Source organism: Streptomyces sp. NPDC031445 (genome assembly GCF_055581365.1).
On the sequence record NZ_JBVIJO010000001.1, the window covers coordinates 731,464 to 1,185,657 of the forward strand.

387 protein-coding genes, 4 tRNA genes, 12 pseudogenes and 1 riboswitch (2 of these 404 cut by a window edge) are annotated in these 454,194 nt (G+C 73.3%); of the genes and pseudogenes, 225 read left to right on the forward strand and 178 right to left on the reverse strand.

Going from position 1 to position 454,194, the window contains the following annotated elements:
• Nucleotides 1–379 carry the 3' portion of a DUF6278 family protein gene (locus ACZ5DC_RS03000; RefSeq protein WP_366752576.1) on the forward strand. 41 nt of this gene lie to the left of the window's left edge, so the window shows 379 of its 420 coding nt (coding positions 42–420); its start codon lies off the left edge, out of view; its stop codon occupies nt 377–379.
• Between the two features lie 218 nt (nt 380–597).
• A pseudogene (locus ACZ5DC_RS03005) lies at nt 598–815 on the forward strand (amino acid ABC transporter permease); the annotation flags it as partial.
• A gap of 39 nt (nt 816–854) precedes the next feature.
• Here ACZ5DC_RS03005 and ACZ5DC_RS03010 read toward each other — a convergent pair.
• Both ACZ5DC_RS03010 and ACZ5DC_RS03015 read right to left on the reverse strand, forming a co-directional pair.
• Nucleotides 855–1,115, reverse strand: a pseudogene (locus tag ACZ5DC_RS03010) (CocE/NonD family hydrolase C-terminal non-catalytic domain-containing protein); the annotation flags it as partial.
• Nucleotides 1,116–1,163: 48 nt separating this feature from the next.
• Nucleotides 1,164–1,910, reverse strand: a complete 747-nt coding sequence (locus ACZ5DC_RS03015; RefSeq protein ID WP_468648783.1) for a hypothetical protein — start codon at nt 1,908–1,910, stop codon at nt 1,164–1,166.
• A 110-nt stretch (nt 1,911–2,020) separates the two neighbouring features.
• Here ACZ5DC_RS03015 and ggt point away from each other — a divergent pair, with 110 nt between their 5' ends.
• Nucleotides 2,021–3,823: a gamma-glutamyltransferase gene (gene ggt, locus ACZ5DC_RS03020; RefSeq protein WP_468648785.1), complete on the forward strand. Its 1,803-nt coding sequence runs from the start codon at nt 2,021–2,023 to the stop codon at nt 3,821–3,823.
• A gap of 58 nt (nt 3,824–3,881) precedes the next feature.
• Here ggt and ACZ5DC_RS03025 read toward each other — a convergent pair whose 3' ends face one another.
• Together ACZ5DC_RS03025 and map are read right to left on the reverse strand one after the other, a co-directional pair.
• Nucleotides 3,882–6,425, reverse strand: a complete 2,544-nt coding sequence (locus ACZ5DC_RS03025; protein WP_468649908.1) for an ATP-dependent Clp protease ATP-binding subunit — start codon at nt 6,423–6,425, stop codon at nt 3,882–3,884.
• A 200-nt stretch (nt 6,426–6,625) separates the two neighbouring features.
• Nucleotides 6,626–7,402 carry a type I methionyl aminopeptidase gene (gene map / locus ACZ5DC_RS03030; RefSeq protein ID WP_468648787.1) on the reverse strand — a complete coding sequence of 259 codons (777 nt, stop codon included), beginning with the start codon at nt 7,400–7,402 and terminating at the stop codon, nt 6,626–6,628.
• Between the two features lie 62 nt (nt 7,403–7,464).
• Here map and ACZ5DC_RS03035 point away from each other — a divergent pair, with 62 nt between their 5' ends.
• Nucleotides 7,465–7,716 carry a helix-turn-helix domain-containing protein gene (locus ACZ5DC_RS03035; RefSeq protein WP_366752572.1) on the forward strand — a complete coding sequence of 84 codons (252 nt, stop codon included), beginning with the start codon at nt 7,465–7,467 and terminating at the stop codon, nt 7,714–7,716.
• A gap of 5 nt (nt 7,717–7,721) precedes the next feature.
• Here ACZ5DC_RS03035 and ACZ5DC_RS03040 read toward each other — a convergent pair.
• Nucleotides 7,722–8,032 (reverse strand): annotated as a pseudogene (locus tag ACZ5DC_RS03040) (transcriptional regulator); the annotation flags it as partial.
• Nucleotides 8,033–8,208: 176 nt separating this feature from the next.
• Here ACZ5DC_RS03040 and ACZ5DC_RS03045 point away from each other — a divergent pair.
• The 7 genes from ACZ5DC_RS03045 to ACZ5DC_RS03075 all read left to right on the forward strand — a co-directional run bounded on the left by ACZ5DC_RS03045 (nt 8,209) and on the right by ACZ5DC_RS03075 (nt 17,004).
• Nucleotides 8,209–9,051, forward strand: coding sequence for a nitrilase-related carbon-nitrogen hydrolase (locus ACZ5DC_RS03045; RefSeq protein WP_366752571.1), 843 nt, complete (start codon nt 8,209–8,211; stop codon nt 9,049–9,051).
• Nucleotides 9,048–10,331 carry an aspartate aminotransferase family protein gene (locus tag ACZ5DC_RS03050; RefSeq protein WP_366752570.1) on the forward strand — a complete coding sequence of 428 codons (1,284 nt, stop codon included), beginning with the start codon at nt 9,048–9,050 and terminating at the stop codon, nt 10,329–10,331. Before ACZ5DC_RS03045 ends, ACZ5DC_RS03050 begins: the two co-directional genes overlap by 4 nt.
• A gap of 17 nt (nt 10,332–10,348) precedes the next feature.
• Nucleotides 10,349–11,914, forward strand: coding sequence for a PucR family transcriptional regulator (locus tag ACZ5DC_RS03055; protein WP_468648790.1), 1,566 nt, complete (start codon nt 10,349–10,351; stop codon nt 11,912–11,914).
• Nucleotides 11,915–12,069: 155 nt separating this feature from the next.
• On the forward strand, nt 12,070–12,912 hold the full coding sequence (locus ACZ5DC_RS03060; RefSeq protein WP_366752568.1) for a nitrilase-related carbon-nitrogen hydrolase: 843 nt from the start codon (nt 12,070–12,072) through the stop codon (nt 12,910–12,912).
• A 25-nt stretch (nt 12,913–12,937) separates the two neighbouring features.
• Entirely contained in the window at nt 12,938–14,332 is a 1,395-nt protein-coding gene (hydA, locus tag ACZ5DC_RS03065; protein WP_366752567.1) for a dihydropyrimidinase, read from the forward strand.
• A gap of 11 nt (nt 14,333–14,343) precedes the next feature.
• Nucleotides 14,344–15,363, forward strand: coding sequence for a TIGR03842 family LLM class F420-dependent oxidoreductase (locus tag ACZ5DC_RS03070; RefSeq protein ID WP_468648793.1), 1,020 nt, complete (start codon nt 14,344–14,346; stop codon nt 15,361–15,363).
• A 117-nt stretch (nt 15,364–15,480) separates the two neighbouring features.
• On the forward strand, nt 15,481–17,004 hold the full coding sequence (locus ACZ5DC_RS03075) for an NCS1 family nucleobase:cation symporter-1 (protein ID WP_468648794.1): 1,524 nt from the start codon (nt 15,481–15,483) through the stop codon (nt 17,002–17,004).
• A 14-nt stretch (nt 17,005–17,018) separates the two neighbouring features.
• Here the strand turns inward: ACZ5DC_RS03075 and ACZ5DC_RS03080 are convergent, their stop codons facing one another.
• Nucleotides 17,019–17,672, reverse strand: a complete 654-nt coding sequence (locus ACZ5DC_RS03080) for a hypothetical protein (RefSeq protein ID WP_468648796.1) — start codon at nt 17,670–17,672, stop codon at nt 17,019–17,021.
• Nucleotides 17,669–17,986 carry a hypothetical protein gene (locus ACZ5DC_RS03085; RefSeq protein WP_468648798.1) on the reverse strand — a complete coding sequence of 106 codons (318 nt, stop codon included), beginning with the start codon at nt 17,984–17,986 and terminating at the stop codon, nt 17,669–17,671. The genes ACZ5DC_RS03080 and ACZ5DC_RS03085 overlap by 4 nt, the downstream gene beginning before the upstream one ends.
• 200 nt (nt 17,987–18,186) lie before the next feature.
• Here ACZ5DC_RS03085 and ACZ5DC_RS03090 point away from each other — a divergent pair, with 200 nt between their 5' ends.
• Genes ACZ5DC_RS03090 through ACZ5DC_RS03100 form a run of 3 tightly spaced genes read left to right on the forward strand, consistent with a single transcriptional unit; the run spans nt 18,187 to nt 23,620 of the window.
• Entirely contained in the window at nt 18,187–22,293 is a 4,107-nt protein-coding gene (locus ACZ5DC_RS03090) for a CHAT domain-containing protein (RefSeq protein ID WP_468648800.1), read from the forward strand.
• Entirely contained in the window at nt 22,290–22,970 is a 681-nt protein-coding gene (locus ACZ5DC_RS03095) for a hypothetical protein (protein ID WP_468648802.1), read from the forward strand. The genes ACZ5DC_RS03090 and ACZ5DC_RS03095 overlap by 4 nt, the downstream gene beginning before the upstream one ends.
• The gene (locus tag ACZ5DC_RS03100) at nt 22,970–23,620 is read left to right on the forward strand and encodes an RES family NAD+ phosphorylase (protein WP_468648804.1); all 651 of its coding nucleotides are present in this window, start codon (nt 22,970–22,972) and stop codon (nt 23,618–23,620) included. The genes ACZ5DC_RS03095 and ACZ5DC_RS03100 overlap by 1 nt, the downstream gene beginning before the upstream one ends.
• 84 nt (nt 23,621–23,704) lie before the next feature.
• Here ACZ5DC_RS03100 and ACZ5DC_RS03105 read toward each other — a convergent pair whose 3' ends face one another.
• The 3 genes from ACZ5DC_RS03105 to ACZ5DC_RS03115 all read right to left on the reverse strand — a co-directional run bounded on the left by ACZ5DC_RS03105 (nt 23,705) and on the right by ACZ5DC_RS03115 (nt 26,831).
• Nucleotides 23,705–25,339, reverse strand: coding sequence for a hypothetical protein (locus ACZ5DC_RS03105; RefSeq protein ID WP_468648806.1), 1,635 nt, complete (start codon nt 25,337–25,339; stop codon nt 23,705–23,707).
• On the reverse strand, nt 25,314–26,078 hold the full coding sequence (locus tag ACZ5DC_RS03110; protein WP_468648808.1) for a hypothetical protein: 765 nt from the start codon (nt 26,076–26,078) through the stop codon (nt 25,314–25,316). Before ACZ5DC_RS03110 ends, ACZ5DC_RS03105 begins: the two co-directional genes overlap by 26 nt.
• Nucleotides 26,079–26,144: 66 nt before the next feature.
• Entirely contained in the window at nt 26,145–26,831 is a 687-nt protein-coding gene (locus tag ACZ5DC_RS03115) for a hypothetical protein (protein ID WP_468648810.1), read from the reverse strand.
• A 237-nt stretch (nt 26,832–27,068) separates the two neighbouring features.
• Here ACZ5DC_RS03115 and ACZ5DC_RS03120 point away from each other — a divergent pair, with 237 nt between their 5' ends.
• A complete protein-coding gene (locus ACZ5DC_RS03120; RefSeq protein ID WP_468648812.1) occupies nt 27,069–27,746 on the forward strand; it encodes a 4Fe-4S single cluster domain-containing protein in 678 nt (225 codons plus the stop codon).
• Here the strand turns inward: ACZ5DC_RS03120 and ACZ5DC_RS03125 are convergent.
• Nucleotides 27,721–28,905: a macro domain-containing protein gene (locus ACZ5DC_RS03125; RefSeq protein ID WP_468648815.1), complete on the reverse strand. Its 1,185-nt coding sequence runs from the start codon at nt 28,903–28,905 to the stop codon at nt 27,721–27,723. The genes ACZ5DC_RS03120 and ACZ5DC_RS03125 overlap by 26 nt on opposite strands.
• Nucleotides 28,906–29,072: 167 nt before the next feature.
• Here ACZ5DC_RS03125 and ACZ5DC_RS03130 point away from each other — a divergent pair, with 167 nt between their 5' ends.
• The 4 genes from ACZ5DC_RS03130 to ACZ5DC_RS03145 all read left to right on the forward strand — a co-directional run bounded on the left by ACZ5DC_RS03130 (nt 29,073) and on the right by ACZ5DC_RS03145 (nt 35,982).
• The gene (locus ACZ5DC_RS03130) at nt 29,073–31,721 is read left to right on the forward strand and encodes a protein kinase domain-containing protein (RefSeq protein WP_468648817.1); all 2,649 of its coding nucleotides are present in this window, start codon (nt 29,073–29,075) and stop codon (nt 31,719–31,721) included.
• Entirely contained in the window at nt 31,718–33,343 is a 1,626-nt protein-coding gene (locus tag ACZ5DC_RS03135; protein WP_468648819.1) for a hypothetical protein, read from the forward strand. The genes ACZ5DC_RS03130 and ACZ5DC_RS03135 overlap by 4 nt, the downstream gene beginning before the upstream one ends.
• 100 nt (nt 33,344–33,443) lie before the next feature.
• Nucleotides 33,444–35,456: an AAA family ATPase gene (locus ACZ5DC_RS03140; protein WP_468648821.1), complete on the forward strand. Its 2,013-nt coding sequence runs from the start codon at nt 33,444–33,446 to the stop codon at nt 35,454–35,456.
• On the forward strand, nt 35,431–35,982 hold the full coding sequence (locus tag ACZ5DC_RS03145) for an FHA domain-containing protein (protein WP_468648823.1): 552 nt from the start codon (nt 35,431–35,433) through the stop codon (nt 35,980–35,982). Before ACZ5DC_RS03140 ends, ACZ5DC_RS03145 begins: the two co-directional genes overlap by 26 nt.
• A gap of 44 nt (nt 35,983–36,026) precedes the next feature.
• Here ACZ5DC_RS03145 and ACZ5DC_RS03150 read toward each other — a convergent pair whose 3' ends face one another.
• Nucleotides 36,027–36,695: a hypothetical protein gene (locus ACZ5DC_RS03150; RefSeq protein WP_468648825.1), complete on the reverse strand. Its 669-nt coding sequence runs from the start codon at nt 36,693–36,695 to the stop codon at nt 36,027–36,029.
• A gap of 214 nt (nt 36,696–36,909) precedes the next feature.
• On the reverse strand, nt 36,910–37,974 hold the full coding sequence (locus ACZ5DC_RS03155) for a lipoate--protein ligase family protein (protein WP_468648827.1): 1,065 nt from the start codon (nt 37,972–37,974) through the stop codon (nt 36,910–36,912).
• Nucleotides 37,975–38,232: 258 nt separating this feature from the next.
• On the opposite strand from ACZ5DC_RS03155, the gene ACZ5DC_RS03160 reads away from it, so the two are divergent.
• The 5 genes from ACZ5DC_RS03160 to ACZ5DC_RS03180 all read left to right on the forward strand — a co-directional run bounded on the left by ACZ5DC_RS03160 (nt 38,233) and on the right by ACZ5DC_RS03180 (nt 43,678).
• Nucleotides 38,233–40,053, forward strand: coding sequence for a gamma-glutamyltransferase family protein (locus ACZ5DC_RS03160; RefSeq protein ID WP_468648829.1), 1,821 nt, complete (start codon nt 38,233–38,235; stop codon nt 40,051–40,053).
• Between the two features lie 112 nt (nt 40,054–40,165).
• Nucleotides 40,166–41,011, forward strand: coding sequence for an inositol monophosphatase family protein (locus tag ACZ5DC_RS03165; RefSeq protein ID WP_468648831.1), 846 nt, complete (start codon nt 40,166–40,168; stop codon nt 41,009–41,011).
• Nucleotides 41,012–41,100: 89 nt separating this feature from the next.
• Complete coding sequence (locus ACZ5DC_RS03170) at nt 41,101–42,519, forward strand: phytoene desaturase family protein (protein WP_468648833.1); 1,419 nt, start codon at nt 41,101–41,103, stop codon at nt 42,517–42,519.
• 21 nt (nt 42,520–42,540) lie between these two features.
• A complete protein-coding gene (locus tag ACZ5DC_RS03175; RefSeq protein ID WP_468648835.1) occupies nt 42,541–43,050 on the forward strand; it encodes an O-acetyl-ADP-ribose deacetylase in 510 nt (169 codons plus the stop codon).
• Between the two features lie 163 nt (nt 43,051–43,213).
• Nucleotides 43,214–43,678, forward strand: a complete 465-nt coding sequence (locus ACZ5DC_RS03180; protein ID WP_468648837.1) for a DUF7144 family membrane protein — start codon at nt 43,214–43,216, stop codon at nt 43,676–43,678.
• Between the two features lie 28 nt (nt 43,679–43,706).
• On the opposite strand, the gene ACZ5DC_RS03185 is transcribed toward ACZ5DC_RS03180, so the two are convergent.
• The gene (locus ACZ5DC_RS03185) at nt 43,707–45,383 is read right to left on the reverse strand and encodes an aminotransferase-like domain-containing protein (RefSeq protein ID WP_468649910.1); all 1,677 of its coding nucleotides are present in this window, start codon (nt 45,381–45,383) and stop codon (nt 43,707–43,709) included.
• 50 nt (nt 45,384–45,433) lie between these two features.
• Nucleotides 45,434–46,141 (reverse strand): B3/B4 domain-containing protein, encoded by a 708-nt coding sequence (locus tag ACZ5DC_RS03190; RefSeq protein ID WP_468648839.1) that lies wholly within the window; start codon nt 46,139–46,141, stop codon nt 45,434–45,436.
• A gap of 730 nt (nt 46,142–46,871) precedes the next feature.
• Between ACZ5DC_RS03190 and ACZ5DC_RS03195 the strand changes: the two genes are divergently transcribed.
• The 3 genes from ACZ5DC_RS03195 to ACZ5DC_RS03205 all read left to right on the forward strand — a co-directional run bounded on the left by ACZ5DC_RS03195 (nt 46,872) and on the right by ACZ5DC_RS03205 (nt 49,811).
• Complete coding sequence (locus ACZ5DC_RS03195; protein ID WP_468648841.1) at nt 46,872–47,744, forward strand: methylenetetrahydrofolate reductase; 873 nt, start codon at nt 46,872–46,874, stop codon at nt 47,742–47,744.
• A gap of 87 nt (nt 47,745–47,831) precedes the next feature.
• A complete protein-coding gene (locus ACZ5DC_RS03200) occupies nt 47,832–49,310 on the forward strand; it encodes an AlkA N-terminal domain-containing protein (RefSeq protein ID WP_366752541.1) in 1,479 nt (492 codons plus the stop codon).
• A 9-nt stretch (nt 49,311–49,319) separates the two neighbouring features.
• On the forward strand, nt 49,320–49,811 hold the full coding sequence (locus ACZ5DC_RS03205) for a methylated-DNA--[protein]-cysteine S-methyltransferase (protein ID WP_468648844.1): 492 nt from the start codon (nt 49,320–49,322) through the stop codon (nt 49,809–49,811).
• 38 nt (nt 49,812–49,849) lie between these two features.
• On the opposite strand, the gene ACZ5DC_RS03210 is transcribed toward ACZ5DC_RS03205, so the two are convergent.
• The 3 genes from ACZ5DC_RS03210 to ACZ5DC_RS03220 form a co-directional block, all read right to left on the reverse strand.
• Nucleotides 49,850–50,575: an SIR2 family NAD-dependent protein deacylase gene (locus ACZ5DC_RS03210; RefSeq protein ID WP_468648846.1), complete on the reverse strand. Its 726-nt coding sequence runs from the start codon at nt 50,573–50,575 to the stop codon at nt 49,850–49,852.
• A 125-nt stretch (nt 50,576–50,700) separates the two neighbouring features.
• Nucleotides 50,701–51,195, reverse strand: a complete 495-nt coding sequence (locus ACZ5DC_RS03215) for an NUDIX domain-containing protein (protein WP_468648848.1) — start codon at nt 51,193–51,195, stop codon at nt 50,701–50,703.
• Between the two features lie 28 nt (nt 51,196–51,223).
• Nucleotides 51,224–52,297: an ADP-ribosylglycohydrolase family protein gene (locus ACZ5DC_RS03220; protein WP_468648850.1), complete on the reverse strand. Its 1,074-nt coding sequence runs from the start codon at nt 52,295–52,297 to the stop codon at nt 51,224–51,226.
• Between the two features lie 166 nt (nt 52,298–52,463).
• On the opposite strand from ACZ5DC_RS03220, the gene ACZ5DC_RS03225 reads away from it, so the two are divergent.
• Nucleotides 52,464–53,600, forward strand: coding sequence for a glycerate kinase (locus ACZ5DC_RS03225; RefSeq protein WP_468648852.1), 1,137 nt, complete (start codon nt 52,464–52,466; stop codon nt 53,598–53,600).
• A 627-nt stretch (nt 53,601–54,227) separates the two neighbouring features.
• Here ACZ5DC_RS03225 and pssA read toward each other — a convergent pair.
• The 9 genes from pssA to ACZ5DC_RS03270 form a co-directional block, all read right to left on the reverse strand.
• Nucleotides 54,228–55,046, reverse strand: coding sequence for a CDP-diacylglycerol--serine O-phosphatidyltransferase (gene pssA / locus ACZ5DC_RS03230; RefSeq protein ID WP_365941804.1), 819 nt, complete (start codon nt 55,044–55,046; stop codon nt 54,228–54,230).
• A gap of 22 nt (nt 55,047–55,068) precedes the next feature.
• On the reverse strand, nt 55,069–55,725 hold the full coding sequence (locus ACZ5DC_RS03235) for a phosphatidylserine decarboxylase (protein ID WP_366752535.1): 657 nt from the start codon (nt 55,723–55,725) through the stop codon (nt 55,069–55,071).
• A 170-nt stretch (nt 55,726–55,895) separates the two neighbouring features.
• Nucleotides 55,896–57,101 (reverse strand): acyl-CoA dehydrogenase family protein, encoded by a 1,206-nt coding sequence (locus ACZ5DC_RS03240; RefSeq protein ID WP_468648855.1) that lies wholly within the window; start codon nt 57,099–57,101, stop codon nt 55,896–55,898.
• A gap of 2 nt (nt 57,102–57,103) precedes the next feature.
• Complete coding sequence (locus tag ACZ5DC_RS03245) at nt 57,104–57,616, reverse strand: MaoC family dehydratase (protein ID WP_366752533.1); 513 nt, start codon at nt 57,614–57,616, stop codon at nt 57,104–57,106.
• Between the two features lie 5 nt (nt 57,617–57,621).
• The gene (locus ACZ5DC_RS03250) at nt 57,622–58,587 is read right to left on the reverse strand and encodes an HpcH/HpaI aldolase/citrate lyase family protein (RefSeq protein ID WP_468648857.1); all 966 of its coding nucleotides are present in this window, start codon (nt 58,585–58,587) and stop codon (nt 57,622–57,624) included.
• Nucleotides 58,584–60,611, reverse strand: a complete 2,028-nt coding sequence (locus tag ACZ5DC_RS03255) for a protein meaA (protein ID WP_468648859.1) — start codon at nt 60,609–60,611, stop codon at nt 58,584–58,586. Before ACZ5DC_RS03255 ends, ACZ5DC_RS03250 begins: the two co-directional genes overlap by 4 nt.
• 17 nt (nt 60,612–60,628) lie before the next feature.
• Complete coding sequence (gene ccrA, locus ACZ5DC_RS03260) at nt 60,629–61,966, reverse strand: crotonyl-CoA carboxylase/reductase (protein ID WP_468649912.1); 1,338 nt, start codon at nt 61,964–61,966, stop codon at nt 60,629–60,631.
• Nucleotides 61,967–62,363: 397 nt separating this feature from the next.
• The gene (locus tag ACZ5DC_RS03265; protein WP_468648861.1) at nt 62,364–63,200 is read right to left on the reverse strand and encodes a TetR family transcriptional regulator; all 837 of its coding nucleotides are present in this window, start codon (nt 63,198–63,200) and stop codon (nt 62,364–62,366) included.
• A gap of 142 nt (nt 63,201–63,342) precedes the next feature.
• Entirely contained in the window at nt 63,343–65,148 is a 1,806-nt protein-coding gene (locus tag ACZ5DC_RS03270) for a 3-hydroxyacyl-CoA dehydrogenase family protein (RefSeq protein ID WP_468648863.1), read from the reverse strand.
• A 384-nt stretch (nt 65,149–65,532) separates the two neighbouring features.
• Between ACZ5DC_RS03270 and ACZ5DC_RS03275 the strand changes: the two genes are divergently transcribed.
• Nucleotides 65,533–66,114 (forward strand): adenylosuccinate lyase, encoded by a 582-nt coding sequence (locus tag ACZ5DC_RS03275; protein WP_366752529.1) that lies wholly within the window; start codon nt 65,533–65,535, stop codon nt 66,112–66,114.
• A gap of 5 nt (nt 66,115–66,119) precedes the next feature.
• On the opposite strand, the gene ACZ5DC_RS03280 is transcribed toward ACZ5DC_RS03275, so the two are convergent.
• The 3 genes from ACZ5DC_RS03280 to ACZ5DC_RS03290 all read right to left on the reverse strand — a co-directional run bounded on the left by ACZ5DC_RS03280 (nt 66,120) and on the right by ACZ5DC_RS03290 (nt 68,109).
• A complete protein-coding gene (locus tag ACZ5DC_RS03280) occupies nt 66,120–66,614 on the reverse strand; it encodes a GNAT family N-acetyltransferase (protein ID WP_468649914.1) in 495 nt (164 codons plus the stop codon).
• Between the two features lie 20 nt (nt 66,615–66,634).
• Complete coding sequence (locus ACZ5DC_RS03285) at nt 66,635–66,790, reverse strand: hypothetical protein (protein ID WP_468648866.1); 156 nt, start codon at nt 66,788–66,790, stop codon at nt 66,635–66,637.
• Between the two features lie 275 nt (nt 66,791–67,065).
• Nucleotides 67,066–68,109: an Rv2578c family radical SAM protein gene (locus ACZ5DC_RS03290; RefSeq protein WP_468648868.1), complete on the reverse strand. Its 1,044-nt coding sequence runs from the start codon at nt 68,107–68,109 to the stop codon at nt 67,066–67,068.
• Between the two features lie 134 nt (nt 68,110–68,243).
• Here ACZ5DC_RS03290 and ACZ5DC_RS03295 point away from each other — a divergent pair, with 134 nt between their 5' ends.
• The 9 genes from ACZ5DC_RS03295 to ACZ5DC_RS03335 all read left to right on the forward strand — a co-directional run bounded on the left by ACZ5DC_RS03295 (nt 68,244) and on the right by ACZ5DC_RS03335 (nt 80,519).
• A complete protein-coding gene (locus ACZ5DC_RS03295; protein WP_171151158.1) occupies nt 68,244–68,687 on the forward strand; it encodes an SRPBCC family protein in 444 nt (147 codons plus the stop codon).
• Between the two features lie 162 nt (nt 68,688–68,849).
• The gene (locus ACZ5DC_RS03300) at nt 68,850–71,249 is read left to right on the forward strand and encodes an MFS transporter (protein ID WP_468648871.1); all 2,400 of its coding nucleotides are present in this window, start codon (nt 68,850–68,852) and stop codon (nt 71,247–71,249) included.
• A 143-nt stretch (nt 71,250–71,392) separates the two neighbouring features.
• The gene (locus ACZ5DC_RS03305; protein ID WP_468648873.1) at nt 71,393–73,849 is read left to right on the forward strand and encodes an ATP-binding SpoIIE family protein phosphatase; all 2,457 of its coding nucleotides are present in this window, start codon (nt 71,393–71,395) and stop codon (nt 73,847–73,849) included.
• A gap of 135 nt (nt 73,850–73,984) precedes the next feature.
• Entirely contained in the window at nt 73,985–74,704 is a 720-nt protein-coding gene (locus ACZ5DC_RS03310) for a class I SAM-dependent methyltransferase (RefSeq protein WP_468648875.1), read from the forward strand.
• Between the two features lie 70 nt (nt 74,705–74,774).
• Nucleotides 74,775–75,608, forward strand: coding sequence for a M55 family metallopeptidase (locus ACZ5DC_RS03315; RefSeq protein WP_468648877.1), 834 nt, complete (start codon nt 74,775–74,777; stop codon nt 75,606–75,608).
• A complete protein-coding gene (locus ACZ5DC_RS03320) occupies nt 75,601–76,917 on the forward strand; it encodes a M20/M25/M40 family metallo-hydrolase (RefSeq protein WP_468648879.1) in 1,317 nt (438 codons plus the stop codon). Before ACZ5DC_RS03315 ends, ACZ5DC_RS03320 begins: the two co-directional genes overlap by 8 nt.
• A 15-nt stretch (nt 76,918–76,932) precedes the next feature.
• Nucleotides 76,933–78,888 (forward strand): S9 family peptidase, encoded by a 1,956-nt coding sequence (locus tag ACZ5DC_RS03325; protein ID WP_468648881.1) that lies wholly within the window; start codon nt 76,933–76,935, stop codon nt 78,886–78,888.
• Nucleotides 78,885–79,808, forward strand: a complete 924-nt coding sequence (locus ACZ5DC_RS03330; RefSeq protein WP_468648883.1) for a S66 peptidase family protein — start codon at nt 78,885–78,887, stop codon at nt 79,806–79,808. The genes ACZ5DC_RS03325 and ACZ5DC_RS03330 overlap by 4 nt, the downstream gene beginning before the upstream one ends.
• A gap of 165 nt (nt 79,809–79,973) precedes the next feature.
• Nucleotides 79,974–80,519, forward strand: coding sequence for a GNAT family N-acetyltransferase (locus ACZ5DC_RS03335; RefSeq protein ID WP_468648885.1), 546 nt, complete (start codon nt 79,974–79,976; stop codon nt 80,517–80,519).
• Nucleotides 80,520–80,525: 6 nt separating this feature from the next.
• On the opposite strand, the gene ACZ5DC_RS03340 is transcribed toward ACZ5DC_RS03335, so the two are convergent.
• On the reverse strand, nt 80,526–80,873 hold the full coding sequence (locus ACZ5DC_RS03340) for a VOC family protein (RefSeq protein ID WP_468648887.1): 348 nt from the start codon (nt 80,871–80,873) through the stop codon (nt 80,526–80,528).
• A gap of 80 nt (nt 80,874–80,953) precedes the next feature.
• On the opposite strand from ACZ5DC_RS03340, the gene ACZ5DC_RS03345 reads away from it, so the two are divergent.
• On the forward strand, nt 80,954–81,361 hold the full coding sequence (locus ACZ5DC_RS03345; RefSeq protein WP_468648889.1) for a phage holin family protein: 408 nt from the start codon (nt 80,954–80,956) through the stop codon (nt 81,359–81,361).
• Nucleotides 81,362–81,410: 49 nt separating this feature from the next.
• Here ACZ5DC_RS03345 and ACZ5DC_RS03350 read toward each other — a convergent pair whose 3' ends face one another.
• Nucleotides 81,411–82,364 carry an LLM class F420-dependent oxidoreductase gene (locus ACZ5DC_RS03350; protein WP_468648891.1) on the reverse strand — a complete coding sequence of 318 codons (954 nt, stop codon included), beginning with the start codon at nt 82,362–82,364 and terminating at the stop codon, nt 81,411–81,413.
• A gap of 220 nt (nt 82,365–82,584) precedes the next feature.
• On the opposite strand from ACZ5DC_RS03350, the gene ACZ5DC_RS03355 reads away from it, so the two are divergent.
• The 13 genes from ACZ5DC_RS03355 (at nt 82,585) to ACZ5DC_RS03415 (ending at nt 92,501) form a co-directional block, all read left to right on the forward strand.
• Nucleotides 82,585–84,156: an NAD(P)/FAD-dependent oxidoreductase gene (locus ACZ5DC_RS03355; RefSeq protein ID WP_468648893.1), complete on the forward strand. Its 1,572-nt coding sequence runs from the start codon at nt 82,585–82,587 to the stop codon at nt 84,154–84,156.
• 62 nt (nt 84,157–84,218) lie between these two features.
• Nucleotides 84,219–86,066 carry a transketolase gene (locus ACZ5DC_RS03360; protein ID WP_468648895.1) on the forward strand — a complete coding sequence of 616 codons (1,848 nt, stop codon included), beginning with the start codon at nt 84,219–84,221 and terminating at the stop codon, nt 86,064–86,066.
• Nucleotides 86,063–86,998 carry a non-homologous end-joining DNA ligase gene (gene ligD / locus ACZ5DC_RS03365; RefSeq protein WP_468648897.1) on the forward strand — a complete coding sequence of 312 codons (936 nt, stop codon included), beginning with the start codon at nt 86,063–86,065 and terminating at the stop codon, nt 86,996–86,998. The genes ACZ5DC_RS03360 and ligD (ACZ5DC_RS03365) overlap by 4 nt, the downstream gene beginning before the upstream one ends.
• A 45-nt stretch (nt 86,999–87,043) precedes the next feature.
• Nucleotides 87,044–87,427 (forward strand): gas vesicle protein GvpO, encoded by a 384-nt coding sequence (locus tag ACZ5DC_RS03370; RefSeq protein WP_468648899.1) that lies wholly within the window; start codon nt 87,044–87,046, stop codon nt 87,425–87,427.
• Nucleotides 87,428–87,506: 79 nt separating this feature from the next.
• Nucleotides 87,507–87,926, forward strand: coding sequence for a gas vesicle structural protein GvpA (locus ACZ5DC_RS03375; RefSeq protein WP_366752511.1), 420 nt, complete (start codon nt 87,507–87,509; stop codon nt 87,924–87,926).
• A complete protein-coding gene (locus tag ACZ5DC_RS03380) occupies nt 87,923–88,693 on the forward strand; it encodes a GvpL/GvpF family gas vesicle protein (protein WP_468648902.1) in 771 nt (256 codons plus the stop codon). The genes ACZ5DC_RS03375 and ACZ5DC_RS03380 overlap by 4 nt, the downstream gene beginning before the upstream one ends.
• A 31-nt stretch (nt 88,694–88,724) precedes the next feature.
• Entirely contained in the window at nt 88,725–88,982 is a 258-nt protein-coding gene (locus ACZ5DC_RS03385; protein ID WP_171151123.1) for a gas vesicle protein GvpG, read from the forward strand.
• Between the two features lie 2 nt (nt 88,983–88,984).
• Nucleotides 88,985–89,677 (forward strand): DNA primase, encoded by a 693-nt coding sequence (locus tag ACZ5DC_RS03390; RefSeq protein ID WP_468648905.1) that lies wholly within the window; start codon nt 88,985–88,987, stop codon nt 89,675–89,677.
• Nucleotides 89,674–90,885, forward strand: a complete 1,212-nt coding sequence (locus ACZ5DC_RS03395) for an SRPBCC family protein (RefSeq protein WP_468648907.1) — start codon at nt 89,674–89,676, stop codon at nt 90,883–90,885. Before ACZ5DC_RS03390 ends, ACZ5DC_RS03395 begins: the two co-directional genes overlap by 4 nt.
• Nucleotides 90,882–91,217 carry a gas vesicle protein gene (locus tag ACZ5DC_RS03400; RefSeq protein ID WP_366752506.1) on the forward strand — a complete coding sequence of 112 codons (336 nt, stop codon included), beginning with the start codon at nt 90,882–90,884 and terminating at the stop codon, nt 91,215–91,217. The genes ACZ5DC_RS03395 and ACZ5DC_RS03400 overlap by 4 nt, the downstream gene beginning before the upstream one ends.
• A complete protein-coding gene (locus tag ACZ5DC_RS03405; protein ID WP_468648909.1) occupies nt 91,214–92,023 on the forward strand; it encodes a GvpL/GvpF family gas vesicle protein in 810 nt (269 codons plus the stop codon). Before ACZ5DC_RS03400 ends, ACZ5DC_RS03405 begins: the two co-directional genes overlap by 4 nt.
• Nucleotides 92,020–92,208, forward strand: a complete 189-nt coding sequence (locus ACZ5DC_RS03410) for a gas vesicle protein (protein ID WP_030643599.1) — start codon at nt 92,020–92,022, stop codon at nt 92,206–92,208. The genes ACZ5DC_RS03405 and ACZ5DC_RS03410 overlap by 4 nt, the downstream gene beginning before the upstream one ends.
• The gene (locus ACZ5DC_RS03415) at nt 92,205–92,501 is read left to right on the forward strand and encodes a gas vesicle protein K (RefSeq protein ID WP_366764821.1); all 297 of its coding nucleotides are present in this window, start codon (nt 92,205–92,207) and stop codon (nt 92,499–92,501) included. Before ACZ5DC_RS03410 ends, ACZ5DC_RS03415 begins: the two co-directional genes overlap by 4 nt.
• A gap of 38 nt (nt 92,502–92,539) precedes the next feature.
• On the opposite strand, the gene ACZ5DC_RS03420 is transcribed toward ACZ5DC_RS03415, so the two are convergent.
• The 3 genes from ACZ5DC_RS03420 to ACZ5DC_RS03430 form a co-directional block, all read right to left on the reverse strand.
• The gene (locus ACZ5DC_RS03420; protein WP_366752503.1) at nt 92,540–92,710 is read right to left on the reverse strand and encodes a hydrophobic protein; all 171 of its coding nucleotides are present in this window, start codon (nt 92,708–92,710) and stop codon (nt 92,540–92,542) included.
• A 42-nt stretch (nt 92,711–92,752) separates the two neighbouring features.
• Nucleotides 92,753–93,574 carry a class I SAM-dependent methyltransferase gene (locus ACZ5DC_RS03425; RefSeq protein ID WP_468648913.1) on the reverse strand — a complete coding sequence of 274 codons (822 nt, stop codon included), beginning with the start codon at nt 93,572–93,574 and terminating at the stop codon, nt 92,753–92,755.
• A gap of 144 nt (nt 93,575–93,718) precedes the next feature.
• Nucleotides 93,719–95,215, reverse strand: a complete 1,497-nt coding sequence (locus ACZ5DC_RS03430) for a phosphatase PAP2 family protein (protein WP_468648915.1) — start codon at nt 95,213–95,215, stop codon at nt 93,719–93,721.
• 670 nt (nt 95,216–95,885) lie between these two features.
• Between ACZ5DC_RS03430 and ACZ5DC_RS03435 the strand changes: the two genes are divergently transcribed.
• Nucleotides 95,886–97,505 carry an ABC-F family ATP-binding cassette domain-containing protein gene (locus ACZ5DC_RS03435; protein ID WP_468648917.1) on the forward strand — a complete coding sequence of 540 codons (1,620 nt, stop codon included), beginning with the start codon at nt 95,886–95,888 and terminating at the stop codon, nt 97,503–97,505.
• Nucleotides 97,506–97,554: 49 nt separating this feature from the next.
• On the opposite strand, the gene ACZ5DC_RS03440 is transcribed toward ACZ5DC_RS03435, so the two are convergent.
• Nucleotides 97,555–98,673 carry a baeRF2 domain-containing protein gene (locus tag ACZ5DC_RS03440; RefSeq protein ID WP_468648919.1) on the reverse strand — a complete coding sequence of 373 codons (1,119 nt, stop codon included), beginning with the start codon at nt 98,671–98,673 and terminating at the stop codon, nt 97,555–97,557.
• 57 nt (nt 98,674–98,730) lie between these two features.
• On the opposite strand from ACZ5DC_RS03440, the gene ACZ5DC_RS03445 reads away from it, so the two are divergent.
• Entirely contained in the window at nt 98,731–99,018 is a 288-nt protein-coding gene (locus ACZ5DC_RS03445; protein WP_468648921.1) for a DUF6158 family protein, read from the forward strand.
• A gap of 76 nt (nt 99,019–99,094) precedes the next feature.
• Here the strand turns inward: ACZ5DC_RS03445 and ACZ5DC_RS03450 are convergent, their stop codons facing one another.
• From ACZ5DC_RS03450 to ACZ5DC_RS03465, 4 genes are all read right to left on the reverse strand, one after another.
• A complete protein-coding gene (locus ACZ5DC_RS03450) occupies nt 99,095–99,637 on the reverse strand; it encodes a type 1 glutamine amidotransferase domain-containing protein (RefSeq protein WP_468648923.1) in 543 nt (180 codons plus the stop codon).
• A gap of 5 nt (nt 99,638–99,642) precedes the next feature.
• Nucleotides 99,643–100,296, reverse strand: coding sequence for a diguanylate cyclase (locus ACZ5DC_RS03455; protein ID WP_468648925.1), 654 nt, complete (start codon nt 100,294–100,296; stop codon nt 99,643–99,645).
• Nucleotides 100,293–100,670: a DUF2795 domain-containing protein gene (locus ACZ5DC_RS03460; RefSeq protein ID WP_468648927.1), complete on the reverse strand. Its 378-nt coding sequence runs from the start codon at nt 100,668–100,670 to the stop codon at nt 100,293–100,295. Before ACZ5DC_RS03460 ends, ACZ5DC_RS03455 begins: the two co-directional genes overlap by 4 nt.
• A 115-nt stretch (nt 100,671–100,785) precedes the next feature.
• Nucleotides 100,786–102,582: a thiamine pyrophosphate-requiring protein gene (locus ACZ5DC_RS03465; protein ID WP_468648929.1), complete on the reverse strand. Its 1,797-nt coding sequence runs from the start codon at nt 102,580–102,582 to the stop codon at nt 100,786–100,788.
• Nucleotides 102,583–102,985: 403 nt separating this feature from the next.
• On the opposite strand from ACZ5DC_RS03465, the gene ACZ5DC_RS03470 reads away from it, so the two are divergent.
• The 3 genes from ACZ5DC_RS03470 to ACZ5DC_RS03480 all read left to right on the forward strand — a co-directional run bounded on the left by ACZ5DC_RS03470 (nt 102,986) and on the right by ACZ5DC_RS03480 (nt 106,561).
• Nucleotides 102,986–103,966: a hypothetical protein gene (locus ACZ5DC_RS03470; RefSeq protein ID WP_468648931.1), complete on the forward strand. Its 981-nt coding sequence runs from the start codon at nt 102,986–102,988 to the stop codon at nt 103,964–103,966.
• A gap of 268 nt (nt 103,967–104,234) precedes the next feature.
• Nucleotides 104,235–105,494: an aminotransferase class I/II-fold pyridoxal phosphate-dependent enzyme gene (locus ACZ5DC_RS03475; protein WP_468648933.1), complete on the forward strand. Its 1,260-nt coding sequence runs from the start codon at nt 104,235–104,237 to the stop codon at nt 105,492–105,494.
• The gene (locus tag ACZ5DC_RS03480) at nt 105,491–106,561 is read left to right on the forward strand and encodes an MBL fold metallo-hydrolase (protein WP_468648935.1); all 1,071 of its coding nucleotides are present in this window, start codon (nt 105,491–105,493) and stop codon (nt 106,559–106,561) included. Before ACZ5DC_RS03475 ends, ACZ5DC_RS03480 begins: the two co-directional genes overlap by 4 nt.
• Before the next feature lie 20 nt (nt 106,562–106,581).
• Here the strand turns inward: ACZ5DC_RS03480 and ACZ5DC_RS03485 are convergent, their stop codons facing one another.
• Together ACZ5DC_RS03485 and ACZ5DC_RS03490 are read right to left on the reverse strand one after the other, a co-directional pair.
• Nucleotides 106,582–107,145, reverse strand: a complete 564-nt coding sequence (locus ACZ5DC_RS03485) for a DedA family protein (RefSeq protein WP_468649916.1) — start codon at nt 107,143–107,145, stop codon at nt 106,582–106,584.
• 53 nt (nt 107,146–107,198) lie between these two features.
• On the reverse strand, nt 107,199–107,972 hold the full coding sequence (locus ACZ5DC_RS03490) for an MBL fold metallo-hydrolase (protein ID WP_468649918.1): 774 nt from the start codon (nt 107,970–107,972) through the stop codon (nt 107,199–107,201).
• Between the two features lie 84 nt (nt 107,973–108,056).
• On the opposite strand from ACZ5DC_RS03490, the gene ACZ5DC_RS03495 reads away from it, so the two are divergent.
• The 3 genes from ACZ5DC_RS03495 (at nt 108,057) to ACZ5DC_RS03505 (ending at nt 111,347) form a co-directional block, all read left to right on the forward strand.
• On the forward strand, nt 108,057–108,488 hold the full coding sequence (locus ACZ5DC_RS03495) for a hypothetical protein (protein ID WP_171151089.1): 432 nt from the start codon (nt 108,057–108,059) through the stop codon (nt 108,486–108,488).
• A gap of 148 nt (nt 108,489–108,636) precedes the next feature.
• Nucleotides 108,637–110,784 carry a phage holin family protein gene (locus tag ACZ5DC_RS03500; RefSeq protein WP_468648937.1) on the forward strand — a complete coding sequence of 716 codons (2,148 nt, stop codon included), beginning with the start codon at nt 108,637–108,639 and terminating at the stop codon, nt 110,782–110,784.
• Nucleotides 110,785–110,921: 137 nt separating this feature from the next.
• Nucleotides 110,922–111,347 carry an OsmC family protein gene (locus ACZ5DC_RS03505; protein WP_014676038.1) on the forward strand — a complete coding sequence of 142 codons (426 nt, stop codon included), beginning with the start codon at nt 110,922–110,924 and terminating at the stop codon, nt 111,345–111,347.
• Nucleotides 111,348–111,397: 50 nt separating this feature from the next.
• Here the strand turns inward: ACZ5DC_RS03505 and narJ are convergent, their stop codons facing one another.
• From narJ to ACZ5DC_RS03520, 3 genes are all read right to left on the reverse strand, one after another.
• The gene (gene narJ / locus ACZ5DC_RS03510; RefSeq protein ID WP_366752489.1) at nt 111,398–111,892 is read right to left on the reverse strand and encodes a nitrate reductase molybdenum cofactor assembly chaperone; all 495 of its coding nucleotides are present in this window, start codon (nt 111,890–111,892) and stop codon (nt 111,398–111,400) included.
• Nucleotides 111,893–112,064: 172 nt separating this feature from the next.
• Nucleotides 112,065–112,928 (reverse strand): helix-turn-helix domain-containing protein, encoded by an 864-nt coding sequence (locus ACZ5DC_RS03515; RefSeq protein WP_366752488.1) that lies wholly within the window; start codon nt 112,926–112,928, stop codon nt 112,065–112,067.
• An 88-nt stretch (nt 112,929–113,016) separates the two neighbouring features.
• Nucleotides 113,017–113,862, reverse strand: a complete 846-nt coding sequence (locus ACZ5DC_RS03520) for a helix-turn-helix domain-containing protein (RefSeq protein WP_468648940.1) — start codon at nt 113,860–113,862, stop codon at nt 113,017–113,019.
• 127 nt (nt 113,863–113,989) lie between these two features.
• Here ACZ5DC_RS03520 and ACZ5DC_RS03525 point away from each other — a divergent pair, with 127 nt between their 5' ends.
• From ACZ5DC_RS03525 to ACZ5DC_RS03535, 3 genes and pseudogenes are all read left to right on the forward strand, one after another.
• On the forward strand, nt 113,990–114,295 hold the full coding sequence (locus ACZ5DC_RS03525) for a 4a-hydroxytetrahydrobiopterin dehydratase (RefSeq protein ID WP_366752486.1): 306 nt from the start codon (nt 113,990–113,992) through the stop codon (nt 114,293–114,295).
• 5 nt (nt 114,296–114,300) lie between these two features.
• Complete coding sequence (locus ACZ5DC_RS03530) at nt 114,301–115,065, forward strand: class I SAM-dependent methyltransferase (protein ID WP_468648943.1); 765 nt, start codon at nt 114,301–114,303, stop codon at nt 115,063–115,065.
• A gap of 110 nt (nt 115,066–115,175) precedes the next feature.
• Nucleotides 115,176–115,580 (forward strand): annotated as a pseudogene (locus tag ACZ5DC_RS03535) (ATP-binding protein); the annotation flags it as partial.
• Here the strand turns inward: ACZ5DC_RS03535 and ACZ5DC_RS03540 are convergent.
• The 3 genes and pseudogenes from ACZ5DC_RS03540 to ACZ5DC_RS03550 all read right to left on the reverse strand — a co-directional run.
• Nucleotides 115,571–116,034 (reverse strand): annotated as a pseudogene (locus tag ACZ5DC_RS03540) (cyclic nucleotide-binding domain-containing protein); the annotation flags it as partial. The pseudogenes ACZ5DC_RS03535 and ACZ5DC_RS03540 overlap by 10 nt on opposite strands.
• Before the next feature lie 215 nt (nt 116,035–116,249).
• Complete coding sequence (locus ACZ5DC_RS03545; RefSeq protein WP_468648945.1) at nt 116,250–118,889, reverse strand: cellulose binding domain-containing protein; 2,640 nt, start codon at nt 118,887–118,889, stop codon at nt 116,250–116,252.
• Between the two features lie 68 nt (nt 118,890–118,957).
• Complete coding sequence (locus tag ACZ5DC_RS03550) at nt 118,958–121,870, reverse strand: glycoside hydrolase family 48 protein (protein WP_468648947.1); 2,913 nt, start codon at nt 121,868–121,870, stop codon at nt 118,958–118,960.
• 260 nt (nt 121,871–122,130) lie between these two features.
• On the opposite strand from ACZ5DC_RS03550, the gene ACZ5DC_RS03555 reads away from it, so the two are divergent.
• Nucleotides 122,131–123,591 (forward strand): cellulose binding domain-containing protein, encoded by a 1,461-nt coding sequence (locus ACZ5DC_RS03555; RefSeq protein ID WP_468648948.1) that lies wholly within the window; start codon nt 122,131–122,133, stop codon nt 123,589–123,591.
• 44 nt (nt 123,592–123,635) lie between these two features.
• Nucleotides 123,636–125,447 (forward strand): glycoside hydrolase family 6 protein, encoded by a 1,812-nt coding sequence (locus ACZ5DC_RS03560; RefSeq protein ID WP_468648950.1) that lies wholly within the window; start codon nt 123,636–123,638, stop codon nt 125,445–125,447.
• A gap of 36 nt (nt 125,448–125,483) precedes the next feature.
• On the opposite strand, the gene ACZ5DC_RS03565 is transcribed toward ACZ5DC_RS03560, so the two are convergent.
• Nucleotides 125,484–126,254: a phytanoyl-CoA dioxygenase family protein gene (locus tag ACZ5DC_RS03565; RefSeq protein WP_468648952.1), complete on the reverse strand. Its 771-nt coding sequence runs from the start codon at nt 126,252–126,254 to the stop codon at nt 125,484–125,486.
• Nucleotides 126,255–126,377: 123 nt separating this feature from the next.
• Between ACZ5DC_RS03565 and ACZ5DC_RS03570 the strand changes: the two genes are divergently transcribed.
• Both ACZ5DC_RS03570 and ACZ5DC_RS03575 read left to right on the forward strand, forming a co-directional pair.
• Complete coding sequence (locus ACZ5DC_RS03570) at nt 126,378–127,277, forward strand: class I SAM-dependent methyltransferase (protein ID WP_468648954.1); 900 nt, start codon at nt 126,378–126,380, stop codon at nt 127,275–127,277.
• A gap of 92 nt (nt 127,278–127,369) precedes the next feature.
• The gene (locus ACZ5DC_RS03575) at nt 127,370–128,071 is read left to right on the forward strand and encodes an SDR family oxidoreductase (protein WP_468648956.1); all 702 of its coding nucleotides are present in this window, start codon (nt 127,370–127,372) and stop codon (nt 128,069–128,071) included.
• A gap of 13 nt (nt 128,072–128,084) precedes the next feature.
• On the opposite strand, the gene ACZ5DC_RS03580 is transcribed toward ACZ5DC_RS03575, so the two are convergent.
• On the reverse strand, nt 128,085–128,780 hold the full coding sequence (locus tag ACZ5DC_RS03580; protein ID WP_468648958.1) for a glycoside hydrolase family 75 protein: 696 nt from the start codon (nt 128,778–128,780) through the stop codon (nt 128,085–128,087).
• A 207-nt stretch (nt 128,781–128,987) separates the two neighbouring features.
• Between ACZ5DC_RS03580 and ACZ5DC_RS03585 the strand changes: the two genes are divergently transcribed.
• On the forward strand, nt 128,988–129,599 hold the full coding sequence (locus ACZ5DC_RS03585) for a hypothetical protein (protein WP_468648960.1): 612 nt from the start codon (nt 128,988–128,990) through the stop codon (nt 129,597–129,599).
• 121 nt (nt 129,600–129,720) lie between these two features.
• On the opposite strand, the gene ACZ5DC_RS03590 is transcribed toward ACZ5DC_RS03585, so the two are convergent.
• The 3 genes from ACZ5DC_RS03590 to ACZ5DC_RS03600 all read right to left on the reverse strand — a co-directional run bounded on the left by ACZ5DC_RS03590 (nt 129,721) and on the right by ACZ5DC_RS03600 (nt 133,655).
• On the reverse strand, nt 129,721–130,557 hold the full coding sequence (locus tag ACZ5DC_RS03590) for an aldo/keto reductase (protein WP_468648962.1): 837 nt from the start codon (nt 130,555–130,557) through the stop codon (nt 129,721–129,723).
• A 153-nt stretch (nt 130,558–130,710) separates the two neighbouring features.
• The gene (locus tag ACZ5DC_RS03595) at nt 130,711–132,537 is read right to left on the reverse strand and encodes an AMP-dependent synthetase/ligase (RefSeq protein ID WP_468648964.1); all 1,827 of its coding nucleotides are present in this window, start codon (nt 132,535–132,537) and stop codon (nt 130,711–130,713) included.
• Between the two features lie 248 nt (nt 132,538–132,785).
• A complete protein-coding gene (locus ACZ5DC_RS03600) occupies nt 132,786–133,655 on the reverse strand; it encodes a LysR substrate-binding domain-containing protein (protein ID WP_468648966.1) in 870 nt (289 codons plus the stop codon).
• A 143-nt stretch (nt 133,656–133,798) separates the two neighbouring features.
• Between ACZ5DC_RS03600 and ACZ5DC_RS03605 the strand changes: the two genes are divergently transcribed.
• Entirely contained in the window at nt 133,799–134,839 is a 1,041-nt protein-coding gene (locus ACZ5DC_RS03605; protein ID WP_468648968.1) for a bile acid:sodium symporter family protein, read from the forward strand.
• On the opposite strand, the gene ACZ5DC_RS03610 is transcribed toward ACZ5DC_RS03605, so the two are convergent.
• A complete protein-coding gene (locus ACZ5DC_RS03610; RefSeq protein WP_468648970.1) occupies nt 134,789–136,654 on the reverse strand; it encodes an exo-alpha-sialidase in 1,866 nt (621 codons plus the stop codon). The two genes, ACZ5DC_RS03605 and ACZ5DC_RS03610, sit on opposite strands and share 51 nt — an antisense overlap.
• A gap of 113 nt (nt 136,655–136,767) precedes the next feature.
• On the reverse strand, nt 136,768–137,712 hold the full coding sequence (locus ACZ5DC_RS03615) for a quinone oxidoreductase family protein (RefSeq protein WP_468648972.1): 945 nt from the start codon (nt 137,710–137,712) through the stop codon (nt 136,768–136,770).
• A gap of 129 nt (nt 137,713–137,841) precedes the next feature.
• Here ACZ5DC_RS03615 and ACZ5DC_RS03620 point away from each other — a divergent pair, with 129 nt between their 5' ends.
• On the forward strand, nt 137,842–138,279 hold the full coding sequence (locus ACZ5DC_RS03620) for a MarR family winged helix-turn-helix transcriptional regulator (RefSeq protein WP_189886858.1): 438 nt from the start codon (nt 137,842–137,844) through the stop codon (nt 138,277–138,279).
• A 19-nt stretch (nt 138,280–138,298) separates the two neighbouring features.
• Nucleotides 138,299–138,820: an isochorismatase family protein gene (locus ACZ5DC_RS03625; RefSeq protein ID WP_468648975.1), complete on the forward strand. Its 522-nt coding sequence runs from the start codon at nt 138,299–138,301 to the stop codon at nt 138,818–138,820.
• A gap of 130 nt (nt 138,821–138,950) precedes the next feature.
• Here the strand turns inward: ACZ5DC_RS03625 and fdhD are convergent, their stop codons facing one another.
• From fdhD to ACZ5DC_RS03650, 5 genes are read right to left on the reverse strand one after another with little or no spacing between them, the layout of a single operon-like run.
• Nucleotides 138,951–139,811: a formate dehydrogenase accessory sulfurtransferase FdhD gene (fdhD, locus tag ACZ5DC_RS03630; RefSeq protein ID WP_468648977.1), complete on the reverse strand. Its 861-nt coding sequence runs from the start codon at nt 139,809–139,811 to the stop codon at nt 138,951–138,953.
• Between the two features lie 7 nt (nt 139,812–139,818).
• Complete coding sequence (locus ACZ5DC_RS03635) at nt 139,819–140,679, reverse strand: 2Fe-2S iron-sulfur cluster-binding protein (RefSeq protein WP_468648979.1); 861 nt, start codon at nt 140,677–140,679, stop codon at nt 139,819–139,821.
• Nucleotides 140,676–142,499, reverse strand: a complete 1,824-nt coding sequence (locus tag ACZ5DC_RS03640; protein ID WP_468649920.1) for an NADH-ubiquinone oxidoreductase-F iron-sulfur binding region domain-containing protein — start codon at nt 142,497–142,499, stop codon at nt 140,676–140,678. Before ACZ5DC_RS03640 ends, ACZ5DC_RS03635 begins: the two co-directional genes overlap by 4 nt.
• Nucleotides 142,500–142,504: 5 nt before the next feature.
• On the reverse strand, nt 142,505–144,424 hold the full coding sequence (locus tag ACZ5DC_RS03645; RefSeq protein WP_468648981.1) for a molybdopterin oxidoreductase family protein: 1,920 nt from the start codon (nt 144,422–144,424) through the stop codon (nt 142,505–142,507).
• On the reverse strand, nt 144,421–145,392 hold the full coding sequence (locus tag ACZ5DC_RS03650; RefSeq protein WP_468648983.1) for a 2-dehydropantoate 2-reductase: 972 nt from the start codon (nt 145,390–145,392) through the stop codon (nt 144,421–144,423). Before ACZ5DC_RS03650 ends, ACZ5DC_RS03645 begins: the two co-directional genes overlap by 4 nt.
• Nucleotides 145,393–145,638: 246 nt before the next feature.
• Between ACZ5DC_RS03650 and ACZ5DC_RS03655 the strand changes: the two genes are divergently transcribed.
• The 4 genes from ACZ5DC_RS03655 (at nt 145,639) to ACZ5DC_RS03670 (ending at nt 148,966) form a co-directional block, all read left to right on the forward strand.
• Nucleotides 145,639–146,967, forward strand: coding sequence for an OFA family MFS transporter (locus ACZ5DC_RS03655; RefSeq protein WP_468648985.1), 1,329 nt, complete (start codon nt 145,639–145,641; stop codon nt 146,965–146,967).
• Nucleotides 146,942–147,070, forward strand: a complete 129-nt coding sequence (locus tag ACZ5DC_RS03660) for an MFS transporter small subunit (protein ID WP_268744341.1) — start codon at nt 146,942–146,944, stop codon at nt 147,068–147,070. The genes ACZ5DC_RS03655 and ACZ5DC_RS03660 overlap by 26 nt, the downstream gene beginning before the upstream one ends.
• Nucleotides 147,071–147,205: 135 nt before the next feature.
• The gene (locus ACZ5DC_RS03665) at nt 147,206–148,153 is read left to right on the forward strand and encodes a beta-ketoacyl-ACP synthase III (RefSeq protein WP_468648988.1); all 948 of its coding nucleotides are present in this window, start codon (nt 147,206–147,208) and stop codon (nt 148,151–148,153) included.
• Between the two features lie 135 nt (nt 148,154–148,288).
• Nucleotides 148,289–148,966 (forward strand): GntR family transcriptional regulator, encoded by a 678-nt coding sequence (locus ACZ5DC_RS03670; RefSeq protein WP_468648990.1) that lies wholly within the window; start codon nt 148,289–148,291, stop codon nt 148,964–148,966.
• A 316-nt stretch (nt 148,967–149,282) separates the two neighbouring features.
• Here the strand turns inward: ACZ5DC_RS03670 and ACZ5DC_RS03675 are convergent, their stop codons facing one another.
• The 4 genes from ACZ5DC_RS03675 to ACZ5DC_RS03690 all read right to left on the reverse strand — a co-directional run bounded on the left by ACZ5DC_RS03675 (nt 149,283) and on the right by ACZ5DC_RS03690 (nt 155,974).
• On the reverse strand, nt 149,283–150,680 hold the full coding sequence (locus tag ACZ5DC_RS03675; RefSeq protein WP_468648992.1) for an OFA family MFS transporter: 1,398 nt from the start codon (nt 150,678–150,680) through the stop codon (nt 149,283–149,285).
• 210 nt (nt 150,681–150,890) lie between these two features.
• The gene (locus ACZ5DC_RS03680; RefSeq protein ID WP_468648994.1) at nt 150,891–153,035 is read right to left on the reverse strand and encodes an acetate--CoA ligase family protein; all 2,145 of its coding nucleotides are present in this window, start codon (nt 153,033–153,035) and stop codon (nt 150,891–150,893) included.
• A 4-nt stretch (nt 153,036–153,039) separates the two neighbouring features.
• Nucleotides 153,040–154,281, reverse strand: a complete 1,242-nt coding sequence (gene frc / locus ACZ5DC_RS03685; protein WP_468648996.1) for a formyl-CoA transferase — start codon at nt 154,279–154,281, stop codon at nt 153,040–153,042.
• A 10-nt stretch (nt 154,282–154,291) separates the two neighbouring features.
• The gene (locus ACZ5DC_RS03690) at nt 154,292–155,974 is read right to left on the reverse strand and encodes a thiamine pyrophosphate-binding protein (protein WP_468648998.1); all 1,683 of its coding nucleotides are present in this window, start codon (nt 155,972–155,974) and stop codon (nt 154,292–154,294) included.
• A gap of 277 nt (nt 155,975–156,251) precedes the next feature.
• Here ACZ5DC_RS03690 and sucC point away from each other — a divergent pair, with 277 nt between their 5' ends.
• The 4 genes from sucC to ACZ5DC_RS03710 all read left to right on the forward strand — a co-directional run bounded on the left by sucC (nt 156,252) and on the right by ACZ5DC_RS03710 (nt 160,233).
• A complete protein-coding gene (gene sucC / locus ACZ5DC_RS03695) occupies nt 156,252–157,382 on the forward strand; it encodes an ADP-forming succinate--CoA ligase subunit beta (RefSeq protein WP_468649000.1) in 1,131 nt (376 codons plus the stop codon).
• An 11-nt stretch (nt 157,383–157,393) separates the two neighbouring features.
• Nucleotides 157,394–158,275 carry a succinate--CoA ligase subunit alpha gene (gene sucD, locus ACZ5DC_RS03700; protein WP_468649002.1) on the forward strand — a complete coding sequence of 294 codons (882 nt, stop codon included), beginning with the start codon at nt 157,394–157,396 and terminating at the stop codon, nt 158,273–158,275.
• Nucleotides 158,276–158,409: 134 nt separating this feature from the next.
• A complete protein-coding gene (locus ACZ5DC_RS03705) occupies nt 158,410–159,984 on the forward strand; it encodes an aldehyde dehydrogenase family protein (protein ID WP_468649004.1) in 1,575 nt (524 codons plus the stop codon).
• Nucleotides 159,985–160,148: 164 nt separating this feature from the next.
• Nucleotides 160,149–160,233 (forward strand) — tRNA-Leu (locus ACZ5DC_RS03710).
• A 127-nt stretch (nt 160,234–160,360) separates the two neighbouring features.
• Here ACZ5DC_RS03710 and ACZ5DC_RS03715 read toward each other — a convergent pair.
• Nucleotides 160,361–161,554 carry a phospholipase D-like domain-containing protein gene (locus ACZ5DC_RS03715; protein WP_468649006.1) on the reverse strand — a complete coding sequence of 398 codons (1,194 nt, stop codon included), beginning with the start codon at nt 161,552–161,554 and terminating at the stop codon, nt 160,361–160,363.
• A 363-nt stretch (nt 161,555–161,917) separates the two neighbouring features.
• Here ACZ5DC_RS03715 and ACZ5DC_RS03720 point away from each other — a divergent pair, with 363 nt between their 5' ends.
• The 5 genes from ACZ5DC_RS03720 to ACZ5DC_RS03740 all read left to right on the forward strand — a co-directional run bounded on the left by ACZ5DC_RS03720 (nt 161,918) and on the right by ACZ5DC_RS03740 (nt 168,492).
• Nucleotides 161,918–163,234, forward strand: coding sequence for an ABC transporter substrate-binding protein (locus ACZ5DC_RS03720; protein WP_468649008.1), 1,317 nt, complete (start codon nt 161,918–161,920; stop codon nt 163,232–163,234).
• A gap of 5 nt (nt 163,235–163,239) precedes the next feature.
• Nucleotides 163,240–164,226 (forward strand): carbohydrate ABC transporter permease, encoded by a 987-nt coding sequence (locus tag ACZ5DC_RS03725; protein WP_468649010.1) that lies wholly within the window; start codon nt 163,240–163,242, stop codon nt 164,224–164,226.
• Between the two features lie 31 nt (nt 164,227–164,257).
• The gene (locus ACZ5DC_RS03730; protein ID WP_468649922.1) at nt 164,258–165,097 is read left to right on the forward strand and encodes a carbohydrate ABC transporter permease; all 840 of its coding nucleotides are present in this window, start codon (nt 164,258–164,260) and stop codon (nt 165,095–165,097) included.
• A 29-nt stretch (nt 165,098–165,126) separates the two neighbouring features.
• The gene (locus ACZ5DC_RS03735; RefSeq protein ID WP_468649012.1) at nt 165,127–166,491 is read left to right on the forward strand and encodes a GH1 family beta-glucosidase; all 1,365 of its coding nucleotides are present in this window, start codon (nt 165,127–165,129) and stop codon (nt 166,489–166,491) included.
• 126 nt (nt 166,492–166,617) lie between these two features.
• On the forward strand, nt 166,618–168,492 hold the full coding sequence (locus ACZ5DC_RS03740) for a discoidin domain-containing protein (protein ID WP_468649014.1): 1,875 nt from the start codon (nt 166,618–166,620) through the stop codon (nt 168,490–168,492).
• A gap of 196 nt (nt 168,493–168,688) precedes the next feature.
• On the opposite strand, the gene ACZ5DC_RS03745 is transcribed toward ACZ5DC_RS03740, so the two are convergent.
• From ACZ5DC_RS03745 to ACZ5DC_RS03755, 3 genes are all read right to left on the reverse strand, one after another.
• Nucleotides 168,689–170,839, reverse strand: coding sequence for a UvrD-helicase domain-containing protein (locus ACZ5DC_RS03745; protein WP_468649016.1), 2,151 nt, complete (start codon nt 170,837–170,839; stop codon nt 168,689–168,691).
• A 49-nt stretch (nt 170,840–170,888) separates the two neighbouring features.
• Nucleotides 170,889–172,493, reverse strand: coding sequence for a serine/threonine-protein kinase (locus ACZ5DC_RS03750; RefSeq protein WP_468649018.1), 1,605 nt, complete (start codon nt 172,491–172,493; stop codon nt 170,889–170,891).
• Nucleotides 172,494–172,612: 119 nt separating this feature from the next.
• Complete coding sequence (locus tag ACZ5DC_RS03755; RefSeq protein WP_468649020.1) at nt 172,613–173,065, reverse strand: ATP-binding protein; 453 nt, start codon at nt 173,063–173,065, stop codon at nt 172,613–172,615.
• A gap of 127 nt (nt 173,066–173,192) precedes the next feature.
• Between ACZ5DC_RS03755 and ACZ5DC_RS03760 the strand changes: the two genes are divergently transcribed.
• Nucleotides 173,193–174,041: a helix-turn-helix domain-containing protein gene (locus tag ACZ5DC_RS03760; RefSeq protein ID WP_468649022.1), complete on the forward strand. Its 849-nt coding sequence runs from the start codon at nt 173,193–173,195 to the stop codon at nt 174,039–174,041.
• Nucleotides 174,038–174,220 carry a DUF397 domain-containing protein gene (locus tag ACZ5DC_RS03765; protein ID WP_468649024.1) on the forward strand — a complete coding sequence of 61 codons (183 nt, stop codon included), beginning with the start codon at nt 174,038–174,040 and terminating at the stop codon, nt 174,218–174,220. The genes ACZ5DC_RS03760 and ACZ5DC_RS03765 overlap by 4 nt, the downstream gene beginning before the upstream one ends.
• A gap of 44 nt (nt 174,221–174,264) precedes the next feature.
• Here the strand turns inward: ACZ5DC_RS03765 and ACZ5DC_RS03770 are convergent, their stop codons facing one another.
• The 4 genes from ACZ5DC_RS03770 to ACZ5DC_RS03785 form a co-directional block, all read right to left on the reverse strand.
• Nucleotides 174,265–177,447 carry a type I restriction endonuclease subunit R gene (locus tag ACZ5DC_RS03770; RefSeq protein ID WP_468649026.1) on the reverse strand — a complete coding sequence of 1,061 codons (3,183 nt, stop codon included), beginning with the start codon at nt 177,445–177,447 and terminating at the stop codon, nt 174,265–174,267.
• Nucleotides 177,444–178,718 carry a restriction endonuclease subunit S gene (locus tag ACZ5DC_RS03775; RefSeq protein ID WP_468649028.1) on the reverse strand — a complete coding sequence of 425 codons (1,275 nt, stop codon included), beginning with the start codon at nt 178,716–178,718 and terminating at the stop codon, nt 177,444–177,446. Before ACZ5DC_RS03775 ends, ACZ5DC_RS03770 begins: the two co-directional genes overlap by 4 nt.
• Nucleotides 178,715–180,706, reverse strand: a complete 1,992-nt coding sequence (locus ACZ5DC_RS03780; RefSeq protein ID WP_468649031.1) for a type I restriction-modification system subunit M — start codon at nt 180,704–180,706, stop codon at nt 178,715–178,717. The genes ACZ5DC_RS03775 and ACZ5DC_RS03780 overlap by 4 nt, the downstream gene beginning before the upstream one ends.
• Before the next feature lie 105 nt (nt 180,707–180,811).
• Nucleotides 180,812–182,998: an N-6 DNA methylase gene (locus ACZ5DC_RS03785; RefSeq protein ID WP_468649033.1), complete on the reverse strand. Its 2,187-nt coding sequence runs from the start codon at nt 182,996–182,998 to the stop codon at nt 180,812–180,814.
• 265 nt (nt 182,999–183,263) lie between these two features.
• Between ACZ5DC_RS03785 and ACZ5DC_RS03790 the strand changes: the two genes are divergently transcribed.
• Together ACZ5DC_RS03790 and ACZ5DC_RS03795 are read left to right on the forward strand one after the other, a co-directional pair.
• Complete coding sequence (locus ACZ5DC_RS03790; RefSeq protein WP_468649035.1) at nt 183,264–184,490, forward strand: DNA sulfur modification protein DndB; 1,227 nt, start codon at nt 183,264–183,266, stop codon at nt 184,488–184,490.
• A gap of 32 nt (nt 184,491–184,522) precedes the next feature.
• Nucleotides 184,523–185,092 carry a hypothetical protein gene (locus ACZ5DC_RS03795; protein ID WP_468649037.1) on the forward strand — a complete coding sequence of 190 codons (570 nt, stop codon included), beginning with the start codon at nt 184,523–184,525 and terminating at the stop codon, nt 185,090–185,092.
• An 82-nt stretch (nt 185,093–185,174) separates the two neighbouring features.
• Here the strand turns inward: ACZ5DC_RS03795 and ACZ5DC_RS03800 are convergent, their stop codons facing one another.
• The 3 genes from ACZ5DC_RS03800 to ACZ5DC_RS03810 form a co-directional block, all read right to left on the reverse strand.
• Nucleotides 185,175–185,777 (reverse strand): HD domain-containing protein, encoded by a 603-nt coding sequence (locus tag ACZ5DC_RS03800; protein WP_468649039.1) that lies wholly within the window; start codon nt 185,775–185,777, stop codon nt 185,175–185,177.
• 64 nt (nt 185,778–185,841) lie between these two features.
• Complete coding sequence (locus ACZ5DC_RS03805) at nt 185,842–188,685, reverse strand: ABC transporter substrate-binding protein (RefSeq protein WP_468649041.1); 2,844 nt, start codon at nt 188,683–188,685, stop codon at nt 185,842–185,844.
• A 441-nt stretch (nt 188,686–189,126) separates the two neighbouring features.
• Complete coding sequence (locus ACZ5DC_RS03810) at nt 189,127–189,891, reverse strand: CDP-alcohol phosphatidyltransferase family protein (protein WP_468649043.1); 765 nt, start codon at nt 189,889–189,891, stop codon at nt 189,127–189,129.
• A 107-nt stretch (nt 189,892–189,998) separates the two neighbouring features.
• On the opposite strand from ACZ5DC_RS03810, the gene ACZ5DC_RS03815 reads away from it, so the two are divergent.
• From ACZ5DC_RS03815 to ACZ5DC_RS03835, 5 genes and pseudogenes are all read left to right on the forward strand, one after another.
• The gene (locus ACZ5DC_RS03815) at nt 189,999–190,982 is read left to right on the forward strand and encodes a zinc-dependent alcohol dehydrogenase (protein ID WP_468649045.1); all 984 of its coding nucleotides are present in this window, start codon (nt 189,999–190,001) and stop codon (nt 190,980–190,982) included.
• A gap of 113 nt (nt 190,983–191,095) precedes the next feature.
• Nucleotides 191,096–191,494 carry a 6-pyruvoyl trahydropterin synthase family protein gene (locus ACZ5DC_RS03820; RefSeq protein ID WP_468649047.1) on the forward strand — a complete coding sequence of 133 codons (399 nt, stop codon included), beginning with the start codon at nt 191,096–191,098 and terminating at the stop codon, nt 191,492–191,494.
• On the forward strand, nt 191,491–192,669 hold the full coding sequence (locus ACZ5DC_RS03825; protein WP_468649049.1) for a glycosyltransferase family 4 protein: 1,179 nt from the start codon (nt 191,491–191,493) through the stop codon (nt 192,667–192,669). Before ACZ5DC_RS03820 ends, ACZ5DC_RS03825 begins: the two co-directional genes overlap by 4 nt.
• A gap of 200 nt (nt 192,670–192,869) precedes the next feature.
• Nucleotides 192,870–193,829 carry a trans-aconitate methyltransferase gene (locus tag ACZ5DC_RS03830; protein WP_468649924.1) on the forward strand — a complete coding sequence of 320 codons (960 nt, stop codon included), beginning with the start codon at nt 192,870–192,872 and terminating at the stop codon, nt 193,827–193,829.
• A 323-nt stretch (nt 193,830–194,152) separates the two neighbouring features.
• Nucleotides 194,153–195,010, forward strand: a pseudogene (locus ACZ5DC_RS03835) (lysylphosphatidylglycerol synthase transmembrane domain-containing protein); the annotation flags it as partial.
• 200 nt (nt 195,011–195,210) lie between these two features.
• Here the strand turns inward: ACZ5DC_RS03835 and ACZ5DC_RS03840 are convergent.
• On the reverse strand, nt 195,211–195,987 hold the full coding sequence (locus ACZ5DC_RS03840; RefSeq protein WP_468649051.1) for a creatininase family protein: 777 nt from the start codon (nt 195,985–195,987) through the stop codon (nt 195,211–195,213).
• A 38-nt stretch (nt 195,988–196,025) separates the two neighbouring features.
• On the opposite strand from ACZ5DC_RS03840, the gene ribA reads away from it, so the two are divergent.
• From ribA to ACZ5DC_RS03860, 4 genes and pseudogenes are all read left to right on the forward strand, one after another.
• Nucleotides 196,026–196,697 carry a GTP cyclohydrolase II gene (gene ribA, locus ACZ5DC_RS03845; protein WP_468649053.1) on the forward strand — a complete coding sequence of 224 codons (672 nt, stop codon included), beginning with the start codon at nt 196,026–196,028 and terminating at the stop codon, nt 196,695–196,697.
• 120 nt (nt 196,698–196,817) lie between these two features.
• Nucleotides 196,818–197,920, forward strand: a pseudogene (locus ACZ5DC_RS03850) (NAD(P)/FAD-dependent oxidoreductase).
• Nucleotides 197,917–198,975 carry a saccharopine dehydrogenase gene (locus ACZ5DC_RS03855; protein WP_468649055.1) on the forward strand — a complete coding sequence of 353 codons (1,059 nt, stop codon included), beginning with the start codon at nt 197,917–197,919 and terminating at the stop codon, nt 198,973–198,975. Before ACZ5DC_RS03850 ends, ACZ5DC_RS03855 begins: the two are co-directional and overlap by 4 nt.
• Nucleotides 198,972–200,129, forward strand: coding sequence for a saccharopine dehydrogenase family protein (locus ACZ5DC_RS03860; RefSeq protein WP_468649057.1), 1,158 nt, complete (start codon nt 198,972–198,974; stop codon nt 200,127–200,129). The genes ACZ5DC_RS03855 and ACZ5DC_RS03860 overlap by 4 nt, the downstream gene beginning before the upstream one ends.
• Nucleotides 200,130–200,141: 12 nt before the next feature.
• On the opposite strand, the gene ACZ5DC_RS03865 is transcribed toward ACZ5DC_RS03860, so the two are convergent.
• Both ACZ5DC_RS03865 and ACZ5DC_RS03870 read right to left on the reverse strand, forming a co-directional pair.
• Nucleotides 200,142–201,365: a serine hydrolase domain-containing protein gene (locus ACZ5DC_RS03865; protein ID WP_468649059.1), complete on the reverse strand. Its 1,224-nt coding sequence runs from the start codon at nt 201,363–201,365 to the stop codon at nt 200,142–200,144.
• Between the two features lie 64 nt (nt 201,366–201,429).
• Nucleotides 201,430–201,780, reverse strand: coding sequence for a hypothetical protein (locus tag ACZ5DC_RS03870; RefSeq protein ID WP_468649061.1), 351 nt, complete (start codon nt 201,778–201,780; stop codon nt 201,430–201,432).
• A 91-nt stretch (nt 201,781–201,871) separates the two neighbouring features.
• Between ACZ5DC_RS03870 and ACZ5DC_RS03875 the strand changes: the two genes are divergently transcribed.
• Nucleotides 201,872–202,309 carry a PPOX class F420-dependent oxidoreductase gene (locus ACZ5DC_RS03875; protein ID WP_468649063.1) on the forward strand — a complete coding sequence of 146 codons (438 nt, stop codon included), beginning with the start codon at nt 201,872–201,874 and terminating at the stop codon, nt 202,307–202,309.
• A 29-nt stretch (nt 202,310–202,338) separates the two neighbouring features.
• Here the strand turns inward: ACZ5DC_RS03875 and ACZ5DC_RS03880 are convergent, their stop codons facing one another.
• A complete protein-coding gene (locus tag ACZ5DC_RS03880) occupies nt 202,339–203,217 on the reverse strand; it encodes an NAD(P)-dependent oxidoreductase (RefSeq protein WP_468649065.1) in 879 nt (292 codons plus the stop codon).
• A 102-nt stretch (nt 203,218–203,319) separates the two neighbouring features.
• Here ACZ5DC_RS03880 and ACZ5DC_RS03885 point away from each other — a divergent pair, with 102 nt between their 5' ends.
• Nucleotides 203,320–203,910, forward strand: a complete 591-nt coding sequence (locus ACZ5DC_RS03885) for a TetR/AcrR family transcriptional regulator (protein WP_468649067.1) — start codon at nt 203,320–203,322, stop codon at nt 203,908–203,910.
• 82 nt (nt 203,911–203,992) lie between these two features.
• On the opposite strand, the gene ACZ5DC_RS03890 is transcribed toward ACZ5DC_RS03885, so the two are convergent.
• The 9 genes from ACZ5DC_RS03890 to tkt form a co-directional block, all read right to left on the reverse strand.
• The gene (locus tag ACZ5DC_RS03890; protein WP_468649069.1) at nt 203,993–204,658 is read right to left on the reverse strand and encodes a TetR/AcrR family transcriptional regulator; all 666 of its coding nucleotides are present in this window, start codon (nt 204,656–204,658) and stop codon (nt 203,993–203,995) included.
• 106 nt (nt 204,659–204,764) lie between these two features.
• Nucleotides 204,765–206,228 carry a membrane-associated oxidoreductase gene (locus tag ACZ5DC_RS03895; RefSeq protein ID WP_468649071.1) on the reverse strand — a complete coding sequence of 488 codons (1,464 nt, stop codon included), beginning with the start codon at nt 206,226–206,228 and terminating at the stop codon, nt 204,765–204,767.
• A gap of 122 nt (nt 206,229–206,350) precedes the next feature.
• Nucleotides 206,351–206,938, reverse strand: a complete 588-nt coding sequence (locus tag ACZ5DC_RS03900; protein ID WP_468649073.1) for a histidine phosphatase family protein — start codon at nt 206,936–206,938, stop codon at nt 206,351–206,353.
• A 6-nt stretch (nt 206,939–206,944) separates the two neighbouring features.
• Nucleotides 206,945–207,823, reverse strand: coding sequence for a phosphogluconate dehydrogenase (NAD(+)-dependent, decarboxylating) (gene gnd, locus ACZ5DC_RS03905; RefSeq protein ID WP_468649075.1), 879 nt, complete (start codon nt 207,821–207,823; stop codon nt 206,945–206,947).
• 2 nt (nt 207,824–207,825) lie between these two features.
• Nucleotides 207,826–209,478, reverse strand: a complete 1,653-nt coding sequence (pgi, locus tag ACZ5DC_RS03910; protein WP_468649077.1) for a glucose-6-phosphate isomerase — start codon at nt 209,476–209,478, stop codon at nt 207,826–207,828.
• A gap of 1 nt (nt 209,479) precedes the next feature.
• Nucleotides 209,480–210,406 (reverse strand): glucose-6-phosphate dehydrogenase assembly protein OpcA, encoded by a 927-nt coding sequence (gene opcA / locus ACZ5DC_RS03915; RefSeq protein ID WP_468649079.1) that lies wholly within the window; start codon nt 210,404–210,406, stop codon nt 209,480–209,482.
• Complete coding sequence (gene zwf / locus ACZ5DC_RS03920; RefSeq protein WP_468649081.1) at nt 210,403–211,992, reverse strand: glucose-6-phosphate dehydrogenase; 1,590 nt, start codon at nt 211,990–211,992, stop codon at nt 210,403–210,405. The genes opcA and zwf overlap by 4 nt, the downstream gene beginning before the upstream one ends.
• On the reverse strand, nt 211,989–213,134 hold the full coding sequence (gene tal, locus ACZ5DC_RS03925) for a transaldolase (RefSeq protein WP_366752418.1): 1,146 nt from the start codon (nt 213,132–213,134) through the stop codon (nt 211,989–211,991). The genes zwf and tal overlap by 4 nt, the downstream gene beginning before the upstream one ends.
• A 60-nt stretch (nt 213,135–213,194) precedes the next feature.
• The gene (tkt, locus tag ACZ5DC_RS03930) at nt 213,195–215,270 is read right to left on the reverse strand and encodes a transketolase (protein ID WP_468649083.1); all 2,076 of its coding nucleotides are present in this window, start codon (nt 215,268–215,270) and stop codon (nt 213,195–213,197) included.
• Between the two features lie 146 nt (nt 215,271–215,416).
• Between tkt and ACZ5DC_RS03935 the strand changes: the two genes are divergently transcribed.
• Nucleotides 215,417–216,307, forward strand: a complete 891-nt coding sequence (locus tag ACZ5DC_RS03935; protein WP_468649085.1) for a helix-turn-helix domain-containing protein — start codon at nt 215,417–215,419, stop codon at nt 216,305–216,307.
• A 141-nt stretch (nt 216,308–216,448) separates the two neighbouring features.
• Here the strand turns inward: ACZ5DC_RS03935 and ACZ5DC_RS03940 are convergent, their stop codons facing one another.
• From ACZ5DC_RS03940 to ACZ5DC_RS03950, 3 genes are all read right to left on the reverse strand, one after another.
• Nucleotides 216,449–217,843 carry a glycoside hydrolase family 16 protein gene (locus tag ACZ5DC_RS03940; protein WP_468649087.1) on the reverse strand — a complete coding sequence of 465 codons (1,395 nt, stop codon included), beginning with the start codon at nt 217,841–217,843 and terminating at the stop codon, nt 216,449–216,451.
• A gap of 1,062 nt (nt 217,844–218,905) precedes the next feature.
• On the reverse strand, nt 218,906–220,591 hold the full coding sequence (locus ACZ5DC_RS03945) for a carbohydrate binding domain-containing protein (protein WP_468649089.1): 1,686 nt from the start codon (nt 220,589–220,591) through the stop codon (nt 218,906–218,908).
• 137 nt (nt 220,592–220,728) lie between these two features.
• Complete coding sequence (locus ACZ5DC_RS03950) at nt 220,729–221,847, reverse strand: ATP-grasp domain-containing protein (RefSeq protein WP_468649091.1); 1,119 nt, start codon at nt 221,845–221,847, stop codon at nt 220,729–220,731.
• 415 nt (nt 221,848–222,262) lie between these two features.
• On the opposite strand from ACZ5DC_RS03950, the gene ACZ5DC_RS03955 reads away from it, so the two are divergent.
• Together ACZ5DC_RS03955 and ACZ5DC_RS03960 are read left to right on the forward strand one after the other, a co-directional pair.
• Entirely contained in the window at nt 222,263–223,168 is a 906-nt protein-coding gene (locus ACZ5DC_RS03955; RefSeq protein WP_468649093.1) for a metallophosphoesterase family protein, read from the forward strand.
• Nucleotides 223,116–223,808, forward strand: a complete 693-nt coding sequence (locus tag ACZ5DC_RS03960) for a 4'-phosphopantetheinyl transferase family protein (protein WP_468649095.1) — start codon at nt 223,116–223,118, stop codon at nt 223,806–223,808. The genes ACZ5DC_RS03955 and ACZ5DC_RS03960 overlap by 53 nt, the downstream gene beginning before the upstream one ends.
• Nucleotides 223,809–223,906: 98 nt before the next feature.
• Here the strand turns inward: ACZ5DC_RS03960 and ACZ5DC_RS03965 are convergent, their stop codons facing one another.
• The 3 genes from ACZ5DC_RS03965 to ACZ5DC_RS03975 all read right to left on the reverse strand — a co-directional run bounded on the left by ACZ5DC_RS03965 (nt 223,907) and on the right by ACZ5DC_RS03975 (nt 225,694).
• Nucleotides 223,907–224,134 (reverse strand): hypothetical protein, encoded by a 228-nt coding sequence (locus ACZ5DC_RS03965; protein WP_468649097.1) that lies wholly within the window; start codon nt 224,132–224,134, stop codon nt 223,907–223,909.
• 331 nt (nt 224,135–224,465) lie between these two features.
• Nucleotides 224,466–225,023 (reverse strand): toxin-antitoxin system, toxin component, encoded by a 558-nt coding sequence (locus tag ACZ5DC_RS03970; protein ID WP_366752409.1) that lies wholly within the window; start codon nt 225,021–225,023, stop codon nt 224,466–224,468.
• A 14-nt stretch (nt 225,024–225,037) separates the two neighbouring features.
• On the reverse strand, nt 225,038–225,694 hold the full coding sequence (locus ACZ5DC_RS03975; RefSeq protein WP_366752408.1) for a helix-turn-helix domain-containing protein: 657 nt from the start codon (nt 225,692–225,694) through the stop codon (nt 225,038–225,040).
• Between the two features lie 241 nt (nt 225,695–225,935).
• On the opposite strand from ACZ5DC_RS03975, the gene ACZ5DC_RS03980 reads away from it, so the two are divergent.
• The 9 genes from ACZ5DC_RS03980 to ACZ5DC_RS04020 all read left to right on the forward strand — a co-directional run bounded on the left by ACZ5DC_RS03980 (nt 225,936) and on the right by ACZ5DC_RS04020 (nt 238,404).
• On the forward strand, nt 225,936–226,607 hold the full coding sequence (locus ACZ5DC_RS03980; RefSeq protein WP_171150932.1) for an MmyB family transcriptional regulator: 672 nt from the start codon (nt 225,936–225,938) through the stop codon (nt 226,605–226,607).
• A gap of 454 nt (nt 226,608–227,061) precedes the next feature.
• Nucleotides 227,062–228,060, forward strand: a complete 999-nt coding sequence (locus ACZ5DC_RS03985; protein ID WP_468649100.1) for a LacI family DNA-binding transcriptional regulator — start codon at nt 227,062–227,064, stop codon at nt 228,058–228,060.
• A gap of 128 nt (nt 228,061–228,188) precedes the next feature.
• The gene (locus ACZ5DC_RS03990; RefSeq protein ID WP_468649102.1) at nt 228,189–229,541 is read left to right on the forward strand and encodes an ABC transporter substrate-binding protein; all 1,353 of its coding nucleotides are present in this window, start codon (nt 228,189–228,191) and stop codon (nt 229,539–229,541) included.
• Nucleotides 229,542–229,546: 5 nt separating this feature from the next.
• Complete coding sequence (locus tag ACZ5DC_RS03995) at nt 229,547–230,500, forward strand: carbohydrate ABC transporter permease (RefSeq protein WP_468649104.1); 954 nt, start codon at nt 229,547–229,549, stop codon at nt 230,498–230,500.
• Nucleotides 230,497–231,378, forward strand: a complete 882-nt coding sequence (locus ACZ5DC_RS04000; RefSeq protein WP_468649106.1) for a carbohydrate ABC transporter permease — start codon at nt 230,497–230,499, stop codon at nt 231,376–231,378. The genes ACZ5DC_RS03995 and ACZ5DC_RS04000 overlap by 4 nt, the downstream gene beginning before the upstream one ends.
• A gap of 33 nt (nt 231,379–231,411) precedes the next feature.
• A complete protein-coding gene (locus tag ACZ5DC_RS04005; RefSeq protein WP_468649108.1) occupies nt 231,412–233,016 on the forward strand; it encodes a glycoside hydrolase family 13 protein in 1,605 nt (534 codons plus the stop codon).
• Nucleotides 233,017–233,073: 57 nt separating this feature from the next.
• A complete protein-coding gene (locus tag ACZ5DC_RS04010) occupies nt 233,074–235,251 on the forward strand; it encodes a discoidin domain-containing protein (RefSeq protein WP_468649110.1) in 2,178 nt (725 codons plus the stop codon).
• Nucleotides 235,252–235,455: 204 nt separating this feature from the next.
• Entirely contained in the window at nt 235,456–237,504 is a 2,049-nt protein-coding gene (locus ACZ5DC_RS04015) for a phosphocholine-specific phospholipase C (protein ID WP_468649112.1), read from the forward strand.
• 66 nt (nt 237,505–237,570) lie between these two features.
• Nucleotides 237,571–238,404, forward strand: a complete 834-nt coding sequence (locus ACZ5DC_RS04020) for an LURP-one-related family protein (protein WP_468649114.1) — start codon at nt 237,571–237,573, stop codon at nt 238,402–238,404.
• A 92-nt stretch (nt 238,405–238,496) separates the two neighbouring features.
• Here ACZ5DC_RS04020 and ACZ5DC_RS04025 read toward each other — a convergent pair whose 3' ends face one another.
• On the reverse strand, nt 238,497–239,456 hold the full coding sequence (locus tag ACZ5DC_RS04025) for a DMT family protein (protein WP_468649117.1): 960 nt from the start codon (nt 239,454–239,456) through the stop codon (nt 238,497–238,499).
• Nucleotides 239,453–240,253 carry a phosphatase PAP2 family protein gene (locus tag ACZ5DC_RS04030; RefSeq protein WP_468649119.1) on the reverse strand — a complete coding sequence of 267 codons (801 nt, stop codon included), beginning with the start codon at nt 240,251–240,253 and terminating at the stop codon, nt 239,453–239,455. The genes ACZ5DC_RS04025 and ACZ5DC_RS04030 overlap by 4 nt, the downstream gene beginning before the upstream one ends.
• Nucleotides 240,254–240,485: 232 nt before the next feature.
• On the opposite strand from ACZ5DC_RS04030, the gene ACZ5DC_RS04035 reads away from it, so the two are divergent.
• Complete coding sequence (locus ACZ5DC_RS04035) at nt 240,486–241,100, forward strand: TetR/AcrR family transcriptional regulator (protein WP_366752396.1); 615 nt, start codon at nt 240,486–240,488, stop codon at nt 241,098–241,100.
• 136 nt (nt 241,101–241,236) lie between these two features.
• Here ACZ5DC_RS04035 and ACZ5DC_RS04040 read toward each other — a convergent pair whose 3' ends face one another.
• Nucleotides 241,237–242,385, reverse strand: coding sequence for a DUF2510 domain-containing protein (locus tag ACZ5DC_RS04040; RefSeq protein ID WP_468649121.1), 1,149 nt, complete (start codon nt 242,383–242,385; stop codon nt 241,237–241,239).
• Between the two features lie 272 nt (nt 242,386–242,657).
• Between ACZ5DC_RS04040 and ACZ5DC_RS04045 the strand changes: the two genes are divergently transcribed.
• Entirely contained in the window at nt 242,658–245,573 is a 2,916-nt protein-coding gene (locus tag ACZ5DC_RS04045) for an ATP-binding protein (RefSeq protein WP_468649123.1), read from the forward strand.
• 19 nt (nt 245,574–245,592) lie between these two features.
• Here the strand turns inward: ACZ5DC_RS04045 and ACZ5DC_RS04050 are convergent.
• From ACZ5DC_RS04050 to pcaH, 5 genes and pseudogenes are all read right to left on the reverse strand, one after another.
• A pseudogene (locus tag ACZ5DC_RS04050) lies at nt 245,593–246,186 on the reverse strand (SDR family NAD(P)-dependent oxidoreductase); the annotation flags it as partial.
• A gap of 77 nt (nt 246,187–246,263) precedes the next feature.
• Nucleotides 246,264–247,385 carry a bifunctional 3-oxoadipate enol-lactonase/4-carboxymuconolactone decarboxylase PcaDC gene (pcaDC, locus tag ACZ5DC_RS04055; RefSeq protein WP_468649125.1) on the reverse strand — a complete coding sequence of 374 codons (1,122 nt, stop codon included), beginning with the start codon at nt 247,383–247,385 and terminating at the stop codon, nt 246,264–246,266.
• Nucleotides 247,382–248,722 (reverse strand): 3-carboxy-cis,cis-muconate cycloisomerase, encoded by a 1,341-nt coding sequence (pcaB, locus tag ACZ5DC_RS04060; protein WP_468649127.1) that lies wholly within the window; start codon nt 248,720–248,722, stop codon nt 247,382–247,384. Before pcaB ends, pcaDC begins: the two co-directional genes overlap by 4 nt.
• Nucleotides 248,719–249,321, reverse strand: a complete 603-nt coding sequence (gene pcaG, locus ACZ5DC_RS04065; RefSeq protein ID WP_468649129.1) for a protocatechuate 3,4-dioxygenase subunit alpha — start codon at nt 249,319–249,321, stop codon at nt 248,719–248,721. Before pcaG ends, pcaB begins: the two co-directional genes overlap by 4 nt.
• Before the next feature lie 5 nt (nt 249,322–249,326).
• Nucleotides 249,327–250,100: a protocatechuate 3,4-dioxygenase subunit beta gene (gene pcaH / locus ACZ5DC_RS04070; RefSeq protein ID WP_468649131.1), complete on the reverse strand. Its 774-nt coding sequence runs from the start codon at nt 250,098–250,100 to the stop codon at nt 249,327–249,329.
• Between the two features lie 232 nt (nt 250,101–250,332).
• Here pcaH and ACZ5DC_RS04075 point away from each other — a divergent pair, with 232 nt between their 5' ends.
• Nucleotides 250,333–250,797: a MarR family winged helix-turn-helix transcriptional regulator gene (locus ACZ5DC_RS04075; RefSeq protein ID WP_468649133.1), complete on the forward strand. Its 465-nt coding sequence runs from the start codon at nt 250,333–250,335 to the stop codon at nt 250,795–250,797.
• A 93-nt stretch (nt 250,798–250,890) separates the two neighbouring features.
• Here ACZ5DC_RS04075 and ACZ5DC_RS04080 read toward each other — a convergent pair whose 3' ends face one another.
• On the reverse strand, nt 250,891–251,967 hold the full coding sequence (locus ACZ5DC_RS04080; protein WP_468649135.1) for an ATP-dependent DNA ligase: 1,077 nt from the start codon (nt 251,965–251,967) through the stop codon (nt 250,891–250,893).
• Nucleotides 251,968–252,061: 94 nt separating this feature from the next.
• Here ACZ5DC_RS04080 and ligD (ACZ5DC_RS04085) point away from each other — a divergent pair, with 94 nt between their 5' ends.
• Together ligD (ACZ5DC_RS04085) and ACZ5DC_RS04090 are read left to right on the forward strand one after the other, a co-directional pair.
• Nucleotides 252,062–253,081, forward strand: coding sequence for a non-homologous end-joining DNA ligase (gene ligD, locus ACZ5DC_RS04085; RefSeq protein WP_468649137.1), 1,020 nt, complete (start codon nt 252,062–252,064; stop codon nt 253,079–253,081).
• Between the two features lie 91 nt (nt 253,082–253,172).
• Nucleotides 253,173–254,249: a LacI family DNA-binding transcriptional regulator gene (locus ACZ5DC_RS04090; protein WP_468649139.1), complete on the forward strand. Its 1,077-nt coding sequence runs from the start codon at nt 253,173–253,175 to the stop codon at nt 254,247–254,249.
• A gap of 41 nt (nt 254,250–254,290) precedes the next feature.
• On the opposite strand, the gene ACZ5DC_RS04095 is transcribed toward ACZ5DC_RS04090, so the two are convergent.
• Complete coding sequence (locus ACZ5DC_RS04095; protein ID WP_468649141.1) at nt 254,291–255,079, reverse strand: VOC family protein; 789 nt, start codon at nt 255,077–255,079, stop codon at nt 254,291–254,293.
• A gap of 269 nt (nt 255,080–255,348) precedes the next feature.
• Between ACZ5DC_RS04095 and ACZ5DC_RS04100 the strand changes: the two genes are divergently transcribed.
• Entirely contained in the window at nt 255,349–255,594 is a 246-nt protein-coding gene (locus tag ACZ5DC_RS04100) for a WhiB family transcriptional regulator (protein ID WP_468649143.1), read from the forward strand.
• A 52-nt stretch (nt 255,595–255,646) separates the two neighbouring features.
• On the opposite strand, the gene ACZ5DC_RS04105 is transcribed toward ACZ5DC_RS04100, so the two are convergent.
• From ACZ5DC_RS04105 to ssgD, 4 genes are all read right to left on the reverse strand, one after another.
• Nucleotides 255,647–256,621 (reverse strand): acyl-ACP desaturase, encoded by a 975-nt coding sequence (locus tag ACZ5DC_RS04105; protein ID WP_468649145.1) that lies wholly within the window; start codon nt 256,619–256,621, stop codon nt 255,647–255,649.
• 230 nt (nt 256,622–256,851) lie between these two features.
• Complete coding sequence (gene ddaH, locus ACZ5DC_RS04110; RefSeq protein ID WP_468649147.1) at nt 256,852–257,628, reverse strand: dimethylargininase; 777 nt, start codon at nt 257,626–257,628, stop codon at nt 256,852–256,854.
• A 162-nt stretch (nt 257,629–257,790) separates the two neighbouring features.
• Nucleotides 257,791–259,416, reverse strand: a complete 1,626-nt coding sequence (locus ACZ5DC_RS04115) for an ABC-F family ATP-binding cassette domain-containing protein (RefSeq protein WP_468649149.1) — start codon at nt 259,414–259,416, stop codon at nt 257,791–257,793.
• A gap of 311 nt (nt 259,417–259,727) precedes the next feature.
• Complete coding sequence (gene ssgD / locus ACZ5DC_RS04120) at nt 259,728–260,144, reverse strand: spore wall synthesis regulator SsgD (protein ID WP_468649151.1); 417 nt, start codon at nt 260,142–260,144, stop codon at nt 259,728–259,730.
• A gap of 235 nt (nt 260,145–260,379) precedes the next feature.
• On the opposite strand from ssgD, the gene ACZ5DC_RS04125 reads away from it, so the two are divergent.
• Both ACZ5DC_RS04125 and ACZ5DC_RS04130 read left to right on the forward strand, forming a co-directional pair.
• A complete protein-coding gene (locus ACZ5DC_RS04125; protein ID WP_468649153.1) occupies nt 260,380–261,618 on the forward strand; it encodes a WD40/YVTN/BNR-like repeat-containing protein in 1,239 nt (412 codons plus the stop codon).
• Between the two features lie 75 nt (nt 261,619–261,693).
• Nucleotides 261,694–262,032, forward strand: a complete 339-nt coding sequence (locus tag ACZ5DC_RS04130; RefSeq protein ID WP_366752375.1) for a plasmid stabilization protein — start codon at nt 261,694–261,696, stop codon at nt 262,030–262,032.
• 43 nt (nt 262,033–262,075) lie between these two features.
• Here the strand turns inward: ACZ5DC_RS04130 and ACZ5DC_RS04135 are convergent, their stop codons facing one another.
• Nucleotides 262,076–262,372: a YciI family protein gene (locus ACZ5DC_RS04135; RefSeq protein WP_468649155.1), complete on the reverse strand. Its 297-nt coding sequence runs from the start codon at nt 262,370–262,372 to the stop codon at nt 262,076–262,078.
• Nucleotides 262,373–262,431: 59 nt separating this feature from the next.
• On the opposite strand from ACZ5DC_RS04135, the gene ACZ5DC_RS04140 reads away from it, so the two are divergent.
• On the forward strand, nt 262,432–263,124 hold the full coding sequence (locus ACZ5DC_RS04140) for an endonuclease V (RefSeq protein WP_468649157.1): 693 nt from the start codon (nt 262,432–262,434) through the stop codon (nt 263,122–263,124).
• A gap of 159 nt (nt 263,125–263,283) precedes the next feature.
• On the opposite strand, the gene ACZ5DC_RS04145 is transcribed toward ACZ5DC_RS04140, so the two are convergent.
• Nucleotides 263,284–264,462, reverse strand: a complete 1,179-nt coding sequence (locus ACZ5DC_RS04145; RefSeq protein WP_468649159.1) for a saccharopine dehydrogenase family protein — start codon at nt 264,460–264,462, stop codon at nt 263,284–263,286.
• Nucleotides 264,463–264,831: 369 nt separating this feature from the next.
• Between ACZ5DC_RS04145 and ACZ5DC_RS04150 the strand changes: the two genes are divergently transcribed.
• The 3 genes from ACZ5DC_RS04150 (at nt 264,832) to ACZ5DC_RS04160 (ending at nt 269,533) form a co-directional block, all read left to right on the forward strand.
• Nucleotides 264,832–265,995, forward strand: a complete 1,164-nt coding sequence (locus tag ACZ5DC_RS04150) for a CaiB/BaiF CoA transferase family protein (protein ID WP_468649160.1) — start codon at nt 264,832–264,834, stop codon at nt 265,993–265,995.
• A 95-nt stretch (nt 265,996–266,090) separates the two neighbouring features.
• Nucleotides 266,091–267,305 (forward strand): acetyl-CoA C-acetyltransferase, encoded by a 1,215-nt coding sequence (locus ACZ5DC_RS04155; protein ID WP_468649161.1) that lies wholly within the window; start codon nt 266,091–266,093, stop codon nt 267,303–267,305.
• Nucleotides 267,306–267,355: 50 nt separating this feature from the next.
• Nucleotides 267,356–269,533, forward strand: a complete 2,178-nt coding sequence (locus ACZ5DC_RS04160; protein ID WP_468649163.1) for a 3-hydroxyacyl-CoA dehydrogenase NAD-binding domain-containing protein — start codon at nt 267,356–267,358, stop codon at nt 269,531–269,533.
• Between the two features lie 6 nt (nt 269,534–269,539).
• Here ACZ5DC_RS04160 and ACZ5DC_RS04165 read toward each other — a convergent pair whose 3' ends face one another.
• The gene (locus tag ACZ5DC_RS04165; RefSeq protein WP_468649165.1) at nt 269,540–270,304 is read right to left on the reverse strand and encodes a MerR family transcriptional regulator; all 765 of its coding nucleotides are present in this window, start codon (nt 270,302–270,304) and stop codon (nt 269,540–269,542) included.
• Between the two features lie 224 nt (nt 270,305–270,528).
• Here ACZ5DC_RS04165 and ACZ5DC_RS04170 point away from each other — a divergent pair, with 224 nt between their 5' ends.
• Both ACZ5DC_RS04170 and ACZ5DC_RS04175 read left to right on the forward strand, forming a co-directional pair.
• The gene (locus ACZ5DC_RS04170; protein WP_468649167.1) at nt 270,529–271,995 is read left to right on the forward strand and encodes an amino acid permease; all 1,467 of its coding nucleotides are present in this window, start codon (nt 270,529–270,531) and stop codon (nt 271,993–271,995) included.
• Between the two features lie 114 nt (nt 271,996–272,109).
• The gene (locus tag ACZ5DC_RS04175; RefSeq protein ID WP_468649169.1) at nt 272,110–273,027 is read left to right on the forward strand and encodes an adenosine kinase; all 918 of its coding nucleotides are present in this window, start codon (nt 272,110–272,112) and stop codon (nt 273,025–273,027) included.
• A 32-nt stretch (nt 273,028–273,059) separates the two neighbouring features.
• Here ACZ5DC_RS04175 and ACZ5DC_RS04180 read toward each other — a convergent pair whose 3' ends face one another.
• Nucleotides 273,060–274,547: a M1 family metallopeptidase gene (locus ACZ5DC_RS04180; protein WP_468649171.1), complete on the reverse strand. Its 1,488-nt coding sequence runs from the start codon at nt 274,545–274,547 to the stop codon at nt 273,060–273,062.
• Between the two features lie 175 nt (nt 274,548–274,722).
• Between ACZ5DC_RS04180 and ACZ5DC_RS04185 the strand changes: the two genes are divergently transcribed.
• Nucleotides 274,723–276,675, forward strand: coding sequence for a Xaa-Pro dipeptidyl-peptidase (locus ACZ5DC_RS04185; RefSeq protein WP_468649173.1), 1,953 nt, complete (start codon nt 274,723–274,725; stop codon nt 276,673–276,675).
• 93 nt (nt 276,676–276,768) lie between these two features.
• Here ACZ5DC_RS04185 and ACZ5DC_RS04190 read toward each other — a convergent pair whose 3' ends face one another.
• Nucleotides 276,769–277,683 carry an FAD-dependent oxidoreductase gene (locus ACZ5DC_RS04190; RefSeq protein WP_468649926.1) on the reverse strand — a complete coding sequence of 305 codons (915 nt, stop codon included), beginning with the start codon at nt 277,681–277,683 and terminating at the stop codon, nt 276,769–276,771.
• A 139-nt stretch (nt 277,684–277,822) separates the two neighbouring features.
• Between ACZ5DC_RS04190 and ACZ5DC_RS04195 the strand changes: the two genes are divergently transcribed.
• Nucleotides 277,823–279,463: an ABC-F family ATP-binding cassette domain-containing protein gene (locus ACZ5DC_RS04195; RefSeq protein WP_468649175.1), complete on the forward strand. Its 1,641-nt coding sequence runs from the start codon at nt 277,823–277,825 to the stop codon at nt 279,461–279,463.
• A gap of 64 nt (nt 279,464–279,527) precedes the next feature.
• Here ACZ5DC_RS04195 and ACZ5DC_RS04200 read toward each other — a convergent pair whose 3' ends face one another.
• Nucleotides 279,528–281,912, reverse strand: coding sequence for a Tex family protein (locus ACZ5DC_RS04200; protein ID WP_468649177.1), 2,385 nt, complete (start codon nt 281,910–281,912; stop codon nt 279,528–279,530).
• Nucleotides 281,913–282,138: 226 nt separating this feature from the next.
• Here ACZ5DC_RS04200 and ACZ5DC_RS04205 point away from each other — a divergent pair, with 226 nt between their 5' ends.
• Nucleotides 282,139–283,098: a GlxA family transcriptional regulator gene (locus tag ACZ5DC_RS04205; RefSeq protein ID WP_468649179.1), complete on the forward strand. Its 960-nt coding sequence runs from the start codon at nt 282,139–282,141 to the stop codon at nt 283,096–283,098.
• A 45-nt stretch (nt 283,099–283,143) separates the two neighbouring features.
• Entirely contained in the window at nt 283,144–283,794 is a 651-nt protein-coding gene (locus ACZ5DC_RS04210; protein WP_468649181.1) for a DJ-1/PfpI family protein, read from the forward strand.
• On the opposite strand, the gene ACZ5DC_RS04215 is transcribed toward ACZ5DC_RS04210, so the two are convergent.
• On the reverse strand, nt 283,766–284,521 hold the full coding sequence (locus ACZ5DC_RS04215; protein ID WP_468649183.1) for an enoyl-CoA hydratase/isomerase family protein: 756 nt from the start codon (nt 284,519–284,521) through the stop codon (nt 283,766–283,768). The genes ACZ5DC_RS04210 and ACZ5DC_RS04215 overlap by 29 nt on opposite strands.
• A gap of 212 nt (nt 284,522–284,733) precedes the next feature.
• Here ACZ5DC_RS04215 and ACZ5DC_RS04220 point away from each other — a divergent pair, with 212 nt between their 5' ends.
• Nucleotides 284,734–285,231: an ATP-binding protein gene (locus tag ACZ5DC_RS04220; RefSeq protein ID WP_366752606.1), complete on the forward strand. Its 498-nt coding sequence runs from the start codon at nt 284,734–284,736 to the stop codon at nt 285,229–285,231.
• Between the two features lie 51 nt (nt 285,232–285,282).
• Here the strand turns inward: ACZ5DC_RS04220 and idi are convergent, their stop codons facing one another.
• The 3 genes from idi to galE all read right to left on the reverse strand — a co-directional run bounded on the left by idi (nt 285,283) and on the right by galE (nt 288,105).
• Entirely contained in the window at nt 285,283–285,876 is a 594-nt protein-coding gene (gene idi / locus ACZ5DC_RS04225; protein WP_468649185.1) for an isopentenyl-diphosphate Delta-isomerase, read from the reverse strand.
• Between the two features lie 176 nt (nt 285,877–286,052).
• Nucleotides 286,053–286,994: a cation diffusion facilitator family transporter gene (locus ACZ5DC_RS04230; protein WP_468649187.1), complete on the reverse strand. Its 942-nt coding sequence runs from the start codon at nt 286,992–286,994 to the stop codon at nt 286,053–286,055.
• 139 nt (nt 286,995–287,133) lie between these two features.
• Entirely contained in the window at nt 287,134–288,105 is a 972-nt protein-coding gene (galE, locus tag ACZ5DC_RS04235; protein ID WP_468649189.1) for a UDP-glucose 4-epimerase GalE, read from the reverse strand.
• Between the two features lie 265 nt (nt 288,106–288,370).
• On the opposite strand from galE, the gene ACZ5DC_RS04240 reads away from it, so the two are divergent.
• The 20 genes from ACZ5DC_RS04240 (at nt 288,371) to ACZ5DC_RS04335 (ending at nt 309,578) form a co-directional block, all read left to right on the forward strand.
• Nucleotides 288,371–290,203: a DUF5941 domain-containing protein gene (locus tag ACZ5DC_RS04240; protein WP_468649191.1), complete on the forward strand. Its 1,833-nt coding sequence runs from the start codon at nt 288,371–288,373 to the stop codon at nt 290,201–290,203.
• A complete protein-coding gene (locus ACZ5DC_RS04245; protein WP_468649193.1) occupies nt 290,200–290,952 on the forward strand; it encodes a phosphocholine cytidylyltransferase family protein in 753 nt (250 codons plus the stop codon). The genes ACZ5DC_RS04240 and ACZ5DC_RS04245 overlap by 4 nt, the downstream gene beginning before the upstream one ends.
• Nucleotides 290,940–292,001 carry an iron-containing alcohol dehydrogenase family protein gene (locus ACZ5DC_RS04250; protein ID WP_468649195.1) on the forward strand — a complete coding sequence of 354 codons (1,062 nt, stop codon included), beginning with the start codon at nt 290,940–290,942 and terminating at the stop codon, nt 291,999–292,001. The genes ACZ5DC_RS04245 and ACZ5DC_RS04250 overlap by 13 nt, the downstream gene beginning before the upstream one ends.
• A complete protein-coding gene (locus ACZ5DC_RS04255) occupies nt 291,979–292,758 on the forward strand; it encodes a CDP-alcohol phosphatidyltransferase family protein (protein ID WP_468649197.1) in 780 nt (259 codons plus the stop codon). The genes ACZ5DC_RS04250 and ACZ5DC_RS04255 overlap by 23 nt, the downstream gene beginning before the upstream one ends.
• An 8-nt stretch (nt 292,759–292,766) precedes the next feature.
• Nucleotides 292,767–293,639 (forward strand): glycosyltransferase family 2 protein, encoded by an 873-nt coding sequence (locus ACZ5DC_RS04260; protein ID WP_468649199.1) that lies wholly within the window; start codon nt 292,767–292,769, stop codon nt 293,637–293,639.
• Nucleotides 293,640–293,729: 90 nt separating this feature from the next.
• The gene (locus tag ACZ5DC_RS04265; RefSeq protein ID WP_468649201.1) at nt 293,730–294,659 is read left to right on the forward strand and encodes an ABC transporter permease; all 930 of its coding nucleotides are present in this window, start codon (nt 293,730–293,732) and stop codon (nt 294,657–294,659) included.
• On the forward strand, nt 294,652–295,440 hold the full coding sequence (locus ACZ5DC_RS04270; protein ID WP_468649203.1) for an ABC transporter ATP-binding protein: 789 nt from the start codon (nt 294,652–294,654) through the stop codon (nt 295,438–295,440). The genes ACZ5DC_RS04265 and ACZ5DC_RS04270 overlap by 8 nt, the downstream gene beginning before the upstream one ends.
• Before the next feature lie 361 nt (nt 295,441–295,801).
• Nucleotides 295,802–296,698, forward strand: coding sequence for a squalene synthase HpnC (gene hpnC, locus ACZ5DC_RS04275; RefSeq protein ID WP_468649205.1), 897 nt, complete (start codon nt 295,802–295,804; stop codon nt 296,696–296,698).
• Entirely contained in the window at nt 296,695–297,657 is a 963-nt protein-coding gene (gene hpnD / locus ACZ5DC_RS04280; protein WP_468649207.1) for a presqualene diphosphate synthase HpnD, read from the forward strand. Before hpnC ends, hpnD begins: the two co-directional genes overlap by 4 nt.
• A gap of 38 nt (nt 297,658–297,695) precedes the next feature.
• A complete protein-coding gene (locus tag ACZ5DC_RS04285) occupies nt 297,696–297,920 on the forward strand; it encodes a DUF6380 family protein (protein ID WP_468649928.1) in 225 nt (74 codons plus the stop codon).
• Entirely contained in the window at nt 297,917–299,335 is a 1,419-nt protein-coding gene (gene hpnE / locus ACZ5DC_RS04290) for a hydroxysqualene dehydroxylase HpnE (RefSeq protein ID WP_468649209.1), read from the forward strand. Before ACZ5DC_RS04285 ends, hpnE begins: the two co-directional genes overlap by 4 nt.
• Complete coding sequence (locus ACZ5DC_RS04295; RefSeq protein ID WP_468649211.1) at nt 299,335–300,468, forward strand: polyprenyl synthetase family protein; 1,134 nt, start codon at nt 299,335–299,337, stop codon at nt 300,466–300,468. Before hpnE ends, ACZ5DC_RS04295 begins: the two co-directional genes overlap by 1 nt.
• Nucleotides 300,469–300,587: 119 nt before the next feature.
• Nucleotides 300,588–302,618, forward strand: a complete 2,031-nt coding sequence (gene shc / locus ACZ5DC_RS04300) for a squalene--hopene cyclase (RefSeq protein ID WP_468649213.1) — start codon at nt 300,588–300,590, stop codon at nt 302,616–302,618.
• Nucleotide 302,619: 1 nt separating this feature from the next.
• Nucleotides 302,620–303,261 carry a phosphorylase family protein gene (locus tag ACZ5DC_RS04305; protein WP_468649215.1) on the forward strand — a complete coding sequence of 214 codons (642 nt, stop codon included), beginning with the start codon at nt 302,620–302,622 and terminating at the stop codon, nt 303,259–303,261.
• A gap of 5 nt (nt 303,262–303,266) precedes the next feature.
• Complete coding sequence (gene hpnH / locus ACZ5DC_RS04310) at nt 303,267–304,289, forward strand: adenosyl-hopene transferase HpnH (RefSeq protein ID WP_014676208.1); 1,023 nt, start codon at nt 303,267–303,269, stop codon at nt 304,287–304,289.
• 4 nt (nt 304,290–304,293) lie between these two features.
• Entirely contained in the window at nt 304,294–305,427 is a 1,134-nt protein-coding gene (gene ispG / locus ACZ5DC_RS04315; RefSeq protein ID WP_468649217.1) for a flavodoxin-dependent (E)-4-hydroxy-3-methylbut-2-enyl-diphosphate synthase, read from the forward strand.
• Between the two features lie 31 nt (nt 305,428–305,458).
• Nucleotides 305,459–307,357, forward strand: a complete 1,899-nt coding sequence (dxs, locus tag ACZ5DC_RS04320) for a 1-deoxy-D-xylulose-5-phosphate synthase (RefSeq protein WP_468649219.1) — start codon at nt 305,459–305,461, stop codon at nt 307,355–307,357.
• Nucleotides 307,354–308,739, forward strand: a complete 1,386-nt coding sequence (locus tag ACZ5DC_RS04325) for an aspartate aminotransferase family protein (protein ID WP_468649221.1) — start codon at nt 307,354–307,356, stop codon at nt 308,737–308,739. The genes dxs and ACZ5DC_RS04325 overlap by 4 nt, the downstream gene beginning before the upstream one ends.
• 90 nt (nt 308,740–308,829) lie before the next feature.
• The gene (locus ACZ5DC_RS04330) at nt 308,830–309,459 is read left to right on the forward strand and encodes a helix-turn-helix domain-containing protein (protein WP_366749153.1); all 630 of its coding nucleotides are present in this window, start codon (nt 308,830–308,832) and stop codon (nt 309,457–309,459) included.
• The gene (locus ACZ5DC_RS04335) at nt 309,456–309,578 is read left to right on the forward strand and encodes a DUF6126 family protein (RefSeq protein ID WP_468649223.1); all 123 of its coding nucleotides are present in this window, start codon (nt 309,456–309,458) and stop codon (nt 309,576–309,578) included. Before ACZ5DC_RS04330 ends, ACZ5DC_RS04335 begins: the two co-directional genes overlap by 4 nt.
• A gap of 29 nt (nt 309,579–309,607) precedes the next feature.
• Here ACZ5DC_RS04335 and ACZ5DC_RS04340 read toward each other — a convergent pair whose 3' ends face one another.
• Nucleotides 309,608–310,405: a tyrosine-protein phosphatase gene (locus ACZ5DC_RS04340; protein ID WP_468649225.1), complete on the reverse strand. Its 798-nt coding sequence runs from the start codon at nt 310,403–310,405 to the stop codon at nt 309,608–309,610.
• Between the two features lie 172 nt (nt 310,406–310,577).
• Between ACZ5DC_RS04340 and ACZ5DC_RS04345 the strand changes: the two genes are divergently transcribed.
• Both ACZ5DC_RS04345 and ACZ5DC_RS04350 read left to right on the forward strand, forming a co-directional pair.
• Nucleotides 310,578–312,653 carry an alpha-galactosidase gene (locus tag ACZ5DC_RS04345; protein WP_468649930.1) on the forward strand — a complete coding sequence of 692 codons (2,076 nt, stop codon included), beginning with the start codon at nt 310,578–310,580 and terminating at the stop codon, nt 312,651–312,653.
• Nucleotides 312,654–312,877: 224 nt separating this feature from the next.
• The gene (locus tag ACZ5DC_RS04350; protein WP_468649932.1) at nt 312,878–313,663 is read left to right on the forward strand and encodes an SGNH/GDSL hydrolase family protein; all 786 of its coding nucleotides are present in this window, start codon (nt 312,878–312,880) and stop codon (nt 313,661–313,663) included.
• 446 nt (nt 313,664–314,109) lie between these two features.
• Here ACZ5DC_RS04350 and ACZ5DC_RS04355 read toward each other — a convergent pair whose 3' ends face one another.
• Both ACZ5DC_RS04355 and ACZ5DC_RS04360 read right to left on the reverse strand, forming a co-directional pair.
• Entirely contained in the window at nt 314,110–314,730 is a 621-nt protein-coding gene (locus ACZ5DC_RS04355; protein WP_468649227.1) for a TetR/AcrR family transcriptional regulator, read from the reverse strand.
• Nucleotides 314,731–314,786: 56 nt separating this feature from the next.
• Nucleotides 314,787–315,977, reverse strand: coding sequence for a glutamate dehydrogenase (locus tag ACZ5DC_RS04360; RefSeq protein ID WP_468649229.1), 1,191 nt, complete (start codon nt 315,975–315,977; stop codon nt 314,787–314,789).
• 149 nt (nt 315,978–316,126) lie between these two features.
• Here ACZ5DC_RS04360 and ACZ5DC_RS04365 point away from each other — a divergent pair, with 149 nt between their 5' ends.
• The 13 genes and pseudogenes from ACZ5DC_RS04365 (at nt 316,127) to ACZ5DC_RS04425 (ending at nt 328,360) form a co-directional block, all read left to right on the forward strand.
• Complete coding sequence (locus ACZ5DC_RS04365; protein ID WP_468649231.1) at nt 316,127–317,335, forward strand: MBL fold metallo-hydrolase; 1,209 nt, start codon at nt 316,127–316,129, stop codon at nt 317,333–317,335.
• 573 nt (nt 317,336–317,908) lie between these two features.
• Nucleotides 317,909–320,353 carry a sensor histidine kinase gene (locus tag ACZ5DC_RS04370; RefSeq protein ID WP_468649233.1) on the forward strand — a complete coding sequence of 815 codons (2,445 nt, stop codon included), beginning with the start codon at nt 317,909–317,911 and terminating at the stop codon, nt 320,351–320,353.
• 89 nt (nt 320,354–320,442) lie between these two features.
• A complete protein-coding gene (locus ACZ5DC_RS04375) occupies nt 320,443–320,877 on the forward strand; it encodes a roadblock/LC7 domain-containing protein (RefSeq protein WP_356341184.1) in 435 nt (144 codons plus the stop codon).
• 2 nt (nt 320,878–320,879) lie between these two features.
• Nucleotides 320,880–321,251: a DUF742 domain-containing protein gene (locus ACZ5DC_RS04380; protein WP_366749148.1), complete on the forward strand. Its 372-nt coding sequence runs from the start codon at nt 320,880–320,882 to the stop codon at nt 321,249–321,251.
• The gene (locus tag ACZ5DC_RS04385) at nt 321,229–321,828 is read left to right on the forward strand and encodes a GTP-binding protein (RefSeq protein ID WP_468649235.1); all 600 of its coding nucleotides are present in this window, start codon (nt 321,229–321,231) and stop codon (nt 321,826–321,828) included. Before ACZ5DC_RS04380 ends, ACZ5DC_RS04385 begins: the two co-directional genes overlap by 23 nt.
• A gap of 61 nt (nt 321,829–321,889) precedes the next feature.
• Nucleotides 321,890–322,465, forward strand: a complete 576-nt coding sequence (locus ACZ5DC_RS04390; protein WP_468649237.1) for a GAF domain-containing protein — start codon at nt 321,890–321,892, stop codon at nt 322,463–322,465.
• 198 nt (nt 322,466–322,663) lie between these two features.
• Entirely contained in the window at nt 322,664–323,692 is a 1,029-nt protein-coding gene (gene tdh, locus ACZ5DC_RS04395) for an L-threonine 3-dehydrogenase (RefSeq protein ID WP_468649239.1), read from the forward strand.
• A gap of 44 nt (nt 323,693–323,736) precedes the next feature.
• The gene (locus tag ACZ5DC_RS04400; RefSeq protein WP_366749144.1) at nt 323,737–324,930 is read left to right on the forward strand and encodes a glycine C-acetyltransferase; all 1,194 of its coding nucleotides are present in this window, start codon (nt 323,737–323,739) and stop codon (nt 324,928–324,930) included.
• Nucleotides 324,931–324,960: 30 nt separating this feature from the next.
• On the forward strand, nt 324,961–325,863 hold the full coding sequence (locus ACZ5DC_RS04405; protein WP_366749143.1) for a LysR family transcriptional regulator: 903 nt from the start codon (nt 324,961–324,963) through the stop codon (nt 325,861–325,863).
• A 30-nt stretch (nt 325,864–325,893) separates the two neighbouring features.
• Nucleotides 325,894–326,174: pseudogene (locus tag ACZ5DC_RS04410) on the forward strand (cupin domain-containing protein); the annotation flags it as partial.
• A gap of 12 nt (nt 326,175–326,186) precedes the next feature.
• A pseudogene (locus ACZ5DC_RS04415) lies at nt 326,187–326,512 on the forward strand (hypothetical protein).
• A 54-nt stretch (nt 326,513–326,566) separates the two neighbouring features.
• Nucleotides 326,567–326,926: an MmcQ/YjbR family DNA-binding protein gene (locus ACZ5DC_RS04420; RefSeq protein WP_468649241.1), complete on the forward strand. Its 360-nt coding sequence runs from the start codon at nt 326,567–326,569 to the stop codon at nt 326,924–326,926.
• Between the two features lie 141 nt (nt 326,927–327,067).
• The gene (locus ACZ5DC_RS04425; protein ID WP_468649243.1) at nt 327,068–328,360 is read left to right on the forward strand and encodes an MFS transporter; all 1,293 of its coding nucleotides are present in this window, start codon (nt 327,068–327,070) and stop codon (nt 328,358–328,360) included.
• A gap of 70 nt (nt 328,361–328,430) precedes the next feature.
• Here ACZ5DC_RS04425 and ACZ5DC_RS04430 read toward each other — a convergent pair whose 3' ends face one another.
• Together ACZ5DC_RS04430 and ACZ5DC_RS04435 are read right to left on the reverse strand one after the other, a co-directional pair.
• Complete coding sequence (locus tag ACZ5DC_RS04430; RefSeq protein ID WP_468649245.1) at nt 328,431–329,342, reverse strand: transketolase family protein; 912 nt, start codon at nt 329,340–329,342, stop codon at nt 328,431–328,433.
• 22 nt (nt 329,343–329,364) lie between these two features.
• Nucleotides 329,365–330,072, reverse strand: coding sequence for a transketolase (locus tag ACZ5DC_RS04435; RefSeq protein WP_468649247.1), 708 nt, complete (start codon nt 330,070–330,072; stop codon nt 329,365–329,367).
• 125 nt (nt 330,073–330,197) lie between these two features.
• Here ACZ5DC_RS04435 and ACZ5DC_RS04440 point away from each other — a divergent pair.
• A tRNA-Pro gene (locus tag ACZ5DC_RS04440) sits at nt 330,198–330,271 on the forward strand.
• 217 nt (nt 330,272–330,488) lie between these two features.
• Entirely contained in the window at nt 330,489–331,106 is a 618-nt protein-coding gene (locus ACZ5DC_RS04445) for a hypothetical protein (RefSeq protein ID WP_468649249.1), read from the forward strand.
• A gap of 39 nt (nt 331,107–331,145) precedes the next feature.
• On the opposite strand, the gene ACZ5DC_RS04450 is transcribed toward ACZ5DC_RS04445, so the two are convergent.
• Genes ACZ5DC_RS04450 through ACZ5DC_RS04465 form a run of 4 tightly spaced genes read right to left on the reverse strand, consistent with a single transcriptional unit; the run spans nt 331,146 to nt 335,123 of the window.
• Nucleotides 331,146–331,682 (reverse strand): NUDIX hydrolase family protein, encoded by a 537-nt coding sequence (locus ACZ5DC_RS04450; RefSeq protein WP_366749135.1) that lies wholly within the window; start codon nt 331,680–331,682, stop codon nt 331,146–331,148.
• Between the two features lie 7 nt (nt 331,683–331,689).
• Nucleotides 331,690–332,865: an amidohydrolase family protein gene (locus ACZ5DC_RS04455; protein ID WP_468649251.1), complete on the reverse strand. Its 1,176-nt coding sequence runs from the start codon at nt 332,863–332,865 to the stop codon at nt 331,690–331,692.
• 2 nt (nt 332,866–332,867) lie between these two features.
• The gene (locus tag ACZ5DC_RS04460; protein ID WP_468649253.1) at nt 332,868–334,271 is read right to left on the reverse strand and encodes a type I glutamate--ammonia ligase; all 1,404 of its coding nucleotides are present in this window, start codon (nt 334,269–334,271) and stop codon (nt 332,868–332,870) included.
• Between the two features lie 39 nt (nt 334,272–334,310).
• Nucleotides 334,311–335,123 (reverse strand): SAM-dependent methyltransferase, encoded by an 813-nt coding sequence (locus ACZ5DC_RS04465; protein ID WP_468649255.1) that lies wholly within the window; start codon nt 335,121–335,123, stop codon nt 334,311–334,313.
• Between the two features lie 1,167 nt (nt 335,124–336,290).
• Between ACZ5DC_RS04465 and ACZ5DC_RS04470 the strand changes: the two genes are divergently transcribed.
• Entirely contained in the window at nt 336,291–337,166 is an 876-nt protein-coding gene (locus ACZ5DC_RS04470; protein ID WP_468649257.1) for a Cof-type HAD-IIB family hydrolase, read from the forward strand.
• On the opposite strand, the gene ACZ5DC_RS04475 is transcribed toward ACZ5DC_RS04470, so the two are convergent.
• The 5 genes from ACZ5DC_RS04475 to ACZ5DC_RS04495 form a co-directional block, all read right to left on the reverse strand.
• Entirely contained in the window at nt 337,156–337,953 is a 798-nt protein-coding gene (locus ACZ5DC_RS04475; RefSeq protein WP_468649259.1) for an SAM-dependent methyltransferase, read from the reverse strand. The two genes, ACZ5DC_RS04470 and ACZ5DC_RS04475, sit on opposite strands and share 11 nt — an antisense overlap.
• Nucleotides 337,954–338,020: 67 nt before the next feature.
• Entirely contained in the window at nt 338,021–338,668 is a 648-nt protein-coding gene (locus tag ACZ5DC_RS04480; RefSeq protein WP_468649261.1) for an HhH-GDP family DNA glycosylase, read from the reverse strand.
• Nucleotides 338,669–338,681: 13 nt separating this feature from the next.
• Nucleotides 338,682–339,026 (reverse strand): DUF3140 domain-containing protein, encoded by a 345-nt coding sequence (locus tag ACZ5DC_RS04485; protein ID WP_468649262.1) that lies wholly within the window; start codon nt 339,024–339,026, stop codon nt 338,682–338,684.
• Nucleotides 339,027–339,054: 28 nt separating this feature from the next.
• Nucleotides 339,055–339,549: a Dps family protein gene (locus tag ACZ5DC_RS04490; RefSeq protein ID WP_468649264.1), complete on the reverse strand. Its 495-nt coding sequence runs from the start codon at nt 339,547–339,549 to the stop codon at nt 339,055–339,057.
• 84 nt (nt 339,550–339,633) lie between these two features.
• Nucleotides 339,634–340,443 carry an alpha/beta hydrolase gene (locus tag ACZ5DC_RS04495; RefSeq protein ID WP_468649266.1) on the reverse strand — a complete coding sequence of 270 codons (810 nt, stop codon included), beginning with the start codon at nt 340,441–340,443 and terminating at the stop codon, nt 339,634–339,636.
• 166 nt (nt 340,444–340,609) lie between these two features.
• Between ACZ5DC_RS04495 and ACZ5DC_RS04500 the strand changes: the two genes are divergently transcribed.
• The 4 genes from ACZ5DC_RS04500 to ACZ5DC_RS04515 all read left to right on the forward strand — a co-directional run bounded on the left by ACZ5DC_RS04500 (nt 340,610) and on the right by ACZ5DC_RS04515 (nt 345,118).
• Nucleotides 340,610–341,797 carry a thiolase family protein gene (locus tag ACZ5DC_RS04500; RefSeq protein ID WP_468649268.1) on the forward strand — a complete coding sequence of 396 codons (1,188 nt, stop codon included), beginning with the start codon at nt 340,610–340,612 and terminating at the stop codon, nt 341,795–341,797.
• 73 nt (nt 341,798–341,870) lie between these two features.
• Nucleotides 341,871–343,382, forward strand: coding sequence for a long-chain-fatty-acid--CoA ligase (locus tag ACZ5DC_RS04505; protein WP_468649270.1), 1,512 nt, complete (start codon nt 341,871–341,873; stop codon nt 343,380–343,382).
• Nucleotides 343,383–343,482: 100 nt separating this feature from the next.
• Nucleotides 343,483–344,256: a sulfite exporter TauE/SafE family protein gene (locus ACZ5DC_RS04510; protein WP_468649272.1), complete on the forward strand. Its 774-nt coding sequence runs from the start codon at nt 343,483–343,485 to the stop codon at nt 344,254–344,256.
• A gap of 115 nt (nt 344,257–344,371) precedes the next feature.
• Nucleotides 344,372–345,118 carry a cobalt-precorrin-6A reductase gene (locus ACZ5DC_RS04515; RefSeq protein ID WP_468649274.1) on the forward strand — a complete coding sequence of 249 codons (747 nt, stop codon included), beginning with the start codon at nt 344,372–344,374 and terminating at the stop codon, nt 345,116–345,118.
• A 76-nt stretch (nt 345,119–345,194) separates the two neighbouring features.
• Here ACZ5DC_RS04515 and cobF read toward each other — a convergent pair whose 3' ends face one another.
• Together cobF and ACZ5DC_RS04525 are read right to left on the reverse strand one after the other, a co-directional pair.
• Nucleotides 345,195–345,977, reverse strand: a complete 783-nt coding sequence (gene cobF, locus ACZ5DC_RS04520; RefSeq protein WP_468649276.1) for a precorrin-6A synthase (deacetylating) — start codon at nt 345,975–345,977, stop codon at nt 345,195–345,197.
• 147 nt (nt 345,978–346,124) lie between these two features.
• A complete protein-coding gene (locus tag ACZ5DC_RS04525) occupies nt 346,125–346,631 on the reverse strand; it encodes a DUF309 domain-containing protein (RefSeq protein ID WP_468649278.1) in 507 nt (168 codons plus the stop codon).
• A gap of 104 nt (nt 346,632–346,735) precedes the next feature.
• Here ACZ5DC_RS04525 and ACZ5DC_RS04530 point away from each other — a divergent pair.
• Nucleotides 346,736–346,809 (forward strand) — tRNA-Pro (locus ACZ5DC_RS04530).
• Between the two features lie 258 nt (nt 346,810–347,067).
• Nucleotides 347,068–348,084, forward strand: coding sequence for a zinc-dependent alcohol dehydrogenase family protein (locus tag ACZ5DC_RS04535; RefSeq protein ID WP_468649280.1), 1,017 nt, complete (start codon nt 347,068–347,070; stop codon nt 348,082–348,084).
• Nucleotides 348,085–348,175: 91 nt separating this feature from the next.
• On the opposite strand, the gene ACZ5DC_RS04540 is transcribed toward ACZ5DC_RS04535, so the two are convergent.
• The 3 genes and pseudogenes from ACZ5DC_RS04540 to ACZ5DC_RS04550 form a co-directional block, all read right to left on the reverse strand.
• Nucleotides 348,176–348,355, reverse strand: a complete 180-nt coding sequence (locus tag ACZ5DC_RS04540) for a hypothetical protein (RefSeq protein ID WP_468649282.1) — start codon at nt 348,353–348,355, stop codon at nt 348,176–348,178.
• Between the two features lie 223 nt (nt 348,356–348,578).
• Nucleotides 348,579–349,259 (reverse strand): annotated as a pseudogene (locus tag ACZ5DC_RS04545) (polysaccharide deacetylase family protein); the annotation flags it as partial.
• A 68-nt stretch (nt 349,260–349,327) separates the two neighbouring features.
• Nucleotides 349,328–350,023 (reverse strand): glycoside hydrolase family 11 protein, encoded by a 696-nt coding sequence (locus ACZ5DC_RS04550; RefSeq protein ID WP_468649284.1) that lies wholly within the window; start codon nt 350,021–350,023, stop codon nt 349,328–349,330.
• A 307-nt stretch (nt 350,024–350,330) separates the two neighbouring features.
• Here ACZ5DC_RS04550 and ACZ5DC_RS04555 point away from each other — a divergent pair, with 307 nt between their 5' ends.
• Complete coding sequence (locus tag ACZ5DC_RS04555; protein WP_468649286.1) at nt 350,331–351,416, forward strand: endo-1,4-beta-xylanase; 1,086 nt, start codon at nt 350,331–350,333, stop codon at nt 351,414–351,416.
• 166 nt (nt 351,417–351,582) lie between these two features.
• Here ACZ5DC_RS04555 and ACZ5DC_RS04560 read toward each other — a convergent pair whose 3' ends face one another.
• Nucleotides 351,583–352,605 carry a LacI family DNA-binding transcriptional regulator gene (locus ACZ5DC_RS04560; RefSeq protein WP_468649288.1) on the reverse strand — a complete coding sequence of 341 codons (1,023 nt, stop codon included), beginning with the start codon at nt 352,603–352,605 and terminating at the stop codon, nt 351,583–351,585.
• A 133-nt stretch (nt 352,606–352,738) separates the two neighbouring features.
• On the opposite strand from ACZ5DC_RS04560, the gene ACZ5DC_RS04565 reads away from it, so the two are divergent.
• The 4 genes from ACZ5DC_RS04565 to ACZ5DC_RS04580 are packed head-to-tail and all read left to right on the forward strand — an operon-like array spanning nt 352,739 to nt 358,203.
• A complete protein-coding gene (locus ACZ5DC_RS04565; protein WP_468649290.1) occupies nt 352,739–354,043 on the forward strand; it encodes an ABC transporter substrate-binding protein in 1,305 nt (434 codons plus the stop codon).
• 7 nt (nt 354,044–354,050) lie between these two features.
• Nucleotides 354,051–355,007: a carbohydrate ABC transporter permease gene (locus tag ACZ5DC_RS04570; RefSeq protein WP_366749113.1), complete on the forward strand. Its 957-nt coding sequence runs from the start codon at nt 354,051–354,053 to the stop codon at nt 355,005–355,007.
• The gene (locus ACZ5DC_RS04575; protein ID WP_366749112.1) at nt 355,004–355,822 is read left to right on the forward strand and encodes a carbohydrate ABC transporter permease; all 819 of its coding nucleotides are present in this window, start codon (nt 355,004–355,006) and stop codon (nt 355,820–355,822) included. The genes ACZ5DC_RS04570 and ACZ5DC_RS04575 overlap by 4 nt, the downstream gene beginning before the upstream one ends.
• The gene (locus tag ACZ5DC_RS04580; RefSeq protein ID WP_468649292.1) at nt 355,819–358,203 is read left to right on the forward strand and encodes a beta-xylosidase/alpha-l-arabinosidase; all 2,385 of its coding nucleotides are present in this window, start codon (nt 355,819–355,821) and stop codon (nt 358,201–358,203) included. Before ACZ5DC_RS04575 ends, ACZ5DC_RS04580 begins: the two co-directional genes overlap by 4 nt.
• A gap of 57 nt (nt 358,204–358,260) precedes the next feature.
• On the opposite strand, the gene ACZ5DC_RS04585 is transcribed toward ACZ5DC_RS04580, so the two are convergent.
• The 6 genes from ACZ5DC_RS04585 to ACZ5DC_RS04610 all read right to left on the reverse strand — a co-directional run bounded on the left by ACZ5DC_RS04585 (nt 358,261) and on the right by ACZ5DC_RS04610 (nt 364,780).
• Nucleotides 358,261–358,401: a hypothetical protein gene (locus ACZ5DC_RS04585; RefSeq protein ID WP_468649294.1), complete on the reverse strand. Its 141-nt coding sequence runs from the start codon at nt 358,399–358,401 to the stop codon at nt 358,261–358,263.
• Between the two features lie 87 nt (nt 358,402–358,488).
• A complete protein-coding gene (locus ACZ5DC_RS04590; protein WP_468649296.1) occupies nt 358,489–360,507 on the reverse strand; it encodes a beta-galactosidase in 2,019 nt (672 codons plus the stop codon).
• Nucleotides 360,508–360,533: 26 nt separating this feature from the next.
• Nucleotides 360,534–361,421, reverse strand: a complete 888-nt coding sequence (locus tag ACZ5DC_RS04595; RefSeq protein ID WP_366749108.1) for a carbohydrate ABC transporter permease — start codon at nt 361,419–361,421, stop codon at nt 360,534–360,536.
• A complete protein-coding gene (locus ACZ5DC_RS04600; RefSeq protein WP_468649298.1) occupies nt 361,418–362,398 on the reverse strand; it encodes a carbohydrate ABC transporter permease in 981 nt (326 codons plus the stop codon). The genes ACZ5DC_RS04595 and ACZ5DC_RS04600 overlap by 4 nt, the downstream gene beginning before the upstream one ends.
• A gap of 8 nt (nt 362,399–362,406) precedes the next feature.
• A complete protein-coding gene (locus ACZ5DC_RS04605; RefSeq protein ID WP_468649300.1) occupies nt 362,407–363,720 on the reverse strand; it encodes an ABC transporter substrate-binding protein in 1,314 nt (437 codons plus the stop codon).
• 268 nt (nt 363,721–363,988) lie between these two features.
• Nucleotides 363,989–364,780 carry a GntR family transcriptional regulator gene (locus tag ACZ5DC_RS04610; protein ID WP_468649302.1) on the reverse strand — a complete coding sequence of 264 codons (792 nt, stop codon included), beginning with the start codon at nt 364,778–364,780 and terminating at the stop codon, nt 363,989–363,991.
• Between the two features lie 176 nt (nt 364,781–364,956).
• On the opposite strand from ACZ5DC_RS04610, the gene ACZ5DC_RS04615 reads away from it, so the two are divergent.
• The 5 genes from ACZ5DC_RS04615 to ACZ5DC_RS04635 all read left to right on the forward strand — a co-directional run bounded on the left by ACZ5DC_RS04615 (nt 364,957) and on the right by ACZ5DC_RS04635 (nt 369,233).
• Entirely contained in the window at nt 364,957–365,976 is a 1,020-nt protein-coding gene (locus ACZ5DC_RS04615; protein ID WP_468649304.1) for a sugar ABC transporter substrate-binding protein, read from the forward strand.
• On the forward strand, nt 365,976–367,052 hold the full coding sequence (locus tag ACZ5DC_RS04620; protein ID WP_468649306.1) for an ABC transporter permease: 1,077 nt from the start codon (nt 365,976–365,978) through the stop codon (nt 367,050–367,052). The genes ACZ5DC_RS04615 and ACZ5DC_RS04620 overlap by 1 nt, the downstream gene beginning before the upstream one ends.
• A 3-nt stretch (nt 367,053–367,055) precedes the next feature.
• The gene (locus tag ACZ5DC_RS04625; RefSeq protein ID WP_468649308.1) at nt 367,056–367,967 is read left to right on the forward strand and encodes an ATP-binding cassette domain-containing protein; all 912 of its coding nucleotides are present in this window, start codon (nt 367,056–367,058) and stop codon (nt 367,965–367,967) included.
• Between the two features lie 2 nt (nt 367,968–367,969).
• Complete coding sequence (locus ACZ5DC_RS04630) at nt 367,970–368,878, forward strand: sugar phosphate isomerase/epimerase family protein (protein WP_468649310.1); 909 nt, start codon at nt 367,970–367,972, stop codon at nt 368,876–368,878.
• 160 nt (nt 368,879–369,038) lie between these two features.
• Nucleotides 369,039–369,233 (forward strand): hypothetical protein, encoded by a 195-nt coding sequence (locus ACZ5DC_RS04635; RefSeq protein ID WP_366749100.1) that lies wholly within the window; start codon nt 369,039–369,041, stop codon nt 369,231–369,233.
• Between the two features lie 48 nt (nt 369,234–369,281).
• Here ACZ5DC_RS04635 and ACZ5DC_RS04640 read toward each other — a convergent pair whose 3' ends face one another.
• The 3 genes from ACZ5DC_RS04640 to ACZ5DC_RS04650 are packed head-to-tail and all read right to left on the reverse strand — an operon-like array spanning nt 369,282 to nt 372,270.
• Nucleotides 369,282–370,286 (reverse strand): Gfo/Idh/MocA family protein, encoded by a 1,005-nt coding sequence (locus ACZ5DC_RS04640; RefSeq protein WP_468649312.1) that lies wholly within the window; start codon nt 370,284–370,286, stop codon nt 369,282–369,284.
• 32 nt (nt 370,287–370,318) lie between these two features.
• Complete coding sequence (locus ACZ5DC_RS04645) at nt 370,319–371,095, reverse strand: SDR family oxidoreductase (protein WP_468649314.1); 777 nt, start codon at nt 371,093–371,095, stop codon at nt 370,319–370,321.
• An 8-nt stretch (nt 371,096–371,103) separates the two neighbouring features.
• A complete protein-coding gene (locus tag ACZ5DC_RS04650; RefSeq protein ID WP_468649316.1) occupies nt 371,104–372,270 on the reverse strand; it encodes a phytanoyl-CoA dioxygenase family protein in 1,167 nt (388 codons plus the stop codon).
• Nucleotides 372,271–372,380: 110 nt separating this feature from the next.
• Here ACZ5DC_RS04650 and ACZ5DC_RS04655 point away from each other — a divergent pair, with 110 nt between their 5' ends.
• Complete coding sequence (locus tag ACZ5DC_RS04655) at nt 372,381–373,412, forward strand: LacI family DNA-binding transcriptional regulator (RefSeq protein WP_468649318.1); 1,032 nt, start codon at nt 372,381–372,383, stop codon at nt 373,410–373,412.
• On the opposite strand, the gene ACZ5DC_RS04660 is transcribed toward ACZ5DC_RS04655, so the two are convergent.
• Nucleotides 373,393–374,553: a Gfo/Idh/MocA family protein gene (locus ACZ5DC_RS04660; protein WP_468649321.1), complete on the reverse strand. Its 1,161-nt coding sequence runs from the start codon at nt 374,551–374,553 to the stop codon at nt 373,393–373,395. The two genes, ACZ5DC_RS04655 and ACZ5DC_RS04660, sit on opposite strands and share 20 nt — an antisense overlap.
• Nucleotides 374,554–374,680: 127 nt before the next feature.
• Here ACZ5DC_RS04660 and ACZ5DC_RS04665 point away from each other — a divergent pair, with 127 nt between their 5' ends.
• Nucleotides 374,681–375,688, forward strand: a complete 1,008-nt coding sequence (locus ACZ5DC_RS04665; protein WP_468649323.1) for a LacI family DNA-binding transcriptional regulator — start codon at nt 374,681–374,683, stop codon at nt 375,686–375,688.
• Nucleotides 375,689–375,713: 25 nt separating this feature from the next.
• On the opposite strand, the gene ACZ5DC_RS04670 is transcribed toward ACZ5DC_RS04665, so the two are convergent.
• Nucleotides 375,714–376,058: a cupin domain-containing protein gene (locus tag ACZ5DC_RS04670; protein ID WP_030646947.1), complete on the reverse strand. Its 345-nt coding sequence runs from the start codon at nt 376,056–376,058 to the stop codon at nt 375,714–375,716.
• A gap of 130 nt (nt 376,059–376,188) precedes the next feature.
• On the opposite strand from ACZ5DC_RS04670, the gene ACZ5DC_RS04675 reads away from it, so the two are divergent.
• Nucleotides 376,189–376,704: a hypothetical protein gene (locus ACZ5DC_RS04675; protein ID WP_468649325.1), complete on the forward strand. Its 516-nt coding sequence runs from the start codon at nt 376,189–376,191 to the stop codon at nt 376,702–376,704.
• 29 nt (nt 376,705–376,733) lie between these two features.
• Here ACZ5DC_RS04675 and ACZ5DC_RS04680 read toward each other — a convergent pair whose 3' ends face one another.
• Nucleotides 376,734–377,312 carry a TetR/AcrR family transcriptional regulator gene (locus ACZ5DC_RS04680; protein ID WP_468649327.1) on the reverse strand — a complete coding sequence of 193 codons (579 nt, stop codon included), beginning with the start codon at nt 377,310–377,312 and terminating at the stop codon, nt 376,734–376,736.
• A 240-nt stretch (nt 377,313–377,552) separates the two neighbouring features.
• Here ACZ5DC_RS04680 and ACZ5DC_RS04685 point away from each other — a divergent pair, with 240 nt between their 5' ends.
• From ACZ5DC_RS04685 to ACZ5DC_RS04710, 6 genes are all read left to right on the forward strand, one after another.
• Nucleotides 377,553–378,983, forward strand: coding sequence for an MFS transporter (locus ACZ5DC_RS04685; RefSeq protein ID WP_468649329.1), 1,431 nt, complete (start codon nt 377,553–377,555; stop codon nt 378,981–378,983).
• 45 nt (nt 378,984–379,028) lie between these two features.
• A tRNA-Pro gene (locus ACZ5DC_RS04690) sits at nt 379,029–379,102 on the forward strand.
• A 333-nt stretch (nt 379,103–379,435) separates the two neighbouring features.
• On the forward strand, nt 379,436–380,224 hold the full coding sequence (locus ACZ5DC_RS04695) for a LytR/AlgR family response regulator transcription factor (protein WP_468649331.1): 789 nt from the start codon (nt 379,436–379,438) through the stop codon (nt 380,222–380,224).
• A 76-nt stretch (nt 380,225–380,300) separates the two neighbouring features.
• A complete protein-coding gene (locus ACZ5DC_RS04700; protein WP_468649333.1) occupies nt 380,301–380,705 on the forward strand; it encodes a hypothetical protein in 405 nt (134 codons plus the stop codon).
• Between the two features lie 49 nt (nt 380,706–380,754).
• Nucleotides 380,755–382,509, forward strand: a complete 1,755-nt coding sequence (locus ACZ5DC_RS04705) for a sodium/solute symporter (protein WP_468649335.1) — start codon at nt 380,755–380,757, stop codon at nt 382,507–382,509.
• A gap of 34 nt (nt 382,510–382,543) precedes the next feature.
• Complete coding sequence (locus ACZ5DC_RS04710; RefSeq protein ID WP_468649337.1) at nt 382,544–383,761, forward strand: GAF domain-containing sensor histidine kinase; 1,218 nt, start codon at nt 382,544–382,546, stop codon at nt 383,759–383,761.
• An 18-nt stretch (nt 383,762–383,779) separates the two neighbouring features.
• Here ACZ5DC_RS04710 and ACZ5DC_RS04715 read toward each other — a convergent pair whose 3' ends face one another.
• The 7 genes from ACZ5DC_RS04715 to ACZ5DC_RS04745 form a co-directional block, all read right to left on the reverse strand.
• Nucleotides 383,780–385,201, reverse strand: a complete 1,422-nt coding sequence (locus ACZ5DC_RS04715; RefSeq protein ID WP_468649339.1) for an amino acid permease — start codon at nt 385,199–385,201, stop codon at nt 383,780–383,782.
• Nucleotides 385,202–385,378: 177 nt separating this feature from the next.
• Nucleotides 385,379–386,074, reverse strand: a complete 696-nt coding sequence (locus ACZ5DC_RS04720) for a GntR family transcriptional regulator (protein WP_468649340.1) — start codon at nt 386,072–386,074, stop codon at nt 385,379–385,381.
• Between the two features lie 23 nt (nt 386,075–386,097).
• Nucleotides 386,098–387,099, reverse strand: coding sequence for a proline racemase family protein (locus ACZ5DC_RS04725; RefSeq protein WP_468649342.1), 1,002 nt, complete (start codon nt 387,097–387,099; stop codon nt 386,098–386,100).
• Nucleotides 387,100–387,112: 13 nt separating this feature from the next.
• Nucleotides 387,113–388,012: a dihydrodipicolinate synthase family protein gene (locus ACZ5DC_RS04730; RefSeq protein WP_468649344.1), complete on the reverse strand. Its 900-nt coding sequence runs from the start codon at nt 388,010–388,012 to the stop codon at nt 387,113–387,115.
• A gap of 76 nt (nt 388,013–388,088) precedes the next feature.
• Nucleotides 388,089–389,486, reverse strand: coding sequence for an FAD-dependent oxidoreductase (locus ACZ5DC_RS04735; protein ID WP_468649346.1), 1,398 nt, complete (start codon nt 389,484–389,486; stop codon nt 388,089–388,091).
• Nucleotides 389,479–389,781 carry a (2Fe-2S)-binding protein gene (locus tag ACZ5DC_RS04740; protein ID WP_468649348.1) on the reverse strand — a complete coding sequence of 101 codons (303 nt, stop codon included), beginning with the start codon at nt 389,779–389,781 and terminating at the stop codon, nt 389,479–389,481. Before ACZ5DC_RS04740 ends, ACZ5DC_RS04735 begins: the two co-directional genes overlap by 8 nt.
• Nucleotides 389,778–390,938: an NAD(P)/FAD-dependent oxidoreductase gene (locus ACZ5DC_RS04745; RefSeq protein ID WP_468649350.1), complete on the reverse strand. Its 1,161-nt coding sequence runs from the start codon at nt 390,936–390,938 to the stop codon at nt 389,778–389,780. Before ACZ5DC_RS04745 ends, ACZ5DC_RS04740 begins: the two co-directional genes overlap by 4 nt.
• 140 nt (nt 390,939–391,078) lie before the next feature.
• On the opposite strand from ACZ5DC_RS04745, the gene ACZ5DC_RS04750 reads away from it, so the two are divergent.
• From ACZ5DC_RS04750 to ACZ5DC_RS04790, 9 genes are all read left to right on the forward strand, one after another.
• A complete protein-coding gene (locus ACZ5DC_RS04750; protein WP_263983426.1) occupies nt 391,079–391,201 on the forward strand; it encodes a putative leader peptide in 123 nt (40 codons plus the stop codon).
• An 82-nt stretch (nt 391,202–391,283) separates the two neighbouring features.
• On the forward strand, nt 391,284–392,171 hold the full coding sequence (locus ACZ5DC_RS04755; protein ID WP_468649352.1) for a glutathione S-transferase C-terminal domain-containing protein: 888 nt from the start codon (nt 391,284–391,286) through the stop codon (nt 392,169–392,171).
• A 77-nt stretch (nt 392,172–392,248) separates the two neighbouring features.
• Nucleotides 392,249–392,359: riboswitch (SAM riboswitch) on the forward strand.
• A 354-nt stretch (nt 392,360–392,713) separates the two neighbouring features.
• A complete protein-coding gene (locus tag ACZ5DC_RS04760; protein ID WP_468649354.1) occupies nt 392,714–393,697 on the forward strand; it encodes an amino acid ABC transporter permease in 984 nt (327 codons plus the stop codon).
• Complete coding sequence (locus ACZ5DC_RS04765) at nt 393,694–394,485, forward strand: amino acid ABC transporter ATP-binding protein (RefSeq protein WP_468649356.1); 792 nt, start codon at nt 393,694–393,696, stop codon at nt 394,483–394,485. Before ACZ5DC_RS04760 ends, ACZ5DC_RS04765 begins: the two co-directional genes overlap by 4 nt.
• Nucleotides 394,486–394,596: 111 nt before the next feature.
• Nucleotides 394,597–395,616, forward strand: a complete 1,020-nt coding sequence (locus tag ACZ5DC_RS04770; protein WP_468649358.1) for an ABC transporter substrate-binding protein — start codon at nt 394,597–394,599, stop codon at nt 395,614–395,616.
• A gap of 47 nt (nt 395,617–395,663) precedes the next feature.
• Nucleotides 395,664–396,473 (forward strand): GNAT family N-acetyltransferase, encoded by an 810-nt coding sequence (locus ACZ5DC_RS04775; protein ID WP_468649360.1) that lies wholly within the window; start codon nt 395,664–395,666, stop codon nt 396,471–396,473.
• A gap of 14 nt (nt 396,474–396,487) precedes the next feature.
• Entirely contained in the window at nt 396,488–396,601 is a 114-nt protein-coding gene (locus ACZ5DC_RS04780) for a putative leader peptide (protein WP_374938371.1), read from the forward strand.
• A 126-nt stretch (nt 396,602–396,727) separates the two neighbouring features.
• Nucleotides 396,728–397,930 (forward strand): LLM class flavin-dependent oxidoreductase, encoded by a 1,203-nt coding sequence (locus tag ACZ5DC_RS04785; protein ID WP_468649362.1) that lies wholly within the window; start codon nt 396,728–396,730, stop codon nt 397,928–397,930.
• Nucleotides 397,931–397,956: 26 nt separating this feature from the next.
• Nucleotides 397,957–399,351, forward strand: coding sequence for an NtaA/DmoA family FMN-dependent monooxygenase (locus tag ACZ5DC_RS04790; protein ID WP_468649364.1), 1,395 nt, complete (start codon nt 397,957–397,959; stop codon nt 399,349–399,351).
• Between the two features lie 338 nt (nt 399,352–399,689).
• Here ACZ5DC_RS04790 and absR1 read toward each other — a convergent pair whose 3' ends face one another.
• Complete coding sequence (gene absR1, locus ACZ5DC_RS04795; protein ID WP_468649366.1) at nt 399,690–400,775, reverse strand: beta-glucuronidase AbsR1; 1,086 nt, start codon at nt 400,773–400,775, stop codon at nt 399,690–399,692.
• Nucleotides 400,776–400,869: 94 nt separating this feature from the next.
• Here absR1 and ACZ5DC_RS04800 point away from each other — a divergent pair, with 94 nt between their 5' ends.
• Nucleotides 400,870–402,594 (forward strand): LuxR family transcriptional regulator AbsR2, encoded by a 1,725-nt coding sequence (locus ACZ5DC_RS04800; RefSeq protein WP_468649368.1) that lies wholly within the window; start codon nt 400,870–400,872, stop codon nt 402,592–402,594.
• A 437-nt stretch (nt 402,595–403,031) separates the two neighbouring features.
• Here ACZ5DC_RS04800 and ACZ5DC_RS04805 read toward each other — a convergent pair whose 3' ends face one another.
• On the reverse strand, nt 403,032–405,644 hold the full coding sequence (locus ACZ5DC_RS04805) for a CHAT domain-containing protein (RefSeq protein ID WP_468649370.1): 2,613 nt from the start codon (nt 405,642–405,644) through the stop codon (nt 403,032–403,034).
• Between the two features lie 76 nt (nt 405,645–405,720).
• Here ACZ5DC_RS04805 and ACZ5DC_RS04810 point away from each other — a divergent pair, with 76 nt between their 5' ends.
• From ACZ5DC_RS04810 to ACZ5DC_RS04820, 3 genes are read left to right on the forward strand one after another with little or no spacing between them, the layout of a single operon-like run.
• On the forward strand, nt 405,721–407,154 hold the full coding sequence (locus ACZ5DC_RS04810) for a S8/S53 family peptidase (RefSeq protein WP_468649372.1): 1,434 nt from the start codon (nt 405,721–405,723) through the stop codon (nt 407,152–407,154).
• The gene (locus ACZ5DC_RS04815; RefSeq protein WP_366749065.1) at nt 407,151–407,789 is read left to right on the forward strand and encodes an RNA polymerase sigma factor; all 639 of its coding nucleotides are present in this window, start codon (nt 407,151–407,153) and stop codon (nt 407,787–407,789) included. Before ACZ5DC_RS04810 ends, ACZ5DC_RS04815 begins: the two co-directional genes overlap by 4 nt.
• A gap of 14 nt (nt 407,790–407,803) precedes the next feature.
• Nucleotides 407,804–408,259: a hypothetical protein gene (locus ACZ5DC_RS04820; protein ID WP_468649935.1), complete on the forward strand. Its 456-nt coding sequence runs from the start codon at nt 407,804–407,806 to the stop codon at nt 408,257–408,259.
• Nucleotides 408,260–408,445: 186 nt separating this feature from the next.
• On the opposite strand, the gene ACZ5DC_RS04825 is transcribed toward ACZ5DC_RS04820, so the two are convergent.
• The 6 genes from ACZ5DC_RS04825 to ACZ5DC_RS04850 all read right to left on the reverse strand — a co-directional run bounded on the left by ACZ5DC_RS04825 (nt 408,446) and on the right by ACZ5DC_RS04850 (nt 416,058).
• Entirely contained in the window at nt 408,446–409,237 is a 792-nt protein-coding gene (locus tag ACZ5DC_RS04825; RefSeq protein WP_468649374.1) for an N-formylglutamate amidohydrolase, read from the reverse strand.
• A 136-nt stretch (nt 409,238–409,373) separates the two neighbouring features.
• Nucleotides 409,374–411,593 carry an NADP-dependent isocitrate dehydrogenase gene (locus ACZ5DC_RS04830; RefSeq protein WP_468649376.1) on the reverse strand — a complete coding sequence of 740 codons (2,220 nt, stop codon included), beginning with the start codon at nt 411,591–411,593 and terminating at the stop codon, nt 409,374–409,376.
• Between the two features lie 37 nt (nt 411,594–411,630).
• Nucleotides 411,631–412,062: a DUF4186 domain-containing protein gene (locus tag ACZ5DC_RS04835; protein WP_468649378.1), complete on the reverse strand. Its 432-nt coding sequence runs from the start codon at nt 412,060–412,062 to the stop codon at nt 411,631–411,633.
• Between the two features lie 42 nt (nt 412,063–412,104).
• Nucleotides 412,105–413,196: a mechanosensitive ion channel family protein gene (locus tag ACZ5DC_RS04840; RefSeq protein ID WP_468649380.1), complete on the reverse strand. Its 1,092-nt coding sequence runs from the start codon at nt 413,194–413,196 to the stop codon at nt 412,105–412,107.
• Nucleotides 413,197–413,385: 189 nt separating this feature from the next.
• The gene (locus ACZ5DC_RS04845; RefSeq protein WP_468649382.1) at nt 413,386–414,924 is read right to left on the reverse strand and encodes an amino acid permease; all 1,539 of its coding nucleotides are present in this window, start codon (nt 414,922–414,924) and stop codon (nt 413,386–413,388) included.
• A gap of 135 nt (nt 414,925–415,059) precedes the next feature.
• Complete coding sequence (locus ACZ5DC_RS04850) at nt 415,060–416,058, reverse strand: hypothetical protein (protein WP_468649384.1); 999 nt, start codon at nt 416,056–416,058, stop codon at nt 415,060–415,062.
• A gap of 299 nt (nt 416,059–416,357) precedes the next feature.
• On the opposite strand from ACZ5DC_RS04850, the gene ACZ5DC_RS04855 reads away from it, so the two are divergent.
• From ACZ5DC_RS04855 to ACZ5DC_RS04865, 3 genes are read left to right on the forward strand one after another with little or no spacing between them, the layout of a single operon-like run.
• A complete protein-coding gene (locus ACZ5DC_RS04855; RefSeq protein WP_468649386.1) occupies nt 416,358–417,788 on the forward strand; it encodes an FGGY family carbohydrate kinase in 1,431 nt (476 codons plus the stop codon).
• The gene (locus tag ACZ5DC_RS04860) at nt 417,785–419,188 is read left to right on the forward strand and encodes an FAD-dependent oxidoreductase (protein ID WP_468649388.1); all 1,404 of its coding nucleotides are present in this window, start codon (nt 417,785–417,787) and stop codon (nt 419,186–419,188) included. Before ACZ5DC_RS04855 ends, ACZ5DC_RS04860 begins: the two co-directional genes overlap by 4 nt.
• Entirely contained in the window at nt 419,185–420,438 is a 1,254-nt protein-coding gene (locus ACZ5DC_RS04865; RefSeq protein WP_468649390.1) for an NAD(P)/FAD-dependent oxidoreductase, read from the forward strand. The genes ACZ5DC_RS04860 and ACZ5DC_RS04865 overlap by 4 nt, the downstream gene beginning before the upstream one ends.
• Before the next feature lie 16 nt (nt 420,439–420,454).
• On the opposite strand, the gene ACZ5DC_RS04870 is transcribed toward ACZ5DC_RS04865, so the two are convergent.
• Nucleotides 420,455–421,219, reverse strand: a complete 765-nt coding sequence (locus tag ACZ5DC_RS04870; RefSeq protein WP_468649392.1) for a crotonase/enoyl-CoA hydratase family protein — start codon at nt 421,217–421,219, stop codon at nt 420,455–420,457.
• 47 nt (nt 421,220–421,266) lie between these two features.
• Complete coding sequence (locus ACZ5DC_RS04875) at nt 421,267–422,232, reverse strand: lysylphosphatidylglycerol synthase transmembrane domain-containing protein (protein WP_468649394.1); 966 nt, start codon at nt 422,230–422,232, stop codon at nt 421,267–421,269.
• A gap of 96 nt (nt 422,233–422,328) precedes the next feature.
• Here ACZ5DC_RS04875 and ACZ5DC_RS04880 point away from each other — a divergent pair, with 96 nt between their 5' ends.
• Nucleotides 422,329–424,233: an ABC transporter ATP-binding protein gene (locus ACZ5DC_RS04880; RefSeq protein ID WP_468649937.1), complete on the forward strand. Its 1,905-nt coding sequence runs from the start codon at nt 422,329–422,331 to the stop codon at nt 424,231–424,233.
• 1,003 nt (nt 424,234–425,236) lie between these two features.
• Here ACZ5DC_RS04880 and ACZ5DC_RS04885 read toward each other — a convergent pair.
• Nucleotides 425,237–425,668 (reverse strand): ASCH domain-containing protein, encoded by a 432-nt coding sequence (locus tag ACZ5DC_RS04885; protein ID WP_468649396.1) that lies wholly within the window; start codon nt 425,666–425,668, stop codon nt 425,237–425,239.
• 342 nt (nt 425,669–426,010) lie between these two features.
• On the opposite strand from ACZ5DC_RS04885, the gene ACZ5DC_RS04890 reads away from it, so the two are divergent.
• The 5 genes from ACZ5DC_RS04890 to ACZ5DC_RS04910 all read left to right on the forward strand — a co-directional run bounded on the left by ACZ5DC_RS04890 (nt 426,011) and on the right by ACZ5DC_RS04910 (nt 434,336).
• Nucleotides 426,011–428,194, forward strand: coding sequence for an RICIN domain-containing protein (locus ACZ5DC_RS04890; RefSeq protein WP_468649398.1), 2,184 nt, complete (start codon nt 426,011–426,013; stop codon nt 428,192–428,194).
• A 94-nt stretch (nt 428,195–428,288) separates the two neighbouring features.
• Nucleotides 428,289–428,816 (forward strand): 2Fe-2S iron-sulfur cluster-binding protein, encoded by a 528-nt coding sequence (locus ACZ5DC_RS04895; protein WP_468649400.1) that lies wholly within the window; start codon nt 428,289–428,291, stop codon nt 428,814–428,816.
• Complete coding sequence (locus tag ACZ5DC_RS04900; RefSeq protein ID WP_468649402.1) at nt 428,817–429,812, forward strand: FAD binding domain-containing protein; 996 nt, start codon at nt 428,817–428,819, stop codon at nt 429,810–429,812. It begins immediately after the preceding gene.
• Between the two features lie 22 nt (nt 429,813–429,834).
• A complete protein-coding gene (locus tag ACZ5DC_RS04905) occupies nt 429,835–431,928 on the forward strand; it encodes a xanthine dehydrogenase family protein molybdopterin-binding subunit (RefSeq protein ID WP_468649404.1) in 2,094 nt (697 codons plus the stop codon).
• The gene (locus tag ACZ5DC_RS04910; protein ID WP_468649406.1) at nt 431,925–434,336 is read left to right on the forward strand and encodes a glycoside hydrolase family 65 protein; all 2,412 of its coding nucleotides are present in this window, start codon (nt 431,925–431,927) and stop codon (nt 434,334–434,336) included. Before ACZ5DC_RS04905 ends, ACZ5DC_RS04910 begins: the two co-directional genes overlap by 4 nt.
• Nucleotides 434,337–434,447: 111 nt before the next feature.
• Here the strand turns inward: ACZ5DC_RS04910 and ACZ5DC_RS04915 are convergent, their stop codons facing one another.
• Nucleotides 434,448–435,491 carry a bifunctional class I SAM-dependent methyltransferase/NUDIX hydrolase gene (locus tag ACZ5DC_RS04915; RefSeq protein ID WP_468649408.1) on the reverse strand — a complete coding sequence of 348 codons (1,044 nt, stop codon included), beginning with the start codon at nt 435,489–435,491 and terminating at the stop codon, nt 434,448–434,450.
• Nucleotides 435,492–435,635: 144 nt separating this feature from the next.
• Between ACZ5DC_RS04915 and ACZ5DC_RS04920 the strand changes: the two genes are divergently transcribed.
• Complete coding sequence (locus ACZ5DC_RS04920) at nt 435,636–436,445, forward strand: LytR/AlgR family response regulator transcription factor (protein ID WP_468649410.1); 810 nt, start codon at nt 435,636–435,638, stop codon at nt 436,443–436,445.
• 57 nt (nt 436,446–436,502) lie between these two features.
• Nucleotides 436,503–437,003 (forward strand): SRPBCC domain-containing protein, encoded by a 501-nt coding sequence (locus ACZ5DC_RS04925; RefSeq protein ID WP_468649412.1) that lies wholly within the window; start codon nt 436,503–436,505, stop codon nt 437,001–437,003.
• A gap of 15 nt (nt 437,004–437,018) precedes the next feature.
• Here the strand turns inward: ACZ5DC_RS04925 and ACZ5DC_RS04930 are convergent, their stop codons facing one another.
• Complete coding sequence (locus tag ACZ5DC_RS04930; RefSeq protein ID WP_468649414.1) at nt 437,019–438,122, reverse strand: winged helix DNA-binding domain-containing protein; 1,104 nt, start codon at nt 438,120–438,122, stop codon at nt 437,019–437,021.
• A gap of 203 nt (nt 438,123–438,325) precedes the next feature.
• On the opposite strand from ACZ5DC_RS04930, the gene ACZ5DC_RS04935 reads away from it, so the two are divergent.
• From ACZ5DC_RS04935 to ACZ5DC_RS04950, 4 genes are all read left to right on the forward strand, one after another.
• On the forward strand, nt 438,326–439,027 hold the full coding sequence (locus tag ACZ5DC_RS04935) for a cysteine hydrolase family protein (protein ID WP_468649416.1): 702 nt from the start codon (nt 438,326–438,328) through the stop codon (nt 439,025–439,027).
• Entirely contained in the window at nt 439,024–439,800 is a 777-nt protein-coding gene (locus tag ACZ5DC_RS04940; protein WP_468649418.1) for an SDR family oxidoreductase, read from the forward strand. The genes ACZ5DC_RS04935 and ACZ5DC_RS04940 overlap by 4 nt, the downstream gene beginning before the upstream one ends.
• Before the next feature lie 24 nt (nt 439,801–439,824).
• The gene (locus ACZ5DC_RS04945) at nt 439,825–440,442 is read left to right on the forward strand and encodes a VOC family protein (RefSeq protein ID WP_468649420.1); all 618 of its coding nucleotides are present in this window, start codon (nt 439,825–439,827) and stop codon (nt 440,440–440,442) included.
• Nucleotides 440,443–440,607: 165 nt separating this feature from the next.
• The gene (locus tag ACZ5DC_RS04950) at nt 440,608–441,114 is read left to right on the forward strand and encodes a pyridoxamine 5'-phosphate oxidase family protein (RefSeq protein ID WP_468649422.1); all 507 of its coding nucleotides are present in this window, start codon (nt 440,608–440,610) and stop codon (nt 441,112–441,114) included.
• Here ACZ5DC_RS04950 and ACZ5DC_RS04955 read toward each other — a convergent pair.
• The 5 genes and pseudogenes from ACZ5DC_RS04955 to ACZ5DC_RS04975 all read right to left on the reverse strand — a co-directional run bounded on the left by ACZ5DC_RS04955 (nt 441,068) and on the right by ACZ5DC_RS04975 (nt 445,714).
• A complete protein-coding gene (locus tag ACZ5DC_RS04955) occupies nt 441,068–442,288 on the reverse strand; it encodes a metallophosphoesterase (RefSeq protein WP_468649424.1) in 1,221 nt (406 codons plus the stop codon). The genes ACZ5DC_RS04950 and ACZ5DC_RS04955 overlap by 47 nt on opposite strands.
• A gap of 244 nt (nt 442,289–442,532) precedes the next feature.
• Nucleotides 442,533–443,675, reverse strand: coding sequence for an enolase C-terminal domain-like protein (locus ACZ5DC_RS04960; protein WP_468649426.1), 1,143 nt, complete (start codon nt 443,673–443,675; stop codon nt 442,533–442,535).
• Between the two features lie 14 nt (nt 443,676–443,689).
• Nucleotides 443,690–443,992, reverse strand: a pseudogene (locus tag ACZ5DC_RS04965) (thiamine pyrophosphate-binding protein); the annotation flags it as partial.
• Nucleotides 443,993–444,109: 117 nt separating this feature from the next.
• Nucleotides 444,110–444,673 (reverse strand): sigma-70 family RNA polymerase sigma factor, encoded by a 564-nt coding sequence (locus ACZ5DC_RS04970; protein WP_468649428.1) that lies wholly within the window; start codon nt 444,671–444,673, stop codon nt 444,110–444,112.
• 744 nt (nt 444,674–445,417) lie between these two features.
• Nucleotides 445,418–445,714 carry a hypothetical protein gene (locus ACZ5DC_RS04975; RefSeq protein WP_468649430.1) on the reverse strand — a complete coding sequence of 99 codons (297 nt, stop codon included), beginning with the start codon at nt 445,712–445,714 and terminating at the stop codon, nt 445,418–445,420.
• A 92-nt stretch (nt 445,715–445,806) separates the two neighbouring features.
• Between ACZ5DC_RS04975 and ACZ5DC_RS04980 the strand changes: the two genes are divergently transcribed.
• The 3 genes from ACZ5DC_RS04980 to ACZ5DC_RS04990 all read left to right on the forward strand — a co-directional run bounded on the left by ACZ5DC_RS04980 (nt 445,807) and on the right by ACZ5DC_RS04990 (nt 448,117).
• A complete protein-coding gene (locus ACZ5DC_RS04980) occupies nt 445,807–446,472 on the forward strand; it encodes a hemerythrin domain-containing protein (RefSeq protein ID WP_468649432.1) in 666 nt (221 codons plus the stop codon).
• A gap of 126 nt (nt 446,473–446,598) precedes the next feature.
• The gene (locus ACZ5DC_RS04985; RefSeq protein WP_468649433.1) at nt 446,599–446,895 is read left to right on the forward strand and encodes a hypothetical protein; all 297 of its coding nucleotides are present in this window, start codon (nt 446,599–446,601) and stop codon (nt 446,893–446,895) included.
• 103 nt (nt 446,896–446,998) lie between these two features.
• Nucleotides 446,999–448,117 carry an amidinotransferase gene (locus ACZ5DC_RS04990; RefSeq protein ID WP_468649435.1) on the forward strand — a complete coding sequence of 373 codons (1,119 nt, stop codon included), beginning with the start codon at nt 446,999–447,001 and terminating at the stop codon, nt 448,115–448,117.
• 596 nt (nt 448,118–448,713) lie between these two features.
• Here the strand turns inward: ACZ5DC_RS04990 and ACZ5DC_RS04995 are convergent.
• Entirely contained in the window at nt 448,714–448,980 is a 267-nt protein-coding gene (locus ACZ5DC_RS04995; RefSeq protein WP_468649437.1) for a DUF6185 family protein, read from the reverse strand.
• 28 nt (nt 448,981–449,008) lie between these two features.
• A complete protein-coding gene (locus ACZ5DC_RS05000; protein WP_468649439.1) occupies nt 449,009–450,625 on the reverse strand; it encodes an alpha-L-arabinofuranosidase B in 1,617 nt (538 codons plus the stop codon).
• A gap of 666 nt (nt 450,626–451,291) precedes the next feature.
• Here ACZ5DC_RS05000 and uvrA point away from each other — a divergent pair.
• Nucleotides 451,292–453,760 carry an excinuclease ABC subunit UvrA gene (gene uvrA / locus ACZ5DC_RS05005; RefSeq protein WP_468649441.1) on the forward strand — a complete coding sequence of 823 codons (2,469 nt, stop codon included), beginning with the start codon at nt 451,292–451,294 and terminating at the stop codon, nt 453,758–453,760.
• 130 nt (nt 453,761–453,890) lie between these two features.
• Here the strand turns inward: uvrA and ACZ5DC_RS05010 are convergent, their stop codons facing one another.
• Nucleotides 453,891–454,194, reverse strand: partial view of a type 1 glutamine amidotransferase domain-containing protein gene (locus tag ACZ5DC_RS05010; protein WP_468649443.1) — the 3' portion only. 263 nt of this gene lie beyond the right edge of the window; only the last 304 of its 567 coding nucleotides appear in the window; the start codon falls outside the window, past its right edge — the gene reads right to left on this strand; its stop codon occupies nt 453,891–453,893.

Sequence of the window (454,194 nt, forward strand, 5' to 3'; positions counted from 1 at the left end):
CGGAGCGGCGCTCCGCGCCGACCCCGAGGCGGTCGCCGCGCTGCTGTCCGAGTGCGAGCTGCTGCGCTCGCAGGCGGCCCGGGCGGGCGTCCTCCTCGACGACACCCCGGCCTCCCTGGAGGCCCTGGACCAGATGGTCCCGCGCTGGCGGGACGACCCGGAGACCCTGCCCTGGCTGGGCCACGACGCCGGGCTGTACCTGGGCACGGTCGTCGTGCGTACCGTGCCCGGCGCCGCCTGGCGGATCCGGCCCGACGGCGAGCCCGTCGTACGCCTCGCCTCCGGCCGTGCGGTGGAGGTGGTGCCGGCCGGGGAGGAGTGGGCGGTGAGCGGGGTCCCCGAGCTGTCCCAGCTGTACGCGGAGATCGCCGAGACCTGACGCCCTGGCCGGCGCCGGTCGCCGCGCGCCGGTTCCCCTTCGCCGCGCGGGCCACCGTGCCGCGCGACGAGGGCGCCGCGTCCGGGCGTCAACACCGGGTCCCCGGTGATCCGTTCGCCGTCGGCGCACCGCCGCGGCGCGCCGACGGCAGCACCGGTGCCCCTCGAACGCGGCCGGGGCGGGGCCGCGTTCGCGCCCGGCACGCGGGAGCCCCCTGTGAGGAGTTCCTCCATGCGGGGAACCCATCGCCTCCAACCTCGACTACGATTTGCCGTTCATCCCTGTGGTGATGGTGATGTCGCCGATCCGCATCGGATGTGCGTGCTGCTCTTCCGGTTCGCCGACCGGGTGTCCCGGCGGGAGCGGCGCGGCCCCAGGACCGAGGGGGCGGTCGTCGCCGCTCCCGGGTCCGGGGGCGCTGCCGCCAGGGGGGCGGCAGTTCAACGGGCCAGGCTCGTCCGGCGGCAGCCGGAGATCACTGCTCGCCGAGCGGGACGGACACGTACGACGGGTCGTCCGGGGGCGAGGAGAAGGTCAGCTGCGCGCCGGACGGGTTGTGCTCGGCGTAGAGCGGGTCGACCGTGTCGGCCACCAGCGCGAGGCGGTGCCCGGCGGGGACGTCGCAGGCCGTGGAGTACAGGTCCACGTCGACGGCGAACGGCTCGCCGGGCGTCCGCCCGTGCCAGGTCCACGGTGCGTGCGTGACGGGCTTGCCGATGCCGGGCGGGCCCGTATCGCGGTGAGCGCGAGCTCGCGCCGGGTCGCGGAAAAGACTGTCGGCGCGTCACTCGACGGTGCTGGGAGCGGGCTCCGGCAGCGGTGCCCGCGCCGCCCGCGTCACGTCCGCCACCAGCTCCACCACGTCCGGGCCGTACGCCTGGGAGTTGACCACCTTCAGCAGCAACACGAAGGAACCGCCGCCGTACTTGCGGGCCAGCCGCTCGTGGTGGCGGGCGAGGTAGCGGGTCGCCGCCTGGTTGGTGATCGCCCGCTGGCCGCAGAAGAGGAACACCGGGCGGGTGTCCGGGCCGCCGTCCGCGGTGAGCCGGGCGAGCAGCACGTACTCGCTGCGCCCGCCGTCCATGCGGTACTCCTCACCGCCGATCCGGATGGCGCCGACGTCCGGGCCCGTCGCGGCCTCCGCGTTCATCCGCACGCCGGGCAGCAGTGAGGAGAGGTGGGCCTCCATCCGGCGGTTCGACGCGGGACCGCCGAGGCAGAACTCCGTGCGCTCGCCGAACCCCTGCTGGGCGGCGTCGTGCGCGACCACCCGCGCGTGGGCGTTGCAGTCCTTGATGAGGGCGGACAGTTCCAGCAGGGCGAACACGTCGTGCCGCATCACCGACAGCTCCGGCCCGCCCGCGTTGCGGTTGACCACCAGCAGCGACTCGGCGTGGTCGGGCAGCCCGAAGAAGGCCTGCTTGCGGCGCAGCCGGCGCTTCCACAGGTACGTCCGGGCGACCCAGCCCAGCGCGGCCGAGACGCCCGCGGCTATGACTCCGAGGACGATGTTGCGCACGTCGTCGTTCATGGCCGCGCATGGTAGCGGGCCCGGGCGACGGCCACGGTGCGGCAGGCGTACTGTCGGTAGTACCGGGCATCCGGTTACGCTGCGCGGACTTGTCCCGACGGGAGGTACGGATGGGTCGTCCAGGCACGCGGAAACTGGCGGTTCTGGCGGTCTCGGCCGCCGTGGTGTCGGTGGGGGCGGCGGCGCCGCCCGCCGCCACGGCGTACAGAACGCCGGCGAAGGTCCCGGTGGCCGTCGGCTACGGCGGCGCCGTGGCCAGCGTCGACGCCGACGCCTCCGCCGCCGGCATCGAAGTGCTCAAGCACGGCGGCAACGCGGTCGACGCGGCCGTCGCCACCGCCGCCGCGCTCGGCGTCACCGAGCCCTACTCGGCCGGCATCGGCGGAGGCGGCTACTTCGTCTACTACGACGCCAAGTCCCGCACGGTGCACACCGTCGACGGGCGCGAGACCGCGCCGCTGAGCGCCGACGCCGACCTGTTCACGGAGAACGGCAAGCCGCTCGCCTTCGCCGACGCCGTCAGCAGCGGCCTGAGCGTCGGCACCCCGGGCACGCCCGCCACCTGGCAGCAGGCGCTGGAGAAGTGGGGCAGCAAGCGGCTCGGCACCCTGCTGAAGCCCGCCGAGCGCATCGCCCGCGACGGCTTCACGGTGGACGACACCTTCCGGTCGCAGACCGCGTCCAACGAGACCCGGTTCCGCTACTTCCCGGACACCGCCAAGCTGTTCCTGCCGAACGGACAGCTGCCCGTCGTCGGTTCCACGTTCAAGAACCCCGAACTCGCCCGGACCTACGAGCAGCTGGGCCGGCAGGGCATCGGCGCCGTCTACCGCGGTGACATCGGCGACGACATCGTCAAGACGGTGGAACACCCGCCCGTGGACCCCGCCTCCGGCTGGAACGCCCGCCCCGGCAAGCTGGCCGAGAAGGACTTCGCCGTCTACCGCGCCAAGCTCCAGGCGCCCACCAGGACGTCGTACCGCGGCCTGAACGTGTACTCCATCGCGCCCTCGTCCTCCGGCGGCACCACCGTCGGCGAGGCGCTGAACATCCTGGAGAACACCGACCTGTCGAAGGCGAGCGAGGTGCAGTACCTGCACCACTTCATCGAGGCCAGCCGCATCGCCTTCGCGGACCGCGGGCGCTGGGTCGGCGACCCCGCCTTCGAGGACGTGCCGACGAAGGAGCTGCTGTCCCAGCGGTACGCCGACTCACGCGCCTGCCTGATCAAGGACGACGCGGTCCTCGGCAGCCCGCTCGCGCCCGGCGACCCCCGGCACCCGGCGACCTGCGGCCAGGGCGGCACGGCGGCCCCCACGACCTACGAGGGGGAGAACACCACCCACCTCACCGTGGCCGACAAGTGGGGCAACGTCGTCGCCTACACGCTCACCATCGAGCAGACCGGCGGCAGCGGCATCACCGTCCCGGGCCGGGGCTTCCTGCTCAACAACGAGCTGACCGACTTCTCCTTCGCCCCGGCCAACCCGGCCGTGCACGACCCGAACCTGCCGGGCCCGGGCAAGCGGCCGCGCTCCTCCATCTCCCCGACGATCGTCCTGGACCGGCACAACAGGCCGGTCGTGGCGCTCGGTTCACCCGGCGGCGCGACCATCATCACGACCGTGCTGCAGACGCTCACCGGATTCCTGGACCGGAAGCTGCCCCTGGTGGACGCGATCGCCGCACCGCGCGCCAGCCAGCGCAACGCCGCCCGGACCGAGCTGGAACCCGGGCTGTACGACAGCGGCCTGCGCAAGCGGCTGGAGGCCATCGGGCACTCCTTCAGCCTCAACCCGGAGATCGGGGCGGCCACGGGCGTGCAGCGGCTGCCGGACGGCAGGTGGCTGGCCGCGGCCGAGAAGGTACGGCGCGGCGGCGGCTCGGCGATGGTGGTCCGCCCGGAGCGCTGAAGCGGGCACCGGCCAGGCCGGCCGGGGCCGTGACGCGTCGGTGGCCCCGGCCGTCGGATCAGAGTTCGGGCGCGGGCGGCTGGGCGGCTTCCGTGCGGAAGTCCAGCCGCCCGTCCCGCGCGTCCACGGTCACCCGGCTGCCCTCGGAGATCGTGCCGTCAAGCAGCAGCCGCGACAGCTGGTTGTCCACCTCCCGCTGGATGGTGCGGCGCAGCGGCCGGGCGCCGTACTCGGGCTGGTAGCCGCGCTCGACGAGCCAGTCGACGGCCGCGCTCGTGAACTCCACCGAGACGCCCTGCCCGTCCAGCAGCCGCCGGGTCGTCTCCAGCAGCAGATCGGTGATCTGCCGCAGCTGCTCGCTCGTCAGCTGCCGGAAGACCACGATCTCGTCGATCCGGTTCAGGAACTCCGGCCGGAAGTGCTCGCGCAGCGGCCGCAGGATCTGCTCGCGCCGCGCCTCCTCGTCGGCCTCCGCGCCGCCCGGCCCGAACCCGATCCCGGCACCGCGTCGGGTGATCGCCTCCGAGCCCAGGTTGCTGGTCATCACGATGACCGTGTTGGTGAAGTCCACGGTCCGGCCCTGCGAGTCGGTGAGCCGGCCGTCGTCGAGCACCTGGAGCAGGATGTTGAAGACGTCCGGGTGCGCCTTCTCGACCTCGTCCAGCAGCAGCAGCGAGTACGGGTGCCGGCGCACCACCTCGGTGAGCTGGCCGGCCTCCTCGTGGCCGACGTACCCGGGCGGGGCGCCCACCAGCCGGGAGACGGTGTGCCGCTCCTGGTACTCGCTCATGTCCAGCCGGACCATCCGGTCCTCGCTGCCGAACAGCGCCTCCGCCAGCGCCCGTGCCAGCTCGGTCTTGCCGACGCCGGTCGGGCCGAGGAAGAGGAAGCTGCCGATGGGCCGGTTCGGGCTCGCCAGGCCGGCGCGGGAGCGCAGCACCGCCTCGGACACCACGGCCACCGCCTCCTCCTGGCCCACCACCCGCTGGTGCAGGTGCTGCTCCAGGCCGAGCAGCCGTTCCTTCTCCTCCTGGGTCAGCCGGCTGACCGGGATGCCGGTCTGCCGGGACACCACCTCGGCGATGGCCTCCGCCGTCACCTCCAGGTCCTGGCCCTCGTCGGCCTTGTCGCCGCCGGTCACCTGGGCGATGCGCTGCTTCAGCTCGCCGATCCGGTCGCGCAGCTGCTTCGCCTGCTCGTAGTCCTCGTCCGCGACCGCCTGGTCCTTGTCCCGGACCAGCTGCTCGACCTCGCGCTCCAGCGCGCGCACGTCCGTGCCCTTCGTCCGGGCACCGAGCCGGACCCGCGCGCCCGCCTGGTCGATCAGGTCGATCGCCTTGTCCGGCAGCCGCCGGTCGGTGAGGTACCGGTCCGACAGCTCGACGGCGGCGACCAGCGCCTCGTCGGAGTAGCGGACCTGGTGGTGGGCCTCGTACCGGTCCCGCAGTCCGCGCAGGATCTCGATCGTGTCCCCGGCCGTCGGCTCGGGCACCAGGACCGGCTGGAACCGGCGGGCCAGCGCCGCGTCCTTCTCGATCCGGCGGAACTCCTCCAGCGTGGTCGCGCCCACGATGTGCAGCTCGCCCCGGGCCAGCGCGGGCTTGAGGATGTTCCCGGCGTCCAGTGTGCCGCCCTCCCCGCCGGAGCCCGCGCCCACGACGGTGTGCAGCTCGTCGATGAACACGATCAGCCGGTCGGAGTGGGCGCGGATCTCCTCCACGATGTTGGTGAGGCGCTCCTCGAAGTCGCCACGGTAGCGGGTGCCGGCCACCACCCCGGTGAGGTCCAGGGCCACCACCCGGCGCCCCGCCAGGACGTCGGGGACCTCGCCGTCCGCGATGCGCTGGGCCAGGCCCTCCACGATCGCCGTCTTGCCGACGCCCGCGTCACCGATGAGCACCGGGTTGTTCTTGCCGCGCCGCGACAGCACCTCGATGGTCTGCTCGATCTCCGTCTCCCGGCCGATCACCGGGTCGATCCGGCCCTGCCGGGCCATGTCGGTCAGATCACGGCCGTACTTGTCCAGGGTCGGCGTGCCGGTGGGCCGCTGGCGCTGCCGCTCCGGGCGGGGCGGCGCCCCCTCCGCGGCCTCGGGCGGCATGCCGCCCGCCGAGAACCGGGCCGCGTGCAGGATGTGCCCGGCCGCCGAGTCCGGGTTCGCCGCCAGCGCGCTCAGCACGTGCTCCGGGCCGATGTACCCGGCGCCGCTGGCCCGCGCCATGTCGTGGGCGTCCAGCAGGGCGCGCTTGACCGCCGGGGTCAGCGACAGCGAGGTCGGCGGCGGCGCCTCGCCGGGCGGGTGCTGGACGGGGCCCGCCCGGTCGTCGATCTCCGTGGCGAGCGAGTCCGGGTCCGCGCCCGCCCGGCTCAGCAGGCTCCGGGTGGGCTCCGTCGACACGGCCGCGCGCAGCAGGTGCTGGGTGTCCAGATCCCGGCTGCCGTGCTCGGCCGCGTACTGGGCGGCCCCTCTGACCAGCTCCCGGGCCGGCTGGCTGAGCAGGCGGCCGATGTCGATGTGGCGGGGCCCGGGGGCTCCGCCCGAGCCGCCGAAGAAGCGGGCCAGGAATTCACCGAAGGGGTCAGGAGGGTAGCCGTTGGTCATCGCGTGGGTTCCTTCGCTGACGACATGCGGAGCGGCCGGGTAACCCGGAGGCGGGTTGCTCATGCCCACGATGACACGATCCGTGGGGGCGGGCATGTTCGCCCAGTGGGGTGCGGGACCGGTCCGGCACGGCGTCCGCGGGCGTGCCGTGGCGGCTCGACCCCGGGGGGCGGCCGCGTCCGTGGCACGCCCCGCGCCGCTCAGGGAACCTCGCGGGCCGTCAGGACCCGGGGGCCGTCCTCCGTGATCGCGACCGTGTGCTCGCAGTGGGCCGCGCGGGAGCCGTCGGAGGTGCGCAGGGTCCAGCCGTCGGCCGCCGGGTAGTAGGCGTCGCTGCCGCTCGCGACCACCATGGGTTCGATGGCGAGGACCATGCCCGGGCGCAGCGGGAGGCCGCGGCCGGGGCGGCCCTCGTTCGGGACGTCGGGCTCCTCGTGCATGCGGCGGCCGATGCCGTGGCCGCCGAAGCCGTCCGGGATGCCGTAACCGGCCGTACGGCAGACCCGGCCGACGGCGTGCGCGATGTCGCCGACGCGGTTGCCGGCCACCGCCGCCTCGATGCCCGCGGCCAGCGCCCGCTCGGCGGTCTCGATCAGCCGGAGGTCGGCGGGGCGCGGGCGGCCCACCGTGAAGCTGATCGCCGAGTCGCCGGCCCAGCCGTCCAGCAGCGCGCCGCAGTCGACGGAGAGCAGGTCGCCGTCGCGGAGCCGGTACCGGGTGGGGATGCCGTGGACGATCGCGTCGTTCACCGAGGCGCAGATCACCGCGGGGAAGGGGGTCGGGGCGAAAGAGGGGCGGTACCCGAGGAACGGCGAGGTCGCGCCCGCCTCGCGCAGTACCTCCCGGGCCACCTCGTCCAGCTCCAGCAGGGAGACGCCCACGCGCGCGGCCTCCCGTACGGCCGTCAGGGCGCGGCCGACGACCCGGCCCGCCGCGTGCATCGCGTCGATCGACGCGTCCGTCTTCAGTTCCACCATGGCAATTACTATACCGGTATTTGAATGGGCGCCAGACGCGGGGTGGTATTAGAATGGGCCGCATGGTGCGCACCCCCCTCACCCCCGAAGAGCGTGAACGCGGCGAGCGGCTCGGGCAGTTGCTCCGGGCGGCGCGTGGCGAGCGCAGCATGGTCGACGTCGCCGCCGAGGCGGGCGTCTCGGCCGAGACGCTGCGCAAGATCGAGACGGGGCGGGCGCCGACGCCGGCGTTCTTCACCGTGGCCGCGCTGGCGCGCGTGCTGGGCCTGTCGATGGACGACCTGGTCGCCCGGTGCGCCCTGGTGGCCGCCTGAAGGGACCCGTACGGCTCAAGCCGCCGCTCGACCGTCCCGTCCCCGCGCCGGCAGCCGGCGTCGACCCGCCGGTCGTCCCGCACCGCCTCGGCGATCACGGGCTCGCGGAACCAGGCCGGAGCGTATGGGTGGAAGCGCTGCGCGGCGGTGTCCGGCGCGTCCCGCGGCGAGGGGAGCGGCGCCGCCGGCACCTTCGGCCGGGCCGCCGAGGCCGCGTCCGGTACGCGCCGGCCAGCCGGTACCCGCCGGCCCGGCCCCGGTCGGCGTACACCGGGCGCGAGGCGGTCGAGGTGCCGCGACGAGCGGTCCGCGCGCTGCCGGAGAAACCTCGGCGTCCCGGCCGGCGGCTCACCCACAGGGGTGCCAATCGAGATCGACTCAGCGGGTTGACGGCGATGGTCTTGGCAAGGGCCGCGCGGAGGCTTACTTTCGTCCCTCTACGGCCTGCTCTACGGGCGTAGAGGCTCTGACGTCGTGTCGAAGGAGCAGCTCATGACCAACGTCGTCCGCGCCGCTCTGGTCCAGGCCACCTGGACCGGCGACACCGAGTCCATGGTCGCGAAGCACGAGGAACACGCCCGCGAGGCGGCCCGCCGGGGCGCGCGGATCATCGGGTTCCAGGAGGTCTTCAACGCCCCCTACTTCTGCCAGGTCCAGGAACCGGAGCACTACCGCTGGGCCGAGCCCGTGCCCGACGGGCCGACGGTGCGCCGGATGCGGGAACTGGCGCGCGAGACCGGCATGGTCGTCGTCGTGCCGGTCTTCGAGGTCGAGCGGTCCGGCTTCTACTACAACACCGCCGCCGTGATCGACGCCGACGGCACCTACCTCGGCAAGTACCGCAAGCACCACATCCCGCAGGTCAAGGGCTTCTGGGAGAAGTACTACTTCAAGCCCGGCAACCTCGGCTGGCCCGTCTTCGACACCGCCGTCGGCAAGGTCGGCGTCTACATCTGCTACGACCGCCACTTCCCGGAGGGCTGGCGGCAACTCGGCCTCAACGGCGCCCAGCTGGTCTACAACCCGTCCGCCACGCACCGGGGCCTGTCCGCCCACCTGTGGCAGCTGGAGCAGCCCGCGGCGGCCGTCGCCAACGAGTACTACGTGGCCGCCATCAACCGGGTCGGGCAGGAGGAGTACGGCGACAACGACTTCTACGGGACGTCGTACTTCGTCGATCCGCGGGGACGGTTCGTGGGGGAGGTCGCGAGCGACAAGAGCGAGGAACTCCTCGTGCGGGACCTGGACTTCGACCTCATCGAGGAAGTGCGGCGGCAGTGGGCCTTCTACCGCGACCGCCGCCCCGACGCCTACGAAGGGCTGGTGCAGCCGTGACCGACCTCTACTCCCGCCACCGCAGGGTCCTGCCCGACTGGCTCGCCCTCTACTACGACGACCCGATCGAGCTCAGCCACGGCGAGGGACGTCACGTCTGGGACACCGCCGGCCGGCGGTACCTGGACTTCTTCGGCGGCATCCTGACCACGCTGACCGCGCACGCCCTGCCCGAGGTGACCAAGGCGGTCAGCGAGCAGGCCGGCCGGATCATCCACTCCTCGACCCTCTACCTCAACCGTCCGATGGTCGAACTCGCCGAGCGGATCGCCCAGGTGAGCGGCATCCCGGACGCCCGGGTGTTCTTCACGACCTCCGGCACCGAGGCCAACGACACCGCCCTGCTGCTCGCCACCACCTACCGGCGCAGCAACACCGTCCTCGCCATGCGGAACAGCTACCACGGCCGGTCCTTCAGCGCGATCGGCGTCACCGGCAACCGCGGCTGGTCCCCGACCTCCCTCTCCCCGCTCCAGACCCTCTACGTCCACGGCGGCGTGCGGACCCGGGGGCCGTTCGCCCACCTCGACGACCGCGCCTTCATCGACGCCTGTGTCGCCGACCTGAAGGACGTCCTCGGCCACACCCGGCCGCCGGCCGCGCTGATCGCCGAACCCGTCCAGGGCGTCGGCGGGTTCACCTCCCCGCCGGACACCCTCTACGCCGCCTTCCGGGAGGTGCTGAAGGAGCGCGGCGTCCTGTGGATCGCCGACGAGGTGCAGACCGGCTGGGGCCGCACCGGCGACCACTTCTGGGGCTGGCAGGCGCACGCCCGCAGCGGCCCGCCGGACATCGTCACCTTCGCCAAGGGCATCGGCAACGGCATGTCCATCGGCGGGGTCATCGCCCGCTCCGAGATCATGAACTGCCTGGACGCCAACAGCATCTCCACCTTCGGCGGCACCCAGATCACCATGGCCGCCGGCCTCGCCAACCTCACCTACCTCCTCGAACACGACCTCCAGGGCAACGCCCGGCGCGTCGGCGGCCTGCTCCTGGAGCGGCTGCGGGCGGTCGGCGCGCAACTGCCCGGGGTGCGGGAGGTGCGCGGACGCGGGCTGATGATCGGCGTCGAGCTGGTCAGACCGGGCACGGACGAGGCCGACCCGCAGGCCGTCGCGGCGGTGCTGGAGGCGGCCCGGGAGGGCGGGCTGCTCCTCGGCAAGGGCGGCGGGCACGACACCAGCGCCCTGCGGATCAGCCCGCCGCTGTCGCTGACGGTCGCCGAGGCCGAGGAGGGCGCGGCGATCCTGGAAGAGGCGCTGAGGAGCACGTACTAGAGAACGGGTGCACGGCCATGAGCATCACCTCGGAATCCCCGTACGTGCTGGAACCCGCCCTCTCCGTGCGCCAGGTGCTGACCCTGGAGCGCGTGCTCGCCGGGGAGCCCGAGGTGGTGGCCGGCGCCGCGCAGCTCGACCGGCCGGTGCGCTGGGTGCACGTCGCCGAGGCCGCCGACGTCGGCGTCATGCTCAGCGGCGGGGAGATGGTCCTCACCACCGGTGTGCTGCTCGCCGGGGACGAGGCCCGGCAGGCCGAGTACGTCCGGTCCCTGCACCGGGCGGAGGCGGCGGCCGTCGTCCTCGGTCTCGGCCGGGCCTTCCCCGCGCCGCCCGAGGTGATGCGCCGGGCCGCCGAGCGGTGCGGGCTGCCCATGGTCGTCCTGCACCGGCCGTTCCCCTTCGCCCAGCTCACCGAGGAGGTGCAGTCCCGGCTCGTGCGGCGCAAGTTCGCCGCGATCAGCCTGTCGGAGAGCGTGCGCACCGCCCTCACCGGGCTGATCACGGCCGGGGCGCCGCTGCAACGGCTGCTCGACGAGGTCGCCCGGCACGCCGGCTGCCCGGTCGTCGTCACCAACCTCGCCCACCGCGTCCTCGGCACGGCGGGGGAGCGGTCCGCGGTCGACGACGTGCTGCGCGACTGGGAGCGGATCGCCCGGCAGGCCGGCGGCGACGCCGGCGACGGCTGGGTCCGCGCCGAGCTGGGCGGGCGCGGCGAGCGGTGGGGCCGGCTGCTGCTGTGCGGCTACCGGGGCGACGCGGCCACCGGGCGGCTGCTCGCGGACCGGGCCGCCGAGGCCCTGGTGCTGCACCGGATGCTCGGCGGCGCCTCCGCGCGCAGCTGGGAGGAGCAGTCCGCGCAGGGCCTGCTGACCGACCTGGTCTCCGGGGTCGTACCGGCCCGGCAGCTGCTGCCGCGGGCACGGGCCGCCGGGCTGCCCGTCAACCGCCGCACCTTCGTCCCGCTCGTCGTCCAGGGCCGCACGGCCGGACAGCTCGACCGGGTGCTGCGTCTGCTGGGGCTGCCCGGCCTCGTCGCCGAGCTCGCCGAGGGCGCCGCCACCGTGCTGCTCAGCCTCGCCCGCGACCAGGACGCCGAGGCCCTCACCGCGCACTTCGCGACCCGGCTGCGCGCCGCGTCCCCCGCCGTGGTCGCCGCCGCCGCTCCCCGCACCGCGTGGGACGACGTGCCCGCCGGGCTGCGCGAGGCCGGGCACGTCGCCGACGCCGTCGCCGGCTCCGCCGCCGCCCTCGACCTGCCGGCCGTCGTCCGCCTCAAGGACGTCCACCTGCGCGGGCTGATCCGTCTGCTGCGCGACGATCCGCAGGTGCAGTCCTTCGCCGAGCGCGAGCTGGACGGGCTGCTGTGCGACGCCGAACCGGAACTGCTGAACGTCCTGCGGACCTATCTGGCGACGGGCCGCAACAAGTCCCGCACCGCCCAGCTCCACCATGTCTCCCGGCCGGCCCTCTACCGCCGCCTGGAGGCGATACAGACCCGCCTCGGGATCGACCTGGACGACTTCGAACAGGCGGCCTCCGTGCACATCGCGCTTCTCGCGCACGACGCGCAACAGGGCTGAAACATGCGACGACCTGCGACAACGGTGGTGAAACATGGGACCGGGGACGCGTGACACGGTGGCACGCCGACCACCCGCGGACGTGACACGCTGCCCGTCGAACCGGCCGTCCGGGCTCCCTACGCTCGCCGCACACCGAGCTACCGGAGGTCCCGATGAGCCGAGTGATCCGTGCCGCCCTCTTCCAGACCGCGTGGACCGGCGACAAGGAGTCCATGATCCAGGTGCACGAGCAGGCGGCCCGCGACGCCGCCGCCCAGGGCGCGCAAGTGCTCTGCTTCCAGGAGCTGTTCTACGGCCCCTACTTCTGCCAGGTCCAGGACAAGGCGTTCTACGAGTACGCCGAACGGATCCCCGAGGGCCCGACCGTCCGGCGCTTCCAGGCCCTCGCCCGCGAGCTGGGCATCGTCCTGGTCCTGCCCATGTACGAGGAGGAGCAGCCGGGCGTCCTGTACAACACGGCCGCCGTGATCGACGCGGACGGCTCCTACCTCGGCAAGTACCGCAAGACCCACATCCCGCAGGTCCAGGGCTTCTGGGAGAAGTTCTACTTCCGCCCCGGCAACAGCGGCTGGCCCGTCTTCGACACCGCCGCCGGCCGGATCGGCGTCTACATCTGCTACGACCGCCACTTCCCCGAGGGCTGGCGGGCGCTGGGCCTCGCCGGCGCCGAGATCGTCTTCAACCCGTCGGCCACCTCGCGCGGCCTGTCCCGCTACCTGTGGCAGCTCGAGCAGCCGGCGGCGGCCGTCGCCAACGAGTACTTCGTCGGCGCGATCAACCGGGTCGGCGTGGAGGATCTGGGAGACAACGACTTCTACGGCACCACGTACTTCGTGGACCCGGAGGCCCGGTTCGTCGGCGAGGTCGCGAGCGACAAGGAGACCGAACTCGTCGTCCGCGACCTGGACCCGGCCAAGCTCCGCGAGGTCCGCGACCGCTGGCAGTTCTACCGGGACCGGGCGCCGGGGGCCTACGGACCGCTGACGGCGCCCTGACGGCAACGTTGACAGAGGGAGCACCATGAGCAGTCGTACCGTCATCCGCGGTGGCCTCGTCATCACCGCGTCCGACGAGATGCACGCCGACGTCCTCATCGAGGACTCCCGCGTCGTCGCCCTCGCCGCGCCCGGTTCACAGGACTGGCACGCGGACCGCACGATCGACGCCACCGGGAAGTACGTCATCCCCGGCGGCGTCGACGCCCACACCCACATGGAGCTGCCGTTCGGCGGCACCTTCGCCTCCGACACCTTCGAGACCGGCACCCGCGCCGCGGCCTGGGGCGGTACGACGACCATCGTGGACTTCGCGGTGCAGAGCGTCGGCCACACCCTGCGCGAGGGCCTGGACACCTGGCACGCCAAGGCCGAGGGCACCTGCGCGATCGACTACGCCTTCCACATGATCGTCTCCGATGTGAACCAGGAGACGCTCAAGGAGATGGACCTCCTGATCGAGGAGGGGGTCACCAGCTTCAAGCAGTTCATGGCCTACCCCGGGGTCTTCTACAGCGACGACGGGCAGATCCTGCGCGCCATGCAGCGCTCCGCCGAGAACGGCGGGCTGATCATGATGCACGCCGAGAACGGCATCGCCATCGACGTCCTGGTCGAGCAGGCGCTCGCCCGGGGCGAGACCGATCCCCGCTACCACGGCGAGGTGCGCAAGGCCCTGCTGGAGGCGGAGGCCACCCACCGGGCCATCAAGCTCGCCCAGGTGGCCGGCGCGCCCCTGTACGTCGTGCACGTCTCCGCGACGGAGGCCGTGGCCGAGCTGGCGCGGGCGCGCGACGAGGGGCTGAACGTCTTCGGCGAGACCTGCCCGCAGTACCTGTTCCTGTCCACCGACAACCTGGCCGAGCCCGGCTTCGAGGGCGCCAAGTACGTGTGCAGCACGCCCCTGCGGCCGAAGGAGCACCAGGCCAGGCTGTGGCGCGGCCTGCGGACCAACGACCTCCAGGTCGTCTCCACCGACCACTGCCCCTTCTGCTTCACCGGCCAGAAGGAACTCGGCCGCGGCGACTTCTCCAAGATCCCCAACGGGCTGCCGGGCGTGGAGAACCGCATGGACCTGCTCCACCAGGCGGTCGTGGACGGGCACATCTCCCGCCGTCGCTGGATCGAGATCGCCTGCGCCGCCCCGGCCCGGATGTTCGGCCTGTACCCGAAGAAGGGAACCATCGCCCCGGGCGCCGACGCGGACGTCGTCATCTACGACCCGCACGCGCAGCAGGTGATGTCCGCCGAGACCCACCACATGAACGTCGACTACTCGGCGTACGAGGGCAGGCGCGTCACCGGCCGCGTCGAGACGGTCCTCTCACGCGGCGAACTCGTCATCGACCAGCGGGAGTACACCGGACGCGCCGGGCACGGCGTCTTCACCCCGCGCTCCACCTGTCAGTACCTCAGCTAGGAGTGACGCCCATGGACTTCGGACTCGTCCTCCAGACCGACCCGCCCGCCTCCCGGGTCGTCAGCCTGATGAAACGGGCCGAGCGCAACGGCTTCCGCTACGGGTGGACCTTCGACTCCGCCGTGCTCTGGCAGGAACCGTTCGTGATCTACAGCCAGATCCTGGCGAACACGCAGAAGCTGAAGGTCGGGCCGATGGTCACCAACCCCGGCACCCGCACCTGGGAGGTCACCGCCTCCGCCTTCGCCACCCTCAACGACATGTTCGGCAACCGCACCGTCTGCGGCATCGGCCGCGGCGACTCCGCGATGCGCGTCGCGGGCCGCAAACCCAACACCCTCGCCCGGATCAGCGAGGCCATGAAGGTCATCCGCGCCCTCGGCCGGGGCGAGGAGGCCGACCTCGGCGGCACCAGGATCAGGTTCCCGTGGATCAAGGAGGGCGCCGAACTCCCGGTCTGGATGGCCGCGTACGGACCGAAGGCGCTGAAGATGGCCGGCGAGGAGGCCGACGGGTTCATCCTCCAGCTCGCCGACCTGTACCTGACCGAGTACATGGTGAGGGCCGTCAAGGACGCGGCGGCCGCGGCCGGGCGTGACCCGTCCGAGGTGACCGTCTGCGTCGCCGCCCCGGCGTACGTCACCGAGGACGACTCGCCCGAGGCCCTGGCGCACGCCCGCGACCAGTGCCGCTGGTTCGGCGGCATGGTCGGCAACCACGTCGCCGACCTCGTCGCCCGGTACGGCGAGCACTCCGCGCGGGTCCCCGGGGAACTCACCGACTACATCAAGGCCCGCCAGGGCTACGACTACGCCCACCACGGACGCAGCGGCAACCCGGACACCGCGTTCGTGCCCGACGAGATCGTGGACCGGTTCTGCGTCATCGGCCCGGTCGGGAAGCACATCGAGAAACTGACCGCGCTGCGCGCCCTGGGCGTCGACCAGTTCGCGGTGTACGACATGCACGACGCGCAGGAGGCCACCATCGAGGCCTACGGCCGCCACGTCATCCCCGCCGTCAACTCCTGACCCCCCACGCCTTCCGAGTCCCCCCACGCCCCTCTTGGTCTCCCCTCCCCGCCGCCTGGGGGAGGGGGCTGGTGCCCGCACGGCCATCCCGATCCGCCTCTCCCGATTGGCCAGCCCATGACCGACACCGCTCCCCCGGCCAGACCGATATCCGGCCAGGTCACCCTCCCCGACGGACGCGTGGAACTCGCCCCCGGCTCGCCGCCGCCCAGCGGCCCCCACGCCAACCAGGACCTGCTCCCGGTCCCCGTGGCCGGGCGCACCTGGACGACGTACAACTTCTCCGCCCTGTGGGTCGGCATGGCCCACAACACCGCCTCCTGGACCCTCGCCTCCGGGCTGATCGCGGTGGGCATGGACTGGAAGCAGGCGGTGTTCACCATCGCCCTCGCCAACCTGATCGTGCTGGTGCCGATGCTGCTGACCGGGCACGCGGGCCCCAAGTACGGCATCCCCTTCCCGGTCTTCGCCCGCGCCTCCTTCGGCGTGCGCGGCGCCAACCTGCCCGCCGTCGTCCGGGCGCTCGTGGCGTGCGGCTGGTTCGGCATCCAGACCTGGATCGGCGGGGAGGCGATCTACTTCCTCGCCGGGAAGCTGATCGGCGACAGCTGGAAGAACGCGGGGCACATCGGCGGCCACGCCTGGACCATGTGGCTGTCCTTCGCGGTCTTCTGGGCGATCCAGGTGGCCATCATCCACCGCGGCATGGAGACCATCCGCCGCTTCGAGAACTGGGCCGCGCCGTTCGTCCTGGTCGGCGCCTTCGTGATGCTGTGGTGGATGAGCGGCAAGGCCGGCGGCGTCGGGCCGCTCTTCGGCCAGCCGTCCAGGCTCGGCTGGGGCGGCGACTTCTGGAAGCTGTTCTGGCCCTCCCTCATGGGCATGATCGGCTTCTGGTCGACGCTGTCGCTGAACATCCCCGACTTCACCCGCTACGGCAGGAGCCAGCGCGCGCAGACCTGGGGCCAGGCACTCGGCCTGCCGACTACCATGACCCTGTTCGCGTTCCTGTCCGTGCTGGTCACCTCCGGCTCGCAGGCCGTGTACGGCGAACCGGTCTGGGACCCGGTGCAGCTGGCGGCCAAGACGGACAACGTGGCCGGACTGCTCTACGCGCTCGTGACCGTCCTGGTGGCCACCCTGTCGGTGAACATCGCCGCCAACCTGGTCTCCCCGGCCTTCGACTTCTCCAACGTCGCGCCCAGGAAGGTCAGTTTCCGCGCCGGCGCCCTGATCACCGCCGTCCTCGCCGTACTGATCTGCCCCTGGAAGCTGTACTCCGACCCGCAGGGCTACATCTTCACCTGGCTCGGCCTGGTCGGCGGCCTGCTCGGCACCGTCGCCGGCATCCTCGTCGCCGACTACTGGCTGCTGCGCCGCACCCGCCTGGACCTCGGCGACCTCTACCGCCCGGGCGGCCGGTACTGGTACGCGGGCGGCTGGAACTGGCGGGCGGTCGTCGCCTTCCTCGCGGGCGGTGTCCTCGCGCTCGGCGGCGCGAGCCTCAGACCCCTGACCGACGGCCGCCCCATCCCCGCGCTGGCACCCCTCGCGGACTACGGCTGGGCGGTGGGCCTCGGCACCTCCCTGGTGCTGTACCTGGCCCTCACCCTGGCCTCCGGGCGGCGCGCCGGCGACTGAACCGGCCGGCACCCTCAGGGGGGCGCGCCGCCCGGGCAGTCGTCGACCGCGGTCACGGCCTCGGCCCGGGCCAGGCGCACCGCGACCTCGCCGGTGTCCGTCCTGATCCACAGCACCCCGTCCCGCGTGCGCCCCGGCGTCCCGCACACCACCCCCGACGGGGTGCGCACCAGGACGCGGGGTCCGTCCTTCGCCGGGCCGTACCAGGTCAGCGCCACCGCCGTGACGAGCAGCGCCCCGCAGCAGATCGTCAGCGCCACCCCGCGGGTGAGGGCCCGTACCGTGCGGCGGGTCTCCATGTGATCGCCCAGGTGCAGCGCGGTGGCCGTGGCGGGCACGCCGGTGGGCAGCCGGACCCCGGTGGGCGCGCCGTGCGCCGCCCTCAGCAGCAGCAGCGCGCCCAGCGTGCCGCACACCAGGCACAGCAGCAGCGCGCCGCCCACCACGGCGTCGTACGGCCAGGCCAGTCCGCCCACGTCGGTACGGCCCTTGACCAGGCCGAAGCCGAACAGCCCGGCGAAGAGCGCCGCGAGCCCGTTGCGCCAGGCGAGCGCCGCCTCCCGGGCCCTGGACAGCTCACCGGCGAGCAACTCCCGGGTCTGCCGGGCCGCCTGACGGTCGGCGGGGGTCCCGGGCGGACCCGGCCGGACCCGGGGGCGCGGGGTCACCCCCGCTCCACGACGACGTTCCAGTAGGCGCCGCACCCCGTCTCGTCGGCCGGCCGGCCCGGATGCCCGGCCTCGCACGCGCAGAGCACCGGCACGTGCGCCGGGCGGGGCCCGCGGCGCGGCGAGCGGAACACCCGGTCCGTGTGCGTGTACGTGAACGCGCAGCCGCACCGGGGGCAGCGGCCGTACAGGACGACCACGCCGGCGTCGGCCGCCTCGACCCGCAGACCGGCCGTGTAGCGGGCCGCGTAGTCCCCGTGGGTCGTCTCCAGGTACGGCGTGAGGGGGCCCCGCCCCGGTCCGGAGTTCGTCACCGCGTTCCCCCTCGCTCACCCGTGCGGCCGTCCTCGGCCGGCAACCCCAGCATGCCCGTCCGGCCCCCGCCGGGCCACGGCGGATCGGGCGGAAACCGGCCGGGAGCCGGGCGTTGTCCGGCAGGATGCCGGTGAGGTCCGCCGGACCCGGCCACCGCGGCACGGGAACGGGGGACCATGGCGGCGGGAGGGGAGGACGCATGACCGAAGCCGGGACCGCACCCGTGACCGACCGCGCCGCCGCCGCGCTCACCCGCGCCGACGGATTCTCCGTACCGGCCGAACCGGAGGCGTACACAGGGACACGAGGGCCGCAGCTCGACGCCCTCACGGACGAACTGACGTCACTGCTGGCCGAGTTGCCGCCGGCCGAGGGTGACGGGACGGCCGCCGGGGTGGCTGCCCGGCTCGGCCGGTGCCACGCCGTGCGGTTCGTCCTGGAGGGCGCCCCGGCCGACCGTGAGCGGGCGCTGCCGCTGCTGGAGCAGGCCCTCGGCTCGCCCCTGCTCGCCGAGGCGGACCGGGACGCCGTGTACCGCGACCTCGTGGCTCTGGTCGGGTCACGGCTCGTGCGGCTCAGCCGCGAGGTCATGGCCATGCCCAACGGTGAGTGGACCGTCGACCGGCTCATGTCCCTGGCCGCGCTCGGCACCCCGCTCGCCAAGGGCGGCTCGGGGATGGTGGAGGACAGCGCGCTGCTCGTCCGGCTGCTGCTGGAACGCGAGCACCCGGCGATGGACCCCCAGCTCCGGGAGAACCTCCGCACCTTCGGCGAGATGACCGACGCGCTGCGGTCCGGTGACACCGCCGCGCTCGCCCGCGGGGGCCGGCGGATCGCCGGCACCATGCCGGGCGGATCGCTGCCGTCGTCACTGGGCACCATGATGTCGCTGTTACTCGACCAGTTGGAGCGGGGGCCGTCCGACGAGGCCGGCGGGGCGCCGGCCGACGACTCCTCCGGCTCGTCCGCCGAGACCCGGCACTTCCTGAGCCAGTTGCTGGCTTTCGCCGAGGTCATGTCGCCCGGACTCATGGCGCCGCAGCAGCTCTCCGCACTCCTCGCCGAACTCTCCGGGGACCCGGCCGCCACCGCGGCGCAGGACGGCCCCGCGCCCCTGCCGTCCCGGATGGTCGCCGCGCTCGCCCACGTCGCCCTCGCCACCCGCACCGGTGACATGGAGGGATTCCGTACGGCGCTCCGGCTGATGCACGAGGCCTCGGCCAACGGGGAACTCGACAGCCGCTCCCACGGCGAGTGGCTCCGTGCCGTCGTGCCCGGACTGCTCCTCGGCGCCGCCCTCACCGGCGGCAGCCTCCAGGACGAGGACATGGCCCGGGAACTGCTGGAGGCGCAGCGGTGGGAGGGCGCCCCCACGAGCGACCTCGTCGCCAGCCTGCGTCTGTGCGGGGAGGCCGTCCGGCTCCACGGGCGGGTGGCGTCGGCCGTGGACCGGGGTGACGTCGTGGAGGTCGAGGACGTCATCGACGAGCTGTGCGAACTGGAACTGGACGAGACCTACGACGGTGCCGAGGCATGGACCGGCGCGCTGACCGGTTTCGTCCTCGGCATGGCCTACCTCAGCCGCGTCGTGCTCGTGCCGTACGCGGAGGACCGCACCGCACATCTGCGCGCGGCCGTGCACCACCTCCAGCGGGCCGTGGAGACGTCCGTGGACGTGCCCGTGCTGCGCAGCTTCCTCGACACCGCGTGGGCCCCGCTGATCACCCTGACGGCGATCGTCGAGTCGGACCCGGGCCGCATCGCCGAGGGCGTCCAGCGCGCCCGGGCCGCCCTGGACGCCACCGGATTCACCTCCGACTTCCGCCCCCGCGCCCGCGGCGGCATCGCGCTCGCCCTGGACACCCTGCACCTGCTCACCGGGGACACCGGCGCGCTGGACGAGGCGATCGGGGAACTGACCCGGGCGGTGGCGGAACTCCCCGACGGCAGCCCGGGCAGCGCGGGCCTCACCTGGGACTTGGCGGCACTGCACGCGAAGCGGGCGGCCCTGCGGGCGGATGGTTCCGATGCCGACGCCGCCCTCCGGGCGGACGGGGGTGGTGGCGACGCTGCCCTCCGGGCGGGCGGGACTGGTGGCGACGCTGCCCTCCGGGCGGGCGGGGCTGGTGGCGACGCGGTTCCTGTGGTGGGGTCCGGTGGCGACGTGGCTTCTGCGGTGGGGGCGGCCGGTGGCGACGTGGCTTCTGCGGTGGGGGTGTCCGGTGTGGATGGCGGCTCGCGGGTGGGTGAAGCCGGTGCCGGCGCCGCTTCTCCGCCGGAGGCGGCCGGTGTGGGTGGCGATCTGCGTGCCGCCGTGGGGCTCGCCCGCAGGTCACTGCGGTTGTCCGCCGACGACGTTCTGCTCCAGCAGGGCGTCGGCCGCGGCCTGCGGATCGCGCGTGCCGCGGCCGACCGGGGCCGCCGAGCGGCGTTCTGGGCGCTGCGCGCGGGACTCGCCGAGGAGGCCATCGCGTGCCTGGAGGCGGGCCGCTCGCTGGTACTCGGCGCTGCGGCCGTCTCCGCGGGCGTGGCCGACCGGCTGACGGCCCTCGGAGAGACGGAACTGGCCGGCCGCTGGCGCGAGGCCGCGGCCGAGCCCTCCTGGGAGCGGGCCGACGACGACCGCTCCCTGCTGGAACTCTCGGCCGAGGTGGACGCCGGGGCCGGCGCGGTGCGGGAACGCTCCGCGGCGGAGGCGTCCGCTGACGCGACGGGGGACGCCGACGGCGGGACGCCGGGCCGCGACGCGCGGGAGAAGGATGCCGGCGGGGGGCCGGGTGCCCCCGGTGGGCCGCGGGAGCGCAGCCCGCTGGAGGTGCTCGCCGCGGTGGGAGCGGGCGTTCCCGGTCTCCCCGGTGACCTGCGGCGCCGCTCACTGGAGTTGCTGCGGGGCCGGGGCGGGGCCGACGTGGAGCCGGTGGTCGCCTCCGTGGACGACCTGCGCGCCGGGCTGCGGGCGACGGAGGCGGACGCGCTGCTGTACCTGATACCCGGCCTGGACGATGCCGACGGTGCGGTCCTGGTCGTACCCGCCGACGGCCCCGTCACCGCGCTGCCCCTCCCCGGCCTCACCCCCGGTGGCCGCGAACCCGTCGCGCGGTACCTGGCGGCCGGTGCCGACCGCCAGCGCCTGGAGGCCGCCGACGAGGACACCGTCAACCCGCGCGAGCGGGAGCGCGCCGAACGCCGCTGGCTGCGGGCCCTGGACGACCTGTGCGTCTGGGCCGGTGGCGTGCTCGGCCCCGCCCTGGACCACCTGGCACTGTGGGAACGGGCCCTTGCGGAGGCAGGGCTGACGGGGGCGGCGGCCGACGGCGCCGGTTCCCGGACGGCCGACGCCCCGCCGAGCGCCGTCGCCTCCGGGACCTTCGCCCACCGCCCCGCCCCGCCCCCCGCCGTACGGCTCGTCATCGTGCCCTGTGGGGAGCTGGGCGTCGTGCCCTGGCAGGCGGGGGTGCTGGAGGTGCCCGGCGTGGCGCGCGGGGTGCGGGTCTGCGAGGTCGGCGTGCTCACGTACGCCGCCTCGGGGCGGGAGTTCCTGCGGGCCGCGGCCCGCCGGCGTATGGCGCTCACCGAGCGGCCGGCCCTGGTGTTCCACGCCGTGGACGACCTGGAGTGGGCCGAGGAGGAGATCGAGACCCTGGCCGGCGTGCTCTATCCGGGCGCCCTGGTCCACCATCCCGACGACGACCCCGCCACCCCGGAGACCGTACTGGCCCTGCTGGGCGGCCGGGCCACGGCCCCCGCGTCCCTCGTGCACCTGGCCTGCCACGGGCTCGCCGGGCCGGACCCCACACGCTCGGCCCTGCACCTGGCGGCATCGAACGGGGCCGGGGAGGCGTCCGGGGAGCTCACGCTCAGCACGCTGCTGGAGACGCCCGCCGAAGGCGACGCCTTCCGCTCGGCCGGTCCCCTCGTCGTGTGCGGCGGCTGCGAGACCGACCTCACCACCCGCGACCACGACGAGGCCCTGACCGTGACCTCGGTCCTGGTGCACCGGCTGGCCGCCGACGCCATAGGTTCCCGCTGGAAGGTCGACGACATGCGGTCCGAACTGCTGATGCTCGTCCTGCACGACGCGCTCGCCCGGGGCATGGCCCCGCCGGACGCGCTGCGCGCCGCCCAGCGCTGGATGCTCACCCCGCCCGGCGAGCGCCCGCCCGTCCCGGCGCTGCGCGGCCTGTCCGCCCCTCGGCGGCTCGTGGAGGACTTCCGCGACCGGCCCGACACCTGGGCGGCCTTCGTCCACCACGGCAACCCGGCACCGGCGGCCCCCGCCCGGCGGCGGGAAGGAGAGCGCGCATGACGTCGGAGGAACTGCTCCGGCTCCTGGAGAGCCACTGGACCACCGTCATCACGGGGCTGGACGACGACGGCCTCGAAGAGGTCTCCGGCGCACTGCGGGAGATGCGCGAGGAGACCGCCGCCGGCCGTCCGGCGGCCGTCGCCCGCGTCGTGCGCCGGCTCAGGCGCACCCTGTCCGCGCTGCCGTCGGACCACCCCGTGGCGCGGGCGCTCGGCGGCCACCGCTACGCCACCGGCACCCGCGAACTCCCCAGCCTCACCACCATCGACGCGGTGATCGACGTCCTCGGCACCCCGCCGCCCGACCCGGCCGAACTGCTGCGGTCGGCCCGCCGCCGGCTCCTCGACGCCCCCGCGCTGAGCGAGGCCGAGCACACGGCCCTGACCGCCGCCCCGGCCGAGGGTCCCGACGACCGGCCCGCCGGGCTGATCCGGCTGCGCGACCCGGACCGCGGCATCCGCTACCCCCGCTTCCAGTTCAGGCCCGGCACCGCCGAACCGCTGCCGGTCGTCCGCCGGATCAACGTACTGCTCCGCGCGGACCGCGACCCCTGGGGAGCCGCCGACTGGTGGCTGGGCGGCAACCGGTGGCTGGGCGGCGTCCCGGCGGAACTGCTCGGCGTCCTGCCGGACGACGCGCTGGAACGCGCCGCGGCCGAGCTGGTGGGGGCGTACTGATGGCCCGTCAACTGCCGCCCGAGGGCGTCCCGATGCGGCCGGTGCGGCACACCCTCGCGGCGGGCACGGTGCTGTGGCGGTGCCACGAGGAGCGGTTCGGGCCCGGCGAGTTCAACCCGAACGTCGCCCACGAGTTCTTCAAGGGCAGCCGCTTCGACCCCACCGAGAAGGACCCCTACCCCTACCTCTACGCGGCCCTCGACCCGGTCACCGCGCTGTGCGAAGTCCTGCTCAGGTCGGTCGAGTTCGGTGACGACGGGGTGCGCCAGATCCCCTGGGCACAGGCCTCCCGGTACGTCCTGTCGGCGGTCCGCACCACGGCGGACCTCTGTCTGGTGGACCTCACGACCGCCGAGGGCCTGGCCGCCGTCTGGCAGGACGACTGGCTGATCGACACCGAGGAGTACGCCGGGACCCGGTACTGGGTGCGGGTGATCCGGGAACGCTGCGACGACGTCCAGGGGCTGTGGTGGACGTCCAAGCGCTGCCGGCCGCGCCCCGCCCTCCAGCTCTTCCAGGACCGCTGTCCGGACCCGTCCCTCGACCCCCGCCCGCGGGAGTGCCTGCGGCTGGCGTCGACGGACGACGTACGCAAGGTCAACCGGCTGCTGGCACCGCTGCACGCCGTCGTCTCCGCCCCGGAGGGCTGACCTCGAGGAACGCGCGACTGCCCCGGTCCCCTCGCGGGGGCCGGGGCAGTCGCGCGTGCGGTGCTCCGGGACGCCGGCCGTGCCTCACCGGTCCCGCAGCGGTGCCGGCAGCAGCGGCCAGTTCCGGGACAGGCGCATCGCCGACTCGGTGACGGCGGTGTCCCGGGAGGCCGTCATCACCCCGTCGAGGTACTCGTGGGCGGCGGCCTCGTACAGCTGGCGGGCCGCGGCGATCCGCTCGTTCGCGGCCTCCCTGCGGTGCCCCTGCCGGTCCTCGGCCGTCTGCTGCGCGGCCCGGGCCCGCTCGGTGGCGGCGGCGCTCCGCTCGCGCCGCCGCTGGAGCTCCGCACGCCGTTCGAGCGCCGTGCGGTAGGCGTCGAGGAACGGGTGTTCCCGGAACAGGCCGAGCAGGAAGCCGACCCCGCCGGAGAGCAGCAGCAGCGCGCAGAACAGCCAGGTCACCGTCTGGGTCGACAGGTGCAGCCGGTCCACCAGGGTCGAGGTCCCGGCGGACGAGCCGCCGAGTCCGCGGAAGCCCGCGCTCGTCCCGCCGGCGGGCGCCGGGGCGTCGTGCTGCATCACGAACTTGGCGCGCAGCGTGCCGAGCACCCAGGTCAGCCCGCCCCACACGCCGAGCAGCGACAGGGCGGGCACCCATCCGCCGCGCGGCGAGCCGGTGGCCGAACGCCACCGCAGCATGTTTCCCGCCAGGTGCGGCAGGATCAGCATGATGACGGCGGAGGAGACCGCGAGCGTGCCGGACAGCGCGTCCCCGCCGGTGCTGCCGACCCCGTGGAAGGGCTGGTAGGCGACCCAGTAGACCGGTACCTCGACGGCCATGATGACGACCAGCAGGGCCAGGGTCAGCCACCGGGGGAGACCGGGGCGGGTCTGGAGCCCCTCCCAGCCCTCGCCCGACCCGATGCCGGCCTCCCGCCGTGCCGCGCGGACCTCCTCGCGCAGCGCGGCGGGCGAGAGGCCGTCCGCGGGGGCGCCCGCCGTGGACACCGACTGCCAGTCGTCCCCCGGCTCCGCGCTCCCGTCCTTGCCGGTCGACGGCCCCGGCTCGTCCGTGGAGGCGTCCGGGTCCGTGGTGCGGGCGGACGGGAGCCCGTCGGCGTCCGGGTCCGTGCCGCGGGTGGCCGGGGGTCCGTCGGCGTCCGGGAAGCGGGCGCGCAGCCAGCGCTCCTCGACGCGTTCGCGCAACCGGTCCCGGAAGCGGAGCCAGCGCGAGGACCGCAGGGCGAGGAGGTCGAGCTGGCCGCGGGCCGCCTCGATGTCCCGGTCGGCCTCCCTCAGCCGTTCGTCCAGGAGCCGGGTCTCCTCCTCGCCCGCGGTGACGGCGGTGGCCGCCCGGGCGTCCTGGAGCCGCGCCTCCTCCTCCCACAGCCGCAGGTCCTCCTCGATCCGGTGGATCACGGTGTCCCGTACGGAGGCCAGTTCCGCGAAGTACGGCAACCGGTCGCCGCCGTTGAGCACCCACGGGTCCAGCGTCTGCTTCCGGCCGGCCTGCCTGCCCCGCTTGCGGGCGGTGCCGAGCAGGCCGCTCTCGGCCCTGTCGTCGAGGACCAGGGGCCGCCGCGCGGCGAACCCGCCGGGGCCGGGGCCGGGCCGGGGCCGGGTGGCCTGCTGTGTGCTCCGTCCCGGGAACGGCACATAGCGGGCGAGCCGCCGGCGGCGCGGCTCCGGGGGGTCAGCGCTTGTACTGGGTGTCGACATGGGCCTTGGCCCTCCCTTCGAGAGCTTCCACCCAGAAGGACTCGAAGTCGTCGGCCTCGCTGGGTTTCGCCGAGTACTGCATGCCGAGCCCGACCGGGAAGACGTCCATGCCCTCGATGCCGGGCAGGCCCCGCTGTTTGACGAGCGAGTCGATGACCTTGGCCCGCCGGGCCTTGGTGCTGAGGTCATGGCGGTACAGGGAGAACTCCGGGTCGGCCTGGGCGAAGTCGCTCACGACGAGCACCTTCGGTGCCTTGCCGTTGTCCGGAACGGTCTCCCCGATGCGGGCCAGCGCCCCCCATACGTCCGAACCGTTCTGCGTGCGGGCGCACTTGAGCTCGGCGAGGGCGGCGACGGCGGCGTCCCGCTGTGCGCCGGCCCGCTGGACCTTCTGGTCGGTGTTGGCGTCGTGCGGCGGGTCGAGGTCCACCTGGCCCTGCCGGCAGGAGGAGCTGCGCGAGGACCGGGTGATGGGCGCGAAGTCCACGGTGCCGCACTTCTGGTCGGTGAGGAACTCGATGAGGCTGTCCTTGAGCTTGGCCTCCGAGTCGAACCCCTGCTTGACCGCGGCGGCCGACCCCGAGCCGTCGACGACCACCCCGCACGGAGTGGTGAGGGCTTCCTCCTGCTTGGTGCAGGAGACGAGGGAGCCGAGCGCGCACACCAGCGGGACGACGACGGCGAGCCGGGCGGCGGCGCGAGCGGTGGACCGGTGAGCGGTCCGGGCCGAGTGATGCACGATGACGTTCCTTGGCCTTCCTGGGAGCGGGGGACGGGAAGCGGACGGCGGGCGGAAGAGGGGCGGTCATCGCCCGCGGACGCCGCTCGCGGCGTCGCCGCCGCGCGCCGCCTGGTGGTCGAGGATGTGCAGTGCCTGCGCGACGGCCGACGGATCGGTGCCGCGCCCGGCGCGTTCCGGGGCGTACCAGCGGTCGTTGAGCAGGCCGTCGTCCAGGTGGGACCAGGTGTGGTCCAGGGAGATCTCGCCGGGGAGCCAGCCCGTGGGCCGTGACCCGCTGACATGGCCTTCGCGTTGGCCGCGGATCCAGGCGCCGTCCCAGTAGCAGGCGATCAACTGGTTCGCCTCATCGGCGAGTTGCTGGGCCTGCTGGCGGCAGACGGAGGCGGCGGAGCGCCACTCGCCGACCATCCGCCCGAACCGGGCGAGCGCGGCGGGCGCCGGTTCCCCGCGCACCGTGTACTGGGTCACGACCCGCACCGACTCGGCCTGGATGCGGATGTGCAGCGCGCGGTGCGCCGCGAGGGTGCGGGTGCGCAGCCGTGCGGTGCCGCGCCGGACCTGGGCCCGCAGGCCCAGGATGTAGGGCGGCAGGCCGTCGTCGTCGGCCGGTGTGCGGCCGGCCGCGGCGTCCGTCAGGAATTCCCCGAGCCCGGCCGCGTCCCGGCGGCCGTGGAACCGGGCGCGTGCCGAGGAGAGGCGCCCCGCTTTCAGCCGTCGGACCCGGACATTTATTCGAGCTTTGTTGATCATTTCGAAGAGCCCCCATTCGTCGCGGGCGGTCCGGGTGGGAAGGCGCCGCGATGGGGAGAGAGTAGCGGAGCAAAACCCCTAACGGGACACGTGATTTAAGAGGAACCGATCATTCTTTGCGGTGCTCCGGAAAACAACCGGTTCCCGCCCGGCGGAGAGCCGGATCGAAGCCTTCCGGCAATTGCGGGCGCCCCTCGGCGCACTGGATACTCCAAGCCGGTGCGAGGAGGAGATGCCGTGGAATTGCGCCTCGAAGGGACGCACTACCCGCTGGAAACGCTGGGCCCCGGAAAGCGGCTCGGCATCTGGTTCCAGGGCTGCTCCCTGGCCTGCGCCGGATGCATGTCCCGGCACACCTGGGACCCGGGGGCGGGCACGCCGGCCACGGTCGGCGAGGTGCTCGCGCTGTGGCGGCGGGCCCTCGCCGACGGGGCCGACGGCCTCACGGTCAGCGGCGGCGAGCCCCTGCAGCAGGCGGCGGCCCTCGCGGAGCTCCTGGCCGGTGCGGTACGCCTGCGGGACGGTGCCCGGCGCCACGAGGGGAGCGCCGGGCACCGTCCCGCCGACGTGCTGGTGTACACGGGGTACGAGCGGGCGGAGCTGACACCCGAGCGGCGCGCCGCCCTGCGGGGCGCGGACGCCGTGATCACCGGCCGGTTCCGGGTGGCGGAGCCCACCCGGCTCGCCTGGCGGGGCTCGGCCAACCAGCGGATCGTCCCGCTGACCGCGCTCGGCGCCGCCCGCTACGGCCCGTACCTGGCCCGGCAGGCGCCGGGCCCGCGGCTGCAGGTGGTCTCGGGCGGGGACGGCGAGCTACGGCTCTACGGTGTCCCGCTGCGCGGTGAACTCACGGAGCTGGAGCGGCGGTTGGGGCAGGGCGGGGTGGGCTTCACGGAACGGAGCTGGCGGCCGTGAGCAGCCGGGCGTGGCTCTCCTCCGGCGTGACCAGCAGCACCGACCAGGACGGGTCCCGGCGCAGCTCCGCCCGGACCGCTGCGAGCAGCCGGCGGGCCACCGTCTCCACGGGCAGCCCGCCCCGGCCGGCGCCCAGCAGCGGGAAGCAGATCGAGGACATCGGCAGGGAGAGGAACTCGCTCTCGTGGCGCGCCAGTTCGAAGGACGTACGCACCGCCTCGGCGAGCACGGCCGGGGACACGTGATAGCGGTCGCCGTCGCCGACCGGGGTGGCGATCGCCGCGTGGTGGACGCGTCGTATGCCGTGCGCCGCCAGGGCGCCGGACGACGTGGCGACGACCGTGCCCGGCCGCACGGGCATGCCCGCCCGGCCGTGCGTGCGCTGCCACACGCGCAGTTCGCGGGAGAGGACGTCGTCCACGATCTCCCCCGAGGCGTCCCGCAGGGCGGCGGCCCGGCGCAGGGCGCCGGACACCGTGGGATGGAAGGTCTTGGACATCTCCAGGTACGTGTTCTCCGAGGAGACCAGGATGTCGACGTCCCGCACCTCCTGGATCGGGCACACCCGGACGGTGACGCTGCCCGCCCGGGCCACCGGTGCGACGGCTGCCGGCCGGGCACCCGGGCGCCGGGGCGGGAGCCCCGCGACCGACGGAGCCGCGTGCGCCGGCGGGGTGGCCGGTGCCGCGGTCGCCGCTTCCCCCGCCACGGCCACCTGCCGACCGGGCGTCTTCGCGGGGCCCGCCTCCCGGGCCACGGCCAGGACCGCCGCCGCGAGTTCGGCGATGACGTCGTGCTCCTGGCTCTTGCGGAACCGCTCGGTGGTCACGCCGTAGACGGCCGCCGCGGCCTTGCGCCGGTCGGTGCCGGGGACCCCGCGCCGCGCGGCGAAGATCCCGAAGGAGTGGGCGGCGGCCCGGGCGAGCGGATCGCAGGAGTCGTCGTCCCGCACGGGGTGCCCGCCGGCCAGCCGCCGTACCGCCGAGCCCAGCAGCTCCTCGATGCCGGTCTGCTCGTCGTCCGGCCCGGTGCACAGACCGGCCGCCACGGCGCTCACGCGCAGCGCGTCCCGGGCGCAGTGGCGCAACCCGGGCAGGCCGCGGCGTCTCAGTTCCCTGAGTTCGGCGACGACATTCTCGTGCGGGGGCAGGGGCTGCATGATGCGCATCGTAGCCCCGGCCGGGGATTCCCTGAAGATCCGGGAAAGTCGCCGCCGGCGCACGGGAATCGCGTTATCTTCATCGTCCCGCGGCCCGCGCGTCGGGCCGGTTCGCTCCGCATTGTGGCCCCCCGGTTCACCCCGCGCGTTTCCCGGAAGGCCGGAAGATGACGACCACCCCGCCCACCCGTTTCGTGGACCCCGCGGACGGGGGTTTCACCAATGCACGGATCATCGAGACACGTCCGGTCACCGCCGAAGTGCCGCCCGAACTGGCCGACCGGTTCCTGCTCGTCGCCCTGCTCTCCGAGGCGCTCGAACCCGCCGGGGCCGTCGTCCTGCGCGTACGCGACCTGACGGGCCGTCACGGAGCCTCGCAGATACCCCTGGTCCTCAAGTGGTACCACCGGCTGCACGCCCCCGACCCGGACGTCGCATCGGAGCTGCGGGACCTCGCCGAGCCCCCCACCCCCCACCTGGAACGGCTCCTGGAGACCGGCGAAGCGCACGGGCACCCCTGGCACCTGTACTGGTCGCACGGCGAGGAGACCCTGGAGAAGTACCACGAGGACCATCCCGACGGGCTGCCGCCCGAGGCCGTCCGCGCCGTGGTGGAGCAGCTCCACGGCGCCGTCACCGCCCTGCACGAACGGGGCGTCGTCCACCGGGACATCACCCCCGACAACATCATGGTGCAGACCCGCCGCGCCGGCACCGTCGACCTCGTCCTCGTCGACTTCGGCGCCGCCGCCCACCGGCCCGAGGAGGCGCTGGAACCCCGGACCGACTGGCGCGGCAAACCCCTCTACCTCGCGCCCGAGGCCGGACTGCTCCGGCAGACCGTCTCCGAGGCGGGCGACTGGTGGTCGCTCGGCATGGTCGTCGCCCAGCTCGCCCTCGGCAGGCACCCCATCGAGTTCCGCCGGGACGAGGACGTGCTCGCGGAGATCGCCACGCACGACCCCGACGTCGGCGGCATCACCGACCGCAGGACCCGGCTGCTCTGCGAGGGCCTGCTCACCCGGGCGCCCGAACAGCGCTGGCAGGCGGCCGAGGTGCGGGACTGGCTCGACGGCCGGGACCCCGGCGTCGCCCCGCGCACCGACGGGCGGATCTTCCCCGACGACCCCACCCGCCCCGCGATCGACCCCTTCCCGTTCATGGGCCAGGAGTTCACCGGGACCGAACACCTCGCCGTCCACCTGGACCAGAACCACGTCTCGGCGGCGCGCATGCTGGCCGACGACGGCGACCGGGCCCGGCTGGTCGCGTGGCTGGGGCAGTTCGAGACCGTCGGCGGCCGCAGCCCCGAGGAGCTGGGCCGGCTCGCCGACCTGCGGCGGGAACTGGCACAGCCCCCGTCCGTCGCGGGCGTCGTGCGGCTCCTGAACTGGCTCGGCCCCGGCCTCGACGCCACCTGGCACGGTGCCCCCCTGGACGCGCCGGGCACGCGCCGGCTGTGCCAGGGCGCCCGGGACGGACACGCCGGCGCGGTCGCGCTGCTGCGGCACCTGGCGCGGCACCCGGAGGTGCTGACCGGACTCGCCCAGCGGCCGGGCGGCGACGGCCTGGACGACACGGACCGCGCCTGGCGGGTCCTGCGCGCCCGCTGGGAGCCGACCGTCCGCGAACTGAGGCGCGACCGCCGGGACCGCGCGGCCCTCCAGCGCACCGTGGCCGTGGACGCCTGGCTGCTCCAGCTCGCGCGCGAACCGGAACGCACCAGGAGCCGGCTCACCGGCCGGCTCATGCGGCTGCGCGCCGAGTTCCCGGAACGGGTGGCGTGGTTCGACGCCCTGCTCTCCGCCCAGGACGACGACCTGCGCCTGCTCGTCGCCCTCCTGCTCACGGGCCGCGCCCAGGAGGACGCGCAGGAACTCAGACGCGCCCGTGTCGCCGAGGAGCACCTGCGGCTGCTCGCCGCCGACCAGGACGGCCTGCTCGCCGTACTGCGCCGGCTGGACCGGCTGCCCACCCTCGGCTGGGCGCTGCTCGGCGCCATCGTCGTCACCGCGCCCTGGAGCTTCGTCATCGGCCTCGCGGACGTGCTGGGCCGCGCCTCCCAGGAGGCGGTCGTCACGGCCTGGCTCGAGGCGCTGCCCGCCGCCGCGTTCGTCTTCGTGGTGGAACTGTGGACCGCCGTGTACATCGGCCCGCCCTTCTACCACCCCGGCCGCTCGCTCGCGGGCCTGCTGATCCGCAGCGCGGACCGCCCCGCCAGGCTGGCCCGCACCCGGGCCGGGCGCTACGCGGCGGCCCTGCTGCTCGTCCTCGCCGTCGTCGTCGCGTTCTACGCCATCGCCGTCGTGCCCTGGCTGTGGCCGCTCGCCTCGGCCGCCGCCGTCGCCGTGTGGAGCGTCCGCCGGGGCTGGGCGTGGCGCCGCCTGCGCCGCGACCACCTGGCCCGGCGCACGGCCCGCCGCCAGGGCCGCGACCGCCGCCCCGGCCGCCGATCCGGCGACCCGGGCGGCCGGACCTGGCGGGAGCTGCCGGGGAGGATGCGCCGGAGCGCGGGGGACGGGTGGCGCCGGGTGCGGCGGGCGGTCGGCCGGGTCGTGGGGGACCGGTGGCGCAGGATGATCCGCCGGGCCGCCGGGCTCCGCTCGTGGCAGGCGGTGCGCCGGATCGCCGGCGACGCGTCGCGGCGCGTGCGGCAAGGGGTGCGCCGGGGCGCCGGGGACCGGGGGCCCGGGACGCGGCAGGCGGTGGGCCCCGGCGCCGGCGGCCCGTGGCGGCGATGGCGCGAGAGCCGGGGACGGCGGCTGGCCCGCCGGCGGTCCGGGACGACGACCGACACGACAGGAGAGCAGGCATGAGTTCGGGTCTGGGCATCCCCATGATCCAGACGGTGGCACCCGCCGTGCACTTCGCACCGCCCCCGCCGCCCCTCGACCCGCAGGCGCTGCCGCACACCGGCATGCTGCACCTGCACGACGCGGCGGGACAGGCCTCCGCCCACCTCGCCGACGCGGCCGGGCACGCCGTCCACCAGGCCGCGGACGCCGCGCTCCAGGTGCTCGGCTCGCTCAGCGGCGTCCTGCTCGCCGGTCGGGCCGCCCTGCTCGGCACCCGGGCCCTCGCCGCCGCGGCGGTGCGGGCCGCGGAGGAACAGCGCTGCCTGGAGCGGCAGCAGCGACTCGCGGCCACGGCCGCCGAGCAGTGGGAGGCCGCCGCGTTCGCCGCCGTCCGCGTCAACGCCCGCAGGCGCGCCCTGCTGTCCCGGGTGGCGCGGGCCGCGGCGCACTCCGGCCCGCCCGGACCCCCGCCCCGACCCGACGTGCCACCGCCGCTGACACCCGTCGGGGAACGACTGGGCGAACTGCGGGCGGAACTGGCCCGCGCCGAGGACGCCCTGCGCCGCGCGGAGGACCAGCAGGCCGCATGGGAACAGCGACGGCTCGCCGCCCTGCTGCGGCTGGACGAGGACCGGGACGACGACTGGCAGCGCGCCCTGCGCGAGAGCCGGCAGCGCACCCTGCGGCGGTTCTCCGCCGAGCGCACCGCGGACGCCGAGGCACGGCAGCTGCCCCCGCAGGCCGCCGCCCGGCGCGGCCCCGCCGCGCTCGACCCCGGGGAGGTCCGCCGCACCGGGGCGGAGATCCTCGGCGAACTCGACCCGTACGCCGACGCCCAGGCCGCCGAACTCGCAGCGGGCGCCGTCCGGGACGCCGTACGCCGGGCCGCCGGCGACCCCCGCCGGGCCCGCATCCACCTCACGGAGGCACGCAAGTTCGTGCGGGACGCCAACAAGCGGGCGCGGGAGACGCGGGAGGCCCAGGAGGAGGCCGCCCTGCACCACGACTTCCTCGTGTACGAGACCCCGGAGGGCGCCGAGGACCTGGCCCCCGCGCCGGACGCCGTCGCGCTGCTCCGCCGGACCCTGAAGGACGGGACCGCGCTGACCCCGGCCGAACAGGAGCTGGTCCGGCGCCGGGTGGAGGAGCGGCTGCACGCCCTGGAGGCGATGTACGTCCGCGAGCAGTGCGCCGGCGCCGTCGCGGAGCTGGCCAGGAGGTTCGGCGGCCGGGCCGGGGCGGGCCGGCCCGAGGGGCAGGAGATCCGCCTCGACTGGACGCCGGACGGCTGGGAGCCCGGGCACTGGCTGAGGGCGACCCTCGTCGACGGCCGGCTGCGCGTGGCGACCATGTACCGGGGCGCGCCCGGGGAGCGCACGGCCGAGCAGCGCGCCCTGGACGACGCCCGCTGCGCCGAGGCCCGGGAGCGGTTCGCCGAGTTCGAGGAGATCACCGGCGCGCTCGGCCTGGACCTGGAGATCCGGGTCGAACGCACCGAAGGGGCCCTGCCGGGCGTGCTGGGGGAGGACGCCTGGGTGCTCGACGAACTGGTCGAGGACGTCCGCGGCGCGGCCGGCACGCAACGGGACGACCACCGGGACGGTCCCCGTTACCACACCGTCGACGGCGACCGCCGCCGCTGAGACCGAAGGGCGCCGCGCGCCGCCGGGAAGCCGGGCGCGCGCCGGCGGGACCACCTGAGGCGGGCGCGCGGCCCGCAACAGCGCGCATCGGGGAGGAACGATGGACCTGTCCAAGGAAGACCGGCTCCCGCCCTTCGTGGAGGAGCTGACCGGAACGCTCGGGGTGCACGCGCAGTACGTCCTGCACGGCAACATCCGTGACCTGCACCTGGTGCGCCGGCGCGGCCGGGACCGGTTCCACTCGCTGCACGACGTGCTCTGGAACCCGCTGCGGGAGAAGGGCTACGAGGCGCTGGTGCTGTGCGACCAGGTCAGCGGCTTCCGGGTGGCGCAGGTCGGTGAGGGCGAGGTCCGCGCGGCCGTGGAGGAACTGCTCCAGGGACCGCACGAGTTCCCCGGCCAGACGGCGGCGCAACGCCAGGCGGTGCTGGAGCAGTTGCGGAACATCACCAGCGGATGGGCGCGGCAGCGGGAGGAGATGGTGCGCGACGGGCGCCGGCTGCGGCCGCTGCGCGTCGCCCTGGTGATCGACCACGCCTCCCGCCTGCTCAGCGATCCCTCCCGGGTCACCCCCGAGGAGCGCGACTTCTTCCTCGCCTGTCTCAAACTCGCCGACGAGGTCAAGCCGTTGGAGCCCCGCGTCGGGGCCGGTGTCGTACCGAAGGGGCCGGGTCTGTTCAACCCGGTCGTCTGGCTGGCCGAGGGGGAGCGGGACGTCCCCGCGTGGCTGGTCTCCGGCAGCGAGCGGATCCGCGCGGTCGCCGTCCCCGAACCGGACGCGGACGAGCGCACCACGATGGCCGGCCTCCTGCACGAGCGCTACGAGCGCTACCCCGGGCACGGCGCACGCGACGGCGGTGCGAACGCGGGCGGTACGGACGCCGAGGAGGCGGCGCGGGCGGTCGGCGCGTTCGCCCGGGCGGCGGGCGGACTGAGCCTGCGGGCCATGGAGGAGAGCGTGAAGCTCGCCCGCTCCCGCGGCCTGCCGTTCGCCGCCATGCCGGACGCCGTACGGATCTACCGGCTCGGGGTGGAGAAGAACCCCTGGAGCCGCGACGAGATCCGCCGGCGCATCCAGCGCGGCGAGGACCCGCGCAACAAAGGGTCCATCCCCAGCCGCGTCCTGGGCCAGGAGGCCGCCGTGGCGATGACCCTGGACATCCTCAAACGCGCCGCGCTCGGACTGTCCGGGGCACAGGCCACCAACCCCGGACACCGGCCGCGCGGTGTGCTGTTCTTCGCCGGCCCGACCGGGACCGGCAAGACGGAACTGGCGAAGGCCGTCGCCTCCGTGCTCTTCGACAGCGACCAGGCGTATCTCCGCTTCGACATGAGCGAGTTCTCCGCCGCGCACTCCGCCGACCGGCTCGTCGGCGCGCCCCCGGGCTACGTCGGCTACGAGGCGGGCGGCGAACTGACCTCCGCCGTACGGGAGAACCCCTTCCGCGTCATCCTCTTCGACGAGATCGAGAAGGCCGACAAGGGCATCCTGGACAAGTTCCTCCAGGTGCTGGAGGACGGCAGGCTCACCGACGGGCAGGGCGTCACCACCTACTTCAGCGAGTGCGTGCTCATCTTCACCTCCAACCTCGGCGTGCAGCGCACGGACCCGGAGACCGGTGAACGCGAGTGGATCGTGAAACCCGGCACCCCGTACCAGAAGCTGAAGGCCACCGTCCGGGACAACGTCAAGAAGCATTTCGAACAGGTCATCGGACGCCCGGAGCTGATGAACCGGATCGGCGGCAACGTCGTCGTCTTCGACTTCATCTCCGACGAGGTCGCCGAGCGGATCTTCGACCTCCAGGTCGGCAACATCCAGCGCCAGCTGGCCCAGGGTCACGAACTCGTCCTGCGGATCGAGGACACGGCACGGCGCCAGCTCCTCGAACACTGCACCCGGGACAAGTGGAACGGCGGCCGTGGCATCGGCATGGTCCTGGAGACGCATCTCATCAACCCGCTCGCCCGGAAACTGTTCGCCGCCCCCGACCTCGGTCCGGGCACCACGGTCGTGGTGACGGACGTACGGGAGACCGACAGCGGACGGGTGGACACGACGGTCGTGCTCAAGGAGGGAGAAGCGGGTGGCGGAGGTGCACGACTGGGATGACGACGAGTGGGAGGTGGGCGCCGACATCGGCTCCCCGGCCGCCGTACCCCGCCCGTCCCCGCCGCCCGTCGGTGAGCGGTGCCCGGGATGCCGCAGGGTCGTTCCCGCCGGTACGGCCGTGTGCCCCGCGTGCCTGTCCCCAACCGGCGCGGGTCCGCGGCCGCAGCGGCTGCCCGGCGGTGTGCTCCGGCTCGTCTTCCGGGCCGGCGGCCGGCATCTCGACGTGCCGCGCGGCGGGGAGCTCCGGCTGGGACGCAGCAGCAGCTGGGCCCCCGAGGCGGCGGCGATCCTGGGCGACGAGCAGACGGTCTCGGCCCGGCACGCCACCGTCGTGCACACCGAGGACGGGGCGGCCTGGGTGACCGAGGTCGCGCAGGGCGCCACCAACGGCACGCGCGTCAACGACCGTGTCCTGGTGCCGGACCGGGCCGTTCGCCTGCGCAACGGCGACCGCGTCGAACTCGGCCCCCGGGTCGGCTTCGTGGTCCGCGGCATCGAGGACGACCCCACGGACGCCCCGGACTGACCACCGCGCGCGGGCACCGCCCGACCCGGGGCTCGGTGTGCGGCTCAGCCCCGGCTGCCGCCCAGCGCGGCCACCGCGGACTTCGCCGCCTTGATGGCCCCCTTGTTGATCTCGTCCGTGCCGGGGGCCTTCTTGTTCTCGAAGTCGCTGCCGTTGTAGGTGACGACGGCGAGGGCGTTGGCGGCACGGACCAGCACCACGCCCTCACGGGTCTGCTGGCCGTCCTCCGTGGTGAGGTTGACGACGGAGTAGGCGCTGTCGCCGAGCCCGGGGACGACCCCGCCGCCGCTCTTCTCGGCGACCCGCTGCTCGTACTCCTTCTTCGCCTGCTGGTCGGACTCGCTGATCTCGAAGGACACGTCGAGCCAGCGGTAGTCGTAACCCTGCAGCGCGTTCCAGGAGCAGGTGCGGCGCAGTGCGGTGTCCGTGGACGGTATCTCCTTGCCCGCCGTCTTCGCCCCGGGCACCAGGGACTTGACGGTGCCGGCGGGCACGGCGGAGCAGGGGGCGGGCGCGGAGCCGTACGTCTTCGCCGCCGTGGTGGACGACGGGGCGGCGCTGGAGGACCCGGCGGGCGTCTTCTGGGCCGTCGGGTGCCCGGCGGAGGCGGGCGGCGCCGCCGGACCGGACGTCAGCGCCCAGCCGGCACAGGCGAGCACCGCGACCGGCGTCAGACGCGCGGTGAGAGCGAGCGGCAGAGGAAGGGAACGCACGGCGCACTTCTCGTGGGGGAGGGGTGCGGAAGGAGTCCGCATGGTGGACGGGGACGACAGTCTCACACGACTCCCTGTGCGGCGGAAGAGCCAACTCGCTGCGTACCCACCCGGTCACGGCCACCCGTTCACCACGCACCGCTCTGCCCGTTATGCCCCGCCGCCCGGCCCCGAGCACCACCCGCCGACGGCGGCCGGCGCGGCGCGGGTACGGCTACGGCACCCTCGCCGTCCACTCCGGCGAGGAGAACTTGGTGCGGGCCAGCTCCTCGGCCCGGGCCAGCTCCTCGTCGGTGACCTTGCCCCGCTCCAGGCCGTACCGCGCGCGGAAGGACGCGATCATCCGGTCGATGACGGCCTCGCGGGGCAGCCCCGTCTGCCGCCGCAGCGGGTCCACCCGCTTCTTCGCGCTCCTGGTCCCCTTGTCGGACAGCTTCTCCCGCCCGATGCGCAGCACCTCGACCATCTTGTCCGCGTCGATGTCGTACGACATGGTCACGTGGTGCAGTACGGCACCCGGGCCGCCGCCGGGGCCGACGACCCGCTTCTGCGCGGCGCCCGCGATCTTGCCCTGGTCGGTCGCGATGTCGTTCAGCGGCTGGTACCAGGCCCGGATGCCCATGTCGCCGAGGGCGCCCAGCACCCAGTCGTCCAGATAGGCGTAGCTGTCCTGGAAGGACAGGCCCTGCACCAGGGACTCGGGCACCGAGAGGGAGTAGGTGATCGTGTTGCCGGGCTCCACGAACATCGCGCCGCCGCCGGAGATCCGCCGCACCACCTCGATGCCGTGCCGGGCGGCGCCCTGCGGGTCCACCTCGTTGCGCAGCGACTGGAAGCTGCCGATGATCACCGCCGGGGCGCCCCACTCCCACACCCGCAGCGTCGGCGGCCGGCGGCCCGCGGCGACCTCGGCGGTCAGCACCTCGTCCAGCGCCATGTGCAGGGCGGGCGACTGCGGGGCCTCGTGGATCAGCTGCCAGTCGTAGTCCGTCCAGTCCGTGGCGTGCGCGAGCGCGCGGCGCACCGCGGTGCCGACGCCCTCCGGCGTCAGCCCGTACATCACCGTCCCCGCCGGCAGCGCCGCCTCGATCCGCGCGGCCAGTCCCGCCGCGTCCGTGTCCGCCGGGGCGCCCTCCAGCGCGCGGTCCACCGCCTCCAGCGCCTCGTCCGGCTCCAGGAAGAAGTCCCCCGCGACGCGCACGTGCCGCAGCACGCCGTCCTCGACGTCCACGTCCACGACGACGAGCTTGCCGCCGGGCACCTTGTACTCACCGTGCACTGCCTGGGCCTCCGTTCCTCCGCAGGGGATCAACGCGGGGACCGGCCGGTGTGTTCCCCCCGGCCGGCGGGCCGCCGCTGACCACGCGCGCGGCCCTCCCCGGGGGGCGCCGCCGGTCCAAAGGCCCGTCCGGGCCTGCCGGAAGGGGGTGGCGCCGGCCGGTCGCGCGTACCTACCCTGCGGGCAGCAGCGGCCGGCGCCGAGGCCGTACGCGCTGCCGCGCGGGCCCGTCGACGTCCACAGACACCGAGGTCAGGTATGCGATTCACGACCCGTCCCACCCTGAGCGGCACCTTCGGCATGGTGTCCTCCACCCACTGGCTCGCCTCCCAGTCGGCGATGGCGGTGCTGGAGGACGGGGGCAACGCGTTCGACGCGGCCGTGGCCGGGGCGTTCGTGCTGCACGTCGTGGAGCCGCACCTCAACGGGCCGGCCGGCGAGGTGCCCGTCCTGCTCGCCCCGGCCGGCGGCGCGGTGCGCGTGCTGTGCGGGCAGGGCGTGGCCCCGGCGGGCGCGACGGCGGCGCACTACCGGGGGCTCGGGCTGGACCTCGTACCGGGCACCGGACCGCTCGCCGCGGCCGTGCCCGGCGCCTTCGACGCCTGGCTGCTGCTCCTGCGCGACCACGGCACCAAGTCGCTGGACGACGTCCTGAAGTACGCCATCGGCTACGCCGAGCACGGGCACGCGCCCGTGGAGAACGTCGGCCTGACCGTCGAGAGCGTACGGCGGCTGTTCGAGACCGAGTGGACCTCCTCGGCGCAGCTGTACCTGCCGGGCGGCCGGGCGCCCCGGCCCGGCGCCCTGCTGCGCAACCCCGCCCTGGCCGCCACCTGGAAGCGGCTGCTGGCCGAGACCGCCCGCGCGGGCGGCCGGGAGGCCCGGATCGACGCCGCGCGCGAGGTGTGGCGCTCCGGCTTCATCGCCGAGGCCCTGGTACGGCAGTCCCGCCGGCCCACCCTGGACACCAGCGGAGAGCGGCACGCCGGCACCCTCACCGAGGCCGACCTCGCCGGCTGGTCGGCGGCCTACGAGACACCGGTGACGTACGACTGGAACGGCTGGACGGTGTGCAAGGCCGGCCCCTGGAGCCAGGGCCCGGTGCTGCTCCAGCAGCTCGCCCTGCTCCCGCCCGAGCTGCCCGCCTACGGCTCCGCCGACTACGTCCACCTGCTGATCGAGGGCTGCAAGCTCGCCATGGCCGACCGCGAGGCCTGGTACGGGGACGCCGCCGAGGTGCCCCTCGCGGACCTGCTGTCGGACGAGTACAACGCGGCCCGGCGCGCCCTCGTCGGGGAGAAGGCGGACCACGGGCTGCGCCCCGGCGGCCCCGGCGGCCGTACCCCACGGCTGCCCGCGCGGGCACGCGCGCGCGTGCGGGACGGCGCGGAGCACGGCTTCGACCCGATGGGCGCCGGTGAACCGACCGTGGCGGGGCTGCCCGGCGAGCCCGAGGTCGCCGCCGACGGCACGACCCGCGGCGACACCTGCCACCTGGACGTCGTCGACCGCTGGGGCAACATGATCGCGGCCACCCCCAGCGGCGGCTGGCTCCAGTCCAACCCCGTCGTCCCCGAGCTGGGCTTCCCGCTCGGCACCCGCCTGCAGATGACCTGGCTGGAGGAGGGCCTGCCGGGCACCCTCACCCCCGGCCGCCGCCCCCGCACCACCCTCACCCCGTCCCTCGCGCTGCGCGACGGCGTGCCGGTCATGGCGTTCGGCACGCCCGGCGGCGACCAGCAGGACCAGTGGCAGCTGCACTTCTTCCTGGCCGCCGCCCTGCGCGCCCCCGTCCGCGGCGGCCTCGACCTCCAGGGCGCCATCGACGCCCCCAACTGGCACAACGACAACCACCCCAGCTCCTTCCATCCGCGCGGCCGGCACGCCGGGGGCGTGACCGTGGAGTCCCGCATGGACGCCGGGGTCATCGAGGAGCTGCGGCGGCGCGGCCACGACGTCACCGTCGGCCCCGCCTGGTCCGAGGGGCGGCTGTGCGCGGTGGCCCGGGACCCGGAGACCGGCGTCCTGTCGGCGGCGGCCAACCCGCGCGGCATGCAGGGGTACGCCGTGGGCCGCTGACGGCCGTGCCCGGCCCCGCGGACGGCGCCGGCCCCCGTTCTTCATCCTGATTCCACCCCGGGTACACCGGACGGGGGCGGGGATTGTCAGTGGGACGTGCTCTCATGGGGGCATGATCGAAGAGACGGAAACCATCGAGGAGTTTCTCGCCCGCTGCTCGGCCGACGTGGAGGAGGCGGTCCGCAAGGCCGCCGCGGCCGAGATCCTGCCCCGCTTCCGCCGCCTCGCCGCGCACGAGGTCGACCAGAAGAGCGGCCCGCACGACCTGGTGACGGACGCCGACCGCCTCGCCGAGCTGCGGCTCACCGAGGACCTCGGCGCCCTGCTGCCCGGCTCGGTCGTCGTCGGCGAGGAGGCGGTGCACGCCGACCCGGCGGTGTACCGGGCGCTCCAGGACGACGTACCGGTGTGGATCGTCGACCCGGTCGACGGCACCCGCCAGTTCGTGCACGGCGACGACGGCTTCTGCACCCTGGTCGCGCTCGTCCGGCGGGGCACCGTGATCGCCTCCTGGACCTACGCGGCGGCACGCGACCAGTTCGCCACCGCTGTCCGCGGCCAGGGCGCCCACCTCGACGGCGAGCGGCTGTTCGCGGGGCCGCCCGCGCCCGGCCGGGACCTCGTCGTCGCCACCTCCCACCCGGACTTCACCACCGACGAGCAGAAGCACGCGCTGCGCTCGCTGTGGACCGAGGGCATCGCCCCGCGCGCGTGCGGCTCGGCGGGCCTGGAGTACCTCGCCGTGGCCCGGGGCGAGCTGGACGCCGTGGCGTTCTCCTGGGAGGCCGCCTGGGACCACGCGGCCGGTCTGCTCCTGGTCGAGGAGGCGGGCGGCACGCACCTCACCCTGACCGGCGAGCCGTTCCGCGTCACCGGCGGCAACGCCCTGCCGTTCACCGCCGCCCGGGACGCCGCCACCGCCCGCCGGGTGGCGGACCTGCTGCGCACCGGGTCCTGACTCCCCCGGGACCACCCGGGCCGGGGGAGTGCCGGACCCCCGGCATATCCTGATCGCGAATGGCCGTCGGCTGACGAAGGGGTCCCAAGGTGCCGTCGATGCTCGATGCGGTCGTGGTGGGTGCGGGGCCGAACGGACTGACCGCAGCCGTGGAGCTGGCCCGCCGCGGCTTCTCCGTGGCCCTGTTCGAGGCGAAACCCGCCGTCGGCGGCGGCGCCCGCACCGAGGAGCTGACCCTGCCCGGCTTCCGGCACGACCCGTGCTCGGCCGCGCACCCCCTCGGCATCAACTCCCCGGCGTTCCGCGCCCTTCCGCTCGACCGGTACGGCCTGGAATGGCTGCACGCCCCGCTGCCCATGGCCCACCCGTTCCCGGACGGCACCGCGGCCGTGCTCTCCCGCTCGGTCGCCGAGACCGCCGCCTCCTTCGGACCGCGCGACGCGGGCGCGTACCGCAGACTGGTCGAGCCGCTCCTCGCCCACTGGGACACCCTCGTGCGGGACTTCATGTCCCTGCCGCTGTCCGCGCTGCCCCGCGACCCCGTCACCCTGGCCCGCTTCGGCCTGGCCGGGCTCCCGCCGTCCACCTGGCTGATGCGCCGCTTCAAGGACGAACGGTTCAAGACGCTCTTCGCCGGCCTGGTCGGCCATGTGATGGCACCCCTGGGCGGCGTGGCCACCAGCGCCATCGGGCTCGTCTTCGCCCTCTCCGCCCACGCCCGCGGCTGGCCGGTGCCCCGCGGCGGCTCGCAGGCCATCTCCGACGCCCTCGCCGCCTACCTGACCGACCTCGGCGGCGCCGTGCACACCGACTACGAGGTCAAGCGCCTCGACGACCTGCCGCCCGCGCGCGCGTACGTCTTCGACACCTCGCCCACCGCGCTCGCCCGGATCGCCGGCTTCGGCGACCACTACGCGCGCTACCGCTACGGCCCCGGCGTCTTCAAGATCGACTACGCGCTGGACGGCCCGGTGCCCTGGACCGCGCCCGAGGCCCGTAACGCCGGCACCGTCCAGATCGGCGCGAGCCACACCGAGATCGGCACCGCCCTGCGCGCCGTCTCCCGCGAGGGCCGCGCCCCCGACCGGCCCTTCATGATCACCGTGCAGCCCAGCCTGGCCGACCCCACCCGCGCCCCCGAGGGCAAGCACGTCTTCTGGGCCTACGGCCATGTGCCCAACGGCTGGTCCGGCGACCTCACCGACGCCATAGAACGCCAGCTGGAGCGCTTCGCCCCCGGTTTCCGCGACCGCGTGCTCGCCCGCGCCACCGCCGGACCCGCCGAGATGGCCGCCCGCAACGCCAACTACGTCGGCGGTGACATCGCCTGCGGCGCGGCCTCCGGACTCCAGCTGGTGCTGCGCCCCAAGCCGACCCTGTTCCCGTACCACACCCCCCACCCGGCCGTCTTCATCTGCTCCTCGGCCACCCCGCCCGGTCCCGGTGTCCACGGCATGTCCGGACACAACGCGGCCAAGGCCGTCTGGCGGAGACTGAGACAGACCTGACGACCACCAGCCGAGGCAGACATGACCGTCATCACCCTCGTCCAGGGCGACATCACCCGGCAGCACGCCGACGCCATCGTCAACGCGGCGAACTCCTCCCTGCTCGGCGGCGGAGGCGTGGACGGCGCGATCCACCGCCGGGGCGGCCCCGCCATCATCGAGGAGTGCCGCGCCCTGCGCGCCGCCCGGTACGGAAAGGGCCTCCCCACGGGCCGGGCGGTCGCCACCACGGCGGGCGCACTGGACGCCCGCTGGGTGATCCACACCGTGGGACCCGTCTGGTCCGCCACCGAGGACCGCTCCGACCTGCTGGCCTCCTGTTACCGCGAGTCCCTGCGCGTCGCCGACGAACTCGGCGCCCGGACCGTCGCCTTCCCGGCCGTCTCCACCGGGGTCTACCGGTGGCCGATGCGGGACGCGGCCCGCATCGCGGTGCAGACCGTACGGAACACGCCGACGGCGGTGGAGGAGGCGCGGTTCGTGCTCTTCGACGAAGGGGCGTACGCGGCGTTCGCCCGGGAGGCCGGCTGACGCGCGCCGCCGCCGGCCGGCCCCGGCCGATCGACCGGGGATCACTCGAACGGCGTATCCCTCGGTGCGCCCGGCGGCTGCCTGGCCAACGCTCGGAGTGCCCACCCGCTCCCCGGGAGCGCGCGGGCATCCGGACGAACGGGGAGGCAGAAAGGACACGCCCATGAGCCAGGCAGCGCAGCCCACCGGACCGACCAGCCCGGGCGACAAGTGGCCGCCGCGGCAGCCCGGCGCCCGGGGCGGCGCCTGGGCGACCGGCGGCGTCACGTTCGCCGGGGTCCTGATGATGTGCAGCGGCCTCCTCGCCCTCTTCCAGGGAATCGCCGCCGTCACCGGGGACGCCGTCTACTACCGCATCGGCAGCTACATCTACAAGATGAACCTCACGGGCTGGGGCACGATCCACATCGTCATCGGCGCCCTGGTCCTGGCGACGGGCGTGGGCCTGCTCATGCACATGGCCTGGGCCCGCGCCGTCGGCATGGTCCTCGTCGCGTTCAGCCTCATCACCCAGTTCCTCTTCCTGCCGTACGCGCCCGTCTGGTCACTGATCCTGCTGGCCATCGACGTCTTCGTGCTCTGGGCGCTGGCGACCGGTCACGAATCCCGGCACGAAGCGGTGAGCTGAGCCCCCCGCCGGCCTCCGGCGCGCCCCGTCACCCCAGCTCACGCAGGGTCCCGCCGAGCAGTGCCACGCCCTGCGCCACGACACCCGGCGCGGTGGCCGCGTAACCGAGGACCAGACCGGGCGGCCCGGGCGCCTGCCGGTGCCAGGACAGCGGCTGGCACTTCACACCGCGTGCGAGCGCCGCCGCCGCGAACTCCGTGTCGGGCACGTCGGAGGCGTACGTCACCGTCAGGTGCAGGCCCGCCGCGGCCCCGTGCACCCGCGCCCCCGGCAGATGCTCGGCGAGCGCAGTGATCATCGCGTCCCTGCGCCTGCGGTGGCGCCCGCGCACCAGCCGCAGGTGCCGCTCCAGTTCCCCCGACTCCATCAGCCGGGCGAGCACCAGCTGCGGCAGCACCGCGTTGCCCAGGTCGTTGAAGCGTTTGGCGTCGGTCAGCGCCGTGCGGTACCGGGCCGGTGCCACCAGCCAGCCGATCCGCAGCGCCGGCGCGAGCAGTTTCGACACACTGCCCAGGTAGCAGACCCGGTCGGCCAGCAGGGCGCGCAGCGCGGGGACCGGGGGCCGGTCGTAGCGGTGCTCGGCGTCGTAGTCGTCCTCCAGGATCAGCCCGCCGTCCCGCGCCCACTCCAGCAGCTCGCGCCGGCGCTCGCCGCTGGTCACCACGCCGGTGGGGAACTGATGGGCGGGCGTGAGCAGGACGGCCCGGGCGCCGGTCGCCCGCAGCGCGTCGACCCGTACGCCCTCCTCGTCGACCGGTACCGGCGGGGTGGCCAGGCCGCCGTTGCGCAGGTGCCGGCGGGCGCCCAGCGAGCCGGGCTCCTCCACCGCGACCGCGTGGACGCCGTCCGCCCGCAGCACCGGGTGCAGCAGGGTGAGCGCCTGCGCGGTGCCCGCGACGATCAGCACCGCGTCCGGCTCCACGCGCACACCCCGCACCCGCGCGAGCCAGTCGGCGACGGCCCGCCGCAGCCGGGGCGCGCCGCGCGGGTCGCCGTAGCCGAGCTGCTCGGCGGAGAGTTCGGCCAGCACGGCCCGCTCGGCCCGCAGCCAGGCGGCACGGGGAAAGGTGGTGAGGTCGGGCCGCCCGGGCGTGAAGTCGACGGCGGCCGGGGCGGCCCGCAGCGCGTCGAACACCTCCGCGCCGGGGTCCCCACCGAACAGCGCACCGGGCCCACCGCCCTGGCGGGCGTACGGCCGGCCGCGCTCACCGGCGCCTCGACCGGGGGAGCCGACGGCGGCCGGACCGGGGCACGGCCCGGCGGGCCCGTCCGCTCCCCGATCGGCGTACCGCCCTCCCGGCCCGGCGACGCCGTCGGTTCCGGCGGCGGCACCGTTCCCGCCGCCGCGAACGGTCCCGCCGCCGCCCGTCCCACGCTCACCCGGCGGCCCGCTCCCACCCGCCGCGTCCCCCGTGCCCGCCGGCGGTGGCACGGTGGCGAACGGCGCCGCCACCACCACCGTGCCTCCGCGGCGGCGGCCGGCCACCTGGCCGTCCTCGGCGAGACGCCGGTACGCCTCGGTCACCACGCCCCGTGACACGCGCAGTTCCGCGGCGAGCACCCGGGTCGGCGGCAGTCTGCTGCCCACCGTCAGCCGGCCGTCCGCTATGGCCTGCCGCAGCCGTCCGGCCAGCCACTCCGCCTTCCCTCCGGCGGGCACGTCGGCGACCGCCAGTTGCAGGAAGTCTGAGCCGCGCGCCGGCATCTCCACCGTGTCCCGCCCCTCGTCCACCCGCCCATACTGCCCTCGGCCGGTCAGCCGCCGAAGGCGAACTCCGCGGCGGCCGGGGTGAGCACGGCCGCGGCCGTGGTGGCCGCCCAGTGCGCCGCCACCTCCTCCTCGACCGTCTTCAGCACCTCGGCCACGCTCTGCGCGCCGCCCTCGTGCATCGCCTCCGTCACCACCAGCACCCGCCCGGTGCGCGTGCCCACCGCCGAGTGGCCGCTCTGCCGGTGCGTCCAGCGGCGCGCGTGGGCCCGCCCCGCGGAGTCGACGAAGGTCACCTCGCCGGGTGCCGGATGCTCGACGGCGCCGCCGAACGCCGTGTACGTCTCGTCCCCGAGGGCCGGGCGCACCTCCAGCAGCGGCCCGGTGATCCGGTCGACGTCGAGGACGGCCACCGGAACGGCGTACGCCACCGAGACCGCGTTGCACAGGTCCACCAGCGGATGGATGCGCGGCAGCGCGCCCTCCTTGCGCAGCCGGCGCAACAGTGACTCGGAGGCGGACCGGTACTGCGTCGGCTTCAGCCCCATCCGGGCGAAGGCCCGCCGCCAGGCCAGCACCTCGGGGAACTCGCCCTCGGTGGCTCCCGCCAGCCGTGCGGCGGCCCGGGCGGTGTACGCGGCGGCGCGGGGCCCGGTGTCCACGGGGGCGCCGACGCCGGCGGCGTACAGCGCACCGGCGGACAGCTCGGGGAAGGCGGCCCGGACCGGTTCGGCATGCCGGAATTGCACGGTCACGCCACCACCGCTCGGGCAGCCGGGTTCGACGAAACGCTCAACGGGACCTCCTCGACGATCGGAAACCCCACCCTGCCCACCCCTTGGCCCGACGACCAGAACCAAACAGGGCCCGCTTCACCGGTCCATAACTCGGCAGGCCGAGGGGCCGGGCCGGCCTGGGCGCGTCCCCGTAGCGCGAGCGGGGGCCCGGGTGCGCGGGGACGGGTCCGGGGGCCCGGGGGAACGGGCGGGGTCACGGGGCCAGGTCACGGGCCTGTAGGCCGTAGCCGGATCGCGTGCCCATGCGCAGGAGCCCGGCGCGTGCCGGGGCCCGGGTGCGGTGCACGGGACGGAACTTCAGCGCCCCGGGCCGACTGGCGGCATCCCGGTCTCCTCTCCGACCGCCCCGGCCCACTGGCCCTGTGCCCGTCCCAGGCCCTGTCCCCACCGGCTGGCCGCATCCCCGCCGCCCGGTCGCCCTGGCCTACTGGCCCCGTTCCCGCCGGCTCGCCGCATCCCGGGTCCCCTCTTCGCCCGCCCCGGCCCACCAGCCTCACCCCGGCCCACCTTCCACGCCCCGGGCCGTCCCCAGCCCACCAGCCGTCCCCCCAGCCCACTGGCCGTCCCGGCCCCTGCCCACGGAAACACCGCCCCCACGTGACATCATCGGCCGGGCCCGCGCCCCGCCCGTGGCGGGTGCGGTGCGCCGTGTCGCGGTACGAGGAGCACGAGGAGTACGAGGAACACGATGGACCCCGCGCTGCTGGACGACTTCTCGCTGGAGATGACCGGCAAGGACGTGCCCGGGCTGGAGGAGGCGCGGGACGGCATCCCGCCCGGCACCCGGATCAACATCACCTTCCTGGCCGGCGAGGACACCCGGACCCGGCTGGCCGCCGCCCGCGCGGTCAAACGGCTCGGTTTCGTCCCCGTACCGCACCTCTCCGCCCGCCGCCTGCCCTCCCGGGCCGCCCTGGAGGAGTTCCTCGCCGGGCTGACGGCCGACGGCACCGCCGGAAACGTGTTCGTCGTCGGCGGCGACCCGGCCCGGCCCGAGGGGCCCTACGAGGACGCCCTCGCCGTCCTGCGCACCGGGCTGCTGCGGCCCCACGGCGTCCGGCACGTGGGGATCGCCGGGTACCCCGAGGGCCACCCCGGGATAGCCGACCGGCTGCTGTGGAAGGCGCTCACGGACAAGGCCGCGGCCCTCGGGGCCGACCGGTTCACCGGCGACGTCATCACCCAGTTCGGCTTCGACGCCGACCCGGTGCTCGCCTGGCTGGAGGCCCTGCGCGCGCGGGGCGTGACCCTGCCCGTCCGCGTCGGCGTCCCCGGACCGGCGGGGGTGCGCCGGCTGCTGCGCTACGCCAGCCGGTTCGGCGTCGGCACCAGCGCCTCCGTGGCCCGCAAGTACGGCTTCTCGCTGACCAACCTCGTGGGCACGGCCGGCCCGGACCGCTTCCTGCACGCACTGGCCGACCGCTACGACCCTGCCCGGCACGGCACGGTGAAGGTGCACTTCTACACGTTCGGCGGCCTGCGGACCACCGCCGACTGGATCACCCGCTTCCGCCGCGGATCCGAACGGCCCAGCGAGGCCCGACCGACCGCTCGATCATGAGAAAAGCGGCCGGGGTCCCTGGTTAGGCCCACATTGATGTCGGATTCCCGCCAGCGACCGGGGCGCGCGGTGGGCCATGCTGGACGTATGCAGACAGGGATGCCCCTCGACCGGGAGCACTGCGTACGCGCCGTGCGGTCCAAGGACGCGCGCTTCGACGGATGGTTCTTCACGGCCGTCCTGACCACCCGGATCTACTGCCGGCCGAGCTGCCCGGTCGTGCCGCCCAAGCCGGAGAACATGACGTTCTACCCGAGCGCCGCCGCCTGCCAGAACGCCGGGTTCCGGGCCTGCAAGCGCTGCCGCCCCGACACCAGCCCCGGCTCCCCGGAGTGGAACGCGCGCGCCGACCTGGTCGCCCGGGCCATGCGGCTGATCGCGGACGGGGTCGTGGACCGCGAGGGCGTGCCCGGACTCGCCGCCCGGCTCGGCTACAGCACCCGGCAGGTGGAGCGCCAGCTCCTCGCCGAGCTGGGCGCCGGCCCGCTCGCGCTCGCCCGCGCGCAGCGGGCCCAGACCGCGCGGCTGCTCATCGAGACCACGGCCCTGCCGATGGCGGAGATCGCGTTCGCGGCCGGATTCGCCTCCGTCCGCGCCTTCAACGACACCGTCCGCGAGGTCTTCGCCCTGCCCCCGAGCGAGCTGCGCGCCCGGGCCCCGAAGAGCGGCGCGGGCACCCCCGGCGTGCTCTCCCTGCGGCTGCCGTTCCGCGCCCCGCTGAACCCGTCCAACCTCTTCGGCCACCTCGCCGCCACCGCCGTACCCGGTGTCGAGGAGTGGCGCGACGGCGCCTACCGCCGCACCCTGCGACTGCCGTACGGCCACGGCATCGCCGCGCTCGCGCCCCGCCCCGACCACATCGCCTGCCGCCTCACCCTGAGCGACCTGCGCGACCTGACCGTGGCCATCAGCCGCTGCCGCCGGCTGCTCGACCTGGACGCCGACCCGCTGGCGGTCGACGGCCATCTGCGCACCGACCCGTCCCTCGCGCCCCTGGTCGACCGGGCCCCGGGCCGCCGGGTGCCGCGCACGGTCGACGAGGCGGAGTTCGCCGTCCGGGCCGTGCTCGGACAGCAGGTCTCCACGGCCGCCGCCCGCACCCACGCCGCCCGCCTGGTCACCGCGCACGGCAAGCCCCTGGACGACCCCGAGGGCGGTCTCACCCACCTCTTCCCCTCACCCGAGGCACTGGCCGCCGTCGACCCGGAGACCCTGGCGATGCCCCGGACCCGGCGCACCACCTTCACCACTCTCGTCCGCGAACTCGCCGACGGCGGACTGCAGTTGGGCGTGGAGGCCGACTGGGCGGAGGCGAGGGCCCGGCTGCTCGCGCTGCCCGGCTTCGGGCCCTGGACGGTGGACGTCATCGCCATGCGCGCCCTCGGCGACCCCGACGCCTTCCTCCCCACCGACCTCGGCATCCGGCGCGCCGCGAAGGAGCTGGGCCTGCCGGCCACCCCGGCCGCGCTCACCGCCCGCGCGGAGACGTGGCGGCCCTGGCGGTCGTACGCGGTGCAGTACCTGTGGGCGACGGACAGCCACCCGATCAACTTCCTCCCGGCCTGAAGGGCTCCGATGAACCGCCACACCGTGATCGACAGCCCGTACGAGCCGCTCACCCTCGTCGCCGACGCCGACGGCGCCCTGTGCGGCCTGTACATGGTGGACCAGCGGCACCGCCCCGGCGAGGAGCGGTTCGGCCCGCGCGACGACAGCCTGCCCGTCTTCGCCGAGACGGCCGAGCAGCTGACGGCGTACTTCGCGGGCGAGATCAAGGAGTTCACCGTACGGCTCGGCCTGCACGGCACACCGTTCCAGCGCTGCGTCTGGCAGCAGCTCACCGCCATCCCGTACGGCGAGACCCGCACCTACGGCGAACTGGCCGACGCCCTCGGCAACCCACGGGCCTCCCGCGCCGTGGGCCTCGCCAACGGCCGCAACCCCGTGGGCATCATCGTCCCCTGCCACCGTGTCATCGGCTCCGACGGCAGCCTCACCGGCTACGGCGGCGGCCTCGACCGCAAGCGCCGCCTGCTGGACTTCGAACGGGGGGCCGTGCTGTTCTGACCCCGGTCCGGCCCCGCCGACGGCGCAGGACGGGCCCCTCAGCCGCTCAGCGTGCGCAGGAGCGCGGGCAGCGCGGTGCCGATAGGCTCCCGGACGACCTCGTCGGCCCGGTCGTCGTAGGGCGTGGGCTCGGCGTTCACGATGACGAGGCGAGCGCCGTGGTCGGCGGCCACGCCGGCGAGTCCGGCGGCGGGCTGCACCTGGAGGCTGCTGCCCACGGCGATGAACACCTGGCAGGCCTTGGTCACCGCCACGGCCTGCCCGAGGACCACCGGATCCAGCCGCTCGCCGAACATCACCGTCGCCGACTTCAGGATGCCGCCGCACTCCAGGCACGGCGGGTCCGCCTCGCCGGCCTCCACCCGGGCGAGGGCGTCCTCCATCGGCCCCCGGGCCCCGCACCCGGTGCACACCACGCCGCGGGCGCTGCCGTGGAGTTCGAGCACCTTGCGGGCGGGCATACCGGCGAGCTGGTGCAGGCCGTCCACGTTCTGCGTGATGACCCGGACCGGGACCCCGGACCTCTCCAGCTCGGCGACGGCCCGGTGCGCCGCGTTCGGCCGGGCCTGCAGCGTCCGGTTCTCCCGGCGCATCTGCCAGGACCGCCGCCGGATCTCCGGGTCCGTCATGTAGTACTCGTACGTCACGAGCTTCTCGGCCTCCGGATCGCGCCGCCACAGTCCGTTCGGCCCGCGGTAGTCCGGGATGCCGGAGTCGGTGGAGATACCGGCCCCGCTGAGCAGGGCGACGAGGGGCTTGGCCATGCCATCGAGGGTAGGGCGCGCGGCACGGCCGCCGCGAGCGGATAACCACCGGGACCGCGGGACGCCGTCGAAGGCGTCGTCCGCGCGACTCGGGGGGCCGGGCGGTCGTACGGCGGGCCGGGCGGTCAGGCCACCCGGTGGCCGTTCTCCAGCTCCGCCGTGCCCGAGCCGTCCGCGAGGACGTCCAGCGCGGCCAGCACGCGGCGGCCCAGCGCCCCGGGCAGATGGGCGGTGAGGTCCTCGCGGGCGACCAGGCGCCAGGACAGCAGTTCCTCCTCCTGCAGACGGATGGCCTTCAGCTCGTCCCCGGTCAGGACACCGCCGTCGTACAGGTACGCCACCAGCGGCGGCCGGCCCGTGCCGTGCACCCAGTCCACGGCCAGCAGCCGCCCGAGTTCCCGGTCGAGCCCGATTTCCTCCAGCGTCTCCCGGCGGGCGCCCTGGCGCGGCGTCTCCCCGTCGTCGGACTCGATGGTCCCGCCCGGGAGGGCCCAGCCGTCACGGTAGTTGGGTTCGACGAGCAGCACCCGCCCCCCGGCGTCCCGGAAGAGGGCGGCGGCCCCGGCGAGGATGCGGGGCAGGCCGGCGATGTACGTGGCGAAATCCTGGGTGGTGGTCATCAGGGAAGGGTAACCAGCCGGCCGCCGGCTACGTCCCGCTCGTCGCCAGGCGCAGGGTGCGTTCGGCCAGCGCGCTGATCCGCACGCCGTCGAAGCCGAACACCGCGCTGCGCACCGTGTCCTCCAGCGGGTCCCGCCAGCGCGCCGGAATGGCCGCTGCCCCGGTGAGGACCCCGGCCACCGAACCGGCCGTCGCCCCGTTGGAGTCGGTGTCCAGGCCGCCGCGCACGGTCAGGGCGATGGTCCGGGTGAAGTCGCCGTCGCCGTAGAGCAGTCCGGCGGTGAGGACGGCGGCGTTCGGGACCGTGTGGATCCAGCCGAGCCCCGCGGTCTCCGCGGACACAGTGGCCAATGTCTCCTCCCAGGGCAGCCGGGCCTCGTGCAGACTCGCCACCCGCCGCACGGTGCGGGCCAGTCGGCTGCTCGCCGGGACGACCGAGAGCGCGGTCTCCAGGGCGTCCCGGACGCCCGGGGCGGTGAACGCCGCCGAGATCAGCGCGGCGGCCCACATCGCGCCGTACACGCCGTTGCCGGTGTGCGAGAGCACGGCGTCCCGGCGGGCCAGGCCGGCGGCCCGGACAGGATCGCCGGGGCAGGTCCAGCCGTAGACGTCGGCGCGGATCAGCGCGCCGATCCACTCCTGGCAGGGATTGTCGTACGTCGCCGTCAGCGGCGGTTTCAGCCCGTTGGCGAGGTTGCGGTACGCGGCCCGCTCCGCCGTGAACGTCTGCAGGTACGGCAGCCTGAGCAGCCACAGGTCGCCGACCTGCTCGGTGCTGAAGCCGAAGCCGTGGGTCTCCAGCAGGTGCAGGCCGAGGATCGCGTAGTCGACGTCGTCGTCCCGGCAGCTGCCGTGGATCCGGCCGCGCACGCAAGCGCGCCACTCCGGGCGCAGTACGGCGGCCTCCTCCGCGTCGGCCGGCTCGGGCAGGTAGTCGGTCAGCGGCAGGGCCGCGGCCCGGCGCAGATAGCGGTCGATGCGGTCGCGCGTCCACACCTCGCCCTGCTCCACCGGCTTGCCGAGCATGTTGCCCGCGATCCGGCCGAGCCAGCCGCCGTGGACGCGGTCGGCGAGGTCCGGACCGCTGCGCTGGGTGCTCATGGCAGGGGTGTACCCACTTCGAGCGGCCGGCTCCCCGCTGCTCGACCAGGGTCCGGGCGGGGCATGACGGCGGGGGCGTCCTGCGGTTATGGTCGCAGCGGCGCGACTGGCCCCGACGTGCGCGGGGCCCGGAGAGCAAGGGGAAGACAAGGTGGCGGACGCTGCAGTGAACGAGACCCGTCGGGTGCTCATCGCCGCGGACAAGTTCAAGGGCTCGCTGACGGCCGTGCAGGTCGCCGAGCGGGTGACGGCCGGGCTGCGCCGGGTCGTGCCGGATCTCCAGGTGGAGGCGCTGCCCGTGGCCGACGGCGGCGACGGGACCGTGGACGCGGCGGTCGCGGCCGGTTTCGAGCGCCGGGAGGTGCGGGTCGCCGGGCCGCTGGGCGAGGAGGTCACGGCCGCGTTCGCGCTGCGCGGCGGCACCGCGGTGGTGGAGATGGCCGAGGCGAGCGGCTTGCAACGGCTGCCCGCCGGGGTCTTCGCGCCGCTGACCGCCTCGACGTACGGCTCCGGGGAGCTGCTGCGCGCCGCGCTGGACGCGGGTGCGCGGACGATCGTGTTCGGCGTCGGCGGCAGCGCCACGACGGACGGCGGCGCGGGCATGCTGTCCGCGCTGGGCGCGCGGTTCCTGACCGAGGAGGGCGAGCCGGTGCCGCCGGGCGGCGGCGGACTCGCCGGCCTCGCGCGGGCGGACCTGTCCGGTCTCGATCCGCGGCTGTCCTCGGTCGAGCTGGTGCTGGCCAGCGACGTCGACAACCCGCTGACCGGCCCGAAGGGCGCGTCGGCGGTGTACGGCCCGCAGAAGGGGGCCTCGCCGGACGACGTGGAGACGCTGGACGCGGCGCTGGCCCGCTTCGCGAAGGTGCTGGAGGCCGAGACCGGGCCGCGGGCCGCCGAGTACGCGGCGGCGCCGGGCGCGGGCGCGGCCGGGGGCATCGGCTACGGCGCCCTGCTGCTCGGTGCGCGGTTCCGCCCCGGCATCGAGGTGATGCTGGACGTGCTGGGCTTCGCGCCCGCCCTGGAGCGGGCCTCGCTGGTGATCACCGGGGAGGGGTCGCTGGACGAGCAGACGCTGCACGGCAAGGCGCCGGCGGGGGTCGCCGCGGCGGCGCGGGCGGCGGGCAAGGAGGTCGTGGCGGTGTGCGGGCGGCTGGCGCTGCCGGCGGAGGCGCTGCTGCGGGCCGGTATCGCCCGGGCCTACCCCCTGACATCCGTCGAGCCCGACGTCGCCCGGTGCATCGCGGACGCGGGTCCGATCCTGGAGCGGGTCGCGGCGCGGCTGGCCGAGGATCACCTGGGCTGAGGCTCTGGGGCGCAGCCCTCGGACCTGCGGTGCCGCCCACGCGTCGGCCGGCCCGGTGTCCGGTGTGTCGCGGGCGCGGGTCCGATCCTGGAGCGGGTCGCGGTGAGGCTGGCCGAGGATCACCTGGGCTGAGGCCCTGGGGCGCAGCCCTCGGACCTCCGGTGCTGCCCACGCGTCGGTCGGCCCGGTGCCCGGTGTGTCGCGGGCGCGGGGCCGGTCCTGGAGCGGGTCGCGGTGAGGCTGGCCGAGGATCACCTGGGCTGAGGCCCTGGGGCGGCCCTCGGACCTGCGGTGTCGCCCACGCGTCGGTCGGCCCGGTGCCCGGTGTGTCGCGGGCGCGGGGCCGATCCTGGAGCGGGTGGCGGCGAGGCTGGCCGAGGACCACCTGGGCTGAGGCCCTGGGGCGCAGCCCTCGGACCTGCGGTGCCGCCCACCCGTCGGCCGTTGGCCGGCCCGGTGGGTCCGGCGGGCACCCGTCGAGCCTGACCCACCGGGCCGCCCGGCGCGGCGCCTTTGCGGCCCACCGAGCCGGGCGTCCGGGGCGCGGCCCTTCAGGGTGTGCGAGCACGAGCGAAGGGCCCCTACCCACCCGGGTAAGGGCCCTTCGTCGTACGCCTGCCCGCGCCGCTACGGCAACTGCGCCGCCCGGGCCTCACGACGGTTGTCGCGGAAGTTGTTCACCCGCCGCGCGGTGGCGAACAGCGGAATCACCGCGCCCATCACCAGCTGCAGCGCGCAGCCCGTCTGGAGGAGCAGCTGTCCGCTGGGCGCGTCGAAGGCCCACGCCGCCAGCAGTCCCATCGACAGCACGATCCAGGAGAGCATCGCGCCCGCGAGACGCCCCCGCGGCTTCGGGTACTCCACCCGGCTCACCATCAGCCACGCGGTCCCGAGGATCGCCAGCAGCGTCGCCACGAACGGCAGCTCCAGCAGCACGATCGAGACGACCGTCAGCGCGCCGAACGGCGAGGGCATGCCCTGGAACACGCCGTCCTTCATGGTCACGCAGCTGAAGCGGGCCAGTCTCAGCACCACGGCGAGCAGCACCACGATCGCGCCCACCGCCGCCACCCGCTGGTGCGCGTCGTCCGCGACCATGCCGTAGACGAGGACGAAGTACGCGGGGGCCAGCCCGAAGCTGATCAGGTCGGACAGGTTGTCCAGCTCCGCGCCCATCGGCGACGAGCGCAGCTTGCGGGCCACCAGCCCGTCGAACAGGTCGAAGACCGCCGCGCAGAGCATCAGGATGACCGCCGTGGCCGCGCTGTGGCGGGCCATGCCGGACTCCTGGCTGCCGGTGAGGTGCGGGATCAGGATGCCGGTGGTGGTGAAGTACACCGCCATGAAGCCGCACGTGGCGTTGCCCAGCGTCAGGGTGTCCGCTATCGACAGGCGGAGAGAAAGAGGCATCTCCTCCTCGTCGTCCACCTCGTCCGCCTCGGGCACCCAGCCCGCCTGGGTCTCCGGATCAATCACGGTCAATGCGAGTCACCCCAGCCACGGTCTTCTGGCCGACCTCGACCGCGACCTCCACGCCCTCGGGCAGGTAGAGGTCGACACGCGAGCCGAAGCGGATCAGACCGATGCGGTCGCCCTGCTCGACCTTCGTGCCCCGCGGGATGTAGGGCACGATGCGGCGGGCCACCGCGCCGGCGATCTGGATCATCTCGATGTCGCCGAGTTCGGTGTCGAAATGCCAGACTACGCGCTCGTTGTTCTCGCTCTCCTTGTTGAAAGCGGGAACGAAGCCGCCGGGGACGTGCTCGACGGACGTCACGGTGCCCGCGAGGGGCGCGCGGTTGACGTGGACGTTGAGCGGGCTCATGAAGATGGCGACGCGGGTACGCCCGTCCTTCCACGGCATGATGCTCTGCACCACACCGTCGGCGGGCGAGATGACCCGGCCCGGGGCGATCTCACGCTCGGGGTCGCGGAAGAACCACAGCATGCCCGCCGCGAGCGCGGTGGCGGGCACGGCGACGGCCTTGGCGACGCCCGAGCGGCGAGCGCGGGCCAGGCTGAGGGCTGCGGTGGCGACGGTCGGGAGAAGCCACGGCGATGCTCCGCGCGCGAGGCGTACGCCGGCTCGGCTGTCGCGAGGTGCAGAGGTTTGGCTGTGGGGCATGGATGACCTTCGTAGCGGATGATGCCGCGCTCTGACGGGGGACGGCGGCTTTCCCGGGATCGTACCGGGCGCGGGCCACAACTGGGCAAGCCAGGAAGCCGAGTCGGCGGCTGAAGAGTGTCTACGGGGTGTGATCTTCTTCTCGAAGAAAACACCCCGTACCCGGACAATCAGCCCTGGAACCGATACTCTTCGAGCAGCCTGCGCCCGATGATCATTTTCTGGATCTCGGCGGTACCTTCACCGATGAGCAGCATCGGGGCCTCGCGGTAGAGGCGCTCGATCTCGTACTCCTTGGAGAAGCCGTAGCCGCCGTGGATCCGGAAGGCATCCTCCACGACCTCCTTGCAGTACTCGGAGGCGAGGTACTTCGCCATCCCCGCTTCGAGGTCGTTTCGTTCCCCGGAATCCTTTTTGCGTGCCGCGTTGACCATCATCGCATGCGCGGCCTCGACCTTGGTCGCCATCTCCGCCAGCTTGAACTGGATGGCCTGGTGCTGGGCGATCGGCTTGCCGAACGTGTGCCGCTGCTGGGCGTACCGGACGCCCAGTTCGAAGGCACGCTGGGCGACGCCGCAGCCACGCGCCGCCACATTGACGCGACCCACCTCGACGCCGTCCATCATTTGGTAAAAACCTCGGCCGGTGACCCCGCCGAGCACCCGATCGGCCGGCACGCGCAGTCCGTCCATGATCAGCTCGGTCGTGTCGACGCCCTTGTAGCCCATCTTGTCGATCTTGCCGGGGATGGTGAGGCCCGGGCGGACCTCGCCGAAGCCCGGCTCCTTCTCGATCAGGAAGGTCGTCATCGACTTGTGCGGCGCCGTGCCCTCGGGGTGTCCTTCGTCACTGCGGACCAGCACGGCCACGAGCGAGGACGTGCCGCCGTTCGTCAGCCACATCTTCTGGCCGTTCAGGACGTACTCCTCGCCGTCCCTGACCGCCTTCGACGTGATCGCCGACACGTCCGAGCCCAGTCCGGGCTCCGACATCGAGAAGGCGCCCCGGATGTCGCCGGCCGCCATCCTGGGCAGGAAGTGGTCCTTCTGCTCCTGCGTGCCGTGCTGCTTGAGCATGTACGCGACGATGAAGTGCGTGTTGATGATGCCGGACACCGACATCCAGCCGCGGGCGATCTCCTCCACGCACAGCGCGTAGGTGAGCAGCGACTCGCCCAGGCCGCCGTACTCCTCGGGGATCATCAGGCCGAAGAGGCCGAGCTCCTTCAGGCCGTCCACGATCTGCTGCGGGTACTCGTCGCGGTGCTCCAGCTCGGTCGCGACCGGGATGATCTCTTTGTCGACAAAGTCCCGGACGGTGGAGAGGATCTCCTGCTGGACGTCGGTCAGACCGGCGGTCTGGGCGAGACGGGCCATGGCTACTTCTCCTGCTCCTTGAGCTCGGGGCGGCCCGGCTGCTCGCCGCCGCGCTCCTTGATGTACGTCTCGGTGGGCACCATCACCTTGCGGCGGAAGACGCACACCAGGGTGCCGTCCTGCTTGTAGCCCTTGGTCTCGACGTAGACGATCCCGCGGTCGTCCTTCGACTTCGACGGCCACTTGTCCAGCACGGTCGTCTCGCCGTAGACGGTGTCGCCGTGGAAGGTCGGCGCCACGTGCCGGAGCGACTCGATCTCCAGGTTGGCGATCGCCTTGCCGGAGACGTCCGGGACGGACATGCCGAGCAGCAGGGAGTAGACGTAGTTCCCGACCACCACGTTCTTGCCGAAGTCGGTCGTGTTCTCGGCGTAGTTGGCGTCCATGTGGAGCGGGTGGTGGTTCATGGTGAGGAGACAGAACAGGTGGTCGTCGTACTCCGTGACCGTCTTGCCCGGCCAGTGCTTGTACGTCGCCCCGACCTCGAACTCCTCGTACGTGCGTCCGAACTGCATCGCCGTCACGCCTCCGGGATCTCGAACGTGCTGGTGCGCCGCATGCCGGCGGCGCGGCCCTTGCCGGCGATGACCAGCGCCATCTTGCGGCTGGCCTCGTCGATCATCTCGTCGCCGAGCATCGCGGAGCCCTTCTTGCCGCCCGCCTCGGACGTGTAGTAGTCGTACGCGTCCAGGATCAGCTCGGCGTGGTCGTAGTCCTCCTGCGACGGCGAGAAGACCTCGTTGGCGGCGTCGACCTGACCGGGGTGCAGCACCCACTTGCCGTCGAAGCCCAGCGCGGCGGCGCGGCCGGCGACCTCGCGGAAGCCGTCGACGTTGCGGATCTGCAGGTAGGGGCCGTCGATCGCCTGGAGGTCGTTGGCGCGGGCGGCCATCAGGATCTTCATCAGGATGTAGTGGTAGGCGTCCGCCGGGTAGCCGGGCGGCTGCTCGCCCACGACCAGGGACTTCATGTTGATGGAGGCCATGAAGTCGGCCGGGCCGAAGATGATGGTCTCGACGCGCGGGGAGGCCTGCGCGATCTCGTTGACGTTGTTCAGGCCCTGCGCGTTCTCGATCTGCGCCTCGATGCCGATCCGGCCGACCTCGAAGCCCATCGTCTTCTCGATCTGCGTCAGCAGCAGGTCCAGGGCGACGACCTGCTGGGCGTTCTGCACCTTCGGCAGCATGATGCAGTCCAGGTTCGGACCCGCGCCCTCCACCACCGTGACGACGTCGCGGTACGTCCATTCGGTCGTCCAGTCGTTGACCCGGACCACCCGCGTCTTGCCCGTCCAGTCGCCCTTGTTGAGGAACTTGACGATGGTGTGCCGCGCCTCGGGCTTGGCGAGCGGCGCGCACGCGTCCTCCAGGTCCAGGAAGACCTGGTCCGCGGGGAGGCCCTGCGCCTTCTCCAGGAAGCGCGGGTTGCTGCCCGGTACGGCCAGGCAGGAACGCCGCGGGCGAAGGCGGTTGACGGGGGTGGTCATGCGGGGACCTCCAGGGGGTCGAGCTTGTTCGCTGTGCGGATCTCGTCGACGATGCGGCCGATGATCCCGGTGATGTCGAAGTCCTTCGGGGTGAAGACGGCGGCCACGCCGGCTTCCCTCAGCTGTTCGGCGTCACCGCCTGGGATGATGCCACCGGCGATCACCGGTATATCTGTGGCACCGGCCACACGCAGCCGCTGGAGCACATCGGGGACCAGCCGGGCGTGCGAGCCGGACAGGATCGACAGGCCCACGGCGTGCACGTCCTCGGCCAGGGCCGCGTCCACGATCTGCTCGGGGGTCAGCCGGATGCCCTGGTACACCACCTCGAAGCCGGCGTCCCGCGCGCGGACGGCGATCTGCTCGGCGCCGTTGGAGTGCCCGTCCAGACCCGGCTTGCCGACCAGGAAACGCAGTTTGCCGACGCCCAGCTCACGGGCGGTGGCGTCCACCCTGGCGCGGACCCCGGCGAGCGCCGAGCCGGCCTCGGCGGCGACGGCCACCGGCGCGGAGGAGACCCCGGTGGGCGCCCGGTACTCGCCGAACACCTCGCGCAGGGCGCCCGCCCACTCGCCGGTGGTGACCCCGGCGCGGGCGCACTCCAGGGTCGCCTCCATCAGGTTGTCGGTGCCCTTGGCGGCCTCCTTCAGCCGCTCCAGCGCCTTGCAGGGACGCGGGTGGTTGAAGGGCGGCTGGTAGCGGGTGTCCCGCCAGCGCTGGAGGGAGTCGATGACGCGGGCCTCGACCGCCGGGTCGACCGTCATGATGGCGGTGTCCAGGTCGGCGGTGAGCGGGCTGGGCTCGGTGCCCTCGAAGACGTTGACGCCGACGATCTTCTCCTCGCCGGACTCGATCCGCGCCCGGCGCTCGGCGTGCGAGGCGACCAGCTGCGACTTGAGGTAACCGGACTCCACGGCGGCCAGCGCGCCGCCCATCTCCTGGATGCGGCCGATCTCCGCCAGGGTGTCCTCGACAAGCTGGTCCACCTTGGCCTCGATCACCTTCGACCCCTCGAAGATGTCGTCGTACTCCAGCAGGTCGCTCTCGTAGGCGAGGACCTGCTGGATGCGCAGGCTCCACTGCTGGTCCCAGGGCCGGGGCAGGCCCAGCGCCTCGTTCCAGGCGGGAAGCTGCACGGCACGCGCGCGTGCGTCCTTGGAGAGGGTGACCGCCAGCATCTCCAGGACGATCCGCTGGACGTTGTTCTCCGGCTGCGCCTCGGTCAGGCCCAGCGAGTTGACCTGGACGCCGTACCGGAACCGGCGCTGCTTGGGGTCCTCGATGCCGTACCGCTCATGGGTGACCTTGTCCCAGATGCGGCCGAAGGCGCGCATCTTGCACATCTCCTCGATAAAGCGGACGCCCGCGTTCACGAAGAAGGAGATACGGGCGACGACGTCCCCCATGCGCTCCGGCGGCACCTGACCGGAGTCGCGCACGGCGTCGAGGACGGCGATGGCGGTGGACATCGCGTACGCGATCTCCTGCACCGGCGTGGCCCCGGCCTCCTGCAGGTGGTAGCTGCAGATGTTGATCGGGTTCCACTTCGGGATGTGGGAGACCGTGTACGCGATCATGTCCGTCGTCAGGCGGAGCGAGGGTTCCGGCGGGAACACATGGGTGCCCCGGGACAGGTACTCCTTGACGATGTCGTTCTGGGTCGTGCCCTGGAGCTTGGTGATGTCCGCGCCCTGCTCCTCCGCGACGACCTGGTAGAGCGCCAGCAGCCACATGGCGGTGGCGTTGATGGTCATCGAGGTGTTCATCTGCTCCAGGGGGATGTCCTGGAACAGCCGGCGCATGTCACCGAGGTGCGCGACGGGCACGCCCACCCGGCCGACCTCGCCGCGCGCGAGGATGTGGTCGGGGTCGTAGCCGGTCTGCGTCGGCAGGTCGAACGCCACCGACAGGCCGGTCTGGCCCTTGGCGAGGTTGCGCCGGTACAGCTCGTTGGACGCCTCCGCCGTGGAGTGACCGGCGTACGTCCGCATCAGCCACGGCCGGTCCTTCTGGCGCTCTGTCATCTGTGACCTCCCGGCTCTCAGACGTTCCGGAAGCGGTTGATGGCGTCGATGTGCCGGGCGCGCATCTCCTCGTCGCGCACGCCCAGGCCCTCCTCGGGGGCGAGGCACAGCACGCCGACCTTGCCCTGGTGCAGGTTGCGGTGGACGTCGTAGGCCGCCTGGCCGGTCTCCTCCAGGGAGTAGACCTTGGAGAGCGTCGGGTGGATCCTGCCCTTGGCGATCAGGCGGTTGGCCTCGTACGCCTCGCGGTAGTTGGCGAAGTGCGAGCCGATGATGCGCTTCAGGGACATCCACAGGTAGCGGTTGTCGTACTCGTGCATGTAGCCCGAGGTCGAGGCGCAGGTGGTGATGGTGCCGCCCTTGCGGGTGACGTAGACGGAGGCGCCGAAGGTCTCGCGGCCGGGGTGCTCGAAGACGATGTCGATGTCCTCGCCGCCGGTCAGTTCGCGGATGCGCTTGCCGAAGCGCTTCCACTCCTTGGGGTCCTGGGTGTGCTCGTCCTTCCAGAACCTGTAGCCCTCGGCGGTGCGGTCGATGATCGCCTCGGCGCCCATCGAGCGGCAGATCTCCGCCTTCTGGGGCGAGGAGACGACACAGATCGGGTTGGCGCCGCCGGCGAGCGCGAACTGCGTGGCGTACGAGCCGAGCCCGCCGCTCGCGCCCCAGATCAGGACGTTGTCGCCCTGCTTCATGGCGGCGCCGTTGCGGGAGACCAGCTGGCGGTAGGCGGTGGAGTTCACCAGGCCCGGCGCCGCGGCCTCCTCCCAGCTGAGGTGCTTCGGCTTCGGCATCAGCTGGTTCGTCTTGACCAGCGCGATCTCCGCGAGGCCGCCGAAGTTGGTCTCGAAGCCCCAGATGCGCTGCTCGGGGTCGAGCATGGTGTCGTCGTGGCCGTCGGGCGACTCCAGCTCGACGCTCAGGCAGTGCGCGACGACCTCGTCACCGGGCTGCCAGGCGTTGACGCCGGGGCCGGTGCGCAGGACGACGCCCGCGAGGTCGGAGCCGATGATGTGGTACGGCAGGTCGTGCCGCTTGGTCAGCGGCGACAGCCTGCCGTAGCGCTCCAGGAAGGCGAACGTCGACACCGGCTCGAAGATCGAGGTCCACACCGAGTTGTAGTTCACCGAGGAGGCCATGACGGCCACCAGGGCCTCGCCCGGGCCCAGCTCGGGCACGGGGACCTCGTCCAGGTGGATCGACTTGCGCGGGTCCTTGTCGCGGGTCTCCAGGCCCGCGAACATCTCCGTCTCGTCCTTGTGGACGGTGATCGCCCGGTAGGAGTCGGGGAGCGGCAGGGCGGCGTAGTCGGCGGACGTGGCGTCCTGCGACTGGATCGCGTCCAGGATGTCCTTCACGGTCACGGTGTTGCCTCCGGCGGGTGAGCGCCCTGAGGGAGGGGCGCCTAAAGGATTCGTCGGTGCTGTCAGTGCTGCTGAGGGTGGTGAGGGTGTGCCGTCGGTTCGGCTCGGTGGTGCTTCGGCAGCGCTTTGTGGCGCGGGAGGTTGCCTGTGACGCAGGCGTCCGGGCGCGCAGGTGATGGTCTGCGGGGACAGCCCGGACTCCTTCAACGTATGACACCGCGTGTCACCTCGCAAGGCACTGAGTGCCAGAACTTGCTCTCAGATGAATTCTTTACCTGACAGATGAGCGATGATCGATCGAACGGCTCTTTCCGGGCGGGTCAAAAAGGGCGCTGACATGTGAAAACGGCCACCCGGAGGGGTGGCCGTCGTCACAGCGGGGAAGGGCGGGTCAGCGTTCCTTGAGGGCCTGTTCGATGGTGCGCATGACCTCGTCCAGGGGCGCGTCGGTGCGGGCGACGGTCACCAGCACCTCGCCCTCGGCGGAGGCCGTCGCGGGCGCGGGGACGGCCGGCCGGGGGGCCGTGCCGCGGCCGGCCCCGATCCCCGTGCCGAAGGTCTTGCGCACGATGGCGAAGGCGTGGTCCAGCTGGGCCTCCACGTCCCCCTGCCCGCCCGCCCGCAGCCAGCGCCTGAGGACGTGGTTGTGCGCGGTGACGACCGCGGAGGCGGCGACCTCGGCCAGCAGCGGATCGTCGTTGGCGTCGTCGGCGTGCGCGTGCTCGTCGAAGTGGCCGAGCAGGTACCGCGTGAACAGGCGCTCGTAGCGGGCCACGGAGGCGATCTCGGCCTCGCGCAGGGTGGGCACCTCGCGCGTGAGCTTGTAGCGGGCGACCGAAATCTCCGGCCGCGCCGCGTACATCTTCATGACTTCCTTGATGCCCCGGCACACGGTGTCGAGCGGGTGCTCGTGCGCGGGCGCGGCGTTGAGGACCGCCTCCGCGCGGATCAGCGTGTCGTCGTGGTCCGGGAAGATCGCCTCTTCCTTGGAGCGGAAGTGGCGGAAGAAGGTGCGCCGGGCGACCCCGGCGGCGGCGGCGATCTCGTCGACGGTGGTGGCCTCGTACCCCTTGGTCGCGAACAGCTCCATGGCTGCTGCCGCCAGTTCCCGGCGCATCTTGAGCCGCTGGGCGGCCGCGCGGCTGCCTGCGGCACTCTCCGGCGCGTCGGGCGTAGCTGGTGTACGTGAGGACTTGGCGGGCTGGGACATGACCCGAACGTACTGCATGCGCGTGGCCCGATGCGCAGGTCCGGGGTGCTCCCCGCCCCCGGGGGACGCGGGGCCGCCGCGCCGGGCGGGCGGGGCAGGGCCGCCCGGGTCGAGCAGCCCGCCCCACTCCGGCTCCGTCCGGGACCGGTCGCCGACGCCGTCAGCGGCGGGCATACTCGCGGAAGCCGCGGCCGGTCTTGCGGCCGAGGCAGCCCGCGGCCACCAGGTGCTCCAGCAGCGGCGCCGGGGCGAGACCGGGGTCGCGGAACTCCCGGTGCAGCACCTTCTCGATGGCCAGCGAGACGTCCAGCCCGACCACGTCCAGCAGTTCGAACGGGCCCATCGGGTAACCGCCGCCCAGCTTCATCGCCGCGTCGATGTCGTCGAGGGACGCGTAGTGCTCCTGCACCATCTTGATCGCGTTGTTGAGGTACGGGAACAGCAGCGCGTTCACGATGAAACCGGCGCGGTCGCCGCAGTCCACCGCGTGCTTCCCGGTCTTCGCGCAGACCTCGCGCACGGTCGCGTGGACGTCGTCCGCCGTCAGCACCGTCCGCACGACCTCGACCAGCTTCATCGCCGGCGCCGGGTTGAAGAAGTGCATGCCGATCACGTCCTGCGGGCGCGAGGTGGCGCGGGCGCAGGCGACGACGGGCAGCGACGAGGTGGTGGTGGCCAGGACCGCGCCCGGCTTGCACACCTTGTCCAGCGTGGCGAACAGCTGCCGCTTGACCTCCAGGTCCTCGGCGATCGCCTCGACCGCCAGGTCGACCTCGGCGAAGGCGTCGTAGGAGCCCGCCGGCGTGATCCGGTCCAGGATCCGCGCGGCGGCCTCGGCGGTCAGCCGGCCCTTGCCGACGGAACGGGAGAGCGACGTGCCGATGCGGGCCTTGGCGGCCTGCGCCTTCTCCTCGCCGCGGGCGGCCAGGACGACGTCGTAGCCGGCCTTGGCGAACACCTCGGCGATGCCGGAGGCCATGGTGCCGGAGCCGGCGACGCCCACCGAGCGCACCTCGCGGCCCGCGACCGGGGAGGCGGCCGCCGCCGGGGTCAGCGCGTCCGGCACCACCGTCCCGCTGCCCGGCGCCTCGTAGGTGTAGAAACCGCGCCCCGCCTTGCGGCCGGTCAGGCCCGCCTCGCTGAGCTGCTTGAGGATGGGCGCGGGGGCGTGCAGCCGGTCCCGGGACTCGGCGTACATGGCCTCCAGGACCGTCCGCGCGGTGTCGACGCCGATCAGGTCCAGCAGGGCGAGCGGGCCCATGGGCAGGCCGCAGCCGAGCCGCATGGCGGCGTCGATGTCCTCGCGGGAGGCGTACCGGGCCTCGTACATGGCGGCGGCCTGGTTGAGGTAGCCGAAGAGCAGCCCGTCCGCGACGAAGCCGGGGCGGTCGCCGACCGCGACCGGCTCCTTGCCCAGCTCGATCGCGAGGTCGGTGACGGCGGCCACGGCCTGCGGCGCGGTCAGCACCGAGGAGACGACCTCCACCAGCCGCATCGCGGGTGCCGGGTTGAAGAAGTGCAGGCCGAGGACGCGCTCGGGACGGGCGGAGTCGGCTGCCAGCCGGGTCACCGACAGCGCGTTGGTGCCGGTCGCCAGGATCGTCTCCGGGCGGACGATGCCGTCCAGCTCGCGGAAGATCTGGTGCTTGATCTCGTACGACTCCGGGGCCACCTCGATGACGAGGTCGGCGTCGGCCGCCGCGGTGAGGTCGGTCGCGGTGCGGACCCGGGCCAGCGCGCGGGCGCGCTCCTGCTCGGTGAGCCGGCCGCGCGCCACGGCGCGGGCGGTGGCGGCCTCCAGCGCGGCGAGGGCCTGGGCGGTCCGCGCCTCGCTGATGTCGATGCCGATCACCTCGCGGCCGGCCTTCGCGAGGACCTCGGTGATGCCGGTGCCCATGGTGCCGAGGCCGACCACGGCGATCGTCTTGAGCGGGGACAGAGCTGAGTCGGACAGGGGAGTGGCCATCGCGGGACTCCAGGAATGAGGTGACGACGATGAGCGCGCCGGGTGCGCCGGGGGCCCACCACGGAGCGGGAGGGTGCGGGTGTTGCCGGGCTGCGAGCGCACACGCCCGGGGCGCCGGTGCCACGGGCGCGCACACGCCCGGGAGCGGCAGAACTTCCGACCGGCTCTGTCCCGAAGCCGGGTCGTACTGCGGTACACACGGCGTACCGAACCGACCTGCTCGCTCGCGACGGCCGCGTCACCAGACCGTCGCCAGCGGAGTGCGAGAGGGTTACTCGCTCGTATGAGCTTAACCGGCGGGTAACGAGCGCGCTAGTCCCCGGGCCGGAAACGACTTTGTGAGGTAGCTCCCCCCTGCGCCGCCACCCCCCTACGCTGGACCTCGTGGACGAAGAGTTGCGAGCGCTCACGGAGCGCTTACGGCAGGAGTCGGGCGGCTCGGCCGCGTTCGAGCACCTGCTGGCCACCGGGGACCACGGCGAACTGGCGGAGGTGCTCACCGCGCCCGGACAGCCCCTGTGGGCCAGGGAGCTGGCCGCGTTCCGCCTCGGCCGGGCCGGCGACCGGCGCGCCTTCGAGTCCCTGGTGCTGCTGCTCAATCACCGCGACCCGCCGCGCTGCGCCTCCGCCGCGCACGCCCTCGCCCGGCTGGGCGACCCCCGCACGGCCCGGGCCGCCGCGGCCCTCGCCACCAACGAGCTCCGCGTCGCCTACGCCCTGCACCCGGTACGGCTCCTGGTCGCCCTGCGCGCCCCGGAGTCCGTGCCCGCTCTGATCACCACGCTGGAGCGGCGGCTGCGCCCGCACGACCCCTACCGCCGGGTGGCCCTCGCCTGCGTGGAGGGTCTGGGCACGCTCGGTGACGCCCGCGCCCGGCGGGTCCTCACCGAGGCCCTCGCGCACCCCGCGCTCGCCGAGGCCGCGGTGCGCGCGCTGGCGCGGATACCGGAGCAGCAGCCGAGCTGATCCGGTCAGCCGCCCGGCGTCCGCACGTACCGCACCTCGGGCACCGGTACGCCGTCCACCTCGAAGGGCTCCTCGGCCCCGTCGGGCCGGAACCCCGCGCGCTCGTAGAAGCGGCGGGCGGGGGCGTTGTCCTTGAGGACCCACAGGAGCATGCGGGGATGCGCCCGGCACCGCTCGGCCGACTCGGCCAGCAGGGCCCGCCCGATCCCGCCGCCGAGCCGGGCCGGGTCCACGTAGAGCGCGTACAGCTCGGCGTCGCCGGTGTGGGTCCCGCCGTCCCGGTACGGCCCGTGCGCCGCCCACCCGACCACCGCGCCGTCCCGCTCGGCGACCAGGTTCACCACGGAGCCGTTCCCCTCGGCGAACCGGGCCCGGCGCCGCTCGGCGTCCGCCGTGACACTGAGCCGGTCCAGGTACGGCTGCGGCATGAGCCCCCGGTAGGCGTGCCGCCAGCCGCGGACCCGTATCTCCGAGACGCGGTCGCAGTCGGCGAGGGTCATCTCCCGGACCGTCAGGGCGCTCACCCGGCCACCACCGCGTCGAGGGCGGGCCGGCCGGACACCGCGACGAGGCGGCCGGCCGCCGTCACCGCGCGCGTGCACCGGGCGGCGGGGAACACCCCGGCCGGGGCGGGGATGCGGACCGGTCCACGACCGTCCCGGGTCGTCTCGCTCATGGCCCCATGATGACCCACCCCACTGACAACGCCCCGGGCGGAGGGGGCACGTCGCCCGGCGAGGTCGGGTGAGGCGCCAGGGGCCCGACCGTCGTCCACGGGCGAAGGCACAGGCTTCGACGGGTCGTTCGAGGTGTCCGGCGCCGGACGCGCCGGCTACCCGCACAAGCCCGGCAGTCCGTGCGGGGTCGAGCCGCGGGAGGCCGGCGACGCCGCCGTGCCCTGCGGCGGTGCCGGGTCGGGGGACTTCGGACGGACGACGCGCCCGGGCGTCCTCACATGAGGCTGAGCTGGACCGGCTCCTCCCCGGTGGGGGCCGGCGCCGGTTCGGCCGGGCGGATCCGGCGGGCCAGTCCCGCGCGCGCGGGCCCGATGCCGTACTCCTGCGCCAGCTCGTGCACCTGGCGCGTGATCCGGCGCTGGTACCACTTGGGCGCGTAGGCGCCCTCCGCGTACAGCCGTTCGTACCGCCGCACCAGATGCGGATGGTGCTGCCCGAGCCAGTGCATGAACCACTCGCGGGCGCCGGGGCGCAGGTGCAGCACCAGCGGTGTGACCGAGGTGGCCCCGGCCGCCGCGATGGCCCGCACCGTGGCCCGCAGCTGGGCCGGGTGGTCGCTCAGGAACGGGATCACCGGCGCCATCAGCACCCCGCAGCCGATCCCGTGCTCCCCGAAGGCGCGCACGACGTCCAGCCGGCGTTCGGGCGCGGGCGTGCCCGGCTCCACCGTGCGCCACAGCCCGGCGTCCAGGAAGCCCACGGAGACCGAGACGCCCACGTCCGTCACCTGCGCCGCCCGGACCAGCAGGTCCAGGTCGCGCAGGATCAGGGTGCCCTTGGTGAGGATCGAGAACGGGTTCGCGTGGTCGGTGAGCGCGGAGATGATGCCGGGCATCAGCCGGTAGCGGCCCTCGGCGCGCTGGTAGCAGTCGACGTTGGTGCCCATCGCCACGTGGTCGCCCTGCCAGCGGCGGGAGCCGAGCTGGCGGCGCAGCACCTCGGGCGCGTTGATCTTGACCACGATCTGGGAGTCGAAGCCGAGGCCCGTGTCCAGGTCCAGGTAGCTGTGCGTCTTGCGGGCGAAACAGTAGACGCACGCGTGCGTGCAGCCCCGGTAGGGGTTGACCGTCCACTCGAACGGCATGCGGGAGGCGCCCGGCACCCGGTTCAGCACCGAGCGCGCCCGGACCTCGTGGAAGGTGATGCCCTGGAACTCGGGCGTGTCGAACGTCCGGGTGGTGACGGCGTCCGCGCCGAACAGCGCCGTGTCGGCGGCCCGCCCGTGTTCGTTCTCGTCTGTGAGGTTCTCCCAGCGCATGACGCCTCCTCGCTCGCACTGCCCACACAATAGAACAAACGTTCCCATGATCGTGCGGACCCCGATTTGGGCGGCCGGGCGCCGGGGTGGTTGGCTTGCCCCAACCCCGAGGAACCAGGTCGTGGAGGAACGCAATGGCGCAGGTCGAGGCCACTACGGAGCGGGTCGTCGCGGCGGACGCGGAGAAGGTGTTCGACGCCCTCGCCGACTACCGCGGCACGCGGCAGAGGCTGCTGCCCGAGCAGTTCAGCGAGTACGAGGTGCGCGAGGGCGGCGACGGCGAGGGCACCCTCGTCCACTGGAAGCTCCAGGCCACCAGCAAGCGGGTGCGCGACTGCCTGCTGGAGGTCAGCGAGCCCACCGACGGCGAGCTCGTCGAGAAGGACCGCAACTCCTCCATGGTCACCACCTGGCGCGTCACCCCCGCCGGCGAGGGCTCCTCGCGCGTGGTCGTCACCACCACCTGGCAGGGCGCCGGCGGCATCGGCGGCTTCTTCGAGAAGACGTTCGCGCCCAAGGGCCTCGGCCGGATCTACGACGCCCTGCTCGCCAGGCTCGCCGCCGAGGTCGAGAAGTAGCCCAAGCACCCACCGGTGAACGGGGGTTGACCGCCGGTCGGCCCCTTCACCGGTTCGAGTGCATCTCCGGCCCATACCGGATCGTGCCGTAACTCGCCGCACTTGTTCGCAGTTGACGCCTTACGCGGGAAATGTGAACGAGTGTGACGAGGGGAGCGGTACGTGGGCGGGACGACACTGGTGAAGCCTGAGCCGGTCGCGGCACCGGCCGCCGGCGAGGAGACCGCGGCCGCACCGCCGCCTCCCGCACCGCCCGCGGGCATCGGGCCCCGCCGGGTGCGGCTGGTGTTCCTCGGGCTGATGCTGGCCCTGCTGCTGGCCGCCCTCGACCAGATGATCGTCGCCACCGCCCTGCCGAAGATCGTCGGCGAGCTCCACGGCCTGGACAGGATGTCCTGGGCGATCACCTCCTACCTGCTCACCTCCACCATCGGCCTGCCGGTCTACGGCAAACTCGGCGACCTGGTCGGCCGCAAGGGCGTCTTCCAGTTCGCCATCGCCGTCTTCGTGCTCGGCTCCGCCCTCGCCGGCCGGGCCGGCACCATGGACCAGCTGATCGCCTTCCGCGCCGTTCAGGGCGTCGGCGCCGGCGGCCTCATGATCGGTGTCCAGGCGATCATCGCCGACATCGTGCCGCCCCGGGAACGCGGCCGGTACATGGGCCTGATCGGCGCCGTCTTCGGTCTCGCCTCCGTCGCCGGACCACTGCTCGGCGGCTACTTCACCGACCACCTGTCCTGGCGCTGGTGCTTCTACGTCAACGTCCCCTTCGGCCTGGTCACCCTGGGCGTCATCGCCGTCGTCCTCAGACTCCCGAAGCCGCGCACGCGCGCCCGGCTCGACGTCCTCGGCACCCTGCTGCTCGCCGCCGCCTCGACCTGCCTGGTGCTGCTCACCAGCTGGGGCGGCACCGAGTACGCCTGGGGCTCCCGGCAGATCCTCGGCCTCGGCGCCGGCGCCCTCCTCGCCACCGTCCTCTTCCTGGTCGCCGAGCGCTTCGCCGCCGAACCCCTCATCCCGCTCAGGCTCTACCGCGATCCCGTGTTCACCCTCAGCAGTCTGGTCGGCCTGGTGATCGGCGTCGCCCTGTTCGGCGCCGCCAGCTATCTGCCGACCTTCCTGCAGATGGTCGACGGCGCCAGCGCCACCGGGTCCGGGCTGCTGATGCTGCCGATGATGGCCGGGATCGTCGGCGCCTCCGTCATCGGCGGACAGCTCATCAGCCGCACCGGCCGCTACAAGATCTACCCCGTGCTCGGCTGCGCCGTCGCCACCGTCGGCATGTGGCTGCTGTCCCGGCTGGAGACCGGCACGCCCCGGCTGCACTACAGCGTCTGGATGGCCGTCCTCGGCGCCGGGATCGGCCTGGTCATGCCCGTCCTGGTGCTCGCCGTGCAGAACTCCGTCCGCCCCGCCGACCTCGGCACCGCCACCAGCGCCAACAACTACTTCCGGCAGATCGGCGGCAGCGTCGGCGCCGCCGTCTTCGGCACCCTCTTCGCCGACCGGCTCACCTCATCGCTGCGCGAGGAACTGCCCCCGCGCGCGGGCGGCGGACTGCCCGCCGCCGACTCGATCACCCCGCAGCTCGTCCACGCGCTGCCCCCGGCCCTGCGCGACGCCTACATCCGCGCGTACGCCGACGCGATGCCCCGGATCTTCCTCTACCTGGTCCCGGTGCTCGCCCTCGGCCTGCTCATCGCCTTCTTCCTCAAGGAGAAACCACTGGTGTCCCACAACACCGCCGAAACGGAGCCGCAGACCGTGACCGCCTCGATCCCCGGCGCCCGGGCGCCGTACGCCGCCGGGGTCCCCGTCTGCGGCACCGTGCAGCACCCCGACGGCACCGTGGTGCCCCGCGCGGCCCTCACCCTCATCGACGTCGCCGGACAGCAGATCGGGCGGGGCGCCAGCGGCGACGACGGGCGGTACGCGCTCAGCACGCCCGGCTCCGGGTCGTACGTGCTGATCGCCGCGGCCGGCGGGCACCAGCCGCAGGCCGTCTCCGTCACCGTCGGCGAACGCCCCGTCGAACTCGACGTCGTGCTCGGCGGCGCCGGCCGCCTCGCCGGCAGCGTGCTCACCGCCGACGGCAGCCCCGTGCGCGATGCCGCCGTCACCCTCACCAACGTGCACGGCGAGGTCGTCGCGAGCACCCGCAGCGGGCGCGAGGGCGGCTACGTCATCACGGAACTGGTCGCGGGCGAGTACACCCTCGCCGCCAGCGCCCCCGCCTTCCGGCCCGCCGCGCTCCCGGTCACCGTGCAGGCATCCCGGGAGACCCGGCAGGACGTCGAGCTCGCGGGCGGCGCCGTACTGAGGGGCACCGTCCGGGCGAGCGGCGGACGCCCCGTGGAGGACGCGCGCGTGACCCTGCTCGACGCCGCCGGCAACGTCGTCGACACCCTCACCACCGGAGCCGACGGAACGTTCCGGTTCGTCGATCTCTCCTCCGGCGAGTACACCGTCATCGCCGCGGGTTACCCGCCGGTCGCCACGGTGTTGCAGGTCGCGGGGGGTGGCCGGACCGAACGGGACCTCCAACTGGGCCACGAGGACTGAGCGGGGCGCCCGCCCGCCGCGCCGGAGCGATCCGCCGGAGCCAATTCCAGGATTGGCACACATCGCGACCGGCGGTCGTCTTACCGTAGTGGCGGGCGGCACAGATCGTTTGCGGACAGCCGTGGGGAGAGAGGGCCTGGGCCATGGACCGTGGCAGCGAGCGGGACACAGCTCCCGGGCGCGGCATCGGCGACACCGCCGCGGGCCGGATTCCGCTGGCCGTGGTCGTCGTCGACCGCTCCGGACTGGTGTCCCACTGGAGCACCGGCGCGCGGCGCCTGTTCGGCGTGAGCCGCGAGGACGCCGTCGGCCAGCCCGCGGCCGACCTGCTGCCCGTCTCCGGCACCCTGCCGGAGGACCTCCAGGACGGTCCGGCGCCGGAGGCGTACGACGCGTGGGACGCGGGACCCGGCCGCGACCTGGAGACGTCACTCGGCGGACACACCGGCTACGCCACGACCGGCCGCGCCCGCCTGCGTCCACCCCCGCACACGCCCGGCGGCGAGCGGCTGGACGTGCTGTGGTGGGCCTACCCGCTGGTCGGCCCGGGACCCGCCCGGCTGCTCGTGCTCGCCGCCGACGCCACCCGGCTGCGCGAAGAACGCGGCTACGACGACGAGACCGCCGAACGCATCTCGCCCGGCCTGGCCCGCCACACCGAACTGCCCGCCCCCGACGAACTCGAACGGCGGCTGCCCGAGATCCTGCCCAACATGGGTCCGGGACTCAGCGCCCGCATCGTCGCGCAGGTCCTCGAACTCGGCTACCCGGTCCTGGAGTTCAGCCAGTACGACCGGGTGCCCGTGACCCCGTACTGGGGCGTGCCCCGCCGCCCCGGCCGCACCCGCGCCGAGGAGACCGCCGTACCGCGGCAGCGGGCCGTGGCCGTGGTCCCGGCCGGCGCCGAACAGGACCTGGAGTACGCCGCCGTCCGCGAGCGGCTGGAGTTCCTCAACGAGGTCAGCTCCGGCATCGGCTCCTCCCTCGACCTCGGTGAGACCATCCGCGAGGTCACCAGCGCCGCCGTGCCCCGGTTCGCGGACTTCGCCGGCACCCACCTGCGCGCCGCGGTACTGGCCGGCGAAGGCTTCCCGGACGGCCCGCCGGACGCCAGCACCGTGATGTTCCGCGTCTGGGTGGAGCACAACGACGAACCGGGCCGCTGGGACGACACCGTGCCCGTTGGCGAGGCCTTCGCCTTCCCCGAGCACACGCCCTTCTACAAGTGCATGGTCACCGGCGAGCCGGTGCTCGTCCCGAGGGTCTCCGAGGAACTGTCCGAGCGCATCTCCGGCGAGTTCGAGAAGCGCGACCTGCGGCCCCTCATCGGCGGCCGGTCGCTGCTCATCGTCCCGCTCAAGGCGCGCAACGTCGTCCTCGGCTTCATGGTGCTGATGCGCCGCCCCGACCGGCCGCAGTTCGACGACATGGACCGCACCACCGGCGCCGAACTCGCCGCCCGCGCGGGCCTGGTGCTCGACAACGCCCGCATGTACACCTACCAGGAGAACGTCGCCGACACCCTCCAGGACAGCATGCTGCCGCAGGTCACCCCGCGGATGCCCGGCTGCGACATCGCCACCCGCTACCTGCCCGGCACCCGGCTCGGCCGGATCGGCGGCGACTGGTTCGACACCATCAAACTGCCCGGCTCCCGCACCGCCCTCGTGGTCGGCGACGTCATGGGCCACGGCCTCAACTCCGCGGCGATGATGGGCCAGTTGCGCACCGCCGTGCAGACCATGGCCGCGATGGAGACTCCGCCCGCGCAGCTGCTGCGCAACCTGGACGACCTGGCCCGCAGGCTCGGCGACACCTACCTCGCGACCTGCCTGTACGCCGTGTACGACCCGATCCGGGGCGAGCTGACCCTCGCCAACGCCGGCCACATCCCGCCCGTGCTGGTCCGCGCCGAGGACGGCAGCAGCGAACTCCTCGAACTGCCCACCGGGGCCCCGATCGGCGTCGGCGGCGTCCCCTTCGAGGTCAGGCGGGTCACGGTCGCGCCCGGCGACCGGCTGGTGCTGTGCACCGACGGCCTGGTCGAGGTGCGCGGCTCCGACATCGGCGAGGGCCTCGCCGCGCTCTGCGAGTCCGCCGCCCACCCCGCGGCCTCCATGGACGACGCCTGCGACACCATCATCCGCGCCCTGAACACCCGCGGCGGACGCAAGGACGACGTCGCCCTGCTCATGGCCCGCCTCAACGGCATCCCCGACGAGCACGTCGCCGAGTGGCGGCTCGACGCCGACCCGCGCGAGGTGGCCCGGGCCCGCCGCCTGGTCCGTGAACGACTCCTCCAGTGGGGCCTGCCGCAGGCCGTGGAGACGGCCGAGCTGCTGGTCAGCGAGGTCGTCACCAATGCCGTCCGGCACGCGGAGAGCGACGGGATCGGGCTGCGGGTGGTCCGCACGGACGCGCTGCTGTTCGAGGTCACCGACGACGAACCCGCCCTGCCCGCCATGCTGAGCGCCGGGCCCCACGACGAGTCGGGCCGGGGCCTGCGCGTGGTCAGCCGGCTGGCCCGGGAGTGGGGCGCCAGCGCCAGCGGACACCGCAAGACCGTCTGGTTCGAGCAGACCGTCACCACCGGCCACTGACGGCAGGCGCGCGGCACCGCGCGCCGCCCGGGGCGACCAGGCGCCGTACATCTCGTGAAGGTGACCACCAGACCCTTGCCCCGCTCGCCGTCCCCGCGATATCCCGATCACGGAACCGACCCGTGGGGAGATCGCATGAACGTCTCGGAGAACTACCGCAACGCGTGGGAAAGTTACTGGAGCCAGACAGCCGACGGCCGGGGCGAGGCGATATGGGACGCCGACCCCTCCCTGACCGCCGCACCGCACACGGAACTGCTCCTGCCCCACGCCGACACCGGCCGGACGATCGTCGACCTCGGCTGCGGCAACGGCACCCAGACCCGCTACCTGGCCACCCGCTTCGCCCGCGCCGTCGGCGTCGACCTCTCGCACGCCGCCGTCGAGCACGCCCGGCGCGCCGCGGACCGCGACCCCGTCGAGTTCCAGCAGCTCGACCTCACCGACACCGACGCCGTCCGCGCCCTGCACCAGCGGCTCGGCGACAGCCACGTCTACATGCGGGCCGTCATCCACCAGAGCGAACCGGCCGCGCGCCCCGCGGTGGCCGCCGCCGTCGCCGAGCTCATCGGCACCGAGGGCCGCGCCTTCGTGGTCGAGCTGACCTCCGGCTCCCGCGAGGTGCTGCGGCGGGCGGCGTCCGAGCCGGGCGGCCCGGGACCCAAGCTCCAGCGCGTCTTCCACCACGGCCTCAAGCCCGCCGACGCCTCCGACGAGGAGATCCCGCAGCTGCTCGCCAAGGCCGGTCTCGCCGTCCTGGACGACGGCGAGACGACGCTGCCCCAGACCGAGCACCTCCGGGACGGCACCCGCATCGACCTGCCGGCCCGCTGGTTCGTCCTCGCCAGGGCCTGACCGGACCCGGGACCGCGTCCTCGGGCGAGGTCGTAGCCTGTGCGCCGCCCGACGCGTAACGTGACGGTCCATGAAGATCCTCATCAGTGCCGACATGGAGGGTGCCACGGGCGTCACCTGGCCCGCCGACGTGCTGCCGGGGACGCCGCAGTGGGAGCGGTGCCGGTCGATGTTCACCTCGGACGTGAACGCCGCCGCGGAGGGCTTCTTCGACGGCGGCGCCGACCAGGTGCTCGTCAACGAGGCCCACTGGACCATGCGCAACCTCCTCCTGGAGCATCTCGACGAACGCGTCGAGATGCTCACCGGCCGGCACAAGGCGCTGTCCATGGTGGAGGGCGTCCAGCACGGTGACGTCGACGGCGTCGCGTTCGTCGGCTACCACGCGGGCGCCGGCATGGAGGGCGTCCTCGCCCACACCTACCTGGCCAACCAGATCACCGGGGTGTGGCTGAACGACGTCCGCGCCAGCGAGGGTCTGCTCAACGCGTGCGTCGTCGCCGAGTACGGCGTCCCCGTCGTCCTCGTCACCGGCGACGACGTGGCCTGCGAGGACGCCCTCGGCTACGCGCCCGAGGCGCTGAAGGTCGCCGTCAAGGACCATGTGTCGCGGTACGCGGCCGTGTGCCGGACCCCGGCCCGGACCGCGGCCGACATCCGCGCGGCGGCCAAGGAAGCCGCGCACCTGGCGGTCCGTCACGAACCGGCCGAGGCCGGCCCGTTCACGGTCGCCGTCGAGTTCGACGCCGAGCATCTGGCGATGGCCGCGACCGTCGTGCCCGGCGTGGCGCGGACCGGGGAGCGGAAGGTGGCGTACACCAGCGCCACGATGTACGAGGGGATCAGGACGTTCAAGGCGGTCACCACGATCGTCTCTGCCGCCGTGGAGGAGCAGTATGGCTGACCAGCAGGCCGACGAACTGGCCCTGGCCGAGGTCGTGGAGTTCACCTCCGGACTGATCCGGATCGACACCGCCAACCGGGGCGGCGGGGACTGCCGGGAGCGGCCCGCCGCCGAGTACGCGGCCGAGCGGCTGGCCGGCGCGGGCCTGGACCCTTTGCTGCTGGAGCGCACCCCGGGCCGCACCAACGTGGTGGCCCGGATCGAGGGCACCGACCCGTCCGCCGACGCGCTGCTGGTGCACGGGCACCTCGACGTGGTGCCGGCCGAGGCCGCCGACTGGACCGTGCACCCGTTCTCCGGCGAGGTCCGCGACGGCGTGGTGTGGGGGCGGGGCGCCGTCGACATGAAGAACATGGACGCGATGATCCTCGCCGTGGTCCGCTGCTGGGCCCGGCAGGGCGTACGGCCCCGCCGCGACATCGTCCTCGCGTTCACCGCCGACGAGGAGGCCAGCGCCGAGGACGGCTCCGGGTTCCTCGCCGACCGGCACCCCGAACTCTTCGAGGGCTGTACGGAGGGCGTCAGCGAGTCGGGCGCCTTCACCTTCCACGACGGGACCGGGCGGGAGATCTATCCGGTCGCCGCGGGGGAGCGGGGCACCGCCTGGCTGAAGCTCACCGCGCGGGGCCGGGCCGGGCACGGCTCCAAGGTGAACCGGGAGAACGCGGTGACCCGGCTCGCCGCCGCCGTCACCCGCATCGGCGAGCACGAGTGGCCGCTGCGGCTGACGCCCACCGTGCGGGCCGCCCTCACCGAACTCGCCGCGCTGTACGGCATCGATCCCGACTTCACCGACGTGGACCGGCTGCTGGAGAAGCTGGGGCCGGCCGCCAAGCTGGTCGAGTCGACCGTCCGCAACAGCGCCAACCCGACCATGCTGGACGCCGGTTACAAGCTCAACGTCATCCCGGGCGAGGCGGTCGCCCACGTGGACGGGCGCTATCTCGCGGGCGGCGAGCAGGAGTTCACCGCCACGCTGGACGAGCTGACGGGACCGGACGTCGACTGGGAGTTCGCGCACCGCGAGGTGGCCCTCCAGGCACCGGTGGACGCGCCGGTGTTCGCGAGGATGCGGGCCGCGGTGCGGGAGTTCGCGCCGGGCGCGCACGTGGTGCCGTACTGCATGTCGGGCGGCACGGACGCCAAGCAGTTCTCCCGGCTCGGCATCACCGGGTACGGCTTCGCCCCGCTGAAGCTGCCGGCGGGCCTCGACTACCAGGCGCTGTTCCACGGTGTGGACGAGCGGGTGCCCGTGGAGGCGCTGCACTTCGGGGTCCGTGTCCTCGACCGGTTCCTGCGGACGGCCTAGACGATGGGGGAGCGGATGCGGAGCGCGCCGTACGGATCGTGGCCCTCGCCGATCGGCGCGGACCTCGCCGCCGCGCACGACGGGCGGCCGGACTGGGTGGGGTTCGTCGGGGACGAGGTCTGGTGGACCGAGCCCCGGCCCGCCGAGGGCGGCCGGCGGACCCTGGTGCGGCGGCGGGCCGAGGGGGGCGAGGAGACGGCGCTGCCCGCGCCGTGGAACGTGCGCAGCCGGGTCGTCGAGTACGGCGGCCGGCCCTGGACCGGGGTGGTGCACGACGGCCGGCCGCTGATCGTCTTCGTGCACTTCGCCGACCAGCGGCTGTACCGGTACGAGCCCGGCGGCGAGCCCGCCCCGCTCACCCCGCTCTCCCCGGTCGGCGGCGGCCTGCGCTGGGCCGAGCCCCGGATCGACCTCGCCCGCGGCGAGGTGTGGTGCGTGCTGGAGGAGTCCACCGGGGACGGCCCCGACGACATACGGCGGGTGCAGGCCGCCGTACCGCTGGACGGTTCGGCCGCCGGTGACCGCGCCGCCGTCCGCGAGCTGGCCGACCCCCGGCACCGGTTCGTCACCGGCGCCCGGCTCTCCCCGGACGGCCGGCGGGCCGCCTGGCTGGCCTGGGACCACCCGCGGATGCCGTGGGACGGAACGGAGCTGCTGGTCGCCGACGTCGGGGAGGACGGCCGGCTGACGCACGCGCGGACCGTCGCCGGCGGCCCGGACGAGGCCGTCGCCCAGGTCGAGTGGTCGGCGGACGGCCGCCTGCTCTACGCGAGCGACCGCAGCGGCTGGTGGAACCTCTACCGCGACGGCACCCCCCTGTGCCCGCGCGAGGAGGAGTTCGGCGGGCCGCTGTGGCAGCTCGGACTGCGCTGGTTCGCGCCGCTGGACAGCGGTCTGCTGGCGGTCGTCCACGGCCGGGGGCCGGCCGCGCTCGGGATACTCGACCCGGAGTCCGGCGAGATCGTGGACGCCGTCGGACCGTGGACGGAGTGCGCCGCCGGCCTCGCCACCCACGGTCCCCGCGTCGTCGCCGTCGCCGCCGGACCCCGCACCTCCTACGAAGTGGTCGAACTGGACACCGCCACCGGCCGCGCCCGGGTGATCGGCTCCCCGCACCGGGACCCCGTCGACCCCGCCTACTACCCCGAGCCGCGGACCCGTGCCTTCACCGGCCCCGGCGGCCGCGAGGTGCACGCCCACCTCTACCCGCCGCGCCACCCCGCCCGCACCGGGCCCGACGGCGAGCTGCCGCCGTACGTCATCTGGGCGCACGGCGGCCCCACCAGCCGGGTGCCGCTCGTACTGGACCTGGAGATCGCCTACTTCACCTCGCGGGGCATCGGGGTCGCCGAGGTGAACTACGGCGGCTCCACCGGGTACGGCCGGGCCTACCGGGAGCGGCTGCGCGAGCAGTGGGGCGTGGTCGACGTCGAGGACTGCGCGGCCGTCGCCCGCGCCCTCGCCGACGAGGGCACCGCCGACCCCGCCCGGCTGGCGATCCGGGGCGGCAGCGCGGGCGGCTGGACCACCGCCGCCTCCCTGGCCACGACCGACGTCTACGCCTGCGGCACCGTCATCTACCCGGTGCTCGACCTCGCCACCTGGGGCCCCGGCGAGACCCACGACTTCGAGTCCCGCTACCTGGAGTCGCTGATCGGCCCGCGCGACGAGGTGCCCGCCCGGTACGCCGAGCGCTCCCCGACCGCGCAGGCCGACCGGATCACCGCGCCGTTCCTGCTGCTCCAGGGCCTGGACGACGTCATCTGCCCGCCCGCCCAGTGCGAACGCCTCCTCGCCCGGATCGCCGGCCGGGGCGTGCCGCACGCCTACCTCACGTTCGAGGGCGAGGGGCACGGGTTCCGCCGGGCCGACACCATGGTCCGCGCCCTGGAGGCCGAACTGTCCTTGTACGCCCAGGTGTTCGGGCTGGACCCGACACCGCCGGTACCGAAGGTGGAACTGAACCAGTGAAGGAACTCCTGCGGCCACGCCGGCTGGCGCCAGGCGCCCGGGTCGCCGTCGTCGCCACCAGCGGGCCGGTGCCCGAGGAGCGGATCCAGGCGGGCCTCGACGTGCTGCGCGGCTGGGACCTCGAACCGGTGGTCGGACCCCACGTCCTGGACCGGCACCCGGAGTTCGGCTACCTGGCCGGCACGGACGCCGACCGCGCCGCCGACCTCCAGAACGCCTGGTGCGACCCTTCCGTCGACGCCGTGCTGTGCGCCCGCGGCGGCTACGGCGCGCAGCGCATGGTCGACCTCCTCGACTGGGACGCGCTGCGGGCGGCCGGGCCCAAGGTCTTCGTCGGGTTCAGCGACATCACCGTCCTGCACGAGGCCTTCGCGACCCGCCTGGGCCTGGCCACACTGCACGGGCCGGTGGCGGCCGGCATCGACTTCATCAAGAACGCGCGGGCCCAGGAGCACCTGCGGGCCACGCTGTTCGCCCCCGAGACCGTCCGCACCATCGCCTCCGGCGGTACGGCCCTCGTCCCCGGCCGGGCCCGGGGCGTCACCCTCGGCGGCTGCCTGTCCCTGCTCGCCGCCGAACTGGGCACCCCGCACGCGCGGCCCTCCGCGCGCGGCGGACTGCTCTGCCTGGAGGACGTGGGCGAGGAGGCGTACCGGCTGGACCGCTACCTCACCCAGTTGCTGCGTTCCGGCTGGCTGGAGGGGGTGCGCGGGGTGCTGCTCGGTTCCTGGGAGGGCTGCGCGGACTACGCCCGGCTGCGGCCCCTGCTGGCCGACCGGCTCGGCGGGCTCGGGGTCCCGGTCGCGGAGAACGTCGGATTCGGCCACGGCGAAGGGGCATGGACGATTCCGCTCGGGGTCGCGGCCACGCTGGACGCGGAGACGGGCACGCTGACACTGGACGAGCCGGCGCTGCGCTGAGGCGAGGCCGGGCGGAACGTTGTGGTGACGCGGGGCGGGCCGTCCGGTGCTGGGCGTGCCTGGGCTGCGCTGAAGTGGGGCGGGCGGGCTGATGCCGGGCCGGCCCGCGCCGGCGTGGGGCCGGCCGGGCGCGTCGGGGCCGGGCGGACGCCGTAGGGTGGACGGATGCCGTACCCGCCGTCCCGCGCCCTCGCCGAGGGCCCGCGCGTCGCCATCCGTCCCTTCACCCTCGCCGACGGCCCGGAGTTCACCGCACGGGCCCGGGAGAGCAAGGACCTGCACCGGCCCTGGCTGTTCCCGCCCGACACCGACGAGGCGTACGCCGACTACGCCGGCCGGCTCATCGAGGACCCGGCGCGGGCCGGCTTCCTGGTGTGCGAGAAGGACAGCGGTGCCATCGCCGGCTTCATCAACGTCAACAACATCGTGCGCGGCGGCTTCCAGTCCGGCGCCCTCGGCTACGGCGCCTTCGCGCACGCGGCCGGGCGGGGCCTGATGCGCGAAGGGCTGGAGCTGGTGATCGGGTACGCGTTCGGGCCGCTCGGCCTGCACCGGCTGGAGATCAACGTCCAGCCGGGCAACGCGGCGTCCGTCGCCCTCGCCCGGGGCGCCGGGTTCCGCCTGGAGGGCTTCTCACCCGACATGATCTACGTCGACGGGGCCTGGCGCGATCACGAACGCTGGGCGCTCACCACCGAGATGCGCGACTGAGAGTATTCAGCCCCGCTGGTCCACGTACTCGAAGACGGAGCCGTCCGGGTGCACCGCCAGCAGGTTCCGGCCCGCCGGCGTCGGCACCGGCCCCGCGACGACCGTGGCGCCCAGCCCGGTCAGCAGCCGGTGGGCCTCGTCCACGTCCTTCACCGCGATCGTCGCCGTCACCTTGCGCAGGATCTCCAGTTCCGCTTCGGGACCGCTCATGAGCAGGAAGGAACCGACCGCGGCGACCCGGACGCCACCGCGCTGGAAGCGCAGGGCCGTGCCGCCCGACAGGCTCTCGTAGAAGGGGATCGCGGCTTCGAGGTCGTCGACGCAGATGCGCAGCGAGGCGCCCAGAATCTCCATGCGTCCGAGCCTAGTTGGGGCCGCCGGGCACGCGCAGGCCCCCGGCGTTACCCACTGTGCCCGGCGGGTACCCGCCGGGTATGGACAGGCATCTCGTCGAAGAGCTGGCACAGGTGGCACGCGAGACGGTACGCGAGGAGCTGCGCGAGCAGTCCCGCAAGCGGCGCCGCACCGCCGTGCTGTACGCCGCGTCGGGTGCCGCCGCCCTGTACGCGGGCGGTGCGGTGGCCCTCGCCGTGGGCCTGGCCCTGGCGACCGGCCTGCCCGGCTGGGCCGCGGCACTGATCACCGCCGCGCTCCTCGGCGCGGTGGCCTACCTCCTGCGCGGCGCCGCCCACTCCGGGCACGGGCCCCACGCCCCGCACCGCGTGCCCGGCGGCACCCCGCCGGCCTCCCCGCCGAGCGGCCTGGGCATGCCGTACCCGCCGGTGCCGGGGACCCCTCCGATGCCGCCGACTCCGCCGGACACCCCCCGCGGTGGGGCCTGACGGCGAGGGGGTGGGGCCGCCGGCCCCACCCCCCGGCAACGCCCCCGCATCAGCCGAGCTGCGGCAGCACCTTCGTGCGGTAGAAGTCGAAGAACCCCCGCTGGTCCGGCCCGATCTGGTTCACGTACACCCGGTCGAACCCGGCGTCGGCGAACGCCTTCAGCGCCGAGACGTGCTCGTCCACGTCGTCGCCGCACACCGACTTCTCCCGCACCATGTCCTCGGTGACCAGCTCGTGCAGCTGCTCGAAGTGCCGCGGTGAGGGCAGCACCTGTCCCATCTCGCCGGGCAGCAGCTCGTTGTACCAGAGCCGGTGCACCGTACGGACGCACTCGTCGCGGTCGGCGCCGTAGCAGACCTTCGTGCCGCCGCTGACCAGCTTGGCCCCGCCGCCGCCCTTGCGGAACTGGGTGACCATCTCCTCCTCCGGCATCATCGTGATGTAGCCGTCGCCCACGCGGGCGGCCAGCGAGGTCGCCTTCGGCCCGAAGCCGGAGATGTCGATCGGGACGGGCTCCTCGGGGACGGTGTAGAGACGGGCGTTCTCCACGGTGTAGTGCGTCCCGTGGTGGTTGACCTCCTCGCCGGTGAACAGCCGGCGCATCACCTGGATCGCCTCCTCCAGCATCTCCAGGCGCACGTGCAGCGGCGGCCACGGGTCGCCGAGGATGTGCTCGTTCAGCGCCTCGCCGGTGCCGAGGCCGAGCCGGAAGCGGCCCTGCGTCATCACGGCGCTGGTCGCCGCGGCCTGCGCCACCACCGCCGGATGCATCCGCACGGTCGGGCAGGTCACCGCGGTCTCGATGGGCAGCGACACCGCCTCCGACAGCGCTCCGATCACCGACCACACGAACGGGCTCTGTCCCTGCGCGTCGTTCCACGGGTGGTAGTGGTCGGAGATCCACAGCGCCTGGAAACCGGCCTGCTCGGCCATCCGGGCCTGTTCGACGAGGGCTGCGGGGTCGTGTTCCTCGCTCGCCAGGAAATAGCCGTACTCGGGCATGGGGGAACCTCCGCGCGGGCGCTGCTGGTGGGGTGATCCGGACTCGGACCGGGTAACCGGGGGGCGGGTCGGCGAAACGCCGGTGAGCGGCGGTGCGTGGCGCTGCGCGGCGGCGTCCGGAGTGCTCGGACCGGCGTCCGGGTGACCGGCACGGCGTTTGGGTGCCTTGGCCCCGGTTACGCGGAAGACCTCGGACGAGCCACACCGCCGGAGGCGCACCGTGAGCCGACCTCGCGTCGTGATCGTCGGCGCCGGTTTCGCCGGGTACCGGGCTGCGCGCACCCTGGCCCGGCTGACCCGGGACCGCGCCGACATCACCGTGCTGAACCCGACCGACTACTTCCTGTACCTGCCGCTGCTGCCGCAGGTGGCCGCCGGGGTCCTGGAGGCCCGCCGGGTCACCGTGTCGCTCCCCGGCACGCTGCGCGGGGTGCGCCTGGTGCTCGGCGAGGCGGAGAGTGCCGACCTGGACGCGCGGACCGTGCGCTACACCGACCCCGAGGGCCGCGCGGGCACCCTCGGCTACGACCGGCTGGTGCTGGCCGTCGGCAGCGTCAACAAGCTGCTGCCGGTCCCGGGGGTCGCCGAGCACGCGCACGGCTTCCGCGGGCTGCCCGAGGCGCTGTACCTGCGCGACCACGTGACCCGGCAGGTGGAACTCGCCGCCTCCGGAGAGGACCCGGGCAGCCGCGCCGCCCGGTGCACCTTCGTGGTGGTCGGCGCCGGCTACACGGGCACCGAGGTGGCCGCCCACCTGCAACTGCTCACCGACCGCCTGGTCCGCCGGCGCCCGCTGCCCGGCGGGCTGCGCCCCCGCTGGCTCCTGCTGGACGTGGCGCCGCGCGTGCTGCCGGAGCTGGACGAGCGGCTGTCCCGCACGGCCGACCGGGTGCTGCGGGCGCGGGGCGTCGACGTGCGGATGGGCACGTCGGTGCGGGAGGCCACCCGCGACGGGGTGGTGCTCACCGACGGGGAGTCCGTCGCGTCCCGGACGCTGGTGTGGTGCGTGGGCGTGCGGCCGGACCCGCTGGTCGATTCCGTCCGGCAGCCGCTGGAGCGCGGCCGGCTGATCGTCGACCAGTACCTGCGCCTGCCGGGCCGCACCGACGTGTTCGCCTGCGGGGACGCGGCGGCCGTGCCCGACCTGGAACGTCCGGGGGAGTTCACGCCCATGACGGCCCAGCACGCCTGGCGGCAGGGCCGGGTGGCCGGGGAGAACGTGGCCGGCTCGCTCGGCCTCGGCCGGCGCCGGCGCCCGTACCGCCACCGGGACCTGGGCTTCGCCGTCGACCTCGGCGGGGTCCGCGCCGCCGCCAACCCGTTCGGCGTGCCGCTGTCCGGTCCGGCGGCCGGTGCGGTCACCCGCGGCTACCACCTGGCGGCGCTGCCCGGCAACCGCCTCCGGGTCGCCGCCGACTGGCTGCTGGACGCCGTACTCCCGCGCCAGGGCGTCCAGTTGGGCCTGGTACGAGCGTGGTCGGTCCCGCTGGACACGGCCTCGCCGGAAGTGGCGCGGGTACCGGGCGGCCCGCAGCGGCCGGACGCACAGACAGGAGAGGAACTCATGACGCACAAGCCGAGGCCCGAGGAGCCGGTGAAGCCACAGCCGGGCGGCGAGCCCGCGAAGAACCAGCCCGGTGGCGAGCCGGCCAGGAACCAGCCGGGCGGCGAACCCGCGAGGAACCAGCCCGGCGGTGAGCCCGCCGGCGGCGGGCCGGGCCATCCGGCGCCCGGACCCGTCGAGCGCGCGGACCCCGCCGATCCCGCGGCCCGCGCCGACGAAACCGACTGACCGCGACGAGCGCCACCGAGCGCCCTCCGCCGCGACCGAGCGCAAGGAGACCGAGGAGACTCATGAACACCGACGAACTCGTCGAACTGGGACAGCAGTTGCGTGTGGACAGCGTGCGGGCGTCCGCCGCCGCGGGATCCGGGCACCCCACGTCCTCCATGTCCGCCGCCGATCTGCTGGCCGTCCTGCTCGCGAACCACCTGCGCTACGACTTCGAGCGCCCCGAGCACCCGGCGAACGACCGCTTCGTGCTGTCCAAGGGGCACGCCTCACCGCTGCTGTACGCCGCGTACAAGGCGGCCGGCGCCATCGAGGACGGCGAGCTGGTCACCTTCCGCAAGCTCGGCAGCCGGCTGGAGGGCCATCCGACGCCCCGGCGGCTGCCCTGGGTGGAGACGGCCACCGGCTCGCTCGGCCAGGGCCTGCCGGTCGGGGTCGGCATCGCGCTCGCCGGGAAGCGCCTGGACCGCTCCGACTACCGGGTGTGGGTGCTGTGCGGCGACAGCGAGCTGGCGGAGGGCTCGATCTGGGAGGCCGCCGAGCACGCCGGCCACGAGAACCTGGACAACCTCGTCGCCGTCGTGGACGTCAACCGGCTCGGTCAGCGCGGCCCCACCCGGCACGGCCACGACCTGGACGCCTACGCCCGCCGCTTCCAGGCCTTCGACTGGCACACCATCGAGATCGACGGCCATGACGTCGACGCGATCGACCGGGCGTACGGCGAGGCGCTGTCCACCACCGGCCAGCCCACCGTGATCCTCGCCCGCACCCTGAAGGGCAAGGGCGTGGCCGCCGTCCAGGACCGCGAGGGCCTGCACGGCAAGCCGCTGCCCGAGGCCGAGGACGCCATCGCCGAACTCGGCGGGCCGCGCTCGCTGCACGTCCGCGTCTCCGAGCCGCAGGCCGCCGCCGCGCTGCGCTCGCTGACCACCGAGCCGGTCCAGCTGCCGCGCTTCGAGCAGGGCGAGGAGGCCGCGACGCGGGACGCCTTCGGCAAGGCGCTCGCCGCGCTCGGCACCGCCCGCGGCGACGTCGTCGCCCTGGACGGAGAGGTCGGCGACTCCACCCGCACGGAGGAGTTCGGCAAGGCGCACCCCGACCGGTTCTTCGAGTGCTACATCGCCGAGCAGCAGCTCGTCGCCACGGCCGTCGGCATGGCCACGCGCGGCTGGGTGCCGTACGCCTCCACGTTCGCCGCGTTCCTGACCCGCGCCCACGACTTCGTGCGCATGGCGTCCATCAGCGGCTCCGGGATCAACCTGGTCGGCTCGCACGCGGGCGTGGCGATCGGGCAGGACGGGCCCAGCCAGATGGGTCTCGAGGACCTGGCGATGTTCCGGTCCGTCCACGGCTCGACGGTGCTGTACCCGTGCGACGCCAACCAGACCGCCCGGCTCGTCGCGACCATGGCCGGCCTGGACGGCATCCGCTACCTGCGCACCTCCCGCGGCAAGACACCGGTGATCTACGGCCCCGACGAGGAGTTCCCGGTCGGCGCCAGCAAGACGCTGCGCTCCAGCGAGTCGGACCGGCTGACCGTCGTGGCGGCCGGGGTGACCGTGCCCGAGGCGCTGGCCGCAGCCGACCGGCTGGCCGCCGACGGCATCCGGGTCCGGGTGATCGACCTGTACTCGGTCAAGCCCGTCGACGCCGAGACCCTGCACCGGGCCGCAGAGGAGACCGGCTGCCTGCTCACGGTGGAGGACCACCACCCGGAGGGCGGCATCGGCGACGCCGTCGCGGAGGCGTTCGGCGACGGCAGGCCGGTGCCCCGCCTGGTCCGGCTCGCGGTGCGCACCATGCCGGGCTCGGCCGCGCCCGACGAGCAGCTGTACGCCGCCGGCATCGACGCCCTGGGCATCACGGCGGCGGCCAGGATGCTGGTCGAGGAGGCGGTCGTGCGATGAGCGGCGACGACGCGCGGGCCATCCGCGCGGGCCGCCGCACGGTGGAGATCAAGCGGCCGGGGAAGGTGCTCTTCCCCGGCGCCGGGGGCGCGAAGGAGTACACCAAGGGCGACCTCGCCGACTACTACCGGTCCGTCGCGCCGTACCTGCTGCCGCACCTGCGGGGCCGTCCGCTGATGCTGGAACGGTATCCGGACGGCCTGGACGGCCAGCGGTTCATGCAGAAGAACACCCCGGAGCACTATCCGGAGTGGATCGACCGGGCCGAGGTCGCCAAGGAGGGCGGCACGGTCACCCACGTCGTCTGCGACGACACCGCGACCCTGCTCTACCTCGCCGACCAGGCCTGCCTCACCCTGCACCGCTGGCTCTCGCGCACCGACCGGGCCGGCGGCCTCGACCACCCCGACCGGCTGGTCTTCGACCTCGATCCGCCCGGGGACGACTTCGGCGCCGTCCGCGAGGCCGCCGGCCGGCTGCGCGAGCTGCTGGACGAACTCGGCCTGCCCGCCTTCCCGATGACCACGGGCTCGCGCGGACTGCACCTCGTCGTCCCGCTCGACGGCCGCCAGGGCTTCGACGCCGTGCGGGAGTTCGCCCACGGCGTCGCCGAACTCGCCGCGGCACGCTACCCGGACCGGCTCACCACCGCCGCCCGCAAACAGGAGCGCGGTGACCGTCTGTACCTCGACGTGCAGCGCAACGGGTACGCCCAGACCGCCGTCGCGCCCTTCGCCGTCCGCGCCCGCCCCGGCGCCCCCGTTGCCGTGCCCCTCACCTGGGAGCAGCTCGACGATCCCGGGCTCGACGCCCGCCGCTGGACCATCGCCGACGCCGTCGACCAGGCCCGCACCGACCCGTGGGCCGGCCTGCCGGCCCGCGGGCGCTCCCTGGGCCCCGCCCGGCGCCGTCTCGCCGACATGCGCTCCTGAAGGTTTGGCCAAGAGATGAGGGGCCACCCGCAGGAAGAGGTGGCCATGTCGAACACACACAACACATCACAGTCACAGGATTCACAGAAATCCCGGAAGTCGGACAACACCGACAACACCGAGCAGACGCACGACACCACACAGAACGAGCCGGCAACCCGGCGTCCGCCCCTGATGGAGGTGCTGCGCGAGGCGCGCAGCCAGCTCGCCGAACTGACGGGACTCGACCCGGAGACCGTGTCCTCCTTCGAGCAGACCGAGGACGGCTGGTCGCTGGAGGTCGAGGTGATGGAACTCGCACGGGTCCCGGACACCATGAGCCTGATGGCGAGCTACCAGGTCGAACTGGACCCCCAGGGGCAGCTCACCGGCTACCGGCGCGTTCGCAGGTACGAGCGCGGGCGGGCCGACGCACGCCGCGGCGGCTAGGCCCCCACCCGCGTCCTCGGGGCCACGCACCCGGCGTGACCCCGATCATCCACCACACTCACGAGGAGGAACGGCCGGCATGACCGTTGTCCCGGCACAGCAGTCCGGCGGCGGAGGCGGAAGCAGCGGCCTCTACGACGTCCTGGAACTGGTTCTCGACCGAGGTCTCGTCATCGACGCGTTCGTACGGGTCTCCCTGGTCGGTATCGAGATCCTGAAGATCGACGTCCGGGTCGTCGTAGCCAGCGTCGACACCTATCTGCGCTTCGCCGAGGCGTGCAACCGCCTCGACCTGGAGGCAGGGCCCCGCAAGTCCCCCGGGCTGCCCGATCTCGTCGGCGAGATCACCGAGAGCGGAGCCCGCGGCAAGTCCAAGGGCGCTCTGTCCGGCGCCGCGCAGACCATATCCGACGCGTTCAAGCAGGCCCGCGAGGAAGGCGAGACCGAGACCCGGCGCCCCCGCAAGACCGCGGCCCGCCGGAAGGAGGGAGACGAGTGAGCACCTACGTCTACGGCATCACCGCACGGTCGCACCCGGCGCTCCCCGAGGGGATGACCGGAGTGGGCGAGCCGCCCCGGCCCGTCCGGGTCCTCACGGCGGGAGAGCTCGCCGCCGTCGTCAGCGACGCGCCGGAGGGCCTGCGCCCCAAGCGCAGGGACCTCCTCGCCCACCAGAACGTACTCGCCGAGGCGGGCGCGGCCGGATGCGTGCTGCCCATGCGCTTCGGCAGCGTCTCCCCGGACGACGACACCGTCATGTCGGTGCTGACCGAGCGGGCCGAGCACTACCTGGAGCGGCTGCGCGAGCTGGACGGCAAGGTCGAGTACAACGTCAAGGCCACGCACATCGAGGAAGCCGTCCTGCACCGCGTGATGGCCGAGAACGCGCAGGTCCGCGCCCTCGCCGAGGCCAACCGGCAGGCGGGCGGCGGCAGCTACGACGACCGGATCCGCCTCGGCGAGATGGTCGCCGCCGCTGTCAAGGCCAAGGAGGGCGAGGACGCCACCGAGGTGCAGCGCCTGCTCCAGCCGGGCGCCGCGGCGGTCAGCGTGGGCCCCGAGTCCACCGGGTGGCTGCTCAACGTCTCGTTCCTGGTCTCCCGGGACACGGCCGAGGACTTCCTGGCCGCGGCCGAGCGTGTGCGCAAGAGCCACGGCCATATCGAACTGCGGGTGAACGGCCCGCTGCCGCCGTACAGCTTCGTCGAACCCGGCCCGACCGCGCCCGCGGGCGCCACGGCCGGCGCCGACGCCGGAGCGTCGTAGCGGCCGGGGCCCGGACGGAAGGAGGAGATCCGTGGGACTGATCTCGGAGGTGCTGCTGCTGCCCTTCGCACCGGTGCGCGGCAGCGCGTGGGCGATTCGGCATGTGCTCCGGGAGGCGGAGCGGATCTACTACGACCCGGCCACCGTCCGGGCCGAGCTGGCCCGCCTCGAGGAGCAGCTTCAGGCGGGTGAGATCACCGAGGAGGAGTTCGACCGGCGCGAGGACGAACTGCTGGACCGGCTGGAGATCGCCCTGCATCACGGCGACACGACAGGCAATGGGACGTGACCATGAACCGAACCGCACTGGGCCTCGCCGTAGGGGCCGGATATCTGCTCGGACGTACGAAGAAGCTGAAGGTGGCGCTCGCGATCGGCTCCGCCGTGGCCGGCAAGAAGCTCAATCTCAGCCCGAAGATGCTCGCTGAGCTGGTGAACCAGCAGCTGAAGAACAATCCTCAGTTCAAGGAGATCGGCGACCAGCTGCGCCAGGATCTGCGCGGCGTCGGCAAGGCCGCCTCCGGCGCGATGGTCGAGCGGCAGATGAACTCGCTCGCCGACCGGCTGCACGGTCGTACCTCCCAGGTACGCGAGCAGCTGTCCGGAGTCGTGCCGTCCGGCTCCGACGAGGAGCGGGACGAGGACGAGGGCGAGGGCGAGGACGAGGAGCAGGAGGAGCACGAGGGGAAGCGGGGTGAGCGAAAACAGCCCAGGGGCGAGACCCGGGGCGGCGAGGGCGAGGCGCCCCGGAAGAGGACGGGCAAGAAGCCGGCGAAGCAGGCCCCGGCCAAGAAGGCCGCCGGCGGGACGGCGGGCGGCCAGGCCCCGGCCAGGAAGGCCCCGGCCAAGAAGGTGGCGGCCAAGAAGGCGGCGGCCAAGAAGACGGACGCGGCCCGCAAGACGGCCGCGAAGAAGACGGCGGCGGTCGGCGGTGCCGCCCGGAGCGCCGTCTCCCGGCAGTCGAAGGGCGGCGATGACCGATGACCGAGACCCTCGGAAGAGTGACCTCCAAGGCCGGTGGGGCCACCGGTGGCCTGACCGCCCCGCTGGCCGGCCTGGCCCGCAGCGAGGCCGCCGACCGGCTGAAGGAAGAGGCCCAGGAGTACCTGCACGCCCAGGCCCAGCGGCTGCTGACCGGGATCGGCCGGAAGCTCGGCGAGACGACCGGCAAGCTGAACGACATCGCCGAGGGCAAGAGTCCCGGCTTCGCCAAACTGGCGCTGGAGGGCGGGCGCAAGCTCGCCGAGGGCAAGGGACCGCTGCGCTCCGCGGTGGAGCTGGGCGCCTCCCACGCCAAGGACAAGGTGCTGGAGACCGTGCGCGGCCTCGGCGGCAGCAAGGGCAAGAAGGGCGGCGCCGGCAAGAAGCCGACCGTCATCATGGAGTCCGTCGACGTGGGCGTACCGCTGCGTACGGCCTACGACCAGTGGACCCAGTACCAGTCCTTCTCGACCTTCGCCAAGGGCGTCAAGAGCGCGAGCCGCGCCGACGACACCCACTCCGACTGGCGGGCCAAGGTCTTCTGGTCCACCCGCAGCTGGAAGGCGAAGACGACCGAGCAGATACCCGACTACCGCATCCAGTGGACCTCGGAGGGCGCCAAGGGCACCACCAAGGGCGTGGTCTCCTTCCACCGGCTGGAGGACAACCTCACCCGGGTGCTGCTGGTCATGGAGTACTACCCGACCGGCCTCTTCGAGAAGACCGGCAACATCTGGCGCGCCCAGGGCCGCCGGGCCAGGCTGGACCTGAAGAACTTCGCCCGCTTCATCACCCTCAAGGGAGAGGCGGAGGACAGCTGGCGCGGTGAGATCCGCGACGGCGAGCTCGTCCGCAGCCACGAGGACGCCCTCGCGGAGGAGGAAGAGGAGGCCCGGGGAGAGGAAGAAGAGGGCGAGGAGCAGGAAGAGGGCGAAGAGGAGGCCGAGGGCGAAGAGGAGCCCGAGGGCCGGGAGCGCCCCGAGGAAGGCGAAGAGGGCGAAGAGGAGGAAGAGGAGGAAGAGGAGCCCTACGAGGAGGAGTACGAGGGCGAGACCGAGGAAGAAGCCGGGGAGGGCGACGAGGAGGGCGACGAGGACTCGTACGAGGACGAGGCCGAGGAGCCCGCCGAGGACGAGGAAGGCGCTGAGGAAGAGGAGGACGAGTACGAGGAAGAGGAGCCTGAGCACGCTGAGCGCGGGAGCCGTCGATGACGACACCCAGCCGCTTTCCCGAGCCCTATGGCCAGGGCTCGGGGGCGAACCTCGCCGACATCCTTGAACGTGTACTCGACAAGGGTGTCGTCATCGCGGGGGACATCAGGATCAACCTGCTCGACATCGAACTGCTCACCATCAAGCTGCGCCTCATCGTCGCCTCGGTCGACAAGGCCAAGGAGATGGGCATCGACTGGTGGGAGAGCGACCCGGCCCTCTCCTCCCGGGCCCGCCGTGACGAGCTGACCCGGGAGAACGCCGAGCTGCGAGAACGGCTCGCACGGCTGGAGGAACTGGAGTCGGGCCGCGCCCCGAAGGAGGCACCATGACGACCGGACTGCGGTACGTGTACGCCGTCTGCCGTCCCTTCGGGACGCCTCTGCAAGCACAGCTGCGGGGCGTCGGCGGCGCCCCGCCGGCGCTGCTGCACCACCACGGGCTGGTCGCGGTGGTCAGCACGGTCCCGGAGGCCGACTTCAGCGAGGGGGCCCTGAAGGCCCACCTGGAGGATCTCGACTGGCTCGCCGCGACCGCACGCGCCCACCAGGGCGTGGTCGACGCGCTCACCACGGTCACCACCCCGCTGCCTCTGCGGCTCGCGACCGTCTTCCGTGACGACAGCGCCGTGCGCATGATGATCGAGGACCGCGAGGAGGACTTCCGCCGCCTGCTCGACCGGCTGCACGGCCGCGTGGAGTGGGGCGTGAAGGTGTATCTCGAACCCGAGCCCGCCGAACCCGAGTCCGCCGAGGCGGCGCGGCCGGCCAGCGGCCGGGACTACCTGCGCCGGCGGCGCCTGCAGAGCCACGCGCAGGAGGAGACGTGGCAGCGGGCCGAGCGGTTCGCCCACTCCCTGCACGAGCGCCTCGCCGAGCGCGCCGAGGATTTCCGGATGCATCCCCCGCAGAATTCCGCGCTCTCCCAAGCGCCGGGGCGAAACGTGCTCAACGCCGCCTATCTGGTGTCCCGGGCGCATTCCGAGGAATTCGTGGAACTGGTCGACCGGACCAAGGACGAGGCGCCCGGAATGCGCGTGGAACTCACCGGTCCGTGGGCCGCCTACTCTTTCTCCGGTGAGGCCTCCGGTGAGGCCTCGGGAGCGCAGCCGGCTGTGGGATCGGGGGAGGGGCGGTGACCGTAGTCGAACGCCGCGAGATCGCGCTGGTCGACCTCCTGGACCGGCTGCTGGCCGGCGGAGTCGTCATCACCGGCGACATCACCCTGCGCATCGCGGACGTCGATCTCGTCCGCATCGACCTCAACGCGCTCATCAGTTCCGTGAACGAGCAGGTCCCGTCGCCCTTCGAGGAGCTCCTATGACCGCGCGGCAGCGCCGCAAACAGCTCGACCTGGAGCCCGACACGGTCGAGCGCGACCTGGTGAAACTCGTGCTCACGGTGGTGGAGTTGCTGCGCCAGCTGATGGAGCGGCAGGCCGTGCGCCGCTTCGACACCGGTGAGCTGACCGAGGAGCAGGAAGAGCGGATCGGGCTCACCCTGATGCTCCTGGAGGACCGGATGGCCGAGCTGCGGGACCGCTACGGACTGCGGCCCGAGGACCTCAACCTGGACCTCGGGCCGCTCGGACCGCTGCTTCCGCGTGACGGGCACTAGCGCGGTGGGCCGCGCCGGGCGCTAGCGCGGCGGACCGCTCACCACCGGTACCAGCGGCCCCTGCCGCCGCCCGCTGTCGTGCCGCGCACCAGGAATCCCAGCAGCCAGACGACGAGTACCACGAGGGCGATCCACCACAGCACCTTCAACGCGAATCCGGCACCGAACAGAATCAGTGCCAGAAGCAGGACCAGCAGGATGGGAACCATAGTGTGAACCTCCTGCTGCCCGGGTTCCCCGAAATCCGCGCATCAGACATCTTTACGGCACAGAATCTCCCCGTGCAGGACCGCGAACCAGCCGTCCTCCCGCCGGCCCCAGTCCCGCCAGGCCTCCGACACGGCCCGCAACCGCTCCACCGTCGCGTGACCTCCCCGCGTGGCCCGGTCGGCGTAGTCGGAGGCGAGGGTGCGGTCCGCCCACAGCCCGCTCCACCAGGCCCGCTCCTCGGGCGTGGCGAACGTCCAGGTGCTGGAGCCGGCCGTGACGTCCCGCAGGCCCGCGGCCCGCGCCCACGCCGCCAGCCGGCGCCCGGCGTCGGGTTCGCCGCCGTTGGCCCGGGCCACCCGCTCGTACAGGTCCAGCCAGTCCTCCAGGCCGGGCACCTCCGGATACCAGGTCATCGCCGCGTAGTCCGCGTCCCGTACGGCGATGAACCCGCCCGGCCTCGTCACCCGGCGCATCTCGCGCAGCGCCCGCACGGGGTCGCCGACGTGCTGGAGCACCTGGTGGGCGTGGACCACGCAGAAGGTGTCGTCCGGGTAGTCCAGGGCGTGGACGTCGGCCACCGCGAAGTCGACGTTCGTCAGACCGCGGCCGGCCGCGGTGGCGCGGGCCTGCTCGAGGACGCCGGGGGCCCGGTCGACGCCGGTGACCCGGCCGTCGGGGACCAGTTCCGCCAGGTCGGCGGTGATGGTCCCGGGCCCGCAGCCGATGTCCAGGATCCGCATGTGGGGCTTCAGCACGCCGAGCAGGTAGGCCGCGGAGTTGGCGGCGGTCCGCCAGGTGTGCGACCGCAGCACCGACTCGTGGTGCCCGTGCGTGTAGACGGCGGTCTCCTGCGCTTTCGGCATGGCTGAACCCCTTCACCCTCGTCGGCGTCACCGGCCGGACCCATCCGCCGGTACGGCCCAACCGTACGCGGGCATGCCGAATGATGAGATACGGATTTCACCATGTGGACGACGGTGGGGGCGGAAGGGGTGTCCCGCCCGCCCTCAGCGCGTGGCCGGCAGGGGGCGGTAGACCGTCAGGGCCTCCGGGAGCTTCTCCAGGGCCATCTCGCCCGACACCGTCGTCACCTCACCGTCGTACGCCAGCGGGGTGTCCGGCGCGATGCCGGTCAGCCGCAGCCGGTCCACCTGGACGGCCGCGTGCCCGGGCGAGCGGGTCAGCGGGCCCGCGACCGCCGCCGTGAGCAGCCGCAGCGCGGGCCTGCCGTTGCCGTGCACCACCCGCACGTCCAGCAGGCCGTCCGCCAGATCGGTACGGCGGCCCGGTGTGAGGCCCATGCGGTGGTAGACGCCGTTGCCGACGAACAGCAGCCACAGGGGCCGCCGCTCACCGCGCAGCTCCACCTCCAGCGGATGCCGGCCGGCGCGCAGCACGCGCAGCGCGCCGAGCACCCCGGCCGACCAGCCGCCGATCCGGCTCGACCAGCTGTCCCGCGCGCGCACCAGCTCCGGGTACACGCCCAGGCTCAGCGTGTTGAGGAACAGCCCCTGTGTCTGCGGGGTGGTGAACCGGGCCACGTCCACCCGGACCGCCTCGCCGTACCGGACGGCCTGGGCCAGCTGGCGTTCGTCCTCCACGCCCAGGTCGTAGGCGAAGTGGTTGAGGGTGCCGCCCGGCAGCACCGCGAGCGGCAGATCGTGCCGCAGCGCGATCCCGGCCGCCGCGTTCACCGTGCCGTCGCCCCCGCACACCCCGAGCACCCGGGCGCGGGCCGCCGCCTTCTCCAGCTCGTCGCCGACCTCCTCCGGCGCGCACTCGACGATCTCCGCCCTCGGCAGCGCGTCGTGCAGCGCCCGCACCCGGTCCGCCGTCCCCGACGCCCGGTTGGCGACCACCACCAGGCCGTCGCCCTCGGGCAGCGCGGGGGCCGCGGCGCGCGGCCGGTCGGGGCGCCGGATCTGGGAGCGGGTCGGTACCAGGCGCCGCACCAGGAAGGCGGCGCCCGCGCCCAGTGCGGCCCCGGCCAGTACGTCGCTCGGGAAGTGCACCCCCGTGTACACCCGGGACATCGCCACCGAGAACGCCACCGGTGCCACCGCCGCGCCCCACGCCGGGGACTCCAGGGCGACGCCGGTGGCGAAGGCGGCGGCGGACGCCGCGTGGCCGGACGGGAAGGAGGTGGTGATGGGCTGCCGCTTCAGCTGCCGCACCAGCGGGACCGGGTCCAGCACCGGCCGGGCCCGGCGCACCGAGCGCTTGCCGAGCGTGTTGATCGTCAACGAGGCCAGGCCCAGCGAGACCAGCCCGCGGGCCGCCGCCCTGCGGGCCCGGGGCGTGCGGCTCGCGGCCATCGCGGCGGCCGTCGCGAACCACAGCACCCCGTGGTTCGCGCTGCGGCTCAGGCGGGGCAGGACGTGTTCGGCGCCGGGCCAGTGCCAGGCGGCGGCGGCGTTGAACAGGCGGCCGTCGAGGTTGAGCAGCGTGCGCAGCGGGGTGCGGGCGGCGGCCGCGGGGGAAGTCAGGTCCACGTCTGGGCTCATGGGGTCCGCTTACCCGGAAGCGCCCGCTTCTTGTCCTCGTCCGCGCCCGCCGACCGGGTGAGAGAGGAGGCTCCGGCCGCCTCTGCTCCCCGTCCGGCCCGAACCGCCTGCCGGACACCCCGCGCCCGGCGCGGGCCGGCACCGCCCGGCGGGCGAGACGCCGGGGACGACGGGACAGCCGACGGGTCCGTCACCGCGAGGAGGCTTTCGGGGGCCGGGGAGGGCCGTTCCGGCCCGCGGGGGACAGCGGTACGAGGACCGCATACCCCACCGCTCGTCGCGGGCCGGACGCCACGGAGACCGCGTGCCACCGCTCCCGCACCGGCCCGCCCGCCGCGCCTCGACAACCGCACGCCACCGGACCGGCCCCGCGGGCCGGCCGTGGCGTCCCCCGTGCCGGCCGGTGTTCCGGCCCGCCGGGCCGCCGCGTGGCCGGGCGGGCGGGCCGGCGGGCCCGCGACCACCGCCATGAGAAGCCGCGGCGCGGGCCTGAGCCGCCGTGCACCACGTGGACGTCCCTGCCGCCGCCGTACCACCCGCACGCGCCGTGGAGGGCGGGCGCCGGACCCCCGGCCCCGCGGCGGTTCCGCTCGCGGCCCATCGGGCGGCGGGCCGGGGGAGTGGATAACGGTTTGCCCCGGACGGGGGGTGACTCGGAGAATGCCTGGCCATGGGACATCTGGAAGCCGCGCACCTGGAGTACTGCCTCCCCGACGGGAGGGCGCTGCTCGGCGACGTGTCCTTCCGGGTGGGCGAAGGGGCCGCCGTCGCCCTGGTCGGCCCGAACGGCGCGGGCAAGACCACCTTGCTGCGGCTGATCTCCGGCGAGCTGAAACCGCACGGCGGCAGCGTGACCGTCAGCGGCGGCCTCGGCGTCATGCGCCAGTTCGTCGGCTCCGTGCGGGACGAGACGACCGTGCGCGACCTGCTCGTCTCCGTCGCCCCGCCCCGCATCCGCGAGGCGGCGAAGGCGGTCGACGAGGCCGAGCACGCCATCATGACCGTCGACGACGAGGCGGCCCAGCTCCGGTACGCGCAGGCCCTCGCCGACTGGGCCGAGGTCCGCGGCTACGAGGCCGAGACCCTGTGGGACATGTGCACCACCGCCGCGCTCGGCGTGCCGTACGAGCGCGCCCAGTGGCGGCAGGTGCGCACCCTCTCCGGCGGTGAGCAGAAGCGGCTCGTGCTGGAGGCCCTGCTGCGCGGCACGGACGAGGTGCTGCTGCTGGACGAGCCGGACAACTACCTCGACGTGCCCGGCAAGCGGTGGCTGGAGGAGCAGCTCAAGGAGACCCGGAAGACGGTCCTGTTCGTCTCCCACGACCGCGAACTCCTCGCCCGCGCCGCCGAGAAGATCGTATCCGTCGAACCGGGCCCGGCCGGCGCCGACGCCTGGGTGCACGGCGGCGGCTTCGCCACCTACCACGACGCCCGCCGCGAACGCTTCGCCCGCTTCGAGGAGCTGCGCCGCCGCTGGGACGAGAAGCACGCCCAGCTGAAGAAGCTGGTACTGACGCTCCGTCAGGCTGCCGCCGTCAGCCACGAGATGGCCTCCCGCTACCAGGCCGCCCAGACCCGCCTGCGCAAGTTCGAGGAGGCCGGCCCGCCGCCGGAACCGCCCCGCGAGCAGGACATCACCATGCGGCTGAAGGGCGGCCGGACCGGCGTACGGGCCGTCACCTGCCAGGGACTGGAACTGACCGGGCTGATGAAGCCGTTCGACCTGGAGGTCTTCTACGGCGAACGGGTCGCCGTCCTCGGCTCCAACGGCTCCGGCAAGTCGCACTTCCTGCGGCTCCTCGCCGGCGAGGACGTCGCCCACACGGGGCAGTGGAAGCTGGGCGCCCGGGTCGTGCCCGGCCACTTCGCCCAGACCCACGCCCACCCCGAACTCCAGGGCCGCACCCTCCTGGACATCCTCTGGAAGGAGCACGCCCAGGACCGGGGCGCCGCCATGTCCCGGCTGCGCCGCTACGAGCTCACCCAGCAGGCCGAACAGACCTTCGACCGGCTCTCCGGCGGACAGCAGGCCCGCTTCCAGATCCTGCTGCTGGAGCTGGCCGGCGCCACCGCGCTGCTCCTGGACGAGCCCACCGACAACCTCGACCTGGAGTCCGCCGAGGCCCTCCAGGAGGGTCTTGAGGCGTTCCAGGGCACGGTCCTCGCGGTCACCCACGACCGCTGGTTCGCCCGCTCCTTCGACCGCTTCCTGGTCTTCGGCTCCGACGGCCGGGTCCGCGAGACGGCGGAACCGGTCTGGGACGAGCGGCGGGTGGACCGGGCCCGCTGACCCGGGCCCGCCTGCCGCGCCGCCCGGCCGGTCCGCCGCGCCGGGGCCGTCACCTCCAGCGCAGCAGCGCGCCCATGCCGCCCGCCGCGACCTCGTCGCCGGCCTCCTCCAGCACCGGCGTCAGCGAGACGACCGGCGCGTCCGTCACCACGGCCGCCCGCACCAGCGCGTCATCGGCGCGGGCCGGCCAGGCGTGCTCCTCGCCGATGCTCCTCAGCTCCGTACGGCGGGCCGCCAGCTGGTCCGGGTCCTCGCCGATCCAGACCTCGCGGTGGGTGTCCGGCGCGTCCGGACGGATCAGCAGCTCGGCCAGCCGGTGCTCGCGCGCCGCCTCGATCAGCTGCGGCACACCCTCGACCGCCGCGGCCCGCCGTTCCTCGTCCGGCGTCCGGGCGGCCCGGTACCGGTCCACGTCGGCCAGCACCCGCTCGCGGACGTGCCGGGCCCGGATGTCCTCCACCTCCCGCGGCAGCAGCCTGCTGCCGATGCCGTGCCCGGCCCGGACGGCCCGGTCCCGCAGTGGCTGGGGCAGCTGTTCGTGCACCGACCGGCACTCGCGCTCCTCCCCGCACAGGATCAGCAGATCGGCCCCGGTCTCGGCCTGACAGGCCGCGAGGGCCTCGGCGATCTCCCGGGCGTTGTGCTCCCAGGTGTTCTCCACCTTCAGCTGGAAGTGCCGCTCCGACCAGTCGGAGGCCTTCGCCCGGTGCATCGGCCACTGCCGGCTGCCCAGCACGTGCCCGGCCTCCTCCTGGAGCACCGCGCTGCGCAGCTCGAAGTCGGCACCGGTGCGGTCGACGTACGCCACCAGCGACACCGGGTCCTCCCCGGCCAGGTCCAGCAGCGGCGTGACGTGCGGCAGCGTGCCCCAGTGCACCAGGCCCTGCGGCGGGGCCCGGGTCAGCGGCACCTGGAGCACGATCTCGCCGTTGCGGGCGAAGACGGCCCGCCCGTACGGCTCGGGGCTGTGCCGCAGCGCGTCCACGGTGTCGTACACCGCCCGGCAGGTGGCCTCGTCGGCGCCCTGCTCGCGCAGTCGCCGGGCCACCGCCTCCGCCGTCAGGTGCCGCCGGTGCGCCATGTCCTCGTCGTGCTGCGACAGGTCGACGTAAGCGGAGGCCCAGGACCCCGGATGTTCGTACAGTGGACTCAAGAACGCGAGCTCCATGGATTCCTCCCGGAAATCGCTCGGGGGCAGTGCGTGCCGGGCGGGTACCCGTAGCCCATGAACGAACACGACGAGCGGGGCACCACCATGACCGGAGTCGACCCCAGCCGGCTGGACGACCAGCAGCTCATGAAGGAGCTGGAGACGATCCACCGCACGCGCCACGACACTCTCCTGTACGGCTCGAACGACGCACTGCGGGCCCACAACGAGCGCATGGCGCAGCTGGAGGGCGAGTACCTGCGCCGCAACCCCCGCCGCCTGGTGAGCGCCGCCCGCACCCGCGAGGGCGCCCGTGAGCGCGGCTGCGGCGAGGCGGCGGCTCCGGGCGCCACCGGCACCTGACGCCCTCCACGGGACGCGGCACCCACACGGAAAGGGCCGGCCCTGACGGGCCGGCCCCCTCACGTCCCGCGGCCGGTCAGCCGGCCTCGCCGGCGAACACGTGCAGGAACGCGTCGCAGAACGCCTTCAGGTCGTCCGGCTTGCGGCTGGTCACCAGCTGGTTGGAGCCGTGGTCGCAGATCTTGACCTGCTCGTCCACCCAGGTGCCGCCGGCGTTCCGGATGTCCGTGCGCAGACTCGGCCACGAGGTGAGCACCCGGCCGCGTACGACGTCCGCCTCCACCAGCGTCCACGGCGCGTGGCAGATCGCGGCGACCGGACGGCCCCGCTCGAAGAAGTCCTTCACGAACGCGACGGCCTTCTCGTCCATCCGCAGGAAGTCGGGGTTGGCCACCCCGCCCGGCAGGACGAGACCGCCGAACGACCCGGCCGACGTCTCACCCACCACCTCGTCCACGGGGAACGTGTCCGCCTTGTCGAGGTGGTTGAACGCCTGGATCTTCCCGGACTGGGTCGACACCAGCACCGGCTGGTGCCCGGCACCGGAGGCCGCCTCCCACGGCTCGGTCAGCTCGACCTGCTCGACTCCCTCGGGTGCCACCAGAAACGCGATACGCATGATCCTCAGCTTCCTTTCACTCTCCGCAGTGCTGCCCGGTGGGCCCGGGCCCGGCGCTCGCGCGCCCGGGCCGCCCGCCGGCAGCGCATCAGTTCCTCCCCGTACGGCAGCAGCACGCAGGCCCCGATCGCGAGGCCGATGCCCGCCAGGTAGCCGGGCGACAGCGGGCGCCGGCGCGGCACCAGACGCCACGCGTCCGGGTCCCCGCGCCCGCCGCGCAGCAGCGACCGCACCTGGTCGGCGTGCAGGCACATCAGCGAGGCGAGCCCGCCGAACGGCAGCGACTCCAGAAAGCTGTGGATGTGCTGCTCGACGGGCTTGACCTCGCGGTCGCTGTGGACGGCGGTCCGCACGTCCCACAGGGCCGTCGCCTCGTGCACCGCCGCCGCGCCCAGCTGCACGGACAGCAGCAGCGGATTGACCTCGTAGCGCAGGGTGAGCGCGATGGGCAGGCCCACCTCGGCCATCATCAGCGAATGGATCAGGGACTCCTTCGTCCCCGCCGTCTCCTCGATCCGGGTCCGCCGGTGCATCGCCCAGTCGGCGAGCCCCGGCACGAACCAGCCGGGCAGCAGCCCGTACAGCAGGAACCGGGTGGTCGCGTCCCCCACGTCGACCGTGGCACCGCGCGCGATGACGGCCGCCTGGTCCTGGCTCATGTGCCGCCCACCACCGCCTCGGCCAGCTGCTGCACGTTCTCGTACCGGCCGCCGTGCGGCAGCGCGGCCACCGCGTCGATCAGCCCGCCGGGCGCGTTGCCCCGGCGCAGCGCCCGGGCCAGCTCGCCCTGCTTCGCGGGGAAGGCGTGCCGGCTCAGGTGCCGGGCCAGCTCCAGCCGGGTCCGCTCCAGCGACGCCGGAGACCCCAGACCGCCCACCGGTCCGCTCCACACCTCCGGATCGTCGTCCGCGGCCGGCTCCGGGTCGTGCCACTCCTCGGCGCGCGTGGGATGGCCGGACCGGAGCAGCCCCTTCAGTTCGTGCTTCATCTCGTCGTCCCGGTGGACGCTCAGCCGGTCACTGCCTCGCTGCATGTCTCCCTCCAGAGGGTCGAAGGTCCGCACCGCGTACCCGGTACCGCACGTCCGACACGGGGTCGGCGCCGTCCGGTCACCGCCGGGCGAGATCACCCGACGTAACGAAGCACCACTAGTGCTTCTGCCGGCCCGGCAGGAACTCCTGCACCTTCGCCTTCAGCCCCTGCTTGACCATCGAGCCCCGGTCGGCGTCGCCCTTGAGGATCGACGCGGCCGTGGCCTCCATCTGCTCCCAGCTCGCGTGCGGCGGGATCGGCGGTACGGCGGGGTCGGTGAGGAACTCGACCACCGCGGGTCCGTCCGCGTCCAGGGCGGCCCGCCAGCCCGCCTCCACGTCCTCCGGCTTCTCCACCCGGACCCCGGTCAGACCGAGCGACCGGGCGAACGCCGCGTACTGCACGTCCGGGATCGACTGCGACGGCAGGAACGACGGGGCGCCCTCCATGGCACGCATCTCCCAGGTCACCTGGTTGAGGTCCTGGTTGTTCCACACGGCCACCACGAGCCGCGGATCCGACCAGCGGTCCCGGTACTTCGCGGCCGTGATCATCTCCGCCAGGCCGTTCATCTGCATCGCCCCGTCCCCGACCAGGGCGACCACCGGCCGGTCCGGGTGCGCGAACTTCGCCCCGATCGCGTACGGCACACCGGGGCCCATCGTCGCCAGCGTCCCGGACAGCGAACCGCGCATGCCCGGCCGCATCGTGATGTGCCGCGCGTACCAGTTGGCGACCGAACCGGAGTCGGAGGTGAGGATCGCGTTGTCCGGCAGCAGCGGGTCCAGTGCCCGGGCCACGTACTCCGGGTTGATCGGGTCGGCCGACAGCCCGGCCCGCCGTTCCATCGTCTCGTGCCAGCGCTTCACGTTCGCGCGGATCGTGTCGTGCCACTCGCGCCCGCGCCCGTCCGCCTTCAGCAGCGGGATCAGCCGCCGCAGCGTTTCCCGGGCGTCGCCGACCAGGTTCACCTCGTACGGGTAGCGCATGCCGATCATGTGCGGGTCGATGTCGATCTGCACCGCCCGCGCCTTGCCGAAGTCCGGCATGAACTGCGTGTAGGGGAAGGACGAGCCGATCGTCAGCAGCGTGTCGCAGTCCCGCATCATCTCGTACGACGGCCGGCTGCCCAGCAGCCCGATCGGCCCGGTGACGTACGGCAGTTCGTCGCTCAGCACGTCCTTGCCGAGCAGCGCCTTCGCCACCCCCGCGCCGAGCATCTCGGCGATCTCGCGGACCTCGGCGACCGCACCCGCGGCGCCCTGGCCGATCAGGACGGCCACCTTGTCGCCCGCGTTCAGCACGTCCGCCGCCCGGCGCAGCGCCTCGTCCGTCGGGGTCGCCGTGTAGTCGCTCATCCCCAGGCTGGAGGGCACCATCTTGAACTCGTGCGTCGGCGGCGAGTAGTCCAGCTCCTGCACGTCGCCGGGGATGATCAGCGCGGTCGGGCAGCGCCGGGCGTACGCCGTCCGGATCGCCCGGTCCAGCACGTTCGGCAGCTGCTCCGGCACGGTCACCGTCTCGACGAACTCCGAGGCGACGTCCTTGTACAGGGTGTGCAGGTCCACCTCCTGCTGGTACGAACCGCCCATCGCCGTCCGGTCGGTCTGCCCGACGATGGCCAGCACCGGCACATGGTCCAGCTTCGCGTCGTACAGGCCGTTGAGCAGATGGATGGCCCCCGGTCCGGACGTCGCCGCGCACACTCCGAGCCGGCCGCTGAACTTCGCGTACCCGACCGCCTCGAACGCGGACATCTCCTCGTGCCGCGACTGGATGAACCGCGGCTGGTCCTCGGCACGGCCCCAGGCGGCGAGCAGCCCGTTGATGCCGTCACCCGGGTAGCCGAAAACCTGTTCCACCCCCCAGGCGCGCAGGCGCTCGAGGATGTGGTCCGAGACCTTGGTGCTCATGGAGAGACCTCCCGGTGCAGTGCGAAGCGGACGATCCGGTCAGCGGCTACCGAGTGACCTGCCCGGGGGGCGGAAAACCTCGGGGGGCGGGTGCGGGAGCGGGTTCCGGACGCGCGGTACGCGCCGTCGGCCGGACTGTCACCCGGCCGGCCCCGTGTGTCCCGCGAATGGGCTCCGGCCGCGCGCGGTGCGGCGGTTCGCGGGCTGTCATGGCAGCGGGGGCACGCCCCGTGTCCCCTCGTCACCCGGGCACCGCACGGTGCCGCCGACGCCGGTGTACGGCGGTCGCACCGCGCGCGACCGGTACGCCGGTGGACGCCGTACCGCGTACCGGTGCCCGGCCGTTCCGCCGCCGCCCGTTGTCCGCCGCCCGCCGCCTGTCGTTCGCCGAGGAGCCCCGCCCATGCGCCGCACCGTCCGCGCCCTGTCCGCCGCCCTCGCCGCCGGTGCCGTGCTCGCCCTCACCGGCCCGGCCGCCGTCGCCGGCCCCGCCCACGGCACCACCCGCACGGCCCCCGCGTCCTGCGACCCCGCCGGCGCACCGGTGCCGGTCGCGCTGTCCGCCGCCACCGGCACCGGTGCCGCCCGGACCGCGGACGGCCCCTGCGCCTCCGCCCCCGGGACCCCGGGCGGGTCCTCGGCCGGCGGCCACCCCGTCACCCGGAGCGGCGAGGCCCCCACGGCCGCGGCCACGGCCTGCGTGGACGGCACACCGTGCGGCCCGGACAGCCCGCAGACCGCCGGGCGGGAGGGCGCGGAGGCCGGGCCGGGCGAAGGGTGGGAGGGACTCGGGCCGGAGGGCCTCGGCCAAGGGGGCCTCGGCCAGGACGGCGCCGGCCGGGTCGGCGCGGGCGAGGTGGGGCCCGGACAGGTGCCCGGACCGGACGGCGGGGGCCAGGACGGGGGCGGGGCGGGAGCCGGGCGGGACGGCACCGGGCAGGACAGCGGTGGACGGCAGGACACCGGCAAGGACTCCGCCGGGCGGGACGGCACCGGCAAGGACTCCGCCGGGCGGGAGAGCGCCGGCAAGGACCCCGCCGGGACGGGCAAGGACCCCGCCGGACAGGACGGTTCCGGGCGGGAGTGCGCGGGGGCGGGAGCCGGTGCGGGGGCGGGCTCCTGCGGTCATGACGGTGCCTGGTGCGCGGAGTCCGGGGACGGGGACTGCCCGGACGGCGGTACCTGCCGCGCGTCCGAAGGTTCCGACGCCTGCGCGCCCGCCGGCGTCCAGCACGGCGTGGAGGCGGGACAGGGCGGCACCTTCGGCGGCTCGGTCCCCGCGCTGGCCGCCGGCGCCGCCTTCATCGCCGCCGCCTGCGCGGGTGCCGTCTACCGGCTGTCCGGTCACCGGCGGTTGCGGGGAGGCGCGCACGCGGGGATGTGATCCGGGCGACTTCCGGCGCCGCCCATGGAGGTCCGTCCGGCGGGTACACACCTCCCGAGGGCACCGACGGGGGACCTCACCGACAACCGCCCGCCGCACGAGCCGGTCCCGGACACTTCACGACGCGGCACGACACGGACGACGACACGGACACCCGCCCAGGCAGGTCAGAGATCCACACGGCACACGCGGACGGCCCGGCGGCCCCCGGCGACGGCACGGCCCGGACGGGCGGCACGACGGCACCACGGACTGCGCGGAGGCGGACATGCGGCGGACGGACCCCTCAGAAGGCCACGGTCCCGTCCGGTACGGCCCGCCGCTCCCCGGCGACGGCCTGCCCGTGCTCCCCGAACTCTCCGCCGTGCTCTCCGCCGCCGCGAGCCGCGCCGACGCACACCCCGTCGGCGGCGCGCCCGCCCTGCTGGAGGCGGCCTGCGGCTACTGGACCCGCCGCGGCCTGCCCTGCGCCCCCGACCAGGTGGCCGCCGGACCCGGCGCCCCCACACTGCTGCTCGCCCTGACCGCCGCGCTCGCCGGCGACGGCGCCGACGTCCTCGTACCCCGGCCCTGCCCCGCCTGGTGGGCCCCGTACGCCCGCGTCCTCGGCCGGCCCGCCTACCACGTGCCGACCCCGGCCGAGGGCGGCGGGGTCCCCGACCCGTACGCCCTGCTGGAGACCGTCCGCCGGGTCCGCGCCGAGGGAGGCGACCCGCGGCTGCTGGTGCTGTCCGTCGCCGACGACCCCACCGCCACCGTCACCCCGCCCGAACTGCTGCACGAGACCGTCGAGGCCGCCACCGCCGAGGGTCTGCACCTGGTCAGCGACGAGACCTGGCGGGACACCCTGCACGCCCCGCACGACACCGTCCTGCTCAGCCCCGCCGAGATGCGGCCCGAGCACGTCACCGTCGTCACCGACCTGGCCGGCTCCCTGCTGCCGCCCGGCTGGCCCGCCGCCGTCGCCCGCTTCCCGGCCACCGACGGCGGACGGCGCCTCCACGCGCGCGTGCTCGACATCCTCACCGCCCTCGGCGCCCGCCTCCCCGCACCGGTCGCGGCGGCCGCCGGCTACGCCCTGGACGAGCCCCCGCCCGTCGTCGAACGCCGCGAGGCCACCGTACGGCTGCACGCGCGCGTGGCCGCCGCCGCGCACGCCGCCGTCGTGGCCGCCGGCGCGCTCGCCCGGCCCCCGCAGGCCGGCCGGCACCTGTACGTCGACCTCGGCCCGCTGCGTGAACCGCTCGCCGCCCAGGGCGTCGCCGACGCACAGGAACTGGAGGACCTCCTCGGCGCACGGCTCGGGATGTCCGCGCCCGGCGGGCACCGCTTCGGCGACGACCTCGCGGCGCTGCGCGTCCGGCTCGCCACCGGGCCGCTGCTGGGCGCCACGGACGAGGAACGCACGGAATGCCTCAGCTCACCCGAACCGTTGGAACTGCCACACGTGCACCGTGCGTTGATCTCCTTGAGGTCGGCCTTCGGCCATCTCCGCGACGACGCTCAGCGATGGGAGCCTCCTCGATGACGCAGCAGACGCAGCAGACGCAGGAGCCGGGCGCGGCCACGACGACGGCCGTGGCAGCCGGCGAACCCGCCGCGCCGGCCCCCCTCGCGTCCCCTTTCCCGCCCCTCGCCGAGCCCCGCCCGCTCGGCGAACACCGGGTCTGGCCCCGCACGTTCCACGACCGGCTCACCGCACCGCTGCCCGGCCTGAAGGCCCTCGCCCGCTTCGCCCGCGAAGGCGCCGTGCGCCCCGGGCCCGAAGGCCTCGCCGACATCCCGCGGCTGCCCTACGCCCCGGCCCCGCTGCCCCGCGTCGACACCCGCACCCTCGCCGTCACCTGGGCGGGACACGCCAGCTGGATCGTCCGCATCGGCGGCCTGACCGTCCTCACCGACCCCGTCTGGTCCCGCCGCATCCTCGGCACCCCGGCCCGCATCACCCCCGTCGGCGTGCCCTGGGAGAGCCTGCCCCGCGTCGACGCCGTCGTCATCAGCCACAACCACTACGACCACCTGGACGCCCCCACCCTGCGCCGGCTCCCGCGCGACACCCCGGTGTTCGCGCCCGCCGGCCTCGGCCGCTGGTTCCGCCGCCGCCGGTTCACCCGCGTCACCGAACTCGACTGGTGGGAGGGCGCCGAACTCGCCGGCGTCCGCTTCGACTTCGTCCCCGCCCACCACTGGTCCAAGCGCACCCTCACCGACACCTGCCACAGCCTGTGGGGCGGCTGGGTCCTCACCGACCCCGACGGGCAGCGCCTGTACTTCGCCGGCGACACCGGCTACGGCCACTGGTTCTCCCGCATCGGCCGCCGCTACCCCGGCATCGACCTCGCCCTGATGCCCATCGGCGCCTACGACCCCCGCTGGTGGCTCAGCGACGTCCACTGCGACCCCGAGGAAGCGGTCCAGGCCACCCTCGACCTCGGCGCCCGCCGCATGGCCCCCATGCACTGGGCCACGTTCGTCCTCGCCGCGGAACCGGTCCTGGAGCCGCTCACCAGGGTGCGCACGGCCTGGGAGAAGGCGGGGATGGAGCGCGAGGACCTGTGGGACCTGCCGGTCGGCGCCTCAAGAGTGCTGGACTGACACCGCGTCCCGGCGCGCCCTCACCCGGCGGCCCGGACCCGCCGCCACACACCGGGCGCCGCGCTGACCAGAACCGTCAGCACCACCGCGACCAGCACGCCCTCCCACGGCTCGGCGAACAGCGAACCCCCCAGTATCCCGATCACCTGGTAGGTGGCCGCCCAGGCGAGACAGGCGGGCAGGTTCCCGCGCGCGAACCGCCTCAGCGGCCACTCCGCCATCAGACAGGCCAGCATCACCGGTATCCGCCCGGCCGGCAGCAGCCGGGACAGCACCAGCACCGCGATCCCGTGCTCGGCCAGCTTCCCCCGCGCCTGCGCGAGCCGTTCCTCCGGCGCCCGCGACCGTATCGCCTCCAGCCACCGCGAGCCGTTCTTCGACCGCATCCCGCGCCGTCCCAGCCAGTACAGCGCCGCGTCCCCCAGGAACGCGGCCAGCGACGCCGTCAGGAACACCAACGCCAGCGGGAGCGGCGCCGTCTGATGGAACGCCACCACCGCCGCCGAACTCACCAGCGCGCCCGTCGGCACGACCGGCACCAGCGCCCCGATCAGCACCAGCAGGAACAACGACGGATAGCCCATCAGCTGCTGCGCCGGCGCGGGCGTCACCGCCCGCGCCGCGTCGGCGAGCCACGTCACCGCGCGACCTCCAGCCGCACGCTCTCCCCGTGCCCCAGCTTGTGCACCGCCACCCCCGGCGCGGCCACCGCCGCCAGCCGCACGAACTCGTCACCCGGCGCGTGGAACTCGTGCGGGCGCACCGCGTCCATGCCGATCGGCCAGTACGTCCCGTAGTGCACCGGCACCGCCATCCGCGGCCCCAGCCGGGCCAGCGCGCCGGCCGCGCGGCCCGCGTCCAGATGGCCCTCCCCGAGATACGGCCCCCAGCCGCCCACCGGCAGCAGCGCCACGTCCACCGGCCCCACCCGCTCGGCCATGTCGTCGAACAGCCCGGTGTCCCCGGCGAAGTACGTCCGGGCCTCGCCCTCGACGACGTAGCCCAGCGCGGGCGAGCGGTGCGGACCCACCGGCAGCCGCCGCCCGTCGTGCAGCGCCGGCACCACCCGCACCAGCAGCTCGCCGATGCGCACCTCGTCCCCGGGAACGACCTCGGTGATGCGCAGCTGTCGCAGCCGGCGCAGACCGGGCACCGCCCGTGGTGCGCCCCGGGGCACGAGCAGGCGCGTACCCGGTTCGAGGCAGGCCAGCGACGGCAGGTGCAGATGGTCGGCGTGCAGGTGGGAGACGAGCGCCGCGTCCGCGCGGCGGGCCCCGGGGGGCGGCACCGCACCCCGGCGGCGGCGCAGGTGCGCCAGCCGCCGGGCGAACAGGGGGTCGGTCAGCAGGCGTACGTTCGCATCCTCCAGCGCACAGGTGGCGTGACCCCACCACGTGATCTCCACCGGCACCTTCTTCGCCTCCTTCACGCGACTCCCCGAAGCCTACGGGCAGGAGTAGGGTCGGCGGCGAAACCCGGAGGTGAGGGGGACGCCATGGGACAGCCGCGGGGTGCCTTCGGGGCGCTCACGACCGTGCGGGTCACCGCCATCGCCAGCCTCACGCCCCTGGAGGAGCTGGAGGCCGACCCCTTCTTGGTGGACTCGCGCAGCCAGCACGCGATGTGCGCCCGCTGGGCCGCCGAGCGCGGCCTGGTGGTCGCCCGGGAACTCCTCGTCGGCGGACTGCGTTTCGACCACTGCGCGCTCTGGGACGGGGTGCGGCCCGGGGTGGACGTGTTCGTCGCGCCCAGCCTCCGGGTGCTGCGCAGGGCCCTGTCGTCGGTGGAGGAGTTCACCGCCGAGTGCGCGCGCCGGGGCGTGCGCGTGGAGACGGTGGGGCGGGCCGAGCCCGCCTACGACGCGCAGATGAAGGCGCGGGTGCACCGCCGGCTGTCCATGCCGACGGCCGGCTACGACGGACGGTGACCCCGCCCCGGCCCCGCTCCCGTCGACCCGCCGGGGCGGACGGCCGCGCGTGTGACAAGGTGGAGCCGGGCTCGATCGGGCCGGTGAAGCGAGAGGAGGCCCCCCGGCCACAGGGCGGGGGAGGGCCGGGACGTGAGGTGTGCGGGGCGTGGGCGGGGTGCGGTGGCGACGGATCGCCAGTCAGGTCGGGCGCAGCGTCGCCGTATGGGCGGTCTCCACGGTCACCATGCTGGTCCTCGCCGCGATCCTGCCCGACTTCCGGCTCCAGTCCGCCGACGGTGACAGCGCCACCCGCATCGCCGTGGCCGCAGCCTGCGGTGCCGGCGCCTTCGGCATCCTCTCGGCTGTGGTCTGGCCGCTCCTGGTCCGCCTGCTGCTGCTCGTCCCCGCCCTCGTCCTCGGCCTGCTGGTCTTCTTCCTCAACGGCTCCCTGCTGCTGCTCGCCCTGCACATCAATCCCTCCGGGCGCGGCGAGGCCGCCCCGGAGACCGCCGTCATCGTGGCCGCCGTGATGTCCGCCGTCGCCTCCGCCACCGGCGCGGCCCTCGCGGTGCGCGACGACGAGACCTACCGGCGCCGCCTGCACCGCCTCGCCACCCGTGGCAGACGGGACCACCCGCCCTGCCCCACCGCGCCCGGACTGCTGTGCGTGCAGCTCGACGGCGTCGGCCACGACGTGCTGGTCGACGCGGTCCGCCAGGGGCTGATGCCGACGGTGGGCCGCTGGCTGTCCGGCGGCGACGGCGTACGGCCGGCGAGCGGCGCCGAGCGCACACCGCCGGCGGACGGCACCCCGCGACCGGCGGCCGGCCGGGTCCGGCCCACCCACCGCCTCACGCCCTGGCGCACCGACTGGTCCAGCCAGACCGGCGCCAGCCAGCTCGGCATCCTGCACGGCAGCACCTTCGACGTGCCGGCCTTCCGCTGGTACGAGAAGGACCGGGGCGAGGTGATGGTCTGCAACCGGCCGACGAGCGCCGCCGAACTGCAACGCCGGGCCATCCGGCACACCGGCGACGGCGGACTGCTCACCGTCGACGGCGCCAGCCGGGGCAACCTGTTCAGCGGCGGCGCCGGCGAGCAGGCCCTCGTCCTGTCCATCGCCACCCGCCGCCGCGGACCGGCGAACCGTTCCCGCGCCGGCTACTTCGCCTACTTCCGCGACCCGGCGGGCGCCGTCCGCACCGCGCTGTCGTTCGTCGCCGAGGTCGGTCGCGAGATCGGCCAGTCCACCCGCGCCCGGCTGCGCGCAGAGCGCCCGCGCGTCGGCCGGGGCGGCCTCTACCCGTTCGTCCGCGCCTTCGCCACCGTTGTCGAACGGGACGTCGTCGTGACCGCGGTCATGGGCGACATGCTCGCCGGCCGCACCGCCGTCTACGCCGACCTCGTCGCCTACGACGAGGTCGCCCACCACTCCGGCCCGCACAGCCGCGACGCCCAGAAGGTCCTGCAACGCCTCGACCGCTCCCTCGCCCTCCTCGAACGGGTCGCCGAACACGCCCCGCGCCCCTACCGGATCGTCGTCCTCTCCGACCACGGGCAGAGCCCCGGCGAAACGTTCCGCGCCCGCTACGGCCTCACCCTCGGCGACCTGGTCCGGGCCGGCTGCGGACTGCCCGTCCCGCGCCGGGCCCAGCGCACCCGCAGCGGCGCCGAGGCCCGCGCCGCCGTCCGCGCCGCCCTGGGCCGGCCGGTCGAGGAGAAGGGCGAGCACCACCGTCCCTCCCGCCGCTCCGAGCCGATCGTGCTGGCCTCCGGCAACCTCGGGCTCATCTCCTTCCCGGACGTCCCGCACCGCATGACCAAAGAAGAGATCGACGCCCGCCACCCCGCCCTGCTCACCACCCTCGCCAACCACCCCGGCATCGGCTTCCTCCTCGTGCGCAGCGAGGAGCACGACGGCGTCGTCCTCGGCGCCTACGGCGCCGAGATCCCCCTGGCCGAACTGGACGACGACGCCGGCCCGCTGGCCCGCTTCGGCCCCGGTGCCGCCGACGCCGTCCGCCGCACCCACTCCTTCCCGCACACCGCCGACATCATGGTGAACTCCGCCTACGACCCCGCCGACGGCGAAGTCCTCGCCTTCGAGGAACAGATCGGCTCGCACGGCGGGCTCGGCGGCGCCCAGTCCCACCCGTTCCTGCTCTCCCCGCACGAGCTGTCCGCACCGGCCGCGGACGGTGCGGAACTGACCGGTGCCGAGCACGTCCACCATGTGCTGCGCCGCTGGCTGAGCGAGCTGGACGGGCCCCAGGTGCCGCTCACCGAGGCGGTGGAGGAGGAGCGGGCCGCCTGACGTCCGGCCGCGCCCGCGGGGACGTCACCTGCCGTTCACGCCCCGTGGACCGGTCTTCGGAGTGCGATGGGCCCGGATGTGATCGGATAGGGGCATCCGGGAACCCCGGAACCGCGACACTCGCGAAAGGAAGCATCGTGGCAACCACGCGCACCGCGCACACCGTCTGGGAAGGCAACCTGCTCGAAGGCAACGGCATCGTCACCTTCGACTCCTCCGGCATCGGCCAGCAGCCGGTCACGTGGGCCTCGCGCGCCCAGGACGCGAACGGCAAGACCAGCCCCGAGGAGCTGATCGCCGCCGCCCACTCCAGCTGCTTCTCCATGGCCCTCTCGCACGCCCTGGCCGGCGCCGGCACCCCGCCCACCCGGCTGGAGACCAACGCCGACGTCACCTTCCAGCCCGGCGAGGGCATCACCGGCATCCACCTCACCGTGCGCGGCGAGGTGCCCGGCCTGGACGCGGACGGCTTCCGGTCCGCCGCCGAGGACGCCAAGAAGAACTGCCCGGTCAGCCAGGCCCTGACCGGTACGACGATCACCCTGACGGCCGAACTGGCCTGACGCCCGCCCGGCCCCGGCCGCCGCGCCCCTCCCCGGGGCGCGGCGGCCGGTCACGGGGGCGTTCCGGTGGGTGCGGCCGGCAGGGTGGCGCAGACCGCGCCCAGCACGCCCGCGTACGGCGTGCCGTAGTCGGTCAACCGCGCACGCAGCCGCTCCAGGCCGTCGCGGTACTCGGTCAGCAGGCCGGTGTCGCCGGTCCGCGCGGTGAACTCCAGCACCGCCGGCAGGAAGTCCGGCAGCTCCTCGCCGCTGCACTCCAGGCCGTGCCGGCGGTAGACGTCCTGGAAACGGACCAGGGACGTCCCGCGCCGCCCGGTGCCGCCCTCGTGCCACCGGCTCAGGTACAGGCTGTGCCGGTTCCCCAGGTCGAAGACCCGTACGTAGTGCGCGGCCAGCTCCCGCCGCGGGGTGACGGCCGCGTGGTCGGTGAACGCCCGCAGCTGCGGGGCGGCCTCGCGCAGCAGCGGCAGCCGGTCGATCAGGTCGTCGTCCGGGTAGGTCAGGCACAGGGCCGCCGCCTGGTAGAGCACCGCGTCCGAGGGCATCGGGCCTCCTTCGCGTCGTCGGCACGGACCCGCCGGCCCCGCCGGGGCCGCACCCCCCGGGGCACTACTCAGAACCTAGGGGCGGCCCCGGGAACGCACCCGTCCGCAGACCCGTACGGGTCACGCCGGACCGGGGGCGGCGCCGGCGGGCCCCCTACGGGGCGCCCGGGACTCACAGGCTCTCGCGGTGCTCCCGCAGCAGCTTCAGCGTGCGCTGGGCGGACGCGGCCCGGGCCGTCATGTGGTCCAGCACCTCCAGGTGCGCGGCCACCTCCTGGCGCGAGTCCAGATACAGGGCGCCCGTCAGGTACTCGGTGAACACCATGTCCGGCAGCTCCGGCTCGGCGAACCGGAACAGCGTGAACGGCGCGTACGTCCCCGGGTGCGGGCCCGCCGCGAACTCGGCGATCTGGAGCGTGACCCGGTCCCGCCCGGCGTACTCCAGCAGCCGGTCCAGCTGGTCCCGCAGCACCTCGGGCCGTACGCTCACCGGGCGCCTGAGCACCGTCTCGTCCATGATGACCCACAGGTGGGGCGGGTCCTCCCGCTCCAGCAGCCGCTGCCGCTCCATGCGCAGCGACACGTGCCGTTCGACCGTCCCCGGCGCACTCTGCCCGATCGTCCCCGCCTCCAGCACCGCGCGCGCGTACTCCTCGGTCTGCAGCAGACCGGGCACGAAGTGCGGTTCGTAGGAGCGGATGACCCGGGCGGCGCCCTCCAGGCTGACGTACAGGCTGAACCAGTCCGGCAGCACGTCGTGGAACCGCTGCCACCAGCCCGGCTGGTTCGCCTCCTCGGCCAGCCGCACGAACGCGTCGGCCTCCTCCTCGGGCACCCCGTAGGTGGTCACCAGCACCTGGACGTAGGGGATCTTCAACGCGACCTCGGCCATCTCCATCCGCCGTACGGTCGCCGACGCCACCCGCAGGACCCGGGCGGCCTCCTCACGACTGAGGCCCGCCGCCTCCCGCAGTTCCTGCAACCGTTTGCCCAGCACCACCTGGCCCACGGTGGGCGCAGCCCGCCGCTCACTCACCGCCACGCCCTCCCCTGCGCACCGATTTCACGCGGGGAGCAGTCTGTCACGTGTCGCCGTCTCGCACACGTGCCCGAGGCAAGAGTCTTCAACCCGCCTGGGTGTGCAAGTACTTCGCGGTCGCCGGGTCCGCCGGCAGGAACGTCTCGATGGCGAGCTCGGCGACCGTGACGTCCATCGGCGTGTTGAACGTGGAGATCGAGGACACGAACGACAGGGTCCGCCCGGCGTGCTCGATGCGCAGCGGCAGCGCGAAGTACGGCACCGGTTCGGCCGGTTCGCCGCCGGCCGGCTCCTCGGGCACCGGATAGGCCGCCACCTCCTCGTACAGGGCGCGCAGCCGCTCCGAGCGGTGCAGGGCGATCTCCCGCTCCATCTGGGCCAGCAGGTGCCCGCGCCACTCCCGCAGGTTCCGGATGCGCGGCGCCAGCCCCCGCGGGTGCAGGGTCAGCCGCATCGCGTTCGGCGCCGGGACCATCAGCTCCTCCGGCACGCCGTCCAGCAGCAGGGCGATGCCCCGGTTCGCGGCGACCACCGTGTACCCGGCGTCGACCACCAGCGCCGGGTACGGCTCGTAGCCCCGGATGAGCCGCTCCATGCCGTCGCGCAGCGCGTCCAGCGCCGGGTCGTCCAGCGGGGTCTCCGGATAGCGCGGCGCGTAACCGGCCGCCAGCAGCAGGGCGTTGCGCTCCCGCACCGGCACGTCGAGCTGCTCGGCGAGCCGCAGCACCATCTCCTCGCTGGGCCGGGACCGGCCGGTCTCGACGAAGCTGATGTGCCGCGCGGAGGAGTCGGCGCGCAGCGCCAGGTCCAGCTGCGAGATCCGCCGCCGCTCCCGCCAGGCGCGCAACAGCGGGCCGACGCCCTTGCCGGTGACGCCGGTGGAGGCGGTGGAAGCCGTGGGAGCGGTGGGAGCGGGCACGGGGAGAGGCATGCCGCCGACCCTAGTCGAGCCCGGGGCGGGGCAACGAGCCGATCGCGCCCGGACCGCGCCGGCGTGGCACGCTGAACCCGTACCCGCCACGCCCCCGCAGGGGCACGCAGCGAAGGGAGCCCCGGCCATGGCCGTCGAACCGCTGTCGCAGAAGGAGATCGAGGACCGGCTGGCCGAACTGCCCGGCTGGTCGGTGGACGGCGACCGCCTCACCCGGTCCTACCGGCTGGGCTCCCACTTCGCGGCGGCGGCCCTCGTCGTGCACATCGCCGGCATCCAGGACGAGCTGGACCACCACTCCGACCTGACCCTCGGCTACGACACCGTCTCCCTCAGCGTGCACACGCACAGCGCGGGCGGCGCCGTCACCGCGAAGGACTTCGCCCTCGCCCGCAAGGTGGAGGACATCGCCCCAGGCCACGGAGCACACTGAGCGATGTGCTCGACTACGACAAGGAAGCCGGCGCCTACGACGCCTCGCGCGGGGGCGAGGCCCGCGCCCACGAGGCCGCACAGGCCGTCCTCGGCCTGATACCCGGAGCTCCGGGCCGTCTCCTCGACGTCGCCTGCGGCACCGGGATCGTCACCCGGCGGCTCGCCGCCGCGCGCCCGGGGCTGCGGGCGACCGGCGCGGACCTCAGCCCCGCCATGGTCCGCAGGGCGTCGGCCCGGCTGCCCGGCGCGGTCGTACGGGCCGACAGCCGCCGACTGCCGTTCCCCAGCGGCGCGTTCGACGCGGTCACCACCATCTGGCTGCTGCACCTGCTGCACGATCCCGAGGACGTGAGCGCGGTCGTCGGCGAGTGCGCCCGCGTGCTGCGGCCCGGCGGGGTGTACGTCACCACGGTCGACAAGGCCGCCGCGCACGACGTCGGCAGCGACATCGACGCCGTCCTCGCCGCCCGCCCGCGCCGTCCCGCCGCCGACGCTCCGCGAGCCGTCACCGCCCACGCCGCCCGGCACGGACTCGCACCCGCCGGGGACGGCTCCTTCCGCGGCGCCGGGCAGGGCCGCAGCCCCCGCACCACCATCGCCGACCTGCGCCGCGGCTGGTTCACCCTGCTGCCGCCCGGGGAACCGCGCACCGAGGAGTTCGCCGCCCGCCTGGCCGCGCTCCCCGACCAGGACCGCCCGCGCCCCGACCCGCGCTTCAGCCTGAGGGCCTTCCGCAAGCCGGCCCCGGCTCTCCCGGGGACACCGTGAACCGGGCGCGCGTCCTGCCCGCCTCAGCGCGACGAACGCCCTTCGGGGCCCGGCCGGCCGAGATGCGAGGCGAGGACCGCGGCCAGGACCCGGCGCTGTACGCCCAGTACGAGACCATCAAGATCTTCAGGTCGACGATCTTCGGGCTGCGGACCCGGGCGGGTGCCGCGAGCGGCGGCGGGCTGCGGGCGAGGGCCGTGCGCACGGTGGGCGAGGCGGCCCCCGTCCTGGGCCTCACGCCCAGCCTGCGCATGGAGGGCCTGGTGGACACGGACGTACCGGCCGAGATCGCCGACCATGTCATGGCGGTGCTGTCCGAGGCCCTCACCAACATCGCCCGGCACGCGCGCGCCGACCGCGCCCGGGTGGTCCTGACGACCGACGGCCGCGAGGTGTGCCTGACCGTCTCGGACAACGGCGTGGGCATCGCACCCGACGGCCGCCGCAGCGGGCTGCGCAACATGGCCGAGCGCGCGGCGGAGCTCGGCGGCAGCCTGGACCTGGCCCGCCCCGACGACGCCCGCCCCGCCCAGGTCGCGATCGCCCGTCCGGACGCGAGGTCCGCCGCGCACATCGCGCGCACGGAGCACGCGTCGAACTCCAGGCCCGCACCGGGCTCGTCGCCTCGGCGCGGAGGGGCCGGAGGTACGGCGGGAAGTGCCAGGACCAGCCGACCAGTTCGCCGTGTCCGAGGGTCTCGATGACGGCGGGCCGGCGGCCGGGCCCACGGAGGTCCAGGGCGACGGTGCCGGTGCGCACGATCCAGAAGCGGTCGGGGTGCCGGCCCTCCTCGGACGGGCGGGTGCCGGCCTCGAAGGCGACCTCGCGGGCCCTGGTGCCTGATCCGGCCTGATCCAAACGAAAAGACCCCAGGCGCGTCGGCGGGGGGCGCTGCTCGGCCGGCAGTGCCGCGGACAGGGCGGCGGCGGAGGTCGTCGCGGAGGCCCCCTTCCCCGCTTCCGCCTCCAGGCCGGCCGGGCCCGCCGCCCGTCACCAGGGGCCGCACGGACCCGGACAGGGGCCCATCGGCCCCGGCACGACAGGACGGGAAGGGCGTCACCCGCTTCTCGCGGATCATGATTGCGCGGTGCGCGGCCGCCGGCCGCTTCCCCGCGTCTGCAAACGCGTCCTTCCCGCCACCACCAGCACACCACGGGAACAACCGTCGCACCAGTGCCGCGGGGTCAGCCGGTCGCGCAGGCCCGGCCGTCCAGGGTGAACGCCGCCGGCCTGGTGTTCGCGCCCGACCAGCTGCCCGTGAAGCCGAAGCCCACCGAGGAGCCGGCCGTCACGGTGCCGTTCCAGCTCACGTTCTTCGCCGTCACCGCCGGACCCGACTGCGTGTGGCCGGCGTTCCACAGGTTCGTGATCCGCTGGCCGTCCGGGAACGTCCAGCCGAGGGACCAGCCGTTCCAGGCCGTCGTGCCGGTGTTGGTCAGCCGTACGTCCGCCTGGAAGCCGTCGGCCCACTGGTTGGTGACCTTGTAGGTGACCGCGCAGGCGCCGGACGGAGGCGGATCCGTACCGCCGGGGTCGGAGGTGTCGCCGTACACGACGCCCCGGCCGTTGGTCGCGACGTACACCCGGCCGTACACCCGCGGGTCGCCGGTGATCGCCGCGCCCGTCCAGCCCCACTGGTGGGCGTCGTCGTTGATGCGGGTCCAGCTCGCCCCCTCGTCCGTGGAGCGGAAGATGCCCCGCACCGACCCGATCTTCGCGCTGGTGTAGAGGGTCTGGTACGACGCCCCCGGCGCGGCCCTGCCGAAGCCGATCGTGTCGGCCTGCTCGACGTTCGGCAGCCGGGCGAAGTGCGCGCCGCCGTCCGTGGAGTGCCACAGGCCGTACGCGCCGTCCGTCGCCCCGCCGGCCAGCCAGATGTCGCCCTTCGTGCCGGGCAGCGCCTTGAAGCGCACGTTGTCCCCGCTCGGCAGACCCGCCGCGCGGGAGGCGGTGAAGGTCGCGCCGCCGTCCGTGCTGACGTAGAACGTCCCGGACTTGAAGCCGTAGAAGGTCTTCGGGTCGACGCGGTCCGACTCGACGAGCGCGCCGGCCGGGATGCCGCTCGACGCCGACCAGGACGTGCCGAAGCCCGTCGCGTACCGCACGCCGGTGCCGGCCGGGCTCCACACGAACCGGCTGCCGTCGGCCGCCGCGGCCACCGTGCCGCCGCCCGAGACGCCCGGCGGATCGGTCCCGGCGAACCAGTGGGCGCCGTTGTCCGTGGAGAACGCGATGTGCGGGCCCGAGTCCAGGTCACCGGCCCGGACCACCGTGGCGGGGTCCGCCTCCGCGAAGTCCACGCTGGTGGTCGTCGTGAAGGTGGGGGAGGTGTACATCATCGACGGCACCGCGGTGAGGTCCGTGTGCCGGAAGCCGCCGATGTCGCCGAGCGCGCTGAACAGCCGGGCGTCACCGGAGGGCGGCGCCGCGAGGTCGTCGACCGCCGTCTCCTCCAGGCCCCGCACCATCGGCTTCACCGTGAACCGGCCGCCGCTGTCCCACTCGGTGAGGTTCTCGGTGCCGTAGAGCGTGGCGCCCGTCCCGTACATCATCCGGGAGGAGTCGAACGGGTCGATCTCCAGGGCCTCCGTCATCCACCCCAGTTTCGGCGTCTGTTCGGGCGGGGAGGGGTTCGCGCCGAAGGTCAGCCACGGGGAGGAGGACACGTCGATGGTGTACCGGTTCGAGCGGTCCGGGTACGACGTGTAGTCCCAGGCCTTCGTCCAGGTGGCGCCGCTGTCGGTGGAGCGGAAGAGCTGGGTGTCCGGCCACCAGGAGCTGTACGCGGTCGCCATCACGGTGGACGGGTGCCGGCGGTCGACCGTCAGCCCGCTGAAGCCGTAGGAGGTGTCCGCCTCCGCGACCGGGCTGATGTCCGTCCAGGTGCCGGTGGCCGTCGCGTACCGCCACAGCCGGCCCTTGCCGCCGTCGTAGGGACCGCCCTTGTCGCTGTAGCCCAGGTACAGGAACCCGTTCTCCGCGTCCAGCACGCCCTTGTGCGCGAGGTATCCGGTCGGCTGGCCGGCCAGCCGGGTCCAGGTGGCGCCCGCGTCCGTCGAGCGGTAGACCGCGTTGTCCTGGTCGGCGACCCCGACGTAGACGGTCTTCGTCGCGCTCCCGGAGGTCCCCGTGGACTCGTCGAAGGTGACCCAGACGATGCCCTGGTTGTCGCTCGCGTACCCGCTCGTGTCGCCCGGGTCCTGCCGGTAGGTGCCGGGGTTGGGGAAGCTCGTCACCTGCGACCAGGTCGCCCCCGAGTCCGTCGAGCGCCACAGGCCCCTGCCGCTAGGCGCGCCCAGGTACAGCACGCTGTCGCGGTTCGGGTCGACCGCCAGCCGCTCGCCCATGCCCCGGCCGGGCATGTTCCCGCCCAGCTTGAAGGGCAGGTCGGCGGTGCGCCAGCTGGCGCCCCGGTCGGCGGAGCGCAGCACCGCGCCGTTCGTCGGGTCCCAGCCGTTGGTGTACGTCCCGACGGCCGCGTACACCTTGTCGGGGTCGACCGGGTCGGAGGCCAGGCTCACCACGCCGGTGTGGCCCCATTCGTTCCAGCCGACCGAGTCCAGCAGCGGCGTCCACGTCTTCGTCCGCTCCTGCCAGCGGTAGGCGCCGCCGATGTCGGTGCGGGCGTAGACCAGGTCCTTCTCGGAGCGGTTGAAGACGATCCCGGGGACGAAGCCGCCGCCGTCGATCCGGGCGTTCTTCCAGGTGTAGGTGTCCGCCGCGAGGGCCGTGCGCGGGGCGGGGCCGGCGAGTGCGGGCGGAGTGCCGGACAGCAGGCCGGCGGCGAGGGCCAGCACGGCGGTGAGGATGCGGGTTCTCCGCATGGCGGGGTCCTCCCATGACGGGGGGCGGCCCCCGGTGGGAAGGGGGCCGCCCGTGCAAAGGTGCCGGTCTATTCCAGGAGCTCGGCGTAGGAGCCCATGGCCAGGGCGATGTCCGCCTGGGCCCAGAAGCGGTGGTACGTGAAGACGGGCGCGGCGCCGCCCTTGAGGTAGGCCTCGACCTTCGACCAGTTCGGGTCGCTCTTGTAGAAGGAGCGGAGCGAGGCGAACGTGGACGACGCGTTGATCGCGTCGCCGTTCGGCATCGTGCCGGTCCAGCCGCTCGGCACGGACACGCTGTCGCCGAACCGGCTGTAGTCGGTACGGGTCTCCGGGACGGCGATGCCGAGGCTGTCCTGGTCGTTGTTCCACATGCCGTCCAGCAGCGCCTTCGCCGTGGACTTGGCCGCGCTGTCACCGGACTTGGCGGCGTAGTACGTCAGCGTCTTGGCGTAGGCGGCGGCCACGCCGACGTCGTCGGTGTAGTCCGCGACGGTGACGTGGAGTGAGCTGTTGCTGCCGGGACTCGACGCGTTCCAGGTGTCGGGCTGGCCCGACCACTGGAGGGTGGAGGGGATGCGGTAGGTGCCGTCCGGGTTGATCGTGGTCTTGGACAGCGCCCACTTGACCCACTTGTCGAGGATCGCCTTCGCCGAGGCGTTCCCGGTCTGCTGGTAGTACTCGGCGACCCGCTCCATCGACCACGCCTGGAACCCGAACCACTGGTTGGACGGCGGGTCGTGGTAGACGGGCTGCCAGTCGTAGTACATGCCGTAGAAGGTGGACGCGCCGGCCGGCGGGGCGGCGTACCGGCCCTGCCAGCTGTTGGTCGCGCCGCCCGCGATGGCGCCCTCGGACGACTGGAGCCACTGGTAGAACTCCAGCTGCCGCTGGAGCGACTTGCCCCAGTCCGTCGCGCCCGTGGCCGACTTGGGCTTCAGGTCGGCGACCGAGCTGAGCGCGTACGCGGCGAGGGGGTTCTGGTAGCCGCCGTGGACATGGCTGGAGCCGATCCGCCAGGCCCAGCCGGCGGAGGTGTCGCTGGCGCCGCCCCAGGCGTAGTACCAGGACAGCAGGTAGTGCGAGGCGTCCTTGCCGGTGCCGGCCGGGCAGGACGGGCTCGTGCAGTTGCCGATCTTCTTGAAGTACTTGTCGTACATCGCGTACCGCAGGTAGTCGCCCATCTTGGCGGCCTTCGCGACCGTCGCGGACACGTCGGAGCTCTTGCCCTGCGCCTTCGCCCACACGTCGGCCCAGTACGCGGCCTGCACGGCGCGGGAGTCCGCGTCCGGGGCGTCGGTGTACTTCCACTGCTTGGCGTAGGAGGAGTCGCCCGTGAACAGGTCCAGGTAGCCGTTCTTGCCGCCGTACTTGAAGGCGTCGCAGGTCGGCTGCGGGACCGTCTCCCAGACGGACTCCTGCGAGCCGCGCTGGAAGGTGTTGATGTACGACGGCCCGGTGGCCGTGGGGCCGGCCTCGCACTTGCCGGGCTCGTTGCCGTAGCCGTAGACGTTGTCCACGTCCTCGATCCAGTGCATGCCGTAGACGTCGTCCGTGCCGTACGCCGACTTCAGCTCACCGGCGATCGGGTCCGTGCCGACCGGCACCGACGAGTCGAGCTTCGCCGGGTACTCGTTCGGGGTGTCCAGCTCGGGCGCGTACGTGGCCGGCTTGGAGGCGTTGTAGAAGGAGTTCGTCGGCTGGTCGGCGTGGGTGGGGATCATGTACTTCTCCATGAGGTCCCACGCGCCGTTGAACTTCGACCAGTCGCCGGTCACCTTGCCGTACATCGCCTGGAGCCACAGCAGGTAGCTGTACGCCTCCGAGGTGGTCTCGTGACCCTGGTCCGGGGCCTCGACGATCAGCGTCTCCACCGCGTGGTACGGGATGCCCTCGGGGGAGAAGTAGCCGTTCGCCGGGTTGGTGATCTTCCCGTACAGGTCGAGGAAACGGGCGTCGTACGCCTTCGACGCGGGCAGCTCCGTCACCGTCACCGTCGCCTTGGTGTGGCCGGTGGCCGACGCGGTGAAGGTCGCGCTGCCGGTGCCGGAGGAGTCCGCCGTCACGGTCACCGTCTGCGCGGTGTTCCAGTCCGACGGGGTGAAGGTCAGCGAGGAGCCACCCGCCACGGACAGACCGGTGTTGCCGCTCGTGCGGCTCGTGCTCACCGTCACGTTCGCGCTCGGCTGCGTCGACAGCTTCACCGAGAACGTGCCCGACTTCCCTTGCTGAACCCCGAGTTGGGAGGGCGAGGCGACCACGGCGGGCCCGGAGGCGACCGTGATGCCGACCGGGGTGGAGGCGGCGGACGCGCCCAGGCTGTCGTACGCCTTCGCCACCAGGGAATGACTGCCCACGGTCAAACTGGAGACCGAGAGCGAGTACGGCGCGCTGGTGTCCGTGCCCAGCAGCGTGGTGTCGTCGTAGAACTCCACCTTGCCGATGGTCGCGTTGTCGGCCGCCGCCGCGGTCGCGGCCAGCGGCACCGCCTCGCCCTGCGAGTACACCGCGCCCGCGCTCGGGCTGGTCAGCACGGTCACCGGCGGCTGGTGCGCGCCGGCGCAGGTGGTGCCGTTGACGGCGAAGGATGTGGGGGCGGCGTTGGAGCCGCTGTAGGTGAACTGGGCGCCGGTGGAGACGGCGGCGCCCGTCGCGATCGTGCCGTTGTACGAGGCGTTCTTCACGGTGACCGTCTGGCCCGACTGGGACCAGGTGCCGTTCCAGCCGTTGGACAGCTTCTGGTTGCCGCTGTAGGCGTACGTCAGCGTCCAGCCGTTGACGGCGTCGGTACCGCGGTTGGTGATCGTGAGGTCGGCGGTGAAGCCGGAACCCCAGTCGTTGGTCTTGTAGTCGACACTGCACTGCACCGACGCGGCGTGCGCGGCCGGAGTGCCGGTGGCGAGCATCGTCAACGGCAGGGCGAACGCGGCGGCCACCGCGGTCCACAGCCGGCGCACGGCTCTGCGCTTACGTCCGGGATCCATGTGCTGGTTCCTCCTTGCGGGCGGGCGGCTCGGGGGAGGTCAAGGCTTGAACCAGTGGGAGCGCTCCCATAGTGGGGATGGGGCCCGGAGCGGTCAAGGTGCTTGAAGAGTCGAAAAGATTCGACGGCCCGGCTGAGGAAAAGTCGGGCGGCTCCCCTGGGCAGAGCCGCCACTTGGCGCTACCTTCACTCGCACCAGTGGGAGCGGTTCCGTTCAGTCGACGCGTCCGTCACGACGCGCCAAGCTGCAAGGAGTCGCTCATGCGACACCCCCCGCGTTCAGCACTTTTAGCCGTCACCGGTGCGGTCGCGCTCGTCGGGAGCGTGGTCGTGCCGGTGGTGGCGGCCCAGGGAGCCACGCCCGCCTGCACGGTGGAGTACACCGTCACCAGCCAGTGGGACAGCGGCTTCCAGGGTTCGGTGAAGGTCACGAACAACCGGACCGCGCTGAGCGGCTGGAAGCTCACCTTCGACTTCGCCGGCGGACAGAAGGTCAGCCAGGGCTGGAACGCCAAGTGGTCCCAGTCCGGCGGCACCGTCACCGCGGCCGGCGAGGACTGGAACGGCACGCTCGGCACCGGTGCGAGCGTCAGCGCCGGCTTCCTCGCCTCCTGGTCGGGGAGCAACCCCGCGCCGGCCGTGTTCAAGCTCAACGGCACGACCTGCAACGTCGACTCGGAGCCGACCACCCCGCCGTCGTCCGGTGGTACCCCGCCCGCGCTGCGGGTCTTCGGCAACAAGCTCGTGGACGCCGGCGGCACCACCCGCCGCCTGCTCGGCGTCAACCGCTCCGGCGGCGAGTTCATGTGCGTGCAGGGCTACGGCATCTGGGACGGACCGGTGGACGACGCGGCGGTCGAGGCGATCGCCGACTGGAAGGCCAACGCGGTCCGCATCCCGCTCAACGAGGAGTGCTGGCTGGGCCTGTCCAACGTCAAGCCCGAGTACGGCGGCGCCAACTACGTCTCCGCCGTCAAGGAGCTGGTGGCCCGCGTCGAGGCGCACGGCATGACCCCGATCCTCGAACTGCACTGGTCCTACGGCCAGTACACCGGGAACTCGGCCGGCTGCACCGACGTGCACGCCACCTGCCAGAAGCCGATGCCCGACATGCGGTACTCCCCGTCGTTCTGGTCGTCGGTGGCGAGCACCTTCAAGGACGACCAGGCGGCCGTGTTCGACCTGTTCAACGAGCCGTATCCGGACCGGGCGGCCTCCAGCGCCACGGACGCCTGGACGTGCTGGCGGGACGGGGGCACGTGCCCCGGGATCTCCTACGAGGTCGCCGGCATGCAGGACCTGGTGGACAGCGTCCGGGCCACCGGCGCCAGGAACGTCGTCATGGCCGGCGGCCTGGCGTACTCGAACGACCTCAGCCAGTGGAACGCGTACAAACCGACCGACCCGGCGGGCAATCTCGCCGCCGCGTACCACGTGTACAACTTCAACTCCTGCGCGAGCGAGAGCTGCTGGAACTCCACCCTCGCCCCGGTGGCCGCCCAGGCGCCCCTGGTGGCCGGGGAGATCGGCGAGAACACCTGCTCGCACGGGTTCACGGACCGGGTCATGAAGTGGTTCGACGACCACGACCTGTCCTACCTCGGCTGGACCTGGAACACCTGGGACTGCTCCTCCGGGCCGTCCCTGATCTCCGCCTACGACGGCACTCCCACCGCGTACGGCGCCGGGCTGCGTGACCACCTGCGCGCCCTCAACCCGTAGACCCATCCCGTAGATCCCACGGAACCCCGAAGGAACCCGCACTCATGAGTCGTACCAAGACAACACTCCTGGTGGCCCTGGGCCTCCTCGCCGGCGCCTCCGGAACGGCGTTCGCGGCCCTGCCCGGCGGCTCGGGCGCCGCCGTCGCCGCCGTGCCCTGCACTGTCGACTACAAGATCCAGAGCCAGTGGGACACCGGCTTCACCGCCGCCGTCACCCTCACCAACAACGGCGCCGCCAAGTCGGCGTGGTCGCTGAAGTGGTCGTACGGCGGCACCCAGAAGGTCACGAACGGCTGGAACGCGAAGATCAGCCAGAGCGGCACCGCGGTCACCGCGGCCAACGAGAGCTACAACGGCTCGCTCGCGACCGGCGGCACGGTCAGCTTCGGCTTCAACGGCACGTTCAGCGGCACCAACTCCGTTCCCGCCACCTTCACGCTCGACGGCGTCACCTGCAACGTCGACGGCGGCAGCGGCGGCGGCACCGGTGGGGACACCGGCGGCGGGACCGGTGGCGGGACCGGTGGCGGGACCGGTGGCGGAACCGGCGGAGACACCGGTGGGAGCACGGGCGGCGGGGGCGGTGACGGAGGCACCGGCAACCGCGTCGACAACCCCTACGCCGGGGCCAAGGGCTACGTGAACCCGGAGTGGTCCGCGCACGCCGCCGCCGAACCGGGCGGCAGCCGCATCGCCAACCAGCCCACCGCCGTGTGGCTGGACCGGATCGCCACCATCAACGGCGTGAACGGCGGGATGGGCCTGCGCGCCCACCTGGACGAGGCGCTGAAGCAGAAGGGCTCGGGCGAACTCGTCGTCCAGCTGGTCATCTACGACCTCCCGGGCCGCGACTGCTCCGCCCTCGCCTCCAACGGCGAGCTGGGCCCGAACGACATCGACAAGTACAAGAGCCAGTACATCGACCCGATCGCGTCGATCCTGTCCGACGCCAAGTACGCGGGCCTGCGCATCGCCACCGTCATCGAGCCGGACTCCCTGCCCAACCTGGTCACCAACGCGGGCGGCACCGCGGGCAGCACCGACGCCTGCGCGACCATGAAGGCCAACGGCAACTACGAGAAGGGCGTCAGCTACGCCCTCGACAAGCTGGGCGCCATCCCGAACGTCTACAACTACATCGACGCCGGCCACCACGCCTGGCTCGGCTGGGACTCCAACTTCGGGCCCACCGTCCAGGAGTTCTACAAGGTCGCCACCACCAACGGCGCGAGCGTCAACGACGTGACGGGCTTCATCGTCAACACCGCCAACTACAGCGCCACCAAGGAGCCGTACTTCAAGGTCACCGACAGCGTCAACGGGCAGACCGTGCGCCAGTCGAAGTGGGTCGACTGGAACCAGTACGTGGACGAGCAGTCCTTCGCCCAGGCACTGCGCGACAAGCTCGTCGCGTCCGGGTTCAACAGCAACCTCGGCATGCTGATCGACACCTCCCGCAACGGCTGGGGCGGCTCCGCACGGCCGACCAAGTCCGGCCCGCTGACCTCCGTCGACGACTACGTCAACGGCAGCCGCATCGACCGGCGCATCCACGCCGGCAACTGGTGCAACCAGAACGGTGCCGGCCTCGGCGAACGGCCGACCGCCGCCCCGGCGGCCGGGATCGACGCCTACGTGTGGGTCAAGCCCCCGGGGGAGTCGGACGGAGCCAGCTCCGCCGTCTCCAACGACGAGGGCAAGGGCTTCGACCGGATGTGCGACCCGACCTACGGCGGCAACGCCCGCAACGGCAACAACCCCACGGGCGCGCTGCCGAACTCGCCGCTGGCGGGGCACTGGTTCTCCGCCCAGTTCCAGCAGCTGATGCAGAACGCCTACCCGCCGCTGCCGTAGCGGCGTGAGCGTCCGCCGGGGCCGGACCGCAGCGGTTCAGACCGCACCGGCCAGGCCCCGGCGGATCGCGCGCTCCACCGGCGAGTACGCCCCGTCCGGCCGGTCCAGCTCGCAGGGCACGGCCGGGAGCAGCGGGGGCTGCGCCAGGAAGCGGGGCCGGGTGCCGTGGTGCGGCTGGGCCGCGTGCACCAGGAACGGGTGACAGAGGTAGACGTCACCGGGGCGGCCCGTGGCGTGGGCGAGGGGGCGGTGGGCCGAGGCCGCCGCCACCCGGGGGCCCAGTTCGAGGAAGGACGCCCCCGCCTCGCCGTACGGCCGGAGCACCGCGGGCACGTCCAGATGCGACCCCACCCGGATCCGGGTCGGGGCGTCGTCCTGCGTGACCTCGCTGAACAGGAACAGCATCAGCAGCGCGCGGTCCCGGGAGCGCAGGTTCGCGTGGTAGTGCTCCCGGCCCTCGGGGAGGTAGCTGCCCTCGATGTGCCACCCGGCGTCGTCCGGTTCCGCGGGGTGCGGGAAGCGCAGCGGGAAGGTGCCCAGCGAGTAGCGCGGCTCCCAGCGCCCGGCGCCCACCAGCGCGTCGAACGCGTCGTGCAGCACCGGGGAGTTGGCCGCCGCCGCGAACGGGCCCTGGGCCATGCCGCCCACCCACACCACCGGGTCCTTCCAGGTGGCGCGGTCCTGCGGGTCGTAGCCCGTCTCCCGCCACAGCAGCCGCGCGCAGTCCGCGGCGACCCGTGGCGGGACGGCTCCCCCGATCTTCACGAACCCGTCCTCGACGAAGCGCTCTATGAGGTTGTCGTCCATGGGCCCATGGTCGTCGGTGCCCTTGCCGGGACGCACCCGGTTTTTGCCGCACCGGCAACACCGCTGGCCTCCGTCCCGCGTGCCGTCGCACCCTGACCGCATCCGGAAGAGAGGCTGACCACCATGGCGCACGACCACCACCACGACACCGGGCACCGGCACGGCCACGGGCACCACGGCACGGACATCGACTGGAACGAGATGGGTCCCCTGCTGGAGGCGCAGGCGGAGCTGTTCGCCCCGGTGTACGAGCGGGCCATGGCGTGGCTCGCGCGGGAGGTGACCGAGCCGGGGCTGATCGTGGACGCGGGCAGCGGGCCCGGAGTGGTCTCCTGCCTGATCGCCGAGGCGTTCCCCGGGGCCCGGGTCGTCGCCGTCGACGCCACCGCGCCCCTGCTGGAGCGCGCCCGCGCCCGGGCCGTCCGGCGGGGCGTCGCCGACCGTTTCGGCACCCTCGCCGGTGAACTGCCCGGCGTGCTGGACAAATTGGAGTACCCGGCCGACCTGCTGTGGGCCGGCCGTAGTCTGCACCACCTCGGTGACCAGCGGGCGGCGCTCACCGCGTTCGCCGAGCGGCTCGCCCCCGGCGGCACCCTGGCGCTCCAGGAGGGCGGTCTGCCCTCCCGCTTCCTGCCCCGGGACATCGGCATCGGCCGCCCCGGACTCCAGGCGCGGCTGGACGCCCTGGAAGAGGAGTGGTTCGGCCGGATGCGCGCCGACCTGCCGGGCTCCGTCGCCGAGACCGAGGACTGGCCCGCCCTGCTGACCGCCGCCGGCCTCGGGCACGCCAAGACCCGCACCTTCCTGCTCGACCTGCCGGCCCCCGTCACCGACCGGGGCCGCGCCTACGTCGTCGCGCACCTGTCCCGGCTGCGCGAGGGCATCGGTGACGCGCTGGACGCCGAGGACCGCGCCACCCTGGACCGGCTGCTCGACCCGTCCGACCCGGCGAGCGTGCACGTACGGCCGGACGTGTTCGTCCTGGCCGCGCACACCGTGCACACGGCGGTCCGCCGGGGATAGGGCCGCACGGCGGGGCTTGACTTCGAGTGGTCTCCAGGTGATGGACTCCGGGCGTCTTCGGCACCACGGGACACACAACGCGGGGGGACCTCATGAACGACACTCCGGTCGCGCTCATCACGGGCGGGGGCAGCGGCATCGGCGCCGCCGTGGCGCGGCAGCTGCTGGACGCGGGGCACCGGGTCACCGTCACCGGGCGCGGAGAGCGGCGGCTGCGGGAGTTCGCCGGGAGCCTGGGGGACCCCGAGGGGCTGCTGACGGTCGCCGGTGACGCGTCCGCGTACGACGACGTGCGGCACGCGGTCGACCGCACGCTCAAGGCGTTCGGCCGGCTCGACACGGTCGCCGCCAACGCCGGCGTCGCCACCCACGACTCCGTGGCGGAGGGCGACCCGTCCGGCTGGACCGAGATGGTCCTCACCAACGTCCTCGGTCCCGCGCTCCTCGTCCGCGCCTCCGTCGACGCGCTGAAGGAGACCCGCGGCCGGATCGTCCTCGTCGGCAGCGTCGCCGGGTTCGTGAACACTCCGGGCAACCTCTACGGCGCCACCAAGTGGGCGGTGACCGGTCTCGCCGAGAACACCCGGCGCCAGGTCACGGAGTTCGGGATCGGTGTCACGCTGGTCGCCCCCGGCCGGGTGGAGACCCCCTTCTGGGACGGCTACGGCAGCCTGCCCCCGGGGCACCTCCTCACCGCCGGCCAGATCGCCGACTCGGTGGTGTGGGCGATCCGGCAGCCGGCCGGGGTCGACGTGAACACCGTCGTCGTCCGTCCGCTGGGCCAGCCCAACTGACGGACGCCGCGCCTCAGTTGCTGGCGATGAACTGCTTGGCCAGCTGGTCGCCGAGGGAGACCGCCGCGCTGTGGCTCTCGATGGGGGAGACCTTGGAGTTCTTGAACAGGATGTAGGTCACGCCCGAGTCGGCGCCGCCGGTGGCCGGGTCCGGGTCGATGCCGAGCGCCTTGGCGGTGGCGTACGACGCCTCGCCGATGATCTGCGTGGGACCGGTGTCGCCGACGACGGCGTACTCGACCTTGTTGTTGTAGATGACGGCGACCACACCGCCGCCCTTGATGCCGGCGTTCGAGTAGTTCCAGATGCTGCTGGTGCTGGGCACGACGACGTACGGCAGGGTCTCCGCCTTCAGCGGCGCGCCGTCGGACTGGTGGAAGGCGGTGTCGTCCTGGTACCAGGGGTCGCGGTTCTCGTTGCAGTTGGTGGTGCGCTGGCCGTCGCAGTCGATGTCCATGTCGGCCTTCCAGAACACCGCGCCGTTCTTGCCGCACACCGGGACCGTGGCCGACGTCTCCTCGTCCGTCCGGTACTTGCCGTTGGAGATCTGCGAACAGGACGTCACCTTGGCGAGCAGGTCGGCGGCGCTGACCGTGCCCTCCTGCGCGGACTTGGGGGAGGCGGCGGCGGAGGCGTGCGCGGGCAGCAGGCCGGCGGCGAGCAGGGCGGTGCCGGAGGCCACGGCGAGGCTGAGGGTACGGACACGCATGTGGGGGACCCTTCTGTTAGGAAAGTTTCCTTACCGGGTGCCGTACACGGTGGCCTGTTCGCCATGCTCCCGTCAACCCTGGTGTTGCGAACGGCCGAAATCTGTGCGTATTGCGGTGAGTTCCCCGGGAGGCGAGACTGGACGAGACGGATGTGTCCTGTTCTGTCCGGTCCTGTCGGAGGTCCCCTTCCCCCGGAGGTGAGGCTCATGTTCGTCCGTGCGGTGTACGCGACCGGTGATCCGGCACTGCTGGACGCGGCCATCCGGTCGGTGAACAGCGAGGGGCGGGACCTGCTGGAGGAACGCCCCGGGTACCGGGGCGCGGGCGTGTTCGCGGACCGGGAACTCGGCAAGCTCCTCACGGTGAGCTGGTGGGAGACCGAGGAGGCGCGGCGCAACAGCGACGAGGTGATGCGCGAGCGGCGCAAGGGGCTCCTGGAGCCCTTCGCCGGCACGCTGGCGGTCGCCGACTACGAGGCCGCCGTGCTCCACGAGGTCAGGCACCCGCGGCACGGCGGCGGACTGCGCCTCACCAGCATGGAGTTCGATCCGCGCGACGCCGATCTGGTCGTCGACACCTTCCGGGCCACGGTGGTGCCGAGGTCCGAGTCGCTGCCCGGACTCGCCGAGACGACCCTGCTGATCGACCGGGAACGGGGACGGGGCCTGACCGGCTCCCTGTTCGTCGACCGCGCCTCCCTGGCCGCCTCGCGCGCGGCCGTCGCCGGCCTGCGGCACGCGGCGGCGGCGAAGGCCCACGCGGACGTGGTCGGCCTGGAGGAGTTCGAGGTCGTGCACGCGGACGTGCGCTTCGGCTGAGCGGCGGGTCGTCGCCCGGTGCCGACGCCGGGCGCCGGGCGGCACACGGCCGTGCGCCCCGCCGCGGTGCGGGGCGCACGGCCTTGCCGGGTGGTTGCGGGGCGTCCGCTCGGGCCCGGGGTCAGGTCGCGTCGTAGACGGCCGGGTCGGGACCCAGGCGCCGGTCCTCGTTGAGCGCGCTGATCGCGGCGAGGTCCTCGTCGTCCAGGCTGAAGTCGAAGACCTCGATGTTCTCCTTGATCCGGGACGGCGTCACGGACTTCGGGATCACGATGTTGCCGAGCTGGATGTGCCAGCGCAGCACGACCTGGGCCGGGGTGCGGTTGTGCTTCCGCGCGATGGCGACGATCGCCGGCACCTCCAGCAGGCCCTGGCCCTGGCCGAGCGGCGACCACGCCTCGGTGGCGATGCCCTGCTCCGCGTGGAACTCGCGCGCCTCGTGCTGCTGAAGGTGCGGGTGCAGCTCGATCTGGTTCACGGCGGGGATGACCGAGGTCTCCTGGAGGAGCCGCCGCAGGTGCTCGGGAAGGAAGTTGGAGACGCCGATGGCGCGGACGCGGCCGTCGGCGTGCAGCTTCTCGAACGCCTTGTAGGTGTCGACGTACGTGCCCCGGGACGGCAGCGGCCAGTGGATCAGGTAGAGGTCGACGTAGTCGAGCCCGAGCTTCTCCAGCGACGTGTCGAACGCGCGCAGGGTGGAGTCGTGACCGTGGTCGCCGTTCCAGAGCTTGGTGGTGACGAAGATGTCCTCGCGGGGCACGCCGGAGGCGGCGATGGCCTTGCCGGTGCCCTCTTCGTTGCCGTAGATCGCAGCGGTGTCGATGCTGCGGTACCCGGCCTCCAGCGCCGTGGCGACGGCCCGCTCGGCCTCGTCGTCCGGCACCTGCCAGACGCCGAAGCCCAGCTGGGGCATCTCGACGCCGTTGTTGAGGATGATCGGGGGGACCTTGCTGCTCACGAGCCTCTTGATCCTTCGGTTGTCGACAAGGTGGTACCTCCATCCTCAACGATCACGGCCCGCTCCGCATTCCTCACCACGGAATGCGCTGCGCCTGACCGGGGAGTCAGGAGGGGGCGCCGTGCGGACGGGCGAGCCGCCCGGCACCACCCCTCAGCCGCGGTAGAGCGCCTCGACCTCGTTCGCGTACGCCTTCTCGATGGCCTTCCGCTTCAGCTTCAGCGACGGGGTCAGCAGGCCGTGCTCCTCGGTGAACGGCTGGGCCAGGATGCGGAAGGTGCGGATCGACTCGGCCTGGGAGACGAGGGTGTTGGCGGCGACCACCGCCCGCCGCACCTCCGTCTCCAGGTCCGGGTCGTGCACCAGCTCGGCCGGGGGCATCCGCGGCTTGCCGCGCATCTGGAGCCAGTGCTCGACGGCCTCCTGGTCGAGGGTGACCAGGGCCGCGATGTACGGGCGGTCGTTGCCGACGACGATGCACTGGTTGACCAGCGGGTGTTCGCGGACCCGCTCCTCCAGCACGCCCGGGGAGACGCTCTTGCCGCCGGAGGTCACCAGGATCTCCTTCTTGCGGCCGGTGATGGTCAGGTAGCCGTCCTCGTCCAGGGAGCCGAGGTCGCCGGTGGCGAGCCAGCCGTCGTGCAGGGTCTGGTCGGTGGCCTTCGGGTTGTTCAGGTACCCCTGGAACACGTTCGCGCCGCGCAGCCAGATCTCCCCGTCGTCGGCGATGTGCACGGTCATGCCCGGGATGGCCTGGCCCACGGTGCCGTAGCGGGTGCGCTCGGGCGGGTTGGCGGTCGCCGCGGCCGTGGACTCGGTCAGGCCGTACCCCTCGTAGATCTGCACGCCGGCGCCCGCGAAGAACAGCCCCAGCCGGCGGTCCATCGCCGAGCCGCCCGACATCGCGTTCCGGATCCGGCCGCCCATCGCGGCCCGGACCTTGGCGTACACCAGCTTGTCGAAGAGCTGGTGCTGCATCCGCAGCCCCGCCGACGGGCCGGGCCCGGTGCCCCACGCCTTCGCCTCGACCGCCTCCGCGTACCTGACGGCGATGTCGACGGCCTTCTCGAACGGCCCGGCCTTGCCCTCCTTCTCGGCCTTGCGGCGGGCCGCGTTGAACACCTTCTCGAAGATGTACGGCACCGCGAGGACGAACGTCGGCTGGAAGGCGGCCAGGTCCGGCAGGAGGGCGGCGGCGTGCAGCTGCGGCTGGTGCCCGAAGCGGACCCGGCCGCGGATCGCGGCGACCTCCACCATCCGGCCGAAGACGTGCGCCAGCGGCAGGAACAGCAGCGTCGACGCCTCGTCGCCCTTCTTCGAGTGGAACACCGGCTCCCAGCGCTGGATCACCGTGTCCGCCTCGAACATGAAGTTGCCGTGGGAGATCACACAGCCCTTGGGGCGGCCGGTGGTGCCGGAGGTGTAGATGACGGTGGCCACCGAGTCCGGGGTGACCGCCTCGCGGTGCCGGTGCACCACCTCGTCGTCCAGGTGCGCCCCGGTGTCGTACAGCTCCTGCACACAGCCCGCGTCCAGCTGCCACAGCCGGCGCAGCCGCGGCAGCCGGTCGATGACGGTGGCGATGGTCATCGCGTGGTCCTCGTGCTCCACGATGGCCGCCGCCACCTCGGCGTCGTAGAGCATCCAGAAGCACTGCTCGGCCGAGGACGTCGGGTAGACGGGCACCACCTGGGCGCCGATGGTCCACAGGGCGAAGTCGAACAGGGTCCACTCGTAGCGGGTGCGGGACATGATCGCGACCCGGTCCCCGAAGCGGATGCCGGACGCCAGCAGGCCCTTGGCGAGGGCCACGACCTCGTCGCGGAACTCGGCGGCGGTGACGTCCCGCCACTGCCCCGAGGCGTCCTTGCGGCCGAGCGCGATGTGCAGCGGGTCGGTCCGGGCATGGTCGAAGACGACGTCTGCCAGACCGCCCACCGGCGGCGGCGACGCCAACGGAGGGTTGGTGAACTCGCGCAACCTCGCTCCCCGTGTTCGCGCCTCAGTGACGTTGGTCCACGCACCGCACAGCGCGGTGAAAGCTACCCCACCCGGTCGGTGTGCGGGAGGGGTACGGAAACCGAGCAAACCTCACGTTCCGCCTGGACGACGGCCCTGAAATGCCCGCACATGGGGAAGGGCCGGACACAACTACTGACCAGTCAGTAAGTTTCGGTGCCGTAATCTCCACCGAATCTGTACGCGCCGGTTACGGGCCGCGCCGTGGGTCAGTCGCTCCTGCGGCGCAGTCGCTCGCCGCCCGCCAGGACCGCCGCCGCCAGGGCGTGCGCGGCGGCCTCGGCCGGGCCCCGGCGGTGGCCGTGGACGAGGACGAAGTCGACCTTGCCCAGTTCGGGCAGGCCGGCCCGGTCGGGCAGCCGGAACAGGCCCGGCGGGATCAGCCGCCGGGAGTGGGCCATCACCCCGAGACCGGCGCGGGCCGCCGCGATCAGCCCGCTGAGGCTGCCGCTCGTGCACACGATCCGCCACTCACGGCCCTGCCGCTCCAGCACCTCCAGCGCGCGGGCCCGGGTGATGCCCGGCGGCGGGTACACGATCAGGGGCACGGGCCGGTCGGGTTCCAGCCGCAGCCGCTCGGCGCCGATCCACACCAGGTCGTCCCGCCAGACCAGTTCCCCGCGCGGATCCCGGGGGAGCCGCTTGGCCAGCACCAGGTCGAGCTTCCCGGCGGCCAGCCGCTCGTGCAGGGTGCCGGACAGCTCGACCGTGAGCTCCAGGTCGACCTCCGGATGGTCGTAGCGGAACGCCTCCAAAATCTCCGGCAGCCGGGTCAGGACGAAGTCCTCCGAGGCGCCGAAGCGCAGCCGGCCGCGCACGCGCGTGCCGGTGAAGAACGCCGTCGCCTGCTCGTGCACCTCCAGGATGCGGCGGGCGAACCCCAGCATCGCCTCGCCGTCCTCGGTCAGCTCCACCGAGTGGGTGTCCCGGGAGAACAGCTGCCGGCCGGCCGCGTCCTCCAGCCGCCGCACGTGCTGGCTGACCGTGGACTGGCGCAGTCCCAGCCGCCGGGCGGCCTGCGTGAAGCTCAGCGTCTGGGCAACCGCCAGGAAGGTGCGCAGGTGGGTCGGTTCGTACACGACGCCGAGCCTAGCGGGGTCATCACCGAACGCGATGACAGTCAGAGCGGTATCCGGGATTCCCGATCAACGGCCCGAGGAGGACAATCGACGGGGGCCCCGCGGGCCCGCGACCGCACGTCACCCACAGCAATCGGAGCACCGTGAAACGCCTGCGCTGGCCGGCCTGGATGCCGATCGACCCGTACATCGTGCTGCTGCTCGGCACGGTCGGTCTCGCCGCGCTCCTGCCGGCCCGGGGCACCGCCGCCGACGTGACCTCCGGCGCCTCCACGGCCGCGATCGGGTTCCTCTTCTTCCTCTACGGCGCCCGGCTGTCCACCCGCGAGGCGCTGGACGGGCTCAAACACTGGCGGCTGCACGTCACCGTCCTGGCCTGCACCTTCGTCGTCTTCCCGGTGTTCGGGCTCGCCACGCGCGGACTGGTCCCGGTCCTGCTGACCCAGCCCCTCTACCAGGGTCTGCTGTTCCTGACGCTGGTGCCCTCCACCATCCAGTCGTCCATCGCGTTCACCTCGATCGCCCGGGGCAACGTGCCCGCCGCGATCTGCGCCGGCTCCTTCTCCTCCCTCGCCGGGATCGTCCTCACGCCGCTGCTCGCGGCGGGGCTGCTCGGCGGTGAGGCGGTCGGGTTCTCCGCCGACTCGGTGGTGAAGATCGTGCTCCAGCTGCTGGTGCCGTTCCTCGCCGGGCAACTGCTGCGGCGCTGGATCGGCGGGTTCGTCACCCGGCACAAGAAGGTCCTCGGGCTCGTCGACCGCGGTTCCATCCTGCTGGTCGTCTACACCGCGTTCAGCGAGGGCATGAACCAGGGCATCTGGCGCCAGGTCAGCCCCGTGCGGCTCGCCGGACTGCTCGGCGTCGAGGCCGTCCTGCTGGCCCTGATGCTGGTGCTGACCTGGTACGGCGCCAAGGCGCTCGGCTTCGGCCGGGAGGACCGGATCGCCATCCAGTTCGCCGGGTCGAAGAAGTCCCTCGCCTCCGGGCTGCCGATGGCGAGCGTCCTGTTCGGCAGCCACGCCTCGCTGGCCGTCCTGCCGCTGATGCTCTTCCACCAGATGCAGCTGATGGTGTGCGCGGTCATCGCCAAGCGGCGCGCCCGCGACCCGGAGGCCGCGGACGCGGCCGGCGCGTCAGCCGCGCACGCGGTCCAGGGGCAGCCACAGGACCGTGTCCTGCGGTGACCGCAGCACCTTCGGGTCGGCGAGTTCGGCGTCGGTGAGCGCCCGGTCCCAGACGCGCACCTCGTCCAGCGCGCCGGTGAGGAAGGCACGGCTGTCCATGCGCTGACCGAGGTGCACGCCGAAGGGGGAGTTGCGGCTGACGGAGCCCGGCACGTCGGCGGCGGAGGACAGCGCACCGTCGACGGACAGCGACAGCCGGCCCCCGCCACGGCGGAGCACGGCGTGGTGCCACCGGCCGTCGTTGTACGCGGTGTCCGTGCGCACGGCCGCGGTCTGCGGCGGGGCGGCCCCGTCCCGCACGGTGATCAGCCCCCGCACCCGGTGGTCCGCCGGCTCCCCGCGCAGCCACACCTGCGGCTGGCTGGTGCCGATCCCGCCCATCCACAGCAGCGGCTGCTCGCCGGCCGTCGCCGTGTACCGGAACCACAGCGACACCGTGAAGTCCTTCGTGCCCAGCGGGAGGCCGGTGCGGTACGGCACCCGTACGGCGTCGTCGGTGCCGTCGAACTCCAGCGCGCCCCCGGACACCCCGTCCGTCCCCGCCGGCCCGCCCAGCACCGCCGCCGGCCGGGCGTGCGGGGCGAGGTCGGCGGTGACCGGGTCGGGGCCGCGGCGCGGGGTCAGCCAGTCCTCGGTGAAGCGGGCGAAGCGGATCTCGTCGCGGGCGTCCACCGCGCCGCCCTCGTACAGCAGGCCGACCGTGCCGGAGCCGACGCGCACCAGGTCGGAGTAGCCGGACCAGTCCGTGGTGACCACCGTGCCGCGGTCGACGGCGTCCCAGGTCCGGCCGCCGTCGTAGGAGGAGCGGATCATCATGGTGCGCCGCCGGTCGGGATCGCCGGGGCAGGCGAGCAGGAGGCGGTCGCCCAGCCGCAGCAGCGATCCCTGCACCTGCGGGGCGTACAGATCCGGCAGGCCGCGGAAGGGCGCGCTGAAGCTGCTCCCGCCGTCGCGGCTGACGGCCTGGGTGCGGTGGCCGAGATCGGTGCCGTCCTGCTCCCGGCCGCTGACCAGGACCGAACCGTCGCCGCGCTCGGCGAGCGTGAGTTCGGAGGGCTTCTGCCGGAAGGTGCCGTCGGCGGCGACGGGCCAGGTGTCGGTGGCGCCGGTCCGCCAGTGGCCGCCGTGGTCGTCGCTGACGATCAGGGCCGCGTGGTTGGCGGTGACCCGGCTGCCGTCCCAGGTCTCGGTGTTCACCCCGAACAGCAGGCGCCCGGCGTAGCGGCCGCGGGTGAGCTGGATGCCGTGCACGGGACCGGTGGCGTACCAGGAGTTCCAGTCGGCGGGCAGGATCTCGGGGCTCAGGTCGCGCGGCGGCGACCAGGTCCGGCCGTCGTCGTCGCTGTACTGCAGGTGCGGGGTGCGGTCGCAGGGGACCGTGCAACTGGCGCTGTCGGTACGGCCCGTGTTGTACGTCTCCGCCAGCCAGACCCGGCCGGTGGCGCGGTCCACGACCGGGGCCGGGTTGCCGTGGGTGTCGCCGGCGCCCTCGTTGACCACCTGCAACGGACCCCAGGTGCGCCCGCCGTCGGCGGAACGCTTCAGCACGATGTCGATGTCGGCCGCGTCCCCGCAGTTGAGGACCCGGCCCTCGGCGAACGCCAGCAGGGTGCCGTCGGCCGTCCGGACGACCGCCGGGATGCGGAAGCACGCGTACCCGGGGTCCTGGGCGGCCTTGAACAGCACCTGCTGCTCGAACGCCGGGGAACCGCCCGCCGGCCGGGCGTGCGCCGGATGAGCCGGGAGGAACGGCAGGACCAGGCCGGCGGCGGTGACGAGTGCGGGTCCGAGACGGGCGCGAAGACCTGACAGCACGGACGACCTGCCCTTCCTCGGCCGGACATCTGGACATCCGGACATCCCACGTCCGACGTGCGTCCCCTGAACGGTAGTGGGCGGTGGCGCGGGTCACAAGAAGCGTGCGACGGTCAGGGACGCAGGACCACCTTGCCGAGGTTGGCCCGGCCCGTGACCGCCTCGTGCGCGGCCGTCGCGTCCTCCAGGGCGAACTCCCCGTGCACGGCGGGCTTGAGGGCGCCCTCGGCGAACAGCCGCCACAGCTCCTGCCGCCACCGCTCGTACAGCTCCGGCCGGCCGCGGGCGATCAGCGCCAGCTGGAAGCCGATCACCGACTTGGCCCCCACCAGCAGGTCGTACGCCTGGACGGTGCCCCCGCCGGAGCTGTAGGCGACCAGGCGGCCGTGCGGGGCGAGCGCGGCGAGGGCCGGGGTGAGCAGGTCGCCGCCGACGGCGTCCAGGACGCAGTCCACGGGATCGCCCCAGCTGCCGTCGCCGTACCGCACACAGCCGTCCGCGCCGAGCGAGCGCACGAAGTCCGCCTTGGTCCGGCCGGCCGCGGCCTGCGGGTTCCCCGGGCCGGACACGGCCCCCAGCACCCGCCCCGCGCCCAGCGCCCGCGCCAGCTGCACCGCGAGATGCCCCACGCCGCTCGCCGCCGCCGTGACGAGGACCGACTCTCCCGGCGCGAGGCGGGCCGCCTCCAGCGCCCCCCGAGCCACCAGACCGCTGCGCACCAGCGCCACCGCGGTCACGGCGTCGGCGCCGTCCGGCACCGGTGAGGCCATGCCCTCGTGCAGCAGGGCGTACTCGGCGTACCCGTGCCCGAAGCACAGCCCGGTCACCCGGTCGCCGGGGCGGAAGCGGGTCACGCCCGCGCCGGCCGCCACGACCTCGCCCGCGATCTCACCGCCCAGCGGCACCGGCTCGGCGGCCCCGGTCACCTTGCGGACCACCGGCAGCGTGACGCCGACGGCCGCGCAGCGCACCAGCAGCTCACCGGGGCCGGGTACGGGGACGGGCACCTCCTCGACGAACAGGGGGCCACCGGTGGACTCGTACCGGACGCGACGCATCGCAACCTCCAGAGGCCGGGAGCACCCGGCGCGGGAAATCGTCGGGAGAACCCATGAAATCGTTGGGGGGCCCAACGGTAGGGCACGGTTCATTGGGAAGTCCAACGATTCCTCGGCTAGGCTGCCGTCATGGCCGAAGCACCCCTGCCCGCGATCCGCTCCCTGCCCAGCTGGCTCCTCGGCCGGGCCGCCGCGCGGGGCCGTGCCCTGGTCGCCGAGGCGCTCGCGGCGGAAGGGCTGAAGATGTGGCACCACGTCGTCCTCTCCGCCGTCCGCGACCTCGCGCCGGTCGCCCAGGCGGACCTCGGCCGCGGGGTGCGCCTCGACCCGAAGGACGTGGTCGGCATCCTGAACGACCTCCAGTCCGCCGGTCTGGTCGAGCGCGCCCCCGACCCCCGCGACCGGCGCAAGAACGCCGTGTCCCTCACCGAGGAGGGCGCCCGTCTCCTCGTGCGCTGCGAGAAGGCCGCCCGCGAGGCCAACGACGAACTGCTCGCCCCGCTGTCGGCCGCCGAACGCGATCAGTTCATGGGCCTGTTGATCCGGATTTCCGGCACGGACGGCTGACGACGGTTAACGTTCCGTCATGACCGCAGCTCCCGTACTGGATCCGCAGCACACCGCCCTCCTCCTCGTCGACCTGATGGACCGCGTCGTCGCGCTGCCCCTGGAACCCCGCGACGGCACCGAGGCGCTCGCCGCCGCGCAGGAGCTGGCGACCGCCTTCCGCCGCGCCGGTGCCCTCGTCGTCCTCGTGCGGGTCGAGCGACCCGCGGTCGCCGAACAGCCGCCCGGCAGCGGGCTGGTGGCCGGCCTGCGCCGGGACGGCGACCTGGAGGTCGTCAAGCGGACCCTCGGCGCCTTCCAGGGCACCGGCCTGGACGAGCGGCTGCGCGCACGCGGCGTCACCACCCTGGTGCTCGGCGGCATCGCCACCAACCTGGGTGTCGAGTCCACCGCCCGCGCCGCCGCCGACCTCGGCTACGACCTGGTCTTCGCCGAGGACACCATGGCGGCGTTCACCGCGGCCGAACACGAGGCGTCGGTACGCCTCGACTTCCCGAGGCTGGGCACGGTGACGAGGTCGACGGACATCGGCTTCGCCTGAGACAGCCCGCACAAGGGGCGAGGGCCCACCAAGTCCGCCTGTCCCCACGCGTCGGCCGCGAAGCCAGGCGCAGGGGGCGCGCCGGTCTCGACACCGGCTGAGGCGCCACCCGAGGCGAACGCAGCAGACGTCACGCGCCAGGTCGGCCCTGGGCGGCCGTCTCCCGCAGGGCGATCCGGTCCTGGCCGGCGTACACGTTCATCGAGCTGCCCCTGAGGAAGCCCACCAGGGTCAGCCCCGTCTCCGCGGCCAGGTCCACCGCCAGCGACGACGGCGCCGACACGGCCGCGAGCACCGGGATGCCCGCCATCACGGCCTTCTGCGCCAGTTCGAAGGAGGCCCGGCCGGAGACCATGAGGATCGTCCGGGACAGCGGCAGGGCGTCGTTCTGCAGGGCCCGGCCGACCAGCTTGTCGACCGCGTTGTGCCGGCCCACGTCCTCCCGGGTGTCCAGCAGTTCCCCGTCCTCGCCGAACAGGGCCGCCGCGTGCAGGCCCCCGGTCCGGTCGAACACCCGCTGGGCCGCCCGCAGCCGGTCGGGCAGGCTCGCCAGCAGTTCGGGGGTGACCCGGAGCGGGGGAGTGTCGGCGATGGGCCAGCGGGCGGTCGTGCGGACGGCGTCCAGGCTGGCCTTGCCGCACAGTCCGCACGAGGAGGAGGTGTAGACGTTGCGTTCCAGCGTGAAGTCGGGGAGCGTCACGCCGGGCGCGGTCTTCACGTCGACCACGTTGTACGTGTTCGAGCCGTCCGCGGTCGCCCCGGCGCAGTAGACGATGTTCTGCAGGTCGGACGCCGTGGCGAGGACTCCTTCGCTGACCAGGAAGCCCGCCGCCAGCGGGAAGTCGTCGCCGGGGGTGCGCATGGTGATCGCGAGCGGCTTGCCGTTGAGCCGGATCTCCAGGGGTTCCTCGGCGACGAGTGTGTCCGGCCGGGTGGAGACCGCCCCGTCGCGGATGCGGAGGACCTTGCGTCGTTCCGTGACTCGTCCCATGGTGTGATCAGCCCCGGTTCTGTACGTGCTGGTAGCCGAATCGGCCCTTGATGCAGAGGTTGCCGTGGGTCACCGGGTTGTCGTGCGGCGAGGTGACCTTCACGATCTCATTGTCCTGCACATGGAGGGTGAGCGCGCAGCCGACCCCGCAGTACGCGCAGACGGTGGTCGTCTCCGTCTGCCGGGACTCGTCCCAGTCGCCGGCCGCCCGCAGGTCGAACTCGCGTCTGGCGGACAGCGCCCCGGTCGGGCACACCTCGACGCAGTTGCCGCAGAACACGCAGGCCGAGCCGGTCAGCGGCGCGTCGTGCTCCACGGCGATCCGCGCGTCGAAACCGCGCCCGGCGACCGAGATGGCGAAGGAGTTCTGCCACTGGTCGCCGCAGGCGTCGACGCACTTGTAGCAGAGGATGCACTTGGCGTATTCACGCACGTACAGCTCGTTGTCGATCTTCGGCTCGTCGTTCAGGCGGGCCGCTCCGGGGCCGAAACGGTCCGGCTTCGCCTCGTACTCCTTGATCCACTCGGCGGCCCGTGGCGTGGTCGACAGGTCGGCCGAGGAGGCCAGCAGCTCCAGGACGATCTTGCGGCTGTGCCGGACGCGCTCGGTGTCCGTGCGCACCTCCATGCCGGGCTCGGCCCGGCGCGAGCAGGCCGGCACCAGGGTCCGCGACCCCTCGACCTCCACCACGCACACCCGGCAGGCGTTCCTGGGGCGCAGGGTGTCACCCTGGCACAGCGTCGGGACGTCCGTGCCCGCGGCCCGGCAGGCGTCGAGGACGGTGGCGCCCTCGGGGACCCGGGCCTCGCGCCCGTCGAGGGTGAACTCGACCAGCCGGCGCGGCACCCCGATCGGCAGCGCGGTCATGTGCAGGCCCCCAGACGGTCGATGGCGGATTCCACGGCGTTCCACGCGGTCTGTCCCAGACCGCAGATCGAGGCGTCCCGCATCGCCCGGCCGACCTCCCGCAGCAGGGCGATGTCGTCCGCGGCGCCGGCGCCGCCGCGGTCCGCGATCCGGCGCAGCGCCTCCTCCTGGCGCACGGTGCCGACCCGGCAGGGCGCGCACTGCCCGCAGGACTCCTCCCGGAAGAACGCGGCGATGCGCAGCAGCAGCCGGGGCAGCGGCACGGTGTCGTCGAAGGCCGTCACCACCCCGGAGCCCAGCGTGGTGCCCGCCTCCCGGGTGCCTTCGAAGGTGAGCGGGAGATCCAGCTCGTCGGGCCGTACGAAGGCGCCCGCCGCCCCGCCGAGCAGCACCGCCCGCAGCCCCGGGCGCACCCCGGCCAGGCCCAGCAGTTCGCCGAGCGTGGCACCGAACGGCAGCTCGTACACCCCGGGCCGGTCCACGCTGCCGGAGACGCAGAACAGCTTCGGTCCGGTGGAGCGCGCCGTGCCGGTCGCCGCGTACGCCGGAGCGCCCATGGTCAGGATCGGCAGGACGTTGACCAGCGTCTCCACGTTGTTCTCGGCGGTCGGCTTGCCGAACAGGCCCTTCTCCACGGGGAAGGGCGGTTTGCTGCGGGGCTCGCCGCGGTGGCCCTCGATGGAGTTGAACAGGGCCGTCTCCTCGCCGCAGATGTAGGCGCCGGCGCCGCGCCGGATCTCGATGTCCAGGTGATAGCCCTGGCCGAGGATGTCGTCGCCGAGCAGCCCGCGGGCCCGGGCCTGGTCGATCGCGTGCTGCACCCGGCGGACCGCGCGGGGGTACTCACCGCGGATGTAGACGAAGGCCCGGTGCGCCGAGACCGCGTAGGAGGCGATGGTGATCGCTTCCACGAGCGCGAACGGATCGCCCTCCATCAGCACCCGGTCCTTGAAGGTGCCGGGCTCGGACTCGTCGGCGTTGCACACCAGATAGTGCGGGTGGTCCGGCTGGGACGCCGTGGCCTGCCACTTGCGGCCGGTGGGGAAGGCAGCGCCGCCGCGCCCGGCCAGGCCCGCGTCCGTCACCTCCCGGATCACCCCGGCCGGGCCGAGCGCGAAGGCGCGGCGCAGGGCCGTGTAGCCGCCGTGCGCCCGGTAGTCGTCCAGCGAGGACGGGTCCACCACGCCGATCCGGCGCAGCAGCGTCAGCGCGGGATCGCCCGCCTGCGGCACCGCCGCCACGGCCGGCGGCTCCCCGGGCGCCGCGTCCGGTGCGCCCGCCGCCTCGACGGCCTCCGCCGCGGACGCGGGCGCCGACACCGCCGTACGCACCGGGTCGCCCGCCCGGACCGCCAGCGCGGCCGGGGCGCGTTCGCACAGCCCCAGGCACGGGCCGCGCTCGACGCCCACCCCGCTGCCGGGGCCGAGCCTCGCCTCGATCCCGGCGCACACCTCCTCGGCGCCGGCGGCCAGGCAGGCCAGGTCGGTGCAGACGCGCAGGACCGTCGCGGGGCGCGGCCGGACGGAGAACAGGGCGTAGAAGGTGGCCACCCCGTACGCCTCGGCCGGCGGCACGGTCAGCCTGCGGCACAGGTAGCCGAGGCCGCCCTCGCTGATCCAGCCGACGCGGTCGTTGAGGGCGTGCAGCCCCGGCAGCAGCAGGTCGCGCCGGTCGCGGGCCGCCCGGCCGCCGCGCGCCCACCGCAGGTCGGCGTCGGTGCGGTCGGCGCCCTCCCAGGCGGACCGCGGGGGGCCCAGCAGCGCGTCCACGGCGGCGCGTTCCTCGTCCGTCGGTTCGCCGTCGCCGAAGTGCAGGTCCACGAAGGTCACCTCACATAGGTCACTGCGGGCAGCTTCTCGATCCGGATCGCCGACGCCTTGAACTCCGCCGTCCCCGCGATCGGGCAGTTCGCCTCGATGGTCAGCCGGTTGGTGTCGACCTCGTCGGGGAAGTGCATGGTCATGAAGGCGAGGCCGGGACGCAGGGCCGTGTCGATCCACACGGGGGCCACGACCGAGCCCCGCCGTGAGGACACCCGCACCTCCTCGCCGACGGCGACCCCGTACCGCTCGGCGTCCTCCGGGCACAGCTCGACGTACTCGCCGCGCCGCAGCGGGGAGGCGAAACCGCCGCTCTGCACACCGGTGTTGTAGGAGTCCAGCCGCCGGCCGGTGGTGAGCCGGAGCGGGTACTCCTCGTCGGTGAGGTCCACCGGCGGATCGTGCCGGAGCAGCCCGAACGGCGCCGGCCTGCCCCGCCGGCCGGGGTCCGGCTCCCACAACCGGCCGTGCAGGAAAGGGGGTTCGAGTTCCCCGGTGCTCGGACAGGGCCACTGGATGCCCTGCTGCTCCTCCAGCCGGCGGTACGTCATCCCGTAGTGGTCCGGGGACACCGACCGCAGCTCGTTCCACACGGCCTCCGCGTCGGCGTACTTCCAGTCGTGGCCCAGCCGCGCGGCCAGCGCGCAGATGATGTCGATGTCCTCGCGTGCCTCACCGGGCGGGGTGACGGCCCGCCGCACCCGCTGCACGCGCCGCTCGCTGTTGGTGGTGGTGCCCTCGGTCTCCGCCCAGCCGGCGGCCGCGGGCAGGACCACGTCCGCCAGTTCGGCGGTCTTCGTGAGGAAGATGTCCTGGACGACGAGGAAGTCCAGGGCCTTCAGCCGGCGTACGGCCTGTTCGCCGTCGGCCTCCGACTGGGCCGGGTTCTCCCCGACGCAGTACACCGCGCGCAGCCTGCCGTCCTCCATCGCCTCGAACATCTCCGTCAGGTTCAGCCCGTGGTGCGGCTGGATGACGGTGTCCCAGGCCGACTCGAACTTCAGCCGGACGTCCGGGTCGAGGATGTCCTGGAAGCCGGGCAGCCGGTTGGGGATGGCGCCCATGTCGCCGCCGCCCTGCACGTTGTTCTGCCCGCGCAGCGGCTGGAGCCCGGAGCCGTAGCGGCCGACGTGCCCGGTGAGCAGGGAGAGGTTGATCAGCGCGCGGACGTTGTCGGTGCCGTTGTGGTGCTCGGTGATGCCGAGGGTCCAGCACAGCTGGGCGCGTTCGGCACGGGCGTAGGCGTGGGCCAGCTCCCGGATCGCGCGGGCCGGTACGCCGGTCACCTTCTCGGCCAGGGACGGGGTCCAGGGCTCGACCAGCTTGCGGTACTCCTCGAAGCCGGTGGTCGCCCGCGCGACGAACGCCTCGTTCACCAGCCCGGCGTGGACGATCTCCCGGCCGATCGCGTGCGCCATCGGGATGTCGGTGCCGACGTTGAGCCCGAGCCAGCTCTCCGCCCACTCGGCGGTGGCGGTCCGGCGCGGGTCGACGGCGTACATCCGGGCGCCGCCCCGGATGCCCTTGAGCACGTGCTGGAAGAAGACGGGGTGCGCGAAGCGGGCGTTGGAGCCCCACATCACGATGACGTCGGTGTGCTCGATCTCCTCGTACGACGACGTGCCGCCGCCGGAGCCGAACGCGGCCGACAGCCCCGCGACACTGGGCGCGTGGCACGTGCGGTTGCAGGAGTCGACGTTGTGGGTGCCCATCACCACCCGCGCGAACTTCTGCGCCACGTAGTTCATCTCGTTGGTGGCGCGGGCGCAGGAGAACATCCCGAACGCGCCCCGGTTGCGCTGAAGGCCCCGGGCGGCACGGTCCAGCGCCTCCTGCCAGGCCGCCTCCCGGAACGGTTCGTCACGGGAGTCGCGCACCAGGGGACGCGTCAGCCGGGTGTAGGTCTTCGGTTGCCGGTTCCTCATGCGGCGCTCCTCAGGGCGAGCAGGTCCGAGAGGGCGTGCACGGTGCGCAGGGTGGGCACCTGCACGCCGGTGATCTCCGCGAGTTCGACCACGGCGGCGAGCAGCACGTCCAGTTCCAGCGGTTTGCCGCGCTCCAGGTCCTGGAGGGTGGAGGTGCGGTGGTCGCCGACGCGTTCGGCGCCGGCGAGCCGGCGTTCGATGGAGACGCCCACCTCGCAGCCGAGGGCCTCGGCGACACAGAGCGTCTCGCGCATCATCGTCTCGATCACCTGGCGGGTGCCGCCGTGCCGGCACATCTGCCGCATGGTGGCCCGGACCAGGGCGCTGATCGGGTTGAAGGAGATGTTCCCGAGCAGCTTCAGCCAGATGTCGTTGCGCAGGTCCGGCTCCACGGGGCACTTCAGTCCGCCGGCCCGCATCGCCCCGCTCAGCTCCAGGCAGCGCGCCGAGACACCCCGGCCGGGCTCGCCGAGGGAGAACCGGGTGCCCTCCACGTGCCGCACCACGCCGGGGGCCCTCAGTTCCGTCGCCGCGTAGACCACACAGCCGACGGCCCGCTCGGGGGCGAGGACCGCGCTGACGGCGCCGCCCGGGTCGACGCTCTCCAGGCGGCGGCCGTCGTAGGGGCCGCCGTGCCGGTGGAAGTACCACCAGGGGATGCCGTTCTGCGCGGCCACCACCGTGGTGCGCTCGTGCAGCAGGGGTGCGATCAGCGGCCCGCACGCCGCGTACGCGGTGGCCTTCAGGCCCAGGAAGACGTGGTCGACGGGGCCGACCTCGGCCGGGTCGTCGGTGGCGTGGGGGTGCGCGGTGAAGTCGCCGCGCGGGCTGATCACCTGGACGCCGGACCGCCTCATGGCCGCGAGGTGCGGTCCACGGGCGATGAGGTGCACGTCGGCGCCGGCGCGGTGGAGCGCGGCGCCGACGTAGGCGCCGATGGCCCCGGCGCCGAGGACTGCGACTTTCACAGCAACGCTCCGTTCGGTTCGAGGGATACCGCGGAGGTGACGACGGGACCCGGCGGACACGTCCACTGGATGCTGTCGACGAAATATTGTCTACAGTATGGAGTCGGCGTCAGCAAGGGTTCCCGCAGCGGCCGTTGAGGGGGCCGCGCGGCCGGCCGACCGTTGAGCGCAGCCTGCATACCGTTCACCGCATACCGTCGACGGCCGCCTTCTCAGCTCCCGTGCCCCGCCCTACCGTCCGGCGTCATGAGCAGCCCCCCTGTCGCACCCCCGGGCTGGAGCCGCTGGCTCGTCCCGCCCGCCGCCCTCTCCGTCCACCTCTCCATCGGCCAGGCCTACGCCTGGAGCGTCTTCAAACCACCGCTCGAATCCGCGCTGGGTCTCGACGGCACCCAGAGCGCGCTGCCCTTCCAGGTGGCGATCGTGATGCTCGGCCTGTCGGCCGCGTTCGGCGGCACCCTCGTCGAGCGCAAGGGCCCGCGCTGGGCGATGACCGTGGCCCTCGTCTGCTTCTCCTCCGGCTTCCTGATCTCCGCCCTCGGCGCGGGGACGAAGCAGTACTGGCTGATCGTCCTCGGCTACGGCTTCGTCGGCGGGATCGGCCTCGGCATCGGCTACATCTCGCCCGTCTCCACCCTGATCAAGTGGTTCCCGGACCGGCCGGGCATGGCCACCGGCATCGCCATCATGGGCTTCGGCGGCGGCGCCCTGATCGCCTCGCCGTGGTCGGCCCAGATGCTCGAGTCCTTCGGCTCCGACAACGACGGCATCGCCCTCGCCTTCCTGGTGCACGGCCTGGCGTACGCCGCCTTCATGAGCCTCGGCGTCCTGCTGGTCCGCGTGCCGCGCGCCGAGAAACCGGTCGAGAGCGGGCCGAGCGCCGTCGAGGGCGTGCGGGTCTCCGCCCGTGCGGCCGTGCGCACCCCGCAGTTCTGGTGCCTGTGGGTCGTGCTGTGCACGAACGTGACCGCCGGCATCGGCATCCTGGAGAAGGCCGCGCCGATGATCACGGACTTCTTCGCGGACGGCTCCACCCCCGTGTCGGCCTCGGCGGCGGCCGGTTTCGTCGCGCTGCTGTCGGCCGCCAACATGGCCGGCCGCATCGGCTGGTCCTCCGCCTCCGACAAGGTCGGCCGCAAGAACGTCTACCGCGTCTACCTCGGCGCGGGCGCCCTGATGTACCTGCTGATCGCGTTGTTCGGGGACACCTCGAAACCGCTGTTCGTGCTGTGCGCGCTGGTGATCCTGTCCTTCTACGGCGGCGGCTTCGCGACGATCCCCGCCTATCTGAAGGACCTCTTCGGCACCTACCAGGTCGGTGCCATCCACGGCCGGCTGCTGACCGCCTGGTCCACGGCCGGCGTGCTCGGGCCGCTGATCGTCAACTGGATCGCCGACCGGCAGGAGGCGGCCGGCAAGCACGGGCCGTCGCTGTACGGGCTGTCGTTCGGCATCATGATCGGCCTGCTCGTCGTCGGTTTCGTCGCCGGCGAACTCGTCCGCCCCGTCCACCCCCGCCACCACGTCCCCGCCCCGAGGGAGGCCGCAGATGCCCAGCGACAGCAGCCCGCCTAGCCGCGGCGGCCTGATCGCCCTCGCCTGGCTGTGGGTGGGCACACCCCTCGCCTACGGCCTGTACGAGCTGGTGCGAAAGGCGACACAGCTGTTCACCGGGTGAGGTCCGGGCGTCCGGGTGCCTGGGCGAAGCCGACAACCCGGGCGGCCGATTCCTGTGGCTTCACCTGCCGTCGTACTCGCGAGTCACTGATCAGACTGTGGATCCCGCTACCCACGGCACGAGGGGATACCCGGCATGAACGGCTCGCGCATCGCCGCCATCGGTCACTACCAGCCCGCCAAGGTGCTCACCAACGACGACCTGGCGGGCATGGTCGACACCAGCGACGCGTGGATCCGCAGCCGGGTCGGCATCCGGACCCGGCACATCGCCGGTCCCGACGAACCGGTCGACGAACTGGCCGCGCACGCCGCCGCCAAGGCCCTCGCCGCGGCCGGACTCGGGCCCGCCGACATCGACCTGGTGCTGGTGGCCACGTCCACCGCGATCGACCGCTCCCCGAACACCGCCGCCCGGGTGGCCGCCCGCCTCGGCATCCCGCGGCCGGCCGCGATGGACGTCAACGTCGTCTGCGCCGGCTTCACCCACGCCCTCGCCACCGCCGACCACACCGTCCGCGCGGGCGCCGCGACCCGGGCGCTCGTCATCGGCGCCGACAAGATGTCCGACGTCACCGACTGGACCGACCGCAGCACCTGCGTCCTCGTCGGCGACGGCGCCGGGGCGGCCGTGGTGGAGGCGTGCGGGCCGGACCGCGAGCCCGGGATCGGGCCGGTGCTGTGGGGGTCGGTGCCCGAGATGGGGCACGCCGTGCGGATCGAGGGCACGCCGCCCCGGTTCGCGCAGGAGGGGCAGAGCGTCTACCGCTGGGCCACCACCCAGCTGCCGGCCATCGCCCGCCAGGCCTGCGAGAAGGCCGGGCTGGCCCCCGAGGACCTCGCCGGGGTCGTGCTGCACCAGGCCAACCTGCGGATCATCGAGCCGCTGGCCGAGAAGCTCGGCGCCGTGGGCGCGGTGGTCGCCCGCGACGTCACCGAGTCCGGCAACACCTCGGCCGCCAGCATCCCGCTCGCCTTCTCCAAGCTGGTTGAACGGGGAGCGCTCAGCACGGGCGATCCGGTGCTGCTGTTCGGCTTCGGCGGCAACCTGTCGTACGCCGGCCAGGTCGTGCGGTGCCCCTGACGGCGGCGCCCCCGTGCTTCCGCACGCCTGGTGCTGAATACTGTGCACCGTAGACTGTAGACGAAAGACAATCGATACTGAGCCGAAGCGAGCGTTCAGGGCCCACGCGTCATACCTGCCCAGGAGGGGACCGCGATGTTGTCGACCGGACTGCCGCAGGGGGCGGTACCCAAGCTGGAGCGGCCGGGTCCGCTGCGTGAGCGCGTGTACGAGGCGCTGCTGGAACTCATCACCACCCGCGCTCTCCAGCCGGGCCAGCACCTCGTGGAGAGCGAACTCGCCGGACACCTCGGCGTCTCGCGGCAGCCCGTGCGCGAGGCACTGCAGCGGCTCAACACCGAGGGGTGGGTCGATCTGCGGCCCGCCCAGGGCGCGTTCGTGCACGAGCCGACCGAGGAGGAGGCCGACCAGCTCCTCACGGTCCGCACCCTGCTGGAGGCGGAGGCCGCCCGGCTGGCCGCCGCGCACGCGGACAGCGCCGGCATCGGCGTGCTGGAGGAGCTGTGCGCCGAGGGCGAGACGGCGGTGGCGGCCGAGGACGTGGACCGCGCGGTCGCCCTCAACGCGGCCTTCCACGCCAAGGTGATGGAACTGGCCGGCAACACCGTCCTCGCCGGGCTCGCCGCCCAGGTGGACCGGCGGGTCCGCTGGTACTACACGCCGGTGGCCCGGCAGCGCGGCCGGCAGTCCTGGCATGAGCACCGCGAACTGATCACCGCGATCGCCGCCCGTGACGAGCAGCGCGCCACCCAGCTGATGCGCGCGCACACCGAGCACACCCGACGCTCGTACCACGAGCGGAACGCGACCTGACCGTGCGCCTGCGCGGCGGGCCGGCCGTGGTGGTACGGGGCGGGTCATGAGTTGGGTGGTGTCCTCGCCGGGGGGTGGGGGTGCTTGGTACTGCGAGCGACATGCGCGCTGACCGTGCGTTTCCGTGAAGGGCGCCCGCGGCGGCAGGCACGAGCAGGGCGCGGGCCGGGACGGAACCCGGGCCGGGTGACGGGCGGTTGGCCAGGGTCCGTCGGCACGGCGGGCAGCCGCACGCGCAGTTCCCCCTCCGGCGGCCGACGAGCGGGCCGGGGGAGGGGGAACACCGGTTGCGCCCCACGCAGAGGGAACCGCGTGGTCAGGTGGCCGGGTGCGGCTTCGCGGCCGGTACCGGTTCGCCGCCGCCGGTGCGGCCCGGCTGGCGCAGCAGGAGCGCGAGGGCCGCCGCCACCATCGACACACCTCCGGCCAGCGCGTAGGCGCCGTTGTAGCCCCAGGCGCCGACGACCATCGAGCCGAGGCCGCCGCCGAACAGGCCGCTGACCAGCTTGCCGCTGTACACCAGGCCGTAGTTGGTGGCGTTGTAGTTCTCGCCGAAGTAGTCCGGGGTCAGCGCGGCGAACATCGGGTAGAAGGCCCCGCCGCCGAAGCCGGAGAGGAAGGCGAAGAACAGGAACAGCCACTCGCTGCGGACGTCACCGGCCCAGATGACCCCGAACTGGGCGAGTCCGAGGACGACGATGACGAACACGAGCGTCGTCTTGCGCCCCCAGCGGTCCGACAGCCAGCCCACGACACCGCGGCCGATGCCGTTGACGACCGCCATCACCCCCATCGAGGACGCCGCCACCAGCGGGCCGAAGCCCACCTCCTTGGCGAAGTCGACCTGGAAGGAGATGCCGAAGATCGACACGCCGGCGGTCATCACGATGGAGATCCACATCAGGGGCAGCATCCCGGTGCGGACGGCCTCCTTGGGCGTGAACTGCCGTACCGCGGGCGGGTTCTTCGCCAGCGACCGGGCGTTCTTGCTGTCGCCGGAGAAGGTGAGCGGGTCGATGTCCGCCGGCCACCAGTTCTTCGGCGGGTCCTTGAAGAAGAACGCCGAGGCGAACACGACGATCATCACGTAGACGCCGATGAGGTCCAGGACCCGGTGGTAGTTCCCGATGTCGAAGGCGTAGTTGAAGATGAAGATGAACGGCAGCGAGCCGTACGCGAAGCCGCCGTTGACGAAGCCCGTGCGGGCCCCGCGCCGTTCGGGGAACCATTTGCCGACCATGTTGATGCACGTCGCGTACACCAGTCCGGCGCCGATGCCGCCGACCATGCCGAAGCCGAGGATCGCCAGCCACACGTCGTCCAGGTGCGACAGGGCCAGGAACCCGGCCAGGCACAGTCCGGACCCCGCGTACATCGCGCGGCGGGCGGTCAGGGCGCCCCGCTCGCGCAGCCAGCCCGCCGGGAAGGCGATGCCGGCCTGGAAGAACACCCAGACGCTGAGGATCCAGAAGGTGTCGGACTGACTCCAGCCGTGCGCGTGCGAGAGGGTGTCCTCCGCGGAGCCGTACGCGTACTCGAAGACGCTGATCGCCATCATGGCGATCCACGGCAGGTAGACCATGAGCTTGCGGGAATGGCCGAGGATGTCCCGGTCGGTCTCGCCCACGCGGTAGACGCGGCCGTGCGAGTCAGTCACCTCGCGATAGGGACGTGGTGCGGCGTGCAGGTCGGCCGAGAGTGGATCTGCCGTCATGCTTGTGCCATCTCCTCACCGAGGGGGTGCGGGTTGGGGACGATGCGCCGGGCCGCCGGCCTGCCCGGGGCCGCCGGGAAGAGCGCCGGGGCCGTGGCGGTCCCACGCGTCGACGACGACCGCCTCGCCGCCGACTGCCCTTCTTCTCGTGCGCGGACGGGTCCCGGGGCCGGCCGGCGCGCACCGCCGGCCGGCCCCGCTCCGCTCAGCTCATGAACCGCCCCCCAGGAGCCCGGCCGCCCGCGCCCACCGGTACTTCGCGCCGAGCACCGCCACCGGCTTCTCGGTCGTGTACGGGTATGCCACGACCCCCCGCTCGAACAGGTACTGGCAGGCCTCCTCGACCTCGACGTCACCGGCCAGCGACGCCACGACCGGCTTCTCGACGCCCCGCTCGCGGAACTCGGCGATCACGCGCGCGGTGAGTTCGGCGAACACCATCGGCGGGGTGACGATCGTGTGCCAGTAGCCGAGCACCAGGGCGTGGACGCGCGGGTCCGCGAGGCCCAGCCGGATCGTCGCCTCGTACGTCGACGGCGGCTCGCCCCCGGTGATGTCGACCGGGTTGCCGGCCGAGCCGAACGGCGGGATGAACCGGCGGAACGCCTCGTCCAGGTCGGGCGGGATCTCCATCAGGGACAGCCCGTTGTCCGTCACCGCGTCCGACAGCAGCACACCGCTGCCGCCCGCACCGGTGATGATCACGACGTTGTCGCCCCGCGGGGCGGGCAGCACCGGCAACGCGCGCGCGTACTCCAGCATGTCGTTCAGGCCCGGCGCGCGGATGACCCCGGCCTGCCGGAGGATGTCGTCGTACACCGCGTCGTCGCCCGCGAGCGCGCCGGTGTGCGAACCGGCCGCCCTCGCGCCCGCCGCCGTACGGCCCGCCTTCAGCACGACGACCGGCTTCTTCGGCACGGTCGCGCGGGCCGCCTCCACGAACGCCCGTCCGTCCTTGAGGTCTTCGAGGTGCATCGCGATGCACTCGGTGTGCGGGTCCTCGCCGAACCAGGTCAGCAGGTCGTCCTCGTCCAGGTCCGACTTGTTGCCGAGGCCGACGATCGCCGACACACCCGTCCTGGTGGTGCGGGCGAAACCGAGGATGGCCATGCCGATGCCACCGGACTGCGAGGTCAGCGCCACCTTGCCCTTGACGTCGTACGGCGTGCAGAACGTGGCGCACAGGTCCTGCCAGGTGGAGTAGTAGCCGTAGATGTTCGGTCCGAGCAGGCGGACGCCGTGCCGCTCGGCGATCTCCACGATCTCCGCCTGGAGCGCGTGTTCGCCGGTCTCCGCGAAACCGGAGGGGATCAGGACGGCGTTGGGGACGCCCTTGCGCCCCACCTCCTCCAGTGCCGCGGCGACGAACCGGGCGGGGATGGCGAAGACGGCCACGTCCACCTCGCCGGGCACGTCCGTGACGCTCTTGTACGCCTTGCGGCCCAGGATGTCGTCGGCCTTCGGGTTCACCGGGTGGATGTCCCCGGCGAAACCGCCGTCGACCAGGTTGCGCATCACCGAGTTCCCGATCTTCCCGGGCTCGTTGGAGGCGCCGATCACGGCGACGGAGGAGGGCCGCATCAGCCGCCGCATGGAGGCGAGGATCTCCTCGCGGGTGTACTTCCTCCTCGTTGCCGGCTGCCGCTCGGCGAGGAGGATCCGGATGTCGGCGGCGACCGCTCCCGTCGCCGTCGCGATCACCGGATTGAGGTCCACCTCGGCGATCTCAGGGAAGTCCGCGACGAGTCGGGACACTCGCCGGATCTGCTCGGCCACCGCCCACCGGTCCACACCGGCCCGGCCGCGGACCCCGCGCAGGATCTCCGCCGACCGGATGGAGTCCAGCATCGACAGCGCCTCGTCGGCGGAGACCGGCGCGAGGCGGAACGTGACGTCCTTCAGCACCTCGACCAGCACCCCGCCGAGCCCGAACGCCACCACCTTCCCGAAGGCCGGATCGGTGACCGCGCCGACGATGACCTCCTCGCCCGCCGGGAGCAGCTCCTGCACCAGCACGCCCTCGATACGAGCGCCGGCGTCGTAGGCGCTCGCGTTCTCCACGATCCGGTGGAACGCGGCACGGACGCCGGCCGCGCCCTCCACCCCGACGACGACCCCGCCGGCCTCGGTCTTGTGCAGGATGTCCGGCGAGACGATCTTCATCACCACCGGCCCGCCGAGACGTGCCGCCGCGGCCACCGCCTCGTCCACGTCCGCCGCCAGTTCCTCGCCCGGTACGGCGATCCCGTACGCGTCGGCGACCAGCCGGCCCTCGGGCGCGGTGAGCGCCGTACGGCCCTCGGCCCGCACCGACTCCAGCAGGGACCGCACCCGCAGTACCCGGTCCTCGGCCATCACCTCAGATCACCCCGTTCGACTTCAGCAGGCGCAGTTCCTCGTCACCGAGGCCCAGTTCGCCGGCGTAGACCTCTTCGTTGTGCTCGCCCAGCAGGGGCGAACCGGTCACCTCCACGGGGGAGTCGGAGAGCTTGAGCGGGCTGCCGACGGTCACGAACTCGCCGCGCTCGGGGTGCGGGACGCGGACCACCATCTCGTTGGCGGCGAGCGAGGCGTCCTCGATGATCTCCTTGGTGGACAGGATCGGGCCGCACGGGATGTCGTGCGCGTTCAGCCGTTCCAGCACCTCCCACTTGGGGAGCGTCGCCGACCACTCCTCGATCAGCTGGAACATCTTGTCCAGCTTCGGCAGCCGGGCCTCCGGGGTCGCCCACTCGGGGTCCCCGGCGAGTTCGGGCCGGCCGATGAGTTCGGTGATCGGCTTCCAGCCGACGGGCTGGACGATGACGTACACGTAGTCGTTCGGGCCGCCCGGCGCGCACCGGACCGCCCAGCCCGGCTGGCCGCCGCCGGACGCGTTGCCCGAGCGGGGGACCTCCTCGCCGAAGTCCTCGTTGGGGTACTCGGCGAGCGGCCCGTGGGCCAGGCGCTGCTGGTCGCGCAGCTTCACCCGGCACAGGTTGAGCACCGCGTGCTGCATGGCCACGTTGACCCGCTGCCCGCGCCCGGTCCGCTCGCGTTGGAAGAGCGCCGCGAGAATGCCCGCCACGGCGTGCACCCCCGTCCCGGAGTCCCCGATCTGGGCCCCCGTCGCCAGCGGCGGCCCGTCCTCGAAGCCGGTGGTCGACATCGACCCGCCCATGGCCTGCGCCACGACCTCGTACGCCTTGAAGTTGGTGTACGGGCCCTCCCCGAACCCCTTGATGGAGGCGTAGACGATCCGGGGGTTGATCTCCTTGATGCGGTCCCAGGTGAACCCCATCCGGTCGACCGCGCCCGGCCCGAAGTTCTCCACCATGACGTCGGAGCGCCGGATCAGTTCGGTGAGGATCTCCTTGCCGCGCTCGGTCTTGGTGTTCAGCGTGATGCTCCGCTTGTTGCAGTTGAGCATCGTGAAGTACAGGGAGTCGACGTCCGGCAGGTCCCGCAGCTGCCCCCGGGTGATGTCGCCGGCCGGCGCCTCCAGTTTGACGACGTCGGCGCCGAGCCAGGCGAGCAGCTGGGTGGCGGACGGCCCGGACTGGACGTGGGTCATGTCCAGGACGCGGATGCCGGCCAGGGCCTTGGTGGGCGTTCCAGTCATGCGGGCCACCTCACTTGTACATGGTCTGGTTCATGGTTCCGGGGGCGTACGCGTCCGGGTCGACCCAGACGTTGATCAGCGACGGCTTGCCGGACTCACGCGCCCGGCGCAGCGCGGGGCCGATGTCGGCGGGGTCGCGGACCTCCTCGCCGTAACCGCCGAGGATCTGCGCGAACTTGTCGTACGGGACGTCGCCGAGGGTGTTGCCGACCCGCTCGCGGTCCTTGCCGTACTTGGCGGCCTGGCCGTAACGGATCTGGTTCATCGAGGAGTTGTTGCCGACGATCCCGACGAACGGCAGGTCGTAGCGGACCAGGGTCTCGAAGTCCCAGCCGGTGAGGGAGAAGGCGCCGTCCCCGAAGAGGGCGACCACCTCCTTGTCGGGGCGGGCCTGCTTGGCGGCGAGCACGAAGGGGATGCCGACGCCGAGGGTGCCGAGCGGGCCCGGGTCCATCCAGTGGCCGGGCGACTTGGGCTGGACGACCTGTCCGGAGAAGGTGACGATGTCGCCGCCGTCGCCGATGTAGACCGAGTCCTCGGTCAGGAAGTCGTTGATCTCGCTGACCAGCCGGTACGGGTGGATCGGGGAGGCGTCGGACCGCAGCTGCGGCAGCCGCTTGTCGATCGCCGTCTGCTCGGCCGCGCGCAGTTCGTCCAGCCACTCCTTGCGCCTGGCCGCACCACCGCCCGGCCGGCCGGCGGCCGACTCCGTCACCGACTTCAGGACCAGGCCCGCGTCGCCGACGATGCCGAGCCCGATGTCGCGGTTCTTGCCGACGGTGCGGTAGTCGAGGTCGATCTGCACGACCGTGGCGTCGGGGGAGAGACGCCTGCCGTATCCCATGCGGAAGTCGAACGGGGTGCCGACGATGACGATGACGTCGGCGTGGGAGAAGGCGTACCGGCGGGAGAGCTGGAAATGGTGGGGGTCGCCCGGCGGGAGCGTGCCGCGTCCGGCGCCGTTCATGTACGCCGGGACGTTCAGGGTGCGCACCAGCTCGACGGCGGCCTCGGTGCCCCGGGTCGTCCACACCTGGCTGCCCAGCAGGATCGCCGGCCTCTCGGCGTGGACGAGCAGGTCGGCGAGCTTCTCGACGGCCTCCGGGTCGCCGGCCGAGCGGGTCGAGGCCCGGTAGGCACCGGGCCGCGGGACACGGGCCCCGGCGACCGGCACCTTCGCGTCGAGGACGTCCCGGGGGATCTCCAGGAAGGAGGGGCCGGGTGCGCCGTGGTAGCACTCGCGGAAGGCCATCGACACCATGTCCGCCGCGCGGGCCGTGTCCGGCACGGTCGCCGCGAACTTGGTGACCGGCGTCATCATGTCGACGTGCGGCAGGTCCTGGAGGGACCCCATCTTGTGCTGGGTGAGCGCGCCCTGGCCGCCGATCAGCAGCATCGGGGACTCGGCGCGGAAGGCGTTGGCGACCCCGGTGACGGCGTCGGTCGTCCCGGGCCCGGCGGTGACCACCGCGCAGCCCGGTTTGCCGGTGATCCGGGCGTAGCCGTCGGCGGCGTGCGCGGCGACCTGCTCGTGGCGGACGTCGACGACTTCTATTCCCTCGTCCACGCAGCCGTCGTAGATGTCGATGATGTGGCCGCCGCACAGGGTGTAGATGCGGTCGACGCCTTCGGCCTTCAGGGCCTTGGCCACGAGATGGCCACCGGAGATCACGTCCTGGGTGTCGTCGGGCATGGCGAAGTACCGTCCCTTTCGTAGGAGTTCGGGCGGCTCGCGGGGGGTTTGCGCGGGGGTTGCGTACGGAGATGCGTGCGGAGTTGCTTGCGACGGAACGTACAGAGGAGTGACTGTATGCAGTAGATTGCATACAGTCGACGAATACTGTATGAAGCTTGTTATCCCGCATCCAGTGGGCGGTGTCCAGGGGGCGTACTCAGTTTTCGGTCATTCGGTGCCTGGTCGATTCGAGTCACCGGAGCACCCGCGATGATCCCCGCAGACAGGAGCCGGCATGGACCTGTACGAACACCAGGCACGACAGCTCTTCCAGGACCACGGAATCCCGGTGCCACGGGCCGAGGTCACCCGGTCGCCCGAGGGGGCGCGGGAGATCGCCCGGCGGCTCGGCGGCCGGGCCGTGGTCAAGGCACAGGTGCGGACGGGAGGGCGCGGCAAGGCGGGCGGAGTCCGGCTCGTCGCCGACCCGGCCGCCGCCGAACTGACGGCCCGGCAGATGCTCGGCGCGGACGTCAACGGCCACCGGGTCCGCACCCTGATGCTGGCCGAACCGGTCGACATCGCCGAGGAGTTCTACGTCTCCTACGTCCTGGACCGCGCGGCCGGCGGCTTCCTCGCCATCGCCTCCGCCCGGGGCGGCGTCGACATCGAGGAGGTGGCCGCCCGCCATCCGGAGGCCGTGGCGCGCGTCCCGGTCGACCGGGCCGAGGGCGTCACCCCCGCCAAGGCCGGCGAGATCGCGAGCGCCGCCGGGCTGCCGCCGCGGACCGCCGACGTCCTGATCCGGCTGTGGCAGGTGCTGGTCGCCGAGGACGCCCTGCTGGTCGAGGTCAACCCGCTGGTGCGCACCGCACAGGGACACGTCCTCGCCCTCGACGGCAAGGTCACCCTGGACGACAACGCCCGCTTCCGGCAGACGCGTTGGGGCGCGGAGGACACCGAGCACCGGGATCCGCTGGAGGCCGGGGCCGCCGCCCGCGGGCTCCACTACGTCAAGCTCGACGGCGAGGTCGGCATCATCGGCAACGGCGCCGGCCTCGTCATGTCGACCCTGGACGTGGTCGCCGGCTGCGGCGCCCGCCCCGCCGACTTCCTCGACATCGGCGGCGGCGCCTCGGCGGAGGTCATGGCCGACGCGCTCTCGGTGGTGCTCGCCGACCCCGCCGTGCGCAGCGTCCTCGTCAACGTCTTCGGCGGGATCACCGCGTGCGACACCGTCGCCGAGGGCATCCTGGCGGCGGTCGACCGGATCCGGCTGTCCAGGCCGGTCGTCGTGCGTCTGGACGGCAACAACGCGGCCCGGGGCCGGGCGGTCCTCGACGCGCGTGCGCATCCGCTGGTCGAGCAGGTCGCCACCATGGACGGCGCCGCGCGCCGTGCCGCCGAACTCGCCCGCATCGTCTGAGGAGCCGGGACATGGCCATCCACCTGACCACGCAGAGCAAGATCCTCGTCCAGGGCATGACCGGCGCCGAAGGCATGAAGCACACCCGGCGGATGCTCGCGGCCGGCACGGACGTCGTCGGCGGGGTCAACCCGCGCAAGGCCGGCCGTACCGTCGACGTCGACGGGCACCCGCTGCCCGTCTTCGGCTCGGTCGCCGACGGCATGCGCGCGACCGGCGCCGACGTCAGCGTCGTCTTCGTGCCGCCCGCCTTCGCCAAGGCGGCCGTCACCGAGGCCGCCGCCGCCCGTATCCCGCTGGCCGTCGTCATCACCGAAGGCGTCCCCGTCCACGACACCGTCGCCTTCACCGCGTACGCGCGGCAGCGGGGCACGCGGATCATCGGACCCAACTGCCCCGGCCTGATCTCCCCGGGCCAGTCGAACGCGGGCATCATCCCCGCCGACATCGCCAAGCCCGGCCCCATCGGCCTGGTCTCCAAATCGGGCACCCTCACCTACCAGCTCATGCACGAACTGCGCGACACCGGCTTCTCCACCTGTGTCGGCATCGGCGGCGACCCCGTCGTCGGCACCAGCCACATCGACTGCCTCGCCGCGTTCCAGGACGACCCCGACACCGAACTGATCGTCCTGATCGGGGAGATCGGGGGCGACGCGGAGGAGCGGGCCGCCGCCTACATCCGCGACCACGTCACCAAGCCCGTCGTCGGCTACGTCGCCGGGTTCACCGCGCCCGAGGGACGCACCATGGGCCACGCCGGCGCCATCGTCTCCGGATCCACCGGCACCGCCCGCGCCAAGCGGGAGGCCCTGGAAGCGGCCGGGGTACGGGTGGGCCGCACGCCGACGGAGACGGCGCGGGCCGTGCTGGAGACCTTGCGGCGGGGCTGAACCGGAGACCTGGCGGCAAAGTCCGACCTGGGGCGCGCCACCCGCACCGCCGACCGGGGGGCAGGCAGGCACCTTCCCGCACGCCCGTCCCCCCCGCACCCTCCATCCCCGCCGATCGAGAGCGGAGACCACGTATGACACCGACCCCCACCCCACAGCCCCCGGCCCCTCCTCCCGTCGCACTCCTCAAACCCGGCACCTCCTACGCCGACGCCTGGCAGCGCTGTCTCGCGGTCGCCCCCGAGGCCTTCCGGGAGCAGCGCACCGGCAACCTGTGGGCCGGTGCCTGGCGCCCCGACGGCCGGACCCTGCCCGCGACCACCCCGGTCGACGGCACCCCCGTCGCCGGTGCGCCCCGCCTGGACGGCGACACCGCCCACCGGGCCGTACGAGCCGCCCTCGACCAGCACCGCGCCTGGCGGCACCTCCCGCTGCCCGAACGGCGGGCCCGCGTCGCCGCCACCCTGGACGCGCTCGCCGGGCACCGCGAACTGCTCGCCCTGCTGCTCGTCTGGGAGATCGGCAAGCCCTGGCGACTCGCCCTCGCGGACGTGGACCGGGCGGTCGACGGCGTGCGCTGGTACGCCGACCGGATCGAGCCGATGCTCGCGGGCCGGGCCCCGCTGGACGGGCCCGTGTCGAACATCGCCAGCTGGAACTACCCGATGAGCGTGCTGGTGCACGCCGCCCTCGTGCAGGCGCTCGCCGGCAACGCGGTCATCGCCAAGACCCCGACCGACGGCGGCGTGGCGTGCCTCACCCTGGCCGCCGCGCTGGCCGCCCGCGAGGGGGTGCCCCTGACCCTGGTCGGCGGCAGCGGGCGCGAGCTGAACCAGGCACTGGTGCGGGCGCCGGAGATCGGCTGCGTGTCCTTCGTCGGGGGCCGCGACACCGGCGCGGCCCTCGCCACCGCCGTCGCCGGCCCGGGCAAGCGGCACATCCTGGAGCAGGAGGGCCTGAACACCTGGGGCATCTGGGAGTTCTCCGACTGGGCGGCACTCACCGCCGTCGTCCCCCGTCTCTTCGACTACGGCAAACAGCGCTGCACCGCCTACCCGCGCTTCGTCGTCCAGCGCTCCCTCTTCGACGCGTTCCTCGCCGCCTACCTGCCGGCGGTACGGGCCGTCCGCGTGGGCCACCCGCTGGCCGTGGCGGACCCGGCCGATCCGCTCCCCGAGCTGGACTTCGGACCGCTGATCAACGCGGCCAAGGCCAAGGAGCTGACCGACCATGTGGGCGAGGCCGTCGGCCGGGGCGCCGTACCGCTGTACCGGGGCCGGCCGGACGAGGGGCGCTTCCTGCCGGGCCAGGACACCTCCGCCTACGTCCACCCGGTCACCCTGCTCGGCCCGCCGCCGTCCTCCCCGCTGCACCACGCGGAGCCCTTCGGGCCGGTCGACACGATCGTCCTCGTCGACACCGAGGCCGAGCTGCTGGCCGCGATGAACGCGTCCAACGGCGCGCTGGTGGCCACGCTCGCCACGGACGACCGCGCCGCCTACGACCGGCTCGCCCCGCAGGTCCGCGCCTTCAAGACCGGGCACGGCGTCCCGCGCTCCCGCGGCGACCGGGACGAGCTGTTCGGCGGCCTCGGCGCGTCCTGGCGCGGCGCCTTCGTCGGCGGTGAGCTCCTGGTCCGGGCGGTGACGCGGGGCCCGGCGGGGGAGCGGCTGCCCGGGAACTTCCCGGAGTACCAGCTCAGGCCCTGATTCTCACGCTCGGCGCACACGGCCTCGCGGACCGTGCACCGTCGGCGATCCGGCGTCCTGCCTCGCCCCCGCGGACGGATACGCAGGTGAAACGCACTCCGAAACCTTGGTATTGTTGTCCATGTCGCCGCGCGGAACACACCCCGCAAGGCGGCAGACACCTGGTCCGGGTGGCGGAATGGCAGACGCGCTAGCTTGAGGTGCTAGTGCCCTTTATCGGGCGTGGGGGTTCAAGTCCCCCCTCGGACACTCGCGGTAACGACATGGTGGCGAGGGCCCCGACCTGACGGTCGTGGTCCTCGCTTTTTCCGTACCCGGAACCCGGGGTCCGGCGCCGCCGGCCGGACCCCGGTGCGGGCCGGCCGGCGGGACGGGTTCAGCTCCCGGCGCAGTAGGCCATGAGCGTGTCGTGGTTGGCCTTGAACTGGTCGTAGATCGCCGCGTTGTCGATCTTCAGCAGCGTCTCGTCGTTGGCCCGCAGCGCGGAGTAGGTGTAGTTGTGGCTTCCGGTCCACACCAGCTTGCGGTTGGCGACCCCGTCGTACGTTCCCTGGATCAGCAGGTACTTGGAGTGCACCCCGATCTTGTAGGTGCCGTCGGGGCTGTTCTCGTAGCACTCCACCCGCTTGGTCAGCTTGCCGTAGAGGGTGTCCGTCACCGCCTGGCTCATGGAACCCGGCGCGCCGTCGGCGGCGAGGTAGACCGAGCACCCCGAGTTCACCAGGCTGACCAGCTTCTTGGCGACCTCGTCACGGCTGAAGAGGTTCATGCCGACGCGGATCTGGGTGCCTCCGGAGCAGCTGACGTTGTCCAGGATCAGCTTGACGGTGTCGGTGCTCGCGTCGTTGTTCCACGACGTGCCGGACGCCTCGTGGCGGGGGAAGAAGTACGCCTTGTACGGGCCGGTGGAGCTGGTCGGCGTCTTGTAGTAGTCGGAGTTGCCCGACGAGGAGGATCCGTAGGACAGCAGGTCCGAGAAGTACGACTGGTAGATGCCGTACAGGCCGGAGTCCGGGATCGTCACGGCGTTGTTGAAGTAGGTGGTGCGCTGCGAGGTGGTCATGTTGTGCGAGGTCTGCACCACCACGTTGCTGGCGCCGCCCACGTTGGAGAACAGCCAGAACTTGTTGTGGTTGATCGCCGGATCGCCGGAGGTGAGCTCCCGGGTCCCGATGCAGCCGCGCGCGTTGGGGCAGGCCATCACCCACGACGACTGGGTGCGGTCGGTGCCCAGGCCGTCTTTCAGGGTGGTGTACTCGCCGCCGCTCATGGTGGTGGTGGTGTCGTCCACGATGATGCGGACCTTGACGCCTCGCGCCTTCGCGTCGACCAGCGCCTGGGCGGCCGTGTCGTCGGTGAACGTGTAGGCCGCGGCCGTGATCGACTCCCCGGCGGGGGTGGCGTTGATCAGGCTGACGATGTAGTCGCGGATCCGGTTCTGGTCGGCGGTGGTGCCTGACGGGTCGTTGAAGACGGCCGAGGTGGTGACCGTGACGGCGGCGTGGGCCGGGCTGGAGCAGATCAGGACGGTCGCGGGGAGCAGGACGGCTGTCAGGACCGCCCTCCCCATCTTCGTCAGTCGACGCACAACGATCCCTTCGCGTGACGGGCCGGAACTGAGCGTATGTCAGGAGCCTGCGACAGGTTGCCCGTTCACTCCTGTCCGTGGCAACAGTGCGCACGTGAACTCGGCCCTGCGCGCCTACCGCGCGCCCAGTGCGTGCGCTGCCGCGCGCCCGGTGCGTCCGCCACTGCGCGCCGGGTGCGTCCGCCGCGGTGGAGGACTCCGCACACGGCCTTCCGCACGGCGCGGCTGTTGCCTCCCGCACGGCCCGGCTGTTCTGTCGAATCCCTTGACGATCGACCCTCCGGCCCGGTTAACTCACGTCCTAAATTAAGTCATGAGTGCAATCCCCGAAGGGACCCGGGAGCCATGCGCAGCATCCGAGCCGCGGCCGTAGGCGCCGTCACCCTGTCTCTCGCCCTCGCGGCCACGGCCTGCGGAGGCGGATCGTCCACCAACGGCGGGTCGAACGACTCACCCAAGACGCTGACGTACTGGGCCTCCAACCAGGGCGCCAGCGTCGCCGTGGACAAGAAGGTCCTCCAGCCGGAACTCGACAAGTTCGAGAAGCAGACCGGCATCAAGGTGAAGCTGGAGGTCGTGCCCTGGTCGGATCTGCTAAACCGGATCCTGACCGCGACCACCTCCGGCCAGGGCCCGGACGTGCTGAACATCGGCAACACCTGGAGCGCCTCCCTCCAGGCGACCGGCGGACTGCTGTCGTGGGACCAGAAGAACTTCGCCAAGATAGGCGGCAAGGAACGCTTCTCCGACACGGCTCTCGGCTCGACCGGCGCCCAGGGCAAGGACCCGGCCGCCGTCCCCCTGTACTCGATGGCGTACGCCCTCTACTACAACAAGAAGATCTTCGCCGACGCCGGGATCAGCAAGCCCCCGGCCACCTGGGACGAGCTGATCGCCGACGGCAAGAAGATCAACGCCAAGGGCAAGTCCGTGCTCGGCGCCGAGGGCGCCAACCTGTCGGAGAACATCCACCACGTCTTCGTCTTCGCCAAGCAGCACGGCGCCGACTTCTTCACCGCCGACGGCAAGCCCGACTTCACCAACCCCAAGATCGTCGAGGCGGTGAAGAGCTACGTCGACCTGATGGCCAAGGACAAGGTCATCCCGGCCGGCGACGCCGAGTACGCGCAGAACCAGTCCGTCAGCGACTTCGCCAAGGGCAAGCAGGCGATGCTGCTGTGGCAGTCCGCCACCGCCAACCTCAAGTCCCAGGGCATGAGCGAGGACACCTACGGCGTCGCGCCGGTACCGGTGGTCTCCGGGGCGCCCGGCGCCGGCACCCAGGTCAACTCGGCGGTCATGGGCATCAACATCGCCGTCTTCAAGAACACGCACAACCTCGACGGCGCCACGAAGTTCGTGAAGTTCATGACCTCCGACGCCGAGCAGAAGATCCTGAACACCGCGTACAGCTCCATCCCGCCGGTCAAGGCAGCCCAGGGTGACGCGGCGTTCAACGCGCCGGGCACCGCCGTGCTGAAGGACACCCTCGCCAAGAGCGCCGCCGCGCTGCCGCAGGTGGCGTCCGAGTCGCAGTTCGAGACGGCCGTCGGTACGGCCGTCAAGGAGCTGTTCGCCGACGCCGCCGCCGGACGCGCCGTGACCACCGACTCGGTCAAGGCGAAGCTGGAGAAGGCCCAGCAGCAGATGCCGGCGGCCTGACGACGATGACGACCACCGCACTGAAGGAACCGGTGCGCGAGACCTCCCCCGGTGCGGCGCGCGAACCCCGCCGCCGCGCCGGGCGGATCAGACGCGTCTCCCTGCCGTACCTGCTCCTGCTGCCCGCCCTGCTCCTCGAACTCCTCGTCCACCTGGTGCCGATGGCGATCGGCATCGTGATGAGCTTCAAGCAGCTCACCCAGTTCTACATCCGCGACTGGGGCACCGCCCCCTGGAACGGCTTCGACAACTACAAGGTGTCGGTCGACTTCGACGCCCCCGTCGGCAAGGCGCTGCTCCAGTCCTTCGGCATCACCGTCGGCTTCACCCTGCTGTCGGTCGGCCTGTGCTGGCTGATCGGCACGGCCGCCGCCGTCTACATGCAGGGCACCTTCCGGGGCCGCGGCCTGCTGCGCGCCCTGTTCCTGGTGCCGTACGCGCTGCCCGTCTACGCGGCCGTCATCACCTGGGTGTTCATGTTCCAGCACGACAACGGCCTGGTGAACCACGTGCTGCACGACCAGCTGCACCTCACCGACAAGCCGTCGTTCTGGCTGATCGGCGACAACAGCTTCTACGCCCTGCTCACCGTGTCCGTGTGGAAGGGCTGGCCGTTCGCGTTCCTGATCGTGACGGCCGGGCTGCAGAACATCCCCCGGGAGCTGTACGAGGCCGCCGCGCTGGACGGCGCGGGAATGTGGCAGCAGATCCGCCGCATCACCCTGCCGTCGCTGCGCCCGGTCAACCAGGTGCTGGTCCTGGTGCTGTTCCTGTGGACGTTCAACGACTTCAACACGCCCTACGTGCTGTTCGGCAAGGCCGCTCCCGAGGCGGCCGACCTGATCTCGGTGCACATCTACCAGTCCTCCTTCGTCGCCTGGAACTTCGGCACCGGCTCGGCCATGTCCGTCCTGCTGCTGCTGTTCCTGCTCGTCGTGACGGGCGGATACCTGCTGCTGACCTCGCGCGGACGGAGGGCCTCCCATGCCTGACCTGTCGCTCTCGCCCCCGCGCACCTCGCCGATGGCGCCCCCGCGTTCCTTCGTGTGGTCGCGCCGGGTGTTCCTCACGCTGCTCGCCGGGTTCGTACTGCTCCCGGTGTACGTGATGATCTCCAGCTCGCTGAAGCCGCTCGCCGACGTCACCGGCAAGTTCCGCTGGCTGCCCAGCGAGCTGACCATCCGGCCGTACATCGACATCTGGTCGACCGTGCCGCTCGCGAAGTACTTCATGAACTCGCTGATCGTGGCGGGCGCGGCCACGGTGTGCTCGGTGGTCATCGCCGTGTTCGCGGCCTACGCCGTCAGCCGCTACGAATTCCGCGGCAAGCGCGTCTTCACGGTCACCGTGCTGTCCACGCAGATGCTCCCGGGCATCCTCTTCCTGCTCCCGCTCTTCCTGATCTACGTCAACATCGGCAACGCCACCGGCATCGCCCTGTTCGGCTCCCGCGGCGGGCTGATCCTGACCTACCTCACCTTCTCGCTGCCGTTCTCCATCTGGATGCTGATCGGCTACTTCGACTCGGTGCCGCGCGACCTGGACGAGGCGGCGCTCGTGGACGGCTGCGGCCCGTTCGGCGCGCTGTTCCGGATCGTCGTACCGGCCGCGATCCCGGGCATCGTCGCGGTCGCCGTCTACGCCTTCATGACCGCCTGGGGCGAGGTGCTCTTCGCCTCGGTCATGACCAACGACAACACCCGCACCCTCGCCGTCGGCCTCCAGGGCTACTCCACCCTGTACGACGTCTACTGGAACCAGATCATGGCCGCCTCGCTGGTCGTCAGCGTGCCCGTGGTGGCCGGCTTCCTGCTGCTCCAGCGCTATCTCGTCGCGGGTCTGACGGCGGGCGCCGTCAAGTGACCCCCACCCCTGATCCCGAAGGGACTTCCGTGTCCGAAGCCATCGACCTCGCAGCCCTCCCGCCCGACTTCCTGTGGGGAACGGCCACAGCGGCGTACCAGATCGAGGGGGCCGTCGCCGAGGACGGCCGTTCGCCCTCGATCTGGGACACCTTCTCGCACACCCCGGGGAAGATCGCGAACGGTGACAACGGCGACGTCGCCTGCGACCACTACCACCGCTGGCGCGGGGACATCGGCCTGATGCGGCAACTCGGCGTCAACGCCTACCGGTTGTCCGTGGCCTGGCCCCGGGTGGTCCCCGGCGGCACCGGTGCGGTGAACCCCAAGGGACTCGCGTTCTACGACGAACTGGTGGACGCGCTGCTGGAGGCGGGCATCACCCCGTCCGTCACGCTCTACCACTGGGACCTGCCGCAGGCGCTCCAGGACCGCGGCGGCTGGCCGGAGCGGGACACCGCCCTGGCGTTCGCGGAGTACGCCTCGGTGGTCGCCGAACGCCTCGGCGACCGCGTCAAGCTCTGGGCCACCCTCAACGAGCCGTCCTGCTCGGCCTGGATCGGCCACCTCGAAGGCACGATGGCGCCGGGCTGGACCGACCTCACCGCCGCCGTCCGCGCCTCCTGCCACCTGCTCCTCGGCCATGGCCTCGCCACCCAGGCGATCCGTGCCGCCGCCCCCGGCGCGCAGGTCGGCATCGTCAACAACCTCTCCACCGTGCACCCGGTCAGCGACCGCCCCGAGGACCTGGCGGCGGCCCGCCGGCACGACGGCCATGTCAACCGCTGGTGGCTCGACCCCGTGCACGGCCGCGGCTTCCCCGCCGACATGGTGGAGACGTACGGCGTCGAACTCCCCGTCGACGACGCCGACCTGGCCACCATCGCGGCCCCGCTCGACTGGCTCGGCCTGAACTACTACTTCCCCGCGTACGTCACCGACGACCCGGAGGGGCCCGCTCCGTACGTCCGTTCCGTCCGCCGCGAGGGCGTCCCGCGCACCGGTATGGACTGGGAGATCGACGCCTCCGGCATCGAGACGCTGCTGCTGAGGCTCACCGAGGAGTACGGCGCCCGGAAGATCTACGTCACCGAGAACGGCTCCGCCTTCCCGGACGTGGTCCGCCCCGACGGCAGCGTCGACGACCCGGAGCGCCAGGACTACCTGGAGCGCCACCTCGCCGCCTGCGCCTCCGCCGCCCGCAAGGGCGCCCCGCTGGCCGGCTACTTCGCCTGGTCGCTGCTGGACAACTTCGAGTGGGCGTACGGCTACGACAAGCGGTTCGGCCTGGTCCACGTCGACTACCGCACCCAGGTCCGCACGATCAAGGGCAGCGGCCGCCGGTACGCGGACATCGTCCGCGTCCACCGCGGCCAGACACGCCGGGCCGCCTGAGCCACGGCCCGGACGGCCGGTGGACACGACTGGGGAGTTCGTGTCCACCGGCCCACCTCCCCCCCAAGGCTGTCATGTACGTGACATAAATCAGGAAGCGCACCTCCACCCCACAAGGAGAGCCGCATGCCCAGCCGCATCCCCCGCACCCTGCTCGCCGCCCTGGCCGCCACGGCCCTGCTCTGCTCCGGCCCGCTCCTGGCCGAGCCCGCCGCCGCGGCCCCCGCCGCCGCCGGCTGGGACACCGACCGCGCGGCCGCCGCCTACGCGGTGAACCCCGCGGCCGTCACCGCCTCCGGCAGCGAGAACGCCGGCACCACGCCCGGCCTCGCCTTCGACGGCAACGGCGCCACCCGCTGGTCCAGCGACTTCGCCGACGACGCCTGGATCCGCGTCGACCTCGGCTCGGTGATCCGGGTCGACCGCGTCGTCCTCGACTGGGAAGCCGCCTACGGCAAGCGCTACGTGCTGGAGGCGTCCCGCGACGGCACCGCCTGGACGCCCTTCTACACCGAGACCGCGGGCACCGGCGGCTCGGTCACCGCGCACACCTACCCCCAGGAGGTCACCGGCCGCTACATCCGCCTGCGCGGCCTCGAACGCGCCACGCCGTACGGCTACTCGCTGTGGGACTTCAAGGTCTACGGCGGCGAACCCGCACCCGCGTCGACCACCCGCACCAACCTCGCCCTGAACCACCCCGCGTACTCGAACTTCTACCAGCACGCCGGGAACTCGCCCGCGTTCGTCACCGACGGCGGCTGGCCCGCCAACCTCAAGGACGACGCGAGCCGCTGGTCCAGCGACTGGAACGCGGACCGCTGGGTCTCGGTCGACCTGGGCGCCCCCTCGGTCATCTCCTCCGTCGACCTCTACTGGGAGGCGGCCTACGCCGTCGACTACCAGCTCCAGGTCTCCGACGACAACCGCACCTGGCGCACGGTGTACCAGCCGTCGGCCGCCGACGTGGCCGCCCGCCGCGCCAACGTGAAGTCCCCGGCCGATGCGGTGGGCCTGCACGACACCGTCACCCTGCCCGCACCCGTCACCGGCCGCTACGTGCGCATGCTCGGCAAGGAGCGCCGCTCCTTCTACAATCCGGCCCCCGCCACGGCCCAGTTCGGCTACTCGCTGTACGAGTTCCAGGTCTGGGGCACCGGCGGCAGCGCCTCCGCCGCGTACCCGGCCCTGCCCGCCGACCAGCCGGGCGCCTACCGCACCACCTTCTTCGACGACTTCACGGGCGCCTCGCTCGACCGCTCGAAGTGGCGCGTGGTGCGCACCGGCACCGAAATGGGGCCGGTCAACGGGGAGTCCCAGGCGTACGTCGACTCCCCGGACACCGTCCGCACCGAGAACGGCGAGCTGATCCTCCGGGCGAAGTACTGCAAGGGCTGCACCCGGGCGGGCGGCGGCACCTACGACTTCACCTCCGGCCGCATCGACACCAACACTCGTTTCGACTTCACCTACGGCAGGGTCAGCGCCCGGATGAAACTGCCCGTCGGCGACGGGTTCTGGCCGGCCTTCTGGCTGCTCGGCAGCAACGTGGACGACCCGTCCGTCTCCTGGCCGGCCTCCGGCGAGACCGACATCATGGAGAACATCGGCTACCCCGACTGGACCAGCACCGCCCTGCACGGCCCCGGCTACTCGGCCGACGGCAACATCGGCGCCCGCCAGACGTACCCCGGCGGCGGCACGGCCGACCAGTGGCACACCTACGCGGTGGAGTGGACCCCGACGGCGATGCGGTTCTTCGTCGACGACCGCCTGGTCCAGGAGACGACCCGCAACAAGGTGGAGTCCACCCGGGGCCAGTGGGTCTACGACCACAACCAGTACGTCATCCTGAACCTCGCCCTCGGCGGCGCCTACCCGGCCGGCTGGAACAAGGCCACCACCCCCTACTGGGGCCTGCCCCAGTCCAGCGTGGACCGGATCGCGGGCGGGGGAGTGCAGGCGGAGGTGGACTGGGTGCGGGTGGAACAGAAGGGGTGACCGGACACACCCAGGACCGCGGCACCCTGAGGTGGCGAGCCGTGCAGGACCGAGGGGTCGCCGATGGGGCACTCGCCGCGGCGCCGGACTGAGGTGAACCCCGTGTGCTGCGCGGCCCGGGCCGGGACTCGGCCAAGGCGTCCTGGCCCCTCGGCCACGCCGGCGTGCAAGCCCTGGTCGAGGGTGGCCGTTGACCTCACACGCCCGCCTCCGCCAGGAACGGGCTGGGCTTGCCGTGCCAGGAGACGTACAGGCTGTCGCGGGCCCGGGTGCAGGCGACGAAGAGCAGGCAGCGTTCGGACATCAGGTCCGTCTCGTGCTGCTTGGCGTCCAGCTCGGGCGGCGTGACCGCCTTCGGGAAGGGCAGTGCGTCCTCGGTGACGCCGATGACCGCGACACAGCGGAACTCCAGGCCCTTGAACGAGTGCATGGTGCCGACCCGCACCGTCGGCGCGTCACCGGTCGTGGCGTCGGCGGTGCGCAGGGTGGCGGCCGGGACACCGGCGTCCTTCAGGCGCGCCACCGCTTTCGCGCACGTCTTGTTGAAGCGGGCGCTGACCCCGATCTCCCCGGCGCCGACACCCGCGTCCATCCACGCCCGCACCTGGGCGACCAGCGTGTCCAGCTCGGCCTCCTCCGTCTCCGCCGCGTGCACGACGGGCCCGTCGCCGTGGAGGGCGGAACGGTAGCCGAGCAGGGTCTCGTTGCGGTTCTCGTCCTCCAGCTGGGCGATCGGGCGGCCGATCAGCAGTGCCGTGGACCAGCGGAGGATCTCCTGTGTGCTGCGGTAGTTCTTGCGCAGCTTCACCGACCGCCCGGCCACCTTGATACCGAGCGACTTGAGGGACACCTTGGAGTCGTAGATGCGCTGGTGCGGGTCGCCCGCGATGAACAGGTCGTCCGGACGGGCGGGGACGGCGGCGCGCAGCAGCCGCCACTGCACCGGGTGCAGGTCCTGCGCCTCGTCGACCACGACATGCCGGTACCGCGGCCCGCTCTCCTCCAGCAGCCGCGCCGCCTCCGCGCACGTCTGCAACCAGGTGCGGCACCCGTCCGCCGCGAGGTCGGCCGTGAACCGCTCGACCGTCCGCCAGACCAACGGCCGGTCGGCCGCCGCGAGCCGGCTCCCGCGGCCCCGCCGGTCCGCCGCCTCGTACGCGGCCAGGGTCCGGATGTCCTGGGCCAGGACGACGTGCCGGTACTCCTGGGCGAGGAACTGCGCGCTGCCGTGGAAGCCCGTGGCCTCGGCGGCCTTGCCCCAGCGGCTCTCCTCCTCGTTGCCCAGCAGCGGCCGCAGCGCCACCGCGTCCGGGGCCTCGGCGACGACACGGCCGGCGAAGCCGTCCACCGTCGAGATGTCCACCCGCTCCCGCAGCTCCGGGTCCTCCACCAGGGACTCCAGACCCGAGCGCAGGGCGTTGACGAGCGCGTTGGTGTAGGTGGTGAGCAGGATGCGGTCGCCGTCGCGCAGGTGCCCGAGCAGGTGCTTGACCCGGTGCAGTGCGACGACGGTCTTGCCGGTGCCAGGGCCTCCGGTGACCTGGGCGGGCCCCGAGTAGGACGCCCGGTAGGCCACCTTCCGCTGGGAAGGGTGCAGGAAGACCCGCCAGGCCGCGAAGGGCTTCTCCAGGATGTCCCGCAGTTCCTCGGACGCCGTGACCAGCGCGATGCGCGCCCGGCTGTGCCGGATCGCCGTCTCGAAGTCCTGCGTGTCGACCGGCTGCGCCGACGCCTGCAGCGCGGGCGCCACGATGTCCTGCCAGACCTCCTCCACCGTGCAGCCCGCGGCGAGGTACTGCAGCACCTCGCGCTGGTCCTGGGGCAGCAGCGGCGCGAAGACGTCCAGTTGCTCCTGGTCGACGAGCGACCGGGCCTGCCGCAGCGTCTCGTCGTCGATGCCGAGCGCCTTCAGGTCCCCGTCGGAGAACTTCGCGAACAGCCGCTCCTTCGGCGAGTTCTCGGCCACCTGCTCGTACGCCGGCGTGATCTCGTCCAGGGTCGCCGCGTCCCGGATCTCGACGGCCCGCGTCACCTCGTTGATGCTGGACTTCTGCTTCTTCGCCCAGGCGATGGCCTTGTCGTGCTGCATGACCCGCAGCAGCACGAAGGTGTCGCCGGAGGCCGGGGCGAGGACCACACCGCGCCAGAACTGGTCGATGCGGATGGTCCGGATCTGCTTGTCCCGCGCGTTCGTCAGGCTCTCCAGCTTCAGCCCCTGGTCCTTGAAGAGCTGGTCGAGAGTGAGCCGGCCGAACTTCTCCCAGGCGTCCAGCACGCCTTTCCTGACCGGGGGCTGGAGCTTGGGGAGCTCGGCGAAGAAACCGATGTCGAAGGCGAGCTGGGGCATGGGAGGATCCTAAGGCTCCGGCGGGGCGGTAGGGGGACGGAAGGCCAGGTCAGGAAGGCACACCGGGCCCATCGCCGTCGAGATCCAGACGGATCACGGCCAGGGTCTCGGCCACTTCGGCGGTCAGTTCGTCGTCCGGGCCGAACACCAGGCACAGGTCCGCGTGCAGCGGGTCCAGGACGTCGAAGGCGTCCGCCGTCCGGCCCTGAGCGAGCAGCAGCATGCCGATGTCCCGGCGCAGTTCCACCGCGTTCTCGCTCACGTCGCCGTCGACGGCGCGGACGACGTCGAGGACGTCGTTCAGTCCGGCCAGCGCCTCGGTCACCTGGCCTAGTTCGCCACGGCAGCGGGCCGCCTGGGCACGGCTGTTCAGCGCGTCCTCGCTGCTCGGTCCGCTGACCCGGGCGAAGGCGTCGGCGAGCGCCTCGAACTCGGGCAGCGCGGCCCGGTGGTCCCCCGCCAGCTGACGGCTGACCACCCGCCACGTGCGCAGCCGCAGCACCGCCTTGTTGTCCGAGCCGAGGGCGCGGGCGGCCGGCCCGATCAGCTCGTCCACCACCTCGGCGGCCTGTGCGTACCGCTCCTCCTCCATCAGGGCGAGGTAGTGCTCGTGGACTTCGCGGATCTGCTCACGCAGCGCCTCCCGCTCGGCCGCCGGTACGACCGGCGGTGCGCCCGGTCCGGCGGCGGCACCGGGCCGCACGCTCCCGCTGCCGGCGCGGGAACGGGGGGCGTAGGGGCGGCGGAAGATCCCGGTCGGATCGGGCGCCCCGGCGGGCCCCACATCCTCCGACGCCGACTCCTCTCCCGGCGCGGGCAGGAACGGCCGCAGCCGCTCGTACACCTCCTGCACGTCCGCCGGACGTGCCTCGGGCGCCTTGCGAAGCAGGTCGAGGACCAGCTCCTCCAGGGCCTGGGGTACGTCGGCACGCAGCTGCCGCAGGGGCGTCGGCGCCGCGTTGACGTGCTGCATCATCAGCTGGAACTCGCTGTCCCCGGTGAACAGCGGGCGCCCACAGAGCAGTTCGTGCACGAGGCAGCCCAGCGCGTACAGATCGGTGCGCGGTGTGACCCGGCCGCCGCGCACCTGTTCCGGCGCCATGTACTGGTGCGTGCCGATGGGGCTGCCCGTCGCGGTCAGCTTGGTGACGTCCGTCCGCAGCATGGCCGCGATGCCGAAGTCCAGCACCTTCACCGTGCCGTCCCGCGCGACGAGGACGTTCCCCGGCTTCAGGTCGCGGTGCACCACGGGCACGTCGTGCGCGTACGACAGCACGGTCGCCACCTGCGCCGCCACGGCCACCGCCCAGCTCACGGGGAGCGGCCGGTCCGGGTGCACGTACGCGGTCAGCGGCACGCCGTCGACCAGCTCCATCACCAGGAACAACTGCTCGTACGACTCGTCGAGGACCGCGTCGTACACCTGTGGCACGCCCGGGTGCTGGATCCGCGCGGTGATCCGTGCCTCGCGCCGGAACCGCTTCTCGAACTCCTCCGCCGCGTGCGGTGACGTCACGGCCTGCGGGCGGATCAGCTTCACGGCGACCGGCCGGTCCAGAACGGCGTCGTAGCCGCGCCAGACGTCCCCCATGCCGCCGTGGCCGAACTGCTCCAGCAGCTCGTAGCGTCCCGCGATCCGTCCAGCGTCCGGCACCTGGTCCCCGCCCCGCCCCGTCGAGTGTCCGACGTCTTCCTCGCTCTTGGATGTGCTCGGCACTCAGTTTCGCGGGTGCGGGTTTCGCGCGTCCAGCCAGGTGGCGGGTTCCTACGTGATCAGGTCAGGCGCGGGGCGGTGAGTTCGGCCCACACGGTCTTGCCGGGGCCGCCGTCGGCGCGAGGAGTCCAACCCCATCGGTCGGCCAGGGCCTCGACAAGGAGGAGTCCGCGCCCACTGTCGCACGGTTCGTTCTCCGGTGCGGGGTCGGGCAGGCGGGGGAGGCGTTCGCCGCGGGTGTCGGTGACCGCGATGCGTACGGTGCCGGTGGCCGGATCGGCGGTGAGGCAGACGCGGAAGTCGCGGCCGGCCACGTGCCCGTGCCGGACGGCGTTGGCACACAGTTCCGCCGTGACGAGGGTGAGGATGTCATGCGCGTCGCTGCCGTACGGGATGCCCCAGGCGTCGAGCCGGGTTCCGCACAGCCGCCGGGCCAGGCGGGCGCCGCGCGGTGTCGAACTGAAGCGCATCGTGAACTGGTGCACCGCGAGGGGTGATTGTGCTGCGGTCATGCACTCACCGTGGCCTCCTGTGGCATAGCGTGACCAGTGGTGACGCGCTGACGCCGGGTCTTCGTACGGGGCGGGCGCGGGCGCCGTACGTGGCGGTACGCGGGGGAGAGGCGGCGGAGCGGTGACGATGGCGAGGGACGAGGAGCCGGAGCGGCGGCAGGAGCGGCCGGAGGACGAGCCGGGGACGGGCGTGGTGACCGCGTTCGGGCGGCAGTTGAAGCTGCTGCGGGTGCGGGCGGGGCTGGAACGGGCCGAGTTCGGCAAGCGGGTCGGGTACTCGGCTGACACGGTGGCCTCCATCGAGCAGGGGAGGCGGATTCCGCAGGCTCGGTTCATCGAGAAGGCGGACGAGGTGCTGGGTGCCGGTGGCGTGTTGACGGCACTGAAGGAGGAGGTGGGGCGGGCTCAGTATCCGGCGTTCTTCCGGGATGCGGCACGGCTGGAGGCGGACGCGCAGGAGCTTCTCCTCTACGCGGTGCAGGCAGTGCCGGGGCTTCTCCAGACCGAGGAGTACACGCGTGCTCTGCTCGCCATGCGGCGCCCGTTGCTGGACGAGGACACCATCGAGCAGCGCGTGGCGGCACGACTGGCACGCCAAGAGATCTTCAACCGCTGGCCGGCGCCCCTCGTGAGCTTCGCCATCGAGGAAGCGGTGCTCCGCAAGCCGTTCGGCGGCAAGCCGGTCCTTCGCGGGGTGCTCGAAAACATCCTGCTGGTCGGGCACAAGCGCAATGTCGAGATCCAGGTGGTGCCGAACGACAGTGAGGACAACGCCGGTGTGGACGGGCCCTTCACGTTGATCACACCGAGGAAGGGAGACCAGATCGTGTACCTGGAAGTGCAGGGGCGCAGCATCCTGGTGACCGACCGGGACGAGGTACGGTCTGTCTCAGCACGCTATGGGATCATCCGCAGCCAGGCTCTCACTCCGCGAGAGTCCCTGGGATTCGTAGAGAAGGTGCTGGGAGAGCTATGAACACCGGCGAGTCGTGGCGCAAGAGCAGCTACAGCGGCGCGGAGGGCGGCGAGTGCATCGAGATCGCCGAGGCGGACGGAGCCGTGTGGGTCCGTGACTCCAAGCGTCCCGCAGAGGGCAAGCTGTCTTTCGGGACCGAGGCGTGGGACGGCTTCATACGGATGGCCGCCCGGCGCTGAACCGGCAGGGCCCGGTACCTGCGTCGCACCGGGCCCCGACCGTGTCAGATGTCCTCCAGCCCCTCCTCCCGGCGGATCATCCGCCAGGCCGCGCGGCGCGCACTGCGGTCGAGGTTGGATTTGAAGTCGCGGTCCGTGCCGAAGTACCGCTTGCCGAGGGTGTCGATCGTGGAGACATGGTCCATCATGTTCTCCTCGAACTTCTTGTCGAAGACGATGCCGAAGTTCTCCTCGTCGTTGACGAGGGCGGCGGCCCGGACCTTCGGGTCCTCCTTGGTGGCGTTGAAGGCTGGGAGGACGTCCTCCTCGGTGAACTCCGTGCCGAACTTGGCGTTGAACTTCTCGATCAGCTCCGACAGCAGTGACTTGTCGGCATCCTTGCCGCCGCCCACCCCGTCACCGAAGCCCTTGAGCTCGGCCGCGCCCTCGGGGTTGAGGGACACGTCGTGCTCGCCGGTCTTCTCGACGCGCAGGTGACTCAGGTCCACCTCGCCTATGTCGACTCCACCGTCCGCGAGGCGGGGGAGCCGGTTGAGGAGGTAACGCCCGTAGAGGTACAGGCGCTCCAGCTCGGCGTCGTGGTACGGCACGATCTGCGCGAGGAAGCCGTACTTGCGGACGTAGTCGGTGAGGTTGGCGCGGAAGTCCTCCGCGGTCTCGACGTCGTCCTCTTCCTCGCTCTCCAGGAGGGCGGTGAAGCGGGTGACGGCGGGGGACAGGAGCCGGTACAGCTCGGCGTGCAGCTTCTCCCACTTGGACTGGGAGCCGGCCGCCTTCTCCTGCGCCTCGAAGTACGCGGCGACGAACTCGTCCATGTCCTGCTCGGAGATGACCGGCGCGGACATGACGCGGCTCTGGGCCGAGTAGAGGAGGTTCGGGTCGGAGGGCAGGGTGTGCGCCTCCTCGAAGTACGGACGGAAGGCGTCCTGGATGTCCTCGGCCTCGTTGACGAAGTCGAGGACGGCGAGGTCGGCCTGCGTCTTGCGCTCGGCGGTGCGGTTGAGGCGGGAGAGGGTCTGCACGGCCGCGATGCCGGTCAGTGTCTTGTTGACGTACATGGTCGTCAGCAGCGGCTGGTCGAAGCCGGTCTGGTACTTCTCGGCGACGACCAGAATGCGGTACTCCTGCTGCCCCTTGCCGCCGGCCTTCGCGGCCTTGTCGTCGGCGCGGGTGTAGCCGAACGCCTTCGGCAACGCGCTCTCGGGGAGACCGCCGTTCTCCTTGCTCTCGGTGGTCTCCTCGCCGTCGATGGTGAGGGACCCGGAGAAGGCGACCAGGACACCGAGGTCCGGGTACTTGGTGTCGTAACCGCGGTCGGCGATGTAGCTGCGGATGGCGCGGGCCATCTGTACGGCGGAGTGGCGGGACGCCGTGACCACCATGGCCTTGGCCCGTCCGCCGAGCCGGCCGCGCGTGTGGGCGACGAAGTGCTCGACGATCACCTGGGCGTGCTGGGAGACGGTGTGCTCGTGGGTGAGCGCGAACCGGGCGAGGAGGGAGTTCGCCTTCGAGGGGTCGACCTCCTTCTCGTCCGGGTTCTGGTTCACCAGCTTCCAGTAGGTGTTGTACGTGACGTAGTTGCGCAGCGGGTCGAGGATGAAGCCTTCCTCGATGGCCTGGCGCATGGAGTAGGTGTGGAAGGGCCGGTAGACGGTCTTGCCGTTCTCGACGCCTTCCGTGCCGAAGAGTTCGAGCGTCTTCGCCTTGGGCGTTGCGGTGAAGGCGAAGTAGGAGAGGTTGGCCGCGCGGGAGCGTTCGACCGCCTTCGCCTTCAGCTTGTCGTCCACGGTGACCGTGATCGCGCCCTCGTCGTCCGAGTCGGCGTCCAGGCCGAGGTCGCGGAGGGCGGCCTTGACGGCCGTGGCGGCGTCGCCGGACTGGGAGGAGTGCGCCTCGTCCACGATGATCGCGAAGCGCGTGCCCTCGATCTTGGTGGGGTTGCGCTTGATGTAGTCCAGTAGTGCCGGGAACGAGTGCAGCGTGACGGTGACGATCTTGCCGGTGTCACGGGAGAGGGCGCGGGCGAGCTGCTCGCTCTTGGCGCCGTGCTTCTCGTCCACCTTCACGACCAGGCCGTCCGTCTGCGAGAAGCTGCCGACGGTCGCCGAGAGCTGGGCGTCCAGTGCGCGGCGGTCGGTGATGACGATGACCTTGTCGAAGACGGGCTCACCCGGCTTGATACGGCCGTCGGCGAGGGCGTCGGGCCGCAGGACGGCGGGATCGCGGCGGGCGTGCAGGTCACTGAGGCGGTGGGCCAGCCAGCCGATGGTGTTCGACTTGCCGGACCCGGCGGAGGCCATGATCAGGTAGTTCTGGCCGGCGCCGTGGACGGACGCGTGCGCGGTGAGCTTGCGGACCACGTCCCACTGGTGGAAGCGGGGGAAGATGGTCGACTTGGTGGTGCCGCCGCCGGGCGTCTTGTGCTTCTGCTGGTGCACGAAGCGCTGGAGCAGGTCGAGCCAGTTGTCCCGCTCCCAGACCTGTTCCCACAGGTACGAGGTGGCGTACGTGCCGTGGGCCGTGGGCGCCGGGTTCCCGGCTCCACCCGGCTGGCCGGCGCCGTTCGATCCGGTGTTGAACGGCAGGAACCGGGTGCTCTTGCCGCGCAGTTGCGTGGTGACGAAGACCAGGTCCGGGTCGACGGCGAAGTTCGCGATGACCCGCCGCGTGAAGATCAGCTCGGTGGGGTCGCGGTCGGTCCGGTACTGCTCCTTGGCCCGCTCCACGCCCTGCCCGGTGAGCGGGTTCTTCAGCTCGGCCGTGGCGACGGGGATGCCGTTGAGGAAGAGGGTCAGGTCGAGTTCGTTCCCCCAGTCGGCCTGCTTGGTGGCGTAGCGGAGTTCCCGGACGACGGTGAGGCGGTTGGCGCGGTAGCCGTCCAGGACGGAATCGGCGGAGATCAGGTTGGGCCTGAAGTAGGCGACGCGGAGGCGGACACCGCGGTCCTTGACGCCGTTGCGGAGGACGTGGAGCAGCCCGTCGTCGGCGATGGCCCGGTCAAGCCGCTGCGCGAACCCGCGCTGTGCCTCGTTGGGGTTGCCCCCGTAGACGGTGAGCAGCTCGTCCCACTCGTCGGGCTGGGTCTCGCGGATGAACTCGTACAGCTCGTCGGTGTCGAGCCCGAGGTCGGCCTGATAGTCCGCGGGGTTCGCCTCACGCCAGCCGCGCTCGCAGAGAGCGGCGACGATGGCAGACCCGAAGGAGGACTCGTCGTGCACGGGGCTCATACGGAGACTCCTTCGGTGACGTTGCGGCCGCTGGCGGTGGATACGTCGAACTGGCCGGTTACGGCGGCGGTGATGAGGGCTTGGCGGCGTTCGGCGAGTATGTCCAACTGCCGGCGGCAACGAGTCGTGATGGCACGAGTCGAAGAACGGAGCTCCTTCAGGGCGGCGACGGATCGGCGCTGTCTTTCGAGGGGTGGAACCGGGATGGGAATGTCGCGGGCCACTTCCAGGTTGATCCGCGCGCGCGTAGAACCCCGAGCAAGCAGGGTCACCTGATCTGCGACCCGTTGGGAACTCATAGCCCATGCGGCGTACTCGTGCAGAACCCGCCTTTGGTCGAGGCGCAGACGAAAACAGTCAGCCTTGACCATCGCAGGACCGATTTCGTCCGGAACCACGCATGCCCGACCCAGTGGGTGGTTCTGGTCACCCAAACCCGCCACAATCAGGTCTCCCGGCAACGCTTCATGTCGCCGGAGCTGAGTGAAGTATTCCATCGGAATGTAAGCGGGGTCGCGGTCGCGAAACTCTGCCCGGCCCAAGTTTCCGAGCCTGATGACGCGAGCGCCTTCATCGGAGTAGTGGCTGCTGGTGAGAGCGCTACCGAAAGGGCCGTCAGTGATCGCAGTGATGAACCTTCGGACCGGGGACCAAGTGCTGTCCCGAGCGTCCTGATCAATTACCTCCGACCAACTCGCCATCATTCGCTCCTCCAGGAGTGATACCAGGTGCTCACGCATGGCAGCCAATGCTTCGATGCGAGTGGTCTCGGCGTCGAGGAAGTCGGCGATACGGCGCTGCTCGTCCAGCGGCACCAGTGGCATTGGGGTACGGCCCAACGGCTCGAGGTTGAGCGCGCGGAAGGTAGCACCACCGACGCAGGAGTCCCAGTGCTGGCGCGCCTCAGAACCCTGGAGTGCCCAATACAGAAAGCGATTTTGCACGTGTGCAGCAGGTGCCACTCGTGCCGTTCCCTGAGTCAGGTTGGCGCCCGACAAGGCGTCGGTGACCACCATGACTTTTCCGTAGGAGGGGCCGATCGAGACCACGACGTCTCCCTCAACGACGGTCGAACGCCGATATGCGGCCGCGATCTCGGGCGTGGTGCGGAGCAGGGACACCGAAGGCGCGATGCCGCTGTGCGGTGTCATGTCCGCCGGGCGGATGTAGGGGATGCCGTCCGGAGTATCAGGGCCAGCCTGCACGATCCCGTAAGTGATCGGTCTTGCGGGATCAACGAGGCGCTTCAGCTGCGCCTTCGCGAACGTCACTCCGTCACCTCCCGGAGAAGCCCCTGAATCTCTGCCTCCAACGCCTTCAGCTCCGCGTCGATCTCCGCCAACGGCCGCGGCGGCTCGTACGCGTAGAAATGTCGCGTGAACGGAATCTCGTACCCGATCTTCGTCTTGCTGTGGTCGATCCACGCATCCGGCACGTGCGGGTGGACCTCCCGCGCCAGGTACTCCTCGACGTCCTCGCCAAGCGGCACGTTCTCGTAGTCCCGCAGCTCCGCGTCCGACTCCGGCTCGCCCTTGACGCGCTGGACCTCGCCCTCCGGGTCCCGCACGCCGACGACTTCCCGCAGTGCCTTGTTGAACGGCGCCCCCGTGGGCCACGTCCCGCCAGCCTGCACCACCGCGTCCTTCAGTGCGAGCCAGGCATCCTGCTTCGTGCCCCAGCTCGACCCCATCAAGGACTTGAACGCGTCCACCAGGGCCGGGGCCTGCGGGAGCTTCTGGATGGCCTTGGACGCCTCCAGCGCCGCCAGCGTCTCCTGTGTGATCTCGAAGCGCAGCTTCAGGGGGCGCTCCACCGTGATCCGCTGGTACCCGAAGTCCTCGTTCCAGAAGACCTTCACCTTGCCGTGGAGGGGGTGTTCCGCGTCCCCCGCCACCGCCAGGGCCTCGCCGTACAGCTTGACCACCTCGGCGATGTGCTCCTTGCCCAGCTCCTTGCGCTTGTCGCCCAGCGACTTCCGCATCTTCTGCCACTGGTCCCGCGCGTCCAGCAGGACGACCTTGCCCTTGTAGCCGGGGCTCTTGCGGTTGGTCAGGATCCAGAAGTACGTCGAGATGCCGGTGTTGTAGAACAGCTGGTCCGGCAGGGCGACGATGCCCTCCAGCCAGTCGTTCTCCAGGATCCAGCGGCGGATCTCCGACTCGCCCGAGCCGGCCGCGCCCGTGAAGAGGGGCGAGCCGTTGAAGACGATCGCGATGCGCGAGCCGCCCCCGCCGTTCACGTCCACCGGCTTCATCTTGTCGATCATGTGCTGGAGGAACAGCAGCGAGCCGTCGTTGATGCGCGGCAGCCCCGCGCCGAAGCGGCCGGCCTCGCCGAGCGCCTTGTGCTCGTGCTCGACCTCCTCCTTGACTTTCTTCCAGTCCACACCGAATGGCGGATTGGCCAGCATGTAGTCGAAGGTCTTGCGGGCGTGGCCGTCGTCGGAGAAGGAGTTGCCGAAGGCGATGTTCTCCGGGTCCTGGCCCTTGATCATCAGGTCGGACCGGCAGATCGCCCACGACTCGGGGTTGAGCTCCTGCCCGTACACCTCCACCGTGGCGTCCGGGTTCAGGTCCTTGATCAGGTCGTCCATCGCGGAGAGCATGCCGCCCGTGCCGCAGGCCGGGTCGAGCACCGTGCGGACCGCGCCCGGCAGGTGCAGCGCGTCGCCGTCCGGGGCGACCAGCAGCCGCACCATCAGCTGGATGACCTCGCGCGGGGTGAAGTGCTCACCGGCCGTCTCGTTGGACTGCTCGGCGAAGCGGCGGATCAGCTCCTCGAAGATGTAGCCCATGTTGTGGTTGGGCACGACCTCGGGGCGCAGGTCCAGGTCGGTGAACTTGCCGATGACCTGGTAGAGCAACCCTGCGCTGTCCAGCCGCTTGATCTGCTGGGCGAACTCGAAGCGATCCAGCACGCCCCGGGCGTTGTCCGAGAAGGCCCCCACGTACACCGTGAGGTTCTTCGCCGCGTTCTGCGGGTCCGCGGCGATCTTCTTCAGGGTGAGGCGGGAGCGGTTGTAGAAGGAGTGGCCCGAGGCCCGGCGCAGGAAGCGGTCCGGGTCGATGTCGCTGTCCTTGTGCTGCTCCGCGATCTCCGCGACCTTGTCGCGGGTCGGCTCCAGCACGCACTCCAGACGGCGCAGCACCGTGAACGGCAGGATGACCTTGCCGTAGTCGGACTGCTTGTAGTCCCCCCGCAGGAGGTCGGCGACGGACCACGCGTGGTTCGCCAACTCCGTGTGCTTACTGCTGTTCAAGTGGATCCCCGGATTCCTTCCGAAATGTCCCAACCTCACCGTCCGGGCCGGCTGAGCGGCCGGGACGGTCCGACGATTGTGGTCTATGTGTGGAGGCGCGCGTGCCTAGCGGGGCGAATCGCCACTCCGGACGCGTATTGCCCCTTCGGGCTCCGCGTCCCGTGCCGGGAGCAGCTGGCCGCCGGTGAGCCCGCCCGACAGCAGCCGGGCTGTCTCCTCCGCCAGCCGCGTCGCACGCTGGGCCTCCGCCCGCAGCTCGTACACGCGCCGGAACGCCTCGCCGTACCGCCGCTGCTCCTCCAGCGGCAGCAGCGGTACCCGCAACCGGCCCGGACTGACATGGCGGACGGTGCTGCCCGTGGACGCGCTCGCGATGTTCTCCTCCGCACCCAGGAACCCGGCGAGGAACCACGCGTCCAGGCGGGCCGGGTCGGGCCGGAAGAGGTGGACGTGCCGGCCGAGCAGCGCACCGGCGTCCTCCTCTCCGGCCACCCGTGCCGCCGGGCCCGATCCGCTCGCCACCGCCCGTACCAACACGTCACCGGCCTCGATCACCGGCGTGGACTCAGCGCGCAGGTCGGCCGAGTCGCCGGTCGGGCCCGAGCCGGCCGAGAGGTCCGAGGCGGTCAGCACCGGCCGTGCGGCGAGTTCTCCGCCGTGGTCGCCTCGGTCGCCGTCGCCCCCGCGGCCCCGCGCGCCCTCCGGCAGCGTCCGCAGCAGCGTCAGCGCGCCACCGCGCGCCAGGTCGGACGCCGTCGCCGTACGCCACTCGCGAGCCGCGGGGCCGGTCGCGCGCCAGTCCTCGTAACCGGCTGCCTCACCCAGGGCCCGGGCGGCCTCGACGAGGTTCCGGCGAGCGGCCTCGGTCTCCTCGGCCAGCTGGGCCGGGTCGATCGCGGCCCGCGACGCCTGAACGAGGCGCGCCGGGGTGAGATCCACCAGATCGTCCAGCAGATCGACCACGCCGACCGCCCGGGCGATCCCGGGCTCGCCCTCGAACGCGTCCGGGTCCGCGAGGAACGCCTGCCACGCGCCGACGGCCCGCTCGCCGATCGCCGCCCAGTCCAGGGAGGCCGAGCGGCCGCCGCTTCTGGTGCGGGGGGACGCGGCCACCGGGGCCGACGCCTCCGCCGTGTCGACGAACAGCAGGGACTTGCGTTCCGCGCCGCCCGGTTCGGGCCGCTGCAGCATCCAGATCTGGAGCCCGATGTGCAGCGGCACCGCCGCGCCGGCCGGCAGGGCGATCACCGCGCGCAGTGCGCCGCTGCGGACCAGCTCCGCCCTCACGCGCCGCCCGGACGCGCGTCCCGCGACCGCCGGCGGCAGGATCACCGCCGCGTACCCGCCCGGTTCCAGGTGGGCGAGCGCGTGCTGCACCCAGGCGAGTTCCGAGTCGGCGCGGGCCGGAACCCCGTACGCCCAGCGCGGGTCGTAGGCGAGTTCGTCGTGCCCCCAGTCCCGGATACCGAACGGCGGGTTGCACAGCACCGCGTCGGCGAGCAGGCCGGGGAAGGCGTCCGCGCGGAGGGTGTCGCCGGCGCGGACGGTGACCTCGGCCCGGGGCTCCGCGAGCATCAAGGTCACCGCGGTGCGGCGGGCCTGCACGGTGAGCACGTCCTGGCCGTACAGCTCGCGTGCGCCCAGGCGCCCGGCGGCTGCGAGCAGGCTGCCGCTGCCGCAGGCCGGGTCGAGCACGCGTGCAGGAGTGCCCGGGATCAGGCGGGCGAGGAGGTCGGCGAGCGGCTCGGGCGTCCGGTAGGCGCCGGTCACGGCGCTGTCCTCCAGCTCGCGAGTCGCCAGCACGCCCACCGCGGCCTGCGCGCCCTCGTCGCGTACACACAAGTACAGGGCGCGCAGTACGGCCGCGTCGATCGCCCCGAGGTGGACGGTGTCGCCGCCCGGCACGGCTCCGGCGACCGACGCGGCGTCCCGCTCGGCGTGGGCGACGAGGTCCGCGTCCGGCAGCCGCGCGGCCGCCGTCAGCTCCTCGGGCGTGTGGCGTGCCGCGCCCAGGACGAGGAGCAGCAGGTCGGACGTGCCGCCGGCGCTCTCCCAGGTGTGGATGCGCAAGGTGGTGCGCAGTTCGTCCGACGGACTGGCGGCCGAGGCCTGCCCGCGCGAGGCGAGCCAGGCGCGTACCGCCTCCAGGTCGTACAGCGGGCTGCTCTCCGTGCCGCCGGACGGCGCCGGGAAGTCCTCGTGCCGGCGACGCCAGTTGCTGACCGTGGCGCGCGTGACCCCCGCGATGCGGGAGATCTCCGCGGCGGTCACCTGGGCGGATGGCTGGGGCATGTCGGAAGACCTGGGCCTCTCGGTCGGCGGATGTAAACAAGCTACAGCAGGCGTCAAATCTGTCAACGTGTTTGACAGTGCTTTCATCGTCATGCTTATCTGGCCATGCTTCCACCGGAAGCCGCCGCCCGGTGGGCCCGCCGGAGCCCGCAGCGGCGTCCCGTGCCGCGCCCGTTCTCGCGCCGCCCACCACTCGTCACCACACCGCGCATCAGCGCCGCGGGCGCCGTTCGCGCCCGTCTCGAAGCACTCCGGGGGGAGACCCATGCGCCTCACCATGCCGACCGCCGTCGTCGAGGGAACCCAGCTCACCGTCATGCCGTTCCGCGCGGACGCCGTCGTCGGGACCATGTCCGTGCCGACGCTCGTCCAGCTCGTGCCCTCGCCGCGCGCCGGGGAGGATCCGCGCCGGCTCAAGGCCGCCTCCGGGCTGGTGCGCCGGCACGCCGAGCTGCGGGCCACCGTGCAGCGCACGCTGAAGTCCTCGCAGAAGGGCAAGAACGTCGGCCCGTATGCCGAGTACATCGCCGCCGGCCTCAAGGGCGAGCTGGGCGCCGCCTGGTCCACGCCCCCGGTCACCCTGTGGCACGCCGGACCGCTCGCCGCGCTCAGCGACGAACTCGTCCCCGGCAGCGGCCTGCGCACCCTCACCGTCGCGCCGGGCACGATGGTCGTCGCCATCGACGGCGAGACCCAGACCACCGCCTGGCACGACCTCTACGACGACCCCGAGGCGTACGGCCTGACGTACCCGGAACTCGCCCAGGTCCGCCTGCCGTTCGAGCTGTACGTCGACCTCGCGCCCGCCGATGCGCGGCAGATCTTCTACGACCGCAACGTCGAGGGCGTGGCCGTCGCCAAGAACCTCGCCATGTCCATGGACCAGCGCGACTTCGGCACCCGGCTCGCGCACGCGGTCGCCGACTCGGTCAAGGTCGACGCCCACGGGCAGCGCGTGCCCTTCGCGCGGCTCGTGAACGCCAGCAAGCGGCAGGTGTCCGCGACCGACGGCGAAGTCGTCACCCTCTCCGCGCTGCGCGCCCTCGTCGTCACCGCGATCTACGGGCGGAACGGGCTCCAGCGGTCCGCCGAGTCGGTGCACGAGGACGAACTGCCGGCCGGTACCCGCCCCGAGGACGTGGAGGCCGCCGTCGTACCGGCCCTCGGCCGGCTCGTCGCCCGCCACGCCCGCGACTTCACCGAACGCAGCGCCATCACCGCGCCCGCCGTCCTCGCCGGGATCGGCATCGCCACCCACCACACCATGCCGTGGAGCGACCCGGCCTCCGCCTTCCACGCGGACGCCCTCGGCCGTCTCCTCGACGGCATCCGCTGGGAGCGGGAGGCGAAGTACTGGGACGGGGTCGCCGCCAAGACCGGCACCTCCGGCCGCCTCAACTTCAGCGGCGGCGTCAAGGACTCCGGTGGCCGGGTCGCCGACGCGATCCTGTACCCCGCGACCGAGGCGGGCCGCAAGATCCGCGGCCTCTGACCACCGCACACCCCACGGAACGGAGTACAGCCATGACCTTCCAGCAGCCTTCCCCGCCGCCCCACCCCGGACAGCAGGGCCCCTTCGGCAACGGTGCGCCCACCGGCCCCGTCAAGCCGGTTCGCGGCAGCAGACGATGGCTCAAGTACGGGGCGGTCGCTCTGGTCTCCCTGTTCATCGGAGTCGGCATCGGCAACAGCGGCAACGCGGCGGACTCGGGGAAGAAGACCGTCGAGCCCGCGGCCGGTCCCCGGCCGACGGTCACCGTGACCGAGACGGCCGATGCGGCCCGTTCGAAGCCGGCTCCCACCGTCACCGAGACGGTCACCGCCAGGCCGAAGAAGACCAAGGCACCCGGACCGGCGACCAGCTTCTCCGGCGAGGGCGAGTACCTCGTCGGCGAGGACATCGCGGCCGGCACCTACAAGACGGCCGGGCCGGACGGCGGCTTCGGCTGCTACTGGGAGCGCGCCAAGGACGCCAGCGGCGAGTTCGGTTCGATCATCGCCAACAACAACCTGGAGGGGCCGGGGCGGGTCACGCTCAACAGGGGGGAGTACTTCAAGACGAACCGGTGTCAGGAGTGGAAGAGGGTCGGCTGAACCCGTGCCTGTGCGGCAATGGGGCGGGCGGCCGAGGAACCGTACTCCGCCGTGAACAGGGCCGCCGTCCGGCGCTCCGCGGTCAGCGGCCGGCCGCCGTACCCCCGCACGGCACCGGCCCCGAGAGGTCCGGGTCGCCGAACTCCGTCCGCAGGGCTTGGAACGCCGCGACCTTGTCCTCGCCGAAGCGGCGGACGTGGGTGGCGTACTCGTCGGCGGTGAGGAACGCCGACGGGCGGGACTTGCTGTGGAACTTGTCCGCGTACATCACCAGCCGCTCCTCCTCCGTCACCGCCAGGTAGTCGGCGGGAGGCAGCGGGAGGCCCTGGCTGAGGATGTCATGCCGGGTGAGGCCGACTCCGGTGTGGTGGGAGCAGAACCGGCGCAGCGGCTCGGGGAAGCCCTCCTGCTCCAGGATCTCGTGGCCGAGCAGTCCGTGCCGGATGTACCGCGCGTGGTCCAGCCGTCCGTCGGCGTCGTAGAGACGGTAGACGCCGATGTCGTGGAGGAGGCAGCCGGCGCGGACCAGGCCGGCGTCGAGGTGGCTCAGGCGCGGGGCGGACAGGAGCTGCCGGGCGACGCTCCAGACGATCTCGCAGTGCGTGTGGACGAGGGCGAACGCCTCGGCGGTGGGCGCGTACTTCTCGTGCAGCGCACGGATCTCGTCGGGTCCCGGAATGCTCATCCGGTGAGCGTAACAACCGCCGGGGAGGGGGGCGTACGGCCCTCCCGCCCCGGGCCGGTTCCGGTCAGCCGATCGAGCACTCCTTCACACTGAGCGGCCTGGTGCTGCCGGCCGGTCTGCTGCACAGCACCTCCGTCTCCGAGGTGCCCCGAGGGGTCCTGCGGACCCGTTTGATCACGATGCTGTGGCCGCGCCGTTCGCCGTACAGCGGCGCGTCGGTGAAGTCGATCGTGCCGGTGGCCATCCCGTCGAGCTTCACGCCCCTGAGGTTCACCCAGGTCGCCGCGCGGCTCTGGCGCACGTCGCCGAGGCTGGCCGCCCAGTAGAGCGCACGGGTGGCGTCGTGGGAGAGGGCCGTCTGGCCGCTGGCGAAGTCGGTGGAGTCGTACGTGACCTCCTTGCCCTCCAGCCAGGGGAGGTACTTGGCGGCCTCCTGGTAGAAGGCGGTGGCGGACGCCGCCTCCTTCAGCTCGGCCAGGGCGGTGTGGTAGAGCGTGATCCGCGGGGCCACGCCGTCACGGCCGCCCGTGCCGGAGAACCTGGCCTTGCTCAGGTCGTCGCCGGTGAGGATGGAGATCTCCCGGTCCGCGCAGCCCGGTTCGGTGCCCAGCTGGGTCATCAGCGGACCGATGTCCTCGACCCGTCCGGCGAAGTAGATCACCGAGGGGACGTTCCCCGCCCGGCAGATGCTCTCCGCGCGCTGCCGCAGTTCGGGCTTGCCGTTCGCCACCCGGTAGCGCTGCTCGGGCAGCATCCGGAACCGCTCCTTGAGCAGCATCTTCCCGCCGTAGGCCGCCTGTTCGCCGGTGTAGCGGTCCTGCGAGTCCTTGGTGTCGCGGGCCAGCACCAGCGCGTACGGGTCCTTCTGCCGGGCGCGCAGCTGCCGGGCGACGAAGCCGAGCGCCTCCGCCTGGTGCTCGTCGGGGGCCGCGAGGCTGAACCAGTTGGAGAACTGCTTCGGCAGGTAGGTCGCCGAGTTGGTGCCGGAGACGATGGGCAGTCCCACCGCGTGCAGCCGGCGCGTGACGTAGGTGCTGCTCTGCAGGTCACGTCCGAAGCCGACCACACCGACGACGGTCGGGTCGCGGTCGGCGTACCGGGCGATCGCGTCCGCCGCCACCCGCTGCTGCCCCATGTCCACACCCGCGTTGGCGAGCAGCACCCGGAGCTTCACCGTGTAGTTCTCGTTGACCACGCGCTGGGCGAGGTACACGCCGGCCAGCTCCTCGGCGCCCTTGACGAGGGAGGAGTCCGTCGCGGAGGAGCTCAGCGGTCCCGCGTACACCACGGTGACGTACGTGCCGGGGTGGTGCAGCACGTCGGCGTTCTCGGCGCGCACCAGGTCCTCCAGCTCACGCATCCGCCTGCCGTCCCCGTCGGCCCCGCCCGTGAGGTACGCGCCGAAGCGGACGTCCCCGGTGGCTATGCCGACGCACTCCGTCCCGCCGCCGGGCGCGGGACGCCGTACGGTGTCGCGGTCGGCGCTCACCAGACCCGCCGAGCAGTACGCACGGTGCAGTTCGAGGGAGTGGACGACACCCGCGGTGCCGACGAGGACGAGGACGAGGGCCAGGCTGTACGCCGACCACACCACGCGGGCGAGGGGCGGGCGGTGCCTGGCCCGCACGCACCGCCACTCCGTCTGCCGCAGCTGCACCAGCTCGTCGCGCGGCAGCGGCACCCTGAGCACCCAGGGCAGGGCGTTGGTCCGGCTCGGCGACTGGTCGGCCCGGAGGTTCCCCGCCCACTCGTCGTACCAGTGCCGCAACCGCTGCTCGAGGCGCCAGCGCGGGGGCTGCGGCCGGCCGGCCGGCGGCTCCGCGTCCGTGCCGCGGTCGAGCAGTGCCGCGTCGCCCGTCGCCACGCCCGCCACGATCAGCAGCGGGTCCAGCTCGCTGCGCCGGCTGCGCACGTCACTGACGGCCCTGACCAGTTCGACGCCGCCGTTCTCCCGGCTGATCCGGCGCAGGAACAGCACCGGCGGACGCGTCCGCTTGAGCCCCCGAAGGTCCCAGCTGCCGCGCCGGTGGTTGTCCCGCAGGTCCTCGAACAGGGCCAGCACGTACAGCTGGAGTGGGAACGGGCCGCCCTCCCGCATCGCCTCGGCCACGTCGTAGGCGCGGGCGGCTATCGCCCTCCAGGAGTTGACGGGCCGCAGCAGCCGCACGCTGGTCGACCGGCGGCGGGCGGCGGACTGGAGGAACGTCGTGGTCAGGAACCACCGGCTCTCCCTGCGCAGCCACAGGAAGAGGGGAGCGCGTCCGGGCACGTGGTTCAGGCCGGCGAGCAGGATCATCAGCCCGATGCCCGCCAGAGCGGCGACGTACCACTCGGGGCGGGTGAGCAGTGCGGTGAACGCGCCCAGGATGCCCATGGGCAGGAACTGCTGCACGTCGTTGAGGAGTAACTGCCGGTGCCAGCGGGAGGGCCTGCGGGGCCGCCAGCGCTGCCGGGCCAGGATGCGCAGCAGGTGGGTCTGGGCCTGCTCCCGCTGCGCGTTGCCGTCCGGCGTGCCGGCGGGGGCGGTCGGCCAGTGCTCGCGCATCTCCGGGGCGTCGGTGGCCTCCTGGAGGGCGCGGACGAGGTTGAGGCGCGGAAAGGAGTAGGGCCGGTAGGCGGCGGACCGGCCGCCCCACTTCCGCCAGTCGCCGAGGTCCCACAGCAGCCGTGTGGCCCTGGCCAGGGGGTCGACGTCCCCCGGCTGCGGCTCGGTCGGGGCGACGGCCAGGCGCGTCCCGTGGCGCTGCTGCCCCTCGCGCAGCTCGTCGACGAGTTCGGTCACGCGGTCGTCGTCCGCGGGGTCCTCGGCGTGCAGCACGATGACCGGCATCGGGCGGTCACCGGTCCGGAAGTCCTGGATCAGGGACTCCAGTTGCCGCTGGACGTCTATTCCGGCCTCGGTCGACATGCCCGGGTGATCACCCGGGCAGTCCTGTGGGAAGCCGTGGTCACGACCTTGCATGGACACCCCCCGTGGTCTGAAGACACATGTGTCACAAGCGCTCTTGAGGATATCGCCCGGCAGTGACAACCGCTCCCGGCGGAGCGCTGCGCGGCGGTGGCGCGGTGGGGGTCGCGGTGCGTCTTCAGCGAGGGGGGACGTGCGCTTCCTTACGGGGGATCAGGAGCCGCTGTCCTGCGGAGGAGGGAGCGGGCGCGTGCCTGGGCGGGGGGCGTACCCGGGGCACGTCGGGGGAGGCCCGGGGAGTCGTGGGGATCGGGGAAGACCGGTGGTCTCGGCCGGCGTCGGCCGTCAGCGTCGCCGGTCCTCAGCGGCACCGGCACTCCGCGGCACCGGTCCTCCGCGGCACGGGCACTCCGCGGCACCGGCACTCCGCGGCCCCGCCCCTCAGCGGCCCGACGGGACCAGTTCCCGTGCCGGGCGCGTCGGTGCCGGACGAGTGGTCCGCGAGGTGCGCCACAGCCACAGCACGTCCCGCCCGAAGGACCACACCAGCGAACCCAGCGCCAGCAGGACGACGGCGAGGCTGGCCGCGGCCGGCAGCAGCCGCGCGCCCGCGACCAGAAGGCAGACGCCCTGGATCGCCGCCACGGTCTTGCGGGCGAACGACGGCGGCAGCGGGGCCGTCAGCCACGGCGCGAGCCGGGCCGCGGCGACGAACGCGTACCGCATGCCGCCGATCAGCAGGACCCACGGGCCGAGCTGCGTGGACACGTACACGCTCAGCACCAGGATGAGGAACGCGTCGACCTCCATGTCGAAGCGCGCCCCGAGCGCGGAGGAGGTGCCGGTGCGGCGGGCGACCTTGCCGTCCACGCCGTCCAGCAGCAGGGCCACGGCGGTCAGCGCGACCAGCAGCGTCACCGGCGGCGCGCTCTCGAAGGAGTCCGCGACCAGCGCGGTCACCCCGCCGACCAGGGTGGCCCGGCCCAGCGTGACCCGGTTGGCGGGGCCGAAGGAGCGCAGCCGGGAGCGGTGCACGGCGCGGGAGAGGACCGCCCAGGTGGCGAACGCGAAGGCGAGCCCCGTCAGCCAGCCCACCGGCCCCATGCCGATCGCCGGGCCGAGCAGGGCCAGCAGCAGGATCTGCGCTCCCGCTCCCAGAGCGGTCTCCTGCTGGAGCCTCGCGTCGTACGTGTTGTTCAGGGCCACCGCGCATCCTCCGGCCGAGTGACAGAGACGATCAACGCCGCGTACTGTGCGCGGCCTGTGCACAACTCGGTACGTGAACAACTTCCCGATCGTTCAGGAGGATGCCGATGAACCGTTCGGCCCGCGCGTTCTGGCTCCGCTCGCCCGGCCACGGAGAGCTGCGCGACGTCAGCCTCGCGGAGCCCGGCGAGGACGAGGTCCTGGTACGGGCGCTGTACTCCGGAGTCAGCCGGGGCACGGAGACCCTCGTCTTCCGGGGCGGTGTGCCGCAGAGCCAGCACACCGTGATGCGGGCGCCGTTCCAGGAGGGCGACTTCCCGGCACCGGTGAAGTACGGCTACCTCAGCGTCGGCGTGGTCGAGGCGGGCCCGGCCGCACTGACCGGCCGTACCGTCTTCTGCCTCTACCCGCACCAGAGCCGTTACGTCGTTCCGGCGAGCGCCGTCACCGTGGTGCCCGAGCGGGTGCCCGCCGGGCGGGCCGTGCTCGCCGGGACGGTCGAGACCGCCGTCAACGCCGTGTGGGACGCCACCCCGCTGCTCGGCGACCGGATCGCGGTCGTCGGCGGCGGCATGGTCGGCTGCTCGGTCGCCGCGCTGCTCGCCCGCTTCCCGGGCGTCCGCCTCCAACTGGTCGACGCCGACCCGGCCCGCGCCGCCACCGCCGAGGCCCTCGGCGTCGACTTCGCCGCACCGGCCGACGCCCTCGGCGACTGCGACCTCGTCGTCCACGCCAGCGCCACCGAGGCCGGCCTCACCCGGGCCCTGCAACTCCTCGCCCCCGAGGGCACGGTCGTGGAACTGAGCTGGTACGGCGACCGGCGCGTGACCCTGCCGCTCGGCGAGGCCTTCCACTCCCGCCGGCTCACCGTGCGCGGCAGCCAGGTCGGCACCGTCTCCCCGGCCGCCCGCTCCGGCCGCACCTACGCCGACCGGATGGCGCTCGCCCTGGACCTGCTCGCCGACCCGGCGCTGGACGCGCTCATCACCGGGGAGAGCGCCTTCGAGGAACTCCCGGACGTGATGCCCAGGCTGGTGTCCGGTGAGATCCCCGCCCTGTGCCACCGGGTCAGGTACACGGGGACGGCCTGACCTGAGAAAAGAGTGAGCGACGGCTGAACAGGGGGCGGCGGGGAGCCGTACTACACGGCACCCCCGGCGGGCAGGGCGGGGGACCAGACGCGCCGCACCTGGAGGGTCGTCCGTTGTTCAGCATCACCGTCCGCGATCACATCATGATCGCCCACAGCTTCCACGGCGAGGTCTTCGGACCCGCGCAGCGCCTGCACGGCGCCACGTTCCTCGTGGACGCGACGTTCCGCCGAGAGCAGCTGGACGAGGACAACATCGTGGTCGACATCGGCCTGGCTACGCGGGAACTGCGCACCATCACCGCGGAGCTGAACTACCGCAACCTGGACGACGAACCCGAGTTCGCCGGCGTCAACACCTCCACCGAGTTCCTGGCCAGGGTCATCGCCGACCGGCTCGCCGAGCGGATCGCGAAGGGCGCGCTCGGCGAGGGCGCCAAGGGCCTCGCCGGGATCACCGTCACGCTCCACGAGTCGCACATCGCCTGGGCGAGTTACGAGCGTGGCCTGTGACCGACCTGACCGTGGAGCGGGCCCGCCTCACGTACGTGCCCGCGCAGCCCGCCGCCCCGAACGCCGGAATCATCCCCATGTCCCTGCGCAGTGTGCACTTCGTGATGCCGGGCGGCGTCGACGACCCGGCCGCGCCCAGCGGCGGCAACGCCTACGACCGCCGGGTCTGCCTGGACCTGCCCGGCTTCGGCTGGCAGGTCACCGGGCACGCCGTGCCCGGCACCTGGCCGCGCCCGGACGCCGCCGCCCGCGACGCGCTCGCCCGCACGCTCCGGAGCCTCCCGGACGACTCCGTCGTCCTCCTGGACGGCCTGGTCGCCTGCGGAGTGCCGGAGACCGTCGTCCCCGAGGCACGGCGCCTGCGCCTCGCGGTCCTCGTCCACCTCCCCCTCGGTGACGAGACCGGCCTGGACCCGGCCGTCGCCGCCGGCCTGGACGCGCGCGAGCGGACGGTGCTGCGGGCGGTCCCCGCGGTCATCGCCACCAGCGACTGGGCGGTCCGCCGGCTCGTCTCCCACCACGGACTCGCCCCCGACCGGGTGCACGTGGCCGCGCCCGGCGCCGACATCGCGCCCCTCGCCCCCGGCACCGACGGCGTCTCCCGGCTGCTGTGCGTGGCCGCCGTGACCCCGCGCAAGGGGCAGCACCGGCTGGTGGAGGCGCTCGCGGCGGTCCGGGACCTGCCGTGGACCTGCGAGTGCGTCGGCGGCCTCGGCCACGACCCCGCGTACGTGGCCCGCCTGCGGGAGCTGATCGACGGGTACGGCCTCACCGACCGCCTGCGCCTCACCGGCCCCCGCTCCGGCGCCGACCTCGACGCCTCCTACGCCGCAGCCGACCTGATGGTCCTCACCTCCTACGCCGAGACCTACGGCATGGCGGTCACCGAGGCCCTCGCCCGGGGCATCCCCGTCCTCGCCACCGACGTCGGCGGACTGCCCGAGGCGGTCGGCCGCGCACCGGACGGCGGGGTGCCCGGCATCCTCGTCCCGCCGGAGGACCCCGCGGCGCTCGCCGCCGAACTGCGCGGCTGGTTCGGCGAACCCGACGTGCGCCGCCGCCTCAAGGCCGCCGCCCGCGGCCGCCGCGCCGCCCTCGACGGCTGGGCCGCCACCGCCCGCAGCCTCGCGGCGGTCCTCGGCCGCCTCCCGGAACCACCGCGGAGGACGGCGTGAACGGGCACCGGGACGCGGGCGGGGAGAGAGCGCCGGTCCGCGCGGAGACGAGGGGACCGGGGGACGGTGACGTGGCCGTCCGACCGGGTGCAGACGGCCTGGTCCCGGTTCGGCCCGGACCCCGGGCCGGGCAGTTCGTACGGGAAGCCGCGCGTGCGCGGAGCGAGGAGGTACCGGGCGTGGAGACCGTGGGCACGCAGGTGGACGCGCAAGGGCGCGCCGGGGAGGGGGCGCCCAGCGCCGCCGGTCCGGTCATCGCCGGTGCCGGGCCCGTGGCCGGCCCGGGTGAGCAGGCCACCGTACGGCTGCGGGACGGCGACCCGGAGGAGCCCCCGCGGTACGCGCCCGAGTGGCTGAGACTGCGCGAAGGCGCCGACGCCGCGGCCCGCGCGCGGGAACTGCTCGACCCGCTGCGGATGCGGCTTGCCGGTCTGCCGGGCCGCTCCGGCGGACTCGTCGTGCACGACCTGGGCTGCGGCACCGGCTCGATGGGCCGCTGGCTCGCACCCCGGCTCGACGGCGCCCAGCACTGGATCCTGCACGACCGCGACCCCTACCTGCTGCACTTCGCCGCCGCCGCCTCCCCGCGCGCCGCCGCCGACGGCAGCCGCGTCACGGTCGAGACCCGGCGCGGTGACGTCGCCCGGCTCACCCCGGACGTGCTGAGCGGGGCCTCGCTGGTGACCGCGTCCGCGTTGCTCGACGTGCTCACCCGGGAGGAGATCGAGTCCCTGGCGGACGCCTGCACGGGTGCCGGCTGTCCGGCGCTGCTCACCCTCTCCGTCGCCGGACGCGTCGAACTGGCCCCCCAGGACCCGCTGGACACCGAGATCGCCGAGGCGTTCAACGCCCACCAGCGGCGCGCCGGGCTCCTCGGCCCGGACGCGGTCACCGTGGCCTGCGAGGCGTTCGCCGCGCGCGGGGCCACGGTCCGGGTGCACGCGAGCCCGTGGCGGCTCGGCGCCGAGGAGGCCGCACTGACCGGGCAGTGGCTGCGCGGCTGGGTGGGCGCGGCCGTAGAACAGCGGCCGGAACTCGGCGAGCGGGCCGAGGCGTACCTGAACGCCCGGCTCGCCGACTGCGCGGCCGGCGCGCTGCGGGTCACCGTCCACCACACCGACCTGCTGGCCCTGCCCCGGCCGAGGGGCGCGGCGGCGTGAGCGGGCGGACGACGGCGACGGGCACGAGGGCGCCGGCCGGGGAGGTCACGGCCACGGACGCGCGTACGTCGGCGGCGGGCGAGGACACCGGCACGCGCGTGCGTACGGCACCGGCGTGCGCGGCGCCCGGCTCGGCTCCCGCGCACGCGCGCGTGCCGCGGGGGCGGGAGCTTCACACGGACGCGGCGACCCCGGACGCGGCGGCGACGCGGCCGGACCCGGTGCCGGCGGAACCGGCGTGCGCGGCGCCCGATCCGGCGCCCGTGGGCTCCCGCGTGCCGCGAACGCTCCTCCTGGGCGCGGCGGCGACGCGGCCGGACCCGGTGCCGGCGGAGCCCCACGCTTCCCCCGCCCCCCGGCGCCGTGGCCCCCGGGCCCTCCGTACCCACGTCGGCAGCCTCGTCGGGGCCGGCATCCTCGGCGCGCTCCTGTGGCGGCTCGGTACCGGTGCCCTGCTGGACGGGCTGCGGCGGATCGACACCGTGTCGGTGCTGGCGGCCCTGGCCATCGGCGGGGTCACCACCGTGTGCAGCGCGTGGCGTTGGCAGCTGGTGGCCCGGGGCCTGCGGCTGCGGCTGCCGCTGGGAGCGGCCGTGGCCGACTACTACCGGGCGCTCTTCCTGAACGCGGCCCTGCCCGGCGGCATCCTGGGCGATGTGCACCGCGCGGTCCGGCACGGGCAGAGCGCGGGCGACGTGCGGCGCGGGGTGAAGGCGGTCGTACTGGAGCGGGTCGCCGGGCAGCTCGCGCTGGCCGTGGCGGGCGCGGCGGTGCTGCTGACCCTGCCGTCGCCGGTGCGTGCCGAGGTCCGTGCCTTCGCCCCGCTCGCGGTGGCGGCCGCGGCCGGCGCGCTGGCCGTCGTACTCGCCGTCCGGATGAACCGTCCGCCGGGCCGCCGCAGCGGCGCGCTGCGCCGGACCCTCGGCGAGGCCCGCCGGGGACTGGCGTCCCGGCGCAGCGGGCCGGGTGTGGCGCTGTCCTCCGCGGTGGTCCTGGCCGGCCACCTGGTCATGTTCGTCGTGGCGGCCCGGGTGGCCGGCTCCACCGCTCCAGTCGCGGTGCTCCTGCCGCCGGCGGTGCTGGCGCTGCTGGCCATGGGGCTGCCGCTGAACGTCGGCGGTTTCGGCCCCCGCGAGGGCGTCACCGCGTGGGCGTTCGGCGCGGCGGGGCTCGGCGCGGACACCGGTGTCGCGGTCGCCGTCGTCTACGGCGTGCTGAGTTTCGTGGCGAGCCTGCCCGGGGCCGTGGTCCTCGTCCTGCGCTGGTACGGCACCCTGCGCACCGCGCGCGCCCCCGCACCGTCCGCCGCCGCCCCCGACGTCCGCCCGCCGACCGGGGCCGCCCCCACGGGTCCCGGTCGGCAGGCGGCCGCCGGCCGGGGTCAGTCCCGGTCCGGCGCCGGGGTGAGCAGCCGGAAATACGGGCCGAAGGATTCCGCCAGGCTCGCCAGCAGTTCCTTCCCCTTTTCCGCCGAACCCAGGGAAGGACGGCCGATGACACCCGATTCGGTATAGGCGGACATTCCCACGGCGAGCAGATGGCGACGGTCGTCGGCGACGAAATCGGCGGACTCGTGACCAGGGCGGACGAATTCGGGGTGAGCGTGCAGCAGAATCGAGGTCTCGATTTCTCCCGCGTGCATGTCGGTGAGCAGCGAGGTGACCACCCCGGCCCGTTCCCGCGCCGCCTCCCAGTCCTCGGCGGCCGGGAACAGCGCCATCCGCTCACCGCGCGCGGAGGCCTCCTGGACGACGTTGCCCAGCACGTAGTTGCCGCCGTGCCCGTTGACGACGACCAGCGCGCCGACGCCCGAACGGCGCAGCGACGCCGCGATGTCCGAGACCACCGCGTGGAGGGTCACGGCGGAGATGCTGACGGTCCCCGGCCAGGCCGCGTGCTCGTGCGAGCAGGAGACCGTCACCGGAGGGAGGAGGTGCACCGGGTACGCGGCGGCGATCTCCCGCGCCACGGCGCAGGCGACCAGCGTGTCGGTCGCCAGCGGAAGGAACGGACCGTGCTGTTCGAAGCTCCCGACGGGAAGGACGGCGACCTGTGCTGACACGTCCGCCCCCCGGGTCCGCACGTCCTCGGTGGTGTCCGTCGGCAGCACGCCGCTCACCACCCCGTACGCCGCCGTCCGCGCGCCCGAACCACTCATCTTTTCACGGCCTTTCGTCTCTGTTGAGGAATCAGATCATGACAGAAAACACCGGCGTCGACATCGGCGTACTGGGCAAGAAGTCCCCGCGGCGTTCCGGCGCGGAACGCGTCGTGAATGCACCGCTGCCCACCGTGTACGGGAATTTCCAGGCGGTCGGTTACCTCGACCACGACCGCGGTGACGAGCAAGTGGCCCTGGTGTACGGCGAGGTCGGCACCGAGAACGTGCTGACCCGGCTGCACTCGGAATGCCTGACCGGGGACGCGTTCGGCTCCCGGCACTGCGAGTGCGGGGACCAGCTGGAGGCCGCCCTGCGCGCGGTGGCCGCCGAAGGCAGCGGCATCGTCGTCTACTTGAGGGGGCACGAGGGCCGCGGCATCGGCCTGCTCGCCAAGCTGCGCGCGATGGCGCTCCAGGCGGAGGGCCTGGACACGGTGGAGGCGAACCTCGCGCTGGGCCTGCCCGTCGACGCCCGCGACTACGGCGTGGCCGCCGAGATCCTGCGCGACCTCGGGGTCCGCTCGGTACGGCTGATGTCCAACAACCCGCGCAAGCGGGAGGCGCTGGTCCGGCACGGCGTCCAGGTCGCCGAGCAGGTGCCGCTGCTGATCGAGCCGTGCGAGAGCAACATCACCTACCTGCGGACCAAGCGGGAGCGGATGGACCACCACCTGCCCCATCTGGACGCCGTCGCCCACGGCTCCTGAACGCCCCGTCGCCGGTTCGGCGGGCCGGGAACCGGAAAGGATCAGGCGACGGGCGTACGGCGCGGTGGAGGAGGCGGCGTGGACCTTCGGGCCGAGGTGGTCATCGTCGGCGGCGGGGTGATGGGCACGAGCATCGCCTGGCACCTGGCGCGCGCCGGCGTCCGGGACGTCGTCCTCGTCGAACGGGACGAACTCGCCGCCGGCTCCACCTCGAAGGCCGCGGGCGGAGTGCGGGCGCAGTTCTCCGACGAGCTGAACATCCGGCTGGGGGCGCGCAGCCTGGAGGCGTTCGGCCGGTTCGCCGAGGAGGTCGGGCAGGACATCGGGCTGCACCGGGCCGGCTACCTGTTCCTGCTCTCCACGCCCTCGCAGGTGGCCTCCTTCGAGGCGGGGGTGCGGCTGCAGAACTCCCTCGGGGTGCCCAGCCGCCTGCTCACCCCGCAGGAGGCCCGCCGGCTCTCCCCGCTGATCCGCACCGACGGCCTGCTGGCCGCCGCGTACTCCCCGGACGACGGCCACTGCACCCCCGAGGCGGTCGTCCACGGCTACGCGACCGCCGCCCGCGCCCACGGCGCCCGCACCTGCGCCGCACCGAGGTCACCGGCATCGAACTGCGCGGCGACACCGTCACCGCGGTCACCACGCCCCTCGGCAGGATCGCGACCGGCACGGTGATCTGCGCGGCCGGCGCCTGGTCCCGCGCGGTCGGCGCCATGGTGGGCGTGGAGCTGCCGGTGCGGCCGCTGCGCCGGCAGATCGCCGTCACCGGACCGGTGCCGGGCCTGCCGCCCACGCTGCCCATGACCATCGACTTCACCACCAGCCTGTACTTCCACCGCGAGGGCCCCGGCCTGCTGCTCGGCATGTCCGACCCCGACGAGCGGCCCGGCTTCGCCACCGACACCCACGACCGGTGGATCCCGCGGCTCGCCGAGGCGATGCGGCGGCGCGCCCCCGCCCTCCTCGACGCGCCCCGCACGGGCGGCTGGGCGGGCCTGTACGAGAACACCCCCGACCACAACGCCCTGATCGGCGAGGCGCCGCACGTGTCCCGGTTCCTGTACGCGACCGGCTTCTCCGGGCACGGCTTCCTCCAGGGGCCCGCCGTCGGCGAGGTGATCCGCGACCTGTACCTCGGCCGCGTACCCTTCCTGGACATCAGCCCGCTGAGCGCCGGCCGGTTCGCGGCCGACGCCCCGCGCCCGGAGGCCAACCTGGTATGACCGAGCTCCATCTGTGGCTGCGCCACGAGCCCCGTACGACCGAACGGCGCACGCCCGTCGTCCCCGCCGACGCCCGCCGCCTGGTCGACAGCGGGGTCACGCTCACCGTCGAGGAGTCCCCGCAGCGGATCTTCCCCACCGAGGAGTACGAGGCGGCCGGCTGCCGCCGCGCCCCGGCGGGCTCCTGGGCGGCGGCACCCCGCGGCACCGTGATCCTCGGCCTCAAGGAACTCCCTGACGAACCCGCCGAGTTGGTCCACCGGCACATCTTCTTCGGGCACGCCTACAAACAGCAGCCGGGCGCCGCCGGGCTGCTGCGCCGGTTCGCGGCCGGCGGCGGGGCGCTGCTCGACCTGGAGTACCTGGTGGACGACGAGGGCCGCCGGCTCGCCGCCTTCGGTTACTGGGCGGGGTACCTGGGCGCCGCGCTCGCCGTGCTCCAGCACCGCGGCCGGCTGGCGGCACCGCTCACCCCCACGACGAAGGACGACCTGGACGCCGTACTGCGCCCGGCGGCCGGGGACACGGAGTTCACGGCGCTGGTGATCGGCGCCCTCGGGCGCAGCGGGCGCGGCGCGTCGGCGGCCTTCGGCACGGCGGGTGTCGAGGCGACCCGCTGGGACCTGGCGGAGACCCGCGACCTGGACCGGCGGGCCCTGCTCGGGCACGACGCGATGGTGAACGCGGTCCTCGCCACCAGCCTGGTCCCGCCGTTCCTGCGCGAGGAGGACCTGGACTCCCCGGCCCGCCGGCTGCGCACCCTGTGCGACGTCACCTGCGACGTCGGCGGACCGTTCAACGTCCTGCCGGTCTACGACCGTACGACCGACTGGGCCGAGCCCGTGCGCCGCCTGCGCGCCGAGCCGCCGCTGGACCTGATCGCCATCGACAACCTGCCGTCGCTGCTGCCCCGGGAGTCCAGCGTCGACTTCTCGGCGGCCCTGCTGCCGCAGCTGCTCGCCTTCGGCCCCGGCGGCGCCTGGGGCCGCTGTCTCGAACGGTTCCACCAGGCCTGCCGTGAACTCGGCATCCACCAAGGGGAGTCGCACCCATGACCGACCGTGTCCCGGCGAGCGGAACCGTCCACTGGATCGGCGCAGGCCTGTCCACCGGCAGCGGGCTCGCCGCGCTGTGCCGTACGGCCGGCAGGGTGCTGCTGTGGCACCGCACCGAGGACCGTGCGGCCGGGGCGCTGGCCGGCCTCGGCCTGACGGGACGGGCCGAGCCCCGCGGCCTCACCGCCCCGGACGCCCTCGCCGCCGCACTGGAGCCCGGCGACGTCGTGGTGTCGATGCTGCCGGCGCCGGAGCACGCCGGGCTGCTGGCCGTCTGCGTGCGGGCCGGGGCGCACTTCGCCTGCTCCAGCTACGTCTCACCGGAGCTGCTGGCGCACGCGCGGACGGCGCGGGCGGCGGGCCTGGTCGTGCTCGCCGAGACCGGGCTTGACCCGGGCATCGACCACCTCTTCGCGCACAGCCTCATCGGCCGGGCCCGGTCGCGCGTCGGCGAGCACACCCCGGCCGCCTACCGGCTCACCTCGTACTGCGGCGGCGTCCCGGCCGTGCCGAACGACTTCCGCTACCGCTTCAGCTGGGCGCCGCTCGGTGTGCTCGGCGCCCTGCGCTCGCCCGCCCGGTACCTGGAGGACGGCGTCGAGACCACGGCCGGCCGGCCCTGGGAGGCGACCCGCCCGCTCGTCCTGGACGGCGAGACCTTCGAGGCCTACCCCAACCGCGACAGCATCCCCTTCGTCGCCCAGTACGGGCTGCCCGCCGCCTGGACCCCGCGCACCTTCGTCCGGGGCACCCTCCGGCTGGACGGCTGGCTGAAGGCGTGGGAGCCCGTCTTCGAGGAGCTGACGACGGGCGACGACGAGCGGATCGCCGCGCTGGCACTGCGGCTGGCGGCGGCCCACCCGACCACGGACGCCGACCGCGACCGGGTGGTGCTCTCCGTCTCCCTCACGGTCGAAGCGGGCGAGGGCCGGCCCTGGACCGGCGCCTACCTGCTCGACCTGACCGGTGACGCCGAGGAGTCCGCGATGGCCCGCTGCGTCTCCCGCCCGCTCGCCCTCGGCGTCCGGCACATCCTGGACGGCAGCCTGCGGGCCGGACTGCACCGGGCGGCGGGGACCGCGCAGCGCGCGGACCGGTGGCTGGCCGAACTCGCCGACGACGGGCTGGAGTTCACCCTCACCCTGGGCCAGTAGCCGGCCGCCGGGTCAGTCCGTCACCGCCGCGTGCACCAGCCGCCGCAGCTCGGGGAACACCTTCAGCCTCTTCGGGCGCACCTGGCTCATGAACTGCACGGTCAGGTCGTGGGCCGGGTCGACCCAGAACGCGGTCGTGGCCACGCCGGTCCAGCCGTACGTGCCCAGATGGGACGGGGCCAGGGTGCGGGCCGGGTCGGTGACGACGGAGACGTTGAAGCCGAAGCCGAGGCCGTCCATGGCCGGTTCGCGGTGGACCGGGGCGCCGAAGGAGCGGATGGTGGCCCCGCCCGGCAGCTGGTTGCGGGTCATCAGGGCGAGCGTCCCCGGCGCGAGCAGCCGTACGCCGTCCAGCTCGCCGCCGCGGCGCAGCATCTCCATGAACCGGTGGAAGTCGTGCGCGGAGGACACCAGGCCGCCGCTGCCCGACAGGAACCGCGGCCGGCCGCGCACCGGCAGGCCCGGCACCGGTTCGATCCCGCCCTCGTCCGTCTCGCCGTACAACTCGGCGAGCCTGCCCGCCTGTTCGGGCGTGATGTGGAAGCCGGTGTCGGTCATGCCGAGCGGGCCGAGGATCCGCTCGGCGAAGAACGCGTCCAGCGGCCGCCCCGAGACCACCTCGATCACCCGGCCCAGCACGTTCGAGGCGACCGAGTAGTTCCACTGGGTGCCCGGGTCGGCCTGCAACGGCATGCGCGCGTAGACCTCGACGGTCTCCGCGAGGTCCTTGCCCGGCGGCACCGAGTACTCCAGGCCCGCCTCGCGGTAGAGCGCGTCCACCGGGTGGCGGTGGTAGAAGCCGAAGGTCAGACCCGCGGTGTGGGTGAGCAGATGCCGGATCAGGATCGGACCGGCGGCCGGGCGGGTGCGCACGCCGGCGCCCGAACCCTCCACGTACACACGGGGGTCGGCGAAGGCGGGGAGGTGACGTTCCAGCGGGTCGTCCAGGGACAGCCGGCCCTCCTGCACCAGCAGCAGCACGGCGACCGCGGTCACCGGCTTGGTCATCGAGTAGATCCGCCACAACGTGTCCGGCTCGACCGGCAGCCCGGCGGCCACGTCCCGCAGGCCGTACGTGGTCAGGTGCGCGACCCGGCCGCCGCGGGCCACGGCCACCAGACAGCCGGGCAGGCGTCCCGCGTCGACGTGCTCGGCGAGGTGCCGGTCCAGGCGGTCCAGCGCCTCGGCGTCCAGCCCCGCCTCCGCCGGCTCCACGTCCTGTCGCAGCAGTCCCATCGCTCTCCTCCGGTCGCGTCGTCCCCGATGCGTCCCGACTCCCGCGCGGGCCCGCACCCGCCTCTCATCGTCGCGCAGGACGCCTGGTCGGGAGGGGCCCATCCGGGGTGGGTGTGATCGATTCGACGTTGTGCGTGAGGGGCAGGGCACCGGCCGGGGGCGGTGTCCGCGGGGGCGTGCTCGCTGCCGGCGGGGTGGGGCGGGCGCGGGCGGGCAGCGCGAGGGCCGCCGGGACGGCGAGCGCGGTCAGGGCCGCCAGGGCGAGCAGGGTGGGGCGGGTGCCCGTGCCCAGCAGGGCGGTCGCGCAGGCCACGCCCACGGCGGGGGCCGACGTCCAGCGCGGCCGGAATCCGCCCGCGACCCCGGCCACCGTCACCCCCGCCCGCCGCACGATCACCTGCGTGGCCGCCGCCATCACCGTGCCGCACCCGGCGCCCAGCAGTTCTCCCGCCCCTGCTACCGGCGGCGGGGGAATGGACGGAGAACCGCAGGGGGTTGACCCGGGTATGACTCAGGACTCCTCGCAGGACGCGCTGCTCGGCCTCCTCTCCGCGGGACACGCCGGCGTACTGGTCACCCTCAGGCGCGACGGGCGCCCCCAGCTGTCCAACGTCAGCCACGCCTACGATCCCGACGAGCGGATCATCCGGATCTCGGTCACCGACGACCGCGCCAAGACCCGCAACCTCCGCCGGGACCCGCGCGCCTCGTACCACGTCACCAGCGACGACCGCTGGGCGTACACCGTCGCCGAGGGCACGGCCGAGCTGACGCCGGTCGCCGCCGACCCGCACGACGAGACCGTCGAGGAGCTGATCCGGCTCTACCGGGACGTCCTCGGCGAGCACCCGGACTGGGACGACTACCGCGCCGCGATGGTCCGCGACCGCCGCCTGGTGGTCCGGCTGCGCGTCGAGCGGGCGTACGGCATCCCGAAGGGCTGACCCCGGGCGCCCCGCGGCCGCCCGCCCGCTCACGGCGCCTCGGCGGTCCGTGTCTCGATCGCCCGCAGGACGGCGACCATGTCCTCGCCGCCGTACCCCTGCGCCACCGTCTCCTCGAACAGGGTGTGGCAGACGTCGAGGAGCGGCGAGGCGATACGGGCCTTGCGGGCGGCCTCGGCGATCAGCCGGTTGTTCTTGAGCACGTCCAGCGCCGCCGCCTGCACCGCGAAGTCGCGCTCGCGCAGCTTGGGCGCCTTCATCCGGGACACCGCGCTGGCCATCGGGCCCGCGTCCAGGACGTCCAGGAACAGCCGGCGGTCCAGGCCCTGCCGCTCGGCGAAGTGGAACGCCTCGGTCAGCCCGGTCACCTGGGTGATCAGGAAGATGTTCACCGCCAGCTTCATCAGCAGCGCACCCGGCACCGCACCGCACGCGAACGCCTCCCGGCACACCGGCGCGAGCAGTGGCCGTACGGCTGCCACGGCGGCCTCCTCCCCGGCGAGCATCGCCACCAGCTGCCCCTGTTCCGCCGGCACCCGGGACCCGGAGACGGGCGCCTCGACATACCGGCCGCCGGCGGCGCGGATCGTGCTCTCCAGGGCGTGGGAGTACTCCGGCGAGGTCGTGCCCATGTGGACCACGGTCCGGCCCGCCACCCGCGCTGCCAGTGCGGGCGTGCCCCTGCCGAGGACCTCGTCCGTCGCCGCCTCGTCGGCGAGCATCAGCAGCACCACCTCGGCCCGCGCGAACACCTCGCCGGCGTCCTCGGCGACCTCGGCGCCGGCCGCGCGCAGCGGCTCCGCCCGCTCCGGGGTCCGGTTCCAGACCACCAGGGGCGTGCCGGCCGACGCCAGGCGCAGGGCCATGGGCCGCCCCATCACTCCGAGACCGATGAATCCGACGTGCATGGCTGGCCGCCCTCCGTGCCCCGGGTCGACTATGACAACGGTCATAGTAGCCGCCGCTATGACGCCGGTCATACAGTGGCGGCGGAGGAACGGAGGTCGACGATGACGCAGGCGCGGCGCGGACCGCGGGAGCGGATGGTGTTCAGCGCGGCTCAGCTCATCCGGCGGCAGGGGGTCACCGCGACCGGCATGCGCGAGGTCGCCGCGCACGCGGACGCGCCGCGCGGCTCCCTCCAGCACTACTTCCCGGGCGGCAAGGAACAGCTGGTCAACGAGGCGGTCATGTGGGCCGGCCGGTACGCGGGCAAGCGGGTCGCCCGCTTCCTCGCGGGGCTCGACCGGCCGACGCCGAGCGGCCTGTTCGCGGCGATGGCCGCCCAGTGGGCCGACGAGTACGCGGCGGACGGCTTCGCGGCGGGATGCCCGGTCGCCGCCGCCACCGTCGACTGCGCCACGTCCGGCGACTCGACCCGGGAGGCGGCGGCCACCGCGTTCGCGACCTGGCGGGGCCCGGTCGCCGAAGCGCTGTCGGACATGGGCGTCCCCCCGGCCCGCGCCGGGTCCCTGGCCACGCTCATGATCAGCGCGCTGGAGGGGGCCATCCTGATGGCACGAGCCGAGCGGGACGTACGGCCCCTCACGACGGTCGTGGAGGAACTGGCCCCCCTGCTGGACGCCGCCACGGGTCCCTGAACACGGCGGCCCGTGGCGCCGGACCTCCGCGCACCCCGGCGTCGTGCCACGCGCGTGCGCCCCTCGCCCGCACGCGACACCGTCAGCCGGCCGCCCGCCCCGCCGTCAGATAGGCGATCACCATGTCACCGAGCATGGTCCGGTAGTGCTGACGCTGCGCCGGGTCCACCAGGTCCCGGCCGAACAGGGCGCCGAACGTGTGCCGGTTGGCGACCCGGAAGAAGCAGAACGAGCTGATCATCGCGTGCAGGTCGACCGCGTCCACGTCGGCCGTGAACAGCCCGGACTCCTGCCCGGCGGCGAGGATGCGGCGGATCACGTCCAGCGCCGGGGAGCCGGTCCCGCCCAGCTTCTCGGAGGCCGCGATGTGCTCGGCGCCGTGGATGTTCTCGATGCTGACCAGCCGGATGAAGTCCGGGTGCCGCTCGTGGTGGTCGAAGGTCAGCTCGGCCAGCCGCCGGATCGCGGCCACCGGGTCCAGGTGGTCCACGTCCAGCTCCTGCTCGGCGTCCCGGATCACCCCGTACGCCCGCTCCAGCACGGCCGTGAACAGCTGCTCCTTGCCGCCGAAGTAGTAGTAGATCATCCGCTTGGTGGTACGGGTGCGGGCGGCGATCTCGTCCACGCGGGCGCCGTCGTAGCCGGCCCGCGCGAACTCCTGCGTGGCCACGTCGAGGATCTCGGCCTTGGTGCGGGCGGCGTCGCGCGCCCGCCCACCGGGTCGTACCGGTTCGTCGACGCTGGTCATCGCTGTCCTTCGGGCCGTGAGGCGCCGGGGCGGCGCGCTCGTACGCGTGCCGGTGATTGTAGAAGCAGGGCTCCGGCGCCCGGCGGCCCAGCACGGGTGCGCGGCCTCACTGGCGGCTGACCGCGCGGGTGACGCCGGCGATCACCGTCGTCGCCAGGATCCAGCCGGTGAGGACGAGGACGTAGGCGAGCACCTGGTAGCCGCCGCGCGGCGCGAACGCGGAGTCCTGCCCGAAGGAGATCACCGGCAGCAGCAGGTCGAGCGTGTAGAACACCGGCTGGAACGGCGGCGCCTCGCCCGCCTTCAGCGGCAGGGGGTGGTGCAGCGCGAAGGCGACGGAACCGGGCGCGAGCAGCGACAGCAGCCAGCCGGCGGCGCGCAGCGGCCGGAAGCCGTAGCCGACGGTGACGTCCTGGACCAGGCCCCACAGCCGGCCGTACCAGGGGAGCGTGCGGCGGTGCCGGCGCTGCTTGGCGAGCTGCACCAGCCGGGCCGCGTGGTCGTCGCCGACGCGGCGGTAGGCGGCCGTCAACTGCTCGTAGGCGTGCGGGGTGTAGCCGTCGCGGTCCCGCTCCAGCACGGGCAGCCGGCGCTCGGCGGGTTCGTGCGGGACCAGGGCGGTGTACGACAGGTGGTTGAGGAGCACCTCGCCGGGCGCGCACTCCGGCTCCAGGAACAGGACGTCGATCTGCGCGCGGCGCAGGTTGAGGGCGCCGTCCATGGGCGGCCCCTTGCGCAGCCACAGCTCACCGATGGCCGTGCTGCTGGCCCGCAGCGCCGAACCGCCCGGATGCGACAGGGCGGTGTACGACAGGTCGAGCCGTCCGGCTATTCGGGCGCCGCGCAGGCCCGTCGAGCCGCGCACCCGCGCGTACCGCACCAGCATGTCGCCGCCCACGGCGAAGGTCTCCGCCTCCAGCGCGGCGTGCCCGGGGTTGTCGAGCCGGGCCTCGGCGAGGTTGACCGATCCGGCGACGGTCGCGCCGCTCAGCCGTGTCTGCCCGCGGGTGCGCAGCCCCGGCGCCCACAGGTCGGCGCCGATCGCGGCCTGGTTGAGCTGGAGCACCGGCTCCTGCGCGTCCGGCACGGCCACCTCGGCGCCCTCCAGGTACAGGCTGCCGTCGATCCGGGCGCCGCCCAGCCGCACGATCCCCGTGCACCGGGCCCGGGTCAGCCGCACGGCACCGTCGACCCGCACGGCGTGGGCGACCAGTCCGGGCAGGACGGACTCGCTGAGGTTGAGTTCGCGCAGCCGGGCGGCGTGGCACCGCGGGGCCTCGTCGAAGTGGCAGTGCCGCAGCCGCACCGGGTGGTCGACGGTCGCGTACTGCAGGTCCAGCCGGCCCGTGATCCGGGCGCCCGCCAGACTGAGCGCGGCCGTCTCGCCGTCCTGCCGCGGACCGCCGAGGAGCAGTGCCCGCAGCACCCGGGCCCGCACGGTCCGTCCGGCGCCCCGGTTCGCCCCGTCGGCGGGGTCCTCGTCGGGTGACTCCCGGAAGTCCACGGCCTCCCCGCGCGGGAAGGCCCGCCACACCCGCTCCTCGGCCGCCGTCAGGTCGCTGATCTCCACCAGCGGGACTCTCACCCGAGGGGCGGGCGGCTGTCAATCCGCCCGGACGGACGGGGTGTTGAACACGAGGGCCCCCGGCTCCGCTGTCGGCGGACCCGGGGGCACACGGCTGTGCGGTGCGGCTACGGCCTGACGTTCCACTCCGTGATCACCGGACGGTCGTGTTCCGTCGACAGACGGCTGACCGTGCCGGTGGCCAGCTGGAACAGCCGGCCCTCGGCGGGCGGCAGGCCCAGGCGGCGCGCGGTGAGCACGCGCAGGAAGTGGGCGTGGGCGACGAGGACCACGTCGCCCTCGGCCAGGGCCGGGGACAGGCGGGCCAGGACCCGGTCGGCGCGCGCGCCGATCTCCTGCGGCGACTCGCCGGGGTGCCCTTCGGGGCCGGGCGGCACGCCGTCGGTCCACAGGTCCCAGTCGGGCCGGGAACGGTGGATCTCGGCGGTGGTGACGCCCTCGTAGCCGCCGTAGTCCCATTCGTGCAGGTCGGGGTCGGGCACGACCCCGGGTATGCCCGCCAGTTCGGCGGTGCGCAGGGCGCGGCTCAGCGGGCTGGCGAGCGCCAGGGCGTAGGTCCGTCCGGTGAGGAGCGGGGCGAGGGACTTGGCCTGTTCCTCGCCGTGCTCCGTGAGGGGCAGGTCGGTCCAGCTGGTGTGCTGTCCCGACAGGCTCCACTCCGTCTCACCGTGGCGGACCAGCAGGAGGTCCCCCACGGCAGGTCAGTCCTTCTTCTCGACCGCGTGGCCGCCGAACTGGTTGCGCAGCGCGGCGATCATCTTCATCTGCGGGGAGTCGTCCTGCCGCGAGGCGAACCGGGCGAACAGGGACGCGGTGATCGCGGGCAGCGGCACGGCGTTGTCGATGGCCGCCTCGACGGTCCAGCGGCCCTCGCCGGAGTCCTCCGCGTAGCCGCGCAGCTTCTCCAGGTGCTCGTCGTCGTCCAGGGCGCTGACCGCGAGGTCCAGCAGCCAGGAACGGATGACCGTGCCCTCCTGCCAGGAGCGGAACACCTCGCGGACGTTCTCCACCGAGTGCACCTTCTCCAGCAGCTCCCAGCCCTCGGCGTAGGCCTGCATCATGGCGTACTCGATGCCGTTGTGAACCATCTTGGAGAAGTGCCCGGCGCCGACCCGGCCCGCGTGGACGTAGCCGTACGGGCCGTCCGGCTTGAGCGCGTCGAAGACCGGCTGGAGCCGGTCCACGTTCTCCTTGTCGCCGCCGACCATGAGCGCGTAGCCGTTCTCCAGGCCCCACACACCGCCGGAGACACCGGCGTCGACGAAGCCGATGCCCTTGATGCCGAGCGCGGCGGCGTGCTTCTCGTCGTCCGTCCAGCGGGAGTTGCCGCCGTCGATCACGGTGTCGCCGGGGGACAGCAGGTCGCCGAGTTCGTCGATGACGGTCTGGGTGGCCGTGCCGGCCGGGACCATCACCCACACGTGGCGGGGCGCGTCGAGCTTCTCGACCAGTTCGGCGAGGCTCTTGACGTCGGAGACCTCAGGGTTGCGGTCGTAGCCGATGACGGTGTGGCCGGCGCGGCGGATCCGCTCGCGCATGTTGCCGCCCATCTTGCCTAGACCGATGAGACCGAGCTGCATGATCAGTTCTCCGATGCGTTCTTGAGAGTGCGGTAGGCGGCGACGAGGGCGGTGGTGGACGGGTCGAGACCCGGCACGTCCGCGCCTTCGGTGAGGGCCGGTTCGACGCGCTTGGCGAGCACCTTGCCCAGCTCCACGCCCCACTGGTCGAAGGAGTCGATGTTCCACACCGCGCCCTGGACGAACACCTTGTGCTCGTAGAGGGCGATCAGCTGGCCGAGCACCGACGGGGTCAGCTCGGTGGCGAGGATCGTGGTGGTGGGGTGGTCGCCGCGGAAGGTGCGGTGCGCGACCTGCTCCTCGGCCACGCCCTCCGCGCGGACCTCCTCGGCGGTCTTGCCGAAGGCCAGGGCCTGGGTCTGGGCGAAGAAGTTGGCCATCAACAGGTCGTGCTGGGCCTTGAGTTCCTCGCTCAGTTCGCCGATGGGCCGGGCGAAGCCGATGAAGTCGGCCGGGATGAGCTTGGTGCCCTGGTGGATCAACTGGTAGTAGGCGTGCTGGCCGTTGGTGCCCGGGGTGCCCCAGACCACCGGGCCGGTCTGCCACTCCACCGGGTTGCCGTCGCGCTGCACCGACTTGCCGTTGGACTCCATGTCCAGCTGCTGGAGGTACGCGGTGAACTTCGACAGGTAGTGCGAGTACGGCAGCACCGCGTGGGTCTGGGCGTCGTAGAAGTTGTCGTACCAGATGCCCAGCAGGCCCAGCAGCAGCGGCGCGTTGGCCTCGGCGGGCGCGGTGCGGAAGTGGTCGTCGACGATCCGGAAGCCGTCCAGCATCTCGCGGAACCGGTCCGGGCCGATGGCGATCATCAGGGAGAGGCCGATGGCGGAGTCGTAGGAGTAGCGGCCGCCGACCCAGTCCCAGAACTCGAACATGTTGTCCGGGTCGATGCCGAACTCGGTGACCTTCTCCGCGTTCGTGGACAGCGCCACGAAGTGCTTGGCCACGGCCTTCTCGTCGCCGTCCAGTCCGTTCAGCAGCCAGGAGCGGGCGGAGGTGGCGTTGGTGATGGTCTCGATCGTGGTGAACGTCTTGGACGCCACGATGAACAGCGTCTCGGCCGGGTCCAGGTCCCGGGTGGCCTCGTGCAGGTCGGAGCCGTCCACGTTCGACACGAACCGGAACGTCAACTCCCGCGCGGTGTACGGGCGCAGCGCCTCGTAGGCCATGGCGGGGCCGAGGTCGGAGCCGCCGATGCCGATGTTGACGACGTTCCTGATGCGCCGGCCGGTGTGCCCGGTCCACTCGCCGGAGCGGACCCGCTCGGCGAAGCCGGCCATCTTGTCGAGCACGGCGTGCACCTTCGGCACGACGTTCTCGCCGTCGACCTCGACCACCGCGTCCCGGGAGGCGCGCAGCGCGGTGTGCAGCACCGCCCGCCGCTCGGTGAGGTTGATCTTCTCGCCGCGGAACATGGCGTCCCGCAGCGCGAACACGCCGGTGGCGGTGGCGAGTTCCTGGAGCAGGGCCAGGGTCTCGTCGGTGATCAGCTGCTTGCTGTAGTCGATGTGCAGGTCACCGACCCGCACGACGTACCGCTCGGCGCGGCCGGGGTCCGCCGCGAACAGCTCGCGCAGGTGCGGCTGGCCCTGGGCGCGGTGGTCGGCGAGGGCCGTCCACTCGGGCCGGTGGGTGAGCTTGGGGTACTCGGCCATCTCAGGCGTTCTCCTTGGTGCCCTCGCCCTGGAGGGCGATGGCGTACATCTCGTCCGCGTCGAGGCGGCGCAGTTCCTCGGCGATCAGTTCGGAGGTGGGGCGGACCTTCAGGGCGAGGGTGCGCGGCGGCTGGCCCGGCAGGGTCAGCGTGGCCAGCGGGCCCTCGGGGCGGTCGACGACGATCTCGCCGTTCGCCGTGCCGAGGCGTACGGTCGTCACGAAGGGGCCGGCGCTGTGCACCCGGTCCACCGGGACGCCCAGGCGGACCTGGAGCCAGCGGGCGAGCAGCTCGGCGCTGGGGTTGTCGGCCTCGGCCTCGACGGCCGCCGAGGTCACCTTCACGCGGGCCTGGTCCATGGCGGCGGCCAGCATCGACCGCCACAGGGTCAGCCGGGTCCAGGCCAGGTCGGTGTCGCCGGGGGCGTAGGTGCGGGCCCGGGCGTCCAGGACCTCCAGCGGCCGCTCGACGGCGTACAGGTCGGTGATCCGGCGCTGGGCGAGCGCGCCCAGCGGGTCCTTGGACGGAGCCTCGGGCGCGTCCACCGGCCACCACACGACCACCGGGGCGTCCGGCAGCAGCAGCGGCAGCACCACCGAGTCGGCGTGGTCGGACACCTCGCCGTAGGTGCGCAGCACCACCGTCTCGCCGGTGCCGGCCTCCGAGCCGACCCGGACCTCGGCGTCCAGCCGCGAGTGGGTGCGGTCGCGCAGGGTGCGGGCCTGCCTGCGGATGACGACCAGGGTGCGCGAGGGGTGCTCGTGCGAGGCCTCCTCGGCCGCCTTGATCGAGTCGTAGGCGTTCTCCTCGTCCGTGACGATGACCATCGTCAGGACCATGCCCACGGCGGGCGTCCCGATGGCGCGGCGGCCCTGCACCAACGCCTTGTTGATCTTGCTTGCCGTGGTGTCGGTCAGGTCGATCTTCATGGCCTGCGCCAGCTCCGTCCGTCTCGTGCGAGCATCTCGTCGGCTTCACTCGGTCCCCAGCTGCCCGACGCGTACTGCGCCGGCCTGCCGTGCGACGCCCAGTAGTCCTCGATCGGGTCGAGGATCTTCCAGGACTCCTCCACCTCCTGGTGGCGGGGGAACAGGTTGGCGTCGCCGAGCAGTACGTCCAGGATGAGCCGCTCGTACGCCTCCGGGCTCGACTCGGTGAACGACTCGCCGTAGGCGAAGTCCATCGAGACGTCCCGGATCTCCATCGACGTGCCCGGCACCTTCGAGCCGAACCGCACGGTCATGCCCTCGTCCGGCTGGACGCGGATGACGATCGCGTTCTGCCCCAGCTCCTCGGTGGCGGTGGAGTCGAACGGCGAGTGCGGGGCCCGCTTGAAGACGACCGCGATCTCGGTGACCCGGCGGCCGAGCCGCTTGCCGGTGCGCAGGTAGAAGGGGACGCCCGCCCAGCGGCGGTTGTCGATGCCCAGCTTGATCGCGGCGAAGGTGTCGGTCTTCGACTTGGGGTCGATGCCGTCCTCCTGGAGGTAGCCGACGACCTTCTCGCCGCCCTGCCAGCCGGCCGCGTACTGGCCGCGCACGGTGTGCCGGCCCAGGTCCTCCGGCAGCCGCACCGACTTCAGCACCTTCAGCTTCTCGGTGAGCAGCGCCTCCGCGTCGAACGCGATCGGCTCCTCCATGGCGGTCAGCGCCATCAGCTGGAGCAGGTGGTTCTGGATGACGTCCCGGGCGGCGCCGATGCCGTCGTAGTAGCCGGCCCGGCCGCCGATGCCGATGTCCTCGGCCATCGTGATCTGCACGTGGTCGACGTACGACCGGTTCCAGATCGGCTCGTACATCTGGTTGGCGAAGCGCAGCGCCAGGATGTTCTGGACGGTCTCCTTGCCGAGGTAGTGGTCGATCCGGAACACCTGGTCCGGCTCGAACACCTCGTGCACGATCGTGTTCAGCTCACGCGCGCTGTCCAGGTCGTGCCCGAACGGCTTCTCGATGACCGCGCGCCGCCAGGAACCCTCCGGCGGGCTGGCCAGGCCGTGCTTCTTCAGCTGCTGCACGACCTTCGGGAAGAACTTCGGCGGCACCGAGAGGTAGAAGGCGAAGTTGCCGCCGGTGCCCCGGGAGGAGTCCAGCTCGTCGACGGCGTCCTTCAGCTGCTTGAACGCGGTGTCGTCGTCGAAGTCGCCGGGGATGAACCGCATGCCCTCGGCGAGCTGCTGCCACACCTCCTCGCGGAACGGGGTGCGGGCGTGCTCCTTCACGGCGTCGTGCACGACCTGCGCGAAGTCCTGGTCGGCCCAGTCCCGGCGGGCGAACCCGACGAGGGAGAAGCCCGGCGGCAGCAGGCCGCGGTTGGCCAGGTCGTACACGGCCGGCATCAGCTTCTTGCGGGACAGGTCGCCGGTCACCCCGAAGATGACCAGGCCCGACGGCCCGGCGATGCGGGGCAGCCGGCGGTCCTGGGCGTCCCGCAGCGGGTTCACCCAGTCGGCGGCCGGGGCCACCGGCACGCGCACCTCCTCGGGTGCGGGCGCCTGGGCGGGTGCGTTCTCGGTCATCGGGCGTCAACTCCCTTGCTCTTCAGGGACTTCGCAACGGCGTCCAGGAGGTCCTGCCAGGCCACCTCGAACTTGGCGACACCCTCGTTCTCCAGCTGCCGGACGACCTCGTCGTAGGAGATGCCGAGCCGCTCGATGGCGGCCAGGTCGGCACGGGCCTGCGCGTAGCCGCCGGTCACCGTGTCACCGGTGATCTCGCCGTGGTCGGCGACCGCCTTGAGCGTGGCCTCCGGCATGGTGTTGACGGTGCCCGGCGCGACCAGCTCGTCCACGTACAGGGTGTCCTTGTAGGCGGGGTCCTTCACACCGGTGGACGCCCACAGCGGGCGCTGCTTGTTCGCCCCGTCCGCGGCGAGCGCCGCCCAGCGGCCGGAGGCGAAGACCTCCTCGTACGCCTCGTAGGCGAGGCGGGCGTTGGCGAGGGCCGCGCGGCCCTTGAGGGCGAGGGCCTCGTCGGTGCCGAGGGCGGTCAGCCGCTTGTCGATCTCGCTGTCCACGCGGGAGACGAAGAAGGACGCCACGGAGTGGATCGTGGCGAGGTCGACGCCCCGCTCGCGGGCCTTCTCCAGGCCGGCCAGGTAGGCGGCCATGACCTCGCGGTAGCGCTCCAGGGAGAAGATCAGGGTCACGTTGACGCTGATGCCGAGCCCGATGACCTCGGTGATCGCCGGCAGGCCCGCCTTGGTCGCCGGTATCTTGATCATCACGTTGGGCCGGTCGACCAGCCAGGCCAGCTGCTTGGCCTCGGCGACGGTGGCCTCGGTCTCGTGGGCGAGCCGGGGGTCGACCTCGATGGAGACGCGGCCGTCACGGCCGCCCGAGGCGTCGTACACGGGACGCAGGACGTCGGCGGCGTCCCGCACGTCGGCGGTCGTCATCATCCGTACGGCCTCGTCGACCGTCACCCCGCGCACGGCGAGGTCGGTCAGCTGCTCCTCGTAGCCCTCACCGGAGCCGATGGCGGCCTGGAAGATGGACGGGTTGGTGGTGACACCGACGGCACTTCCGCTCGCCACCAGCTCGGCGAGGCTGCCCGAGGTGATCCGCTTGCGGGACAGGTCGTCCAGCCAGATCGACACCCCCTCGTCGGCGAGGCGCTTGAGGGCTCCCGGGGTGGGGATTGCTTCGGTCACTGTGCTCATCTCTCTTGTCGTGCGTCTTCGGTGCGTCGGTGTGCTTGGTGTGTTCGGTGGTGCGTCGGTTCAGGCGCGCGTGGCGGCGAGCGACTCGCGGGCCGCCGCGGCGACGTTCTCGGGGGTGAAGCCGAACTCGGCGAACAGGGTCTTGGCGTCGGCGGAGGCGCCGAAGTGCTCCAGCGAGACGATGCGTCCGGCGTCACCGACGAACCGGTACCAGGTCAGGCCGATGCCGGCCTCGACGGCGACCCGGGCCTTCACGGCCGGCGGCAGCACCCGCTCGCGGTACTCGCGCGGCTGCTCCTCGAACCACTCCACGGACGGCATGGACACCACGCGCGTGCCGATCCCCTCGGCCTCCAGCCGCTCCCGCGCGGCCACGGCCAGCTGCACCTCGGAGCCCGTCGCGATGATGATCACCTCCGGGACCTCCGTCGAGGACTCGCGCAGCACGTAGCCGCCCTTGGCCGCGTCCGGGTCCGGCGCGTACACCGGCACGCCCTGGCGGGTGAGCGCGAGCCCGTGCGGGGCGGGGTGCGTGGCGTGCCTCTTCAGGATCTCGGCCCAGACGACCGCGGTCTCGTTGGCGTCCGCCGGGCGGACGACGTTCAGGCCCGGGATGGCGCGCAGCGAGGCCAGGTGCTCGACCGGCTGGTGGGTGGGGCCGTCCTCGCCGAGGCCGATGGAGTCGTGCGTCCACACGTACGTCACCGGCAGCTGCATCAGCGCCGCCATCCGCACGGCGTTGCGCATGTAGTCGGAGAACACCAGGAAGGTGCCGCCGTAGATCCGGGTGTTGCCGTGCAGGGCGATGCCGTTCATCTCCGCGGCCATGGAGAACTCGCGGATGCCGAAGTGCACGGTACGGCCGTACGGGTCGGCCCCGGGCAGCGGGTTGCCCTCGGGCAGGAAGGAGCTGGTCTTGTCGATGGTGGTGTTGTTCGATCCGGCGAGGTCGGCGGAACCGCCCCACAGCTCGGGCAGGACCGGGCCGAGCGCCTGGAGCACCTTGCCGGAGGCGGCGCGGGTGGCGACGGACTTGCCCTCCTCGAAGACCGGGATGCTCTCCTCCCAGCCCTCGGGCAGCTCGCCCTTGCTGACGCGGTCGAACAGCGCGGCCCGCTCGGGGCTCGCGGCACGCCACTCGGCGATCCGCTTGTCCCAGGCCGCGTGCGCCTCGGCACCCCGGTCCAGGGCCCGCCGGGTGTGCTTCAGGACGTCGTCGGCCACCTCGAAGGTCTGCTCCGGGTCGAACCCGAGGAGGCGCTTGGTGGCGGCGATCTCGTCCTCGCCGAGCGCGGAGCCGTGCGCGGCCTCGGTGTTCCGGGCGTTCGGGGCCGGCCAGGCGATGATCGTGCGCATCGCGATGATCGAGGGCCGCTCGGTCTCGGCCTGGGCGGCCTTCAGCGCGGCGTGGAGGGCGGGGACGTCGATGTCACCCTCGGCGGTGGGCTCGACGCGCTGGGTGTGCCAGCCGTAGGCCGCGTACCGCCCCAGCACGTCCTCCGAGAAGGCGGTCGCGGTGTCGCCCTCGATGGAGATGTGGTTGTCGTCGTAGAGGAAGACCAGGTTGCCGAGCTTCTGGTGGCCGGCGAGCGAGGAGGCCTCGGCGGAGACGCCCTCCTCCAGGTCGCCGTCGGAGACGATGGCCCAGACGGTGTGGTCGAAGGGGGAGGTGCCGGCGGGGGCCTCCGGGTCGAACAGGCCGCGCTCGTAGCGGGCGGCCATCGCCATGCCGACGGCGTTGGCGACGCCCTGGCCGAGCGGGCCGGTGGTGGTCTCCACGCCCGCGGTGTGCCCGTACTCGGGGTGGCCCGGGGTCTTCGAGCCGTGCGTGCGGAAGGCCTTCAGGTCGTCCAGCTCCAGCTCGTAGCCGGCGAGGAACAGCTGCGTGTAGAGGGTCAGCGAGGTGTGGCCGGGGGAGAGGACGAACCGGTCACGGCCGGTCCACTCCGGGTCGGCCGGGTCGTGTCGCATCACCTTCTGAAAGATCGTGTACGCGGCAGGCGCCAGGCTCATCGCGGTGCCCGGGTGTCCGTTGCCCACCTTCTGCACCGCGTCTGCCGCCAGAATCCGGGCGGTATCCACGGCACGCCGGTCGAGGTCGGTCCACTCGAAGCTCTCGGAAGTCTGCGTAGTCATCTTCAAGAAGTCCTCGTTCAGTGCGGGATGGCTGGCCGGACGCGTTCAAACTTAAAAGTCTGACTTTTTCGGGGAAAGGTCGGGGTGTGTCAGCCTGTGGTGAATCTGGGACAGTGATCACGCGACAGAGAGAGGAAGAACCGGGCATGACGGGCATAAGACACCAAGCTGAGGGTGACGTGATCAGAACGTTCCCCTTCCCGGCCGATCTGGCCGTCGGCGGCGTCGGCATGCAGATCGGCCCGATGGGCACCGACCACCGCTGGCACGTCGACGCCCCCCTGCACCGCGTCCACCGTATCGACTTCCACGTCGTCATGCTCTTCACCGGCGGCCCGGTACGGCACATGATCGACTTCGCCGAGTACGAGGCCGCCGCCGGAGACCTCCTGTGGATCCGCCCCGGACAGGTCCACCGGTTCTCCCGCGACACCGTGTACCGCGGAACCGTCCTGACCATGCAGCCCGGCTTCCTGCCCCGCGCCACCGTCGAGGCCGCCGGCCTGTACCGCTACGACCTGCCGCCGCTGCTGCACCCCGACCCCGCGCAGCTGGCCGGGCTCCACGCGGCCCTCGACCAGCTGCGCCGCGAGTACGAGGACGCCGAGACGCTCCCGCCCGGCCTGCACACGGCGGTCCTGCGGCACAGTCTGACCGCGTGCCTGCTGCGCCTCGCCCATCTCGCCACCAGCGCGGCCGAGACCTCCCGGCAGCACACCGACAGCACCTTCACCCGCTTCCGGGACGCCGTCGAGCGAGGCTTCCCCACCAACCACAGCGTCAGCGCCTACGCCGACGCCCTCGGTTACTCCCGCCGCACCCTCGTCCGCGCCGTCCGCGCGGCCACCGGCGAGACGCCCAAGGGCTTCATCGACAAGCGCGTCGTCCTGGAGGCCAAGCGCCTCCTCGCCCACACGGACCTGCCGATCGGCCGCGTCGGGGTGGCCGTGGGCTTCCCCGACGCGGCGAACTTCTCGAAGTTCTTCCACCTGCACACCGGGCAGACACCGGTGGCGTTCCGGGCGGAGCTGCGCTGAGCGCCTGCGTGGACGGGGGCGTTCGCCCGGTGCCGGATCCGGCGCGCCTCGTGCGGGCACGGCCGGTGGGGCCGCATGACGGCGGCGCCGGAGGCCGACGTCCACGTGCACGTCGGCCCCCGGCGCCGCGGGCCCGCCCGGTCAGTGACCGAAGTCGAACCAGTTCACGTTCACGAAGTCGGCCGGCTGGCCGCTGGTGAAGGTGAGGTAGACGTCGTGCGTGCCGGTCACCGCGCCGATGTTGGCCGGGACCGTCCGCCAGGACTGCCAGCCGCCCGTGTCGCCCACGGCGAAACTGCCGACGGGCGCGTTGCCGCGGCTGTCCAGACGCACCTCGACCAGGCCGCTGACCCCGCCGCCCGCACCGCTCGCGACCCGGGCGTAGAACTGCCTGGCCGCCGTGGAACCGAAGTTCACGCCCTTGTACAGCGCCCAGTCGCCGTTCGCGAGGCTCCCGATGTCCTGGCCGCCGCCGGTGTCCGTGGTGGCCTCCGTGACGACGCCGGACTGACTGTCGTACGACTCGGCCTGGACGGGGCTGTAGGCGTCCCGGTTGCCGGTCGGCGGGGGAGTGGTGCCGCCGCCCGAGGACCGCAGGACCTGCACGTAGTCGACGACCATCGGGTGGCCCGGCTCGGTGCCGCCGTCCGGGCCGCCGCCGAACGCGGCCGGGAAGCCGCCGCCCATCGCGACGTTGAGGATGAGGAAGTAGCCGTGGTTCGTGGCGTTCGCCCACGTCGCCGCGTCGACCTGGTTCGCCCGCACGGTGTGGAAGTTGACGCCGTCGAGATAGAAGCGGATCTCCTCGGGGCTGGTCGAGCGGTCCCACTCCATCGCGTAGGTGTGGAAGCCGGCCTGGCAGGTGGTGCCGGTGCAGGAGGTGGAGTTGCCGATGCCGGAGGTCTCGTTGCACGGGCCGCCCGGGTTCGTGCCGCAGTGCATCGTGGCCCAGTCGGTGTTCAGGCCCTGGACGTTCTCCATGATGTCCAGCTCGCCGATGCCCGGCCAGTTCCAGTAGTTGCCGCGGAACGGGGCGCCGAGCATCCAGAACGCCGGCCAGTAGCCCTTCGCGGCGGCGCCGGTGACGTTCGGCATCTGGATGCGCGCCTGGACGCGCAGCTTCCCGCCGGCCGGGGGCTGGAAGTCGGTGCGGGTGGTCTCGATCCGGCCGGAGGTCCAGTTGCCGGAGGCGTCGCGGCGCGGGGTGATGAGCAGGTTGCCGTTCCCGTCGAGCGCGACGTTGTTGGTGCTCGACGTCATCGTCTCGACCTCGCCGGTGCCCCAGTTGGCGGCCCCGCCGGGGTAGGAGGTTCCGGTGTCGTACTGCCAGTCGGCCGTGTTGACGCCCGAGCCGGCCGCGCCGTTGAAGTCGTCCACGAAGACCTGCGTCCAGCCCGAGGGCGGGGCGGGCGCGGACGCGTCGGCGGGTGCGGTGGCGGCCGTGGCGAGGGCCGCGGCCAGGCCGAGCGTGGCGACGGCGGCGGTGAAGGCGCGCCGCAGCGGGCGGGGTCTGGGGATGCCGGAGGATGCGCTCATGGGGAGCCTCTCGGTACGGGTGTGTGCGGGGGTTTCGTGAGAGCGCTCTCAGGCAGACTTCCCTGCGCTGCTTGAGAGCGCTCTCACGGTGCCGCCAATGTGCTCCCCGGCCCGGAGACCGTCAAGAGTCGAAGCAAGGAAAGTCCTTGCCGTGCACGGGAGTTCACGGGGTGAAGCCACCCGTACCGGCGCAGACCGCGCCGCCCGCCGGTCGGCCCGGTACGACTCCGGCACCGGTGCGCGGGGCCCCTTCCCGGGCGGGTCACGCGAGGCCCACCGCAGGGCCGGGCTCACCTCCCTCTCGATGGCGGATCACTTCGCCGGCTCGGCGGCAGCGGAGCCGGCGCCCGCAGTGGGCTCGCACCGCGTACACCTTTGCGGGCCGCTGCTCTTCGGCGGTCCCACGGCAGGCGTACGGCAGCGGTGCCGTCCGGCCGCGATGCGGCGGCCCGACGGCGGCAGGGCGACGGCCGGACGCCGGGGCCGGCCCCCGGGCGGCCGCCGGCCACGCGGGGTGCCTTACCCGCTGTCGGCCGCCGGCCACGCTCCCTCGTGCCGGTGGCATCTGACCCCGACCGGCGCTCCCGTGCGCCCGCGTCACCACCGCACTCCTCGGCCCGAGGGCCGCCCCGTGGTCCACGATCCGGCGCGCGCGCCGAACGGCTGCCCGGCCAGGAGGGCGCCGGAGCGGGCGGCACCGCCTACGGCCTGCGCACCGCGCCCCTCGGCGTCGGCATCGCCCGGCGCCTGGCTCGCCTCGTCTCCGTCCCGGGCCGCCGACGCGGTCATGAGGCCGCGTGTCCGGCGGACGCCGGTGGCGCGCACCCGTGCTCCGCCGATCCGGTGCCCGGCCACGCCACCGGCCCGGTGCGTGCGGTCGAGCGGGAGTGCCCGCCGGCGCCGGAGCGGGTTGCCGGGCGGCCACCGGGACGGCCTTCGCGCCCCGGCGCCGTCCACGACGGCGGGGCGGGGCCGCCCGGGCCCGGCGTGCCGCACACGGCAACGGAGGGCCGCTCCGCCGAGCGGCCCTCCGTGTCGTCTCTAGTCGTCTCTACCGGTGCCTCAGCCGGTGAAGCCGGCCGTGATCGAGGTGAACTGCCAGTTGTTCTGGCTGATCCCGGAGCAGTTCTCGGCGACACCGCCGCCCGGGCAGGGCCGGTCGCGGTTGACCGACCAGAAGGCCAGCCGCGCGATGTGGTGCGAGTTCGCCCAGTCCCGGATCTGCGTCCAGATCGCCGTGGTAGTCGTCTCCTGCTGGTCGGACAGGCCGTTCATGCCGGAGATGCCGATGTGCGCGTACGCGGTGGCGTCGTCCCAGCCGAAGGTGGACTTCAGCTTGTTCTTCAGCCCCTCCGCCGCGTTCACCGTGTTGCCGTACATGTCCGAGCCGCCGCCGAAGTCGAACGGCATGATGGTGAACACGTCGATGTTCGCGCCCAGCGCCTGCGCCTGCTCGATGAGCCGGTTGCCGTAGTACGTCGGCCCGGTGGTGGACGTGCCGAACGTGACGATGGTCTTCAGGCCGGGGTTGTTGGCCTTGACCGTCTTCAGCGCGGTGAGGATCTTCGCCTGGACGGCCTCGTTCTCGAACTCGTCGGTGTTCTCGATGTCGAAGTCGATGGCCTTCAGGCCGTAGGCGTCGACCACCTTCTGGATCGCCCCGGCGAGCGCGCTCGCGGAGGAGCAGTTGGCGCCCAGCTTGCTGCCCGACCAGCCGCCGAAGGACGGGACGATGTCGCCGCCGGCGGACCGGATCTGGTTGATCGCCGACTGGTCCACACCGCCGGTCAGCGGCCTGCTGCCGTCCCAGGCCGGGGTGCAGCCGCCCGAGTCCAGCACGAACGCCATCGTGAACCACTTGGCGCCGGTCGCGTTCATCACCGTGGCCGGGTTCGGCGGATCGCCCCACCCCTCGTACAGGTACGGCGCCGCCTGCTTGAAGCCGGTGCCGCCGCCGGTGCCCGCGTCGGTGGTGACGGTGACGGAGTTGGAGGCCGGCGAGGTGTTCCCGGCCGCGTCCCGCGCCTTCACGGTGAAGGTGTAGCTCGTGCTCGGCGACAGCCCGCTGACCGTGGCCGACGTCCCGGAGACGCTCAGCAGCTGGTTGGCCCCACTGTAGATGTCGTACGCCGTCACGCCCGTGTTGTCCGTGGCCGCGTTCCACTTCAGCGACACGCTGGACGACGTCTTGCCGGTGGAGGTGAGCCCGCTCGGCGCGGTCGGCGCCTGGGTGTCCCCGCCGCCCCCGCCGCCCGGGCCGTCCAGGCTGATGTCGTCGGCGTAGTAGGTGCCCTGGCCGTACCAGCCGTGCACATAGATGGTGGCGCTGGTCTGCGAGGCGCCGGTGGTGAAGGAGACGCTGAGCTGGCTGTACGCCGACGGGGACGACGTCCAGGTGGAGGCGCCGCCGTTGACGCCCAGGTACACGTAACTGCCGCGCACCCAGCCGCTGAGGCTGTACGTCGTGTTCGGCTGCACGGCGACCGTCTGGCTGCACTGCGCGTTGTCGCTGGACGACGCCGCGCCCTGGAGCGCCTTGGCGCCGCCGTGCACGGGGGAGGAGACGACCGAACCGAGGTTCCCGGTGCAGGTCCAGGGGGAGAGGCCGCCGGACTCGAAGCCGGGGTTGGTGAGGATGTTGGCCGCCTGGGCCGTACCGGGGAGGGCGATGGCCCCGCCGACCGCGAGGGCGGCGGAGCCGAGCAGGGCGAGAAGCCGGCGTCTGGGACGCCCGAGTGTGTCGCGCACGCGATCTCCCTGTCAGGGGTGGGGTGTTCGGGAGTGCTGGGGAGTGCGGAAGCGTTGCGTCAACGAATTTGGTATGGACCAATCGCCCCTGTCAAGAAGCAGAACGGAATTGGTCCATACCGGTGGGCGTGAGCGCCTCAGAGGGGGAGCACCTCACCCGCCGAGGCGGCCCGCACGGGCGCCGGCACAGCGGGCAGCAGGACCTCGGAATCCACCCGCTGCCGCGGAAGGGCCGCGGGCGCCAGCGGACGCGGCCCCGACACCACCGTGTAGTCCCGCCCCAGGAACGGCGGCTCGATCACCCCGGGGTCCTCGCCCAGCGCCACCTGCACGGCGGCCCACGGTGCGTTCACCCCGCAGAGCGACAGCTGGTGCAGGCCCCCGGCGGGCCTGGTGTTGACGTCCAGCAGCACCGGCCGGTCGCCGAGCATCCGGAACTGGATGTTGGACAGGTGGTGCAGTCCGAAGCCCTCCGCGATCAGCCGGGCCGGGGCCAGCCACCGCTCGTCCAGGGTGAAGCCCCGGCGGCGGCCGTTCTTGGTGCGGCCCACCGCGAGCCGGACCCGGTTGTCCGGCCCGGTCAGGCAGTCGACCGACACCTCGGGCTGCTCCAGGCGCGGCATCACCAGCCAGTCCACGGGTTCCTCGGCCCGCCGCAGCGCCTCCTCGACCAGGTCCAGCTGGACGTAAGGGCCCGGGAAGCCGGTCAGGTGCGCGAGCGAGAAGGGGGCTCGGGTGATCATGCGGAAGCCGACCCCGCCGGCGCCGGCGGCCGGCTTGAAGCACGGCCGGTGCCCGGCCGCCTCCAGCTCCTCGACCGCGGCGAGAAGTTCGTCCGCCGTGCGGACCCGGTGCCACGGCGGCACCGGGACGCCCACCGAGCGGACCGCCTCGTACGCGACCGCCTTGTCCTCGAACACGGCGACCGCCTCGGGCGTCGGCGCCAGCAGCGCCGTGCCGGCCGCCGCGAACTCGGCCCGGTGCGCCACGATCGCCGCCTGGTGCAGCCGCGGCACGAACACGTCGATGCCGCGCCGGGCGCACTGGTCGAGGGCGTACTCGGCGTACGCCGCCGGGGACAGGCCCTCCGGCTCCAGCTCGGCGGTGTCGGCGGCGGCCAGCACGGGGGAGTCCGGGTCGCCGTGCGTGGCGTGGATCTCCACCGCGCGGTCGCTGGGATTTCTCCGCAGCTGATCCATGAAGAACACGTTCTCCGCGTACGTGCGGTTGAGCCAGACGCGTACGCGAGAGGGCATGCAGGCCGCCTTTCGGGTGTGCGGGCAGGGCGGAGCGGCCCGTGCCCGGGCAGGAGGGAGGAAGGGTCACCAAACAGCCCCGGAAAAAGGGGGGTTGAGGGCGCTGGTGTCGGGGCGATCATACGGCTTTCCAAGGGTCCCTCGTGCAACGCGGGTGTTACGGATCCGAGGCCCGTCCGGTCACGGCTTCCTGGCCCCTCCGGTCACGGCCTCCTGGCCCGTCCGGTCACGGATCGCGGCTCGTCCGGCGCCGGCTTCGCGGGCCGTCCGGCAACGGCTTCGCGGGCCGCCCGGTCGCGGACGCGCGCGAGGCGGACCGGGCCCGGATCGCGACACGCGGCGGGGGAACCTCTTGTCCGGTGCCCGGGGCATGTGTTCTCGTTGTCCCATCGGATGATCGGAAGGGGTGTGCGCGGTGGAGTCGACGGCCGGGGCCGGACAGCTGCTGGCCATCAGCGACCTCCACATCGGCTATCCGGACAACCGCGCCCTGATCGACGGCATGCGTCCCGACAGCGACGACGACTGGCTGATCGTGGCCGGTGACGTCGCCGAGACCGTCGCCGACATCCGCTGGGCCCTCGGCACGCTCGCGAGCCGCTTCAGCAAGGTGCTGTGGGCACCCGGCAACCACGAGCTGTGGACGCACCCGAGCGACCCGGTCACGCTGCGTGGCGTCGCCCGCTACGAGCACCTGGTCGAGGTCTGCCGCGAGCTGGGCGTCGTCACCCCCGAGGACCCCTACCCGGTGTGGCGCGGCGCGGGCGGCCCGGTCGCCGTGGCCCCGCTCTTCCTGCTCTACGACTACTCGTACCTGCCGGCCGGCTCCACCACCAAGGCGCAGGGCCTGGCCTACGCGGAGAGCACGGGCATCGTCTGCAACGACGAGTACCTGCTGCACCCCGACCCCTACCCGACCCGTGAGGCCTGGTGCCGGGCCCGGGTCGCCGAGACCGAGCGCAGGCTCGCCGAGCTGCCCGAGGACCTGCCGACCGTGCTGGCCGGGCACTGGCCGCTGGACCGGCACCCCACCGAGGTCCTGTGGCACCCCGAGTTCGCCATGTGGTGCGGCACCACGCTGACCGCGGACTGGCACCGCCGGTTCCGGGTCGCCACCATGGTCTACGGCCATCTGCACATCCCCCGCACCACCTGGCACGACGGAGTCCGCTTCATGGAGGTCTCCGTGGGATACCCCCGTGAGTGGCGCAAGCGTCCGGATCCGCCGGGAAGGCTGCGCCGCGTCCTGCCGATGGAGGTCGAAGCAGGTGATCGAGGAGCTGCTCCCGGAGTCGGTCGTGGCCGTGGAGGCGCGCGCTGACGACCCGCTGTGGGACTCCCCGCTCCACTCGGCGGAGGAGGCGCTCGTCGCGCGCGCGGTGGCCAAGCGGCGCCGTGAGTTCGCGGCCGTCCGGGGCTGCGCCCGGCGCGCCATGGAGAAGCTCGGCGTGCCGCCGCAGCCCGTGCTCACCGGCGAGCGGGGCGCCCCGCACTGGCCGGACGGGCTGCTCGGCAGCATGACCCACTGCGACGGCTACTGCGCCGCCGCGCTGGTCCGCGCCACCGACCTCGCCTCCCTGGGCATCGACGCCGAACCGCACGGGCCGCTGCCGGAAGGGGTGGGCCCCTCCGTCTTCCTGCCCGCCGAGGCCGAGCGGCTCGACCGGCTGGCCGCGCGGTGGCCCGCCGTGCAATGGGACCGGCTGCTGTTCAGCGCCAAGGAGTCCGTCTACAAGGCGTGGTTCCCGCTCACCCGCCAGTGGCTGGACTTCTCCGAGGCCGACATCACGGTACGGCCGGACGCCGAGGGCGAAGCCTCCGGCGCCCTGCGCGCCGAGCTCCTCGTCCCCGGCCCCCTGGTCGGCGGGGCCCGGCTCCAGACCTTCGAGGGCCGGTGGACCGTACGGCACGGGGTGGTGGCCACCTCGGTGGTCATACCCCACCCCGCCCCGCGCCCCTGACGGCGAACCCGCCGGCCCCCACCGCCACCGCCGCCCGTCGTCCGGGTGACGGCGGCGGCACCGGACCGGCACGGCGCTCAGTCGGGCCGGCACGCCGGTCAGTCGGGCCGGCACCAGTCGCGCAGGAGCCGGAAGAACTCCGCCTCGTTGCCCGCGAGCCCGGCCCGGGCCAGTGCCTGCTCCGCCTCCGCGAGCACGACGGGCGGGACGACGGCGGGCCGGTCCTCGCCCGGCGGCCCGTCGAAGGCGGCGCGCACCGTGTGCAGCAGACGCAGGTAGGCCTGTACGGCGGTGCGCTCGCGGTCGGTCAGTACGGCGGTGGGCATCGGTCGGCTCTCCCCGAGTAGGCGTCACGGTCACGCGCCCTGCGGCGCCGTGCACCGCTTCGGACGGCGCACACTCCCAGCTTGCCGCCCGCCACTGACAACGCCGCCCGGCCCCGCGCCGGTTAGCCCGCATAGCCGAGGCGGAACCGCCCCGATCACCCCGCACGACGTGCCGCCCGACCCGGCGAAACGTTTCTCAACTTCCGTGCCCCGCACCCCGCTCCAGCGCGGCGAGGGCCCCCGCGTGCACGGCGCGCCGAGCGCGCCCCGGCGGCCCAGGGCCGCCCGGCCGGCGACGTGGGTCCGGTTCAGCCCTGCGGGCCGGTCCGGTTCAGCCCTGCGGGCCCGGATACCCCAGCGACGCCTCGATGCGGCCGGCCACACCGTCGCGCTGCACCGGCCCCCGCAACGCCGAACCCGCCAGCCACGTGCGGCACTTGCTGGCCAGGAGCAGCCCGAAGGTCTCGGCGTCCCGTTCCTCGGCGACGTCGAAGCGGCTGCGTGCCGCGACGCGTTGCACCGCCGCCTGGAGCGCCTCCTGGTCGGTGTGGTCGCCCAGCAGCCGGGTGGCGGCGCCGACGCCGTCCATGTGGAGCCCGCAGTGGTCGGCCTGCATGTGCCACAGCTCGTGGCCCAGGATCACCAACTGGTGGTCGGGGGCGGTGCGTTCCTCCACCACGACGACGTCCCGGTCGGTCAGGTCCAGCCACAGTCCGCTGGCCGTGCCGGGCGGGAAGGCCGCCGTACGGAAGTGCACCGGGCGCCCGCGCCGGCGGCCCATCGCCTGGCACAGCGCGCGGTACAGCTCGTCCGGGGGCGCGGGCACGGGCAACGTCAGCCCGCCCACCAGTTCGTTGCACAGCCGGCGCATGTCCCTGCCGATGCCCACAGTTCTCCCCCGGCTCACGACTCGGGCCGCTTGACGCTCTCCAGGAGCATGTCGAGCCACTCGGCGACCTTGTCCCGGTGCTGGTCGGTGGGCAACTGCGCGGCGCGCCAGGCAATTCCGCGCACGCCGTGGTCCTGCAGCAGCCGCTCCAGCGGGTCCTCCGGGGCCTCGGCGGCGGCCCGCTCCCGGTCCGCGAGCTTCTGCAGCAGCTCCTGCTCCGTGCGTTGCAGCGCGCCCGCCAGCGCCTCGGGGTCCTCCGCGGTGAGGAAGCCGGCGTGCACCCGGAAGAAGCGCTGGAGGGCGTCGCAGTGCTCCATGGTGGGCCGCCGGTCGCCGTTGATGAGGGCGCCGGCCTGCTGCCGGGACATGCCCGCGCCGTCGGCGATCTCCTGCTGGGTGTACCGGCGTCCGCCCGGCTTCAGCCGGGTGCGGCGCAGCAGGTCCAGGCGTTGCAGGAAGCGGGCCTGGACGTCCGGCTCACCCGCGGGCCGACCGCTGAGCAGGGCCTTGACCACCGGCTCCGGCACCCCGCAGGCGATCGAGAGCCGGCCCACGTCGAAGACCTCGGCGTGCGGGACGCCGAGGCGGTCGGCGAGCGCGGTGACGCGGGCGACGACGGCCGGCAGCTGGGCGGTCGCCGAGGCGCCCGGATCCTCGTAGCCATCCGTCACCGACAGAACTCCTACGTCTCTAGAGGGCTTCAGATGCGTCCGTGCTTCTCACGAGCGATCGCCGTGAACTTCCCGGAGAGTAGCGGGTGTCTCGAACTCACATCCAGGTGTCGCCACAACTGTGGCGAATTTCAGCCGTCGACCGGCACGAAATGCCACGATAGTTGACATGGCTCTTGCCTGGGCAGCAGGATCGCAGGGCCGCGAGAAGGGCCGCAGAGGCAAGAGGGGTGACCTCCCGATGGCACATCAGGCAGGAGGGCAGCGGCCGGCACCGCGGCCCGTCCCCGACACCTGCGAGATCCAGGCGTACCTCCAGGACTACGGAGCGCTGCTGGAGTCACAGTCCTGCCCGTCCCTGGTCGTCGACCACCACTGGAACGTGGTCATGGCGAACAGCGCGTTCGAGACACTTTTCCACGGTGTGCGCCCCCACCCCACGGCCATGCCGGGGGAGAACTTCCTCCGGTTCGTGCTCTTCCACCCCGACGCCGGCGAGGTCCTCGGCGAACACGAGCCCGGCTGGTGCCTGCCGATGCTGGCCCAGCTCCGCACCGCCCTGGAGACCCACGGGCACGACCACGAACTCCAGTCCGTGCGCCGGGAGATCGCCCAGGACCCGATCATGGAGGCCGCCTACCGGCAGGGCCTGCCGCACTGGATACGGGCCGTCGGCGAGGCCGCGACCCGCCTGGACGGCGCCGTACGCCTCCTGCACCACCCGGACCCGCGGCGCGGTCGCACCGAGTGCCGCATCGTCGAGGAGATCCCGCAGCCGCTGCGGGAGCTGGGCTACCGGCGGCTGACGATGGTCCTGCGCGACCCCCGCCGGCCCGCCGTGCCGGTGCGCCGTCCGCGCCGCCCGCGGGACGCCGCCTCGCACCTGACGGTCGTGCCGCCCACGCAGGACTGACCCGGCACCGCCGGCGTTCAGGTCGCCGACGGCGCCGGGCCGGCACGGCGGTTCCCCGCGGGGGGCTGAGGGGTGCCTTCACCGGGCACACCACCGAGCCCTTGCGCGGCCCGCCGAGCCCTGGCGCGCGCCGTCGACTCGTCCGGCGCGCCACCGACTGCCTGGGCACCCCCCGACTCCTCCGGCACCCGGCGAGCCTTGGCGCGCGCCGCCGACTCACCCGGCACGCCACCGACTGCCTCGGCACCCCCCGACTCCTCCGGCACCCGGCGACTCCTCGGCTCCGTCAGCACCGCCGACTCCGGCACCCGCCGCCTCGTCACTCACAGCCGCCTCCGCCGGCGTCGGCGCCCCCGCACCGACGACTCCTCTCGTCCAGCGGCCCCCGAGCCCCGCCGACGACGCCCGCACGGCAACGCAAGCCGCTTGCATAATTTGCGCTACGCTTGCGTCCATGACGCGACGACTTGCGGAAGTGGCGAAGAAGGTCGGGGTCAGCGAGGCCACGGTCAGCCGGGTCCTCAACGGCAAGCCCGGAGTCTCCGAGGCCACCCGGCAGGCGGTGCTGACCGCGCTCGACGTCCTCGGTTACGAGCGCCCGACCCAGCTGCGCGGTGAGCGCGCGCGGCTCGTCGGTCTCGTGCTGCCCGAGTTGCAGAACCCCATCTTCCCGGCGTTCGCCGAGGTCATCGGCGGCGCACTGGCCCAGCTGGGGCTGACCCCGGTGCTGTGCACCCAGACCAAGGGCGGGGTGTCGGAGGCGGACTACGTCGAGCTGCTGCTCCAGCAGCAGGTCTCCGGTGTCGTCTTCGCCGGCGGCCTGTACGCCCAGGCCGACGCCCCGCACGACCACTACCGGCTGCTCGCCGAGCGCAACATCCCGGTCGTGCTGGTCAACGCGGCCATCGAACACCTCGGCTTCCCGGGCGTGTCCTGCGACGACGCCGTGGCCGTCGAACAGGCCTGGCGGCACCTGGCCTCCCTCGGCCACGAGCGCATCGGGCTGGTCCTCGGCCCCGGCGACCACGTGCCGTCGGCGCGCAAGCTGGCCGCCGCCCGGGCGATCGCCGGCGAACTGCCGGACGAGTTCGTCGCGCGGGCCATCTTCTCCCTCGAGGGCGGCCACGCCGCCGCCGCGCGCCTGATCGACCGGGGCGTCACCGGCATCATCTGCGCCTCCGACCCGCTGGCGCTCGGCGCCGTCCGGGCGGCGCGCCGCAAGGGCCACGACGTCCCGGGCCGGATCTCGGTCGTCGGCTACGACGACTCCGCGTTCATGAACTGCACCGAGCCCCCGCTGACCACCGTCCGCCAGCCCATCGAGGCCATGGGCCGCGCGGCCGTGGAGCTGCTGAACGCGCGGATCGGAGGCACCGCCGTACCCGCCGAGGAGCTGCTGTTCGAGCCGGAACTGGTGGTGCGCGGCTCCACCGCGCAAGCTCCGCGCGACTGAACTCGGGAAGATCCAGCACGCTGTCCAAGAATTGCAGATTCTGCGCGACATCTTGCGCGCCGATGTCGGCGGTGCTTGAGTGTGCGACGCCCACCGCTCCTGCCATGAGTGCCATGAGGGGTCCACCGATGAGACACACCGGGTTCCGCCGTACCATCCTCGCGATCGGCGTCTGTTCCTCCCTCGCCCTCGCCGCCACCGCCTGCGGGTCCGGTGACGACGATTCGGCGAGCGGCAAGACCCGCATCACCGTCAACTGCGAACCGCCGAAGAGCGCCAAGCTCGACCGCTCCTTCTTCGAGGCGGACACCGCGGCCTTCGAGGAGGCGAACCCGGACATCGACGTCGTCACGCACGACGCCTTCCCCTGCCAGGACCCCAAGACCTTCGACGCCAAGCTCGCCGGCGGCCAGATGGAGGACGTGTTCTACACGTACTTCACGGACGCGCGGCACGTCGTCGACATCCGCCAGGCCGCCGACCTCACCCCGTACCTGAAGGACCTCAAGAGCTACGACAGCATCCAGAAGCAGCTGCGGGACATCTACACCGTCGACGGAAAGGTCTACGGCATCCCGCGCACCGGATACTCCATGGGGCTGATCTACAACCGCGCGCTCTTCCGGAAGGCCGGCCTGGACCCCGACAAGCCCCCGGCGACCTGGGACGAGGTCCGCGCCGCCGCCAAGAGGATCGCCGCCCTCGGCGACGGCACCGTCGGCTACGCCGACTACAGCGCGCAGAACCAGGGCGGCTGGCACTTCACCGCCGAGCTGTACTCCCAGGGCGGCGACGTCGTCAGCGCGGACGGCAAGAAGGCCACCGTCGACACCCCCGAGGGCCACGCCGTCCTGAAGACCCTGCACGACATGCGGTGGACCGACGACTCGATGGGCAGCAAGCAGCTCCTCGTCATCAACGACGTGCAGCAGATGATGGGTTCGGGCAAGCTCGGCATGTACCTCGCCGCCCCCGACAACATCCCGATCCTCGTCAAGGAGAAGGGCGGCGACTACAAGGACCTCGCCCTGGCCCCCATGCCGGGCGGCAAGGGCACCCTCATCGGCGGCGACGGCTACATGTTCAACAAGAAGGCCACGCCCGCCCAGATCCGGGCGGGCCTGAAGTGGCTCGACCACATGTTCCTCACCCCCGGCAAGGGCTTCCTCGGCGACTACGCGCGCGCCAAGAAGCACGACGCACCCGTCGGCCTGCCCGAGCCGCGCCTGTTCACCGGCGCCGCCGACGCCACCGACCAGCGGGTGAAGAAGGCCAACGCCAACGTCCCGGTGGAGAACTACCAGGCGTTCCTCGACGGCAACCACCAGCTCCAGCTGAAGATCGAGCCGCCGCACGCCCAGCAGATCTACTCCGTCCTCGACGGCACCGTCTCCGCCGTCCTGACCAAGAAGGACGCCGACATCGACCAGCTCCTCAAGGAGGCGTCCGGCAAGATCGACAGCATTCTGGCCCGGAGCTGACCGCCATGACCAAGACGGCCGAGCGACGGCCGGCCGCGCACGCCGCCGCCCCCCCGGTCCCGGCGCCGCCCCCGGCAGGGGACCGGAGGCGCCGCCGCCTGGTCGACCAGGTCCGCGCCTACGGCTTCCTCCTCGGCGGCCTGCTCAGCTTCGCCCTGTTCTCCTGGTACCCGGCGATCCGCGCGGTCGTCATCGCCTTCCAGAAGTACACCCCGGGCTCTCCGCCCGAGTGGGTCGGCACCGCCAACTTCACCCGGGTCCTGCACGACCCCGAGTTCACGGCCGCCTGGCGCAACACCCTCACGTTCACCCTGCTGGCCCTCCTGATCGGCTTCGCGATCCCCTTCGTCCTCGCCCTCGTGCTCAACGAACTGCGGCACGCCAGGGCCTTCTTCCGGGTCGTGGTCTACCTGCCGGTGATGATCCCGCCGGTGGTCAGCGCCCTGCTGTGGAAGTGGTTCTACGACCCCGGGGCCGGCCTCGCCAACGAGACGCTGCGCCTGCTGCACCTGCCCACCTCGAACTGGTCCAACGGCACCGACACCGCGCTGGTCTCCCTGGTCATCGTCGCCACGTGGGCCAACATGGGCGGCACCGTCCTCATCTACCTCGCGGCCCTGCAGTCCATCCCGGGCGAGCTGTACGAGGCGGCCGAACTGGACGGCGCGAACCTCCTCCAGCGCGTGCGGCACGTCACGGTCCCGCAGACCCGGTTCGTGATCCTGATGCTGATGCTGCTCCAGGTCATCGCCACCATGCAGGTGTTCACGGAACCGTTCGTCATCACCGGCGGCGGCCCGGAGAACGCCACCGTCACCGTCCTCTACCTCATCTACAAGTACGCCTTCCTCTACAACGACTTCGGCGGCGCCTGCGCCCTGAGCGTGATGCTCCTGCTGCTGCTCGGCGCCTTCTCCGCGGTCTACCTGCGGCTCACCCGCTCCGAGGGGGACGCATGACCACCGGCACCCGTACCCTGATCTCCCCGGCCGCCCTCGCCCGCCCCCGCGGCAAGGTCCTGTACTGGACGGTGTTCACTGCCGTCGTCGTCCTCTTCGCCCTCGCCTTCCTCTTCCCGGTGTACTGGATGGCGACCGGCGCCCTGAAGTCCCCGGACGAGGTGGCCCGCACCCCGCCGACGCTCCTGCCCGAGCACTGGCACCTCAGCGGCTACACCGACGCCTGGGACCTCATGGAGCTGCCCCGGCACCTGGGGAACACGCTCGTCCAGGCGGCCGGCGCCTGGGCCTTCCAGCTGGTGTTCTGCACGGCCGCCGCCTACTCCCTGTCCAAGCTGAAGCCCGCCTTCGGCAAGGTGGTCCTCGGCGGCATCCTCGCCACCCTCATGGTCCCGGCGCAGGCGCTGGTCGTCCCGAAGTACCTGACCGTCGCCGACCTGCCGCTGATCCACACCAGCCTGCTCAACGACCCCCTCGCCATCTGGCTGCCGGCCGTCGCCAACGCCTTCAACCTCTACCTGCTCAAACGCTTCTTCGACCAGCTGCCGCGCGATGTCCTGGAGGCCGCCGAGATCGACGGCGCCGGCAAGCTCCGCGTCCTGTGGTCCGTCGTCCTGCCCATGTCCCGGCCGGTGCTCGGCGTGGTGTCGATCTTCGCGCTGGTCGCCGTGTGGCAGGACTTCCTGTGGCCGCTGATGGTCTTCTCCGACACCGGCAAGCAGCCGATCAGCGTCGCCCTGGTCCAGCTGTCGCAGAACATCCAGCTCACCGTGCTCATCGCCGCGATGGTGATCGCCAGCATCCCGATGGTGGCGCTGTTCCTCGTCTTCCAGCGGCACATCATCGCCGGGATCAGCGCGGGCAGCACCAAGGGCTGACGCCGCCGACCCGTCTACAGAAAGGCAAGCCCAGTGGGACAGCCCAGCCATGCCCGGAAGGACCCTGACTGGTGGCGCTCGGCCGTCATCTACCAGGTGTACGTCCGCAGCTTCGCGGACGGCGACGGCGACGGCACCGGCGACCTCGCGGGCGTCCGCGCCCGGCTGCCGTACCTCGCCGAACTCGGTGTGGACGCCCTGTGGTTCACGCCGTGGTACGTGTCCCCGCTGAAGGACGGCGGCTACGACGTCGCCGACTACCGGGCCATCGACCCCGCCTTCGGCACTCTCGCCGAGGCCGAGAAGCTCATCGCCGAGGCCCGTGAGCTGGGCATCCGCACCATCGTCGACATCGTGCCCAACCACGTCTCCGACCAGCACCCCTGGTTCCGGGCCGCGGTCGCCGCCGGGCCGGGCAGCCCCGAGCGCGAGCTGTTCCACTTCCGGCCCGGACGCGGCGCGCACGGCGAACTCCCGCCGAACGACTGGCCGTCCCAGTTCGTCGGCTCCACCGACCCGGTGTGGACCCGGCTGCCCGACGGCGACTGGTACCTGCACCTGTTCACCCCCGAACAGCCCGACCTCAACTGGGCGCACCCGGCCGTCCGCCAGGAGCACGAGGACATCCTGCGCTTCTGGTTCGAGCGGGGCGTCGCCGGCGTCCGCATCGACTCCGCCGCCCTCCTCGCCAAGGACCCGGACCTTTCCGACCTCGCCGCGCACCCGCGGCCGCACCCGTTCGTCGACCGCGACGAGCTCCACGACATCTACCGCTCCTGGCGCCGGGTCGCCGACGAGTACGGCGGTGTGTTCGTCGGCGAGGTCTGGCTCCCCGACGCCGAACGCTTCGCCCGCTACCTGCGCCCCGACGAACTCCACACCGCCTTCAACTTCTCCTTCCTGTCCTGCCCCTGGGACGCCGGCCGGCTGCGCGCCTCCATCGACACCACCCTCGCCGAGCACGCCCCCGTCGGCGCCCCGGCCACCTGGGTGCTGTGCAACCACGACGTCACCCGCACGGTCACCCGGTACGGCCGCGAGGACACCGCCTTCGACTTCGCCACCAAGGCCTTCGGCACCCCCACGGACCTGGTGCTCGGCACCCGGCGGGCGCGGGCCGCCGCCCTGCTGTCCCTGGCGCTGCCCGGGGCGGTGTACCTCTACCAGGGCGAGGAGCTGGGCCTGCCGGAGGCCGACATCCCGGCCGACCGCGTCCAGGACCCGATGTACTTCCGCTCGCGGGGCTCCGACCCCGGCCGTGACGGCTGCCGGGTGCCGCTGCCGTGGGCCGCCGGTGCGCCGTACGCCGGATTCGGTTCCCGCGAGGAGCCGTGGCTGCCGCAGCCGGCCGACTGGCCCTCGTACGCGGTCGACCGGCAGCAGCGCGACCCCCACTCCGTGCTCACCCTCTACCGCGAGGCCATCGCGCTGCGCCCGCAGTTCGGCGACGGCCCCCTGACCTGGCTGCCCGCCCCCGACGGCGTGCTGGCCTTCTCCCGCGCGGACGCCCTGTGCGTGGTCAACCTCGCGGCCACGCCCGCCGGCCTGCCCGCGCACTCCCGGCTCCTGCTCAGCAGCGGCCCGCTGGACGACGCGGGACGGCTGCCGCGGGACACGGCGGCCTGGCTGCGCGCCTGAGCCGCGCCTGTACGCACCTTGCTATCCCACGCACCCCCACCACGAAGGGATCAGCACATGCACCTCAGCACCGCCGGACACCTCCGGCGCATGCCGGCCATCGGGGCGGTCGTCGCCCTGGCCGCCGGCATGCTCGTCACCATCGCCCCGGCCGCCCACGCGGCCGCGGGCGCCACCCTCCCCTTCACCTCCGTGGAGGCCGAGTCGGCGGCCGGCAACGGCACGAAGATCGGCCCGGACTACACGCAGGGCAGCCTCGCCTCGGAGGCATCCGGCCGGCAGGCCGTCCGGCTGTCCGCCGGGCAACGGGTGGAGTTCACCGTGCCGCGCGCCGCCAACGCGGTGAACATCGCCTACAGCGTGCCGGACGGCCAGTCCGGCGCCCTGAACGTGTACGTCAACGGCACCAGGCTCGCCAAGACCCTCCCGGTGACCTCCAAGTACTCGTACATCGACACCGGCTGGATCCCTGGCGCGAAGACGCACCACTTCTTCGACAACACCCGGATGCTGCTCGGGCAGAACGTCCAGGCCGGTGACAAGGTCGCCGTGGAGGCGGCCGGCGTCCAGGTCACCGTCGACGTCGCCGACTTCGAACAGGTCGCCCCGGCCGCGGGCCAGCCCGCCGGTTCGGTGTCCGTCGTCTCCAAGGGCGCCGACCCCAGCGGCAACGGCGACTCCACCCAGGCCTTCCGGGACGCCATCGCCGCCGCCCAGGGCGGCACGGTCTGGATACCGCCGGGCGACTACCGCCTCACGTCCTCGCTCAGCGGCGTGCAGAACGTGACCCTTCAGGGCGCGGGCAGCTGGTACTCGGTCGTGCACACCTCCCGCTTCATCGACCAGTCCGGCTCGGCGGGCAACGTCCACATCAAGGACTTCGCGGTCATCGGCGAGGTGACCGAGCGGGTCGACTCCAGCCCGGACAACTTCGTCAACGGCTCGCTGGGGCCGAACAGCTCGGTCTCCGGCATGTGGATCCAGCACCTGAAGGTCGGCCTGTGGCTCACGGGCAACAACGACAACCTGGTGGTGGAGAACAACCGCATCCTCGACACCACCGCCGACGGGCTCAACCTCAACGGCACGGCGAAGGGCGTCCGCGTCCGCAACAACTTCCTGCGCAACCAGGGCGACGACTCCCTCGCCATGTGGTCGCTGTACTCCCCGGACACCGACTCCAGCTTCGACAACAACACGATCTCGCAGCCCAACCTCGCCAACGGCATCGCCATCTACGGCGGCACCGACATCGCCGTACGCAACAACCTGATCTCCGACACCAACGCCCTCGGCAGCGGTATCGCCATCTCCAACCAGAAGTTCCTCGACCCGTTCAACCCCCTCGCCGGCACCATCACGGTCGACGGCAACACCCTGGTGCGCACCGGCGCGCTGAACCCCAACTGGAACCACCCCATGGGCGCGTTGCGCGTCGACTCCTACGACAGCGCGATCAACGCGACCGTCAACATCACCAACACGACGATCACCGACAGCCCCTACAGCGCCTTCGAGTTCGTCTCCGGCGGCGGGCAGGGCTACCCGGTGCGGAACGTCAACGTCACCGGCGCGACCGTGCGGAACACCGGCACGGTCGTGGTCCAGGCCGAGGCGCAGGGCGCGGCGACCTTCAAGAACGTCACCGCCACCCAGGTCGGCGCGGCCGGCGTCTACAACTGCCCCTACCCGGCGAACTCCGGTTCCTTCAGCCTCACCGACGGCGGCGGCAACTCCGGCTGGTCGAGCACGTGGTCGGACTGCTCCACCTGGCCGCAGCCCGGCCAGGGCAACCCGGAACCCGACCCGAACCGCAACCTCGCCAAGGGCCGTCCGGCCACCGCGACCGGCTCCCAGGACGTCTACACCCCTGGCAAGGCGGTCGACGGCGACGCGAACTCGTACTGGGAGTCCGCCAACAACGCCTTCCCGCAGTCCCTCACGGTCGACCTCGGCTCCTCCTACGCCGTGCGCCGCCTGGTGCTGAAGCTGCCGCCGTCCTCGGCCTGGGGCGCCCGCACCCAGACCGTCACGGTGCTCGGCAGCACCGACGGCTCGGGCTACTCGACCGTACTGGGAGCACAGGGCTACCGCTTCGACCCGGCCACCGGCAACACCGCGACCGTGACCCTGCCGAGCGGCACGAACCTGCGCTACCTGCGCCTGACCGTCACCGCCAACACGGGCTGGCCGGCCGGTCAGTTCAGCGAGGTGGAGGCGTACCAGACCCCCTGACCGACCCGTCCCGCACAGCCCGGACCGGGCGCCCCGGCAGCACGACGGGCCGGGGCGCCCGGCCCGGTTTCCTCCCGTACCCACGACTTCATGTGCGCGCCACCGCACCCTTCCCTGACGTTCGCTGCTCTTGGAACACTCGCTCCGCGCGGATTCCGTCATCTGGCGGGTATCGCGTACGTCAGGACGAGAGGACCCTCACCCATGCCCGAAGTCAACCGGCGGCGCTTCCTCCAGATCGCGGGCGCCACCACGGCGTTCACGGCGCTGTCCAGCAGCATCCAGCGCGCGGCCGCCCTGCCCGCCCACCACCGCACCGGATCGGTGGAGGACGTCGAGCACATCGTCGTCCTCATGCAGGAGAACCGTTCTTTCGACCACTACTTCGGTTCGCTCCGAGGAGTCCGCGGCTTCGGCGACCCCCGTCCGGTCACCCAGAACGGCAGGTCCGTCTGGAAGCAGTCCGACGGCACCAAGGACGTCCTGCCCTTCCACCCGGACGCCGACGACCTGGGCCTGGCCTTCATCCAGGACCTCCCGCACGGCTGGAACGACGGACACACCGCCTTCAACGGCGGAAAGTACGACAAATGGGTGCCCGCCAAGTCCGCCACGACGATGGCGTACCTCACCCGCGACGACATCCCCTTCCACTACGCGCTCGCCGACTCCTTCACCATCTGCGACGCCTACCACTGCTCCTTCATCGGCTCCACGGACCCGAACCGCTACTACATGTGGACCGGGTACACCGGCAACGACGGCAAGGGCGGCGGCCCGGTCCTCGGCAACGACGAGGCGGGCTACGGCTGGACCACGTACCCCGAGCGCCTGGAGCGGGCCGGGGTCTCCTGGAAGATCTACCAGGACGTCGGCGACGGCCTCGACGCGAGCGGCGGCTGGGGCTGGATCAACGACGCCTACCGCGGCAACTACGGCGACAACTCGCTGCTGTACTTCAACCAGTACCGCGACGCCAAGCCCGGCGACCCGCTGTACGACAAGGCCCGCACCGGCACCGACGCCCGCAAGGGCGAGGGCTTCTTCGACCAGCTGAAGGCGGACGTCCGGACCGGCAAGCTGCCCCAGGTGTCCTGGATCGTCGCCCCCGAGGCCTTCACCGAGCACCCCAACTGGCCCGCCAACTACGGCGCCTGGTACGTCTCCCAGGTCCTGGACGCGCTCACCTCCGACCCCGACGTGTGGGGCAAGACCGCGCTGTTCATCACCTACGACGAGAACGACGGCTTCTTCGACCACGTCATCCCGCCCTACCCGCCGGCCTCGGCCGCCCAGGGCAAGTCGACGGTCGACCCCGCGCCGGACCTGTTCAAGGGCGACGCCGGCCACGTCGCCGGCCCCTACGGGCTCGGCCAGCGGGTGCCGATGCTGGTGGTCTCCCCCTGGAGCAAGGGCGGGTACGTCTGCTCGGAGACCCTCGACCACACCTCGATCATCCGGTTCATCGAGCGCCGTTTCGGTGTCCAGGAGCCGAACATCTCGCCCTGGCGGCGGGCCGTGTGCGGCGACCTGACGAGCGCCTTCGACTTCTCCCGCAAGGACACCGCGCGGGTCGTGCTGCCCTCCACGGCCGGTTACCTGCCCAAGGACCACGCCCGCCACCCCGACTACGTGCCCAAGCCTCCCGCGAACGGCACCCTGCCCCGGCAGGAGCGCGGCAGCCGGCCCACCCGTCCCCTGAGGTACGCCCCGGTGGTGGACGGTTCGGCGGACACCGCGGCCGGCAAGTTCACGCTCACGTTCGCCTCGGGGGCGCACGCGGGAGCGGTCTTCCTCGTCACGTCCAACAGCCGTGCCGACGGCCCCTGGACGTACACCACGGAGGCCGGCAAGACGCTCTCGGACACCTGGAACTCGGCGTACTCCGGCGGCGACTACGACCTCTCCGTGCACGGCCCCAACGGCTTCCTGCGCGTCTTCAAGGGCCGCAACAAGGCCGCCGGTCCCGAGGTCACCGCGCGGCACCACGGCGACGACGTCGAGCTCACCTTCACCAACCAGGGCTCCGGCACGGCGAAGCTGAAGCTGGTCGACGGCTACGGCGGCAAGCCGGTGACGGTGTCGGTCCGGCCCGGAGCGACCGTGCGGCACACCGTGGCGCTCGCGGCCAGCAAGCGCTGGTACGACCTGACCGTGACCTGCGAGGCCGACCCGGCCTTCCTGCGCCGGTTCACCGGGCACGTGGAGAACGGGCGCCCCGGCGTCAGCGACCCGGCGATCGTGACGGGATGAACGGGCGATGAGCACCGCTCCGTGCGAACTGATCAGGTACCGGTCATATCAGGGTAGTGTGCCCCGGTGACCACGCAATCGAACACTCCTGCAGGCTGGTACCCGGACCCGCACGGAGCGGCACAGACGCTCCGCTACTGGGACGGCACGCAGTGGACCGAGCACACCAACCCGGCCCAGCAGCAGGCCGGGCCGGTCCCGCCGCAGCCGGCGGCCTTCCCGCAGCAGCAGGCCGGTGACGCCAAGGTGCGGCGCCAGGTGCAGCAGCAGGCCGGCGTCGCCGGCGGCGGACCCGGTGGCGGCACCCTGTTCACCGAGCCCGTCCTGGTCGTGAACCAGAAGGCCAAGCTGATCGAGCTGACCAACGAGTACAAGGTCATGGATCAGAACGGCCGGGAGATCGGCTCGGTCACCCAGGTCGGTCAGGGCGTCCTGCGCAAGATCCTGCGCTTCGTCTCCAGCCTGGACCAGTTCCTCACCCACAAGCTGGAGATCCGCGACGCCCACGGCCGGCCGCAGCTGCTGCTGACCCGGCCCGCGAAGATCTTCAAGTCGCGGGTGATCGTGACCCGCCCGGACGGCTCGCCGGCCGGTGAGATCGTCCAGAAGAACATGATCGGGAAGATCAACTTCGCGATGACGGCGAACGGCCAGCAGGTCGGCGCCATCAAGGCGGAGAACTGGCGGGCCTGGAACTTCTCGATCGTCGACCACGCCGACAACGAGGTCGCCCGGATCACCAAGACCTGGGAGGGCCTCGCCAAGACGCTGTTCACGACGGCGGACAACTACGTCCTGCAGATCCACTACCAGCTGCCCGAACCGCTGCTGAGCCTCGTGGTGGCCACGGCGCTGACGGTGGACACCGCGCTCAAGCAGGACGCGCGCGGCTGGGGCTGACCGGCGCGCCCGGACAGGTCGAGCAGCACGGCGACGGCGGCCGGTGCCCGCGGAGCGTTCCGCGCACCGGCCGCCGCCGTACGCCCGGGCGGTCACAGGGCCGTGAGGTGCCCCGGCTGGTCCGGCTGCCGGGGCAGCAGCACCGGTTCCGCGGTCGCCGTACCCGGCTCCAGCGCCAGCACGGCCGCCACCGGGTGCTCGTCGTCGCCGGCCTCGTCCGGGCCGGCGGGCACGGGCGCCACCCGGGTCAGCAGCAGCACGCCCCAGGAGGCCAGCCCCGCCCCGGCCAGGGCCAGCAGCACCCCGGCCGTGCCGCCCCGCAGGCCCTGCCCCAGCAGGGTCAGGCCGATCACCGCGGCGGCCACCGGGTTGGCCAGGGTGACCACGGCCAGCGGGGCGCCGAGGCCGCCGCGATAGGCCGTCTGGGACAGCAGCAGCCCGCCGACGGCGAACGCCGCGACGAGCACGGCGACCACGATCACCTCCGTGCTCAGCGCCGGGCCCGAGCGGTCCGTCGCCGCCACGGTCACGGTCTGGGTGAGGGCGGAGGCGACCCCGGAGGCGAAGCCGGACGCGGTGGCGTGCCGCAGGCCCGGCCGGGCGCCGGGCCGGGACAGCAGACCGATCCCGGCGGCGGTCGTACCGGCGACCACCAGGGCCTCGGTCAGCGACAGCACCCGGGCGGGCGCCGGGCCGGAGGCGGTGACCAGCAGCGCGGCCAGCCCGAGCAGCGTGAGCGCCGTACCGCGCCACTCCACCGCGCTCACCCGCCGGCCGGCCGCCCGCGCGCCCAGGGGCACGGCGGCGACCAGGGTGAGCGCGCCCAGCGGCTGTACGACGGTCAGCGGGCCGTACTTCAGGGCGACGACGTGCAGCAGCGCGGCGGCGGAGTTCAGCCCGACCGCCGACCACCAGGCCCCGGTGCCCAGCAGCCGCAGCAGGCCGGTGCCGGCGCTGCGCGAGGCGAGCCGTTCCTGGGCGACGGCGGCGAGTGCGTAGGCGACGGCCGACACCAGCGACAGGCCGAGGGCGGCCAGGGCGGCGGCGCTCATCGTCCCGCTCCCGCCAGGACGGCCTCGCGCGGCCTCGGCAGACCACTGCCGCGACCCGCCGTACGGGCCGTGCGCCACGGCGCGGGGACGACCGCGAGGGCGAGACCGAGCATGGCCGTGGCGACGATCGAGTCGAGCCAGTAGTGGTTCGCCGTGCCCACGATCACCAGCAGGGTGACCAGCGGGTGCAGCAGCCACAGCTCGCGCCATCGGGACCGGGTGGCGGCCATCAGGCCGATCGCCACCATCAGCGCCCAGCCGAAGTGCAGCGAGGGCATCGCCGCGAACTGGTTGGAGAGGTGGTCGCTGGAGGGCGGGCCGTACACCGACGGGCCGTAGACCCGGGCGGTGTCGACCAGGCCCGTCCCGGTCAGCATGCGCGGCGGGGCCAGCGGGAACGTGAACGGCAGCACGAGGGCGGCGGTGGTGAGGACCGCGAGGACCCGGCGGGCCCAGACGTAGTGCGCGGGCCGCCGCAGGTACAGCCAGACCAGGAAGGCGAGCGTGGCCGGGAAGTGGACGGTCGCGTAGTAGGTGTTCGCCAGGTGGACGAGGGTGTCGCCGTGCAGCAGCGCGGACTGCACGGCGGTCTCGTGGGGGAGGTGGACGCCGCGCTCCAGGTGCCAGACGCGCCGGGCGTTGCGGAAGGCGTCCGCGGTGTGGCCGGTGGCCAGCCGGCGGCCCAGTTTGTAGACCAGGAAGAGCCCGGCGACCAGCAGGAACTCACGGATCAGAGGCGGACGGGCCGGAGTCTCCGGTTCCCCTTCCGCCTCCGCAGGCTCGGTTCGGGCGTTCATCCCCCGGCCCCCTCGCTGACGGTGGTGCGTGTCGTGGTGCGGACGAGCCCCGGTCCGTACCGGAACTCATCGATACGTTGCCGTACCGATACGCCAGTGTACCGATACGGTCGGGTACCGGTACACTGGCGTATCGATTGATGTGGGCCACACTGGAGACAGCACGGAACACGCACGCGCACCAGGCACCGCACGGGCACGGGCAACGGACACGAGTGAGGGGAAGCACCGCATGACGTCGCAGGCCGCGGACGCACCGGACACGGTCGTCGCCTCGCGCCGCTCCAAGATCACGCCGGAGCGTGAGCGGGAGTTCTTCGACGCCGTGCTGGAACAGATCCGCGAGTGCGGCTACGACTCCGTCACCATGGAGGGCATCGCCGCCAGCACCCGGTGCAGCAAGTCCACGCTCTACCGGCAGTGGAAGACCAAGCCGCAGTTCGTCGCGGCGGCGCTGCGCGCCAACCGCCGGGTGAAGTTCGCCGGCATCGACACCGGATCGCTGGCCGAGGACCTGCGCCAGGCCGCGCGGGCCGCCGGCGACTGGTCCGGCAAGGACACCCGGCTGCTCCAGGCGCTGGGGCACGCGGTGACGGCGGACCAGGAACTGGCCCAGGCGCTGCGCGAGGCGCTGGTGCACCCGGAGATCGCCGCGCTGGAGGAGATCCTGGCCCGGGGCGTGGCCCGGGGCGAGGTCCGGGCGGGCCACCCGGCGCTGGAGTTCGTCCCGGCCATGATGTTCGGCCTCCTGCGCGTGCGGCCGGTGCTCGACGGCCAGTACGCCGACTCCGACTACCTCGTCCGCTTCGTGGAGGCCGCCGTGCTGCCCTCGCTCGGACTGACCTGAGACCCAGGCCGCCGTCCACGGGATGACTGGACGGTGACCTGCCCGCGCCGCACCGTGGGGACGGGGGCGGCGCGCACCCCCGGCCGGGTGGGATCCTCCTTGAGCGGAGGGGGATCCCACCCGGCCGATCCGTTGCTCAGACGTCCTGGCCGCTCCCGCCGCCGGCCGAGACCTTGATGCCCTTGAGGATCTCGTCGATCACGGACAGCTTCTGCCCGACGTCCACGCCGAAGCGGACCACCACGATCTGCCGGGCGTCGTCGGGGGAGGGGAAGGCGACCGACTCGACGTAGCCGTCGGACCCCTTGCTGGTGACCGTCTTCCAGCGCACCAGGTAGCCCTTCTGCCCGGCCACCGTCACCGCCTGGGAGGCCAGCACCTCGTGCGAGGTGATGCTGCCGTAGGTGGTGCCGCCGTACGACTGCTTGGCGTTGGCGGCGATGTCCGCCTTCGCGACCGCCTCCGCCGTGTCGGCCTTGATGCCCAGCGCCACCGCCGGGGCCGTGTAGGCGCCGCCCGCGGTGCACGTCTGGGCCGAGTTGCCCGGGCACTTGTAGGCGTCGTCGGAGGTCACCTGCGCCCCGACGCTGATCGTCTGTCCGGTCCAGCCCTTCGGCACCGGCAGGCTGATGCCGTTGACCGGGTCCGCCACGGTGCCGCCGCCCTTGACCTTCGGCGCGTCGGACTGACCCGGGGACGGCGAGGCCCCGCCGGAACCACCGGAGCCACCGGAGCCACCGGAGCCGCCGGGGCCGCCGCTCCCGCCCGAGCCGCCGCCGGGCCCGCCGAACGTTCCGCCCTGACCGCCGTCCTGCCCGCCGCCAGGGCCCTGCCGCGACCCGGCGCGGTCGCCGCCGCCACCGCCGTCGGCGGTGAGGGCGTACACGCCGACCCCGATGCTCGCCAGTACCGCGGCCGTCACCGCGACGGCTATGCCCGTGCGCAGCCGTCGCCGGGAGGGGGCGGGCGCCTGGGCGGGATAGGCCGGGTAACCCGGCTGGCCCGGATACCCCTGCTGGCCGGGATACCCCTGCTGCGCCGGATACCCCGGGTAGGCGCCGAACCCGGCGGGAGCCGAGGGCGCCGGACCGGCCGGGTGGGGCGGACCGGCCGGCTGCGGCCCGCCGTCCGCCGCCGGGCCGCCCGGGGGACCCCACGCGGCGGCCGTGCCGGCGGGGCGGGTCTGGTCCGTCCAGGCCTTGCCGTCCCACCAGCGCTCGGTGGGCGGACCGTCGTTCGTCTGCCCGGGGTCGGGGTACCACCCGGGAGGAGTCACCTGCGTCATGCCCCCACCGTATGAGGCGAGCGTGAAAGCGGGATGAGAGGATCCGCCGCCAAGGGGGCGAAGCCGAACATTTCTCCCCGGAATTCTCGGCGGCCACCTCGGGCGGCCGTCGTTGACACCCCGTCCGCTGGTCGCGCGGGCGGCGGCGTCGTCCGCCCGCCCCCCGTTTCACCCGGCCGGGCAACAGCTGCCGTGAGGCGCCACCAGAGGTCCAGCCCGACGGCTACGCTCGGGTTCCGTACGTCATTCGGGCGACCTGGGGAGGTAACGGGATGACGGAGGGACGGCCGGCGGCGGCCGGCTCGGCTCCCCTGTGGGAGCGGGACGCCGAGCTCGCCACCGTCGCACAGGCGCTCGACGTCCTGTGCGCGGACCAGTCCTCCGCGGGCAGCCTGCTGGTCATCCGGGGCGAGGCGGGTCTCGGCAAGACCGCGCTGCTGGCCGAGATCCGGCGCGTCGCCGAACGCCGCGGCTGCGCCGTCTGGTCCGCGCGCGGCGCGGAGACGCTGAGGTCCGTCCCGTTCCACGTCGTACGGCAGCTGCTCCAGCCCGCGCTGCTGTCCTTGCTGCCCGACGAGGCCCGCGAGTACCTCGGCGACTGGTACGACATCGCCGGTCCCGCCCTCGGCATAGCGGAACCGCAGGCAGACAAGGCCGACCCGCAGTACGTCCGCGACGGACTCGTCGCCGCCGTGCGCCGGCTCTCCCGCCGCCAGTGGCCGCTGGTCCTGCTCGTCGACGACGCGCACTGGGCCGACCCGGAGACCCTGCGCTGGCTCGCCGCCTTCGCCGAGCGCCTCGACGACCTCTCCGTCCTCGTCGTGGTCGCCCGCCGGCCCGGCGAGGCCGGCGGGGACAGCGCCCGCCTGCTCGACGAGGTGGCCGCCGCGGGCCGCCCCGCCCACCACCTCAGCGCCCTCACCCCGGACGCCACCGCCGGACTCACCCGCGCCACCGTCGGCCGGCACGCCGACGACGCGTTCTGCCGCGAGGTCTGGGCCGTCACCGGCGGCAACCCGTACGACACCGTCGAACTCCTCGCCAAGGTCCAGGACAGCGAACTCCAGCCCGTCGAGGCGCAGGCGGGCGAGCTGCGCGCCCTCAACCGCGCCGCCCGCGGCGGCGGACTGGTCGACCGGCTCAAGGGCCTCGGCCTGGAGGCCACCCGGTTCGCCTGGGCCGCCGCCATCCTCGGCACCGGCATCACCGTCGACATGGTCGCCGAACTCGCCACCATGGACGACGAACTGGCCCGGACCTGCGCCGAACTCCTCTGCAACGCCCGCATCCTCACCGGACCCCGGCCGCCCGCCGGCGCCGAACGCGGCGACGGCGAGCTGGAGTTCGTCCACCCCCTCATCGCCACCGCCGTCTACCACTCCATCCCGCCCGGCGTGCGCACCGCCATGCACGGCGTCGCCGCGCAGATGATCACCGAGCGCGGCCGCGGCGCCGCCGAGGCCGCCCGGCACCTGCTGAAGGTGCACCCGGACGACGACGAGGAACTGGTCGAGCAGCTGCGCGAGGCCGCCCGCGAGCACCTCGCCGTCGGCGCGCCCGACGCGGCCCGCCGCTGCCTGGAGCGCGCCCTGGCCGAGCCGCCCCTCCCCGAGGTGCACGCGCACGTCCTGTACGAACTGGGCTGTGCCACCCTGCTGACCAGCCCCGCGGTCACCATCGGCCATCTTCAGAGCGCCCTCGGCATGTCCGGCCTCGGCGGCGACGACCGGGTCGACGCCGTCGTCCGCCTCTCCCAGGCGCTGCTCCACAACGACCAGCTGGAGGAGGCCGTCCACACGGTCGAGGCCGAGGCCGCCCGGCACCAGGCGGGCCCCGTCCGGATGCGGCTGCAGGCCTTCCAGTTCATGTGGGAGGGCATCCACGGCGAGACCGTCTCCCCGGCCCGCTCCCGGCGCCTGGCCGAGCTGGCCGGCACCTGCACCGGCCGCGACAACGCCGAACGCGCCCTGCTGATCCTGCGCGGCTTCGACGCGATGACCCACGGCGAGAGCGCCGAGGAGGTCGTCGGCCTGTGCGACCGCGCCCTCGTCAACGGCCGCCTCGCGCCCGGCCTCGGCTGGACCGACACCGAGTGGGGCATGGAGCTGCTGATGATGCTCGGCAGCGCCTACACCTACGCCGACCGGCTCGACCGCGCCGAGAGCCTGTTCGCCGAGGCCCGGCGCGTCTACACCACGGCCGGCTGGCACGGCGGCCACCTCTCCCTGGCCAACGCCTTCCTCGGGCTCGCCTACCGCAGGCAGGGCCGGCTGCGCGACGCCGAGTCCGCCCTGCGCGAGGCCCTGGTCCTCGCCGAGCGCGTCGGCCGCCGACTGCCGCTGTACTGGTCGGCCACCTGCGGTCTGGTCGACACCCTGCTGGCCCGGGGCCGGATCGGGGAGGCATGGTCGGTCGCCGAACGGTACGGTTTCGCGCCGCCGTACCCGTCCACCATCGTGCTGCCCGACATCCGCTCCGTGCGCGGCCGGCTGCTGCTCGCCGTCGGCCGCACCGAGGACGGCATCAACGAACTCGAGGCAGCCGAGAAGACCGCCGCCTCCCGCGGCGGCCACAACCCGGTCCTCGCGCCCTGGTCCATCGACCTCGCCAAGGCGCTCGCCGGGCAGGACCCGGACCGCGCCGCCCAGCTCGCGGCCGACGCCCGCCGGCAGGCCGAGCGGTTCGGCACGGACACCGCCATCGGCGAGGCCCTGCGCTGCTCCGCCGCCCTGGCGACGGGAGAGCGGGCGGTCCGGCTCGCCGCCCGGGCCGTCACCTACCTGGAGGCCTCACCCTGCCAGTACGAGCACGCGGCGGCCCGCGTCGAGTACGGCATCGCCGCCCGCTCGGCCGCGGAACTGGGCCGGGGTCTGGACTTGGCGCGGGCGTGCGGCGCGGAGCACCTGGTGGCCCGGGCACGGGAGGCGCTGGAGACGGGGCGGGGGAGGCGCTGGAGACGGGGCGGGGGATGCGCTGAGCCGCCCCGGAGGCGGCACGGGGCTCGCGCCGTCACCTGCCCAGCAGCTGCTCCGTCAGCGCCGTCAGCCGCTCGCGGACGTCTGCGTCGTACGCCGCCTCGTGGGCCCGCGCCGGCCGTGTCCCGTCGTAGTACCCGCCGCTGCCCGTCTCCCGGGTGGCCAGCGCGAGCACGCCCGGCGCCCCGTCGGCGACGGAGTTCCACGGGGTGATGCCGCCCTCGCGGACCATCGCCGTGTCCATGTAGGTCGCGGGGTGCAGCACGTTCACCGACACGCCGCTGCCCGCCAGCTCCTCGGCGAGGGTGAACGTGTACGCGGCGAGCGCGAACTTGCTGCGGCAGTAGGCCGCCAGGCCGTCGTAGCCGCGGGTGAACCCGGGGTCGGCGTAGTCGACGGGCTCCTGGCCGCCCGAGCCGACGTTGACGATCCGGGCCGGCGGATTCGCCCGCAGCACCGGCAGCAGGGCGCGGGTCAGCACCACGGGCGCGAGGTAGTTCACGGCGAGCCGCAGCTCGTGCCCGTCGGCGCTCAGCTCGCGCCCGGAGCCGGGTGTCCCGGCGCCCACGCCCGCGTTGTTGACCAGCACGTCGAGGCCGGGATGCGCCTCGGCCACCCGCGCGCCCAGCTCCCGCACCTCGGCCAGCCGGGCCAGATCGGCGACGAAGCCCTCGGCCGCGCCCTCCGTGCGCAGCTCCGCGACCAGCCGCTCGGTGCGCGCCCGGTCACGGCCGTGCGCCAGGACCAGATGACCGGAGCGGACCAGCTCGAAGGCGACGTACCGGCCGAGCCCGGAGGTGGCACCGGTGATCAGAACAGTGGACATGCCGTCAGCCTACGCAGGCCCGGGCGCCGGTAACGAGCCTTTGCCGGGAGTACGACCGGCTCCGGTCACCCCGCCGTTCAGCCCGCCTCCTCCTCGGCGAGGACCCGCTGGGCCGTCGCGAACGCCGCGTTGGCGGCCGGCACTCCGCAGTACACGGCGGTCTGGAGCAGCACCGCGCCGATCTCCTGCGGCGTCAGCCCGTTGCGCCGCGCCGCCCGGACGTGCATCGCCAGCTCGTCGAGGTGGCCGTGCGCGACCAGCGCGGTCAGCGTGATCATGCTGCGCTCGCGGCGGGACAGCGTCGGGTCGGTCCAGATCTCCCCCCAGGCGTAGCGGGAGATGAAGTCCTGGAAGCGGGCCGTGAACGGGGTCTGCCGGGCCTGCGCGCGATCCACGTGGGCGTCGCCCAGCACCTCCCGGCGCACCGCCGTGCCGCCGGCCGGCGGCCCGCCGAGGTGGGTCCGCAGCGCGCCCAGCACGGCCCGCGGGCACTGCGCCGGCGCCAGGTGGGAGGCCCCGGGCAGCTCCACCAGTGTCGCCGCCGGCACCGCGTCGGCGATCTCCCGCAGATGGGCGGGCGGGGTCGCGGGATCCTGCCGGCCCGCCACCAGCAGCGTCGGCACGGTGATGTCGCCGAGCCGGTCGCGCAGGTCGAACGCGGCGAGCGCGTCGCAGCAGGCGGCGTACGCCCCCGGATCGGCCTCCCGGTGGTCGCGGACCAGCCCCGGCACGCTGAACCCGGGCGTGAACCAGCGCGCCCCGGCGCTGTCCGCCAGCCCGTCCAGGCCCTCGCGGCGCACCCGCTCCGCCCGCTCCCGCCAGGGGGCCTCCCCGCCGAAGTGGGCGGAGGAGCACAGCACCGCCAGCGAGGACAGCCGCCCGGGATGGTGGACGGCCAGGTGCAGGCCGACGGCGCCGCCCAGGGACACGCCCGCGTACGCGAACCGGTCGATGCCGAGGGCGTCGGCCAGCCCGAGGACCAGCGCGGCGAGGTCGCCGACGGTCGCGCCCGGCCCGATCAGGTCCGCCGCCGAGCCCCCGTGCCCGGGCAGGTCCCAGCGGACGACCCGGTGGGCTGCGGACAGCTCGGGCGCGACGCCGTCCCACAGGGCGAGGGAGGTGCCGAGCGAGGGGCCGAGCAGCAGCGCGGGAGCGGAAGCCGGGCCTTCCGCACGGTGGTTGAGCAGGTGCACGGTCAAGGTCGCTCCAGGGCGCGGTCGGTGAGGGGTCCGGCGAAGCCGGTGTAGTGGGCGGGGTCGAGCAGCTCGTCGAGGTCGGCACCCTCCAGCTCGCCGGTCTCCGCCAGCAGTTCGGACAGCGGACGGTCCTCGGTGTGGGCGCGGCGGGCCAGTTCGGTCAGCAGCTCCTTGGCACGCGCCCGGCCCAGGACGGGCGCGAGGGCGGCCGACAGCCGCTCGGAGACGATCAGACCCCGGGTGATGGCGAGGTTGCGGCGCATCGCGGCCGGGTGCGCCCGCAGCCCCTCGGCCAGCTCCGCCGCGTGGGAGGCCGCGCCGCCCACCAGCCGGAGCAGGTCGCGCAGCGGCTCCCACTCGGCGTGCCAGGCGCCGGCCGGCCGCTCGTCCTCGGCGGCGAGGCAGCCGTACAGCGTCGCCGCGAGCTGCGGGGCGCGCCGGGCGGCGGCCGCCAGGAGCGTGGCGCGCACCGGGTTCGCCTTGTGCGGCATGGCCGACGAGCCGCCGCCGCTGCCCTCGCTCACCTCGCCGGTCTCGGTGCGCGACAGCGCCAGGACGTCCACGGCGAGCTTGCCCAGCGCCCCCGCCGTGAACGCCAGGCACCCCGCGAGGTCGGCCACCGGGGTGCGCAGGGTGTGCCAGGGCAACACCGGGGCGGCGAGGCCGGCTTCGCGGGCGTAGGCCCGCGTCAGAGCGGCCGCGTCCTCGGTGCCGTACGCCCGGAAGGCCGCCAGGGTCCCGGCGGCGCCGCCGAGTTGGGCGGGGAGCGCGTCCCGGACCCGGGTGACGCGGTCGCGCGCGTCCAGGACCAGCGAGCGCCAGCCCGCCGCCTTCAGCCCGAACGTCGTCGGGACGGCGTGCTGGGTGAGCGTCCGCCCGGGCAGCACCGTGTCCCGGTGCTCGGCGGCGAGGCGGGCCAGCGCCCGTTCGGTGCGGCCGAGGTCGGCCAGGACCGGGGCGAGCGTGCGCGCGGCGACCAGCATCGTCGCGGTGTCCAGGATGTCCTGGCTGGTGGCGCCGCGGTGGACGTAGGGGCCGTACTCCGCGCCGACCGCCGCCGTCAGGTCGGCGACCAGCGGAATCACCGGGTTGCCGCCGTCCGCGGTCCGCGCCGCCAGGGAGCGGATGCCGAACCGCTCCGGGACGGCCGCCTCGGTCACCGCCGTCGCGGCCCCGGCCGGGGCGAGGCCCAGCGCGGCCTGCGCCCGGGTCAGCGCGGCCTCCGCGTCGAGCAGGGCCCGCAGGTACGCGTGGTCGCTCGTCTCGGACGCGGCGCCCGTCAGCGCCCAGCCCGGGGCGAGCAGGCCGGTGTCGGCACAGGGAGGGGAAGCGGATGTCACTCGAACTCCAGGAAGACCGTCTCGCCTTCGCCCTGAAGGCGGATGTCGAAACGGTAGGCGCCGCCCGCCTCCTCGCTCGCGACCAGCGTGTCGCGCCGGTCGCCCACCCGGGTGAGCAGCGGGTCGGCGGCCAGCGCGGCCTCGTCGCCCGGCAGGTAGATCCGCGTGAACAGGTGCACGAGCAGACCGCGCGCGAAGACGCAGACGCTGAGGTACGGCGCGTTCCGCCCGCGTGCGCCGGGCCGGAGGGTACGGGCGTACCAGTGGCCGTCCGCGTCGGTCTGGACGCGGCCCCAGCCGGTGAACTCCACCCCGTTGCGGCCCAGGTGCCCGCCGGTCGCCGGGTCGCGCCGCTGGGAGCCGTCCACGTGCGGGACGGTGCCGTCGGGACGCGGACCCCACAGCTCGATCAGCGCGTCGGGCAGCGGGGCGCCCTCGCCGTCGAGGACGTGCCCGTGCACGGTGATCGTGTCCGGGTGGCCGAGCGGCGCGATCTCCTCGCCGCCGCGGAACGGCAGCGCGTAGCCGTAGAACGGGCCGACGGTGTGGGACGGGGTGGGCGGCACCCGGTCGGGGCCGCTCGGGTCGGTGATCGTCATGGCGGTCAGCGTCCTTCTTCCGTCCAGGTGGCGGCCGGGCCGTCCAGCACGATGTCCCAGTGGTAGCCGAGGGAGAACTCCGGCACCGACAGGCTGTGGTCGTAGGTGGCGACCAGCCGCTGCCGGGCCGCGTCGTCCGTCACGGACTGCAGGATCGGGTCGTACGGGAACAGCGGGTCGTTCGGGAAGTACATCTGCGTCACCAGTCGCTGCGTGAACGCCGAGCCGAACACGGAGAAGTGGATGTGCGCGGGGCGCCAGGCGCCCACGTGGTTGCGCCACGGGTAGGGGCCCGGCTGGACGGTGGTGAAGTGGTAGCGGCCCTCGGCGTCGGTGAGGGCGCGGCCGACACCGGTGAAGTTCGGGTCCAGCGGGGCGTCGTGCTGCTCGCGCCGGTGGGCGTAGCGGCCGGCCGAGTTGGCCTGCCAGATCTCGATCAGCTGGCCGCGGACCGGGCGCCCGTGCCGGTCCAGCAGCCGTCCGGAGACGGTGATCCGCTCGCCCAGGGGCTCCCCGGTGTGCTGCCGGGTGAGGTCGTTGTCGGCCTCGGCCAGGTCACGCTCGCCGAAGGCGGGGGAGTGCAGTTCCACCAGTTCGGGGTCCTGGCTGGTGTCGATCGCCACCAGGGGCCGCTTCGGGTGGCGCAGCGCGGAGGAACGGTACGGCGCGTAGTCGCGGCGCGGGTGGTGTTCGACGGGGGCGCCGTCGGCGACGCGTTTCTCGTAGGCGGCGTGCGCCGCGGCGATTTCCCGGTCGATGTCGGCTTGGGTGAGAGGCATGGGACACCTGACGCTTCCTGGGCGTTCGAGGAGGAGGTCCCTCCGGCTCCTCGGGAGTGGGTAGTCAGGGCAAGTAGTCAGCACACTGACTATTCCGGCGAGGTGCTGCTCACGCTGCCACCGGAGGCGGTGACCGTCAAGGGCTGGCAACTGTGCGGTCGCAGGAACGGGACACGATGACCAGGTGCCGGGTATCGTTCAGTGCACCAACGAATCGACCAGGGGAGCGCACATGGCCGCGGTGGACCTCGCCACCCATCCCGGGCATCTGGCCCGGCGGCTCCAGCAGGCGCACTACCTGCTGTGGAACACGATGGTCTCGGAGGAGATCACCTCGCCGCAGTTCGCGGTCATGAACGCCCTCGTCGCCGAACCCGGGCTCGACCAGCGGACCGTGGGGGAGCGGGTGGGCCTCGACCGCTCCACCATCGCCGAGGTCATCAGCCGGCTCGACCGCCGGGGACTGCTGCACAAGGTGCGCGACCCGCAGGACGGCCGGCGCTTCCTGCTCCGCCTCACCGACGACGGCCTGCGCACCCACCGCAGACTGACCGTGCGGACCGCCCGGATGAACCAGCTCTTCCTCGCCCCGCTGTCCGCCGAGGAACAGACCGTGTTCTTCGACCTGATCCGCCGGGTCGCGGACGCGGCCGAGGAGCTGCGCCACCCGGCCGGCCCGCCGGCCGCGCGGAGCTGACGCCGGCCCCCGTGGCCGTGGCCGGGGCGGTGGCCGTCGTCGGCGCCGTGGCTCGGCGCCCCTGGCCTGCCCGGGCCCCGGGCTCAGGCCCGCTCAGCCGCCGCCCTTCTCGCCGAGGATCTCCGCGAGGTCGTACCGGACCGGTTCCTCCAGCTGGCCGTACGTGCAGCTCTCCGGTGTGCGGTCCGGGCGCCAGCGGCGGAAGCGGGCCGTGTGCCGGAACCGCTGGCCGTTCTCCATGTGGTCGTACGCCACCTCGGCCACCCGTTCCGGCCGCAGCGGCACCCAGGACAGGTCCTTCTTGCCCGACCAGCGGCTCGGCGCGCCCGGCAGCCGGGCCGTCTCGTGCGCGGTCTCGTCCGTCCAGGCGGCCCACGGGTGCCCGGAGACGTCCTCCATGCGCAGCGGCTGGAGCTCCTCGACCAGCTCGGCGCGCTTCTTCATGGAGAACGCGGCCGACACGCCCACGTGCTGAAGCCGGCCCTGTCCGTCGTACAGCCCCAGCAGCAGTGAGCCCACCACCGGGCCGCTCTTGTGGAAGCGGTACCCGGCGACGACGACGTCCGCCGTGCGCTCGTGCTTGATCTTGAACATGGCCCGCTCGTCCTGGAGGTAGCGCAGGGTGAGCGGCTTGGCGACGACCCCGTCGAGGCCGGCGCCCTCGAACTGCTCGAACCACCGCCGGGCCACCTCGATGTCGGTCGTCGACGGCGCCACGTGCACCGGCGGGCCCGCCCCGGCCAGCGCCTGGTCCAGCAGGGCGCGGCGGTCGGTGAGCGGCACGTCGAGCAGGGAGTGGTCGTCCAGGGCGAGCAGGTCGAAGGCGACGAAGGACGCCGGGGTCTTCTCCGCCAGCATCCGCACCCGGGAGGCCGCCGGGTGGATGCGCTCGGTCAGCGCGTCGAAGTCCAGCCGGCCGCCCCGCGCGATGACGATCTCCCCGTCCAGCACGCACCGCTCGGGCAGCCGCTCCCGCAGCGCCGCGACCAGCTCGGGGAAGTACCTGGTCAGCGGCTTTCCGGTCCGGCTGCCCAGCTCGACCTCGGCCCCGTCCCGGAACACGATCGACCGGAAACCGTCCCACTTGGCCTCGTAGTGCATCCCCGGCGGGATCCTCGCCACCGACTTGGCGAGCATCGGCTTCACGGGCGGCATGACGGGCAGATCCATGCCTCCGATTCTGCTCGCATACATCCGTTTCCGCTCAGATATGTACCGTTGTGCCCGGTATGCGAGTGGCGCCGGGTGCGCCTACCGTGGCCGCATGGGTGATGCGGTGCAACTGGAGGTGGCCGGCCGGAGCGTACGGCTGTCCAGCCCGGACAAGGTGTTCTTCCCGGAGCGGGGCTTCACCAAGCTGGACCTCGCCCGGTACTACGCCGCCGTCGGCCCCGGCATCCTGCGCGCCCTGCGCAACCGCCCCACCACCCTGGAGCGCTACCCGGACGGCGTAGGCGGCGAGTGGTTCTACCAGAAGCGGGCGCCGAAGGGCATGCCGGACTGGATCCCGACCGCCCACATCACCTTCCCCAGCGGGCGCAGCGCCGACGAGATGTGCCCCACCGAGGAGGCCGCCGTGGTGTGGGCCGCGCAGTACGGCACCCTCACCTTCCACCCCTGGCCGGTGCGCGCCACCGACGTCGACCATCCCGACGAACTCCGCATCGACCTCGACCCGCAGCCCGGCACCGACTACGCCGACGCGGCCCGCGCCGCCGGGGAACTACGGGCCGTGCTGGACGAGTTCGGCGGGCTGCGCGGCTGGCCGAAGACCTCCGGCGGCCGGGGCCTGCACGTCTTCGTCCCCATCGAACCGCGCTGGACCTTCACCCAGGTACGCCGCGCGGCGATCGCGGTCGGCCGGGAGATGGAGCGCCGGATGCCGGACCGGGTGACCATCAAGTGGTGGAAGGAGGAACGCGGGAGCCGTATCTTCCTCGATTACAATCAGACGGCGAGGGACCGCACCATCGCCTCCGCCTATTCGGTGCGTCCCCGCCCGCACGCCCCCGTCTCGGCGCCGCTGCGCTGGGAAGAAGTCGTGGTCGCCGAGCCCCGCGACTTCGACCTCGCCACCATGCCGGCCCGGTTCGCCGAACTCGGTGACGTGCACGCCGACATGGACGACCACGCCTACTCCCTGGACGCGCTGCTGGAACTGGCCCGCCAGGACGAACACGACCACGGCCTGGGCGACCTGCCGTACCCGCCGGAGTACCCGAAGATGCCCGGCGAACCGAAACGGGTGCAGCCGAGCCGCGCCCGCCGGGAGTCCTCGCCCTGAAGACCCGTCCGGTTCCGCGTCCCGTCCGGCACCGCCCGGTCCCGTGTCCCGCGGCTATCCTGATCGGCAGCCGCCGATGAGGAGTCCCGAAGTGACCGAGGCAGTGTCGCGCCCCACGCTGGAGGCCGTGGCCGCGCGGGCCGGGGTGTCCCGGGCCACCGTGTCCCGGGTGGTCAACGGCGGCGACGGGGTGCGCGAGCCCCTGGCCGAGCGGGTCCGGCGAGCCGTGGAGGAGCTGGGCTACGTCCCCAACCAGGCGGCGCGCAGTCTCGTCACCCGGCGGCACGACGCCGTCGCGGTCGTCATCGCCGAACCCGAGACCCGCGTCTTCGCCGACCCCTTCTTCGCCCTCCAGCTGCGCGGCATCAGCAAGGAACTGACCGCCCACGACAACCAGCTGGTGCTGCTGCTCACCGAGGGCCGTGCCGACCACGCGCGCGTGGCCCGCTATCTCGCCGGCGGCCACGTCGACGGCGCGCTCGTCTTCTCGCTGCACCTGGACGACCCGCTGCCCGGCCTCATCCACGACGCCGGCGTGCCCACCGTGTTCGGCGGGCGCCCCGGCTGGGGCGCGGACGCGCGCGCCTCCGCCCCGGGCGTGGTCTACGTCGACTGCGACAACCGGGGCGGGGCCCGCGCGGCCGTCCGGCACCTGCTGGACCTCGGCCGCCGGCGCGTCGCCCACATCACCGGGGCGCTGGACCAGACCTCGGCGGTGGACCGGCTCGACGGCTACCGGGACGTCATGACCGACGTCCTGGGCGGACACGACCCCCGGCTGGTCGAGGAGAGCGACTTCACCCCGTCCGGCGGCGAACGCGCCATGCGGGAACTCCTCGACCGTTGCCCGGACGTCGACGCCGTGTTCGCCGCCAACGACCTCACCGCGCTCGGCGCCCTCAGGGTGCTGCGCGCGAGCGGCCGGCGCGTGCCCGCGGACGTGGCGGTGGTCGGCTTCGACGACATGGTGCCGGTCACCGAACAGGCCGACCCGCCGCTGACGACGGTCCGTCAGGACATCGAGGGCATGGGCCGGCTGATGGCCCGCCTGCTGCTGCGCGGCCTGTCCGGCGCCCGCGAGGGGACGGACGGGACGGCCGGCGCCCACCGGGCACCGCCGTCGGAGGTGATCCTGCCGACCACCCTGATACGCCGCGCCTCGGCCTGACCCCCCGGGAGCGCCGCCGGCTGCCGGGCGCACGCCGGAGGTCAGCCCTCGGGCCGCTCGCTTCTGATCACCGCGAAGCGGGCCCCGTACGGGTCGGCGAGCCGGGCCGTACGGCCCACGCCCTCCAGGTTCGTCGCGGGCACCCGCACCGTCCCGCCCAGGCGCTGCGCCTGTTCCACCACGGCGTCGGTGTCCTCCACCTCGAAGTACGGCAGCCAGTACGGGCCCGCCGCGGACTCGGTGGGATCGTCGGCCAGCGGCACCATCCCGCCGAACATCGCGTCCTCACCGGCGCCTTCCGGGTTGAAACAGGTGTACGTCCCGCCCGGGAACGGCGCGGAGGTCTCCAGGCCCAGCACCCGGCGGTAGAAGGCGGCGGCCGCCGCGATGTCCGGCGTGTACAGCTCCACCCAGCGCAGGGAGCCCGGCGCGCCCGCGAGTTCCACGCCCTCGGTCCGGCCCGGCTGCCAGATCCCGAACGACACGCCCGCCCGGTCGGCGAGGACCGCCATGTGACCCTGGCCCATCACGTCCAGGGGCTGGAACAGCACTCTGCCGTGGGCCTGTTCGGCCGCCTCGGCGGTGGCCCGCGCGTCCCCGCTGCGGAAGTACACCGTCCAGGCCGCGGCCCCCTGGCCGGGAGCGGTCTGCATGCCGCCGGCGACGGTCTGGCCGTCCAGCTGGAAGAAGCCGTAACCGCCGGCGTCCGGCCCCGCCGACCGGAACCGCCAGCCGAACAGACCGCCGTAGAAAGCGGCGGCGCCGTCGATGTCGGGACTGCCGACGTCGATCCAGTTGGGCGCGCCGTCGACGAAACGGGTGGTGAGCATCTCGCCCTCCTCGCAAGGGGCTCCGTCCTGTGCACTGCCGAGTCTCGCACCGCCCACCGACAATCGCTGCCGGAGCACCGGGACGCGCCGGGACGGCCCACCTTCACCGAGTGTGACGGCACGCGTTCTCCCGGTTTTCCCGCGGCCGGGCGCGCCGCCGTGCGCGCGCCCGGCCGCGGGGAGCATCATCGGGGCGGCCGGACGTGCCCGAGCGCGCCGTTTCGCCGGCGTTGATCGAACGTTTTTCGCCGTGGGGCAGGCTCCTGGCCATGCACTACGAAACCATCACGCCGGCCGACGACACCTGGCAGACGCAGGCGCTGTGCGCGCAGACCGGGCCGGACTTCTTCTTCCCCGAGCCGGGCAGCTCGGTGCGCGAGGCGAAGCGCATCTGCGCCCTGTGCGAGCTGCGCCCGGCCTGTCTGGACTACGCGCTGGCCAACGACGAGCGGTTCGGCGTCTGGGGCGGCCTGTCCGAGAAGGAGCGCCTCGCCCTGCGCCGCACCGCCCGCTGACACCCCGTGAGGCCGTGGGCCGGGCGCCGGGCGCCGGGCCGTGCGCGGGGCGTCAGGCCCCGGCGCGCATCGCCATCCGGGCCTTCCGCGCGGCCAGCTTCTCGTCGAACTTCGCGGCCTCGGCGTCCAGCCCGCCCATGAACAGGCCGAGTTCCTCCTGCGCCTGGCGTCCCTCGGGGCCGAGGCCGTCGATCTCCAGGACCTTCAGGAAGCGCAGCACCGGCTGCAGCACGTCGTCGTGGTGGATGCGCAGGTTGTACACCTCGCCGATCGCCATCTGCGCGGCGGCCCGCTCGAAGCCGGGGATGCCGTGTCCGGGCATCCGGAAGTTCACGACGACGTCCCGGACCGCCTGCATGGTCAGGTCGGGCGCCAGCTCGAACGCGGCCTTCAGCAGGTTGCGGTAGAACACCATGTGCAGGTTCTCGTCGGTCGCGATGCGGGCCAGCATGCGGTCGCAGACCGGGTCACCCGACTGGTGGCCGGTGTTGCGGTGCGAGATCCGCGTGGCCAGCTCCTGGAAGGCGACGTAGGCCACCGAGTGCAGCATCGAGTGCCGGTTGTCGGACTCGAAGCCCTCGCTCATGTGCGACATACGGAAACGTTCCAGCTTGTCCGGGTCCACCGCGCGCGAGGTCAGCAGGTAGTCCCGCATCACGATGCCGTGCCGGCCCTCCTCGGCCGTCCAGCGGTGCACCCAGGTGCCCCAGGCGCCGTCGCGGCCGAAGAGCGAGGCGATCTCGTGGTGGTAGCTCGGCAGGTTGTCCTCGGTCAGCAGGTTCACCACGAGGGCGATCCGGCCGATCTCCGTCACCTGGGACTGCTCCTTGTCCCAGGCCTCCCCGTCCTCGAACAGGCCCGGGAAGTTGCGGCCGTCGCTCCACGGCACGTACTCGTGCGGCATCCAGTCCTTGGCGACGTTCAGGTGCCGGTTTAGCTCCTTCTCGACCACTTCCTCCAGTGCGTACAGCAGCCGCGCGTCGGTCCAGACGGACGGGCTGCCGAGGTGGGGGGAGGTGATCGTCATAGGAACTCCAGGGGGACGGCGAACAAAGGGGGGAGGAAGGGGCACGGTCCGGCGAGCGGTGCCGGAGGCCCATGTGATCGTAGGCTACGAATCCGTAGGTTACGAAGCCGTAGGTTAAGAGTGCTGTAAACAACCCGCTGATCAGCCCGCCGCGACGGCCGTGCCCGGACGCGCCCGGCAGCCCCGGGACCCGCAGGTCCGGGAGCTGCCGGGGCGAGAGAATCACCCGGTCAGGCGTACAGCTCCCGCAGGCGCACCGAGAGGCAGGTCACACACCCCTCCAGCTTCTCGAACTCGCTGATGTCGACCGTCACCACGTCGTGGCCGAGATCGGCCAGCAGTTCCGCGGTCTTCGGGGCGCTCGCCGCCATCAGCAGCTTGCCGCCGCCGAGCAGCACCACGTGCGCGCCGGACTCCTCCGGCACCGACAGGAATCCCGGGAACAGCGACGGCCGGTCGATCTTCGGGATGTGCCCGATCACCGTGCCGTCGGGCAGCGCGGTCACCGCCGACTTCAGGTGCAGCACCTTGCTGACGGGTACCGCGACCACGCGGGCGCCCAGCGGTTCGAAGGCCGCCCGCAGCTGCTGCACACCGGCCGCGTTGGTCCGCCCGCCGCGGCCGACGTACACGGTGTCGCCGACCTTGAGGACGTCACCGCCGTCCAGCGTGCCCGGTTCCCATATCCAGTTCACCGAGCAGCCGAGCCGGGCCACCGCCTCCTCGACGCCGGCGGTCTCCGCGCGCCGCGACTCGGCGCCGGGCCGGGTGATCAACGCCACGTTCCGGTACATGACGACGGTGTCCTCGACGAACACCGAGTCCGGGCAGTCGTCGGCCGGTTCGACCTCGATGGTCTCCCAGCCGTGCGCGCGCAGGGCCTCGACGTACGCCTCCCACTGCTCGACGGCGAGCCCCGCGTCGACCTTCTCCCGCTGGACGTGCGTCACCAGGCCGTCGGCGAGGAAGGGGCTGGGGCGGCGGACGAGGGCCTTCTTGCTGGGCACGAGGGGCCTTTCGAATCGGTCGGTGCGGTGGTGCGGTCCGGCGCCGCTCGCACGGCGCCGGTCCGTCATCATGCAGCGCGCTCCCGCCAGGGCCCAAACCCCCAGGGTGCCCGGCGCGTCCCTGCCCGGACCCCGATGTCCGGCCGGGAGGGCCCACGCCGGTCAGGCCGGGTCCCTGAGCGCCTCGGGTGCGGTCTCCGTCAGCTCCCCTCCCTCCATCAGCAGCCACCGGGTGATCCCGATGGACTCCAGGAACGGCAGGTCGTGGCTGGCGACGATCAGCGCGCCCTCGTACGACTCCAGGGCCGTGGTCAGCTGCCGGACGCTGGCCATGTCGAGGTTGTTGGTGGGCTCGTCCAGCAGCAGCAGTTGCGGTGCGGGCTCGGCGAGCATCAGCGCGGCCAGGGCCGCCCGGAAGCGTTCACCGCCCGACAGGGTGGCCGCCTTCCGGTCGGCCCGCGCGCCCCGGAACAGGAAGCGGGCGAGCCGGGCCCGGACCCGGTTGTTGGTGGCGCCCGGCGCGAACCGGGCGACGTTCTCGGCCACCGACCAGTCGTCGTCCAGCACGTCCAGCCGCTGGGGCAGGAACCGCAGCGGCACATGGGCCGTCGCCGTGCCCGACACCGGTGCCAGTTCCCCGGCGACGGTCCGCAGCAGCGTCGTCTTGCCGGCGCCGTTGCGGCCGACGAGCGCGATCCGCTCCGGGCCCCGCAGGTCCAGGACGCCCGGCACGCGCGCGTGGCAGGCCGTCTCCAGCTTCTCCAGGGTGAGCACCTGCCGGCCGGGCGGCACGGCCGTGTACGGCAGGTCGACCCGGATCTCGTCGTCGTCCCGTACGGCCTCCACCGCCTCGTCCAGCCGTTCCCTGGCCTCGGCGAGCCGCTCCTCGTGCATGATGCGGTGCTTGCCCGCCGACTCCTGTGCGGCCCGCTTGCGCGCCCCCATGACGATCTTCGGCTCGCGTTTCTGTTCGTACATCTTCTGCCCGTAGCGCTTGCGGCGGGCCAGCTTGACCTGCGCGTCGGCCAGTTCGCGCTTCTGCTTGCGCACATCGGCCTCGGCGACGCGCAGCATCCGCTCGGCCGCCTCCTGCTCGACGGCCAGCGCCTCCTCGTAGGCGGAGAAGTTGCCGCCGAACCAGGCGACCTCCCCGGAGTGCAGCTCGGCGATCTGGTCGACCAGGTCGAGCAGTTCCCGGTCGTGGCTCACCACGACCAGCACGCCCGGCCAGGAGGCCACCGTCTGGTACAGCCGCCGGCGCGCGTACAGGTCCAGGTTGTTGGTGGGCTCGTCCAGCAGCAGGATGTCGGGGCGGCGCAGCAGCAGTGCGGCGAGCCGCAGCAGCACCGACTCGCCCCCGGACACCTCGCCGACGGTCCGGTCCAGGCCGATGTGGCCGAGACCGAGTTCGCCGAGGGTGGCCAGGGCGCGCTCCTCGACGTCCCAGTCGTCGCCGACGGTCTCGAAGTGCTCCTCGGCGGCGTCGCCCGCCTCGATGGCGTGCAGGGCGGCCCGCCGGGCGGCGATGCCGAGGGCCTGGTCGACGCGGAGCGCGGTGTCGAGCGTGACGTTCTGCGGGAGGTAGCCGATCTCGCCGGCCGCCTTGAGGGTGCCGTCGGCCGGGGCGAGTTCCCCGGCCATCAGCTTGAGCAGGGTGGACTTGCCCGATCCGTTGACGCCGACGAGCCCGGTCCTGCCGGGGCCGAAGGCGATGTCCAGGCCGTCGAAGACGGCGGTGCCGTCGGGCCAGGTGAAGGACAGGGACGTGCAGGTGAGGGAAGCAGACATGGGCGCCTCGCGAGGGACGGGTGCGTTCGGGTGGACGCGTGTCGAGACACCGCGAGGCGGAAACCGAAAGGTCTGGGGCACGGAAGGGGCCGGGGAGAAGGGCCTGTGCCGGAGGACGGCTCGGACGCCGAGGTCGTACGCCACGCACACCTGACCGGTGCGACGCGGTGTCTCAGGACCTCAGACGAGCAACGTCCTTCTCCAATCGACGGCAACAGAACCGCTGTACACCGTAGGAAGGACGGGAAGGGCTGTCAACGTGATTACGCGCCGCGCCGCCCCACGCGCGCGTGGCGTTCACCGGCCGGCGCTCAGCAGGCGTCCCGCATCAGCTCGGCCAGGCCGTGGTCCAGGTCCAGCTGGAGGTGCTCCAGACCGACGGGGACCAGGTCGTTGGTCGCCTCCAGGAACCGCCGGATCTCACCCGAGCGCACGTGCACGATCGCGGTGCCCTCCGGGGCGTGGAACTCCAGCACCGTGCGGTCGTACCCGTACGGCCGCACGCGGACGTCACCGTGGCCCTCGGCGTCCTGGAGACCGGCCGTGAGCAGCTCGCGGGAGAAGGTCCAGCACACGTCGACGCCCTCCAGCGTGGCCGGGGCCGGGAACGTCATGCGGACGGCGAACGGGTCGCGCCGGTCGTAGCACAGCGTGGCGGGAATGCTCGGCATGCGCGGTGCGGCGGCGACGAGACGGGCCTCTACGGGCTGCTCGATGACGGTGGACAACGCCTTGCTCCCTCGTGACGGATGGACTGCGCCCGGATGTGCGGCACCCGGCACTGGAAGAGACGACGGAAACGGCCGATGCGTGCACACGGGGAACGAGTGACCTCGGTCACCGCGTTCATGCACGGGGTGCGTACGGCCGTTCCCGCTCGTCGGCGGCACCGAGCGCGGCCGCCCTCTGGACGGGGCCGGGGGAGTGGGGCTAGCTTCGCCCGCCATGAGGCGCTTGGGGAGCATGCGACGCAGGGGACGGACGAGCCGGCTGGTGGCGGCGGGAGTGGCGTGCGGGGCGGCGCTCGCCGCCCTGACGGTCCCGGCGGCCGAGGCCCGTCCGCTGGCCCACACCACCACCGGCGGGGCGAGCGCGGGGCAGCCGGGCCCCGGTACGGCAGCCGGGAGCCGGACCGCCGAGAACTCCCGTACGCGCAAGTCGGACCCGGCGGCGGGGAGCCCCCGCACGCACGAGGCGACCCCGGCGGCCGGGGGCTCGCGCACCGCGAGCGCGCACTGGGCGGCGAAGGACCCCGGCACGCCGAGCGTCCGTTTCCGGGGCCTCGCGGCCGTCGACCGGCGCACCGCCTGGCTGGCCGGCACCGAAGGCACGGTGCTGCGCACCACGGACGGCGGCACCAGCTGGCGGAACGTCTCCCCGCCGGGGGCGTCCGGGCTCCAGTTCCGGGACGTGACGGCGTTCGACGCCCGCCGCGCGGTGGTGCTCGCCATCGGCGAGGGCGAGGCCTCCCGCGTCTACCGCACCGACGACGGCGGTACGACCTGGACGGAGTCCTTCCGCAACACCGACCCCAGAGCCTTCTACGACTGCCTCGCCTTCTTCGACCGCCGCCACGGCCTCGCCCTGGGCGACCCCGTGGACGGCAGGTTCCGCGTGCTGTCCACCGCCGACGGCGGACGCTCCTGGCGCGTGCTGCCCGCGGACGGCATGCCGCCCGCGCTGGACGGCGAGGCGGGCTTCGCCGCGAGCGGCCAGTGCCTCGTCACCGCCGGCCCGAAGGACGTCTGGCTGGCCACCGGCGGCGGCGCCCGCGCGCGCGTGCTGCACTCCGCCGACCGCGGGCTCACCTGGACGGCCGCCGACACACCGGTCCCCGCGGGCGATCCGGCCAAGGGCGTCTTCGCGCTGGCCTTCCGCGACCGCACCCACGGCATCGCGGTCGGCGGCGACTACCGCCCCGGTCAGCCCTCCCCCCAGGCCGCCGCGGTCACCGCCGACGGCGGCCGCACCTGGCGGCCCGCCACCACCCCGCCACCCGCGTACCGCTCCGGCGCCGCCTGGCTCCCGCACAGCCGCACCGCCGCGCTGGCCGTCGGCCCGACCGGCACCGACCTGACCGCCGACGGCGGCCGCAGCTGGCGCACGATCGACACCGGCTCCTACGACACCGTCACGTGCACGCCCGACCTGAGCTGCTGGGCGGCGGGCGAACAGGGACGGGTGGCACGGCTCGAACGGTGAGGCGCGGCCGGACCGGTGAGGTAAGCGCGGCCGAACGCGGGTACTCGTTCCCCGTCGCAAAGGAAGGGAGCGATCATGCCAGCCGGTTCCAGCCCCAAGCGTGAGCGTCAGTACGAGCACATCAAGAAGAGCGCGCAGGACCGGGGCGAGAGCACCGGGCGCGCCAAGGAGATCGCCGCGCGGACGGTGAACAAGGAACGCGCCCGCTCCGGCGAGTCCAAGACCGCCAGCCGCAGCTCGACGCAGGACATGTCGTCCGGCAAGCGCGGCGGTCAGCGGTCGGGCAACCGGGTCGGCTCGCACGGCCCGACCCGGGACCAGCTGTACAACGAGGCGAAGCAGCGCGGCATCGAGGGCCGTTCGCACATGAACAAGGAAGAACTCCAGCGCGCGCTGGACACCAAGAAGGGCTGACGGCCCGCCCGGCCCGGCGCCCGAGGAGCGCGGCGGGCCGGCGTCAGCCCAGTGTCTGCCGGTGGCGCGCCAGCTCCGGGGCCGTCTTCGTGGCGATGAACTCCGTGACGCGGTAGGCGCACACACCGGCGACGGTGAACGGGTCGCCCGCGATGATCTCGTCGATGCGGGCACGGTCCCCCGCGACGGCCAGGATCACCCCGCCGTCGCGGGGGTTCTTGCGTCCCGAGGCCAGGAAGTGGCCCTTGTCGTACTGCTCCTCCAGCCAGGCCACATGGTCCGGCAGAACGGCGTCCACGGCTTCGAGCGGCGCGGTGTAGGTCAGCTCCAGGACGAACATGATCGCGAGCCTACCCCGTCCGTCCGGCGGCCCGCGGCGGGACCGTACAGTCACCCGGCATGACGATCGTTGGCGTACCCGCGGGCTGGCCCGCGACCGAGGACGAGGCCCGCGCCGTACAGGACGAGCTGCGCGGGCGGGTGGTGCTGGACGAGCCCGGACCGCCGCCCGGGACGGGCCGCGTCACGGGGGTCGACGTCGCCTACGACGACGGCCTGGACCTGGTCGCGGCGGCGGCCGTCGTGCTGGACGCCGCCACGCTGGAGGTCGTGGCGGAGGCGACGGCCGTCGGCCGGGTCTCCTTCCCCTACGTGCCCGGCCTCCTCGCCTTCCGTGAGCTCCCCACCGTCCGCGCCGCCCTGGACCGGCTGCCGTGCCCGCCGGGGCTGGTCGTCTGCGACGGCTACGGGCTGGCCCACCCGCGCCGCTTCGGCCTGGCGAGCCACCTGGGCGTGCTCACGGACCTGCCGACCGTCGGGGTCGCCAAGAACCCGTTCACCTTCGCGTACGACGACCCGGAGCCGGGCCGGGGCGGCTGGGCACCGCTGCTCGCCGGGACCGAGGAGGTCGGACGCGCCCTGCGCACCCGCGACGGCGTCAAGCCGGTGTTCGTCTCGGTCGGCCACCGGGTCGGCCTCGACAACGCCGTGGCGCACACCCTGGCGCTGACCCCGCGGTACCGGCTGCCGGAGACCACCCGCCGGGCGGACGCCCTGTGCCGGAGCGCGCTGCGCGAGGCGGCGCAGGGCTGACCGGCGGCCGGGGCCGGGCTCGGCGACGCGCCGGGCACCGGCCTCCTGACACTGCGCGCCGCGCACCAACTCCACGACCGTCGGGCCTTCTTGTCCTGGCCCCGGCACGCCCGCCCGTCGCCCCGGCTCAAGGCGGCGGCGGTGACGAGTGGCCCGCCGCTAGCGTTCCGCCGCCACCCGGAAGGTGATCCCCGCCGCCCGCAGCCGCTCGGTCAGGGCGTCGCCCATCGCCTGGGCCGTGGTGACCTGGCCCGCCGTCGCCGGCAGGTCGTCGAACGCCAGGCACAGGGCCGCCTCGGCGAACATCTTCGCCGTCTCGTCGTACCCGGGGTCGCCGCCCGCGACCTCGGTGAACACGCGCCGGCCGCCGCCCTCGCCGACGAACCGCACCGAGAACCAGCTCTTCGCCCGCTTCTCGGCGCTCGGTCCGTCACCCGGCTTGAGCCGGTCCGACAGCCAGCGCCGGGCGGGCGGCAGCTGGGCGGCGGCCGCCATCGCGCCGACGGCCGCGATCCCGCCGAGGGCGACCGGCAGGCGCCGCACCGCCGCGTAGTGCCGGTAGCGGAAGTCCGGCCCGTACCGCTCCAGCGCCCGGGCCGAACGGCGCACGATCTGCGGGTCGATGGTGGGCAGCGGCAGCACCCACGCGCCGACCTGCGCCGCGTACCCCGGCGCGCCCGCCGGCGCCGTCACCCGGCGGCCCGGCAGCCGCGGCTCGTGCCGGGCCCGTTCCCGCGCGGCGGCCAGCATCCGCCGGCCGCGGGCCATCTGGTTCAGCGCCGAGGCGAGGGTGCCGCCGGAGAAGGCCGCGTCGGCGGTCACATAGCCGTCCACGGTCAGCGGCACGCCCTCGGGAAGCTGCCGGACCGTGAAGTACGCGCCCAGGTCGTGCGGCACGGAGTCGAAACCGCAGGCGTGCACCAGGCGCGCGCCCGTCTCCCGCGCGCGTGCGTCGTGCCGGACGTACACCAGGTCCACGAACTCGGGCTCGCCGGTGAGGTCCAGGTAGTCGGTGCCGGTGTCGGCGCAGGCGGCGACGAGCGTCTCGCCGTGCAGGACGTACGGCCCGACGGTCGTGGCGACCACGCGCGCGTGCCCGGCGAGGGCGCGCAGGGTGGCCGGTTCGGCCACGTCGGCCCGCAGCACACCGACGTCCGCGCCACCGGGCAGCTCCTCGCGCAGCCGCTCCAGCCGCCCCTCGTCGCGCCCGGCGACCGCCCAGCGCAGGTCCCCCGGCGCGTGCGCGGCGAGGTAGTGGGCCGTGAGCGCGCCGACGAAGCCCGTGGCCCCGAAGAGCACGAGGTCGTACGGCCGGTCCGCCCTGCTTATCCTGCTCATGACACCCCTTGGTCCGTGCGGCCCGTCGCGCAGCCCGCGCCGCTGTCGGTGGCCGAGGCTAGCGTGAGGAGTGCGGAGCCCGACGACCAGCCCGGAGGCAGCGGTGGCCATAGCCAGGAATGCCGTGAAGAAGCGGGAGAAACCGCCCCGGCCCCGGGTGCGGGAGCCGGGCGCGCGGAGCACGTGACGGTCCGCGGCGCCCGTCGCCGCGGGGCCCCGGCGGGGCGCCGTTCACTCTCCCGGGTGATCGTCGGCCGGTCGGGCACTTGGCTAAGCGCTTGCTCGTTCAGGTCTTGTGTCCGGTGGAACGCGTTCCTAGCATCACCGGTGTTACATCATTTGTGTCACACACGCCTGGGGGCTGCACGGATGACAACGGCAGGGACGCCGAGGCCGGGCGACGGCCCGCTGTCCGGCGTGCGCGTCGTCGAACTGGCCGGCATCGGGCCGGGCCCGTTCGCCGCCATGCTGCTGGCCGACCTGGGCGCCGACGTGGTCCGGGTGGACCGTCCCGGCGGCCCGGGCCTCGCCATCGACCCGGCGTTCGACGTCACCAACCGCAACAAGCGCTCGACCGTGGTCGACCTGAAGGCACCGGACGGCCCCGCGCGCGTCCTGGACCTCGCCCAGCGGGCCGACGTCCTCATCGAGGGCTACCGCCCCGGCGTCGCCGAACGCCTCGGCGTCGGCCCCGAGGACTGCCACGCCCGCAACCCCCGCCTGGTGTACGGCCGCATGACCGGCTGGGGCCAGGACGGCCCGCTCGCCCAGCGCGCCGGCCACGACATCGCCTACATCGCGCTCACCGGCACCCTCGGCATGATCGGCCGCCCGGACGAACCCCCGGCGGTGCCCGCCAACCTCCTCGGGGACTACGCGGGAGGCTCCCTCTACCTGGTCGTCGGCGTCCTCGCCGCCTTGCACCACGCGCGCGCGACCGGCACCGGCCAGGTGGTCGACGCGGCCATCGTGGACGGCACGGCCCACCTGTCGGCGATGATCCACGGCATGCTCGCCGCCGGCGGCTGGCAGGACCGCCGCGCCGCCAACCTCCTGGACGGCGGCTGCCCCTACTACGGCACCTACGAGACCGCCGACGGCGGGTACATGGCGGTGGGCGCCCTGGAGGGCAGGTTCTACGCCGAGTTCCTGCGCCTGCTCGGCCTGGAGGACCTGGCGCACGCCCACGAGGACTGGACCCGCTGGGGCGAGCTGCGCGAACGGATCGCCGCCGCCTTCACGTCCCGCACCCGGGCGGAGTGGACGGCCGTCTTCGCGGACTCCGACGCCTGTGTGGCGCCGGTGCTGAGTCTGCGCGAGGCCCCGGCCCACCCGCACCTGCGCGCCCGCGGCACCTTCACCGACCACGGCGGCATCACCCAGCCCGCCCCCGCCCCCCGCTTCTCCGCGACCCCCACCGCCGTCCGCACCGGCCCCGCCCGGCCCGGCGCGGACACCGCCGCGGTCGCCCGGGACTGGGGCATACCGGCACCCCCGACCGACGCCCCCGACGACCCCGGCGGCCGGGTCTGACGACCGGCTCCCACGGCCGGCCCCGACGACCCTGGTCACCGACGCCGGCCAGCCCCGCCCACCCCGCTCGGCCCACCCTCCCGAAAGGCACACCAGTGAGCACCGAAGCGTACGTGTACGACGCGATCCGCACCCCGCGCGGCCGCGGCAAGGCGAACGGCGCCCTGCACGGCACGAAGCCCATCGACCTGGTCGTCGGCCTCATCCACGAGATCCGCGCCCGCTTCCCCGGCCTGGACCCGGCCGCGATCGACGACATCGTGCTCGGCGTCGTCGGCCCCGTCGGCGACCAGGGCTCGGACATCGCCCGGATCGCCGCCCTCGCCGCCGGACTGCCCGACACGGTCGCGGGCGTGCAGGAGAACCGCTTCTGTGCCTCCGGTCTGGAGGCCGTCAACCTGGCCGCCGCGAAGGTCCGCGCGGGCTGGGAGGACCTGGTCCTCGCGGGCGGCGTCGAGTCCATGTCCCGGGTCCCGATGGCCTCGGACGGCGGCGCCTGGTTCAACGATCCGATGACCAACCTCGCCGTCAACTTCGTGCCGCAGGGCATCGGCGCCGACCTCATCGCCACCATCGAGGGCTTCTCCCGCCGGGACGTCGACGAGTACGCGGCCCTGTCCCAGGAACGCGCCGCCACCGCCTGGAAGGAGGGCCGCTTCGACAGGTCGGTGGTCCCCGTCAGGGACCGCAACGGCCTGGTCGTCCTCGACCACGACGAGCACCTGCGCCCCGGCACCACCGCCGACTCGCTCGCCAAGCTGAAGCCGTCCTTCGCGGACATCGGCGACCTGGGCGGCTTCGACGCCGTCGCCCTGCAGAAGTACCACTGGGTGGAGAAGATCGACCACGTCCACCACGCCGGCAACTCCTCCGGCATCGTGGACGGCGCCTCGCTCGTCGCGATCGGCTCCCGCGAGGCCGGCGAGCGCCACGGCCTCACCCCCCGCGCGCGGATCGTCGCCGCCGCCGTCTCCGGCTCCGAGCCGACCATCATGCTCACCGGCCCCGCCCCCGCCACCCGCAAGGCCCTGGCGAAGGCCGGCCTCACCATCGACGACATCGACCTGGTCGAGATCAACGAGGCGTTCGCCGCCGTCGTGCTGCGCTTCGTGAAGGACATGGGCCTGTCCCTGGACAAGGTCAACGTCAACGGCGGAGCCATCGCCCTCGGCCACCCGCTCGGCGCCACCGGCGCCATGATCCTGGGCTCGCTCATCGACGAACTGGAGCGCCAGGACAAGCGCTACGGCCTCGCCACCCTCTGCGTCGGCGGCGGCATGGGCATCGCCACCATCGTCGAGCGCCTCTGAAACTCCCCGCGGAACCAAGCGCCCCGAAGACTGCTACGGAGACGACTGTCATGACCGAGAGCACCACCATCCGCTGGGAGCAGGACGACACCGGTGTCGTCACCCTCGTCCTGGACGACCCCAACCAGTCCGCGAACACCATGAACCAGGCGTTCCGCGACTCCCTCGCCGTGATCGCCGACCGCCTGGAGGCGGAGCGCGAGAACATCCGCGGCATCATCCTCACCTCCGCGAAGAAGACCTTCTTCGCGGGCGGCGACCTGCGCGACCTCATCCGGGTCACGCCCGAGACCGCCCGGGAACTGTTCGACGGCGGCCTCGCCATCAAGCGGAACCTGCGCCGCATCGAGACCCTCGGCAAGCCGGTCGTCGCCGCCATCAACGGCGCCGCCCTCGGCGGCGGATACGAACTGGCCCTCGCCTGCCACCACCGGGTGGCCCTCGACGCCCCCGGCACCAGGATCGGCTGTCCCGAGGTCACCCTCGGCCTGCTCCCCGGCGGCGGCGGGGTCGTGCGCACCGTGCGGCTGCTCGGCATCACGGACGCCCTGCTGAAGGTGCTCCTCCAGGGACAGCAGTACAACGCGCGGCGCGCCCAGGAGAACGGCCTCGTCCACGAGGTCGCCGCCACCCCCGAGGAACTGCTCGCCAAGGCCCGGGCGTTCATCGACGCGCACCCCGAGTCCCAGCAGCCCTGGGACAAGCCGGGGTACCGGATCCCCGGCGGCACCCCGGCCAACCCGAAGTTCGCCGCCAACCTGCCCGCCTTCCCGGCCAGCCTGCGCAAGCAGACGGGCGGCGCCCCCTACCCGGCGCCGCGCAACATCCTCGCCGCCGCCGTCGAGGGCTCCCAGGTCGACTTCGAGACCGCCCAGGTCATCGAGGCCCGCTACTTCGTGGAACTGGCCGCCGGGCAGACCTCGAAGAACATGATCCAGGCCTTCTTCTTCGACCTCCAGGCGGTCAACTCCGGCGCCAACCGCCCCCAGGGCGTCGAGCCCCGCCAGGTCCGCAAGGTGGCCGTCCTCGGCGCCGGCATGATGGGCGCCGGCATCGCCTACGCGTGCGCCCGCGCGGGCATCGACGTCGTCCTCAAGGACGTCTCCCTGGAAGCGGCCGTCAAGGGCAGGGGCTACTCCGAGAAGCTGTGCGCCAAGGCCGTCGCCCGGGGCCGTACCAGCCAGGAGAAGGCGGACGCGCTGCTCGCCCGGATCACGCCCACCGCCGAGGCGGCCGACCTCGCCGGCTGTGACGCGGTCATCGAGGCCGTGTTCGAGGACACCGCCCTCAAGCACAAGGTGTTCCAGGAGATCGAGGCCGTCGTCGCCCCCGACGCGCTGCTGTGCTCCAACACCTCCACGCTGCCCATCACCACCCTCGCCGAGGGCGTGCAGCGCCAGGCCGACTTCATCGGACTGCACTTCTTCTCGCCGGTCGACAAGATGCCGCTGGTCGAGATCATCAAGGGCGAGCGCACCGGCGAGGAGGCCCTCGCGCGCGCCTTCGACCTGGTCCGGCAGATCAACAAGACGCCGATCGTCGTGAACGACTCCCGGGGCTTCTTCACCTCCCGGGTGATCGGCCACTTCATCAACGAGGGCGTCGCCATGGTCGGCGAGGGCGTCGAGCCCGCCTCCGTGGAGCAGGCCGCCGCCCAGGCCGGCTACCCGGCCAAGGTGCTGTCCCTCATGGACGAGCTGACCCTCACCCTCCCGCGCAAGATCCGCAGCGAGACGAAGCGGGCCGTGGAGGAGGCCGGCGGCACCTGGACGGCGCACCCGGCGGAGGCGGTCGTCGACCGCATGGTCGACGAGTTCGGCCGCACCGGCCGCAGCGGCGGCGCCGGCTTCTACGACTACACCGAGGACGGCAAGCGGGCGGGGCTCTGGCCGGGCCTGCGCGAGCACTTCACCAGGCCCGGGTACGAGATCCCGTTCCGGGACATGCAGGAGCGCATGCTCTTCGCCGAGGCGCTCGACACCGTACGCCTCCTCGAAGAGGGCGTCCTGACCTCCGTCGCCGACGCCAACATCGGCTCGGTCCTCGGCATCGGCTTCCCCGGCTGGACCGGCGGTGTGCTCCAGTACATCAACGGTTACGAAGGGGGCCTGCCCGGATTCGTCGCCCGCGCGCGCGAGCTGGCCGAGCGGTACGGCGAGCGGTTCGCCCCGCCCGCGCTGCTCGTGACCAAGGCCGGGAACGGGGAGACGTTCACCGACGCCCGCTGACGCGCCTCAGCCGGACGGCGTGCTCCGGGACCCCGCCCCCGGGGCCGCCGTGCCCCCGGGCGGGGTCTCCGGGTCCGCCGCCGCGTCCAGCCACTGGCGCAGCTCCTCCTTCAGCGACCGCTGGAAGGTGGTGAGCAGCGCCTGCACCACGAGCGGGTGCATATGCGCCGACAGCGACTTCACGTCCCGCGTGTCGCGCTCGGCGACGGCGTCCCGCAGCAGGTCCGACAGCTCGTGCGCCGCCGCGCGCGCGTGACCGGTCAGGACGGTCCGGGCGGCCAGGATGGTCTCCTGCGACAGCGGTACGTCGAGGAGCCGCGCCGCGAGCCGCAGCAGACCGCAGTCCACGCGGAAGGAGTCCCCCTCCCGCGTCACCACGCTCATCGCGGCCAGCCGCTCCACGTCCTGCTCGGCCAGCCGGCGCCCCGCCCGCCGCTCCAGCTCCGCGCGGGAGACGGTCTCGACGGTGTCCGGCGCCCAGGAGGCGACCACCGCCCGGTGGATCGCCAGATCGTGCGGGCCGAGGTCGGCCGGCAGCTGCCGCAGATGCCGTTCGATCGCCGCGAGGGTCATGCCCTGGTGCTGCATCTCCTCGATCAGCTCCAGCCGGGCCAGGTGCTCCCGGCCGTAGCGGCCCACCCGGCGCGGGCCGATCACCGGCGGCGGCAGCAGTCCCCTGGTGCCGTAGAAGCGGACCGTGCGCACCGTGACGCCCGCCCGCGCGGCCAGCTCGTCGATCGTCAGGGTGGGCTCGCCGCCGTCGGTCGTCATGCGCAGCAGTATCGCTGTCTCACCAAGGGTGTGGAACCCGGGGCGGTGCCGTGTGGACCGTGTGAGAAGAACCGCTCTGTGACCTGGGCCATCGCATGCCGGACCCGCTCCCTGGGAAGCTGCTGCCTTGGTCTGTACCGCGACGACACGAGGGTGGTGCGGGCCGAGACCCGCACGAACCCCGGGCCCACGAGGTCCGGGCGCACCAGGAAGTGGAACCACCCGTGAGCAAGGAAGCCGTGGAACCGGCACAGGCCACCCCCCACCCCGAGGTGGCCCCGACGCCCGCGGACGCGGGCGACGCCGGTTACAGCAAGGACCTCAAGGCCCGCCACGTCAACATGATCGCCATCGGCGGCGCCATCGGCACCGGCCTCTTCCTGGGGGCCGGCGGACGCCTGCACAACGCGGGCCCGGCGCTCGCCCTGGCCTACCTGGTCTGCGGTGTCTTCGCCTTCTTCGTCGTCCGGGCGCTGGGCGAGCTGGTCCTGTACCGGCCGTCCTCCGGCTCCTTCGTGTCGTACGCGCGCGAGTTCCTCGGCGAGAAGGGCGCCTACGTCGCCGGCTGGATGTACTTCCTGAACTGGTCGACCACCGGCATCGCCGACATCACCGCGATCGCGCTCTACACGCACTACTGGAGCATGTTCACGTCCATCCCGCAGTGGGTGCTGGCGCTGATCGCCCTCGCGGTCGTCCTCGCCGTGAACCTGATCTCGGTGAAGATCTTCGGCGAGATGGAGTTCTGGTTCGCGATCATCAAGGTCGCCACCCTCGTGAGTTTCATGCTGATCGGCATCTTCCTGCTGGCGACCCAGCACGACGTCGGCGGCAGCAAGCCGGGCCTCGATGTCATCACCGGCAACGGCGGTGTCTTCCCGCACGGCCTGATGCCGGTCGTCCTGGTGATGCAGGGCGTGATCTTCGCGTACGCCGCCCTGGAGCTGGTCGGCGTGGCCGCCGGCGAGACCGCCGAGCCGGAGAAGGTCGTCCCGCGCGCGGTGAACTCGATCATGTGGCGCGTGGGCCTGTTCTACGTCGGCTCGGTCGTGCTCCTGGCCCTGCTGCTGCCCGGCTCGGTGTACTCGGCCGACGAGAGCCCGTTCGTGACCGTGCTGTCCAAGATCGGCGTGCCGGCGGCCGGTGACGTGATGAACCTGGTGGTGCTGACCGCCGCCATGTCCTCGCTGAACTCCGGCCTGTACTCCACCGGCCGCATCCTGCGCTCCATGGCCACGGCCGGCTCGGCGCCGAAGTTCACCGCCCGCATGAACCGCAGCCAGGTGCCCTACGGCGGCATCCTGCTGACCTGCGCGGTCTGTGTCCTCGGCGTCGGCCTGAACTACCTGGTCCCCAGCCAGGCCTTCGAGATCGTGCTGAACGTCGCCTCGCTCGGCATCATCAGCACCTGGGTGATCATCATGGTCTGCCACCTGGTCTTCGTCCGCCGTGCCCGCGCGGGCCTGGTGACCCGGCCGCACTTCCAGCTGAAGTTCAGCCCGGTCACGGAGATCGCCACCGTGGTGTTCCTGCTGGTCTGCCTCGGCATGATGGGGAACGACGCCGAGGTCGGCCGCAAGACCCTGCTGCTCATCCCGGTGATCGCCGTGATGCTGGTCGCCGGCTGGTTCGGCGTCCGCCGCCGGGTGGCGCACCACAGCGGCCAGCAGCCGGCCGAGCCGCCGCGCTAGCGGTCCGGCGCCCCTGTCGGAGGCATCGCGTACGGTGGCGTCACACCGGAGATCACTCGGCTCCGGCAGGACGCCGCCCGTGCCGCCGGGAGGCGCGGAGGGGGAGGGCGCGGGATGACCGGGCGAACGGACACGACCGACGTGCTGGTGCTGGGCGGGGCCGGTGTGGACACGGTGATCCCGGTCCCCGAGCTGCCCCTGCCGTACGCCGACAGCTACATGATCGACTCGGGGATCCGCACCCGCGCCGGCCAGACCGGCGACTTCGTCGCGCTCGGACTGGCCGCGCTGGGGCTGCGCACCCACCACCTCGACCTGCTCGGCGACGACCCCGAGGGCGGCCTCGTGCGCGCCCTGCACCGCGAGCACGGCATCGCCCTCACCGCACTGCCCCAGCCGGCCGGCACCAAGCGCGCGGTCAATCTCGTCGGCCCGGACGGCCGCCGGCTGTCCCTGTACGACACCAGCCGTGCCCACCCGGACGACCGCTTCCCCGAGGCCCGCCTGCGCGCGCTGGCCGCCGCGAGCCGGCATGTGCACGTGACCATCACCCAGCCCTGCGCGCACGCCCTGCCGGTCCTGCGGGAGACGGGTGTGCCGCTCTCCACCGACCTGCACGACTGGGACGGCGAGAACGCGTACCACGAGCCGTTCGCGGTCACGGCCGACGTCGTCTTCCTGTCGGCCGCCGCCCTGACCGACCCCGAGCGGACCATGCGGCGCATCGCCGAGCGCGGGCGGGCCGGGACCGTCGTCGCCACCGCCGGGGCCGAGGGCGCCCTCCTGCTGGCCGACGGCGAGCTGACCCGGGTACCGGCGGCGACCCCGCCCGCGCCCGTCGTGGACTCCAACGGCGCGGGCGACGCCTTCGCCGCCGCGTTCCTCTACGGCCGGCTCAGCGGCGAGCCGCCCGAGCGGTGCGCCCGGTACGGCGCGGTCGCGGGCGCCTACGCGTGCACCGTCCCGGCCACCCGCGCGGACGCGATAGGCCGGGACGAGCTGCTGCGCCGGGCGTCGGAACCGAGCCGCTGAGGCGCCGGGGACGCCGGAGTGCCGGGCCCGGGTCAGTGCCCGTGGACGGCGTTCGTCGCCTCGATCTTCTTCCAGGACTTCGGCCGCTCCACCGCCGTACCCGACTTCGCCAGGCCCCGGACCGCCGGCGACGCCGGCTTCTCCGGCTGGAACAGCCAGGTGTCGAACAGCGCGGCCAGCGGCTTGCCGGACACCCGCTCGGCGTACTTCTCGAAGTCGGCGACCGAGGCGTTGCCGTAGGCGTGCTCCTTCGGCCAGCCCTTCAGGATCGCGAAGAACGCGTCGTCACCGATCTCGTTGCGCAGCGCCTGGATGGCGACGGCTCCGCGGTCGTACACGGCGGCGCCGAACTGCTCGTCCGGGCCCGGGTCGCCGGGCTTCACCGTCCAGAAGGCGTCGTCGGCCGGGTGCGAGGCGTACACGTAGTCGGCGAGTTCCTGCGTGGTGCCCTCGCCCTCGTGCTCGGACCACAGCCACTGCGCGTACCGGGCGAAGCCCTCGTTGATCCAGATGTCCTTCCAGCCCTTGACCGACACGTCGTCGCCGTACCACTGGTGGGCCAGCTCGTGCACGACCACCGAGGTGTTGGAGCCGTTCGCGAACTGACGCGGGCTGTAGTAGACGCGGGTCTGCGTCTCCAGCGCGTAGCCGGTGGTGGTGTTCGGCACGTAGCCGCCGGCCGAGGCGAACGGATACGGCCCGAAGTAGCCGCTCAGCCAGTCCACGATCTCACCGGTGCGCTCCACGCTGGCCCGGGCGGCCCCGTCGTTGTCGCCGAGGTCCTTGCTGTAGGCGTTGACGACGGGCACCCCGCCGTCGGAGGTGCTGGTGGTGATGTCGAACCTGCCGAGCGCGAGCGTGGCCAGATAGGTCGCCTGCGGCTTGTTCTGCCGCCAGTTGTAGCGGGTCCAGCCCAGCTTCGAACTGGTCGACTGGAGCGTGCCGTTGGAGATGGCCTGGGTGCCGTCCGGCACCGCCACCGACACGTCGTAGGTGGCCTTGTCGCTCGGATGGTCGTTGCTCGGGAACCACCACCACGCGGCCTCGGGCTCGTCGGCGGCCACCGCGCCGTCCGGCGTGCGGTGCCAGGTGGAGAAGCCGTAGGCGCTCTTCGTCGACGGCACCCCGCTGTAGCGGACCACCACCGTGATCGCGGCGCCCTTGGCCAGCGGGGTCCTCGGGGTGACGACCAGCTCGTGCTGGCCGGACGTCGCGAAGGACGCCTTGGCGCCGTTGACCCGCACCTCGCTCACGTCCAGCAGGAAGTCCAGGTCGAAACTGGACAGGTCCTGGGTGGTCTTCGCCAGGATCGTCGCCGTGCCCTGCAACTCGTCCGTCTTCGGCTGGTACTGCAGCCTCAGGTCGTAGTGCGAGACGTCGTAGCCGCCGTTGCCGTAGTACGGGTAGTAGGGGTCGCCGATGCCCGGTGCGCCGGGGGAGTAACTCGCGGCCGATGCCGGGATCGCCAGCAGGAGGGAGGCCGCCGCGAGCACGCCCGGTGCGATGATTCTGCGGTGCACGTCAGCTCCAAGTCGTAGGGACGGTGCGTCCGTTCGGAGATCTGTCCGGAGCCTATTCAGTCCCTGTGGCCACTGGCCTGTCCATGGCCCCTACTGTCACACGATCGCCATTCGGCCGTCACGCGCACCGGAAAGCCTTCTTCTGTACGGGCGTTGACCGCAGTACCGTCCGCGCATGCCGAAACGCACGCGCTCCACGATCCGGAGAACGCTCGTCACCGCCGCCGTCACCGCCCTGACGGCCGCCTTCCTCACCCCGGTCGCCGCCGCCGGGGCCGCCGCGCCCCGGGAGAGCAGACCCGTCTACTCCTACGCCGACGCCGTGCGCGAGTCCGTGTGGGTGGACACCGGCCTCGACGAGGACGGCGACGGACACACCGACCGCGTCGCCGCCGACATCGTCCGGCCCGCCGAACCCGCCCGCGAGGGCCGCAAGGTGCCCGTCATCATGGACGCCAGCCCCTACTACTCCTGCTGCGGACGCGGCAACGAGAGCCAGCGCAAGACGTACGACGCCCAGGGGCACGTCGTCCAGATGCCGCTGTTCTACGACAACTACTTCGTGCCCCGCGGCTACGCCTTCGTCGGCGTCGACCTCGCCGGCACCAACCGCTCCGACGGCTGCGTCGACGTCGGCGGCCGGTCCGACATCCTCTCCGCGAAGGCCGTGGTCGACTGGCTCAACGGCCGCGCCCGGGCCTACACCAGCCGCACCGGCGGCACCCGCGTGACGGCCGGCTGGACCAACGGCCGGACCGGCATGATCGGCAAGAGCTGGGACGGCACCATCGCCAACGGCGTCGCCGCCACCGGCGTCAAGGGCCTGAGGACGATCGTCCCGATCAGCGCGATCTCCTCCTGGTACGACTACTACTTCGCGCAGGGCGCCCCGCTCTACGACGGCGGCCCCGACGACCTGGCCGGCTACGTCCTGAGCGACGACGCGCAGGCCCACTGCGCCGCCGTGCTCAAGAAGCTCGCCGACGGCAGCCCGCGCAGCGGCGACTGGACCCCGCTGTGGACCGGGCGGGACTACGTCAAGGACGCGGCGAAGGTGCGCGCCAGCGTGTTCCTGGTGCACGGCATGCAGGACCTCAACGTCCGCACCCAGCACGTCGGCCCGTGGTGGGACGCCCTCGCCCGGAACGGCGTGCGGCGCAAGATCTGGCTCTCCCAGACCGGGCACGTCGACCCCTTCGACTACCGGCGCGGCGCCTGGGTCGACACCCTGCACCGCTGGTTCGACCACGAACTCCTCGGTTACGACAACGGCGTCGACCGCGAGCCGACGGCCGACATCGAACGCCACCCCGACCAGTGGGTCACCTCCGCCGCCTGGCCCCCGCGCGGCACCCGCGCCACCGTCCTGCACCCGGCCGCCGGCAGCCGGGCCGGCGTCGGCACCCTCGGCCGGCACCGGGGCACCGGCACCGAGAGCTTCACGGACGACCCGGCGCTGAGCGAGACCGACTGGGCCGCGCACCTCACCACGGCCACACCGGAGAAGGCCGGCTTCCTCACGGCGCCCCTCACCCGGGACCTGCGCCTGTCCGGCTCCTCCACCGTCACGGTCACCGCGACCCCGACGGCCGGCTCCGCCCATCTGTCCGCCGTGCTGGTCGACGTCGGCCCGGACACCATCCGCGACTACGCCGACCCCGCCGAGGGCATCACCACCCGCACCGAGCGCAGCTGCTGGGGCGGGAGCACGGCCGGGGACAGCGCCTGCTTCAGGGAGACCGCGGCGAAGACGGCCGCCGTCGACCACACCGTGGTCAGCCGGGGCTGGGCCGACCTCGGCCACTACGCCTGGCCGGCCCCGGGCGTCCCGCTCACGCCGGGCAGGGCGTACACCATCACCCTGGACCTCGCGGCCACCGACCACGTCGTCCCCGCGGGGCACCGGCTGGCGCTGATCATCGCCGGTACGGACAAGGACCTCATCGACCCTCCGTCCAGCCGGCCGACGCTCACCGTGGACCTGTCCCGTACGACGGTGAGGGTGCCGGTGGTGGGTGGCGCGGGAGCGTTCGCCCGGGCCGCGTCAGGCAGCGCCGGGGCGCCGGCGCCGAGGGTGCTGGACGGTGTGGGGGCACCGCGTACGGTGCGGCACGTTCCGGTGGGCTGACGGTTGCGCCTCTGGGGCCCTCCGGGGCCCACCGCGGCACCGGTCCGGGGCGGCCTGGCCGCTGGGTCCGGCTGCGGGTGACCGGGCGGCGGTTCAGGGGGGCGGGAAGGCCAGGGCGGCCGCCTCCCTCGCGCAGCCCCACGCCACCGTGACGCCCGCGCCGCCGTGGCCGTAGTCGTGCACCAGGACGCGGCCGTCCGGGAGGAGCCGGCGCTCCAGCCGTACCGCCTCCCGGGCCGGCCGCAGTCCCACCCGGTGCGCGAGGACGCGCGCGCCGGCGATCTCCGGCCGGACGGCCGCGCAGCGGGCGACGATCGCCTCGGCCGTGGCCGGGTCCGGCTCCAGGGACCAGTCGTCCTCCTCGGCCGTGCCGCCCAGGAGCAGCCCGCCCGGCTGCGGGATGAAGTAGGTGGACGCGGCCGAGACGTGGTCGACGGAGGTGAACCAGCCGCTGACGCCCGGGTTCTCCACCACGACCAGCTGCCCGCGCACCGGCCGCACCGCCGGGTCCGGCACCAGGGAGCGGGCCCCGAGGCCCGTGCAGTTGATCACCACCGGGGCGGGCACGCAGGCCAGGCCGGTCACCTCGCGGACCTCCACCGTGCCCCCCGCCTTCTCCAGGCGCTGCCGCAGCCAGGCGAGATGCACCGGCATGTCGATCACCGGCAGCCGCGCCGCCAGCCCTCCGGCCACCGCCCGCAGCCCCGGCACCCGGCCCGCCCACGTGCCCAGCTCGTCCAGCCGGGCCCCCTGGTGCACCCCGTCGACCAGCCGCACCCCCGTCTCCCGCGGCCGGTCCGCCAGCTCCTCGTACACCGCCAGGGACTCCAACGCCCACGCGCCCACCAGCGGCTCCGGTTCGATGCGGTACGGCCACCACAGGCCGCCGGCGACCGCCGAGGTCGTCCGCTCGGCCGGCTCCCGCGACCACACCCGCACCCGCCGGCCGGACTCGGCCAGCAGCACGGCCGTCGTCAGCCCGGCGATCCCGCTCCCGACCACGATCACTTCGTCACTCGGCTCACTGTCCACGCCAGGACGATAGATCCTGTGCGGCCGGCCGCGTCGGCCCGGGACGCAAGCCGCCGGTGACCGGCGCAGGACGTGGCGGAGACGCGCGCGTGCCGCCACTAGGATCGGCGTCCTGATGACTGCCACCCTCGTTGCCAAGAACCTCGCCGCCGGACATGGCGACCGCTCCCTGTTCGCCGGGCTCGACCTGGTCGTCGCGCCCGGCGACGTGATCGGGCTGGTCGGTGCCAACGGCGCGGGGAAGTCGACCCTGCTGCGGATGCTCGCCGGACTCATCCCGCCCGAGCAGGGCGAACTGCGGCTGTCCCCGCCGGCCGCGACCGTCGGCCACCTGCCGCAGGAACCGGAACGCCGGCCGGGGGAGACCGTCCGGGAGTTCCTGGCCCGGCGCACCGGGGTCGCCGAGGCCCAGCGGGTGATGGACGAGGCCACCCAGGGGCTGGTCGACGGCGCTCCCGGCGCCGACGACGCCTACGCCGCCGCCCTGGAGCGCTGGCTCGGCCTCGGCGGCGCCGACCTGGAGGAGCGCGCGGAGGAGGTCGCCGACTCCCTCGGCCTGGCGGTGGACCTGGACCAGCCGATGACCGCCCTCTCCGGCGGCCAGGCGGCCCGCGCCGGCCTCGCCTCCCTGCTGCTGTCCCGCTACGACGTCTTCCTCCTGGACGAGCCCACCAACGACCTGGACCTCGACGGCCTGGAACGTCTGGAGCGGTTCGTCACCGGACTGCGCGCGGGCACGGTCGTCGTCAGCCACGACCGCGAGTTCCTCACCCGCACGGTCACCAAGGTGCTCGAACTCGACCTCGCCCAGGGGCGGATCAACCTCTACGGCGGCGGTTACGCCGGATACCTGGAGGAGCGCGAGGTGGCCCGCCGGCACGCCCGCGAGGAGTACGAGGAGTACGCCGACAAGAAGGCGGCGCTGCAGGACCGTGCCCAGATGCAGCGCGCCTGGATGGACAAGGGCGTGAAGAACGCCCGCCGCAAGGCCGGCGGCGACAACGACAAGATCGGCCGCAAGTTCCGCAGCGAGGCCAGCGAGAAGCAGGCGGCCAAGGCCCGGCAGACCCAGCGCATGATCGAGCGCCTGGACGTGGTGGAGGAGCCGCGCAAGGAGTGGGAGCTGCGGATGGAGATCGCGTCCGCGCCCCGCTCGGGCGCGGTCGTGGCGACGCTGCGGGACGCCGAGGTCCGGCGCGGCGACTTCACCTTCGGCCCGGTCTCGTTGCAGATCGACTGGGCGGACCGGATCGCCGTGACGGGGGCCAACGGATCCGGGAAGTCCACGCTGCTCGGCGCGCTGCTGGGCCGCGTCCCGCTCGACTCCGGGCACGCGGCCCTCGGCCCCGGGGTCCTGGTCGGCGAGGTCGACCAGGCCCGGGGGCTGTTCCACGGCCCCGAGACCCTGCTGGAGGCGTTCTGCGCCGCCGTACCCGACACCGAACCGGGGGAGGTCCGCACCCTCCTGGCCAAGTTCGGTCTGAAGTCCGCGCACGTGCTGCGCCCGGCCGCGACCCTCTCCCCGGGCGAACGCACCCGCGCCGCGCTCGCCCTGCTCCAGGGCCGGGGCGTCAACCTCCTCGTCCTCGACGAGCCGACGAACCACCTCGACCTGCCGGCGATCGAGCAGCTGGAGTCGGCACTCGACGGCTACCCGGGCACCCTGCTGCTGGTGACGCACGACCGCCGCATGCTGGACGCGGTGCGGGTGACCCGCCGCCTGGAGGTCGCCGACGGCAAGGTGACGGAACGCTAGGCCGGCGCGTCCCCTTCCGGCGTCCGGGCCGGGCGGCTGGTTCCGCCCGGCCCGGCCCCGCCCGTCAGCGCTTCTTCGGGTCCAGCAGGCCCGCGCGGCGCAGCGCGTCGGCCATCGCGCTGTTGGCCGGTGCCGGCGCCTGCCGGCCGCCGCGGTCACCGCCGCCCCGGCCCTGCCGCTGGCCGCCGCCGCCCTGACGCTGCTGCGGCGGACGGGCGGCGCCGCGCTGCTGCCGGCCTCCGCCCTGGCCCTGCGGGGCGGCCTCGTCGTCCAGGCGCAGCGTCAGCGCGATCCGCTTGCGCGGGATGTCGACGTCCAGGACCTTCACCTTGACGATGTCGCCCGGCTTCACGACGTCGCGCGGGTCCTTGACGAACGACTTCGACATCGCCGACACGTGCACCAGACCGTCCTGGTGGACACCGACGTCCACGAACGCGCCGAAGGCGGCCACGTTGGTGACCACGCCCTCCAGGACCATCCCGGCGGACAGGTCGGCGATCTTCTCCACGCCCTCCTTGAAGGTGGCCGTCCGGAACGCGGGACGCGGGTCGCGGCCCGGCTTCTCCAGCTCCTTGAGGATGTCCGTGACCGTGGGCAGGCCGAAGGTGTCGTCCACGAAGTCCGCCGGCCGCAGCGAGCGCAGCACGCCCGTGTTGCCGATGAGGGACGCCACCTCCTGACCCGTGGTCTTCACCATGCGCCGCACCACCGGGTACGCCTCGGGGTGCACGCTGGAGGAGTCCAGCGGGTCGGCGCCGCCGCGGATGCGCAGGAAGCCCGCGCACTGCTCGTACGCCTTGGGGCCGAGCCGCGCCACCTTCTTCAGCTCGGAACGGGACGTGAAGGGGCCGTTCTGGTCGCGGTGCGCGACGATGTTCTCGGCGAGTCCGGCGGAGATGCCCGACACCCGTGCCAGCAGCGGCACGGACGCCGTGTTGACGTCCACGCCGACGCCGTTCACACAGTCCTCCACGACCGCGTCCAGCGACCGGGACAGCTTCACCTCGGACAGGTCGTGCTGGTACTGGCCGACACCGATCGACTTCGGGTCGATCTTCACCAGCTCGGCCAGCGGGTCCTGGAGCCGGCGGGCGATGGAGACCGCGCCGCGCAGCGACACGTCCATGTCCGGCAGCTCCTGCGAGGCGTAGCTCGACGCGGAGTACACCGACGCGCCCGCCTCGGACACCATCACCTTGGTGAGCTTCAGCTCCGGGTGCCTGTCGATGAGTTCACCGGCGAGCTTGTCGGTCTCGCGGGACGCCGTGCCGTTGCCGATCGCGACCAGCTCGACGGCGTGCTCCTTGGCCAGCCGCGCCAGCTTGGCGAGCGCCTCGTCCCACTTGTTGGCCGGGACGTGCGGGTAGATCACGTCCGTGGCGACGACCTTGCCGGTCGCGTCGACCACGGCGACCTTCACGCCTGTGCGGAAACCGGGGTCCAGGCCGAGCGTCGCACGGGTGCCCGCCGGGGCGGCCAGCAGCAGGTCCCGCAGGTTCGCCGCGAACACGTTGACCGCCTCGTCCTCGGCTGCCGTCCGCAGCCGCAGGCGCAGGTCGATCCCGAGGTGGACCAGGACGCGGGTGCGCCAGGCCCAGCGGACCGTGTCCGTCAGCCACTTGTCGGCCGGGCGGCCCCGGTCGGCGATCCCGAACCTCGACGCGATGATCCCCTCGTACGAGGACGGGCCCTCGGTGGCCTCCTCCGGCTCCAGGACGAGGTCCAGGACCTCCTCCTTCTCCCCGCGCAGCATCGCCAGGATCCGGTGCGAGGGCAGCTCGGTGAACGGCTCGGCGAAGTCGAAGTAGTCGGCGAACTTGGCGCCCGCCTCCTCCTTGCCCTCCCGCACCTTCGCGGCCAGCCGCCCGCGCACCCACATGCGTTCGCGCAGCTCGCCGATCAGGTCGGCGTCCTCGGAGAACCGCTCCGTGAGGATCGCCCGCGCGCCCTCCAGCGCGGCCTGCGGGTCGGCGACGCCCTTGCCGGCGTCCACGAACGCGGCGGCGGCCGCCAGCGGTTCGACGGTCGGGTCGCTCAGCAGCCCCTCCGCGAGCGGCTCCAGGCCCGCCTCACGCGCGATCTGCGCCTTGGTGCGCCGCTTGGGCTTGTAGGGCAGGTAGACGTCCTCCAGCCGCGCCTTCGTCTCGGCGCCCCGGATCCGCGCCTCCAGCTCCTCGGTGAGCTTGCCCTGCTCCCGCACCGAGTCGAGGATCGCGGTCCGCCGCTCCTCCAGCTCCCGCAGGTAGCGCAGCCGCTCCTCGATGGTGCGCAGCTGCGCGTCGTCGAGCATCTCCGTCGCTTCCTTGCGGTAGCGAGCGATGAAGGGCACGGTCGAACCGCCGTCGAGCAGTTCCACCGCGGCCCTCACCTGCCGCTCCCGTACGCCTAGCTCCTCGGCGATCCTGCCTTCGATGGACCCTGCTCCGAGGGACCCGGGTGTCGTCACGATCCCGTACCGCCTTCTCCACTGAGGTTGCGCGGCAATTGTGGCAGGTGACACCGGCGACCGGGGATCAGGGCGGTTCCCGGCGAGGCGCCGGGCCCTCGTCCCCCCGGGTGCCTCCGGGCGGGGCGGGAAACCGGGCCGGCGTCCGGCACCCCCGGACGCCGTGGCAGAAAAGGTGGGAATTCCGTCGTTGCTGCCGCGCGCGGGGCCACCCAGAATCGAGGCCATGACGCAGCGAACCGTCCTCGTCACCGTCTTCGACGGCGTGCAGAGCCTCGACGTCACCGGCCCCGTGGAGGTCTTCACCGGCGCGGAGAGGCACACCCCGGGCTCGTACCGGATCCGCACGGCCTCCGTGGACGGCGGGCCGGTGCGCACCTCCAGCGGGCTGACCGTCGTACCGGACGGGTCCCTTGCGGACGCGGCCGGTGGGCACACCCTGCTGGTCCCCGGCGGGGAGGGCACCCGCGACCCCGATCCGCGGCTGGTGGAGTGGCTGCGCGCACACGGCCCGCGGGCCCGGCGCCTGGTCTCCGTGTGCACCGGCGCGATCCCGCTGGCGCGGGCCGGACTCCTGGACGGCCGGCGCGTCACGACGCACTGGGCGTACTGCGACGAGCTCGCCCGGGACCACCCCGCCGTCCGGGTCGACCCCGACCCGGTCTTCGTCCGGGACGGGCACGTGGCCACCTCCGCCGGGGTCACCGCGGGCATCGACCTCGCCCTCGCGCTGGTGGAGGAGGACCTGGGCCGGCAGGTGGCGCTGACCGTCGCCCGCCATCTCGTGGTCTTCCTGCGCAGACCGGGCAACCAGGCCCAGTTCAGCGCCCAGCTGGCCGTCCAGACGGCCCGCCGGGAGCCCCTCCGGGACGTCCAGCAGTGGATCACCGAACACCCGGACGGCGACCTCGGCGTCGAGGCGCTGGCCGCCCGCGCCGCCCTCTCCCCGCGCCACTTCGCCCGCGCCTTCCGGGCGGAGACCGGGATGACACCGGGCCGGTACGTCGACCGGGTCCGCCTCGAACACGCGCGCCGCCTGCTGGAGGACACCACCGACGGCATCGAACGGATCTCCCGCGCCAGCGGCTACGGCACACCGGAGGCGATGCGCCGCGCCTTCCTGCGCACCCTCGGGGCCTCCCCGGCCGAGTACCGCCGCCGGTTCCGCCCCGCCCCCGCCGTCTGACGGTCCCTCGACCTCCTCACGAGACATACGAGACAAGGGAACGCCATGCAGATCGCCATCGTGCTCTACGACCGCTTCACCGCCCTCGACGCCGTCGGCCCCTACGAGACCCTCGGCCGGCTCCCCGGCTCCGAGACCGTGTTCATCGCCGAGCGGACCGGGCCCGTGCGCACCGACACCGGGAACCTGGCGCTCACCGCCGACCGCGCCCTCGCCGAGGTGCCGTCGCCGGACCTCGTGATCGTGCCGGGCGGTCCCGGGCAGAGCGAGCAGATGGAGAACACCGCCCTGCTGGACTGGCTGCGCGCGGCGGACGCCACCAGCACCTGGACCACCTCGGTGTGCACGGGCTCGCTGCTGCTGGCCGCCGCCGGGCTGCTGCGCGGCCGCCGCGCCACCTCGCACTGGCTGGCGCTGGACCTGCTGCGCGGCTTCGGGGCCGAGCCGACGGGGGAGCGGGTGGTCGTGGACGGCAAGTACGTCACGGCGGCCGGCGTGTCGTCCGGCATCGACATGGGCCTGACCCTCCTCGGCGTCATCGCCGGCGACGAACACGCCCAGTCCGTCCAGCTGCTGACCGAGTACGACCCCCAGCCGCCGTACGACGCCGGTTCGCCGGAGAAGGCGCCCGCGCACCTCGTCGAGAAGTGGCGTGCCGCGAGCCGCTTCACCCCGGCGCGGACACGCTCCAGGTGAAGTGCGGCCGCCGGCGCTCCAGGAACGCGGCGACCCCCTCCGCGACGTCGCCGCTGCCGCGCGCCTCGGCGGCCCAGTGGGCGTCACGGTCGGTGCGGCCGGCGGCGAACTCCTTGGCGGCGGCCTGGGTGAGCTGTGAACGGGACACCAGGACCCGGGTCAGCTCCGCGACCCGCTTGTCCAGTTCGCCCTCGGGCAGCACCTCGTCCACCAGGCCGGTGCGCAGCGCCCGCCCGGTGTCGATCAACTCGGCCGTGAACAGCAGGTACTTGGCCGTGGCCGGACCGACCAGGGACACCAGGCGGCGGGTCGAGGAGGCCGGATAGACGACACCGAGCCGCGCCGGCGTCACCCCGAACAGCGCTCCCTCCTCCGCCAGCCGCAGGTCACAGGCCGCCGCGAGCTGTGCCCCACCGCCCACGCAGTGGCCGCGCACCGCGGCGACGGTCGGCTTGGGGAACGCGGCCAGGGCTTCTTCGGCGGCCACGGCGAGGGCCGGCGCCTCCTGCGGTGCGTCCCGGAGCGTGGAGATGTCGGCGCCCGCGCAGAAGGTCCCGCCCTCACCGGTCAGCACCAGCGCCCGCACCCCGGGGTCACGGGCCAGCGCGTCCAGCAGCGGGGGGAGGGCCCGCCACATCGCGGTCGTCATGGCGTTGCGCTTGGCGGGATGGCGGATCACCACGGTGGCGACGGAGTCGGTGACCTGGTGGGACAGCTGGGGCTCCATGCGGGGATCGTAGCGTCGGCCTCGTACAACCCGACTAGTTCGCGAACCGGCGTATGGGAGGCAGGAACAGTCCGGACCACGACCAGGTCATGCGGAGTCGGTCAAAAACCGTTCGATACCTGCCGACTTCTGTTCAGGCATCCGGACCGGCGCGGATCGTTACCAACACTCGACGTGTGGTGACAATCGAGCGCGAGGGTGGCGACCGGACGATGGACAACCACGGGCGCGAGGACGGTCCGCGCCCAGCGGGGGGCGGCGGCGACAGCCCGCCGGATCCACTGCCGTACGAAGGCGTCTGGCGGTTCACCGCGGCCGCGGTGGACGCCTCGGTCCCGCAGGCCCGGCACGCGGTGCGGGACCTGCTGCTGCGCCAGGGGGTGCCGGTCTCCGACGACCTGGTGCACGGGCTGCTGCTGATCGTCTCCGAGCTGGTCACCAACGCGGTCCGGCACGCGGCGCTGCTGTCGCCCGTGCTGGCCGTGGAGGTGGCCGTCGGAGCCGAGTGGGTGCGGGTGTCCGTGGAGGACAACCACCCCTACCGGCCGACGGCCCTGGAGGCCGACCACGGCCGGACCGGCGGCCGGGGGCTCCTCCTGGTCCGCGAGGTGGCGCGGGAGGCCGGCGGGGTGGTCGACGTGGAGCACACCGCGAGCGGCGGCAAGGTCATCTGGGCCGCGCTCCCGCTGAAGCCCCCCTCCCTGCCGTAGTGCCCGCCGGCCGCCCCTGCCGGCCACGGGACCGCCGCACCGCCGTGGCGGTCACCAGCCGGCGGACGGGCCCGTCAGCTCCCTGATCGCCGGGCGGGCGGCGTCCAGGACGGTCATGAACCAGGCCGAGAACGGCTCCCGGGCGTGCCGCTCGGCCAGCTCGGCCGCCGTCACGAAGGCGACCTCGGCGACCTCCTCCGGGTCCGGTCCGAGCGACGCCTGCACCAGGCCGACGAAGAGGTGGTTGAACTCCTGCTCCACCAGGCCGGAGACGGGGTCCGGGTGGTTGTAACGGACCGTGCCGGCCTCCCCGAGCAGCGACGGCGACACGCCCAGCTCCTCGTACGTGCGCCGGGCCGCCGCCGCGAACGGCGCCTCGCCCGGGTACGGGTGACCGCAGCAGGTGTTGGACCACACACCGGGGGAGTGGTACTTGCCGAGCGCCCGCTGCTGGAGCAGCAGCCGGCCCTGCTCGTCGAAGAGGAACACCGAGAACGCCCGGTGCAGCTGCCCCGGCGGCTGGTGGGCGGCGAGCTTCTCCGCCGTACCGATCGTCACACCCTTCTCGTCGACCAGTTCCAGCAAAATCGCCTCTGCGGTGCCCTCCGACGAGCTCTGCGTCGCGGTGGCAGGTGTGATCGGCATACCCATCCTTCGCCTCGGTCTTCGCACCCCAAGTCTGCCGTACGAATCCGGCACTCCCGGCACGTCCCGCGCGTCCGCGCGCGGCGCGGCACCGGGAGCCGGACCCGGTAGATCATCGTGCCCGGAGCCGGACGCGGGGAACCGTCCGGGGGTGCGCCGAACGGCAGTGCGTGCGGTCAGTGGCACAGCCGCGCTTCGTGCTCCGCGTGCCCGCCCGGCTCCAGCTGGAAGGTGCAGTGCTCCACGTCGAAGTGGTCGCCCAGGCACCCCTGGAGCTCGTGCAGGATCTTCTCGTGCCCGCTGGCGTTCAGCACCTCGGAGCTGACCACCACGTGCGCCGACAGCACCGGCATGCCCGAGGTGATCGTCCAGGCGTGCAGGTCGTGGACGTCCTCCACGCCGTCGAGGGCCAGGATGTGCGTCCGCACGTCCGCCATGTCGACGCCCTTGGGAGCCGCCTCCAGCAGCACGTCCAGCGTCTCGCGCAGCAGCTTCAGCGTCCGCGGCACGATCATCAGCCCGATGACCAGCGAGGCGACCGGGTCCGCCGCCTGCCAGCCGGTGGTCAGGATCACCGCGGCCGAGATCAGCACCGCGACCGAGCCCAGCGCGTCCGCCGCCACCTCCAGGAAGGCGCCGCGCACGTTCAGGCTCTCCTTCTGCCCGCGCATCAGCAGCACCAGCGAGACGGAGTTCGCCACCAGGCCGATCAGACCGAACACGACCATCAGGCCGCCCCGGGTCTGCGCGGGCTCCATGAACCGCTGGACCGCCTCGTAGAGGACGTATCCGCCCACCCCGAGCAGCAGCAGACAGTTGGCCAGGGCCGCGAGGATCTCGGCGCGGGCGTAGCCGTAGGTGCGGTTGGTGCTCGCCGGACGGTTCGCGAAGTGCACGGCGAGCAGGGCCATGCCGAGGCCCACCGCGTCGGTGGCCATGTGCGCCGCGTCCGCGATCAGCGCGAGCGAGTCCGCGATCAGGCCGCCGGCGATCTCGACGACCATCACCAGGAGCGTGATGCCCAGCGCGATCCTCAGCCGGCCCCGGTACGCGCCCGTGGCCGTACCCGTGGCCGGCGCGTGGGAGTGCGCGTGCCCGTGGTCGTGCCCTGCCCCCATGACTACCACCTTCCGTAGGGCTGCCCGGAGGGCCCAGTGAACTACGGGTAGGGGGTATGGGGCAACGCGGCACTGAACACCGTTGTCATGTGCCGTGACCTGCGGAAACGTTCCGCAGGTCAGGGCGCCGGGGGCCGCGTCAGCCGCCGTGGTGCAGCCGCCAGCCCGCCCACGCCGACTCGATCGTCTCCCGCACCCCGCGCCGGGCCCGCCAGCCCAGCGCCTCGGCGGCCCGCTCCGCCGAGGCCACCGCGCGCGGGGCGTCACCGGGGCGGCGCTCCTCCACCACGGGCGCCCGGCGGTCCCCGCTGACCTCCCCGATGACCGTGATCAGCTCGCGCACCGAGACCCCCTCGCCCCGGCCGATGTTCAGCGTCAGATCACCGGTGAGGTCCCCGGCGGCCAGCCTGCGGGCCGCCGCCAGGTGCGCGTCCGCCAGGTCGGCGACGTGGATGTAGTCCCTGACACAGGTGCCGTCCGGCGTCGGGTAGTCGTCGCCGAAGATGCGCGGGGCCTCGCCCCGGGTGAGCCGGTCGAAGACCATCGGCACGATGTTGAAGACGCCCGTGTCCGCCAGCTCCGGCGCCGCGGCGCCGGCCACGTTGAAATAGCGCAGGCACACGGTGGAGATCCCGTGCGCCCGCCCCGCCGCCCGCACCAGCCACTCACCGGCCAGCTTGGTCTCGCCGTACGGGTTCACCGGGACGCACGGGGTGTCCTCGGTGATCAGGTCCACGTCCGGGTTGCCGTACACCGCCGCCGACGACGAGAACAGCAGCCGGCCGATGCCCGCCTCGGCCACCGCGTCCAGGAGCGTGGCCAGCCCTCCCACGTTCTCCCGGTAGTAGCGGGTCGGCTGGGCCACCGACTCCGCGACCTGCTTGCGCGCCGCGAGATGGACGACACCCGTCACGCCGTGCTCCGCGAAGATTCGCTTCAGCAGCGCCCCGTCCAGCGTCGATCCCTGGACCAGCGGCACCTCGGCCGGGAGCCGCGCGGGCACGGCGGCCGACAGGTCGTCCAGCGCCACGACGCTCTCCCCGGCGCCCGCCAGGGCCCGGGCCACATGCGCTCCGATGTATCCGGCTCCGCCGGTGATCAGCCACGTCATGGTCGTCCACCCTATGCCGAACATCCCCGTGTCCCGGTTGCCCGGGTCTGCCCCACGGGTTTGTGGGCCGGCCCCCGCATCCCCGATGATGATCGCGGCGAAGGCCGGGGCAGCCCCCCGTGGGCCGGACCGTGAACGGCCGGTGAACACCGGCTCCGGACCATCCGATACCCTCTGCCGACATGCCGCCCGGGTGCCGCAGGCAGGGCGCCCCACGATGCGAGAGACCGGCGCCAGCGCGCCGGCACCCAGGGAGTGAGTTCGGTTGCCGACCGCCATCGTCACCGGTCAGCCGGTCCCCGGATCGTCACTGGAGAGCGATCTGCGGTCCCTCGGCTTCGACGTGCGCGTGGCCGCCGGCGCCGCCGAGACGGAGTCCCTGCTCGCGGCCGTGCCGGCCGACCGGCGGGTGGCCCTGGTCGACGCCCGTTTCGTCGGCCACCTCCACGCGCTGCGCCTCGGCCTGACCGACCCGCGCTTCCCGCTTGCCGCCGTGCCCGGTGCCGTCACCGCCCAGCCGGCCGCCCGGCAGGCGCTCGCCCGGGCCGTGGCCCGCGAGAGCGCCGCGCCCGTCGGTACGGCCACCGCGCACGCGGCCGGCGGCGGCGCCCCCGCGCTCGCCCTGGACAGCCTCGCCGACCGCGTCGCCGGCACGCTGGACGCCGACGGCGGCGCGGTGCACCGGCCCGAGCTGGGCAGCCTGGTCGCCGCCGTGCCCGCCGACCCGCAGGCCCGCAACGAGGCCCGGCAGGCCGTCTCCGCCGTCGACGACGAGGCCGTCCGCCTGAAGTCGGCCGTGAAGTCCCGGGACGGCTTCTTCACCACGTTCTTCATCAGCCCCTACTCGCGCTACCTCGCCCGCTGGTGCGCCCGTCGCGGCCTGACCCCCAACCAGGTCACCACGGCCTCGCTGCTCACCGCCCTGATAGCGGCCGGCTGTGCGGCGACCGGCACCCGGGGCGGCTTCGTGGCGGCCGGGGCGCTGCTGATCGCCTCCTTCGTCCTGGACTGCACCGACGGCCAGCTCGCCCGCTACGCCCTGAAGTACTCCACCCTCGGCGCCTGGCTGGACGCCACCTTCGACCGGGCCAAGGAGTACGCCTACTACGCCGGCCTCGCCCTCGGGGCGGCCCGGGGCGGCGACGACGTGTGGGCCCTCGCCCTCGGCGCGATGATCCTCCAGACCTGCCGGCACGTGGTCGACTTCTCCTTCAACGAGGCCAACCACGACGCCACCGCCAACACCAGCCCCACCGCCGCCCTCTCCGACAAGCTCGACAGCGTCGGCTGGACCGTGTGGCTGCGCCGGATGATCGTGCTGCCGATCGGCGAGCGCTGGGCGATGATCGCGGTCCTCACCGCGGTCACCACCCCCCGGATCACCTTCTACGTCCTGCTCGCCGGCTGCGCCTTCGCGGCGGCGTACACCACGGCGGGCCGCGTGCTGCGCTCGGTGACCCGCAAGGCGCGGCGCACCGACCGGGCGGCGCAGGCCCTCGCCGACCTCGCCGACCCGGGCCCGCTCGCCGGGGTGGTGCGGCGCGTGGCCGGCAAGGGCCTGCCCGGGTTCGCCGTGCCCGCCGTCGCCCTGCTCGGCGGCGCCGTGGTCGTGGCCTGCTCGGCCCTCACGGACTTCGGCGGGCCGCTGCCCGTCGCCGGCGCCGTCGTGTACGTCCTCACCTCGGCCCTCGCCGTCGCCCGCCCCCTCAAGGGCGCCCTCGACTGGCTCGTCCCGCCCTTCTTCCGGGCCGCCGAGTACGGAACCGTCCTCGCCCTGGCCGGTGAAGCGCACGTGAACGGGGCCCTTCCGGCGGCTTTCGGCCTGGTGGCGGCCGTCGCCTACCATCACTACGACACGGTGTACCGCATCCGCGGCAACGCCGGAGCGCCCCCGGCCTGGCTGGTGCGCTCCATCGGGGGGCACGACGGGCGGACCCTGCTCGTCACCGTTCTGGCCGCGGTACTCACCGGTGCGCAGTTCACTGTCGCGCTCACCGTCCTCGCCGTGGCCGTCGCCCTGGTGGTGCTCGTCGAGAGCATCCGCTTCTGGGTGTCCGCCGGGGCGCCCGCCGTACACGACGAAGGAGAAACCGCATGATCGGCCTCGTGCTGGCGGCCGGCGCCGGACGCCGTCTGCGCCCCTACACCGACACCCTGCCCAAGGCTCTGGTGCCGGTGGGTCCCGAGGGCGCGGAGGAGTCGCTGACGGTCCTGGACCTCACCCTGGGCAACTTCGCCGAGGTGGGGCTGACCGAGGTCGCGGTCATCGTCGGCTACCGCAAGGAGGCCGTGTACGAGCGCAAGGCGGCCCTGGAGCGGAAGTACGGCCTGAAGCTGACGCTCATCGACAACGACAAGGCCGAGGAGTGGAACAACGCCTACTCCCTGTGGTGCGGCCGTGACGCGCTGAAGGACGGCGTGATCCTCGCCAACGGCGACACCGTGCACCCGGTCTCCGTCGAGAAGACCCTGCTCGCCGCGCGCGGCGAGGGCAAGCGGATCATCCTCGCCCTGGACACGGTGAAGAGCCTGGCCGACGAGGAGATGAAGGTCGTCGTGGACCCCGCCAAGGGTGTGCGCAGGATCACCAAGCTGATGGACCCGGCGGAGGCGACCGGTGAGTACATCGGCGTCACCCTGATCGAGGGCGAGGCGGCGCAGGAGCTGGCCGACGCGCTGCGGACGACCTTCGAGCGCGACCCGCAGCTGTACTACGAGGACGGCTACCAGGAGCTGGTCGACCGCGGCTTCAAGGTCGACGTGGCGCCGATCGGCGACGTGAGCTGGGTCGAGATCGACAACCACGACGACCTCGCGCGCGGACGGGAGATCGCGTGCCAGTACTGACCCGGCTCATCCCCTCGCCGGTCGTCGTCGACATCCGCCCGGGTGCCCTGGACGACCTGGCCTGTGTCCTCGCCGACCAGCGGATCTCGCACTCCGGGCGGCTCGCCGTCGCCGTCAGCGGCGGCTCCGGGGCCCGGCTGCGCGAGCGCGTCGCCCCCACGCTGCCCGGAGCCACCTGGTACGAGGTCGGCGGCGGCACCCTGGACGACGCCGTCCGGCTGGCCGGCGAGATGAAGGCCGACCACTACGACGCGGTCGTCGGCCTCGGCGGCGGCAAGATCATCGACTGCGCCAAGTTCGCCGCGGCACGCGTCGGCCTGCCCCTGGTCGCCGTACCGACGAACCTCGCGCACGACGGCCTGTGCTCACCGGTCGCCACCCTCGACAACGACGCGGGCCGCGGCTCCTACGGCGTGCCCAACCCGATCGCGGCCGTGATCGACCTGGACGTCATCCGCGAGGCCCCGGCCCGCTTCGTGCGCGCCGGCATCGGTGACGCCATCTCCAACATCAACGCGGTCGCGGACTGGGAGCTGGCCAACCGCGTCAACGGCGAGCAGATCGACGGCCTGGCCGCCGCCATGGCCCGGCAGGCGGGCGAGGCGGTGCTGCGGCACCCCGGCGGCATCGGGGACAACACGTTCCTCCAGGTGCTCGCCGAGGCGCTGGTCCTCACCGGTGTCGCCATGTCGATCTCCGGTGACTCCCGGCCGGCCTCGGGCTCCTGCCACGAGATCAACCACGCCTTCGACCTGCTCTACCCCAAGCGCGCCGCGGCCCACGGCGAGCAGTGCGGCCTCGGCGCCGCCTTCGCGATGTACCTGCGCGGCGCCCACGAGGAGTCGGCGTACATGGCCGAGGTGCTGCGCCGCCACGGGCTTCCGGTGCTGCCGGAGGAGCTCGGTTTCACGGTGGACGAGTTCGTCCGCGCGGTGGAGTTCGCCCCCGAGACCCGGCCGGGCCGCTACACGATCCTCGAACACCTCCAACTCAAGACGAACCAGATCAAGGACATCTACGCCGACTATGTCAAGGCCATCGGTAGCTGAACTCCGTCCGGTCGTCCACCCCGCGGGGGTGAAGGACCGGCGCAGCGGTGAGCACTGGGCGGGACGCCTCTACATGCGCGAGGTGTCCCTGCGCGTCGACCGCTACCTGGTGAACACCAGGGTCACGCCCAACCAGCTCACGTACCTGATGACCGTCTGCGGCGTGCTCGCGGCCCCGGCCCTGCTGGTGCCGGGGATCGCGGGCGCCGTGCTCGGCGTGGTCGCCACCCAGCTCTACCTGCTGCTGGACTGCGTCGACGGCGAGATCGCCCGCTGGAGGAAGCAGTACTCCCTCGGCGGGGTCTACCTCGACCGCGTCGGCGCCTACCTCACCGACGCGGCCGTCCTGGTCGGTCTCGGCCTGCGCGCCGCCGACCTGTGGGGCACCGGCCGGATCGACTGGCTGTGGGCCTTCCTCGGCACCCTCGCCGCGCTCGGTGCCATCCTGATCAAGGCCGAGACCGACCTGGTCGGCGTGGCCCGGCACCAGACCGGCAGGCCCCCGGTGCAGGAGGCCGCCGCGGAGCCGCGGTCCTCCGGCATGGCGCTGGCCCGCCGGGCCGCCTCGGCGCTGAAGTTCCACCGGCTGATCCTCGGCATCGAGGCCTCGCTGCTCATCGTCGTCCTCGCGATCGCCGACCAGGCCCGCGGCGACCTGTTCTTCACCCGCCTCGGCACGGCCGTCCTCGCCGGCATCGCCCTGCTCCAGACGCTGCTGCACCTGGTGTCCATCCTCGCCTCCAGCAGGCTGAAGTGAGCGCGCCCATGAAGGTCGGTGCCGTCATCATCACCATGGGCAACCGGCCCGAGGAGCTGCGGGCCCTGCTCGACTCCGTCGCCAAGCAGGACGGCGACCCGGTCCAGGTGGTCGTCGTCGGCAACGGCTCGCCCGTCCCGGACGTGCCCGAGGGCGTGCGGACCGTCGAGCTGCCCGAGAACCTGGGCATCCCCGGCGGGCGCAACGTCGGCATAGAGGCCTTCGGGCCCGGCGGTCGCGATGTCGACATATTGCTCTTCCTCGACGACGACGGCCTGCTCGCCCGCCACGACACCGCCGAGCTGTGCCGCGCGGCCTTCGCCGCCGACCCGGAACTGGGCATCATCAGCTTCCGCATCGCCGACCCCGACACCGGCGAGACGCAGCGCCGGCACGTGCCCCGGCTGCGCGCCTCCGACCCGATGCGCTCCTCCCGGGTCACCACGTTCCTCGGCGGCGCCAACGCCGTGCGCACCCGCGTCCTCGCGGAGGTCGGCGGGCTGCCGGACGCGTTCTTCTACGCGCACGAGGAGACCGACCTGGCATGGCGGGCCCTCGACGCGGGCTGGATGATCGACTACCGGTCCGACATGGTGCTGTACCACCCCACGACCGCCCCGTCGCGGCACGCGGTCTACCACCGCATGGTCGCCCGCAACCGCGTCTGGCTCGCCCGCCGCAACCTCCCGGCCCTGCTGGTCCCGGTCTACCTCGGCGTCTGGCTGCTGCTCACGCTGCTCCGCCGCCCCTCGCGGCCGGCCCTGAAGGCATGGTTCGGCGGCTTCCGGGAAGGCTGGACCACGCCCTGCGGTCCCCGCCGGCCGATGCGCTGGCGTACGGTGTGGCGGCTCACCCGGCTGGGCCGTCCGCCGGTCATCTGACAAGCTCGTCCCCCAAGGGCCCGGGCGCCCGCGGACGGGCGCACGGGACGACGAACCCGCACGCGAATCCGAAGACGAAAGTTTCCACCTGTGAGTGAGACCACGCACGACGGCACGGTCGCCGTGACCGCGGCCGCGCCGCCCGACGAGGGGCTGACGTCGGCCCAGCTCGCCGCCAAGTACGGGCTCGCCGTGAGCGGCGCCCGGCCCTCGCTCGTGGAGTACGTCCGTCAGCTCTGGGGGCGCCGCCACTTCATCCTCGCCTTCTCCCAGGCGAAGCTGACCGCGCAGTACAGCCAGGCCAAGCTCGGCCAGCTCTGGCAGGTGGCCACGCCGCTGCTGAACGCGGCCGTGTACTTCTTCATCTTCGGGCTGATCCTGCACGCCAGCCGCGGCATGTCCCGGGACGTGTACATCCCGTTCCTGGTCACCGGCGTGTTCGTGTTCACCTTCACGCAGAGTTCGGTGATGTCGGGCGTCCGCGCGATCTCCGGCAACCTCGGCCTGGTGCGGGCCCTGCACTTCCCGCGCGCCTCGCTGCCCGTCTCCTTCTCGCTCCAGCAGCTCCAGCAGCTGCTGTTCTCGATGATCGTGCTGTTCCTCGTGGCGATCGGGTTCGGCAGTTATCCGGACATGTCCTGGCTGCTGATCGTTCCGGTGCTCGCCCTGCAGTTCCTCTTCAACACCGGCCTCGCGCTCATCATGGCCCGTGCGGGCGCCAAGACCCCGGACCTGGCCCAGCTCATGCCGTTCGTGATGCGGACGTGGATGTACGCCTCGGGCGTGATGTTCTCCATCCCGATCATGCTGGAGGACAAGCCGCAGTGGATCGCGACGGCGCTGCAGTGGAACCCGGCCGCCGTCTACATGGACCTGATGCGTTTCGCCCTGATCGACGGCTACGGTTCCGAGAACCTGCCCGACCACGTGTGGGCGGTGGCCGGCGGCTGGGCCGTGCTCTTCGCCGTGGGCGGCTTCGTGTACTTCTGGAAAGCGGAGGAGCGGTACGGCCGTGGCTGAGCAGAACACCGAGGACCGTCGCCCGACGGTCATCGCGGACGACCTGCACATCGTCTACCGGGTCAACGGCGCCAAGACCGGCAAGGGCAGTGCCACGGCGGCCCTGAGCCGGATCCTCAGGCGCCGCTCCGACGACGCGGCGCGCGGGGTGCGCAAGGTGCACGCGGTGCGCGGGGTGTCCTTCGTCGCCTACCGCGGCGAGGCTATCGGCCTGATCGGCTCCAACGGCTCCGGCAAGTCGACGCTGCTGCGGGCCATCGCCGGCCTGCTGCCCGCGGAGAAGGGCAAGGTCTACACCGACGGCCAGCCGTCCCTGCTGGGCGTGAACGCGGCCCTGATGAACGACCTCACCGGCGAGCGGAACGTCATCCTGGGCGGGCTCGCCATGGGCATGTCCCGGGAGCAGATCAAGGAGCGCTACCAGGACATCGTCGACTTCTCGGGCATCAACGAGAAGGGCGACTTCATCACCCTGCCGATGCGCACCTACTCCTCCGGCATGGCGGCGCGCCTGCGCTTCTCCATCGCCGCCGCCAAGGACCACGACGTCCTCATGATCGACGAGGCCCTGGCCACCGGCGACCGCAAGTTCCAGAAGCGCTCCGAGGAGCGCATCCGGGAACTGCGCAAGGAGGCCGGCACGGTCTTCCTGGTCAGCCACAACAACAAGTCCATCCGTGACACCTGCAACCGGGTGCTGTGGCTGGAGCGCGGTGAGCTGCGCATGGACGGGCCGACCGAAGAGGTCCTCAAGGAGTACGAGAAGTTCACGGGCAAGTGACCCGTTTCGGCCAGGGCCCCGCCGGAATCCCTCCGGACGGGGCCCTTCCGTCTGCAAAGGAAACGTCAACTCCGTCTGCTGTTAGGAATCTTGAAGGCAATCGGTGTGTTGTTGTGATGTGCAGGACACCCTGCCGCGCCGCGCCGCGTTGTACAACGTAAGCTGTACCGGCGTCGGAAAGCGGCAAGTGGGGCGATAATGCGCGCCCTCCTGCGGCGGACACGCCTGTGCGGAGCGGGGCGGCGTGTCCGAAATAGTGTGTATCGGATCGGCAGTGTAGAACGGGAGATGTGACGGCAATGGCTACGGAAACTCCCCTGCTCGGCGGAGCATGTGCCGTCCGCGCCCCGGGCAGCGCCCGATGACGGCCACCGCCGAGGCGCCCGACCTGGAACGCGCCACCCTGGACAAGGCCGCGAGCGAGAACTTCCCGGTGGCCCCCTTCTTCCTGCCCCGGGCCTGGCGCGCCGACCTCATGGCCGTCTACGGCTTCGCCCGTCTGGTGGACGACATCGGCGACGGCGATCTCGCCCCCGGCGGCGCCGACGCCCGGCTGCTCGGCGTGTCGCCCGCCGGGGCCGCCGACCGCCTGGTCCTCCTCGACGCCTTCGAGGCCGACCTGCGCCGCGTCTTCGACGGCACCCCGCGCCACCCGCTGCTGCGCCGCCTGCAGCCCACGGTCCGCCGCCACGGCCTCACCCCCGAGCCGTTCCTCGGGCTGATCGCCGCCAACCGCCAGGACCAGCTCGTCACCCGGTACGAGACCTACGACGACCTCCTCGCCTACTGCGAACTCTCCGCCAACCCGGTCGGTCGCCTCGTCCTCGCCGTCACCGGCACCTCCACCCCCGAGCGGATCCGCCTGTCCGACGCGATCTGCACGGCGCTCCAGATCGTCGAACACCTCCAGGACGTCGCCGAGGACCTCGGCCGCGACCGGATCTACCTGCCCGCCGAGGACATGAAGCGTTTTCACGTCCGGGAAGCGGACCTCGCCGCGAAAATCACGGGCGCATCGGTGCGCGCCCTGGTTGCATACGAAGCACAACGCGCCCGCGATCTGCTGAATGAAGGCTCCCCCCTGGTGGGTAGCGTCCACGGCAGGCTCAAGCTGCTGCTCGCAGGGTTCGTGGCGGGAGGAAGGGCGGCGATCAGGGCGATCGCCGCCGCCGAATACGACGTACTTCCCGGCCCGCCCCGACCCGGCAAGGTCCAGTTGCTGCGTGAGGCGGGCGTGATCCTGCGAGGAGAGGGGTGATCCGGACCGTGGATTCTCCGCCGCACGTGTCCGCACCGGTACTCGCCGCCTACAGCTACTGCGAGGCCGTCACCGGGCAGCAGGCCCGTAACTTCGCCTACGGCATCCGGCTGCTGCCGACGGCCAAGCGCCGCGCCATGTCGGCGTTGTACGCGTTCTCCCGGCGCGTGGACGACATCGGCGACGGCGAGCTGGCCGGCGAGGTCAAGCTGGCGCGGCTGGAGGACACCCGGGCGCTGCTCACCCGGATCCGCGAGGGCGAGGTCGAGGAGGACGACACCGACCCGGTGGCCGTCGCCCTCAGCCACGCCGCCCGCGCCTTCCCGATCCCGCTCGGCGGCCTGGACGAGCTGATCGACGGCGTCCAGATGGACGTGCGCGGGGAGACCTACGAGACCTGGGACGACCTCAAGGTCTACTGCCGGTGTGTCGCCGGTGCCATCGGCCGTCTCTCGCTCGGCGTGTTCGGCACCGAACAGGGCGCGCGCGGCGCCGAGCGCGCGGCGGAGTACGCCGACACGCTGGGCCTGGCCCTCCAGCTCACCAACATCCTGCGCGACGTCCGCGAGGACGCGGCCGGCGGCCGTACCTACCTGCCCGCCGACGACCTCGCCAAGTTCGGCTGCTCGGCCGGGTTCAACGGGCCGACCCCGCCGGAGGGCTCCGACTTCGCGGGCCTCGTGCACTTCGAAGTGCGGCGCGCCCGCGCCCTGTTCGCCGAGGGCTACCGGCTGCTGCCCATGCTCGACCGCCGCAGCGGCGCCTGCGTGGCCGCGATGGCCGGCATCTACCGCCGGCTGCTCGACCGCATCGAGCGCGACCCGGAGGCCGTCCTGCGCGGCCGGGTCTCGCTGCCCGGACACGAGAAGGCCTACGTCGCCGTGCGCGGCCTGTCCGGGCTCGACACCCGGCACGTGACCCGCCATGTCTCCCGGCGCTCCGTCCGGAGGCGCGCCTGATGCAGCGCACCGCACCAGAGCCGGCCGAACCGGACGGCATGCGACAGGCAACCCTCCTCGTCGGCGTGGCGTCCCTGACTGCGACGGCCGGGCGTGCACCGTTCAGCCATCGGGCGCGCGCCCCGAAGACGCGCGGGGCTGTGTCCGTCACGCGGCTGCCGCCGCGTGGCCACGACCAGCCACGACCGGCCCGCGAACGGCTGACGGCCCCTGCGGGCCCTGGCCGCGGAGCGCTCGCGCACGCACGGAAGGACGCACGATGAGTGACGGCGCACCCCCCGCACCGGCGCCGCCCGGCACGGCGGGCCGCAGCGCGGTCGTGGTCGGCGGCGGCCTCGCCGGGATCACCGCGGCGCTCGCCCTCGCCGACGCGGGCGTCCGGGTCACCCTGCTCGAAGGCCGGCCCCGGCTGGGCGGCCTCGCCTTCTCCTTCCAGCGCGGCGAACTGACCGTCGACAACGGCCAGCACGTGTACCTGCGCTGCTGCACCGCCTACCGCTGGTTCCTCGAACGGATCGAGGGCGCGGCGCTGGCGCCGCTGCAGGACCGTCTGGACGTGCCCGTCGTCGACGTCGCCAAGCCCGCGGGGCGGCGGCTCGGCAGGCTGCGGCGCGACCCGCTGCCCGTCCCCCTCCACCTGGGGCGCAGCCTGGCCGCCTATCCGCACCTCTCGCTCGCCGAGCGCGCGGCCGTCGGGCGGGCCGCGCTCGCGCTGAAGGGACTCGACCTCGCCGATCCGGCCTTGGACACCCAGGACTTCGGCAGCTGGCTGGCCGCGCACGGTCAGTCGGCGCGCGCCGTCGAGGCCCTGTGGGACCTGGTCGGGGTCGCCACCCTCAACGCGGTCGCGGGCGACGCCTCGCTGGGGCTCGCCGCGATGGTGTTCAAGACCGGTCTGCTGTCCGACCCGGGCGCGGCCGACATCGGCTGGGCCCACGTCCCGCTGGGCGAACTGCACGACCGGCTGGCCCGCAAGGCGCTCGACTCCGCGGGCGTGCGCACCGAGGTCCGTACACGCGTCACCTCCGTCTCCAACAACGAGAACGGGACGTGGAGCGTTCAGGTTCCCGGCGAGAACATCGAGACCGACGCGGTCGTCCTCGCCGTACCCCAGCGCGAGGCCCACGACCTGCTGCCGCCCGGCGCCCTCGACGCGCCCGAGCGGCTGCTCCGGATCGGCACCGCGCCGATCCTGAACGTCCACGTGGTGTACGACCGCAAGGTGCTCGCGCGGCCCTTCTTCGCCGCCCTCGGCACCCCCGTGCAGTGGGTGTTCGACCGCACCCACGCCTCCGGGCTGCGCACCGGACAGTACCTGGCGGTGTCCCAGTCGGCCGCGCAGGACGACATCGACACCCCGGTCGCCGAACTCCGCGAGCGCTACCTGCCCGAGCTGGAGCGGCTGATCCCGGGCACCCGCGCGGCCGAGGTGCTGGATTTCTTCGTGACCCGGGAGCGCACGGCGACGTTCGCCCCCACCCCCGGCGTCGGGCGGCTGCGGCCCGGCGCCCGCACCAAGGCCCCCGGCCTGTACCTGGCCGGAGCGTGGACCGCCACCGGGTGGCCCGCGACCATGGAGAGTGCGGTCCGCAGCGGAGTGAGCGCGGCCGACGCGGCGCTCGGCGCCCTGGGCCGGCCCCGCCCGCGCCACCTCTTCGCGTTCGAGGAGGCGGCCTGATGCCCCGCCGGCAGGCGGCCGGCCCCCGCACCCCCGGTACCGCAACAAGAGGAGAGACTGTGCCCACTGTGCCCCCGGCCTCGACGCCCGCTCCACGGGCCGCGGTGGACGTCACCGCGCTGCTGGAGCGCGGCCGGACCCTGGCCACACCGGTGCTGCGCGCGGCCGTCGACCGCCTGGCGCCTCCCATGGACACCGTCGCCGCCTACCACTTCGGCTGGATCGACGCCGCCGGCAACCCCGCCGACGGCGACGGCGGAAAGGCCGTCCGCCCCGCGCTCGCCGTGCTCTCCGCCGAGGTCACCGGCGCCGCACCCGAGGCGGGCGTCCCGGGCGCGGTCGCCGTCGAACTCGTGCACAACTTCTCCCTGCTGCACGACGACCTCATGGACGGCGACGAGCAGCGCCGGCACCGGGACACCGTCTGGAAGGTGCACGGCCCCGCCCAGGCCATCCTGGTCGGTGACGCCCTGTTCGCCCTCGCGGGCGAGGTCCTGCTGGAACTCGGCACGGTCGAGGCCGGCCGCGCCGCCCGCCGGCTGACCACGGCCACCCGCGCCCTGATCGACGGTCAGGCCCAGGACATCTCCTACGAGCACCGCGACCGGGTCAGCGTCGAGGAGTGCCTGGAGATGGAGGGCAACAAGACCGGCGCCCTGCTCGCCTGCGCCTGCTCCATCGGCGCGGTCCTCGGCGGCGCGGACGACGTCACCGCCGACGCGCTGGAACGGTACGGCTACCACCTCGGCCTCGCCTTCCAGGCCGTGGACGACCTGCTCGGCATCTGGGGCGACCCGGAGGCCACCGGCAAGCAGACCTGGAGCGACCTGCGCCAGCGCAAGAAGTCCCTGCCCGTCGTGGCCGCGCTCGCGGCCGGCGGCCCCGCCTCCGAGCAGCTCGGCGACATCCTCGCCGCCGACGCCAAGAGCAGCGACTTCGAGAACTTCTCCGAGGAGGAGTTCGCGGCCCGCGCCGCCCTCATCGAGGAGGCGGGGGGCCGCGAGTGGACGGCGGCGGAGGCACGCCGTCAGCACACCATCGCCATCGAAGCCCTCGACGCCGTCGACATGCCCGACCGGGTACGGGACTCCTTCACGGCGCTCGCGGACTTCGTCGTCGTACGGAAGAGATGATCACCATTGGGCTGACGAGCCTCGCGTAGTCGCCGGCCGGTCTCCGCCCATCTCGCAGGAGACCGGCCGACGGCGGACCCACAGCAGCACGACTCGCACGACTGCACGAAGGGGAAGCCATGACAGCGACGACCGACGGAAGTACCGGGGCGACCTTGCCGCCCCGGGCTGCCGCGGCCAGCGACACCACCCTCACCACCCCCGAGGCGGCCGGGGTACAGGAAGCCGCCGCGCGCGCCGCACGGCGCGCCACCGACTTCCTGCTCTCCCGGCAGGACTCGGAGGGCTGGTGGAAGGGCGACCTGGAGACCAACGTCACCATGGACGCCGAGGACCTGCTCCTGCGGCAGTTCCTGGGCATCCAGGACGAGGAGACCACGCGGGCCGCCGCGAAGTTCATCCGCGGTGAGCAGCGTGAGGACGGCACCTGGGCCACCTTCTACGGCGGCCCCGGCGAACTGTCGACCACGATCGAGGCGTACGTCGCCCTGCGCCTGGCCGGCGACGCGCCCGACGCCCCGCACATGGCGAAGGCGTCCGCCTGGGTCCGCGAGCGCGGCGGCATCGCCGCCGCCCGCGTGTTCACCCGGATCTGGCTCGCCCTGTTCGGCTGGTGGAAGTGGGAGGACCTGCCCGAACTCCCCCCGGAGCTGATCTGGTTCCCCACCTGGATGCCGCTCAACATCTACGACTTCGGATGCTGGGCCCGGCAGACGATCGTCCCGCTCACCATCGTCTCGGCCAAGCGCCCGGTGCGCCCCGCACCCTTCGCGCTGGACGAACTGCACACCGACCCGGCCCGGCCCAACCCGCCCCGCCCCCTGGCCCCGCTGGCCAGCTGGGACGGCGCCTTCCAGCGCATCGACAAGGCGCTGCACCAGTTCCGCAAGGTCGCCCCGCGCAGGCTGCGCAAGGCCGCGATGAACGCGGCGGCCCGCTGGATCATCGAGCGGCAGGAGAACGACGGCTGCTGGGGCGGCATCCAGCCCCCGGCCGTGTACTCGGTCATCGCCCTGCACCTGCTCGGCTACGACCTCCAGCACCCCGTGATGCGTGAGGGCCTCGCCTCGCTGGACCGTTTCGCGGTCTGGCGCGAGGACGGCGCCCGCATGATCGAGGCCTGCCAGTCCCCGGTCTGGGACACCTGCCTCGCCACGATCGCCCTCGTGGACGCCGGTCTGCCCGTCGACCACCCGCAACTGGTCAAGGCGGCCGACTGGATGCTCGGCGAGGAGATCGTCCGGCCCGGCGACTGGGCCGTGAAGCGTCCCGGACTGCCGCCGGGCGGCTGGGCGTTCGAGTTCCACAACGACAACTACCCGGACATCGACGACACCGCCGAGGTCGCCCTCGCGCTGCGCCGGGTCCGGCACCACGACCCCGAGCGCGTCGACAAGGCGATCGGGCGGGCCGTGCGCTGGAACCTCGGCATGCAGTCGAAGAACGGCGCCTGGGGCGCCTTCGACGTCGACAACACCAGCCCGTTCCCCAACCGGCTGCCGTTCTGCGACTTCGGCGAGGTCATCGACCCGCCGTCCGCGGACGTCACCGCGCACGTCGTGGAGATGCTCGCCGCCGAGGGCCTCGCCCACGACCCGCGCACCCGGCGCGGCATCGACTGGCTGCTCGCCGAACAGGAGCCCAGCGGCGCTTGGTTCGGCCGCTGGGGCGTCAACTACATCTACGGCACGGGCTCGGTGGTGCCCGCGCTGACCGCGGCCGGACTGCCCGGCTCGCACCCGGCGATCCGGCGGGCCGTGGTCTGGCTGGAGAGCGTCCAGAACGACGACGGCGGCTGGGGCGAGGACCTGCGCTCCTACAAGTACGTCAGGGAGTGGAGCGGCCGGGGCACGTCCACCGCCTCGCAGACCGCGTGGGCGCTGATGGCGCTGCTCGCGGCGGGGGAGAAGGACTCCAAGGCCGTCGAGCGCGGCATCCAGTGGCTGGCCGAGACCCAGCGCGAGGACGGCACCTGGGACGAGCCGTACTTCACCGGCACCGGCTTCCCCTGGGACTTCTCCATCAACTACCACCTGTACCGCCAGGTGTTCCCGCTCACCGCGCTCGGCCGCTACCTGCACGGCGACCCCTTCGAGCGGAAGCTGCTCACCAGGGCCAAGGCGGCCGCGTCACGGGCGACGGGGAGCTGACTTGACCGACCAGCCCGCCCCGGCCCCGCTGCTGATCGCCTGCGCGCTCGGCATCGAGCACCTCGCCCTGCGCACCGGTGACAGGAGCGGGGCGGACGGGCCGTACACCGTCGTCCGCACGGGCATGGGCCCGAAGGCGGCGGAACGCTCCGTCGGCCGGCACCTCGCCGGCCCGGCGGCGGCCGGCACCGCCGTGCTGGCCACCGGTTTCTGTGCCGGGCTCGCGCCCGGCATGCACCCCGGCGACCTGGTCGTCGCCGAGGAGACCCGGGACGCGCACGGGAACGTCCCGTGCGTGGGTACCGACCTGCTGGTCAAGGAACTCGTGCGCCTGCTGCCCGGACGCACGGTCCACACCGGCCCGTTCACCGGCTCCGACCACGTCGTACGGGGGCCCGAGCGGTACGATCTGCTGGCCACCGGCGCGATCGCGGTCGACATGGAGTCGGCGGCCACGCTCCGCACGGCCGTCCGCACGGGCGAGCGCCCCGTCGCGGCCGTCCGGGTGGTCGTGGACGCCCCGGAACACGAACTCGTCCGGATCGGCACGGTGCGCGGTGGAATATCGGCCTTCCGCGTTCTTCGTTCCGTCCTTCCCTCATTTTTTGAATGGCACCGTTCTTTGCTGCTCCCCCGGAGGTGAGCCAGATGGCCATGCCGTTGCGTCAGTCCATCAAGGTCGCGACATACCTGGCTGAACAGAAGCTCCGCAAGCGGGACAAGTTCCCGCTCATCGTGGAGCTGGAACCGCTGTTCGCCTGCAATCTGAAGTGCGAGGGCTGCGGCAAGATCCAGCACCCGGCCGGTGTGCTCAAGCAGCGCATGCCGGTGGCCCAGGCCGTGGGCGCGGTGCTGGAGTCCGGTGCGCCGATGGTGTCCATCGCCGGCGGCGAACCGTTGATGCACCCTCAGATCGACGAGATCGTGCGGCAGTTGGTGGCGAAGCGGAAGTACGTCTTCCTGTGCACCAACGCGATGCTGCTGCGCAAGAAGATGGACAAGTTCACGCCCTCGCCCTACTTCGCCTTCGCCGTGCACATCGACGGGCTGCGGGAGCGGCACGACGAGTCCGTCGCCAAGGAAGGCGTCTTCGACGAGGCGGTGGAGGCCATCAAGGAGGCCAAGCGGCGCGGCTTCCGGGTGACCACCAACTCCACCTTCTTCAACACCGACACCCCGCAGACCATCATCGAGGTGCTCAACTTCCTCAACGACGACCTCAAGGTCGACGAGATGATGATCTCGCCCGCCTACGCCTACGAGAAGGCCCCCGACCAGGACCACTTCCTCGGTGTCGAGCAGACCCGCGAGCTGTTCCGGAAGGCCTTCGCGGGCGGCAACCGCAAGAAGTGGCGGCTCAACCACTCCCCGCTCTTCCTGGACTTCCTGGAGGGCAAAGTCGACTTCCCGTGCACCGCGTGGGCGATCCCGAACTACTCGCTCTTCGGCTGGCAGCGCCCCTGCTACCTGATGAGCGACGGGTACGTGCCGACGTACCGCGAACTCATCGAGAAGACGGACTGGGACAAGTACGGCCGCGGCAAGGACCCGCGCTGCGACAACTGCATGGCGCACTGCGGCTACGAGCCGACCGCCGTCCTCGCCACCATGGGCTCCCTGAAGGAGTCCCTGCGGGCGATGCGCGAGACCGTCTCCGGGAACCGGGAGTGAGGCGATGACCGCCGTTCCCTTGGGCCTTCCCGGGGTTCCGGCCCGTCCGGTCGCGCCGCGACGGCAGTCACGGCAGATCCACGTCGGGCCGGTGGCGGTCGGGGGCGGGGCCCCGGTGTCGGTGCAGTCCATGACGACGACCCGTACCTCGGACATCGGCGCCACCCTGCAGCAGATAGCGGAACTCACCGCGTCCGGCTGCCAGATCGTCCGCGTCGCCTGCCCCACGCAGGACGACGCGGACGCCCTCGCGACCATCGCCCGCAAGTCGCAGATCCCGGTGATCGCGGACATCCACTTCCAGCCGAAGTACGTGTTCGCCGCCATCGAGGCCGGCTGTGCGGCGGTGCGCGTGAACCCGGGCAACATCAAGAAGTTCGACGACCAGGTCAAGGAGATCGCGCGGGCCGCCAAGGACCACGGCACGCCGATCCGGATCGGTGTCAACGCCGGTTCGCTGGACCGGAGGCTGCTGGAGAAGCACGGCAAGGCGACCCCGGAGGCGCTGGTCGAGTCGGCGCTGTGGGAGGCGTCGCTCTTCGAGGAGCACGGCTTCCGCGACATCAAGATCTCCGTCAAGCACAACGACCCGGTCGTGATGATCGAGGCCTACCGGCAGCTCGCCGAACAGTGCGACTACCCGCTGCACCTGGGCGTCACGGAGGCCGGTCCCGCCTTCCAGGGCACGATCAAGTCGGCGGTGGCCTTCGGGGCGCTGCTGTCCCGGGGCATCGGGGACACCATCCGGGTGTCGCTGAGCGCGCCGCCCGTCGAGGAGGTCAAGGTCGGCATCCAGATCCTTCAGGCGCTGGGGCTGCGGCAGCGGCGGCTGGAGATCGTCTCCTGTCCGTCCTGCGGCCGGGCCCAGGTGGACGTGTACAAGCTGGCCGAGGAGGTCACCGCCGGGCTGGACGGCATGGAAGTGCCGCTCCGGGTCGCGGTGATGGGGTGTGTGGTCAACGGTCCGGGCGAGGCCCGCGAGGCCGACCTCGGAGTTGCCTCGGGCAACGGAAAGGGCCAGATCTTCGTCAAGGGCGAGGTCGTCAAGACCGTCCCCGAGTCCAAGATCGTGGAGACGCTCATCGAGGAGGCCATGAAGCTCGCCGAGCGGACGAGCCCCGCAGACCAAGTGAGTTGAGGCAAGGCACGGACCGAGAGGGGGCCCGAGCGTGACCATTCTGGAGAAGATCCGGGGACCACGCGACCTGAAGGCGCTGTCCGAGGCGGAACTCGGTGAACTGTCCGAGGAAATACGTGAGTTCCTGGTGCACGCGGTGTCGAGGACCGGCGGTCACCTCGGCCCCAACCTGGGCGTCGTGGAACTGTCCATCGCGCTCCACCGGGTCTTCGAGTCACCGGTCGACCGCATCCTGTGGGATACCGGCCACCAGAGCTACGTGCACAAGCTCCTGACCGGCCGTCAGGACTTCTCCAAGCTGCGCGGCAAGGGCGGACTGTCCGGCTACCCCTCGCGCGAGGAGTCCGAGCACGACGTCATCGAGAACAGCCACGCCTCCACCGCGCTCGGCTGGGCCGACGGACTCGCCAAGGCCCACCAGGTGCTGGGGGAGAAGGGCCACGTGGTCGCGGTCATCGGCGACGGCGCGCTGACCGGCGGCATGGCCTGGGAGGCGCTCAACAACATCGCCGCGGCCAAGGACCGGCCGCTGATCATCGTCGTCAACGACAACGAGCGGTCGTACGCCCCCACCATCGGCGGCCTCGCCAACCACCTGGCCACGCTGCGCACCACCGACGGCTACGAGAAGGTCCTCGCCTGGGGCAAGGACATGCTCCAGCGCACCCCGGTCGTCGGCTCCACGCTGTACGAGTCCCTGCACGGCGCGAAGAAGGGCTTCAAGGACGCCTTCGCCCCGCAGGGCATGTTCGAGGACCTGGGCCTGAAGTACCTCGGCCCGATCGACGGCCACGACATCGGCGCCGTCGAGTCCGCGCTGCGCCGCGCGAAGCGCTTCCACGGTCCGGTCCTGGTCCACTGCCTCACCGTCAAGGGCCGCGGCTACGAGCCCGCCCTCGCGCACGAGGAGGACCACTTCCACACCGTCGGCGTGATGGACCCGCTCACCTGCGCACCGCTCACCCCGGCGGGCGGCCCCTCCTGGACCTCGGTGTTCGGCGAGGAGATCGTGCGGATCGGCGAGGAGCGGGAGGACGTCGTGGCGATCACGGCGGCCATGCTGCACCCGGTCGGCCTCGGGAAGTTCGCCGAGCGCTTCCCGGACCGGGTGTGGGACGTGGGCATCGCCGAACAGCACGCCGCCGTCTCCGCGGCCGGCCTCGCCACGGGCGGGCTGCACCCGGTCGTCGCCGTCTACGCCACCTTCCTCAACCGCGCCTTCGACCAGCTGCTGATGGACGTCGCCCTGCACCGCTGCGGGGTCACCTTCGTCCTGGACCGGGCCGGCGTCACCGGCGTCGACGGGCCCTCCCACAACGGCATGTGGGACATGTCCGTCCTCCAGGTCGTCCCGGGACTCAGGATCGCCGCCCCGCGCGACGCCGACCAGTTGCGCGCCCAGCTGCGCGAGGCGGTCGCCGTGGACGACGCGCCCACCCTGGTCCGCTTCCCGAAGGAGTCCGTCGGCCCGTCCCTCCCGGCGCTCGGCCGCGTCGGCGGCATGGACGTCCTGCACCGCGCCGAAGAGCCCGAGGTGCTGCTGGTGGCCGTCGGCGTGATGGCCTCCGTGTGCCTCCAGGCCGCCGAGCTGCTCGAAGCCCGCGGCATCGGGTGCACGGTGGTCGACCCGCGCTGGGTCAAGCCGGTCGACCCCGCGCTGCCGGGCCTCGCCGCCGGGCACCGCCTGGTGGCCGTCGTCGAGGACAACAGCCGGGCGGCGGGCGTCGGTTCGGCGGTGGCGCTGGCCCTGGGCGACGCCGACGTGGACGTGCCGGTACGGCGGTTCGGCATCCCGGAGCAGTTCCTCGCGCACGCCAAGCGCGGCGAGGTGCTGGCCGACATCGGTCTCACGCCCGTCGAGATCGCCGGGCGGATCAGCGCGAGCCTGGCCGTCAAGGACGTCGGCGGCGCAGTCAAGGAGAGTGAATGACCACCGAGTTCGACCTCGGCGCCCTGCTCGCCGAGCGCGGAGCCGAGCGCTACGAGCTGCACGCGAGGCACCTCAATCCGCAGCTGCCGCGCATGCTGCACACCATCGGCTTCGACAAGGTCTACGAGCGTGCCGAGGGAGCGCACTTCTTCGACGCGGAGGGCAACGACTACCTGGACATGCTCGCCGGGTTCGGCGTGATGGGCCTCGGCCGCCACCACCCGGTCGTCCGCAAGGCGCTGCACGACGTCCTGGACCTGGACCTCGCCGACCTCACCCGCTTCGACTGCCAGCCGCTGCCCGGCCTGCTCGCCGAACGGCTGCTGGCCCACAGCCCGCACCTGGACCGCGTCTTCTTCGGCAACAGCGGCACCGAGGCGGTCGAGACCGCGCTGAAGTTCGCCCGGTACGCCACCGGCAAACCGCGCGTCCTCTACTGCGACCACGCCTTCCACGGCCTGACCACCGGATCCCTCTCGGTCAACGGCGAGAACGGATTCCGCGACGGCTTCGCCCCGCTGCTGCCCGACACCGCCGTACCGCTCGGCGACCTCGACGCCCTGGCGCGGGAGCTGGCGAAGGGCGACGTCGCCGCGCTGATCGTCGAGCCGATCCAGGGCAAGGGCGTCCACGAGGCGCCACCGGGCTATCTGCGGGCCGCGCAGGAGCTGCTGCACCGGCACAAGGCGCTGCTCATCGCCGACGAGGTGCAGACGGGCCTGGGCCGCACCGGTGACTTCTACGCGTACCAGCACGAGGACGGCGTCGAACCCGACCTGGTGTGCGTCGCCAAGGCCCTCTCCGGCGGCTATGTGCCCGTCGGCGCCACCCTCGGCAAGGAGTGGATCTTCAAGAAGGTCTACTCGTCCATGGACCGGGTGCTGGTGCACTCGGCGAGCTTCGGCTCCAACGCCCAGGCGATGGCGTGCGGGCTCGCCGTGCTCTCGGTCATGGAGAACGAGCAGATCGTCGCCGGCGTGCGCCGGACCGGCGAGCTGCTGAAGTCCCGGCTCGCCGCGCTGGTCGACACCTACGAGCTGCTCGCCGACGTCCGGGGCCGGGGCCTGATGATCGGCATCGAGTTCGGCAAGCCGTCGTCGCTGAAGCTGCGCAGCCGCTGGGCCATGCTCCAGGCGGCCCGCAAGGGGCTGTTCGCCCAGATGGTCGTCGTACCGCTGCTGCAGAAGCACCGCATCCTCACGCAGGTCTCCGGTGACCACCTGGAGGTGATCAAGCTCATTCCGCCCCTGGTGGTCGACGAGGCCGACGTGAACCGGTTCGTGGACGCCTTCACCGCGGTCATGGACGACGCGCACAGCGGTGGCGGCCTGATGTGGGACTTCGGCAAGACCCTGATCAAGCAGGCGGTGGCCAACCGCTGACGGGGGTGCCGGCCGGTACGGCCGCCTCCGCTCTTTTGCCTCAGAGACAAGAAAATTGCCTCTGAGGCAAGACTGCTGCTGAATAGAGGCATGAACGCCTCAGACGCCGCGCCGGCGACGGGCCCGGCTCCGGAGGACGGCCTGCCCGCCGTCGCGCCGCAGCTGCGCGCCCTGCGCCGGCGCGCGGGCCTCACGCTGGAGGCCGCGGCCCGCGACGCCGGGCTCTCCCCGGCCCACCTGTCCCGGCTGGAGACCGGGCAGCGTCAGCCGTCGCTGCCGATGCTGCTCGCGCTCGCCCGTATCTACGGTACGACGGTCTCCGAGCTCCTCGGTGAGACGGCCGCCGACCGGGACGCGATCGTGCGCGCCGCCGACATGGAGCCGACCCGCGCGGGCGGGTGGACGTACGTCCAGGCCGGGGCCCCCGGCCGCGGCATGCAGGCCCTGCGCGTGCGGGTGCCGTACGGCTCGCAGGGCGACATCGTGCGCGTGCACCCGGGCGAGGAGTGGCTCTACGTCCTCAAGGGGCGCCTGCGCCTGCGTCTCGGCGACACCGCGCACCTGCTGGGGCCCGGTGACAGCGCGCACTTCGACTCGCTCACCCCGCACCGCCTCGCCGCCGAGCACCACGACGGCGTGGAGCTGCTGTTCGTCCACACCCTGCTACAGAGCCCCACGGCCACGCTGTGCCTGGGCCCGCTGACCGGAGAGCTGCCATGAGCGACTTCGAGGAGAAGTTCCCCCGATCCCTGTGGATCCGGCTGATCATCTACATCGCCCTCGGGCACGTGCTGGCCGCGTTCCTCTACCTGCTGTTCGCGCTGGGCGGCAAGGGATAGGGGCGCAACCGGCGGCCGGCGTCCTCCCGTCAGTCCAGCAGGCGGGCGCGCAGGCGCTCGCGGGCACCGGGGGTGAGGCCCAGTCCCTCGGCCAGATAGGCGTCGACGTCGCCCCAGGTCTCCTCGATGCTCGCGAACGCCGCCTCCAGGTACTCGGCGCGGGCGTCGAAGAGCGGGTCGAGGAGTTCCATCACCTCGGGGGTGTACGCCGTGTGCGCGCTGCCGCTGCGGCGCACCCGGTAGCGGCGGTGCGCGGCGCCCGACTCCAGGTAGTCGGCGACGATCGCGTCCCGCTCCACCCCGAGCGCGAGGAGCGTGACCGCCACGGAGATGCCAGCGCGGTCCTTGCCGGCCGCGCAGTGCATCAGCGCGGGCACGCTGTCGTCGGCCAGCGCGTGCAGCACGCGCGCGTGCTCGGCGGTGCGCTCCGTGACGATCTTCCGGTAGGAGGCGATCATCCGGGCCGCGCCCTTGCCGTCGTCCAGGATCGCGCGCAGCTGGTCGAGGTCGCCGTCGCGGACCATCTTCCAGAACTCGGCGCCGTCCGCCGGGTCGCTCAGCGGCAGGTTCACGTTCCGCACGCCGGGCAGCTCGACGTCCGGGCCCTCCAGTTCGTGGTCGGCCGCGTTGCGGAAGTCGAAGATCGTGCGCAGGCCCAGGGAGGCGAGGAAGGCCGCGTCCTCCTCCGTCGCGTGCGCCAGGTGCCCGCTGCGGAACAGCACGCCGTGCCGCACCCGCCGCCCGTCCGTGGTCGGCAGCCCGCCCACGTCACGGAAATTGCGCACTCCGGCCAGCTCCGGCTCGGTCGAAGGGACCTGCTGCGTCACGGGGGCTCCTCCCGGTCGGTCCCCGCCGTCGCGGCTCGGCGGCGGGCGCTCCGACGACCATACGGCATCGATTTCCTCGGGCAATGAGTTGTCCACAGGCATTGTCAGAGGGGTCCGCGGCCCTTGATGATGTTGGCACTTGAGCGGATCTGTTTGCACCTGTGAGGTCTCGATGGTGGACATCGCCGAAAACGGTCGTACGTGGCTCCTGTCGGGCCCCAGCAGCAGCTATGCCCTGCATCTCACCGACGCGGACGAGCTGCTGCACCTGCACTGGGGGCCGCGGATCGCCCTCGCCGACGCCGAGGCGCTCGCGGTGAGCCCGCTGCCCGGCTACTGGCCCTTCGAGTCCCCGCTCGACGGCCGCGAGGAGTACCCCGTCGAGGGCGGCCCCCGCTTCGTGCGCCCCGCCCTGTCCGTCCGCACCGAGGAGCGGCGCGGCACCGAGTGGCGCTTCGTGTCGTCCGACACCACGCAGGACGGCGAGCTGCGGCTGCGCTTCGACGACGACGGCGTGGCGATCACCCTGCACTACCGGATGCGCGCTGACGTCGTGGAGCGCTGGGTGACCGTCGAGAACGGCGCCCGCGCGCGCGTGGAGCTGCTGCGGGCCGACGCGGCCACCTGGACCCTGCCCGACCGCGAGGGCTGGCGGCTGTCCCAGCTGCACGGCCGCTGGGCCGCGGAGTCCCGGCTCACCACCGCCCCCCTCACCTACGGCGAGAAGGTCATCGGCAGCCGCCGCGGCCACACCGGCCACCAGCACCTGCCCTGGGTGGCCCTCGACACCGACGCCACCGAGGAACGCGGCGAGGTCTACGGCTGCGCGCTCGGCTGGTCCGGCTCCTGGCGCATAGCCGTCGCCCAGCTCCCGGACGCGCGCGTGCAGATCACCGGCGGCGCCGGCTACGACGACTCCGGGCTGCTGCTCCTCGCGCCAGGGGAGTCGTACACCACCCCGGTCTTCGCGGGGCTGTGGAGCGACGGCGGCTTCGGCGGCGCCAGCCGGGCCTGGCACGCCTACCAGCGGGCGTACGTCATCCCGGACGCCGAGCAGGACCGGCCCGTGCTGTTCAACTCCTGGGAGGCCACCTTCTTCGACATCTCCGAGGAGCAGCAGCTCGCGCTCGCCCGCCGGGCCGCCGACATCGGGATCGAGCTGTTCGTCGTCGACGACGGCTGGTTCGGCGCCCGCACCAGCGACCGCGCCGGCCTCGGCGACTGGACCCCCAACCCCGACCGCTTCCCGCAGGGCCTCAAGCCGCTCGCCGACCAGGTGCACGCGCTCGGCATGCGGTTCGGCATCTGGGTCGAGCCCGAGATGGTCAACCCGGACAGCGACCTGTACCGGGCCCACCCGGACTGGGTGCAGTACCAGCCGGGACGCAAGCGCACGGAACTGCGCAATCAGCTCGTGCTCAACCTCGCGCGCGAGGACGTGCGGGAGTACCTGTGGGAGCAGCTGGACACCCTGCTGTCCAGCGCCCCCATCGACTACGTGAAGTGGGACTTCAACCGCTGCTTCACCGACGCGGGCTGGCCCGGGGAACCGTACCCGCAGCGCCTGTGGGTGGACCACGTCCGCGCCCTGTACGCCCTGCTGGACCGGTTGCGCGCCGCGCACCCCGGGGTCGCCTTCGAGTCCTGCTCGGGCGGCGGCGGCCGGATCGACCTCGGCGTGCTCGGCCGCACCGACCAGGTGTGGACCTCCGACAACACCGACCCGCTGGACCGGCTCGCCATCCAGCACGGCTTCACGCACCTCCACCCCGCGCGCGTGATGGCGGCCTGGGTCACCGACAGCCCGAACACCCAGCTCAACGGACGCGCCAGCTCGCTGCGCTTCCGGTTCGTCAGCGCCATGGCGGGCGTGCTCGGGGTCGGCGGCGACCTGACGGAGTGGAGCGCGGAGGAACTGGCCGAGGCCCGGCGGTGGGTGGAGCTGTACAAGGAGATCCGCCCGGTCGTGCAGCACGGGGAGCTGTACCGGCTGCGGCCCCCGGCGGGGGGTCTGAGCGCCGTGCAGTACGTCCGCGGGGAGGAGACCGTCGTCCTGGCCTGGCTTCAGGCGCAGAGCTACGGCGAGCCGGTGCCGGCGGTGCGGCTGCGCGGGCTCGACCCGACGGCGTCGTACGAGAACCCCGAGACGGGCGAAGTGCACCGCGGTGCCGTACTGCTGCACCACGGGCTGCGCACCGGGCTCAAGGGCGACCTGGACGCGACGGTCATCCGGCTGCGCCGTATCTGATCCTCGCGCGGGCGTGGCCCGTGCGGAGGGGCATGCGAGGCCGGACCCGCGATCCCCGGGTCCGGCCTTCGGTGTATCGTGCAGCTTCTATTCCTGGCTTTGCGAACTCTTTAAGAGTGGCTCATCTCACCGTTCGTCAAGTCCCGCTTACGGTCGCGTAGGTCACATCCGAAGGTGAATCATGGTCCGACGTGGCAGACGATTCGAAGAATGACAGCAGATCAGTGATCGGGTCGTACGTGGCGGTGGGGGACAGCTTCACCGAGGGCGTCGGCGACCCCGGCCCCGACGGGGCGTTCGTGGGCTGGGCCGACCGGTTCGCGGTCCTGCTCGCCGACCGGCGTCCCGAGGGCGACTTCCAGTACGCCAACCTCGCCGTGCGCGGGAAGCTGCTGGACCAGATCGTGGCCGACCAGGTGCCGCAGGCCATCGACCTGGCCCCGGACCTGATCTCCTTCTGTGCGGGCGGCAACGACATCATCCGCCCCGGCACCGACCCCGACGAGGTGGCCGAGCGCTTCGAACGCGCCGTGGCCCGGCTGACGCAGGCCGCCGGCACGGTGATGGTGACGACCGGCTTCGACACCCGTGGCGTCCCCGTCCTCAAGCACCTCCGCGGCAAGATCGCCACTTACAACGGGCACGTCCGCGCCATCGCCGACCGGTACGGCTGCCCCGTCCTCGACCTGTGGTCCCTCAAGTCCGTGCGGGACCGCAGGGCCTGGGACAGCGACCGGCTGCACCTCTCGCCCGAGGGGCACACGCGCGTGGCGCTGCGCGCGGGACAGGTCCTCGGCCTGGACGTCCCGGCCGACCCGGAGCAGCCGTGGCCGCCGCTGCCGCCCCGGGGCACACTGGAGGTCCGCCGCGACGACGTCCAGTGGGCGCGGGAGTACCTCGTCCCCTGGATCGGCCGCCGGCTGCGCGGTGAGTCCTCGGGCGACCACGTGACCGCCAAGGGCACGCTGTCACCGGACGACATCAGGATGCGGATCGCCGCGGTGGCCTGACCCGGCCGCCCCACCGCCCCGCCACGGCCCGCGCCCGCACCACCGGCGCGGGCCGTTGTCGCAGAGCACCGGCGGCGCCGGGCCGTGAGGCTCGGTGAACAGGAGCGGCAGCCGGACGAGCGCGTCCGGCAGCGCGGGCGGAGCGTCGCCGGCGGCGCGGTCGCTCCAGGCCGGGCCCGATCGGCCGGCCCCCGGCTTCGGTCTCCGGCTGGAACTGCGCGCCGGGCCGGCCCGGCACGCCCGCCCCGACGGGGAGCACCGCCATCGACGGCGTCCTCGTGCCGAAGGCCGACCGGTCGGATCCGCCGGCGCTCCGCGTCCCGGGCCGCCCTGGGCCTGCGCGGGGCAACGGTGCTGTACCGGACGCGGCACCGCGCAGGACTCCGCGCCCCAGTGCCGGCGTGTCCGCGTACGGTCGAGGCGGCGGTTCCGCGGAGGCCCGCGCGTCAGCGCCGCCTGTCCGTCAACGCATCGCGCTCCAGGCCCAGTTCGCGCGCGAGAGCGTCGTCCACCCACTCCTGCGCCCGGGACCGGGGCACCGCGCCCGGGTACGACGTGAGCTGCACCGCCAGCCCGTCCAGCAGCGCGGTCAGCCGCAGTGCCGTGCCGGCCGGGTCCGCGCATGCGAACTCACCGGCCGTCACGCCCTCGGCGATGACGCCGGCGATCGCCGCCTTCCACTGCTCGTCCAGCTCCCGGGTGACCTGCCGCAGTGCGGGCTCGCGCAGGGACACCGCCCAGCCCTCGATCCACAGCCGCCAGCCCTTGGCCTGTCCGGTCGGCGCGTACCAGCGCACCGCCGACCGCAGCCGGCGCAGCGCGGTGGTCCGCCGGTCCAGCAGCCTGCGCAGGCGCGCGAGATCGTCCTCGGCCGCGTAGGCGAACGCGGCGGCGACCAGCTTCTCCTTCGTGGAGAAGTGGTACAGCACCAGCGCGTTGCTCACCCCGAGGGCCGCGGCCACGTCGGCGATCCTGACCGCCGCCACGCCCCGCGCCTCGATCTGCCCGATGGCTGCCCGCAGCAGCTCCTCGCGCCGCTCGGCCACGCTCAACCGCACTCTCGCCACGCCGTCACCCTAGTCGTTGCCGCCGGCGCCGCCGAAGCCGTCGCGCGGCAGGCCCGTCACCGGTACCGGCCGAACCGTTCCGCGATCACCGGCAACCGGTCCGCCGCCAAGGCGTGCGCAGCCATCCGCGGGGTCGTACCGTCGGCCTGCGCGCGGTCCAGCATCCGGCCGGTCAGGGTGCGCATCGAGCGCCGGACGTGGGCGAGCGCCTCGTCGGCGTCCGCGCCGATGTCGCCGAACAGGGTCCACCACCACCAGGCGTTCGTCGCGGAGTTGACCACCACGTCCGGCAGGACCGTCACCCCGCGCGCGGTCAGCAGCGCCTCCGCCTCGGGCAGCACGGGCATGTTGGCCGCCTCGACGATCCAACGCGCCCGGATCCGCTCCTGGTTCGCACGGTCGACGGCGTACGACACGGCGGCCGGCACCAGCACCTCCGCCTCGGCGGACAGCCAGGCGTCGCCGGGCAGTTCACAATCACCGGGGCGCAACGCCCCGCGGTCCACGGTGCCGTAGCCGTCCCGCGCCGCCAGCAGCGCCTCGACGTCGAGCCCCGCCGGGTTGGCGATCGTGCCCTTGATGTCGGCGACGGCCACGACGCTCAGGCCCGCGCGCGCGAGGAAGCGCGCGGTGGCCCCGCCCATCGTGCCGAGACCCTGCACGGCGACCCGGGTGCCCGGATACGGCACCGCCGCCCGGTCCAGGGCCGTCAGCACCGACTCGGCGACCCCGCAGCCGCCCACCAGCTCGTCCAGGCCGATGCCGTCCACCCGCACCGCGAAGGCGTCCGCGAGCCGCCGGCGGGCCGCGGCCTCGTCGTCCAGCAGCGGGTAGACCGCCTGGATCGAGGAGACCAGGCCCGCCTCGGCCGCGGCGCGGTCCACCAGGTCCTGGGTGAGACCCAGGTCCTCGCCGGTGGTCCAGCAGCTCTCGACGTACGGCCGCACGGCGCGCAGATAGCGCACGAGGAGCCCGTACGCCTCCGGGTCCCGGGGGTCGCAGTCGATGCCGCCCTTGGCGCCGCCGAGCGGGACGTAGCGGCTCCCGGGGTCGTAGTGCAGGGCCTCCTTCATCGTCATGCCGCGGGCGAGTCCGGTGACCTCCTCCAGCGTGCAGCCGGGCCGCATCCGCAGCCCGCCGCTCGCCACGCCCCGCACCAGCCGGTCCACGACCAGGAAGCCCTGGCGACCGGTGACGTGATCGGTCCAGACGAGCGACAGCGAAGGGGCGGTGAGGGGGGTGGTCATGGGGCTTCCTCGGGGGAGCGATGAGGTGATCACCTGAACGGCGAGTCAGTATCCGGAGCCGGTTGGGACCCTGTCAACGCGCGGAAGGGAGCTTGGGCAGCGGACGGACGCACCCCCGCGGCCCGTCGCCGCCCGCGCGGCCGACCATAATGGGGGACTCACCCACTCCACCGGGAGGTACCGTGACCGGTCTGCGTTCCGCGAGCTCCGGGCTCCGCGCGCTGCGGCCCGCTGCGTTCGGAGCGGACCCGGGGGGTGAGCGCATGGCACGCATCCGCCGCTCGCCGCATTTCAAGGACGGCGTCTTCCAGAACCCCGGCGGCCCCGCCCGCACCCGGCCCACCGGGTCCTCGCTGGACCTCGCGAAGGTGTTCCTGGACAAGGACACCCGGCCGCTGCGCGCCCCCGACGGCACCGTCCCGGTGCACCCCACGACCTTCGCCGACCTGGCCAAGCCGCCCGCCACCGGACTGCGGCTGACCTGGATGGGCCACTCCAGCGTGCTCGCCGAGATCGACGGTCACCGCGTCCTGTTCGACCCCGTCTGGGGCGAGCGCTGCTCCCCGTTCCCCTTCGCCGGCCCCAAGCGGCTCCACCCGGTACCGCTGCCGCTGGCCGCGCTCGGCCCGGTCGACGTCGTCGTCATCTCGCACGACCACTACGACCACCTGGACCTGCCCACCATCAAGGCGCTGGCCGGCACGGACACCCTGTTCGCCGTGCCGCTCGGCGTGGGCGCCCACCTCGAACACTGGGGTGTCTCCCCGGACCGGCTGCGCGAACTGGACTGGCACGAGTCCACCCGGGTCGGCGGGCTGACCCTCACCGCCACCCCGGCCCGTCACTTCTGCGGCCGGGGCCTGCGCAACACCCAGCACACCCTCTGGGCGTCCTGGGCCGTCGCCGGCGAGGAGCACCGGATCTACCACAGCGGCGACACCGGCTACTTCGACGGCTTCAAGGACATCGGTGCCGCCCACGGCCCGTTCGACGCCACGATGATCCAGATCGGGGCGTACAGCGAGTTCTGGCCCGACATCCACATGACCCCGCAGGAGGGCCTGCGCGCCCACCTCGACCTCCAGGGCGGCGCGCCGCACGGCGTCCTGCTGCCGATCCACTGGGGCACCTTCAACCTCGCCCCGCACCCCTGGGCCGAGCCGGGGGAGTGGACCAAGGAGGCCGCCGAGGAGGCCGGCCAAGCGGTGGCCCTGCCCCGGCCGGGCGAGCCGTTCGAGGCTTCAGGCAAGCTGCCGGCCGAGGCGTGGTGGCGGAGCGCGTCGGGGGACGTACGGCGCACCTGGCGCTCGGTCGGCGCGTTCGTGGCGGAGCCGCCCACGCGCGACACCGGCGCCTGACCGGCCGGGGCCAGGGGGCGTCCGGGGCGCCCCGGCCCGGCTCACCGGGCACAGTTCGCCGGTACGGCGTACGCCGGCATGCCGCACGACTCCTGGCCCGGTCAAGGCCAAAGCGAACACGTTAAGTGATGATCGGGGTGGACCGGGCCGTGCGGAGGGGCTCCGGAGGCTGCCGCGCGGGCGGCGCCGGGAGCGTGCCCCCGCGCGCGTGCGTCGCGCGCGTGCGCCGCGCAGGGAGAGCGCGATGGGCCGGGGTGATCGGCCGGCCTTTCCGTTTCTGACCGCTTGTGACCAGGCTGGATCGCCCCTGACTTGATTCAGCCCGGTACCGGGCGGCGGCCATCGGACCTTCGTACGGCGCCTCATACCAGAGCGGGACGCTGCTGGGGTGACTTTGTCAACTGCCCACCGCACATGATGCTCAGGCGACTACTGTGAGTGTCCGCCGGGCGACGGGCGGCGGGGTGCACCGGCCCCGTCGGCCGGCAGCGATGACGCGTGCCCGCATCGACGCATGCCCGCACGGCGCACCGCACGAGGACACAGGCCCGACGGACCAGTACGAGGACGCAGATGTCTCACCTCCGAGCACCGGCCGCCCGCGCCGATCGCCGCGAGGGCGGCCGGCACGGGCGACCGGTCGCCCGACCCGCTCCCGCACTGCCCGAGACGCACATACGGCCCCAGTTGATGCGGCTCGCCGTCCTGCCGCCCCTTGCGGTCGCGCTGAGCGGCACGGCAGCCGTGCTCTTCAGCATCCGCTCCACCGGCGTGCGCACCGGCCCCCTGCTGTGGGCCGTGCTCGCCGGATCGGTCACCGTGGCGGTCGCCGGCGTCCTGATCGCCGCCGTGGCCGCCGACCGCACCTCCCGCTCGGTCGCCGACCGCGTCGACGCGCTGCGCCGCACCGCCGCGCGCGGCGAGGCCGACCTGCACGCCCTGGTCGACGCGCTGCGGCAGGGCGAGACCCCGCCGCAGCACGGTCCGCGCCGCCGGCCGCCCGCCGACGCCGACGACTTCGAGCTGCTCGCCGCCGATCTGGCGCGCGCGTACGACGGCGCCGTCACCGCCGTCGTACGGGCCGCCCAGCTCTCCAGCCAGACCGGCAGCCAGCAGAAGCTGGAGGTGTTCGTCAACCTGGCACGCCGGCTCCAGTCCCTGGTGCACCGGGAGATCTCGATCCTGGACGACCTGGAGAACGAGATCGAGGACCCCGATCTGCTCAAGGGGCTCTTCCACGTCGACCACCTGGCCACCCGCATCCGCCGGCACGCCGAGAACCTCGCCGTGCTCGGCGGCGCCGTCTCCCGGCGGCAGTGGAGCAACCCCGTCAGCATGACCGAGGTGCTGCGCTCCGCCATCGCCGAGGTCGAGCAGTACTCCCGCGTCAGGCTGGTGCCGCCCATCGCCGGCGAACTGCGCGGCCACGCCGTGGCCGACGTCATCCACCTGCTCGCCGAACTCATCGAGAACGCCACGGTGTTCTCCGCCCCGCACACCCAGGTGCTGCTCCGCGCCAACCTCGTCACCTCCGGGCTCGCCGTGGAGGTCGAGGACCGCGGCCTGGGCATGCCCGTCGCCGAGCAGGAGCGGATGAACGCCGTGCTCGCCGACCCCGACCAGGTCAACGTCGCCAGCCTGCTGGCCGACGGCCGCATCGGGCTCTACGTCGTTTCCCAGCTCGCCCGCCGGCACAGCATCCACGTGCGGCTGCAGACCAACATCTACGGCGGGGTGCAGGCCGTCCTCGTCGTGCCGCAGGCCCTGCTGGGCAACGCGCCGGGCGTGCCGGGCGCGGTCGCCGGGACCGCCGTACCGCAGCCGCAGCCGCAGCGGTCGGGGGAGGCCGGGGCGCCGCAGGGGAGCCGGGCGATGGCATCCGCGCCGCCCCCCGCGCCTGCGCCAGGTCCCGGGAGCGGCACCGAAGCGGGGAGTGCCGCACAGGGCGGGCGTGGCTCCGCGCAGGGCGGCGGGGACCGGCCCGGCGAGGCGGCCGGGGCCGGGACGGGCGGCGGGCAGACCGCGCCGACCGGGCGGCGCAGGCACGCCCAGCGGGGCCCGGGGCGCCGTGGGACCGAGAGCGGCGCGCCGGGGCGGCACGGAAGTGACCCGGCCCCGCTTCCCGTGCGCGGTGCCCAGGACGCGCGGCCCACGCCCGCCGAGGCCGTGCCCGGCATCAGCGCCGAGGACCGGGCGGCGGTGGAGGCGCACACGGGCGGCCTGCCCACCCCGCGCGTCGGCCCGGTCCGCGGCACCATGGACAAGCCCCAACTGCCCCGCCGGCGCGCCCAGGAGCACATCGTGCCCCAGCTGCGCGGCGGGCCCCTGCCCCGCCAGGAGAGCGACACCGTCGCCGGCCACGACCCCGGCCTGATGGCCGCCTTCCAGCGCGGCATCGGACTCGCCGAGGCCCAGCAGAGCCTGGAGGCCGAGCAGACGGAGCCGGGGTTCCGCGAGCCGGGGTTCCAGGAGACAGAGTCCGCGAAGCCGGCGTACGAGAAGCCGGGGTACGAGACGGCGTACGGGCACATGGGCTCGGCCCACATGGATGCTGAGCACAGGGCAGGCGCGCACCTCCCGGCGTCCACGCCGGGACCGGCCGAGCCGACGCGCGAACGCCCCGAGCACGGCGATCCGGACCACATGGAGTCGCGGCACATGCGTCAGGCGCACCTGGGTCAGGCGCACCTGGGTCAGGCGCACATGGGCCAGGAACACACAGGCCAAGCGCACCCGAGCCGGACGCACGTGGGGTCGGACTACACGGGTGCGGACCACATGGGCCCGGACCACACTGGCCCGGACCGCCCGGCCCAGGGATACCCCGGTGCGCACCACATGGGACCGGGCCACATGTCCACCGACCACACAGCCCAGCCCTCCACTACACAACCCCCCACCACTCCGGACCCCACCGCACAGCACGTGGTTCCCATACCCCAGGCGCGCGCCCACGCGCCCGCAGCCGACGGCGTTCGCGGCAGCGGCCGGACCGAGGGGGGCGCGCCGGCCGGATGACCGCCTCCGCCCCCGCACCCCCGCGCCGTACCCCCACCCCCACCCCCAGCGCTCCCGCTGGTCTTCGTACCCCAAGGAGTCGATCCACCATGGCGAGCGATGCGCCGACCGTCCACGCATCCGACCTCGACTGGCTGCTGAGCGGCCTCGTGCAGCGCGTACCGCACACCACCAGCGCGGTGCTCCTGTCCTGCGACGGACTGGTGAAGTCCGTGCACGGCCTGGACGCCGACAGCGCCGACCACATGGCGGCCCTGGCCTCCGGCCTGTACTCCCTCGGCCGCAGCGCGGGCGTCCGGTTCGGCGACGGCGGGGACGTGCGCCAGGTCGTCGTCGAACTCGACGCGACCCTGCTGTTCGTCACCACCGCCGGCTCCGGCACCTGCCTCGCCGTGCTGGCGGGCCGCGAGGCCGACGCCGCGGTGCTCGGCTACGAGATGGCGATGCTGGTCAAGAGCGTCCGCCCCTACCTGGTCACCGCGCCCCGGCAGCACGCCGTCGAATCCACGGCGACGAGGCCCTGAGCGTGGCCGCGGCCGGCGACGGGCCCTGGCTGGACGACGCGGCCGGACGGCTCGTGCGGCCGTTCACGGTGAGCAACGGCCGCACCGAACCCAGCATCGCCCTCGACCTGATGTCGCAGGTGATGGCCACCGGCGTCACCCCGCTCGGCTACCTCGCTCCCGAGCACGCGCAGGCGCTCGACCTGTCCCGCGCGCCTGTCTCGGTGGCCGAGGTCGCCGCCCAGCTGAAACTGCCCGCCGTGGTCACCAAGGTGCTGCTCTCCGACCTGGTCGACTGCGGCGCGCTGACCACCAAGCCGCCCGTGTACCACCACACCCCCACTGACCGGTCTCTGCTGGAGGCAGTGCTCGATGGACTACGACGACAGCTCTGACCCGTTCCCGACCGCGCTCAAGATCCTGGTGGCGGGCGGGTTCGGCGTCGGCAAGACCACCTTCGTGGGCGCGGTCAGCGAGATCGCGCCGCTCAGCACGGAGGAGCTGCTCACCACGGTCAGCGTCGGCACGGACAGTCTCGACGGCGTCGAGAACAAGATGGAGACCACGGTCGCCATGGACTTCGGCCGGATCACCCTCGACCCGCACCATGTGCTGTACCTGTTCGGCACGCCGGGGCAGGAGCGGTTCTGGTTCATGTGGGACGAGCTGTCCGAGGGCGCGCTCGGCGCGGTGATCCTCGCCGACACCCGGCGCCTCCAGGACTGCTTCGCCGCCGTGGACTTCTTCGAGGAACGCGGGCTCGCCTTCATCGTCGCCCTCAACGAGTTCGACGGCGCCCACCGCTACGAGCCCGAGGAGGTGCGGGCCGCCATCGACCTGGACCCGCAGGTCCCGGTGGTCCGCTGCGACGCCCGGATCTCCAGCTCCGGAGTCCAGACCCTGCTCGTCCTCGTCCGCCACCTCCTGGCCCATGCCCCGGCGACCGCGCCCAGCCAGGGCGCCCACAGGTGATCCCGCCCTACCGCCCACGGAGCCCCTATATGAGGTACGCCCACAGCGCCGGAGCCCGGCCATGAGCTACGAGCCGCCCCGGCCGGTCCGGGGTCTGCTGCTCACCCCCGAGGACAAGGAGGCGCCCGCCCGCGTCCACCGGTTGCGCCGGCTCGGCCTGGCGGACCGGCCCGACCCCGCGCTCGACGCCTTCGCGGGCCACCTCGCGCAGCTCACCGGCGCGCTCTACGCCATGGTCAACTTCATCGGCGAGGAGCACCAGTTCTTCGCGGGCCTGAGCGCCCCGGCCGTCTGCCCGGTCGTGCGGGACGACGGCACCAGGGCCGAGATCGGCCGGGTCCTGCCGCGCGACCACGGTTTCTGCCCCCATGTGGTGGTCCGCCGCAAGGCACTCGTCCTGGAGGACGTCGGCGACTACCCCCGGTTCGCGTGCAACCCGGTCGTCGACGGCTACGGCATCCGCTCCTACCTCGGCGCCCCTCTCATCGACAGCTCCGGCATGGCGCTCGGCACCGTGTGCGCGGCCGACACAGCGCCCCGCGCCTGGGGCAGGGCCGGCCTGGAGACCATCAAGGCACTCGCCGCCGATCTCGTCGTACGGCTCGAACGGAGCAGTGAGGACGGACTTCCTCTCTGACGCGGAGGACACCCGCGCGGGGCGGCGTGACGGGCGTTTTCGGGGGACGTGTAGGAAAGCTGAGGCTCCGGTTAAGAAAAGCTCGATGGACCCGGGCTCGCGCGTACGGCAGATTGCAGGGTGATTCCACCCCTCTGACCCGGTGCGGGCACCTTCGGCGTGCCGGCGGGCCGGGCCTCACCCACAGGAGCCGTAGCGTTGAAGGCGCTGGTCAAGGAGAAGGCGGAGCCGGGACTCTGGCTGACGGACGTCCCGGAGCCCGCCATCGGCCCCGGGGACGTCCTGATCAAGGTCATGCGGACCGGTATCTGCGGCACGGATCTGCACATCCGGTCCTGGGACGGCTGGGCCCGGCAGACGATCCGCACCCCGCTCGTGCTGGGCCACGAGTTCGTCGGGCAGGTCGTCGAGACCGGGCGGGACGTGACCGACATCCGCATCGGCGACCGGGTCAGCGGCGAGGGCCATCTGGTGTGCGGCAAGTGCCGCAACTGCCTGGCCGGCCGCCGGCACCTGTGCCGCGCCACCGTCGGTCTCGGCGTCGGCCGTGACGGCGCGTTCGCCGAGTACGTCGCCCTGCCCGCGACCAACGTCTGGGTGCATCGCGTCCCCGTCGACCTCGACGTCGCCGCGATCTTCGACCCGTTCGGCAACGCCGTGCACACCGCGCTGTCCTTCCCGCTGGTCGGCGAGGACGTGCTGATCACCGGCGCGGGCCCGATCGGCCTGATGGCCGCCGCCGTGGCCCGGCACGCGGGCGCCCGCCACGTCGTCGTCACCGACGTCAGCGAGGAGCGCCTGGAGATCGCCCGCAAGATAGGGGTGAGCCTGGCCCTGAACGTCGCCGAGTCCACCATCGCCGACGGACAGCGCGAACTGGGGCTGCGCGAGGGCTTCGACATCGGCCTGGAGATGTCCGGCCGGCCCGAGGCCATGCGCGACATGATCGCGAACATGACACACGGTGGCCGGATCGCCATGCTCGGCCTGCCCGCCGAGGAGTTCCCGGTCGACTGGGCCCGGATCGTCACCTCGATGATCACCATCAAGGGCATCTACGGCCGCGAGATGTTCGAAACCTGGTACGCGATGTCGGTGCTGCTGGAGGGCGGCCTGGACCTCGCCCCCGTGATCACCGGCCGGTACGACTACCGCGACTTCGAGGCGGCCTTCGCCGACGCCGCGAGCGGCAGGGGCGGCAAGGTCATCCTGGACTGGACCGCGTAACCCCCTTCACCCGCAAGCACCTTCAGGTATTCAGGAGCTCCCTCATGTTCGACACCGTCCGCGACGACCTGCGCGCCACCCTCGACGAGATCCGCGCCGCCGGCCTGCACAAGCCCGAGCGGGTCATCGGCACCCCGCAGTCCGCGACCGTGAACGTCACCGCCGGCGGCCGCCCCGGCGAGGTCCTCAACTTCTGCGCCAACAACTACCTCGGCCTCGCCGACCACCCCGACGTGATCGCCGCCGCCCACGCCGCCCTGGACCGCTGGGGCTACGGCATGGCCTCCGTCCGCTTCATCTGCGGAACCCAGGAGGTGCACAAGGAGCTGGAGGCCCGGCTGTCGGCCTTCCTCGGCCAGGAGGACACCATCCTGTACTCCTCCTGCTTCGACGCCAACGGCGGTGTCTTCGAGACCCTGCTCGGCGAGGAGGACGCGGTGATCTCCGACGCCCTCAACCACGCCTCCATCATCGACGGCATCCGCCTGTCCAAGGCCCGCCGCTTCCGCTACGCCAACCGCGACCTCGCGGACCTGGAGACCAAGCTCAAGGAGGCGTCCGACGCGCGGCGCCGCCTGATCGTCACCGACGGCGTGTTCTCCATGGACGGCTACGTCGCGCCCCTGGCGGAGATCTGCGACCTCGCCGACCGCTACGACGCGATGGTCATGGTCGACGACTCGCACGCCGTCGGCTTCGTCGGCCCGACCGGCCGCGGCACCCCCGAGCTGCACGGCGTCATGGACCGCGTCGACATCATCACCGGCACCCTCGGCAAGGCCCTCGGCGGGGCCTCCGGCGGTTACGTCGCCGCCCGCGCCGAGATCGTCGCCCTGCTGCGCCAGCGCTCCCGCCCCTACCTGTTCTCCAACACGCTCGCCCCGGTGATCGCCGCTGCCTCCCTGAAGGTCCTCGACCTGCTGGAGTCCGCCGACGACCTGCGCGTGCGGCTCGCCGAGAACACCGCGCTGTTCCGCCGCCGGATGACCGAGGAGGGCTTCGACATCCTCCCCGGCGACCACGCCATCGCCCCCGTCATGATCGGGGACGCGGCGAAGGCGGCCCGGATGGCCGAACTGCTGCTGGAGCGCGGGGTCTACGTGATCGGCTTCTCGTACCCGGTCGTCCCGCAGGGGCAGGCCCGCATCCGCGTCCAGCTGTCCGCCGCGCACTCCACCGAGGACGTCGACCGCGCGGTCGACGCGTTCGTCGCGGCGCGCGCCGAGCTGGCGGCCTGACCAGGGCGGACGCCCTGGGATAATGGGGGCATGATCGAGGCACGGCGGCTCCACATCCTCCGTGCGGTGGCCGACCACCGCACGGTCACCGCGGCGGCCGCCGCGCTCTACCTCACCCCCTCCGCCGTCTCCCAGCAGCTGACGGCCCTGGAGCAGGAGACCGGCCACCGCCTGGTCGAGCGCGGCGCCAGGGGCGTACGGCTCACCCCGGCGGGCGAGATCCTGCTCAGCCACACCAACGCGGTCCTCGCCCAGCTGGAGCGTGCCGAGGCCGAGCTGGCCGCCTACGGCTCGGGCGAGGCGGGCACGGTCACCGTGGCGGCCTTCGCGACCGGCATCGCCCAGGTCGTGGCCCCGGCCGTGGCCCGCCTCGCCCACCACGCGCCCGGCATAAGGATCCGCGTGCAGGACGCGGAGGGAGACGCCAGCCTGCCCATGGTCCTGGACCGGCAGGTCGACGTCGCGGTCGCCGTCGAGTACCGGGGCGCGCCGTCCGCCGACGACCCCCGCCTGACCCACGTCCCGCTGTACGCCGAGCCGTTCGACGCCGTCGTACCCCTGGGGCACCGTCTCGCGGACGCCCCCGAGGTGCCACTCGCCGACCTGGCCAAGGACACGTGGATCGGGCCGTACCCCGGCAACCCGTGCCACGACGTGGTCGTCCTCGCCTGCGAGAGCGCCGGCTTCCAGCCCCGCCTGGAGCACTCCTCCGACGACTTCCGGGCCGTCGTCGCCCTCGCCTCGGCCGACGCGGGCGTGGCCCTGGTCCCGCGCTCGGCGCTGCGGGGCATGGACCTGGCCGGCGTGGTCGTCCGCCCCGTCGACGGCGTCGCCCCGACCCGCCGGGTCTTCGCCGCCGTCCGCCGCGGCGCCGAGGGGCACCCGCTGATCCGCCCGGTGCTGGAGGCGCTGGGCGAGGCGGCGCAGGCGTGAGGCTTCCGTAACAGCGCCGTCTCCTTTCGGGTCAGCCGCTCCACCCTGTCACGCGCCGAACGCGCGGAGACCAGCCGGTCCGTGTCCCCGCCGCACACCGGACTGCGCGGCGAACTGGTCGAGGGCTACGACCGCCCGCCCGGGCCCGGCCTGGAGCAGCACCTGTGGCTGCTGGAAGGGGCCCGGAGGTGACGGCCGGGGACCGGGTCCACCGGCTCGGCGCTGGGGACTGCCTGCGGATGCGGGTCACCGGAGCGACCCGCTTCCGCTGCGCCGGTCCGGACGAGGCGCGGTACGTGCTGGCGGCGCTGCCGACCGACACCGTGGCCTCGGGGGCCTCCGTCGGCTTCCTCGCGCCCCTCGGCCACGCGGAGGCCGCGGCGGCGCGCCGGCTCGCCGTCTGGGCGGCCCTGGACCCCGTGGGCCGGGTGACCGGCACGGTGGGCCTGGCCTGCCCCGACAAGCCGAACAGGCCGCCGCGGCCGACGGCCGCACCCTGCTCCGTCTCGACACCGAGACGGGCAGCCCCGCGGAGGGCCTGTACCGCTCGGCCGGCCGGACGAGGGCCGGGACCGTCCCCGACTACGCGGCGAGCCCGGCGGGCGTGTTGCGGCCGACGACGCTGTACTACAAGCGGCTCGGAGGCTGACGGCCGCCGGGTGCGGCGGGGTGGCTGTCAGTGGCGGGAGCTACCGTGCGTGGCATGCCGGATGCACACGACGTACGCCGAATCGCCCTGTCCCTGCCGGACACCACGGAGAAGACCGCCTGGAGCATGCCCACGTTCCGGGTCGCCGGGAAGATGTTCGCGACCCTCCCCGAGGACGAGACGTCCCTCGCCGTGCGCTGCCCCAAGGAGGAGCGCGACGAACTGGTCCTGGCCGAGCCGGGAAAGTTCTGGATCGCCGGCCACGAGGCGCAGTTCGCCTGGGTGAGAGCGAGGCTCGCCGCCCTGGAGGACGAGGACGAACTGCGGGCCATCCTGGCCGACTCCTGGCGCCAGGCCGCCCCGTCCCGGCTCCTGGACGCGCATCCGGAGCTGGGGCTCCCGGCCGGGGACTGAAAAGCCCGGCGGGCGCCTCCCGGGAAGTGGCATGATCCCGCCTCGGCGGCCGGGAAGAGGCCGCGGCACGACGGGAAGCGGCACGGACGCTGAAACGGCCCGGGCAGGGGAACGGCCGGGTCGGGGAGGGGAGCGCTCGGGATGACCGGAACGGACGCGCGACGGGATACCGCCGGCCGGGGTGTGCACACGGCGGCGGCCGGTGTCCCGGCGCTCTGGTCGCGGGACTTCGCGCTCTTCTTCGTGGCCCGGGCCGTCGCCCGGCTCGGCGACACCATGCTGCCCGTCGCCCTCGCCGCCGGTCTGCTGGAACACGGGTACGGCGCGGGCGCGGTCGGCCTCGCCATGGCCTCCACGGCCGCCGCGTTCGCGGGACTCGTCGTCTTCGGCGGGGTCATCGCGGACCGGTTCAGCACCCGCAGGCTGATGATCGGCGCCGACCTCGTCCGGCTCGGCACCCAGTCCGCCGCCGCGGGCCTGTTCTTCACCGGGCACGTGGTGCTGTGGCAGATCTGCGCCATCGGCGTCGCCAACGGCGTGGCCGGCGCGGTCTTCCAGCCCGGCGTGGCCAGCACCGTGCCCCGCCTCGCCACCGACATCCAGGGCGCGAACGGCGCCATCCGCATCGCCGAGTCCGCCGCCCAGCTCGCCGGTCCCGCCGTCGCCGGCGTCCTGGTGGGCCTCGCCTCGCCCGGCGGGGTCTTCGCCGCGCACGCCGCCACCTACGCGCTCAGTGCCCTGTGCCTGCTGCTGCTCCGGCTGCGCCCGCTCCCCGTCACCGCCCGCGCGGCCACCGGTTCCGCCCTGCGCGCCTTCCGCGCCGATCTCGTCGACGGCTGGCGGGAGTTCCGCTCCCGCGCCTGGCTGTGGGGCGTGATCGCCGTCTGGTGCCTCTACATGATCGCCGTGTGGGGCCCGACCGTGCCGCTGGTGGCCACCGAGGTCGTCCGGCACCACGGCCCCGGCGCGTACGGCCTGGTCAACTCGGCCCTCGGCGCGGGCACGGTGGTCGGTGGCCTGCTCGCGCTGCGGCTGCGCCCCCGCCGCATGCTCCGCGCGGGCGCGCTCTCCCTGTTCGCCTTCTTCGGCTTCCCCGCGACCGTCGGGGCGGGCCTCGGCGTACCGGCGATGGCGGCCGGGGCGGCGGTCGCCGGGGCCGGGATGTCGTTCTGGGGCGTGATGTGGGCGACCACCGTGCAGACCCAGGTACCGGCCGACGTCCTCAACCGCATCCACGCCTACGACGTGGCGGGCTCCCTCGCGATGATGCCGGTCGGCCAGGCACTCGCCGGCCCCGCGGCCGCGTCCCTCGGCGCCGACCACGTCCTGCTGACCGCGGCGGTGGTGAGCCTGGCGGTGGCGGCCATCCTGCTGGCAGTGCCCGCGGTACGCGACTTGGCCCGGGCCGACGCGACGGCATCCGCCGTGCCCTGATGACCGAGGACCCTGGCGTGAGCGTCCCCGCACGCCGTCCCGCGCGGGGGCGCTCACCCCGGTCCCGCCGTCACCTGCCCCGCCCCGCGTCCAGGAAGTGCCCGATCCGTTCCCGCAGGGTCGTCTCGTCCAGGCCGTGCGCGGCCACATGTTCCTCGATCGTGCCGTAGCGGCGCAGCTCACGGCGGCCGACGCCGAGGCCGAGCACCCGGTGCGGGACATCGGCCAGTGCCTCGCTCACCGCGGCCGTCGACGTCCCCGCGAGGTACGGCTCGACCAGCACGACGTCCGTGCCCGCCGCCTGCGTCGCCCGGCGCAGCCCGGCCGCGTCGAACGGCCGTACCGTCGTCGCGTACAGCACGGTCACGTCCAGGCCCTCCGTCGCGGTGAGGACCGCGTCCAGCATCGGGCCGACCGCGACGACCACCCCCGAACGGCCCTCGCGGACGGTGACGGCGTGCCGGCCGTCGATGACCCGCCCCTGCCGGTTGGACTGCACCGACAGCCGCACGTACACCCGGTCGTCGCCCGCCGCGACCGCGTGGTGCAGCAGCGTCTCGGCCTCGTCCGGGTGCCCGGGCACGTGCACGGTCCAGCCGTCCAGCGTGTCGAGGAGGGCCACGTCGCCCGGGGCCATGTGGGTGAAGCCGCCGGCCGGCCAGTCGAAGGAGGCGGCGGCGCTCACCAGTACCGCGCCGGTGTCCTGGTGTCCCAGGTCCAGCTTGAGCTGCTCGAACGGCCGCTCCACGAGGAAGCTGGCGAAGGTGTGCACGATCGGCCGCAGTCCGGTGAGCGCCAGCCCGGCCGCCGCGCCGACCAGCAGCTGTTCCCGGATGCCGACGTTGATCACCCGGTCGGGGTGCCGGCGCTCGGCCTCGCGGAACCCGTCCCGGCCGATCTCGGCGAGGACGACCGCGACCCGGGGATCCTCGTCCAGCAGCCGGGAGGCGACGGGGGCGAAACGGTCACGCATGGTGTCCATCGAAAAGACCCTTTCCGGGAAGTCAGGCGTTCTTCGGCTCGACGCGGGCCACGACGACATGCGGCCGGCCGGGATGCGGGGTGGTGAACGCGGCGTACAGCGCCTCGTGGTCGCGCCCGTCGACGGTCATCGCGGACCAGCCCGCGGCCTCGAACCGGGCGGCGATCCCGCCGGGCAGCGCATGGCTCGCGGAGGAGTTGTCGACCACGACGGTGTGCAGCCGGTCGAGCCCGGCGGGCCCCGCGAAGGCGATCGCCTCGTGGTTGCTGCCCTCGTCCAGCTCGGCGTCCCCGGTCAGCACCCAGACCGCCGGACCGGTCCGGCCCTGCGCCCGCAGGCCCAGCGCGGTGCCCACGGCGATCGGCAGCCCGTGGCCGAGCGAGCCGCTGCCGATCTCGGCCCCCGGCACCAGCACGCGGTCCGGGTGGTGCCCGAGCGGGGAGTCGTAGGACCCGAAGCCGGGCAGCCACTCGACGGGCAGGAAACCCTTGGCGGCCAGCACGGCGTAGTACGCCATGGGCCCGTGCCCCTTGCTCAGCAGGAAGCGGTCCCGGGCCGGGTCGTCCCGCCCCTCGGGAGTGACCCGGAGCACCCGGTCGTAGAGCACCCACAGCACGTCGAGCGTGGACGTGGCGGCCGGTCCGTGCTTCTCGTCGCCGGTCATCAGCCCCATCAGCCGGGGCAGGTCGTCGTAGCCGTGCATACGGCTCTGGTCCGTTGCGGTCGTCATGCCGATGATCGTGCAACCTCAATCGGACTTGAGGTCAAACCGGGAAAGGGGCGCGCGACCACCGAGCCGAGTGCGGTATTGTTTCCCTGCGCGTTCGGCCGGGGAAAGCCCAGGTCAAACGGCACCGGGACGTGGCGCAGCTTGGTAGCGCACTTGACTGGGGGTCAAGGGGTCGCAGGTTCAAATCCTGTCGTCCCGACTTGTGAGAGTCGCCGGTGAGGGCCGGTTCCGGATGTCTCCGGAACCGGCCCTCTGACGTTCGAGCGGTTCTTCCCGTGGGTCGGGAAGCCGCCCTGTCGCCCTTGGTGCCGTCGATCACCTGTCCCGCCGGCGGGGGTGGCGCCTTGACCGGCTTCTCGTAGTCCGAGAAGACGACCGTGCCGGGATTCTCACCGCCGGACTGCTGGAGCGTGAGAATGTACGGCTTTCCCTCCGTGGCGACGTACATGGTGATGGTTTCGCCGCCGCCCTTCGACATTCCCTTGCGTTCGGACGTGTCGCTGTCCATGTCGGCCAGGAATCCCTGTTTGTCGCACAGTCCCGTCGTACGGGCGTCACCCACCGGCACCTTCACCCAACGGCCGCTCAGCGCCCGGGCCTCCTTCCGGCCGCCGGCCGCGCCCTTGGCGGCGTTGGCCCAGAACTCCTTGTCGCCCTTGACGTACGTCGCCTGGCCTGCGTGGATGATGTCGGCCGAGCCTCGTTCCATGGCCATCCGGCCCTTGCGGTTCTTCTGGGTGTCGACGTGGAAGTCGACCGTCAGGGGCTGCCCGTCCGCGGCGACCTTGCCGGCCATGCGCAGGGACGCGGCGTTCCTGGTGGCGGTCACCGCCTTGGCGGCCACCTGGTCAGGTTTCCCGGGAAGGTTTTGCATGTCTGTGAGCCGCACGTTAGCCGCATCCGTGATCTGCGCGACCGCCGCCGTGGGCGCCGCGGGATGCTCGGACGACGGATCGTCGGACCAGCCGTTCAAGGGGCAGAGCGCGGATTCCACAATTCCCGGGAAACCGGACTTCCACGACGGCCGCCGCTAAGAGAAGGAGCGGCCGTCCAGGAAATGCGGAACGGGTGGGTCAGAGGGCCAGCCCCACGTGTGCCAGGGCCTGCTTCAGCAGCACCCCGTGGCCGCCCGGCATCTCGTTCTGCACCGCCGGGGAGGCTGCCTCCTGGGGGCTGAACCAGACGAGGTCCAGTGCGTCCTGGCGGGGCCGGCAGTCGCCGGTCACCGGCACGATGTAGGCCAGGGACACCGCGTGCTGGCGCGGGTCGTGGTACGGCGTGATGCCCGCCGTCGGGAAGTACTCCGCGACCGTGAACGGCTGGAGCGAGGCGGGGACGCGGGGCAGGGCGACCGGGCCGAGGTCCTTCTCCAGGTGGCGCAGCAGCGCGTCACGGACCCGCTCGTGGTGCAGCACCCGGCCGGAGACCAGGGTCCGGCTGACCGTGCCGTCCGGGCCGATGCGCAACAGCAGCCCGATGCTGGTGACTTCACCGCTGTCGTCCACGCGCACGGGCACGGCTTCGACGTACAGGATCGGCATCCGGGCCCTGGCCATCTCCAGCTCGTCCGTGGTCAGCCAGCCGGGCGTGGTTTCGGTCATGTCAGACATTGCTTGATCATACTTTCCGGGTGGGGCGCCCGCTGGAATCGCGGGCCGGTTCGGATATGGGCGGTCCGTACAGTCGGCGGGCGTTGTCGCGGCCCGTCCAGGCCGCGATCCGCAGGGCGTCGGCGAGGCTGAACTCGTCGGCGTCGACGCGTTCTTGCAGCAGATCGGCGAGGCCCTGCCGGAAGCACAGGGCACCCAGGTGGTGGAACTCGGCCACACCATAGGCGTCGGAGCTGTACAGCAGTTTGCGGAACGGGGTGATCTCCAGTGCCTCCTCCAGCACGGCCCGGCAGCGGGCCGGGCCGGTGTAGTGCAGGGCGAGCCCCACGTCCAGGTACACCTGCTCGAACACCGCGGCCAGATAGGCGGCCTGCCGGTGGTACGGCCAGCAGTGCAGCAGCAGCACCGGGATCGTGCCGGCGGTCCGGTGCAGCCAGTCGGTGAGCAGGGCGGGGTCCGCGCGGTGCAGCCGTACGTCCGCGTCGCCGAAGCCGGTGTGCAGCTGCAGCGGCAGTCCCAGCTCGACGGCGGTCCACAGCAGGTGCCGGACCAGGACCGGGTCGGTGAGGCGTCCGCCCCGCGCCAGCCAGTGCCCGGCGGCCTGTGTCACCTCGGTCCCGGACGGGCGCTCCGGGTCCAGGGCGAAACCCGTGCGGTAGGCCGCGACGGACTTCACCGCGACCACGCCCGGCCGTCGTACGGCCTCCTCGGCGGCCGCGCGGAACACGGCCGCGTACTCGCCCGCCTCCACGCCCCCCGCCGCCACCGACTCCGCGATCCGCTCCAGCCGTACGACCTCACAGGCGGCGGCGCCGGCGGCCGCCGCCAGCTCGGCGGGCGTGGTGAGGGGGTGCGGGGCGTAGCCGGTGTCCACGCAGAACACCCCGGCTCCGGCCGCCGTCAGGAAGCGGCGGTTGACCTCCCGCCAGCCGAGCTGGGCGCGCCGGGCCACGTAGTCGGCGGGCGGTGCGTGCCGGGGCAGGTCCAGCAGGGGCGCGCAGTGGCGGCGCACGGCCAGGCCGACCGGGCTGTCGAAGGGCGAGACGTCCGGCCAGGCCGCGCCCTCGGTGATCAGGGACGCGAACTCCGTGGCGCTCAGGTCGGCCGTGACCGCGCCGTGGCAGTGGTGGTCGACGAGCGGCAGGGCGGCGAGGGCCTCGTGGACGGGTCCGGGTGCGGCCATGGTCAGTACGTCCAGCGGTAGGCCGCCGCCACCTGCTCGGGGCCGAGCCCCTCGACGGCCGCCGCCTCGCCGAGCCGTACGGCGATCACCGCGTCGGCGAGGACCGGGCCCAGCGCGGCCCGCGGCACCGGGTCCGCGCGGAACTCCGCCACCGCCTCCGGCAGCGACCGCGGCAGCCGCCGTACGCCCAGGGCCGCCGCCTCCTCGGGGCCGTGGCGGGCCGGATCGCCGGTGATCTCGTCGGGCAGGGCGCGGGCCGCCGTGACGCCGTCGAGTCCGGCGGCGATCACACAGCCGAGGGCCAGGTACGGGTTGGCGGCCAGGTCGACCGGTTTGACCTCCATGTTGGCGTCCTGGTCGTGGCGGCCCGCCGTGCCCGTGACCATCCGCAGCGCGGCCTCGCGGGTCTCGCGGCCCCAGACGGTGAAGACCCCGGCCCACTGGGACGGCTTCAGCCGCAGATAGCTGGCCGGGCTGGGCGCGGTGACCGCCGTCAGGGCCGGAAGGTGCGCGAGGACCCCGGCCGCGAAGGACTCCGCCTCGGCCGTCATGCCGTACCGGCGGTCGCCGCCCGCGTGCAGGTTCACGCCGTCGCGCCAGCAGGACAGGTGCAGATGGCCGCCGTTGCCGACACCCTCGGCGGACACCGCGGGCGCGAACGACACGCGCAGACCGTGCCGCTGGGCCACCGCCCGGATCGTCTGCCGGACCAGCACACTGAGGTCGGCCGCCGCCACCGGGTCCCGGGCGCCCACCGAGATCTCGAACTGTCCGGGCGCGTACTCGGGGTGCAACTGGTCGACGTCCACGCCCTGCGCGGCGCACGCGGCCAGCAGGTCGGCGGTGTAGTCGCTCAGCCCGACCTGCCGGATCGCGCCGTACGCCGGGCCGGAGACGGCCGGTACGAACTCCCCGGGGGGCGCCGAGTCCAGCCCGAGGGACCACTCGATCTCGATCGCGGCCTTGAAGGCGAGGCCGTGCCGTTCGGCGGCCTCGGTGACGGTCCTGCGCAGGAAGGTCCGGGCGCAGCCGGGATGCCGGGCGCCCTCCTGGGTGATCCGGTCCACCGGCGCCCACGCCCAGCCGGGCTGCCCGGCCAGCGCCACCAGCCGGTCCAGGTCCGGGTAGAGCCTGAGGTCGCCGTCGGGGGAGCCGAGCACGTCGGTGGTGACGATGGAGTCGTGGGCGAGGAAGGTGTCGAACACCGGAGACATGCCGACGCCCCAGGACACGGCAGCCTCCAGCCGTCCGGTGGGGATCGTCTTCACCCGGCAGACGCCCGCGGTGTCCACGTACGCCAGCACGATGCCGCGCACGCCCTGGGCGGCCAGGTCGGCGGTGAGGCCGGCCACCCGGCGCAGGTCCCCGGGACGGCCGCCGGGCACGGGGTCGGCGAAAGTCGTCATGCGTCCTCCTCGGCGGGCCCGGCCCGCGCGCGGCCGGGGTCAGGGTTTCACGGCCACCGCGCCGAGCTGCGGCACCGGGGCGGCGGACGCCGACTCGGCACGCCACTGCGAGCACGGCACCAGTCCCGGCTCCACCAGGTCCAGGCCCGCCAGGAACCCGGCGATCTCGGCGCGGCCGCGGGCGGTGATCGGCGGGGTGGCGTGGGCGTTCCAGAACTCCATGGCGGCCACGTTGCCCTCGCCGCCCACCTCGCGGTCGTCCGTCGGATGGGTGAGGACCAGGTGGCTTCCGGAGGGCACCGCCGCCATCAGCCGGCGCACGATGTCCCGGGCCTCGCCGGTGTCCAGGACGAAGTTGAGGATGCCCAGCATCAGCACCGCCACCGGCCGGTTCAGGTCCAGGGTCCCGGCGGCCCGTCGCACGATGCCGTCCGGGTCGTGGGCGTCGGCGTCGACGTAGTCCGTGACGCCCTCCGGAGAGCTGGTGAGCAGCGAGCGGGCGTGCACGAGCACGATCGGGTCGTTGTCGACGTACACGATCCGGGACTCGGGGGCGATCCGCTGCGCTATCTCGTGCGTGTTGTCGGCCGTCGGCAGGCCGGTGCCGATGTCGAGGAACTGCCGGATGCCCCGCTCGGCGGCGAGGAAGCGCACCGCCCGCCCCAGGAACTCCCGGTCGGCCCGCGCCACCGCCCGGATCACCGGGAACATCCCGGCGATCCGCTCGCCCACGCGCTGGTCCACCTCGTAGTGGTCCTTGCCGCCGATCCAGTAGTTCCACACCCGGGCGTTGTGCGCCACGCTGGTGTCCAGCCGTGCCGATCCGGCCCCCGGGGAGTCGACCTCGCTCACCTGTCCGCCCTTCTCACGTGCGGTTCTCCGCCGTCATTGTGCCTCCCGATGATCGCGCTGTCCCGCGAACCGGAAACGGCGAACGGTTCCGCGCGGGCTCGGGCCCCGCACCCGGCGGTTCGGGGAAGGCGGGCGCTTACCTTGGCGGTGCCCGGCGCATTCCGTCCCGCCCTGGCGATTGCCGCCTGCCGGGTGCCCCGGTCCTGGCGGTCCCAGCGCTGCGCCTCCGGCGGTTCGGGGAGGGCTGGGCTTCGTCCCCGGCGGTTGCAGCGGAGTGCTTCGCCATCGACGGTTCCAGGCAGGCTCGCGCCTCGCCCCGGTGGTTACGGCCTACCGGGCGCTGCGATCCCCGGCGGCTCCAGCTGAGCGCTTCGCCCGTGGCGGTTGCGGGCAGGCTTGCGCTCCGCCCCGGTGATCGCGGCCTGCCGGGTGCGCCAGTCCCCGGCGGTCCAGCCGAGCGTTTCGCCTTCGGCGGTTGCGGGGGGGGGGCTTGTGCGTCGCCCCGGTGGTTGCCGACAACCGCGTGCCCCGGCGCTCGACGGTTCCGGGCGCTTGCGCCTCGCGCCGGTGGTCGCGGCCTGCCGGCCGCTTCGTCCCCGGCGGTTGCAGCCGAGCGCTTCGCCCCTGGCGGTTCGGGGAAGGCTCGCGCTTTGCCTCGGCGCTTCAGGCCTGCCGGGTGCCCTGGCTCCGGTGGTTCCAGCCAAGCGCTGTGCCCCGGTGGCTGCGGGCAGGTTTGCGTCCCGCCTCGGCGGTTCAGGCCTGCCGGGTGCCCTGGCTCCGGTGGTTCCAGCCGAGCGCTGTGCCCCGGTGGTTGCGGGCAGGTTTGCGTCCCGCCTCGGCGGTTCAGGCCTGCCGGGTGCCCTGGCTCCCGGTGGTTGCAGCCCCGAGCGGTTCGCCCCCGGTGGTTGCGGGCAGGTTTGCGTCCCGCCTCGGCGGTTCAGGCCTGCCGGGTGCCCTGGCTCCCGGTGGTTGCAGCCGAGCGGTCCGCCCCGGTGGTCGCGGGCAGTCTTGCGTCCCGCCCGGGCGATTCCTGCCTGTCGGTTCCCCGGCCCCGGCGGTCCCAGCGGAGCTGTGCGCGTGCTTGCGTCTCGCCCCAGGTGGTTCCGGGGCGGTGGGGCGTATGAGGAACACTGGACCGGTAGCACCGCCCCCGACCGGAAGCAGGACATGCCCGCCACGCCCACGCCCCTCCTCGACGCCGCCGGCCTGCCCGCCGGCCCCGCCGACATCCGGCTGATCGTCACCGACATGGACGGCACGCTGCTGGACGACGCCAAGCGGATTCCCGACGGGCTGTGGCCGATGCTCGCCGAACTGCGCCGCCGAGGCGTGCTGTTCAGCCCGGCGAGCGGACGCCAGTACGCCACCCTCTTCCGGCAGTTCGAGGAGGTCGCCGAGGGCATGGTGTTCATCGCGGAGAACGGCACCTACGTGGTCCGCGACGGCGTGGAGCTGAGTTCCGACCCGCTGGACCGGTCCGTCGCCGCCGGGGTCGCCCGCAGGGCGCGGCGGCTGGTCGCGGACGGCGCGGACGTCGGCGCGGTCGTCTGCGGCAAGCGGGCCGCGTACGTCGAGCGCACCGACGAGGCGTTCCTGGCGGAGGTGCGCAAGTACTACGTCGAGCACCGGATCGTCGAGGACGTCACCGCCGTCGACGACGAGATGATCAAGGTCGCGCTGTTCGACTTCGGCTCCGCCGAGGACACCACCGCCCCGGCCCTCGCGGAGTTCACCGCGACCCACCAGGTCGTCGTCTCCGGCGAGCACTGGGTGGACGTGATGAACCGCACCGCCGACAAGGGCACCGCCCTGCGCGGCCTCCAGCGGGCGCTCGGCATCACGCCCGCCCAGACCATGGTGTTCGGGGACTACCTGAACGACCTGGAGATGCTCGACGCCGCCGAGTGGTCCTTCGCCATGGCGGGCGCCCACCCCGAGGTGATCCGGCGGGCCCGCCACCTGGCCCCGTCCAACAACGACGACGGCGTCCTGCGGACCGTCGCCCGGGTGCTGGACCTGGCGTACGACGGCGTCAGGGTGTGACCGCGACCCCGCCGTACAGGGAGACCGGCCCGTCGGACGCCTCCTCGGGCCGCCACTCGGCCACCGGCACGATCCCCGGCTCCAGCAGCCGCAGTCCCTCGAAGAAGGCGCCCACTTCGGCCCGGGAGCGCGCCACCAGGGTGACCCCGCCGGCCGCGTAGGCCGCGATGCCCCGCCGGACGTTCTCCGGTTCGAAGTCGGCGGTCATGGCCGAGAGCACCAGACAGCTGCCCGGCGCCAGCGCGCCGACCAGGGTGTCCACCAGGTCATGGGCGCCGTCGTCGTCGGCGATGAAGTGCAGCAGGGCGATGAGCGACAGGGCCACCGGGCGTTCGAGGTCCAGGACGCGGGCGGCCCGGCCGAGGATCGCCTGCGGATCGCGGGCGTCGGCCTGCACGTACTCGGTCACGCCCTCCGCGGTGCCGCGCAGCAGCGCGTGCGCGTGGGCCAGCACGATGGGGTCGTTGTCGACGTACACCACCCGGGCGCCGGGGACCACGGACTGGGCGATCTGGTGCAGGTTCGGCTCGGTCGGTATGCCGGTGCCGATGTCCAGGAACTGGCGGATCCCCCGTTCCGTTGCCAGCATCCGCGTGCTGCGGCGCATGAACGCCCGGTTCGCGCGGGCGGCCCTCGGGGCGCCCCCGTCGATCGCCGCGATCCGCCGGCCCAGTTCCTCGTCGGCCGGATAGTTGTCCTTGCCGCCGAGGAACCAGTCGTACACCCGGGCCGGATGCGGCCGGGTCGTGTCGATGCAGTCCTGGATCCGCGGCCCCGTCCCCGTCACGTGCTGCTCCTCCGCCGGTCGGGTCCCGGTGGTCGGTCCGGGACGCGCGGGGAGCAGTCTGGCACGGTCAAGCGGCCCGGCGCAGACAGTCTTCGGCCACCTCGTCGTCGAGCGCCGCCCGGACCAGCGCGGCGGCCAGGACGGCCGGCTCGGTGTCCCCGGCCAGCTCGGCGAGCTGGTCCGGATCCTTCGGCAGGCCGAGCCGTCCGGCCCCGGACAGCGCCTTGCCGTCCAGGTACGGCGCGATGTCCGGCCACACCCGCTGCGCCTCGCGCAGGAAGATGTCGGCGCCGGCCGGCCCGATGCCCGGCTCCTCCTGGAGCAGCCGCCTCAGCTCGCCGGTGTCCCCGCCCGCCTCCCGGTGCAGCCGGCGCAGGTCGCCGCCCCAGCGCTCGGTCAGCAGCTCGGCGCCGTCGCCGAGCTGGGTCGCGGTGCGCTCGTCGTACCGGCGGTAGCCGCCCCGGCCGAGCGCGTCCACCCGCTGCTGCCAGGCAGCCCCGGCCATCCGGCGGGGGCTGTCCAGGCGGTCCTCGTGCAGGGCCCGGGCGGCGGCCACCGCGACGGAGGCCCGGATCCGGGCACTGAGCAGCAGGGACAGCACGAGCAGCCGGTACAGCGGCTGCGGGGTGTCCTTCAGGCGGATGCCCGCCTCCTCGGCGTACGTCCGCCCGTACCCGGACACCAGCTCGCGCACGACCCGTTCGTCCCGGTCCATGGTCCGGCTCCGGCTAGGGCTTGAGCGGGTCGTGGCCCAGCGTCATCAGCCGGTGCCGGCGCCGGGTGTCCTCCGGGGTGTTCTCCGGCTCGGGCTCGTTCTCCAGGTCGACCAGGTCAGCGACCGTGTCGACGACCTTGTGCATGACCCGGACGTCGTCATCCGTGAGGTCGGTACGGCGCTTGCGCAGGATGGCGAGGACATGCTGGCCGGTGGGCGTCCCCGCCTCCTCCGGAAGCGGTTCCGTCTCCTCGTCGGCGTCCCGGACCTTCAGCCAGGCCGCGAGTTCCGCCGAGGTCATGTTCACCACGCGGTGGAAGTCCTCCCACAGCGCCTCGGTCTCCAGGGCGTCGGCCATGGGTCTGCCCTTTCCGTGCGGGAGCGGTCTACTGGTCGGCGGCGTCTTCGCGCGGGTGGTTCTCGGCCTCGAACATCCAGCGCTGCTTCTCCAGGTCGGCGGTGACGGCGATCAGCAGGTCCTGGGTGACCGGGTCGGCCTTCTCGGTCGCCTCGATCCGCTCGCGCAGCCGGCCGATCGCCGCCTCCAGCGCCGACACCATCAGCTCCACGACCTCGGTGTCGCGCACCCAGCCGTCCTTGGCGCCGGGCAGTGCGAAGGACGCCGCGATGGTCTCCGGCCGGCCGTCCGGCGGCACGCCCAGCGCGGAGGCACGCTCGGCCACCGTGTCCGAGTGGGTCCGGGCCGCGGCGACCACCTCGTCGAGCTGGAGGTGGATCGACCGGAACCGCGGGCCCACGACGTTCCAGTGGGCCTGCTTGCCGATCAGCGACAGCCCGAGCAGGTCCACCAGGGTCTCCTGCAGGGCGGTTCCGGTGACGCGGAGCGCCTCCTCGGGCAGCGAGCTCTTGACCACGGTCATGGTCCGTACATCCCCTTCCAGCGGTTGTCCACGGTCATGTCCGACAGGGCGGGTGCCCGCTGGGCGGGACAGCAAACCGGCAGATCAGCGGGGTAGTACCCGGTCCAGGAAGGCCAGCAGCTCCGCGAAGACCTCCTCCTTGCACGTCTCGTGGAACACCTCGTGCCGCGCCCCCGGGAAGATCCGCCCGGTGAGCCGGCCGCCGCTCAGCCGCTCGACCCCGGCGCGGCTCCCGGGCAGCGGTACCAGGCGGTCGTCGTCTCCGTGCAGCCACAGCAGCGGCAGCCCGCCGACGTCACCGCCCCGGGCGACGGTGTCCAGCGTCCGGGCGAACGCCTCCAGCGTCGGCCGCTTCATGGGCCCGTGCCACACCAGCGGATCGGCCGCGTACGCGGCACCGACGGCCGGGTCCCGGGAGAGCGCGGACGGGCTGACCGGGACGTCCGGGATCTCCTCCAGGGCCAGCAGCCGCCCCGGCAGTTCCCAGGCGCCGATCACCGGGCCGGACAGGACCAGGGCGCTCGGTTCACCGCCGTACCGCTGGGCGTAGCGGGCCGCGATCAGCCCGCCCATGGAGTGGCCCACCAGGACCAGCGGCAGGCCGGGGTGCGCGGCGCGGGCCGACTCCGCCACCGTGTGCACGTCCGTGACCACGTCCTCGAAGTCCTCGATCAGCACCCGCTCCCCGGCCGACCGGCCGTGCCCCGCGTGGTCCGGCGCGTACACGGCGGCGCCGTGTCCGGTGAGCCGGGCCGCGAGTTCCGCGTACCGGCCGGCGTGCTCGCCGTACCCGTGCACCAGCAGTGCCAGGCAGCGGGGGGCCGGGTGCGGCCACTCCCGTACGGCGAGGGTTCCGTGCGTGCCGTCGAGGACGTGCTCGCGGACGTGGGGCATCTCTCCTCCAGCTGCCTCGGGGAAGGTCCCGGGGATCTTCCCAGTGGGGCGGTCGGCGGTCTATAGTCCAAAACTAGCAGTGCTAATTAATGGGCTGCCGGGCAGCGGCAGAGCTGTCGTGAGGTCCGTTGCTGATCCACAGCGTCGTAGGTCAGGAGTCCCAGCCGTGCGTCCCGTCCACTTCGCGGCCGCCCGCCGCACCCCCATCGGCAAGCTGCGCGGAGCCCTCTCGGGGGTCCGCCCCGACGACCTGGCCGCGACCGTCATCCGCCGCCTGGTGGCCGACGTGCCCGCGCTCGACCCCGCCCGGATCGACGACGTCTACTGGGGCGCCGCCAACCAGGCCGGCGAGGACAACCGCAACGTCGCCCGCATGGCCGCCCTGCTCGCCGGACTGCCCGACTCCGTGCCCGGCGCCACCGTCAACCGGCTGTGCGCCTCCGGACTCGAGGCGGTCACCACCGCCGCCCGGACCATCGCCGCCGGCGAGGCCGACGTCGTGATCGCCGGCGGCTCCGAGTCCATGAGCCGTGCCCCCTTCGTCCTGCCCCGCCCCGACGAGGCCCTGCCGCAGCGCATCGAGACCTACGACACCCGGCTCGGCTGGCGGCTGGTCAACCCCGCCATGAAGGAGCTGCACGGCCTGCTCTCCATGGGCGAGACCGCCGAGGAGGTCGCCGCGCGGTACGGCGTCTCCCGCGAGCGCCAGGACGAGTTCGCCCTGCGCAGCCACCGGCTCGCCGCCGCCGCCCGCAAGGACGGCCACTTCGACGGTGAACTCCTGCCCGTCGAGCGCCCCGACGGCATCGTGTTCGAGCAGGACGAGTGCGTCCGGGAGGACACCTCGCTGGAGAAGCTGTCCCGGCTGAAGCCCGTCTTCCGCGCGAACGGCACCGTCACCGCCGGAAACGCCTCGCCGATGAACGACGGCGCGGCCGGCCTGCTGCTGGTCAGCGAGGAGGCCCTGGACGAGCTGGGCCTGGAGTCGCTCGGACGCTACATCGCGGGCGCCTCCGCCGGTGTCCACCCCGACGTGATGGGCCTCGGCCCGGTCCCCGCCACCCGCAAGGCGCTGGGCCGGGCCGGCTGGGAGATCGGCGACGTCCAGGAGGCCGAGTTCAACGAGGCGTTCGCCGCGCAGGCACTCGCGTGCGTCGACCAGCTCGGCATCGACCCCGACCTGGTCAACCCCAGCGGCGGCGCCATTGCCCTCGGCCACCCGCTCGGCTGCTCCGGCGCCCGCATCCTCACCACCCTGCTGCACCGGATGCGCCGCACGGGCGCGCGGCGGGGACTCGCGACGATGTGCGTGGGGGTGGGGCAGGGGAGCGCGGTGCTGGTCGAGAGGCCCTAGAGCTCCCTCAACGGGGGGCTCCCCGCAAGGGGATCCGGTACACGAGCCGCAGCAAGAAACGGAGCAGCACTCCATGGCCACCCTGTCCGTCGCCGCCATCCTCGCCGAGAACGCCCGGCGCCGCCCCGGCAAGACCGCCCTCGTCGAAGGCGATCTGCGGCTCACCTTCGCCGACGCCTGGCAGCGCGCGCTGGCCCAGGCGGGCGCGCTCACCGGTGTCGGCGTACGGCCCGGCGACCGGGTCGCCCTCATGGCCCCCAACACCGCCGAGTTCCCGGTGGCCTACTACGCGATCGCCGCGGCGGGCGGGGTCGTCGTCCCCGTGCACCTGCTGCTCTCCGCCGGCGAGGTCGAGCACGTACTGCGCGACAGCGGGGCCACCGTGCTGCTGGTGCACCCGGCCCAGGCGGAGACCGGCGCCGCCGCCGCGCGCGCCACGGGCGTCCGGGCCATCACCCTCGGCACGGAGTTCGAGAAGCTCGCGGCCGGCGCCGAGCCCCTCGCGTCGTACGTCACCCGGGCCGCCGACGACCCCGCGGTGATCTTCTACACCAGCGGTACGACCGGTGTCCCCAAGGGCGCCGTGCTCAGCCACTTCAACCTGGTGATGAACGCGACCGTCAACGCCTTCGACGCCAACGACATCCGTGCCGACGACATCGCCCTCGGCGCGCTGCCGCTGTTCCACGCCTTCGGCCAGACCGTCTCGCTCAACTCCACCTGGCGGGCCGGCGCCACCCTGGTGCTGCTGCCCCGCTTCGACGCGGCCCGCGCCATCGACCTGATGGTGCGCGAGGGCGTGAACACCTTCCACGGCGTGCCCACCATGTTCGTCGCCCTCGCGGCCGCCGCCGCGGACGCGGAGCGGCTGCCGGCGCTGCGCGTGTGCGTCTCCGGCGGGGCCTCGCTCCCGGTGGCCGTGCTGGAGCGATTCGAGGCCGCGTTCGGCGCGGAGGTCTACGAGGGGTACGGGCTGTCGGAGACCTCGCCGACCGCCACCGTCAACCAGCCGGTGTTCGGCACGAGGGCCGGCACCATCGGCCACCCCCTGTGGGGCATCGACGTGGAGATCGCCCGCGCGGAGGTGGAGGGCCGGGTCGAGCTGCTGCCGCCCGGTGAGGTGGGCGAGGTCGTCATCCGCGGGCACAACGTCTTCTCCGGCTACCTCGGCCGCCCCGAGGCCACCGCGGAGGCCCTGGTGGACGGCTGGTTCCGCACCGGTGACCTCGGCACCAAGGACGACGAGGGCTTCCTGCGGATCGTCGACCGGAAGAAGGACGTCATCATCCGCGGCGGCTACAACGTCTACCCGAGGGAGGTCGAGGAGGTCCTGATGCGCCACCCGGAGATCGCCCAGGCCGCCGTCATCGGCCTGCCCGACGACCTGCACGGCGAGGAGGTGTGCGCCGTCGTCGTCCCCGCGCCGGGCACCGCGCCGGACGCCGCCGCGCTCATCGAGTGGTCCAAGGAGCACCTGGGCCGGCACAAGTACCCGCGGCGGATGGAGCTCGCGGACGCGCTGCCGCTCGGGCCGAGCATGAAGGTGCTCAAGCGGGAGCTGAGGGCGCGCTACACGGGCCGTTAGGGCCTGTCCGGCCCTGGACGCCGTACCGCCGTCGCACGGGGCCGCCCGCTGGGGCGCTCGTCACGCCGGGTCCGTGCACGGGCATAGCATCGGTCCCTCCATGAACACGATGACGCTCTGGCACATATCCGGCTGGGGGTTCGCGGCGCTCGCCCTCGCGGCCCTGCTCGTCGGCTTCTCCAAGACGGCCGTCAGCGGGGCCAACACGGTCAGTCTCGCGATCTTCGCGGCGGTCCTGCCCGCCCGCGCCTCCACCGGCGTGCTGCTGCCCGTTCTGATCGCCGGTGACGTGCTCGCCGTCCTCACCTACCGGCGGCACGCGCACTGGCCCACCCTGTGGCGGCTGTTCCCGGCGGTGGCGGCCGGCGTGGTGGCCGGCACGCTGTTCCTGGTCTGGGCCGACGACGGGATCGTACGGACCTCGATCGGCGCGATCCTGCTGCTGATGGCCGGGGTGACGCTGTGGCGCCGGCGGACGGCCGGCACCCCGGAGGACCCGGACGAGGTCGGCACCCGGGCGGGCCGCGTCAAGGCCCGCTCGTACGGCGTGCTCGGCGGGTTCACGACGATGGTCGCCAACGCCGGCGGGCCGGTGATGTCGATGTACCTGCTGTCCGCCGGGTTCCGGAAGCTCGGCTTCCTTGGCACCTCCGCGTTCTTCTTCCTCATCGTGAACGTCTCGAAGGTGCCGTTCAGCGCGGGCCTCGGGCTGATCGACGGGCGCTCGCTGCTCCTCGACGCCGCGCTCGTGGTGTTCGTCGTGCCGGGGGCGCTGTTCGGCAAGTGGGCTGTGAACCGGATCAACCAGCGGCTCTTCGAACAACTCGTGATCGCGGCGACGGTCGTGGGCGGCCTGCAACTACTGCTCCGCTAGCCCGCGGGCGCCACGCCGCCGGCCAGGACGGCACGCGCGGACGCCGAGGACCGCAGGCCCGGCGATGGCGACCCGGGCGGCGTGCCGGCCCGTGCGACCTCGTACGCTCACCCCCATGCCCGCGCACGTCCTGATCCTCGGCGGCACCACCGAGGCCCGTCGCCTCGCCGCCGACCTCGCCGCCCGGCCCGGGGTGCGGGTCACCACCTCGCTCGCCGGCCGGGTCGCCCGGCCCGGGGCGCTGCCCGGCGAGGTGCGGACCGGCGGCTTCGGCGGGCCGGAGGGCCTCGCCGACTGGCTGCGCGCGCACCGCGTGGACGCCCTGGTGGACGCCACCCACCCCTTCGCCGCGTCGATCACCGACCACGCGGCCCGCGCGGCGCGGGCCACGGGCGTCCCCGCCGTCGTCCTGCGCCGCCCCGGCTGGCGGCCGGGCCCCGGCGACCGCTGGCACGACGCCGCGTCCCTGGCCGCGGCCGCCGAGGCCCTGCCCGGCCTCGGCAGCCGGGTGTTCCTCACCACCGGCCGCCTCGGTCTCGCGGCCTTCGCCCACCTCACCGGCCTGCGCTTCCTCGTCCGCTCCGTCGACCCGCCCGAGCCCCCGCTGCCCCTGGACACCACCGTCGTCCTGGACCGGGGCCCCTTCACGGTCACCGGGGAGACGGAGCTCCTGCGCGCCCACCGCATCGACGTCCTGGTCACCAAGGACAGCGGCGGCGAGGCGACGGCCGCGAAGCTGACGGCGGCACGGGGGCTGGGCCTGCCCGTGGTCGTCGTACGCCGCCCCGCCCTCCCGGCCGGCGTCACCGCCGTACCGGACGTGGCGGACGCCCTGGAACGGCTGGGCTTCGGCCCGGCCTGACGGCGGTGGCCCGCCGACAGCGCGGACCGGGGAAGCGGAGCGGCGCGGCGCGCTGCCCGGCTCCCGCCGCCCTGCGTCAGTCCCGGCCGTCCCGCGACGGATGCCGGCGCAGCAGGTACGTGTCCATGATCCAGCCCTTGCGCTCCCGCGCCTCGGCCCGCAGCCGTTCGATGCGCGGGCCGGCCTCGGCGATCGGTCCGGAGACGAGGATCTCGTCCGGCGTGCCGATGTAGGCGCCCCAGTAGATGTCCATGTCCTCCCCGGCGTACCGCCGGAAGGCCTGGTGCGCGTCGAGCATCACGACCACGTCGTCGACGCCCTCCGGGAAGCCCTCCGCCAGCCGCCGCCCGGTGGTGATCTGCACCGGCCGGGCGACCCGGTTCAGCCCGGTGCGGTGCCGGGCGACCAGGGCGGAGACGCTGCTGACGCCGGGCACCACGTCGTACGTGAAGCGCACCGCGCCCCGCTCCAGCACCTCCTCCAGGATGCCCAGCGTGCTGTCGTACAACGCGGGGTCGCCCCAGACCAGGAAGGCGCCCGTGCCCGCCTCGTCCAGTTCCTCGGCGATCAGCCGCTCGTAGATCCCGGCGCGGGCGCTGCGCCAGTCCCCGACGGCGGGGGAGTAGGCCGGTCCGCCCGCCGCCCGGTCCCGCTCCGGATCACGGGCCTCCACCACCCGGTACGACCCCTCGGGCAGATGGACGTCCAGCATGTCCCGGCGGAGCCGGGTGAGGTCGCTCTTCGCCTCGCCCTTGTCGAGCAGGAAGAACACGTCCGTGCCCCGCAGCGCCTTGACCGCCTGGAGGGTCAGCTGGTCGGGGTCGCCCGCGCCGATACCGATGACATGAATCTTTCGCACGCCCCGAGTCTGCCGCATGCCACTGACCATGCGTCCGTCGGCTCCGCACAGCCTGCGACGACGGCCTGCTCGCGGGCGTGCGGGAGGCGTCCGGGGCCGGGGGCACGCCGGCCCCGTCGTCGGTGGTGCGGCCCGGGGCGCCGGCGGTCACGGCCCCAGGCGCGGTGCCTCGGTCCCCGCGTCGATCGGTGCCGCGCCGTCCTCGACCCGTCCCGCCAGCTCCCGGGCCCAGCGGGTGAGGCCCGGCAGGTCCAGTCCGTACGGGCGGTCCTCGCCGCGTCCGGCCGCCCACTCCTCGACCGCTGCGGCGCCCCGCCGCAGCAGCCGCGCCCCGCCGACGGTGTTCCCGCGGGCCGCGTGGGTGAGGCCGACCGCCAGCTGGGCAAGACCCCGCCACAGCGCGCGCTCCTCCTCCGGGCCCGACTTCCAGGCGTCCTCGAACACCTCGTGCGCGTGGAACGGCCGCCCCGAGGCCAGCAGCACCCGCGCCTCGGCGACCGTGTCCTGCGGTGTCCGCAGGACCCCCTCCGGCTGCCGCGGGACGCCCTCGGCGCCGTACGGCAACGGCCGCCCCAGCCCGTCCCGGGGCCGCGCGTTCCGCGCCCGCCCGGCCGTGTCCCGGTCCCTGGCATCCGATGCGCCCGCGTTCGTCATACCGCCGATTGTCCCTCGTACCGCCGGGTCACCTTCGGCGCACCCCCGGGCGTGGGGTAAAGTGCTGTCCGCACGATCACGCGGGGCACCGCGCGTGAGTGCGACGGGACGTGGCGCAGCTTGGTAGCGCACTTGACTGGGGGTCAAGGGGTCGCAGGTTCAAATCCTGTCGTCCCGACGTGTGGAAGTCGGCCAGGGCCGGTTCCGGAGGCATCCGGGACCGGCCCTGACGCGTGTGCGGAGACCGGCGGCGTCCGCCTGGCCGGCAGTGGCCTCCCCGCCGCTGACTCGCCGGACGCCGGGATGAGCGGTTACCTGGAGCAAAGAGGTGTTCCCCGGGTGGCATCCGCCGTCCCGGGGGGTGCCCGGCATACGGCCAGGGGGCCCGCGAGCCGCCCCGAGCCCCTTCCCCCCACGAAACGTAAGGACTTCCCCCATGCGCGGAGCAGTGATCCACGCCCCTGGAGACGTGCGCTTCGAAACCCTGGACGACCCGGAGATCCTGGAGCCGACGGACGCGGTCATCCGCACGGCCGTCACCTGTGTGTGCGGCACCGACCTGTGGCCCTGGCGCGGCCTGGACGCGACCGACGAGGCACACCCCATGGGGCACGAGTACGTCGGCTTCGTCGAGGCGGTCGGCAGCGAGGTCACCTCGGTCAAGCCCGGCCAGTTCGCCGTCGGCTCGTTCGCGACCTCGGACAACACCTGCGCCAACTGCCGCAACGGCTGGCAGTCCAACTGCGTGAACCGCGAGTTCATGACCACCTGCCAGGCCGAGTACGTGCGCATCCCCAACGCCCAGGGCACCCTGGTCGCCACCGAGGAGGTGCCGGGCGAGGAGTTCTGGCCCGGCCTGCTGGCCGTCTCCGACGTGATGGGCACCGGCTGGTACGCCGCCGAGGCCGCCGAGGTCAGGCCCGGTTCCACGGCCGTGGTGGTCGGTGACGGCGCGGTCGGGCTGTGCGGGGTGATCGCCGCGAAGGAGATGGGCGCCGAGCGGATCATCGTCATGAGCCGTCACGAGTCCCGTCAGAAACTGGCCCGGGAGTTCGGCGCCACGGACATCGTCACCGAGCGCGGCGAGGACGGCGTCGCCCGGATCAAGGAGATGACCGACGGGATCGGCGTGGACTCGGTCCTGGAGTGCGTCGGCACCGGTGAGTCCATGCGGCAGGCCCTGCACTCGGCCCGGCCCGGCGGCAACGTCGGCTTCGTCGGCCTCCCGCACGAGGTGGCGATCGACGGGGAGGAGCTGTTCCACACCCACGTCGGCCTGCGCGGTGGCCCCGCCCCCGTGCGCCGCTTCCTGCCCGACCTGATCGACCGCGTCCTGTCCGGGCGGATCGACCCGGGCAGGGTCTTCGACCTCACCCTGCCCCTGGACCAGGTCGCCGAGGGCTACCGGGCCATGGACGAGCGCCGCGCCATCAAGGCCCTCCTCACGCCCTGATCCACGCCGTGGACCCGTCGGCGCCGAGGGGCGGGGCGCCTGCCGGGGGTACGCCGCCGGCCCGGCAGCCGTGCCGGGCCGGCGGAGCTGTTCACTGTTCCTCCTCGTGCCTCGGATGCACGAGGAGGGGCGCGACCGTGTGGGGCGGGGGACCGGCGGCGTCGTCGGTCTCGGGAAGCTCGGGAAGGGGGAACAGGACTTCTTCGAGTGCCGGCGTGATGAAGAGGAACGCGATCACGAGGACGGGCACGAGCAGGGCAATCAGGATCACAGCACCTCCCGGAGGTCGGTCTGTGGCACCTGGTTGGGCCGCTCCCAGGATGCGCCCGAACGGCGTAACGCGCATGTCGTCCGGCCGCCGGGCCGCGATCCGCGGGTTCCCGCCGGGCGCGGGGGCATGGCCGCGGGTCCGGCCTGACCGGCCCGCGCACAGGGGTCGGGGGCGGCCCCGGTGGTGTCCGGAGCCGCCCCTCAGCCGTTCGTCCCGGGGGTCAGGGGGCCACGGCGCGGCCGGTCTGCGGGGAGATGCGGCCGGCGCACAGGCCCTTGCCGGCCAGCGTCTGCGCGATGCGCGGGATGGCCGCGAGGGTGTTGGCCGGCCACTCGTGCATGAGGATGATCTGGCCGTTGGCCAGCCGGGACACCGCCTGCACGATCGCGTCGGTGCTCGCGCCGTTCCAGTCCTGCGAGTCGACGTCCCAGATGATCTGCCGCAGGCCGTACTTGGCCTCCACCGCCTGCACGGTGGCGTTGGTCTCGCCGTACGGCGGGCGGAACAGCTGCGGTGTCCCGCCCCCGGCCGCGGCGATGGCCTGCTGGGTGCGGGAGATCTCGGAGTCGATCTGCGCCTGGCTCTGCTGGGTGAGATGGGGATGGGTGTAGCTGTGGTTGCCGATCCACATCCCGGCGTTCGCCTCGGCCCGGACCTGGGCCGGGTAGGCGGCCGCGAACTGGCCCTCGTTGAACATCGTGGCCCGCAGGCCGTTCTGCCGCAGGGCGTTGAGCAGGGCCGGGGTGTGGTCGTTGGACGGGCCGTCGTCGAAGGTGAGCCCGACGTACCCGGAACAGGTGGCGGCGTGCGCCGGGGCCGCGTCGGTGACGGCGGTGACCGTGCCGGCCACGGCGGTCGCCGCGAGGGCCAGTCCGGTCAGCAGGGGGCGGGGTGCGGCACGCATGCGGGTGGGTCCTCCTCGGATGGGCGGCCTGACCGCCGTGGGGGGGGGTGGACGGGACGGAGGGAGGGTCAGCCGCTCACCGTGAGGTTGGACGAGCCGCTGCTCTGGTACCCCTCGGTGGCGAGGATCATGTAGTAGTTGAAGCTGCCCAGCGGCATGCCGTAGCGGGCCCAGGCGTCGAAGTGGTTGCCGGTGGTGATGGTGCCGCCGGTCCTCTTGGACTGCCGGACGCTCCAGTACTGGTTGAAGGTCCTGGTGCCTTCCACGGAGGGGGCGTTGTACCGCGTCGTCTGGTAGACGTCGTACGTGCCGCCGTCGCTGGTGACCGTGCCCTTGTACGTCCCGGTGGGCCGGTAGTTGCCCCAGCTGTCGACGATGTAGTACTCGACGAGCGGGTTCGAGGTCCATCCGTACAGCGACAGGTAGCCGTTGCCGGAGGGGTAGAAGCTGCCCGAGTACTGCACGTTCCTGCGTCCGCCGTTGCTCCAGCCCTTGCCGGCGACGAAGTTCCCGCAGTTCGTCCACGAGGTGCTGTAGTTGCCGCCGGAGTTCAGGGTCATCGAGACCGAACCGCCGCCGTCGGTCCAGAAGGAGTAGTAGAAGCCGTTGTTGGTGCCGGTCTGGTTGGTGGTGATGACCGTGGCGGCGTCGGCGGTGCCGGGCAGCAGCAGCCCGGACGCGGACGTGGCCAGCGCGAGCGCGCCGGCGCGGTTGAGGAAACCCCTCCGGCTCATCGGGCGGGTGAGGGCGTGCTCCATGTCCATGCTTCCTCCTGGGTGAGGTGGGTTGTCATGTCCGCGCCATACGCCGGGCCGGGCCGTCCCCGGGGAAGGGAGGCTCGATTGCTGGAGAGTATGGGGCGGATGCGAAAGGGCGGTCAATGCGTCTGTTTCCGAAACATCATCGAAACTTGACGGCTAACTGCGGGCTGTATAGCCGAAAGTTTCGACAGAGGGCGGCAGAGGTGCGCGAATGACTCTCCGCACGACGGTTGACGCGGAATTGACGGCTGTTTAGCGTGACGCAACGCTCGTCAGGTAATCCGAAACTTTCGATTCGCAGGAGTCGCCCGTGAACCTGTCCCGCTCCCTCGCGGCCGCCGCCTCGGCCTGCTGCCTGGCCCTGCTCCCCCTCGCCGCCGCGAGCCCCGCGAGCGCCTCCGGGGGCGCCGCGGTGCCGGACCGGCCGCTGCGGCAGCTCGCCGCCGACGACCACCTGCGGGTCGGCACCGCCGTCGACATGTCCGCGCTCACCGACGACGCCGCCTACCGCCGGCTCGCGGGCTCGGAGTTCTCCACCGTCACCCCGGAGAACGTGATGAAGTGGGAGGCGATCGAGCCCCGCCAAGGGGAGTACGACTACGCGGCCGCCGACCGCCTGGTCGACTTCGCGCGCAGGCACGGCCAGCAGGTGCGCGGCCATGTCCTGGTCTGGCACAACCAGTTGCCGTCCTGGCTCACCTCCGGCGACTTCGGCCCCGACCGGCTGCGCGAGATCCTGCACCGCCACATCACCGACACCGTCCGGCACTTCCGGGGCAAGGTGTGGCAGTGGGACGTGGTGAACGAGGCGTTCAACGAGGACGGCACCCTGCGTGACACCATCTGGCTGCGCGAGCTCGGCCCCGGCTACATCGCCGACGCCTTCCGCTGGGCGCACCAGGCCGACCCGCACGCCCTGCTGTTCTACAACGACTACAACACCGAGTGGACGGGCCCGAAGAGCGACGCCGTCTACGCTCTGCTCAGCCGCCTGCGCGCGGAGGGCGTTCCCGTCGACGGGGTCGGCTTCCAGGGACACCTCGGCATCCAGTACGGCCTGCCCACCGGCATGGCGGCCAACTTCGCCCGCTTCGACAAGCTCGGACTGGCCACCGCCGTGACCGAGGCGGACGTGCGCATGCCCCTGCCGGCGGACCCGGACAAGCTCGCCACGCAGGCCGAGGGCTACCGCCTCCTGCTCGACGCCTGCCTGCGCGCCCGCCACTGCGTCTCGTTCACCGTCTGGGGCTTCACCGACGCGTACTCCTGGGTCCCCGGCACGTTCCCCGGCGAGGGCGCCGCGAACCTGTACGACGAGGAGTACCGCCCGAAGCCGGCGTACCGCGCGCTCCAGTCACGACTGGCGGGGCGGGCGCGGGCCGGGGGCGCCGAGTAGCGCGCGCCTCACCGCCCCGCGGACCGGCCGGCCACTGACGGCCGGCCGGTCCGCACGTCCGCGACCCGGTACGGCGGTCGAGGCGCCGGTACCGGGGTGAGCCGTGCCCGGGTGCCGGGGCTTCCGTGGGCCGGGGCGGGGCCGGCGCCCCGCCGCGTCCGGCCCCTCAGCTCCTCGCGGGCGGTGCCGTGCTCTGCCGTACCACCAGGTGCGTGGCCAGTTCGATGCGCAGGGCCGCCTTCTTGGTGTCCTTCGGCCGCAGCAGCATCCGGGCCGCCTCCTCGGCCATGCGCTGGAGCGGCTGTTGCACGGTGGTCAGCGGCGGGCTCGACCAGCGGGCCGGCGGCACGTCGTCGTAGCCGACCACCGACAGGTCCCCGGGCACGCTCAGGCCGAGGACCCGGGCCGCCTCCAGGACGCCCAGCGCCTGGAGGTCGCTGCCGGCGAAGATCGCCGTGGGGCGGTCGGGCCGCCGCAGCAGGTCCATGGCGTGCTCGAAGCCGCCCTGGACGTGGAAGTCGCCGAACCGAACCAGCCCGGGGTCCGGTTCGTGACCGGCCATCGCCATCGCCGAGCGGTATCCGTCCAGCCGGGCCAGTGAGCACATCAGGTCCTCGGGACCGGTGATGATGGCGACGCGTTCGTGCCCCTGGTCGGTGAGATGGCGGGTGGCGGCGACTCCGCCGGCCCAGTTGGCCGAGCCCACGGACGGGACGTCGGGGTCGGGATCGCCCGCCGGGTCCACGATGACGAACGGAATGGCCCGGGACCGCAGTTGGCGCTTCACGTCCTCCGGCACCGTGGAGAAGACCAGCAGCACCCCGAGGGGCCGGCGGCGCAGGACGCCCCCGATCCACTCGGGTCCGGGAGCCTGCCGGGTCCCGCTCTCGGTGAGCGCCACGGTCGCGTCGTTCTGCTTGGCGACGTTCTCGACCCCCCGGATGAGTTCCATCGCCCAGACGCTCTCCAGCTCGTGGAAGACGATCTCGATGAGCGGGGCCTGCGGCTGTCCGGGGGTGCGCCGGCGGTAGCCGTGGGTCTCCAGCAGACGTTCGACCTTGGCGCGGGTCGCCGGCGAGACATCCGAACGACCGTTGAGGACCTTCGAAACTGTCGGCAGCGAGACGCCGGCTTCTCGCGCCACGGCTGCCAGGGTGACTCTCCGACCGACCTGGGCTTCTTCGGGCATGGCCGCAGCATAGGCCACACGGCCGGATAACGGTTTGGCCGCGTAGGTGCACGACCGTTGACCATTTCTTCCCTCCGCTCCTACTGTCCAGCGCATGACTTTCGGGTCCAGAGCCGAAACTTTCGGAAGGCGGATGATCATGCGTACACGGATGCCCCGGGTGCTCGCCTGCGGTGCGACGCTCGCGCTGGCGGCGAGTCTCGCCGCTTGCGGGAACGGCAGCGGCGGGGGTTCCTCGAACGACGGCAAGATCCATGTGCTGGTGTACGGGGACGCCAGCAACAAGGTCGAGAAACAGATCGTCGACACGTTCAACAAGACGTCGAAGGTCAAGGCCGTCCTGGACACCATCCCCGGCGCCGACTACCAGCAGAAGCTGCAGACGATCATCAACACGCCCCAGGCGCCGGACGTCTTCTTCAACTGGGGCGGCGGCAGCATCCAGCCGTTCGTCAAGGCCGGGTTGCTGATGCCGCTGGACGACTTCGTCAAGAAGGACCCGAACCTCGACGACAAGTTCCTGCCCAGCGTCTACAACAGCGCGGTCGTCGACGGCAAGCCGTACGGCATCCCCATGCGCGGCACGCAGCCGGTGCTGCTGTTCAGCAACAAGAACGTGCTCGACAAGGCGCACGTGAAGCAGCCCCAGACCTGGGACGAGCTGGTCGACGCCGTCAAGAAGCTCAAGTCCGCGGGCGTCACCCCCATCGCCCTCGGCGGCGGTGACCAGTGGCCGACGCTGATGTGGTTCGAGTACGTCTACGACCGTGTGGCCGGCCCGGAGCTGTTCCAGAAGGCCCTCGGCGGCGACAAGGACGCCTGGGCGAGCGCGGACAGCAAGAAGGCGCTCGGCATGCTCAAGGAACTCGTCGACACCGGCGCCTTCGGCAAGAACTACGACTCGGTGAAGTACACCAACGGCGCCTCGCCCGCGCTGGTGGCCCAGGGCAAGGCCGGCTTCGAGCTGATGGGGTCCTGGTACTACGCGCAGCAGCAGCAGGACGCGAAGGACTTCGCCGCCAAGGGGCTCGGCTACGGCACGTTCCCGACGATCCCCGGCGGCAAGGGCGACCCGACCGACGTCGTCGGCAACACCAACAACTTCTACTCGGTGCTGAAGAAGACCAAGCACCCCGAGGCGGTCGCCGACTTCCTGAAGCTCATGTACTCCGACGAGTTCGTCAAGGCCCAGATGGCCATCGGCAACCTGCCCACCACCACCAACACCCAGAAGTTCCTGGACACCTCCGCCAGCCCCGAGTACTCCCGCTTCCAGTACGACCTGGTCGCCAAGGCCAAGTCCTTCCAGCTCTCCTGGGACCAGGCCTTCCCGCCGTCGGCCATGACGCCGATCCACCAGGCCGTCCAGCAGTTCTTCAACGGACAGCTCGACGCGGACGGCTTCGTCAAGGCCATGCAGGCCCTTCCGACCGAATGAACCGCTCATGACCACACAGCTCACGAGCGCTCCGCCCTCCGCCGTGCCTTCCCGGAAGGCCCGGCGGCGGCCGGAGGACTCCTACTCCGCACGCGGCACGCGCCCCGGCTTCGGCTGGGCACTGCCCGCCACCCTGTTCTTCGCCCTCTTCGCCCTCGCACCGCTGATCATGGTGGCGGTGCTGTCCTTCATGAGCTGGAACGGCCTGGGGTCACCGCAGTTCGTCGGCACGGACAACTGGAAGCGCATCCTCGACGACCCCGTCATGATCAAGAGCATCTGGCTGACCCTGCTGCTCACCGCCCTGGGCGTGGTCATCCAGACCCCGCTGAGCATCGTGCTCGGCGTCTGGGCCGCGGGACACCAGCGCAACCGCGCCGTCCTCTCCGCGATCTACTTCATCCCGCTGCTGCTGTCCTCCACCGCGGTGTCGGTGCTCTGGCGGGCCCTGCTCGACCCGAACTTCGGCATCCCGGCGCGCATGACCTGGCTGTTCGGGGACGGCAACCTGTTCGGTGAGCAGGCCTCGGCCATCGGGGTGCTGGCCTTCGTCAGCACCTGGCAGTTCACCCCGTTCCACACGCTGATCTACCAGGGCGCCGCCCGGGCGATCCCGCCGGTGCTGTACCAGGCGGCGGAGATCGACGGCGCGGGACGCTACCGCCAGTTCTTCCACATCACCCTGCCGCAGCTGCGCAACTCGATCGTCACCTCGATGATCCTGATGATCGTCGGCGGGCTCACCACGTTCGAGACCGTGCTCATCCTGACCCAGGGCGGACCGGGCACCGACACCACGATCAGCGCCTACTACATGTACCAGAAGGCCTTCAAGGGCTTCGACTTCGGCGCCGGCTCGGCCATCGCCCTGTGCCTGGTCGTCGCCGCCACGGTGGTCTCACTGATCGTCGTCCGCGTCTCCGGCTACGACAAGATGCGCAGCGACATGGAGGGGGTGTCATGAGGCGCCGCCCCAACTACCTGGCCGGAGCCGGCTCGATCGCCTGGCTCGTCCTGGTGGGACTGCCGCTGTACGTGATGCTCGCCGCGACCCTGCGCACCCGGCAGGACTACGCGAGCAAGGGCCCGCTGTCCTTCCCCGGCGACTTCACCCTCGACAACTACACCGGGGCGTTCGACTCGGGCTTCGGGCAGTACTTCCTCAACACCATCATCGTCACCGTCTGCGTCGTCGCCGTGGTGCTGCTGCTCGTACCGCCCCTGGCCTACGCGATCGTACGCAGCCGCAGCCGTGTCACCTCGCAGATCTTCCGGCTGTTCCTGCTGGGCCTCGCCATCCCCGCCCAGGCCGTCATCGTGCCGATGTTCTATCTGATCAGCGAGGCGGGTCTGTACGACAACCTCCTCGGCGTCATCCTGCCCACGGCCGCGTTCTGCCTGCCGATGTCCGCGCTGATCCTCAGCGGCTCCATGCGGGACATCTCCCCGGAGCTGTTCGAGGCCATGACGGTGGACGGAGCGACCCCGCGGCGGATGTTCTTCCAGCTCGTCGTGCCGCTCTCGCGCGGCGGACTGTCCACGATCGTGGTGTTCTCCGCGCTCCAGGCCTGGAACGGCTTCCTGTTCCCGCTCGTCCTGACCCAGTCCGACTCGACCAAGGTCATCACCCTGGGTCTGTACAACTTCCAGACCGAGCACGGGATCGACATCCCCGGCCTGCTGGGAGCCGTGACGCTCTCCATGGTGCCCGTCCTGCTCGTCTACCTGTTCGCCCGCCGCGCCCTCGTCCAGGGCCTGATGGGCATGGGAGGAAAGTGACCACCAACGTGGCCGTAGAGACCACCCCCGAGATCCCCCTCTGGAACGACCCGACCCAGGACATCGGCACCCGCGTGTCCGCGCTGATCGCCGCGATGACCCTCGAGGAGAAGATCGCCCAGCTGTACGGCGTGTGGGTCGGCGCGTCCGACGAGGGCGGCGAAGTCGCCCCGCACCAGCACGACATGGAGGAGGCCGTCGACCTCGACGCGCTCCTGCCGGCCGGGCTCGGCCAGCTGACCCGCCCCTTCGGCACGGCGCCCGTCGACCCCGCGCTCGGCGCGCTCTCCCTGCTGCGCACCCAGACCCGGATCGCCGCCGCGAACCGCTTCGGCATCCCCGCCCTGGCCCACGAGGAGTGCCTGGCCGGGTTCGCCACCTGGGGCGCCACCGCCTACCCCGTCCCGCTGTCCTGGGGCGCCACCTTCGACCCCGCCCTCATCCGCCGGATGGCCGCGGCCATCGGCCGCGACATGCGGTCCGTCGGCGTCCACCAGGGCCTCGCGCCCGTCCTCGACGTGGTGCGGGACGCCCGCTGGGGCCGCGTCGAGGAGACCATCGGAGAGGACCCCTACCTCGTCGGCAGCATCGGCACCGCCTACGTCCAGGGCCTGCAGTCCGCCGGTGTCGTCGCCACCCTGAAGCACTTCGCCGGCTACTCCGCCTCCCGCGCCGGGCGCAACCTCGCCCCCGTCGGCATGGGCCCGCGCGAACGGGCGGACGTCCTGCTGCCCCCCTTCGAGATGGCGGTGCGCGAAGGCGCCGCCGACTCCGTCATGCACGCCTACACCGACACCGACGGCATGCCCTCGGCCGCCGACGAGGACCTGCTCACCGGGCTGCTCCGGGACACCTGGGGCTTCGAGGGCACGGTCGTCGCCGACTACTTCGGCATCGCCTTCCTCAGCACCCTGCACGGCGTCGCCGGTGACTGGGCGGACGCGGCGGGCACGGCCCTGCGCGCGGGCGTCGACGTGGAACTGCCCACCGTCAAGACGTACGGCGCGCCCCTCGCCGAGGCCGTCGCCGCCGGCCGGGTGCCGGAGGCGCTGATCGACCGCGCGCTGCGCCGGGTCCTCCTCCAGAAGGCCCGGCTCGGCCTGCTCGACGCGGACTGGGACCCGGTCCCGGCCGCCCTCGGCGGAGCGGACCTGGACGACCCCGACGCCCTGCGCGGCACCGTCGACCTGGACAGCGCCGAGAACCGGGAACTGGCCCGCACGGTCGCCGAGGAAGCGGTCGTCCTGCTGCGCAACGACGGCACCCTGCCCCTCGGCCGGCCGCACCGCATCGCCCTGATCGGGCCCAACGCGACCGAGGCCACGGCCGTACTGGGCTGCTACTCCTTCCCCCAGCACGTCGGGGTGCACCACCCCGGGACCCCGCCCGGCATCGACCTGCCGACCCTGGAGGACGCCCTGCGGCGCGAGTTCCCCGACGCCGAGTTCACCGTCGTACGCGGCACCGGCGTGGACGACGGTGACGTCCTCGGCATCGCCGAGGCCGTCGACACCGCGCGCCGGGCCGACGTCGTCGTCGCGGCGCTCGGCGACCGCGCGGGCCTCTTCGGCCGGGGCACCAGCGGCGAGGGCTGCGACGCCGAGTCCCTGGCCCTGCCCGGCGCCCAGCAGCCCCTGCTCGACGCCCTGCTCGACACCGGCACACCCGTGGTGACGGTCCTGCTGGCCGGCCGGCCCTACGCCCTCGGCCGTGCCGTGGACGAGGCCGCCGCGATCGTGCAGTCCTTCTTCCCCGGGGTGGAGGGCACCACGGCCATCGCCGGCGTGCTCAGCGGCCGGACCAACCCGTCCGGACGGCTGCCCGTCAGCGTGCCCCGCGGTACCGGCAGCCAGCCCGCCGGCTACCTCGGCGCCCGGCTCGCCCAGGCCAGCGACGTGTCCAACATCGACCCCACGGCGGCCTTCGCGTTCGGACACGGCCTGTCCTACACGTCCTTCGAGTGGGGCGAGCTGACGGTGGAGCGGCCGGAGGCGGACACGGGCGGCGCGTTCCTCCTCGCCCTGACCGTGCGCAACACCGGCGAGCGGGAAGGCGCCGAGGTCGTCCAGCTCTACCTGCACGACCCGGTCGCCTCCGTCGTCCAGCCGGTGCAGCGCCTCGTCGGCTACGCCCGCGTCCCGCTCGCCCCGGGCGAGGCCCGCCGGCTGCGGGTCACCGTGCCGGCCGACCTGGCCTCCTTCACCGGCCGCGACGGGCACCGGGTGGTCGAACCCGGCGAGCTGGAACTGCGGCTGGCCGCGTCCAGCGGCGACGCCCGGCTGACGGCGAAGGTCACCCTGACCGGCCCCGCGCGCCAGGTGGACCACACCCGCCGGTTCCACGCGCTCTTCGAGCAGGAGCCCGCGCACCCCGCCGTCTGACGCGCCCCGCGCCGCCGTCCCGCTCCCCGGAACGCCGGGGAACGGGCCGGCGGCGCGTCAGTCCCGCTCCACGGTGACGGTCACCAGACCGCCCGGGACGGCGGACACCAGGGCCCGGCCGGCCGTCCGGCGTACGACGCCCGCGCCGCCCTCGGCCGTGACCCGCCAGGCGCCCGGCGGCAGGGACAGTTCGGTCACCCGGCCCCTGGCCCCCGGTCGTCCCGGTGTGCCCCCGGCTGGACGCGGCCCGCCGCGCCGCGCGGCCTCCCGGACGTCAGGCGCGGCTCACCGGTCGCGCGGCTCGCGCACGACGGCCACGTCACCGGGCGCGACGGTGACCGTGCCGGACGTCTCCTTGCCGGTCAGCAGCTCGAACGAGCCCTCCGCCACCGGTACTTCGGCGCCCTGCCCGGTGTGGTCGATGACGAACAGGTAGTCCGCCTCCGGGCCGCGCCGGCGGGCCACCTCCACCCCGGGCGGGGCGGTCCGCACCGGAGTCACGCCCGCCTCCTCGCGGACGCGGTCCAGCAGTGCGGCCAGGGCGGCCGGGTCCGGCAGGGTGGCCAGGTACCAGGCGGACCCGGTGCCGTGCGCCCGCCGGGTCACCGCCGGGACCCCCGCCAGGGGCCCGTCGGCGTACGAGGCGACCGCCTCGGCACCCGCCAGCCGCAGCCGCTCCGACCACAGCGAGCCCGTCGCCCCGTCCGGCACGGCACCGGTCAGCGCGACCGGTTCCCCGGGCAGCAGCGGGAACGGCTCGTCGGAGCGGACGCCCAGCACCTCCCGGAACGCCCCGGGGTAACCACCCAGCCGGGCATGGCAGTTCTCGTCGACCGCACCGCTGTGGAAGCCGACCGCCAGGGTGCCGCCGCCGACGGCGTACGCGGTGAGGTTCGCCGCGCCCGCCGCGTCGACCAGGTACAGGTTCGGTGCCAGCACCAGCCGGTAGCCGGTCAGGTCCGCGTCCGGCCGGACGAAGTCCACGGCCACGCCCGACCGCCACAGCGGCTCGTACCAGGCCCGCACCAGGTCCAGGTAGCACAGCGCGCCGCTCGGCTGGGAGGGGAGTTCCAGGGCCCAGCGGGCGTCCCAGTCCCACACGATCGCGGCCTCGGCGGTGCCGGTGCTGCCGCGCACCTCGGCCAGCGCCTTCAGGTCGGCGCCGAGCCGGACCACGTCCCGCCAGATCTGGCTGTCCGTCCCGGCGTGCGGCACCATCGCCGAGTGCCACTGCTCGGCACCCGCCTTCGACTGGCGCCACTGGAAGTAGGCGATGCCGTCCGCGCCGCGCGCCACGTGGGCGAGCGCGTCCCGGCGCAACTGGCCGGGAGCCTTGGCCCGGTTGACGGTCTGCCAGTTCACCGCGCCGGTCGAGTGCTCCATCAGCAGCCACGGGCCGTCCGCGAGCGAGCGCGTCAGGTCGCCGCTGAGCGCGATGTCGATCTGCGGCTCGGGATCCGTGGACCGCAGGTAGTGGTCGTTGGAGACGAGGTCCAGCTCGGGCGCCCAGCGCCAGTAGTCCAGGGCGTCGAAGCTGAAGTTGACCATGAAGTTGGTGGTGGCCGGGACCGTGGGCGCCGCCGCCCGGAGCACGTCCCGTTCCGCCGTGTACAGCGACAGCAGCTCGTCGGAGCAGAACCTCCGCCAGTCCAGCCGGTGCGTCGGGTTGGAGACGGCGCCGGTGGCGCGCGGCGGCAGGACCTCCTCCCAGTCGTAGTACCACTGGGACCAGAACGCGGTGCCCCAGGCGTGGTTGAGGGCCGCCAGGTCGTCGCCGTAGCGCTCGCGCAGCCAGCGCCGGAAGGCCGCCGCGCTGGTGTCGCAGTAGCAGGCCGCGTTGTGGCAGCCGTACTCGTTGTGCACGTGCCACATGCGGACGGCCGGGTGGTCCGCGTACCGCCCGGCGAGCGCGCCCGCGATGCGCAGCGCGGCCTGCCGGTAGGCGGGGCTGGACGGGCAGAACGTCTGGCGGCTGCCGTAGGAGAGGGTACGGCCGTCCCGGTCGGCCGGCAGGGCCTCCGGGTGGGCCCGGAAGAACCAGGCCGGCGGCGCCGCCGTGGGCGTGGCCAGGTCGGCGGCGATGCCGTTCTCGTGCAGCAGGTCCAGGATCTTGTCCAGGCGCGAGAAGTCGTACACGCCCTCGGACGGCTCCAGCAGCGCCCACGAGAAGATGCCGACGCTGACCAGGTTCACCCCGGCCTCGCGCATCAGGCGCATGTCCTCGGCCCACACCTCCTCGGGCCACTGCTCGGGGTTGTAGTCGCCGCCGTAGGCGATGCCGGGGACGGACAGGGTGCGCTTCACGGTGTTCTCTTTCGGGTGCGGGCCCGTCAGCCCTTGTTGGAGCCCAGGGTCAGGCCGCTGACGAACTGGCGCTGGAGCACGAAGTACACGACCAGGGTGGGGATCGCGGTCAGCAGGGCGCCGGCGGCGACCAGGTTGGGGTCGGTGAAGTACTGCCCGGAGAGGTTGTTCAGCGCCGAGGTGATCGGCATGTTCTCGCCGGTGGAGATCAGCACGAGGGCCCAGAAGAAGTCGTTGTAGATCCAGATGGACAGCAGGGTCGCCAGGGCCGCCATCGCCGGCTTGCACAGCGGCAGCGTGATCTGCCAGTACAGCCGCCACACCGAGGCGCCGTCGACCAGCGCGGCCTCGGTCAGCTCGTGCGGCAGCGAGCGCATGTAGTTGCTCAGCACGAACGCGCAGAAGCCGGACTGGAACGCCACGTGGATCAGGACGAGGCCCAGCGCGGAGTCGTACAGCTTGCCGCTCGCGGTGATGCCCGGCAGGTCGGTGAGCAGGTACAGCCGGTACAGCGGGGTGATGATGACCTGCTGCGGCAGCAGGTTGCCCGCCGTGAAGACCAGCAGCAGCGCCAGGTTGACCCGGAAGTCGAAGCGGCTGACGTAGAAGGCGACCATCGACGACAGGAACAGCGTCAGCAGGACGGCCGGCACCGCGATGATCAGCGTGTTGCCGAAGTAGTGCAGCATGTCCGACTGCTGGAACGCGTGTGTGAAGTTGTCGAAGTTCAGCGTGTCCGGCCAGGACACGTACCCCTTGGCGCTGGTCTCGCTGTACGGGCGCAGGGCCGAGAAGACCGCCCACAGCAGGGGCGCCAGCCAGGCGAGGGCGGTGCCCGCGAGGAAGACGTGCAGCAGGACGCGGGCCGGCCGGACGGGGGTACGCCGCTTTCCCAGGGCGCTCACGGTGCTCATGCGCGCCGCTCCTTCCGGAAGGTGGCGATCAGGTACGGGATGATGACGGCGAGGGAGATCACCAGCAGGACGACGGCGATGGCGGAGCCGTATCCGATGCGGCTGGACTCGCCGATGATGTTGTTGGTGACCAGGATCGACAGCAACTCCGTGCCCTGGGCGCCCTTGTTGAAGACGAAGACCAGGTCGAAGGCGCGCAGTGCCTCGATGATGGTGACCACGAGGACGACCGTGTTGGTCGGGCGCAGGGTCGGGAAGATGACGTTCTTGAACGTCTGCCACTCGTTGGCGCCGTCCAGCGCGGACGCCTCCCTGAGCGACGGGTCGACGCTCTTCAGGCCGGCCAGGTAGAGGATCATCATGTAGCCGGCGTGCCGCCAGGACGCGGCGATCAGCACGGCCCACAGGTTGAGGTCCGGGTCGCCGATCCAGTCGATGTAGTGGCCGGGCTTGTTGGCGCCGATGATGCTGTTGATCAGGCCCGTGTCCGGGTTGTAGACCAGCTGCCAGACGAAGCCGATGCACGCCATCGAGATGACGACGGGCAGGAAGTACGCGGTCTGGTAGACGCGGCTGAACCGGATCCGCTTGTCGAGCTGGACGGCGAGGAACAGGCCGAACGGCGTGGGGATCAGGATCAGTACGACGAACCAGATGACGTTGTGCTGGACGGCGGGCCAGAACTGCGGGTTGTCGGTGAACAGCTGCCGGAAGTTGTCCAGGCCGACCCACTTGATGGAGTCGAACCCGATGCCGTCCCAGGTGGTGAAGGCGAGGAGGATCGAGGCGAGGGCCGTGAACCAGACGAGGATCACGTGCAGGACGGTCGGCACGCCCGCCATGAGGGCGAGCGTGAACCGGTCACGGCGGGTCAGCAGGCGCCGGTGGCCCTGCGAGACCCGCTTCTTCGCGGGCGCGGCCCCGGGAGCCGGCACGGCCGCCGGCTCCGGGGTCTTCGTCGTCGTGTCGGTGCTCATCGGGCCGCTCACGAGGACGCGAAGATGGTCTTCTTCTGGCGCTCGATGGACGACAGCAGACCGTCCACGCCCTTGGGGTTCTGGAGGAACTTCTGCAGGCCGGGCTGCATCACCGTGGAGGTGAAGTCGGGGCGGCTGTCGCGGTCCATGAACTGGGTCAGGCTCTTGGCGCTGCCGATCATCTCGAACGCCTTCTTCTGGAGCGCCGAGTAGGAGGAGGTGCCGGCCTTGCTGGAGGCGGCGACCACGCTCGGGTCGGTCTTCAGGTACAGCTCCTCGGCCGCCGGGCCGCCCAGGTACTCCAGCAGCTTGACGACACCCGCGTGGTTCTTCGGGGACTTGCTCACCATGAAGCCGTCGGTCGGCGCCTCGACGGTGTCCTGGCCGTACGCGGAGTTGATCTCCGGGAAGGCGAAGAAGTCGAGGTCGTCCAGGTCGGCCTTGTCGGTGAACTGCTGGGCCACGAAGGAGCCGAGGAGGTACATGCCGGCCTTCTTGGCCACCAGCGTCTGCGCGGCGTCCTGCCAGGTGCGGCCCATGAAGCCGTCCTGGTGGTAGGGGAGGAGCTCGGCCCAGTGGTCGAAGACGTCCTTCACCTTGGCGTCGGTCCAGGACGCCTTGCCGGCCATCAGCTGGACGTGGAAGTCGTAGCCGTTCAGGCGGAAGTTGATCTGGTCGAAGGTGCCCATCGCCGGCCAGGCGTCCTTGTCGCCGAAGGCGATCGGGACCAGGCCGTCCTTCTTCATCTGCTTGCACAGGGCGACCAGGTCGTCCCAGGTGGCCGGGACCTTGTAACCGTGCTGCTGGAAGACGCTCTTGCGGTAGAAGACCGCCCACGGGTAGGTGGTCAGCGGCACGAAGTAGTACTTGCCGTCCGCGCCCTTGCTGAGCTTCTTCATCGCCTCCGGGAAGTTGTCCCCGATCTTCGCCCACACGTCGTCGATCGGGCTGGCGAGGCCCTTGGCCGCGAAGAACTGCATGCGGTACCCGGCGAACCAGTTGAACACGTCGTCCGGCGTGCCCTGCAGATACGAGTTGATCTGCTCCTGGAAGGTGTTGTGGTCCTTGGTGTTGACATCGACGCTGATGCCGGACTGCTTCTTGAAGGCCGCGTAGACGCTCTCGTAGGCCTTCTTGGGCACCGCGTCGGAGGCGTTCGAGCCCAGGGAGACGGCCTTCGGGTCGGATCCGGAACCGCTGCCTCCGCAGGCGGACAGCAGGGGTATGCCGGCGCCTGCGAGCAGGGCGGCACCGCCCGCTCCGCGCAGCAGGGAACGGCGGCTGGGACCCGGGACGGAGAGACCGGAGGGCGAGAGGCGCATGGCGGCTCCTGATGCATACCAGGGTTCGGCCAAGGGGATGAGTTGATCACCGAAAAGTTCGAAACCGCTCAGAAACCAACTCGACCGAACATCGTGGGCGTAATAACAGCCCCATGTCCGCTCATGCGTCAATAGCTCCGGTCGCACTGAGGTGTCTCTTGCCCGAAACGTAATCGTCATCGTCACCTGCACCGTTGACGGCGACGGGACGCAGCGGCCCCCACGGCCCGGGCGGCCGAGGGGGCTGTGTGAAACAGATCGTTCCGTTTCAGCTCCTGACCAGCAGTTGGAAGTCGAAGGCGTACCGGGACGCCCGGTAGACGTGGCTGCCGTGCTCCACCGGCCGGCCCGCGTCGTCATAGGCGGTGCGCCACATGGTGAGCAGGGCCGCTCCCTCCGGCTCCTCCAGCAGGGCGCCCTCCTCGGCGCTCGCGGCGCGGGCGCCGATGGACTGGCGGGCGCTGTGCAGGACGATCCCGGCCGCGCGCAGCAGCCGGTACAGGCCCGTGGACTCCAGCCGGGCGGTGCCGAGTTCGAGCAGGGAGGCGGGCAGGTGGTTGCGCAGGAACGCCACGGGCCGGCCGTGCGTGCTGCGCAGCCGCTCCAGTACGACGACCTCGGCGCCCTCCGGGAGCCCGAGGGCGGCGGCCACGTCGGCGGGCGCCGCGATCCGCTCGTGGCGCAGCACCCGGGTGGTGGGGCCCTGCCCGGCCGACTCCAGGTCGTCGTAGAGGCTGCTGAGTTCCAGCGGGCGCCGGACCTGGCTGTGCACCACCTGCGTACCGACCCCGCGGCGGCGCACCAGCAGCCCCTTGTCGACCAGGGACTGGATCGCCTGGCGGACGGTGGGCCGGGACAGCCCGAGCCGCACCGACAGGTCGACCTCGTTGCCGAGCAGGTCCCCCGGCACCAGCGCGCCGCGCTGGATGGCCGCCTCCAGTTGCCGGGCGAGCTGGTGGTACAGCGGAACCGGGGTCGACCGGTCCAGGGCGAAGGTCACGGGATCCAGCGCGCGATCACCCGGTGCCGTTCGCTGCGGGGTGCGGTGTACTGGGCTCATGGCTCCCAGGTGTAGGTCCCGGCGCCGGAGGTGTCAATACTTTGTACTTACATTCGGACCTGCTTGTGAAATGATGTCTTAACAAAGTATTGACAGCGGGCTCGGCAGAGGCTTGTATCCCGTCCCAACGCAACAGCGTCCTTGCCCCGTCGCACGCACAGTGAGGTGCTGGAAAGATGGACCGCTCTTCTCGTCCCCGCTCCCGCAGACTGGCCCCCTTCGTGGCGGCGGCCGCCGCGGCAGCCCTCACCCTCGCCGGCTGCTCCAGCGGTTCCGGCGGCAAGAAGGCCGAGGAGGAGGCGGCGAACCCCTCCGCGGGCAAGGCCGACACCCCTCGCATGACCGTCGCCCTCGTCACCCACCAGGCGCCCGGCGACACCTTCTGGGACACCGTCCGCAAGGGCGCGGAGGCCGCGGCGGCCAAGGACAACATCAAGCTGGTCTACTCCGCCGACCCGAACGCCGGCAACCAGGCCAACTACGTGCAGAACGCCATCGACCAGAAGGTCGACGGCATCGCGCTCACCCTGGCCAAGCCCGACGCGATGAAGGGCGCCATCGCCAAGGCCGAGCAGGCCGGCATCCCGGTGGTCGGCCTCAACTCCGGACTGAGCGACTGGAAGAAGCTCGGCCTGCTGGAGTTCTTCGGGCAGGACGAGAGCGTGGCGGGCGAGGCGTTCGGCGGCAAGCTCAACACCACCGGCGCGAAGAAGATCATCTGCGTGGTCCAGGAACAGGGCAACGTGGGCCTCACCCAGCGCTGCGACGGCGTGAAGAAGACCTTCAAGGGCACCACCGAGACCCTGTACGTCAACGGCACCGACATGCCGTCGGTGAAGTCGACCATCACGGCCAAGCTCAAGCAGGACAAGTCCGTCGACACCGTCGTCACCCTCGGCGCCCCCTTCGCGCTGACCGCGGTGCAGTCGGTCGGCGACGCGGGCAGCAAGGCGAAGGTGGCCACCTTCGACCTCAACAAGGAACTGGTCAAGGCGGTGCAGAAGGGCACCATCGAGTTCGCCGTCGACCAGCAGCCCTACCTCCAGGGCTACCTGGCGGTCGACTCGCTGTGGCTCTACAAGAACAACGGCAACTACAGCGGCGGCGGCGAGCAGGCCGTCCTCACCGGCCCGGCCTTCGTGGACAAGTCCAACGTCGACAAGGTCGCCGGGTTCGCCGCGAAGGGCACCCGGTGATGAGCATGGCCCAGCAGGCTGAACCGGCGGTCGGCAGGTCGCCGGCGTCCGGCCCCCAGCAGAGCGACGGCCGCACCGCCCGGCGCTCGCCGGCCCTCCGGCTGCTGGCCCGGCCGGAGGTGGGTGTCTTCCTCGGTGCCGTCGCCGTCCTGGTCTTCTTCCTGATCGCGGCGCCGCCGGTGCGCGACGGCAGCTCGATGGCGAACATCCTCTACCAGTCCTCGACCATCGGCATCATGGCCCTCCCGGTGGCCCTGCTGATGATCGGCGGGGAGTTCGACCTCTCCTCCGGCGTCGCCGTGATCTCCTCGGCGCTCACCGCGAGCATGCTCAGCTACCAGCTCACCGTGAACGTGTGGACCGGCGTGATCGTCGCCCTGGCCGTGTCCCTCGCGATCGGCGCCTTCAACGGCTGGATGGTGGTGAAGACCGGGCTGCCCAGCTTCCTGGTCACCCTGGGCACCTTCCTGATCCTCCAGGGCACCAACCTCGCCGTCACCAAGCTCGTCACCGGCAACGTCGCCACCGACGACATCAGCGACATGGACGGCTTCGACCAGGCCCGGAGGATCTTCGCCTCCTCCTTCGACGTGGGCGGGGTCCAGGTGAAGATCACGGTGGTCTGGTGGCTGGTCTTCGCGGCCCTCGCCACCTGGGTGCTGCTGCGCACCAAGTACGGCAACTGGATCTTCGCGGTCGGCGGCAACAAGGACAGCGCCCGCGCGGTCGGCGTCCCGGTGAGGTTCACCAAGATCACCCTGTTCATGCTGGTCGGCTTCGGCGCCTGGTTCGTCGGCATGCACAACCTGTTCTCGTTCAACACCGTGCAGTCCGGCGAGGGCGTCGGCCAGGAGCTGATCTACATCGCCGCGGCCGTCATCGGCGGCTGCCTGCTCACCGGCGGCTACGGCTCCGCGATCGGCCCGGTCTTCGGCGCCTTCATGTTCGGCATGGTGCAGCAGGGCATCGTCTACGCCGGCTGGAACCCCGACTGGTTCAAGGCCTTCCTCGGCGTGATGCTCCTCGGCGCCGTCCTGATCAATCTGTGGGTCCAGCGCACGGCGACCCGGAGGTAAGCGATGACCGACAACACCACGGGCAGCCACGGCGCCGTCCTCCAGGACGAGGCACCCGCCCCCGACGGGCTCCTGGTCGAACTCCGCGGCGCCGGCAAGTCCTACGGCAACATCCGCGCCCTGCACGGCGTCGACCTGAAGGTCCACGCCGGCCGGGTGACCTGCGTGCTCGGCGACAACGGCGCCGGCAAGTCCACCCTCATCAAGATCATCTCAGGGCTGCACCAGCACACCGAGGGCGAGTTCCTCGTCGACGGCCGGCCGGTGCGCTTCACCACCCCGCGCGAGGCCCTGGACAAGGGCATCGCCGCCGTCTACCAGGACCTCGCCACCGTCCCGCTGATGCCGGTGTGGCGGAACTTCTTCCTCGGCTCCGAGCTGACCAAGGGCCCCTGGCCGCTGCGCCGGCTCGACATCGCCCGCATGAAGGAGACCGCCGACCGGGAACTGCGCAACATGGGCATCGTCCTGGACGACCTGGAACAGCCCATCGGCACCCTGTCCGGCGGCCAGCGCCAGTGCGTCGCCATCGCCCGCGCCGTCCACTTCGGCGCCCGCGTCCTCATCCTGGACGAGCCCACCGCCGCCCTCGGCGTCAAACAGTCCGGTGTGGTGCTGAAGTACATCGCCGCCGCCCGCGACCGCGGCCTCGGCGTCATCTTCATCACCCACAACCCCCACCACGCCTACATGGTCGGCGACCACTTCAGCGTCCTGCGCCTCGGCACCCTGGAGCTGAGCGCCGAACGCAGCGAGATCGGCCTCGAAGAGCTGACCAACCACATGGCGGGCGGCGCCGAGCTCGCCGCGCTCAGGCACGAGCTGGCCCAGGTGCGCGGCGTCGACGTGGCCGGACTGCCCGAGGACGGCGACCTCGGCGCACCCGTGGCGACCTCCCCGGAAGGAACCCCCTGATCATGGCGCACCCCACTCCGCTCGACCGCATCCGGGTCGGCTCCGCCCCCGACTCCTGGGGCGTCTGGTTCCCCGACGACCCCCGGCAGGTGCCCTGGGAACGCTTCCTCGACGAGGTCGCCGAGGCCGGCTACGACTGGATCGAACTCGGCCCCTACGGCTACCTCCCCACCGACCCGGCACGGCTCGCCGACGAGGTGGCCAAGCGGAACCTGAAGGTGTCGGCGGGCACCGTCTTCACCGGCATGCACCGTGGCCCCGCCGTCTGGGAGGAGACCTGGGCGCACGTCAGCCAGGTCGCCGCGCTCACCCAGGCGATGGGCGCCCGGCACCTGGTCGTCATCCCCTCCTTCTGGCGCGACGACAAGACCGCCGAGATCCTGGAGCCGCCCGAGCTGACCGCCGGGCAGTGGGCCCACCTGACCAAGGGCATGGAACGGCTCGGCCACGAGGTCAAGGAGACCTTCGGCCTGGACATCGTCGTGCACCCGCACGCCGACACCCACATCGACACCGAGGAGCACGTCGAGCGCTTCCTGGACTCGACCGACAGCGAGCTGGTCAACCTCTGCCTGGACACCGGGCACTACGCCTACTGCGGCGGGGACAGCGTCAAGCTGATCGAGACCTACGGCGAGCGCATCGGGTACCTGCACCTCAAGCAGGTCGACCCGGACATCCTCGCCGAGGTGGTCGCGGGCGGGGTGCCGTTCGGACCGGCCGTGCAGCGCGGCGTGATGTGCGAACCGCCCTCCGGGGTGCCGGCGCTGGGGCCGGTGCTGGAGGCGGCGCAGAAGCTGGGCGTGGAGCTGTTCGCGATCGTCGAGCAGGACATGTACCCGTGCGAGCCGGACAAGCCGCTGCCGATCGCGGTACGCACCCGGCGCTTCCTGCGGTCCTGCGGGGCCTGAGGGCAGGCAGCTTGCACGGGAACCGGGCCGCGGCGCCGACGACCGCGGCCCGGTTCCTGCGCTGTTGCGGGGGATTCGGCCGCCGGGCGGCCGGGAACCAACGGGGACACGCGGACGTCTGACCCACAACGGGGAACGCCCGCGCGGACGGGAGGACGAGATGACACACCGTACGGAAGCCCACACCGCGGCCCCGGACGCGGCCGACGCCGCCGCCCGGCGCCGCGACCGCTTCGGCGCGCTGCCGGAGCGGATACGCCCGCAGGACACGGTGGAGACGAAGCCGGCGACGGCGCCGGACCCGGCGCGGGACACCTACAACCCGGACGAGTGGCTGATCCGGTACTGCGGCTGAGCACACGGCGACGGCGCCGGGCACCTGCCCGGCGCCGTCGCCGTGCGGTCAGGCCGCCCGTACCTCCGCGAGCGTCACCGGCCGGTGCTCGTGCAGGGACAGCGTGCAGGCCTCGGCGATCCAGCCGGCCTCCAGGGCGTCCTCGACGGTGCACGGCGAGGTCCGGGTCCCGGCCACGACCTCGGTGAACGCGGTCAGTTCGGCGCGGTAGGCGTCGGCGAAGCGGTCCATGAAGAAGTCGTGCGGGGTGCCGGCGGGGAAGGTGACCCCGGGCTCGGCCGAGCGCAGCGGCAGCTTGTCGTCCAGGCCGACGGCGAGGGAGTCGGCGAAACCGTGCAGTTCCATGCGCACGTCGTAACCGCGCTTGTTGTGCCGCGAGTTGGACACCACCGCGATCGTGCCGTCGTCCAGGGTCAGGACGGCGCCGGTGGTGTCGGCGTCGCCCGCCGCCTTGATGTAGTCCGCGCCCCGGTTGCCGCCCACCGCGTACACCTCGGTGACCTCGCGGCCGGTCACCCAGCGGATGACGTCGAAGTCGTGCACCGAGCAGTCACGGAAGATCCCGCCGGACGCGGCGACGTAGGCGGCCGGCGGCGGCGCCGGGTCCAGGGTCGTGCAGCGGACCGTGTGCAGCATGCCCAGCTCACCGGCCCGTACGGCGGCCCGCGCGGCGACGAAGCCCGCGTCGAAGCGCCGGTTGTAGCCGATCTGGATCGGCACGCCGCTGCCCCGCACGGCCTTGAGGACCTCGACGCCCTCGACCATCGTCCTGGCGACGGGCTTCTCGCAGAAGACCGGGACGCCGGCCTCGACGCCGGCCAGGATCAGGGCCGGGTGGGCGTCGGTGGCCGCCGCGACGACCAGGCCGTCCACGCCGGCCGCGAGGAGGGCCTCCGGCGAGTCCGCGACCTGTGCCCCGAACCGCTCGGCGGCGGCCTTGGCCGCGTCCGCGAACGGGTCGGCGACGACGAGCGAGTCGACGGCGTCCAGCCCGGAGAGGGTCTCGGCGTGGAAGGCGCCGATGCGGCCGAGGCCGAGGATTCCGATACGCATGCGGTGCTGCTCCTAGGGTTGGTGCCTGAGTTCTAGTCGAGGCCGCCGAGCACGTTCTGGTCCCAGTCGATCACCGAGCCGGTGACCACTCCCGACCGCTCCGACAGCAGGAAGACCACGAAGTCCGCGATGTCGTCCGGCTGGCCGAGCTTGCCCATCGGCAGCCGGGCCGCTGCCTGCTCCCGCCAGTCGTCGCCGGCGCCGTGGAAGGCCCGCTGGGTGGCGTCCTCGCCCTCGGTCGCGGTCCAGCCGATGTTGAGCCCGTTGATCCGGATCCGGTCCCAGCGGTGGGCGTGCGCCGCGTTCCGGGTCAGGCCCGCCAGCCCGGCCTTGGCGGCGACGTACGGTGCGAGGAACGGCTGTCCGCCGTGCGCCGACGACGTGATGACGTTGACGATCGTGCCGGGCGCCTTGCGGGCCGTCATGTCGGCGACCGCCGCCTGCATCGCGAAGAACGGACCCTTGAGGTTGACCGCGATGTGCGCGTCGAACAGTTCCGGCGTGGTGTCCAGCAGCGTGCCCCGCGAGGTCAGCCCGGCCGAGTTGACCAGGCAGTCGATCCGGCCGTACGCGTCCACGACCCGGGCGACCGACGCCTTGGCCTGCCCGGCGTCCGCCAGGTCGGCCCGCACGTACCTGGCCTCGCCGCCGGCCGCCGACAGCTCCGCCACCAGCGCCTCGCCCGGCTCCGGGCGGCGCCCGCTCACCGCGACGACGGCGCCCTCGCGGACGGCGGCCCGCGCGACGGCGGCCCCCACGCCCTGACTGCCGCCGTTGACCAGGACGACCTTGTCGTCGAGAAGTCCCATGCCCTGCCTCAGCTCTCCCGGCGTTCCGCCGCCGTCCGCAGTTCCTCGCGCAGCCGCGCGGGCCGCCATGTCTCCCTCAGCGCCCGCCGCACCAGGTCCGCCTGCGCCGGCGGGGCCAGCCCGTCGACCGGCGGGTCGCTGTCCAGGTTGGTGGGGAAGGGGTAGCCCTCGGCGCTCGCGGCGATCACGTTGTCCAGCCACTCCTCGGACGCGCCCGCCGCCTTGCGCCGCAGCAGCACCGGGAACACCGCGTTGGTCACCGCCTCGCGGTCCACGGTCTCCATCGCGCGGCCGAACGCGGACGAGATCTGCAGCAGGTTGGCCGTGCGCCGGACGTCCGCCGTCCGGTTGGTGCCGGCGGCGTGGAAGAGCGCCGGGTTGAAGAAGACGGCGTCGCCCTTGTCGAGCGGGAGTTGCACGTGGCGGGCCGTGAAGTACTCCTGGAACTCCGGGAGCCGCCAGGCCAGGTAGCCCGGCTCGTAGAGCTGGGAGTACGGCAGGTACAGCGTCGGCCCGGACTCCACCGGCATGGCGCAGTGGGCGACCGCGCCCTGGAGGGTGAGCGCGGGGGAGAGGCGGTGCGCGTGCGCGGGGTAGGCGGCGGCGACCGCGTTGCTCAGGAAGCCCAGGTGGTAGTCCCGGTGCGGGGTCTGTCCGGCGCCGCCCGGATTGACCACGTTGACCTGGGAGGTGACCTGGTAGCCGGGGCCCAGCCAGGCCGTGGCGAGCAGCGCCAGGACGTCGTTGGCGTAGTAGCCGGCGAACGCCTCGGCGTCGTACAGGGCCGTCTTCTCCAGCGCGTTCCACACCCGGTCGTTGGCGCCCGGCGCGGCGAAGTGGTCGCCCGCGGTCGCGCCCGCGGCCCGCTGCTCGGCGATCAGCGCCTCGAACACCGCCGTGACCCGGTCGACGACGCCGGGTTCCGGGAAGGCTCCCCGGACCACGACGATCCCGGGACCCTCGGCGAGCGCCCGCACCAGCTCGGCCCGCAGCGCGCTCCGGTCGCCGGCCGTCCGCAGCCGCTCGCCCTCGTACACGAGGACGTTCTCCACGACGGACGCGGCGTGCGGGTAGCCGGCGGCGTCCGTGCCCCGCTCCACCAGGGCGCGGAACGCGCCGAGATCGCAGTCCTGCTCGGACAGCCAGGCGCGGCCTGGCATGGCGGCGACGGACATCGGTGTCCCTCTTTCGGTCTCGGCAGCGGCGCGGTCCTGTCATTCTTGTCAGTACAAACCCCTCGAACAACCAGCACACGACCATCAAAAACCCCTCAAGGAGACGGTCCATGGGCCACCCGTTCCCGATCCGGGAGATCGCACGTCAGGCGGGCCTCAGCGAGGCCACCGTGGACCGGGTGCTGAACGGCAGGGGAGGGGTGCGGGAGAGCACCGCGCGGGAGGTGCACCGGGCCATCGCCGATCTCGACCGGCAGCGCACCCAGGTCCGGCTGGTCGGCCGTACCTTCATGGTCGACATCGTGGCCCAGGCGCCCGAGCGGTTCACCACCGCCGTGCGCGCCGCCCTGGAGGCCGAACTGCCCGCCCTGCACCCGGCCGTGGTGCGCTCGCGCTTCCACTTCCGTGAAACAGGCCCGGTCCGCGAGCTGGTCGGCACGCTCGACCGGATCGCCCGGCGCGGCTCGCAGGGCGTGATCCTCAAGGCGCCGGACGTCCCCGAGGTCACCGCGGCCGTCGGCCGGCTGACCGCCGCCGGGGTACCGGTCGTCACCCTGGTCACCGACCTGCCGGCGAGCGGACGCGTCGCCTACGTCGGCATCGACAACCGGGCGGCCGGGGCGACCGCCGCCTACCTGACGGGCCAGTGGCTCGGCGACCGCCCCGGCAACGTCCTCACCAGCCTCAGCAGCGGCTTCTTCCGCAACGAGGAGGAGCGCGAGATGGGCTTCCGCGGCGTCATGCGGGCCCGGCACCCCCAGCGGACGCTGGTGGAGATCGCCGAGGGCCAGGGCCTGGACGCCACGCAGTACGACCTGGTCCGCGCCGCCCTGGAACGCGACCCGGGGATCCTGGCGGTGTACTCCATCGGGGGCGGCAACAACGCCACCCTGCGGGCCTTCGCCGACCTCGGCCGCGAGTGCGCCGTGTTCGTCGCGCACGACCTCGACCACGACAACACCCGCCTGCTGCGCGAGCACCGCCTGTCCGCCGTGCTCCACCACGATCTGCGGCACGACCTGCGCGAGGCCTGCCACGAGGTGATGCGCTTCCACGGCGCGCTGCCGCCGGCCGGACCGGTCCTGCCGTCCGCGATCCAGGTGGTCACGCCGTACAACATGCCTACGCCCCCGGCAGCGTGACCCACGCCCCGCTCGCGGCCGACTCCGCCATCGCGTCCAGCACGGTCGCGCTGTGCACCGCGTCCGCGAGCGTGGTGCCGTACGGGGTGCCCTCGGCGACGGAGCGGACGAAGCGGTAGGCCTCGATCACCTTCAGGTCGTCGTAGCCCATCGCGTTGGCCGCGCCCGGCTGGAACGCGGCGAACTCGCCGGCACCCGGGCCGACGTACACCGTGCTCACCGGCTGGTCCTGGTACGTCGTGCCCCGGCTCACCTTCAGCTCGTTCATCCGGCGGAAGTCCCAGAACACCGCGCCCCGGGTGCCGTGCACCTCGAAACCGTAGTTGTTCTGCTCGCCGACCGAGACCCGGCAGGCCTCCAGGACGCCCCGGGCGCCGGAGGCGAAGCGGAGCAGGCAGCTGACGTAGTCCTCGTTCTCGACCGGGCCCGGCGCGCCGCCGGCGGCCAGGGCGTGGCCGGCCGTCGCGCCGCTCGGACGGGCGCGCTGCGGGACGAAGACCGCGGTGTCCGCGGTGAGCGAGGCGATGTCGCCGAGCAGGAAGCGGGCCAGGTCGGCGCCGTGCGAGGCGAGGTCGCCGAGCACCCCGCTGCCGCCGCGCTCGCGCTCGTAGCGCCAGGTCAGGGCGCCGTCCGGATGGGCCGCGTAGTCGCTGAAGAGACGGATGCGGACGTGGGTGACCGTGCCGATGTCACCGGAGGCGATCAGCTCGCGCGCGGCCTCGACGGCGGGCGCGTTGCGGTAGTTGAAGCCGACCGTGCCCTGCACGCCGGCCCGGGCGACGGCATCGGCGACCGCGCGGGCGTCATCGGCGGTCAGACCCACCGGCTTCTCGATCCACAGGTGCTTGCCGGCCTCGGCCATCGCCACGCCGATCTCCCGGTGCAGGAAGTTCGGCGCGGTGACACTCACCGCCCGCACGCGTGGGTCGGCGGCCACCTCGCGCCAGTCCCGGGTCGCCGAGGCGAACCCGAACCGCTCGGCGGCCTCCTCCGCCCGGCCCGGCACCTCCTCGGCGACGGTGACCAGCCGGGGCCGCAGCGGCAGCCGGGGGTAGTGGTGCGGGAGACGGGCGTACGCCTGGGTGTGCACCCGGCCCATCCAGCCGAACCCGATGACGGCGACACCGAGCGCGTCCACCATGACAGCCCCTCTTTCTCCGGCCGGTGGTTGGACCGGTCCAGTTGCGATCCGTGGCCACCTTTGTTCGGACATGACCAGCGTGTCAACCCTTTGACAGCGCGGCACGCCGCGTGGAACGGTCCATCCCATGAGAGCGCCGACGATCCGTGACGTGGCCGAACGGGCGGGCGTGTCGAAGTCGCTCGTCTCCCTGGTGCTGCGCGGTTCCGGTCCGGTGCGCCCCGAGAAGCGGGAGGCGGTCCTGCGGGCCGTGCGCGAGCTGGGCTACCGGCCGAACGCGGCGGCCCGCAGCCTGAGCGAGCGGCGCACCCGCACCATCGGTGTCCTCCTGGACGACCTGCGCAACCCCTGGTTCGTGGAACTGCTCGACGGGCTCAACTCCCCGCTGCACGCGGCCGGTCTGCACATGCTCCTCGCCGACGCGCGCCTCAACCGGCGGATGGGCCACGACCTCGCCGAGCCCTTCCTGGACCTGGGCGTCGACGGACTGGTGGTGGTCGGCACGGTCCCGGACGCGGTCGGCCTCGGCGTGCTCGCGCGGCGGATGCCGGTGGTCGTGGCGGGCGCGCGCGAGGCGCAGCCGCCGGGCGTGGACGTCGTCGCCGGGGACGACGAGCGGGGCGCCCGGCTCGCCACCGAGCACCTGCTCGGGCTCGGCCACCGCCGGATCGCGCACCTCGCGGGCCACGGCGCCGTCGGCGCGCTGCGCCGGCGGGGCTACGAGGCGGCGATGCGGGCGCACGGCGCCGAACCGCTCGTCGAACCCGGCGACCTGACCGAGGAGGGCGGCTACCGCGGGACCGTCCGCCTGCTCACCCGGCGCGAGCGGCCCACCGCGCTCTTCGCCGTCAACGACATGGCCGCGGTGGGCGCGCTGTCGGCGGCGGGCGAGCTGGGGGTGCGGGTGCCCGGCGAGCTGTCGGTGACCGGGTACGACAACACCAGCGTCGCCCGGCTGCGGCACCTCTGGCTGACCACCGTCGACACCGCCCCGCACGAGGTGGGCCGGCGCGCCGCCCGCTGCCTGCTGGACCGCTTCGAACGGCAGGGCGGTGAGGGGCGGGTACGGCTGGCCGCGCCGACGCTCCAGATCCGGGGGACGACGGGGCCGCCCGGGGACGGCCTCACGGGTTGACCGGCCGCACGCCCGGCCGACGGCCTCACAGGTTGATCGCGTAGGCCTTGCGCAGCGTCTCGTGCACGGTCCACGTCGTACGGTCGCCCGCGCGGAGCACCGCCATGTCACCGGGCCCCACCGTCAGCGTCGGCCCGTCCTCGACCTCGATGGTCGCCGAGCCGCTGATCACCACGAACAGCTCGTCCGCCTCCGTGTCCGTGACCACCCCTGGCGTGATCTGCCAGATCCCGCGGAGCTGCCGGCCGTCCGCCGACTCCCACACCACCTTCCCCGTCACCTCCGGGTTCCCGGCCACGATCCGCTCCGGGTCCAGGGGTTCGGGTGCGAGATCGGCGTCGGGGATGTGGAGCGCGAAGCTGTGCGTCATGCAGCCGACCCTGTCCGGTGCGCCGGCCGCGCCGCCATGGACAGTGTGTGGGGCATCGGGCCTGGTCGCAGGACACTTCGTCGGGGAACGCCGGCTGGCGGGGGCGTGGGGCCCGGGTGATCGTGGGGACATGGCTGACTCCACGGCGGCCGGACCGGCGCCGCCCCGGCAGCACGACACACGGGAGATCGTCCTGTTCGGCGGGGTGTACGGCGCCGTCCTCGCCAGCTCGATGGTCGCGGCGCTCACCCAGTACGGGCACACGTCCGCCGACGTCCGCGGCTACGACGCGGCGTGGGTGCTGGTGACCGCGTGCGCCTCCGCCCTCGCCCACGGCTACGCCCACTACATCGCCGAGCGCGCCCCGCACAGCCGGTGGGACGTGCTGCTCGCCATGCGCAACGAGTGGCCGCTGGTCACGGCCGTGCTGCCCACGGTCTTCCTGCTCGCGGGCGCGCGCTGGGGCTGGTGGCCCGCGAAGGGCGTCGAGTACGTGGCGTTCGCCCTCAACATCGTGATCCTCTTCGGCATCGGCCTCGTCACCGCCCGCTGGTCCGCGCGCCGCTGGCCGACCGCCCTGCTGATGGGGCTCGGGGACGCGTGCCTGGGGGTCGTGGTGGTGGTGGCGAACGCGATCATCAAGTAGGGGGCGGGCAGCGCGGACACCGGCGGGGTTCAGCGGGACGCGCGCACCCCGTCCAGGGCGATGGCGAAGACCCGGTCGCGCTGGGCGTCGTCCTCGAACGCCGTCGCGGTGATCCCGGCGACCATCCGCAGCAGATCGCCGAAGTCCATGTCCGCCCGGGCGACGCCGGCCCGCTGCGCGCGCTCCAGCAGGGGGCCGCCGGCCGCGTACATCGAGTCGCGGCAGGACTGGAAGATGCCGGACTCGCCGTCGAGGGCCTCGCGGACGGCGCGCTTGGTGACCATGTACCCGGCGAACCGGTTCAGCCAGGCCGTCAGCGCCTCCCACGGCTCCCGGTCCGCGAGGTCCACGGCCGCCCGGCACAGGGCGTTGACCTCGTCGGCGTAGACGCTCTCGAACAGGTCGCGACGGGTCGGGAAGTTCCGGTACAGCGTGCCGATGCCGACCCCCGCGCGGCGGGCGATGTCCTCCAGGGAGGCGTCGGCGCCGTGCTCCGCGAACGCCTCGCGGGCGGCGTCGAGCAGGGCGTCGTAGTTGCGGGCGGCGTCCTTGCGGTGCGGCCGGCGGGCCGCCACGATCTCGCCGACGGGGAACGGCGTGGCCGTCACTGCTGCCTCCCGGGAGGGAATCGACTGGAACCGGAGGTCTACCTCCGCTACAGTGGAGGCATACCTCCACTTTACCAGTGCGGGGCGGCTCCGCCGTGGCCGGACGCGGCCCGCGGAGCCGGCCCCGGGCATTCCCGTGGCGCGGCCCGTACGACCGCGCCCCCGGTACCAGGCTCACCCGGTGCCGCCCCCCACGTCCCCGTTCTCCCTCCGCATCCCTGATTCCGGAGAGGCTTCCTCATGCCCCGCGCGTCCACTCGCCTCACCTTCGCGGTCCTCGCGACCGGTGCCGGCGTGTTCTCCATGCTCCAGTCGCTGATCGCGCCGGCCCTGCCGACCGTCCAGCACGCCCTGCACACCTCGCAGTCCACCGCGACCTGGGTGATGACGGCCTATCTGCTGTCCGCCTCCGTCTTCACCCCGATCCTCGGCCGGGTCGGCGACCTCGTCGGCAAGAAGCGGACCCTCGTCGCCGTCCTGCTGGCCGTCCTCGCGGGCTGCCTCGTCGCCGCACTGGCCCCGACCATCGGCGTGCTCGTCATCGCCCGGGTCGTCCAGGGCGTCGGCGGCGCCCTGTTCCCGCTCTCCTTCGGCATCATCCGCGACGAGTTCGCCCCCCATGAGGTCAGCGGCAGCATCAGCAACCTCTCCGCCGTGATCGCCGCCGGCGGCGGGGTCGGCATCGTTGCCGCCGGCCCGATCGTGTCCGCGCTCGACTACCGCTGGCTGTTCTGGATCCCGGTGGCGATCGTCGCCGCGACGGTCCTGATCGCGCTGCGCTACGTCCCCGAGTCGCCCAAGCGGGCGGTGGGGAAGGTCAGCTGGAGCGGGGCCGTGCTGCTCGCCGGCTGGCTGGTGGCCCTGCTGCTGCCGCTGAGCCAGGCCGGCCAGTGGGGCTGGGGCTCGGCGAAGGTGCTCGGCCTGTTCGCCGCCGCCGTCGTGCTGTTCGGGGTGTGGCTGGCGGCCGAGGCCCGCTCGCGGTCCCCGCTCATCGATCTGCGGGTGCTGCGGCTTCCCGCGGTGTGGACGACCAACACGGCCGCGCTGCTGTTCGGCGCCGGCATGTACTCGATCTGGTCCTTCCTGCCGGGCTTCGTCCAGACGCCGTCCACGGCCGGTTACGGCTTCGGCGCCAGCGTCACCGCGTCCGGCCTGCTGATGCTGCCGATGCTGGTCGCGATGTTCCTCTCCGGCGTCCTGTCCGGCCGCCTGGAGCCCCGCGTCGGCGCGAAGGCCCTGCTCACCACGGGTGCCGCGCTCGGCGCGCTGGCCTGCGGCTTCCTCACCCTGTGGCATGACGAGCAGTGGCAGGTGGCGGTCGTCTCGGGCCTGTTCGGCCTCGGCATCGGACTCGCCTTCGCCTCGATGGCCAACCTGATCGTGGGCAGCGTGCCGGTGGAGCAGACCGGCGCCGCGACCGGCATGAACGCCAACATCCGCACCATCGGCGGCTCGATCGGCGCCGCGCTTACCAGCGTCCTGGTCACCGGGCGGCTCCAGCCCTCGGGCCTGCCGTACGCCTCCGGCTACACCCACGGCTGGGCCCTGCTCGCCGTCCTCTGCCTGGCCGCGACCGGCGCCGCCCTCCTCGTCCCGGCCCACCGCACCCGCCGCCCGGCCGCCCTGGACGCCGTACCGGGGCCGACACGGGCACCCGCTCAGGTGCGGTAGGGTTGACCTGCGTGATCACGCGGAACGCTCCGCGTGAGACCGCGGCGGGACGTGGCGCAGCTTGGTAGCGCACTTGACTGGGGGTCAAGGGGTCGCAGGTTCAAATCCTGTCGTCCCGACTCGTGAGAGTCGCAGGCCAGGGCCGGTTCCGGAGCCATCCGGAACCGGCCCTGTCGTGTGCCCGGAGGGTGGGCTCGGTGAAACCCGATCGCCGGGCCGTCTCCTGGATGGTCAGACCCGCCGCGCGGTCTGTGCTTCCGGCCATGCGGTCAAGCCTCCGGCACCTCAAGCGCTTGAGGTCAAACCGGAACGCGGCGATGCGACGCGCATCACCCAGCAGGGGGTGGCACACCGGAAGGCGCGTCCCGTTGAACCCGCCGGCCCCACACCTCGTGCTCCCCACGGGGACGCCGCGCCCGCGGTGCCCGTCCGTCCGCCGGGGAGGGGTCGCCGTGCTTCGGGTGCTGGCCGTCGATGACGAGGAACCGGCGCTCGCCGAACTGCTGTTCCTGCTCCGGGCCGATCCCCGGGTGCGGTCGGCGGAAGGGGTCCTCGAAGCGGCCGAGGCGCTGCGGCGGCTTGGCCTGCGGGGGCCGGACGGTGCGGCGGACGTCGACGCGGTGTTCCTGGACGTCCGCATGGCGGGTCTCGGTGGCCCGGACCTCGCCCGGCTGCTCGCCGGCCGCGCCGAGCCGCCCCGCGTCGTCTTCGTCACCGCGCACGCGGAGCGCGAGGAGTACGCCCTGCGGGCGCCCGGGCTCCGGGTCGTCGACTGGCTGCTCAAGCCGGTGCGGCGCGAGCGTCTGGCCGAGGCGGTCCGGCGGGTCGCCGAGCTGGTCGCGGCCGACCGCGCCCCCCACCCGGGGCGCCGCGGGGTCCGGTCGCCCGCCGACGGTGTCGCGGTGGAGGGCGAGGGCGGCACACGGTTCCTGCCCGTCGCCGACATCACCCGTGCCGAGGCCCTTGGCGACCACGTACGGCTGTACACCCGCCAGGACAGCCACCTGGTGCGCATCCCGTTGTCCACGCTGGAGGAGTGCTGGCGGGCGAAGGGCTTCGTGCGGATCCACCGGCTCCATCTCGTCTCCCTCGCCCGCATCGACGCGCTACGGGCCGACGGGGGCAGGCTGACGGTCAGGATCGGCGCGTCGGTGCTGGTCGTGAGCCGCCGGTCCGCCCGTGAACTGCGGGACCGGCTGGTCGAGAAGGCCACGACGGACCCGCCCGGCAACGGTCGCTGACCGGAAGCTGTCGCTTTGGTTCCCTGGTGCGTACACTCCACTGCGAAGTGTGATCATCGCGGTCGGAGGACGCGGCATGGGTGCACCTGGGACTCCTCGACGTGAAGTGGTCACGGGGACTCCGCGTGCCGCCCGCGCGGACCACGCAGGCCGGGCTAGCCGCGCCGGCCACGCCCGCCCCGGTGCCGTCCGGGGCGGGGAGGAGCGTCCGGCCGTCGAATCCCTTGCCCTGCGTTCCCTGATGCGACGTCAGCTCAGGCTCGCGCTCCTCGCGTTCGGGCTTCTCGTCGTCCTGCTCGGGCCGCTGCCCCTCGTCTTCACGGCCCTGCCGGACACGGGAGCCTGGCCGGGCGGCGCCCTGATCGTCTGGGCCGTACTCGGCGTCGCCGTCTACCCGGCACTCGTCGTCCTCGGCCGCTGGTACGTCGTACGCGCCGAACGCAACGAACGGGACACCGCGGACCTCGCCGAAAGGGCCTGACGGTGACCGGCGCCCGACGACACCGGCCCGGCCGCGCGGGGGCCGCCGGGTGAACCAGACGTACGGCATCGTGGCCGTGTCCGCGGCGGTCGTCGCGACCCTGGTGATCGGCTCGGCGGGGCTGCGCATCTCCCGCACCACCTCCGACTTCTACGTCGCCTCCCGCACCGTCCCGCCGTACCTCAACGCCATGGCCATCAGCGGCGAGTACCTGTCGGCGGCCTCCTTCCTCGGCATCGCCGGACTCGTCGCAGCCGAGGGTGTCGACATGCTCTGGTTCCCCGTCGGCTACGCCGCCGGCTACCTCGTGCTGCTCGTGTTCGTCGCCGCCCCGCTGCGCCGCTCCGGGGCGTACACCCTGCCCGACTTCGCCGACGCGCGGCTGGAGTCGCGGGCCGCCCGGCGCGTCGCCAGCGTGCTCGTCGTCGGCGTCGGCTGGCTCTACCTGCTGCCCCAGCTCCAGGGCGCGGGCCTCACCCTGGGCCTGGTCACCGGCGCACCGCGCTGGCTCGGCGGGGTGCTCGTCGCCGTCGTCGTCACCCTGGCCGTGGCCGCCGGCGGCATGCGCAGCATCACCTTCGTCCAGGCCTTCCAGTACTGCCTGAAACTGACCGCGCTCCTCGTGCCCGCGGTCTTCCTGGTGCTCGCCTGGCACGGCGACCCGCGTCCCGCCGACGCCCTGGACGAGCCGCCTACCTTCCGCCGGCACACCCAGGTCACCGTCGAGACCACCGTCCGCATCAGGATCGGGACGCCGCTGCGGGCCGTGGTGACCGGCGCCGTGGACGGACAGGGCTACGACGACGGCCGTCTGCTGCTGGACCCCGGGGTGCACGAGGTCCGCGCCGGGACGACCCTGTGGTTCCCGCCGGACTCCCCGGTGCCCGAGCGCGAGTCCGACGACGGACGGCGCACCGGAGCCTCCAGCTGGGCGGCGCCCCTGTCGGGCGGCAAGGACGATCACCCCCTGTACACGACGTACGGGCTGATCTTCGCCACCTTCCTCGGCACCATGGGGCTGCCGCACGTCCTCGTCCGCTTCTACACCAACCCCGACGGCCGCGCCGCCCGGCGCACCACCGTGATCGTGCTCGCCCTGGTCGGCGGCTTCTACCTGCTACCGCCCCTCTACGGCCTGCTCGGCCGGATCTACGCCCCCGACCTGCTGCTCACCGGCACCACGGACGCCGCGGTGCTCGTCCTGCCGGAACGGCTCGTCGGCGGCGCCGGCGGCGACCTGCTCGGCGCGCTGATCGCCGCCGGTGCCTGCGCGGCCTTCCTGTCCACCGCCTCCGGGCTCACCCTGTCCGTCGCGGGCGTGCTCAGCCAGGACGTGCTGCCCTCGCTCGGCGTGCGCCACTTCCGGCTGGCGACGCTCCTGGCGGTCGCCGTGCCCGTCACGGTGAGCGTGGCCGCCGGCAACCTCCCCGTCGCCAACGCGGTCGGCCTCGCCTTCGCGGTGGCCGCCTCCTCCTTCTGCCCGCTGCTGGTCCTCGGCATCTGGTGGCGGGGCCTCACCGCACCCGGCGCCATCGCGGGACTGCTCACCGGCGGCGGCAGCGCCCTCGTCGCGGTCGCCCTGACCATCGCCGGGCCCCTGACCGACGGCTGGGCGCACACCCTGCTCGCGTGGCCGGCCGTGTGGTCCGTACCGCTCGGCTTCCTGACCATGATCCTGGTCTCCCTGGCCACCCGGCACCGGATCCCGGCCGGCACCGAGGCCGCCATGGCCCGCCTCCACCTGCCCGAACGCCCCGCCGGTCAGGGCACGCCCCCCACCCGCCGAGGAGTGACCACCCCATGACGACCCACCGGCCCGCGGCCGAGGGAGCCCGCGCGTGAACGGGTTCGCCCTCCTCGCCGCCGGGGCCCCGCTGCTGTTCGCCGGGGGCCTCGCCGCCGGACGCCTGCTGGCCCGCCGCGCCACCGAGGGCGGTACGGACCCCGGCACCCCCGTGGAACGCGCCACCTTCCACACCCTGCACACCGCGTCGCTGGCCGCGCCCCCGCTGCGCGCCGGACTCACCGAGGACGCGGCCCGCAAGGCGGTACGGCGGCTCCGGCCGCTGTTCGGCACGGCCGCGCTGGCTCTCACCGACCGGGACCGGCCGCTGGCCTGGGACGGACCGGGCCGGCACCACGAGGGCACCGTCTCGGACCGGGTCGGTCAGGTGCTGGAGACCGGCCGCGCCCAGACCTTCGCCGTCGGCTGCCCCGACCCGGAGTGTCCCGTGCGCTGGGGCGCCGCCGTGCCGCTCACCGTCGACCGGCGGGTGCTCGGCGCCCTCGTCGTGCTCGGCGCCCGGGAGTCGGCGTCCCTCCTGCGGGCCGCCGGGGAGGTGGCGCGCTGGGTGTCCGTACAGCTCGAACTCGCCGAGCTCGACCGGGCCCGCACGGGGCTGATCGAGGCGGAGATCCGGGCGCTGCGCGCGCAGATCTCGCCGCACTTCATCTACAACTCCCTCGCGGCGATCGCCTCGTTCGTCCGCACCGACCCCGAGCGGGCACGCGAGCTCCTCCTGGAGTTCGCCGACTTCACCCGCTACTCCTTCCGCCGGCACGGCGAGTTCACCACCCTGGCCGAGGAGCTGCGCTCCGTCGAGCAGTTCCTGGAACTGGTCCGCGCCCGGTTCGGGCAGCGGCTGCGCGTGACCCTCCAGATCGCCCCCGAGGTGCTGCCCGTGACGGTGCCCTTCCTGTGCCTCCAGCCGCTGGTGGAGAACGCCGTCAAGCACGGGCTGGAGGAGAGCGTCGAGCGCAGCCGGATCAGCATCACCGCGCTGGACGAGGGGGCGCTGGCCCGGATCGTCATCGAGGACAACGGGGTCGGCATGGAACCGGACCGGCTCCGCCGGATCCTGCGCGGCGAGGGCAGCCCGTCGACCGGCATCGGGCTGCGCAACGTTGACGAACGGCTGCGGCAGGTCTACGGCGACGACCACGGGCTGGTCATCGAGACCGGCGTAGGAGCCGGCATGAAGATCACCGTCCGCGTTCCCAAGTACCGGCCGGGAGTGCACAGCACGCCCCCGCGCACGGCGTCCGGCAGCGTCTGAGGGAGGCCGGCCGGGACGTCAGCGCCCGGTTGCCGAGGGCTGTGCCCGCTTGCGCTGCCGCCGCGCCGCCATCACCGCGTAGACGATGATCCCGACGAACAGGAACAGCACGCCCTGGTACACCGCCGCGTAGCCGGCGCCCGCCATCAGCCACACCGAGAAGACGGCGGCCACCGCGGTGACCACGCAGTCCCGCACCAGCCGGGACCGGTCGACCGCCCCGGGACGGCCGGACACGAGGTGGAAGATCTGCGCGGCGGCGGCCAGCAGGTACGGGACCGTCGCGGTGAACGTGGTGACCAGGACCAGGACCTCGAAGACCCTGCCCGAGCCCGAGAAGTAGTTGTAGACGGTGAGCAGCGAGGCGAGGACGACCGTCACGCCCACCCCGACCGTGGGCACGCCCCGCCGCCGGCGCGTGAAGGCGCTCGGGAACAGCCCGTCGCGGGCCGCCGCGTACGGCGTCTGGGCGCTCAGCAGGGTCCAGCCGTTGAGGCAGCCGGTCATCGACACGAGGGCGGCGAGCGCCACGGCCGTACCGCCCCAGCCGCCGCCGAACATCGTGTTCACGGCGTCCGAGAACGGCGCGGTGGAGGTCACCAGGCGGTCGTGGTCGACCGTGCCGAACACCGACAGGGTGCCCAGCAGGTACACCAGCGCGGCGCCCGCGGTGCCGATCACGGTGGCGCGCCCCACGTTGCGCCGGGCGTTTCGGACCTCGCCCGCGCTGACGGCGGCGGACTCCACCCCGAGGTAGGAGAAGAGCAGCAGGGCGGCGGAGGCCGACACCGCGCCGATCGCGCCCTGGCCGCTGGAGTTGAACGGGCCGAGCCGGTCGGGGTCGAAGAAGAACAGGCCGCCGACCGCGACGAGCAGCAGCGGCACGAACTTCAGCACCGTGGACACCAGCTGCACGGCACCCACGTACCGGGTGCCCGCGAAGTTGGCGAGGGCGGGCAGCCACTGGAGGACCAGTGCGGCCAGGCAGGCGGTCCAGCGGTGCTGGTTCACCGGGACCAGCACGTCGAGGTAGCCGACGGCGGCCACGGCGAGCGCGGCGTTCGACACCCAGGTGGTGATCCAGTACGACCAGGCGGCGAGGAACCCGGCGAAGTCGCCGAACGCCTCGCGGGCGTACACATAGGGGCCGCCGGTGCGCGGGTCGCGCGCGGCGAGCCGGCCGAAGACCAGGGCCAGCGCGATGGCGCCGACGGTCAGCACGCCGAAGGCGACCAGGCTGACCGTGCCGTAGGGGGCGATGGACGCGGGGAGCAGGAAGATGCCGCCGCCGATGATGTTGCCCATGACCAGCGCGGTGGCGACGGGCAGCCCGAACCGGCGGGCATGCCTGCCGGTGTCGCCGTGCGGGTCCTCGACGGGAGCCGTGGGGATCTCCGCGGGGGCCGGAGCCGACTGCGGGACGGTTCCGGTGTCGTGCATGGGTGGTGCGCCTCTCATGGAACTGGTGTTCCCGGGGTCACCGGGACGCGTCCCATGGTCGGGGATGTACCGATGTGGTTCAAAATCACCGCTTTTTGTTCCGTGCGGGCGGCTGGATCGTGCAAAAAGCGTCGCGGTGCGGATGTCCGGCCGCGAGATGTCCGGCGCCGGAGGTGGTCAGTCCGTCGCCGCCCACAGGCTGCGCACATGCCCCAGGTGCCGGGTCATGACCGTGCGCACGGCCTTCTCGTCGCGCTCCAGCAGGGCGTCCAGCAGCTCCAGGTGCTCCTCGGCGGAGGCGAGCAGCCGGCCCGCCTCGACCAGTGCGGTCAGCCCGTACAGACGGGAGCGTTTACGCAGGTCGGCGACGACCTCGACCAGGTGGGCGTTGCCCGCGAGGGCGAGCAGCCCGAGGTGGAAGCGGGTGTCGGCCTCGACGTAGGCGATCAGGTCGCCCGCCGCGGCGGCGGTGCCGATCTCCCGGGCCGCCGGGCGCAGCGCCTCCAGGGAGACGCGGTCGGCCGTGCGGGCGAGGTCCACCACGGTCGGGATCTCGATGAGCGCGCGGATGTGCGTGTACTCGTCCAGCTGCCGGTCGGAGACGGCGGTGACCCGGAAGCCCTTGTTGGGCACGGTGTCAACCAGCCCCTCCTTGGCCAGGTCGAGCATCGCCTCCCGCACCGGCGTGGCCGAGACCCCGAACCGGGCGGCCAGCGACGGCGCCGAGTACACCTCGCCCGGCCGCAGCTCACCCGCGACCAGCGCGGCGCGCAGGGCGTCCGCGACCCGCTCGCGGTAGCTGCTCCGCCGGCCGCCGAGCCGGGGGAGCGCGGGCATGTCGGCGCCCTGGGTGTTCTGTGCCATGTCACGCATCACCGGGGTGAGTGTAGAGGACGCTAGAGGACGAACCCTCGCGGGAACGGGTCGTCCGGGTACAGCAGGTACTGCGCGGTCCCCGTGATCCACGCGCGGCCGGTGAAGCCGGGCAGCACGGCCGGCACCCCGCCGACCTCCGCCGTCCCCAGCAGCCGGCCGGTGAAGCGGGTGCCGATGAACGACTCGTTCACGAACTCGGTGTGCAGCGGGAGCTCGCCGCGCGCGTGCAGTTGCGCCATGCGCGCGCTGGTCCCCGTGCCGCACGGGGAGCGGTCGAACCAGCCGGGGTGGATGACCATGGCGTGCCGGGAGTGCCGGGCCGTGGCGCCCGGCGCCCAGAGGTGGACGTGGTGGCAGCCCCGGATCGAGGGGTCCTCCGGATGCACCGGCTCCGCCTGCGCGTTGATCGCGTCCATCAGGGACAGGCCGGCCGCGAGGATGTCGTCCTTGCGGGCGCGGTCGAAGGGCAGCCCGAAGGCGTCGAGCGGCAGGATCGCGTAGAAGTTGCCGCCGTAGGCCAGGTCGTAGCCGACGGTACGGCCGTCCGGGAGGGTGATCTCGCGGTCCAGGGCGACGGCGAACGACGGCACGTTCCTGAGCGTCACGTTCCGCGCGGCGCCGTCCTCCACCGCGACCTCGGCGATCACGACCCCCGCCGGGGTGTCGAGCCGGATCGTGGTCACCGGTTCCGTGACCTCCACCATGCCGGTCTCCACCAGCACCGTCGCCACGCCGATCGTGCCGTGCCCGCACATCGGCAGATAGCCGGAGACCTCGATGTAGACCACGCCCCAGTCGCAGTCCGGACGGGCCGGCGGCTGGAGGATCGCGCCGCTCATCGCGGCGTGCCCGCGCGGCTCGTTCATCAGCAGCTGTCTGACGTCGTCGCGGTGTTCGCGGAACCACAGCCGCCGTTCGTTCATGGTCGCCCCGGGGATGGTGCCGATCCCGCCGGTGATCACGCGGGTCGGCATGCCCTCGGTGTGCGAGTCGACGGCGTGCAGGACGAGCTTGCTGCGCATGGTCGGGCTCCTCTCACGCCAGGCCGGCGGCGACGGCCTTCTCGGTGGCCGCGCGGACCGCGGCCTCCTGCTCGGGCAGCAGCGGCACGCGCGGCGGGCGCACCGGGCCGCCGTAGCGCCCGACGACGTCCATGGACAGTTTGATCGCCTGGACGAACTCCGTCCTCGAGTCCCAGCGCAGCAGCGGGTGCAGCTGCCGGTACAGGGGGAGCGCGGTGGTGAGGTCACCGGCCAGCGCGGCCCGGTACAGCTGCGCCGAGGCGCGCGGCAGCGCGTTCGGGTAGCCGGCCACCCAGCCCTTGGCGCCGGCCACCGCCAGCTCCAGCAGCACGTCGTCGGCGCCGATCAACAGGTCCAGTTCCGGTGCCAGTTCGGCGATGCGGTAGGCGCGGCGCACGTCACCGGAGAACTCCTTGACGGCGTGGACGAGCCCCTCCCCGTGCAGCCGGGCGAGGAGCCTGGGCACCAGGTCGACCTTGGTGTCGACCGGGTTGTTGTACGCCACCACCGGCAGGCCCGCCTTCGCGACCTCCGCGTAGTGCGCGAGGACCGAACGCTCGTCGGCGCGGTAGGCGTTGGGCGGCAGCAGCATCACCGACGCGCAGCCGGCCTCGGCCGCGCGCTCGGCCCAGCGGCGGGCCTCGGCCGAACCGTACGCGGCGACGCCTGGCATCACCCGCTCCCCGCCGATCGCGGCCACGGCGGTCTCCACCACCCGGGCGCGCTCCTCGGGGGTGAGCACCTGGTACTCCCCGAGCGAGCCGTTCGGCACGACGCCGTCGCAGCCGTTGGCGACCAGCCAGGCGCAGTGCTCGGCGTAGCGGTCGTGGTCGACCGAGAGGTCGGCGCGCAGGGGGAGGGCGGTGGCGACGAGGATGCCGCGCCAGGGGCGGTGGTGCGCGGGGTGGGTCATGCTGATCCCTCATTCAGTAGGGTGTGACATATTACTGAGTGGTCGGAGGGTCGGTTCGTGGTGCCGGGAGGTCGTCTCACTCCGGCTCCGGCAGGGTGGCCAGGACGCCGAGCGGTACCGGGCGGGCGAACGGCCGGCGTCCGGCGGTGAGCGGGCAGCCGGTCAGCCCGGCCACCGCGGGCGCGCACATCCGCCCCTGGCACCAGCCCATTCCGGCCCGGGTGAGCAGCTTGACCGTGCGCAGGTCCCCGGCGCCGAGGGAGCCGGCGGCCCCGCGCACCTGCCCGGCGGTGACCTCCTCGCAGCGGCACACCACGGTGTCGTCCGGGATTCGGTCCGCCCAGCCCGCCGGCGGGGTGTACACCGTGTCCAGGGCCGTGGCGAACGCGCGCAGCCGGGTGCGGGCCCGGGCCGCGGCGGCCCAGCCGCCCGGCTCGGGGGCGGTGCCGCGCAGCCGGGCGGCGGCCGAGCGCCCGGCGATGTGCCCCTCGGCGAGCGCGAGGGCCGCGCCGCCGATCCCGGTGGCCTCCCCGGCGGCCCAGACGCCGGGCACGTCGGTGCGCTGCTCGGCGTCGACCCGTACGGCGGTGCCGGACAGGGTGCAGCCGAGGGTCTCGGCGAGGTCGGTGTGCGGCAGCATGCCGTGGCCCACGGCCAGGGTGTCGCAGGGGACGCGCCGGGCGCTGCCGGGCCGCGGGCGTCCGTCCCGGCCGAGCGCGGCCACCGTCACCGCCTCCAGCCGGTCGGTGCCGTGCGCAGCCACGACGGTGTGCCGGGTCAGCACGCGCACGCCGTGCCGCAGCAGCCGGGCCGCGTAGCCGGCGCCCTCGGCGAGTGTGCCCGGCTGTGCGGCCAGGGCGGGTGCCCGGTGGAGCAGCGCCCCGGGCCCTGCGGACTCCACCAGCGCGGCGACGCGTGCGCCGGCCGCGGCGAGCCCGGCGGCCACCGGCAGCAGCAGCGGCCCGGTCCCGGCCGCCACCACCGTGCGGCCGGGCAGCACGAGGCCGCCCTTGAGCATGGCTTGCGCGCCGCCCGCCGTGACGACCCCGGGCAGTGTCCAGCCGGGGAAGGGCAGCACCCGCTCGTACCCGCCGGTGGCCAGCAGCACCGCGTCGGCGTGCACGGTGACACCGTCCTCCTGCGCGGGCCCGAGCAGGGCGTGCACGGCGAAGGCACCCGAGGCGGAGTCCCGCGCCACAGACCACACATGATGGTCCGGCAGATGAGTGATCCGGCCGGCCGCGCGGTGCCGGTCCAGGCCGTCGCGCAGCCGTACCCAGGTGCGCCACTGGTGGTGCAGGGCCTGCGGCCGGCGGGCGCCGAGGGCGGCGGCGGGCTGCCGGTAGAACTGCCCGCCGGCCTGGTCGGCGGCGTCGACCAGCGTCACCCGGACGCCCCGTGCGGCCGCCGCCAGCGCCGCGGCGAGCCCGGCGGGGCCCGCGCCGACGACGGCGAGGCGCGGTCGTTCAGTCATCGTCCCGGCCCGTCCCCTCCTGAGTGCGGATGTCGTCTCCCGGGCGCACCGGAACCAGGCAGGCCCGCTGGTCGGGGCGGCCGTTGACGGTGACCAGGCAGTCGAAGCACACCCCGATCCCGCAGAACACCCCGCGGGGCCGCCCGGCGTCCCGTGTGCTGCGCCAGGCCGTCACGCCCGCCGCCCACAGCGCCGCCGCGACCGTCTGGCCCGGCAGCGCATCGAGGGGCCGGCCGTCGAAGGTCACGGTGCACGGCGGCCCCGGCCGGGCCCGCGTCAGCTCCCAGGGATTCACCGGGCATCGCCTCCCTCGGTGTCGAACCGCTCCGGCCGGAACGGCGTGAGGTCCAGTTCCGGCGCCTTCCCGGTGAGCGCCTGCGCGATCAACAGCCCGGTGCCGGGGGCGAGTCCGATGCCGGCGCCCTCGTGCCCGCAGGCGTGGAACAGGCCGGGCACCCGCGGATCGGGCCCGATCGCCGGCAGGTGGTCCGGCAGGTACGGCCGGAAGCCCGCGTACGCCCGCAGCGCGCGGACCCGTTCGAGGAACGGGAACAGCCCGATCGCCCCGGCGGCGAGCGCCCGCGTCGCGGTCAGCGACAACGACCGGTCGAAGCCGACCCGTTCCCGGGTGGCGCCGATCAGGACGGGGCCGGCGGCCGTGCCCTCCACGACCGGCGAGCTGCGCAGCCCGGCCGAGTCGCTGGCCACGTCGGCCACGTAGTCGGCGGCGTACACCTTGTGCCGGACCCTGCGCGGCAGCGGCTCGGTGACCAGCACGAAACCGCGCCGGGGGAGCACCGGCAGCCGGACGCCGGCGAGCGAGGCGAGGTCGCCGCCCCAGGTGCCGGCAGCGTTCACCACCGCCGGTGCGTGGATGTCGCCCCGGTCGGTGCGGACGCCGTGGACCGCTCCCCGGGCGGTGCGCAGCACCCCGGTCACCGTGCGGCCGGTGTGCAGGGCGGCGCCGGAGGCGCGGACCAGATGGGCGGCGGCGAGCGCGGGCATCACCTGGGCGTCCTGCGGGTAGTGCACCGCCCCCGCCATGCCGGGCGCCAAATGCGGTTCCAGGTCGGCCAGTCGTCCGGCGTCGACCGGTACGGCGGTGACGCCGGCGGTCCGCTGGTCCGCGGCGAAGTCCCGCAGCGCGGCCAGGGCGCCGGGATGTGAGGCGACCACGAGACCGCCCTTGGGCTCGTACTCGATCGCGGCGCCCAGCTCCCCCGCCAGCCCGGCCCACAACCGGGCCGACAGCAACGCGAGTTCGAGCTCCGGGCCCGGCTCCTTGTCGGAGACGAGCAGGTTGCCCTCGCCGGCTCCGGTGGTGCCGCCGGCCACCGGGCCCCGGTCCACCAGCCGTACGTCGAGTCCGGCGCGCGCGGCGTACAGGGCACAGGCCGCGCCCGTCATTCCGGCCCCGACGACCACGACATCGCAGGTCAGTCGCTTCGCCACGCCAGTACTATGTCACATGTTTCTCTCGCTGAGGAGTACCCGGCGCCGACTGCGATCCTCAGGCGTGGACGCCCCCTTGACGCCGTACGGAGCCCGATCGACACTCCAGGTAGGGAATCCTAGTGAACAGGTAGGAAATCATGGCGCGCGGCGAAACGGGCACGGGCCGGACCGGCCGCACGCCGTTGCGCGCACCCCTGCTCACCTCCCGCCGCCACATCGACCTGCAGCGCGTCTGCAGCGCGATCCGCCGTCACCGCTGAGCCGGGCCGCCCCTCCGCCCCCGCCGACCGCTCATGCCCGCGCCGGCGCGCCCCTCCGCACACCCACCACCCGGGGAGACGCATGTCCATCACTCCGCTCGCCGCCGTCCCGTCCACCCGTGGTACCGCGCCCCTCTTCCGGGGCCGGATCGGCCGGGACGCGCGCAGCGGCCACTACGCCGTGCCGCACCGCTACCGGCTCCACCTGTCGACCGCCTGCCCCGACGGGCTGCGCCTCGCCGTCGGCCACAGCCTGCTCGGCCTGGACGCCCGCTGTCCCGTCACCCTCCTGCCCGCCGTCCCGGACTGTCCCGGCGGCGGCCACGCGGCGCTCCGCCCGCTCTACGAGGCGAGCGCCCACCACTACACCGGCCCGGCGCTCGCGCCCGTGCTCAGCGACGACTGGTCCGGACGCATCGTCAGCACCCACACCCCCGACATCCTGCGCGACCTGGACCGGTTCCGGCCGAACGGCGACGGCCGGCTGTACCCCCGGGGCCTGGAGTCCGTGATCGAGGCCGTCGAACGGATGTGCGCCGAGGGCATCGAGGAGGCCGCGCAGCGCGCCGGACGCGCCGGGGCAGGCCCCGCCGAGCGGGCCGCCGCCCTCGACGTGCTGCTGGACACCCTGGGCCGCCTGGAGCGGCGGCTGAGCGGCGAGGAGTACCTGGCCGACGACCGGATCACCGCCGCCGACATCGAGCTGTGGGTCACCCTCGTGCAACTCGACACCGTCCACCGCTGCCACCTCGACGCCTCCGCCGTGCAGCGCATCGCCGACCACCGGGCCCTGTGGGCCTACGCCCGCCGTCTGGCCGCCCGCCCCGCCTTCGGCCGTCACCTCGACCTGGACGGCATCGCCCGCCGCCACCACGGCCGCTGCCAGGGCCTGGAGGCCGCCGGAGCCGCTGTCCAGATCCTGGACTGGGCAGGCCACGCCGCGGACACCCCGGACTCTTCCCGCAGGTGAGAGCGGGCCGCCGATGTCCAGTTGGCGGACGTCCGTTGACATTCGAACGGGCAACTGCCTTACTTACCGCTCAGAACGGTCATGAGCGTCAGCGCCAAGCCCTGGCTCGCTGACCGGCAACCCTCGCACCGCGGTGGGGTGCCCCAGGTGACGACCGGACCGGATGACGTTTTCGGTAAGCGCGAGGCCCCACGGGGCCGGAACAGTGACAGGTGACGCCATGTACGCAGCTCCCAGGACGGCGGCGAGCCGCCCCCAGGGCTGCGTACCGTCGTACGCCGGTCTCCTCGTCGCCGACCGCGCCGTCGATCTGCTCCGCGTGAACAGCGCACTGTGTACCGCGCCGGGCTCTGCCCGCTGTCAGGGCTGACGTCTGCCTCCCAGCCCCCGCGTTCCCACCGCACACCGTCCGTCCGGTGTGCCGTTGTCCGCCCAGCCCCCGGTTCCGCGCCCGTCCGTGCGCCGCCTCGCGCCGCAGTGCCGTCGTGGCCCACCGCCGCTCCCGCGCGGCCCCGGGGTGACCGACTCCGCCGGAGCCCGCCATGAGTGAACCCCCAGGCGCCGCCGTCTCCCTAGCCGAGGCGCCGGCCACCGCCGACACACCGTCAGGAACCCTGTCGCCGCAGCGGATACAGCCGCTGCGCCGGCCCGGCCGGTGGATCGTCACCGCCGCCGTCCTCGTGCTCGTCGCGCAGATCCTGCACGGACTGGTCACGAACCCCTTCTACCAGTGGGACCGCTTCCGCTACTGGTTCCTGCGCCCCACCGTCCTCGACGGCCTCCTCGTCACCCTCGAAGTCGCCGCGCTCAGCGCCGTCCTGGGGCTCCTCGGCGGCATCCTGCTGGCGCTCGCCCGGCTCTCCGGGAGCCCGGTGCTGCGCGCGGTCAGCTGGACCTACACCTGGCTGTTCCGCTCCGTGCCGCTCATCGTCGTACTGATCTTCCTGTACAACTTCAGTGCCCTGTACAGGACGTTGAGCCTCGGGGTGCCGTTCGGACCCGCCTTCGTCACCTTCGACGAGTCCCGGCTGGCCACCGACATGACGATCGCCGTCATCGGCCTCAGCCTCAACGAGGCGGCGTACGCGGCGGAGGTGGTCCGCGGCGGCATCCTCTCCGTCGACCAGGGCCAGCACGAGGCCGCCGCCGCCCTGGGCCTGCCCAAGGGCTACCAGTTCCGCCGGATCGTCTTCCCGCAGGCCCTCAGGTCCATCACCCCGAACTACGTCAACCAGCTGATCGGCCTCATCAAGAGCACGTCCCTGGTCTTCTACGTGTCGCTGCTCGACCTGTTCGGCGCGGTGCAGTCGATGGGCAGCACCTACCCCGGTGACGTGGTGCCGCTGCTGCTGGTCGCCACCGTCTGGTACCTGATCCTCACCAGCGCCGTGTCCGTCGTCCAGTTCTACGTCGAGCGGTACTACGCCCGGGGCGCCACCCGCACCCTGCCGCCGACCCCCTTGCAGAAGGCCCGGGCCGGCCTCGCCGGCCTGCGGGCCCGGTTGAGCCGGGAGGCCGCCGTATGACCATCGCCGAGACCCTGCCGAAGGCCGCCCCCGCCGCGCTCGAAGTACACGGCGTCCACAAGTGGTACGGCACCCACCGCGTCCTCGACGGCATCGACCTGACCGTCCGCCCCGGCGAGGTCACGGTGATCATCGGGCCGTCCGGCTCCGGCAAGTCCACGCTGCTCAGGGTCGTCAACCACCTGGAGAAGCCCGAGATCGGCCACGTCAGCGTGGGCGGCGAGCTGATCGGGGTGAAGCGGCACGGGGACCGGCTCAAGGAACTGAGCGAGCGCGCCATCCTCGCCCAGCGCGGCCGGATCGGCTTCGTCTTCCAGAACTTCAACCTCTTCCCGCACCTGACCGTCCTGGACAACGTCGCGACGGCCCCCGCCGCCACCGGCCGGCTGTCCAGGGCGGCGGCCCAGGAGCTCGCCCGGGAACTGCTCGAACGCGTCGGTCTCGGCGACAAGGCCGGCGCCTACCCGCGGCAGCTGTCCGGCGGACAGCAGCAGCGCGTCGCCATCGCGCGCGCCCTCGCCCTGCGTCCCGGGATCATCCTCTTCGACGAGCCGACGTCGGCGCTCGACCCCGAACTCGTCGGCGAGGTGCTGGCCGTCATCAAGGACCTGGCGACCAGCGGCACCACCCTCGTCATCGTCACCCACGAGATCGGCTTCGCCCGCGAGGTCGCCGACCGGGTCGTCTTCATCGACGGCGGCCGGATCGTCGAACAGGGCCCGCCCGGCGAGGTGCTGGACCGGCCCCGGCACGCACGGACCCGGGAGTTCCTCGGCAAGGTCCTCTGACCGCGCCGCCACGGCAGGACGCCCCGGCCCCGCCGCCCGGTCCCTCCGTGACCCACCCCTCACCGCACCCTCAGCGCTCACCCTCACCAGCGAGACAAGGACAGCCACGCCATGCCTACCCACCTCTCCCGACGCGCCGTGATCCGCGGCATCACCGCCGCGACCGCCGTGGCCACCCTCGCCACCGGGCTCGCCGCCTGCGGAGGCGACAGCGAGGCCGTCACCAAGACCGACACCGCCGGCACGGTGACCGTGGGGCGGCTGTCCAACGGAGCGGCCAAGGAGACCGCGCTGAAGGTCTCCGAAGTGAAGTCCATCAGCGCCGAACTGCCCGCCTCCGTGCGCAGGAGCGGCAAGCTCGTCATCGGCGTCGGGGCCCTGCCCTCGGGCTCCGCGCCGCTGAACTTCGTGGGCAGCGACCAGAAGACCCTCACCGGCTCCGAGCCCGACCTCGGCCGCCTGGTGGCCGCGGTCCTCGGCCTGAAGCCCGAGATCAGGAACTCCACCTGGGAGAACCTCTTCGTCGGCGTCGACAGCGGCAAGGTCGACGTGGCCTTCTCCAACGTCACCGTCACCGAGGAACGCAAGCGCAAGTACGAGTTCGCCTCCTACCGCAAGGACAACCTGGCCTTCGAGGTGCTGAAGAAGAACCCCTGGAACTTCGACGACGACTACGAGAACCTCGCGGGCAAGACGGTCAGCGTGGGCGCCGGCACCAACCAGGAGAAGATCCTCCTGGAGTGGAAGGCCAAACTGGCCAAGGAGGGCAAGAAGCTCACCGTCAAGTACTTCCCGGACCAGAACGCCGTCAACCTGGCGCTGAGCAGCGGGAAGATCGACGCCTACCTCGGTCCCAACCCCGCGGTCGCCTACCGTGCCCGGCAGACCGCGGGCACCCCCAACGCCACCCGCAACGCGGGCACCTTCTCCGGTGCAGGCGAGACGCTCCAGGGCCTGATCGCCGCGACCGCCAAGAAGGACAGCGGACTCGCCAAGCCGCTGGCCGACGCCCTCAACCACCTGATCGAGAACGGGCAGTACGGCAAGTGGCTGGCCGCCTACGGCCTGTCCAACGAGTCCGTGGCGAAGGCGCAGGTCAACCCGCCCGGGCTGCCGCTGGACAACTCCTGACGGGTCGTCGGTCCACCGGCATGGAGACAAGAGAGGGGGTCGCTCCCGTGGCCCGTCCGACCGACGTCCGCCCGGGCGCGAACCCGCTCCCGCCCGCGGACCCCGTCCTGGACAACGCCGTCTGGGCCGCCCTCACCGGCCCGCACGCCCGGCTCGCCGACCGGCACGGCCGCGCGGCCCGCTACCGGCCGGAGACCTACGCCTTCGCGGCGCTCGTCGACCCGGCGGACCCGGCGGCCTGGGCCGACCTGCACACGCTCGTCGGCCCGGGAAACCCCGTACGGGTCAAGCCGGTGGAGCGGGTTCCCGACGGCTGGGAGGTGCTCGGCGAGGGCGCGGGGGTCCAGCTCGTGGACACCGCGCTGCGGGCCGCACCGGACCCGGAGGCGGTCCGCCTGGGAGCCGGCGACGTCCCCGAGATCCTCGATCTGGTGGCCCGCACCCGGCCGGGCCCCTTCCTGAGCCGGACCGTCGAGATGGGCACCTACCTCGGCATCCGGCACCGGGGCAGGCTCATCGCCATGGCGGGGGAGAGGCTGCGGCCGCCCGGCTGGACCGAGATCAGCGCCGTGTGCACGGACCCCGCGTACCGCGGCCGGGGACTGGCCACCCGGCTGGTGCGCGCGGTCGCGGCCGGTATCCGGGACCGCGGGGACACCCCGTTCCTGCACGCCGCCGCCGACAACACGCCCGCGATCCGGCTCTACGAGTCGATCGGGTTCACCCTGCGCCGCCACTCCCGGATCGTGCGGCTGCGCAGCCCGGGAACAACGGCGGCCGGCCGGACGTTGGACGTCGCGACGAGATCCGCCAGGCGGACGCCGACCCGGCCCGCCGCGTCCGACGGACGGAGGTGACGGCCGTGACCCGAGTGCCCCCGCGGGCCCGCCCGCCGCGCGCCCCGCACCCGTACCGGTCCGTCCGCCTGCACTCCCGGCCGCACATAGACCTCCAGCGCGTGTCCGCCGCGCTCTGTCGTCCCTGACCTCCCCCCGGCTCCGCCCCGGGCCCGGGGCCCCCGCCGCGCCCGCCCGTGGCCGGAGCCGCCCGCCCCGGCCGCCGCCGGCCCTGCCGCCGGCGTTCTCGTACGGACATCAAGGAAGGCACCGACGTGTCCTCAGCCCCTGCCGCACCCCTGCACCTCGCCGTCGCCCTGGACGGCACCGGATGGCACCCGGCGTCCTGGCGCGAGCCGGTCGCCCGCCCCCGCGACCTGTTCACCGCCGGCTACTGGACCGACCTGATCACCGAGGCCGAACGCGGCCTGCTCGACTTCGTCACCATCGAGGACGGCCTCGGCCCGCAGTCCTCCCACCTCCTCGCCCCCGACGAGCGCACCGACCAGGTCCGCGGCCGGCTCGACGCGGTCCTCATCGCCTCCCGCGTCGCCCCGGTCACCCGGCACATAGGCCTGGTCCCGACCGTGGTGGCCACGCACACCGAGCCGTTCCACATCTCCAAGGCGATCGCCACCCTCGACTACGTCAGCACCGGGCGCGCGGGCCTGCGGGTGCGCACCGACTTCCGCCCGGACGAGGCCGCGCACTTCGGCCGCCGCACCATCCCCCGGATCGAGGGCTTCGACAGCCCGGACGCGCGGGCGACGATCACCGACCTGTTCGACGAGGCCGCCGACTACGTGGAAGTGGTCCGCCGGCTCTGGGACAGCTGGGAGGACGACGCCGAGATCCGGGACGCGGCGACCGGCCGCTTCATCGACCGGGACAAGCTGCACTACATCGACTTCGAGGGCCGCTGGTTCAGCGTCAAGGGCCCCTCCATCACGCCCCGGCCCCCGCAGGGCCAGCCCCTGGTCACCGCCCTCGCCCATCAGACGGTGCCGTACCGCCTGGTGGCCCGTCAGGCCGATGTCGGCTACGTCACCCCGCACGACGCGGACCAGGCCCGGGCGATCGTCGCCGAGATCCGCGCCGAGCAGCAGGCGGCGGGCCGCGCCGGGGAGACGCTGCACGTCTTCGGCGACCTCGTCGTCTTCCTGGACGACAGCCGCGCCGGGGCCGAGGCCCGCCGCGACCGCCTCGACACCCTCGCGGGCGAGCCGTACACCAGCGACGCCCGGATCTTCACCGGTACGGCCGCGGAACTCGCCGACCTGCTGGAGGAGCTGGCGGCGGGCGGGCTGAGCGGGTTCCGCCTGCGGCCCGCGGTCGCCGGCCACGACCTGCCCCGGATCACCCGGGACCTGGTGCCCGAGCTGCGGCGGCGCCGTCGCTTCCGGGACGCCTACGAGGCCGGCACCCTGCGCGGCCTCCTCGGTCTCGCCCGCCCCGCCAACCGCTACGCCGCAGCCTGAACGCCGGAGAGGACGACCGTACCGCCATGAGCAAGCCGCTGAAGCAGATCCACCTGGCCGCCCACTTCCCCGGCGTGAACAACACCACCGTGTGGAGCGACCCGGCCGCCGGCAGCCACATCGAGTTCAGCAGCTTCGCGCACTTCGCGCGGACCGCCGAACGCGCCAAGTTCGACTTCCTGTTCCTCGCCGAGGGGCTCCGGCTGCGCGAGCAGGGCGGGAAGATCTACGACCTGGACGTGGTCGGCCGCCCGGACACCTTCACCGTGCTGGCCGCGCTGGCCGCCGTCACCGACCGGCTCGGCCTGACCGGCACCATCAACTCCACGTTCAACGAACCGTACGAGGTGGCCCGCCAGTTCGCGAGCCTCGACCACCTCTCCGGCGGCCGGTCCGCCTGGAACGTGGTCACCTCCTGGGACGCCTTCACCGGCGAGAACTTCCGCCGCGGCGGCTTCCTGCCGCAGGAGGAGCGCTACTCCCGCGCCAAGGAGTTCCTCGCCACCGCGCACGAACTGTTCGACTCCTGGCGCGGTGACGAGATCATCGCCGACCAGGCCACCGGGACCTTCCTCCGGGACGCCAAGGCCGGCGCCTTCGTGCACCAGGGGCAGCACTTCGACATCCACGGCCGGTTCAACGTCCCGCGCTCCCCGCAGGGCCGCCCGGTCGTCTTCCAGGCCGGCGACTCCGACGAGGGCCGGGAGTTCGCCGCCTCCAGCGCGGACGCGATCTTCAGCCGGTACTCCACCCTCAAGGAGGGCCAGGCCTTCTACACCGACGTCAAGTCCCGCCTCGCCGCGTACGGCCGCCGCCCCGACCAGCTGCTCATCCTGCCCGCCGCGACCTTCGTCCTCGGCGACACCGACCAGGAGGCCGCCGAACTCGCCCGCGAGGTCCGCCGGCAGCAGGTCAGCGGCGCCACCGCCATCAAGCACCTGGAGTTCGTCTGGAACCGGGACCTGTCGGCGTACGACCCGGAGGGCCCGCTGCCCGAGGTGGACCCGGTGGTGAGCGAGGACCACATCTCCCGGGGCCGCGCCCAGGTGCGGATGTACCGCGACCCGGTGGCCATCGCCCGCGAGTGGCGGCAGCTCGCCGAGGCCAACAAGTGGTCCATCCGCGACCTGGTCATCAACACCGGCAACCGGCAGACGTTCATCGGCTCGCCCCGGACCGTCGCGCAGACCATCAACGACTTCGTGCAGGCCGACGCCTCCGACGGCTTCATCCTCGTGCCGCACATCACCCCCGGCGGACTCGACCCGTTCGCCGACAAGGTGGTCCCGCTGCTCCAGGAACAGGGTGTCTTCCGCGCCGACTACGAGGGCACGACCCTGCGGGACCACCTGGGTCTCGCCCACCCCGACGCCGAGGGCGGCAGCCGGGGCGGCGCCCCGTCGGAGCGGGCCGCGTCGTGAGGTTCCTCGCGGCGTGGGGGAGCGGCACGAACGGCCGTTCCGCTCCTCAGCGCCGGCCGTCGCGCTCAGCGCGGGCCGGTCCCGGTGCCATCGCCGCGAGCGGCGGGGCCAGTGCCTCCTCGGCTCTTTGTCCCGTGGAGCCGACGACGCGGGCATGACCGAGTCGTCCTGCCCGTGCCGGGGAGGATGCCCCGAGGACGCTCGGCATCCGTCGTCGTGTCCGGGGAGCGGGAGCCGCCCGGGAACTGGCGCGGGCGTGGACGTCACCTCCCCCGTAGGTGACGTCCACGCCCGCTCCCCCCGGTGCCGGACAGTGGCTCTGTGCCGTCCGTGTGCCGTCACCAGCACATGACCGCCGTCTCCCCCGACCCCCACGTGGAGTACAGACGGACCCGGACGACATAGCGGCGGCCCTTGACGAGCCGGACCCGGACGGCGGCGTTGTCCGGCGTGCCGCCGTCGTCGTGGCCCGCGAGGAAGCGCGGCTCCCCGTCGCGCTGCTCGAAGACCACCAGCACGGTGTCGGCGTCGCCGAACGCGCCCACCGTGTACTCGCGGGTCTCCGGCGGCTCGACGGTGAAGTCGGCCTGCTCGCCCGGCCCCAGCCCGAGCGGCGCGGACCGGAACGGCACCAGTGCGGCCGGTCCGCCGGGAGCGGCGGGCGGGTACCAGCGGAGCACGAACTCCTTGTCGGCCGGCGACGGAGCGCCGGGCGGACGCAGCCCCCCGCGGTACTGCTCCGGCTCCAGCACCAGCCCCGGCCCGAACGGCAGCGTCATCACCGACTGCGGGTCCCACACCGAGCCGCCCGCCTCACAGGTGTCCAGCTGCCGCAGCACGTTCGTGTCCGTCGTCTCCCGGCTCCAGAAGTTCGGCGGGCCCGCCAGCTCGGCGTACACGGCCTCGTCGTCCCAGTGCAGCCCGGCGAACGGGCTCTGGTGCTCGTGCACCATGCCGAGCGCGTGCCCGATCTGGTGCAGGACGGCCCCGCGCTCCCCGGGCGCGGTCACGTCCCAGCCGAGGTTCATGGTGCGCTCGCCCCGGCCCACCGACAGCGCCTCCCGGCCGACCGCCGACCAGGACCCGGCACCGGTCTGGAACCCGATCCGCAGCTCCGCCTCGTGCCGGTCGCCGACCTCGGCGAACGTGACGCCGATGCCCAGGTCCTGCCACTCGGCGAAGCACCCGCGGACCACGTCCCGCTGCTCCTCGCCGCCCGCCCACGGCACCCGGCGCAGCTCCCCGGTCCCGGGGACCGGGACGACGGAGGCGTCGGTGCGGGCGTCCGGGAAGCAGTAGTGCAGGACGGTGCCGTTGACCCACATCCGCCGCCCGGCGAGCAGCGCGCCCAGCCGCTCGGCGGTCAGCCCCGCCGCGAACGACGGGGCCGGCTGCCGCGGAAGCGAGCAGAGGCGTCGGGTCATGCGGCCAGCGTGCCCGCCGCCCCGGCCGCACGCCTGAGTCGGGGGCTACTCAAGTCGCCCTGTATCAAAGCTGAGTACGCGCGCTCAGCATGGTGTGAGGACTTACGAACAGGACGCGAAGACCCTGGAGCTGCCCTGGCCGTTCACCGGCCGGGCCGACGAACTGGAGCTGGTGCGCGGCGCGCTGACCGCCGGCCGGCCCGGCATCGTGGTGACCGGTCCGTCCGGCCGCGGCAAGACCCGGCTGATCACGGAGGCGGTCCGGGGCACGGACCACGCCCGCGTGACCGGCACTCCCGAGGCCCGGGACCTGCCCCTCGCGGCGTTCGCGCACCTGCTGCCCGACACCGTCTCGCTGCACCGCGCGGTCCGCGCGCTGTCCGGCGTACGGCTCCTGGTCGTGGACGACGCCCAGTTGCTGGACGAGACCTCCGCCGCCCTGGTCCACCAGCTCGCCGTGCAGGGCCGCACCCGCCTGGTCGTGGCCGCGGCGGACGGGCCGCCCGCGCCCGGCGCGGTGTCCCGGCTGTGGACCGGGGGACTGCTGCCCCGGCTGGCCCTCGACCCGCTGGCCCCCGAGGACACCGCCCAGCTGCTCGCCGGCGCCGGCCTGGAACCGCTCACCGTGCGCCGCCTGCACCAGGCGTGCCGGGGCGATCTGCGGCTCCTGCGCGACCTGGTGACCGCACTCACCGGCTCCGGCCGGCTCACCCACGTCCCGGGCACCGGCGAACGGGCCTGGCGCGGACCGCTGCCGGTGACCCCGGCCGTCCGCGAGCGGCTGGCGCCCGCCCTGGAGCGGTCCGGTCCCGGCGAACGCGACGCGCTGGAACGGCTGGCGTTCGCCGAGCCCCTGCCGCTGTCCGTGGACGAGCTGGACCTGGACGTCCTCGAACGCCTGGAGACGGACGGCCTGATCGACGTCGACGACCAGGGTGCCGTCACCCTCGCCCACCCCCTGCACGGCGCCGCGCTGCGCGCCACGGCCGGCCGGCTGCGGGCCCGCCGGCTGGCCCGCGCGCCCTTCGCGCACGGCCCCGCGCTCGACGCCGAACAGCGCGCCCTGGCCCGGGGGATGGACCGGCTCGACGTCCGGCCGGTGCCGACGCCGGTGGGGGAGTGGCTGGTCGCGCAGGGCGGCCCGCTGCCGGCCGGGTACGCCGCGGTCCGCGCCCGGTTCGCGCGGCTGCGGGGCGAACTGCGGGAGGCGGCGGCGTGGGCGCGCGAGGGGCTGCGGGAGACTCCGTCGCACGACGGGTGCCTCAGGGAACTCGCGCTGGCCGAAGGGGCGCCGGGTGAGGCGACCGACCCGGACGGCGTCCACGCGCTCTACGACGCCGTACGCCTCGGTGAGCCCGAGCGGACGGCCGGGCGGCTGCCGGCCGGCAGCGTGTTCGCCCGGCACGCGGACGCGCTGGCCCGCGGCGACGGGGCCGCGCTCGACCGGGCGGCGCAGGCGCTGGCCGAGCGGGGGTTCCTGCTGTACGCGGCGGAGGCGCACGCGCAGGCGGTGCGGGCCCACCGCGATCCCCGGGCCGCCCGGCTGTCCCGCACCCGGTCCGTCGCGCTGGCCCGCCGCTGCCAGGGGGCGCGCACGCCCGCGCTGGCCGGTCTGGTCCTCGGTGAACTCACCGCCCGGCAGCGGCAGATCGTCACACTGGCCGCGGCGGGGCTGAGCAACCGGGAGATCGCCGAGCGGCTGACCCTGTCCGTGCGGACGGTCGGCAACCATCTGTACAGCGCGTACACCCGGCTCGGTACGGGGGACCGCGGGGCGCTGCCCTGGCTGGTGGACGCACCGGAGAGGGAGACGGCCTAGCTGTGCTGTCCCGAGGGCTCGACCGGGGCCGGGAGCCGCGCCGTCGCCGAGCCCGGTGCGGGCGTGGCGACGGCGCGGGTCCCGGCGCGGGTGCGGGGGTGAGCAGGCCCGCGTCGTGGCAGACCGCCGGGTGCCGGCCGGCGGTGCCCGGGGTCACTCCGAGGCGGTGGGCCGGTTCCGTGGTCGCGGCCGGCGCGGCGGGGAGCCGCAGCGGGCGGGGCGGCTGAGGAGGCGTACCAGCGCGGCCGCGCACCGGGTACGGCCGGGTCGGCGGGTCGGCGGGGCCGGTCAGCGGCTGGACCTCGTGGGCGGACGGGGTGGGCGGCAGGAGCAGCCCGCGGACGGCGGTGCGCACGTCGGTCCAGGGCGCCCTGCCCGGCGAGCAGCCGCCCGGAGTGGGCGCACACGGCGAAGCCGCAGGGACGGCACGCCCCCGCTCACGCCGCGCCGAACGCCGCGAACGCCCAGCCCGTCGCCTGGTGCACCGCGTCGCCGGGCAGGGCCGCGCGCGCGTCCCGCAGCGCCTCGGCGAGGGACAGGCCCGCGCCGAGGCCCTTGTGCAGGGCCAGCATCAGCGGGACGACCGCCGCGTCGTTGACCGGTGCGCTGCTCGCCACCACCCCGGCCGTGCCCAGCGGCAGCAGCGCCGTGACCAGGCCGAGGAGTTCGTCAGCGCCGACCGAGGCGAGGCGGGCGGTGTCGCAGCTGGACAGGATGATCCGGTACGGGCTGCGCGCCAGCCGCTCGAAGTCGTGGACGATCAGCGGCCCGTCGGCCATGCGCAGGGCGGAGAACAGGGGGCTGTCGGCGCGGAACGTGCCGTGCGCCGCGAGATGGGCGAGACCCGCGCCGTCGAGTTCCGCCAGCACCCGCGGCACCTGCGCGTCGTCGCCCTCCAGGACCGTCGCCGTCCCGTACCGGTCCGCCAGTTCGGGCACCTCAGCGCCGCCCGTCGCCAGGCCGGGGCCGCGCACCAGCACGGGCCGCCCGTCCGGCGGCGGCGCCGTCTCCCGGGCGCGCAGCCAGCTCCCCGCCGACGGCGACACGCTGAGCACCCGCTCCCGCAGCGCGGGCAGCAGCGCCCACGGCACCCGGTGCAGCGCGCCGGGCGGCACGACCACCACCGGGCCCGGGCCGAGGTGCCGTACCGCCCCGGCCAGCAGCAGCTCTTCCAGGCGCCGGCCGGCCGCCTCCACGAGAGGCAGCCGCGCCTCGGCACCCGGGTGCGCGAGCCGCCGCAGCCCGGCCTGCACATGCTCGGCCTCGGCCACCGCCTCCGCCAGCGAGCCACCCGCGAACCGGCGCACCTTCCCCTGCCCGCACAGCAGGACGTGCACCCGGCCGTCGACCACCGCCAGTTCGACCAGCCACCCGTCACCGAGCCGGTCCAGCAGCCGGCCCACGTCGAGACGGTCGCCCGCGTCGGCGGCGGCCCCGCCGATGTGCCGGGTGCGCGAGCGGATCTCCCGCTCCAGGCGCCGCTGTTCGCGCTCCAGCGCCGGCACCGGACGGCCCTCCATCCGGGCGGCCTCCGCACGGGCCGCGATCTCCCGGTAGGCGGTCAGCCCGCTCAGCAGCGCCGGATCGTCGGGCGGCCGGGTCGGCGGCGCGGACAGCACGGTCGCCCGCCACCGCTCGCTCCACCCCAGCAGCCGTCGCGGACTGCCCTCGGCGAGGCTCACCTCCTGCGCCAGCGCGGCCAGTTCGGCACCCTGCGCGGTCGCGTGGGCGCGCAGCTCCGGGGCGCCGAGCGTCATCCGGTGGTCGTCCAGCACGTCCAGGCCGCGCCGGCACGCCTCCAGCACACCGCGCCGGGAACCGGCCGCCCGCGCCCGCAGCGCCTGTGCCGCCCAGCCCGTCATGCGGGCCGGCGGCGGCCCGCCGTGCCGGCTGCGGGCGGCGACCGCCAGGTGCCGTTCCGCGTCCGCCGTCCAGCCCAGCGCCAGTGCGATCCGGCCCGCGAGCAGGGAGGCCTCGGGCGCGGCCGGGGAGCCGAAGGAGGCCAGCCGCTCGGCGACCGCCGCCGCGTCCGCGACCATCCGCCCCGACCGGCGCCCGGCCGCCACCCGCGCCTCGATCAGCACCAGCCGGGCGTGCGTCTCCCACCACGTCCGGCGCTGCGCCGCGAACAGCCGTACGGCCACGGCCGCGCGGGCTATCGCGGTCTGCGCCTCCCCGGCCGAACGGGCGGCCCGCGCCGCGGCCAGCAGCAGCTCGGCCTTGCGGGTCGACTGCCCGCCGATCCGGTCCAGCAGCGCGATCGCCGCGTCCGCCTCGGCCAGCGCCTCCGGGGCGAGCCCCGCCGCCATCAGCACCTCGCAGCGCCGGGTCGACAGGTTGTACGTCGGCGTGCCCAGCTTGGCGTAGCGCTCCTCGGCCTCGTCCAGCAGCCGCAGCGCCGCCGGGATGTCCCCGGAGCGGAACGCGGCCAGGCCCCGGCTCTCCACCGCGTCCGCCTTGTCGTGCTCCTGGCCGGTGGTGTCCCACAGCCGCTCCGCCGCCGTGAAGTCCGCGACGGCCCGCTCCACCGAGCCGAGCGCCAGGTGCACGGTGGCCCGCAGGGTCAGCGCCCGCGCCGTCCAGATGCCGTCGGCGACCTGCCGCAGGACGGGAAGGGCCCGCCGTACGTCCTCCAGGGCCTCGCGGTGGTGCCCCAGCACCCACCACACGTAGGCCCGCCGGTACAGCACCCGGGCCCGGGTGTGCCCGCTGCCCCGGCTGACCCCCCGTTCGAAGGAGGCGAGCCCCTGCCGCGTGCGCCCCGCGTGCACCAGCGCGACCCCGAGGGTCGCGAGCACATCGGCCTCCCGGTCGGCCGACTCGGCCCGCGCGGCCAGGTCCCGGGCCCGCCGCAGGTGCCTCAGCGCGATCCGCAGGTCCCCGAAGTCCCGCTGCCAGATGCCGAGCACCTGGTGGGCGACGCTCGCGTGGACCGGTGACGGAGCGGTGCGCAGGACGTGTTCGGCGCGTGCCCGGGCCTCGCCCGGATCGGCGAACACCATGGGCAGCAGCTCGAGAACCGGCTCGCTTCCCGCTGTCACGTCTCGCATGGTAGTGGCCTGTTGTATCAGACGGCGGTCCCGCGGCTCTCACTGTCGGACACCGTCTTGAGGGGGAGGACACCACATGGCACCACACCGGTTCCACGAGCAGTTCCACCACATCCAGCGCTCCCTGCCCGACGTCCCCCTCACCATGGGGCCGGACGACTCCGCCGGGTACTTCTACGAGAAGGGCGTCGTCCTCGTCCGGGACGGCGAGGAGGCCCGGTTCGTCGAGGACGCCGTGCGCACGCACTTCACCGAGACCCGCGGACTCGTCCCCGACCACGTGCGCCGCGTGGGCCCGCGGGCCGGCCGCACCGGCGTCACCCGCATCCGGGTCGGCGACCCCGCCGAGGGCGAGGACAGCGTCCCGCACGCCCTGCGCGCGGTGCGGGAGGCCGAGGACCGCCAGGGCCGCCGGCTGGCCGGCCGCAACCACGTGGTGCACATCGCGGGGAACGTCAACGCCTGCCCCGGCGACGAACCCGTGCCCGTCCCGCGCACCGGTACCGCCAACCCGGCGCCCGCCGACGGGAGTTACGATCCGGCCACCGCGGTCGGCGTCCTCGTCGTCGACACCGGTCTGGTGCACGACCACCGCTCCTACCCGCTGCTCGCCCACACCACGGGCGACGCCCAGCTGACCGAGACCGACGCCGACGGCGTGCTGCGCCAGTACGTCGGCCACGGCACGTTCATCGCCGGCATCCTCGCGGCCGTCGCCCCCAACACCGACATCACCGTGCGCGGCACGCTCAACGACGCCGGCGCCGTCCTGGAGTCGGAGTTCGGCGCCCTGCTCTTCGACGCGGTCGACCGGGGCGGCTGGCCGGACATCATCAGCCTCTCCGCGGGCACGCCCAGCGCGGACACCGACGGCCTGATCGGCCTCGACGCGTTCATGGCGGAACTGCGCGAGCAGCGCACCCTGCTGGTGGCCGCCGCCGGCAACAACGGCAGCGACGTCCCGTTCTGGCCCGCCGCCTACGCCGGCCTGGCCGGGTTCGCCGACTGCGTGCTGTCGGTCGGCGCCCTCCGCGCGGACGGCGCGTCCGGGGCGTGCTTCACCAACCACGGGCCGTGGGTGCGCGTCCACACCCCCGGCGAACGCCTCACCAGCGCCCTCACCGGCTTCACCGCGCCCGTGCCGTACGTCTACCAGCACTCCACCTACGACGCCTGCCGGTTCGGCGACGCCGACTACGCCTGCACCTGCCAGTTCCCGCGCCACACCGGGGTGCTGAGCGAGGGCCGGGAGCGCACCGGCGCCAAGCCGGACCAGGTGATGTTCGACGGCCTCGCGCAGTGGAGCGGCACCTCCTTCGCCACCCCGGTGGCCGCGGGACTCGTCGCCGCCCGGATGACGGCGTACCGGGAACGCGACCCGCGCGCGGCCGGCGCCGGGCTGCTGGCGGCGGACGCGGAAGGGGCCGAGGTGCGCGGGGTGCGGGTCGCGGCGCTCCGCCCGCCCACCTGGCGACCCGTCCCCGTCGTGCTCCCGGCGCTGCCCGCATGACGGCCGGAACCCTCCGCTCCACGGCGTACGATGACAGGCCGTACACAAGGGGTGGAGCCGTGGACCGAACAGAGGTCGGCGCGTTGGTCCAGTCCGCCGTCGACGGGGACGCCGCGGCCTGGAAGGCGCTGGTGGAGGGGATGAGTCCGCTGGTGTGGTCGGTGGTGCGGGCGCACCGGCTGTCGGACGCCGACGGACACGAGGTCTTCCAGACCACCTGGTTCCGCTTCGCCCAGCACCTCGGCCGCATCCGGGAACCCGACAAGGCCGGTGCCTGGCTGGCCAGTACGGCCCGGCACGAGTGCCTGAAGGTGCTCAAGGGCCTGGCGCGGCTGACCCTGACGGATGATCCGCGGGTACTGGACCGGGCCAGCGAGGACCGGACGCCGGAAGAGACGCTGATCGATTCGGAGGAGGCGGCCGACCGGGCCGAGCGGGTCCGTCGCCTGTGGCAGGAGCTGGACGGACTGGGCGAGCGCTGCCGGCAGTTGCTGCGCGTGCTGATGGCCTCGCCGCCGCCCAGCTACGGGGAGATCTCGGCCGCCCTCGGCATCGCGGTCGGCAGCATCGGCCCGCTCCGCCAGCGCTGTCTGCGCCGGCTGCGGGCCCGGATGGACACGCGGGGTGCGGTGTGAACGGCGACGACGGGATGCCCGAGGGGCCGGACGAGTTCGCGGACGGGCTGCTGGAGGAGGAGCTGCGCCAGGCGGCCGCCGTCCTGGACCCGGTCCCGGCCGAGCTGGTCCAGGCGGCCCTGGAGGCGTTCGCGCTGCACGAGCTGGACGCCCGGCTCGCCGAGCTGACCTTCGACTCGCTGGTGGACGCGCTGCCCATCAGGGGGGTCACCGACGCACCGCGCATGCTCACGTTCCGCGCGGGCGAGGTGACCGTCGACGTCGAGGTCACCGAGGAGGGGCTGATCGGCCAGCTGCTGCCGCCGCAGCCGGCGCGGATCGAGGTGCTCGGCGGTCCGCAGACCGCCCGCGCCCCGCTCACCGCGGACCCCCTCGGCCGGTTCACCAGCACCGCCCCGCCGTCCGGCCCCTTCGCCCTGCGCCTGAGCACCGGCGCGGAGGTGATCGTCACGGAGTGGCTGCGGGCCTGAGCGAACCGGCTCCCGGCGCGCGCCGGGAGCCGGACCGGGGCGAGGCGTGCCGGTGAAGCGGCTCGCGGTACTCGTGCGGCGGACCGGCCGCGCGGGTGCAGGGTGACCGCGGGCCTGCCGGTGACCGTGCCCTCTTCCAGCGCCGGCGGTCCGCCGCACCGGTCGTCCGCCGCGCCTGCCGGACGGCTACACCGCGTCGACGAGTGCCGCCAGCGCCGTGGCGAGGCGGTCCAGGCCCGGGCCGGCCGGGCCGCCCGGCTCCGTCATGTACGTGTCCCGCCGGATCTCCACCATCAGCGCGCCGACCCGGGCGTCCGTGCCGTAGAACTCCAGCGGCACGTACGTCCCGGCGAACGGGCTGTCCAGGCCCGTCCCGCCGCAGCCGGCGAACGCCTTGCGGGCGGCCTCGGTCAGCTCCGGCGGGGTGTGGAAGGCGTCCGTGCCCAGGCACACCGGCGGGCGAGGCCCGCTGCCGTGCAGCTCGTACGGGAGCGGCCGGGCCGGATACGAGTGCACGTCGATGATCACCGCGCGCCCGGCCGCGGCCAGCCGGCCGGCCACGGCCTGCGTCATGGCCGCGGCGTACGGCCGGAAGTAGCGGGCGAGCAGCGGTTCCGGGTCGGTGTCCGCGGCCCGCAGCTCACCCCGGTGCGTGGTTCGCGTGTACACGGCGCCCATGCCGACGGCGCGCATCTCCTCCCGCTCGTCCGGGAACCGTTCCGGGTCCACCACCAGCCGCGACAGCCGGTTCACGAACCGCCAGGGCCGGAGCCCGGCGAGCGCGGCGGCCCGCTCGGCGATCTCGGCGGTGTGCGCGTCCGTGATGTGGTCCAGCTCCCGCTCCAGCGCGGCGTCGTCCAGCACGATCCCGGCGCGCACGTCCCGCGGTACCGCGCGCGCCGAGTGCGGCACGTGCAGCAGCACCGGTGAGCCGGCGGCACCGGGGAGGAGGTCGAACGAGGGGGCGGTCTGGGACACCGGCTGCTCCTGGGGTGATGGCGGGGACGTGCACGATCAAGGTGCCACACGGCACTGACATCGGCCCCGTCCCCGCACGCCGCCGCCCCGGCCGGGAAACCCCGGCCGGGGCGGCGGACACGTCACCTCGAAGGGACTAGCCGAGCGACGCCAGCGCCTCGTTCCAGGTGGCCGACGGGCGCATGACCGCGTCCGCCTTGGCCTTGTCGACCTGGTAGTAGCCGCCGATGTCGACCGGGGAGCCCTGGACCGCGTTCAGCTCCTCGACGATCTTCTGCTCGTTCGCGGCGAGGGTCTCGGCGAGCGGCGCGAAGGCCTTGGCCAGGTCGGCGTCGTCGCTCTGCCGCGCCAGCTCCTGCGCCCAGTACAGCGACAGGTAGAAGTGGCTGCCGCGGTTGTCGATGCCGCCGACGCGCCGGGTCGGGGACTTGTCCTCGTTGAGGAAGGTCGCCGTGGCGCGGTCCAGGGTGTCGGCGAGGACCTTGGCGCGGGTGTTGCCGGTGGCAGCCGCGTACTGCTCGAAGGACGGCACCAGGGCGAAGAACTCGCCGAGGGAGTCCCAGCGCAGGTAGTTCTCCTTGACGAGCTGCTGGACGTGCTTCGGCGCGGAGCCGCCGGCGCCCGTCTCGAACAGGCCGCCGCCCGCCATCAGCGGGACCACCGAGAGCATCTTGGCGCTGGTGCCCAGCTCCAGGATGGGGAAGAGGTCGGTCAGGTAGTCGCGCAGCACGTTGCCGGTCACCGAGATGGTGTTCTCGCCGCGGCGGATGCGCTCCACCGACAGCTTGGTGGCCTCGACCGGGGACAGGATGCGGATGTCCAGGCCCTCGGTGTCGTGCTCCGGCAGGTACTGCTTGACCTTGGCGATCAGCTGCGCGTCGTGGGCGCGCGTCTCGTCCAGCCAGAACACGGCCGGGTCGCCGGTGGCGCGGGCGCGGGTGACGGCCAGCTTGACCCAGTCGCGGATCGGGTCGTCCTTGGTCTGGCAGGCGCGGAAGATGTCGCCCCGCGCGACCGGCTGCTCGATGAGCACGTTGCCGGCCCGGTCGGTCAGGCGGACCGTGCCGGCGGCCGGGATCTCGAAGGTCTTGTCGTGGGAGCCGTACTCCTCGGCCTTCTGCGCCATCAGGCCGACGTTCGGGACCGAGCCCATGGTGGACGGGTCGTAGGCGCCGTTGGCCCGGCAGTCCTCGATGACGGCCTGGTAGACACCGGCGTAGGAGGAGTCCGGGATGACGGCGAGGGCGTCGTGCTCCTGGCCGTCCGGGCCCCACATGTGGCCGGAGGTGCGGATCATGGCCGGCATGGAGGCGTCGATGATGACGTCGGAGGGCACGTGCAGGTTGGTGATGCCCTTGTCCGAGTCGACCATGGCCAGCTCCGGGCCCTCGGCGATCTCGGCCTCGAAGGAGGCCTTGATCTCGGCGCCCTCGGGCAGGTTCTCCAGGCCCTTCAGGATGCCGCCGAGGCCGTCGTTCGGGGTGAGGCCGGCCGTCTTGAGGGTCTCGCCGTACTTCGCGAACGTCTTCGGGAAGAAGGCTCGCACCACGTGACCGAAGATGATCGGGTCGGAGACCTTCATCATCGTGGCCTTCAGGTGCACGGAGAACAGGACGCCCTCCTGCTTGGCGCGGGCGACCTGCGCGGCCAGGAACGCGTTCAGCTCGGCGACGCGCATGACGGACGCGTCGACGACCTCGCCCGCGAGGACCGGCACGGACTCCTTCAGGACGGTGGTGGTGCCGTCCTCGCCGACCAGCTCGATCTTCAGGGCGCCGTCCTCGGAGACGACGACGGACTTCTCGGTGGAGCGGAAGTCGTTCTCGCCCATGGTCACCACGTTGGTCCTGGACTCGGAGGTCCAGGCGCCCATGCGGTGCGGGTGGGTCTTGGCGTAGTTCTTCACCGAGGCCGGGGCGCGGCGGTCGGAGTTGCCCTCGCGCAGCACCGGGTTGACGGCGGAGCCCTTGACCTTGTCGTAGCGGGCGCGGATCTCGCGCTCCTCGTCGGTCTTCGGGTCGTCCGGGTAGTCCGGCAGCGCGTAGCCCTTGCCCTGGAGCTCGGCGACGGCGGCCTTGAGCTGCGGGATGGACGCCGAGATGTTCGGCAGCTTGATGATGTTGGCCGCCGGGGTCTTGGCCAGCTCGCCCAGCTCGGTCAGCGCGTCGGGGATGCGCTGGTCCTCGTCCAGGTACTCGGGGAAGACGGCGATGATGCGCCCGGCCAGCGAGATGTCACGCGTCTCCACGGGCACACCGGCCTGCGAGGCGTACGCCTGGATCACCGGCAGGAACGAATGCGTCGCCAGGGCCGGGGCCTCGTCTGTGTAGGTGTAGATGATGGTCGAGTCAGTCACCGGGTGCTCCGCTCCACGTCTGCAACATTGCTCGACATCAAGATATCTCGTGCTCGGGGTCGGCTCGACAGGGGTCCTGGCCGGAAAAACCGCCGTCCGCCATCTCGCGCGCGATCCACCGGCTGATCACCTCCACCACGTACGCGTGTTCGGTACGGGTCAGTGCGCGCCCCTTGGGGATGCCGTGCCAGCGCTGCAGGCAGCTCCGGCAGCAGGTGGCGGTCGCGTGCTGGGCGACGAACACCGGGTGACCGCGGTACGGCGTCTGCCGGCCGTCCTTGTACGGCTCGGCCGGCGCCAGCCGCTTGGCGATCAGGTCGTACGCGTGCCACCGCAGGGTCGCCGGTCCCTTGAGGCCGGCGGTCGCCCGGTCCCGCCCGCGCAGGTGGAACCTCGCCCGGAACGGCTGGCGCGCGAGCGCGTCCAGCCGCCGGTCGAGCGTGCGGGGGTCCGGCGCCGGCGTGGTCATGCTGCTTCCAGCGTACGTGCCGGCCGGGACTTCGCGGCCGGGCTACTCCGTGGACCCCGGCCCCGGCACCGCGCCCTGCCCGCTGCGCTGCTGCGGGATCACCGCCGTGCCCTGCTGGAGCGAGACCGTGCGGGCGGGCGCCGGGATGCGGATGCCCTCCTCGCGGTAGCGGCGGTGCAGGCGCTTGATGAACTCGTGCTTGATCCGGTACTGGTCGCTGAACTCGCCGACGCCGAGGATCACCGTGAACCCGATGCGGGAGTCGCCGAAGGTGTGGAAGCGGATGGCGGGCTCGTGCTCCGGCAGGGCGCCCGTGACCTCCGTCATGACCTCCGTGACCACCTCGGCGGTCACCCGCTCGACGTGCTCCAGGTCGGAGTCGTAGCTCACCCCCGCCTGCACCAGCACGGTCAGCTGCTGCTCGGGCCGCGTGAAGTTGGTCATGTTGGCCTTGGCGAGCTGGCCGTTGGGGATGACCACCAGGTTGTTGGAGAGCTGCCGGACCGTCGTCTGGCGCCAGTTGATGTCCACGACATAGCCCTCCTCGCCGCTGCTCAGCCGGATGTAGTCGCCCGGCTGGACGGTCTTGGAGGCGAGGATGTGGATGCCCGCGAAGAGGTTGGCGAGCGTGTCCTGGAGCGCCAGGGCGACCGCCAGACCGCCGACGCCGAGGGCGGTGAGCAGGGGCGCTATGGAGATGCCCAGGGTCTGCAGGACGACCAGGAAGCCGATCGCCAGCACCAGCACGCGGGTGATGTTGACGAAGATCGTCGCCGAGCCCGCGACCCCGGAGCGCGACTGGGTCACCGAACGGACCAGGCCGGCGATCACGCGGGCCGCGGAGAAGGTCACCACGATGATCAGCCAGACCTCGAGCGCCTGGTTCACGTGGTGCTGGACGGTCCGGGTGAGCGGCAGTACGGCCGCCGCCGCAGCGGCGCCGCCCGCGATCGCCGCCCAGGGCACGACCGAGCGCAGCGCGTCCACGATGACGTCGTCGCCGCTCCAGCGGGTCCGCTTGGCGTGCTTGGCCAGCCAGCGCAGCAGGGTGCGCGACATGAAGGCGAGCACCAGGCCCGCGGCCAGGGCGACGCCGGCGAGGACGAGGTCGTCCAGGGTCAGCGCGCGGTTCACCGGTCACCTCCGGGGCACGGAACCGCTGCGGAGCACCGTTTCTGAAGTCTCGTCACGTTGTCACCTGCTCGAAGTCCGGGATGTGCGACCGCGCCGGCCGGAGGAACTCCGGTGACCGGCGCGCTCGTTCATCCTGCCGCATGCGGCACACCGGTCCGAACCGGGACCGGCGCTCTTCGGGCAGCCGGCTCAGACGATGCCCTCCGCGAGTTCCGCCTGGTCGCGGTCGCTGCCGTACGCGGCGGTGGTGGGGGTGCCGTACGACCGGCGGGCGACGTACCACCAGACGCTGGCCAGGACGAGGACCACGGCGAGGGCGACGGAGGCGTAGTTCATGGTGTCGACCGTGACCGGGGACGACTGCGGCAGGCAGAACAGGACCGTCACGCAGGCCACCCACACGACCGCGATCCAGCCGACCGGCTTGCTCCAGCGGCCCAGCTGCCACGGACCCGGCCGGAAACGGTCGCCCGCCCGCAGCCGCAGGAACACGGGGATGGCGTAGGCCGGGGTGATGCCGATGACGTTGATCGCGGTCACCGCGTTGTACGCCGTCGCCGAGTACAGCGACGGCAGGGCGAGGACGCAGGCCACGACGACGGACAGCCAGACGGCCGCGACCGGCGTCTGGGTGCGCCCGCTGACCTTGCGCCACAGGTGCGAGCCGGGCAGCGCGCCGTCCCGGCTGAACGCGAACACCATCCGGCTGGCCGCGGCGACCTCGGCGTTGCCGCAGAACAGCTGGGCGACGATGACCACGAGGAGCAGCGCGCTGGCCCCGTCGGTGCCGAGGCCGTCCAGCATGATCTGGGCGGGCGGTACGCCGGTGTCGGTGGTGCGCGTGGCGTCGTAGTCCTGGATGGCGAAGGTGAGGCCCGCGAGCAGTACGAAACCGGCCAGCCAGGACACCCAGATGGCGCGGACGATGCCGCGGGAGGCGGCCACCGAGGCGTGCGAGGTCTCCTCGGAGAGGTGGGCGGAGGCGTCGTAGCCGGAGAAGGTGTACTGCGCGAGGAGCAGGCCGATCGCCGCCACGTACAGCGGGTTGTCCCAGCCGGTCTCGTCGACGAACTTCGTGAACACGAAGGACGCCGACTGGTGGTGGTCCGGGACGATCACCAGGGCGCCGACGATCAGCGCCACGCCCGCCAGGTGCCACCACACGCTGACCGAGTTGAGCAGGCTGACCAGGCGCACGCCGAACAGGTTCAGCACCGCGTGCAGCAGCAGGATCGCGCAGAAGATCAGCATGGTCCTGCCGGGCGTCGGCTCGAAGCCCCACTGGAGGTTGGCGAACGCGCCGGCGAACAGGGCGGCGCCGTAGTCGATGCCGGCGATCGCGCCGAGCAGGCCGAGCAGGTTCAGCCAGCCGGTGTACCAGCCCCAGCGCCGGCCGCCGAGCCGGTCGGCCATGTAGTACAGGGCGCCGGAGGTCGGGTAGGCGCTGGTGACCTCGGCGAGCGCGAGCCCGACGCACAGCACGAACAGGCCGACGCCCGCCCAGCCCCACAGCATCACGGCGGGGCCGCCGGTGTTCAGGCCGAACCCGTACAGGGTCATGCAGCCGGACAGGATCGAGATGACCGAGAAGCTGATCGCGAAGTTGCCGAAGCCGCCCATGCGGCGGGCCAGCACCGGCCGGTAGCCGAGTTCCCGCAGCCGCTGCTCCTCGTCCTGCTGCGGCAGACCGGGGGAGGGGGCGGACGAGGGGTCGGGGGTGGGGGACACGCGGGGACCTCCTGGATCAACGGTTGTCGGACGGGCACGTGCAACGGGGTCGTTCAGGGGGTGGTGCGAAGGGGTGGTGCGCAGAAGCTCCCGGGGCGGTGCGGCGGGGATGCCCAGGGGGTGCGGGCGCGGTGGTCAGGGGCGGTGTCCGGGCCGGGAGCCCCCCGCGGCGGTCCGGCAGCGGTCCCGGGCCTGTACGAAGACCTCCACGGCCCGGTCCCGGTCCGGCGTGCGGTACATCCAGGGCGGCGGGGTGAAGTAGGGGCCGATCGCGTCGAACACCCGTGCCGCCTCCGGGAACTGCAGGGAACCCCACAGCGCGTGGGCCAGGTGGTTGAGGTCCGGCAGCGCGCGCTCGGCGGGCTCCGTCGGATCGAACCACGAGTGCAGCGCGCGCCGCGCCTCCCGGGTCGCGTCCTCCGCCACCCAGTGCAGGTCCAGCGCCGCGTCGTGCCCGCTGTCCCGGCGGTAGCGCTCGACCCGGACGTACAGCGGCAGCAGGTGCAGCGCCGAGCCGGGCGGGGCCTGGCCGGCGGCCCACTGCGCGTACCCGGCGGCCTCCGCGAGCCGGCCCGAACCGCCGCGCGCGTACAGGAACTGGAGCATCCGGTGGTGGGCCTCGCGGTTGAACGGGTCGCGCTGTGCGGCCTCGGCCAGCAGCCCCCAGGGCCCGGGCGGCAGCATCGGCTCCGGTGCGGCGGCCCGGTGCTCCTCCCAGCGCTGCTGCGGGTCGAGCTGGGCCAGTGCCAGCAGACACACCCAGGGCACCGGGTCCCGCGGGGCGGCCACGGTCGCCGACTGGGCGGCGTCCCACGCCTCGATCCACAGCTCATGGGTACGGCGGTGCCGTTCCCTGCGGGCCCGGAGCGCGCGCTCGACGCCGACGCGGGCGTGCATCACCACCGCGTGCGCGCTGTCCGGCTCCTCGGTGAGCCAGGCCCGCACCACGTCGGTGCCGGCCGCGGCCGCCGCCAGCACCTGGGTGCGCTGGGTCCACTGCCACCACCGGGTGGTCTCCGCGAGCAGGGTGCGCATGGCCATCCAGCGGCCGGTGCGCACCTCCTGGAGCGCGGCGCGCAGCGCGTGGTCGGGGCCGGCCGGGTCGTAGGAGGGGCGGGTTCCGTCTCTGGCCATCAGCCGCCGGCCCCCGGCCACGGGCGCACGGGCGTGGTGGCGGGGTGACGTTGCAACAGCCCTCCCCTGGGCGGTGATGAAGATGTCTCGGTGGTCGGCGGTCACTATAGAGGCGTGTGTTCCGCCGTACCATTGTTGCCAAGTCAACAAGCCACAGGGGGAGTTGACCGCCCGGGGAAGACCTTGACGCCGGGGCCGCGACGGCGGCAGGCTGACGCGGTGATCTTCCAGGCCGCAGCGCGGGGCGCGGGACGGACACGGGCGCGGGACGCCCGGCCCGCCCGCGCCGGGGGCGCGTGATGACCGGGCCGGTGCTCGCCGTCGACCAGGGCACGTCCGGCACCAAGGCGCTCGTGGTCTGCCCCGAACGCGGTGTCCTCGGCACCGGTTTCGCCGAGGTCCGCCCCCGCCACCTGCCCGGCGGCCTGGTCGAGGCGGACCCGGCGCGGCTGTACGACTCGGTGCTGGAGGCGGGCCGGCGCGCGCTCGCCGAGGCCGGTGAGGACGTCGTCGCGCTCGGCCTCGCCAACCAGGGCGAGACCGTCCTCGCCTGGGACCCGGACACCGGCCGCCCGCTGACCGACGCCCTGGTGTGGCAGGACCGCCGGGCCGAGACCGTGTGCGCCGAACTCGTCGAGCACGCCGACGAGTTGAGAGAGCTGACCGGGCTGCCCCTCGATCCGTACTTCGCCGCGCCGAAGATGGCCTGGATCCGCCGCCACCTCACCCGCGACGGCGTCGTCACCACCTCCGACGCCTGGCTGGTCCACCGCCTCACCGGTGCCTTCGCCACCGACGCCGCCACCGCCGGCCGTACCCAGCTGCTCGACCTGGACCGCGCCGAGTGGTCCCCGCGCGCCCTGGACCTCTACGGCCTGGCCGGCGAACGCCTCCCCGAGGTGACCGACGCGGCCCAGCGGGTCGGCACCACGCGCGCGTTCGGCCGGGAGATCCCGCTCACCGGACTGATCGTCGACCAGCAGGCCGCCCTGCTCGCCCAGCGCGTCACCGGGCCCGGCGCCGCCAAGTGCACCTACGGCACCGGCGCGTTCCTGCTCGCCCACACCGGCGACCGCCCCCGGCGCGGCGGCTCCGGGCTGGTCAGCTGCGTGGCCTGGCGGCTCGCCGGACACACCGGCTACTGCCTGGACGGCCAGGTGTACACCGCCGCCTCCGCCGTCCGCTGGCTCACCGACCTCGGCGTCCTCTCCGGTGCCGCCGACCTCGACCAGGTCGGCGGCACCGTCCCCGACAGCGGTGGGGTCACCTTCGTCCCGGCCCTCGCCGGACTCGCCGCCCCCTGGTGGCGCGGCGACCTGCGTGGCTCCCTCACCGGCCTCGGCCTCGACACCACCGCCGGCCACCTGGTGCGCGCCCTGTGCGAGGGCATCGCCGCCCAGGTCGCCGAGCTCGCCGAGGCCGCCGCCGGCGACCTGGGCGCGCCCCTGACCACGCTCCGCGTCGACGGCGGCCTCACCCGCTCCGCGCTCCTCATGCAGACCCAGGCCGACCTGCTGCAACGCCCCGTGGAGGTGTCCGCGCTGGCCGACGCCACCGCGCTCGGCGCCGCCACCCTCGCCCGCCTCGGCGCCGACCCCGGCCTGAGCGTCGCGGACGCCCTGCCCGACGGGAGACCCGCCACCGTGTACGAGCCCCGCATCCCGGCCGACCAGGCCGCCGAACGCCGCGCCGGCTTCCGCTCCGCCGTCGCGGCCCTCCTCGGCCCGTGACCGTCACCGCGGCCGGGCCGCTGCCCACGACGCCGTACGACGTGGCGATCGTCGGCGCCGGTGTCGTCGGCTGCGCCATCGCCCGCGAACTCGCCCGCCGGCCCCGGCTGCGCGTCGCCCTGGTCGAGGCCCAGGACGACGTCGGCCAGGGCACCTCCAAGGCCAACACCGCGATCCTGCACACCGGTTTCGACGCGACCCCCGGCACCCTGGAGGCCCGCCTGGTCCGCGAGGGGTACGCGCTGCTCGGCGCCTACGCCGCCGGGACCGGCATCCCCGTCGAACGGGTCGGCGCGCTGCTGGTCGCCTGGGACGAGGAACAGCTCGCCGCGCTGCCCCGGCTGGCCGAGAAGGCCGAGCGCAACGCCTGCCACGACACCGCCCTGCTGGGCCCCGGGGAGCTGTACGCCCGCGAGCCCCGCCTCGGCCCCGGCGCGCTCGGCGCCCTGCACGTCCCCGGCGAAAGCATCGTCTGCTCCTGGACGACGACCCTCGCCTACGCCACCCAGGCGGTCCGCGCCGGCGTCGACCTGCACCTCAACACCGCCGTCCGCGCGGTGAGTTCCCCGGACGGGCACCTGCTGGCCAGCAGCCGGGGCACCCTGCGCGCCCGCCACCTGGTGAACGCGGCGGGACTGCACGCCGACACCCTGGACCGCGCGCTCGGCCACGAGGACTTCACCGTCACCCCGCGCCGCGGCCAGCTCCTCGTCTACGACAAGTTCGCCCGCCCCCTCGTGCGGCACATCCTCCTCCCCGTGCCGACCGCCCTCGGCAAGGGCGTCCTGGTCGCCCCCACCGTCTACGGCAACGTCCTGCTCGGCCCCACCGCCGAGGACCTGGGCGACAAAGAGGCCACCGGTTCCACCGCCGACGGGACGGCCGCGCTGCGGGAGCAGGGCCGGCGCATCCTGCCCGCCCTGCTGGAGGAGGAGGTCACCGCCGTCTACGCCGGGCTGCGCGCGGCCACCGGGCACGAGGACTACCGCATCACCGCGCACCCCGGGCAGGCGTACGTCACCGTCGGCGGCATCCGCTCCACCGGCCTGACCGCGTCGCCGGCCATCGCCGCCCACGTCGTGGGCCTGCTGGCCGACGGCGGCCTCGACCTCGGCCCGGTCCGGGAGCCGGACCCGGTGACCATGCCCAACCTCGGCGAGGCCTTCCCACGCCCCTACCAGCGGCCCGGCCTCATCTCCGCCGACCCCGAGTACGGCACCCTCGTCTGCCACTGCGAGCGCGTCTCCCGCGGGGAGATCCGCGACGCCCTCGCCAGTACGGTCCCGCCTCGCAGCCTGGAGGGCCTGCGCCGCCGCACCCGCGCCCGGTCCGGCCGCTGCCAGGGCTTCTACTGCGGGGCGGCGGTACGCGAGTTGTTCGAGCGGAGGGCGAGGCCATGACCGCCCCCCGTCACCTGGACGCCATCGCGGCCCCGCGGCACGTGGACGTCCTCGTCGTCGGTGCCGGCCCCGCCGGGCTCGCCGCCGCCGCGCGGCTGGCCGCCGCCGGCGCCGGACGCGTGGAGGTGCTGGAGCGCGAGACACGGCCCGGCGGAGTGCCCCGGCACTGCGCCCACGGCGGCTTCGGCACCTGGACGCACCCGCTGACCGGCCCCGGGTACGCCCGCCTGCTCACACAGGCCGCCGAGCGCGCGGGCGCCACCGTCCGGACCGGTGTGACGGCACTGGACTGGGCGCCGACGGGACCCGTGCTCACCACGGTCGGCCCCGGCGGCCCGGAGACCGTCACGGCACGGGCGGTCGTCCTCGCCACCGGCGCCCGCGAACGCCCCCGCCCCGCCCGGCTGGTGCCCGGCACCCGCCCCGCCGGCGTGTACACCACCGGCGAACTCCAGCAGGCGGTGCACCTGTTCGGGCAGCACATCGGCACCCGCGCGGTCGTCGTCGGCGCGGCGGACGTCTCCTACGCGGCGGCGGACACCGTCCGCGCGGGCGGCGCCGAGGTCGTCGCCCTCGTCACGGAACACCCGCGCGCCCGGACCGGCCGCGCCCGCGCCCGGGTGGCCCTGCTGCGCCACGGCGTCCCGCTGCTGACCGACACCACCGTCACCGGACTCCTCGGCCACGGCCGCCTGTCCGGGGTCCGCGTCCGCCACCGGGACGGCCGTACGACCGTCCTCGCCTGCGACACCGTGGTCTTCACCGGCGATTTCGTCCCCGACCACGAACTGGCCCGGCGCGGCGGCCTCACCCTGGACCCCGGCACCCGCGGCCCCGCCGTCGCCGGCTCCCTGCACACCTCCCGCCCCGGTGTCTTCGCCGCCGGCAACGTCCTGCACGCCGTGGAGCCCGCCGGCACGGCGGCCCGCGAGGGCGCCCGGGCCGCAGGCGCGGTGCTGGACTTCCTGGCGGGCGCGCCCTGGCCGGCCCCCGGCGTCCCCGTGACCGTCGCACCGCCGCTGCGCTGGATCGCCCCGAACCGCGTCACCCCGGCCGCCCCGCCCGCGCCCCACGTCCTGCGCACCGGCGTCCCGCTGCACCGGCCGGTCCTGTACGTCCGCCAGGACGGCCGCCTGCTGCACCACGAGCGCCTCCCCACGGCCCTGCCCGACCGCACCCTGACCCTCGGCGCCCGCTGGCACCACCGGGTCGACCCCGAGGGCGGCGAGGTACGCGTGAGCACCGGCTGAGCGCGGGGGCGGCGGTTCACGAGTCCGTGAACGACCCGTGCCGTCCGGCACCCGACGCGAACCGGGCGGCGCCCTGCGCACCCTCGGCCAGCACGCCCATGCCCCAGCGGAGTTCGCCGCGCAGCGCCGTCTCCTCGTCCTGCCCCTCCTGGTCCAGGACCGACGCCCGGTCACCGCGCAGGCAGGCCTGCGGGAAGCGGGCGATCCGTGCCGCCAGCGCCTCCGCCTCGGCACGCGCCTGCCCGGCCGGCACCAGCCGGTTCACCAGACCCATCCCGTACGCCTCGCGGGCCGGCACCGGACGGCCGGTGAGGATCATGTCCAGGGCCCGGCCGGTGCCGATCAGCCGGGGCAGCCGTACCGTGCCGCCGTCGATCAGGGGCACGCCCCAGCGGCGGCAGAACACCCCGAACACCGCGTCCTCCTCGGCGACCCGCAGATCGCACCACAGGGCGAGTTCCAGGCCGCCCGCGACCGCGTGCCCGGCCACCGCCGCGATCACCGGCTTGGACAGCCGCATCCGCGTCGGTCCCATCGGCCCGTCGCCGTCCCGTGCCACCCGGTTGCCGCGCTCCGTGCCGATCGCCTTCAGGTCCGCGCCCGCGCAGAAGGTGCCGCCCTCGCCCCACAGCACCGCCACCCGGGCGCTTTCGTCCGCCTCGAACGCCCGGAAGGCGTCGGCCAGTCCGGCGGCCGTCGGGCCGTCCACCGCGTTGCGGGCCTCCGGCCGGGACAGCACGACCGTGGTGACGTACTCCTCGCGTTCTGTGCGGACCGGCACGGCGGGTGCTCCTTCTGGGACGGGGCGGCTCGGAGGGCCACTGTGCCTCAGATGACCTTCAGCCGCACCAGCGCGCCCAGGGTCAGCGCCCCCGGCACCAGCGGCAGCCACACGGTGATGATCCGGTAGGCCAGCACCACCGCCGTCGCCACCGCCGCCGGGCCGCCCACCGCGACCAGGGCCACGACCAGCGCCGCCTCCACGGACCCCAGCCCGCCGGGCGTGGGCACCAGCGCCACCGCGACCGTCGCCGCGAGGTAGGCCAGCACCATGTGCGCGGGCGGCACCGGCAGCCGCAGCGCCTGCCCGACGGCCGCGAGCCCGGCCGCCTGGAGCGCGGGGAAGGCCAGCGAGCCGCCCCACAGCGCCAGGGCGCGGGCCGGCCGGGTGTGCACCGACCGGGCCTCGTCAAGGGCGTCCCGCGTGAACCCGGACACGCGCGTGCGCAGCGGCCGTACGAGCGCCGCCCCGGCCACCGCCACCACCAGCAAGGCCACCACGCCCAGCAGCAGCGGCAGCGCCGGGCCGTCCGGCAGCAGGGGGCCGAGCCGCAGCGCGTCCGGGAACGCGGCCAGCAGCGCGGCCAGCAGCCCGAGCCGGCCCACGCACTCTGCCAGCAGGTACAGCGCGAGCGCGGCCGAGGAACGCGCCGGCGGCACCCCGCACACGGTCATGAAGCGCAGGTTGACGGCGCCCGCGCCGAGCCCGGTCGGCAGCAGGTGGTTGGCCGCGGCCGCCGCGAACTGGGTGGCCAGCAGCCGTCCCTTCGGCAGCGGCTGGAGCACCGCGCCCTGCCGGGTGACGGCGGCGGCGACCCAGCTCAGGCAGGTCGCCGAGGCCGCCGCGAGCAGCCACGGCCAGGAGGCGGTGCGCAGCTGGCTAAAGCCCTCGGCGAGGACCGAGCGGTGCCGTACGGCGGCCACGGCGACGAGCCCGAGCGGCACCAGGCACAGCACCTGGCGCACGGGGAGGCGCCGGGGCGGGCGCCGGCGGGGGAGCGGGACGGCAGTCACACCGCCACAGGGTCTGCGGAGCGTCCCAACAGCGGGTGAACCGTCGCGGACATTGACCTCAACGAACGTTGAGGTTCTACGGTTCCTTCCATGAGCATGGAGACCACCGCCTGGACGCAGCTGCACAGCGTGATGAACGCGCAGTCCGAGCGTCGCCCCTTCGCCCGCGCCACCCTGCGCCGCATCGCCGTCTTCGCCCGCCCGCACCGCGCCGGCATCGCCCGGTTCGTGCTGCTCGGGGTGGTGACCGCCCTGCTCGCCGTCGCGACCCCCGTGCTCGCCGGCCGCGTCGTCGACGCGATCGTGGCGGGGCACGACTCCGGCACGGTGGTCCGGCTGTCCCTGCTCATCGCGCTCGTCGCGCTCGCGGAGGCGGGGCTCGGCATCCTCGGCCGCCGCCTGTCGGCGACGCTCGGGGAGGGACTCATCCTCGACCTCAGAACGGCTGTGTTCGATCATGTGCAGCGCATGCCTGTCGCGTTCTTCACACGTACGCGTACGGGCGCGCTGGTCAGCCGTCTCAACAACGACGTGATCGGCGCCCAGCGCGCCTTCGCCAACACCCTCTCCGGTGTCGTCAGCAACCTGGTCACCCTGCTGCTCACGCTCGCCGTGATGCTCACCCTGTCCTGGCAGATCACCCTGCTCGCGCTCCTCCTGCTGCCCGTGTTCGTGCTGCCCGCCCGCCGCATGGGCAGCCGGATGGCCCGCATGCAGCGCGAGGCCGCGGCGCTGAACGCGGCCATGGGCACCCGGATGACCGAGCGGTTCTCCGCCCCCGGCGCCACCCTGGTCAAGCTGTTCGGGCGCCCGGAGGAGGAGTCGGCGGAGTTCTCGGCGCGGGCCGCCCAGGTCCGGGACATCGGCGTCCGCACGGCGACGGCCCAGTCCGTCTTCATCACCTCCCTCACCCTGGTCTCCGCCCTCGCCCTGGCCCTCGTCTACGGCCTCGGCGGCTGGTTCGCGCTGCGCGGCACCCTGGAGCCCGGCGCGGTCGTCTCCCTCGCGCTGCTGCTGACCCGGCTGTACGCCCCGCTGACCGCGCTCGCCGGGGCCCGGGTCGAGGTGATGAGCGCACTCGTCAGCTTCGAGCGGGTCTTCGAGGTGCTCGACCTCAAGCCGCTCATCACCGAGAAGCCGGACGCCCGCGAGGTCCCCGACGGCCCGGTCGCCGTCGAGTTCGACGACGTCCGCTTCTCCTACCCGTCCGCCGACCAGGTCTCCCTCGCCTCCCTGGAGGAGGTCGCCGCGCTCGACACCCGCGGCGGCACCGAGGTGCTGCGCGGCATCTCCTTCCGCGCCGAGCCCGGCCAGACCGTCGCCCTCGTCGGCTCCTCCGGCGCCGGCAAGTCGACCATCGCCCAGCTCCTGCCGCGCCTGTACGACGTCGACGCGGGCGCGGTCCGCATCGGCGGCGTCGACGTCCGCGACCTCACCTCCGCCTCGCTGCGGGCCACCCTCGGCATGGTCACCCAGGACGGCCACCTCTTCCACGACACCGTCCGCGCCAACCTGCTGCTGGCCCGCCCCGAAGCGGGTGACGAGGAGCTGTGGGACGCCCTCGGCCGCGCCCGCCTCGCCGACGTCGTCCGGTCCCTGCCCGACGGTCTGGACACCGTCGTCGGCGAGCGCGGCTACCGGCTCTCCGGCGGCGAACGCCAGCGCATGACGATCGCCCGGCTGCTGCTCGCCCGCCAGCGCGTGGTCATCCTGGACGAGGCCACCGCCCACCTGGACAACACCTCCGAGGCGGCCGTCCAGGAGGCGCTCACCGAGGCCCTGGAGGGCCGCACCGCCGTGGTCATCGCCCACCGCCTGTCCACGGTCCGCGCCGCCGACCAGATCCTGGTCGTGGAGTCCGGCCGCATCGTGGAACGCGGCACGCACGACGAACTGCTGGCGGCGCGGGGCCGGTACGCCGAGCTGCACCGCACGCAGTTCGCGGGACGCGGCGAGGCGGCGGGGACGGCCGCGCCGGGGGCGGTGCCGACGGTGGGGTGAGGATGACCTGAGGTGCCCGCGGCGCGCCGCTCGCCGCGACCGCGCGACGGCGGCCCGCACCGGGACGGGGACGCCGAGTGTCCCGACCGGCGTGCGTCACCCGGTCGGGCGGCGCGTCCCGTGCGGGTCAGGTGCCGTACCGCGGGGAGCATGGTAGGTCCCCTCGGCGCGGACCCAGGGCTCGCGGCCGGCGATCAGCGCGCGGAGCCGGTCGGCCCAGGGGGGGCGGCGTGCCCCCCGAGGCCGGCCGGCGCAGGCTGGAGTGGGGGAGGCGCCCCGTGGCCGTGGGCCCGAGCCGTTTCAGCAACGGGCCGGGTTCGCCGGTGACCTTCCAGTACGCCCGGGCCGCGAGGTCCGCGTCCGCGCCGTCGTCGGCCGGGCGGGCTGCCCGGCGGTTCCCCCGCCGGGCAGCCCGCCCGGCCGATGCCCGCCAGGGCCGTCGCGGCGGCCGTCCGGGTCCGGGTCGTCCGCCAGGAGCCCCGGCAGCCGTGGCACCGCCGCCGGACCCCACGCGGGCGACGACCCGGCGGAGCCGGCCCAGCAGTGAGGGGTCCGTCGCGGTGTCCAGCCCCTCGCGGAGCGCCGGCAGCGCCACGGTGTGCCGGTCGCCGGGTGCCGGTGTCGCCGGGGAGCGCGGCCACCTCGGCCGCGTACGCGTGGCGGCCGGGCCGAGACAGGCGCGCAGTTCGGCGGCCCGGCGCCGGACCTCCGGGGGGGCGTCCGGCCGCGCGGCGACGGCGGGCAGAAGCGCGGCGGCCGGCGGGCCAGTTGGACGCCGGGCTGGGCCAGGGCGCCGCAGCCGGCGCGCCGGCAGCCCCGGACCGGCCGGCGTGAGGGCGTGCACGGCGGCCAGCCTGAGCCGGGCCTCCGGGGGCGTCGAGCAGGTCGCGCGGGAGCCGGCGGCCCTCGTCGGCGCGGGCCCCGGCCGGCTCGCGCAGGGCCGCCGCGCCGGGTCCGGCAGGGTTGGCTGGCACTCACAGGGCCTGTCCGAGTCGGACACGGGTCACGGACCACCCGAGTCGTCGGGCTCGACCACTCGGAAGCGTTCTGCAACGACAAGAGTGTCGTCATCGATGACCGGGGTGTGTCCCAGGTACTCGCTCACGCCATCGCTCCGGAAGAACTCTTCGTGCGCTGCCCGCCACTCCGCCACGTCGGAGTACCCGCGTCCCTCTGCTCGCGCGAAGTCGTCGTCGATCTCCTTCATGGGAACGACGCGCACGTCGACGAGCTCGATCGTGACGGCCGGACGACCTTCGGAATCAAGCACCGAGAATCGCTGTCCGGTCACCGGTACTGCCTCGCCGGCGTGTTCGTAGATCTCCAGGAGACCCGTGAGCGCGGTCTTCCGACCGTTCAGGATCGCCGCCACACCACGGTCACGTTCCGGACCCGGGAAGGCGAGCTCAAGAGTCGGAAGGTCGTCATGCCCCATCGAGCGAGGTTATGAGGCCCGGCCGCGTCGATCAAGGGCCACCGCTCCGCCGACCCCCGAACCCACAGCAAGCACTTCCCTCTGCGGCATCGCCCCCCGGCTGCTCCGGCTCATCCTGGTCCGCAGTGTCCGGCGCGGCTTGGTCCACGGCCTCCGGCCCCGCCCGGTCCACGGCCTCCACGGGCACCGGCGGGTGCCGGTCGGGTTTCCCGTTCCCCTCTTGACGCCAGTGGTCCGTACCTTTAGTTTCACGCCTTAAACAAAGCCCCGCAGGTCCCAACGGCCGAATGTCCCCCGGCTGTTGGGTCTGCGGTCCCCCCACCCGAAAGGCCACCCGCCCACATGGCCAGACCCCTCCCGGCGGCGGGCACGCTCGCCGCCCTGTCCCTCGCCGCCACCCTGCTCACGGCGGCACCCGCGCCCGCCGCCACCGCCGGGGCCGCCGCCCTGCCCACGGGCTTCGCCACGGTCATGAACGCCGCGAGCGGCAGGTGTCTGGACGCCAAGGCCGCCGCCACCGCCAACGGCACCGCCGTGCAGCAGTACGCCTGCAACGGCACCACGGCCCAGCAGTGGAGCCTCACCGACGCCGGCGGCGGCTACGTCCGCATCGCCAACCGCAACGACACCAACCAGGTGGCCGACGTCGCCGACGTCTCCACGGCCGACAACGCGCCCGTCCACCTGTGGAGTTACGGCGGCGGCGCCAACCAGCAGTGGCTCCCCGTGGACGACGGCGGCGGCGCCTTCCACTTCGTCAACCGCAACAGCGGCAAGTGCCTGGACGACCCCGGCGCCTCGCTCGCCGACAGCGTGCAGTTCGTGCAGTACACCTGCAACGGCACCGCCGCCCAGCGCTTCCAGGTGGTCCCCGTGACCCAGTCGGCGAGCAACCCGGACCTCGGCCCGGGCGTCGTCGTCTTCGACCCGTCGATGTCCTCCTCGACCATCCAGGGCAAGCTGGACACCATCTTCAAACAGCAGGAGACCAACCAGTTCGGCTCCCAGCGCTACGCCGTGCTCTTCAAGCCCGGCGCCTACAACGCCGACGTCAACGTCGGCTTCTACACCCAGGTGCTCGGCCTCGGCCTGACCCCGGACGCGGTGACGGTCAACGGCGCGGTGCACGCCGAGGCCGACTGGTTCCAGGGCAACGCCACCCAGAACTTCTGGCGCGGCGCCGAGAACCTGTCCGTCAACCCCACCGGCGGCGGCGACCGCTGGGCGGTCTCGCAGGCGGCGGCCTACCGCCGGATGCACCTGCGCGGCAACCTCGCCCTGGACGACGGCGGCTGGTCCTCCGGCGGCTACCTCGGCGACAGCAAGGTCGACGGACAGGTCAACTCCGGTTCCCAGCAGCAGTGGCTGACCCGCAACTCCCAGCTCGGCGGCTGGACCGGGTCCAACTGGAACATGGTGTTCGTCGGCAGCCAGGGCGTCCCGGCCACCAGCTTCCCGAACCCGCCGTACACCACCGTCGCGCAGAGCCCGGTCACCCGGGAGAAGCCGTTCCTGTACGTCGACGGCTCCGGGAACTACCAGGTGTTCGTGCCGTCCGTGCGCACCAACTCCACCGCGACGAGCTGGGCCGGCGGCAGTCCGGCCGGCAGCTCGCTGCCGCTGAGCCAGTTCTACGTGGTCAAGCCCGGCGCCACCGCCGCACAGATCAACGCCGCCCTGGCGGCCGGCCAGAACCTGCTGGTCACGCCCGGCGTCTACCACCTCGACCAGACCCTGAAGGTGACCCGCCCGGACACGGTCGTCCTCGGCCTCGGCCTGGCCACCTTCGTCCCGGACAACGGCGTCACCGCGATGTCCGTCGCCGACGTCGACGGCGTGAAGATCGCGGGCCTGCTCTTCGACGCCGGCACCACCAGCTCCAAGACCCTGGTCGAGGTCGGGCCGGCCGGCTCCGCCGCCTCCCACGCGGCCGACCCGACCTCCCTGCACGACGTGTACTTCCGCGTCGGCGGCGCGGGCGTCGGCAAGGCCGCGACCGGCCTCGTCGTCAACAGCGACAACGTCATCGGCGACCACATGTGGATCTGGCGCGCCGACCACGGCAGCGGCGTCGGCTGGACCAGCAACACCGCCGACACCGGCCTGGTGGTCAACGGGGACGACGTCACCATGTACGGGCTGTTCGTGGAGCACTTCCAGAAGTACCAGACCGTCTGGAACGGCAACGCAGGCCGCACCTACTTCTTCCAGAACGAGATGCCGTACGACCCGCCGAACCAGGCCGCCTGGATGAACGGCTCCACGCAGGGCTACGCCGCCTACAAGGTCGCCGACTCGGTCACCAGCCACCAGGCGTACGGCCTCGGCAGCTACTGCTACTTCAACGTCAACCCGGGCGTGACGGCCGCCCGCGCCATCGAGGCGCCGGACAACCCGAACGTCCGCTTCACCAGCATGGTGACCGTCTCCCTCGGCGGCACCGGCACCATCAGCCACGTCATCAACAACACCGGAGGACCGTCCAACGCGACGACCAACGTCGCGAACCTCGTCCGCTACCCGTGAGCGAAGGGGATGACCTTCCGGACGTGTGAGCCCCACGTGTCCTGGATACGCGGTGTGCACGGCCCCACCGTCCGTCGGAAGGTCATCCCCCGCCATGACCAGCGCATCCCACCACTCCGAAGTCACCCTCCGGGTGAACGGCAAACCCCACACCGTCCGCGTCGACCACCGGCGCGTGCTGCTGGACCTGCTGCGCGAGGACCTGGACCTCACCGGCTCCAAGAAGGGCTGCGACCACGGCCAGTGCGGTGCCTGCACCGTGCTGGTCGACGGCCGCCGCCTCAACAGCTGCCTGCTCCTCGCCGTCACCCTCGACGGCAGCGAGATCACCACCGTCGAGGGCCTGGGCGGCGACCGCGAGGAACCGCACCCGCTCCAGCGGGCCTTCCTGGACCGCGACGCCTTCCAGTGCGGCTACTGCACCCCCGGCCAGCTCTGCTCCGCCGTGGGCATGCTCGCCGAGGCCGCGGCCGGCCACCCCTCCCACGTCACCGACCCGGCGGCCCCCACCGAGGGCCCCGTACCGCTGGACCGGTCCGAGATCCGCGAACGGATGAGCGGCAACCTGTGCCGCTGCGGCGCCTATCCCCGCATCGTCGAGGCGATCGAGGACGTGATCTGAGTGAACGGCTTCGGATACCTCAGGCCCGGCAGCGTGCAGGAGGCCGTCGAGGCCCACGCCGCCCAGCCCGGCGCCCGCTATCTGGCCGGCGGCACCAACCTGGTCGACCTGCTGAAACTCGGCGTGGAGCGGCCCGCCCTCCTCATCGACATCGGCCGGCTGCCGCTGGACCGCGTCCAGGAGCTGCCCGACGGCTCCCTGCGGGTGGGCGCCACCGTCCGCAACAGCGACCTCGCCGCCGACCCGCGCGTCCGCGAGCGATGGCCCGCGCTGTCCCAGGCACTCCTCGCCGGCGCCTCCGCACAGCTGCGCAACGCCGCCACCACCGGCGGCAACCTGCTCCAGCGCACCCGCTGCCCCTACTTCCAGGACCTGGACAAACCCTGCAACAAACGGGAGCCGGGCAGCGGCTGCGGCGCCCGCGACGGCGTCCACCGCGACCACGCCGTCCTCGGCCACTCCCCGCACTGCATCGCCACCCACCCCTCCGACATGGCCGTCGCCCTCGCCGCCCTCGACGCCCAGGTCGAGCTGTACGGCACCGACGGCACCCGGCGCCTGCCGGTGGCCGACTTCCACCGGCTGCCCGGCGAGCACCCCGAGCGGGACACCTGGATCCGCCCCGGCGAACTCGTCACCGGCGTGCTGCTCCCGGCCGCCACCGCCGGCGCCCCCTCCGCATACCGCAAGGCCCGGGACCGGGCGTCGTACGCCTTCGCGCTCGCCTCCGTGGCCGTCCGGCTGCGGGTCGTGGACGGCGTCGTCGACCAGGTGGGCGTCGCCTTCGGCGGGCTCGCCCACCGGCCCTGGCGGGCCCGGCACACCGAGCTGGCGCTGCTGGGCGCCCCCGCCACCCCGGCCGCCTTCGAAGGAGCCGTGGCCCTCGAACTCGCGCACGCCGAGCCGCTGCGGGACAACGCCTACAAGGTGTCCCTCGCCCGCAACCTCGCCCTGGACGTCCTGAACCGTCTCGCCCCGGCCCCGGCAGTGGCCTGACCCTCACCAGACCGGAGGATCCATGACCGGCACGACCGGCACCGCCCTGGGCGCTCCCGCCGAGCGCCGGGAAGGGCGCCAGAAGGTCACCGGCGCCGCCCGCTACGCCGCCGAGTACACCCTGCCCGGCCGCGTCCACGCCTGGCCCGTGCCCGCCGCGGTCACCCGCGGCCGGGTCACCGCCGTCGACACCTCGGCCGCCCTCGCCCTGCCCGGCGTCCTCGCCGTCCTCACCCCCTTCGACGCGCCCCGGCTCGCCGAACCCGAGGACGGCACGCTCGCCGTGCTGCAGAACCCCGACGTGCCGCACCGGGGCTGGTGCGTGGCCCTGGCCGTCGCCGAGACCCTGGAGACCGCCCGCGCCGCCGCCCGCGCCGTCCGCGTCACCTACGCCACCGCACCCCACGACACCGGCCCCGCCGAGGGCCACCCGGACGCCTACGGACCCGAGGAGGCGGGCGGCCAGCCCGGACGGCTGGAACACGGCGACCCCGAGGCCGCCTACGCCGCGGCCGAGGTGCGCGTCGACGCCACCTACCGGGTGCCGCCGCTGCACAACCACCCGATGGAGCCGCACGCCAGCACCGCCCACTGGGACGGCGACCGGCTCACCGCGTACACCTCCAGCCAGGGCGGTACCACCGTGCGGTCCGTCCTCGCCCAGCTGTTCCGGCTGCCCGAGGAGCGGATCACCGTCGTCGCCGAGCACGTCGGCGGCGGCTTCGGCTCCAAGGGCACCCCGCGCCCGGACGTCGTCCTCGCCGCGCTCGCCGCCCGGCACACCGGCCGGCCCGTCACCGTGGCCTACCCCCGCCGGTACCTGCCCACCACCGTCGGCCACCGCGCCCCGACCGTGCAGCGGCTGCGGCTCGGCGCGCACCCGGACGGCCGGCTCACCGCCCTGCTGCACGACGTCACCACCCACACCTCGCGCGTGAAGGAGTTCGTGGAATACGCCGGGGTGGTCTCCCGCGTCATGTACGCCACCCCCGGCCTGCGCAGCGCCCACCACGTGGTCCCGCTGGACGTGCCCACCCCGTCCTGGATGCGGGCCCCCGGCGAGGCGCCAGGCATGTACGCCCTGGAGTCCGCCATGGACGAACTCGCCGACGTGCTCGGCATGGACCCGGTGGAGCTGCGCGCGCGCAACGAACCGGAACGGGAACCGGGCAGCGGCAAGCCGTTCAGCAGCCGGCACGTCGTGGAGTGCCTGCGCGAGGGCGCCCGCCGCTTCGGCTGGGCCGGCCGCGACCCGCGCCCCGGTACCCGCAGCGAGGGCCCGCTGCTGATCGGCACCGGCGTCGCCGCCGCCACCTACCCCGTGCAGATCGCCCCGTCCACCGCCACCGCCGAGGCCCGCCCCGACGGCACCTTCGTCATCCGGGTCAACGCGGCCGACATCGGCACCGGAGCCCGTACCGTCCTCGCCCAGATCGCCGCCGACGCCCTCGGCGTGCCCCTGGAGCGGGTGCGCACCGAGGTCGGCCACAGCGATCTGCCGCCGGCCCCGCTGGCCGGGGGCTCCTCGGGCACCGCCTCCTGGGGCTGGGCCGTGCACGAGGCGTGCACCCGGCTCGCCGCGGAGCCCGCCCCGCCGTCCGGCGAGCGCCACGTCGTCCGCGCCGACACCACCGGGACGGCCGACGCCGAGAGCCCCTACGCGCGGCACGCGTTCGGCGCGCACTTCGCCGAGGTCGCCGTCGACACCGTCACCGGCGAGATCCGGGTGCGCCGGCTGCTCGGCGTCTTCGCCGCCGGGCGGATCCTCAACGCCCGCACCGCACGCTCCCAGTTCACCGGCGCCATGGTCATGGGCCTCGGCATGGCCCTCACCGAACACAGCACCCTGGACCCGGCGTTCGGCGACTTCCCCGAGTCCGACCTCGCCTCCTACCACGTGCCCGTCCACGCCGACGTCCCCGCCGTCGAGGCCCACTGGATCGACGAACACGACACCCACCTCAACCCCATGGGCAGCAAGGGCATCGGCGAGATCGGCATCGTCGGCACCGCCGCCGCCCTCGGCAACGCCGTCCACCACGCCACCGGCATCCGCTTCCGCACCCTCCCCCTCACCCCCGACCGGATCCTCGCCGGCCTGCTGTCCGAGGGGTGACGGTGACGGGACCCGCGTGGGAGCACCCCTGGGAATACCCCTGGGAGCACGTCTGGGAGTACGACGGCTACCGGCCGGAGGAGGAACGCCTGCGGGAGTCGCTGTGCACCCTCGGCAACGGCTACTTCGCCACCCGCGGGGCGCTGCCCGAGTGCGTCGCGGACGACGCGCACTACCCGGGCACCTACGCGGCCGGCTGCTACAACCGGCTCACCTCCGAGGTCGCCGGGCGCCGCGTCGAGAACGAGGACATGGTCAACCTGCCCAACTGGCTGCCGCTGCGCTTCCGGACCGCGGGCGGGGACTGGTTCACCCCGGACACCGTGCCCGTCACCGAGCACCACCAGGTGCTCCACCTCGACCCCGGCCTGCTGGAACGCCGTACCCGCTACCCGGTGGGCCCCGACGCCACCCTCCTCGTCCGCCAGGTGCGCCTGGTCCACCTGGCCGACCCCCATCTCGCGGCCCTGCGCACCGAGTTCACCGCCGAGGGCCACACCGTCGAACTGGACGTCGAGGCCGCGCTCGACGGGCGCGTGACCAACTCCGGCGTCGCCCGCTACCGGGACCTGGACGGCCGGCACCTCAGCCACATCGAGGCCGGCACCAGCGCACCCGGCACGGTCTGGCTGCGCTGCCGCACCCGGACCTCCGACATCAGCGTCGGACTGGCCGCCCGGCTGACCGCCGCCGTGCCGGTCACCCACGCCAACGAGGCCCACCGCGCCGTCCAGCGGCTCCGGCTGTCCCTGCCGCCCGGCCGGACCGCCACCGTCGACAAGACCGTCGCCCTGCACACCTCCCGCGACCCGGCCATCAGCGACCCGCTGCGCGCGGCCGCGGACCGGGCCGACGCCGCCCCCGGCTTCGACGAACTGCGCGAGACCCACCGCGCCACCTGGGAGCAGCTGTGGCGGCGCACCGCGCTCGACGTGCCCGGCGAGGCGGGCAGCATCCTGCGCCTGCACCTGTTCCACGTGCTGCAGACCCTCTCGCCGCACACCGCCGACCTGGACGTCGGCGTCCCCGCCCGCGGCCTGCACGGCGAGGCCTACCGGGGACACGTCTTCTGGGACGAACTCTTCGTCCTGCCCTACCTGAACCTCCACCTGCCCGAGGTCTCCCGCGCCCTGCTCCGCTACCGCCACCGCCGGCTGGACGCCGCCTGCCACGCGGCCCGGGACCTCGGCCGGGGCGGCGCGCTCTACCCCTGGCAGAGCGGCAGCGACGGCCGCGAGGAGACCCAGCAGCTGCACCTCAACCCGCGGTCCGGCCGCTGGCTGCCGGACCACTCCCGGCTCCAGCACCACGTCGGCTCGGCCGTGGCCTACAACGTCTGGCAGTACTGCGAGGCGACCGGCGACATCGAGTTCCTGCACGGCGAGGGCGCCGAGGTGCTCCTCCAGATCGCCCGCTTCTGGGGGCAGTCGGCGACCTGGGACGACCACCTCGGCCGCTACCGCATCCGGGGCGTGGTCGGCCCCGACGAGTACCACGACGCCTACCCCGGCGCGGCCCGGCCCGGCCTGGACGACAACGCGTACACCAACGTCACCGCCGCCTGGGTGCTCACCCGCGCCCTGGACCTGCTGCACGGCCTGCCCGAGCCGCGCCGCCGCGAACTCACCGAGCTGACCGGCCTCGGCGAGGACGAACCCGACCGCTGGAGGGAGATCGCCCGCCGCCTGCACATCCCCTTCCACGACGGGGTGATCAGCCAGTTCGACGGCTACGCCGACCTCGCCGAACTGGACTGGGCGGGCTACCGCGGACGGTACGAGGACATCCGGCGCCTGGACCGCATCCTGGAGGCGGAGGGCGACACCGTCAACCGATACAAGGCGTCCAAGCAGGCCGACGTGCTGATGCTGGGCTACCTGTTCTCCCCGCCCGAACTGCGCTCCCTTTTCCAGCAGTTGGGATACCACCTGGACGAGCACATCTGGCTCGCGACCGTGGACCACTACCTGCACCGCACCAGTCACGGCTCCACCCTCAGCGGCCTGGTGCACGGCTGGATCCTGGCCCGCGCCCGCCGCTCCGACGCCTGGAGCTTCGTCCAGGAGGCGCTGCGCGGCGACATCGCCGACCTCCAGGGCGGCACCACCGGCGAGGGCATCCACCTCGGGGCGATGGCCGGCACGCTCGACCTCGTCCAGCGCGGACTGACCGGCCTGGAGACCCGCTCCGGCGGTCTGGGCCTCGACCCGGTCCCGCTGCCCGAGCTGTCCTCCTACGGCTTCGGCATCCGCTACCGCGGCCACTGGGGCGTCCGCCTGCGCCTGCGCAGCGGCCTGCTGGAGATCGCCGTACCGGACTCCGGCCGCTCACCCATCGACCTCCGCCTGCACGACCGCGTGGTACCGGTAGGACCGGGCGAGACGGCCCGCCTGGTACTCCCGGACTGACCCGGCCCGCCGCCCCCTGCCGGGTGTGGGCTCGGCGTTCGGCGTGGGTTCGGCGTCCGATGTCCGGCCACCCGAGCCCGGTCGTCGTCCCGTGCCGGCGTCGCCGTGGGCTCAGGCCGGCGTGACCGGATAGCGGTGCACCGGCGGCAGGCCGGGCAGCAGTCCCGGCCACACCGTCTCCAGGACGTGCGCGCTCGGTGTGAAGAGCGGGCGGGTGAGGCCGCAGAGGTCGGCGGGCTCGTGCCACTCCCAGCGGCGCATCAGCCGCGGCTCGGTGACGACCGGCTCGCCGGTGAACGCCGTGACCCGGACGGCGGCCGTCACCCGGGGCATGCCGTCCACGGAGTCCATCAGCACCGCCCGCACCCGCGTGCCGGCGGGGTCGGCCCGCAGGGACGTCTCCTCCTCCAGCTCCCGCACGGCCGCCGCGGCGAAGTCCTCGCCCGGCTCGTTCTTGCCGCCGGGCAGTTCCCACACGCCCCGCGCCGACCAGCCCAGCAGCACCCGCCCCGCCGCGTCGGTCACGACCACACCCGCCCCGGTCAGCGCGTGCGCGGAGGGCCGGCCCTTGCCGGCGCAGACCAGAGCGGCCGGGGCGGGGCCGCGCAGGACGAGCAGGGCCAGACCGCCGGCGTCGTACCGCCCGGCGGACTCCCAGCCCGCGCACAGCAGCCCGATCTCCTCCTCGTCCAGCGCCACGCCCCGCTCGCGCTCCGGTACGGCGCCCACCACCGGGGTGATCACGCACAGCGCGCCGCCGGGACGCAGCCGCTCGCGCAGCCGGCCGAGCACCCGGGTGCGGTCGCGGACGAACGCCCAGCCGAGCCGGACGGTGATCAAGTCGTACGCGTCATGCGGCAGTCGGTCCAGACTGTCCCGTTCGACGTCCAGCCGCCGGTACGTCACCCCCGTCCCGCCGGCGCCCCGGGCCTCGGCGAGCGCGACGGCGGACCGGTCCACGGCGTCCACCCGGTACCCGGACGCGGCCAGGTGACGGGCGAGTTCACCGAGCCCGCAGCCGACGTCCAGGCAGCGCCCGCCCGCCGGCGCCGGTACGTGCTCGGCGAGCAGCCGGCGCTCGGCGGGTCCCAGCGGCCGGAACCGGCCCCCGCGCGCGTAGTGCGCGTCCCACTCCTCGGGTCGCGGCTGTGCCACCGGGCCTCCTCATGACGGTCGATACGCGGACAAGGGGATCATGACCTGGTCACGGCCGGGACACACCACCGTCCGCGATCTCGACGGCGCCCCCCGGCGGGACCACCATGGGAGGGCGGTCGAGGACGAGAGGAGCCGCCGCACATGAGGGTGACCGACGCGCCCTTGCGCGTCCTGGCCGTGGACGACGAGGAACCCGCGCTCGAAGAACTGCTCTACCTGCTGGGGGAGGACCCGCGGGTCGGCACCGCCGTGCCCGCCCGGGAGGCCACCGAGGCGCTGCGCCGGCTGAGCCGGACCATGGTGCGGGGCCCGGACGGCACGCAGGGCTTCGACGTCGTCTTCCTCGACATCGACATGCCCGGCCTCAGCGGCCTCGAACTCGCCGGGCTGCTGGGCGGGTTCGCCGCTCCGCCGCTCGTCGTCTTCGTCACCGCCCACGAGGACTTCGCCGTGCGCGCCTTCGACCTGAAGGCGGTGGACTACCTGCTCAAGCCGCTGCGCAAGGAGCGCTTCGCCGAGGCCGTGCGACGGGTCGCCGAGCTGGTCCGGGCGGGACAGGGCCCCCGCCCGGCCGCCCCGGTGCCGCCCGCGCCCGCGGCACCCGCCGTCGGCGACCAGGTGCCCGTGGAACTGGGCGGGGTGACCCGGTTCGTGCCCCTCGCCGACATCACCCACGTCGAGGCGCAGGGCGACTACGCGCGGCTGCACACCGGCCGGGGCAGCCACCTGGTGCGGATACCGCTGTCCACCCTGGAGGAGCAGTGGCGCTCGCGGGGCTTCGTCCGGATCCACCGCAGCCGGCTCGTCGCCCTCGGCCGGATCGAGGAACTCCGCCTGGACGGCGGCAACGTGAGCGTCCGGATCGGCGACCGGGTGCTCGCCGTCAGCCGCCGCAACGCCCGCGAGCTCCGCGACCTGCTGGCGGGCCGCGCGACGGGGCGGATGCGCTGAGGGCCGCCGGGAGGCGCCGACGCGCGGCCCGGCCGCCGCGCGTGTTAGGTTCGCCGGATGAGTGCCCGACACGGCTCGTTCTCCTTGGACTTGGACTTCACGGTGCCCCGGTCCGAGGTCTTCCGCGGCTTCGCCGACGCGTCCCTGCGGCGCCGCTGGTTCCGCCTCCCCGGCGGCTCCGCCACCGCCCGGCACGAACTGGACTTCCGGGTCGGCGCCGGCGAGAACGCCCGCAACGTCTTCGTCTCCGGAGACACCGAGGAACACCTCGCCTACCGCTCCACGTTCCTGGACATCGTGCCGGACACCCGGATCGTCTACGTCTACGAGGCCGAGGTCGACGGCAGCCGCCGCTGGATCTCCCTGGTCACCGTCGAACTCGCCGACGAACCCGCCGGCTCCCGCCTGACCTGGACCGAGCAGTACACCTGGCTCGTGCCGACCGGCGACGGCACCCAGGACGCCGCCCACCTCCGCGGCGGCACGCGCCTGCTGCTCAACGGCCTGTCCACGGTCGTGAACCCCGACCGCCACCACGGCCTGCGCGTACGGTCCTGAGACCCGCCGCCGGGCTCACCCGGCCGGCGCCACGACCACGTCCCGCCTGGCGGCGCCGGGGTCGGTGAACTCCAGGACCCGCTCGGCCTCGGCACGCAGCTCCCGCACGGCCTTCGCGGGCAGGCGCCCGAACGGGGTGAGGGTCAGCGTCACCGCCGTCCTGCGCCGGGTCGTCGCCCAGGTACCGGCGACGAACCCGTCCCACAGGAAGGTCGCCGGCACCCGCAGGTTCCTGGTGATCAGCCGGGGCCGGTACTCGGCGCGGACGATCCGGCCGCGGTCCTTGTGGGCGAGGACCAGACTGTCGAACTCCGGCAGCAGGCGGACCGGCGCCGGCGCGTCCGGGTCGGGGCGCGGCGCGTCGGGCAGGTCGTGGACCACCTGGCCGTCCTCGGTGGTGAACGTGCGCAGCTCCGGGGCGAGCCGCTCGAACACGTCCGCCGCCTTCAGCCAGGCGAACTCGCGCAGGTCGGCGGGGCCGGCCGGGCCGTAGGCGGCCAGGTAGCGGCGGACGAAGTCCTCCGCCGAGCTCTCCCCGGCCGGCTCCGCGCCGAGCCAGGCCCCGGCCGTGGTGACCTCGCTGGAGGCGGGGAACGCCCACCGGTCCGCCGTCGGCACCATGACCAGGGGCAGGTTCATGCGCACGCAGTAGCCGAGCGCCCGCTCATCGGCGTCGGGGAACTCCCGCCGCATCCGCTCCCGGATCGCCGCGAAGTCCAGCGGCCCGGCGTCCAGGACGCCACGGGCGACCGTCACCAGGCGCTCCTGGTCGATCTCCGGGCCCGCGATTCGCCGGGTGACGCCGGCCGCCGCGGTGGCCAGGGAGGGCTCCACCAGGGCGCGGAAGGCCAGGTAGTCGCGGGCGCTGAGCAGGTGCAGGGTGGCCCGGACATAGGTGGCCCGGACCACCTCCCGCTTCTCCAGCGCCGTGCGCAGGTCGTCGGCGCCGAATCCGGCCAGCCGGTTCCACAGGGCGAGGAACGGCGAACCCGGCTGCTGCGCCTGGAGGGCGAGCAGGCGTTCCACGGCCTCGGCCACGGACGTGTGCGCCCGCTCCAGGAGCAACTGCCGGGCCAGCGTGGCGCGGTTCAGCGCCCTGCGGCTCAGGACGTCGGTCATGTCGCTCCTCCGGCTCGGGTGACGCTCCCCGCGCCAAACTAGGGCACGCGGACGTCGCCGCGGGAGCCCGCACCCGGTACGGCCCACCTGTCCGGCGGCGCGGATGCCGTCCGGCGGGACGAGTGCCAGACTGGGGATTCCGAGCCGTGGCCCGCGGCAGCCGGCTCCGGGCCTGCCCGCGCGCGGCCGGATGGGAACCGTCCATGACTTCTGAGACCCCTGCACCGTCGTACCCCCCGGACCGGACCGCCCTCCTGGTCATCGACCCGTACAACGACTTCCTGTCCGAGGGCGGCAAGCTGTGGCCGCGGGGGAAGGAAGTGGCGGAAGGCGTCGGCCTGCTCGACCACATGCGCACCATGCTCGCCACGGCCCGCGGCCAGGGCTTCCGCGTCTTCATCGTGCCCCATCACCAGACGACGCCGGACGACTACGTCACGTGGGACCACCTGTCCCCGACCCAGCAGCGCATCGTGCGGCAGCAGATCTTCGCCGCGGGCAGCTGGGGAGCCGAGTGGCACCCCGACTTCCGGCCTCGCGAAGGCGAGTTCGTCGCGCTCCGGCACTGGGCGTCGAGCGGTTTCGCGAACACGGACCTGGACTTCCTGCTCAAGCAGCACCACATCCGGAACCTGCTGCTCATCGGCATGCGGGCCAACACCTGCGTGGACACCACCGCACGCTTCGGCCAGGAGCTGGGGTACCACGTGACCCTCGTCCGTGACGCCATCGCCGCCTTCAGCTGGGAGGAGATGACGGCGACGTTCGACATCAACGCGCCCCTGTACGCCCACGCCGTCCTCACCACGGACGAGTTCGTCGGCATCGTGGACGGCGCGACCGGCGAGGGTTCCGGGCGCCAGGGCGTACGGGAACCAGGCGGAAACGGCGGTGACCCCCGGTGAGCGTGACCGGAGCGGGAGCGGGCGGGACGCCCGGAGGACCGGCCACGCCCGGAGGACTGGCCGGGCAGACGGTCGTGGTCGTGGGAGGCAGCGCCGGCATCGGCCTGGAGACCGCGCGCCAGGCGCGTGCGGCCGGCGGCGAACTGGTGCTCGTGGCGCGTGACGCCGAACGTCTGCGGCGGGCGGCGGACGAACTGGACCCGCGCGGCACCGCCGCGTTCGACGCGCGGGACACCGCCCGTCTGGAGCGGTTCCTCGGTGAGCTGCCCGGGCAGGTCGACCACGTGATGGTCACGGCGGGCAGTCCGTCGTACACCCCCCTCGCCGACCTCGACCTGACCGACGCGGGACGGGACTTCGGCGGGCGCCTGGCGATGCTGCTCGCCGTGGCACGGGCGAGCCGGGAGAAGGTCAGGGCCGGGGGAACGCTGTTGTTCGTCGGCGGCACCGGTGGCCGCCGGCCCGCCGCCGGAATGGCCGTGACGGGCGCCCTCACCGCCGCGCTGCCCGCGTTGACCGCCAACCTGGCACTGGAGATCGCCCCCGTCCGGGTCAACCTGATCGCGGCCGGGTTCGTGGACACCCCCCTGTCGGCCGCGCTCCTCGGTGACCGGCTGGAGGCGCGTCGCGAGGAGCTGAGAAGGACACTGCCCATCGGCCGGGTGGTCGGACCGGCGGACGTCGCCGCCCTCGCACTGCACCTCATGACCAACGGGGCCGTGACCGGCGCCACCTACGACATCGACGGCGGCCAGCACCTCGTGACCCACTGAGCCAGCGAGAGGAAAGCACAAGTCATGGACATGAAACTGGAGATCGTCGTGGTGCCGGTGGCCGACGTCGACCGCGCCAAGGACTTCTACACCGGACTCGGCTGGCGGCTCGACGCGGACTTCGCCCCCGAGGAGAACTTCCGGGTGGTGCAGGTGACCCCTCCCGGTTCCCCGGCGTCGGTCATCTTCGGTTCATCGGTCACCGACCGGCCCCCGGGCTCGGCCCAGGGCCTGTACCTGGTCGTCGACGACATCGAGGCCGCCCACGAGGAGCTGACGCGGTGCGGGGCCGAACCGGGCGAGGTGTTCCACGACGCCGGCGGGGTCTTCCACCACGCCGGCACCGAGGCCCGCGTGTCCGGCCCCGACCCGAAACGCAGCAGTTACGGCTCCTTCCTGACCTTCAGCGACCCGGACGGCAACGGCTGGTTCCTCCAGGAGGTCACCTCCCGGCTTCCGGGGCGGCTGGATCCCGCGGTCACCTCGTTCTCCTCGGCCGACGACCTGGCGAGCGCCCTGCGACGGGCCGCGGCGGCACACGACGAGCACGTGTCCCGCACCGGCGCGGAGGACCCGGACTGGCCCGACTGGTACGCGCGGTACCTGGTCAGCCGGCAGGCCGGCACGGAACCGCCCGCCTGAACCGAGTTCCGATCACCGCGCTGGTGACCTTCGCCGGGTGTGCCCCCCGGTCATCCCCGTACGGGAGCACCCGGGCGCGGGAGGGGAGTACCCGCCCATCGGTCGCCGGGAGTAGGTCCCGCGCCCCAGGCGCGCGCCGCGCCCGCTCGGCTAGGGTCGGCCGGCATGGAGACCAGGGGACTCGTCCGCCGCGGGACGGCGGAGCGCCAGCGTGACGTCCTGCGGCGGCTCGACACCGAGCGGGACGTATGGGTGTCGACGGCCCACCCCGATCGCGGGCCGCACCAGGTGCCGCTGTGGTTCTCATGGGACGGGCGCGCGGTGTGGATGTGCACCAGCGCGACATCCATGACCGCGCGGAACGCCCGCAAGGAGCCGCGCGTGCGCCTGGCGCTCCCGGACACCTACGACGTGGTGCTCCTCCAGGGCGAAGCGGAGTGCTTCCCGGACCAGGAGGTGGCCCCGGACGCGGCCGAGGCGTTCGCCAGCAAGTTCGGCTGGGATCCGCGCCTGGAAGAGGGTTCCTTCGTGTACCTGCGCGTGGTCCCGAGGACCGTGCGCGCCTGGCGCGGCGAGCCGGAACTGCGCGGGAGGGTCATCATGCGCGACGGGACGTGGCTGTGTGCTACGGCGACGTGGGCAGGTGCGGGGAGCGGAGCACCAGCAGGGTGATCTCGCTGGGGGCGAAGACGCGGAACGGCGGGCCCCAGAAGCCGGTGCCGCGGCTGGTGTAGAGCTGCGTGCGGGTGCCGTGCCGGCTGAGGCCGGCGAGGGCGGGCTGGTCGAGGCGGACCAGGTGGTGGAACGGCCAGATCTGGCCGCCGTGGGTGTGGCCGGAGAGCTGGAGGTCGATGCCCGCGGCTGCCGCCCGGTCGACGAACTTGGGCTGGTGTGCCAGGAGCAGGACGGGCAGGTCGGGGTCGGCGCCGTCCAGGGCTCCGGCGAGATGGGCGCGGTGCCCTGCCAGGCCGGAGGAGTCGGCGGTGACGTCGTCCACGCCGGCGACCACTAGGGCGTCGCCGCCGCGTTCGATCAGCAGGTGGCGGTTGCGCAGCGGCTCCCAGCCCAGCTCGTCCATCAGGTCGACCCAGCCCTGGGCCTCGCTGTAGTACTCGTGGTTGCCGGTGACGTAGACCCGGGCGTGGGTGGCCCGCACGGTGCCGAGCGGGGTGGCCTGGGCGCGGCGGCGTTCGGCCGTGCCGTCCGCGATGTCGCCGGTGTGGCAGACCAGGTCGGCGTCCAGGGAGTTCACCGTCTCGCACACCCGTGCCGACCAGCGGGCGCGGTCGAGCGGGCCGTAGTGGGTGTCGGTGATGAGGACGACGCGGGTTCCGTCCAGCCCGGCGCCCAGTCGCGGCAGCCGCACGTCGAGCCGGCGCACGCGTGGTACTCGGCGCGCCTCGGCGTACCCCCAGGCGAGCAGTACGGCGGTCACGGCGAGGACGGCCCAGGTGACGACGCGGGCGCGGTCCTGGCCCTCGCCGACGCCGGCCACGGTCAGGGCGAGCCGCAGCAGGACGCCGAGCAGAACGGACCAGGTGAACAGGACCCAGCTGGCGCCCAGCAGGGTGTCACCGGTGATCGCCGCCCGGTCCCGCTGACGCCGGCCGTGCCCGCGCACCATCGCGAGCGGCATACCGACGAGGCCGAGGGCGCACAGGGCGGTGCCGGCCGGCGTGACGGGCAGCGGCCAGTGCTGGCCGGTGTACAGGAGCACCCAGCAGGGCACGGCCCACAGCAGGACGGGGGCGATCAACGGGATGTAGCGCATCAGGCGGTACAGCAGGCTCGGCCGGGGCGCTCGCGCTTCACCCTCGGCGGGCCGGACGTCGCTGGTGTCGGTCACGCTTCCCCTCCCTGACCAGGCTGCCTCTCGCGCACTGTATCCGGTCGGCCCCGGGCCGGCCGGACCGGCGTTCACGGGAGCGGCCCGACGCCGGTGGAGCGGGTCCCGGCGCGCGCCTGTCCGGCCGTGCCGGCGGCCACCGGCCCGAGAGCCGCTCACCAGCGTGCGGACGTCCCGCCGGGCGTCGTCCGGCGGTAAGGCTTCGCCATCGGTTCGTCCCTCTCCTTCGCGAGCGCGAACCCGGTCAGGGGTTCCGGTTTCCGTACACGCGGTAGCGCTCGGCGTCGGGCCACTTGACCTCCAGGCCGAGGCCGGGCCGGGAGGTGTCGGGGCGCAGGGCGCCGCCCTCGGGTGACAGCGTGCCGTGGAACAGCAGGCGTTCCAGCCGCACGTGGTCGTGGAAGTACTCCAGGTGCCGCAACCGGCGCACCGCGCAGAACGCGTGGGCCGACACCGCCGGCGCGCAGTGCGCGGACAGGTCCAGCTGGTGGGCCGAGGCCAGGCCGGCCGTTTCCAGGACGCCGGTGATACCGCCGCAGCGGGTGACGTCGGCCTGGAGGCAGTCCACGGCGGGTCCCTGGACCAGGTTGACGAAGTCCCGCGTGGTGTACGCGTATTCGCCCGCCGCGATCTCCAGCCTCGCCGGGCCCCGCTCGACCAGCGTGCGCAGCCCCTCCAGGTCGGCCGAGCTGACGGGTTCCTCGAACCAGCGCACGTCCCAGTCGTCGTGGAAGCGGTGGGCCCAGTACAGCGCCTGCTTGCGGCTCAGCGCACCGTTGGCGTCGGTGAGGATCTCCGTCCCGTCGCCGACGGCCTCGCGTACGGCCGTGAGACGCCACGGATCGCGTTCGGGGTCCCTGGAGGTCTTGAGCTTGACGCGCGGGATGCCCTGCTCCACCCAGCCGGCGAGCTGGTCGGCGAGGCGGTCCAGGGGGTAGTTGGTGAATCCGCCGCTGCCGTAGACCGGCACCCGGTCGTGGCAGGCGGGCAGCAGGTGGATCAGCGGCAGGTCCAGCAGTCGGGCCTTGAGGTCCCACAGGGCCACGTCGACCGCGGAGACGGCCATGGCGCCGACGCCGGGGCGGCCGGCGTTGCGGATCCGCCGTCCCATCAGCTGCCACAGGGCCCCGGGCGAGGTGATGCGCGCGCCCCGCAGCAGGCCGGTGAGCCGGGAACCGATGAAGGAGGCGACCGATACGTCCCCGTAGGTGTAACCGAGCCCGGTGCGGCCGCCGGCGTGGACCTGGACGAGGACCATGGTCGTGGAGTCCCACTCCAGCGTGCCGTCCTGTTCCTTTCCGTCCGGCCCGTCGGTCGGCACCTCGAAGGCGTGCACGTCGACCGCGTCGATCCGCACGGCGTCCAGGTCCGTTCCGGTACCGCTCACGAGTGCCCTCCCGGACGGCCGACCACGGCGACCACCGGCTGGTGGTCCGGCTTCGCTTCGTACAGCCCGTTGAGCAGATGCACCGTGCCCGGCCCCGAGGCCGCCACGCGGCAGCCCGCCTCGCCGGTGAACCTCGCATGGGCACAGGCCATGAACGCGGTCATCTCCTCGTGACGAGTCTGGATGAACTCCGGTCGACCCTGCGCCCGGTCGAGGGCGCCGAGCGGCCCGTTGACGCCGTCGCCGGGGTGGCCGTAGATCCGCCGGACCCCCCATTCCCGCAGGCGGTGCAGCTTGTAGTCGGCCACCAGTGTCATGACATGCTCCTTCGGATGCGCACCTCCGCGACCCGCGTGAGGTGACCTGCGGCCACGGCCCGTGAACGATCGCCGCTCCCGCCTGCGCGTGCGACCGGGCGTACGCGCAGTGAGCGTTCACCGGCTGCACGGCGGTCGCGCGGCCCCTGTCGTACGGCTGCGTCGGAGCGCGTGACAGGAGGCCGGGGGAGGTGACGGCGGGGCCCGGCCCGGGGCACCGCCCGCAACGCCGTCCGCGCCGTCGCCCGCGGGCGCGTGTCCGCCGGTACGGCGCAGAACGAGGATGCGGCGCTCGCGCTCCGGGAACCGCCGCAGGGCCCGGATCAGCTCCACGCGCTCGGCGGCGGCCTCGATGCCGGGATCCCGCTCGCCCATGACGTCCGCGAACGCAGGCGCCGACCGCTGCCCTGTGTCCACGGGAGCGTCGAGGTGGCGGAGCTGGAGGGCGCCCTGCGACCGCATCGCCTCCGTCACCGCGGATGCGGAGTGACCGGGCTCGTAACCGTCGACGGCCTTGACCAGACGCAGACGGGCGACCTGGAAGAGGTCGTCCCGCTCCTCGCCGCCGACGCCCCGGTACGTGGCGGCGATCCCGCGCGCGACGGGGAGCAGCGCGCGGATCGCCTCCTGACGGGCGCCCTCCCGCTCCCGGGCCGTCGGCCGCCGCCGTACGCGGCCCACGAGCCCGTTGATCCGCGCGGAGGTGAGCGCCCTGTCGGGTGCACATCTCGGCGGCGGACGAAGGGGGGCGAGGGGAGTCATCCGGGCCTCTGCGCTGAACGGGGTTGCGGGGCATGGTCATGGGTCCCCGCCTTCGTTCGTCCCAGGCAGGAATCATCCTGCCGGTCGAGCTTTTCCAGTCGCTCGGCGTGCCGGACGGCTGACTGAGGTTTGCTTGTGGAGCTCCCCTCAAGGCGTCCGCCACCTCGTGCAGGGCTCGCCACGGCCGCGGGACCGCTGATCTCGTCGTCGCCGGCGCCTTCGCGGCGGCGGGCGGAGTACGCGCCCGGTTCCCACGGAGCGGATGCCTGCCAGACGAGGAGCCCCCGCCGTCCGGGGCCAGGCGCTCGTGACCGGTAGTGCGCCACGGCGCCGCTGGCGCTGTTGTTTACGGGCTCGTCGGTCTGCCGAGTGTGGATGAACTCGGGTTCGCCCCCGGCGCGGTCGAAGGCGCCGAGGAATCCGTTGATGCCGTCTCCGGGAGACTCGTACACCCGCTGGACGTCCCGTGCGGTGAGGCGTTGCGGCACTTGGCCGGCGACTTGGGTCATGGGATTCTCCTGAGCCGGGCCCCGTCTCACGGTTCGCTTACGCCCCGGGACCCCAGGTGTTCGTTGTGCCAGGCGAGGGCGCGTCTGATCTCCTCTCGCTGAAGCCCGGTCCGGCATCCCAGTTCCTCGAGGCCGAGGACGGACGGCCCGGAGGTCAGGGCCCGGGTGATCTTCGCCGCCCCACAGTTCCTCGTACGTGAACGGGCGGCCGGTAGATCTCCCGCACGATCGCGAGGTGCGCCTCGCCGCACGCCGTGATGCACCGCAGGCCGTCGAACCAGTCGTTGACCGGGCTGACGGACGACGAGTCGGGCACGTAGCCGCGCACCGCCTCGCCCTCGGCGAAGACGGCCGCGCACAGGTCGCACAGTGCCAGGCGGGTCCGCGCCGTCTTCTCGTCCTTCTTCCGACGGCCCCGGACCGGGCTCAGCGGGCCGAGCGGCGCACTCACCGCCGGTCGCCGTACCCCCTGAACGGCCCCGCGCGTGGGTGAGGCGGGCGGGGGTACCCAGACCCGCTGGGACAGCAGTGAGGAGGACCGACATGGGCACCTTGACGAAGCAGGCCGCGCAGAAGACGGCGACCATGCCGTCGCTCGCCGGCAAGGCGGCGGCCAAGGCCGCACCGACCGTGTCCGCCTGGTCCGGGCGAGCGCTGGGAGCCCTCGGCGGCGAGAACGTCGTGGACGTGCTGACCCGCCAGCACCGGCAGATCAAGCTGGGCTTCCTCCGGGCCGCCCTTCCCGGCCCGTGGCGCCGCCGGAACTTCGAGCGGCTGATGCGCCTGCTCGCCGTCCACGAGGCCGCCGAGGAGGCGCACGTGCATCCCGTCGCGCGCCGCGCGCTGGAGCACGGCCGTGAGCTGGCGGCCCGCCGCCGCGCCGAGGAGAAGCAGGCCAAGGAGCTGCTGGTCGCCCTCTGGCGCACAGGGCCCCACGGGACCGGATACCTGCGGCGCCTGAACGAGGTCAGGCGCGCGGTCACCCGGCACGCCGCGCGCGAGGAACGCGAGGAGTTCCAGGCGCTTCGCAAGGCCGTCAGCCTGCCCCGGCTGCGCATGCTCGGCGCCGAGGTCAAGCTCACCCAGGCGTACGCCCCCACCCGGCCGCACCGGTGGGTCAACAACGAGGCCGCGAACAAGCTGGCCGCGCCGATCCTCGGCCCTGTCGACCGCGCTCTCGACGCCCTTGACCGCGGCAAGGGGTCGTGACGCGGCAGGCACGCCGGGTCGGGTGCGTGCGGTCTCCGTGCGTCCAGGCGTCCGCCCCGCCCCGCTGGGCGGACAGGGCCGACCGCAGCGCGGTAGAAACACGCGGGCGGCGCCGACCGCTTCCTGGTGGCTGTCTCCGCGCGCTCGCTCGCCGAGGCCGAAGAGCGGGAGATCATGCTGCGGCTCATCGCCATTGTCCGACGTCTGCGGCCGACGCAGCGGCCGGCGCTCGTCGAGGCGCTCGACGCGTTCAACGAGGCCGGCGGGGAGCCGTCCGTATCGGCCGGGGGAGAGCGGCATCCTCTAGGCGGGGCGATGGACCCGCCGGGGGTGCAGGGGCACGCCCGCCGCCCCCTGACGCACGCGGGCTCCCTGACGCCGGCGAGGCATGGCCAGCCCAGGACCACCGATCGCGGTGCGTAATGTCCCGATATACGCTGAGTGGGCCACTGATCGGACATGCCCGCCGGATGCCGTCGAACCGACCGTACGAGAGGTAGGAGGGGTGCGAGTGGACCCTGAGCCGTTGCCCTCGACCGTGGACACCAGGGAAACGCCCGAGGGTCTGCCCGTCGCGCCGGTCAGTTCCCACAACGAGTGGGATCCCCTGGAGGAGGTCGTCGTCGGGCGTCTCGAAGGCGCGACTTTTCCCTCCCGCCACCCGGTCGTGGCCTGCAACGTCCCGCCCTGGGCCGCGCGGCTGCAAGGTCTCGCCGCCGGCTTCAGGTACCCGCGCGCCCTGGTCGAGCAGGCACAGGGGGAACTGGACCAGTTCATCTCCCTCCTCCAGTCCCTGGGGGTCACGGTCAGACGCCCGGACGCGGTCGACTTCAGGCAGCGCTTCGGCACACCTGACTGGTCGTCACACGGGTTCTGCAACACCTGCCCCAGGGACAGCCTCCTGGTGGTCGGAGACGAGATCATCGAGACCCCGATGGCATGGCCGTGCCGGTACTTCGAGACGCACTCCTACCGCTCACTCCTCAAGGAGTACTTCCGCCGGGGCGCACGCTGGACCGCGGCACCGAAACCGCAGCTCACGGACGAGCTGTTCGAGAAGGACTTCCGCCCTCCCGCCGCGGGAGAGCCCATGCGGTACATCCTCACCGAGTACGAGCCGGTGTTCGACGCGGCGGATTTCGTCCGCGCGGGACGCGACCTGTTCGTCACGCGGAGCAACGTCACCAACCGCATGGGCATCGAATGGGTGCGCCGGCACCTCGGACCGGACTACCGGGTCCATGAGATCGAGAGCCGATGCCGTACGCCCATGCACATCGATACGACGTTCGTCCTGCTGTCACCCGGCAAGGTGATGGTCAACCCCGACTACGTCGACGTGGACCACTTGCCGGACGTACTGAAGTCCTGGGACGTCCTGATCGCTCCCGAACCGGACCCGATCGACGAACGCCTTCTCAAGATCACGTCCATGTGCGGCAAGTGGCTGAGCATGAACGTGCTCATGGTCGACGAGAAGCGGGTGATCGCCGAGCGCCATCACGTCAACACCCTGCGGGCGCTGGAGAGATGGGGCTTCGAGCCCATTCCGTGCGACCTGTTGCACTACGCGCCGTTCGGCGGTTCGTTCCACTGCGCGACACTCGACGTCCGGCGCAGCGGCACGCTCGAATCCTACTTCTGACTTCTGACGCCTGGCTCCTGGCTTCTGATGACCTGACCGGCCGTGGCTGGACGGCACGGCGAGGACACCGGGGCCCCGACGCCGTCGGGCAGCTCGGCCGCCTCTACTACGACCTCGCCGGCCTCGTCGGCACCGACCGGCTCCTGTACGGCAGCGACCACTGCTGGACACCCGCCGTCGGTGGCTCACCACCGCCAACGCCCGCCGCTGCCAGGCCCGCACGCCCACTGAGGCGACGGAGCCGGCCACCGTGACCGACGCCGCACCCGCGTCCCTCCCCCTCCACCTGCCGGCCCCGCCCGATCCGGCCACGCTGCCCCTGCCGCACCCGGCCCACCCCGCCGATGGTGTGAGGCTGCTGCGCGGCGCGCCGTCTACGCCGTCCCCGACGGCAGCCGTCCGCTGACCGCCGACCTGTGGCTGCCCGAGGACGCCGGCGCACCCGTGCCGGTCGTCGTCTTCGTCCACGGCGGCGCCTGGCGCACCGGCCTGCGCGACGACCTCGGCCTGGACACCGCGCGGACCGTGCTGTGGGGCGAACCGGCCGGCGGTGACCATCTCTGGGTGTGCCTGTCCGAGCAGGACGTCGAAGACTGCTACGTCCGCACCGTGGACCTCGCCGCGTACCGCCACTTGGCCGGCACATGCACCGTCATCCGGCTCACGACCTCGGTCTGCGTACGGTGCTGGTCGTCCAGTCGCACGGACGCGCTCACCGATCCACCGGTCAGGCCCGCGACGGCGCAGACATCCTCCGCGGCACGTGCCTGCGTTCCGCGGTAGGCCCCGGCGACTCGCCGCACCGGTGCGCGTCCTCGGGAACGTACTGCACCGCGCCGGCTGGTCCGCCGGCGCGGCGTCACTGTGCGGGGTGTGCGGTGGTGCGGGGGTTCAGGCCCAGGGCTGGCCGACGGCCCAACTGGTGTCGTCGCTCCAGGAGGTGCTGCTGTCCCAGGCGTGGGACCCGCCCTGGCTGGCGATGTAGACCGTGTAGCTGTAGTGACGCAGGTAGTCGCTCGGGTAGTTGACCGAACGGAAGGAGTAGCCCTGGCCGTTGTGGCCGGCCTCCGGACAGAAGGTGGCGTCCTGGGCGAACTGCGAGGTGCCGTCGTTGGAGCCCAGGTGCAGCTGGAAGTTCGAGTGCCGCAGGTATTGACCGGACTTGTTCGCGGACTCGAAGGACAGGCACGAGGAGTCGGCCAGTCCCGCGCGCACGGTCCAGGTGGCGTCGCCCTTGGTGGTGGAACTGCTGGACGTGGTGACCGGTGCGATGACGACGTTGGTGTCGGCGTCGTCGTGCACGATGTAGTCGTCGGTGCAGCACGGGGTGGTCGCCCGCAGTGAGATCTTCGAGCCCGGCGTGATGCCGCCGGGATTCGAGGTCGACGTCGTGTAGCCGGCGGCGTCGATGTTGGCCTGTACGGCGTTCTCGGTGGCGTCCGACGGGTAGCCGGACGTCATGACGCCTTCGTAGAAGGTGCCGGCGGAGCCATGGCTGTTGTCGCCGCCGATGCCGAGGATGATGGCGCCTTCCTTCTTCATCGGGTTGTAGCCCGCGACGTTGGGGCGCGGCCCGTTGTAGTAGGTGGACAGGCCACCGGACTGTGCGTTTCCGGCCCGGATCGCCCAGTGGTTCGGCTCGCCCTTGACGATGGCGGTGAGGAACCGGTGGCTGACGCTGGGGTCGTTCGCGTTGTAGCCCGCGTTGACCCCGGAGAACAGCCCGTTCTCGAGGTCCGCCATGACCCAGGGGCCGTTGCCGGTGCCGTAGCCCCAGACCTTGATGTTGCCGAAGTAGATGGCCTCCATGGTGCCGTTGCCGTTGTCCCGGCTGTTGGTCTCGGCGTTGCCGTAGTCGAAGCAGCAGCCGCCGTTGTAGTGCGTGCCGTCGAGGACCGCGTACATCCCTTCGGGCTGGTCCCCGGTCGCGATCCCGTTGGTGTGGTTGTTGCGGTAACCGGTACCCGGGGCCACGTAGACGCCGTACGCTTTGTGGCCGCCCACGGTGACGGGCGCGGCGGTGGCGTCGGCCAGGTTGTCGTAGCCGCCCGCCGCGGGCCCGGAGAATCCTCCCGGCGGTGCCTGGGTGAGGTGGTTGCCCCGGCCGGACTGGTCGTAGATCACGGTGATGAGACACGTCGTCCCGGCACAGAAGGAGTCCTGCGCGGCGGCGTTGGCGTACCCCCCGGCGCTGAGCACGCCGATGTCCCGGGTGGCGTTGTCCGAGGCGCGCCGCACCTGGTAGAGGGGGCCGTTGTAGGAGGAGTACAGCGCGCGGGTCGTGCTGTGCGCCGCGACGCAGGGCGTTCCCCCGCCGGCGTAGATGTCGCACGGCTGGGAGGACGCGGCCGCGGCGGCGGCCGTGGCGCCGACGTGCTGGCCTGCGGACACGGCGCCTGCCCCGTCGGCAGATGCCTGGCCCCCGAACAGGGCCGCGGTCAGGGCGAGCCCCGACGCCAGTACGGCGAGCGTTCTGCCCTGCCGTAAGCGGCCCGAGATCAACGACATGGTTCCTCCTCGTGGAATGAGCAGGGAGATGTCACGGCTGGCGTCACCGGGACCGCGGGACGGCGGCGGATGAGGAGCCGAGCGTTCCGCCGGTTCCCGCCTCCGTTTCGTTCCGTCCGGGCACGCGATATCCCCGGCAATTGGTTCGATATATCGACCATTGGACGACTCTCCGGACAGACGTTGATGGTAGGGGGCTGCTCAGGAGTGTCAATACTTCACGCAGGATGGCATTGGGGCACATGCGGCACCGGGTCGGGCCGGCGGCCCGGAAGCCCGGCGGCCGGGTGACCCCGGGGCCGTCCACGCCCGATCCGTGGCTCATGGCCGAGGCCGACACCCAAGAGGCCCGATGAATCACGCGCGAAGCCTTGACGACTGCCAGCAGTTCCCTACTATCCAATTGTCCGAGGAACCGAGCATCGTTCGATATCAAGAACACGGTCACGGCAAACCGCTCCTCTCCCAGTGCGGCGGATCACCATTCAACTCAGGCCAGGTTCCTGTGACCAGGTGCGGTCGCGGGGGCATCCGACGGTGAGGAGCGGCCCGCCGAACCGAGTACGGCTTCTTCCACGGTGAAGCACTCTCGAATGTCCCCCGGGAGCGGGGCCCGGTGACGGCGCCTGTCGCGCGGTTCGCGGCGCGATCAGGTAATCAGGAACGGTGGACAAGGACGCGACCGACTCCTTCGTGCGGGTAAGGGGCGCCGGTGAGAACAACCTGCGGAACATCGATGTCGACGTTCCGCGGGACGCGATGGTCGCCTTCACCGGCGTCTCCGGCTCGGGCAAGTCCTCGCTCGCGTTCGGCACGCTCTACGCGGAGGCCCAGCGGCGCTACTTCGAGTCCGTGGCACCGTATGCCCGAAGACTGCTGCAACAGGTCGGCGCACCGCACGTGCAGGAGATCACCGGACTGCCACCGGCCGTGGCCCTGCAGCAGCGACGCGGGTCGCCCAGCTCGCGCTCGACGGTCGGCACCCTCACCACGCTGTCCAATCTGCTGCGCATGCTGTACTCCCGCGCCGGCACCTATCCGCCCGGGGCCGCACGGCTGGAAGCCGAGTCGTTCTCCCCCAACACCGCGGCCGGCGCCTGCCCGGAGTGCCACGGACTGGGTGTCGTGCACGACGTCGCCGAGGATCTGCTCGTCCCGGATCCCTCGCTGAGCGTCCGCGAAGGGGCGATCGCCGCCTGGCCGGGCGCCTGGCAGGGCGCCAACCTGCGCAGTGTCGTGAGCGGCCTGGGGATCGACATCGACCGGCCGTGGCGCCGGCTCAGGAAGAAGGACCGGGACTGGCTGCTGTACACGGACGAGCAGCCCTCCGTGTACGTCGAGCCGGAGGAGGGCCGCGTCGACTACGGCTACCAGGGCAAGTTCTGGAGCGCCCGCAAGCACGTCATGCACGTCCTCGCCGACTCCAAGAGCGAGAAGATGCGCGAACGGGCGCTCCGGTTCGTCAGGAGTGTGCCCTGCCCCGCCTGCCACGGCAGCGGACTGCGGCCCGAAGCGCTCGCCGTGACCTTCGCCGGGCGCTCCATCGCCGAGATCAACGCCATGCCGCTCACCGAGGTCGTGGCGCTGCTGCGGCCTGTGGCGGGGCGGTCCGAGGCCGACGCCACCACGTCGACCGCCCGATCCGGGGAGACGACCGAGGTCGCGGTCCGCATCTGCGGTGATCTGGTCGCGCGGGTCGAGGTGCTGCTCGACCTGGGCCTGGGATATCTCGGCCTGGGGCGCCGTTCGACGACCCTGTCGCCGGGCGAGGCGCAGCGCCTGCGGATCGCCACCCAGCTGCGCTCGGGGCTGTTCGGCGTCGTCTACGTCCTCGACGAACCCTCCGCGGGCCTGCACCCGGCTGACGCGGAACCGCTGCTGGAGGTGCTGGACCGCCTCAAGACGGCGGGCAACTCGCTGTTCGTCGTGGAGCACGACATGGACGTCGTACGGCGGGCGGACTGGGTGGTCGACATCGGCCCCGGTGCGGGCGAGGGCGGCGGACGCGTGCTGTACAGCGGCCCGGTCGCCGGCCTTGAGCGGGTCGGGGAGTCGGCCACGAGCCAGTACCTGTTCGGGCGCGCCCGGCCGCTCGTTCACCACCCGCGCACACCGCACGGCTGGCTGCACCTGCGCGGCGTCTCCCGCCACAATCTGCACGACGTGTCCGTGGACGTACCGCTCTGCGTACTGACGGCGGTGACGGGCGTGTCCGGTTCCGGGAAGTCCACGCTGGTGACGCAGGTGCTCGCCGAGGTCGTCCGCGGCCACCTCGGACTCGTCCCCGAGGAGCCCGACGAGGCGCGGTTGGAGGTCGACGTCCAGGACGCGTCGGGGGTCGAGTCGTTCGACCGGCTGGTCCGGGTCGACCAACGGCCCATCGGCCGAACCCCCCGGTCCAACCTGGCCACGTACACCGGGATGTTCGACGCGGTGCGCAAGCTGTACGCGGCGACGGACGAGGCCAGGGCGCGCGGCTACTCGGCCGGGCGGTTCTCCTTCAACGTGCCCGAAGGGCGGTGCGAGACCTGTCAGGGCGAAGGGTTCGTCGCGGTGGAACTGCTGTTCCTGCCGGGCACCTACGCGCCGTGCCCGACCTGCGAAGGCGCCCGGTACAACGCCGAGACACAGGAAGTGACCTATCGGGACAGGAACATCGCGGAAGTACTGGCACTGTCCGTCGACGCCGCCGCCGAGTTCCTGTCCGCCGTCCCGGCCGCCTCCCGCAGTCTGGAGACGTTGCGCGAGGTGGGACTGGGGTATCTGCGGCTGGGCCAGCCCGCGACGGAACTCAGCGGCGGCGAGGCGCAGCGCATCAAACTGGCGACCGAACTGCAGCGGGCCCGGCGCGGGCACGCGCTGTACCTGCTCGACGAGCCGACGGCGGGGCTGCATCCCTCCGACATCGCGCTGCTGCTGCGACAGCTGCACCGGCTCGTCGACGCCGGCAACACGGTCGTCCTCGTCGAGCACGACCTGGACACGATCGCCACCGCCGACTGGGTCATCGACCTCGGTCCGGGCGGCGGCGACGCGGGCGGGCGGGTCGTCGCGGCGGGCTCACCGGCCAAGGTGGCGAAGGGCCGCCGCAGTGCCACCGCACCCTATCTCGCGGCCCGGCTCGCGCGCTCCTGACGACAGCGCGAGGAGCTGGGTACCGGTCAGCCGGCTCCGGGGCGCGGGGTCGCGCGCGTCGCCATGCCGCGTTCCGGCTTGTCGCGGACATCGCCCTCGAGGCGTCCCCTCGGGGCCGTTGGGCGCCGGGTCAGCCGGGCATGGGGTGATGCGCCCGGGCGAACTGCTCCACGACGGCGGCGCAGAAAGCGGGCAGGTCGGCCGGACCGCGGCTGGTGACCAACTGCCCGTCGACGACCACCTCCTGGTCGGCGACGACCTCCGCGCCGGCGTTGCGAAGGTCGGTGCGGATGCTGGGCCAGGATGTCAGGCGGCGGCCGCGCACGGCGTCGGCTTCCGCCAGGGTCCACGGGCCGTGGCAGATCGATGCGACCGGTTTCCCGCTGGCCATGAAGTCCTTGACGAACCGCACCGCGTCGCGGTCCATGCGCAGT

Coding starts and splice junctions, on each gene's coding strand:
- ACZ5DC_RS03035 (WP_366752572.1), top strand. CDS start 7,465: ATGGTGCGCACCCCCCTCACCCCCGAAGAGCGTGAACGCGGCGAGCGG.
- ACZ5DC_RS04010 (WP_468649110.1), top strand. CDS start 233,074: ATGCACCTCAGCACCGCCGGACACCTCCGGCGCATGCCGGCCATCGGG.
- ACZ5DC_RS04470 (WP_468649257.1), top strand. CDS start 336,291: ATGCCCGCCACGCCCACGCCCCTCCTCGACGCCGCCGGCCTGCCCGCC.
- ACZ5DC_RS04230 (WP_468649187.1), bottom strand. CDS start 286,994: ATGGGGGCAGGGCACGACCACGGGCACGCGCACTCCCACGCGCCGGCC.
- ACZ5DC_RS04095 (WP_468649141.1), bottom strand. CDS start 255,079: ATGCTCACCACCCGTTTCGTCGACGGCGCGCCCAACTGGATCGACGTC.
- ACZ5DC_RS04030 (WP_468649119.1), bottom strand. CDS start 240,253: ATGAACGCCCGAACCGAGCCTGCGGAGGCGGAAGGGGAACCGGAGACT.
- ACZ5DC_RS04450 (WP_366749135.1), bottom strand. CDS start 331,682: ATGTCTGACATGACCGAAACCACGCCCGGCTGGCTGACCACGGACGAG.
- ACZ5DC_RS03100 (WP_468648804.1), top strand. CDS start 22,970: ATGGCCCGTCAACTGCCGCCCGAGGGCGTCCCGATGCGGCCGGTGCGG.
- ACZ5DC_RS03360 (WP_468648895.1), top strand. CDS start 84,219: ATGAACACCGACGAACTCGTCGAACTGGGACAGCAGTTGCGTGTGGAC.
- ACZ5DC_RS04815 (WP_366749065.1), top strand. CDS start 407,151: ATGACGGCCGGAACCCTCCGCTCCACGGCGTACGATGACAGGCCGTAC.
- ACZ5DC_RS03475 (WP_468648933.1), top strand. CDS start 104,235: ATGCGGCGGACGGACCCCTCAGAAGGCCACGGTCCCGTCCGGTACGGC.
- ACZ5DC_RS03455 (WP_468648925.1), bottom strand. CDS start 100,296: ATGAGCCAGGACCAGGCGGCCGTCATCGCGCGCGGTGCCACGGTCGAC.
- ACZ5DC_RS04045 (WP_468649123.1), top strand. CDS start 242,658: ATGACGGAGGGACGGCCGGCGGCGGCCGGCTCGGCTCCCCTGTGGGAG.
- ACZ5DC_RS04420 (WP_468649241.1), top strand. CDS start 326,567: ATGCCGGATGCACACGACGTACGCCGAATCGCCCTGTCCCTGCCGGAC.
- ACZ5DC_RS04525 (WP_468649278.1), bottom strand. CDS start 346,631: ATGACGAACGCGGGCGCATCGGATGCCAGGGACCGGGACACGGCCGGG.
- map (WP_468648787.1), bottom strand. CDS start 7,402: ATGGTGGAACTGAAGACGGACGCGTCGATCGACGCGATGCACGCGGCG.
- gnd (WP_468649075.1), bottom strand. CDS start 207,823: ATGCAGCTCGGTCTCATCGGTCTAGGCAAGATGGGCGGCAACATGCGC.
- ACZ5DC_RS03130 (WP_468648817.1), top strand. CDS start 29,073: ATGACGACCACCCCGCCCACCCGTTTCGTGGACCCCGCGGACGGGGGT.
- ACZ5DC_RS04675 (WP_468649325.1), top strand. CDS start 376,189: ATGGCTGACTCCACGGCGGCCGGACCGGCGCCGCCCCGGCAGCACGAC.
- ACZ5DC_RS03425 (WP_468648913.1), bottom strand. CDS start 93,574: ATGCCGAAAGCGCAGGAGACCGCCGTCTACACGCACGGGCACCACGAG.
- ACZ5DC_RS03400 (WP_366752506.1), top strand. CDS start 90,882: ATGACGACACCCAGCCGCTTTCCCGAGCCCTATGGCCAGGGCTCGGGG.
- ACZ5DC_RS03310 (WP_468648875.1), top strand. CDS start 73,985: ATGAACGTCTCGGAGAACTACCGCAACGCGTGGGAAAGTTACTGGAGC.
- ACZ5DC_RS04605 (WP_468649300.1), bottom strand. CDS start 363,720: ATGCGCCTCTCGCCCTCCGGTCTCTCCGTCCCGGGTCCCAGCCGCCGT.
- ACZ5DC_RS03140 (WP_468648821.1), top strand. CDS start 33,444: ATGGACCTGTCCAAGGAAGACCGGCTCCCGCCCTTCGTGGAGGAGCTG.
- ACZ5DC_RS03055 (WP_468648790.1), top strand. CDS start 10,349: ATGAGCATCACCTCGGAATCCCCGTACGTGCTGGAACCCGCCCTCTCC.
- ACZ5DC_RS03935 (WP_468649085.1), top strand. CDS start 215,417: ATGACGGGCATAAGACACCAAGCTGAGGGTGACGTGATCAGAACGTTC.
- ACZ5DC_RS04750 (WP_263983426.1), top strand. CDS start 391,079: ATGGCGCGCGGCGAAACGGGCACGGGCCGGACCGGCCGCACGCCGTTG.
- ACZ5DC_RS03745 (WP_468649016.1), bottom strand. CDS start 170,839: ATGCCCCAGCTCGCCTTCGACATCGGTTTCTTCGCCGAGCTCCCCAAG.
- ACZ5DC_RS04430 (WP_468649245.1), bottom strand. CDS start 329,342: ATGGACACCATGCGTGACCGTTTCGCCCCCGTCGCCTCCCGGCTGCTG.
- sucC (WP_468649000.1), top strand. CDS start 156,252: ATGGACCTGTACGAACACCAGGCACGACAGCTCTTCCAGGACCACGGA.
- ACZ5DC_RS04140 (WP_468649157.1), top strand. CDS start 262,432: ATGACGATCGTTGGCGTACCCGCGGGCTGGCCCGCGACCGAGGACGAG.
- ACZ5DC_RS04220 (WP_366752606.1), top strand. CDS start 284,734: ATGGACAACCACGGGCGCGAGGACGGTCCGCGCCCAGCGGGGGGCGGC.
- ACZ5DC_RS03285 (WP_468648866.1), bottom strand. CDS start 66,790: ATGAGCGAGACGACCCGGGACGGTCGTGGACCGGTCCGCATCCCCGCC.
- ACZ5DC_RS04205 (WP_468649179.1), top strand. CDS start 282,139: ATGACGCAGCGAACCGTCCTCGTCACCGTCTTCGACGGCGTGCAGAGC.
- hpnE (WP_468649209.1), top strand. CDS start 297,917: ATGAGTGACGGCGCACCCCCCGCACCGGCGCCGCCCGGCACGGCGGGC.
- ACZ5DC_RS03525 (WP_366752486.1), top strand. CDS start 113,990: ATGGCCGTCGAACCGCTGTCGCAGAAGGAGATCGAGGACCGGCTGGCC.
- ACZ5DC_RS04880 (WP_468649937.1), top strand. CDS start 422,329: ATGGAGACCACCGCCTGGACGCAGCTGCACAGCGTGATGAACGCGCAG.
- ACZ5DC_RS03855 (WP_468649055.1), top strand. CDS start 197,917: ATGACCGAGCTCCATCTGTGGCTGCGCCACGAGCCCCGTACGACCGAA.
- ACZ5DC_RS04620 (WP_468649306.1), top strand. CDS start 365,976: ATGAGCATGGCCCAGCAGGCTGAACCGGCGGTCGGCAGGTCGCCGGCG.
- ACZ5DC_RS03470 (WP_468648931.1), top strand. CDS start 102,986: ATGCGCCGCACCGTCCGCGCCCTGTCCGCCGCCCTCGCCGCCGGTGCC.
- ACZ5DC_RS04295 (WP_468649211.1), top strand. CDS start 299,335: ATGCCCCGCCGGCAGGCGGCCGGCCCCCGCACCCCCGGTACCGCAACA.
- ACZ5DC_RS03415 (WP_366764821.1), top strand. CDS start 92,205: ATGACCGCGCGGCAGCGCCGCAAACAGCTCGACCTGGAGCCCGACACG.
- ACZ5DC_RS04730 (WP_468649344.1), bottom strand. CDS start 388,012: ATGACCCACCCCGCGCACCACCGCCCCTGGCGCGGCATCCTCGTCGCC.
- ACZ5DC_RS03200 (WP_366752541.1), top strand. CDS start 47,832: ATGCAGACAGGGATGCCCCTCGACCGGGAGCACTGCGTACGCGCCGTG.
- ACZ5DC_RS04210 (WP_468649181.1), top strand. CDS start 283,144: ATGCAGATCGCCATCGTGCTCTACGACCGCTTCACCGCCCTCGACGCC.
- ACZ5DC_RS04405 (WP_366749143.1), top strand. CDS start 324,961: ATGATCGAGGCACGGCGGCTCCACATCCTCCGTGCGGTGGCCGACCAC.
- ACZ5DC_RS04535 (WP_468649280.1), top strand. CDS start 347,068: ATGCGCGGAGCAGTGATCCACGCCCCTGGAGACGTGCGCTTCGAAACC.
- ACZ5DC_RS04105 (WP_468649145.1), bottom strand. CDS start 256,621: ATGACGATCACCTCCCCCCACCTCGGCAGCCCGTCCGTCTGGACCGAC.
- ACZ5DC_RS04015 (WP_468649112.1), top strand. CDS start 235,456: ATGCCCGAAGTCAACCGGCGGCGCTTCCTCCAGATCGCGGGCGCCACC.
- ACZ5DC_RS03165 (WP_468648831.1), top strand. CDS start 40,166: ATGATCGAAGAGACGGAAACCATCGAGGAGTTTCTCGCCCGCTGCTCG.
- ACZ5DC_RS04945 (WP_468649420.1), top strand. CDS start 439,825: ATGGACATGAAACTGGAGATCGTCGTGGTGCCGGTGGCCGACGTCGAC.
- ACZ5DC_RS04865 (WP_468649390.1), top strand. CDS start 419,185: ATGACCGCCCCCCGTCACCTGGACGCCATCGCGGCCCCGCGGCACGTG.
- ACZ5DC_RS04570 (WP_366749113.1), top strand. CDS start 354,051: ATGACCACACAGCTCACGAGCGCTCCGCCCTCCGCCGTGCCTTCCCGG.
- ACZ5DC_RS04360 (WP_468649229.1), bottom strand. CDS start 315,977: ATGACCACCCCCCTCACCGCCCCTTCGCTGTCGCTCGTCTGGACCGAT.
- ACZ5DC_RS04685 (WP_468649329.1), top strand. CDS start 377,553: ATGCCCCGCGCGTCCACTCGCCTCACCTTCGCGGTCCTCGCGACCGGT.
- ACZ5DC_RS03805 (WP_468649041.1), bottom strand. CDS start 188,685: ATGTCGACCGAGGCCGGAATAGACGTCCAGCGGCAACTGGAGTCCCTG.
- ACZ5DC_RS03315 (WP_468648877.1), top strand. CDS start 74,775: ATGAAGATCCTCATCAGTGCCGACATGGAGGGTGCCACGGGCGTCACC.
- ACZ5DC_RS03075 (WP_468648794.1), top strand. CDS start 15,481: ATGACCGACACCGCTCCCCCGGCCAGACCGATATCCGGCCAGGTCACC.
- ACZ5DC_RS03435 (WP_468648917.1), top strand. CDS start 95,886: ATGGGACATCTGGAAGCCGCGCACCTGGAGTACTGCCTCCCCGACGGG.
- ACZ5DC_RS03715 (WP_468649006.1), bottom strand. CDS start 161,554: ATGGGGAGGGCGGTCCTGACAGCCGTCCTGCTCCCCGCGACCGTCCTG.
- ACZ5DC_RS04980 (WP_468649432.1), top strand. CDS start 445,807: ATGGGCACCTTGACGAAGCAGGCCGCGCAGAAGACGGCGACCATGCCG.
- narJ (WP_366752489.1), bottom strand. CDS start 111,892: ATGCCCTCGGACGCGGTGCTCTACCAGGCGGCGGCCCTGTGCCTGACC.
- ACZ5DC_RS04595 (WP_366749108.1), bottom strand. CDS start 361,421: ATGAGCACCGTGAGCGCCCTGGGAAAGCGGCGTACCCCCGTCCGGCCG.
- ACZ5DC_RS03205 (WP_468648844.1), top strand. CDS start 49,320: ATGAACCGCCACACCGTGATCGACAGCCCGTACGAGCCGCTCACCCTC.
- ACZ5DC_RS04510 (WP_468649272.1), top strand. CDS start 343,483: ATGAACACGATGACGCTCTGGCACATATCCGGCTGGGGGTTCGCGGCG.
- ACZ5DC_RS04515 (WP_468649274.1), top strand. CDS start 344,372: ATGCCCGCGCACGTCCTGATCCTCGGCGGCACCACCGAGGCCCGTCGC.
- ACZ5DC_RS03625 (WP_468648975.1), top strand. CDS start 138,299: ATGACCGCAGCTCCCGTACTGGATCCGCAGCACACCGCCCTCCTCCTC.
- ACZ5DC_RS04505 (WP_468649270.1), top strand. CDS start 341,871: ATGGCCACCCTGTCCGTCGCCGCCATCCTCGCCGAGAACGCCCGGCGC.
- ligD (WP_468648897.1), top strand. CDS start 86,063: ATGAGCGGCGACGACGCGCGGGCCATCCGCGCGGGCCGCCGCACGGTG.
- ACZ5DC_RS04565 (WP_468649290.1), top strand. CDS start 352,739: ATGATCATGCGTACACGGATGCCCCGGGTGCTCGCCTGCGGTGCGACG.
- hpnH (WP_014676208.1), top strand. CDS start 303,267: ATGGCCATGCCGTTGCGTCAGTCCATCAAGGTCGCGACATACCTGGCT.
- ACZ5DC_RS03070 (WP_468648793.1), top strand. CDS start 14,344: ATGGACTTCGGACTCGTCCTCCAGACCGACCCGCCCGCCTCCCGGGTC.
- ACZ5DC_RS04175 (WP_468649169.1), top strand. CDS start 272,110: ATGACCGGGCGAACGGACACGACCGACGTGCTGGTGCTGGGCGGGGCC.
- ACZ5DC_RS03370 (WP_468648899.1), top strand. CDS start 87,044: ATGTCGAACACACACAACACATCACAGTCACAGGATTCACAGAAATCC.
- ACZ5DC_RS04760 (WP_468649354.1), top strand. CDS start 392,714: ATGAGTGAACCCCCAGGCGCCGCCGTCTCCCTAGCCGAGGCGCCGGCC.
- ACZ5DC_RS04715 (WP_468649339.1), bottom strand. CDS start 385,201: ATGCACGACACCGGAACCGTCCCGCAGTCGGCTCCGGCCCCCGCGGAG.
- fdhD (WP_468648977.1), bottom strand. CDS start 139,811: ATGGGACGAGTCACGGAACGACGCAAGGTCCTCCGCATCCGCGACGGG.
- ACZ5DC_RS04435 (WP_468649247.1), bottom strand. CDS start 330,072: ATGACGACCGCAACGGACCAGAGCCGTATGCACGGCTACGACGACCTG.
- ACZ5DC_RS04935 (WP_468649416.1), top strand. CDS start 438,326: ATGACTTCTGAGACCCCTGCACCGTCGTACCCCCCGGACCGGACCGCC.
- ACZ5DC_RS04700 (WP_468649333.1), top strand. CDS start 380,301: ATGGGTGCACCTGGGACTCCTCGACGTGAAGTGGTCACGGGGACTCCG.
- ACZ5DC_RS03785 (WP_468649033.1), bottom strand. CDS start 182,998: ATGCCCCAGCCATCCGCCCAGGTGACCGCCGCGGAGATCTCCCGCATC.
- ACZ5DC_RS03620 (WP_189886858.1), top strand. CDS start 137,842: ATGGCCGAAGCACCCCTGCCCGCGATCCGCTCCCTGCCCAGCTGGCTC.
- ACZ5DC_RS03465 (WP_468648929.1), bottom strand. CDS start 102,582: ATGAGCACCAAGGTCTCGGACCACATCCTCGAGCGCCTGCGCGCCTGG.
- ACZ5DC_RS03270 (WP_468648863.1), bottom strand. CDS start 65,148: ATGGCCACTCCCCTGTCCGACTCAGCTCTGTCCCCGCTCAAGACGATC.
- ACZ5DC_RS04125 (WP_468649153.1), top strand. CDS start 260,380: ATGCGACGCAGGGGACGGACGAGCCGGCTGGTGGCGGCGGGAGTGGCG.
- ACZ5DC_RS04495 (WP_468649266.1), bottom strand. CDS start 340,443: ATGCCCCACGTCCGCGAGCACGTCCTCGACGGCACGCACGGAACCCTC.
- ACZ5DC_RS03815 (WP_468649045.1), top strand. CDS start 189,999: ATGAACCGTTCGGCCCGCGCGTTCTGGCTCCGCTCGCCCGGCCACGGA.
- ACZ5DC_RS04130 (WP_366752375.1), top strand. CDS start 261,694: ATGCCAGCCGGTTCCAGCCCCAAGCGTGAGCGTCAGTACGAGCACATC.
- ACZ5DC_RS04820 (WP_468649935.1), top strand. CDS start 407,804: ATGCCCGAGGGGCCGGACGAGTTCGCGGACGGGCTGCTGGAGGAGGAG.
- ACZ5DC_RS03675 (WP_468648992.1), bottom strand. CDS start 150,680: ATGACGGCAGATCCACTCTCGGCCGACCTGCACGCCGCACCACGTCCC.
- ACZ5DC_RS04890 (WP_468649398.1), top strand. CDS start 426,011: ATGGCCAGACCCCTCCCGGCGGCGGGCACGCTCGCCGCCCTGTCCCTC.
- ACZ5DC_RS04925 (WP_468649412.1), top strand. CDS start 436,503: ATGAGTGCCCGACACGGCTCGTTCTCCTTGGACTTGGACTTCACGGTG.
- shc (WP_468649213.1), top strand. CDS start 300,588: ATGACAGCGACGACCGACGGAAGTACCGGGGCGACCTTGCCGCCCCGG.
- ACZ5DC_RS04765 (WP_468649356.1), top strand. CDS start 393,694: ATGACCATCGCCGAGACCCTGCCGAAGGCCGCCCCCGCCGCGCTCGAA.
- ACZ5DC_RS03725 (WP_468649010.1), top strand. CDS start 163,240: ATGACGACCACCGCACTGAAGGAACCGGTGCGCGAGACCTCCCCCGGT.
- ACZ5DC_RS03095 (WP_468648802.1), top strand. CDS start 22,290: ATGACGTCGGAGGAACTGCTCCGGCTCCTGGAGAGCCACTGGACCACC.
- ACZ5DC_RS04035 (WP_366752396.1), top strand. CDS start 240,486: ATGACGTCGCAGGCCGCGGACGCACCGGACACGGTCGTCGCCTCGCGC.
- ACZ5DC_RS03420 (WP_366752503.1), bottom strand. CDS start 92,710: ATGGTTCCCATCCTGCTGGTCCTGCTTCTGGCACTGATTCTGTTCGGT.
- ACZ5DC_RS04950 (WP_468649422.1), top strand. CDS start 440,608: ATGGAGACCAGGGGACTCGTCCGCCGCGGGACGGCGGAGCGCCAGCGT.
- ACZ5DC_RS03395 (WP_468648907.1), top strand. CDS start 89,674: ATGACCGAGACCCTCGGAAGAGTGACCTCCAAGGCCGGTGGGGCCACC.
- ACZ5DC_RS04650 (WP_468649316.1), bottom strand. CDS start 372,270: ATGTCCGTCGCCGCCATGCCAGGCCGCGCCTGGCTGTCCGAGCAGGAC.
- ACZ5DC_RS03985 (WP_468649100.1), top strand. CDS start 227,062: ATGACGCGACGACTTGCGGAAGTGGCGAAGAAGGTCGGGGTCAGCGAG.
- ACZ5DC_RS03885 (WP_468649067.1), top strand. CDS start 203,320: ATGACGCAGGCGCGGCGCGGACCGCGGGAGCGGATGGTGTTCAGCGCG.
- ACZ5DC_RS04040 (WP_468649121.1), bottom strand. CDS start 242,385: ATGACGCAGGTGACTCCTCCCGGGTGGTACCCCGACCCCGGGCAGACG.
- ACZ5DC_RS04325 (WP_468649221.1), top strand. CDS start 307,354: ATGACCACCGAGTTCGACCTCGGCGCCCTGCTCGCCGAGCGCGGAGCC.
- ACZ5DC_RS03210 (WP_468648846.1), bottom strand. CDS start 50,575: ATGGCCAAGCCCCTCGTCGCCCTGCTCAGCGGGGCCGGTATCTCCACC.
- ACZ5DC_RS03585 (WP_468648960.1), top strand. CDS start 128,988: ATGTTCGTCCGTGCGGTGTACGCGACCGGTGATCCGGCACTGCTGGAC.
- ACZ5DC_RS04850 (WP_468649384.1), bottom strand. CDS start 416,058: ATGGCCAGAGACGGAACCCGCCCCTCCTACGACCCGGCCGGCCCCGAC.
- ACZ5DC_RS03480 (WP_468648935.1), top strand. CDS start 105,491: ATGACGCAGCAGACGCAGCAGACGCAGGAGCCGGGCGCGGCCACGACG.
- ACZ5DC_RS03045 (WP_366752571.1), top strand. CDS start 8,209: ATGACCAACGTCGTCCGCGCCGCTCTGGTCCAGGCCACCTGGACCGGC.
- ACZ5DC_RS04720 (WP_468649340.1), bottom strand. CDS start 386,074: ATGCGTGACATGGCACAGAACACCCAGGGCGCCGACATGCCCGCGCTC.
- ACZ5DC_RS03555 (WP_468648948.1), top strand. CDS start 122,131: ATGCGACACCCCCCGCGTTCAGCACTTTTAGCCGTCACCGGTGCGGTC.
- ACZ5DC_RS03350 (WP_468648891.1), bottom strand. CDS start 82,364: ATGCCCGAGTACGGCTATTTCCTGGCGAGCGAGGAACACGACCCCGCA.
- opcA (WP_468649079.1), bottom strand. CDS start 210,406: ATGAAGATCGACCTGACCGACACCACGGCAAGCAAGATCAACAAGGCG.
- ACZ5DC_RS03840 (WP_468649051.1), bottom strand. CDS start 195,987: ATGAGTGGTTCGGGCGCGCGGACGGCGGCGTACGGGGTGGTGAGCGGC.
- absR1 (WP_468649366.1), bottom strand. CDS start 400,775: ATGACCCGACGCCTCTGCTCGCTTCCGCGGCAGCCGGCCCCGTCGTTC.
- ACZ5DC_RS03690 (WP_468648998.1), bottom strand. CDS start 155,974: ATGCCCGACGACACCCAGGACGTGATCTCCGGTGGCCATCTCGTGGCC.
- ACZ5DC_RS03250 (WP_468648857.1), bottom strand. CDS start 58,587: ATGACCACCCCCGTCAACCGCCTTCGCCCGCGGCGTTCCTGCCTGGCC.
- ACZ5DC_RS03185 (WP_468649910.1), bottom strand. CDS start 45,383: ATGCCGGCGCGCGGCTCAGACTTCCTGCAACTGGCGGTCGCCGACGTG.
- ACZ5DC_RS04385 (WP_468649235.1), top strand. CDS start 321,229: ATGGACTACGACGACAGCTCTGACCCGTTCCCGACCGCGCTCAAGATC.
- ACZ5DC_RS03770 (WP_468649026.1), bottom strand. CDS start 177,447: ATGAGCCCCGTGCACGACGAGTCCTCCTTCGGGTCTGCCATCGTCGCC.
- ACZ5DC_RS03765 (WP_468649024.1), top strand. CDS start 174,038: ATGAACACCGGCGAGTCGTGGCGCAAGAGCAGCTACAGCGGCGCGGAG.
- ACZ5DC_RS04790 (WP_468649364.1), top strand. CDS start 397,957: ATGAGCAAGCCGCTGAAGCAGATCCACCTGGCCGCCCACTTCCCCGGC.
- ACZ5DC_RS04335 (WP_468649223.1), top strand. CDS start 309,456: ATGAGCGACTTCGAGGAGAAGTTCCCCCGATCCCTGTGGATCCGGCTG.
- ACZ5DC_RS03240 (WP_468648855.1), bottom strand. CDS start 57,101: ATGGCCCGTCTCGCCCAGACCGCCGGTCTGACCGACGTCCAGCAGGAG.
- ACZ5DC_RS03305 (WP_468648873.1), top strand. CDS start 71,393: ATGGACCGTGGCAGCGAGCGGGACACAGCTCCCGGGCGCGGCATCGGC.
- ACZ5DC_RS03860 (WP_468649057.1), top strand. CDS start 198,972: ATGACCGACCGTGTCCCGGCGAGCGGAACCGTCCACTGGATCGGCGCA.
- ACZ5DC_RS04625 (WP_468649308.1), top strand. CDS start 367,056: ATGACCGACAACACCACGGGCAGCCACGGCGCCGTCCTCCAGGACGAG.
- ACZ5DC_RS03295 (WP_171151158.1), top strand. CDS start 68,244: ATGGCGCAGGTCGAGGCCACTACGGAGCGGGTCGTCGCGGCGGACGCG.
- ACZ5DC_RS03090 (WP_468648800.1), top strand. CDS start 18,187: ATGACCGAAGCCGGGACCGCACCCGTGACCGACCGCGCCGCCGCCGCG.
- ACZ5DC_RS04550 (WP_468649284.1), bottom strand. CDS start 350,023: ATGGACATGGAGCACGCCCTCACCCGCCCGATGAGCCGGAGGGGTTTC.
- ACZ5DC_RS04480 (WP_468649261.1), bottom strand. CDS start 338,668: ATGGACCGGGACGAACGGGTCGTGCGCGAGCTGGTGTCCGGGTACGGG.
- ACZ5DC_RS04635 (WP_366749100.1), top strand. CDS start 369,039: ATGACACACCGTACGGAAGCCCACACCGCGGCCCCGGACGCGGCCGAC.
- frc (WP_468648996.1), bottom strand. CDS start 154,281: ATGACTGGAACGCCCACCAAGGCCCTGGCCGGCATCCGCGTCCTGGAC.
- ggt (WP_468648785.1), top strand. CDS start 2,021: ATGGGTCGTCCAGGCACGCGGAAACTGGCGGTTCTGGCGGTCTCGGCC.
- ACZ5DC_RS04600 (WP_468649298.1), bottom strand. CDS start 362,398: ATGAGCACCGACACGACGACGAAGACCCCGGAGCCGGCGGCCGTGCCG.
- ACZ5DC_RS04575 (WP_366749112.1), top strand. CDS start 355,004: ATGAGGCGCCGCCCCAACTACCTGGCCGGAGCCGGCTCGATCGCCTGG.
- ACZ5DC_RS04165 (WP_468649165.1), bottom strand. CDS start 270,304: ATGACGACCGACGGCGGCGAGCCCACCCTGACGATCGACGAGCTGGCC.
- ACZ5DC_RS03105 (WP_468648806.1), bottom strand. CDS start 25,339: ATGTCGACACCCAGTACAAGCGCTGACCCCCCGGAGCCGCGCCGCCGG.
- ACZ5DC_RS04660 (WP_468649321.1), bottom strand. CDS start 374,553: ATGGTGGACGCGCTCGGTGTCGCCGTCATCGGGTTCGGCTGGATGGGC.
- ACZ5DC_RS03195 (WP_468648841.1), top strand. CDS start 46,872: ATGGACCCCGCGCTGCTGGACGACTTCTCGCTGGAGATGACCGGCAAG.
- ACZ5DC_RS04400 (WP_366749144.1), top strand. CDS start 323,737: ATGTTCGACACCGTCCGCGACGACCTGCGCGCCACCCTCGACGAGATC.
- ACZ5DC_RS04370 (WP_468649233.1), top strand. CDS start 317,909: ATGTCTCACCTCCGAGCACCGGCCGCCCGCGCCGATCGCCGCGAGGGC.
- ACZ5DC_RS03545 (WP_468648945.1), bottom strand. CDS start 118,889: ATGCGGAGAACCCGCATCCTCACCGCCGTGCTGGCCCTCGCCGCCGGC.
- ACZ5DC_RS03280 (WP_468649914.1), bottom strand. CDS start 66,614: ATGACCCTCGCCGACTGCGACCGCGTCTCGGAGATACGGGTCCGCGGC.
- tkt (WP_468649083.1), bottom strand. CDS start 215,270: ATGACTACGCAGACTTCCGAGAGCTTCGAGTGGACCGACCTCGACCGG.
- ACZ5DC_RS04905 (WP_468649404.1), top strand. CDS start 429,835: ATGACCGGCACGACCGGCACCGCCCTGGGCGCTCCCGCCGAGCGCCGG.
- ACZ5DC_RS03740 (WP_468649014.1), top strand. CDS start 166,618: ATGCCCAGCCGCATCCCCCGCACCCTGCTCGCCGCCCTGGCCGCCACG.
- ACZ5DC_RS03320 (WP_468648879.1), top strand. CDS start 75,601: ATGGCTGACCAGCAGGCCGACGAACTGGCCCTGGCCGAGGTCGTGGAG.
- ACZ5DC_RS03125 (WP_468648815.1), bottom strand. CDS start 28,905: ATGCAGCCCCTGCCCCCGCACGAGAATGTCGTCGCCGAACTCAGGGAA.
- ACZ5DC_RS04115 (WP_468649149.1), bottom strand. CDS start 259,416: ATGTCTGCTTCCCTCACCTGCACGTCCCTGTCCTTCACCTGGCCCGAC.
- ACZ5DC_RS04080 (WP_468649135.1), bottom strand. CDS start 251,967: ATGGATCTGCCCGTCATGCCGCCCGTGAAGCCGATGCTCGCCAAGTCG.
- ACZ5DC_RS03760 (WP_468649022.1), top strand. CDS start 173,193: ATGGCGAGGGACGAGGAGCCGGAGCGGCGGCAGGAGCGGCCGGAGGAC.
- ACZ5DC_RS04390 (WP_468649237.1), top strand. CDS start 321,890: ATGAGCTACGAGCCGCCCCGGCCGGTCCGGGGTCTGCTGCTCACCCCC.
- ACZ5DC_RS03325 (WP_468648881.1), top strand. CDS start 76,933: ATGCGGAGCGCGCCGTACGGATCGTGGCCCTCGCCGATCGGCGCGGAC.
- ACZ5DC_RS03990 (WP_468649102.1), top strand. CDS start 228,189: ATGAGACACACCGGGTTCCGCCGTACCATCCTCGCGATCGGCGTCTGT.
- ACZ5DC_RS03940 (WP_468649087.1), bottom strand. CDS start 217,843: ATGAGCGCATCCTCCGGCATCCCCAGACCCCGCCCGCTGCGGCGCGCC.
- hydA (WP_366752567.1), top strand. CDS start 12,938: ATGAGCAGTCGTACCGTCATCCGCGGTGGCCTCGTCATCACCGCGTCC.
- ACZ5DC_RS03660 (WP_268744341.1), top strand. CDS start 146,942: ATGCCCAGCGACAGCAGCCCGCCTAGCCGCGGCGGCCTGATCGCCCTC.
- ACZ5DC_RS03800 (WP_468649039.1), bottom strand. CDS start 185,777: ATGAGCATTCCGGGACCCGACGAGATCCGTGCGCTGCACGAGAAGTAC.
- ACZ5DC_RS04640 (WP_468649312.1), bottom strand. CDS start 370,286: ATGCGTATCGGAATCCTCGGCCTCGGCCGCATCGGCGCCTTCCACGCC.
- ACZ5DC_RS03345 (WP_468648889.1), top strand. CDS start 80,954: ATGGACAGGCATCTCGTCGAAGAGCTGGCACAGGTGGCACGCGAGACG.
- ACZ5DC_RS03265 (WP_468648861.1), bottom strand. CDS start 63,200: ATGCAGTACGTTCGGGTCATGTCCCAGCCCGCCAAGTCCTCACGTACA.
- ribA (WP_468649053.1), top strand. CDS start 196,026: ATGACAGAAAACACCGGCGTCGACATCGGCGTACTGGGCAAGAAGTCC.
- ACZ5DC_RS04100 (WP_468649143.1), top strand. CDS start 255,349: ATGCACTACGAAACCATCACGCCGGCCGACGACACCTGGCAGACGCAG.
- ACZ5DC_RS03635 (WP_468648979.1), bottom strand. CDS start 140,679: ATGACCGCGCTGCCGATCGGGGTGCCGCGCCGGCTGGTCGAGTTCACC.
- ACZ5DC_RS03340 (WP_468648887.1), bottom strand. CDS start 80,873: ATGGAGATTCTGGGCGCCTCGCTGCGCATCTGCGTCGACGACCTCGAA.
- ACZ5DC_RS04645 (WP_468649314.1), bottom strand. CDS start 371,095: ATGGGACTTCTCGACGACAAGGTCGTCCTGGTCAACGGCGGCAGTCAG.
- ACZ5DC_RS03335 (WP_468648885.1), top strand. CDS start 79,974: ATGCCGTACCCGCCGTCCCGCGCCCTCGCCGAGGGCCCGCGCGTCGCC.
- ACZ5DC_RS04425 (WP_468649243.1), top strand. CDS start 327,068: ATGACCGGAACGGACGCGCGACGGGATACCGCCGGCCGGGGTGTGCAC.
- ispG (WP_468649217.1), top strand. CDS start 304,294: ATGACCGCCGTTCCCTTGGGCCTTCCCGGGGTTCCGGCCCGTCCGGTC.
- ACZ5DC_RS04835 (WP_468649378.1), bottom strand. CDS start 412,062: ATGACCACGCCGGCGCCGGACCCCCGCACGCTCGACCGGCGGCTGGAC.
- ACZ5DC_RS03560 (WP_468648950.1), top strand. CDS start 123,636: ATGAGTCGTACCAAGACAACACTCCTGGTGGCCCTGGGCCTCCTCGCC.
- ACZ5DC_RS03245 (WP_366752533.1), bottom strand. CDS start 57,616: ATGCAGTTCGGACGCACGTACGAGGAGTTCGAGGTCGGGGCGACGTAC.
- ACZ5DC_RS03220 (WP_468648850.1), bottom strand. CDS start 52,297: ATGAGCACCCAGCGCAGCGGTCCGGACCTCGCCGACCGCGTCCACGGC.
- ACZ5DC_RS04770 (WP_468649358.1), top strand. CDS start 394,597: ATGCCTACCCACCTCTCCCGACGCGCCGTGATCCGCGGCATCACCGCC.
- ACZ5DC_RS03520 (WP_468648940.1), bottom strand. CDS start 113,862: ATGCCTCTCCCCGTGCCCGCTCCCACCGCTCCCACGGCTTCCACCGCC.
- ACZ5DC_RS03235 (WP_366752535.1), bottom strand. CDS start 55,725: ATGCCCCACAGCCAAACCTCTGCACCTCGCGACAGCCGAGCCGGCGTA.
- tal (WP_366752418.1), bottom strand. CDS start 213,134: ATGAGCACAGTGACCGAAGCAATCCCCACCCCGGGAGCCCTCAAGCGC.
- ACZ5DC_RS03655 (WP_468648985.1), top strand. CDS start 145,639: ATGAGCAGCCCCCCTGTCGCACCCCCGGGCTGGAGCCGCTGGCTCGTC.
- ACZ5DC_RS03790 (WP_468649035.1), top strand. CDS start 183,264: ATGCGCCTCACCATGCCGACCGCCGTCGTCGAGGGAACCCAGCTCACC.
- zwf (WP_468649081.1), bottom strand. CDS start 211,992: ATGACCGAGAACGCACCCGCCCAGGCGCCCGCACCCGAGGAGGTGCGC.
- ACZ5DC_RS04160 (WP_468649163.1), top strand. CDS start 267,356: ATGACCGAGAGCACCACCATCCGCTGGGAGCAGGACGACACCGGTGTC.
- ACZ5DC_RS04460 (WP_468649253.1), bottom strand. CDS start 334,271: ATGACGACTTTCGCCGACCCCGTGCCCGGCGGCCGTCCCGGGGACCTG.
- ACZ5DC_RS04490 (WP_468649264.1), bottom strand. CDS start 339,549: ATGACCGTGGTCAAGAGCTCGCTGCCCGAGGAGGCGCTCCGCGTCACC.
- ACZ5DC_RS04245 (WP_468649193.1), top strand. CDS start 290,200: ATGATCGGCCTCGTGCTGGCGGCCGGCGCCGGACGCCGTCTGCGCCCC.
- ACZ5DC_RS03460 (WP_468648927.1), bottom strand. CDS start 100,670: ATGCAGCGAGGCAGTGACCGGCTGAGCGTCCACCGGGACGACGAGATG.
- ACZ5DC_RS03015 (WP_468648783.1), bottom strand. CDS start 1,910: ATGAACGACGACGTGCGCAACATCGTCCTCGGAGTCATAGCCGCGGGC.
- ACZ5DC_RS03645 (WP_468648981.1), bottom strand. CDS start 144,424: ATGAGGAACCGGCAACCGAAGACCTACACCCGGCTGACGCGTCCCCTG.
- ACZ5DC_RS04255 (WP_468649197.1), top strand. CDS start 291,979: ATGTCAAGGCCATCGGTAGCTGAACTCCGTCCGGTCGTCCACCCCGCG.
- ACZ5DC_RS04810 (WP_468649372.1), top strand. CDS start 405,721: ATGGCACCACACCGGTTCCACGAGCAGTTCCACCACATCCAGCGCTCC.
- ACZ5DC_RS05000 (WP_468649439.1), bottom strand. CDS start 450,625: ATGTCGTTGATCTCGGGCCGCTTACGGCAGGGCAGAACGCTCGCCGTA.
- ACZ5DC_RS03980 (WP_171150932.1), top strand. CDS start 225,936: ATGGCACATCAGGCAGGAGGGCAGCGGCCGGCACCGCGGCCCGTCCCC.
- ACZ5DC_RS03175 (WP_468648835.1), top strand. CDS start 42,541: ATGACCGTCATCACCCTCGTCCAGGGCGACATCACCCGGCAGCACGCC.
- ACZ5DC_RS03215 (WP_468648848.1), bottom strand. CDS start 51,195: ATGACCACCACCCAGGATTTCGCCACGTACATCGCCGGCCTGCCCCGC.
- ACZ5DC_RS04345 (WP_468649930.1), top strand. CDS start 310,578: ATGGTGGACATCGCCGAAAACGGTCGTACGTGGCTCCTGTCGGGCCCC.
- galE (WP_468649189.1), bottom strand. CDS start 288,105: ATGACGTGGCTGATCACCGGCGGAGCCGGATACATCGGAGCGCATGTG.
- ACZ5DC_RS04655 (WP_468649318.1), top strand. CDS start 372,381: ATGGGCCACCCGTTCCCGATCCGGGAGATCGCACGTCAGGCGGGCCTC.
- pcaH (WP_468649131.1), bottom strand. CDS start 250,100: ATGCCTCTCACCCAAGCCGACATCGACCGGGAAATCGCCGCGGCGCAC.
- sucD (WP_468649002.1), top strand. CDS start 157,394: ATGGCCATCCACCTGACCACGCAGAGCAAGATCCTCGTCCAGGGCATG.
- ACZ5DC_RS03580 (WP_468648958.1), bottom strand. CDS start 128,780: ATGCGTGTCCGTACCCTCAGCCTCGCCGTGGCCTCCGGCACCGCCCTG.
- ACZ5DC_RS04330 (WP_366749153.1), top strand. CDS start 308,830: ATGAACGCCTCAGACGCCGCGCCGGCGACGGGCCCGGCTCCGGAGGAC.
- ACZ5DC_RS03995 (WP_468649104.1), top strand. CDS start 229,547: ATGACCAAGACGGCCGAGCGACGGCCGGCCGCGCACGCCGCCGCCCCC.
- ACZ5DC_RS04145 (WP_468649159.1), bottom strand. CDS start 264,462: ATGAGCAGGATAAGCAGGGCGGACCGGCCGTACGACCTCGTGCTCTTC.
- ACZ5DC_RS03485 (WP_468649916.1), bottom strand. CDS start 107,145: ATGGGCTATCCGTCGTTGTTCCTGCTGGTGCTGATCGGGGCGCTGGTG.
- ACZ5DC_RS03440 (WP_468648919.1), bottom strand. CDS start 98,673: ATGGAGCTCGCGTTCTTGAGTCCACTGTACGAACATCCGGGGTCCTGG.
- pgi (WP_468649077.1), bottom strand. CDS start 209,478: ATGGCCGAGTACCCCAAGCTCACCCACCGGCCCGAGTGGACGGCCCTC.
- ACZ5DC_RS03430 (WP_468648915.1), bottom strand. CDS start 95,215: ATGAGCCCAGACGTGGACCTGACTTCCCCCGCGGCCGCCGCCCGCACC.
- ACZ5DC_RS03720 (WP_468649008.1), top strand. CDS start 161,918: ATGCGCAGCATCCGAGCCGCGGCCGTAGGCGCCGTCACCCTGTCTCTC.
- ACZ5DC_RS03450 (WP_468648923.1), bottom strand. CDS start 99,637: ATGCGTATCGCGTTTCTGGTGGCACCCGAGGGAGTCGAGCAGGTCGAG.
- ACZ5DC_RS03950 (WP_468649091.1), bottom strand. CDS start 221,847: ATGCCCTCTCGCGTACGCGTCTGGCTCAACCGCACGTACGCGGAGAAC.
- idi (WP_468649185.1), bottom strand. CDS start 285,876: ATGCCGATCACACCTGCCACCGCGACGCAGAGCTCGTCGGAGGGCACC.
- ACZ5DC_RS04610 (WP_468649302.1), bottom strand. CDS start 364,780: ATGAGCCCAGTACACCGCACCCCGCAGCGAACGGCACCGGGTGATCGC.
- ACZ5DC_RS03135 (WP_468648819.1), top strand. CDS start 31,718: ATGAGTTCGGGTCTGGGCATCCCCATGATCCAGACGGTGGCACCCGCC.
- ACZ5DC_RS04895 (WP_468649400.1), top strand. CDS start 428,289: ATGACCAGCGCATCCCACCACTCCGAAGTCACCCTCCGGGTGAACGGC.
- ACZ5DC_RS03565 (WP_468648952.1), bottom strand. CDS start 126,254: ATGGACGACAACCTCATAGAGCGCTTCGTCGAGGACGGGTTCGTGAAG.
- ACZ5DC_RS04885 (WP_468649396.1), bottom strand. CDS start 425,668: ATGGGGCATGACGACCTTCCGACTCTTGAGCTCGCCTTCCCGGGTCCG.
- ACZ5DC_RS04615 (WP_468649304.1), top strand. CDS start 364,957: ATGGACCGCTCTTCTCGTCCCCGCTCCCGCAGACTGGCCCCCTTCGTG.
- ACZ5DC_RS03890 (WP_468649069.1), bottom strand. CDS start 204,658: ATGACCAGCGTCGACGAACCGGTACGACCCGGTGGGCGGGCGCGCGAC.
- ACZ5DC_RS03025 (WP_468649908.1), bottom strand. CDS start 6,425: ATGACCAACGGCTACCCTCCTGACCCCTTCGGTGAATTCCTGGCCCGC.
- ACZ5DC_RS04215 (WP_468649183.1), bottom strand. CDS start 284,521: ATGGAGCCCCAGCTGTCCCACCAGGTCACCGACTCCGTCGCCACCGTG.
- ACZ5DC_RS03060 (WP_366752568.1), top strand. CDS start 12,070: ATGAGCCGAGTGATCCGTGCCGCCCTCTTCCAGACCGCGTGGACCGGC.
- ACZ5DC_RS04075 (WP_468649133.1), top strand. CDS start 250,333: ATGGCCGCGGTGGACCTCGCCACCCATCCCGGGCATCTGGCCCGGCGG.
- ACZ5DC_RS04725 (WP_468649342.1), bottom strand. CDS start 387,099: ATGCGCAGCAAGCTCGTCCTGCACGCCGTCGACTCGCACACCGAGGGC.
- ACZ5DC_RS03180 (WP_468648837.1), top strand. CDS start 43,214: ATGAGCCAGGCAGCGCAGCCCACCGGACCGACCAGCCCGGGCGACAAG.
- ACZ5DC_RS04670 (WP_030646947.1), bottom strand. CDS start 376,058: ATGACGCACAGCTTCGCGCTCCACATCCCCGACGCCGATCTCGCACCC.
- ACZ5DC_RS04755 (WP_468649352.1), top strand. CDS start 391,284: ATGTCCATCACTCCGCTCGCCGCCGTCCCGTCCACCCGTGGTACCGCG.
- ACZ5DC_RS04135 (WP_468649155.1), bottom strand. CDS start 262,372: ATGTTCGTCCTGGAGCTGACCTACACCGCGCCGCTCGAAGCCGTGGAC.
- ACZ5DC_RS03570 (WP_468648954.1), top strand. CDS start 126,378: ATGGCGCACGACCACCACCACGACACCGGGCACCGGCACGGCCACGGG.
- ACZ5DC_RS03665 (WP_468648988.1), top strand. CDS start 147,206: ATGAACGGCTCGCGCATCGCCGCCATCGGTCACTACCAGCCCGCCAAG.
- ACZ5DC_RS04375 (WP_356341184.1), top strand. CDS start 320,443: ATGGCGAGCGATGCGCCGACCGTCCACGCATCCGACCTCGACTGGCTG.
- ACZ5DC_RS03290 (WP_468648868.1), bottom strand. CDS start 68,109: ATGCGCTGGGAGAACCTCACAGACGAGAACGAACACGGGCGGGCCGCC.
- ACZ5DC_RS03405 (WP_468648909.1), top strand. CDS start 91,214: ATGACGACCGGACTGCGGTACGTGTACGCCGTCTGCCGTCCCTTCGGG.
- ACZ5DC_RS04185 (WP_468649173.1), top strand. CDS start 274,723: ATGCCGAAACGCACGCGCTCCACGATCCGGAGAACGCTCGTCACCGCC.
- ACZ5DC_RS04150 (WP_468649160.1), top strand. CDS start 264,832: ATGACAACGGCAGGGACGCCGAGGCCGGGCGACGGCCCGCTGTCCGGC.
- ACZ5DC_RS04805 (WP_468649370.1), bottom strand. CDS start 405,644: ATGCGAGACGTGACAGCGGGAAGCGAGCCGGTTCTCGAGCTGCTGCCC.
- ligD (WP_468649137.1), top strand. CDS start 252,062: ATGGGTGATGCGGTGCAACTGGAGGTGGCCGGCCGGAGCGTACGGCTG.
- ACZ5DC_RS03445 (WP_468648921.1), top strand. CDS start 98,731: ATGAACGAACACGACGAGCGGGGCACCACCATGACCGGAGTCGACCCC.
- ACZ5DC_RS04445 (WP_468649249.1), top strand. CDS start 330,489: ATGTACGGCTTTCCCTCCGTGGCGACGTACATGGTGATGGTTTCGCCG.
- ACZ5DC_RS03160 (WP_468648829.1), top strand. CDS start 38,233: ATGCGATTCACGACCCGTCCCACCCTGAGCGGCACCTTCGGCATGGTG.
- ACZ5DC_RS04855 (WP_468649386.1), top strand. CDS start 416,358: ATGACCGGGCCGGTGCTCGCCGTCGACCAGGGCACGTCCGGCACCAAG.
- ACZ5DC_RS03875 (WP_468649063.1), top strand. CDS start 201,872: ATGACTCAGGACTCCTCGCAGGACGCGCTGCTCGGCCTCCTCTCCGCG.
- ACZ5DC_RS03865 (WP_468649059.1), bottom strand. CDS start 201,365: ATGGGACTGCTGCGACAGGACGTGGAGCCGGCGGAGGCGGGGCTGGAC.
- hpnC (WP_468649205.1), top strand. CDS start 295,802: ATGACGGCCACCGCCGAGGCGCCCGACCTGGAACGCGCCACCCTGGAC.
- ACZ5DC_RS04025 (WP_468649117.1), bottom strand. CDS start 239,456: ATGAGCGCCGCCGCCCTGGCCGCCCTCGGCCTGTCGCTGGTGTCGGCC.
- ACZ5DC_RS03730 (WP_468649922.1), top strand. CDS start 164,258: ATGGCGCCCCCGCGTTCCTTCGTGTGGTCGCGCCGGGTGTTCCTCACG.
- ACZ5DC_RS04560 (WP_468649288.1), bottom strand. CDS start 352,605: ATGCCCGAAGAAGCCCAGGTCGGTCGGAGAGTCACCCTGGCAGCCGTG.
- ACZ5DC_RS04455 (WP_468649251.1), bottom strand. CDS start 332,865: ATGGCCGCACCCGGACCCGTCCACGAGGCCCTCGCCGCCCTGCCGCTC.
- ACZ5DC_RS03670 (WP_468648990.1), top strand. CDS start 148,289: ATGTTGTCGACCGGACTGCCGCAGGGGGCGGTACCCAAGCTGGAGCGG.
- ACZ5DC_RS03615 (WP_468648972.1), bottom strand. CDS start 137,712: ATGCGTCGCGTCCGGTACGAGTCCACCGGTGGCCCCCTGTTCGTCGAG.
- ACZ5DC_RS04665 (WP_468649323.1), top strand. CDS start 374,681: ATGAGAGCGCCGACGATCCGTGACGTGGCCGAACGGGCGGGCGTGTCG.
- ACZ5DC_RS04920 (WP_468649410.1), top strand. CDS start 435,636: ATGAGGGTGACCGACGCGCCCTTGCGCGTCCTGGCCGTGGACGACGAG.
- ACZ5DC_RS04365 (WP_468649231.1), top strand. CDS start 316,127: ATGGGGGACTCACCCACTCCACCGGGAGGTACCGTGACCGGTCTGCGT.
- ACZ5DC_RS03965 (WP_468649097.1), bottom strand. CDS start 224,134: ATGCCCACCGCCGTACTGACCGACCGCGAGCGCACCGCCGTACAGGCC.
- ACZ5DC_RS03680 (WP_468648994.1), bottom strand. CDS start 153,035: ATGGCCGAGGACCGGGTACTGCGGGTGCGGTCCCTGCTGGAGTCGGTG.
- pcaG (WP_468649129.1), bottom strand. CDS start 249,321: ATGACGATCACCGACCCGAGCGGCCCCGACCGGGTGCCGCCCACCCCG.
- ACZ5DC_RS03870 (WP_468649061.1), bottom strand. CDS start 201,780: ATGGCGGCGGCCACGCAGGTGATCGTGCGGCGGGCGGGGGTGACGGTG.
- ACZ5DC_RS04260 (WP_468649199.1), top strand. CDS start 292,767: ATGAAGGTCGGTGCCGTCATCATCACCATGGGCAACCGGCCCGAGGAG.
- ACZ5DC_RS03880 (WP_468649065.1), bottom strand. CDS start 203,217: ATGCACGTCGGATTCATCGGTCTCGGAGTGATGGGGCGGCCCATGGCC.
- ACZ5DC_RS03755 (WP_468649020.1), bottom strand. CDS start 173,065: ATGACCGCAGCACAATCACCCCTCGCGGTGCACCAGTTCACGATGCGC.
- ACZ5DC_RS04285 (WP_468649928.1), top strand. CDS start 297,696: ATGCGACAGGCAACCCTCCTCGTCGGCGTGGCGTCCCTGACTGCGACG.
- ACZ5DC_RS03795 (WP_468649037.1), top strand. CDS start 184,523: ATGACCTTCCAGCAGCCTTCCCCGCCGCCCCACCCCGGACAGCAGGGC.
- ACZ5DC_RS04485 (WP_468649262.1), bottom strand. CDS start 339,026: ATGGCCGACGCCCTGGAGACCGAGGCGCTGTGGGAGGACTTCCACCGC.
- ACZ5DC_RS04735 (WP_468649346.1), bottom strand. CDS start 389,486: ATGACTGAACGACCGCGCCTCGCCGTCGTCGGCGCGGGCCCCGCCGGG.
- ACZ5DC_RS03550 (WP_468648947.1), bottom strand. CDS start 121,870: ATGGATCCCGGACGTAAGCGCAGAGCCGTGCGCCGGCTGTGGACCGCG.
- ACZ5DC_RS03255 (WP_468648859.1), bottom strand. CDS start 60,611: ATGACAGAGCGCCAGAAGGACCGGCCGTGGCTGATGCGGACGTACGCC.
- ACZ5DC_RS03390 (WP_468648905.1), top strand. CDS start 88,985: ATGAACCGAACCGCACTGGGCCTCGCCGTAGGGGCCGGATATCTGCTC.
- ACZ5DC_RS04000 (WP_468649106.1), top strand. CDS start 230,497: ATGACCACCGGCACCCGTACCCTGATCTCCCCGGCCGCCCTCGCCCGC.
- ACZ5DC_RS04195 (WP_468649175.1), top strand. CDS start 277,823: ATGACTGCCACCCTCGTTGCCAAGAACCTCGCCGCCGGACATGGCGAC.
- ACZ5DC_RS03575 (WP_468648956.1), top strand. CDS start 127,370: ATGAACGACACTCCGGTCGCGCTCATCACGGGCGGGGGCAGCGGCATC.
- ACZ5DC_RS03115 (WP_468648810.1), bottom strand. CDS start 26,831: ATGATCAACAAAGCTCGAATAAATGTCCGGGTCCGACGGCTGAAAGCG.
- ACZ5DC_RS04930 (WP_468649414.1), bottom strand. CDS start 438,122: ATGACCGACGTCCTGAGCCGCAGGGCGCTGAACCGCGCCACGCTGGCC.
- ACZ5DC_RS03705 (WP_468649004.1), top strand. CDS start 158,410: ATGACACCGACCCCCACCCCACAGCCCCCGGCCCCTCCTCCCGTCGCA.
- ACZ5DC_RS03375 (WP_366752511.1), top strand. CDS start 87,507: ATGACCGTTGTCCCGGCACAGCAGTCCGGCGGCGGAGGCGGAAGCAGC.
- ACZ5DC_RS04630 (WP_468649310.1), top strand. CDS start 367,970: ATGGCGCACCCCACTCCGCTCGACCGCATCCGGGTCGGCTCCGCCCCC.
- ACZ5DC_RS03495 (WP_171151089.1), top strand. CDS start 108,057: ATGGGACAGCCGCGGGGTGCCTTCGGGGCGCTCACGACCGTGCGGGTC.